This is a genomic window from Mycobacterium sp. SMC-11 (assembly GCF_046250095.1).
GTDB classification, from domain to species: domain Bacteria; phylum Actinomycetota; class Actinomycetes; order Mycobacteriales; family Mycobacteriaceae; genus Mycobacterium; species Mycobacterium heraklionense_A.
In genome coordinates this window covers 169,554-630,926 of the sequence record NZ_CP176430.1, presented here as the reverse complement: position 1 = coordinate 630,926, position 461,373 = coordinate 169,554, and the positions used below count along the sequence as shown (strand labels likewise).

Genomic DNA, 461,373 nt, shown 5'->3' with positions numbered 1-461,373 from the left:
GCCGACGCCCGGCGGGGTGGGGGCCGTGGAGGCCGCCCTGATCGGTGGGCTGGCCGCGTTCGGTGTGCCCGCCGCGCTGGCGGTCCCGTCGGTGCTGCTCTACCGGGTGCTGACCTGCTGGCTGCCGGTGTTCATCGGCTGGCCGGTGATGCGATGGCTGACCGAAAACGAAATGATCTGAGCGGCAACACTATCCCGCCCCCGCCGCCGCGTACACCCGGCTCACCTCCGGTTCGGGGTATCCCGCGTCGGCGACCGCGGCCCGCACCGCGTCGCCCACCTTCAATGTGAGCTGGGCTGGCACCAGCGCGATCACACAGCCACCGAACCCGCCGCCGGTCATCCGGGCGCCGAGCGCGCCGGCGGCCACCGCACTGTCGGCGATCAGGTCGATGTGCTCGGTGGTGATCGCGAAGTCGTCGCGCATCGAGGCGTGCGACGCGGTGAACAACGCACCGGCCGCGGCGAAGTCCAACTCGTTGCACGCGGCAACGAAATCGAGCACTCGTTCGTTCTCGGTCAGTACGTGCCGAGCTCGCCGGGCATCCATCGGGTCGGCGAGCACCTCCAGCGCCTCCACGCCGCGGTGCTGGATCTCGCGCAGCGATACGACCCCCAACGCGGCGGCGGCTCGCTCGCACGATGCCCTCCGGGCGGCGTATTCCCCGTCGACGTGGCCGTGCCGCTGACCGGAGTCGAGCAGCAGCAGAGTCACCCCGGAAGCGTCCGGGTCGAACGGCACCGGGTGCACGGCGATGTCGCGGAAATCGATCAGCAGCGCGCTGGACACCTCCCCGAAGAGCGACGACAGCTGATCCAGCAAACCCGTTGGCGCGCCGACATAGTCGTTCTCGGCGCGCTGGCCGATCCGGGCCTGCTCGATCCGATCGATGTTCAGGCCAGCGGCCGAGGCCAAGGCGCCGAGCACCGCGCATTCCAGCGCCGCCGAGGACGACAGGCCCGAGCCGATCGGTACGTCGCTTCGGATATCCATGGTGCCGCCGGGGACCGCAAACCCGCTGTCGCGCAGCGCCCAGATCACCCCGGCGGCATACGCGCCCCAGCCGGTGGTCTGCCCGGGTGTGGTGTTGAGCGGAATGCTGACCGGTGCGTCGGCGCGGTCGCTGAGCACGGTGAGTGTGTCGGTCTCGGCCGGGGTAAAGGTGACACTGGTGCGTTGCGGCAACGCGATGGGCAGCGCGAAACCGCCGTTGTAGTCGGTGTGTTCGCCGATCAGGTTGACCCGGCCCGGCGCGGAGTAGGTGATCACAGCTCACGCAGCCTAGCCGCCACGGACTCCGGGGTGACGTCGGCGATGAACGCATCCATCGCCGACTCCGAGGCCGCCAGAAACTTCAGCTTGTTCGCGCTGCGCCTGATCGACATCAACTCCACGTGAAAGTAGCCGTCGGCCTGCGCGCCGTCGCTGCGGTACTGGTGCAGTGCGGCCATATAGGGCAGCGGGGCGTCGTAGATACGGTCGAAGCGACCCAACAGGTTTCGGTAGAGGCTCGCGAAGTCGTCGAGTTCGTCCTCAGACAGGTCGGTCAGGTTGTGCACCCGCCGGTTCGGATACAGATGCACCTCGACCGGCCAGCGCGCGGCGAACGGCACGAACGCGGTGAAGTGGTCGGTCTGCGCCACGATCCGAGTGCCCTCGGCACGCTCGGCCGCCAGCAGATCGGCGAACAGATTCCCGCCGTGCGTAACTCGATGCGCGCGCGCTTGATCCAGCATCGCGGCGGTGCGCGGGGTCAGGTAGGGGTAGCCGTAGATCTGGCCGTGCGGGTGAGCCAGCGTCACCCCGATCTCCTCGCCGCGGTTTTCGAAGCAGAACACCTGCTCGACGCCCGGGCGGCCCAGCAGGTCGGCGGTGCGATGCCGCCATGCCTGCACCACCAGCCGGGCGTGTGCCGCCGGCAGGTCGGCGAACGAACCGGTGTGATCGGCGGAGAAGCAGATCACCTCGCAACGACCGTTGCCCGGTGCGGAGATGAACGATCTCAGCGCGGTTTCTCCCGCTGAGCGGTCATAATCGCGCCGAAATCCCGCCAGACTGGGGAACCGATTCTCGAAGACCACGACGTCGTAGTCGGCCGCCGGCACCTCGCTGGTCTCACCGCTCGGTCCCGGGCACAGCGGGCAGGCCTCGGCGGGGGGCTTATAGGTGCGGTCCTGGCGCTGCGCGGCGATGATCACCCACTGACCGGTGGTGCGGTCGAAGCGCAACTGCGACGGCTCGGGGTCACGAGGCGACAGCGGCCGCAGGTCTGCCACCGGCGCCGGGGCACGGCCGGGCAGCGCGAAGAACAGGAGGTCGCGGCCGTCGGCGAGCGTCCAGCGAATCGGGGCGCTCACGCGACCAGCCGCGGATGCAGCCGCTGAGGGGCGATCTCGACGCCGGCCGCCAGGTCGTCGGCCAACTGCGCGGCGAAACCCAGCAAGCCGGCGAGATCGATCCCGAACGGGGCCGGAGGCTGCACCGTCGCCAGATGTTCGGCGCCGCGGCGCAACAGACTGACCGCTCCGGCGACGTTGCCCCGCTGAACGTGGGTGACGCCGACGGCCAGTTGCGCCAGGCCCTGCCACAGTTCACGCTCGGCGGCGGGCCGATGCTTCCAGGCGGCTTCCAATACCTCGTGGGCGTTGAACGCCAGCCCGTCATCCAGCAACAGCTGCGCGTAGGCGAGCATCTGGGCCGGCGGCAGATCGAGGTCGTCGGGCACACCTTCGACCCCGCCCTGGCTGCCGCGGGGCAGCGGGCGGCCCAGCCGATCACGCGGGCGGGCGTTGCGGGGGCGGCCCGAATCGTCGCGGTCGCGGGTTGTCACCTGTCCATCATGGCAAGCCGGTCAGGCGGGCTTGGCAGCAATCACCTCGATAGCGGCCATGTTGTTGCGGTGGCGACGGAATGTCGCGCGCATGTTGAGCACCCGGGCGCGCGCGTCCGAATCGCGCAGCACGTTGAACATAAAGCGCAGCGCCCCGACCAGACCCTCGTCGGCGATCAGCCGGTGCGGCTCCAGCAGCGCCATCGGTGCGTAGGAGATCTTCTCCACGGTGAAGCCGGCCTCGGTGAGCAGTTCGGTCCACTCCGCGGCGGTCAGCGGGCGGGCATTGACCTTGATGGAGCGGGCCAGCGCGGTGCGGACCTCGTCCTTGACGGCCTCGGGCACGTCGATGGGCTGCAGGACCATCTCGTGGATGGCGTAGCGGCCGCCGGGGCGCAGCACTCGGTAGGCCTCCCCCATGATCTCGGCCTTGTGCGCGTTGGTCTGCATGGTCAGCATCGCTTCGCCGATGACGACGTCGGCGCTGTCGGCGTCCAGGCCCGTCTGCGACGCCTCGCCGGTGACCACTCGGCCCCGTTCGCCGACCACCGAGCGGACCACGCCGGCGGCGTTCTCGTCGGCCTCGACGCCGGTGTAGGTGCCGGGGCTGTTCTGCAGGATGTCCTTCGCGGTGCGCCCCATGCCGGGTGCGAGTTCCACGACGTCGGCGCCGGCCAGCTGCGCATCGGCCAGCATCCGGTGGGTCAGTTCCAGCCCGCCGGGTCGCAGCACGCGTTTGCCGAGACGGGCGAACAGCCAGTGTCCGGGCAGATCAGCGGTTTTGCGGTCGGGCATCGGCAGGCTCATGCAACGAAGGTTAGCCTTACCAGCCTTGGCCCGCTAGAGGACTTTAGACCCCTATATCTCCTTTAAATAGCCGGATGGCCGGTCGTTTCAGACCACCTGGCGGCCGGCCAGGAAGGTGGCACGCACCTCTAGATCGGCGATCGCTTCCGGGGCGACGGTGCGGGGGTCGGCCGACAACACCACCAGGTCGGCATACTTGCCCACCTCAAGGGAGCCGGTCACGTCGTCGGCGAACAGTTGCCAGGCCGCATCGAGGGTTTGCGCCCGGATCGCCTGCTCGACGGTGAGCCGCTCTTCGGGCGCCAGGACCCGACCACTGGGGGCAACCCGGGTGGCGGCGACGCTGATGTTGCGCAACGGCTCTTCGGGGGTGACCGGCGCGTCGTTATGCAGTGAGATGCGCATGCCCGTCGCGACGGCGGACGCCGCCGGCATCCACCGCGCGCCGTGTTCCTCCCCGAACAGCCCGTCGACAAGAACATCACCCCAGTAGTGCAGGTGGTCGACGAACAGGCTGCAGGTCACGCCCAGCGCGGCGGCACGGCGCAACTGCTCGGGGCGGATGGCGCCGCCGTGTTCGAGGCGCAACCGGTGATCGGGGCGCGGGTGCCGCGCCAGCACGTCTTCATAGACGTCGAGGATGGTGTCGACCCCGTTGTCGCCGTGCACATGGCAGGCCATCTGCCAGCCGTGCGGGAAGTACGCCTCGACGATGCGGGTCAGCTGCTCGCCGGTGTAGTTGGCGTGCCCGCACGATCCGGGCTCGACGCCGATAGTGCGGGTGGCGTCGGTGTCCAGGTACGGGAACGACAGGTCGATGTTGCCGATCCACGGCGAGCCGTCCACCCAGATCTTGATGCCGATCTGGCGCGCCATGTCGTCGCCGTCCCCCGGCGACGCATCGGTGTGCAGGGCCTCGTTGGAGATCTCGTAAGTGCGCAGTCGCACGGTCAGCTCATTGCGCAGATGATCAACAAGCGGCCGAAACTGCGGCGAGAAGGCCATCTCCGAAATTGTCGTCAGCCCCGCCCGGTTGAGCCGCGCGCATTCGGCGCGCAGCATCGCGGGATAGTCGCCGAGCATCATCGCCTCGCCCATCAGCGGCATGAGCGCGGCGGTCTCCTCGGCGGTGCCGTCCAGTTCGCCGGCGGCGTCGCGGCCGTATTTCGCACCGATCGGGTCGGGGGTGTCACGGCTCAAGCCGGCCTGTCGGGCGGCCGCATTGTTGAAGTAGGCCTTGTGCCCGGAGTTGTGCACGATCACCAGGGGGTGCTCCGGGGCGAGGGCATCCAGCCAAGCCAGCGTGGGTTCGGGAAGTCCGGGCTGCAGCAGCGCGTCCCAGCCGATCGCGTAGGCCCCGTCGGCGCCGCGGGCGGCGACCTCCTTGCGGATCAGTTCCACCACGGCGTCAGCGTCGGTCAGGGTGACCGGCCGGATATCGACCATCCGACCGGACAGCACGACGGACTCCATCAGCGGATGCCCGTGCGCCTCGACGAAGCCGGGCAATACGCAGCCGTCGCCGATGTCCAGCACCCGGGTGTCGGGACCGATGAGGCCGTCCATGTCCTTGCGGTCACCGACCGCGACGATCCGCCCATCGGTGACGGCCAATGCCTCGGCGGTCGGTTGCGCGTCATTGACCGTGAGCACCGTGCCGATGACAACGAGATCCGCTACGGGCATTCCGGGCTCCTTCTCGGCAGGCATCGCCGGAGTGTAAGCCGGTGAAGGCACCTTGGCCGGAGAGCCGCTCCGCAACCCGGCGGAATAGCCCGGGGGCGACCGCTGTTCGAGCCGATATGCCCAAACCCTTTACCGAGACCGAGCGTCAGCAGTTTCTCGCCGACAAGCACGTGGCCGTGTTATCCGTGGCCGCCACCGACGGCCGCCCGCCGGCCAGCGTCCCGATCTGGTACGACTACACCCCCGGCGGCGACATCCTGGTCAATACCGGAGCCGGCCGGCGGAAGGCCAAGCTCATCGAGCAGGCCGGTGCGGTGACGCTGGTGGTGCAGCGCGAAGAACTGCCCTACCAATACGTGATCGTCGAAGGCACCGTGGTCAATGCAGTCACGCCGGCCCCGCTGCCGCAGCGCGAGGCCATCGCGGTCCGCTACCTGGGCCAAGAAGGAGGCCGCGCATTCGCCGCCAACATGGATGGCGCATCCAGCGTGCTGTTCACCATCCGGCCCGACCGCTGGCTGACCGCCGATTTCTCCGGCGACCTGTAGCGCTTGGCATTTGGCGCCTGATACCGAAGGCTCGTTGTGATGCTGCCTGTGCTGGACCTGTCTGACGCCGCTACCGACACAGCGGCGTTTCGCCTGGCCTTGCGGGAGGCCACCCACAGCTTCGGCTTCTTCTACCTCACCGGCCACGGCATATCCGACGAGCAGATCACCGAGATCCTCACGCTGGCCCGGCAGTTCTTCGAGCTGCCCGAGGCGGAGAAGAACCAGATCAGCCAGTTGAAAAGCCCGCATTTCCGGGGCTATTCACGTCTGGGCGGCGAGCTGACGAACGGGCGCGTGGACTGGCGAGAGCAGATCGACATCGGTCCTGAGCGTCCCGTAGTACCCGAAGCGGAGGGCTACTGGCATCTGCAGGGCCCGAACCTGTGGCCCGCGCGACCCGCATCCTTTCGCTCGGCGTTCGAAGCGTGGGACCGGTCGCTGTCTGCGGTGGGCCTGCAACTGCTCCGGCACTGGGCGGCGTCGTTGGGCGCCGCCGAAGACCTGTTCGACGACGCATTCGCCGCATCGCCGGCGACGCTGATCAAGGTCGTTCGCTACCCGGCAAGCCCGCAGGCCGGCCAAGGGGTCGGCGCCCACAAGGATTCGGGCGTGTTGACGCTGCTGCTCGTCGAGCCGGATTCCGAAGGGCTTCAAGTGGAAAGCTCACCCGGTGAATGGGTCGACGTTCCGCCCATGGCCGGTACGTTCATCGTCAATATCGGTGAACTGCTCGAAGTCGCGACCGACGGCTACCTGCGGGCCACGCGTCACCGAGTGCGCTCGCCTGGGCCCGGCACCGACCGGATCTCTGTTCCGTATTTCCTCAACCCGGCACTGGATGCCACCGTCCCGCGGATCACCCTGCCCGCTGAGCTGGCCGTCCTGGCCCGCGGCGTGGAGACCGACCCGAACAACCCCATCTTCGACACCTACGGCGAGAACGCATGGAAGTCCCGCACCCGCGCCCACCCCGACGTCGCCGAACTGCACCACGGGATCAGGCCCGCCAGTTCTCGGTGAAAACAATCAGGCCCCCTCGAAAGGGGGCCTGATCAGGTGTGGCAGGTACAGGATTCGAACCTGTGTAGGCTTCCGCCGACGGATTTACAGTCCGCTCCCATTGGCCGCTCGGGCAACCTGCCGTAGTGCGCCTAGCAGACTACAACGAGGATGTACCTCAGACACAAACGGCCAGCACAACTCAAGGAGAGGACAGGTCTCGTGGCGGACTCATCGTTCGACATCGTCAGCAAGGTCGACCGGCAGGAGGTCGACAACGCCTTGAACCAGGCCGCCAAGGAGCTGGCCACCCGGTTCGACTTCCGCGGCACCGACACCACCATCGCCTGGAAGGGCGAGGAAAGCATCGAACTGGTCAGCTCCACCGAGGAGCGGGTCAAGGCTGCCGTCGACGTGTTCAAGGAGAAGCTGATCCGCCGCGACATCTCCATGAAGGCGTTCGACGCCGGGGACCCGCAGCCGTCGGGCAAGACCTACAAGGTCAGCGGCAGCCTCAAGCAGGGCATCGACGCCGAGCACGCCAAGAAGATCAACAAGCTGATCCGCGACGAGGGCCCCAAGGGCGTCAAGTCCCAGGTCCAGGGCGACGAGATCCGGGTGTCGTCGAAGAAGCGCGACGACCTGCAGGCCGTGATCTCACTGCTCAAGGGCGCCGACCTGGACGTGGCCTTGCAGTTCGTGAACTACCGGTAACCGGTACCGCTGGTCCGGCCGCCGCTGCGTGCTTAGGCTGGGGCTCGTGACTACCGAAGAGGTCGTGGACGTCGTCATCATCGGAGCCGGCATCTCCGGTATCGGCGCGGCGTACCGCATCGCCGAGCGCAACCCCGGCACCCGCTACGTCATCTTGGAACGGCGTGAGCGCATCGGCGGGACCTGGGACCTGTTTCGCTATCCCGGGGTGCGCTCGGACAGCAGCATCTTCACGCTGTGCCTGCCGTATGAACCGTGGACCCGCCGCGAACGGGTCGCCAACGGCGACGAGATCCGCGACTACCTGACCGACACCGCGCGCAAGCACGGCATCGACGACCACATCCGGTTCAACCACCACGTCACCGCGGCCGACTGGGATTCGGCGACCGACACCTGGACGGTGACGGCGGACGAGAACGGGACGCAGCGGACCTACCGCGGCCGGTTCGTGTTCTTCGGCTCCGGCTACTACAACTACGACGAGGGATACACCCCCGACTTCCCGGGATCGGAGACGTTCGCGGGGACGCTGGTGCACCCCCAGCACTGGCCCGAGGAGTTGGACTACACCGGCAAGAAGGTGGTGGTGATCGGCAGCGGCGCCACCGCGATGTCACTTGTCCCGGCGTTGGCGCAGCGCTCCGGCCACGTGACCCTGCTGCAGCGCACGCCCACCTATCTGGTCTCGGCGAGCATGTACAGCCGCTTCGTTGACGTGGTCGCAAAGCTGTTGCCCCGCAAACTGGGTCACCCGATCATCCGGTTTGTGATGGCCCTGTTCGAGGGCTACGTCTGGTTCCTGGCACGCAAGACTCCCCCGTTGTTGAAGTGGATCCTGCGTCGCACGGCCGTGCAGAATCTGCCGCCGGGCTATCCCGTGGACACTCACTTCAAGCCGCCGTATCAACCGTGGGACCAGCGCCTGTGTCTGATTCCCGACGCCGATCTGTACGCCGAGATCAGCGCCGGGCGGGTCGAGATGGTCACCGACCGGATCGACCACTTCGACGCCACCGGGATCGCCTTGCAGTCCGGGTCGCATCTGGATGCCGACATCATCGTCACCGCCACCGGCCTGCAGTTGCAGGCACTTGGCGGAGTGCGGATCAGCTTGGACGGCACCGAGATCAAGTCCACCGACCGATTCGTCTACAAGGCGCACATGCTCGAAGACGTGCCGAATCTGTTCTGGTGCGTCGGCTACACCAACGCCTCCTGGACGTTGCGTGCCGATATCACCGCCCGGGCGACCGCCAAACTGCTGGCGTACATGGCTTCTCGCGGCTACACCCACGCCTACCCGCACCTCGGCGACGAGCCGATGGCCGAGAAGTCGGCGTGGGACATCCAGGCCGGCTATGTGCTGCGCGCGCCGCATGCGCTCCCGCGGTCGGGCACCAAGCGGCCGTGGAATGTGCGGCAGAACTACTTCGCCGACGCCCTGGACTTCCGGTTCGACCAGATCACCGAATCAATGGTGTTCGGGCGGGCCGGGGAGGCGATCCCGCTGGCCGGATAGCACCGAGTTCACCAACTGGCGGTGCAGCGGCGGCGACGGCAATACGCTGTCGCTCATGCCTGCTGCTACTCGTACACCCAATGTTGTCGTGCTCGGAGGCGGATCGTTCGGTACCACGGTGGCGTCCATCTGCTCGCGCCGTGCACCGACGCTGCAGTGGGTGCGATCGGAGGCGACCGCCGCCGACATCAACGACAACCACCGCAACAGCCGTTACCTGGGCAACGATGTCGAACTGTCCAGCACGCTGCGCGCCACCACCGATTTCGCCGAGGCCGCGCACTGCGCTGACGTCGTCGTGATGGCGGTACCGTCGCACGGCTTCCGCGGAGTGCTCGAGGAGTTGGCCACCGAGCTGCGCCCCTGGGTGCCGGTGGTATCGCTGGTCAAGGGTCTTGAGCAGGGCACCAACATGCGGATGTCGCAGATCGTCGACGAGGTGTTGCCCGGGCATCCGGCCGGCATCCTGGCCGGCCCGAACATCGCCCGCGAGGTCGCCGAGGGGTATGCCGCGGCGGCGGTGCTGGCCATGCCCGACCCGGGCCTGGCCTGCGAGCTGGCGTCGCTGTTCCGCACCAAGCGATTCCGGGTCTACACCACCGACGACGTGGTCGGGGTCGAGATGGCCGGCGCGCTGAAGAACGTCTACGCGATCGCGGTCGGCATGGGCTATTCACTGGGAATCGGGGAGAACACCCGGGCGCTGGTGATGTCGCGCTCGGTGCGCGAGATGGCGAAACTCGGCGAGGCGATGGGTGGAGCCCGCGACACTTTCGCGGGCCTGGCCGGGATGGGCGACCTGATCGTCACCTGCACCAGCCAGCGCAGCCGCAACCGTTATGTCGGCGAGCAGCTGGGTTCCGGCAAGCCGATCGACGAGATCATCGCGTCGATGAATCAGGTGGCCGAGGGGGTGCGGGCGGCCAGCGTGATCATGAAGTTCGCCGCACAGTATGGGCTGAGCATGCCGATCGCACGCGAGGTCGACGGGGTGATCAACCACGGTTCGACGGTGGAGCAGGCCTACCGTGGGCTGATGGCCGAGGCGCCCGGACATGAGGTGACCGGCCCTGGCTTCTAACTGTACGGTTCCTGTGGATTCGCTCCCAATGTGTAACTTATGTTTACTTCCTGGACATGTCGCATTCCGTATTTGGCAATAAGGCATGAATAACTTCTCTGCATCTCAGCAATATCTTATGAGGGCAGGGGAACTACCGGATGCTGACCGCGCAAGCCAACGTCAAATCACGAATCAAGTCACGAACAGCCTGGTCCCGCTCGGTTCTGCGGTATGACCTGCCTGCCTCCCTGGTGGTGTTTCTGGTCGCTCTGCCACTGTCACTGGGTATCGCCGTGGCTTCGGGCGCACCGGTGCTCGCCGGTCTGATCGCCGCGATCGTCGGCGGAATCGTCGTCGGCGCCCTGGGCGGCTCACCGCTGCAGGTCAGCGGGCCGGCGGCCGGGCTGACAGTCATCGTCGCGGATCTGGTGGGGCGCTTCGGCTGGAAGGTGACGTGCGCTATCACCGTCGGCGCCGGGGTGCTGCAGGTCCTCCTGGGGCTGAGCCGGGTGGCGCGGGCCGCCCTGGCGATCTCGCCGGTCGTGGTGCACGCGATGCTGGCCGGAATCGGCATCACGATCACCCTGCAGCAGCTGCTCGTCCTCCTCGGCGGCCGGTCGGCGAGTTCGGCCTGGGAAAACCTCGCCAAGCTGCCGGAAGGGCTGATCGAGTCGCATGGGGCCGAGCCGATCCTGGGCATCCTGGTGATCATCATCATGCTCGCCTGGCGATCGGTGACGGGTCCGCTGGGCCGGATTCCCGGACCGCTGGTCGCGATTGCCGGAGCAACGGTGCTGTCCTTGGTCTTCTCGCTCGAGGTGCGTCGCATCACCCTGGACGGATCACTGCTGGATGCCGTGCAACTGCCCGCGCTGCCGGACGGCAAATGGGCTGCCGCCTTGGTCGGGGTGGTCACCGTGGCGTTGATCGCCAGCGTGGAAAGCCTGCTCTCGGCGGTGTCGGTGGACCGGATGCACACCGGGCGGCGTACCGATTTCAACCGTGAACTGATCGGGCAGGGCACCGCAAACGTCGCCTCGGGCATGCTGGGCGGGCTGCCGATCACCGGGGTGATCGTCCGCAGCGCCACCAACGTCAACGCCGGCGCGAAGTCGCGGGCGTCGGCTTTCCTGCACGGCGTGTGGATTCTGCTGTTCGCCTTGCCGTTCGCTGGCTTGGTGCAGCAGATTCCGACTGCGGCGCTGGCGGGCCTGCTGATCACCGTCGGGGTCCAACTGATCAAGATGATTCACATCGAGACGGCCTGGCGCAGCGGCGATCTCATCGTCTACGTGGTGACGGTGGCCGGCGTGGTATTTCTCAATCTGCTACACGGGGTGCTCATCGGGTTGGCGTTGGCGATGGCCTTGACCGGGTGGCGGGTGATCCGGGTGAAGGTCACCGCAGTGGGCAGCGGCGACGACTGGATGGTCACCGTGTCGGGCACGTGCACCTTCCTGGCGCTTCCCCGGCTGACCAACGTGCTGGCACAGATTCCCGCCGGCGCGCACGTCACGCTCGCCATCAAGACCACCTACATCGATCACGCCGCCGAGCAGGCCATTGAAGATTGGCTGCGGCAGCACTGCATTACCGGCGGTACGGTGCTGGTTCCCAGTGAATCCGACTCCACGGCGGACGCAGCCAACCCGTGCGCCTCGTGCGCACCATCGAGGCGGGGGTGAGATGAGTTCGATTCAGGAAGGGCAATTCCAGACAGCGGCCGATGTTCGCGCGACCCCCAAGCGCGGGTGCGAAAGCGGCAAGTGGGGCACCGGGGTGTGGGGGCCAGCAGGCGGACCGCGTTAGCCGCGGGCCATGTCCTCCAGGCGCCGAATCCGGTCGGCCATCGGAGGGTGGGTGGCGAAGAGCTGACCGACCTTCTCCCCCGCGCGGAACGGGTTGGCGATCATCAGGTGTGACTGGCTGGCCAGTTCCGGCTCGGGCGGCAGCGGGGCGGCCTGGACACCGTCGGAGATCTTGCGCAGCGCGGACGCCAGCGCCAGCGGGTCACCCGAGAGCACGGCACCGGATTCGTCGGCCTGGTACTCGCGCGACCGCGACACAGCCATCCGCACCACCGAGGCCGCCAGCGGACCCACCAAGGCGACCAGCAGCATCGCCAGCGGATTGCCGTCGCGGCGGTTGCCCATGAACATCGCCATGTTGGCCAAACCGGTGATCACCGAGGCCAGCGCGCCGGCCACACACGAGATCAGGATGTCGCGGTTGTACACGTGCGACAGCTCATGACCGAGCACCGCGCGCAGCTCACGCTCGTTGAGCAGCCGCAGGATTCCGCTGGTGCAGCACACCGCGGCGTGGCGCGGGTTGCGGCCGGTGGCGAAGGCGTTAGGCGCGTTGGTGTCGCTGACGTACAGCCGGGGCATCGGCTGGTGGGCGGTGGTGGCCAGCTCCCGGACAATCCGGTAGATCTCCGGCGCCTGCACCTCGGTCACCGGCTGGGCCCGCATGGCCCGCAGCGCCAGCTTGTCGCTGTTGAAATAGGTGTAGGCGTTCATTCCCACGGCGAACAGCACCGCCACCCACATCATCTGCGGACCGAACGCCCGGCCCACCAAGACGATCAACGCCGACATCACGAACAGCAGAAAGAACGTCTTCGCCGTGTTGTGGTGCGGGTGCCAGGTCATCGACTTCCTCCTTGGAGAACGACCATCGTGCTCATTAAACGCCGCCGAGGGCGCACGAGTTCCGCAATCGTGGTCAGCCGTGCCGGTTGACGGTGTAGTCGACCAGGCTGGCCAACGCCGCCCGCCCAACGCAGTCGGGCAGCTCAGCGAGCTCCGCGCGGGCCTGCGCGGCATAGTCGGCGACCGTCTGCTTGGCCTTGACCATGCCGGCCGACGCCCGCAACAACCCCAGCGCCTCTTCGACCGCCTCGTCCTCGGTGACCGGGCCGGCCAGCAGCACACGCAGCCGCTCGGCGTCGGCACCGGTGTCCTGCAGCGCGTAGAGCACCGGCAGGGTGTGCACGCCCTCGCGCAGATCGGTGCCGGGCAGCTTACCGGACTCATCGGGATCAGAATCGATGTCGATGATGTCGTCGGAGATCTGGAAGGCGGTGCCCACGATCCCACCCAGGCGGGCCAGTCGCTCGACCTGGCCGTCGTCGGCCCCGGAGAACGTCGCACCGAAGCGGCCCGACGCAGAGATCAGACAGGCCGTCTTCTCGTAGACGACCTTGAGGTAGTGCTCTATCGAATCCACACCTTCGGCCGCCCCGCGGGTCTCGCGCATCTGTCCGGTCACCAGCTGAGCGAACGTCTCGGCGATGATCCGCACCGCATCCGGACCCAGCCGCGACACCAGCCGTGATGCGGTGGCGAACAGATAGTCACCGGCCAGGATCGCGATGTTGTTGCCCCATCGAGCATTGGCGCTGGGCGCCCCGCGGCGGATCTGCGCCTCATCCATCACGTCGTCGTGGTACAGCGTGGCCAGGTGCACCAGCTCGATCACCGCGCCGGCCACCGTCACCTGCCAGGCGTCCGGCTCGGGCCCCAGCTGCGCCGACAGCACGGTGAACAGCGGACGGAACCGCTTTCCGCCGGCGTCGAACAAGTGCGTCACGGCCTCGGTCATCAGGCCGTCGCCACCGCGCAACTCGGTGTCCATCAGCTCCTCGATGCGGGCAACCCCATCGCGGACCCGGTCCGCGAAACCCGGGTCCCCCAAGCCGCTGAAATCCAACCCCGCCACCACGTTCGCCGGTGTCCTCACGGCTCCAACATACTGGTCACTGTGAGTTCGCAGGCTGATGTGGTGGTGGTCGGTGCGGGACCGGCGGGGTCGGCGGCAGCCGCCTGGGCGGCGCGAGCGGGCCGCGACGTGCTGGTGGTCGATTCGGCGGCCTTCCCTCGGGACAAGCCGTGCGGTGACGGACTGACCCCGCGAGCGGTCGAACAGCTGGAGTTACTGGGGCTCGGTGAGTGGCTGGACAGCCATATCCGGCACCGGGGTCTGCGGATGTCCGGCTTCGGCGGTGAGATCGAAGTGGACTGGCCCGGCCCCTCGTTCCCGTCGACCGGCAGCGCGGCGCCGCGTACCGAACTCGACGAACGCATCCGCAAGGTCGCCGAGGAGTCGGGTGCCCGAATGTTGTTGGGCGTCAAGGCCATCGGCGCGCACCACGACGCGGCCGGACGAGTGCGGTCGGTGGCGTTGGCCGACGGCACGGAGGTCGCCTGTACGGCGCTGATCGTTGCCGACGGGGCGCGCTCCACGCTGGGCCGCGTGCTGGGCCGCCAGTGGCATCAGGAGACGGTGTACGGGGTGGCCGCCCGCGGTTACCTGGCCTCGCCGCGCAGCGACGAACCATGGCTGACATCGCATCTGGAGCTGCGATCCCCCGAGGGCGAAGTGTTGCCGGGCTACGGCTGGATCTTCCCGCTGGGGAACGGCGAGGTGAACATCGGCGTCGGCGCGCTGGCCACCGTCAAACGGCCCGCCGATGTGGCGCTGCGGCCGTTGATGTCCTACTACGCCGACCTGCGCCGCGAGGAGTGGGGATTCGAGGGCCCGGTGCGTGCGCCGGCCAGCGCGCTGCTGCCGATGGGCGGCGCGGTCTCGGGTGTCGCCGGGCCTAACTGGATGCTGATCGGCGACGCCGCCGCCTGCGTCAACCCACTCAACGGCGAGGGCATCGACTACGGCCTGGAGACCGGGCGGCTGGCCGTCGAGCTACTGGAGAATGCGGGCAGCGCCGACCTCACCCAGGCGTGGCCGGAGTTGCTGACGACCCACTACGCGCGCGGGTTCTCGGTGGCACGACGACTGGCGCTGCTGCTGACGTTCCCCCGGTTCCTGCCGGCCACAGGCCCGCTGGCGATGCGCTCGACGATGCTGATGCGGGTGGCGGTGCGGGTGATGGCCAACCTGGTCACCGACGACGACGCGGATCTGGTGGCGCGGGCCTGGCGCGGCGGGGGACGGCTGTCCCGGTTGATCGACCGCCGCCGCCCGTTCTCCTAGCGCATTTTCTCCCTGCGAGCAGACGCGTAGGCCCCTGAATCAGCGGGTTCTAGGGGGCCTACGCGTCTTCTCGCCGAATATCAGGACCATTGACATATATCAGGGGCGTTGATATACCGGAGTAATGAGCGATTCATTGGATCTCCAGTTCGACGCCGCCTACCGTGGCGAATCCGAGCAAATGGGCTTGGGCGCCAAACCACCGTGGAGCATCGGGGAACCCCAACCCGAGCTGGCCACACTGATCGAGCAGGGCAAATTCCACGGCGATGTCCTTGACGTCGGCTGCGGCGAGGCCGCCATCTCGCTGTATCTGGCCGAACACGGGCACACCACCGTGGGCCTCGACAGTTCACCTACCGCCATCGACCTGGCCCGACGCGAGGCGGCCAAGCGCGGCTTGACCAACGCCTCCTTCGAGGTCGCCGACATCAGCGACTTCTCCGGCTATGACGGTCGCTTCGGCACCATCGTCGACAGCACGCTGTTCCACTCGATCCCGGTGGCAGCGCGCGAGGGCTACCAGCGCTCCATCGTGCGCGCCGCCGCGCCTGGGGCGTCGTACTTCGTGCTGGTCTTCGACAAGGCCGCCATCCCCGAAGGCCCGCCGTTCGCGGTGACCGCCGACGAACTGCGTGAGGTGGTGTCGAAGTACTGGGTGGTCGACGAGATCAAACCGGCCCGGCTGCATGCGGTCTTCCCCGACGAGTTCCCCGGATTCGGCGGCGTCCCACTGCGCGACGAGCGAGGCGGGCGCAAGTCGGCCGCGGGCTGGTTGCTCTCGGCGCACCTGGGCTGACGGGGGGCGCCGCCATGAGTGACCCGAAGCCGCCGCGCTGGCTCAAACCGGTCAACAAGGTGATGATCGGCCTGCAGAAGCTGGGCATCCCGACGGGGCCGCCAATGGTGTTGACGGTGCCGGGCCGCAAGTCTGGCCAGCCGCGCAGCACCCCGATGACGCCGTTCACCGTCGACGGGCAGCTCTACACGGTGGCGGGGTTCCCCAAGGCCGATTGGGCACTCAACGCCCGGGCGGCGGGGGCGGGCCTGCTGCGCCACGGTCGCCGAGAACGGCCGGTGCGCATCGTCGAGCTGTCGGCGGAGGCGGCGCGCCCGGTGTTGCGGGCGTTCCCAGTGCAGGTCCCCGTCGGCGCCCGCTTCCTCAAGCAGGCCGGCCTGGTGGACAAGGGCACCCCCGACGAGGTCGAGGCACTCGCGGGCCGGATCGCGGTGTTCCGGTTCGACCCGGCGACTTAACCCGCGAACAGACGCGAAGGCCCCCAAACCAGGCGCTTTTTGGGGGCTTTCACGTCTGCTCGGCGAAATTAACCGGACTTGATCGCCGAGTGCAGCGCGACGATGCCCCCGGTGAGGTTGTGCCAGCTCACGTCCGTCCAGCCCGACGCGCCGATCTGCTGGGCCAGCGCGGCCTGATCCGGCCAGGCGCGGATCGATTCGGCAAGGTAGACGTAGGCCTCCGGGTTCGATGACACCGCGCGTGCCACCGCCGGCAGCGCCCGCATCAGGTACTCCTTGTACGCCGTGGCGAACACCGGCACGGTCGGGGTGGAGAACTCGCACACCACTAGCCGGCCTCCGGGCCGAGTCACCCGGGCCATCTCCCGCAGGCCCGCCGTGTGGTCGACGACGTTGCGCAACCCGAAGCTGATCGTCACGGCGTCGAACACCTCGTCGCCGAAGGGCAGCTTGGTGGCATCCCCGGCGACCTTGGGCACGGGCCGGCCGGCACCGGCGGCGAGCATCCCCACCGAGAAGTCCGCGGCCACACACCAGGCACCCGAACGGGCCAACTCCACCGTCGACACCGCGGTGCCGGCGGCCAGGTCGAGCACCTTCTCCCCCGGCTGCAACTCGAGCGCTTTCCGGGTGGCCTTACGCCAGGAGCGGTCGCGTCCCAGCGACAACACCGTGTTGGTCAGGTCGTAGCGGCGGGCGACGCCGTCGAACATCGACGCCACGGCGTGCGGGTCTTTGTCCAGGTTGGCGCGGCTCACCCGGTCGACGGTACCCGCCTCCGATAGGGTTGCTGGAATGCGGTCTTGGCTGGGCACATTGGCAGCACTGGTGGTATTCGGCGGCGCGTTAGCGGGGCCGGCTTTCGGCGAACCCAGCGTGCCGGGCGCCGCGCTAAGCCCCGACCACTTCGGCGTGCTGGTCGGTACCACCTCGGCCCCGGTGCAGCTGGAGATCTTCTGCGATCCGCAGTGCTCCGAGTGCGCCAAGTTCGAAGCAGCCTCCAGTGACGCCCTGAGCCGGCACCTGACCGCCGGCGACGTCGCGGTGACCTACCGGTGGATGACGTTTCTGGATGCCCGGCGCAAAAACGACACCTCTGCGCGCGTCAGCAACGCGTTGATGGCAGCGGCCGATCCGGCTACCTCGGCCGGTGCCTACCAAGCGTTCGTGACCGACCTGTACCGCCACGGCGGCACACCCACCGTGGAGGACATCGCGACCACCGCGCGCGAAAGCGGCCTGCCCGACCACGTGGTGGATCGGATCGCCGCCGGGCAGCAGGTCGTGGACGCCACGTCGATGAACGCGTTCAATCGCGTACAGCTGCTGTCGGCGAACCCGGAGAGCCCCGGCACCCCGACGGTCTACGACCTGACGACCAAGACCGTGGTGGACACCGACGACGCCGGCTGGCTCGACCGGCTGGTGAATGAGCGCTAGCCGGTCAGCGCTGCCCACCGCTGTTTATTCGCAGGCGATTCCGTCACCATCGCGGTCCAGCGCCCTGCGGTAGCCGGGCTCGCCCTCGCGAATCGGCGCCGCACCGGCCTTACGGGCCTCAGTGCAGTTCTTGTAGTACGGCTCTGCAGCGGCGACGGGAGTGGTTGCGATACCCACCCCGAACGCGAAAATGCCTGCAAGCACCACAGCGCGACGGATCATTAAACGTCTCCTCACCGTTGAGGGCCATCGTGTGGCAGTAAACGAACAACGCGAAATCCGCAGCAGCCTAACAAGCACTTTGGCGATCGTCAGCAAAAATCGGCGTTCGCGTGAATTTGAGGACTTTTGGCCCAACCCCGCGTTACGACTGAGTTCTGGCCCACCGTCGTTCGACGACATTGCATCCCGCCAACGCCGCGATCCCGATCAGCCAGGCGATCACCGCCACGGATCCGGCCGGGATGACCGCCAGTACCGCGGTACGGTGCTGGACCCGCACCAGATCCGGATCGGACTTGTCATATTCGACGTAAATCCGCATCCCCGTTGCCAATTCGGAGGGATACAGGACACCGAGCTCGGGGCGGTAAGTGATCCGCTCCGGCGTGACGAACTCGATGGTGGAGCGCCGAAAGCCCGCGTTGAGCACCTCGGCCTCGGCCACGCCCATGTCGCGCTCGATGGTGATGTCGTTGCGCCACGCCCCCGCCACCAACAACACCGACTGCAATGTCACCAGCGACACCAGGATCACCACTGCGGTGCGCGCCCACCGCAGTAGGCGTGCGGGCCAGGTGTTGCGGGGCAGTGCGCCGTTGCCGCGAACCAAGGTGCGCAGCAACGGCTTCAACGTTCGATAGGCCCTATTGGACCGGTAATCGGGCAGTCTCACAACGCGGCCTTGATCGCGGCGTGCAGTGTCCGCAGGGATGAGCGGTCGGCCTTGACCTCGAGCACCCGCACGCCGCCGGCGGGCTCGGCGAGCGCGGAGGCCAGGTCGTCGGCCTCAACCTGCTGGAATTCGACGTGATAGGCATGGCACAACGCCGCGATGTCGACGTCATGGGGCGTGCCGAAGATTCGCGACGAGACATCGGCGAACCGTGGATCTCCTTGCTCCAGCAGCTCGAAGATGCCGCCGCCGTTGTCATTGGAGACCACGATCGTCAGCTCCTGGGGCCTCGGTTCGGTAGGCCCGATCAGCAGTCCGGAGCTGTCGTGGACGAACGTCAGATCCCCGATCAGCGCAATGGTGCGGGCGTCGGGGTTCTGCTGCTCGTGAGCCAGGGCCGCACCGATCGCGGTGGACACCGTGCCGTCGATGCCGGCAACCCCGCGGTTGGATCGCACGGTGACGCCGCGGGCGCTCGTGGCATTGCCCAGCCCGACCAGGGCGGCGTCGCGTACCGGGTTCGAAGCGCCCAGCACCAACTGATCCCCGGGGCGCAGTGCGTCGGCCACGGCGGCGGCCACGTGCAGACCGGTGGTGAGCGGATGCGCCGCCAACTGTGCGCGCACCGCGACATTGGCCTGGGTGTTCAGCTCCGCGCAGCGGCGCAACCAAGCCGGATCCGGTTCCCCGGAAGTGACGGCCCGGGTGCCGGTGGCCTGCGAGTTACCCGACACGTCCGGCCAACGAGGCCCGGTGGTCAGCGCGTACACCGGCACGCTCGGGTCGGCCAGCAGCGTCGACACCGGACGATGCAGGGTGGGCCGGCCGGCCATGATCACCTGGTGCGGGCGCAGCAGCGGCAGCGCTAGCGGGTGCAACGGATTCTCCGGTATCGGGGCCGTCGGCTCGGCGACGGTGGGCAATGCCGCCAGGTTCGGGTGCGGCCCCGCGCCGTGCCCGGCGATCACCACGGTGTCCGGAGACAGGTCGATGTCCAGCGGCTGGTCGAAGCTGACCGGCGGCGTCAGAGTCCAGGGACGCCCGTGTGGCCGGCCCGGCGGCAGCGATCCCGTGTCATCAGGATCGGGCACCAGCGGCTCACGCAACGGGATGTCGAACTGCACGGGGCCAGCGTTCGCGGTCCGAGATCCGGTGGCAGCGACCAACACTCGGCACACGGCCGAACGCCAGGTGGCGTTGAGGGCATCCATCCGCTCAGGGGCGTCCTCGGCCAGCCCCAGGCTGATTGCGGCGCGCACCTGGGTGCCGAAGTAGCCGAGCTGCTCCATAGTCTGGTTGGCGCCGGTACCCAACAGCTCGTAGGGACGGTTGGCGCTCAGCACGATCAGCGGCACCCGCGCGTAGTTGGCTTCGACCACCGCCGGCCCCAGATTGGCCACCGCGGTGCCCGAGGTCATCGCCACACACACCGGGGCACCGGCGCTCACCGCCAGCCCGATCGCCAGGTACCCGGCGGTGCGTTCGTCGATGCGCACATGCAAACGCAGTCGGCCGGCCCGGTCGGCGTCGTGCAGCGCGAAGGCCAGCGGCGCATTGCGTGATCCCGGGCACAGCACCACGTCGCAGACACCGCCGCGAATCAGCTCGTCGACGACGATGCGGGCCTGTGCCGTCGAGGGGTTGGTCATTGGTACCAGGTTAGTCGTGCGCCGCAGGCATCGGCGCCCACCGGAAGGGCTTGCCGTCGACCTCGGCGAGGAACTCCAGGGCTGCCTTGTTGACCTGGTCGGGCTTCTCGATGAAACCGAGGTGCCCGGCGTCCGGGATTTCCAGGTAGCGCGCGCCCGGGATCGCGTCGGCGACCTCGCGGCTCAGGTGCGCCGGGGTCACGACGTCGTCGCCGAAACCGATCACCAGCACCGGCTGGGTGATGTTGGCGTAAGCGGGCAGCCGGTTGGTCAACGGCGCCACGTCGAGCTGACAACGCAGCCCCGGGGTGTTTTTGACCGGCCACATGGTGAACATCGCGATCCAGTCCTTGATCGCGGCGTCATCGCTGAGCGTCTTGGGTGAAAAGCTCTCCAGCAGACGCACTTTGGCCTCATACTCGGCGGGAAGCTCGACACGGGCCTCGGCGAGCTTCGCCTCGGCCTGATAAAAGAACTCCCGGGCGCGATCGTGGCGACCACGGGTGGCCATCAGGACAGCGGATTTCACCAAGTCGGGCCGGGCCAGCATCAATTCCTGGGCGATGAACGAGCCCATCGAGACCGCAACGATGCGGACTGGGCCGATGTTGAGCGATTCGATCAGCTGGGCGGTATCGGCCACCATGGTTTCGGTGGTGAACCCCGAGGCGTTCTCGGTAGCACCGATGCCGCGGTTGTCGAAGGTGATCGGGCGGTATCTGGCGAGCTGGAATTCGCGCACCTGATGCAGGTGCCAGCCGCGACCGGCGCCGCCACGCCCGGCGATGAACAGAACCGGCTCCCCATCCTGATTACGGTCGTCGTAGGCGAGGTTGGTCACCAGAGTGAAGGTACGCGACCCGTCGACGCTTTATGGTGTCAGGATCGCAACTGCGCAGCTGGGGGACGGTGATGCGAATACGGAGCCTGGGGCTGGCATGCGTGCTGGTGCTGGCAGCCGCCGTCATGGCCGACTGCGCACGGGTGACCGGCGGCGTGGCGGTGCCAGCCGACCAGGACGGACCACGCCCCGTGACAGCTGCGATGCTGCCGGAACTGTTACTGAAGGCGACCACGGTCAGCGACATCATGGGCGCACGCGGTATGCGCATCAAAGACTCCCGGACGCGGATGTTCGATTCCGGCCGCCAGTTTCCCGACCACGGCTGCCTGGCGGCGTGGATGCCGGTCGAGAAGTCGGTGTATACCGATGCGGACTGGACCGCGACCCTCACCCAAACCCTCAGCGAGAGTGCACAAGACCACTTCGTGATTCAAGCCGCGACGGTGTTCGCCACCCGCGATGCGGCACGCAGTTTCTTCGATGCGACCGCCCGCGGTTGGAACTCCTGCGGCGAGCGGACATTCGCGACCGCCAAGGACGGCTACCCGGACACGTCTTGGACGTTCGACACGGTCGCCGATGTCGACTCAACGGTGTGGATGACCCAGCACCAGGACGACAGCGCGGGCTGGTCGTGTCAACGGGCCCTGCGGGTGACCAACAACGTTGCGATCGACGTGCTGGCGTGCAAGCTCTACGTCAGCGACGAAGCCGTCACGATCGCCAACGGGATCGACGCGCGACTGCCCAGCGTGTGAGCCTCTGGCCGCAAGCCCGTGCCGTGCACCGCGCCGAGCGTGCGGTTTAGTAGGCGTTTCCGCGGTTCTGCCTACCAAAACGCACACTCGACGAACGATTCAGCGGTCACCCAGCAGCGGGTGGCAGGCGCGGACCCGGTCGATCCACCACTGGCGTCGCTGCGGCGAAGCGGCCAGGGCATGTAGGCGAGCGGGGTCCGGAGCTACGGGCTGTACCGACAGGTAGCCGTCCTGTTGTGCCGGTGTCTCGGCGATGTCGTCGACGAACAGCGACCCGGTGCCCAGCCCGCAGGCGTGCCGCAGTTCCGGCAGCGCGGCCGCTGCCCGCAGGCCGGTTGCGATGCCGACCGCCGAGTCGATCGCGCTGGAGACCACCACCGGGATGCCGATCTGCTCAGCGATCTTCAACAGCGCTGAAATGCCGCCCAATGGTGCGACTTTCAGCACCGCGATATCGGCGGCCCCAGCCTTCAAAACAGCCAGGGGATCGGAGGCTTTGCGGATGCTCTCGTCGGCGGCCACCGGCGTATCGATGCGACGACGCAGCTCCGCGAGTTCGGCCACGGTGGCGCAGGGTTGTTCGAGATACTCCAATGCGCCCAATACCTTTGCCGCCTCAACCGCCTGATCGAGCGTCCAGCCGCCGTTGGCATCGACGCGCACGATGGGGATGAGCGCGCGGACGGCTTCGACGCGGGCGACGTCGTCGGCCAGGGTTTGGCCCGGTTCGGCGACTTTGACCTTGGCAGTGCGGGCGCCAGGGAACCGGGCCAGCACCTCGGGAACTCGTTCGGCGTCGACGGCGGGCACGGTCGCGTTGATCGGAATGCGGTCGCGGAGGGGTTGCGGCAGTTGGCAATAGGCGCTCTCGAGTGCGGCAGCCAGCCAGTGCGCCGCCTCGGGCGGTTCGTATTCCGCGAAGGCGCCGAACTCTCCCCAGCCTTCCGGGCCGTCGATCAGGGCCACTTCGCGCACCGTGATGCCGCGGAACTTGACGCGCATCGGCAGCGCCACCACGTGTAGGCGGTCAAGGATGTCGTCTAGAGGCGGCGGCATCGGTCTATGGTGCCGGTCGGGTGGTGAGGTGCGCTACTAGCCGTCGTTAGTTCGCAGTCCGACTGGGATGGAACGGACTCCGAGCTCCTCGGACAGCCGATCGATCTCGACCTGAAGTTCACGGAGTTGCCGTCGAATGAAGGGACCACTTCATCAACTCTGCACGATACCCGTGCGCGCCGAATCCAAGTCCTCTGCTATGCGCCGAGTAAGCCATTCGAGGCGTTTCGACGTCGTGTCGCAGGCTGCACGCTCCTCGCGAAGCTTCCGCACAAGCACCTCTAGCGGCAGATCAGCTGTGTCTGCGAAATCGCTGAGGTGGCGCCACTTTTTCGATCGACCGTAGGCGCCAAGCTCATTCGGTGCGCCCAAGGGAGCGATCATCGCATTGATTTCCCCCTCGCGTGAATAGTGGTAAACCTGAATCTTGCAGTCAGGACCGCGGTAATAAGCAACCGAGCTCGTCAGCCCCCCCTCGTCAACGACCTCATCAACCTCTTCGACCGCGAATCCCAGTCCCGAGAGGAAAGGATCCACAATTCTCCGGACTTCTTCTATGAATTCGTTTACCAACATCAACCCTTCACCCATGCGTTGCCAACTCGCTGATAGCCGTACTCTGGCGCGTTCACTACCAGGAACTCAATCTCTCTCGCGGAGAACGAGTCTGGAAACTTCAGAAGAACGGACTCAAGTGACGGGCATTCGTCACTCAGGACGTATTCAATGCGGGACACGCCGCTTTCCATTTGGGTAAGCAGGAACTGTTCGTTTACTTGCCACGCAAGGTTGTCCGCTTGGGACGTGCCGAGCCCACTGGTGAGCGCGTCCCATGTCGAACTCCCGGTGTCGAAGTAGATCCCACCGTTGGCCCTAGCCTCGCCGATGTAGCCGCCCTCCTGACCGTCGAATCTACCCAGGACTACCCGGTCCGGATTGGGGCCGACGTAGTGGGTCGACATGCCAGCGACTTCCTGACTGAGACCTGCCGTCGGCCCTCCGTGCAGACTTGCATGATTGAGGTCCATCGCCGAACCTTCCGCCCAGGGATGGTAGGCGGCCGAGGTATCGAGACCGATCTCCGCGTACGACGAAATGGCTGGCCCGGTGTCGAGTACGCCAGGGCCGATGTCGCCGAGCCCTGCCCGGACCAAGGCACCCTCCCCAGCGAACGGAAGGGTGACCGCGGCGGAACCGGCGTCGAAGGTCTTCTCGCCGAGGTAGTAAGCGAGGCTGGGCGCCTCGAGCGCCTCCTTGATTTCTGCCACACCGACACCGACGGGGTTGATCATGGCACTACCCACGCCCTTGGCCATTCCGCCCCAAGATTCCAGAACACCCGGGGCGCCCGGCCCACCCTGACCCAGCAGGTTCTTGACGGCTTGTTCGGTGGCTCTCCAACGGTCACCGAGTCCGTCGCCGTAGCCGGGTGCCGCGGCCCGCTGCGTTTCCGGGGGGATATAGCGCGGCAGTGGCTGTTGGGCGGCGACCACGGCCGCGTTGATCCGCGCCTCGATCTGATCCGGCGGAACCCCGTCATTCGTCAGCACCTGCCGGGCCAGGACTTTGAAGGACTCCACGTCCGTGGGATTCGACGGCACTGGAGGGACCGAGCCACCGCCCTGCCGCGTCTGATTCAGCAGCCACGACAGACTTCCGGCCGCCGCATCACCGGATGCGCGAACCTCCCTTCTCGGCATCGGCGGGCCGAATATCGCGCGACCGTCCGCGTTGACCTTGGTGTCGCCGACCACTGCCCGGATGGCGGTGGCCAGATCCTGATCGGTCCTGCTGGCGTCGGCCATCAGCTTGGTCAGCCGACGTTGCAGGGCGTCGAAGACGCTACGCTTCTTGTCGGTGACCTGCTCGCTTAACCGTCCATCCGAACTGATGGACCAGTTGTTGCTCGCCGCAGTTGATTTGATGGATGACCATTCCGCCTTGCACGCCGAGACCTCAGCCCGTGCGGCATGGAAAGCGCTGGCGATCGCGGTTGCCTCTGTCTGATGCTCGGTGATGTCAGCGCGGTGTTTGCCCAACTCTCGGCGGAAGGCGTCGCCGCCGTGGCCCTCCCAGTCCTTGAGCCCCTTGCCGGCATCGCCCAACGCCCCGCCGAAGTCGGCCTTACGCGCGGAGCGTTCCGTGGCGATCTCGAATGCCGTGTCCAGGGTTTCGAGATTCCACTTCTCGATGCCGTCGGTGGTGATCGTCATGCGCTACGAAGCGCCGGTTCCTTTGGGAACGAGCACGGTGAACATCCTGGCGTGCTCCTGCTCCATCGCCGTATAGCGACGACCGCCCTCACGCATTACTTCGGAGAACGCGCTCACCCGCCCGTGCAACCCCGCGTCGGCCGCCTCCCAGTGCGCAGCCAACTCAGCCAGAGCCTCCGCCGAGCTTCCGGCCCATGCCGTGGCACATTCCCCCAGGTAACCGGCGTGCCGGGCCGAGAATGTGTTTGCCACATCGGTCGCGTCGGCCACTCGCGAGGCGTGGGTATCCAGCAGCGCTGGTTGCACTGAGATCATGGCGGGATCAATCGGCACCGAAGCCATGCTCACACCTCCCGTTGGAGCCCCGAGCAAAAGCTAGCAAGTTAACCGCAATTACCGCCAGTCACCTGCACTGCCGCGTTCTCACCACCCAGCTTGAACACCCGCTCGGCGTTTCCGCCCAGATAATCCACCCGGGCCTGATCATCGAGGCCGAGCTCATCCAAGCCGTCCAAAGCATGGGCGTGCATGATCATCGGATAGTTGGTGCCGAACAACACCTTTCGCTGACCGGTGCGGGTGCGCATGAACCGGATCAACTCATCCGGGAGCCGTTTGGTGGTGTAGGCGGAGGTGTCGATGTAGACGTTCTCGTGCTTGCGGGCGACCGCCACCATCTCCTCGGTCCACGGATAGCCGACGTGTCCGCACACGATCACCAGCTCCGGAAAGTCCAGTGCCACTTGGTCGATGTAGGGAATCGGGCGACCGGTTTCCGACGGTCGCAGGGGGCCGGTATGCCCAACCTGGGTGCAGAACGGCACGCCGAGTTCTACGCATTCAACGAACAGTGGGTAGTAGCGCCGATCGGTGGGAGGCGCATTCCACAACCAGGGCACCACGCGCAGTCCGACGAATCCGTCGTCGCGGACCCGGCAGCGCAGTTCGCGGACGGCCTCCATCGGACGGTCCAGGTCGACGGCGGCCAGTCCCGCGAACCGATTCGGGTGCGCTCGAACCCATTCGGCGACTTCCTCATTGGAGACCAGGTCCATGCCGTTGGGACCGCGCCAGGCACTGAGCAGCCCGAAATCCACGCCCGCGGCGTCCATCGCCGACACGGTGGCCGCGATGGGGATCTCCTCGTCGGGCATCGCGCCGCCGGTCCAGCGTCGCAGAGACGCCAGCATGTCGTGGTCGAGGAACCGCCGGGTCGGGTGCTGCATCCACACGTCGATAGTCATCGTCCCCACCGTAGACAGCTCGGGCTTATGCGGCGGTCCCAGCTTCGCCTCTCCTTCGTCGAGCCTCGCTGAACCACCGGGTCAGCCGGTGGCGGCCACTCCGGCAACGAGCAGATCCAGCAGGCGCCCGGTCTGCTCGGGTGAGCCGCTGGTCAAGAAGATGCCGATCAGGCTCGACACGACGTCGTCGGCTCGCACGTCAGCGCGCAGACTGCCGTCCTGCGCGCCGGCCCGCAGCAGCAGATCGACCGCGCCGACGATGCGCTCGCGTGTCTCATTGGGCTCCATCGCGCCGGACTCGACGATGGCGCGCAACGACTCGGCCATCCCCCGCTTGGCCGCCACGAAGCCGGCGTAGCGATCCATCCAGCGGCGCAGCGCCACCTTCGGCGGGTGGCCGGTGACCAGCTGTTCGGCGACGGCCGCGACGTCCCCCAGTTCAGCGCGGTAGACGGCCTCGACCAGTGCCTCGCGATTGGGAAAGTGCCGGTAGAGCGTGCCGATACCGACACCGGCGTCGCGGGCGATCGATTCCAGCGGAACCGGGCTCCCGTCGGAGCCGCCGAACGCGGCGGCGGCGGCCGCCAGCAGCCGCTCTCGGTTGCGGCGGGCGTCGGATCTCCCAGCCAAAGCGGAGGAACCTCCGTTTCTGTTACGCTGCCTAAGCGGAGGGACCTCCGCATCTCTACGAGTGTCTCATTAGGAGCACCATGACAGACCAACTCCAGCCCGGCGGCCTCGGCCGAATCGGCACTCCGGCCGTGGCCCGCGTGGGCTACGGCGCCATGCAGCTCGACGAGAACATCTCCACCGAAGACGCCCTCGCGGTCCTGCGCCGTGCGGTCGAGTTGGGCGTCAACCACATCGACACCGCGTCCTTCTATGCCGGCGGCGAGGTAAACCACCGCATTCGTAAAGCACTGGCGCCCTACCGCGACGAGCTGGTCATCGTCAGCAAGGTCGGTGCCGCCTACACCGGCGTCGGCCCGGTGCCGCTGACCGCCGCCCAGAAGCCCGCCGAACTGCGCGCAGCGGTCGAGAGCGACCTTCGCCAACTGGGTCTGGACACCGTGCCGGTGGTCAATCTGCGGCGCTACGACCTCGGCCCCGCCCCGGCGCCCGAGGGCGATCAGAACGTCGACCTCGACGACCAGCTGGCCGAGATGATCGCGTTGCGCGACGAGGGCAAGATCGCGGCCATCGGTATCAGCAGCGTGGGACTGGAGGTGCTGCAGCGGGCCCTGCCGGCCGGGATCGTCTGCGTGCAGAACGCCTACAGCCTGCTCGACCGCACCCAGGAAGACGCGCTCGACTTCTGCGCCGACGAAGGCATTGCCTGGGTCCCGTACTTCCCGCTCGGCTCGGCGTTCCCCGCCTTCCCCAAGGTCACCGACCACGCCGTCGTCCGCGAGATCGCCGACGAAACCGGTGCCACCCCGGCCCAGATCGGGCTGGCCTGGCTCTTGACCACCTCGGACAACACGCTGCTGATTCCCGGCACCGGATCGATCGCGCACCTGGAAGAGAACATGAAGGTGGCCGACATCGTGCTCAGTGACGACGCCATCGCCCGACTGGACGCGATCACCGCTCCCGGGCAGGGGCCGGACTACGCCGCGAGCCTGCGTGAAGCGTTCCGGCAAGCTCCGGCAACCTGACGCCGCCGCCCCGGTACGGTCGCAGGCGTGAGCAGCAACCCTTTTGACGAGAGCATCTGGCGCACGGTCGACGGCTTCGCCGACCTGACCGACATCACCTATCACCGCCACGTCACCGACGCAACGGTCCGGGTGGCGTTCAACCGCCCCGAGGTGCGCAACGCATTTCGGCCGCACACCGTCGACGAGCTGTACCAGGCGCTGGACCACGCCCGGATGTCCCCCGACGTCGGCGTGGTGCTGCTGACCGGTAACGGGCCGGCCCCCAAGGATGGCGGCTGGGCGTTCTGCTCCGGCGGGGATCAGCGCATCCGCGGGCGCAGCGGCTACCAATACGCCGCTGGAGAAACAGCGGAGACCGTCGACCCAGCCCGCGCCGGCCGGCTGCACATCCTGGAGGTGCAGCGGCTGATCCGGTTCATGCCTAAGCCGGTGATCTGCCTGGTCAACGGCTGGGCGGCCGGCGGCGGGCACAGCCTGCACGTAGTGTGCGACCTGACCCTGGCCAGCCGCGAACACGCCAGGTTCAAGCAGACCGACGCCGACGTGGGCAGCTTCGACGGCGGCTACGGATCGGCGTACTTGGCGCGGCAGGTGGGCCAGAAGTTCGCCCGGGAGATCTTCTTCCTGGGCCGCACCTACACCGCCGAGCAGATGCATCAGATGGGCGCGGTCAACGAGGTCGTCGACCACGCCGAGCTGGAAGCCACCGGTGTGCAGTGGGCCAAGGAGATCAACGGCAAATCGCCTCAGGCCCAACGCATGTTGAAGTTCGCCTTCAACCTGCTCGACGACGGGCTAGTGGGCCAGCAGCTGTTCGCCGGCGAAGCCACCCGACTGGCCTACATGACCGACGAGGCCGTTGAGGGCCGGGATTCCTTCCTAGAGAAGCGCGATCCGGACTGGAGCAGGTTCCCCCGCTACTTCTGAGCCCGCAAATACCCCGCATAGACTGGCTAACCATGAGCCGAAGCCCGCTGCGCCGCCTGACCGACCAGATCACGCTCGCCACCATGCGTCCCCCGGTCGCCGCGCAGCTGATGCACCGGCCCGGCACCAAACCCGTCGACCTCGCCGGCAAGCGGGTGCTGGTGACCGGGGCGTCCTCGGGCATCGGGGAAGCCGGCGCCGAACAGTTCGGGGCAGCGGGCGCCACCGTGATCGCGGTGGCCCGCCGCCAGGAAAACCTCGACGCACTGGTTCAGCGGATCACCGCCGCGGGCGGCACCGCCCACGCCATCGCGTGCGACCTGTCGGACCTGGCAGCGATCGACGCCCTGGTCAAGGACGTCGACGAGCGGTTCGGCGGGGTGGACATCCTGGTCAACAACGCCGGACGCTCCATCCGCCGTCCGCTGGCCGAATCCCTGGACCGCTGGCACGACGTCGAGCGGACCATGCAGCTGAACTACTACTCGCCGCTGCGGCTGATCCGCGGGTTCGCCCCGGCGATGCGCGAGCGCGGCGACGGCCACATCATCAACGTCGCCACCTGGGGCGTGTTCACCGACTCCTCCCCGCTGTTCGGCGTCTACAACGGCTCCAAGTCCGCACTAAGCGCAGTCAGCCGGGTCATCGACAGCGAGTGGGCCCGCTACGGCGTGCAGTCCACCACGCTGTACTACCCGCTGGTGAAGACCCCGATGATCGCACCCACTGCGGCGTTCCAGGGCAAGCCCGGGCTCACCGCACAGGAGGCCGGCGCGTGGATGATCGACGCGGCCAGATACCGCCCGGTCCGCATCGCGCCGCGGCTGGCGCTGGCGTTCCGCGCATTGGACAACCTCAACGCCGGTTGGGCCACCGCCATCGTCAAGCGGAACCGGATCGAGCCAGTCGAGGACTGATGGAGATCCTCGCCAGCCGGGTGTTGCTCCGGCCCACCGACTATCAACGCTCGCTGCGGTTCTATCGCGACAAGCTCGGGCTGGCGATCGCCCGCGACTACGGCGCGGGGATGGTCTTCTACGCCGGGCAGTCGCTGATCGAACTCGCCGGGCACGGCAACCCCGAACACCTGGCCGCGAACTTCCCGGGGGCGCTGTGGCTGCAGGTCCGTGACGTCGCCGCCACCCAGGCCGAACTGCAGAGCCGCGGGGTCCCCATCACCCGGGAGGCGCTCCGCGAACCGTGGGGGTTGCGTGAGATGCACGTCACCGATCCCGACGGCCTGACCTTGATCTTCGTGGAGGTTCCCGAGGACCATCCGCTGCGCCGCGATACCCGCCAGGATCGGCCCGGGAAGCCCTGAGGTTAACGACGGGGAAACAGTTCGAAACGTCTCGACATACACCGGCGTTTCGCGAGGGTGATCGTTAGACAACGGCCCCATCGAGGCCTCAGAATCAGTGCCGTGATGCTCTCGTGAGCCTTGATCTGTTCCTCTTAATCATCGTGGTGATCACGGCTTTGGCCTTCGACTTCACCAACGGATTCCACGACACCGGCAACGCGATGGCGACCTCGATCGCGAGCGGTGCGCTCAAGCCCAAGGCAGCGGTCACCATGTCGGCCTGCCTGAACCTGATCGGCGCCTTCCTGTCGACCGCGGTCGCCGCAACCATCGCCAAGGGACTGGTCGACGCCCACCTGGTGACCCTCGAGATCGTCTTCGCCGGCCTGGTCGGCGGCATCGTGTGGAACCTGCTCACCTGGCTGCTCGGTATACCGTCGAGCTCCTCGCACGCCCTGATCGGCGGCATCGTGGGAGCGATGATCGCCGCAGTCGGCGGACACGGGGTGATCTGGCACGGCGTGGTCTCCAAGGTTCTGGTCCCGGCCGTGGTTGCCACCGTGATCGCCACGGTGATCGCCTCCGTCGGCACCTGGCTGGTCTACCGCATCACCCGCGGCGTCGACGAGAAGAAGTCCGAGAGGGTGTTCCGACACGGTCAGATCGGCTCGGCCGCGCTGGTGTCACTGGCGCACGGCACCAACGACGCGCAGAAGACCATGGGCGTGATCTTCCTCGCGCTGATGTCCTACGGCGCGGTGAGCACCTCGGCCACGCTGCCGCCGCTGTGGGTGATCGTGAGCTGCGCGCTGGCCATGTCGGCGGGCACCTACACCGGCGGCTGGCGGATCATCCGCACCCTGGGCAAGGGCCTCGTCGAGATCAAGCCGCCGCAGGGCATGGCCGCCGAGTCGGCCGCTGCCTCGGTCATCCTGCTCTCCAGCCACTTCGGTTACTCGCTGTCGACCACGCAGGTCGCCACCGGATCGGTGCTGGGCAGCGGCGTCGGCAAGCCGGGCGCACAGGTGCGCTGGAGTGTTGCCGGACGGATGGTGGCTGCCTGGCTGGTGACGCTGCCGATGGCCGGCGGCGTCGGTTCGGGCGCATACGGCCTGGTGCACGGCATCGGCGGCTACCCCGGCATCACCATCGGTGTGGTGCTGCTGATCACCGCGGTCCTGGCGATCTGGCTGCGGTCGCGCCGAGCGCGCATCGACCACAACAACGTCAACGCCGAATGGGACGGCACGCTCACCGGCGGTCTCGACGCCCCCGGCGTGCAGCCCGAAGAAGCGGGCCGCGAGGTCGAGAACGCCCTCAGGTCGGCATTCGAGGCCGGCCCTGCGGGAGCCAAGCTGACTGTCGTCCCCACCGACGACCCCAACTCACGTGAGGTCATCCGGTCATGACTCAGTGGTTCAACCTCGCAGCCACCCTGAAAATCCTGGTATTCGGACTGCTGGTCGGCGGGCTGTTGCCGGCGCTGTTCGCAGTGGGTGTGCGGGTCAACGTGGCAGGTAACAGTGTTCCCGCAGTCGCCGGCACCGATGGCGGGCGCCGGCCGCTGTTGCTCGCTGCCAGCTGGGCGATCTTCCTGGTAGTGCTGGCCGTGGCGGTCGTCGGTGTGCTCTTCATCGCCCGCGACTTCCTGGGGCACCACCTGGGCTGGTACCTGCTCGGGGCCAAGCCCGCCTAACCCGGTTCGACAAGGTCGCCGTGCGGCTGCAAAAATCCGCACGGTGACCTTGGAGCTGTTCCTGTTGATCACGGTCGTGATCACCGCCCTGGCTTTCGACTTCACCAACGGCTTCCATGACACCGGCAACGCTGTCGCCACCGGAATCGCCAGCGGTGCGCTCAAGCCGAAGACCGCGGTAACGCTCTGCGCCACCCTCAACCTTGTCGGGGCGTTCATGTCGACCCAAGTGGCGGCCACGGTGGCCAAGGATCTGGTGGTCACCAACCTGGTGACGCTGGAAGTCATGTTCGCCGGGTTGGTCGGCGGCATCGTCTGGAACCTGGCGACCTGGTTGTTCGGCATCCCGTCGAGCTCCTCACACGCCCTGATCGGCGGGGTGGTCGGGGCCATGCTGGCCGCGGCCGGCACGGCCGGGGTGCGCTGGCCCGGGGTGGTCTCGAAGGTGCTGGTGCCGACGGTGATCGCCGTGCTGGCCGCGACCCTGGTCGCGACCGTCGGAACCTGGCTGGTCTACCGCCTGACGCGGGGAGTCGCCCATGGGCGCACCCTGCGAGACTTCCGGCGGGGCCAGGTTTTCTCCGCCGCCCTGATGTCCCTGGCGCACGGCACCAACGATGCGCAGAAGACCATGGGCGTGATCTTCCTCGCACTGATCTCCTACGGCGCGGCCTACAAGACCGACGTCACGCCGCCGCTGTGGGTGATCGTTTCGTGTGCGGTGGCGATGGCCGCCGGCACCTATTTCGGTGGATGGCGAGTCATCCGCACCCTGGGCAAGGGGCTCGTCGAGATCGAATCACCCCAAGGCATGGCCGCCGAATCATCCTCGGCGGCCATCATTTTGCTGTCCAGTCACTTCGGCTACTCACTGTCGACCACCCAGGTGGTGACGGGATCGGTGTTGGGTTCGGGCCTGGGGAAGCCCGGTGCCAATGTGCGCTGGGGTGTTGCCCGCCGGATGGCGACCGCCTGGGTGATCACCCTGCCGCTGGCCGGGGCCATCGGTGCGGGCACCTACCAACTGATCCACCGGATCGGCGGCTACCCCGGCACCATCACCGGACTGGCGTTGCTGGTGGGTGTCTCCGCGCTCATCTGGCTGCAGTCCCGCAAGGTCCCGGTCGACCACACCAATGTCACCGCCGATTGGGGTGCACATATGACCGATGGCCTCGAAGTGATTGCACCGCAACCGACTCCCCGTATTCCGTCTCGCGAGATCGGCACGGAGGGGGGCGGTGCGTGAACACCGTGAGTACCTGGTTCGACTACGTGGCCACCGCCAAGATCCTGATCTTCGGCCTGCTGGTGGGCACCGCGCTGCCGGCCTTGTTCGCCATCGGGGTGCGCTTGGGTGCCGCAGCCGATGGTCCGACTGAGCACCGCCGGGAATTGACCCTGCTGCGGTGGATGATCTTCGCGCTGTTGCTCACCGTCGTGCTGGCCGGCGTGCTGTTCATCGCCCGCGACTTCATCGAGCACCGTATCGGCTGGCAGTGGGATGACTGGGGCCATTGGGACGAGGTGTTTGGCCTTGAATAGACGTAATATTGCAGCTGACATGTTCCTTCCGGTGTCGGCGCGGGGAAGTTGACGCAGTATGAACAAATTTCTCACCTCGATCGTCGCCTGGCTGCGCGCCGGGTATCCCGATGGTGTGCCACAGAACGACTACGTTCCGCTGCTGGCGCTGCTGTCGCGACGCCTGACCAACGATGAGGTCAAAGACGTCGCCCGTGAATTGATCGGCCGCGGCGAGTTCGACCGCATCGACATCGGGGTCCTGATCGCCCGCTTGACCAACGAACTGCCCGCTCCGGAGGACGTCGAACGGGTGCGAGAGCGGTTGGCGGCAAAGGGTTGGTTGCTAGACGACGCCCCCACCAACGGAGGAAACCCATAGCAGGCCTGCGTGCGCTGGCCATCCCACCCGGCGATGCCCTCTCCACGCTCCTGCCCGCCTTGCAGGGCGTTCTGGACGGCCACGACGCCGCGTTCACGCCAGTAGGCCCCGACGCCGACCCGTCTGCCCTGACCGCGCTGCGGGTGGGCGATCCCATCGGCGATGACATCGCGCTGGTGGTGGCGACGTCGGGAACCACTGGAGCGCCCAAAGGCGCTCTGCTGACCGGGACGTCACTCGTGGCCAGCGCCACGGCCACCCATGACCGGCTGGGCGGGCCGGGCCGTTGGCTGCTGGCGCTGCCCCCGCACCATATTGCTGGAATCCAGGTCCTGGTGCGCAGCCTGGTGTCTGGCACCGCGCCCGTGCAGCTCGATGTTGCAACGGGTTTCGATGTCACACGGTTGCCCGCGGCGGCGGCGGCACTCGGTTCCGGCCGGCGCTACACCTCGCTGGTCGCCACCCAATTGGCCAAGGCGCTGACCGTTCCCGAGGCCGCTGCTGCACTGGCCGAGTTGGACGCGGTGTTGTTGGGCGGAGGTCCGGCGCCGCAACCGATCCTGGATGCGGCAGGCGCCGCCGGAGTGCGGGTGGTGCGCACCTACGGCATGAGCGAGACTGCCGGCGGTTGTGTCTATGACGGGGAGCCGTTGCCGGACGTCCGGCTACGCATCGGGGACGACGGGCGGATCGCGATCGGCGGCCCGACCCTGGCGCAGGGTTATCGCAATCCCGTCGAGCCGGACCCATTCGCCGAGCCAGGCTGGTTTGTGACCAACGACTTTGGCGCCCTTGATCCTTCGGGACGCCTGACGGTGCTGGGTCGCGCCGACGACGCGATCAGCACCGGCGGATTGACGGTTCTTCCCGGTCCGGTGGAGGCGGTGTTGTCGACGCATCCCGCCGTGGCGGAGTGCGCGGTGTTCGGGATCGACGACGAGCGGCTGGGGCAACGTGTCGTCGCCGCGGTCGTCGTCGCCGGTGCGACGCCACCGACGCTGGAGTCGTTACGCGCGCACGTCGCGGAGTCTCTGGACAGCACGGCGGCGCCACGCGAGCTTCACGTCGTAACTGAACTCCCCCGCCGCGGAATCGGCAAGCTAGACCGAAAAGCATTGGTACAACAATTCTCCGCCGAGGGTATTGCGCAAAATTAGACCATTGGTCTAATTTATAGACCGGTGGTCTAATAGCTTCGCCGCTGCTGGCGAAAGGGGACGCAACCATGCACACACCCACCACGTCCGTCGAGCGCACACGGTCCTTTGCGCGTGTCCTGGGACCGTTCATCGCCGTGGTTCCAGCCATCATCGCGGTGCGGGCCGGCAGCATCGGCAACCAGCTGTCGAGTTTCTCGAGCGACCCGATGTGGCCGTGGACGCTGGGCGCACTGCTGTTCGGCGGTGGGCTATTCATCATTGCGTTTCACCAATATTGGCGCGGCGTGGCCGCGGTGATCATTTCGCTATTCGGCTGGTTCCTGTTGCTGCGGGGATTCGTCTTGCTCGCTGCCCCGCAGTTGATCGCCAAGGGAGCCGAAGCCGCCACCGACACGTCAAACGGGGCCATCGGTGCGGTGCGGGCCGGATTCGGGCTGCTTGCCCTGTGCGGCGTCTACCTGACCTACGTCGGATGGCTCAAGAAGTCCGACTGATTCAATACCGTCATGCGCCGTGCCGTGAAACCCCGGGAGATCCGACGGGCCGAGCTGCTCGACCAGGCGCTGGCGCTCTTTCTGGTACGTGGCTACGACAATGTCAGCCTCAACGAGCTGCTCACAGCGACCGGTATTCCGAAAGGTGCTTTCTACCACTATTTTCCATCCAAGGATGCGTTGGTCGTCGCGTTGGCCGAGCGCAGCGCCGACGCAGCGTTGGAGGCGCTGCGCCCGGTCTTCGATCAGCCGGGGACGGGCGCGCTGGAGCGCCTCAATGGCGGGCTGGCGGCAAGCTACGACGTCAAGATGGCGACGGGGGCTCCCGAGCAGATCGCGGCGATGACGGCGCTCTTCGCGCCGCACAATCGGGGGCTGTTCGCCAAGATCGCGGAGACCTGGGAGGACCTGTTCCGCCCGGTGCTGACCCAGCTCATCAGCGAAGGGGTCGACGAGGGCGTGTTTGACACCTTCGATCCCGAGGGAGTCGGCGACATGATCCAGGGTTTTGCGGCCAGCTTGCGCAGAAACCTGATGCAGGTAGTCGATGCGCCGGACGCGAAGGCACGTCGTCGGGCCATCGACGACTGCGCGAAACGGGTCAAACTGCACGGCATCGCTACGGACCGAATCCTCGGATTGCCTGACGGGTCAACGGTTGTGCTCGATCGCAAGCAGATAGCGGCAATGGTTGCGCGTATCAGGCCGTGATCGATGCGGGAACCGCGACTCAGTCGCCTCCACCGCCGGAGCCACCACCCGATCCACCCCCGGAGCCGCCACCGGACCCACCGGACCCGCCACCCGATCCACCACCGGACCCACCGCCCGAACCGCCACCGGACCCTCCGCCCGACCCGCCGCTTGAGCCTCCGCTCGACCCACCGCCGGAACTGCCCCCGGAGTCACCGCTCGAACCCGAGGAGCTGGACCCGCCGCCGGAACTGCCGGCAGAACCGCCGGAGCTGCCACCGGAACCGGCGGAAGCACCTCCAGAGCCGCTGCTCCCGGAGCCTCCGGAATCACTGCCAGATCCGCCCGAACTACCGCTGCTCGACCCCGAACCGCCTGAGCCGACACCGCCAGATCCACCGGCGTCGCTGCCGGATCCACCTGAACTGGGCCCGCCCGAGTCACTGCCCGCTCCAGTGCCGCCCGAACCGCTCTCGTCGGATCCTCCCGAGGTGCCGCCGGACCCGCCGGAATGACCGCCCGAGCCGCTATCGCCCGAACCACTACCGGATCCGCCCGGATTACTGCCGGAGCCACCAGTACTTCCGTCGCCCGCGCCGGTGCCGCCCGAATGCCCACTACCGGAGTCGCTGCCGCCGGAATGGCCACCGGTGGAACCGTTATCGCCGGAACCCACACCGCCCGAACCCGTGTCACCGGAACCATTGCCGCCTGTGCCACCCGTATCAGTGCCGCCGGTGCCCGTGCCACCCGAACCGGCATCGCCGCCGGAATGACTGCCGCCGCCGTGATCACGACCCGATCCGCCACCGCCGCTACCACTGCCACCCGACCCGGGAAGCCAACCGCCGCCACCACCAACAGGTCCGGTGATGATCGGGATCGGAATCGGGAACGGAATCACCGCTGGCGGTGCGGGCGCGGGCGCCGCCGGAGGCGCCGGAAGAACCGGTGCCGGGGCAACGATGGCCGGGGCCGGATTCGCCGGGGCTACAACAGGATTAGGGGCGGGAGCCTGCACAGCGGGCAGCCGCACCGGCTTCGGAGCGGGCAGCACCGGCATGAAGTTGCCGGGCACCGGCTGGGCCTGCGGCGGCTGCGCCACCACCGGTGGCTGCGACGGCGTGGACGCGGCCGTCGGGCGAATGCCGATCGTCACGGCGACGGCCAACGCCGCGCACCCGGCCACCAGAATCCCACCGACCGAACTGCCTACCAGCAGTGCCCGTCCCACCGGCGGCGGTGGCGCAGGCTGCTCGCCGGCTTCAGCGCCGTCTCCCCCGTATTCGGAGCCGTAGTCGTCGTAGCCCTCGTAGCTTTCATAGTCGCCCTCGGCGTCGGCGTACTCCACCGGCAGCAGTTCGGAGTCATCGTCAGTCATCGAGTACGCGAGCTGCTGTTCCTGTAGTTCTGGCTGCTCGCCCTCAACCGCCGGGGCCAGCACCGTGGACGTTCCGTCCGGGACGCCGGCGTCCGCTAGCGCGGGCGCGGCCATCGTCGCGTCGCCGGCCGGGGTAGGCAGCCACGTCGTCTCGCCGTCCTCGCCCGAGGCGTTGCGCGCCAACGCCACTGCCGAACGCGCCTGGGGCTGCTCGGAAACGTTCTCGACTCCCGCATCCTCGAGGGCGCGGCGAACCTCCGCCAGCAAATCCGAGTCCGACCAGCACAGGCGGGTAGCGGCCAGCCGGTGGCCCTCGTCGGCCAACATGCGGTGGGTTCCGGTCACCGTCTCGATCAGGGTTTCGACCGGATTGCGCGTCAGATCGAGCATGGATTCGTCGAGCACGGCATCGCCGTAGGCGTCCGATTCGACGAGCGCCAAGCGGGCGAGCGCGCCGGTAACCGACACTCCGAGCGCGACATCCATTGCGCGTCTCCTTCCGCGGCCACTCCTTGGACACTCTAGCCGCGCGGATCGATCATCGAGCGGACCGATCTGCGCAGTTCAATGGCGTATGCCTCTCCCGCGGTTAGGGTGAGCAGGTGATCGCCGAGTCGACCAGGAGCTGGAATATCGGCCGCGATGCGACCGCTGCGGCACTGCTGCTCGCGGCGCCAGCGTTGCCGTGGAGCCTGTACTTCGGTGTCGGCATTCCGACTGGCAAGCCCGGACTGTTCGTCGCCCTGGCTGTGGCCACCGTGCTCGCGCTCACCGCGATCGCCGCGACCTACGTCGGGCCCTGGGGGCTCTTGCGCGTGCCCAACAAGCCCGCCGTCGCGGGACGGCTGCGGCTGTTGCTCTGCGCTCCGTATCTGGTATTGCTGCTCGGTGTAGTGGCCGCCGACGTGGTGCAGACCGTCCGCTACGGCGGCAGCCCCCGGCCCCCGGGCGGCGTCGGGCCGGGCGCGTTGGCCGGCGCCGCAGGGGCGTTGCTCGCTGCCCAGCCGGTGCTCGCCGGGCCGGTGCGCCTGTGGCGGCGCGCGGTCCGGACGCTCGGCTACGCAGCGATCGTCGGTGCCACGTTGAGTGTGCTGTTCAACTTGTATTGGCGGGTGCGCTACGCGCTACCGGACGCCGATTCCACGACCGGCTTCGGTCGCCAGCAAGTCGCGATCATTGCGACCGCGCTGATGTACGGCGCGGTGGCGTGGGCCACGGTAGTTGTCGCCTCGAGGTGGGTTCTGCAGCGCGACAAAGCGTCCCAGCTCGCTGTTGTCCTGCTCGGCGGGACCGCTCTAGTCGCCGGGATCCTGGTGTGGGTGCTGCCGGTGGGCCGCGACATCGACGGCTTTCACGGGATCGCGCAGAACACCTCCACGGCCGGGGTCGGCTTCGAGGGCTATCTGGTGTGGGTGGCCGCCGCGGCACTATTGGCGGTGGCGGCAGCGCGCGACGCTTCGGCGACGACGTGGCTGGGTGCCATCCGGAACACGTTGTTGCTGATCGCGATCTGGAGCCTGGGGTCGGCACTGATGCGCGTGGTCGATCTCAGCGTCGCGGTCGGCCTGGACCTGCCGTATTCGCCGTACGACAGCGCGGCGATGGCCTCCTTCGATGTGGTGGCCGCGGTCATCGCGATCTGGCTGCGGCTCAATCTGGGCAATCACTCCGTGCCTGCGGCGGCCGTCTGGTCGGTGAGCGCCGTCCTGTTCGGTTTCACGATCGCCCGCGTCGTGGTGGGTGTCGGTCTGGCTCCGCGGCTCGCGGAGGCCCAGCGAGCCAGTGCATGGGCGAACCCGGTGTACGGCAACGGACTCGCGCAGCAGATCACCAGCACGTTCGACGTGCTGCTGTGTGGCCTTGCACTGTGCGGCCTGGTGGTGGCAATCGTCGTCGGACGCTTGACGGTGCCCACCGACGACCGCCCCAAGCCCGGCGAGCCCGGCACACCCCGCATCTTCCGGTCCGCGGACTCACCCGCCGTCGCCGCCGCGGGCGGACCGAAGATCTATCGGGGAAGCGACGATTCGGCCGGAAACGGCGAAGTCGTTCAGGGCAGCTCGAACGGCAACTGAGCCCCTCCCTGCGGCACACCCAAATACGGCTGCGCCAAGGCGTTTATCGGGAGCCGACGACGGGTAGCCGAAACTGCGTTTCAGCTCTTGAGCCCGGGTCGGGTGAACGATACGAATGAGGGTCACGATGTACATCACTGCATTGGCCGCAACGACGGCTCGGCGCATCACCCGATACCTGGCTACAGCGATGGTGCTGGGCGCCGCACTGCTGTCCCCCGGCGTCCCGTCCGCTTCAGCGCAGCCCTGTCCCGACGTGGAGGTGGTGTTCGCGCGCGGCACCGGCGAGCCACCCGGCGTCGGCGGCATCGGTCAATCCTTTGTCGATGCGCTGCACGCCAAGGTGGGTGAGCGCTCCTTCGAGGTGTATCCGGTCAACTACGCCGCCAGCAACGATTTCGGCGGTGGGGTCGACTTCGCCCGCACCGTCGTCGATGGTATCCGCGACGCCGGCACCCACATCGAGAACACCGCGGCGAACTGCCCCAACACCCGAATCGTGCTGGGCGGCTTCTCGCAAGGTGCGGCGCTGGCCGGCTACACCACCTCGGCGGAGATCCCCAAGGAAGTCCCCGCCGACTACCTCGCCTACATCCCCAAGCCGATGCCGTCGTCGGTGGCCGACCACGTTGCCGCAGTCGTCTTGTTCGGCACTCCCTCCGCGGAGTTCCTTTCACCCAACGGTGCGCCGCCGGTGCGGATCGGTCCGCGGTATGCGTCCAAGACCTTGGAACTGTGCGCCGACGGCGACACCATCTGCAACGGCGCCCCGGCCGGCGGACCGCCCTTTGCGCACGCGTCGTACGGCGTCAACGGCATGACCGAGCAGGGCGCCGAGTACGCGGCCGCCCGCCTTTGAGCGCGCTACGTCGATTCAGGGCAGCTCGAACGGCAACTGAATGCCCTCGTGCGGCAAGCAGTGCGTGCAGGTCCGCTCTTCGTCGATCCGCTCGATGGCGTCGTGCACCAGCTTCTTGAACGGTTCGATGTTCTTCTGGAACTCCGCGAACACATCGACGGCCTTCACCCCACTGCCGACATCGACACCTGCATCCAAGTCGGTGACCAGAGCTACTGCGGCATAACACATTTCCAGTTCACGAGCCAGCACCGCTTCGGGATATCCGGTCATGTTGATCAGGCGGAATCCCGCCGCGGCGAACCATTGGCTTTCGGCGCGGGTGGAGAACCGCGGGCCCTGGATCACCACCATGGTTCCGCCGTCGACCACGTCGGGCAGGGCGGTCACCACGTTGCGCAGCGTCGAGCAGTACGGGTCGGCGAACTCGACGTGCACGCCGCCGTCATCGAAGTAGGTGTCGGCGCGGCCCCGGGTGCGGTCGACCAGCTGATCGGGCACCACCACCGAGCCGGGGGGCAGTTCCGGGGTCAGGCTGCCGACTGCGCAGGGCGCGAGGATCCGTCGCACCCCCAGCGCCCGCAACGCCCACATGTTGGCCCGATAAGGCACCGTGTGGGCCGAATACTCGTGGGCGGCCCCGTGCCGCGGCAGAAATGCCACTTCGTGGCCGCCGACGGAACCGACCGTGATCTCTGCACTGGGCGTCCCGTAGGGAGTGTCGCAACTGACGCGGCGTGCATCGTCACCGAAGAACGAGTAGAAACCGCTACCGCCGATCACGCCCAACATATCGCGCCGCTTCCTCCTCATCGCTTCGCTCTGCATCGTCAGCGCCGAGCAACTTCTGCTCCTCCCGCATGCAAGGATCGTGCGGTGGCCAGCTTCGCACAGTGGATAGAGGGGGCTCGTCCCCGCACCCTGCCCAACGCGATCGCTCCGGTGATCGCCGGAACCGGCGCGGCAGCATGGCTGGGCGCCGAGGTGTGGTGGAAGGCGCTACTGGCGCTGACCGTCGCGGTGGCGCTGATCATCGGGGTGAATTACGCCAACGACTACTCCGACGGCATCCGCGGCACCGACGACGACCGGACCGGCCCGGTGCGCCTGGTGGGTGCCCGCCTGGCAAGCCCGCGCGCGGTGCTCACGGCGGCGATCGCCGCGCTGTCGGTCGGAGCGCTGGCCGGTTTGGCTCTGGCCCTGGTCAGCGCGCCGTGGCTGCTGGTGGTGGGGGCGGCCTGCATCGCCGGCGCCTGGTTGTACACCGGCGGGTCGAGGCCGTACGGCTACGCCGGCTTCGGTGAGATCGCGGTGTTCGTATTCTTCGGGCTGGTCGCGGTGCTGGGCACCCAGTACACCCAGGCCCTGCGAGTGGACTGGGTCGGCGGCGCGCTGGCGGTAGGGGTCGGCGCCCTGTCGTCGGCGGTGCTGGTGGCCAACAATCTGCGCGATATCGCGACCGACAAACCGGCCGGCAAGATCACCCTGGCGGTACGTCTCGGCGACGCCCGCACCCGGGTACTGTTTCAGCTGCTGGTGGGGCTGGCCGGGGTACTGACCCTGGCCCTGATGCGGGCCACCCCGTGGTGCGCGGTCGGGTTTATCGCCACGCCGCTGGCGCTGCGGGCCGCGGCCCCGGTGCGCTCCGGGCTCGGTGGCGCCGCACTGATTCCGGTACTGCGCGACACCGGGTTGACCATGCTGGTGTGGGCGATCGCCGAGGCCTTGGCGTTGACGCTTGGCCCGTAGGTCGATAGTCGCTAGGCCGCCCGTTCCAGCAGCGTGCTGACCGCTGCTGTCAGCGTTGCCGGATCGGCAGACTCGGTAACTATGTCCATCACGACCGGATCGGCATCACGCAAGATGCCCAACATGATGTGCTCGCAGCAGATGTCTTTGCCCTTGCGTGCCACCGCTTCTCGCAAAGCGAGCTTCAGCGTCGTCTTGGCGGCCCGGGTGAAGGGCAGATGTCCTCGACGACGGCTACCGCGGCCGGTCCTCTGTACCGCACGGTCGAAAGCCTCTGCACCGAAGTTGTCCGCCACGACATCACGCACGGCACGCAGGTCGATCCCAAGGAGCCGCAGCACGTCCGCATCAGCGTCGAACGACGCGCTGGTTTCCCGCCCTTCTGCCAGTCGTGTCCGCACCCCATCGATGGTCAGCCCGTAGTTCCCCAGCGTCGCCGACAGATCGCCCTCGGCGGTCCGGAGCACTCCGAGAAGTAAGTGCTGTGGCCCGATACCGCCGGCGTCCAAGTCCCGCGCATCCCGCTGAGCTTGTATGACCGCGGCCCGGGCATCGCGGTTGAACCGTTCAAAGACCATGGCTCATCTCCTCCGGTTGTACTTCTGATGCACGGCCTGGCGGCTCACCCCGAGCGCCTCGGCGATTGCCTGCCAACTCCAGCCCTGCTCGCGAGCATTGGCGACGTGGATGGCCTCCAACCGCTCCTGCAACCGCTGCAAAGCACGCACGCCACGCAGGCCGACGGCCGGGTCCGCACTGGTCGCCGCGTCCGCAGCGGAAACCAGGGAGGCGTCCGGCAGTTCATTCATGACGTCAAGGTAACTTGACACATCGCGCCTGTCAACAAACGTTGACAAGGCCGAGGCCTTGGCGTTGACGCTGAAGGGGTCAACGACGGGCGGTTACTCCCCGCGCAGCCGGGCCTGCAGTTTCTCGCGTTCCTGGCGGCGGCGTTCGCCCGCCACGGTCAAGCTCTCAGTCGCGCGTTTGCGCAGCGGCGTGAAGAGCCACATGCCCAACGGCAGCGCGACGATCAGCGCCAGCATCGCCGCGATGATCGGCGGAAAATCGCTGAGCCCGAGCAGCCGGCCCACTCCGTAGATCACCCCCGTCAGCACAACCACCAGCGCCAGCCGCGCCGCCGTATACACCGCCACATCGACTACCGCACGGCCCAACGGGGCCCGACCTGTCGCCACGGTCATCAAGCCTACTGGCGGGCCGGACCGGCGCGAACGACGCTAACGGTATATTCGGCGCCAGGAGGTGTCGCGAGTGCTCTACCTGCTCCTCGTCCTGACTCTGGGAACGCTGCTGTACCTCAGCCTGCGCGCCATTCGTGCCCGGCCGAAGACCCGTGTGATCGGACCGGACGACGACCCGGAGTTCCTGTGGCGGATCAGCCACGGCGACAACCAGCCCTAGGGCTGCCACCTCCGAATCAGGCCCCGATTTAGACGAAGTGCTGGTTGAATCGGTCGTCGCCGGGGAACGCCTCGGCAACCACCGCAGCCAGCTCGACGAGCGCCTCGCGGGTCTCGCGCTTCAGCCGCATCAAGTCGATCTCCGCGCCTTCTTCCAGGTGCGGGTCGAACGGCACCAACCGCACGGCGCGGCAGCGCCGGGAGAAGTGGTCGACCACCTTCTGCATGTCGACCTTGCCCGAGCGTGGCCGCACCGCATTGATCACCGCGATCGAGTTGCGCACCAGGTCCTCGTGACCGTGCGCGTCGAGCCAGTCCAGTGTCGCCGAAGCACTGCGGGCGCCATCGACCGAACCGGAACTGACCACGATCATGGTGTCGGCCTTGGCGAGCACCGCTGACATGGCGGAGTGCATCAGACCGGTGCCGCAGTCGGTGAGTACGAGGCTGTAGAACCGCTCCAGGACCTGCAGCGTGCTGGCGTAGTCCTCGGCGCTGAACGCCTCCGAGACCGCCGGGTCGCTGTCGGAGGCCAGCACCTCCAGGCGGCTGGGACCCTGGTTGGTGTAGCTGCGGACATCGCTGTAGCGCTGGATGCCGTCAGCGTCGCGCAGCAGATGCCGCACCGTCGCCGAGGTCTCCATCGGCACCTTCTGGTTCAGCGTGCCGCGGTCGGGGTTGGCGTCCACGGCCACCACCCGGTCACCGCGGATGGAGGCGAAGGTGGCCCCCAGGGTCGCGGTGATGGTGGTCTTGCCGACCCCGCCCTTCAGCGACAGCACCGCGATCCGGTGGCAGCCCTGCAGTGGCCGGTTCACCTGGACCACCAAGTCGTTGAAGCGGATGGTGCGCGGGCTCTCGCCGACGTTGATCAGCTGGCCGGACAGCACGTAGAGCAGGCGACGCCAACCCGAGGTTGGCGGCGGCTTGACCTGTCGCAACAGCGACGTGGTGGACAGATCCGAGAACGGGGCGATGGGCTCGGAGGCGCGATACGGCGCCTGACTGGAACCAGCGCCGGCGCTGCCGCCGAAATACACCGGAGCGGGGTTATCCATCGGCTGCGGAACCCAGGTGGTCGATGCGCCCGCGTTCCAGGACTGCTGCCCAGACGGGGCTTCCGCAGCCGCCGGCGGCCACGGGTCGACCGGTTCGGAGAACCGGCGCTCGGTGCGGAAACCGCCGAAGGAGCGGGTCTCCTCGCCTTCGGGCCGCTGGTTGAACGTCCCGGTGGCCCCGGACTCCGCAGCGTCCGCTGGGCCCTCAGCCGCCTCGCTGACGTGCTGCAGCGGCCGGAACTGGGTGGTCGGATGATCCGTCACGTCATGGCTCGCAGTGACATCACCGGGTGCATGGTCGGACACTTGTATCTCCCCTGTCACACTGGTTAGGACGTCAATGGACGTCGGTAACCGCAGGGTAGCGCAGCTGTCATAAAGGAATCTGTCAGCTGGATTAGCCGACTCCGGCATACGAGTGCAGGCCGACGGTCACCAGGTTGACGAAAAACAGGTTGAAGATCATCGCCGCGAACCCCACGACGTTGATCCACGCCGCCTTGTAATCGCGCCACCCGGCCGTCGACCTGGCGTGGAGATAGGCGGCGTAGACGACCCAGGCGATGAACGACACCGTCTCCTTGGGATCCCAGCCCCAGTAGCGGCCCCAGGCTCCCTCGGCCCAGATCGCGCCGAAAATCACACCGAAGCCGAACACCGGGAAAGCGAAGATCGTGGTCCGGTAGGCGATGCGGTCCAGGGTTTGCGCATCGGGCAGCCGGCGCACCAGGCGCGCCAGGGCCCCCGGGGCGTCGGGGTCACTCAGGCGCGACGAGCGGATGAGAAACAGGATGCTGGCCACCCCGGCCACCAAGAAGACCCCGGAGCCGATGCTGACTACCGACACGTGGATCGGCAGCCAGTAGGATTGCAGCGCGGGCATGACCGGCGCGGCGGTGGCGTAGAGCCAGCGCCCCGAAACCGTCAGCAGGATCAGCACCGGCAGCAGCACGAACACCCACAGGCTGCGGTGTTGTGGCCGGCGCAGCGCAACAGCGGAAGCCACCAGCCCGGAGAAGCAGGTCAGGTTGATGAACTCGTACATGTTGCCCCACGGCGGGCGCAGCGTGGCAGCGCCGCGGAACACGATGCAGGCCAGCAGGAGAGCGATCCCCAAATAGACCAGGGCCAGGCCGGCGCGGCCCACCCGCTCACCCAGGGGCCGTCGCTGCGCGGGCACCACCACCCCCGGCGTGGAGCTGTCGGAGCCCACACCGCCGGCGGAAACCAGCTCGCTCTCGGCGGGCGTACGGGCGCGGCTGGAGGCCAGTTCGACGGCCAACAACAGCAGCGCGATGACCAGCACGATCATCGCTGAGGTGAACGCCCAGTCGGAGTAGCGCGCCAGCCCGATGTCGATATGACTCGTATTCACCTACGTCTCCTTGCCGAAGAGCTTCGTGCTCAATCGCTCGAACTCGTCACCCCAGCCGGAGTTGTCGGTGCGAGCCAGCCCGCCCAGCTCGACGTTCACCGTACCGGCCTGCCCATTGGGCTCCGTTGGCGTGATCCGGATCCAGATCCGGCGGCGGCGCACCACCAACGACACCACCAGCCCCGCCATCATCGTCATCGCGAACACCAGCACCCAGAGCTCGGCCGGATCGTGTGACACCTGGATGTTGACGAACGGCACCGCACCGTCGAAGCGCACCTTCGTGCCGTCATCGAGGCGGAGCTGTTCGCCGGCCTTCAGGTTGGACCGGGCCACCTTGGTCAGCCGCCCCTGGTCGATCAACCGGGAATCCAGCGTGAACAGGCTCTGCGGCCGGCCGGTGTCGAGCCCGGTGTCGCCGCGGTAGACGTCGATCGCCACCGCGGGATCGTTCATCGCGGGGAACGCCGACGACAGCAGCCGGTTGTCGAGCTGTTCGGTCGGAGCGAACAGGCCCTGGATGCCGATCTGGTGCTTGCGGCGCTCGCTGGCGTCGGGGTACACCCCGGCCGGGGGGTCGATGCGGATCGCGCCCGAGGACAACAGGGTCAGCGGGTTGTCCGGGCGGAACTGCACCGTCTGGGTGCGGGTCTGGCCGTCCGGGAAGGTCACGGTGAAGGTGGGCGCGTAGCCGTGCCCCTGCAGGTATGCCCGCACGCCGCCGACCCGCAGCGGATGGTTGACCTCCAGCAGGTAGGGCCGCCACTGGTCGGTGCGCAGGTCCTCGCCGGCCTGGTAGTCGATATGCGCGGTGAAGGCGGTCGCCAGACCGGTGACCAGGTAGTCGGCGGTGAAGTCGTTGACCCGCACGCACAGCGGGTGCAGCTTGGTCCCGTCGACGGTGGCGCCGGCCCGGAAGGAGTCGAACGCGGCCGGCGACGCCGAGCAGAAGCCGGGCCCGCCGTCGGCGATGACCATCACGTTGCCCTCGTAGCCGAACATGCGGCCGAGGGCGACGGCGGCCAGCAGCCCCAGCAGCGCGAAATGGAAAATCAGATTGCCGAATTCGCGCAGATAGCCCTTCTCCGCGGAGATCTCAATGCCACCGGCTGCGCCTTCCGGTGGCGACCCGCTGCGCCCGGCTTCGCCGCGCTCGCGATCGCCACGGCCTTCCGGTGGCGACCCGCTGCGCCCGGCTTCGCCGCGCTCGCGATCGCCACGGCTGTCCGAGGAGCGGGTGATCCGACGCCAGCCGCGCAACTCTGCGGCCATCTGGGCGCCGAGCTCGTCGGCGTCACCGACTAGCTGCGTCGTGGCGTGCTTGGGCAGCCGAGACAGGTTGCGTGGTGCGGCCACCGGGGTGGCACGCAGGTTCCGCAGATGTTCGAAGGTCCGCGGGGTCAAGCATCCGATCAGCGACACACACAGCAGCACATAGATGGCGGTGAACCAGAAGCTGGAGAAGACGTCGAAAGCCTCCAGTCGATTCAGCCAGGGCCCCAGTGTCGGGTGCAGCGCCAGGTACTCGTCGACCTTGGCGGCGTTGAGACTGCGCTGCGGCAGCAGTGCTCCGGGGATGGCGGCCAGCGCGAGCAGCACCAGCAGCACCAGCGCGGTGCCCATCGAGGTCAGCGCCCGCCAGGTGTTGCGGGCCTTGCCGGCGAGCAGACGCAAAGTTCCCCCAAAGCGCGCCTTTTGGGGCCGTTTTGGGTTTGTCGGCGGTGCAGAGGTAGTGGTCATCAGATCGGCAGCCTGACATCAGAGACCAAGCCGTCACGAACCGCGGCCACGAAGTGGTCCCACACACCGGTGACCAGGGCGAGCCCGACCGCGATCAGCAATACCCCGCCCAGGACCTGAATCGCCCGGGTGTGCCGACGCAGCCAACCCAGCCCGGCCACCGCGCTGGCCGATCCGAACGCCAGCGCCACGAACGGAATGCCCAAGCCCAGGCAGTAGGCGATCACCAGCACCACGCCGCGGGCCACCCCGGCGCCGTCGGTGGTCGAGGCGACCGCGATCACCCCGGTCAGGGTCGGCCCCAGGCAGGGTGTCCAGCCAAGTGCGAACACCGCGCCCAGCAGCGGTGCCCCGAACACGGTGGACAACTGTTGCGGGGTGAAACGCAGCTGGCGCTGCAATGCGGGAACGAACCCGATGAACACCAAGCCCATCAGAATCGTCACCGCGCCGCCGACCCGTTGCAGCAGCACCTGGTTCGTGATCAACGTGGTGGTCATGCCCAGCACGGCCACCGAGCCCAGCAGGAACACCGCGGTGAACCCGGCAACGAACAGCGCTGCCGACCCGGCGACGCGCCACCTCGCGCCGGGCGGGGGCTCGAGTGCACCGGCCCGTGGAGTCTCATCGACACCCACCACGGCCGCCAGGTAGGACAGGTAGCCCGGCACCAACGGCACCACGCACGGCGAGGCGAACGACACCAGCCCGGCCAAGGCCGACACGGCGACGGCCAACAGCAACGGGCCGGTGGTGGCGGTGGCGGTGAAGCCGCTCACGGTGCCGCCTCGGTGCTTTCGGCGGCCAGCCGCTGCACGACGGGCTGCAGGTCTTCGGCCAGCACCTCCCGCAGGAACACCGCCGCGACCCGGTGCTGCCGGTCGAGCACCATGGTCGCCGGGATCACCGACGAGGGATAGCGACCACCGAACGCAATCATGGTGCGCATCGCCGGGTCGTAGATCGAGGGATAGGTGATGCGGCGGTCGGAGATAAAGTCGCGGGAGGCCTGCGGCTCGGGGTCGCGGACGTCGATGCCCAGGAACGCCACACCCTGGGCGCGGGTGTCGTCGTAAACCTTTTGCAGTTGGCTGATTTCGGTACGGCAGGGTCCGCACCACTGCCCCCACACGTTGACGACGACGACCTTGCCAACGAAGTCGTCGACGCCGATGGTGCGCGACGGGTCCATCAGGTCGGGTCCGGAGATCGGGCCGGGCCGGCCGCGGTCCTCCGGCGGGTCGTAGAAGATGTCGGTCTTGCCGCCGGGCGAGACGAACTCGAAGGTGCCGCCGTGGGTGACGGCGTCGTCGCCGACCGAGCAGCCCGAGATCAGCGCGGCCAGCACTGCCCCGACGATCAGCCCTGCCCGCATCGTCAGCCGCCGGCCGGAACCTGGTAATCGACGTCGACGAGACGATCACCGTCGTAGATCAGCGTGGTCACCGAACCCACGCCGCATTCGCGCCGGCGCGGGTCGTGCCAGAGCCGGTTGCCGGTGAGATGCTGGCGCGCGGTCCAGACCGGCAGCTGGTGGCTGACGCACACCACCTCGTGCCCAGCGGCGCGAGCGCGGGCCTTGCTTACCGCGGTGGCCATCCGGGCCGCGATCTGGTCGTAGGGCTCGCCCCACGACGGAGTGAACGGGTTACGCAGGTGCCACCAGAACCGTGGGTTGCGCCAGGCGCCGTCGCCGGGTGAAACCCGCTTGCCCTCAAAGAAGTTGGCCGACTCGATCAGGTCCTCGTCGGTGTCGATGGCCAGGTCGTGTCGGGCGGCGATCGGGGCGGCGGTCTCCTGGGCGCGCTGCAGCGGCGAGGCGATCACCGCGACGATGTCGCGGTCGGCCAGCAGGTCGGCGGCGGCGACGGCCTGGGCGCGGCCGGTGTCCGAGAGCCGGAAACCGGGCAGCCGGCCGTAGAGAATGCCGTCGGGGTTGTGGACCTCGCCGTGGCGGATCAGGTGGACGCGGGTCTTTTCTGCCATCAGGGTTTCGGCTCTCCGGTGGTGGCGGCGGCATGGGCCGCGGCAGGTAGCGCCGCGGCGATCTTGTCGAAGGCCTCGTCGGTCAGGGCCGCCGAGACGAACCAGGCTTCGAAGGCACTGCAGGGCAGGTAGACGCCGGCTTCCAGCAGGGCATGGAAGAACGCCGGGAAGCGCCAGGTCTGGCTCGCGCGGGCGGCGGCGAAGTCGGTGACGGGCTGCTCGGCGAAGAACACGCTGAACATGTTTCCGGCTCGCGGAATCTGGTGCGGCACACCGGCCTTGGTCAGCGCTTCGGCCAACATCGCGGTCAGCCGGTCGGCATTCTTGTCCAGTGCGGCGTAGACGTCGTCGTCGGCGGCGCGCAGCGTGGCCAGGCCGGCGGCGGTGGCCACGGGGTTCCCCGACAGCGTGCCAGCTTGGTAGACCGGCCCCAGCGGCGCCAGTCGGTCCATCACCTCGGCCCGGCCGCCGAACGCCGCGGCCGGCAGACCACCGCTGATCACCTTGCCGAAGGTGAACAGGTCGGCGGAGATGGGATCGATACCACCTTCTCCACACCAACCGCTTCGGCTCACCCGGAAGCCGGTCATCACCTCGTCGATGATCAGCAGTGCCCCGTACTCGGCGGTGATGGTCCTCAGTTCGGCGTTGAAGCCGGGCGCCGGCGGCACCACGCCCATGTTTCCGGGGCTGGCCTCGGTGATGACGGCGGCGATCTCGTTGCCGAATTCGGCGAAGGCCTTACGGACGGCGTCGATGTCGTTGTAGGGCAGCACGACCGTGTCGGCGGCGGTGGCGCCGGTGACCCCCGGAGAGGACGGCAGCGCCAGGGTGGCCACCCCGGAGCCGGCGTCGGCGAGCAGGGCGTCGACGTGGCCGTGGTAGCAGCCGGAGAACTTGACGACCTTGGCCCGGCCGGTGAAGCCGCGGGCCAGCCGCAGCGCGCTCATGGTGGCTTCGGTGCCGGAGTTGACCAGCCGGACCTTGGCCACCGCGGGCACCCGGGCGATGATCTCGGTCACCAGATCGGTCTCGCTGCGGGTCGGCGCCCCGAAGGACAGGCCAGTCCCGACGGCATCGCGGACCGCTTCGACCACCGCGGGGTGGGCGTGGCCCAGGATCATCGGCCCCCAGGAGCACACCAGGTCCACATAGCGGTGCCCGTCGGCGTCGGTCAGCCAGCAGCCTTGCGCCTCGGCGATGAAGCGGGGCGTACCCCCCACCGCCGCGAAAGCCCGGACCGGTGAGTTGACGCCGCCGGGGATCACCGCGCAGGCCTCGGAGAACAACCGCTCCGATACCGCCGTGGTCCGATCCGCATTACCCACGACGACCAGTGTCCCAGCTCGCGCGGCTCCGGCGACTACAGGGTGTAGTTGTTGGGGGTTGAGGTGACCCAGGTCTCGGAGTTGGATGGCAGTCATGCAACTACCGCAGCGGCTGGCCCGGTTCAACCGGCATGTGACCAACCCGATCCAGCGAATGTGGGCAGGCTGGGCACCGACGTTCGGAATCCTCGAGCACGTCGGGCGGCGCTCCGGCAAGCCGTACCGGACTCCGCTGACCGTGTTCAGTACCGACACCGGGGTGGCCATTCTTCTCACCTACGGCCCGGATCGAGATTGGTTGAAGAACATCACCGCCGCCGGCGGTGGCACCATGCGCCGGCACGGCAAGACCATCGGTGTCACCGAACCACGAGTGGTCAGCAAGGCAGAGGCGGCCGAGCACGTGAGTCCGCGTACCCGCAGGATCTTCGCTCGGCTGCCGTTCGAGCAGGCGGTACTGCTCACCAGGCAGGGCTGACCGGTGCAGTTCTCCGAGCGACGCGCCCGGTTCAACCGGGTCGTGACGAACCCGCTGTTCCGCCCGATTTCCGGCTGGGTGCCGATGTGGTCGATCGTCGAGCACACCGGCCGGCGCTCCGGCGCGGCCTACCGCACCCCGGTCTCGATGTTCCACACCGCCGACGGCGTCGCGGTGCTGCTCCCGTATGGAACCGGCCGCGACTGGGTGAAGAACCTGCAGGCCGCCGACGGCGGCCGGGTCAAGGTCGGCGGGAAGACGTTCGCTGTCACGAACCCACAGGTGGTGGCGACCGAGGAGGCGGTGGGTCTGCTGAAGGCGCCGTGGCGCCAGCTGCTCGGACGCGCCGGGGTGCCGCACACCTTGTTGCTGACCCGCGCTTGAGGCCGGTGTCGGGCTTCGACGTTCCGGAGCTCCCGGAAGCCCCGCTCGCCTGGCTGCTGGCACCGGTGACGGTGCAGACCTTCCTTGACGAGCTGTGGGGCGCCGCCCCGCACCACATCGCCCGGGGCCGCACCGACTACTTCGAGCGCCTGCTGGCCGGCCCGTTGGCGCTCGATCAGCTGCTGGCGGCATTGGCCACCGAGCCGTCGGCGGTGCGCCTGGTGCGCGGCGCCGATCACCTCGAACCCGAGCAGTACACGCTGCCCGACGGCACTCTGGATGTGGCGCGGGTGCGCGCCGCAGCCGACGGCGGCTACACGATCATCTGCAACAACATCGAGAAGTACCTGCGCACCATGTCGACGCTGACCCACGGGGTGGAGGTCGAGCTGAATTTTCCGACCCACGTCAACGCCTACCTCACCCCGCCGGCCGCCACCGGCTTTCTGCCGCACTACGACCACCACGACGTGCTGGTGCTGCAGATCCAGGGCAGCAAGACCTGGTATTTCTACGGCGACGATCCGGTGCCACCCCACCGGATGCAACAGATGTACGAGGTCGACCCGGCCGGTCTTCCCGACCCGACGAGCCTGCGCCTGGAAGCTGGGGACACCCTTTATCTGCCGCGAGGCCGAGTGCATTCCGCCGAGACGGGAGGCGAACCGTCGGTGCACCTGACCGTCGGCATCCACGTCCCGACGGTGCTCACGCTGCTGACCCACGCCCTGCACCTGTTGAGTCTGCGCGACGACGTCGTGCACACCCGGTTGCCCGCGAAGCACCTGGACGACCCGCAGGTACGGGCAAGCCTGAGCACACTGATCCATGCCGGGCTGTCCGCGGTCGAGTCCCCCGACTCCCTCGCGGAAGGTCTTGGCGCCATGCAGGATTTCTTGGTGCGGCGTGCCCGCTGTCCGGTCGTCGGACAAGTCGCCGACACCGTCGCGCTCGACGCCGAGACCTGGGTGCGCAAGCAGCAACCGCTGTATTCGCGGGTGACCACGACGGCCGACGGTGTCGGCCTGCAGTTCGCCCAGCTGATTGTCACCGCCCGCCCGGACCACGAGGCCGCGATGCGATTCGTGTCCGAACGCACCGAGCCGTTCCGGGTCGGCGAACTGCCCGGACTGTCCGTGGCGCAACAGATTGAGCTGGTCCGCAGTCTGATCATGAGCGGCTTTCTGGTGCGTCCGCCCGCCCGATAAACCCGCCGAGGTACATGACATTCCATAAATACGGAGGAATCTGCGACGGATTCCCGCATTCCGAGGAAACTTCCAGGGAATGGCCATGATTTGAGGTTTAGGCTTTCGTTACTTCACCGCGCGAAAGGCGGCAATGACGGAGCCGATCTGGATGGCGTCACCACCGGAGGTGTACTCAGCCTTGCTCAGTAGCGGTCCGGGCGCGGGCCCATTGCTGGCGGCTGCCGCGATGTGGGATGCGTTGAGCACGGAATACACCGAAGTGGCACAGGAACTTTCCACCATGCTTTCGGCGGTGCAGGCGGGATCGTGGCAGGGCCCGAGCGCGGAATCCTATGTGGCGGCGAATGTTCCGTATCTGTCCTGGCTGGCGAAGGCCGGCGCCGACAGCATGACGCTGGCGACTCAGCATCAGACCGCGGCCACCGCCTATACCTCGGCGTTGGCGGCCATGCCGACCCTGGGCGAGCTGGCTGCCAACCACACCCTGCACGCCGTGCTGGTAGCGACGAACTTCTTTGGGATCAACGCGATTCCGATCGCTCTGAATGAGGCCGACTACACCCGGATGTGGGTCCAGGCGGCCACCACGATGTCCACGTATCAGGAGGTGGCCGGCGCCGCGGTGGCGTCGTCGCCGGCGGCCTCGACCGCGCCAACGGTGCTCAATCCCAACCCCCCGACGCATCGCGACCACCAGCACCGGACCGGCCAGGCACCCACCCAGGACTTCGGCAATATCTACCAGGAGAGCTGGTGGACCACTCGCATCGCCGAGATCAACGAGGCCATCCAGGCCGATCTGGCCAGCAACAATCCACTCACCAGCCTGATCAGCGATCCGGTGTTGATGACGATCGCGCCGCACTACGCGGGTGAGATCGTGCTGGGGATGGCACCGGCTGTCACGGCGCTGACCGAGACCATGCTCGGTTTGGTCGCGCCCGTGTCGCCGCTGGCCGGGTTGGTCGGTGTCGCCGGGTTGGCCGGCTTGGCTGGCGGCTCCGCTCCCGCCGCGCCGGCGCTGCCCGCCCTGAACCCACCACAGCCCGTGCCGGCTGCCGCCGCGGCAGCACCAGCACTGTCGGCGCCGCCGGCTGCCGCGCCTGCGGCTCCCCCGGCCATGGCTCCGCCGACGCTGGCCCCGGCCGCTGGTGGAGCCCCTGCTCTGCCGCCGCCGTTCACCGGATCTGAGGCGGCGTTCGTCCCCTACCTGGTGGGTGCCGGCCCGGCCAGCGGGGCGCGGATGAAAGCGCGCGCGAGCACGCCGGTGCAGGGTCGGCGCCGCGACGCGACGGAGGTGGCGGCGGCCAGCGCCGCTCCTGCGGCTCAGGTACGCCGCCGCCGGCAGCGCAGGGCACTGACCGACCCCGGCAACCGCTATGAATACCTTGCCTCGGCGGACGGCCTGGGCGCGGAACTCGGCGCGGGCCAGGTGGGGTTCTCGGGCACCGTGCGCCATGAGACCGACTCTGCGGTCACCGGTTTGACCACCGTGACCGCGAGCGCCGCGGGCCCCACCATGCCGATGCTGCCGCAGACCTGGGAGGCTCCCGCAGAACGGGATCAGCTCGACTGACCGGCTCTGGTCACCCACTTCGGCTGCCGGGTGCCCCGGCCTGCCCGGCGCCGCCATCGGGGTCACCTGCGCCGCCGCTACCGGCCTTACCGCCCGCCCCCGGCGTGGGAGCCTGACCGCCCGTGCCGCCATTGCCGCCGTCGCCGCCGCGACCGACCGACCCACCGGGGCCGGCCGCGCCCCCGGCGCCTCCGGTGCCCCCGTCCCCACCGGCCGCGGCGGCGTTGCCGTCTCCGGCAGTGCCCCCGTTTCCGCCCGTCCCGCCGGCTCCGCCATCGGGGTGAGCAGCCGTTCCGGCACCACCGGCCCCACCGGTGCCGCCCTTGCCGCCTCCGCCGGCTTCGCCTCCGTTGGGATGGCCGCGCATGCCGTCACCGCCATTGCCGCCGTCACCGCCGTTGCCTGCGCGGGCCGTGGCCGATCCGGCAGCTCCGCCGTTGCCGCCCGCGCCGCCGGCACGAGCGTGGCTCGGGTTGCCGCCGTAGCCGCCGGAGCCGCTGTCTCCGCCGCGGCCGCCGTTGCCGCCGTTGCCGTCGGCCGATCCGGCCAGGCCGTCTCCGCCGTTGCCGCCGGGAGCGCTGAAGCCGCCGGGTCCCGCGTTGCCCATGAACACTAGGTTGCCGGCGTTTCCGGAGGCGCCGCCGTCGCCACCGTTACCGCCGCTCGGGTGCTCAGCGGTGCCGGCGCCGCCGTTACCGCCGTAGCCTCCGGAACCACCGGGGCCACCGAAGCCGGCCACCGCATTGCCGCCATCACCCGCGGCGCCGCCATTGCCGCCATCACCGCCGTCGTTGCCCCAGCCGCCGTCACCGCCGTCACCACCGCGGCCGCCCGCGCCGAACAGCGAGATGGCGTCGCCGCCGAGCCCGCCGTCGCCACCGTTGCCGGCGGTGCCCGAGACACTGTCGAGCCCGTCTCCGCCCCAGCCGCCGTCACCGCCGTTGCCCATCAGCCAGCCGCCGATACCACCGACCCCGCCGTCGGCGCTGGCCCCACCGTCGCCGCCCCAGCCACCGTTGCCGATCATCTTCGCGTCGCCGCCGTCCCCGCCGCTGACACCGAGTTCGGCGTCTTCGGAGGCGCCCGGGTTGTAGCCGCTGCCACCGTCGCCGAACAGCCAGCCGCCGTCGCCACCGTCCGGGTGATCGACCGTGCCATTGACACCGTTGCAGATCAGGCCGCACGCGCCGTCAAAAGCGAAGAGCGGGTTGATGATCGGGTCCAACAGCACACCTGGGCCCTGGATCCACATCTCGCCGAGATCGTGAACGGTCGCGTAGAGCTGGTTCTGGAACAGCCCGGCGAAGACGACCTCGACCACCGATGCCCAGGTGTAGATGTCGTCGCCCACCACCTGCGAAAGATCCAGCGCGTCGGCGGCATCGGCCGGGTCGGGCAGCGCGGAGGCCCCCAGACTCGCGGCGTCGAAGAGCTGGTCGAACCCGAACAGGTCGTCGAAATCGGCGGATGCCGGTGCCGCAGGCGCCAACCCCAGCGCCAGGCAGGCCCCCACCAGGGTGTGACGGTTCCTGCTCAGACGCCCCTGACTGCCCCGATCGATCATTTCCCGCCCCTTCGCCTGCCCTGAGCAACTACTGAGTGGCCGGAGCTTAGCCACCGAGACTTGGAGCCACAAGGGCGGCATTTGAGCGGAAAAATCACCGCTAATGCGGAAATGGCTTAACGGCCTAACAGGCGCATCTTCTGTTCGTTGTACTCGTCGTTGGTGATCAACCCACGGTCACGTAACTCGGCGAATTCGCGGATCTCCGCGGCGATGCCCATCATTGACGGGCCGGGGGCGCCCTCGGTATCACCGGCCTGCGAATCAGCCGTCGCGTCACCCGCCGCGCGCTGCGGCATCTGCACTTTCGCAGACGATGCCGCATCGGCGCCGCCGCGGCCGCGACTGACCGAGCCCGCCAGGGCACTGCCGCCCATGCCCGCCAGCGCCATCTGGCTGAACGCGGTGCCGGCAGCGCCCAGCGACGCCGGCGGCGCGCCGCCGAAGCCCGGTCCGGCCAGCGGCTTGGAGTAGGACAGGCTGCGAATCTCCGGGGCATTGGCCGCCCAGTTGATCGGCACCGACAGGTTTCCGGCGGTGATTGCCTCGCCCATCGCCGCCGACATCGACGCCGCCCCGGGCACCATCGGCCGCGACGGAGTCAACGGGGAGAACAGGTCGATGTTGCGCAGGATCTCGTACTCCACCATCTGGAGCTGATCCTGCTCGGCCAAGATCTCCCGGGTGCTGGCGTCCGCCGCCGTCCAGGCGCCGGCCGATATCCCGATGCCCACGGCCGAGGCGGCCAGCGAAGTCGCCGCGATCAGGTTCAGCCCGAGCAGGTCGGGTATCGCCGGGGTCTCCTGGGCCACCCCCACCGCGGCCGCCGCGCCCGCCTGCAGCAAGGTGCTCTGCGGCGCCCCGAAGATCCCCGAGGCCAGCTGGCTGAGCAGGGACCGGACGTCGGACGACGACGAGGTGGCCTCGGCGGACCCGACCGAGGCGGCCTGACTGGCCGGTCCGGCGGGATTGCTGGTCTGCGGTGGCTTCTGGAACTGCGTGAGCCCGGTGGCGGCCGCCGACCCCGCGGCGTAGGCGTACATGGCGGCCGCGTCCTGGGCCCACATCTCGCCGTATTCGGCCTCGTTGGCCGCGATCGCCGCGGTGTTGGTGCCCAACACATTGGTGGCGATCAGCAGCAGCAGGCGAGCTCGGTTGGCCGCCACCACCGAGGGCGGCACCGTCGCGCTGTGCGCCGCCTCGTAGGCGGCCGCCGCCGCGTTGGCCTGGGCGGTCGTGTGGTCGACCTGGGTTGCGGTGGCGGTCATCCAGGCCACATACAGCGCGGCGGCCCGAGTCAGTGCCTGGGAGGCCGGCCCCAGCCAGGCCTGGGCTGTCAGCTCGGCGATCACCGATTCGTACGACGCGACCGCTGAGTGCAATTCGGCGGAGAGTCCGCCCCAGGCGGCGGCGGCGGCTCGCATCGGCGCGGAGCCCGGCCCGGTGTAGATCCGCAACGAGTTGATCTCCGGTGGCAGGGCAGCGTAATTCATCACCGACCCCCTCCCTGGGGCGCCCGGGCGCACGAAAGCGGCGTGTGTGTGTATTTGTAGCCCAAAAGCTAGCGGTTGACAGGGCATTCCGGATTTGCGGAGGCCCTTCCGGCCTCACGCCGCGATGGCGATCACAGCCGCACGCTGCGATAACATGCGCGCGTGCGGATGTTAATCACCGCGTTTCGCGATCTGCAGTGGCGACTGCGCCGGTTCATCGTTGCCGCGGTGGGCACCGCGATGGTGTTCGCCCTGACCCTGGTGCTGGCTGGGCTGACCCACGGATTCCGCGTGGAGGCGGAGCACGTCGTCGATTCACTGAACATCGACGGCTACCTGATCCAGACCGCGGCGGTAGGGCCGTTCATGGGTTCGTCGCGCTTCCCGCAGGCCGAAGCCGGCGATGTCGCCCGAATTTCCGGCGTGGACGCCGCACTGCCGGTGGTCTACGGCAACACCATCCTGCAGGACGGTAAGGCGCCGCTGAACGTGAATATCTACGGTGTGCCCAAGGCCGCGATGCCGCCCCTCACCGAGGGGCGAGCTCCGACCGAACCCAACGAGATCGCGATGTCGACCACGCTCAAGCGCGCTGTCGGGGATGAGATCGAACTGGGCGCGGACAAGCTGCGAATCGTCGGTCTGGTGGAGAAGTCGACCACGCTGGCCGGCCAACCCAATGGCTTCCTGACCGTGGCGGGTGCTCAACGTCTGATGTATTCGGGTCAGCCGGTGGTCTCCGCGATCGGCGTGCGGGGCGCGCCCGCGCACGTGCCGAAGGGCTACCGGGTGGTGGACCGGACCGCCGCCGTCGACGACATGGTTCGCCCGCTGGCAGGTGCCCAGATGGCCCTGTCGTACATGTCGGTGTTGCTGTGGGGGGTTGCGGCGCTGATCGTGGGCTCCCTGATTTACCTGTCGGCGCTGGAACGTACCCGCGACTTCGCGGTGTTCAAGGCACTCGGGGTCACCACCTGGATGGTGCTGGCCGGACTGGCCCTGCAGGCGGTAGTCGTCGCGGTGGCCGCGGCGGTGCTCGGCGGCATCTTGGCGGTGTCGATCGGGCCGCTGTTTCCGATGCTGGTGGCGGTAACCGGGTCGTCGTTCGCGCTGCTGGTCCTGACCGCGGTGGGGATCGGCCTGTTGGCCAGCCTGGCGGGTCTACGCCACGCGGTCGCGGTGGATCCGGTGCTGGCGTTCGGAGGGCCGTAACTCATGGGAGACCTGCGGATCCGTGATCTGGTCATCGAATACGCCACCGGCGGCGGAGAACCGATCCGTCCCATCCACGGCCTGAGCCTGGACGTCCCGGCCGGCTCGCTGGTGGTGGTGCTCGGTCCCAGCGGCTGCGGCAAGACCACGCTGCTGTCATGCCTGGGCGGGATCTTGAGCCCGACCAGCGGTCAGATCCTGTTCGGCGCCACCGATGTGACCACGCTAGGCCGGCGCGACATCACCTCCTACCGGCGGCGCACGGTCGGCATCGTCTTCCAGGCGTTCAACCTGGTACCGAGCCTGACCGCGTTGGAGAACGTGATGGTCCCGATGTGGGCGGCCGGATGGACTCAATGGTCCGCCCAAGAACGCGCCCGGGATCTGCTGACCCGAGTCGGATTGGCCGATCGGACTGCCCACCATCCCGGGCAGCTCAGTGGTGGCCAGCAGCAGCGCGTGGCGGTGGCACGCGCCCTGGCCCTGGATCCGCCGCTGATCCTGGCCGACGAACCCACCGCGCAACTGGACTACGTCCGTGCCGGCGAAGTCGTGCAATTGCTGCGGGTGCTGGCGGCCGGCGATCGCGTTGTGGTGGTCGCGACGCACGACACCCGGATCGTCCCGCTGGCCGACATCGTCATTCAGCTGTCGCCGACCGCCGTACCGACCCGCCCGCAGCAGGCGCCGGTCCTGCTGGGGCCGGGTTCGGTACTGCTGGAGCAGGGCACGGTCGAGGACCTGATCTACGTCGTCACCGAAGGCGAGGTGGAGATCGCCCCCGACTCGGCGGGCACCGGCGACGGGCTGCTCAAGATCGGCAAACCGGACCAGTACGCCGGCCAGCTCGGCCCCATGGTGCGGATCCCCCGCTCGGCGACGGTCCGTGCGCCACGGGAGGCCACCGTCGTGAGTTACACCGTGGACGCGTTTCGCCAGCAGTTCGGCCGCCCGCCGGTCCCCGATGTTCCTAACGAACCGGCATCAACCTGATCAATACCGCGGCGTGCCGGGGCAAACCGGGCATGCGCCACGCGATGATGCTGTACATGGCAGATTTGACCCGCCGGGCTGCTTTGCGCCTCGGGGTCGGTGCCGCGGGGGCTGTAGGCCTGTTCGGCGTGGGTGCGGGGCGGCACCCGGCCGAGTCGCGGGCGACCGGCACTACCTACCCGACCCGCGAATCCGGCTCGTTCGTGTCCGCGGCCCGCGGCGGGGTGGAGACCAACTGGATCATTGCCCGCCCGCCGGGACAGACCGCTCCGCTGCGGCCGGTGATCGCCCTGCACTGCAAGGATGGCGACGCGGCCTGGGTGATGGATCTGGGCGTGGAAGAAGAGCTGGCGAAGCTGACCGCGGCCGGCCGGCCACCGTTCGCGGTGGTGGCCGTCGACGGCGGCAACACCTACTGGCGCCGGCACAGCTCCGGTGAGGACGCCGGCGCGATGGTGCTCAACGAGCTGATCCCGATGCTGCCCGAGAAGGGCATCGACATCACCCGAGTCGGGTTCATGGGCTGGTCGATGGGTGGCTACGGCGCGCTACAGCTGGGCACCCGCCTGGGTCCGTCGCGCACCGCCGGAATCTGTGCCATCAGCCCGGCGATCTACATGACCTACTTCGGCGCGCCCGCCGGCGCATTCGACAGCGTCGACGACTGGCGGACGAACTCGGTGTTCAATCTGGTGCCGCGGCTGGCCCCGTTCCCGCTGCGCGTCGACTGCGGGACCGCGGACAGCTTCGCGTACGCGACCAAGAGCTTCATCGGCCAGCTGAATCCGCCGCCGGCGGGCGGGTTCTCCCCCGGCGGACACGACGTGACCTATTGGCGGGAGCAGCTTCCGGCCGAGTTGGCCTGGCTGGATTCCTGATCTCCCCGCATAGCCCCGGCGCTCCCTCGCCGAGTGTGCGTTTTTGGGCGCGCTCACGCGCGCAAACCGACTAAAACGCACACTCGTCGGCAGGCCTACGGCACTTAGGCCTGATTCATCGGGTTCATCGGGCTGGCCGGGTTCGCAGGATTCATCGGGTTCATCGGACTTTCCGGGTTCGCCGGGTTCATCGGATTGGCCGGGTTGTCCGGGTTCGCCGGGTTCAGCGGGCTGTTTATGTTCGCCGGATTGGTCAGGCTGTCGGGGCCGTAGGGACCGGCGTTACACACCGCATTCGCGTTGGCGATGCAGTCGCTCGGGCTGAACGGGTCGGGATTGGCCGGATCGGCACCGGCCGGCCCGGATACCGCCAGAGCAAACGCCGCCAGGCCGGCGCACACCGCCCCTGCCTTCGCGATCACACCGTGTGAAACGTTGCGTGCATACATAGAGCAAACCCCCTGTTCGACGACTTTTCGGACCTTACCGCCCGAACCGTCGAAGCCGCAGGCTATTGGTCACCACCAGAACCGACGAAGCCGCCATTGCCGCGCCCGCGATCATCGGGTTGAGCAGCCCGGCCGCCGCCAGCGGGATCGCCGCGATGTTGTAGCCGAACGCCCAGACCAGGTTCTGCCGGATGATCCGCAGTGTGCGTGCGGACAGCCGCAGCGCTGTCGGAACCGTGCCGAGGTCACCGCGCACCAGCGTCACGTCACCGGCCTCGATGGCGGCGTCGGTGCCGGTTCCCATCGCCATCCCGATATCGGCGGTGGCCAGCGCCACCGAGTCGTTGACACCGTCGCCGACCATGGCCACCCGCCGGCCCTGCGCCTGCAGCCGTTTGACCGCCTCGGCCTTGTCCGCGGGCAAGACATTGGCGATGACGTTGGCCGGATCGATTCCGACGTCGCCGGCCACCAGGCGCGCCACCGCCGCACCGTCACCGGTGAGCAGCATCGGAGTGATGCCCATGGCCCGAAGCTCCGCCACCGCGGCAGCGCTGGTGGGCCGCACGGTGTCGGTCAGGGTGATCGTCCCGCGCGCCTGACCGTCCCAGGAGACCTCGACGGCGGTCCCGGTTTCGTGCGCGGCGGCCGATCGGGTGACCTCCACCCGTACGCCGTCGACCACACCGATCACGCCGTGACCCGGCTGGCTGGCGAAGTCGGTCACCTGGCCGATCTCAAGGCCGCCTGCCTTGGCTCCGGCGACGATGGCCGCGGCGATCGGGTGCTCGGACCCCGACTCGACGGCGGCGGCTCGGGCCAGCACGGTGTCGGGGTCCTCGCCGCGAGCGACCGCGAGACCACCGACAGCCATGACGCCGGTGGTGACCGTGCCGGTCTTGTCCAGCACGACGGTGTCGATGTCCTTGACGGCCTCCAACACCTGGGGGTTCTTGATCAGAATGCCGAGCTGCGCGCCGCGGCCGGTGCCCACCAGGATGGCGGTCGGGGTGGCCAGCCCAAGCGCGCACGGGCAGGCGATGATCAGCACCGCGACGGCCGCGGTGAACGCCGACGCGACAGATGCACCGGTCAGCAGCCAGGCAGCCAAGGTGAGCGCGGCGATCCCCAGCACGGCGGGCACGAATACCGCCGAGACCCGATCGGCGAGCCGCTGGACTGACGCCTTGCCGGCCTGGGCATCGGAGACCATCGTGGCCATCCGGGCCAGCTGCGTATCGGCACCGACCTTGGTGGCTCGGACCAGCACCAGCCCGGTGGTGTTGAGTGAGCCGCCCAACACCTCGGCGCCGACTCCCACCTCGACGGGCAGCGATTCACCGGTCATCGCCGAGGTGTCCAGCGCAGTGGCGCCGTCGATGACCACACCGTCGGCGGCGACCCGCTCCCCCGGCCGGACCACGATGACGTCGCCCACCCGCAGTTCCGCGATCGGCACCCGGACCTCGGTCAGCACACCGTCCTCGCGCCGCATGACCGCGGCGTCCTTGGCCCCGAGTTCCAGCAGTTCCCGCAGCGCTGCGCCCGCCGACCGTTTGGCGTGCGATTCCGCGTAGCGGCCGGCCAACAGGAAGACCGTGACAACCGCCGCCACCTCGAAATACAGATGTCCCGCCCCGGTGAAGACCGCAACCGCCGACCACAGATAGGCCGCAACAGTGCCCAGCGAAACCAGGGTGTCCATCGTGGCGGCGCGATGGACGGCAGTACGCAGCGCGGCGAGGTGGAACGGGTAACCGCCCCACGCCACGATCGGGGTGGTGAGTGCGAACACCACCCACTGCCAGCCGCTGAACTGCCAGGGCATCACCATCGACAGCGCCACCACCGGCAGGGCCAGCAATGCCGAGACGACCAGCCGGGAACGTAGTTGGGTCGCCGGGAAATCGGCATGTTCGTCCGAGTGATCGTGGGCCGCGCCGACCACCGCGGCCTGATACCCGGTGGACTCCACCGCGCGCACCAGATCCGCTGCCGAGACGTTCGGATCGTGTTCGACGCGGGCCCGTTCGACCGCGAAGTTCACTGTGGCATGCACCCCGTCGAGAGCGTTCAGGCCGCGCTCCACCCGCGCCGCGCACGACGCACAGGTCATTCCCCGCAACTGAAGGTCTGTGGTGATCACGCCGTCGACTATACCCCCGTGGGGTATATGGGCTCCGCTGCGCGGCGGGCTCGGCGCAGCCGGGCGACGCCGACCACTGCCAGCACCCCGGCGGCCGTCGCCAACACCCACGCCAGCAGCAGCATGCGTGGGTGGTAGGTCACCGAGGTGGTCGCCGGTTCGCCATCGATGACCGGCGCGACCAGCACCAGATAGCGCACCTGCAGCCAGCTCATCGCGCAGCCCACCGCCGCGACGGCGGCCAAGGCCAGCTCGACCACGGCCCGCAGAATCGGAGCTGTCGCCCTCACCAGGACGATCCGTCCTCGACATCGGTTTCGGCAGGCCCACCGGGCGGGACCGTCTCTGGAATCAGTTCACTGAGCACGGCGCGAAACCTGCGATGATCACGCGCCCAGGCCTGCACCGTGCGCCGCCCGGTCAGCCTCAATCCGATGCCCACCCGGCGTCGGGGCACCCCGCTCAGCTCGCCCAGCGCGCGGGATTCCTGCCACTTCTTCGGTTCCTGCTTGCCCCAGCCGGTGGGCCGCTCGGCCTCGGGGTAGATCGCCAGGATGTCGGCCACCCGAATGGTCTCGGTGCCCTGCCGCAACGTGTCTGCCGTCAGCTCGACGGAGGTGTGAATACGCGCCGCCTTCACCTGGATGGCGAGCATCGTCGAGACCAACACCAACAACACAGTGGGAACCAGGGGCTGAAAGCCGTAGCCGCCGGAATTCTGAATCAGCACCAGCAGTCCCGCGGAGATCGGCCCGAACAGCACCCAATACCAGCTGGCACCGCGCTCGAAGAACAGCGGTGCGGCTTGCGGCTGGGGCTCAGACATGTCGGGTCAGCCTAACGCGGCCCGGAAGCTCCCAGCACCTGGCCGCAACCTCCGGCCGGTTTTGGCGATTCTTAAGTTACGCGCCAGTAGGCAGAGTTAGATTTCCGCCTACATACATGTTTTACACAGGTTTGCCGCGAACTTGGAGATGAGGACCAGGATGATGCGTCACCGCAGCCCCGCCGCAAATCGCCTCCTGAGCAGCCGCGTCAACGGTGTTGCCGCGACCGCCGCGGCAGTCCTGACCTTCGGGCTGGCGCCACTGGCCACCGCGCCCGCGGCGCAAGCCGACTTCGATGACGCGATCGACGCAGCCCTCGCCCCCTTCCTGGACGCCAGCACTAACTCCCTCGACTGGGACGCCGTACTCTCCCCTTCCGCTTGGGACACCTTCCTGGCCCCGGCCCACTGGGACGCCGTGCTGAGCGAACTAAGCGGCTCGGCCCTGGCCGGCCCCGCGGCCGTCGACCCGGCCACCTGGATCGGGCAGTACTTCTACACCCCGATCCACACCGGCATCGAGGACTGGATCAACAGCGACCTGGGCCGACAACTCAACAACCTCATCAACCAACCCTTCCTCGCCCTCACCGGGCGTGCCCTAATCGGCGACGGCGTCGACGGCACCGCCGAACACCACGACGGCACCGCCGGCGGCTGGCTGTTCGGCGACGGCGGAAACGGCTGGAACAGCAACGAATCCGGCGGCGCGGGCGGCGCCGGAGGCAACGCCGGCATGTTCGGCAACGGCGGCCAGGGCGGCGATGGTGGCGCCGGTGGCCTGGGCGGTCACGGCGGCACCGGCGGCAACGGCGGCTGGCTGCTGGGCTACGGCGGCAACGGCGGCAACGCCGGTGACGGCACATACACCGGCCCCCGAGACCTGCCCGCTCTGGGCGGTGCCGGCGGCAACGCCGGCATGCTCGGCGTCCACGGCACCGTCGGCCACTACGGCACCCTGGACGGCGCCCCGGCCGTGACCAACAGCGGACTGTCGACCACGGGCACCTGGATCACCGACAGTGCCGGGCGCGTCGTCATCCTGCACGGGACCAACCAGGTCAACAAGGGCGAACCATTCTACCCGTCCGCGCAGGGGTTCGATGAGGACGACGCCGCGTTCCTTGCCGCCAGCGGTGTCAACGTCGTGCGGGTAGGCGTCATCTGGGAAGCGGTAGAGCCGCAACCCGGCGTCATCGACTACGACTACCTGGCGTCGATCAACCAGACCGTCCAGATGCTGGCCAACCGCGGCATCTACAGCCTGATCGACATGCACCAGGATCTCTACAGCGCCTCGATCGGCGCCGATGGTGCGCCGGAGTGGGCGGTGCAGACCGGCGGGCTGCCCAACCCCGACTGGGGATTCCCGTTCAGTTACCTCGGCCCAGCGCAGAACCACGCGTGGGATGCGTTCTGGTCCAACGCCAAAGCACCCGACGGCATGGGGCTACAGGACCATTACGCGCTGATGTGGCAACACGTCGCCAACTTCTTCAAGGGCGACTCGTACGTACTCGGCTACGACATCATGAACGAGCCGTGGCCCGGCTCCTCGTGGCTGTCGACGATCTTCGGCAGCACGCAGTTCGAGGCTCAGTCGTTGACCGCCTTCTACGACCAGGTGGGATCGGCCATCCGATCGGTCGACCCGCACACGACGTTGTACATCGAGCCGAGCACGCTGGTCGGCAACCTGCCGATCCCCACCCACCTGGGCTCGATCGACGACGACAACACCGTGTTCTCGTTCCACGACTACTGCACGTCCACCGCGCTGTTCGGCGACACGATCTTCGGCTGCGGACTGTGGGAAGACATCGTCATGGGGAACGCCGCGTCGTACGCGCAGGCAAACGATATGCCCGCGGTGATCACCGAGTTCGGCAACACCAGGTACGTGCCCAGCCTCACCACCACATTCGATGAGGCCAACCGTCAGGGATTCGGCTGGATGTTCTGGAACTACGGACTCGCGCTGAACCAAAACCTGCACGATCCATTGACCGGCGATCAGGCCGACAATCCTGTCGTGGTCGCCCTGTCTCAGCCCTACCCGCAGGCGACCGCCGGAACCCCGGAGTCCTGGTCCTTTGCGGACGGCACCTTGAACTTCAGCTACTCCACCGATATGGCCGACGGCTCAGGCCAGTTCGGCGCCGGCGCGCAGACCCAGATTTCGGTGCCGAGCATCGTCTACCCCGACGGCTACCAGGTCACCGTCACCGGTGGGCACGTCGTCTCGGCCCCGGACGCCCCGATCCTCGTCATCGCCGCCGATGGCAGTTCGACCACCGTCCACGTCGTCGTGACTCGCGCAGGCTAGGAGGAACACGTCACCATGAATGCCCGTCAGAACCATCGCGCTGTCGGACTCGCTACTGCCACAGGCGCGTTTGTGGCGTTCGGGTTGGCGCCACTTGCCGCCCCGGCGGCCCAGGCGGACTTCGATGACGTGATCGACGCCGCCTTCGCGCCCTTTCTGGACGTCAGCACCAACACTCTCGACTGGGATGCGGTGCTCTCGCCGTCGGCCTGGGACACCTTCCTGGCCCCCACCCATTGGGACACCGTCCTTGCCGAACTGTCCGGCACCGCCCTGGCCGGCCCCGCCGTCGCCGACCCCAACACCCTGCTGCTGCAGTACTTCTACACCCCAATCCACAACGGCATCGAAGACTGGATCAACAGCGACCTCGGCCAACAACTCAACAACCTCATCAACCAACCCTTCCTCGCCCTCACCGGCCGCGCCCTGATCGGCGACGGCGTCGACGGCACCGCCGAACACCACGACGGCACCGCCGGCGGCTGGCTGTTCGGCGACGGCGGAAACGGCTGGAACAGCAACGAATCCGGCGGCGCGGGCGGCGCCGGAGGCAACGCCGGCATGTTCGGCAACGGCGGCCAGGGCGGCGATGGTGGCGCCGGTGGCCTGGGCGGTCACGGCGGCACCGGCGGCAACGGCGGCTGGCTGATGGGCAACGGCGGCACCGGTGGCGACGCTGGTGACGGCACCTACACCGGTCCCGGCGACCTCCCCGCCCTCGGCGGCGCCGGCGGCAACGCCAGCATGCTGCTGGGCACCCACGGCGACCACGGCCATTACGGCACCCTTGATGGCGCCCCGGCCGCCGTCGCCGGGATCACCACCGCCGGCACGTGGATCACCGACGCCGATGGTCGGGTCCTCGTGCTGCACGGTTTCAACGAGGTCTACAAGATCCCGCCGTACGAGCCGTCCGCCGGCGGGTTCAGCGACGATGACGCGGCGTTCCTGGCCACCAATGGCTTCAACTCGGTACGGCTGGGGGTCATCTGGGCGGGAGTGGAACCGCAGCCAGGTGTTATCGACTACAACTACCTGGCCTCGATCAACCAGACCGTGCAGACCCTGGCCAACCACGGCATCGTCAGCATCATCGACTTCCACCAGGACGACTTCAGCCCCGTCTTCGGCGGCGAAGGCGCACCGGAGTGGGCCACCCAAACCGGCGGGCTGCCCAACCCCGACATCGGATTCGGACTCAACTACGCACTCAATCCCGCACAGAATCACGCCTGGGACATGTTCTGGTCCAACGCCAAAGGACCCGACGGCGTGGGACTGTTGAACCACTACGCGCGGATGACCCAAGCCGTCGCGGACTACTTCAAAGACGATCCCAACATCGCCGGCTACGAGATCATCAACGAGCCCTGGGCCGGTTCCACTTGGCTGTCAACGATATTCGGCAATTCTTTCTATGAAGCTCAGCAGCTGACCCCGTTCTACAACCAGGTGAGCGCGGCGATCCGGTCGGTCGACCCGACCACGCCGTTGATCTACGAGCCGAACACCCTGTTCAACGAGGCAGTACCGACTCAGCTTGGTCCGGTGGACGACCCGCACGGCGTCTTCGCATTCCACGACTACTGCATGTTGACCAGCATCAGTGCGGCCCTCTCACCGCTGTGCCCGGGATACATCGAGCTACTGGCCGAGAACGGCGAGGCATACACGACCACCTACGGCGTGCCGGGACTCATCTCGGAGTTCGGATCCGGGAACGGCGCCGCGGAAGCGATCATGGTGATGAACGCCGCCGACCAGCGCATGTGGGGCTGGTCGCAGTGGGCCTATAACGGGGTGCCGGCCATCACCGGCACCGCCCCCGGAAATGCGCTGGTCTTCGACCCAAGCAAGCCGCCCGTCGGCGACAATGTCGATTGGTCCAGGTTGGAAGCCACGTCAGCGCCATACGCGCAGGCCGTTGCCGGCACCCCGACCTCATGGTCGTTCGACTCCGGCACCTTCGCGCTCAGCTACTCCACCGAAATAGCCGGCGGCACAGGCCATTTCGCCGCCGGATCGCAGACCGAGATCTCGGTCCCGCCGATCCAGTACCCGGACGGCTACCAAGTCTCCGTCACCGGCGGGCATGTGGTTTCGGCCCCTGGCGCACCGGTGCTGATCATCGCCTCGGACAGCGGCGCCACCACCGTCACCGTCACCGTGACCGGCGCTGCGGGCAGCCCACCCGCGTAGCTTGCCCCCCCGAAACAAGCCGCCCGAGCTATGCTGAGCCCCATCGAGATCAACACCCGCAAGTTGGGCTACTTCGTGGCCGTGGCCGAAGAGCTGCACTTCAGCAAGGCCGCGGAGCGCGTCCACCTTGCCCAGCAGGCCCTCAGCCGGCAAATCAAGGAGCTCGAGAGCCTGGTCGGCGCCAAGTTGCTCGAGCGCACCACCCGCAAGGTGACGTTGACACCCGCAGGCGAAGCCTTTCTCGAGGGAGCGCGCACGGCGCTCGCTGTTCTGGATGAGGCTGCATCCGCAGCCCGACGGGCCGCACGCGGGCTGGCCGGCACTCTGCGGCTGGGCTACGTCCCCGGCGCTGCCCTCGAACTGACACCGTTGATCCTGACCGAGTTCGCGGAACGCCACCCTGCCGTAGTCGTTGAGATGCAAGAGTTTCCGGTCCATGACTCATCGGCGGGCCTGGCATCAGGCGCCACTGACGTTGCGTTCGTGCGGCTACCGAAGGGCCTTCCCAACATCGAGACGGAGGTTTTGTTCGTCGATCCGGTCGTGGCGATGGTGTCGAGTTCGCACCATCTGGCCGGACGCGGTTCGGTGTCCGCGCGGGACCTCGTCGATGACCCGATCACCAACGGGGACACCGTGGACGAGGCCTACCGTGCATTCTGGTGTTTGGAGGCGGCACGCGACGAGTCAACCAAGGCCCGCCTCGTTGCCATCAACTCGATCACTGAGGAAGCCCAACTGGTCGCGACTGGAGCGGCCATTGCGGTCACCAGCGCGGTGGTCATGAACTTCATGCCGCTCCCGGGCGTGCAATTCCTGGGGATCAACGACTGGCCCGGCTCGGCGGTCGCCCTGGGCTGGCACCGCGATGAACGCTCACCCCTGGTCGCCCAGTTTGTCGAGGTCGCGCTCGCCGTGCGGGACCGCGAGGCCGAGCTCGTCCACACCATGGAGAGCAGGCCGACAACCAGCTGAATTCAGCACGCCGACGTTGTCAATCCGGCGGCCGTTTGGTGTTTCAGTTCGCGGCTGACGATTGCCAGGATTGACGCAGGGAGTTATTAGAATTCCTGCTCAGGGTCATGACTACCTGAGAAAATCCGTCGCCAGGGGTTGAGGTTATGACTCGTCAGCGTTCCGTCACGCGTACCCACCGGCTGGGCAAGAACCCGGCACGACGCCGCCTAGTCGGTTTCGGTGTCAGTGCCGGGGCGTTCGTGGCGTTCGGGTTGGCGCCGCTTGCGGCCCCGGTGGCCGGGGCCGACTTCGATGACGCGATCGACGCAGCCTTCGCGCCCTTCCTGGACACCACCACCACCAACGCCCTCGACTGGGACGCGGTGCTCTCACCGTCGGCTTGGGACACCTTTCTGGCCCCCGCACATTGGGACGGTGTGCTGGCCGAACTGGGTGCCCTTGCGGTGCCCGGAGCGGCCAGCTTCGATCAGGCGGACCTGGCTGACTGGGTGCAGCAGTACCTCTACGCCCCGATCCACGCCGGGATGCAGGCCTGGATCACCAGCGACTTGGGCAAGTCGGTCAACGACGTGATCAACACGGTGTTCGGCTCGCTGGTGATCGGCAACGGTGTCGACGGAACGGCAGCGATCCCCAACGGCACCGCGGGTGGATGGCTGTTCGGTGACGGCGGCGCCGGCTGGGACAGCACCGAAGCCGGCGTTGCCGGCGGTGATGGCGGCGCGGCCGGGCTCTTCGGCACCGGAGGGGCCGGCGGTGACGGCGGCACGGGCGCCATCGGTGGCCACGGCGGTGACGGCGGATGGTTGATCGGCATCGGCGGTGACGGTGGCGACGGCGGCAGCAGCGACAGTGGTGTCGGTGGCTACGGCGGTGACGGCGGTAGCGCAACTGGACTGTTCGGGATAGGCGGCAACGGCGGCGATGCCGGCGACGGCGTCTACACCGGTGGCCGAGAACTGCCCGCCCTCGGCGGAGCCGGCGGCAACGGCAGCTCGCTACTGGGCAACCACGGTGTTCACGGGCAATTCGGCTCCCTGGAGGGCCTGCCACCCGGCGGCGTCGCTGACCTTGGCACCACCGGCGCTTGGATCACCGACAACGACGGACGGGTGGTCGTCCTGCACGGATTCGGCGAGGTGAACAAGCGGGCGCCGTTCTATCCCGCCGCTGAGAACGAGGGATTCAGCGATGCCGACGCGGCGCTGCTGGCCGCCAACGGCTTCAACGTGGTGCGGGTGGGCATCCTCTGGGAAGGCGTGGAACCCCGGCCCGGCGTCATCGACTACGACTACCTCGCCGCCATCAACCAGACCGTTCAGACGTTGTCCAACCACGGCATCTACACCGTGCTCGACATGCACCAGGATCTGTACGCGGCCGGACTCGGCGGCCCCCTGGGCTACGGCGACGGTGCCCCGGACTGGGCGGTGCAGACCGGTGGGATGCCCGATCCCGATACCGGCTGGCCGTGGACTTATGCGCTCAACCCGGCGGAGAACCACGTCTGGGATGCCTTCTGGCGGAACTCCGACGCGCCCGACGGCGTCGGTCTGCAGAACCACTACGCGCAGATGTGGCAAGCCGTTGCGCATTACTTCAAGGACGACCCGCACGTTGTCGGCTATGAGCTGATGAATGAACCGTGGGCGGGTTCGACGTGGCTGTCGACCATCTTCGGCAACTCGTTCTTCGAAGGCCAGCAACTCACCTCGTTCTACGATCAGGTGGCTTCGGCGATCCGGTCCGTCGACTCGACCACCACGCTGTACGTCGAACCGAGCACGCTGTCCGGCAACTTGCCGATCCCGACGTACCTGGGCGAAGTGGACGATCCGAACGTCGTCTACGCGTTCCACGACTACTGCACCATGACGGCGCTGTTCGGCACCGACTTCGGCTGCTCGCTGTGGGAGACGATCGTGCACGGCTACGCCGACGCCTACGCATCGAAATACGATGTGCCGGTTGCGATCACCGAGTTCGGCGCGTCCACCAACACCGGTTCGATCACCGACACCATGACCGAGGCCAACCGCTATGGCTACAGCTGGATGTTCTGGGACTACACCCTGATTCGCTACCACGACCTGCACACCCCGATAACCGACGACACCGTCGACTATGCGACCTTGACCACGCTGGCCCAGCCCTACCCGCTGGCGGTGGCCGGCACCCCGGACTCCTGGTCGTTCTCGGACGGCACCTTCCACTTCAGCTACTCGACCGAGATGACTGATGGCTCAGGACACTTCGCCGCCGGCACCCACACCGAGATCTCGGTACCCGCACTGCAATACCCCGATGGCTACCAGGTCAGCGTCACTGGAGGACACGTCGTCTCCGCGCCGGGCGCCCCTGTCCTGGTGATCGCCTCCGACAGCGGAGCAAGCACCGTCACCGTCACCGTCACCCCCGCGATCTAGGAGATGCGTCTCACCATGACAGACCGCATGAGCGGCCGAACCATCGGATTTGCCACTGCCACAGGCGCATTCCTGACCTTCGGACTGGCGCCACTGGCCGTCGCGCCCGCGGCCCAGGCCGACTTCGACGACGCGATCGAAGCAGCCATCGCACCCTTCGTGGACACCACCACCAACGATCTCGACTGGGACGCGGTGTTCTCCCCCACCGCCTGGGACACCTTCTTCGCCCCCGCGCACTGGAACACCATCTTTGGCGAACTCAGCATCCCGGGTGCCGCTGCCGGACCGGCGGCCTACGACCCGGCCGACCTGACCGCATGGATCCAGCAATACATCTACACCCCGATCCACACCGGCATCGAAGCCTGGATCCACAGCGACCTCGGCCAACAGGTCAATAACTTCATCAACGAGCCGTTCCTCGCACTGACCGGGCGCGGCCTGATCGGTGACGGCGTCGACGGAGATCCGTTGCACGTCAATGGCACCGACGGCGGCTGGTTGTTCGGCGACGGCGGCGTCGGCTGGGACAGCACCGTGGACCACACGCCCGGCGGCAACGGCGGACACGGCGGACTCTTCGGCATCGGCGGTGCCGGCGGCGACGGTGGCGCCGGCGCCTCAGGTGGTGCCGGCGGTGCCGGCGGCGTGATCATGGGCATCGGTGGCGTCGGCGGCGACGGCGGTGACGGCGACCTCGGTTTCAATGGCGGTGCCGGCGGGGCCGGCGGCGCAGGCGGCGACGCGACGGGCTGGCTCTTCGGCCTCGGCGGCAACGGCGGCCATGGCGGCGACGGCGCTGCCGGCGGGTCCGGCGTCGCGGGTGGTCACGGGGGTGACGGCGGTAGTGCTGTCGGGCTGTTCAGCAGCGGCGGCCACGGTGGTGATGCCGGCGACGGCGTCTACAGCGGCCCACGCGATCTACCCGCCCTCGGCGGAGCGGGCGGAGGCGGAGGCCTACTCGGCGCCCACGGCGACCATGGCCACTTCGGCACACTCGACGGCGCCCCGGCCGGCGGCCTCTCCGACATCACCACTGCCGGCAGCTGGCTGGTCGACAACGACGGGCGAGTCGTCATCTTGCACGGATTCGGCGAGGTAGTGAAAGACCCGCCGTTCTACCCCGCCGCCGAGGGATTCGGCGACGCCGACGCCGCGCTGTTGGCCGCCAACGGATTCAACGTGGTGCGGCTCGGCATCCTCTGGGCCGGGGTCGAGCCCGAACCCGGCGTCTACGACTACGAGTATCTGGACCTGATCAACCAGACCGCACAGACGCTGTCCAACCACGGCATCCGCGTTGTCCTGGACATGCACCAGGACAACTACGGCACCACCTTCTGGGGCGATGGCGCGCCGGCGTGGGCGGCGCAGACCGGCGATCTGCCCAACCCCCACACCCCATTCCCATTCCGCTACGTCATGAGTCCCGCGGAGAACTACGCCTGGGACGCGTTCTGGGCCAACGCCGACGGGCCAGACGGCGTCGGACTGCAGAACCACTACGCGCTGATGTGGCAAGTCGTTGCGAACTACTTCAAAGACGACCCCAACGTGATCGGCTACGAGCTGATGAACGAGCCGTGGCCGGGCTCGACATGGCTGTCGACCATCTTCGGCGGCTCGTTCTTCGAAGGCCAGCAGCTGACCCCGTTCTACAACCAGTTGGCCGCAGCAGTCCGCTCGGTCGATCCGGCCACACCGCTGTACATCGAACCCAGCGTCCTGTCGGGCAACCTGCCCATCCCGACCTACCTGGGCGAGGTGGACGATCCGCGCGTCGTGTTCGCATTCCACGACTACTGCACCACAACGGCTTTCATGGACAGCAACTTCGGCTGCTCACTGTGGGAGACGATTGTGCACGGCAACGCCGACGACTACGCATCAAGATACGACCTACCGGTGGCGATCACCGAGTACGGCGGAACCACCCACGCCGGCTCGATCGCCGACACCCTCAACGCGGCCAATAGCTACGGCTACAACTGGATGTTCTGGGACTACACCATGCTCCGGTACTGGGACCTGAACCAGCCGATGACCGAAGACAACATCAACATGGACCTACTGACGCAGCTGTCCGAGCCGTACCCGCTTGCGGTGGCCGGCACCCCGAACTCCTGGTCGTTCGAGGACGGCACCTTCGAATTCAGCTACTCCACCGAGATGGCCGGCGGTACAGGCCAGTTCGCGGCCGGAACCCAGACCGAGATCTCGGTGCCGAACATCGTCTATCCGGACGGCTATCAGGTCAGTGTCATCGGCGGGCACGTGGTCTCGGCGCCCGGTGCACCGGTGCTGATCATCGCCTCGGACAGCGGCGCCACCAGTGTCACCGTCACCGTGACGGCTGCGGGCGGCAGCGGATAACCGGCTATCGGACGAAGTAGGCGTGCGCCTCGGATCGGTGCAGCAGAACGGTGCCCGCGGCGATCAGCACCGATCCGACAATGCCGGTGACCGCCACCACAATCGCCACCGCGGGCCTCGCATCGGCGTGCCACAGCGCACTGACCGCATTGACCACCGCGGCGATCCCGCCGCCGGTCAACACGGTGCGCGCCCAGCGATACCCGGAGCGCATCAGCAGCAGAAAGGTCGCCACCACCACGACCACCACGATCGCCGTCAGCGCGACGATCGGGTAGGTGACCGCCGACGCGGGGACCTCCGGGGCGGTCAGCAGGTTCACCACGTATCCGCACGTCATCAACGGCAGGGCGGCCAGCCACAGCCAGAACCCGGTGTCGACGTCCGCGGGACGGTCAGGCGCAGCCGCGGCCGGGGGCCGCGGCCCCTCGGGTGAAGCCGTCACGCCAGCCAACCGGCCGCTTCGGCCGCCCAGTAACTCAGCACAATGTCGGCGCCGGCCCGCCGGATCCCGATCAGGGACTCCAGCGCCGCGGACCGTCCGTCGATCCAACCGTTGGCAGCGGCCGCCGCGATCATCGCGTACTCGCCCGAGACCTGGTAGGCGGCAACCGGAACCGAGGACACCGCGGCGGTCGCCGCGATCACGTCCAGGTAGCCCATGGCGGGTTTGACCATGACGATGTCGGCGCCCTCAGCGAGATCGAGGGTGACCTCACGCAGCGCCTCACGGGCGTTGCCGGGTTCCTGCTGATAGGTGCGACGGTCCCCGGCCAGCGTCGAGGCAACCGCGTCACGGAAGGGGCCGTAGAACGCCGATGCGAACTTCGCCGCATAGGCCAGGATCACCACGTCGCTGTGCCCGGCGGCATCCAGCCCGTCGCGGATCGCGGCCACCTGGCCGTCCATCATTCCGCTCGGACTCACCACATGGGCTCCCGCATCCGCTTGGGCAACAGCCAGTTCCACGTAGCACTTCAGGGTGGCGTCGTTGTCGACCCGACCTCGCTCGTCAAGCACCCCGCAGTGGCCGTGATCGGTGAACTCGTCCAGGCAGGTGTCGGCCATCAGCACCGTGGCATCACCGAGATCGGCAGCGAGATCGCGCAGCGCGGTGTTGAGCACGCCGTCGGGAGCCGCGCCGGCCGATCCTGTGCTGTCTTTGTCCGCCACTGTCGGAACCCCGAACAACATCAGCCCGCCCACTCCGGCCGCCACCGCCTCGGCGGCCGCGGCGCGCAGCGAATCACGGGTGTGCTGATACACCCCGGGCATGGAAGGGATCTGCCTCGCCTCGTCGATCCCGTCGGCGACGAACATCGGCAACACCAGATGCCTTGGCTCCAGCGATGTTTGAGCTACCAACCGGCGCATCGCCGGAGTGGAACGCAGCCGGCGCGGACGCTCTCTCATGCGTTGACTCTGCGGTGAGGGCGGACGTTACTCGCACTTTTCCGCCGTGGACGCAGAGTCAACGCGAGAGAAGTCACCGTTAGCGCCTGCGGCTCTTCTTACGCGGCGGCGGCAACGCACCCTCTGCCCGCAGCCGCGCAGCGTGCTCGGCCAGGGCGTCGACCAGCGGACCCACTGCCGCGGTCTCCGGCTGCACGTCCACCCGCAGCCCGAATTCGGCTGCCGTCTCGGCGGTCTTGGGGCCGATGCAGGCCACCAGGGTCCGGGCGTGCGGCTTGCCGGCGATGCCGACGAGGTTGCGCACCGTCGAGCTCGAGGTGAAGCACACCGCGTCGAACCCACCGGTCTTGATCATCTCGCGGATGGTCGCCGGTGGCGGAGCGGCCCGCACGGTGCGGTAGGCGGTGACGTCCTCGATCTCCCAGCCCCGCTCGCGCAGCCCTTCGGCCAGCGTCTCGGTGGCGATGTCCGCACGCGGCAACAGTACTCGGTTCACCGGGTCGAAAACATCGTCGTAGGGCGGGAATTCGTCCAGCAGGCCCAGCGAGGACTGCTCACCCGACGGCACCAGCTCGGGGCTGATCCCGAACGCCCGAACACGCTCTGCGGTGGCCTCGCCGACGCAGGCGATCTTCACTCCGGAGAACGCACGTGCGTCCAGACCGAACTCGGCGAACTTCTCCCAGACGGCGCGCACCGCGTTGGTCGAGGTGAACACCACCCACTGGTAACGGCCGTCCACCAAACCCTTGACGGCCCTTTCCATCTGGGCCGGGCTACGCGGCGGCTCGACGGCGATGGTCGGAACCTCGATCGGTGAGGCGCCGTGCCCGATCAGCCGGTCGCTCATCTCCCCGGCCTGGTCCTTGGTGCGCGGCACCAGAACCGTCCAGCCGTACAGTGCGCGGCTCTCCCACCAGTTCAGCTTGGCTCGGTTGCTCACGGTCTTGCCGATGGTCACCACCAGCGGCCCGGCCGAAGTCTCCTGGCCGTTGGGCAGGATGACCGGGTCGATGCTCGCCAGCGCCGACGCCTCCGTCAGGCCGCCGAGACTGGACTCGATCGAACGCTGCGCGCAGGTGGTCCCCGAGGTGGTGACCACGCACGGCGTGCCGTCCGACAGGCCGTACTCGATCAGGGTGCGGGCCGCCTCCGGCAGGTGAGAGGTGGTGGCCTGCAAGATCAGCGGCCCCGGAGCGGCAGCCAGCGCACCCCAATCCACGTTCGGGTCGCGGACGTCGGCCACGGTGTGCGACGAGCCGAGCGGCAGACCTGCGTAGGTGGGCACCGCACTGGTGGCGGGCAGGCCCGGCACGATCTCGAAAGCAATGTTGGTGCGGGCCACCGCGTTTACCTCGGTGATGACCGCGTCGATCGACAGCGGGTCACCGGCGACCAGCCGCACCACGTCGGTACCCGAGCGCGCCTCGGTGGCCAGGATCTTGGCCACCTCGGCCGGCTCGCCCAGCGCCGGACGGATGTCGGGGCCGCCCGGAACGATCGCAGCAGCCTCGTCGGCAGCGTCATCGTCGGCGTCGGCGGCGTTGTCGGCCGCGTCGTCACTGGCCTTGTCCGCCTTGGGGGCCGGCGGCATCGGACCGGCGATCGGAGGCAGGTCCGTGCCGATCAGCGCCAGCACCGCCTCGGGCACATCCGGGTCGATAAACACCAGCGCGGCATTCGTCAGCGCCGTCCGTGCCCGGGTCGTCAGCAGACCCGGGTCGCCGGGACCCGAGCCGACGAAAACGATGCGGCCCGGCTTGGGCTTCTGCCCGCGCACGCTCACCTGGCGAGACATTCCGTACTCCCCGTCACTTCTCACTCACTTCCGACGCACGTCTTCACCGTGCGTCCGCCATCAGCTCGCGCGCACCCAACTCGAACAGTTCCGCCGCGACCGACACGCCCAGTTCCCGGGCTCGGTCCGGACTGCCGATGCCGGACGCGCGGATCACGTCGGATCCGTCCAGCGCCGCCACGCAAGCGCGCAGCGACAGCTCCTCGAAGACCCGGCCGTCCTCATCGATGGACTCGACCACTTCGGCGATCGCGCCCACCGGTGCGGAACAACCCGCCTCCAGTTCGGCGAGCAGGGTCCGCTCGGCAGTAACCGCCAGGCGGGTGTCGGTGTCGTCCAACTCCGCCAGCAGCTCCGCCAGTGCCGTATCACCGGCGCGGCACTCGACCGCCAGTGCCCCTTGGGCCGGAGCCGGCAACATCTGTACCGGTTCCAACGTCTCGGTGACCGCGTCGAGGCGTCCCAGCCGGGCCAGACCCGCCCGGGCTACCACGATGGCGTCGAGTTCGCCGCTGCTTACCCTGTTCAACCTGCTATCTAGGTTGCCTCGTAGGGGGCGAATTTCCAAACCGAGACCCAGTGCTCTAAGCTGTGCCGCCCTTCGCGGCGACGATGTGCCCACCACGGCACCCGCCGGCAACTCCCCCAGCACCAATCCGTCACGCGCCACCAGCGCGTCCCGAGCGTCCTCCCGAGGCGGATTTGCGGCGAGCCGGAACCGGGAGTCGGCAGCGGTCGGCAGGTCCTTGTGCGAGTGCACGGCAGCATCGACACGGCCGTCCAGAATGGCCTCCCGCAGCGCAGCGGTGAACACCCCCACGCCGATGTCGGCGATAGGACCGGACGTGACATCCCCGGCGGTGCTGATCACGACCAGTTCAGCGGGGTGCCCAGCAGCCACCAAAGCATCGCGAATGGTCCCGGCCTGGGTGGTGGCCAACAAGCTACCCCGGGTACCGATGCGGATTACTTCACCCAAAACGTCTACCCGGCCGACCCGGTTTCGGCGCTGACATCAAGTCCTCCCGGCACTACTGGCAGTTCACCGGCGGTCGCGACGGCGTCCACGGCGGTCGGATCGAGCTCGAACAGCTCGCGTAACGCCTCGGCGTAGCTGTCGCCGCCGGGCGAGCTGGCCAGCTGTTTGACCCGCACCGTGGGGGCGTGCAGCAGCTTGTCGACGACGCGACGCACGGTACGCGCCACCTCCTCGCGCTGGGCGGCCTCCAGGTCCGGCAGCCGGTGATCCAGCCGCAGCAATTCGGCGGTGACCACGTCGGCGGCACGCTGGCGCAGCGCGGTCACGGTCGGGGTGACCTCGGCCATCCGCTGGCCGGCCAGATAGGTGGCGACCTCGCGGGCCACGATGTTGCGCGCGGCCTCGGTGTCGGCGGTGGCGACCTGCGCCGAGGGCTCGCGCTGGATCCGTTCCATATCGATGACCCGCACTCCGGGCAAGCCGGCGACCGCAGCGTCGACGTCGCGTGGCATGCCCAGGTCGCAGATCACCAGCGGTTGGGTCGCCTCGTCGCGGGTGCCCCCGGCCAGCGCGTGGTGCACGTCGGCCAGTGAGACGACGGGGCTGACCGCTCCGGTGGACGACACCACGATGTCGGCGCTGGTCAGGCTGGCAGCCATCCGGTCCAGGGCGACCGCGTCGGCCGTGACACCGCTCTCGCGGATCTTGCGGGCCAACCGTTGAGCGCGCGGCAGCGAACGGTTGACGACGTGGATGTGTTGGACACCGGCGCGCACCAGATGTGCCGCGGACAGCGCGCCCATCGACCCGGCACCGATCACCACTGCGGTCCGTCCCTGCAGCGCGTCGTCACCCCACTGCTTGGCCGCGATACCCAGGGCGACCGAGACCACCGACGCACCGGCGGCGTCGATTCCGGTCTCGGAGTGCACCCGCTTGCCCACCGACAGCGCGCGTTGCGCCAGTTCGTGCAGCACCCGGCCGACACTGCTGTTGGCCTCGGCGGAGGCGTAGGAGCGCCGTACCTGGCCCAGGACCTGCTGTTCGCCCACGACCGCGGAGTCCAGGCCGCTGGCCACCGAGAACAGGTGCTCGACGGCGGCCTCGCTGTAGCGGACGTAGGCGTACTTGGTCAGGTCGGCCATCGACATGCCGGAGTGTTCGGAGAGCACCTGTCCGATCGCCGACAATCCGGCGTGGAAGGCGTCGACGACGGCGTAGATCTCGACCCGGTTGCAGGTCGACAGGATCATCGCCTCGGTGACGAGCGGCGATTGCAGCACCTGCTCGACGATCTTGATCTGATCGGATTCAGCGGTGCTGAGTTGCTCGAGTACGGAGACGGGGGCGCTGCGGTGCGAGACCCCGAAGAGCAGGACGCTCACGGCAATATCACCTGGTCCGCTCCTTGCTGTCACCCGTGAAGAAACTTCTCTCCACGGTAGAGGCTAAAGCGCTGGCCTACCAAATTCGGCGGTTCAGCGAGGCTCGACGAAGGAGAGGCGAAGCTGGAACCGCCGTATGAGCGAGCGGTTCAGCGAGGCTCGACGAAGGAGAGGCGAAGCTGGAACCGCCGTATGAGCGAGCGGTTCAGCGAGGCTCGACGGAGGAGAGGCGAAGCTGGAACCGCCTCATGAACCCGCCAAATCTGCACGTAGGCGGGCCTCGTCGACCTCCCAGTAACTGTGCTCTCGTCCGTCGAGCAGCACCACCGGCAACCGGTCGCCGAATTCGGCTCGCGGGCCCGTGTCCCCGGCCGCCGCGGCGGCGTCGACGTCGACTGTCTGCAGGTCGAACGCGAGTTCGGCCGCCAGCTGGAGCAGCTGGTCGTGCACCTGCACGCAGACCGGGCAGCCCTCGCGGGTGAGCAGCTGTACCTGGTGGCGGGTCATGGCTCCAGTGTTGCAGGGCTGTCACCGGCCCGCCCAGGCCACCGGGTCCATGCGGCGGTTCCAGCTTCGCCTCTCCTCCGTCGAGCCTCGCTGAACCACCGGGCCCATGCGGCGGTTCCAGCTTCGCCTCTCCTCCGTCGAGCCTCGCTGAACCACCGGGCCCATGCGGCGGTTCCAGCTTCGCCTCTCCTCCGTCGAGCCTCGCTGAACCACCGGGTTCTCTGGATTGTCGCGACGACCCCAGCTGCATTGAATTACGGTGTGACCGGCCACAAGCCGCATCTCCCCTAACCCCGGCGGACAGAGCAAGCCATGAACCCCAGCGCGGTGTCGATCACCAATCTGCTGTATCGCTATGCGGAGTTGATGGACTCCGGTGACCTCGACGGCGCTGCGGCACTGTTCGCCCACGCCCGGATCAAGGCCGACCCCGAAGGCACGGTCATCCTCGACAGCGCCGGCATCCTGCAACTGTGGCGCGGGCTGGTCACTCTTCACGCCGACGGCACGCCACGCACCAAGCACGTGATCACCAACCCGATCCTCGATATCGACGAGGTCGCCGGGACCGCATCCTGCCGGTCCTATTACACGGTGCTGCAGCAGACTGAGGCGGTAGCACTGCAGGTGATCGCCGCCGGGCGCTATCACGACACGTTCGAGCGGGTCGATGACGTCTGGCGGTTCAGTTTCCGCGACTACTCGATGTTCGACCTCAAAGGTGATCTACGCGATCACCTGGGGGTCATCGGCCCTGCAGCCGGATAGGGTTGATGACGGCCGGAGCACCGGCCCTGAGCCCAGACGCGGAAGGAGTCGGGTGATGGCATCACCGGGCCCGGCCGACGGGGTATCCGCGGCCGAAGTGGCATCGCTGACCGACGCCAACGCAGAGCGGGCGCTCGCCGATGTGGCCGAGGCCGAGACGCCCGCACCGGTCGACCTGACCGCCGCCGCGTTCTTCGACGTCGACAACACCCTGGTCCAGGGCTCCTCGATGGTGCACTTCGGCCGTGGGCTGGCCGCCCGCAACTACTTCACCTACCGCGATGTCATCGGGTTCGTCTACGCGCAAGCCAAGTTTCAGCTCACCGGCAAGGAGAACAGCGACGACGTCGCGGCCGGTCGGCGCAAAGCGCTGGCGTTCATCGAAGGCCGACCGGTGTCCGAGCTGGTCGATCTGGGCGAGGAGATCTACGACGAGATCATCGCCGACAAGATCTGGCCCGGCACCCGCGAGTTGGCCCAGATGCACCTCGACGCCGGGCAGCAGGTGTGGCTGGTCACCGCGACCCCCTACGAGCTGGCCGAAACCATCGCCCGCCGGCTCGGATTGACCGGCGCGCTGGGCACCGTCGCGGAGTCGGTCGACGGGGTGTTCACCGGCCGGCTGGTCGGCGAGATTCTGCACGGGCCCGGTAAAGCCCACGCGGTGCGGTCCCTGGCGATCCGGGAGGGGCTGAACCTGCGCCGTTGCACCGCCTACTCCGACAGCTTCAACGACGTGCCGATGCTGTCGCTGGTCGGCACGGCGGTGGCGATCAACCCCGACGCCGCGTTGCGGGAGACGGCACGCAAGCGGGGATGGGAGATCCGCGACTTCCGTACCGCGCGGCGGGCGGCGCGGATCGGCGTGCCGTCGGCGCTGGCGCTGGGGGCTGTCGGAGGGGCCCTGGCTGCGGCCGTGGCGCACCGGAACGAGCGCGCCTGACCTGCTCGCTGATAGGCTTCCGCCGCCGAGCACCACGGCGAGCGGAGGGGTAAACCGGCATGTCAGTACACACCGAATCGCAGGGAGTCATCGGAACGCACTACCGGTTCCCGGACTATTTCGAGGTCGGCCGGGAGAAGATTCGCGAGTTCGCCCGCTCCGTCAAAGATGACCACCCAGCCCATTTCGACGAGGCCGCTGCCACCGAAGCCGGGCATCCGGGGCTGGTGGCTTCGCTGACGTTCCTGGCGGTTGCCGGGCGTCAGGTGCAGCTGGAGATCTTCGAGAAATTCGACATTCCGATCAACATCGCCCGGGTGTTGCACCGCGACCAGAAGTTCACCTTCCACCGGCCGATCGTGGCCGGTGACAAGTTGTTCTTCGATACCTACCTGGACTCGGTGATCGAGTCGCACGGCACGGTGGTCAGTGAGGTCCGCAGCGAGGTCACCGATGAGAACGGCGAGCCGGTGGTGACCAGCGTGGTCACCATGCTCGGCGAGTCGGTCAACCAGGACGCCGACACCGAGGCCGCGACGATCGCCGCCCTCGAGGCGATGCGCGATCGGGCACTGGGCAAAAAGTAGGCGTCCAAGCACGTTGAGATTGCGTCCAGGGTCGTGGACGCGGCGACATGCACAGCCCTGACGGCAATCTCAAGGAGCGGCCGCGCCTATCGGTGCTGGTGAGGTGCAGAGTCGCGGTGCTCAGCCGAAGAACATGTTGCGGCGACCGGCGAGCAGCCGGTACAGCGTCTGCTGAATGGTCTCGCGCACCTGGTCGGTCAGCTCGAAGGTGACCATCGGGTCGTCGGCGGCACCCGCCTCGTAGTCGGTGGTCTCAATCGGTTCACCAAAGGCGATGTGCCACTTCGACGGCATCGGCACCAGCCCGGCCGGACCAGCCAGCGGAAACAGCGGCGTGATCGGGAAATAGGGCACGCCCAGCAATCGGGCCAACAGCTTGACGTCGGCGATCATCGGGTAGATCTCCTCGGAGCCGACGATCGAGCACGGCACGATCGGCGCCTGGGTGCGCAGGGCCGCCGAGACGAAGCCGCCGCGACCGAACCGCTGCAGCTTGTAGCGGTCCTTGAACCGCTTGCCCAGGCCCTTGTAGCCCTCCGGGAAGACGGCGGTCAGCTCGCCGGCCTCCAGCAACCGGTTGGCATCGGAGGTGCACGCCATGGTGTGGCCCGCCTTACGGGCGGTCGGGCCGATCACCGGCAGGTCGAATACCAGGTCGGCGGCGAGCATCCGCAGGTTCCGCTGCGCGGGGTGATGGTCACGCACCGCCACCGAGAGCATCAGCGCGTCCATCGGTAACACTCCGGCGTGGTTGGCCACCACCAGCGCCGGCCCATCGATCGGAAGGTTCTCGATGCCGCTGACCTCGACGCGGAACCAGTCGTTGAAGAACACCCGCAGCAACGGCAGCACCACGGCTTCGTTGAAGTGCGGGTCGAAACCGAATTCGTCGACCTGGTAATCCCCGGTGATCCGCTCTCGCAGGAACGCGGCGACCGCGCTCACCCGGCGGGCGAATTCACTCGGGGTGGGCGCGGCGGCACCGGTGGTCCCCGCGGTGCCGCGACGCTCGCCGAGTTCACGGACGACCGCGGCGACCTGATTGGCCGAAGCCTGTTCAGCGGGACCCGCCAGCGCCGACGGATGCCTGCGCAGTGAACTCGAATGCTTGTGCAGCGGAATGACTTTCGCCTTCGAATCATCAGCCATAGCGCTAACCTCCCCGCACCCTGGTGAAGCTGATATCCCCCATGCGCTGCGCTGCGCTCACTGTTCGCCGCTCCACCGAACGGACCCACTTGGGATCGACGATCGGGTTCAGCCCCCGACCCCGCACGTAGTCATCAAAAGCCTCGGCGGTGGTCCATTTGGCGCTGTACCCGAGTTCGGTTCGCATTCTAGTCGTGTCCATCACCCGGCCAAAGCTCAAATAATCCAGCTGCTCCCGGTTGATCTCGGTGTAGTTGTTCGCCCGGCGCAGCGAATCCATGACCCACAGCCCGACACCCGGCAGTGGCATTGGAACGCGCCCTGACCTGCGGATCGCCTGCGACATCATGATGATCCCGTCGGCGCCGACGTTGAACGTGCCGGCCTTGCCGGCCATGGTGGCCCGTTCCAGGGCGCCCAGCGCGTCCTGCTCGTGCAGCAGCTGCAGGCGTGCGTCTCGGCCCAGCACCATCGGGACCAGGGGGCCGGCGAGGTAGCGCGACAGGGCGGTGTCCATGGCCGGACCGATCATGTTGGCCATCCGCAGGATGGTGACCGCGATGTCGGGCCGACGCCGACCCAGCCCCCGGGCATAGCCCTCGATGTCGATGCTGTCGCGGGGGAACCCCTGCGTCGGAGGACGGCGACTGGTGCTGTCCTCGGAGAACAACACCGGGTCGCGCGAGCACGACCCGTAGACCTCCGAGGTCGACTTGAGCACCACGCGCCGCACCGAAGGCGCCTTCTGACAGGCGGCGAACAGCTGCATCGCGCCCATCACGTTGAACTCTTTGAGCGCCGCCCCACCACCGGACCTCGGCACGTACGACGCCGCCGCTGCGTGCACGACGGTGTCGACCTCGCTGTTTCGAATCACCTTGGCGATAAAGGGGTTACGGATGTCGGCACGGACGAACTCGGCGCGCCCCATCCGGCGCAGCATGTCCTTGCTCGGCATGACCGCATCCACAGCGATCACCCGATTGATCAACGGGTTCTGCGTGAGCCTTGCGGTGAGGAATCCACCCAGGAACCGGCACGCACCGGTGACCAACACAACCTTGGGGTAATGCCGGGCGTCACTTCGCGTGCCGTCGCTCGGGGGTCCGGCCTCGTCCACCCCGTCAGCCTAACGGCCACGCCGGAAAAGCAATACCGACGAGCGGCCCGTTGTCGAGCGTGCAGCCAACGTCACACCCGGTGCGCGAGCGCGAAGCTAACTTCACGCTCGGCACGGCTCGGGGGGCCTGGACAGACCCGGGCGGAGTTACTTACCGAGTTTTCTGCGCTGCACGCGGGTACGGCGAAGCAGCTTGCGGTGCTTCTTCTTCGACATGCGCTTGCGCCGCTTCTTGATGACTGAACCCATGAACTCCGCTATCTGCTTCTGCCCGCGCCGCCGAATGGGCGCTGCTGAACTTGATCGACCCGGTTACTTTACCCGTAGGCAGGCACGGACCGGAAAACCGCACCTGGCCCCGACCACAAGGCCACCAAGACAGCCGACCCCGGGCGTCGCCGTGCGGCGACGCCCGGGGGGCGCTTACCGGTCGACCGGCTCTTTAGCCCGCGTCGAAGAAGGAGGTCTCCAGTAGGTCGTGCACCGCCTTGGCGTGCACCCGGAAGGACCGTCCCACCCGTACCGCGGGCAGCTCGCCGTTGTGCACCAGGCGGTACACCGTCATCTTGCTGACCCGCATCAACGCAGCCACCTCGGCCACGGTGAGAAATTGTGTCGTGTCACGCGCCGAAGGCCCGTTCGCAGACGTCATCGTTACCCATTTCAATCAGGCACGTGCAGTCTCAGCGGCTTCCCCTCCGCTGCGCCCACACGCACAGACATAGAGGAGAATAGCGGGACGGATGGGGTTCCTGCGACTAGTGAGAGCCAATATGTGAAAAATAAGTGAATTACTCTGATGTAATTCTTAGCTGCTCAGAGCGTGTTTTTGCGGCCTGCACCGCCCGATCGATCGAGGTCCGCAGGCCACCGGCCTCCAATTCACGCAGTGCGGCCGCAGTGGTCCCTCCCGGCGAAGTCACCATCGCTCTCAGGTGGGTCGGGGCGGTGTCGATACCCGCATTCGACGCCCCCTCGCTCTCACCGCGCTCCTCCAGCAGCATCTGCGCCGAACCGGCCATCGTCTGCACCGCCAAGTCGGTGGCCGCCTGCCGACTCAATCCGGCCGCCACCCCGGCATCCACCAGCGCCTCGACCACCAAGAAGAAGTAGGCCGGCCCGGAGCCCGATACCGCGGTGACGGCGTCCATTTGCTCCTCCGGAACGATCGCCACCGTCCCGACGCACTCGAACAGCGCAGCGACCTCGCTGACCTGCTCACTACTAGCGAACCGGCCCTTTGCCAGCGCGCTGGCGCCGGCGCCGACCTTGACCGGGGTGTTGGGCATCACGCGCACCACCGCAGCTCCGGCCGGGAGCTTGGACTCCACGTACCCGGTGGTGAGTCCGGCGACGATCGTGACCAGCACCTGCTCGGCGTTGTCCCCGGAGGCGGCCGTGACGCTCTTGGCGAACTCCTCGACCACGGCGTCCACATCCTGTGGCTTCACCGCGACGATCACGACGGAGGCGTTCTCGATCGCGTCGGCGACCGTGGTCACCAGGACCGAGTACTTCTCGGACAGCTGCCGGGCCCGCTCGCCGTACCGCTCGGCGACCACCAGGTCCTTGACCGGGCGGCCCGCAGCCAGCAGCCCCGCCAGCAACGCTTCGCCCATATTGCCGCCACCGATGATCGCGATTCTGGTCATGGCGACAGCATTTCAGACCCGGCCTGCCAGCGCGCTGAAGCCCAGTCCGCAGGCGGGTCGCCCCGCTACCGCGCAGGCACCATCGCCAACTGGCGGGTCTGCACCACGATGCGGCCCTCGCAGTCGACCACGGTGTGGTCCTCGTCGAACCAGTCCTGGCCGATCTGCACGCAGCTGCAGATCACGCGCAGCCAGCCGTCGGCCGGGATGGCCCGCAGGTAGGCGGTGAGCTGCACGGTGGGCGCCCAGCCGTTGCGGTTGACCGCGAATGTCACCGGAGCCGACACATCGCCGCACAGCAGCGCGAAGAGCACGTCGGGCGCGGCATCCTTGGGTCGCACCCACATCTCGATCACCGGCGGGCCGCCGTCCGAGCGGGGGCCGAGCGTGGTCAGCGCCGGCCGGATATCGCAGCCGTGCGCCAGGTGCACGATGTGTTCCATCGGGTGGCCCGGACCGATCGGCTCCAGGCCCGGCGGAGGCTCCGGCGTCATCAGCGGCACCACCGGGTTGAACGACAGCAGTGGCGGCGCCTGGTGCTCCGGCTCACTGAGCGTGATGGCGGCACGCACCGCGGTGCGCTCGCCCTGGTTGAGTTCGACGTCGACGAGGCTGACCCGGCGGCCACGCTTGCGGATCGTGGTCACCAGCTGCATCGGGCCGGGATCGGGTGCCCACAGATAGCTGGCCGACACCGCGACCGGTTGCAGTCCGCCACCGTGGGCAGTGCGGGCGGCGTTGGCGCACAACGCCAGCATCGCCCCACCGTGCACCTTCGGGCCGATGGTCCAGTGCTCGTTGAGCTCACCGGTAAACGACGCGACGTCGTCACTGTCGTCCTGGCCGTCGATGCGCACCAGGGTCATGGCATCGGTGAACAGCGTGGAAGAGGTCACGCGTGGGCTCCTTGTATCTCAGCGATCAGGCGATCAGCGCAGCAGATGCGTCCGGGCGAACTGCAGCGATTCGGTCAGCAGCGCCTCGCGCTCGTGCGGCGAACGCGCCTGCGAGGTGGTCACTTCCAGCACCACGTGACCGGTGAAGTCACTGGCGGCCAGCAGCTGACACACCTCGGCAGTCGGCTGGTCACCGCGGCCGGGCACCAGATGCTCATCGGCCGGCAGGCCGGTGCCGTCGCACAGGTGCAGGTGTGTCAGCCCCGAGCCCATCCGGCGCGCCATCTCCAACCCGTCGGCGCCAGCGGTCGCGGTGTGCGACAGGTCCAAGGTGTAGTGCGCATGGTTGCCGTCGAGTGGATCGTGGGACGGCGCAAACGCCGAAATCCCCGCTCCCGGACCGCCTCCGCGGCGACGCATTCGTTCGCGGGACTGATCGGCCCCGAAGAACCGGTCGGCGCGGAACGGGAACATGTTCTCCACCGCCACCGCCACATCACTGGTGGCCTCCAATTCGGCGACTTGATCGCTGAAGCCCTCGGCGTAGCGTCGCTGCCAGCGAAACGGCGGATGCACCACCACGGTCTGGGCCTCGAGCTGCTCCGCGGCCCGGACGCTGCGCTCCAGCTTGGAGATCGGGTTGGAACCCCACACCCGTTGTGAGATCAACAGACACGGTGCGTGCACCGACAGCACCGGCACCCGGTACTTGTGCGACAACCGCCGGACGGCGCCGATGTCCTGGCTGACCGACTCCCCCCACACCATCAGTTCGATGCCGTCGTAGCCGAGCCGGGCCGCATACTCGAAGGCAGCCTCGGCCCGTAGCGGGTAGACCGAAGCGGTCGACAATCCGACCTTGATGGCAGGGCGCACGAAGTAATAGTGAACGGCTAATTAGCGTGCAACGCCAGCGGCCCCAACGTAACCAGCAAACCGACCGCGACCGCGATCAACGTACTGACGATGTCGACGGTCTTGCGGACTGCCTGCACCGCGGCCACCAGACCGAGCGTGACCAGGACCGTGAGCACCAAGGCCACGATGCTGTTCCACCGCCACAGTTGGTCGAAAACGATGAACAGGCCGCCGCCGAACGCCACCGCCAGGATCGACTGCAGCACCACCAGCAAGCCGCCCACCACACCCGGACGGCCGACGTACTCGTCGGCCGGCTCGGCCTCAGCGGCCGCCTCGGCGCTGTCGGCGCCGTCAGCCTCGGCGTCCCCGTCGGCGTCGGCAACCAGGGCGGAGCCGCCCGCTCGTCCGGTCGAGCGTCCCTTGGTCAGGAACGACCGTACGAATGCGGAGTCCCCGGTCGGTAATTCGGCATCGCGAACGTCGCCCTCCATGACGTCGACAGCGATATCGGTATAGGTATCAACCGGATCGGGCCGCATCCGTTCGGCACCCGAGCCGGTCGGCCGGGTTTCGTCCGGCTGGCCGTTCTCTGCCGCGGGCGGTGGGTCGGTTCGACGCATCGGTCGGGGGTAGGCACTTTGCTCAGGTCCGCTGCCACGTGGCACCTGTGGCGAGGACTTGGGCCAGCGCGGCTCGGCTGCCGGCCGCTTGGCGGGTTCCACCCGCTGCACGGGACGCGGCCCGGTCGCCGGTCGGTCCTCCTCGACGAAGCCGGGTGCCGGACCGACGGGCAGAGCGCCACTCGGCTCACCGTCGGTACTTGCCGACGGCGGAGGCGCGGCCTCAACCTCGGGCGGAGCCTCGTCGCGGATGATCGGGATCTCGCCCGTCAGTTCGGCGACCGTCACGGCGTCGGCATTGCCGCGCCGGCGCCGGCGTCGCCCGGTGACCGGCGGGGCACCGATATTGCCGTTCTTGGCGAGCAGTTCGGCAACCGAGATGGGTCGCGTCTCGACGTCGCGGGGGTCAGGCTTGGGTCCACTCATCGGTGCCCTCCCTTTGACCGCGCCGCGGCCATATCCGCCGCCGGGGATCCGAACAGGGTGACACCGTCGGCTTCACTGTCGAGTCTGCGCAGGATCAAGCCCTCCCGCAGCGCCCACGGGCAAATCTCCACCGTTTCGATCGACAGCGCTCGCATGCTCGCTTCCGCCACCAGAGCACCCGCCACGATCTGTGGCGCTCGCTCGGCGCTCACCCCTTCCAATTCGGCCCGATCAGCCGTGGTCATCCTAGAGATGAATGATATGAGCTGCCTAAGGCCAGTGGCGGTCAATGTGCGCCGGACGCGCGGGCCGGCGGCCGACGGCGCCGCCCCGGTGAGCCGCGCCAGCGAACGAAACGTCTTGGAGCTCGCGACCGCCAGATCGGGCGGCCCGGCCTCCAACACGGCCGCTGCGGCACCTGCCAACTCGGTGTCCAACCAGTCCCGCAGCATGGCCACCCGACGCCGGCCGGGCGGGTCTTCGGTCAGCCACTCCCGGGTGAGCCGCCCGGCACCCAACGGCAGGGACAGCGCCACGTCCGGCTCCTCGTCGACACCGCTGGACATCTCCAGCGAGCCACCACCGATGTCGAGGTTGTTGATCCGCCCGGCACTCCAGCCGAACCAGCGCCGCACCGCCAGAAACGTCAGCCGGGATTCGTCCTCGCCGGCGAGCACCTGCAACTCGACACCGGCCTCCGACCGCACCCGCGCCAACACTTCCTCGGAGTTGGACGCGTCGCGCACCGCCGAGGTGGCGAACGCCACTAACTCGGCACAACCCGAACTCGCTGCGATCGTGGCGAATTCGCTCACCGTCGACACCAGTTTGTCGGCTCCGCGCCGAGTGATCTTGCCGGAACTGTCGGTCGCCTCGGCCAGGCGCAACGTGGCCTTGGTCGAGCTCATCGGGGTCGGGTGACCACCACGGTGGGCATCCACCACCAACAGGTGGACGGTGTTGCTGCCGACGTCGAGCACCCCTAATCGCACGCACCCAACTTAGTGGGGCGAGGCCCGGACATGGTGAGGCAACGTGAATTTCTGGTCTAGCGTGGAGTTTCGTGACCCCCGCGCAGCACCGCTCCCATCCCGGTGAAGTCGATCTGGACTTCCCCCGCGAATGGGTGGAGTTCTACGACCCCGACAACCCCGAACACCTGATCGCCGCCGACCTCACCTGGCTGCTGTCCCGCTGGACCTGTGTTTTCGGCACCCCCGCCTGCAAGGGCATCGTGGCCGGCCGCCCCGACGACGGGTGCTGTTCACACGGTGCGTTCCTCTGTGACGACGACGACCGAGCCAACCTCGATGACGCGGTCGCCCAACTCACCGAGGACGACTGGCAGCTGCGCGACAAAGGTCTGGGCCGCAAGGGTTACCTGGAATACGACGAGAACGACGGTGAGCAACAACTGCGTACCCGCACCGTCAAGGGCGCCTGTATCTTCCTGAACCGGCCGGGATTCGCCGGCGGTGCGGGCTGCGCACTGCACATCAAGGCCGTCCGGCTCGGTGTGGAACCCCTGACGATGAAGCCCGAGGTGTGCTGGCAGCTGCCGATCCGGCGCAGCCAGGATTGGGTCACCCGCCCCGACGACACCGAAATCCTCAAGACCACGATCACCGAATTCGATCGGCGCGGCTGGGGCCCGGGTGGTGAGGACCTGAACTGGTACTGCACCGGCGACCCGGCGGCACACGTCGGCGCCCGGCAGGTCTGGCAGAGCCTGGCGCCCGAGCTGACCGAGTTGCTCGGGGCCAAGGCGTATGCCGAGTTGGCGGCGATCTGCGAGCGACGTAACGAACTCGGCCTGGTGGCTGTTCACCCCGCCACCCGGGCGGCTCGGCGCACCTGACCGGAGCAACGTGCACTTGGGTGGCCGCAAATTCATGACTCGGATCGCCGCAGGTCAGCTGGCGCTTTTTCGCCGGCACGAGGTTGCCGGGCGCGCGAGCTGACGGCGGGATCAGCCAGGTAGCGCGACGGCCGCCGGTGGTCGGGGTCACGACCGAACGATTTTCGGCAGGCGACCCACGCCGGTATGATCGGCCCATAGCGCCGCGTAGCGCACCAACTTCGCGGAGTGCGTACTGAATTGAGAAACGCGCCCAACGCGGGCATGATCGGTATTTTACGACGCCCGCCGGAGATTCATGATCAGGACCGAGATGCATACCGTGGATATGGAGCTCAACCGGAACGGGCACACGCCGCCGGTCGTTCTTAGGCCTCCCGTGGTCCTTGAAGCGCGCAAACTCAACAAACAGTTCGGTGAGGGCGATACCGCCACGCCGATTTTGCGCAACATCGATATCCAGATAACTCGCGGCGAATTCGTCGCCATGGTCGGCCCGTCGGGTTCGGGCAAGTCCACCCTGCTGAGCATCCTCGGCCTGTTGGACATGCCTACCAGTGGCGACGTCCTCATCAACGGCCAGAGCGTCTCGCAGCTCTCCCGCAAGCAGCTGGCCACCGTGCGATGTCAGACACTCGGCTACGTCTTCCAAGCCTTCAACCTTCTGGCGGGCCTTTCAGTAGTCGAGAATGTGATGCTCCCGGGCCTGCTGGCAGGCAAATCCGGCCGCGCCCAGCACGCGCATGCGATGAGCCTGCTCGACCAGGTCGGCCTGGCCGCCAAGTCCAAGCGCGTCCCGTCGGAATTGTCCGGCGGCGAACAACAGCGCGTGGCCGTCGCCCGGGCGCTTTTCATGAAACCCGACGTGATTCTCGCCGACGAACCGACCGGCAATCTCGACACCGTAAATGGCCAACGGGTTATTGACGCGTTGTATAACTTGAATGCGGCCGGCCAGACAATTGTTTTGGTGACCCACGACCGGAAAATAGCTGACGACGCTCCTCGTCTGATTTCATTGCTCGACGGTGAAGTTGAGACCGACAGCGGAATGGCTCACGCGGCAAACAATGTGACATGGCTCGCGGAACATTAGCCGCGACATTCGGCCTGCTGCGGATAATCAACTTCCGCGCCGTCCGTAAACACGCATTCCGGGCCGCACTGGCGGCATTCTCACTCGGCGGCGGTGTGGCAGTCGTCGTGGCCGTCATGATCGAGGTCACCAGCGTCTCCAAGGCCGTCGAAGACGTCGGCTACCAGATCGCCGGGCCCGCCCCGCTGCGCGTCGTGGGGGCGGCCACCCGCGGCGGCATCAGTCCCGCCGTCGTCGAAGACTCCCGGGCCGTGCCCGGGGTGGCGGCCGTGGTGCCGGTCATCCGGGGTGTGACCATGATCCGCAACGACGGCAAAGAGAGTTTCGGGCTGGGCCTGGGCGTGGACTGCTCCGCTCAGTGGATCGTCGACCCGAAGGTCTGCCAGACCGGGCAGGCCGAACCCCCGCCGGCGATCTCGAAGACCCTGGGCGACTCCCTGGACGCCTCGGCGACCCTGGTCACCGATGTCGGGCAGCTGTCGGTGGAGAAGTTCCAGCGGGTGGCCGACCTCGACGACGTCAACAACGGCCTGGTGGCGGTGCTGCCGCTGAGCATGGCCAAGGTGCAGTTCGCCCGCGGCGACCGGGTGGACATGCTGTACGTGACCCTGGACTCCGGCGCCAACGCCGATGAGGTCCAGCAGCGGCTGAAGACCACGCTCGGGCCCACGTACAGCGTGCAGCCCCGCAGCGAGCCGGCGAAGGGCTACAACGTCAACGACGTGCTGCTGCCCCTGCTGGGGATCTTCGCGCTGATCTCGATCGGCGTCGGGGTCATCCTGATCACCCAGATCACCCGGCTCTCGGTGGAAGAGCGCCGACGCGAGATCGCGATCGCGTCGGCATTGGGGGCCTCGCCGGCGTCGATCATGACCGGATTCCTCAGCGAGGCTGCACTGTTGGGTGCGGTGGGCTCGGCGATGGGCGTGCTGACCGGCATCGTGATCTCCGAACCGATCGTGGCCAGCGCCAGCGAGCTGACCGAGCGCTTCGTCGGCGTCACCGTCCCGGTGATCCTCAAGCCGGCGATCCTGGTGGTCGGCGTCCTGGCCGGCATCCTGCTGGCGGTGGGCGCCGCGATCGGCCCCGCCCTGTCGGCGTCCAACACTCCCATCGCGGCCGAGCTGTCGGGGCGCGCAGCGCAGGAACAGACCACGCAGCGCAAGATCTGGTTCAAGGCGCTGCTGCTGCTCGCGATCGGGCTGTCCGGCGTCATCGCGGCTCGACTGGCCACCCTGTCCGGGGCTCTGGTCGCCTGGCAGGCCATGATCGCCGATGCCGGCGCGGTCGTCGCCCTCGTCGGTCTCCTACTGGCCACGGCGTACTTGAGCGCGCAGGCGATCACCAGCCTGCGCCCGCGGCCGGACAAGGCGAACGGGGCCACGCTGACCATCGCGCTCAACGCGCTGCGCTCGGACCGGTCACGCACCGCGGCCATCTCCGGAGCTATCGCGGTGCCCGTCGTGGTCGCGATCCTGCTGTCCGGATTCCTGGTGGCGATCCACATCGGCGCCACCAAGGTCGCCGAATCGCAGGCGGACGGCCGCATTGCCATCACCACGACACAGTTCGCCGACTACGGACCCATTGACGCCCGATTCGCTCCGCAGACGGTCAACAAACTGAACTCCGTGGCCGGGGTGGAAAAGACCGAGCGGATGGCTGAAATCGAGATCAGTCTCAAAGACGGATCGTTGGCGCATATTCAGGCGCAGGATCGGCCGACATTTCCGTTCGGATTACTCGCGGGGCAATCCCCGGAGGCAAGCCAGAAAGCCAATCAGGTCGTCATCGGCAGCGTCCTGGCGCGCGAGAAGAATCTCCACATCGGTGACACTCTTGTATTTGGAAGTGGACTCGACGCGCAAGCCATGAGCATCGGCACCATTGTGGCCACGCCCGAATACGGCGGACGCCGGATATACATGCCCTACGCGGTCGCCGAGCAAATCTACGGTCCTCAGCCCGCCGGCCTGATCTTCGCCACCCCCGAGTCCGGGTTCAGCGCCGATCAGGTCATCGAAAACATCAAGGCCGCGCAGTTCGACCAGCCGCTCACCGCGGTGGACACCGACGGCTACGCAGCCGACATCGCAGCCTCCATCGGCCGCTACCTCACGCCGCTGAACACCCTGAAGTACGGGCTGCTCGCGATCGCCTTCATCTCGGTGCTGTCGACGCTGTTGCTGGTCGGAATCCGCCGCAGACGCGAGGTGGCGCTGATCCAGGCGCTGGGTGCCACCCGGCTGCGCGTGTTCAGCATTACCACCATTGAGGCCGTCGTCGCCGGCGCCGCCGGCGGACTGTTCGGCGCGGTGCTCGCCATCGCGATCTCCGAGGCGGTGCGGCGGGCAGCCGTCGTCAACGTCGGGCTGGTCACGCCGCTGGTGTTCCCCTGGACCGACGCGGTGGTCTACGCCGTGCTGGCCACCGTCGCCGCGGTTTTCGCGGCCATCATCCCCGCCTGGAAGAGCACTCGGTCCACTCCGGCGACTGAACTCCGCGACGAGTGAGCTCGCCGCGCTGACCCGTTAAGGATGCGATGACAGCCACCACCCCCACCGTCCCAGGCTTCACCGGCGACGCCGTCTACCCGGGTGATGCTCGCTACGACGAGGTGCGCCAAGTCTTCAACGGTCTGATCGACAAGCGCCCGCGCGTAGTACTGCAGTGCCGCTCGCAGGACGACATCGTCGCCGCTGTGCGCTATGCCGTGGAATCGGGTGCCCAGATCGCGGTGCGCAGCGGCGGTCACAGCGTCGCCGGCCACTCGGCCACCGACGGCGGCATCGTCATCGACCTGACGCAGATGCGCGGAGTGCGGGTCGACGCCCAAGCCCGGATCGCCTACGTCGACGCCGGCGCCACCTGGGGTGACGTGGACCCGGTCACCAGCAAGCACGGCCTGGCCTGCCCCGGCGGGGTGGTCTCGACCACCGGCGTCGGCGGATTCTCGCTCGGCGGCGGCATCGGGTGGCTCTCCCGCGCCCACGGCATGACCTGCGACAACCTGATCGGCGCAACACTGGTGACCGCATCCGGCGAGGTATTGACGGTCAGCGAGACCGAGAACGCCGACGTGCTGTGGGGCCTGCGCGGCGGCGGCGGCAACTTCGGTGTGGTAGCCCAGTTCGTGCTGCGCCTGCACCCGATCGGCGGCGTGGTGGCCGGTGTGCAGTCCTACCCCGATGCCGATGCCGAGGCGGCCCTGCGGCACTTCCGTGCCCAGATGGACAACGCACCCGACCACCTGGCGTCCATCCTGGATTTCTCCTCCGACTTCACCACGGGCCAGTCGCTGGTCAACGTGCTGGCCTGTTCCACGCGCACCGATGCGATCGGCAGCGACGACGTAAGCGCCCTGCTCAACGTTCGCGGCGTGGCGGCCAAGCCGGTGGTGGCCGTGCAGCACAAGCTGGACTACTCGACCTGGCAGCAGGCCCTGGACTACACGGCGCCCTACGGCTGGCTGAACTACTGGAAATCGCTGTTCGTCACCGAGCTCACCGACGAGGCGATCCGGCGCATCGCCCTGCTGGGGCGGTCGCGCCCCTCGGCGCAGACCCGGCTGCACCTGATCCGGCTCGGCGGGTACGCCAGCCGGGTTCCGGAGGAGTCGACGGCCATCGTCGCCCGCGAACACCCGTACATCATTCATCTGATGGCGACGTGGACCGACGCGGGCGAAAGCGCACGCTGCACGGCGTGGGCCCGGCAGGCCTTCGAGATACTGCGGCCACTGGGCCCGGACAGCGCCTACCTGAACTTCGTCGGCGACGAAGGGCAAGACCGCATCCGAGCGACATTCGGTGACGCCGGATACCAACGTCTCGCCGAACTCAAGGCACGCCTGGACCCGGCCAACCGATTCACCTTGAACCACAACATCGAGCCTGCGGCGGGGAACTGACCACTCGGTAGTTCTCAGTGTGTCGCCAACGCGGACACACGTTTACGCCAGCGCACGGTAGGTATCGTTGTCCGCGGGGGAAAGGACGCAATGATGTCTGCCGCGCACGATGATGACTTGGCCTTCGCCGGCGTCGCGCGCTTGGCGCAGTTGGTGCGCGCGCGTGAGGTGTCGCCGCGCGAGCTGGTGACCCTGTACCTGGATCGAATCGCCCGGCTTGACCCGGTTTTGAACGTCTTTCGCACCGTGATGGGTGATCAGGCGATGGCCGAAGCGGCGCACGTCGAGCAGCGACTGGCGGCCGGCGAGGCACTGCCGTTGGCGGGTGTGCCGATCGCGGTAAAGGACGACACCGACGTGGCGGGTGTTTCCTCGATGTGTGGCACCGGAATTGACGTCGGCCCGGCGAGCGCCGACAGCGCAGCCGTGCGACGGCTCCGAGCTGCCGGCGCGGTGATCATCGGCAAGACTCACCTCTCGGAATTCGGCGCCTACCCGGTGAGCGAATCGGCGACCTGGGGAGTGACCCGTAACCCGTGGGATCTCTACCGGACCCCGGGCGGCTCCAGCGGCGGCTCGGCGGCAGCAGTCGCCTCCGGCATGGTGCCCGGTGCTACCGGCAGCGACAGCGGCGGCTCGGTCCGCATTCCGGCCGCCTGCTGCGGGCTGGTAGGCCTGAAGGGCCAGCGCGGCCGGATCAGTACCAAAGAGTCACCGGAGCGGGCGTATCGGTTCCACGGGCTCAACCACATTGGGCCGTTGGCCCGCAGCGTGATGGATGCGGCGCTGCTGCACGACGCGATGACCGGTCCCGAACCCGACGACGAGATTCCCTCGCCGCCGACGGCGCCACCACTGATGGAGGCACTACTGGCGCATCCGCGACGGCTGCGGATCGCGATGTCCTTCAAGCCCGTTGTGCCGGTGCCCGTCAGCGACGAGGTGCGCCGCCCCGTGCTGGAAACCGCAGAACTGTTGCGTTCGATGGGCCACGAGGTCATCGAGCGTGACCCGGTCTATCCGGTCATGGGGATCGCGGCAGTGCTCGCACTGTTCATGAACGGGTTCGCTCACGAGATCGAGCGGCTCCCGAAAACCGAACTGCTGGAACGGCGTATGCAGGCCGAGGCTCGCACCAGCAAACTGGTCCCGGATTGGCTGGCTCGCCGGGCCGTCGCCGCGGAGCCGCGAATCACCGCCCGCTCGCAGCGCAGGATCGCCGATTTCGACATCTTGATGACTCCGGTGCTGGCGATCCCGCCGGTGCGGGTGGGCTATTTCGAGGGCCTCGGGCCGACCCGGGCGATGCTTCGGATGCTCAAGTTCATCCCGTTCACCTTCCCCCAGTGCTACAGCGGTCAGCCGGCCATCTCCGTCCCGACCGGGATCGCCGCCGACGGCCTACCCGAGGCGGTGCACCTGGTGGCCCGGGCCAACGACGAGGCCACCCTGGTCTCATTGGCAGCGCAGATCGAGTCGGTGCAGCCCTGGACGCAGCGGCGTCCGCCGACCGAAGCACTGATCTCGCAGGTCGGCTAGGCCGCCCCGAACCCAGCAAAACGTTGCGGGAACAGGAGTTTCGAGTCAAAGACCACGAAACTCCCGTTGCCGCTAACGGATCCTCCTGGCAACGTTAGGCGTCGCTCAGCCGTCGAGTCCCGGTGTTCCCTGCGAACCGTCCTTGCCGCCGGGGCCACCCTTACCGCCGGGTGCGCCGGTCGCGCCACCGGTACCGCCGGCACCGCCGGTGCCATCACCGACGCGCCCCTTGTAGCCACCGACGCCGCCATCTCCGCCCCGCCCGTCGCCGTTCGGTCCGACGATGCCGCCGTCGCCGCCCGCACCGCCGCTTCCGGGGGCGTAGACCCCGCCTGTGCCCGCGGCGCCGTCACCTCCGTTGCCGCCGTCACCGCCGTCGCCTTGCTCGGAGCCCGCGTGACCCTGCCCACCGACACCGCCACTACCGCCGTACTCAGCGCCGCCCTTGCCGCCATTGCCGCCCGCGCCACCGTCGTTACCGCTGGAGCCGATGCCTCCTACGCCGCCAGCACCGCCGGGGCCGGCACTGCCGTTGCCGCCATTGCCCGCGCCGCCGCCACCACCGTAGAGACCGTCGCCACCGTCGCCGCCGGAACCGCCCTTGCCGCCGAAGACACCCGGCCCGCCCAGACCACCTGTACCGCCGTGGCCACCGGTGCCGTTGACCGCGTCGCCGCCGGTTCCTCCGGTTCCTCCGGTGCCTCCGGCGCCCTTGTAGCCCGTGCCGCCATCGCTACCGTTCCCGCCGTCACCGCCGTACAAACCGGCGTTGCCGGCGTCACCGCCCCGGCCGCCGTTGCCGCCGGCATACCCATCGGCACGCCCGCCGGCTCCGTAGCCACCGTCGCCGCCGTCGCCGCCGTTTCCTCCCGGGCGCGCAGCCACGCCGTCGTTGCCGCTGGCCGCCCGCGTGCCGTCACTGTTGTCGCCGCCGGCTCCGCCCTTCCCAGCGGTGCCGTTGTCGCCGCCGTTGCCGCCGGCACCGCCGTTGCCGCCGGCCCGTTCACCCATTTCAGTGGGCCCTCCGGCGGTACCCCAGGCACCGTTGCCACCGTTGCCTCCGTCGCCGGCCCGGCCTGCCGTACCCCCGGCGCCACCGGCGCCGCCGGTACCGTTGCCGCCGCTCCAGAAGTTCTGCGCCGTACCTGCCGCACCACCTTGACCACCTGAGCCACCGCTGCCGCCGGATCCGCCATCTCCCCCGGCGACACCATTACCGTCGCCGCCCTCGGCAAAGGTGCCGTCCGCACCGTTGGCGCCAGCGCCACCGGACCCGCCGCGGCCACCGACGCCGCCGGCACCGCCGCTACCGCCGTTGCCGATCAAGAACGCACCGCGGCCGCCACTGCCACCGTTGCCACCGCTGGCACCGGCCGCACCCGATTCACCGTTGCCCGTTCCGTTGCCCTCGAACGTGCCATCCGAGCCCCACGTTCCCGCGCCGCCATTGCCGCCCACACCGCCGGCACCGCCGTTACCCGTGTGAATACCCGCGCTGCCGCCGCTGCCGCCGTTACCACCGACGGTGGCCTGTTGGTCAGGCGAAGCATCCAGGCCCTGGCCGCCATTGCCGCCGTTGCCGCCGTTGCCGATGCCGAACCAGGTCCGCCCATCACCGCCGTTGCCACCGTTGCCCGCAGCGACCACATTGCCCAACGTGTCGATCCGTGCGGCCGCACCGGCACCGCCAGCTCCGCCGTGGCCCATCAGCAGACCGCCCACACCACCGTCACCACCGTCGCCGGTCACGACCAGGCCGTCGATCGTCGCGGTGGCGCCCGCGCCGCCATCGCCGCCATCACCGAAGATCCCGGCCGCTCCACCGTCGGAACCGTCAATGCCGTTGCCGCCGTTACCAAACAGCCAGCCACCGTCCTGCGCCCCGACCAGCTGACCGCTGTCGGTATCGATGTAGGCGTCGGCACCATTGCACGCGATGCCACACGAGTCACCAAAGGCGAACAGGCCGTTCAACGGCTCCAGCCACCAAGCGTTGGCCGAGTTGTCAATGATCGCCTGAACCGGGTCATAGATGGCGCTGTACAGCTGCTCATCAAAGGCCGTCCAGGCCGACCTCAACCAATTTCCCGCGGACTCAGCGCTGCCCGCCGCCAGCATCTCGGCCATGCCATCGGCTTCCGGGCCGAAAAGCAATCCCTCGTCGCCGGCATCCGCACCGAACCAAGACAGCGGATCCCACAGATCGAAGTCCGCCTGCGCAGGAGCCGCCACCACCGGCGTCATCCCAAACGCGAGAAACGCCCCCACCGACGTCGCGGCACCCAACACCCGACGACCACGACCAGGACGCACTCCCCCGTTGCGGCTACGCTCCGACACTCCGGCTCCTCTAGCTGAGATATGGCGCACTGGAAACCAGGTGCGACCTGAATCAACCCTTAGATTTTCAGCAAAGCGGACGTTAGCACCGTTTTTGGGAGTCGATATCGGCAATCGGCGACTTCCCGCCAATATTTCTTTCGAAGCCGGATCATCAACCGCGCCACGTGAATTGGGGCACGCAAGTGAACGTCAGTTCAGCAAACGCGGGCGCTTCAGCGGCCAGCCGGCCATTTCCGAGTTTCAGGCGCGTCGCTCACCCATTGGCGCCGTTGGTTCCGTGGGAGCCGTCGGCGCCACCGGGACCGCCGTTGCCGCCGCGCGTGCCATCGCTGCCGCCGGCGCCGCCGGTGCCGCCGATACCGTAGCCGTCCGGCCCCTGGTAGCCACCGGTACCACCGTCACCGCCCCGGCCGTCACCGTTCGGTCCGACGGTGCCACCGTCACCGCCGATACCACCAATTCCCGGTACACCGGGCTTCTCGTCCCCACCTGCGGCGCCATCACCGCCGTTACCGCCCGCGCCGCCGACGCCGTTTGCCGAACCGGCATGGCCGCTGCCCCCCATGCCGCCGGGAGCGCCATTGTTCGCGCCACCGTCACCACCGTTGCCGCCCGCGCCGCCGTGGTTACCGCTGGAGCCGTTGCCTCCCGAACCTCCGGCCCCTCCGCTTGCACCAGCACCATTGCCGCCGTTACCGCGGCCACCTCCGCCTCCGTACAAACCGTTGCCGCCGTTGCCACCATTGCCACCGGCGCCGCCCTTGACATCCCAGGCCGAGGGCCCGCCACCGCCGGCGGAACCGCCGTCGCCTCCGGTCCCGTTCACGGCGTTGCCGCCGTCGCCACCATTGCCACCGACTCCGCCGACGCCATCCTCTGCGTAATAGCCGGCGCCCCCACCGCCCCCGTAGCCGCCGTCACCTCCATACAATCCGGCATTCCCGGCGTCGCCGCCCCGGCCGCCGTTACCACCGGCATACCCGTCGGTCTCCCCGGCCGCTCCAATGCCGCCGTTGCCGCCACGACCGCCGTTTCCGGCCGGTCCTGCATCCGCACCGGCGGCCCCGCTGGCCGCTGTCGTGCCATCGCCATTGCTGCCACCGGAACCGCCGGCACCCGCAGTCCCGTTCTCGCCCCCGTTGCCGCCACGGCCGCCGTCGCCGCCGGCAGTGTCCCCGATGACGCTGGCGTTTTCACTACCGTTGGCGCCGTTGCCACCCCGGCCACCGTCGCCGGCCTCGCCCGCGGATCCACCATCGCCGCCGACTCCGCCGACTCCGCTGACGCCGCTCCAGGAATGCTGTGCCACACCGGCCGCACCGCCCCGGCCGCCAGCACCGCCATTACCGCCGGAACCGCCGTTACCGCCGGCACCACCGTTGCCGTTGCTGTCATCGGCAAAAGTGCCTGCCGCGCCCCTGGCACCGTCGCCGCCGGACCCACCGTTGCCGCCGAGGCCACCGGCTCCGCCGCTGCCGCCGTTGCCGATCAGGAATGCTCCACGGCCACCGCTACCGCCGTTACCGCCTTCGGCACCGGCGGATCCATTTTCACCGGAGCCCTCGGATCCGGTCAGGCCAGCGCCACCGTTACCTGCTATCCCGCCGTTGCCGCCATTGCCGGTGTGAACGCCGGCATTGCCGCCGTTGCCGCCGTTACCGCCGATGGTGGCCTGGTAGTCGGAGGAGGCGTCGAGTCCCTGACCACCGGCACCACCGTTGCCGCCATTACCGATACCGAACCAGGTCCGACCGTCGCCGCCATTGCCGCCGTTGCCCGCGGCGACCACATTGCCCTGCGTGTCGATTCGTGCGGCGGCACCGGCACCGCCAGCGCCGCCGTGCCCCATCAGCAGGCCACCCACGCCACCGTCGCCACCGTCGCCGGTCACGACCAGGCCGTCGATGGTCGCCGTGGCACCCGCGCCGCCGGCCCCGCCATCGCCGAAGATCCCGGCAGCGCCACCGTCGGAGCCGTCGATACCGTCACCGCCGTTGCCGAACAGCCAGCCGCCGTCCAGCGCCTCGATCAGCTGGCCGGTGTCGGAGTCGATGTAGGCGTCGGCACCATTGCAGACGATGCCGCACGAAGCGGCGGTGGCGAACAGGCTGTTCAACGGGTCCAGCCACCAGGCGCTGGCCGGGTTGTCGATGATCGCCTGGACCGGGTCGTAGATGGCGCTGTAGAGCTGCTCATCGAACGCCGTCCAGGCGGCAGTTAACCAGTTTCCCGCCTCAGCGCTGCCGGAAGCCAACACGTCGGACACGACATCGGCTTCCTGGCCGAGCGGCAGTCCCGCATCGCCGGTGTCCGCACTGAACCAGGACAGCGGGTCCCACAGGTCGAAGTCCGCCTGCGCAGGAGCCACCACCAGTGGCGTCATTCCGAAGGCGAGAAACGCCCCCACCGATGTCGCGGCACCAAGCGCCCGACGACTACGACCCGAACGCACTGCCCCGTTGCGGTGACGCTCCGACACACGGCCTCCTTCGTCCACGGCCCGCAGGAGACACGCCGCGCGGCAACCCCTTTTGCTGAGCTAGACCTTAAATTTTGGCAAACCCGACCTTAGCATCGGGGCCGGGGGGTTGGTTCGGATTTGCGTCACTAATTGACGCCGTGGCCTATTTTGAGCCGCCGACCTGGTCGGCTAGTCCAGGTAGCCGTTGTCGCGGTACCAGTCGTGGGCAGCCCGCAGCGCCGTCGCGAAGGGCGTGAACGGTACACCAAGTTCCTGCCGGGACTTGCTGGCATCGGCGAAGATCTCGGCCGTCGACAGCCGCATCTGACGGGCATCGATCGGCAGCCGCGGACCCACCACGGCTCGGGCAACGCTGACTCCAGCCGCGGCCACCGGGATAAACCAGCGCGGCAACATCACCGACGGCCCACGACGCCCGAAAAGTTCGCAGGCGCCGGTGAATGCCGCACGAAACGACAGGTTCTCACCACCGAGGATGTAGCGCTCCCCGATCCGGCCGCGTTCGGCGGCGGCGATGTGTCCCGCCACCACGTCGTCGACCGAGACGAAGTTGGTTCCACCGGGAGCGGCGAACCACAGCCGGCCCTGCTTGGCCTCGACAAGCATCGCGCTGGCGATGCGGTTGACGTCGCGAGGGCCGATGACCACCGACGGATTGACGATCACGACAGGCAGACCGGCCGCGGCGGCCTTCTGCAGCTCAGCCTCCGCCAGATGCTTGCTGTGCCCGTACGGGAACTGCCGCGGGCGGATGTTGAACTTATCAGTCTCGACCAGCTCATGCCCCCGGACCGGGACGCCCAGTGCGGCAAGCGAACTGGTGTAGACGAAACGCTTGACTCCGGCGCGCGCGGCGGCGGTCGCCATATCGCGGGTGCCGTCGACGTTGGTGCGGTAGAGCCGGGTCTGCGTCCGGTAGCGCCAGTAGTCCGAGATCGCCGCGGTGTGAAACACCCAGTCACAGTCGGCCATTGCCTCGGTGAGTGCGTCGACGCCGTCGTTGACGTCGCCGATCCGGGTCTCGCAGTCCAAACCCTCCAGAGCGGCCATCGGCGAGGTCGAACGGCGCAACACCCGCACCTGGATTCCTCGCTCGAGCAGCGCGGCAACCAGGTTCGAGCCGACGAATCCGGTTCCCCCGGTGACGAATGCGCGCATGCCGATCAGAACCGGTAGGTCGTGCAACCGACCTCGACGCCCGAGCCGACCGCCATGATCAGCGCGACGTCACCGGGCTTCACCAGGCCGCGCCGGCGGGCGTCGGCGATCTGGTAGGGCAGCGTCGAGGTGAACGGGTCGCTGGCCTGGCCCTGCGCCTCGAGGTCAACGAACCGCGAGCGGTCCACGCCGATGTGCGCGGCCAGCTCATCGAGCGCAGCGCCGGGCAGGTACGGCGGGAACACGACCGCGATGTCCTCGGGCGCCAACCCCTCCAGCGTCAGCAGCTCCTTGACCGACGACGGCAAACAGCTCACATAAATCGCGGCCAGGTTCGGATCGCGGTCGATCCGCAGCCACATCCGACCGTCACGCTCCTGGGTGTAGGTGGCCAGCGCGCCCCGATACTCCGGATGGTGGCCGAAGACGAACCGGCCGAAGCCTTCTGGCCCGGAACTCGGGCTCAGCATGATTGCCGACCCGGTCTCGGAGATGCCGTTGCGCGGGTAGCCGCTCTCCGAAGTGTTGTTCTCCACTTCGGAGGCCAGCACCATGGCATGCCCGGTCCGTCCGGCCCCGATCATGCCGGCCGCGACATGGCAGCCGTTGAGGAAACCGACCGCCCCGTTGAGGACGTCGAACGCGAAGGTCTTGGGGGCGTCCGCGGACTCCGGCTCGGCGTTGATCCCGACCTCACCGGCGACCAGGGTGGCCACCGCCGGCTCGGACAGGAAGTCGTCGCGGTATATGCCGGCGTGAATCACCAGCCCGACGTCGGTGCGCTCGACACCGCTGTCGGCCAGGCAGGCGGTGGCGGCGTCGACGGCGAACTGGATCGAACTGGGCTCGGCCTGTCCATCGGGGGCGAACCCGATCCCGTCGATGCGCACCCGCGGTGTCGCCGGCAGCTCCCGGCGCCCGCCGGACCGGCTGCCGCGGCCGGCCTGGCCGTTGCCCGCCCGGCGCATCCGGTCGGGCAGGTCGTCGAACGTGTAGAGACCAGTTCCGATGGTCTGCCCCGAGCCGGTTATGGACAGCACGACGTTGTCGCCGGAATTGATCCGGCCCGCGTTGATGTAGTCATACAGCGCGACGAAATGCGTTGTGGTAGCCGTGTTCCCGCGCTCGGCGAGGTTGCAGATGGTGTTGGCCCGGCTTGCGGCACCGGCACCGAACACCCGGTTGATGGTCAAGATGGCGTCGTTGATCGACGCCTCGGAGGTCTGGTGCATCAGCAGCTGATCGGCCGTCTCGGGCCGCCAGCCGTGTCGCTGCATGACGGCCGCCACATAGGGAACCGAGTGCTTCACCGCGATCGCGGTCTGGGTGACCGAGTCGGTGACCATGATCGCGCCGCCGTGCGGACCGTCGGTGGCCTTGGCGATGCACAGCTTGGCGAACTCACTGAAGGTGGCCAGGTCCAGGTCGTGGAAACCGACCCGGTCGTTGGGCCCGAGTTCGAGCACTGCCGCCGCGCCGGCGTCGCCGACGGTCAGGCAGGCCAGCCGCGGGTCCATCGCACTTTCGATCTCCTGCTGGGCGGTTTCGGTGATGTGGCTGATGTATTCGCCACTGACCACCAGTGCGTTGCGCACCAGTCCGGTCTTCAGGAAGTCCTGGGCCACACTGACGCCGGTGAACATGCCCGCGCAGGCGTTGTTGATGTCGAAGCAGACGGCGCCCGTCAGCCCCAGCTGGTCACGGAACTGCGAGGCGGTGCTCGGTTCGAAGGTGAACATGTGCTCCGGGCCGTCGCAGCGCGAGATGTTGCAGGCGATGACCAGGTCGATCTCTTCGGGGGCGTAGCTCGACCGCGACAAACAGTCGGCAATCGCCTTGCGACCCAAGTCGATCGAGAACTCGTCTTGGCCGGCCATCCGTCGGTTCTTGATACCGGTGAGTCGCTCCAGCGGGATCTTCACCTCGTTGACGCAGTCGGCCAGCACCTGCTCGGTGGAGACCGCCCGCGGCGGCAGGTACACGCCGAGGCTCTCGATCACGATGTTGCGCGCCGGACCGTTCTGCACGGGTTTGATTACCGGTGCCGGTGCGGGTTTGGGCGTGGCAGCCGGCTGGGGCGCGGCCGCCACGGGTTCGGGCTGCGCCGCGGGCGGCTCGGTCTTGGCGGCCCCGCCGATCGGGCCGAACTCGGCGGCCAGTTCGGCGATGGTGCCGTAGACGAACAACGACTCCGGCCGCAGTTCCAGGCCGAGCTCCCCCACTCGCACTGCAACTTCCAACGCTTGAGTGGAGGCGCCACCGAGGGCGAAAAAGTCGTCGGTGACGCCGACCCGGTCCACATCGAGGACCTCGCGCCAGATCTCGGCGAGCGCCTGTTCGGTCTCGTCGCGGGGCGCAACGAATTCCACCGGTGCGGCGTCCAGGTCCTTGTCGAGGGCGAGCAGCGCCCGGCGATCCACCTTGCCGCTGGCCGACAACGGCAGCAGATCGCTTGCGCGGAACACCGCGGGAATCATCGCCGCCGGAACCAGGTCCAGCAGGAAGCGACGCAGCTCGGCGGTGCCGGGAGCCGCCGCGACCGGCACGATATGTGCGATCAGCTGGGTGTTGCCGGAGGCGTCTTTGCGTGCCACCACCGCGCTCTCGGCGATACCGGGATGCTGGGCCAGCGCGGCCTCCACCTCACCGAGCTCGATCCGGAAGCCGTTGATCTTCACCTGGTCGTCGCGGCGGCCCAGGTACTCGATGTTGCCGTCGGGGCGGTAGCGGGCCAGGTCGCCGGTGCGATACAGCAACGCACCCGGAACGGAACTGAACGGGTCGTCGAGGAACGCCGCCGCGGTGGCCTCGGGCCGGTTCAGGTAGCCGCGGCCCACGCCCACGCCGCCGATGTGCAGTTCGCCGGGCACTCCGACCGGAACCGGGTTGCCCGCCGCGTCCAGCAAGTGGATCGCGATGTTGGCGATCGGCCGGCCGATCGGGATGACTGGATCGGTTTCCCCACGCACACAATGGAAATGGGTGACGTCGATGGCGGCTTCGGTCGGGCCGTAGAGGTTGTACAGCTCGGCAGGCAGCGCGGCGAAGAAGCTGTCGCGCAGGTCTGCGGTGAGCGCTTCGCCGCTACAGAACACCTTGCGCAGGCCGGTACAGGCGGCCGCCTGGGGCTCCGCGAGAAAGCGGCGCAGCATCGACGGAACGAAATGCATTGTGGTGATGCGCTGTTCGACGATGGTATGCGCCAGGTACGCGGCGTCTTTGTGACCCTCGGGTTTGGCGATCACCACCCGGGCGCCGACCGTCAACGGCCAGAAGATCTCCCAGATGAACGGGTCGAAGTTGATCGGGGTCTTGTGCAGCACCCGGTCTTCGGCGGTCAGCTGGTAGGCGTCCTGCATCCACAGCAGCCGGTTGCGAATACCGGCGTGACTGTTCAGCGCGCCCTTCGGAGTTCCAGTGGAACCCGAGGTGTACATCAGGTAGGCCAGGTCTGCCCCGGAAGACGGAGTGCCCGCCTCGGGCGCCGTGGCTTCCTCGGCGGGAGCCGTGGACGGCTGGTCCAGGCACAGCCGGGCTCCGGTGAAACCCGTTGGCACGTGCGGTAAATGTTCACGGTGCGTGACACAGACCGGTGCCTCGGGGATGTCGGCGAGCATCGCCTCCATCCGGCCGGTGGGCTGCGCGGGGTCCAGCGGCAAAAAGACGCCGCCGGCCTTGAGCACGCCGAGCAGCGCGATCACCAGGTCCTCGGAGCGCTCGAGCAGCACCGGAACCACGGCGGGTTCCGGGCCGGCGCCAACACCGAACTGGCGCAACCGGTGTGCCAGGCCGTTGGCCCGCCGGTCCAGTTCGCCGTAGCTGATGTCGCGGCCGTCGTAGCTGACCGCGACGGCGTCCGGTGTGCGCGCGGCGCTGGCGGCGACCATCTCGTGCAATGTCCCAGGGGCCGCCGAAGAAACCGCGTAGTCGACCGCGGTGTCGTTCCAGGCCGCCAGCGCGGCGCGCTCGGCGTCGGTGAGCAGTGTCAGCTGCGAGACCGGGGCTTGCGCCGCCCCGGGCTGGGCCAACCCGGTCAGCAGCAACGTGAAGTGCTGCGCGAGAGCCTCGATGGTCGCGGCGTCGAACAGGTCGGTGTTGTATTGCAGCGCAAGCTGAAGTTCGCCGTCCTGCTCGCCGACCTGCATGGTGATGTCGAACGGTGAGCCGCCCTGGCCGATGTAGAGGGTCTCCAGGTGCAGGACGCTGGGGTCACCGGAGCCGGCACCGTCTTCGAACAGCCGGACCTGCTGCCAGGCAAACGACACCTGGAACAACGGGGTGCGCCCGGCGTCGCGCACCGGCCGTAGCCGCTCGACGAGCAGCGGCAGCGGGTACTCCTGGTGGCCGATCGCGCCCAGCACGGTGTCTTTGACCTGACCCAGCAACGCAACAAAGCTCGGGTCGCCACTCACGTCGACGCGCAGCGGCAGCGGGTTGGTGACATAGCCGACCATGCCCATCAGCCCGGCCCGGTCGCGGCAGGCGAACGGCGAACCGATGACCAGGTCGTCCTGCCCGCTGTAGCGGTGCAAAAGCACCGCATAGGCCGCCAGCAGGGTCATGTAGGGCGTCGCTCCGACGGTCCGCGCCACCTGCTTGATCCCGGCGGTGACCTGGGCGTCGACGCTGAACCGGTGCAGCGCACCGTCATAGGTCTGGATCGCGGGCCGCGGCCGATCGGTGGGCAGCGCCAGGGTCGGCAGTTCGCCCCTCAACGTCTCGTGCCAGTAGCCCCAAAGCCGCTCGCCCTCGGGCCCGGCCAGCATCCGGGACTGCTGCGCGGCGTAGTCGACGTAGCGGTCCGCGGTCACTTCTGGCGTGTTGGCGCCGTGCTCATGCGGCGGTTCCAGCTTCGCCTCTCCTTCGTCGAGCCTCGCTGAACCGCCGTGCTCATGCGGCGGTTCCAGCTTCGCCTCTCCTTCGTCGAGCCTCGCTGAACCGCCGTGTTCGGCGGCGTAGAGCGCACGCAGCTCGTCGAGGATGATGTCGATGGACCAGAAGTCGACGGCGATGTGGTGCACGGTCAGCAGCAGCACGTGGTCGTCCGGGCGCGCCAGCAGAGTCAGCCGCAGCACCGGGCCGGTGCGCAGGTCGAAGGGCCGGTCGATCTCGGCCTGCACCCATTGGTCGAGTTCAGACTCATCCGCACCGATGCTGTGCGTGGCGATCCGCAGCGGCCAATGCGCGTGCACCAGGGCGACCGGCTGGCCGTCCCGTTCGGTGTAGGTGGTCCGCAGCATTGGGTGCCGGTCCACCAACGCCTGCGCGGCCCGCTCCAGGGCCGGCACATTCAGGCTGCCGTCGATGCGTCCGGCGTAGGCGACGGTGTAAGCCGCGCTGTCGGGCGCGAGCCGGTGCATGAACCACATCGAGCGCTGCCCATAGGACAGCTCGTGCTCGGATGCCGCGTCCTGCGCCTTGGCCCTGAGCAACTGGGCAAGCAGCTCGCGCTTTTTCTCCGGCGACAGGCTGGAGAGGTCGGTGGGCACGTCCGGACGATCCGTCACGCGCTGCCCCCATCTTCGGCCATCATTTTCGCCAGCAATGCATCCACCGCTTCGTCGGAGAGTTCGGTGACCTGCGCCAGCAGCTCTAACTCCTGCGCGGGGGCCGCGGCGTCCGGGGCGACATCGGGTGCTGCGGATCCTTGGTCAGCCACGGACTGGTCGAGTCCGGAGGCCAACTGCTCACCGAGCCAGCTGGACAGACTCACCACGCTCGGCCCGTCCAACAGCCGGGCAACGGGGACCACGATACCGAGCTCCCGCTCGACCTGGATGCGAAGTTCCAGGGTGATCAGCGAATCCACCCCGAGGCTGTTCAGCGGTGCGTTGACGTCCAGGCTGGCCGGGGCCAGGCCCAGCTTGCCCGCGACCAAGTCACGCAGGTAGGTCTCCAGCAGCCGCTGACGCTCCTGCGCGTCGGCGGCCTGCACCGCCTCGAACAGGCCCCCAGACAGGCCACTGCCGGACACGCCGACACCCTGCTCGACATCCGCCGTGACCTGCAGGTCGCGCAGCAGCGGTGACTGTGCGCTCGGGCGCCACCGCGACCAGTCGATGTCGAGCACCATCGCTTCGGTCGCGCCATCGGCCAGCAGCGCCGCCAGCGCCGCGAAGTAGCTCTCCGCCGACAGCCCTTCCACGCCGTAGTGCGAGAAATGCCGGTGCAGCTCCGAGTTGGTGAACATGCCCAACCCGGCCCACGGGCCGAAGTTGACGCTCAACGCCGGCCGGCCCGTCGCCTGGCGATGCCAGGCCAGCGCGTCCAGGAAGGCGTTCGCGGCCCCGTAGTTGGCCGCACCGGGCGAACCCAGCACCGAGGCCGCCGAGGAGAACATCACGAAGAAGTCCAGCTCCGCATCGGCGGTCAGGGTGTGCAGGTTCCAGGCACCCTGAACCTTGGGCGCCATCACCGAACGCAGCTTCGCCGCGTCCAGGCGCGCCAGAATCGCGTCGTCGACCGTGCCGGCTGCGTGCACGACACCGCGCAGCGGCGGCATCGATGCACCGATGACGGCAAGTGCCGCGGCAACGTCGGCGGACTTGGTGACATCGCCTTGGGCGATAGTCACCTCCGCGCCGGCGGCACGCAGGCCCTCCAACGTCGCCTGTGCCGCCGCCGAGGGCGCGCTGCGGCCCATCAGGACCAGGTGGCGAGCACCTTGCTCGACGAGCCAGCCGGCCACCTTGCCGCCGACCGCACCGAGCCCGCCGGTGACCAGGTAGGTGGCTTGGTCGTGGATAGCACTGGCACGCTGCTCGCCCGCCGGCTCCGACGGCGCCGTGTAGGGCTCCAGCCGCGCGACGTAACGGCGCTGACCGCGCAGGGCCACGTCCGTCTCGGCATTGGCCGACCAAATCTCGCTGAACAAGCCGCGCAGCTCTTCGGGGCCACCGTCAGCGGACAGGTCGACGCCGGTGGCGTGCAGCTCGGGGTACTCGTGGTCGATGGAACGGCTCAGCCCCCAGACCGGAGCCTGTGCGACCGACAGCGGGCAGGACTCAGATTCTTCCCACCCGGCCGACTGCGCCCCGCGCGTCACCAGCCACAGCCGCGGCGACTCCGGCCAACCGGCCAGCGTCAGCGCCTGGATCAGGTGAACCACGCTCAGCGATCCGACATCGGTGGCAGTCGCCAGCGACTCTTCTGTCGTATCAGCCGGCGCTGCGGCCAGCAGGTTCCACAGGTGCACCACGCCCCGGCAGTGCGGCCGGTCGCCGCCGAACGCGGCGCGCAGCAGCTCGGCGAAGTGCTCGGGCCGGGCCGGATCGACCCGGTAACTGTCAGCGCTGATCCGCTCGATCTCGGGGAGACCGACGACCGGTTCCACGAGCACACAGGACTGCGACTGCGCCTCGAGATGGTCGCGCAGGGTGTCGGCGACCGGACCGTCGGACAGGATCAGCCAGCTGCCGGGCTCGACGGGCCGCCCCTCACCGTCAACGGGCAGAGACGCCGGCTGCCAACGCATCCGGTAGCTACGGTCCCGCGGATCCGCCGGAGCGGTGATGACGGTCGGCGCATGCGACTGGTCGGCGGAAAGAGTGCCAGTGGCCAGCAGCGACCAGTCCGCCCCGGCGCTGCCAAAGCAGTCGAACGCGTCCCCGGTCAGGGCGAACTGCACGGTGCGTGCTTGGTCTAGACCGTCACGCAGGGTCAACTCGGAAACCGAGCGGGTGCCGGGACCGAATGCGACCTCAGCCGCGGCCACTGCCAACTCGCCCAGCTGCTCGGCCGACAGCGCGGTGACGGCCGTGATGTCAATTTCGGCCAGCACCGTTCCGGGCTGTGCGGCCGACCGAATCGGTCCGCGCCAGCCGCCGCCGTTGCCACCGGCGCCGCCTCGCCGCGGCGCCGCGATGGAGCCGGCGTTGAGCCAGGAGTGCACCCGCTGCCAGGGATAGGTCGGAGCCGGAACGCAGCGGCTGCCTTGCGGGTAGATCCGCTCCCAGGCCACCCGGTGCCCCAGGGTGTACAGAGTGCCCAGCGAGCCGAGCATGGTGGAGCGGCCGTCATCGTCGCGGCGCATCGAGGGCAATAAGGTGCAGATGCGCCTCATATCTTCAACGTCTTCGCGGGCCGCCGTCAACAGAATGGGGTGCGGGCTGAGTTCGACGAACGTGTCGTGCCCGGTCTCGAGCAGCCGCCGCAGCGCCGGCGAGAACCGCACCGGCGAGCACAGGTTCGCCACCCAGTAGTCGGCGTCCAGCAGCCTTTCGCCCACCAGTTCGCCGGTGACCGTCGAGTACATCGGCACGGTCGGCACGGTCGGCTTCAGCTTCACCAGGCTGCCGCGCAGGCCGGCGCCGAGGGCCTCCATCTGCGGGCTGTGCGAGGCGACATCGACGTCGATCCAGCGGCAGAACCGATCCCGCTGCTGCAGTTTCGCCATCAGCTGTTCGAGCACCTTGCGCTCACCGGCGAGCACCGTCGATCGGTGGCTGTTGCTCGCGGCGACGGCCACCTCGCGCTCGTGGCCGGCGATGAGGTCCTGCGCTTCGGCCATGGTGGTCTCGGTGACCATCATCGCCCCGCGGCCACGAACGCCGCGCAGCATCCGGGCACGGGCGCAGATCACCCGTGCGGCGTCATCGAGGCTCAGCGCGCCCGCGACATGGGCGGCCGCGGCCTCGCCGAGGCTGTGCCCGACCACGGCGGCGGGCTCGACGCCCCAAGACCGCCACAGCGCCGCCAGGGCCACCTGAATCGCGAAGATCGTCGGCTGCAGGATGCCGATGTCTTTGAGCTTGGAACGTTCCTCGGGACCGTCCTGGGCGGCCAGCTCCTTGAGGATCGAGTGACCCAGATGCGGGAACAGCGCGTTGTCGCAGGCGGCCAGGGCGTCGGCGAACACCGGCTCGTCGGCCTGCAGTTGTCGCGCCATGCCGTGCCACTGCGAGCCCTGGCCGGAGAACACGAACGTCACACCCGGGCCGGGTCGGCTCGGGGCGCAGTGGCCCACCGACAATCCGGGCCGCGATTCGCCCAGCCGGTATGCCGACAGCGACTCGAACATCGCCGCCGGGGAGTCACCGACCACCGAGAGCCGGTAGTCGTGGTGGCCGCGGCGAGCGCCAGCGGTGTAGCAGAGGTCGGTCAGCGCGGCGCCGCCCATGAGTCCACCCGAGAAGAGCGCCATCTCGTACTCGCCGACCAACGCCGTCAGCGCCTCCGGCGATCGCGCGGACAGCGCCAGCAGCTCGGCGCGCGGCGGCGCGGTGTCGTCGTGGTAGCTGCTGCGGGCCTGCGGAGCCTCGGTGAGCACAACGTGGGCGTTGGTGCCACCGAACCCGAACGAGCTGACCCCGGCGATCGCCCGGCTGCCCGACGGCCACGGGGTCAGCTTCTCGACCACCTCCAGCGGCAGACGGTCGAAACCGATGTGTGGGTTGGGCTCGCTGTAGTTCAGGCTGGCCGGAATCTCCCGGTGCTGCAACGACAACGCCACCTTGATCAGGCCGGCGATACCGGCGGCCGCCTCCAGGTGGCCGATGTTGGTCTTGACCGAGCCGACCAGGCAACGACTGCCCTCCGGCCGGCCTTCGGCCAGCGCGGTGCCCAACGCGTTGGCCTCGATGGCGTCGCCGATCGAGGTGCCGGTGCCGTGCGCCTCGACGTACTGGACCGCGCCGGCCGGCAGGCCCGCCCGGCGGAACGCCTCGGCGACCACGCTCTCCTGCGCCCGCCCGCTGGGGGCGATCAGGCCGTTGGTCCGGCCGTCGGAGTTGGTGGCACTGCCGCGGATCACCGCGTACACCGGGTCGTTGTCCTCCAGCGCCTTGCTGAGCGGCTTGAGCACGACCACCCCGGCGCCCTCGCCGCGGACGTAGCCGTCGGCGTCGGCGTCGAACGTCTTGCAGCGGCCGTCGGGAGCCATCACCCGGGCCTTGCTGAAGTTGATCGCCAGCGCCGGCGACAGGATCACGTTCACCCCGGCGGCCAGCGCCATGGAGCACTCGCCGTCGCGCAGACTGCGGCACGCCAGGTCGACGGCCACCAGCGAGGACGAACACGCGGTGTCGATCGACATGCTCGGCCCGTGGAAGTCGAACGTGTAGGACAGCCGGTTGGCGGCGATGCTCAGCGCGTTGCCGGTGCCGGTGTAGGCGTCGACGAGCTGCGGTTGGCCCAGCCGCAGGAAGCCGTAGTCGTTGGTCGAGATCCCGACGAACACGCCGGTGCGACTGCCGGCCAGCTCATCCGGTACCTGACCGGCGTCTTCCAGGGCCTCCCACGCCACCTCGAGCAGCAGCCGCTGCTGCGGGTCCATCTGCGCCGACTCGCGCGGCGAGATCCCGAAGAATTGAAAATCGAACTGGTCGACCTGGCCCAGGAACCCGCCCCGCCGCGTCACCGCGGTCCCGGGAACCGAGGGGTCGGGGTTGTAGAAGGCGTCGACGTCCCACCGGTCGGCCGGCACGTCGCTGGTGGCGTCCGCCCCGCCCGACAGCAGCCGCCAGAACCCCTCCGGGCCGTCCGCACCCGGGAAACGGCAGCCGATACCGACGATCGCAATCGGCTCGTCGGCGGCGGGCCGCTCGGCGCGCTCGGTGGTGGCGGCAGCACCCGGAGCCACCGGAGTTTTCGCGGCCACCCGGGCCAGGTGCGCGGACAGGATGTCGATCGAGGGGTATTCGTAGGCGATGGTGGGGGCCAACTCGCAGCCCAGCCACTGCTCGAGGGCGCTGGAGAGCCGCACCGCATGGATGGAGTCCAGGCCGTAGAACGCGAACGGCTTGGCCGGGTCGATCTCGGCGATCGGCAGCTCGAGATCTTGGGCCAACCGCTCGATAAGCCAGGCACTGATCTCGGCGGCGCTGTGGGCGCCCGATTCGGTCGGCGCCGCCGCCGCGGCCGGCTCGGCCGGAGCCTGCGGCTGCGGCACTGCGGCGGTCTCGGGGGTGTTCACCGGCCACTGCGCCACCACCGGCAGCGTGCCGTCGAGATACTGCTGCTTGCACGCGCTGCGCTGGATCTTTCCGCTGGAGGTGGTGGGCAGCTGCAACGGCTGGACCAGCACCACGGCGTGCGTGCGGACCGAGTGGTTGGCGGTGACCGCGGTGCGGATGACCTGCATGGCCTCGTCGGTCTGCTCCGCGTTCAGGCGGCTGGGGTCCACCTCTTGGACCACGACCAGTTGCTCGGCCGCGCCCGGTTCCGGGGCGATCGAGAACACCGCACCACGGCCGCGCAGCAGCGCCGGATTGGTGTTCTGAACGGTCAGCTCGATGTCGTTCGGGTAGTGGTTGGTGCCGCGGATGATGATCAGATCCTTGCGGCGGCCGGTGACGAACAATTCCCCGGAATGCAGGAAGCCCAGGTCGCCGGTGCGCAGGAACGGGCCCTCACCGGTGTCGGCCAGCGTTGCGGAGAACGTCTCCGCCGACAGTTCCGGCGCTCCCCAGTAACCGTGCGCCACGCTGCCGCCGGCGACCCAGATCTCGCCGACCTGGTCTCCGGCGCACTGCAGACGGGTCTCGGGGTCGACGATGATCACGCGCTGGCCGCCGCGCGGCTTGCCGCAGCCGACCATGGTCGCCACGTTGGGGTCGTCGGCGGCGACGTCGATCACCCGGTTGTCGCCCAGTGCGACCCGATCGATGTGCTGCACCATCGGCACCGGCAGGTCCGACCCACCGGACACCAGCAGCGTGCCCTCGGCCAGCCCGTACACGGGGTAGAACGACTCGGCCCGGAATCCGGACGGTCCGAACAGTTCGGCGAACCCGTCCAGGGTGGCGGTGCGCACCGGTTCGGCACCGCACAGCGCCACCGTCCAGTTGGACAGGTCCAGCGCGGCGCGTTCCTGCGGGGTGCTCAGCTCGACGCACAGGTCGAAGGCGAAGTTCGGTGCTGCGGTGATCATCGCGCGGTGCCGCGAGATCGCCTCCAGCCACCGCATCGGCCGTTTGATGAAGGCCGTCGGCGGCATCAGGATCGAATGGCCCGCGACGTAGATCGTCTCGAGCAGGCCGCCGATCAGACCCATGTCGTGGTAGGGCGGCAGCCAGAACACGCCGGTCACGTGCGGCATGTCGGGGTTGGCGTCCCAGGCCTCGGCGATGGTCAGTAGGTTGTGCACCAGGTTGCCGTGGGTCAGCACGACGCCCTTGGGCGCGCTGGTCGACCCCGAGGTGTACTGCAGCATCGCGATGCTGTCGCCATCGATCTGCGGCGCCACCCAGGACGCCTCGTTGCCCGTGGTGTCGCTGTCGGTGATCGTCCAGCGCAGTGCCTGCCCGCCGGGCAGGCCGTCGATCGCAGGCTTGATCTTGGGTTCGATCTCACTGGTGGTGAGGGCGTAGCCGGGCTGGACGTCGGCGATGATCGACTCGACGCGCGGCAGCAAGTGCTCGCGCATGGGCGGATGCACAGGGATCGCGATGGCTCCGGCGTACAGACAGCCGAAGAAGCTGGCCAGGAAGTCCAGTCCCGGGGGACACAACACCAGCACGCGTTCGCCGACGGCGCCCTGACTCTGCAGGTCAGCGGCGATCTGGCGGGCACGCCGGTCCAGCTCCCGGTAGGTCACCTGGCTGGTCTCGTTCTCGTCGCCGTCCCGCGAGAAGGTGAACGCCAGGTTTTCGCCGTACTTCGCCGCGCGCTGCGTCAGCAGATCAACCAACGTGCGCAGGGTGTGCACTGTGCCGTCCGGCCCGCTCATCGATCGCGTCTCCCGTGTAACTGACGAAGAAGGGTTCTGGATGGGGCCCAAGGATTCCGTAGGCAACCTTGATTAAGGCTACCTTAAGAAGTCGGACGTCCAGTCCGTGATTTTCGGCGACGAAGACCCCGCCGAGCAAGTTAGGAGACCCCATCAAGGGGCTACCGGGGAGCGCCGGCGGGTTAGCCCTCCAGCTTGTACCCGAGTCCGCGCACGGTAACCAGGTGCACTGGATTGGCAGGGTCGGCCTCGATCTTGGACCGAAGTCGTTTGACGTGGACATCCAATGTTTTGGTGTCGCCGACGTAATCCGCACCCCAGACCCGGTCGATCAACTGGCCGCGGGTCAGCACGCGGCCGGTGTTGCGCATCAGGTACTCGAGCAGGTCGAACTCCTTGAGCGGCAAGGTAATCTGCTCGCCGTTCACCATGACCACGTGCCGTTCGACGTCCATGCGCACCGGGCCGGACTCCAGCACACCCTCGCCGACGCCGCCCTCGTCGTCACCGCCACGGCGCAACACCGCCCGAATCCGGGCAATCAGCTCGCGGGCCGAATACGGCTTGGTCACGTAATCGTCGGCGCCCAACTCCAGGCCGACGACCTTGTCGATCTCGCTGTCGCGGGCAGTGACCATAATCACCGGCACACTGGAACGCGCCCGCAATTGTTTGCAGACGTCGGTGCCCGACATCCCCGGGAGCATCAGATCCAGCAGCACGATGTCGGCGCCGGCCCGGTCGAACTCGGCCAGGGCGGCGGTGCCATCGCCGACCACGGTGGCCTCGAAACCCTCTTTACGCAGCAGAAATGCCAACGGGTCGGCCAGCGATTCCTCGTCCTCAACGATCAAGACGTGTGTCATCGATGCTGCCCTTCCCCGTAGTTACCCTCTGCGTGATCAACAGCGGGTGCCATCACTGCTCCTCCTTCTCTGGGTTCAGACTGCCCTGGTAAGCGGGAATCGCCAAGGTAAATGTCGAACCGGTGCCCGGCTGGCTCCACAACGTGATGGTGCCGTTGTGGTTGGCCGCCACGTGTTTGACGATCGCCAACCCCAGCCCCGTACCCCCGGTAGCCCGCGAGCGGGCCTTGTCGCTGCGGAAGAACCGTTCGAATACGCGCTGCTGGTCCTTGGGCGCAATACCGATGCCACGGTCGGTCACGGCGATCTCGATGAAACCCTCCCGGCGACGCCGGCTGATCGATACCGGCGAACCGTGCGGCGAGTAGGCGATCGCATTGGACACCAGGTTGGCCAGCGCGGTGACCAGCAGTGGCTCATCGCCGAGCACGCACAACCCGCTCGGGGCATCGGTGGTGATCGTGATCTCGGCGTTGTCGGCGGCCACCTTGTGCCGGGAGATCGCTTCGTTGACCACCGCGTCGACGTCGACGACGCCGAGGTCCGGCAGCGGGTCGGCGCCCTGCAGGCGGGACAGCTCGATCAACTCACCGATCATGCTGGCGAGCCGGTTGGCCTCCACCAGCACGCGCTCGGCAAACGGCCGCACCGCCTCGGGGTCGTCGGCCGACGCCAGCAGCGCCTCGGCGAGCAGCCCCATGGCCCCCACCGGGGTTTTCAGCTCATGGCTGACGTTGGCCACGAAGTCGCGCCGGCTGGCCTCCATACGGGCCTGCTCGGACTGGTCGTCGACGATCACCACGGCGAACCGGCGATCCTCTTCCGACAGCAGCCGGGCATAGCCGCGCACGGCGGACAGATCCGACCGGGTGGCCCCCGGAGCCCGCTTGGCCACCGTCAGATCGAAGACGACTTCGTCGTCGCCGGCCAGCGCGCGTTGCGCGGCCGCCCAGGCCTCGTCGTCGAGCAACCGGCCGTGCACCAGTCCCAGCTCAGTGGCGCGCTCGTTGAGGTAGACGACGTCACGGTGGGAGTCGACGACCGCGATCCCCAGCGAGGCGTGCGACACGATCTGCTGCAGCATCTCCGCGACGGTGATCCCGGATCGCTCGGTCGCCGCCTTGCGGCGTCGCTCGGCCAGCCGCGGCGACAGCCACACGCCGGCCGCCAAGCCTGCCGCCAGCGCAGGAATCGCCGACGCTGCAGCAAGCGTCAGCGCCGAGGTCGCAGCCACGGCAAAATCGTACGCAGTCCGGCACCGTGAGCTGACCAGCGTTCGTCCGTGACGTGCGCCGAATGTGAATTCAACGCGAAGATTTCACCCGGGCTCCACCCGGCATTCACACTGGGCGGGCCAAAACCGCTACTTGGCGCCCTGGCTCGCGACCGCTGCGGCCCCGGCAGCCGCAGCCGCGGGGTCCAGGTAGACACCACCGGCAACCTTCGGGCGCAGGTCGGCATCCAGGTCGTACCGCAACGGGATGCCGGTCGGGATGTTCAGCCCGACGACTTCCTCATCGGACATGCCGTCGAGGTATTTCACCAGCGCCCGCAGCGAGTTGCCGTGCGCCGCGATCAGCACCGTCTTGCCGCACCGCAGGTCCGGGATGACGACGTCGGTGAAGTACGGCAGGAAACGCGCCACCACGTCGGCCAGGCACTCGGTCAGCGGGCCGCCGCCGATGTCGGCGTAACGGGGGTCGGTGTCCTGGCTGTAGCGGCTGCCGGCTTCGATCGGCGGCGGCGGGGTGTCGTAGCTGCGCCGCCACGTCATGAACTGGTCGTCGCCGTAGCGCGCCTTGGTGGCGGCCTTGTCCAGGCCCTGCAGCGCACCGTAGTGGCGCTCGTTGAGCCGCCAGGTGCGGTGCACGGGGATCCAGTGCCGGTCGGCGGCGTCCAGCGCCAGGTTCGCGGTGGTGATCGCCCGGCGCAGCAGCGAGGTGTAGAGCACGTCCGGCAGCAGATTGTGCTCGACCAGCAGCTCACCGGCACGGACCGCCTCGGCGCGGCCCTTGTCGGTCAGGTTGACGTCCATCCAGCCGGTGAACTGGTTGCTGGCGTTCCATTCGCTTTCGCCGTGGCGCAGGAGCACCAGGGTGGCAGTGTCAGACATGGGCGTCAGTGTCTCACGGGCGCCGATTGGGGTTACCGTCGAAGGAAGGTCCGTCAACCGGGATCGGGGGTGTGGTGTGCACGTGTCCCGCCTGCGGCCGCTCCCCCGCCTCCTCACCGCCGCGCTGCTGACGGTTTCGGCCGTACCGATGACCGTGGCGTCGCCGGCCGCGCACGCCACGCCGTGCGCCGACGTCGAAGTGGTCTTCGCCCGTGGCAGCGAGGAGCCGCCCGGTGTCGGCAAGGTCGGGCAGGCATTCGTCGACGCCCTGCGCTCCAAGCTCACCGACCGGTCGATGGTGGTGTATCCGGTCAACTACGCCGCCGCCAGCGGTTTTTCCAGCGGTCTCGATTTCGACCGAAGCGTGATCGCCGGGATCCGCGACGAGGTCAGCCACATCGAGTGGACAGCGCTGGACTGCCCGGATACCCAGATCGTCCTGGGCGGCTACTCCCAGGGCGCGGCCGTCACCGGTTACGCGACCGCGCAGTCGGTGCCGACCGGGTTACCGGACGAGCTGGTGCCGGATCTGCCGCGGCCGATGCCCGACGTGGTGGCCGACCACGTCGCGGCGGTGATCCTGTTCGGGAAGCCCTCGGCGACGTTCATCCGGCGCTACGACGCGCCGCCGGTCCGGGTCGGCCCGCTGTATGCGGCCAAGACCCGCGAGTACTGCGCTCACAATGACGCCGTCTGCGACGGCACTGACGGCATCCCGTTCGGGCATCTGGATTACCCGACGAACAGCATGCCCGCCGACGCCGCGGCGGTCGCCGCCCGCCGCATCGAAGCCAACGCGAATCGCGACGTCACCCTGCACTGACCGGTGGCCCTCAATCCGCGTCGTCGCCGTCCTTGTCGATTAAATGCTCGAACGCCCGCAGGTTCTTCAGCGACTGCCCGGTGGACACCCGCCAGTCCCATTCCTTCTGGATCGAGGTGGCAAATCCCAACTCCAGCAACGTATTAAAGTCGAAGTCGACCGCTTCGAGCACCTGTCCGAGCACCCGGTCGATCTCCTCGGCGGTCACCGAAGTCAGCGCCATCCGGCCGACCAGGTAGATGTCGCCGACGTTGTCCAGCGTGTAGGCCACCCCGTAAAGCCGGCGGTTGCGCTTGAGCAGATACCGGTAAACCCCGGCGTGGTTCTCGTCGGGCTTGCGGCAGACGAACGCCTCGACGCGCACCGAGTGCTCCCCGACGCTGAGGATGGTGTTGGTCTTGAGCTTGCGCTCGCCGGGCAGTTCCACCACCAGCCCCGGCAGCCCGCCGTGTGAGCCCGGCGTCGGCGAGTAGGTCAGCTCGGCGGATTGCAGCGTGCGCTCGATGAGCTCTTGGACGTCGCCCCGGTTCACGCCCACGCCTGCCTCCCGTGCGCGTCGAGTGTGCGGTTTACTCGGCAATACACCGGTGCAGACCTCGTAAACCGCACACTCGGCGCCGATAGAACGCGCGGTGTTGCCATGCGGCTCACGCGCGTGCCCCGCGCCGCGTCGGCCAGCGGCGTGGCCGGCGCGCCGATCCGAGCACCCGCATCCGGCCGGCCCGGGCCGTGGCGAAGTCTTCGATCGCGTGGGTGTAGCTGGCCAATTGGGCGTCCACGGTGCGCTCCCAGGAGAACTGCGTCGCATGGTTGACGGCGGCCCGGCGCATCGCCCATCCGCGAGGCCCCGAACCCAACCGCAGCAGCTCGTCGAGAGCCGTTGCCCACGCCTCGATCCCGTGCCCGTCGACCAGTCGCCCGGTGACCCCGTCGCGCACCGCCACCGGCAACCCGCCGACGGCCGCGGCAACCACCGGCGTCCCGCAGGCCTGCGCCTCCAGCGCCACCAGACCGAACGATTCGGAGTAGCTCGGCACGGCCACCAGATCGGCGGCTTGGAACAGCGTCGCCAGATCCGCACGAGACTGCGGCGGCAGGAATGTCACCCGGTCACTGATACCCAGTTCGGCCGCCAGCCGAACCAGACCGCCCGGTTCCGCCAACCCGCTGCTGCCCGACGGTCCGCCGGCCACCACGACGCGTACCCCGGGCAGTTTCGCGGCCGCGCGCAGCAGGATGTCGGGCGCCTTGAGCGGCTGGATGCGGCCGACGAAAGCCACGATCGGTTCGCCTGCCGACAACCCCAACGCCTGCCGGGCCGCCACCTTGTCGCCGGGCACAAACACCTCTAGGTCGACGCCCGGATGCGCCACGTCGATGCGGCGCGGGTCCGCCTCGTGCAGGGCGATGAGTTGCTGTGCTTCGTCGTCGGTGTTGACGATCAACCGGTCCGCGGCATCAACCACCTGCTGCTCGCCGACCGTGCGCAGCGGCGGTTCCGGGGCGTCCCCGGCGGCCAGCGCGGCGTTCTTCACCCCGGCCAGGGTGTGCGCGGTGTGCACCAGCGGCACCGCCCACCGATCCGCGGCCAGCCAGCCGACCTGGCCCGACAGCCAGTAGTGCGAATGCACGACGTCGTAGTAGCCGGGCTCGTGGGCGGCCTCGGCGCGCAGCACCCCGGCGGCGAACGCGCACAGCTGGGTGGGCAGGTCGTTCTTGTCCAGGCCTTCGAACGGTCCGGCCACCACGTTGCGCACCAGCACGCCGGGCGCGACGTGTTGCACCGGCGGGTCGACCGACGACGTGGCGCGGGTGAACACTTCCACCGCCACTCCGCGGCGCGCCAGATGCAGCGCGCTCTGCAGGACGTAGACGTTCATTCCGCCGGCATCGCCGGTGCCGGGCTGGGCCAGCGGCGAGGTGTGTACCGACAACAGCGCTACCCGGTGCACATCGGCTCTGCTGCCTCCGACCCCGCCGACGCCATAGCCCACCCCGCCATCTTGACAGGTGTGGTCAGGCGGACACTTCCGGGACCACGCGGGCCACCGGCCCGCGGGAACGCCGCATCGCCCCGACCGGGTCGGCGTAGAGCCCGCCCAGTGCCACGGTGCCGGCACCGGCCTCTTGGACCCGGTTGCCGAACGCGGTGACGCGGATGCTGCGCGGCGACAGCACCGAGCGCTGTGTGAAGGCCCGCTCCACCTCGGCCATCCCCTCGGGGTATTCGGTGAAACCCTGGCCGCCGACCACCAGGTCATCGGGGTTGAGTACGTCACGCAACAGCGCGACCGCTTCGCCCAGTGCGCGGGCCCGCTCGGTCAGCAGTGCCGCCGCTCGCTCATCACCGCCACGCGCCTCGCGCACCAGGGTGGTCACCGCCGCCGACACGGCGCCCTTGCCCTCCGGCAGCAGCCGCAGCCGACGAGCCGCGGCCAGCACCGCCTCGTCGCTGACGGTGGACTCGAGATGTCCGGAGCCCCCGAGCAGTTCGGAGTACACCGGCAGACCGGCGATGGTGCCGGGACCACTGGCCGGGCTGTGCACCCGGCCGCCGATCACCAGGGCGTAGCCGACCGTTTCGCGGGCGTAGACGTAGAGGCTGGTGGTGCTGTTCGCCGTCGGCCGCCGCACTCCGAACAGCAGTTCCGCCCCGGCCATCGCGTCCACGTGCGAGGCCACCGATACGGGCAGGCCCAGCTCCTCGGCCAGCACGGGTCCGACCGGCGCCGCCGTCCAGCCCAGCCGCGGGTGGTCCACGTGGCCGGTCGCCCCGTCCACCGCGCCACCGGTCGCCACGCCGACCCACAGCGGCCGACGCTTTTGCCAGCGGGTCAAGTACCGGCTGGCGCTGGCCGCCAGCGATGCCAGCGCCGGCGTCGCGCCGTTGTTCGGCGTCGGGGTCTCGACGACGTCGAGCGTGCGGCCGAGCAGATCGGTGGCCACGATGCTGGTGGTCTTGGCCCCGATGTGCAGGCCCAGCGTGAGGAACGGTTCGTGGTTGACCACCACCGGCCGACGCGGCCGCCCGATCGCCCCGGACGTGGCCAAGTCGGCGCGCTCCAGTAGCAGGCCGGCTTCCAGCAGCGCACTGACCTGCCGGTTGACCGTTGCCACGCTGAGCGAGGTGGCGCCGGCGATGGCCTCACGGGCGACCGGACCGTGCTGGCGAACCGCGGCGAAGACCTCGGCGCCGGCGCTGTCGGCGAGCTGCAGGGCTGGGGCTACCACGCGCGGGTGGGAGCGGAGGCGACCGTTGCGGTGGCTGGCCAGGTGAGCGGTGAGAGAGGTAGTGCGCACGAGATGTCCTTGTCTGGAGAAAAATCCGAATGAGGGCCGTTTACGCCTACGACCCGGCGGATTCTCCTAAGGAGCGCTACTCGCAGCAGGTCAGGCGCAGCAACACGCGCGACAACACGCGCCGTGGGCGACCAGACAGACCGCTGTCAGAAAGCGGGCACTGCGAGACATAGCTGAGAATCTATCACGATCACTAAGGTTGACGCGATGACGACATCTGCGCGCGATCAGCGCATTGCCGTGGTCACCGGCGCCAGCTCAGGCATCGGCGAGGCGACCGCGAGAACCCTTGCCGGACAAGGCTTTCACGTCATCGTGGCGGCCCGTCGCGCCGATCGGATCGCCACGCTGGCCGACGAGATCGGCGGTACCGCCGTAGTGACCGACGTCACTGACCCAGCCGCCGTCACCGCACTGGCCCAGGCCTGCGACCAAGTCGGCGATTCGGTAAACGTGCTGGTCAACAACGCCGGGGGCGCCAAAGGTCTGGCGTCGGTGGAACAGGCCGACCTCGAGCACTGGCGCTGGATGTGGGAGACCAACGTGCTGGGCACCCTGCAGGTGACGCGCGCGCTGTTGCCCAAGCTCGTCGCGTCCGGGGACGGCCTGGTGGTCACGGTGACTTCGATCGCGGCGTTTGAGATCTATGACGGCGGCGCCGGCTACACCTCGGCCAAGCACGCCCAAGGCGCACTGCACCGCACGCTGCGCGGCGAATTGCTGGGAAAGCCGGTGCGGCTCACCGAAATCGCTCCCGGCATGGTGGACACCGAGTTCTCGCTGGTGCGCTTCGACGGCGACCGCGACCGCGCTGACGCCGTCTACTCCGGCCTGACTCCGCTGACGGCGGCCGACATCGCCGAGGTGATCGGGTTCGTGGCGTCGCGGCCGCCGCACGTCGATCTCGACCAGATCGTCATCCGCCCACGCGACCAGGCATCGGCGACCCGGGCTAACCGCCGGGACTGATGCGGCGGCCCAGCTTCGCCTCTCCTTCGTCGAGCCTCGCTAACCGCCGGGCCGACTAGGGCTCGTCGTAGTCGTGGGGGTGCCCGACAGCGTCGGCGCATCGGTCGGGGTGGCCGGCGCGACGCTGGGCAGTGAGGTCCGGGTCGGTTCGGAACTCGACAAAGCCGACATCGAGACCCAGGTGTCCCAGTCGACGGCCCAGTCCCAGATATCGCCGTCGGCGTAGGACAGCTCGATCGAGCTGCCGGTCACCTCGACCGGGTCGCCGTAGATCGCGCTATGGAAATACTGCTCGGCGTCGTCTGTCGATAAGTTGATGCAGCCGTTGGTGACGTTGGTGTTGCCCTGCGCGCCCGCACTGGCCGGGTTGGCGTGGATGAACTCCCCGTTGTTGGAGATGCGGACCGCCCAGCGCTCATGGATGTTGCTGTAGCCGGCGGCCGGGTTGGACATGTAGAAGTCCGCGTACTTCTCGCTGACCACGTGGATGCCGTTGCGGGTGACGTTGCGCGGCTTGTCGGCTTCGCCGTAGCTGCAGGGGAAGTCCATGATCACGCCCTCGTCGCGGACCACCTGAATGCGGTGCGACGAGACTTCGGCGCGCACCACCTGGCGTCGGCCGATCGCGAAGTCCAAGGACATGTCCTGGGCCCCGTAGGCGCCGTCGCCGAACGCCAGTCCGTAGAGCTTGGCGTTGACGCTGACCTTGGTTCCGGCCGGGAAGTAGTCCCGGCTGCGCCAGTGCACCCGGGCCCCCTGCACCTCGTCGGGCAACCAAGCCCAGCTGCCTTCCACCGGTGGCTCGGTGACGACGGTCAGGGCCCGCTCGACGGCCGCCTTGTCGGCGATCGGCCCGTCGAACTGCAGGATCACCGGCGCGGCGACCCCCACCGTCTGCCCATCGGCCAGCTGAAAGCCGCCGTCGATGACGACGGTGGGTGCGACCGTGGTGATGCTGCCGCTGACCGGCACCGCGTTGCCGTCGTGGCCCACCACCGACCCGCTCCAGGTGTAGACGGAGTCATAGCCCAACGGTTCGGTGACGGTGTAGCGCGTGCGTTCCCGGTTGAAGGTTCCGCTGAGCACCTTTCCGGCCGGGCTGGTCAGCGCCACCCGCTGAAACCAGCCGTCGCGGACCGTGACGCCGACCGCGGCGGTGGGCAGCACGTCGGTCACCGCTCCGCTTTTCAGGGCTGGCTCGAACGTCAGGGCGGGCGCTGACGGTGGTGCATTCTCGGCGCTCTTTCCGGGCCGACCGAAACATCCCGCCAGCGTGGTGGGTGCCACCACCCCGGCAGCCAGCGCCGCCAGCGCACGTCGCCGGTTCAGGGTCACGGCATTCCAAGATACCGGCCCAGGCGCCTGACCACCTGCGACGGAAATTACACCCGGTTTACAGCGCGCACCCGACCAGCACCGGCTCGGGGTGCAAGGTGATACCGAACGCGTCCTGCACCCCGGCGCGCACGATACGGGCCAGGGCCACGATGTCGGCGGAGGTGGCCCCGCCTCGGTTGGTCAACGCCAACGCATGTTTGGTGGACAGCCGCGCCGGCGCCTCCGGCCCGGGATAGCCCTTGCCGAAGCCGGACCGCTCCACCAACCAGCCAGCCGCCAGTTTCACCCCACCGGGAGCGTCCCAGTGCGGCACCGAGCCGCTTTCCCGATCAGCCAGACTCCGATAGGTCCCTTGCGGCACAACCGGATTGGTAAAGAATGAGCCGACACTCCAGGTGTCGTGATCGTCGGCGTTGAGGACCATGCCCTTGGCCGCCCGCAGCGCTAGCACCGCGGCGCGGACCGCTGCCGGGTCGCGGTACTCGCCCTCGGCGGCCTGCAACGCAGCGGTCAGCTCGCCGTAACGCAGTGGCGCGCTGCGCCCGGATGGATCCAGTTCGAATTCCACCTCCAGCACCACCACCGCATCGGAGTACTTGAGCACACTGGTGCGGTAGCCGAGCTCCAGCTCGGCCGCCGGTGTCCAACGCACCTCGCCGCTGCGCCGATCCAGCAGCAGAACCCGGGTCAGGCGGTCGGCGACCTCGACACCGTAGGCCCCGACGTTCTGTACCGGGGTGGCGCCGGCCGAACCGGGAATGCCCGACAAGCACTCCAATCCGCCCAGGTTCGCAGCGACCGCCCGGGCGACGACGTCGTCCCAGACCGCGCCGGCTTCGGCGCGCAGTAGATTGCCGTCGATGGTGATGTCGTCGTTGGCCAGCACGACGGCGGTCAGGTCCTCCAGGTCGTCGGCGATCAGCACGTTGGAGCCCCCGGCGAGCAGCAGCGGACGGTCGCCGGCCGCATCGAGTTCGCCCAGCGTTGCCACGATCTGCTCGGTATCGGCGCACGTGATCACCCGTCGGGCGACCGGTCCCACCCGCAGGGTGGTCAAGGGCGCCAGCGGCACCGCCTCAGCGACACGCGCGCCCGCGAACTCGGAACCCGCCACGGCCGGTAACGGTAGCGTGACCAGCTATGCCGCGTACATTCACGCTCTCCGAGCACTACTCGGCAACCGTCGAGCAGGTGTATGCCGTCTTCGCCGACGAGCACTACTGGCGCGCCCGGCTGGCCGACTCCGGAGCCGACGTCGTCGCGTTGGACTCGATGACCGTCGGCCCCGATGGCGGCGTCGACGTCGCCACCACGCAGGGCATTCACCGGGAGAAGTTGCCCGCGCTGGCAGCGCAGTTTCATCCGGGCAATCTGGACGTGGCACGGCACGAGACGTGGCATCCGGTGCGCGACGGGCGGGCCCGCGCCCGGGTGACCGGCAAGGTCGTCGGCGCACCGGCCAAGTTGTCCGGCGATGCGATCCTGGCGCCGGCGGCCGGCGGCTGTGAGCTGCGGCTGACCGCGACCGTGCAGGTCGACATCCCGCTGGTGGGCGGCAAGATCGAGAGCTTCATCGGCGGGCAGTTGGCCGAGCTGATGACCACCGAGCAGCGGTTCACCTCGACGTGGCTGCGGCAGGGCGGCGCAACACCGACGGCATAGGCTGGGCCCATGCGGATTGCGTGTGCGCAGATACTCAGCGGCGCCGACCCGGCCGCGAATCTGCAACTGGTGACCGACTACACCCAACGGGCCGCCGACCAGGGGGCATCGCTGGTGGTGTTCCCGGAAGCGACGATGTGCCGGTTCGGGGTGCCACTGGGCCCGGTTGCCGAGCCGCTCGACGGGCCGTGGGCCACGCAGGTTCGCGAAGTCGCCGCGCGGGCTCAGATCACCGTTGTAGCCGGGATGTTCACCCCGGCCGATGATGGCCGCGTCACCAACACGTTGTTGGCGGTCGGCCCCGGAACCGACACGCACTATCACAAGGTTCACCTCTACGACGCCTTTGGTTTCACCGAATCACGCACGGTGGCACCGGGATTCGAGCCGGTGGTGATCGATATCAACGGCGTCGGTGTCGGGTTGTCGACCTGTTACGACGTCCGGTTCCCGGCGCTGTACACCGAACTAGCCGACCGCGGCGCACAGCTGATCGCGGTCTGCGCCTCGTGGGGCGCCGGCCCCGGGAAGCTGTCGCAGTGGGAGCTGTTGGCCCGGGCCCGGGCGCTGGATTCGACCAGCTACGTCGTGGCGGTAGGGCAGGCCGACCCAGGCGTTCCGGAGGATTCCTCGGGCGCGCCGACCGGGGTGGGCCACAGCATGATCGCCTCGCCGTGGGGTGAGGTGATCGCCGCGGCCGGCGCATCGCCGCAGCTCCTGGTCTGCGACATCGACCTCGACGCGGTCTCGGCCGCCCGCCGGACGCTGGCTGTGTTGAGCAATCGTGCGACCTTCCTTCAGGTCGGTAAGGCAGAATCGCGCGGGTGAGCAATCCGCCCGGACCTCCCCACGGCGAGTCACCCTGGGCTCGCCCCGCCGACCAACCCGAAACGCAAGACGGCGCCGCGCCGTCTCGTCCACCGGAGCCGTCCGCGTCGCCCACCCAGCAGATGCCGGCTGGCGGTCGTGAAGAGTCCACCACCCGAATCCCCGCGGCGCCCGCACAGCCCGCCGTGCCGCCGCAGGCCCCGCCTCCCTCGCAGGCCGCCGTGCCGCCGCCGACGAACCCGGTGCCGCAACCGCCACAGGCGCCCGCGCCCGCCGGCGAGGCGCCCACCACCGTGATCGAAGCCCCGGCGGCCCCGTCACGGTCGGCTTCGGTGCTGCGTGACCCGCTGGCCCTGGTGCTGATCCTGGTCACGGTGATCGCGCTGGCGCTGGCCGGGGTGATCGGCGCCGAACTGATCGCCCGCCGTATCGGTGACAGCAAGGTGGCCAAGGCAACCGAGTGCGTGGTGAACGACAAAGCCAGCGCCTCGTTCGGGGTGACACCGCCGTTTCTGTGGCAGCACATCACCGGCAACTACACCAACATCTCCATCCATACTGCGGGCAACCAGGTCAAAGACGCCAAGCAGATGACCGCCGACCTGAGCATCTCCGATGTCGATCTGCACGGCACCGGCGACTCGCGGGGCACCATCGGTTCCCTGCAGGCGACGCTGACCTGGCCGTCGGCTGGGATCAAAGAGACCGTGCAGAACATGGTGCCGATCCTGGGCAACCTGGTCTCCGACCTCAAGACCAATGCACAAGACGGCACCGTCGAGCTGCGCGGTGCGTTCGGTCTGGCCACCGTCGTGGTCAAGCCCGAAGTCGTCAACGGCGGCCTGTCCCTGCAGGTGCAGAAGCTGACCGGCCTGGGCGCCCTGACCCTGCCGCGAGAGTCGCTGCAGCCCGAGTTGGACCGGTTCGCCTCGGAGCTGACCAAGCGTTATCCGCTCGGTCTGCGCGCCGACAGCATCGAGGTCACCGAGACCGGTGTGGTGGCGCGGTTCTCCACCCGTAACGCCTCCATCCCGCGGACGGATGACCCCTGCTTCGCTCATCTGTAACCTTGCACAATGAGCGCACCCGGACCCACACATCGGTTTTCCGGCCTGCCGGCGATCATGCTGGCCTTGACCGCGGTGCTCGCAATAGCACTGGTCGGGATGCTCGGCGGTGAGCTTTACGCCCGCCACCGGGCGAACAGCCTGGTCGCCGAAGCCGTCCAATGCGAGGCGCAGGACAGCGCCACCGTGTCCTTCGGGACCACGCCCCCGGTGCTGGCGCAGTACTTCAACGGCGAGTACTCCCACATCTCGGTCAAGACCGCGGGCAACCAGATCCGGCAGGCCAAGGGCATGCAGCTCGATCTGGACATCCGCAATGTGCGGCTGAACAAGGGCGCTTCGGACTCCAAGGGCACCATCGGGTCCTTGGATGGAACCATCACCTGGCCCGCGGACGGCATCAAGCAGTCCATTCAGGAAGTGGTCCCGGTGATCGGCAGCATCGTCACCGGAAAGGTCACCACCGACCCGGGCGCCGGCACCGTGGAGCTCAAGGGCCTGCTCAACAAGGCCGTCGTCAAGCCGCAGATCGTGAACAACGGGCTGCAGCTGCAGGTGGTCGACCTCGAGGCGCTGGGCCACGATCTGGACACCGACACCGTGCAGCGTAACCTCGATGACCTGACCGGGAAGGTGACAGGAGACCTTCCGCTGGGAATCCACATCGACAGCTCGCAAGTCACCGATTCTGGTGTGGTGGTCAAGTTTTCGACGCGCGACGCCACCATCCCGTCTTCGTCGTCTTCGTCGAACGGGTGCTTCGACTCGCTGTAGGCGTCAGCTTCGGGCGAGCCGGAAATATCCGTAGAGCTGGGCGTCCGGGTCCGGACCGCGGTTGAACCCCGCGACCAGGATCAGGTCGTTGTTGAACCAACGCCGAAGCCCGCCGCCGTGTCCGTACACGCTGTATTCGATGGCGAAGTCGCTCGAGAAACCGTCCGCCGTCAGCCCATAGCCGGACGGGGCGAGGCACGGCCCGATGAAGTGCCGCAATGCATCCCAGACCAGCGGTGCCCCGGAAGCGAGAAACCGTTCGTCAGCGACGCGGTAGCCGGGCTGTATGCCGTCGGCGAACTCCCGCAACCGCTTCTCGGCACCGGCGTAATCGGGCACCGACGTGACGGGGATGTCGGTGCTCTGGGCGTAGGCCCGAATGTCCCCCAGCGCGGGCGGCGCAGCGCTTCGGTACTGCCAGAAGCCGTATCCGGCAAGGACTATGACGACTCCCACGAGAACCGCTGCGCTTATCACCATCGCCCTGTTTGCCTTCATCCGAGTGAACCGATGTTGACGCACGACATCGGGTGCGTGCCGAGCGGGCCGGGCAGCCCGGACCCGATAAGGTCGCCGAGCCGAACGGTGACCAACGCCTCGGGGGTGTCGATCGGCGTGCCGGCATTGGTTTCCCACGGATTCCGCAGGGTCACCACGGCATCGCTGCCGGTGCCGCTGATGCCTTCGACCACATACACATGGCTTTGCGTCAACGGTGTTCCCTGCGGTGTCGTCGAGATCGTCACCGGCTGATGATCGGCCAGGGCGCCGGAAATCGCTTGGTCGATATGCTGATTGGTGAACCAGACGCTCTCCGGGTTGATCACGGTGCCGCGGTTGCCGGACAGCGCCTCCATCGCGTCCTTGGCGTAGCCGCCCTGCCCGATCCCCACGTCATTGCCGAGGGCATCGGCGAGATCCCGTCCCGGATATTTGAGTTTCGCGTATGCCGACTCCAACACCGCCGGCCACAGCGCCGCATCCGGCCGGCCGTTGTCGAGCCAACTTGCACCGTTGTGTCTGATGTCGGTGTCGATGTCGGCCTGCGTGACATCGATGTGCTTCCACTCATGGCCGTCCCAGAGGGTGACACCGAAAGTCCCAGTCTGGTCGTCGAATCGAATGCGGTCTTTGATCCATTGCGGGTTGGCGTTGGCGATGGCACCCATGGTGGCAACCAGATAGCAGTCCCCGACACTGTCCTGTTTCACGTCCGCGGCGGTTGGGTCATGGGGGTAGAGACCTTTATCGGTCCACCGGCGTTCGTCGCCGAGGGTGTCGATCGGAGGAGCCAACGGCACACCGTCGCCCGTCGGATACCGCAGCGCCCGCAGCAGCCCCGTTCTGCTCGTGCTGTCGGCGGAGACCTCGTCTACCACCAGGTGGATCTCTCTGGCCTTGGTGGCGAGGAATGCCTGGAACTGCCGAGCGCCCGCCGGGGTGTCGGGGCCCCGTACGCCGTGGCGGGCAACGACGTCGCTGATCTCGACCTCAATGGCATCCAGGCGCCGACGCCCCCACACCGCCTTTCGGCACGCCCCACGCAGCGCCTCGCCGAAAACGCGATCCACCTCGACAGCCGTCGCCAGGCGTTGCACCAAATCCTGCTCGCGCGCACGCGCGGCATCGGCGAATGCACCACGTACATCGGGCATAGCCGCAAAGGCTATCGGCGGTCTGCAGACTTGGGTAGTCACCCAGCCGGGCTACACCAGTCCGTCGAGCACCGCCCGTGTGCCGGATAGCCCCAGTCGAGTCGCCCCGGCCGCGATCATGGCCAACGCATCGTCGGCACTGCGGATACCGCCGCTGGCCTTGACCCCTAACCGGCCATCGACGGTGTCGGCCATCAGTGCCACCGCGTGCACGCTCGCCCCACCGGACGGATGAAATCCGGTGGAGGTCTTCACGAAATCCGCGCCGGCGTCTTCGGCGACCCGGCAGGCGGCGACCAGAGCGGCGTCGCCCGCGAACTCCAGCAGAGTGGCGGACTCGACGATCACCTTGAGCACCGCCTGGGGCACCGCGGCGCGCACGGCGGCGATGTCGGCGCTCACCGCGGCAAAATCACCTGCCACTGCCGCGCCGACGTCGATAACCATGTCGATCTCGGCCGCCCCATCGGCTGCGGCCAGTGCGGCCTCCTGGGCTTTGACCGCCGACCGATGCTTGCCGGACGGGAACCCTGCGACCGCGGCGATTGGGACGCCGGAGGGGTTGGCCCCAGCCGCAACGGCCACCATCGACGGCGATACGCACACCGCGGCCACACCGAGTTCGGCGGCTTCGGCGACGACGGCAACCACCTGCTCGGCGGTGGCTTCGGGTTTGAGCAGGGTGTGGTCGACCAGTTTGGCCACCTGGTCGCGGCCCCATCGGGTGGTGGGCATCAGAAGGCCTCCTCGGCGGCACCAGGATTGCATCCGGATTCGAGCATGGTCACGCCGTCGACGACGGGGCGCCACGGCTCAAGGTTCCAGCTGGTCTTGCCGGGTCGGGCGAACTCGGCGTAGCTCCAGTGGCAGAGGAATTGGTCGCGCATGCCGGGAGTATCGGCGTCGGGGGCGCTGGCGAGCACCTCCCGCCAAGCCTGTTCGCCCGCACCGTCGGCGTCGAGCCGCAGGGCCGCCGCCCGGGCAGCGGGGGTCGGGTACACCCGCAGACTCGACCGGCCGTCGTAGCTGACCCACTCGGTGTGGTCGACGTAGCCGAACAACCCGGTGTCGGCGGTGGCCGGCGCCGCACCCAACACCGCGGCCGTGGCACCGGAGGCCGCAAGGACGAACGCACGCAGCATGGGGCTAGTGGGACTTGCCTTGGACCTCAAGGAGTCGGGGCCGCACGTCCACCAGGTAGACCCCGGCCGCGCAGGCCGCGATCGCCATCCCCATCACCTGCAACACCAAAGCCAGCAGCCCGCACACCCCGAGGATCACCAGCCAGACCGGCTTGGTGAGCTTGTCGGCGGCGGTGTAGGCGTCGGCTCGCTGCATCGCGGCGTGGACGAAGGCGTACACCGACGTCGCGAAGACGGCGATCTGCAAAACGCCAAGGACGGTACCCACCAGGTTCGCAGCGATCACGCTGCAAGCCTAGGCGGGCACCGTCCCGGGCGTCGAACTGCGACTACTTCTGGGTGACCTTCTTGGCCGGAGCCTTCTTGGCGGCCGGGGCCTTCTTCGCCGGAGCCTTCTTGGCAGCCGGGGCGGCCTTCTTGGCGGCCGGAGCCTTCTTGGCGGGAGCCGGCGCGGGCTCGTCCTTCTTCGGCAGCTCGATGCCGACCAGCTTGGCGGCGCGCTCGCCGACCTCACGAGTCTGCGACGCGACGTTGCCCAGCACCTCCTGGGTCAGCTCGACGGCCTGGTCGACGTAGCCCTCCACCTGCGCCGAGGCGTCGTCCAGACCAGACTGGTTGCGCAGCCGCACCAGGGCGGCCTCACCGCGCGCCACCAGGTCGTTGTACCGGTCGCTGGCAGCCTCCACGTAGCCCTCGGCAGCCTTGCGCAGCTCCTCGGCGGTGAAGCGCTCCCGCAGCTCAGCGAGCTGCTCGGGCAGTTCCTCCTGCAGCTTGGTCAGGCGAGCGCGGCTCTCCTCAACGCGGGTGCTGGCGTCCTCGCGGGCTTCGCCGGCGCGATCGCGCAGGTTGGCGACGAGGTCGTTCACGGTGGCCAACGCCAGGTCGGCGGCGCCGAGCGCGGCGAGCAGCGGGGCCTTCAGTTCATCGATGGTCGGGTTCTCGGCCATGTCGGGTTCCTTTCGGGTTGAAATCGTGTGTAGGTAATTCGGTCAGGAGAACGACAGAGGATCAGTCAGGTGGCGTCTCCTCACCGTCGGCTTCGTTCTGCTGGACGAAGGAGGTGTAGATGTCGAGCAGAACCTGCTTCTGCCGTTCCGTGATCGCCGCGTCGGCAATGACGGCGTCACGGACCTCGCTCTTCTCGCTCGGCTCCAAAATTCCCGCCCGGACATAGAGCACCTCGGCGGAAACCCTGAGGGCCTTGGCGATCTGGTTGAGGACGTCAGCGGAAGGCTTACGCAGTCCACGCTCAATCTGGCTCAGATACGGGTTGCTGACGCCGGCCTTGTCGGCCAGCTGACGCATGGACACCTGCGCGGCTTCGCGCTGGGACCGGATGAAGCTTCCGATATCCGCCGCTGCCGTGGAGACCACCGCGGCGAGCTTGTCATCCTGCGACACCGGTGACCCCTTTCGTGGACTGGCAATTGCTGACACGTGCCACGATACGGCTCAGTGCTAACTTTTGCAAGCACTTGCTAGCGCAGGTCAGAACATAAGTTGAGCTATGGCGTAGATCGCCAGGCCGGCCAGCGAGCCGACCACCGTGCCGTTGATCCGGATGAACTGCAAATCACGCCCGACGTGCAGTTCGATGCGCCGACTCGCCTCGGCGGCATCCCAGCGCTCGATGGTCTCGGTGATGATCGCGGTGATCTCCACCCCGTAGTGGCCCACCAGATGTTGGGCGGCCCGCACGATCCAGTTGTCGACCTTGTCACGCAGTTCTGCCTTGTCCCGCAACGATTCTCCAACCTGGACCACGGTCGCGGCCACCCGCGTGCGCAGCGCGCTGGATGGGTCGTCGACCCCCTCGAGCACCAGTCGCTTGAGCGTCCGCCAGGCCGTCGCCGCGGCGTTGGCGACTTCCTCGCGGGCCATCAGCTGCTCTTTGACCGCGTCGGCCTTCGCGATGGTCGCCTGGTCGTGCTGCAGATCGTCGGCGAATTCGAACAGGAATCGGGTCGCGCTGCGCCGCAGTTCGTGATCGGGATTACGGCGCACCTTGTCGGTGAAATCCATCAGTTCACGGTGGATGCGGTCGCCCACCAGGTGGTCGACGAATCGCGGCGACCAGGTCGGCGAGTCACGCTCCACTACTCGCTGGATGACTTCGCCGGCATTGAGCGACCACTGGAAGGCCCGGTCGGCCAGCAGCTGGATCAGCGCCTCCTGCCGGTTCTCCGCCAGCAGCGAACCCAGCACCCGGCCGACCGGCGGACCCCAGTGCGGCTCGGCGATGCGTTGCACGATCATCCGGTCGATCACGTCCTGGACGTCGTCGTCGCGCAGCATCTCGATCAGGACCCGCAGCACGGTCGCGGTCTCGGCGGCCACCCGTTCGGCGTGCGTCGGCTCCGACAGCCATTTACCCACCCGTCCGGCGATCTGCGCGTCGCGCAGCTTGGTCTCGATCACCGGAGGCGACAGGAAGTTCTCCCGCACGAAGGTGCCCAGCCCCTCCCCGAGCTGATCCTTCTTGCGCTTGATGATCGCGGTATGCGGGATGGGAATGCCCAGCGGGTGCTTGAACAGTGCGGTGACCGCGAACCAGTCCGCCAGCGCACCGACCATGCCGGCCTCGGCCGCAGCGCCGACGTAGCCCACCCAGACCGGAGCGGTGCCGTCAGCCTGCGCCCATCGGCACAACAGGAAGACCACCGTCGCGCCAAGCAGGAAACTCAGCGCCACCACTTTCATCCGGCGCAGATCGCGCAATCGAACCGCGTCCGCGTCCGGATCGGCGCCCGCGAACGACTCCGCCAACGACTGCACGGTTTGCGCGGCACCCGGCCAACTCGACGGGTTCTCTGGATGCACCACTACACCATCATCCACTGTCGAGACCGCCGGTAACTGTTACCAGCTCACAAAGTTTGCTGTACGGGCCCGTATTATCTATAGCGTCTAGCGAATGGGAATCGGCAATGGTGGCAAATCAGCTCCGTACCGGTGCCGCCAAGACCGACGGTCGTAAGCGGCGTTGGCACCAGCACAAGGTCGAGCGCCGGAACGACCTGATCGACGGCACGATTGAGGCGATCCGGCGCCGCGGCCAGTACGTGAGCATGGATGAGATCGCCGCAGAGATCGGCGTGTCCAAGACGGTCTTGTACCGGTATTTCGTTGACAAGAACGACCTCACCACCGCGGTGATGATGCGCTTCACGCAGACCACGCTGATCCCGAACATGACCAAGGCACTCTCGTCGAATCTGGACGGCTTCGACCTGACCCGCGAGATCATCCGGGTGTATGTCGACACCGTCGCCTCCGAGCCCGAGCCGTACCGGTTTGTGATGGCCAACAGCTCCGCGGCCAAGAGCAAGGTGATCGCCGACTCCGAACGGATCATTGCCCGGATGCTCGCAGTGATGCTGCGGATCCGGATGAACCAGGCCAGGATGGACACCAGCGGTGTCGAGCCGTGGTCCTACATGATCGTCGGCGCTGTGCAGCTGGCCACCCACTCCTGGCTGCTAGGCCCGCGGATGACCGCTGACGAGTTGATCGATTACCTGACCATGTTCGCTTGGAGCGCGTTGTACGGCATCGTCGAGGTGGGCGGGTCACGGGAGAAGTTCAATGCCGACCCGCACCCGTCGCCCGTGCTGCCGTGGCGCCGGGCGACTTGACCCGCACCGCGTCGCCGTTCGACTCACCCGTGGAGGGCAAACCGTGCTGGTTCGCGTTCGGCGTGAGCCCCACGCACTAGCGGATCAGTAGGTGTAGAAGCCCCGACCGGACTTCTTGCCCAACTGGCCGGCCTCGACCATGCGCAGCAGCAGCGGCGGCGCGGCGTAGAGCGGCTCCTTGAACTCTTCGTACATCTTGTCCGCGATCAGCTTCAGCGTGTCCAGGCCCACCAGGTCGGACAGCCGCAGCGGGCCCATCGGGTGCGACAGGCCGGCGACGATCGCCTTGTCGATGTCCTCGACGGTGGCGAATCCGGACTCGAGCATGCGAACCGCCGACAGCAGGTAGGGCACCAGCAGGGCGTTCACCACGAAGCCGGAACGGTCCGAGCAGCGCACTACCTGCTTGCCCAGCACCGCGCTGGCGAACTGCTCGGTGCGGTCGGCGGCGGCGGGGTCGGTGACCAGCGTGCTGACCAGCTCGACCAGCGGCAGCACCGGGACCGGGTTGAAGAAGTGCAGGCCCAACACCCGCTGCGGGTTCTGCGTGGCAGCGGCGATCTTCATGATCGGGATGGACGAGGTGTTCGACGCGAGCACGGCGTCCGGGTCGGTGATCACCCGGTCCAGCTCGGCGAAGATCTTCGACTTGACCGTGTCGTCTTCGATGACGGCCTCGATGACCAGCTGGCGGTCCGCCAGCTCGCCGAGGTCGGTGGTGAAGGACAGGTTGCCGACGGCGTCGTCGCGCTCGCGCTCGGTGATCTTGCCGGCGCTCACGCCGCGCTCGAGCGACTTGACGATCCGGTTACGGCCCGCCGTGACCAGTGCGTCGGTGGTCTCGAAGATCTTCACCTCGACGCCGGCACGCGCCGACACCTCGGCGATTCCGGCGCCCATCTGCCCGGCTCCGATAACACCTACTCGTTGGATCGACACGGTCTCCCTTTCAGTCAACGCCCAGCAACAGGCCCCGCCCAGGCTGGCTGGGCGGGGCCTGCGCTGTCAACTCCCCCGCGGTGCAATCCGACTTCCACCCCGGGAAATCTCTTCCTTGCGCGAGCGTGCGTGTCTGTACGTCGACACTCCGTGTCGGGGCGTCCAACTACGCACGCTCGCGGCAAGTCAGTGGCCTAGTGGCTCACGCCTTCGGTTCCACCTCGCCTCGTGGCTGGCGCCACTCGGCTCAGTGGAACTGGCCCTCTTCGGTCGAGCCGGCCAGCGCCGTGGTCGATGAGGTCGGGTCGACGGTGGTGGCGATCCGGTCGAAGTAGCCGGCACCGACCTCGCGCTGGTGCTTGGTGGCGGTGTAGCCCCGCTCCTCGGCGGCGAACTCACGCTCCTGCAGCTCGACGTAGGCGCTCATCTGCTTGCGGGCGTAGCCGTGGGCCAGGTCGAACATCGAGTAGTTCAGGGCGTGGAAGCCGGCCAGCGTGATGAACTGGAACTTGAAGCCCATGGCGCCCAGCTCGTTCTGGAACTTCGCGATGGTCGCGTCGTCCAGGTGCTGCTTCCAGTTGAACGACGGCGAGCAGTTGTAGGCCAGCATCTGGTCCGGGAACTCAGCCTTGACGCCCTCGGCGAACTTCTTGGCCAGCTCCAGGTCCGGGGTACCGGTCTCCATCCAGATCAGGTCGGCGTAGGGCGCGTAGGCCTTGGCCCGCGCGATGCACGGCTCCAGACCGTTCTTGGTGTAGTAGAAGCCCTCCGCGGTCCGCTCACCGGTGATGAACGGCCGGTCGCGCTCGTCGACATCGGAGGTGATCAGGGTGGCGGCCTCGGCGTCGGTCCGGGCGATCACCACGGTCGGCACGTCGGCGACGTCAGCGGCCAGACGCGCCGAGGTCAGGGTGCGGATGTGCTGCTGGGTGGGGATCAGCACCTTGCCACCCAGGTGGCCACACTTCTTCTCCGAGGCCAGCTGGTCCTCCCAGTGCGAACCCGCGACACCGGCGGCGATCATCGCCTTCTGCAGCTCGTAGACGTTGAGCGCGCCACCGAAGCCGGCCTCGCCGTCGGCCACGATCGGGGCCAGCCAGTTGTCCACCGAGGTGTCGCCCTCGACCTTGGCGATCTCGTCGGCGCGCAGCAGCGCGTTGTTGATCCGGCGCACCACCTGCGGCACCGAGTTGGCCGGGTAGAGGCTCTGGTCGGGGTAGGTGTGGCCGGACAGGTTGGCGTCACCGGCGACCTGCCACCCGGACAGGTAGATGGCCTTCAGGCCGGCCCGAACCTGCTGGACGGCCATGTTGCCGGTCAGCGCGCCCAGGGCGTTGATGTAGTCCAGGTCGTGCAGCTGCTCCCACAGCACCTCGGCGCCGCGGCGGGCCAGGGTGTGCTCCTCGACGACGTGGCCCTGGAGCGCGACGACATCCTCGGCGGAGTAGGTGCGGGTGACACCCTTCCAACGCGGGTTGTGGTCCCAGTCGTGCTGGATCTGCTCGGGGCTCTTCGGCGTGCCAACGGTCGACATAGGATGCGCTCCTTTGCGTTCTCGATCGGCCGGGGTCGCCGGACCCGAGAATTGCTTCCCGGCTTTGCTAACACCCCGATCGATTCACTGGTGTGTTAATGCGACCTTGACACAGGACATCTCCCCAGGTCCAGCCGTTTCCGTTGCCAACTTCAGCCATGCATCGCGAACAATTTGCAAAGTTTGCGAAGAACCGTAGGGAAACCCCGTCGCGAAATCGACCCAAAAGCTACCGGCCGGTAACATATCCACACTGGTCAGCGCAGGTTTTAGCAGTACGCCCGTACTGACTAGAACGTGTTACAGCGGGAAGATTGCGGCGAGGGCTTTGACCTCTTCGCCCACCAGGTATGTGAGCGTTCTAACAGTGCGATCGACCAGTGCAGGCCCGAACTGATCGGTCGATCCAGCCGGGTGGACGTGGGAGACGATCTCTAGTTTGTCGCCCAGTGCGACCGCAGCGTCGTGTTCCAGCGTGACCCGCAGCGGCGCGTCGAGCAGCTCCGGGTAACCCGACAGGTAGTCCTCGACCACGCTCCAGTACACCGAGTTGTTCATGTGGTCGAACAGATCGATGTCGGTGAACCGGATCGGGTATTCGTGGATCTCGTCCGCATCCTCACGACCACCGGCCTTCAGATAAGCCTTCCAGCGCAGCCGATCAACGGTGGTGGTGCGCTTGAGCCCGGCCAGGAAGTCCTCGGACATCCGCGCCGGCCCCTGCGTCTCGCGGTTGATGTTGATCCAGAACGCTTCGGATTCGACCAGCCCGCCCTTGCGGCCATCGATGCGAACCCGCATCTCACACCAGCGGTTGGAGGTGCCCGAACACCAACGCCGCATCCGCAGCATGTCCTGGAATTCGATCGGACGGATCAGGTCCATCATGGTGCGCCGGACGATCCACAGCGGGTGGGTCTCCTGATAGCCGCCCTCGCGCAACTGGTCCTGGCCGATGTCCTGGATGTGGCGAGCGGCCGCATCCATCCGCAGGCGGCCCAGGCGGTCGATATCGGCGACCCGCAGCGGCCACTGCCGGTCGAACACGTCGGGATGTGGGTCCGGCACCGGCATCAAGACCTTGGCCAGGCCGACCGGCTCCTGCATCTGCTGCATCGCTGCTCCCGTGGTCTTTCCCTGAGCGGATCATGCCATGCCAACAATGCGAATGCCGCCTTCGCAGCAGGTAGGCTCGATGAGGTGGCCAAGACGTATGTCGGCGCCCGGGTGCGCCAGCTACGTAGCGAACGCGGGTTCAGCCAGGCTGCGTTGGCCCAGATGCTCGAGATCTCACCGAGCTACCTCAACCAGATCGAGCATGACGTTCGTCCGCTGACCGTCGCGGTTCTGCTGCGAATCGCCGAGGTCTTCGGTGTGGACGCCAGCTTCTTCGCCTCCCAGGACGACACCCGGCTGGTCGCCGAGCTGCGCGAGGTCGCCATGGACCGCGACCTCGACATCGACGTGGACCTGGCCGAGGTCGCCGAAATGGTCAGCGCCCACCCGAAATTGGCCCACGCGATGGTCAACCTGCACCGCCGCTACCGCATCACCACGGCCCAACTCGCCGCGGCCACCGAGGAGCGCTTCTCCGACGGCAGCGGCACCGGCGCGATCACCATGCCCCACGAAGAGGTCCGGGACTACTTCTATCAACGCCAGAACTACCTGCACGAACTCGACACCGCCGCAGAAGATCTGGCCACCCGAATGCGCAGGCACCAGGGCGAATTGGCCGTCGAGCTGGCCAATCGGCTCACCGAGGTGCACGGGGTGCACATCAACCGGCGCATTGACCTAGGCGAAACGGTGCTACACCGCTACGACGCGGAAACCCGCACGCTGGACATCTCCAACCACCTGTCCTGGGGGCAGCGTGTGTTCAAGATGGCCGCCGAACTGGCCTACTTGGAGTTCGACGATCAGATCTCGGCCATGGTGGAAGAGGGAAAGTTCACCTCGAAGGATTCCCGCACGCTGGCCCGGCTCGGGCTGGCCAACTACTTCGCGGCGGCGATCGTGTTGCCCTACGGTCAGTTCCACGACAGCGCCGAGACGTTCCGCTATGACATCGAACGGCTGTCGGCGTTCTACCGAGTCAGCTACGAGACCATCGCTCACCGGCTGTCCACCCTTCAGCGGCCCTCGATGCGGGGCGTGCCGTTCTCCTTCGTCCGGGTCGATCGGGCCGGCAACATGTCGAAACGACAGTCAGCCACCGGCTTTCATTTCTCCTCCAGCGGCGGTACCTGTCCGCTGTGGAACGTCTACGAGTCGTTCGGCAACCCGGGAAAGATCCTGGTGCAGATCGCCGAGATGCCCGACGGCCGCAAGTACATGTGGGTGGCGCGCACCGTCGAACGCCGCGCCTCCCGCTGGGGCCAGCCGGACAAGACCTTCGCGATCGGGCTCGGTTGCGAACTGCGCCACGCCCACCGGCTGGTCTACTCCGAAGGCCTGGATCTGGCGTCCGGCCACGACGTCCCGGCCACCCCGATCGGGGTGGGCTGCCGAGTCTGCGACCACGACAACTGCCCGCAGCGAGCCTTCCCCGCGTTGGGCCGTGACCTGGATCTCAACGAACATCGCAGCACCGTCTCGCCGTATCTGGTAAAGCAACAGCGGTGACTGTTCGTATCCCCGATTCTCCCGGCCTGCGCGACCTCGGCGTCACGAACTGGCTGGTCTGCAAAGTCGTCGCCCTGCGCCAGCACGTGCCCCGGGCGCACCTGTTCACCACCCTCGGCCAGCACCGGCGGCTGATGTGGTCCTGGCTGCCGTTCGGTGGGGTGCTCATGCGCGGCGGCAAGCTCTCCAACCGCGACACCGAGTTGGTAATCCTGCGGGTGGGGCACCTGCGCGACAGCCAGTACGAACTGCAACACCATCGCCGGATGGCCCGGGCGGTCGGTATCGACGACGCCACCCAGACACTGATCTTCGAAGGCCCCGACGCCGACGGGCTCACCGACCGGCAGCGGGTCTTGCTGACCGGCGTCGACGAACTGGTTCAGACCCGCACGCTCTCGGATGCCACCTGGGCGCAGCTGGCCGAACATCTAGATCGTCCCCGGCTGATCGAATTCGTCATGTTGACCAGCCAATACGACGCACTGGCCGCCACCTTGAGCGCACTACGGGTGCCGCTGGACTTCGATGAGTAGTCCTGCGTGACAGCGACCGTGAGCCACGACCTGGCCGTCGCCGGGGGCGGGGTGCTGCTGATCGCAGCGGTCCTGATCGTGGTCGGGCGCGCACTGGCACGACGGGGGGCCAGCCCGTTGGTCACCCGCAAGATCCCACACGCGCTGTGCGGGTTGTTCGCCGCCCTGGCGGCCTTCCAGTTATCGCACGGCGTGGTGGTGGCCGGCGTGCTGGCGGCGGCGACGGTGGCCTTGACGGTCATCGTGGAGCGCGGACTGATCCCGGTGCCCGGTGTCTTCGACGGCACCCGGTCGCGCGACTACGGACTGGTGGGCTTCGCCGCCGGGGCGTTGATCGCGGTACTAGCGTTCTGGCCGGATCGGGTTGCCATCGCAGCCGGCGTGGTGGTGCTGGGGCTGGCCGACGCCGGTGCGGCGCTGATCGGGGACCGCTACGGCAGGCACCGGGTCGAAGCCGGTGGCGGGGTGCGCTCACTGGAGGGCTCGGTGGCCTTCGTGGCCATCGCGTTCGCCGTCTCGTGGGTGTTCTGCCGGGTCGGTCTTGAACTGAATACGTTTATGGCGGTGTCGGTTTCGCTGTTCGTCGCGATGACCACCGCCGCTGTGGAACTTCTGGTGCTGCCCGCGGCGGACAACCTGCTGATCACGCCGTGGGTGGCGCTGCTGCTGCACGTGGCGCGGGAGCTGTCGACCGACGACGCGCTGCGGTGGCTGGCCGCGGTGGTATTCGGCTGCGCCATCGTGCCGTTCATGCTGCGGATGCGCTGGCTGGATCTACCTGGGGCACTCAGTGGCGGCCTGATCGCGGGAGTGGCCGTCGGCCTCGGCGGGTGGGCGTGGATCATCCCTGCCGCGTTGTTCTTCTCGCTGACCAGCCTGCTCACCGCGTATCGCCGCCCGGTCCGGACCGGGGGCATGCGCACCATGAGCCAGGTCGCGGTGAATGCCGGCCTGCCGGTGCTGGTTCCGGTGATCGGCTATGCGTTCACCGGAAGCCCGCTGTGGTACGCCGTGTCGATCGGCGGGATCGCGGCCGGCATCGCCGATTCCTGGGCCTCGGAGATCGGCCGGTTCTCCTCCCGTGAGCCGCTGTCGCTGCGTACCTGGGCCCGGGTGCCCAAGGGCACTTCGGGAGCGATATCCCCGCTGGGTTCGGGCGCGACGGTGCTGGGGGCGCTGGCCGTCGGCGCGTTCGGCGCCCTGTTCGGCGGGCTCGCCATGGTGCCGGTGGGTCTGGCGGCCGGCGTCGTCGGCTCCCTGGTCGACACCCTGATCGGCGCCACCGTGCAGGCCCGCTTCGTCTGCGCGACGTGCGGCGCCACGGTGGAAGACGACCTGCACTGCGGCGCGCCGACGCAGCCTTCCACCGGCTGGCGGTGGATGGGCAACGACGCGGTCAACGCCTGTGCGAATGTGGCCGGAATGGTCACCGGGCTGGTTGTGTTCGCGCTGATGCAATAGCCGCGGAACCCTAGACCGTCACCGTCAGCGGACAGAATCGAGAGGGTTCATGGAGAAGAAGACTCACCTGCAGTCCGTCGTCCCGATCTTGTTCGTTCGAGACGTCACAAACAGTGCCGAGTACTTTCAGGCCAAGCTCGGCTTTGAGATCGACTTCCTCCATGGATCACCACCCTTCTACGGAGCGGTGTCGCGCGACGATGTCTGCCTGCATCTTCGCTTCGTCGCTCAGCCAAACTTCGCCCAGCTGGCCGCTTCTGAAACTTCTTTGATTCTGGCCACGATCGAAGTGCCAGACGTGCAGTCGCTGTCTGAGGAATTCACCGGACGCGGTGCGACTATCACCCAGGACCCGACTCAAAAACCCTGGGGCGGCACAGACTTTCATGTCTGCGACCCCGACGGCAACGTCGTGTCCTTCGTCAGCTACGGGTAACGCCCCTGGCCAACCAGCCCCGGGCCCGCCGTGCCGCCGTCAGAAGTTGATCATGTGGCCGGTCAGGCCGTGGAAGCATTCCTGCAGCGCCTCGGACATGGTCGGGTGGGTGTGCACATTTCGGGCCAGCTCGCCCGCCGTCAGATCCCACTTCTGCGCCAGGGTCAGCTCCGGCAGCAACTCCGACACATCGTGGCCCACCAGGTGCCCGCCGATCAGCTCGCCGTAGCGGGCGTCGGCGATCAACTTCACGAACCCGCTCGGGTCGCCGACGCCGTGCGCCTTGCCGTTGGCGGTGAACGGGAACTTCACCACCTTGACGTCGTAGCCCTCGGCCTTGGCCTGCTCCTCGGTGAGCCCGAAGCTGGCCACCTGCGGCTGGCAGAAGGTGGCCCGCGGCATCATCCGGTAGTCACCCAGCGACATGGTTTCGGCGCCGCCGATGGTCTCGGCGGCCACCACGCCCTGCGCCTCGGCGACGTGCGCCAACTGCAGCAGTCCGGTGACGTCGCCGATGGCATAGATGTGCGGCACCGAGGTCTGCAGGTACTCGCCGACACCGATGGCGCGGCGCTCGGTCAGCGCGACACCCGCCGCCTCCAGCCCATAGCCGTCGACGTTGGGGGCAAATCCGATGGCCTGCAACACCTTGTCGGCTTGCAGCGTTTCGGTCTGACCGTCCTTGCTGACCACCACCGACACCGTGGATCCGTCATCGGTGATGGACTCGACCTTGGTTCCGGTGCGGATCTTGACGCCCAGCTTCTTGAACTGCTTCTCGATCTCCTTGGACACATCGGCGTCCTCGTTGGGCAGCGCGCGCGGCAGGAATTCCACCACGGTGACGTCCACGCCGTAGTTGGCCAGCACGTAGGAGAACTCCATGCCGATCGCCCCGGCGCCGGCGATGATGATCGAGCTGGGCAGCTCCCGGCTCAGGATCAGTTGCTCGTAGGTGACCACGTTGTCCGACAGCGAGGTACCGGGCACCAGGCGGGTGCTCGACCCGGTGGCAATGATCGCGTTGGCGAACGTAACCGTCTCGGTACCACCGTCATTGAGCGCCACCGACAGCGTGTTCGGATCGGTGAACGTGCCGTAGCCGTGGATCTCGGTGATCTTGTTCTTCTTCATCAGGAAGTGCACGCCGGCCACCCGGCCCTCCGCGACCTTGCGGCTGCGGTCGAACGCGGCACCGTAGTCGAAGGTGGCGGTGCCGCTGATCCCGAACGTGGCGGCCTCCCGCGAGAAGATATGCGCCAGCTCGGCATTGCGCAGCAGCGCCTTCGAGGGAATGCAGCCGACGTTGAGGCAGACCCCGCCCCAGTACTTCGGCTCGATGATGGCGGTGTTCAAGCCCAGCTGGGCGGCGCGAATGGCCGCTACATATCCGCCGGGACCAGCTCCGAGAACGACGACGTCAAAGTGGGTCACGTGCCCCACCCTAACGGGCCAGCGTCGCGGTGGCTCAGTACGGGATGATTCCGGCGACGCAGCGACTCACATGCTGGCAGTAGTAATGCCCGTAGAGCGGCGCCGCGGCGACCGCGGCGGCGAACACCGCCGACATCAACGCGATTGCCACCGCAGACACCAGCGGTTTCTCCCCCACCATCGCCACAATCAGCCCGGCGACCACACACACCACGGCAAAGATCAGCGTCACGAAGACGGCCGGCGTCTTGTCGGCCAGGCCGTACCACCAGGAGAACAGTCCCAGGCCGATCCCGGCAGCCGGAATCCACACCGCTAACAGCATCAGGGCCAGCTGCCACCACTTCAGAAATTGGTATTGGCCGGTGAGGACCACCGGTTTGGGTGGTTTTGCCGGCGGCAGCGCGGATGCCGGCGCGGGGCTGTCCGGGTCGGGCCACGGAATCGGCTCGTCACCGGCGTTGGGTTCGTCCAGCGTCTCGGCCGGCCCGGGCAGCGGGACCGGGTGCGGCCCGGTGTCGAAGATCGGCGCCATATGCGGCTCGGTCATGGGCAGCGAACCGGTGTCGGTGGTCTCAGGCACCCGACACCGCCTGAATCGCGGCCAGTGCGCCGAACCACCCGACCGCCATCGCGAGCAGAAACGCACCCAGGGCGGTTACCCACCGGCGCGAGGAGACGAACACCAGCACCAGGCCCGCGATGCTGGGCGCGCCGAGCACCAGCGTGATCGCGACGTCCGGGCGCAGCGGAGCGGTGATGACCAGGCTCAAGCCGATCCCAGCCAAGACGCCGACCGCTACCCCGACCAGCATGGCGCTGCTCAACAACCAGGGGCGTGGCAGCGGAATCACACCACCAGATTTTACGGCGATCGCGCCGGTCAGCGCGGTAACGACCCGGTGATCACCGGGATTGTTTCCAACAGCGTGTTCTCGTCGTCGGTGAAGGCCCGGCTGCGCGTCAGGAACCGGATGCCCTCGGGTGCCTCCAGGCTGAACCCGGCCCCGCGGCCCGGGACGGCGTCGATGATCAGCTGGGTGTGCTTCCAGGCAGCGAACTGTGGACCGGAGATCCAGACCGGCACTTCGATGCCGACTCCCCCGTTTTCCAGGTCCAGGACGCCCAGCAGCACGTCGTGGTCACCGATGATGAAGTCACCGTCGGGGTAGCACATCGGTGCCGACCCGTCGCAGCAGCCGCCGGACTGGTGGAACATCACCGGACCGTGGCGCGCCACCAGCCGCGCCACCAGTTCGGCGGCCGCGTCGGTGATCAGCACCCGGTCCGGTGCGCCCATCAGGCCGGTGCCTCCATCAGTACGGGCCCATCAAAAAAGCCCCTGCGCCGACTGGGAGTAGGACACCAGCAGGTTCTTGGTCTGCTGGTAGTGGTCGAGGACCATCTTGTGGTTCTCCCGGCCGATGCCGGACTGCTTGTAGCCGCCGAACGCCGCGTGCGCGGGATAGGCGTGGTAGCAGTTGACCCACACCCGCCCGGCCTGGATGTCGCGGCCGGCCCGGTAGGCGGTGTTGCCGTCGCGGCTCCACACCCCGGCGGCCAGCCCGTAGATGGTGTCGTTGGCGATGGCGATGGCGTCGTCGTAGTCGGTGAACGACGTCACCGACACCACCGGGCCGAAAATCTCCTCTTGGAAGACGCGCATCTTGTTGTGGCCGGCGAAGATCGTCGGCTGCACGTAGTAGCCGCCGGACAGCTCACCGCCCAGCTCGGCGCGTTCGCCGCCGGTGACGGTGGTGGCGCCCTCCTCCTTGCCGATCGCGATGTAGGACAGGATCTTCTCCAGCTGGTCATTGGAGGCCTGCGCCCCGATCATCGTGGTGATGTCGAGCGGGTCGCCCTGGCGGATCGCCTTGGTGCGGATCGCGGCCAGCTCCAGGAACTCGTCGTAGATAGGCGCCTGGACCAGCGACCGCGACGGGCAGGTGCACACCTCGCCCTGGTTGAGGGCGAAGCCCGCGAATCCCTCCAAAGCCTTGTCCTGGAAGTCGTCGTTGGCCGCCAGTACGTCGGAGAAGAAGATGTTGGGACTCTTGCCGCCCAGCTCCAGGGTGACCGGGATGATGTTCTGGCTGGCGTACTGCATGATCAGCCGGCCGGTGGTGGTCTCGCCGGTGAAGCCGATCTTGGCGATCCGGTTGCTGGTCGCCAGCGGCTTGCCCGCCTCGACACCGAATCCGTTGACCACGTTGACGACTCCCGCCGGCAGCAGGTCGCCGATCAGGCTCATCAGGAACAGGATCGAGGCGGGGGTCTGCTCGGCAGGCTTGAGCACCACCGCGTTGCCGGCAGCCAGGGCCGGCGCCAGCTTCCAAGCGGCCATCAACAGCGGGAAGTTCCACGGGATGATCTGTCCGACGACGCCCAGCGGCTCGTGGAAGTGGTAAGCGACGGTGTCGTTGTCGAGTTGGCTCAGCGCACCCTCCTGGGTGCGGATCGCCGCGGCGAAGTAGCGGAAGTGATCCGCGGCCAGCGGGATGTCGGCGGTCAGCGTCTCGCGGACCGGCTTGCCGTTGTCCCACACCTCGGCGACCGCCAGCTGCTCGCGGTGTTGGTCGATCCGGTCGGCGATCTTGGTGAGGACATCCGCCCGCTGCGCCGGGGACGCCTTGCCCCACGCCGGGGCGGCGGCGTGCGCGGCGTCGAGCGCCAGGTCGATGTCGGCCGCCGTGGAGCGGGGGATCTCGCAGAACGGCTGACCGGTGACCGGTGTGGTGTTCTCGAAGTACTCACCGCCGACCGGTGCCACCCACTGCCCCCCGATGAAGTTCCCGTAGCGGGACTCGTAGCTCATCAGCGCGCCTGCGCAACCCGGACGTGCGAAAACGGTCATCGATGCTGCTCCTTAGCCGTGGGTGTTACTCACCTCACACTACCGTCGTGGTCACAATGACTTCCATGCCTGCGCATCCTGCCCGCGACTTTGACGACCCGTACCTGTGGCTGGAGGACGTTACCGGCGAGCAGGCACTGGACTGGGTGCGCGCCCACAACGATCCGACCGTCGATGAGTTCGCCGGCGACGACTTCGAAGCGATGCGCGCCACCGCGCGCGAGGTTCTCGACACCGACGCCCGTATCCCCTACGTGCGACGTCGTGGCGAATACCTCTACAACTTCTGGCGTGATGCCACCAACCCGCGCGGCTTGTGGCGACGCACCACCTTGGACAGCTACCGCACCGACAACCCGGAATGGGACGTGGTCATCGATCTCGATGAGCTGGCCCGCACCGACGACGAGAACTGGGTCTGGGGCGGCGCCAATGTGATCGAACCCCACCACACCCGGGCCCTGATATCGCTGTCCCGCGGCGGATCCGACGCCGTGGTGGTGCGTGAATTCGACATGGCTACACGGGAATTCGTCGGACCCGACGGCCACGGCTTCGAGCTGCCCGAGGCCAAGACCCGGATCGGCTGGGAGGATGACGACACCGTCTTGGTGGGCACCGATTTCGGCGCCGACTCGCTGACCGAGTCCGGATACCCCCGGATGGTGAAGCGATGGCGCCGCGGCCAGGATCTGGCGCAGGCGGAGACGGTGTTCACCGGGTCGGCCACCGATGTGGTGGTCGCCGCAGGCCGCGATCGCACCCCGGGATTCGAACGAACCATGGTGTCGCGGGCGATCGACTTCTTCAACGACGAAGTCTACGAACTGCGCGAGGGCGAGCTGATCCGCATCGACGCGCCTACCGACGCCTCGGTGTCGGTACACCGGCAGTGGCTCCTGATCGATCTGCGCACCGACTGGGTCACCGGCACCGCGACATATCGGGCCGGCTCGCTGTTGGCCGCGGACTACGACGAATTCCTTGCCGGCACAGCGCAGTGCAGCGTCATCTTCGAACCGGACGCCCACACCGCACTGCACCACTACGCGTGGACCCGCGATCGACTGATCCTGGTCACCCTGCACGACGTGGCCAGCCGGGTGGAGGTGGTCAGGCCCGGCGATTGGCAGCGGCAACCCATCGCTGAGGTACCTGCCAACACCAACACCGTGATCGCGGCCGCCGACGACACCGGCGACGAGATCTTCTTGGACTCAAGCGGATTCGATCGCCCGTCGCGACTTTTGCACGGCCCCGTGGACGGGACACTGACCGAGATCAAGTCCGCTCCGGCGTTTTTTGATGCCGACGGACTCGACGTCAACCAGTACTTCGCCACCTCCAAAGACGGCACCGCGATCCCGTACTTCGTGGTGCGCCCGGCAAACGCCACCGGCGCCACACTGCTGGGCGGCTACGGCGGATTCGAGGTGGCGCGCACACCGGGTTATGACGGCGTGCTGGGCCGGCTGTGGCTGGAGCGGGGCGGAACCTACGTGCTGGCCAACATCCGGGGCGGCGGCGAGTACGGGCCGGGCTGGCACACCCAGGCGATGCGCGCCGGACGGCACCTGGTGGCCGAGGATTTCGCTGCGGTGGCAACCGATCTGGTAGACCGCGGCATCACCCGTGTCGAGCAGCTCGGCGCGGTGGGCGGTTCCAATGGCGGGCTGCTGATGGGCATCATGCTCACCGCCTACCCACACCTGTTCGGCGCACTGGTGTGCCAGGTGCCCCTGCTGGACATGCGCCGCTACCATCTGCTGCTCGCCGGGGCGTCCTGGGTGGCCGAGTACGGCGACCCGGACGACCCCGACGAATGGGACTTCATCAGTAAGTACTCGCCGTACCAGAACATTTCAGCCGATGCCGACTACCCGCCGGTGCTGATCACCACCTCCACCCGAGACGACCGGGTGCATCCGGGGCATGCCCGCAAGATGACAGCGGCACTGCAGGACGCCGGGCATCGGGTCTGGTACTACGAGAACATCGAGGGCGGGCACGGCGGCGCGGCCGACAACGCGCAGGCGGCGTTCAAGTCAGCGCTGAGCTTTTCGTTCCTGTGGCGGATGCTGGGCAAGCAAGGCTGACAACGCCGTTCACCCGGCAGCAGACTTAAAAGTCAGGACTTGCGCAGGCCACCGACCAGCGCGATTCCCACCCCGACCAGTACCAACACCGCACCGGTCGCCAGGGTCAGATTGAGCCACAGGTGCAGGCTGCCCTCGGCCACATCGGCCAGGGCATCGGCGATCCGGCGAATGTCGCCGGTCGCCTGGCGGAGCACTTGGTCAAGGAGGCGCCGCACCACTTCAACTCCCGACCAGCCGACCGCGCCCACCAGCAGCGCCGAAACGCCCAGGCTCGCCAAGGCCCTGCCGCGGTGCCGTGCCGAGATCAGCGTCAGGATCGCGCACAGTCCGGCCATTGCGCCCAGGACGACGGTGAGCAACGGCCCCCACACCGCGAGTCGGTGCAACCCACCGGGACGCATCACCTCGGTGGACGTCGAGGTCAGTGGCACCGTCAACGAGGCCGGCAACGTAATGGGGTAGTCGGACAACAGCGATGCAAACGCGTCGTCGCGCAGCATCGGTATCACGTCGATCTCCCAGGGACCGGGATCGCCGACGTTGAGCAGCCACGCGTGCCCGTCCCGGTTGACCCGGACGAACTGCGCCGGAAACGACGGCCCGGCGGTGTATTGGCGGGCCGCCTGCCGTACCTCCGACGGGTCGATGTTAAAGCCGCTCCCCCGAATCAGCTGCACCGTCTGAGCGCTGAGTTCAGCCGCCACCGCGTCTTGTAGGGCCGGTTGAGCCGCGGCACGGGCCGCCAACCGCGCGTACCCGTCGGCATCGATGAGGTTGTACTGCGCCCACGCCGTCGGCAGCGCCACCGCAAGGGTTGCGGTGGCGAGCAGCCAGAACAGCGTCGCGGTGAAGACGCGCACTATTTCGCGGTGCGGCGCGGCCGCGCCAGCGCCAGCTTGGTGAGCATCCGGTTGGTTCGGGCCAGCGTCTTCAGCGAGTTGTGGTAGAAGTTCCCGCCCGCGCCGACGTTGGTGCGCGGCACGACAACGGTCTCCTGCCGACAGAACTTGCGGATGCCGTCCGCACCGCCGAAGCGTGCTCCGATGCCCGAGGTCTTCCAGCCACCCATCGGCGCCGTGGTGCACATCAGGTTGGAGATCACGTCGTTGACGTTCACCGCTCCGCAATCCAGCTGCAGGGCAATGTCTTTGGCCCGCGCAACGTCACGAGAGAACACCGATGCGCTCAACCCATAGGCGCTGTCGTTGGCCAGTCGGATCGCCTCGTCGACGCTGGCGACCTTCATGATCGGCAGGGTCGGGCCGAAGGTCTCCTCGGTCATGCAGGCCATCGAGTGGTCGACGTCGACCAGCACGGTGGGCGGGTAGAAGCTGCCCGGACCGCCTGCTCGTTCCCCGCCGGTCAGTGCGCGCGCCCCGGCGGCCACCGCCTCCTTGACGTGCCGCTCGGTGATGGCGAGTTGCTGGTCGCTGATCAACGCCCCGAAGTGCTTGCCCTCGCCGGTGCCCATCTGCAGCGCCTCGACATCGCGGACGACCGCGGCGACGAACTCGTCGTAGACAGGCTCCAGCACGTACACCCGCTCGACCGATACGCAGGTCTGCCCGGCGTTGAACATCGCGCCCCACACCGCGGCGTGCGCGGCCAGGTCGATGTCGGCGTCCTCGCACACGATCATCGGGTCTTTGCCACCGAGTTCGAGGCTGACCGGCACCAGCCGGCTGGCGGCCCGCTCGGCGACCTTGCGCCCGGTGGCGGTGGAGCCGGTGAACTGCACGTAGTCGGAGTTGTCGATCACCGCTTCGGCCACTTCGCGCGCACCCTGCACCACCGCGAAGACGTCCGGGGCGCCGGAGGCCAGCCAGCCCTGGCGCAGCACTTCGGCGGTGAGCGGGGTCTGCTCGGACGGCTTGAGCAGCACCGCGCAGCCGGCCGCCAAAGCGCCGATAGCGTCCATCAGCGCGTTGGCCACCGGGTAGTTCCACGGCGCGATCACGCCGACCACCGGCCGGGGCCGGTAATGGATGGCGATCTTCTTGATGCTCATCACCGGCAGCGGCGCCGGCCGGGTCTCCGGGGCCACCGCCTTCTCCATCACCTTGATCACGTACGACAGGATCATGATCAGCAGCGGCACCTCTTGCGCGGCGTCGGTGCTGGACTTGCCGGTCTCGGCGATCAGCAGCTTCTCGATCTCGTCGCGGTTGTCGCCGAGCCACAAGGCGAAACGGGCCAGGGCCTTGGCCCGGCCCTTGGCGCCGCGGTGCTCCCACTCCCGCTGCGCGGCGCGCAGCCCGGCCGCGATCTTTTCGACGTCAGTAGGGTCGGTCCACTGGACCTCGCCGGCAGTCTCCCCGGTGGCGGGGCTGAACACGGTTCCGGTGCCGGTGAAGGCGGCAACTGAGTTGGTGGCGGTCATGGCGCCATGCTAGTCCGAGCTGTGACCCGGATCGCACCGGGCCTCGACACGTGTCAAGTCTGGGGAGAGCCCTAGCTTTTTAAGCCCCGCAGGTATGCGGCCTGCCCCAGATGCTGGGCGCAGTCATCGATGATGCTGACCAGCCGGACCCCCGCCGTCACCGGCGGATCCCAATGGGTGTCGACAATCCGAGCCAGCTCGTCGGCGGTGACGCCGTCGAGGTAGCCCAGGGTCAGCTGATGCACGTCGCGGTAGTAGCCGGCCAGCAGGTCTGCCGGGGCGCGAACCTTGGCGACATCGTCGGGGCTATGCCCATAGCCGCTGTCATCGCGCGGCAGGTCCAGGCCGAACCGGTCCACCCAGCCGTCCCGGGTCCACACCTGCTCGACGCCGGCTACCTGGGCAATCTGAATGTCCTGCACGCGCGCGCTGTGCCAGAGCAGCCAGGCGATGCTGTTGGCCTGCGCCGTCGGCCGATAGTCGGCCACCTCATCAGTGAGCCCGTCGGTCAGTTCGTCGGCGTGCTCGATCAACCGGGTGAATGCGTCGCGGAGCAGCACCTGCAGAGCGGCGTTTGGGTCGTTCTCCGTCATACCGCCCGACGCTACGCCTGGTGGCAGACCGCCTCGACGTTGTTGCCGTCCGGATCGCGGACAAAGGCGCCGAAATAGCCGGGGTGGTACTCGGGCCACAGCCGCGGGGCGTGCAGCGACTCGGCACCCAGTTGCAGGGCGGTGTCGTAGAACGCCTGCACCTGCTCGGGGTCAGCGGCGCTGAATGCGACGTGGACCTCGCGGTTGGGGCCGGAGGCATCGCCCGCGTTGGCGTCGGCGATCCAGAAGTCGGGGGCGCAGTCGCCACTGCCGTAGCCGATGGCCACGCCGACATCCATCTTCCGGCTGTAGCCGAGGACGCCGAGCACCGCGTCGTAAAACTCCTGCGATTTGGCGTAGTCCGTGCAGTTGATGCCCAAGTGGTCGATCACGGAATACATCCTGGCATGAGATACCGCCGGGTCGTAGATTAACGAGATGAGCCCCGACGTCGTGGTCCGCAACGGCACGATTGTCGACGGACTGGGCGGGCAGCCCTACGTCGGCGACGTTGCGATCCGCGACGGCCTCATCACCGAGATCGGCGAGATATCCGACGATTCCCGCCACGTCATCGACGCCACCGGCCTGCTGGTCACACCGGGATTCGTCGACCTGCACACGCACTACGACGGACAGTCCATCTGGTCGGATCGGCTCAATCCCTCCTCGGCGCATGGCGTGACGACGGCCCTGATGGGCAATTGCGGAGTGGGTTTCGCGCCGTGCCGGATCGGCGACCACGACGTGCTGGTGGATCTGATGGCCGGCGTCGAAGACATTCCCGGCGTGGTGATGACCGACGGGTTGCCGTGGACCTGGGAGACCTTTCCGCAGTTCATGGACGCCGTCGCCAAGCGTCCGCGCGATATCGATGTCGCAGCGTTCCTGCCGCATTCACCGCTGCGTGTTTACGTGATGGGCCAGCGCGGTGTGGACCGCGAACCGGCTACCCCGGCAGATCTGGCACAGATGCGCCGGCTGGCCCAAGAGGCCGCCGAGGCTGGCGCACTGGGGTTCTCGTCGTCACGGTTGATGACCCACCGCACCAAGACCGGCACCCAGATTCCCAGCTATGACGCCTCCTATGCCGAGATCCTCGCGATCAGCCGCGGCCTGGCCGACGGCGGGGGCGGGCTGATCCAGTTCGTCCCGGATCTGCCCGAAGGCACCTACCAGCCTGTCCTGCAACAGGTTTTCGACGCGGCTACCGAAGCAGGACTGCCCGTCACGTTCAGCTTGCTGATCGGCAACGCCGGCGCACGGCTCTGGCGTGACGCGATGACCATGGTGGAGAAGGCCAACGGATCCGGAGCCGCGATCACCGCACAGATCTTTCCCCGCCCGATCGGCCTGATGATCGGACTGGACCTGAGCATCCACCCGTTCGTGCTTTACCCGAGCTACCAGAAGATCGCTTGCCTGCCGCTGGCGGAACGGGTCGCCGAGATGCGTAAACCGGAGGTGCGGCAACAGATTCTGTCCGACGGTCCGACGATCGTCCCGACCAACCCGCTCGCCTACTTGGCCCAGTCCTGGGAGTGGACTTTCCCGCTCGGAGACGACCCCGATTACGAACCGGATCGAGCGAAAAGCATTGCGGCACGGGCCAGGGAACGCGGCGTCCCCCCGGTCGAGGAAGTATACGATCGGCTGCTCGACGACGGCGGGCACGCGATCCTGCTCGATGCACTGGCCAATTTCGAGAACAATTCCCTGGACACCGTCGGTGCTCTGATGCAGCGCGACGACGTCGTGCTGGGCTTGGGAGACGGCGGCGCGCACTATGGGATGATCTGCGACTCCAGCTTTCCCACCTATGTGCTGACCCATTGGGCCCGCGACCGCGCATCCGGACGACTCAGCATCGAGGCGGCGATCCGCGAACTGACGTCCACACCGGCCCGGATCGCCGGACTCGACGACCGGGGTCGCATCGCGGTGGGCTACAAGGCCGATCTCAACGTCATCGACCACCAGAACCTGCGGCTGCACAAGCCGGTGGTCACCTATGACCTGCCGGCCGGTGGACGCCGGTTGGATCAGACCGCCGACGGTTATGTCGCGACGATCGTCTCCGGCGAGATCATCGCCGAGAACGGCAAGCCGACCGCGGCCCGGCCCGGCAAGCTGGTGCGCGGCCGCCAACCCGCGCCGGCCTGACGGCCCGCGAGGTTCACCGGCGTACCGTCTGAAGTTGTGACTGAGCCCGCAGAGCCCAAATACACCCACGGCCACCACGAATCGGTATTGCGCGCCCACCGCACCCGCACGGCGGAGAACTCCGCGCCCTATCTGCTGGGCTCGCTGGCGCCGGGCTTGCAGCTACTCGATGTCGGCTGCGGACCCGGAACCATCACGGCGGATCTGGCCGCCCTCGTGGCGCCGGGGCGGGTGACCGCCATCGAGCCGGTGCCCGAGGCACTGGATCTGGCGCGCGCCTTCGCAGCCGAGCGAGGGCAGCACAACATCGACTTCGTGGTTGCCGATGTGCACGCTTTGCAGTTCCCCGACAACAGTTTTGACGTGGTACATGCTCATCAGGTGTTGCAGCACGTTGCCGACCCGGTGACCGCGCTGACCGAGATGCGCCGGGTGTGCAAGCCAGGTGGGTTGGTGGCCGTGCGCGACAGCGACTATGCGGCGTTCACCTGGTATCCGGCGTCGGCGGAGCTGGACGACTGGCTGCGGCTCTACCGCGACGCCGCGCGAGCCAACGGCGGCGAGCCTGACGCGGGCCGGCACCTACTGGCCTGGGCACATGCGGCCGGGTTCACCGACATCACCCCGACGACGAGCGCGACCTGTTACGGCACACCTGCCGACCGGGAGCACTGGGGCGGCATGTGGGCCGACCGGATCCTGCAATCGGCCATCGCCGAGCAACTGCTCGACAGCGGTGCTGCCGATCAGGCTAAGCTGCAGGCGATTTCGCAGGCCTGGCGAGACTGGGCTGCCCACCCCGACGGCTGGCTGGCGCTGTTGCACAGCCAGCTCCTGTGCCGGGTATGACTCCTTAGATCAGCCGGTTCGGAGGGGTGGAACGCGCGACCAGTTCGGCGTCGCTGGTCACCGCGTCGCCCAGCACCTGATCGATGCGCGCCAACAGTTCCTCGGGGATCCGCACACCGGCGGCCTTGACGTTCTCGGTCACCTGTTCCGGGCGCGACGCCCCGACCAGGGCGGCGGCGACGTTGTCGTTCTGCAGCACCCAGGCGATCGCCAACTGCGCCGTGGTCAGGTCCAGCTCCGCGGCGATCGGCGCCAGCTGCTGGACCCGGGTCAACACATCGTCGGTCATGAACCGTTTGATGAAGTTCGCGCCGCCCTTCTCGTCGGTGGCCCGCGACCCGGCCGGCGGCGGCTGGCCCGGCAGGTATTTGCCGGACAACACGCCCTGGGCCATCGGCGACCAGACGATCTGGCTCAGGCCGAGTTCGGCGCAGGTCGGGACCACCTCGGGTTCGATGATCCGCCACAGCATGGAGTACTGCGGTTGGCTGGAGATCAGCGATATGCCGATCTGGCGGGCCATTCCGTGGGCTTGGCGGATCTGGTCGGCGGTCCACTCGCTGACACCGATGTAGAGCGCCTTGCCCGCCCGGACGATGTCGGCGAAGGCCTGCATGGTCTCCTCCAGCGGGGTGAAGGAGTCATAGCGGTGCGCTTGGTACAGGTCGACGTAGTCGGTCCCCAGCCGGCGCAGCGAACCGTCGATGGCCTCCATCATGTGCTTGCGGGACAAGCCGGTGTCGTTGCGGCCCAACGGCGCCGGCCCGACCGGCCAGTACACCTTGGTGAAGATCTCCAGCGATTCGCGCCGGCGTCCCTTCAGCGCTGCGCCCAGCACCTCCTCGGCGCGCCCGTTCGCGTAGACGTCGGCGGTGTCGAAGGTGGTGATTCCGGCATCGAGCGCGGCGTGCACGCACGCGGTGGCGACGTCGTTCTCGACCTGTGAACCATGGGTGAGCCAGTTGCCGTAGGTGATTTCCGAAATCTGCAGGCCCGAGTTGCCCAGGTAGCGAAAGTCCATGAAGCCATCATGGCTCACGACACTGGGACGTGTCTCCTGTCGGATCACTATCCTGGACACCATGGCCCGCTCCGTCGACCTCGCGCGCCTGGCCGAGCTGCTGCGCGGTTATCGGTTCGCATTCTTGGTAACCGTCGGCGACGACTACCGGGTCCGCACCACCGCGATCACCCCGAGCTTCGACGGCACCCGGCTGAACATCGGGCCGGTGGGGTCGCACGGCCGGGCGAACCTGTCGAGCCGGACCGCCGTCAGCCTGGTCTGGCCCGCCCGCGACGTCGGCGAATACTCGTTGCTCGTCGACGGCCAAGCCGAGCTTCCCGAGGATCCGGCCGGCCCGGTGCTGGTGACCCCGACCAAGGCGCTGCTGCACCGGCCGGTGTTCGAACCCGGCACCCAGCGGGCGGTCGGCACCGCCCATGACTGCGTGCAGCTCAAGGCAGATTGACAGCCAGCGGGTTTAGTGTCGAATTCATGAGTTCTACCGTGGATTTCGATCGACTTACCGAGAAGCTGGCGGGCCGCGACTACGCCTACCTGATCACCGTCGACGGTGAGAATCGTCCGCATCCGGTGCCGGTGATGCCGGTGCTGCGTGGCGACACCGTGCACATCGGAGCGCTGGGTGGTCGGCGCAGCCGGGCGAATCTGGCGCGTACCGCGGAGGTGACGGTGATGTGGCCGCCCCCGGTTCCGGGCGGCTACACCGTGATCGTCGACGGCACGGCGCAGGTGTCCGATGCGGGTGAGCTGGCCGCTGTGACGATCTCCCCCACCCGTGCTGTGTTGATCCGGGTCGCCACGCCCGAATCACCGGGCGAGACACCCTGTTACAGCGATTGCGTCGACCTCAAGGTCAGTCCGCAGGGAGCCTGAGCGGTCGCCCGGCCACCATCAGCACGACCTCCTCGGAGACGCCGGCGATCCGCGCGTTGAGCACTCCCAGCAGGTCGCGGAACAGCCGTCCCGACGCGGTGGCCGGGACTACCCCGCTGCCCACCTCGTTGCTGACCGCCACCACCGGAGCCGGGCAGGCCTGCCAGGCCGACACCAGCTCGTCAATATCGGCCGAGACGGCGTCCAATCCGTCGCCGCCGTCCCATACCTGGTGCAGATCCATCCGCGCGGTGAGCCAGGTGCCGAGGCAGTCCAGCAGCAGGGCGTGGGGGGCTGACCGCAGTTCCTCGGCGACATCGGTGGTCTCGATGGTGCGCCAGGAGTCGGGCCGCCGCGCCCGGTGCAGCCGCACCCGTTCGGCCCATTCCGGATCGCCTTCGCGCACTCCGCCGGTGGCCAGATAGGTCACCGCCGGCTCTCCGGCCAGCAGCGCCTCGGCGTGTGCGGACTTACCCGAGCGCGCGCCGCCGAGCACCAGGGTGCGGGTGGCACCACCGTCTGCTGCACCCACTCGCACCACCTCACCGTCACGCCCCGGTCGGGCGCCTGAATCTGACAGTACGGCAGTCAATTCCGGCTCGGAAGGATTGTGGTGGCTCAGGTGTACCGCGATGACGTCGGTGGTGTCGGTGACGGCGCCACAGTCACGCAGGCGCGCCACTGTTGCCGCAAACGCCGGCAGGTCATGGTGTTCGGTGCCGTGCTCGGTGTAGGTCCCGAACGTCTCCTCCAGAAACAGCGCGTCGTAGCCGGCCCCGGCCACCGCGGCGTGTGTCTCCTCGGACAGCGGCCCGGTATCGGTGGCCCACAAGATCCGGCCGCCAACCGATGCCAGGTCGTAAAGCACTGCGTCACCGCCTATGTCGGCGCCGTGGGCGGCGGCCAACACCCGCACGTCGTAGTCACCGAGCCGAATCCGGTCACCGGCCCGCACGGTCACGAATCGGACCGGATCGTCGGGTCCAACCCAGTGCCGGCACTGGTCGATAGCGCTGGGCGGCCCGACCACATCCAGGTTCTCGCTAGCCCCGGCCCACATCCGCATGAGCAGCGCCATCGGCCCGACATGGTCCCAGTGGCCGTGGGTGAAAAGGATGTGGCGAACGTTCGCCAGCGGTCGCCGCAAGCGCATCGCGGCGCGCGGTGCCTCCGGGCCGCAGTCCAGCAGCAGCACATCGTCGACCAGCGCGGCGGTCTGGCCGCGAACCTGCGTCGCCGAGGAGGTGCAGGACGCGCAGCGGCAGAACGGATTCGGCCAGCCGTCGGCGCTGCCGGTGCCCAGCAGCAGGATCTCCATGCACCCATCCTCGCGCACGGCCGGCACAGGTACGAAAAAGCCCGGCCCCCACCGCGGGGAGCCGGGCTCTTTCGTGCAACCAGACTTAGAAGTCCATGCCGCCCATGCCACCGGTCGGGTCGCCCGCGGGTGCGGCCGCCTTCTCCGGCTTGTCGGCGACAACGGCCTCGGTGGTCAGGAACAGTGCCGCGATGGACGCCGCGTTCTGCAGCGCCGAGCGGGTCACCTTCACCGGGTCGGCAACGCCGGCCTTGAGCAGGTCCTCGTACTCGCCAGAGGCGGCGTTGAGGCCGGTGCCCGAGGCGGAGTTGGTGACCTTCTCGGCGACAACGCCGGGCTCCAGGCCCGCGTTGAAGGCGATCTGCTTCAGCGGAGCCGACAGCGCGACACGCACGATGTTGGCACCGGTCGCCTCGTCACCCTCGAGCTTGAGCTCGTCGAGCGACGGAGCGGCCTGCAACAGGGCCACGCCACCACCGGCGACGATGCCCTCCTCGACGGCGGCCTTGGCGTTGCGCACGGCGTCCTCGATGCGGTGCTTGCGCTCCTTGAGCTCCACCTCGGTGGCAGCCCCGGCCTTGATCACCGCAACGCCGCCGGCCAGCTTGGCCAGGCGCTCCTGCAGCTTCTCGCGGTCGTAGTCGGAGTCGCTGTTCTCGATCTCGGCGCGGATCTGGGCCACCCGACCGGCGATGGCGTCGGAGTCACCCGAGCCCTCGACGATGGTGGTCTCATCCTTGGTGATGACGACCTTGCGGGCGGTGCCCAGCAGGGCGACGTCGGCGCTCTCCAGCGACAGGCCGACCTCTTCGCTGATGACCTGGCCACCGGTGAGGATCGCCATGTCCTGCAGCATCGCCTTGCGACGGTCACCGAAGCCCGGGGCCTTGACGGCAACGGACTTGAAGGTGCCGCGGATCTTGTTCACGACCAGGGTCGACAGGGCCTCGCCCTCGACGTCCTCGGCGATGATCAGCAACGGCTTGCCGGACTGGATGACCTTCTCCAGCAAGGGCAGCAGGTCCTTGACGGTCGAGATCTTGGAGCTGACCAGCAGGATGTAGGGGTCCTCCAGGACGGCTTCCTGACGCTCGGCGTCGGTGACGAAGTAGCCCGAGATGTAGCCCTTGTCGAAGCGCATGCCCTCGGTGAGCTCCAGCTGCAGCCCGAAGGTGTTCGACTCCTCGACGGTGATGACACCTTCGTTGCCGACCTTGTCCATGGCCTCGGCGATCAAGTCACCGATGGTCTGGTCGCCCGCGGAGATACCGGCGGTAGCCGCGATCTGCTCCTTGGTCTCGACCTCCTTGGCCGTTGCGAGGAGACCTTCCGTGATCTTCTCGACGGCCTTCTCGATGCCGCGCTTCAGACCCAGCGGGTTGGCGCCGGCGGCCACGTTGCGCAGGCCTTCCTTGACCAGGGCCTGGGCCAGCACGGTGGCGGTGGTGGTGCCGTCACCCGCGACGTCGTCAGTCTTCTTGGCGACCTCTTTGACCAGCTCGGCGCCGATCTTCTCGTACGGGTCCTCCAGCTCGATCTCCTTGGCGATGGACACACCATCGTTGGTGATCGTGGGGGCGCCCCACTTCTTCTCCAGGACGACGTTGCGGCCCTTGGGGCCCAGCGTCACCTTGACCGCGTCGGCGAGGGCGTTCAGGCCCCGCTCGAGGCCACGACGGGCCTCTTCGTCATACGCAATTTGCTTAGCCATTGCGAAGTGATTCCTCCGGTTAGGGGGTGCACGTCTTGTCGGCCGGGTGCAGTGCCCGCGACGGACGGCTGTGGGTGTGCTCCGCAGGTGCGGCCCTGTGCCTCACCGTCCCGACCTAGCACTCGCTGGTCGCGAGTGCCAACGTCATTTTTAGCACTCGCCTATGGAGAGTGCAAGGTCAAGAGGTCCGGTCATTGGGGAGCTGACCGGGGCTCACGTCACGTCGAGCAGCTGCTCGTAGAAGCCGCCGAACCCGCGGGCCCGGTTCACCAGGTGCACCTCCAGGATCCAGTGACAGACCCGGCCGGTGGGGTCGGTTCGGCGCATCGGCTCATCGGACCCGGGCGCGACGTAGAACCGGGCGTCGTCACCGGAGATCTTCTTGTGCGGAAACTCCCCGAGCAGGTGCCCGGCGATGGGAGCGCCGAACTCGAAGCCCGCGTCCTGGGCCAGGCCGACGACGTGGTCGAACAGCTGCGCGCCGGTGATCTCGGCGTGTGCCTCGAAGAAGGCGCGACCCGCGCTCCACACCCCAGGTAGCGCGTCGCGCAGCGCCAGCTTGTCCGGGTCTTCGCCGAGCACGAAGGTGCGGCCGAAATCGGCCTCCCACTCCTCGAAGATCGGCCCCAGATCGAGGTAGGCGATGTCGTCGTCGGCCATGACTCGGTCGGGCGGATCGGCGTGGAACGGCAGCAGGCTGTTCTCCCCTGCCCTCACCACCCGCCGATGCCAGTGCCTCGTCACCCCGAACATGTCGGCGGCCAGATCCCGGATCTCATCGGAGAGCTGCCGCTCGCCGACCCCGGGCCGGACCATGCCGCGGCGTTCGATCTCATCGAACAGTGCGACGGCCTTGGCCTGCGCGTCGCGAAGCCGCTCGACACGGACGGATTCCGGCTCGCGCGGGGTGGACACGCCAGCGATCCTATCGGCTTGCCCTAGACTGCATCTCGATCAGATAGGAGACCGGGTGCGGGCTGAAGCAGCGCCCAGCACCCGGGCTTTGCGGGGCTGGCAACGCCGGGCTCTGGTGCGCTATCTAACCGCCAAGCCGCGAGATTTCCTGATGGTGGCCACCCCCGGCGCCGGTAAGACGACGTTCGCGCTGCGCATCGTGGCCGAACTGCTCGCCGACCGCACCGTCGAGCGCATCACCATCGTGGTGCCCACCGAACACCTCAAGGTGCAGTGGGCCTCGGCCGCCGCCTCCCACGGCATCGCGCTAGATCCCCGGTTTTCCAACTCCGACTCGCAGACCAGCTCGGAGTACCACGGCGTCGTCGTCACCTACGCGCAGGTCGCCAGCCACCCCAGCCGGCACCGGGTGCGTACCGAGGCCGCGAAAACCCTGGTGATCTTCGACGAGATCCACCACGGCGGCGACGCCAAGAGCTGGGGCGACGGCATCCGCGAGGCATTCGACGACGCCACCCGCCGGCTGGCGCTGACCGGAACCCCGTTCCGCAGCGACGACAGCCCCATCCCCTTCGTCAACTACGAACCCGACGGCGCCGGCCACCTGCGCTCGGTGGCCGACGACAGCTACGGCTACACCGACGCGCTGGCCGACGGCGTGGTGCGCCCGGTGGTGTTCATGGCCTACTCGGGCGAGGCTCGCTGGCGCGACAGCGCCGGGGAGGAGCACGCGGCCCGACTCGGCGAGCCTTTGACCGCCGAGCACACCACCCGGGCATGGCGCACCGCGCTGGACCCGGCCGGGGAATGGATGCCGGCGGTGATCACCGCCGCGGACACTCGGCTGCGCCAGCTGCGCGAGGGCGGCATGGCCGATGCCGGCGGCATGATCATCGCCACCGACCAGAAGGCGGCGCGCGCCTACGCGGTGCTGCTCAAACGGCAGACCGGCGAGGAACCCACCGTGGTGCTCTCCGACGATCCCAGCGCGTCGGACAAGATCGCCCAGTTCTCCGCGGCAACCAGCAAGTGGCTGGTGGCGGTGCGGATGGTGTCCGAGGGTGTTGACGTCCCGCGGCTGGCGGTCGGGGTCTACGCCACCAGTGCCTCTACCCCGTTGTTCTTCGCGCAGGCGATCGGCCGGTTCGTGCGGTCCCGGCGCCCCGGCGAGACCGCCAGCATCTTCTTGCCGTCGGTGCCGTCGCTGCTGGGTCTGGCCAGCGAACTGGAGCAGCAGCGCAACCACGTGTTGGGCAAGCCGCACCGGGAATCCGAACGCGACGAGTTCGCCGAGGCCGAGCGCCGGCGCGACGAGCCCTCCGAGATGGAGAACAAGTTCGAGTCGCTGGGGGCCGACGCCGAGCTGGACCAGGTGATCTTCGACGGCGCCTCGTTCGGCACCGCAACCCCGGCCGGCAGCGAGGAGGAGGCCGACTACCTCGGCATCCCCGGGCTGCTCGACGCCGACCAGATGCGGGATTTGTTGCGGCGCAGGCAGGAAGAACAGCTGGACCGGCGGTCCAAGGCGGTCAACGACGGTGGGATTCCAGTGCCGGTGACCACCCACGGGCAGCTGCGCGAACTGCGTCATGAACTCAACGCGCTGGTGTCGGCGGCCCACCATCGCCTCGGCAAGCCACATGGCTGGATTCACAACGAGCTGCGCCGGCGTTGCGGCGGCCCCCCGGTGGCGGCCGCGACCTCGGATCAGCTGCGGGCGCGGATCGTCGCCATTCGGCAGCTCAATCGCGAGTCGTAGCCCGTCTGGCTCCGCCCCCGTCCCGCCGAGTGTGCGGTTTGGTTGCCGATTCGCTGATATTGCCGAGCAAACCGCACAGTCGACGAAAGCGTGCGGCCGAGGTTCAGCCCTGTCGAGTCCAGGCGCTGCCCGCCACCCAGGGCGATGCCTGCGCGGCCACCGACCACGCCCACTCGGCCGGCACGTCGATCACCCGGTACGCCTTGACGCCCGCGGCGGTGCCCGCGATCAGGGTGGCCACCCCGGCGCGACGCTGAAACCAGCTCTGGCGCACGGTCCAGCCGACGATGCCCGCGGTTTCAATGCAGTAGCGGCGCTGCTCCCAACTGCCGGTGCGGGCCGTCAGCCAGTGCGCGTCGACGCGATGCCCCAGGGCGCGCGCCCGGTCGACCGCCAGCAGCGCCGCGCCCAGGGTCACCGCCGCGCAGGCCGGCCAGCACCACTGCGGTAGTTCAACGAACGCCGTCGCGATCGCCAGCCCGGCCCCGGCGGCCACCGGCAGCAGCAGCGCCCGAGTCCAGCGTCGGCGGGTCGCCGCCGGACCGTGCTTGCGCAGCGGGCCGGTGACGACCACAGGGTCGGCTACCAACCCGGTCAAGACTCCCTCGGCGGTGGCCCGCGGGCAGGGCGGCAGCAGGATCGACGACTCGCCTTCCCCGTTGACCCCGGTCATCGCCGCGTCCAGCCGCGCGCCGCCGAACAACCGCACCAGCAGCGGCCGACGCAGCGTTCCGCCGCGCAACCGGCGCATGTCGTAGTTATGTTCGCGCACCCGCAGCAGGCCGTAGCTCAATGCCAGGACGTCACCGCCCGCCCCAGAGCTGCGGGACAACACCAGGTTTCCGTAAGTCACCAGCGAGCGCAGCACCGCCAACAGCATGGAGACCACCACCAGCAGGGCAGCGATCAGCGTCAGGCTCTGCTGGACACCGAACTGCTCCGTGGCCTCGAGCCAGGATCGGCTCACCGGCGAATCCTCCAGCGCCGCCCACACTCCGCTCTGATACAGCGCACCAACCGCGGCCCCGACCATCACCAGCCCGGACAGGCTCAGCGGGCTGTAGCGCAACCACGACGGCCGCCACCGCGCCAGCACCGTCGCTGGGGCGGGCGCCGATCCGGTGGCAGCAGCTGCGGTTTGTCCGGTGTGGGACAGCAACGTCGCGCGCAGTCGAGGGACCTCGCTGCTCTCGACCGCGTTGAGCTCGAAGGCGCTATCCGCGGCGGCATGCTGACCCGTGCTGACTCGCAACACCGTCAGTCCCAGCATCCGATGTAACAGCCGGGCGTCGGTCTCCACCGAGCGAATCCGGTTGCGGGGCACCGAGAGCACCTTGCGGCGCAGCAGCCCCGAGCGCAGCTCGACCCGGCCGGTCTCGGGGTCGGGCTCGATGCGGTAGGTGGTGGTGAACCAGCGCGTCACACCCACCACCGCAATCACCGACACCACCGCCAGCACCCAGGGCCGGTTATCGGTCGCCGAACCGAACACCACCACCGCGATCAGCAGCGGCAGTTCGCGCAGCACTTCGTGCAACGGATGCACCAGCAGCATCCGGGGGCTGAGCCGATGCCAGCCAGGCTCCGCGGTACTCACGTGGCGTCCTCGGCACCGAGCGCCGCGATGTCGGTCAGTTGGGCCACGATGCGGTCGGCGACGGCGGCATCCAGCGCCACGATGTGCACCGCGCCCGCCGACGAGGCGGTGGTGACCCGCACATTGGCCAGCCCCAGCAGACGGTCCACCGGGCCCCGGTAGGTGTCGACGGTCTGTACCCGCGAGATCGGCGCGATCCGGCGCTCCTGCACCAACCACCCGGTGCGGGTGTAGACCGCCTGGTTACTGACGTCCCACCGGTGTACCCGGTAGCGCCACAGCGGCGCGATCACCGCCGACACCAGCAGCCCCACTGCGGTGACCGCGAGAGCAGCGCCGTGCAGCCAGGCCAGCCGCTCGTCGGCTATCGCCCAACCCACCTGCAACAGCGCCAGAAACAACCAGGGCACGGCACCGACCAGCGCCCAGACCAACGGCGCTCGGGAGCTGGGCGGATTGGTGGGATCGACCAGGCTGATCGCCGGGGACCCGTCTGCGTGCTGCGCCATGTAGGAGAGGATGTCAGGACCCAAGCCCCGCCGCACCGTCGACCGCACGACCGGCGAAAAACCATCCGGCGCACGATGCGTCACGTGAGTATCGTTTGTCACATGAGTAGCCGGGATAAGTGGGCTGCGGAAGACGTGCCGGATCAAACCGGCCGCGTCGCGGTAATCACCGGCTCCAACACCGGAATCGGCTATCACACCGCGGAGATACTCGCCGGGCACGGCGCGTTGGTGGTGCTGGCGGTGCGCGACCTTGAGAAGGGTGACGCCGCGGCGAAACGGATCCACACCGCCAACCCGCAGGCACGCGTCGAGGTACAGGAACTCGATCTCAGCTCGCTCGCGTCGGTCCGCGAAGCCACCGAGGCCATCAGCACCGCCCATCCCCGCATCGATCTGCTGATCAACAACGCCGGCGTCATGTACACCCCTAAACAGCGCACCGACGACGGCTTCGAGCTGCAGTTCGGTGTCAACCACCTGGGGCACTTCGCGCTGACCGGCCTGCTGCTGCCGCGGATGATGCGGGTGAAGGGGTCCCGCGTGGTGACCGTCAGCAGCATGGCGCACCGGATCATGGCCGCGATCCACTTCGACGACCTGCAGTGGGAGCACGGCTACAACCGGATCTCCGCCTATGGGCAGTCCAAGCTGGCCAACTTGATGTTCACCTACGAACTGCAGCGCCGACTGGCCGCCAAACGCCGCCCAACCATCGCCGTCGCCGCGCACCCCGGCACCGCCAACACCGAACTGAACCGGCACCTGCCGCCCCTACTGCGTCCCGCCGACCGCTTGCTGATGCCCCTGGTCGTGCAGAGCGCAGCGATGGGCGCGTTGCCCACGCTGCGTGCCGCCACCGACCCATTGGTGACCGGTGGGCAGTACTACGGTCCGAGCGGCATCGGTGAACAGCGCGGATATCCCAAGCTGGTGGACGCCAGCAAGCAGGCGCACGAAGTCGAATTGCAGCAGCGGTTGTGGGCGGTCTCGCAGGAGCTGACAGGAATCACCTTCCCGGTCTGAGTCAGACTGTCGGGATGCGATCCGTCGAAGAGCACCAACGGGCCGTCACCGACCTGATCCAGGCCCGACCACCGGTCACGGTCGCACTGGCCGATGCCGAGGGACTGGTGCTGGCCGCGGACGTGATCGCACCGATCTCGCTGCCGGTCTTCGACAACTCCGGGATGGACGGCTATGCCGTGCTCGCCGACGACATCGCCAACGCGACACCCGAATCGCCAGTGAGTTTGCCTGTCACCGAAGACATTCCAGCCGGACGGACCGATATTCCCACGCTGACACCGGGCACCGCTCACCGCATCATGACCGGGGCACCGATCCCGTACGGAGCCGACGGGGTGATTCCCGTCGAGGCCACCGACGGCGGCGTCGACGTGGTCCAGATCAACGCCGCCACCGCCAAGGGCCGCCACATCCGACGGGCCGGTGGCGATGTCGCCGAGGGCGCCACCGTGCTCTGGGCGGGGCAACCCGTCAGTGCGCCGGCGGCAGGCCTGGCCTCGGCGCTGGGTCTGGCCGAGCTGACGGTGCGGCCCCGGCAACGCGTGCTGGTGATCTCCACCGGTTCCGAACTGATCAAACCCGGCACTCCGCTGGCACCCGGCCAGATCTATGAGTCCAACGGGGTGATGCTGTCGGCCGCGGTACGTGACGCCGGTGCAGAGGTGGTGGCCGCCGTGACGGTCGCCGACGACACTGCCGCGTTCACCGACGTCCTCGACCGCTACGGCGTACGGGACGGGGCGGTGGATCTGGTGATCACCAGCGGCGGAGTCAGCGCGGGCGCCTACGAGGTGGTCAAGGACGTCTTCGGCCGCGACGGCGACCAGGGCGTGCACTTCGTCAAGGTGGCGATGCAGCCTGGGATGCCGCAGGGCATCGGCCGCGTCGGCTCGCCTGGGTCCGGAGCGGCCATCATCACGCTGCCGGGCAACCCGGTCAGCGCCCAGGTGTCCTTCGAGGTCTTCGTCCGGCCCGCGCTGCGCCGCGCCATGGGTCTGGCCAAGCCGGATCGCCCGCGCCGCACCGCGGTACTGAGCGAGAAACTGGTCTCACCGGCCGGCAAGCGGCAGTTCCGGCGCGGGCTGCTCGACTACGAAACCGGGACGGTCACCAACTATGGGCCGCCGGCTTCGCACCATCTGCGCTACCTGGCTTCGGCCAACTGCCTCCTGGACATCGCCGACGAGGTGACCGAGCTGCCGGTGGGCACCGAGGTGGAAGTCTGGGACCTCACCGGCTGAACCGCCCAGCTTCTAAGATGGCCCAATGGCCAGACGCCCCCGCGCAGCAGATGATCCCGGCGGTCTTCGGCACCTGATCGAGCTGGTGCGCTCGACGGTGCCGCCGATGCACAGCGCCGGGCTGCCGTTCGTCGGCAGTGCGCTGGGCGTGGCGCTGCTGGGCCGCAAGCAGCCTTGGCTGCGCGGCGCCGGGTTGCTGGCTGCGGGCGCCTGCGCCGGGTTCTTCCGGCATCCACACCGGGTGCCACCGACCCGTCCCGGTGTGGTGGTGGCCCCCGCCGATGGCGTGGTCTGCCTGGTCGACTCGGCACCGCCACCACCGGAGCTGGATCTCCCCGATACGCCGTTGCCGCGGGTGAGCATCTTCATGTCGGTGTTCGACGCGCACGTGCAGCGGGCTCCGGTCGCCGGTGAGGTGATCGAGGTGCTGCACCGGGCCGGCCGGTTCGGCTCCGCCGACCGCGCCGAAGCCGCCGAAGACAACGAGCGCAACAGTGTGCGGATCCGCACCGCCGACGGCGCCGAGGTGATCGCCGTGCAGGTCGCCGGGCTGGTGGCGCGGCGGATCCTCTGCGAAACCCGCCCCGGTGACCATCTGGCGATCGGCGATACCTACGGCTTGATCCGCTTCGGTTCACGCCTCGACGTGTACCTGCCGGTCGGGACGCAGCCGCTGGTCGGCGTCGGCCAGCGCATGGTCGCCGGCGAGACCGTCCTGGCCGACCTGTCATGACCACTCCTGCCCAGCAGGCCCGCAGCCGGGGCCCGGTGGGCCTGCACATTCTGCCCAGTTCCATGACGGTGCTGGCGATCTGCGCCGGACTGACCTCGATCAAGTACGCGCTGGATGGGCAGCCGCACCTCGCGATGGCCCTGATCGCCGCCGCCGCCATCCTCGACGGCCTGGACGGCCGGGTGGCACGCATCCTGGACGCGGAGTCGCGGATGGGCGCCGAGATCGATTCGCTGGCCGACGCCGTCGACTTCGGGGTGGCTCCCGCGGTGGTGATCTATGTGACGCTGCTGTCGACACAGCCGGCGGGCTGGATCGTGGTGCTGCTGTATGCGGTGTGCGTGGTGCTGCGGCTGGCCCGGTTCAACACCCTGCTCGACGACGCCACCCTGCCGGCCTACACCCGGGAGTTCTTCGTCGGCATGCCCGCCCCGGCCGGTGCCATCACACTGATGGGCCTGTTGGCCGCCAAGCTGGAGTTCGGCGACGGATGGTGGACGTCGCAGTGGTTCACCTGTATCTGGGTGGTGGGCACGTCGATGCTGTTGGTCAGCCGAATCCCGATGCGCAAGATGCACGCCGTCTCGGTACCGCCGCACCTGGCCGCCGTGCTGCTGGCGGTGCTGGCACTGGTGGCCGCGGCGGCGTTCCTGTTCCCCTACGTGCTGGTGCTGGTGCTGATCGGGGCCTACCTGTGCACCATTCCGTTCTCGGTCCGCAGCCAGCGCTGGGTTGCCGCACACCCGGAGGCGTGGGAAGACGCCCCCAAGGAGCGCCGGGCCGCGCGGCGGGCGATCCGCCGGGCGCAGCCGAACCGCCGTCCCGGCGTGCGGCGCGGCATCCGACGTCCCAGTGGGCAGTCGATGGCCCGGCTGCGGCTGCGCAAACCAGGTCGCTGAGCTACCGCGGGCAGTAGTCTCGGGTCGCCGTCTCCAGCGCCCGCCGGTAGAACTCGTCGAGCTGGCGTGTAACGCTGACGGTTCGGGTTGCCTCGCCGAGTTCCCCGGCGCAATCCGGTGAGTGCAGCAGCTCCCAGCGCTGGCCGATCTGGGCCAGCATGACCTCGTTGAAGCCGTCGATGCGCGCCCGCGAGACCGCCAGTTCGGGCGCGGTGGATGGGGCGGCCGCCGGGTCCAGCTTCCACTGGGCGAACCGGTAGTGCTCAGCGGCCTCGGTCGCGGCGATCTGGTCGGCGAAGATCCGCCGCACGTAGTCGGGGTCGAGGTTTTTCCCAGCGGCCTCGGTCGCCAGCTTCGCCAACTGCTGCCCGACTCGAGCCGGGTCCTCGATGGCGCCGCCGGTCTGCCATTTGATCGCCGCCACGTCGTCGGCAACCTGCAGCCGCTGGGCGGCGGCGTCCACCAGGTCGGACAACGGGGATACACCGTCGGCCCCGGCCGGGGCCGGGACACTCAGGGTGACCGCACAGATCGCCGAAATCAGCACGCCGGACCGCATGGCTCTATTCAAGCGTTCGCAGACGATCCTCCTGTTACCGGGGAGGCCGCCCGGTGCTATGCCGATAATGTCCGGGTGGGTTCCACGCAAGAGCGCGAAGAAGACCGCCGGGTCGACACCTCCCGGCACCTGACGCTGATCGCCCGACTCAACACCTCCGCCGTCGACGCCCGCCGTGGCGTGGTACGACTGCACCCCGAAGCCGTTGCCGCCCTGGGCATCCGGGAGTGGGATGCGGTCTCGCTGACCGGTTCGCGCACGACGTCGGCGGTAGCGGGGCTGACGAGTCCGGGCGCCCCGGCCGGTGTGGCGCTGCTCGACGACGTGACACTGTCCAACGCCGGCCTGCGCGACGGCACGCAGGTCGTCGTGGCCGCGGTGACCGTCTACGGCGCCCGCTCGGTGACGCTGAGCGGGTCAGCGCTGGCCTCCCAGACGTTGTCGCCCACCACATTGCGCCAGGCGTTGCTGGGCAAGGTGATGACCGTCGGCGATGCGGTCTCCCTGCTGCCCCGCGACCTCGGGCCCGGCACGTCCACCTCGGCGGCCACCGCCGCATTGGCATCGGCCGTCGGCATCAGCTGGACCTCGGAATTGTTGACGGTCACCGGTGTGGATCCGGCCGGGCCGGTCAGTGTGCAGCCCAACTCGCTGGTCACCTTTGGTAGCGCCCCCACCGCACCGGTGACGACCGTCGCCAAGCCGCCCGTCCCGGCCCGCATCGCCATCGACGAACTCAAGGGCTGCGAAGCGCAGGCCGCCAAGCTCGCCGAATGGCTCAAGCTCGCGCTCGATGAACCGCAGCTGTTGAAAACCCTGCGTGCGGGGACGAATCTCGGCGTGCTGGTATCGGGGCCGGCCGGGGTGGGTAAGACGACCCTGGTCCGGGCGGTGTGTGAGGGGCGCCGGCTCATCGAGCTGGACGGTCCCGAAATCGGGGCGCTGGCCGCCGATGAGCGGCTGGCCGCGGTGCGGTCGGCGGCGACGCAGGTGTGCGACGGCGGCGGGGTGCTGCTGATCGCCGATGTCGACACGCTGCTGCCCGAACCGTCGGAACCGGTGGCGACGCTGATCCTCGCCGAATTGCGCAATGTGGTGGCCACCGAAGGGGTGGCGTTCATCGCGACGTCGGCACTTCCGGACCATGTCGATCCTCGACTGCGGGCGCCCGAATTGTGCGATCGCGAGATCCGGCTGAGTCTGCCTGACGGCGCGACCCGGGCAGCGCTGTTGGCAACCCTACTCATCTCGGTTCCCACCACGGAGCTGACCTTGGGTGAGATCGCAGAACGCACACCGGGTTTCGTGGCCGCAGACCTCGCCGCACTGGTTCGCGAGGCGGCACTGCGGGCGGCGTCGCGGGCCAGCGACAACGATGAGGACCCGAAGCTCACCCAGCAGGACCTGGTCGGAGCGCTCAGCGTGATCCGGCCGCTGTCGCGCTCGGCGGCCGCAGAGGTGTCCGTCGGATCAGTCACCCTCGACGACGTCGGCGACATGGTCGCCACCAAGCAGGCACTGACCGAAGCGGTGCTGTGGCCGCTGCAGCACCCGGACACGTTCACCCGCCTAGGCGTCGACCCTCCGCACGGCGTGCTGCTCTACGGCCCGCCCGGCTGCGGCAAGACCTTCGTGGTGCGCGCCCTAGCGGGGTCCGGTCGCGTCAGTGTGCATTCCGTCAAAGGCGCGGAGCTGATGGATAAATGGGTGGGCAGCAGTGAACGAGCGGTGCGGGATCTGTTCCAGCGCGCCCGCGATTCAGCGCCATCGCTGGTGTTCCTCGACGAGATCGATGCCCTGGCACCGCGGCGTGGGCAAAGCTTCGATTCCGGGGTCACCGACCGGGTGGTGGCCGCGCTGCTCACCGAGCTTGACGGCGTCAACCCGCTGCGCGACGTGGTGGTGGTCGGTGCCACCAACCGGCCCGAGCTGATCGACCCGGCGCTGACCCGTCCGGGCCGGCTGGAGAAGCTGGTATTCGTCGAACCGCCGGATGCCGATGCCCGCCGCCAGATCCTGCGGGTGTCCGGCAAATCCGTTCCGCTGCATGACGACGTCGACCTCGACGTGCTGGCCGCGGATCTGGAGGGTTACAGCGCCGCGGACTGTGTGGCACTGCTGCGCGAAGCTGCCCTGACTGCGATGCGGCGCAGTATCGACGCCGCCGACGTCACCGTGGCCGACATCGCCACGGCACGCGAAAACATCCGCCCCTCACTGGATCCCGCACAGGTCGACGCACTGCGCTCGTTCGCAGACAACCGCTGAGCTCGGAATGCCGGAGGTCAGGAGACTTCGACGAGCGCGGCAAGCCGGGACAATGAGGCCGCGAGCTTGCCCGCGGTGGTGGCCCGGGCGCGAGCGAGACGATTCGGGTCGGACAGCTCCGACCAATCGTAGGTGTGGGTTACTCGAGTGCGCGCCGGCCCGAGCGGCTCGAGCTCCCACCGCCACAGGTGCCCCGGCGGGTCACACCCGGGGGCCGCTGGGCGCCAGGCGATACGGCGTCCCTCCTCGAACTCCACTACATGGTTCTCCCGGACCGTTCCCATGGTCAGCGTCATGGTGAAGACATCCCCGACGGCATGAACCCGTTGGCCGGGTGCGGCTTCGGCCAGATTCGCGTTGCCGTCCCAGCGCGGCTGCCGGGCCGGGTCGGCGATGAAGTCGAAGATCAGCTTCGCCGGCGCCGCGATCACCCTGCTGGCGCTGACGACCTTCGCCGGCAGTGACGACCCGACCCGATGCAAGGTGCCTTCGGGGTCGATATAGGCGAATTCCCTGAGCTGGTAGTCGGTGTCGACCGGTTCGACGAAGCGCCCCGGCACGCCCGACGCCGACCATTGCGCGTAGAGGGCGTCGGCGTCGTCGACATAGAAGTACACACTGGCGGCGGTGCGCAGCGGATCGTGCTCGGCCCACTCGGAAAGGTGCAACGAAACCGGTCCGCGATCGGCGAATCCGTATCGGGCCGGGCCGCCGTAGTGGTTGACGGTGAAGCCGAGCCGACGGTAGCGGTCCAGTGCAGCGTCGAGGTCTCGCACGGGAATGATCGGTGCGACCGAGGTGAACTCGATGTCGGCCATAGCGTCAGCGTACGTCGAGGCGCCACCAGCTAGCGGCCGCTCTGTTGCTCGTATCCGCTGGTGAGCCAGTACAGCGCTCGATCCAGGCTGGGCAGCATATCGGTGATGGCGATCTCGCCGGCGGCGAACCGCGCGGACAACCCGTACACCAGGTTGGAGATGATGACGTCCAGGTCGGCGATGAAGGCTTCGTCGACGTCGGACATGGCCGCCCGCATTGCGGGCCCCACCACGTCCAGGCCGCGGCGAACCAAGGCGTCACCGCCGGGGGCCGACCGTGCCCGAACGTAGGCCGTCAGCATCGCCGGATGCCGCTCCCAGGGCTCGAAGATGGTGCGGTACAAGCTCATCAGCGCCGCATAGATGGATTCGCCTGGCTCGCGTGCATGCGGCGCGATACCCGAGTAGCGGTTCTGCTGCATCCAGCTGTCCAGCGCCGCCAAGATCAGTTCGTCGCGGGTTGCATAACGCTTGTAGATGGTCGCCAGTGACATCCGGGCGCGGCGGGCCACCTCACGCAGCTGGACCGCTTCATAGCCCTCGGTCTCCAGGATCTCGACCACGATGGCCAAGATCCGGTCTTCCGCACTGTCCACTAAAAACTCCTTGCCGCCGTTGAGTAACCAGGTTACCGTAGCCCGCATGGGTTCACTGAATGGGCAGGTTGCGTTCATCACCGGCGTTGCGCGTGGGCAGGGCCGCAGCCATGCGGTGCAGCTCGCCGCCGAGGGCGCCGACATCATCGGGGTCGATATCTGTGCCGATATCTCTTCCACCGGCTATCCGATGGGCTCGGCCGAAGAGCTCGACGAGACCGTGGCCTTGGTGGAAGCCCAGGGCGGCAAGATGCTCGCCTCGATTGCCGACGTCCGCGACTTTCCGGCCCTGAAGGCAGCACTGGATGCCGGCGTGGAGCACTTCGGCCGCCTCGACATCGTCTGCGTCAACGCGGGTATCGCGACGATGGCGTTTCGCGAGCTGACCGACGACGAAGATCTGCAGTTGTGGACCGAGGTGCTCGACGTCAATCTCGTCGGCGCGTTCCACACCGCGAAGGCCGCGATTGGGCACCTGATCGCCGGCAATCGGGGCGGCTCGATCGTGTTCACCAGCTCGACTGCCGGGCTGATCGGATTCGGCGGCATGCAAGGCGGCGGCCTTGGCTACGCCGCCTCCAAGCACGGCATCGTGGGCCTGATGCGCACGCTAGCCAATGCTCTGGCCCCGCACAGTATTCGGGTCAACAGCGTGCACCCGACCGGAGTGAACACCATGATGGCGGTCAACCCGGCGATGACCGAGTTCCTCGAGAACTATCCCGGCGGCGGGCCACACCTGCAGAATCCACTGCCGGTGCAGTTGCTCGAGCCCGAGGACATCAGCGCCGCCATCGCCTACCTGGTGTCCGACGCCGGCAAGTACGTCACCGGGGTGACGCTGCCCGTCGACGCAGGGTTCTGCAACAAGCTATGAGCGGGCGGGTCATCGGCAAGAAGGTGTTGGTCACCGGAGCGGCACGGGGAATGGGGCGCAGTCACGCGGTGCGGCTGGCCGAGGAGGGCGCCGACCTGATCCTGGTCGACGTCTGCGCATCTCTGCCCGAGGTCGACTATCCGCTGGCCACGATCGACGATCTCGACGAGACCGCTGATTTGGTGCGACAGCTTGGCCGCCGCGCCGTCACCCGCGTGGTGGACGTGCGTGACGCCGCGGCCCTGGCCGCCGCAGTAGACGAGGGTGTCGCCCAGTTGGGCGGCCTGGACGCCTCGATCGCCAATGCCGGCGTGATCACCGCGGGGACCTGGGACACCACCACCTCGGCGCAGTGGCGCACCGTGGTCGATGTGAACCTGATCGGCACGTGGAATACCTGTGCGGCGGCGCTGCCGCATCTGGTTTCCCACGGCGGCAGCCTGGTCAACATCAGCTCGGTGGCCGGGCTGAAGGGCAGCCCGTTGCACACGCCCTATACCGCCTCCAAGCACGGTGTCGTCGGCATGAGTCGGGCGCTGGCCAATGAGCTTGCCGCGGTAAATGTTCGGGTCAACACCGTGCATCCCACCGGGGTGGAGACCGGGATGCGCCCGGACGGGCTGCACGGGCTGCTGGCCGAAACCCGCCCCGATCTGGCCCCGATCTTCAGCAACGCCTTGCCGATCGTGATGACCGAGGCGCGCGATGTCAGCAACGCGGTGCTGTTCTTGGTCTCCGACGAGTCCCGGCACGTGACCGGGCTGGAATTCAAAGTCGATGCCGGCGTCACCCTGCGGTGAGGCGGGGCGCGGTGCCCACGCCTTCGCCGAGCTGCTGAAGCTGCCGGTGCCCGCCGACACCACGACCGCCGCGGCAACCCTGCTGGATTTCGTGTTCGCGCAGGTCTGGCAACGGCCAGGATTGGGTCGCCGGGATCGGTGGTTCGTCGCGCTGCCATGCGTCGCCGCCGCCGACACCGAGCAGCCGTTGCGTGACCACATCTACGCCGCCCTGATCAACGGCGACGTGACGATCGAGGAGATGCGAGAGACCGTCCTGCATTTCGCCGTGTATTCGGGCTGGCCCAAGGCATCACTGTTCAACATGATCGTCGACGAGCAGTGGGCCCGCATCCATGGCGACCGAGGCGAGCCGGTTCCGCCTGCGGCTCCGCTGCTGCCGCTGACCACGCCGAATGACCCCGAGGCGCGACTACAGACCGGCGAGCAGGCCTTCCGCGACGTCAACTGCCTGCCCTTCGCCCCGGTACGAGACGACCCGTATTCGGGTGCGGGCATTCTGAATTTCGTGTTCGGTGAGATGTGGCTGCGGCCTGGGCTGGGCCGCAAACAGCGGCGCCTGGTGACCGTGGCGTGTGTGGCGTTTCAGGACGCGCCGTACCCGATCCTCAGCCACGTCTATGCCGCACTGAAGAGCAGGGACATCTCGTTCGACGAGATGGACGAGGTTGCACTGCATTTCGGCGCCTATTACGGCTGGGCGAAAGCATCGCGGCTGATGCAGGTGATCGAGGAGCAGAAGCAGCGCGTTACGCAGGAGTGGGCCGCAGAGGGCTAGCCCACCGGGTCGAATTCGATGTGCAGCTCTGTGAGCCCGCGCAGCAGGAAGGTGGGCTCGTAGGAGTAGCGTCGCTGTCCGGCGGGCCCGTGATGGGCCTCGCTGATCCTGAGGTCACGCATCCGGTCCAGCATCCGGTGAATCGTGATGCGACCCTCGACCCGGGCCAGCGGAGCGCCGGCGCAGGTGTGGATGCCACGACCGAAGGCGATGTGCTCACGCACGTTCTTGCGGTCCAGACGGAACTCGTCGGGGTTGGCGAACTTGCGCGGATCCCGGTTCGCCGCACCCAGACACAGCATCAGTACGGTGCCGGCTTTGATCGGCACCCCGCCCAGCGTGGTGGTCTTACGGGCGAGCCGAAAGTCAATCTTGGTGGGACTCTGGATGCGCAGCGCCTCCTCAATGAAGGCCGGGATCAGTGCGGGGTTGTCGCGCAGCGTCTGCTGGAACTCTGGTTGATCACCCAGGGTTTGCACCGCCGCCCCCAGCAGCTTGGTGACGGTCTCCTGACCGGCACCGAACAGGAAGGTGGCCGGGCGAACCACCTCCAGCAGTTCCGGCGTGGAACCGTCGGGGTAGGTCGCGGCGGCCAGGGTACTGAGAACGTCGCCACGAGGCTCCCGCCTCCGCTCGGTGAGGTAGCCGCTGAACTTTTCATCGAGGTATTGCAGGGGATTGAGCCCCACTGGTGTGCCGTCGAGGGAGCCGACGTGTTGCCCCTCCTGATGCCCAGCACCCAGCGCGCTGCGGAACTCGGCGCGATCCTCCTCAGGAACCCCGAGCAGATCGGTGATGGCCAGGGTTGCATAGGGTTTGGCGTAGTCGAACAGGAACTCGCAGCGGCCCGTCCCGATGAATTCGTCGAGCTGCGTATCGGTCAGCTTCCAGATGAACTCCTCGTTCTCCTTCAGCCGCTTAGGGGTCAGCAGCCCGCTCAGCAGCGAGCGGGCCCGGGTGTGCGCCGGCGGATCCATCACCACGACGTGCTCGAAGATCGGAAATTCGTGCCGGTGCGCCTCGATCTGTTCGGTGATGTCGTCGCCCTCGGGCTCGAACGGCAGTGGGGGAAACGGCCCGCCGATGGCATTCACCGCAGAGAATGAGTCATGGTCTTTGAAGGCGGCGAGCACCTCGTCGTAGCCGGTGACGGCAACGACGCCGTGATGCGGCTCGGCGAACACCGGCCCGCACCCACGCAGGTATTCGTAGTAATCGTAGGGATCTTGGGTGACGGCTTGGTCGGAGAAGTAGTCCACCGCCGCGAGATCCACCATCACCCGATACGCCCTTCGCTCGCCCCGCGACCTCGTCGCGCTGATCGATCGATCAAATTGCTAGAATGGGTCATGCCTACCACGCGCGGCGCCGGACGGTCAAGCAATTGCAACCCCGGGCCGGCCTGAATGGCGGCTCCGCGCAAAGCCAAATCAACCGACAACGCCACCCGACGCCGCCTGATCGAGGCGACGGCACGATTGATGCGCGACGAAGGCTATGCCGCCGCGACCTCGCGGCGGGTCGCCGCTGAGGCCGGCGTGCGCCAAGCCCTGGTCTACTACTACTTCCCCACCATGGATGACCTGTTCGTCGAGGTGCTGCGGGCCGGCGCCGACGTCGCGCTGGACCGGATGCGCGCCGCCCTGACCGACGACGATCCGCTGCGCACACTATGGACGATCAATAGCGATACCCGCATGACCAGCCTAAATACCGAGTTCATGGCACTGGCCAATCATCGCAAGGCCATTCGGACCGAACTCAAGGCCTATGCCGAGCGAGTGCGCGATATCGAGACCGCAGCCGTCACGGTGGCGCTGCGCGCCAACGGCGTCGACCTGGAGGAATACCCCCCGATCGCGATCTCGATCCTGATCGCCCAAACCGCGCGCAACCTGTGCAACGAGAGCGCCGTCGGCGTCACTCAAGGGCACGATGAACTGCGCGCACTGATCGATCGGCAACTGGGCCGGCTGGCACCGCCGCCCGCCGCCTCCTAACCCGCGCCGCCGCGACGACTGTTGACAACCCCACCTGATTGGTGTCACCGTTGCCACCGTTGCTGATCGATCGACCAATTATTCGGAGGTGCGGATATGAGCGGAAGAGTCGAAGGCAAAGTCGCCTTCATCACCGGTGCGGCACGCGGCCAGGGCCGCAGTCACGCCGAACGGCTTGCGCAAGAGGGCGCCGACATCATCGCCGTCGACATCTGCGGGCCGATCAGTGCCGACAGTCCCATCGCTCCGTCGACACCCGACGATCTGGCCCAAACCGTGGACCTCGTCAAGGGATTGGGCCGGCGCATCGTCAGCGCCGAAGTCGACGTACGTGACTTCGACGCGCTGGCGGCCGCGGTGAACAGCGGCGTCGAACAGTTAGGCCGGCTGGACATCATCGTCGCCAACGCCGGGATCGGAAACGGCGGCGCTACCCTGGACAAGACGTCTGAAGCCGACTGGACCGACATGATCGACGTCAACCTCTCGGGCGTGTGGAAGACGGTGAAAGCCGCGGTACCACACCTACTTTCGGCTGGGCAGGGCGGCTCGATCATCCTGACCAGCTCGGTAGGCGGCCTCAAGGCCTACCCGCACACCGGCCACTACATCGCGGCCAAGCATGGCGTCGTCGGCCTGATGCGCAGCTTCGCCGTCGAGCTCGGGCAACATTCCATCCGGGTCAACTCGGTGCACCCCACCAACGTGAACACGCCGATGTTCATGAACGAGGGGACGATGAAACTGTTCCGACCGGACCTCGAGAACCCCGGCCCCGACGACCTCAAGGCGGTCGCGCAGTTCATGCACACGCTGCCGATCGGCTGGGTCGAGCCGGTGGACATCAGCAACGCCGTGTTGTTCCTGGCCTCAGACGAATCCCGTTACATCACTGGGCTTCCGGTCACCGTCGATGCCGGCAGCATGCTGAAATGATGCATTGACTCTGCGTCCAGGGCGGTAGCTACTCGCACTTTGCCGCCCTGGACACAGAGTCAACGAGGGATGTCGAATTCGACTCGCGCCGAAACGGTCTCGATCGCCTCGTGCAACGCCGCCAAGCGGTCGGACAGCGACGGCGCTGCCAGCACCGCGTAGCGGTCGGCCTCCCCCATCGGGACCCGGCAGGCCAGCGAGTACAGCCGCTGCACCGGATCCAGCGAGCGCAGCCGCCGGCCACCCAGCAGGCTGTTGCGCCCCGGCATCACCCACCGTCGCTGGGCTTGGGCCATTCGCTTGTGCAGCGCGACAATGCGGTCTTCGAGTGCACTGAACTGCTTGTCACTCACCGGTTCTGACGGCTCGTCGGGCCACACCTCGGTGATCGCCCGCGGGTAGGGATCGTCGGCGAGCCATTCACGCACCCGGATCCGCTCCCCGGTCAGACAACGCAACGCGTACCGGCCTGCCCCGAGTTCGGTGCACTGGGTGATGCTGGCCATCGCGCCGACATCGTTGCGCTGCTCACCACCGCCCACCTCCCGGCCACGCGCGATCAACACCACCCCGAAACGCGGGTCGCCGCTGCGCATCAGATCGCCGACCAACACCGTGTAGCGCAACTCGAAGATCCGCAGCGACAGTTCCTCGCCGGGCAGCAACACCCACTCCAGCGGGAACATCGGCAGTTCCATCACGAGATATCGAGCTCGCCCACCAGTGCATCGACCACGGCACGCAGATCGCCGTCGTGTTCCTCGGCGACCCGGCGCTGGCGCTGATACGACGCGCCCGTGCGATAGATGTCGGCGACAGCGGCCAACTCGTCGGCGCAGTGCAGTCGCGCGGCGACCGGTTCCAGCCGGTTGAGCAGCTCATCGAGGTCCTCGGTGACCAGCCGCTCGTTGCTGTCGGCATCGAGGATGATCTCGGCGTCCAACCCGTAGCGGGCCGCGCGCCACTTGTTCTCCTGCACATGCCAGGGCGGCATGGTGGGCAGGGATTCGTCGGCTTCCAGCCGTCGGTCCAGATCGACGATCAGGCAGTGCGTCAGCGCCACCAGGGCGCCCAGCTCGCGCAGGTTGGACACCCCGTCACAGACCCGCACTTCGATGGTGCCCAGATGTGGTGATGGCCGGATGTCCCAACGAATCTCGTTGGTGTGATCGATGATCCCGGTCTTCTTCTGGTCGTAGACGAAACCCTCGAACTCTTCCCAAGTCTGGAATTGGAAGGGCAGCCCCGCGGTGGGCAACTGCTGAAACATCATCGCGCGGTTGCTGGCGTAACCCGTGTCGTGGCCGTCCCACCACGGCGACGACGCCGACAACGCCAGCAGGTGCGGATAGTGCTGCAGCAGCGACGAGATGATCGGCATCACCTTGTAGGACGAGGAGACACCGACGTGGACGTGCACTCCCCAGATCAACATCTGCCGTCCCCACCACTGGGTGCGTTTGATCAGCTCGGCGTAGCGCGGCGCGTCGGTCAGCTTCTGCGCCGACCACCGCGCGAACGGGTGGGTACCCGCGCCGAACAGCTCCATGCCCCGGGCATGCACGATCGGCCGGGTCGTGGTCAGCGTCTGACGCAGATCCTCGATGGCCTCGCCGGTGTTGTCGCAGATACCCGTGACAAGCTCGACGGTGTTGCGCAGCAATTCCTTGTGCACACGCGGGTTCTCGCCAAGCTCGGACAAGACCGCGCTGGCTTCGTTGCTCAGATCACGCGTCTGGGCATCGACAAGAGCCAGCTCCCATTCCACGCCGATGGTGGGGCGGGCGCTGCGAGCGAACTCGATTCGGGCTTCCGACCTCGATGAAGCCCAGTTCGGCGGACTATCCTGCGCCGATGACACCACACGCAATCCGCTTTCCGGCATCTCCGGTGGTCAGCGTGGTCTGGTCCGGGCCGGGCGTGCCGTTGACCTGGGTGTAGCGGTCCGCCGGAATGTTGGCGAAGTTGTCGTCGTCGGCGTGGACGATGATCGAGGTCCCGTCGCCGGCCAGCAGTTCAGCTTTGGTGAACGAGTCGGTGGTGGTGACCAACAGCCCAGTGCCGTCGGAGCGCACCTGCAGCGACGTCAGGTCGCCACTCTGCGGGTGCTCGTTGTGGCCGGGCGCCTGGAAGTGTCCACCGGCCGACAGGAAGGCGCCGGGCGCGCCGCCGGTGGGGGCCACCGACTCTGCTTCGCACTTACCGACGGCGTGGATGTGCAGGCCGTGGAAACCGGGCGACAGCACCCCGCTACTGGTGGTCCGCACGGTCACGGTGGCGAACTCCTTGCCGCCGGACTTGCTGAACTCGAACGTCGCGGTGGCGACCTGGCCGCCGTCGGGGGTCGTCAGGTGCGCGACGAGATTGTCCGAGCCGCCCGAGCCACCCGATTCGGACTCGGTGGCCGACGGCGCCGCCGACCCGGTCCAAATGGCCGGCGTGGTACCGGGCGCGTCGGAAGGCAGCTGGTTGGGACTGCACGCCGCCAGCAGCATGGCCGGGGTGGCGAAGAAGACGGCGGTGAGAGCTCTGCGGTGACCTGTGACCATGCGAGGAGCTTAACCCGCGACCACCACGATGACGCCCGGTGGTTGCTCGGCCACGTCGGGGATGCGCGGCTCGACGGCGGCTCCCAGCACCTGGGCCACCGAATGAGCCGCGTCCTGCTCGCCCTCGGCGTCGCTGAAGTAAACGGTGGTCTGGGTGACCTCGGGCAGCTCGAGGTTCCCGATCTCGGTCACGTTCCAGCCGGCTTCGCGCAGCCGGTCAGCGGTGTGCCCGGCCAGCCCCGCCTGTTCAGAGATGTTGAAGACCCGCACGTCGGACTTGTGGGCCGGGCGTTCGGGTTTGGCCGGCGCCGAGGTCGTGGTGACGGGCTTGGCGGTCGTCGAGTGGTCGGCGTCGTCGTCGGTGCTCGACGATCCGAGGGCTTGAAACCCGACCAGCAGGAAGACGGTGCCCAAGAACAGCAGCACCATCACCATCGCCCGCAGCGGGAGTCGAGAGGAGTCAGGAACGTGGTCGTTCATTGCGCCCACTGTATCGAGGAGCGCGCCATGACCTAAAAACGCCCGGCAATCAAGGTGTCAGGCAATCAGGTGATGTCGAAACCGAGCCGGCGCGCGGCACGCGCCTTCTGGCGACTGGACCGCAGCCTGCGCAGCCGCTTGACCAGCATCGGGTCGGCCGCCAGGGCCTCTGGCCGGTCGACGAGCGCGTTGAGGACCTGGTAGTACCGGGTCGCAGACAGCGCGAAGCGTTCCTTGATGGCCTCTTCCTTGGCGCCGGCGTATTTCCACCAGTCGCGTTCGAAGGACAGGATGTCGTGTTCGCGACGGCTCAGACCGTCTGCGGGTTCCGAATCGTCCCCTGAGCGATTCGCCTGCGCCATGGCGCCGTCCATATCGATTCCTGGACCCTTCCGGAAAGTTCTCTCGCTGCAAACGTTCGGTTGTTTTCGGCGGAGTGTTCTGAGCGAATATTGAATCACGGCAGGCTGTGTTGAACCGGGAGCCCGCCCCGCGCGTCGCCGTGGCCGCTGCACTTGACGCCCACCGGCCATCAACCCGGCGGTTCCAGCTTCGCCTCTCCTCCGTCGAGCCTCGCTAAACCGCCCACCTAAGATTTGCGGTCATGGCCGTCCTACCCATCCGCATTGTGGGCGATCCCGTCCTGCACACTCCGACCAGCCCGGTGCCCGTCGCCGCTGACGGCTCGTTGCCGGCTGACCTCGGTGAGCTGATCACCTCGATGTACGAGACCATGGACGCCGCTAACGGCGTCGGCTTGGCCGCCAATCAGATTGGCGTGGGGCTGCGGGTCTTCGTCTACGACTGCGCCGACGACCGCCGCTCCACCACGCGGCGCCGTGGTGTGGTGGTCAACCCGGTCCTGGAGACCTCCGAACGTCCCGAGACCATGCCCGACCCCGACGAGGACGACGAGGGCTGCCTGTCGGTGCCCGGCGAATCGTTTCCGACCGGTCGGGCGCAGTGGGCGCGGGTCACCGGGTTGGATGCCGACGGCAACCCGGTCACGTTGGAGGGCACCGGGCTGTTCGCCCGGATGCTGCAGCACGAGACCGGCCACCTCGATGGGCTGCTCTACCTGGACATGTTGGTGGGCCGGAACGCCCGCGCCGCGAAACGGACGGTGAAGGCCAACGGCTGGGGTGTGCCCGACCTGTCCTGGATGCCGGGTGACGTGCCCGATCCGTTCGGTCACTGACGAACCGTTATGTCCCCACCACCCGAACTCCCTGAGATCGGCGTCCGGGTGAGTCTGCGCTACCTGCGCGCCCCGGGTTCCGAGCCGCCGATGGGCGATGTGATCGGGCATCTGGTGCAAGCCGGACCGCTGGTGCGGGTCCGCTCGGCCGACGGGGTGGTGCACGAGTGCCGGCACGCCGACGTGCTGTACGTGCGCCGGCTGACCGACCGGCCGGTGAAGAACTCGGCGATCCGTTCCGTCGAGCATGCCGCCGCGCTGGCCTGGCCGGGCAGTGCGTATCAGTGGCTGGACGGCTGGTTGCTCCGGGCGGGCCCTGGCGCCGACCTCGCGGCCAATTCGGCTGTGCCCCTCGACATGTTTGCCCACGCGAACGCCATCCCGGCGATCATCGACTGGTACGCGCAGCGGGGTCTGCCACCGACGCTGGCGGTCCCCGAGCGACTCCTGCGGCTGCCGGAGGACGTCCCGACGCGATACGAGACCCGCACCCTGGTGTGCGACCTGGGCGCTGCCGGCACGTCCGCTGGTGACGTGGTGATGGCCGCCGAGCCCGACACCGACTGGCTGGCGGTGTTCGGTCACGACGTGCCGGTAGAGGTGTTGACCGCGGTGGTCGACGGCGAGGTGATCTTCGCCTCGATTCCCGGGGTGGCGGTCGGGCGTGGCGCGGTCACCGAGGGCCCGGACGGGACCCGCTGGCTGGGGCTGACGGCGGTTCGGGTGGCCGCCGACCGAGGTCGGCAGGGCTACGGGCGGGCGATCGGCGCCGCATTGCAGGCCTGGGGGGCCGAGCGCGGTGCCACCCGCGGTTACGCGCAGGTGCCGACCACTGCCGGGGCATTCGAGTTCTTCGAAGCGATCGGATTCACAGGCCAGCACCGCAGCCGCTATATCGATGCCCGGCTGCTGGCCAGCGGGTCGGCGCCATCGAACGAGCTTTAGGGTGGCTGCGTGACTGCTCTGCGACTGGCCACCTGGAACGTCAACTCCATCCGCTCTCGGGTGGACCGGGTGACCGACTGGCTGGCGCGCGCCGAAGTCGACGTGCTGGCCATGCAGGAGACCAAGTGCACCGACGCCCAGTTTCCGGCGCTGCCGTTTCACGAATTGGGCTACGAGGTCGCCCATGTCGGGCTGAACCAGTGGAACGGCGTGGCGATCGCCTCGCGGGTCGGCCTGGACGACATCGAGGTCGGGTTTCCCGGCCAGCCGGCGTGGGCCAAGGCCGACGCCGATCCCGCCGTGGAGGCGCGCGCGCTGGGCGCTACCTGCGGCGGGGTGCGGATCTGGAGCCTGTATGTGCCCAATGGTCGCGCCCTGAACGACCCGCACTACACCTACAAGCTGGATTGGCTTGCGGCGCTGCGCGATACCGCCGAAGGGTGGTTGCGTGACGATCCGTCGGCGCCGATCGCGCTGGTGGGCGACTGGAACATCGCTCCCCAGGACGACGACGTGTGGAGCATGGAGTTCTTCGAGGGCGCGACGCACGTCTCGCAACCGGAGCGCTTGGCCTTCCAGGCGATGGCCGACGCGCAGTTCCTCGACGTGGTGCGGCCCTTTACACCCGGCCCCGGCGTCTACACCTACTGGGACTACACCCAGCTGCGGTTCCCGAAGAAGCAGGGCATGCGCATCGACTTCATCCTGGGCTCTCCCGCGCTGGCGACTCGCGTCGCGCACGCCGAGATCGTCCGCGAGGAACGCAAGGGCAAGTCACCGAGTGACCACGCGCCGGTGCTGGTCGAGATCCGCCGGGACTGATTCACCCGCAGTTCTATGAATTCGGTGTGGATTTCGGACCGATCTCGAAATCACGCATAAGATAGGCGGATTATCCAATTTGCTCATTTGAAGGGCAGGGAATTCCCATGAACGCCGTCGCAGGGACGGTAAGAAAGGTGGCCGGAGCGGCGAACCGCGCGGTCACCATGACAACTGAGGCAGCCGGAGCGATCGGCGGGGCCGCAGTCAACGGGGTAATCGGCGGCGTCAAAGGGGCGGCCGGCGGCGTGCAGCGTGGGCTGCGCACCGGCAGCCACTCGACTCCCGCGGCCGCGCTGACCCTGGGTGCCCTCGGCGTGACCGGACTGGTCGAGTGGCCCGTGCTGGTCGCGGTGGGCGGCACCGCACTGGTGCTCAAGCAACTGACCAGCCGGTCCGATGACAGCAAGGCGCCGGCCAAGGCCCCCGCTGCGTCGGTGCGGCCGCTCAAGGCGGCGCCGCCGGCGAAGGCGACCAAGCCGGTGAAGTCGGCGAGCTCGTCGACGTCGTCGCGTCGCAGCGCGCAGCCGAAGAAGACGGCGGCACGCCAGTCACGCAGCGGCGCCAGCAGCACCCGCACCCGTACCCGCCACTAGTCGGGTACCGAGTGAATTTAGACTCTCCGCTGCGTGCCGTCCGCCGCTCATGGCCGCTGCGCGCAGCGAATTTCGGTGTCCAACTGACCTCAGCGCTGATCGATGCCTCAGTCCAGACCGCTGCCGGGGTAGCCGGCGCGGTTCTGCCGAACGGCGACGGGGGCCCGGTGCTGTCCCGCCGCTGCTTCCGCGGTGAGGGACGGGCCTGGGTCGAGATCCGTGGCCTCGACGGCCCCGCGGCTGACGAGCTGGCGACCGCCGTCCTAGACGCTGCCCGCGCACTGCCCGGGGTGATCTCGGTCCGCCTGAACCACCCACTGTCGCGCCTGGTGGTCGGGCTCGACTCAGCCGCCGCCGACGTCGTCTCTGTCCGCGACCTGTGCCAGGTGGTGGCCGACATCGAAAGCCAGTACCGCACGGATCGGATTCGGGCGGAATCCCACGGTCATGCCCCCGTGAGCCTGCCCGGCGATGGGATGACAGAGACGCTGCGCGCCTTGACTGTCGGGGCCAACATCGTCGGCTTGGGCGCGGCGACGGTGGGCCGATTGCTGCGCCTGCCGGGCCTGCCGCTCGGCCTGGAAGCCGGCGTCGTCGTCATCGACTACCAGCCTCGAGTGCGCCGACTGCTGGAGGACCGCATCGGCAAGCAGGCAACCGATGCGCTGCTGGCACTGGCCAGCGCCGGCGTGCACACCCTCAACACCGCGCCGACCACGCTGGCGGTGGACTTGTCGGTGGAGGCGATGCGCGCCGGGGAAGAACGCGCCGAGGCACGGGCCTGGCGCCGTCACGAGCCGGAGCTCGCCCAGCACGCCGATCATCCGCCGGTGACCGTTCCGGAGCGGCCGGCGCCACGACCGCCGGGTCCGGTGGAGCGCCACCTGACCCGCAGCGCCTGGGCGCAAGTCGTCGGCGCCGGGGTGATCGGCGCCGCGACCCGGAATCCGGATCTGGCCGGCACGGCCGCCGCGGTGACCGCACCGAAGGCCACCCGCACCGCCCGCGAATCGTTCGCCGCCACCCTGGGCCGCGGTCTGGCCGATCAGCACGGCACGGTGGTGCTGCGGCCGGGCAGCCTGCGTGAGCTCGACCGCGTCGACACCGTGATCATCGATCCGCGCGTGCTGTGCGGTGAGGCGTTGCGCGTGATGCAGGTGCGCGGCGCCGACGACGACGAACTGCGCGCCGTGTGGGCGCAGGCCCAGGCTCGACTGGCCGACGCCGACCTCACACCGGGATGGCACCGCATCGGGCCGCGCTCCGGTGTGCAGGCGTCGTTCCAGCCCGCGCTCCTACCGCTGGCCGCCGCGGTGGTGACCGAGGCGCGCCGCGCCGACGTCGAGGTGGTCTCGGTGGAGGCCGATGCACTCGGAGAGCTGCGGCCGGTCTTCGACGAGATCCGGCCCCTGGACGGTGTCCCGGTAGACCAGGCGCTCGCCGCCGCGGTCACCGCCTATCAGGCCGAAGGCCATGACGTCGCGGTGCTGTCCGCGGTTGCCGTCGACGCGCTGGCCGCGGCCGACGTCGCGCTGGGCATGCTGGGACAGGGCGTCCCGCCCTGGTGCGCCGATGTCTTGCTGACCGACCTGGCTGCCGCGTGGCGGGTGCTGCATGCCTTGCCGGCCGCCCGCTCCGCCAGCCACCGTGGCGTCGAGATCGCTACCGGCGCTACCGCGTTGGGCTCACTGCTGATGCTGCCCGGGGTCCGTGGCAGCGGGCCGGGCCCCGTGACCACGGGCGCGGCGGCCGGCGCACTGTCGGGGTACTGGCTGGCGCGCCGTGCCGTGGATGCCGCGGTACCTCGACCGGCCGCGGTGCACGAGTGGCACGCGATGTCGGTCGACCAGGTGCGGGCGGTGTTGCCGCCGCCGGAGTCCGAAGAGCCGACCACGACCCACCATGCGCCGGCCGCGGCGGCTGCGCTGGCGGCGGTGGATCTGGCCCGCCGCGGGGCGCAGGCAACCGCGCCGCCGCGCTTACTGCGGCAATTCGCCCAGGCCGTGCGCAGTGAGCTTTCCGACCCGATCACGCCGGTGCTGGCACTGGGGGCCGCGGCCAGCGCGGTCCTGGGTTCACCCGTCGACGCGATCCTGGTCGGTTCGGTGCTGGGCGGCAACGCGATGCTGGCCGCCGCACAGCGACTCATCGCCGAGCGCCGGCTCAGCGTGCTGCTGAACGAACAGATTCCGCCGGCACGCAAGGTCCTGCCCGACGGCAGTCACTGCGAAATCCCGGCCGAGGAGCTGCTTCCCGGCGATGTGATCGAGGTGCATGCCCATGAGGTGGTGCCCGCCGACGGGCGGCTGATCGAAGCGATCGATCTGGAGGTCGACGAGTCGTCGTTGACCGGTGAGTCGCTGACGGTGGTCAAGCAGGTTGAGGCCACCCCGGGCGCCGATCTGGCCGACCGCGAATGCATGGTCTACGCCGGGACCACCGTGGTGACCGGGACCGCGGTGGCGCTGGTGACCGCCACCGGCGGCGACACCCACGGGCGCCGGGCGGCCGAACTGGTGGCCGGCGACCAGTCCGCGATCGGGTTGCAGCATCAGCTGAGCCTGCTCACCAGTAAGGCCTGGCGGATCAGCCTGGCCGGTGGTGCACTGGTGACCGGCCTGGGCATGGCCCGCCGGACCGGGTTGCGTCAGGCGGTGGCCAGCGGGATCGCGGTCAGCGTCGCGGCCATCCCCGAGGGGCTTCCTTTGGTGGCCACCCTGTCCCAGCAGTCTTCGGCCCGGCGGTTGACCAAGGCCGGGGTGCTGGTGCGGGTGCCACGTTCAGTGGAGGCCCTCGGCCGCGTCGACGTGGTCTGCTTCGACAAGACCGGCACCCTGAGCAAGAACCGGCTTCGGGTGTCGCAAGTGCACCCGGCAGCCGGTTTTACCGACCACGACGTGCTGCGCTTCGCCGCAAGCGCGGCGCCGGTGTCCAACGGCACCCGCCAGGTGCACGCCACCGACACCGCCATCGTGGAGGGCGCTGACGCGGCCGGCGCGTCGGCGCCGGCCGGGCTTGCCGCGCACCTGCCGTTCCGCTCCGGGCGCCCGTTCTCGGCGTCGATACGGGGAACCGAACTGACCCTCAAGGGCGCCCCGGAGATGGTGCTGGCGTGCACCGGGGCCGGCCCAGCCGTCAGGCAGTCGGTGGCCGCCTTGGCCGGCGACGGCCTGCGAGTGATCGCGGTGGCCCGCCGGGAGCTGACTTCCGCGCAACTCACCGCGCTGGGCGAGGACCCCGAACCCGAGGAGATCGCCGAGTTCTGCCGCGAGGGACTGACATTCGTCGGTCTGCTCGGGTTGTCCGACACCCCGCGCGACGAGGCGGCCGAGCTGCTCGCCGATCTCAAGCGTCGCCAGATCCCGGTGCGGCTCATCACCGGCGACCACCCGTTGACCGCCACCGCAATCGCCCGGGAGCTGGGCCTGGAGGTCGACAGCGACCAGGTGATCAGTGGTGCGCAGTGGGATGCGTTGTCCCGCAAGGGCCAAGAACAAGCGGTAGCCGATCGGGTGGTGTTCGCCCGGATGTCTCCGGAGAACAAGGTGCAGATCGTCCAGACCCTGGAGCGCACCGGCAAGGTGTCGGCGATGGTCGGCGACGGCGCCAACGACGCCGCGGCGATCCGGGCCGCCACGGTCGGGATCGCGGTGGTGGCGCACGGCAGCGAATCGGCCAGCACCGCTGCCGACGTGGTGCTGCTCGACGAGCGGGTCGACACCCTTCTCGATGCGCTGGACGAAGGCCGCGAGCTGTGGCAGCGGGTGCAGGCCGCGGTGGCGGTGCTGCTGGGCGGCAACGCCGGCGAGGTGGCATTCGCGATCATCGGGAGCGCGCTGACGGGGCGCTCGCCGCTGAACGCGCGCCAGCTGCTGCTGGTCAACATGCTGACCGACGCGCTGCCGGCCACCGCGCTGGCGGTCAGTTCGCTCAACGAGCAGGCCGCCGCCGGTGGGCACGGTCCCGACGAGCGCGCGCTGTGGCGCACGGTGGCCGTGCGCGGCGTGACGACGGCGTCGGCCGCGGTGGGGGCCTGGGGGCTGGCTTCGGTCACCGGGCGCCAGCAGCGGGCCTCGACAGTGGCGTTGGTGTCGCTGGTCGCTACTCAGCTGGGGCAGACGCTGCTGGATTCGCGCGATCCGCTGGTGGTGGCGACCGCTGTCGGCTCGCTGGGCGTGATGGGGACGTTGATCACCATCCCCGGTATCAGCCAGCTGCTGGGCTGCACGCCGATCGGGCCGCTGGGCTGGGCCCAGGCCCTGGGTACGGCGACGGTGGCCACCGTCGGCGCAGCCGTGGTGCCGCGACTGTTGTCGGGGTCGCAGGACGACACGGCCAAGCCGAAGGAGTTCATCGTTCCCGGGCCGCGCCAACCGGGCCGCCCACAGGCATCATCCAACGGTCACCCGGCGCCGCGGTTGCGCCTTGTGCACAATGGGGACACTGACTCTCGCCGCGGAACGGTCGCGGCTCGATCATCCGGCGACCCGTCGCCACCAGGAGGCTCATGATGGCGGACAAGCCGCGGCGCAGCGCATCTCAGCGAGAGGCAGTTGCCCACATTCGCGAGGCAGAGGGATTCGCCGTTGAATTGCCGCTGTTCGGCAAGGTGACGGTGCCGCGGCCTGAGCAATTGGCCTATTACGGCGGGTTGGCGCTGCTGGCGGCTTTCGAGATCATCGACTGGCCGGTGGCCGTGGCGGTGGCTGCCGGCCACATTCTGGCCAGCAACCACCGCAGCGAGGTTCTCGAACAGCTCGGCGAGGCTCTAGAAGACGTCTAGACGCCGCCTGCCTCAGTCGCTGACGGTCAGCACTCCGACGCGCCACAGGAGTGCGTACATCTGGTGCAGCGGACCACTGAGCAACCGGCTGGTCATGTCGACCAGCGGGTCCGAGGTAGGTGCGGCAGGACGGCGGTCCAGCTTCTTCGGCGCGCTGATGGTACGCGGGGCCGGAGCCGTGATGTCGGTGTAGGCGATTGCAACCATGATGGCCTCCTAGTCGCGTAACGGTGCTACGCGCTCAGCTGGAGGCCGGAGTCGTGGCTCAGCTGGAGGCGGTATGCGACCGTTCGGATGGGGACGGAACAGATGTCGAATATCGGCTTGAATATCGGGATGGACTATCACCGGAACTCATTCGTCCCTCACCTCCTCTCGGTCGCGGGCGCGCAGAGGCGCGCCGGTTTCACCGCATGCTTAGGAGGGCAGCTCCGACGACTGTCGGGAGACCGCACCCCTCTCGTCAGAGCTTTGGCACTGCACGGCGTGTCCCTATTCAGGAAGCCACTTGGGCTCAACCCTTAAGCCGGGAGGAGCTGTCCTGACCCGGGGCGTCTTTCGACGTTCGGGGTCAGTGGCCTATGTCCGTGCAGACGCCTCACCTAACGAGGTGCTTGCAGGCTCCATAGTGCCTCACCGATGGGGTGCGGTCAACTCGACCCCATTCAGGTGTGTCGAGGGTCTCTGACGTGCAGCAATGCCACCAAACCCCCCGCGCACGAGTTGTCACACCCGTCACTTTGGTATCAGATCGAGACCGCGACGGCCCGGTTCTGCAACCGACGCGCAGAACCGGGCCGTTGGGCTTCACGGAGTTTCGAGTCAGCCGGCCAGCGACGCGAACAACGGTCCCGTCAACTGCAGTCCAGTGCTGGCACCGGCGGTGACAAAGAAGCCGAACAACGCCAGGGCGCCGCCGGCCAGCGACACGTCCTTGTTGAAGTGGATCTGCTCGCCGGCCTTGGCCTCCGGGTCCCGCTCGTTCCAGAACGGATGCATGAGGAACGCGGTGGGCAACAGGAAGACCGCCAACATCAGTGCGCCGAGATCCGCCCAAGCGCCCACGATCACCAAGGCCGCGCCGGTAAGCATCCAGGCGCCCGAGCCCAGCACCGCCAGCTTGCCCGGCTTGATGCCCTTGCTCTCGGTAAACGCCGCCATCGCGGCGGTCTGGGTGAAGTGCCCCAGCGCTCCGCCGACGAACACGGCACCGAACAGGATTCGGCCGATCAGTATCACGATGTCCATGACGGACCCCTCTCCCAAGTTTTGTAGTTGCGTAGTCAACTACATCAGAGCCTAGGGGCGCTCTCGTTGCATTGTCAACTAAATCTGTTTGGCGGCGCCTCATCGCAGGGACGTAGCCGATCCAGCGATAGGGATTCCGGCCAGGATTCCCGCGGCATCCAGGCAATGGCGACCACATCCGGTGGTTGTCGTCGAAACTAGTTGCGCGGACCCTGCGGCGCGGCGGTTGGCGGGTGTCAGTCCCTCAGCTTCAGCGGCTCGACGGCGTAGCGTCCCGGCGTCCGCCAGGACGCGAGCGCCCCGAGCAGCATCATGACCGCCGCAGCGGTAAAGACCACCGCGAGACCGGTATGGAACGGCCCGGAGATGAGCTGCGGGAAGAAGCTGTGTCCGGTCAGCGCCTCGGCGTCAACACCGGGCGCGGCCAACGCACCCGACGGCGCCAGCAGCTCGGCAATCGGGTTGTAGCCCAGGAACGCCGCGAACAGGCTGCCCACCGGTGGGGTGTTGGCCACCTGGTCGGCGACACCGGCAGAGACGCCCTGCTGCTGCAATCCGGCGCCCAGGGCCGCCGGCAAGGTGTTGGCCAGCCCGATCACCATCAGCGAGAAGAAGATTCCGATCGACAGTGACGTGCCCGCATTGAAGAACGTGGCCCGCACGCCCGACGCCGCACCACGCTGGTCGGCCGGGACACTGGACATGACCACGGCACTGTTGGGCGCGGCGAAGATCCCGCCGCCCAGGCCGTTGAGGAAGACCAGGGCCGCGAACACCCGGTAGTCGAAGTTCACCGGAAGCAGCACCAGCCCCACGAACGTCGCCGCCATCAGCACCATGCCGCCGACCGTGAACGGACGGGCGCCGCGGCGGTCCGACAACGAACCGGCCACCGGACCGGCCAACAGGAACCCGGCCGTCATGGGCAGCAGATAGATACCCGCCCACAACGGCGTCGATTCGTAGCTGTAGCCATGCAGCGGCAGCCAGATGCCCTGCAGCCAGATGATCAGCATGAACTGCATGCCGCCGCGCCCGATCGCCGACAGCAGGCCCGCCGCGTTGGCCATTCCGAACGCCGGAATCGTGAAGAGCCGCACGTCCAGCAGTGGCGCGGCAACCCGTAGCTCGATGAAACAGAACAGCACCAACAGCGCCACGCCGAGCCCCAGCGCACCCAGCACGGCCGGGCTGGCCCAGCTGGTCGGCGAAGATCCGTGCGGCTGAATGCTGTAAGTGATGGCGGTCAGCACCACGGTCAGGCCCAGACCAAGCGTCGCGGTGCCCGCCCAGTCCAGCTTCGCCTGAGCCCGTTCACCGAGTTCGTGCAGCGAGCGCACCGACCAAATGGTGCCCAGCACTCCGATCGGCACCCCGACCCAGAACACCGCCCGCCAGTCCCATTCGGACAGCACGCCGCCGATCAGCAGGCCAACAAAGGACCCGGCGACGGCGGCCACCTGGTTGACGCCCAGCGCCATGCCGCGCTGATTGGCCGGGAACGCGTCGGTGAGGATCGCTGACGACGACGCCATCAGCATCGCCCCGCCGACGCCCTGCACCACCCGCCACGCGATCAGCCACTGGGCACCGCGGCCCATGTCGAACGGATCGATCGACAGCGCGATCGCCGCCGCGGTGAACACCACAAAGCCCAGGTTGTAGATGCGCACCCTGCCGAACATGTCGCCAAGCCGGCCGAAGAACACCACCAGCACGGCCGACACCAGCAGATAGCCCATCAACATCCACAGCAGGTAGCTGACGTTCGCGGGCTCCAACGGGTTGAGGCCGATACCCCGGAAGATCGCCGGCATCGAGATCAGCACGATCGAGCCGTTGATGGTCGCCAGCAGGACACCCAGCGTGGTGTTGGACAGCGCGACCCACTTGTAGCGGGGGTGGTCGCGGTCGTAGCGCAGCCGGCGGCGAGCGGTGGCAAATCCCTTCGAGGCGCCCGGGTCCTGGACGTCGGTGTTCACCTGCTCTATCTGCGCCGTCATGACTCTCCCAGCTAACTCTGTCCCGAGCGCATATGTTAGCTAAGCAAATGATCAGTTGCCTAATCCTTTTCCGGCCCCCGCAGCGCCTTACGCCGGCTGCTGCGCTGCGATAGCGTGGCAGTGCACGAATCGCCAGTACAGAAATCGCAAGAACCGCGGGAGCGCAGCCTGTGCGCTGAGAGGACGGCCGGGGCCGTCGACCGTACGAACCTGACCGGGTCATGCCGGCAAGGGAGAGGAAGAACTATGACTGACGTTGCAGTGGAGCCGCAGGTCACCACCGGGCCCATCCCCTACAGCGAGAAGGCCTACCGCGAGATCGAAGCTCCCGGCGGCGTCACGATGAAGGTGCCGTTCCGGCGCATCAACCTGACCACCGGTGAGCACTTCGACGTCTACGACACCTCCGGTCCCTACACCGACGCCAATGCCGAGATCGACTTGCACCGCGGCCTGCCGCCGCGGCCGGGGGTGGTGACCGATCGCGGCACCCAACTGCAGCGCGCCCAGGCCGGTGAGATCACCGCCGAGATGGCGTTCATCGCCGCCCGCGAAGGCGTTTCCGCGGAGCTGGTCCGCGACGAGGTCGCCCGCGGGCGGGCGGTGATCCCGGCCAACCACAACCACCCCGAGCTCGAGCCGATGATCATCGGCAAGGCGTTCAAGGTGAAGATCAACGCCAACATCGGCAACTCCGCGGTGACCAGTTCGATCGCCGAAGAGGTGGACAAGCTGGTGTGGGCGACCCGCTGGGGCGCCGACAACGTCATGGACCTGTCTACCGGCAAGGACATTCACGAGACGCGGGAGTGGATTCTGCGCAACTCGCCGGTGCCGATCGGGACCGTCCCGATCTACCAGGCGCTGGAGAAGGTCAACGGCGACCCGACCAAACTGACCTGGGAGCTGTACCGCGACACCGTGATCGAGCAGTGCGAGCAGGGCGTGGATTACATGACCGTGCACGCCGGGGTGCTGTTGCGGTATGTGCCGTTGACCGCCAAGCGAGTCACCGGCATCGTGTCGCGCGGTGGTTCGATCATGGCGGCTTGGTGTCTGTCACGGCATCAGGAGTCGTTCCTGTACACCAATTTTGAAGAACTGGCCGACATTCTGGCCAGCTACGACGTCACGTTCTCCCTCGGCGACGGGCTGCGGCCCGGTTCGATTGCGGACGCCAACGACGAAGCCCAGTTCGCCGAGCTGCGCACCCTGGGCGAGCTGACCAAGATCGCCAAATCTCGTGGTGCGCAGGTGATGATCGAGGGCCCGGGCCACGTCCCGATGCACAAGATCGTCGAGAACGTGCGGCTGGAAGAGGAATGGTGCGACGAGGCGCCGTTCTACACGCTGGGACCGCTGGCCACCGACATCGCGCCGGCCTACGACCACATCACTTCGGCGATCGGTGCGGCGATCATCGCCCAGGCCGGCACCGCGATGCTGTGCTACGTGACCCCCAAGGAGCACCTGGGGCTGCCCGACCGCAAGGACGTCAAGGACGGGGTGATCGCCTACAAGATCGCCGCACACGCCGCCGACCTGGCCAAGGGGCACCCCGGCGCCCAGGATCGCGACAACGCACTGTCCAAGGCACGCTTCGAGTTCCGCTGGTATGACCAGTTCGCGCTGTCGCTAGACCCGGACACCGCACGCGAATACCACGACGAGACGCTGCCCGCCGAGCCGGCGAAGTCCGCGCACTTCTGCTCGATGTGCGGCCCGAAGTTCTGCTCGATGCGGATCAGCCACGACGTGCGCGACTACGCCAACGAGCACGGCCTGCAGACCCAGGACGACATCGACGCCGCCATCCAGAAGGGTATGGACGAGAAGTCAGCCGAGTTCGCCGACCACGGCAACCGGGTGTACCTGCCCATCACGTCCTAGTGGTGATCGCAAGCGCGGCGGAGCCGGGCGAAGCGGGTCGCCACTCATCCAGCACCGTGGGTTTCCTGCCACTGGCCCCGCCGGGGGCGACGCCGCTGCGGGTACTGACCGTTGCAGGGTCAGACTCCGGCGGCGGCGCGGGCATTCAGGCCGACATGCGCACGTGCGCGCTGCTCGGCGTGCACGCCTGCGTCGCGGTTACCGCTGTGACGGTGCAGAACACCGTGGGAGTCAAGAGCTTTCATGAGGTTCCCGCCGACACTGTCGCCGCCCAGATCACGGCGGTGGTGCCCGACATCGGGATCCAGGCCGCCAAGACCGGGATGCTGGCGTCGGCGCAGATCATCACCGCGGTGGCCGCGACATGGCGTGAACTCGGCCTGACGATCCCTTTGGTGGTCGATCCGGTGTCGGCCTCCATGCACGGCGACGCACTGCTGGCGTCATCGGCGCTGGACGCGCTGCGCGACAGTCTTTTTCCGCTCGCAACCCTGGTAACCCCGAACCTGCACGAAGTACGGCTGCTAGTCGGTATCGATGTGGTCGACGCCGAGTCCCAGCGTGCGGCCGCACGCGCGCTGCATGCGTTGGGTCCACAGTGGGCACTGGTCAAGGGCGGGCATCTGCCGTCGGCGGAGCACAGCCCGGACCTGCTCTACGACGGCAAGGATTTTCTGGAGTTCCCCGGGCCACGGGTGGCCACCGGCGACGACCACGGCGCCGGAGACACGCTCGCGGCGGCCTCGGCGGCCGCACTGGCCCACGGGTTGTCCGTTCCGGACGCGGTGGCGTTCGCCAAGCGCTGGGTGACCGAGTGCCTGCGTGCCGCCTACCCACTGGGCCACGGCCACGGCCCCGTCTCGCCATTGTTCCGGTTGAGACCCGGCGCCTCGTGAGCCTGGAGGAGATAGCCGGTTTGGCCGGGCTAGCCCACCGCCCGGACCGCATCCCCGCCGGCGTGGTGTTGCTGACTCACGGGGCCGGCGGAGATCGCGATTCACCGATGCTGCAACGGCTTTGCGACGAATGGTCGCGTCGCGGATTCCTGGCGATCCGCTACAACCTGCCGTTCCGGCGGCGCCGCCCCAAGGGGCCACCGTCGGGGTCGGGCACCGGCGACCGGGAGGGCATCACCGAGGCGATCGAGTATGCCCGCGACCTGGCCGAAGGTCCGCTGATCGTCGGCGGGCACTCCTACGGCGGCCGGCAGACCTCGATGGTGGTGGCGGCCGGCGACGCTGCGGTCGACCTGCTGACCCTGTTTTCCTATCCGCTGCACCCGCCGGGGAAACCCGAGCGCACCCGCACCGAGCACCTGCCCCAGATCGGCGTGCCGACGGTGTTCACGCACGGCAGCTCGGACAGCTTCGGCACGGGCGCCGAGATTCGCGCTGCCGCCGGGCTGATTCCCGCGCCGCATGAGGTCGTCGAGATCACCGGCGCCCGTCACGATCTGGCGTCTAAGACGTTGGATGTGCCGGTATTGGCCGTCGACGCGGCGCTGCGACTGCTGGGCTGAACCCGCGAACCCCTGCCACCGGCACGACAACGCTCGAGTGGCCTGAAGAGTGGGCCTCCGAAATCGAACGTCGCGAAAGTCTCTCAGATTCCTTATAAGTTACTTTCCAGTATGTTAATTTCGCCTCTGCGGTTCAAAATATGTATTTAAGTTTCCGGAACGACAGAAGGAAGGGTTCAGCATGCGACGTCACGTGGCATGGGCGGCAGGTTCCGCCGGCTGTGGGTTGCTGACCACGGTATTTCTTTCGACAGCCGTTGCTTTCGCCGATAGCGGAACCGGTAGCACAATCACCGATAACGCCTTCAGCATCGGCGGCTTCACCTTCGATCCCGGCGCCGACGGATACACGACGATCGGCCCACTGTCTCAGCTTTCGCCGCTGTTGGGTATCGGTGGCGCCTCGATCAGCAAGGCTCTGACCTCAGCCGGGCTGGCCCGGCAGGAGTTCGACGTATACGGCAAGGACGGCAGCGCACTCGGCACCGTCAACACCAACGTCAACGTCCAGAACCTGTTGGGCATCGAAGCCGTGCAGCTGCGGGTCATCGCCGCCGACGGCGGCGCTGGCGCTGCGGGCCTGCCGCCGGTCGGGAGCGTCTACAGTGTCACCGACCTCGGTGGCGGTTTCCAGAACATCTACATTGCCACCCCGGGCGCCGACGGCGGCGAGGCCACCGTCACCGACGTGCTGGTGACACCGCTGGGCAACATGAACCTGGACTGGCTCTTCGCCGGTTATGACGCCACCCACGGGCTTAACCCCGGTGACGCCTTGGCCGGGCTGGGCGCCGGCACCGGCGAGTTCAGCGAGAATGCCTTCACCATCGACGGAGTGACGTTCGACCCCGGCGCGGCTGGGTTCGCCGACGCCAATGAGCTCTTTGGGATCGCACCGTTGATGAACCTCGGCGGCGGCATGGCCTCGTTCGGCACGATCCAGCTCCCGCTGTACACACAGAACTTCGACGTGTACGACGGCACCGACCTGGCCGGGACGGTGAAGACCAACGTCAACACCCTCAATCTGCTGGGCATCGAAGCCACCCAGTTCACCGTCGCCAGCAGCAAACTGGCCGATGGTGCCGACGCCGCTGACCTTCCGGTCAAGGGCGCCGTCTATTCCGTCGTCAATCTCGGTGGTGGCATCCAGAACATCTACACCGCGGTGCCCGGCGCCGACGGCGGCAAAGCCACGATCACCGACACCTTGGTGACGCCGTGGGGCAATATCGACCTGAGTTCGATGTTCGCGGGCTTCGACGCCAGCAAGCCCCTGGACCCGGGTGCGGCGCTGACAGGCCTCGACGGCGGTGCCGGGAATCTCGGCGAAAACGCCTTCACCATCGGCAATCTCACCTTCACGCCCGGCGACGACGGCTTCACCGCCATCAACCCGATGTTCACGGTTGCGCCGCTACTGTCGATCGGCGGCGGTGTGCTCTCCGGCGTGCCGCTGGCGCCCCAGGACCTCGAGGTGTACGGCGCCGACGGGAACCTGCTCGGATCGGTCGACACCGCGGTGAACGTCTCGAACCTGTTGGGCATGATCGAGACCACCCAATTCACCATCACCGGCGGCGAGTTCGAAGACGGCGTGACCGCCGGCCTGCCCGCAGACGGCACCGTCTACTCGGTGACCGACCTGTTCGGCTGGACGAACGTCTACCAGGCCATCCCCGGGGCCGACGGAGCTGCCGCGACCATCTCCGACATCCTGGTGACGCCGTTCGGCAACCTGGACCTGAGCTGGATGTTCGGCAACTTCGACGCCACGGCGGTGTTCAATCCGGGCGACATCCTGGCCGGTCTCGACCTCGGCGCGCTCTAGGCCGTCGGCAACATAAATCCCCGCCTGGCAACCACGGTCAGGTGGGGATTTGTGTTGCGGCTCAGGGCAGGACGACGACGCTGGCCGCGTAGCTCAGTCCGGACCCGTAACCCAGCAGCAGGGCCAGCTGACCGGACTTGGCGATGCCGGCCGACATCAGCTGCTCCATCGCCAGCGGGATGGACGCCGCGGAGGTGTTGCCGCTGTTCTCGATGTCATTGGCGATGACGACGTCGGAGCGCAGCTCAAGACTCTTGGCGATCAGCGCGTTGATCCGGCTGTTGGCCTGGTGCGGAATGAACACATCGATGTCGTGGGCGTCCAACCCGGCTGCGGCGATGGCACGTTTCCCGACGTCGCTCATTGCGTATGCTGCCCAACGGAATACCGTGCTGCCGTCCATGCGCAGGAAGGGACGCTGGCCGTCCGGCTGTTCGGTGTAACTGATCCAGTCGATGTCTTGGCGGATCGCGTCACAGTTCGAACCGTCACTGCCCCAGACCGTCGAGCCGATGCCATGCACCGGGGCCTCGCCGACGACAACCGCGCCGGCCCCATCGCCGAAGATGAAACAGTTCGAGCGGTCCTGCATGTCGATCGTCGGGGAGAGCACTTCAGATCCGATGACCAACGCGGTGTTGATGGTCCGGCCGCGAAGCAGATCGGCGGCTACCCCCAGCGCGTAGCCGAACCCCGCGCATCCGGTGGCCACGTCGAAGGCAGGCACGCCCTGCGCGCCGAGGGCGACCGCGACGGCGGGCGCACACGACGGGGTTTGGCGGAAGTTAGTGCTGGTCGCGACGATCACCGCATCCACCGCAGCGCCGTCGAGCCCGGCCTGGGACAGCGCGTTGCGGCCGGCCTCGATGGCCAAGCCCGCCACGGTGTCGGTCTCCCCGGCAAACCGGCGTGTCTTGATTCCGGTGCGGGATTGGATCCATTCGTCGGAGGAGTCGATGTGCAGGCAGATCTCGTCATTGGTAACCACCCGCGACGGGCGAGACGCGCCGACGCCGAGCAGACCGATCGGTCGGGTTGTCGCAGGATGGCGAATCTCGCTCAAGAAAACGTCTCTCGGTGGTAGGCCAACAGCTAACTAAAGCGTCTAACCATAACGTTCCTTGTGCGCCGGGGGCCGCCCCGCACGGCCGAGCCCTCAGCGGTCGTAGTCGTCGTCATCGGTGGGCACACCCCGGTGCTGCTCGACCACATCGGCGATGTTGGCATGGTCGTCGGCGGAGATCTCGGGGCCCGGCGTCTCGTCGTCGACCTCCAGCGCCGGGGCCGCCTGGCCCGCCAGGTCTGCGTCGCTGGCTTCAGTATCGCGGCTGGTCATGGCTGCCCTCCCGAAATCTCCGAACAGAGTGCAAGCCCCATTGTCTCCCATCCGCAGTGGGCCCGGGAGCTTCGCTGGTTACCGGTGAGTCAGGTACCTTAATTTTCATGAGTATGGAGCAGTTTGACGTCGTCATCGTGGGTGCGGGCTTCGGTGGCATGGGCGCAGCCATCGAGCTGAAGAAGCTCGGCTACGACGACATCGTGCTGCTCGACCGTGAAGCGGATCTAGGCGGAACGTGGCATGTCAATCACTATCCCGGCCTGGCAGTCGACATCCCGTCGACTACCTACGCGTACTGGTTCGAGCCGAATCCGTACTGGTCGCGGATGTTCGCACGCGGCGAGGAGATCAAGCGCTACGCCGAGCACGTCGCCGACAAGTACGACGTGCGCCGCCACATGCGGTTCAACACCACGGTCGCCGGTGCCCAGTGGGATGAGGACGCCGAGCGCTGGCTGGTGGCCCTGGGCGACGGGACGACGCTGAGCGCCCGATTCCTGATCACCGCCACCGGGTTCCTGTCCCAGCCGCGCAACCCGGACATCGCCGGGATCGACAGCTTCGCCGGCAAGGTGGTGCACACCGCCGCGTGGGATCACGACTACGACTTCACCGGCCGTCGGGTCGGGCAGATCGGCACCGGCGCAACCGCGGTGCAGCTGATTCCGGAGCTGGCCAAGACCGTCGCCGACCTGACCGTGTTTCAGCGCACCGCGATCTGGGTGGCGCCCAAGATCGACTTCCGGATCCCGGCGTGGCTGCAGAAGCTGTTCGCCCGGGTTCCGTTCACCCAGCGGGTGATGCGCTTCATCAGCGACTACCTGCTGGAATTCATGACGGTGACCGCGGTGTTGAACTACCCCGCATTCCGCCGGCTGTCGATTGCCGGAATGGACGCGTGCAAGATGCACCGGTTCGCCCAGATCCGCGATAAGGAACTGCGGGCCAAGCTGACCCCGACCTACGACATCGGCTGCAAGCGGCCCAGCTGGTCCAACGACTACTACCGCAGCTTCACCAAGCCGCATGTGCACCTGGAGACCACCGGCATCGAACGGATCGAGCCGGACGGCATCGTCACCGTCGATGGCCGCAAGACTGTGATCGACACCCTGGTGCTGGCCACCGGCTATGACCTGTGGGAGGCAAACTTCCCGGCGATCGAGATCGTCGGGCGGGACGGACGCAACCTGGGTAAGTGGTGGCGGGAGACCCGGTTCCAGGCTTACCAGGGCCTGTCGATGCCGCACTTCCCGAACTTCCTGAGCCTGGCCAGCCCGTACGCGTTCTCCGGCCTGTCGTTCTTCAACACCATGGAATACCAGATGCGGCACATGGGCCGGCTGTTCGGCGAGATGCGGCGGCGCAACGCGACGACGTTCGAGGTCACCGAGGCCGCCAACACCCGGTTCCTGGACGCCATGACCAAAAGGCTGGACCACACGGTGTTCTACGCCGGGGACTGCACGACGTCGCGGTCCTACTACTACAACCCCAGCGGCGAAGCGACCCTGCTGCGGCCCACCACGGTGCGCAATGCGGTGCGCGACGGCTCGCATTTCCCGCTGGAGGACTACGAAATCGCCTGATTTATCAGGCGGTTCAGCGAGGCTCGACGCAGGAGAGGCGAAGCTGGGACCGCCTCACAAGCCAGGCGGTTCAGCGAGGCTCGACGCAGGAGAGGCGAAGCTGGGACCGCCTCACAAGCCAGGCGATTTCGTAGTCTCCTCAGTTGTCCTTGACCCCGGCGAACACAATGGACTCCATCAGGCGACGCAAGCAGGCCTGCGCATAACCGGGTCCCCCGGCCAGAAAGCCAGCACCCGGTATCTCGCCGCCTCGGGCAACCCGCCCCAAGTCGTCCACGAGTGCCGCCAAGGCGTGCACCAAGAACTTGGCGTGCATCGCGTCCAGGTCCGGCCTGATCGCCATCAGCGGTCGGGCCCAGGTTTCGATGAACGCGCGCTCGGAATCACGCAGCAGTTCGCGTTCCGCCGGCGCCAAGTTCACCCGCTCGGTGTCATAGACCGATGCCAACTCGGGATTGGCGAACACCGTAGCCACATACGCCTCGATCAACCGGCGCAGTGCCTCGTCCGGCTCGGCGAAGACACCGGCGATAGCCGCCATCTCCCCGGCTATCCGGTCCACAGCGCGCTGCAACCCCGTCGTCAAGATGTCGCTCTTGCTCGAGAAGTAGCGGTACACGCCGGACGCCGGCACACCCACGGCGTCGGCGATCTCGGTGACGCCGGTCTCGGCATATCCTTGCTTGCCGAACAGCAGGACCGCCGAGTTCAACAGCGCCTCATAGGGTCCGGCGTCCGGCGTGAAGATACGCCACACCGAGGGCCTATTGACGCCGATGTCGTCGGTTCCGGGTAGCTGCGCGGTGACCACCGATCGTGACGCGTCGATGAGCAACGGCTTGATCTCGTCGTCCGGGAGCTGCAGCCGGTGTCCGATGATGCTGCCGGCAACACTGACCAGCGCTACCGTCAGCGTCCACTGCTCCAAGGAGTTCAATTCGGGACGCATGACACTGATCGGCCGTTTCAGGCGCGCACCGACGGTGTGCATCTGCGCCATGAGCTTGGCCTGGTCTTCCGACTGCAGGTAGCGAGCCTGCCACCGGAACAGCCCACTGGCCTCGCGGTTGAGGATCGACGACGTGATGAGCCCGTCGACGACCTGGTCCAACACCGCCGGCGCGTTGCTGTGTACCTCAGCATCGGACAACTCATCGACAAAAGCAGTCGAGTCGACCAGCTGCTGGCCGAGCGAGCCGACGACAACCGAGAACATCTCGTACTTGCTGGGATAGTGCCGGTACAGCGCCGGCGCGGAAATCCCGACCTTGGAAGCGATCGCCTCCATGCTGGTCGCGTGGTAGCCCTGGGCACTGAAGGTTTCCGCGGCAGCACGCGTGATCTGCGCCTTGCGGTCCTTGGGGCGCCGCTTTATGCGGGCACCGTTGCGTCCGACAGGGTCGTTCGTGGCACCAAGCGAGGTCACCACCCCCGATCAACTCAGGCCAGCTCTGTCACGTGCACAGCATTACTAACACAGCTGGGTAAACGGGCTACAGCGGATTCAATATAGAGCCCGCCCGTACTTGTACGGATGCCCGCCCAATGCGGGACTACGGCCCCAGCGGAGCCCGGTGACGCTTATCGCGCGCCGGGACTCCATTGGGACCGCCGATGGACTGCGCATAGTTTGCCACTGCGAACGCCACCGCGGCACCGGTTAGCGCCAATGCGTGCTGATTGATCTGTGCGACCGTGTCACCGGGGCCGTGGTAGTTCGGGTCGAACGCCGCTCCAGGCTTTCCACCCCACAGTCGGGCCTGAGCAGTGGTCTTGAGTTGGGAAGCACCGGTGGTGATGCCCCCGATAGGCACCCCGGCCACCACGAACGGGCTGTAGTCGGTGTCGCTGCTGAGCGGCATATCGGCGGGTCGCACGCCCACCAGGTTGAGGTAGCCGGCCAGGGTGCGCTCGATACCGCCCGATCCCACCGGCACGTCCGCGGGGGTGATGTCACGGCTCGGCAGCGCGGACTGGTCTCCGTCATAGGTGAAGAAACCCGGATTCGGAGAGGCGAGCATGTCGAAGTTCAGGTACAGGGCGATGTCGTTGAGCTGGTCGCGGTCGAGTCCGAAGACGTAGTCGCTGGAACCACCGAGCTGTTGTTCCTCGGCACCCCAGAAAGCGAACCGGACCGCGTTGGCCACCGCCGGCTCCGGACCGAGCTGCAGCGCGGTCTCCAACACCGCGGCCACCCCCGAGCCGTTGTCGTTGATACCGGGGCTGCCGGGCGCACTGTCGAGGTGTGCGCCAACCATCACGACCTCATGCGGCGAACCGGTTTTCGTCTGCGCCAAGATATTCCGCGAGGTGACCTTCGCGGTGTGGCCGTCCAGGACCAGCCGCACCGTCCCGGTCGTGCGCCGCAACGCGTTGTCGCCGTCGCGTCCGGCCACCGCGACCGGCATGGTGAGTTGGTCGTAGTACTCCGGAGGGAACAACCCGGCGGGCGCTCCGTTGCGGCTCGGCAGGCTCACCACGACCAGCGCGGCGGCGCCACGCTCGGCGGCCACGTTCTGTTTCACCACCACCGAGCAGCCGGCGTCGCTGACCACGGCGATCCCCCCACGGGGCACCTTCGGCGGGTAGTCGGCCGCTGCGCAGCCCGACGACCGCGTCGGACGGACCACCGGACCGCTGACCCCGCCGGTCGGTGTGCGCACCAGCAGCGAGGCCTGATCGACCGGGTAGCCAACCCCGGCCACGGTCAGCGTGGGCTTGCCGGCCGAGACGGTGTCCAACCTGATCAGCTCGGGTGTCTCCACCTCGAAACCCTTGTCGCGCAGGGCGTTGGCCACATAGTCGGCACTGGCGTCAAACCCCGGCGTGCCGTCGGCCCGATTCCGTTGGTGAGTGTCGGCAATCTCCTGCAGTCGCTGCAGATGCGTAAGCATCCCCGCGACGGTGACCTGGGTCGCCAGCCGATTCGACAGCGGCGGCTGCACGGGCTCCGGCGAGCAGCCCGCCAGTACGCCGACAGCGGCCAGCAGGGCTCCCGCCGGACGGATCATGGCTGGGTCAGGATGTGGCGGGTGCGGTCGTCGCGCACCGGGACCCCGTTGCGGCCACTGAGATCCTGGGCATACAGCCCGACGGAATAGGGCACTCCTCCGCCGTTGATTGCCAGTTCGTCTCGGTCGATGTTCTCGATGGTGTCGCCCTTTTGGTGATAGTTCGGGTCGAACGGCTCGTCGGCGGCGCCACCCCACAGCTTGGCCTCCTCGGGCGACTTCTTCACCTCCGCACCGGAGAACAACCCGCCGGACGGGATACCGGCCTGGGTGAACCCGTCGTAGTCGGAGCGGCCGTCGAACGAAGTGTCGCGCGGCTCCTTGCCGGCCGACTTGAGGTAGCCGACCATGGTCCGCTCGATGCCGGCCGAACCTTCCGGCACCACCGGCTGGCCGCGCTTGTCCGCCGGCAACGACTGGTCGCCGTCGTAGGTGAAATAGCCGGGATTCGGCGAACCCAGCATGTCGAAGTTCAGGTACAGCGCGATGTTCTTGAGCTGCTCCTCATCGAGCGACTCGACGTACTTCCGTGAGCCGATCAGCCCGAGCTCCTCGGCGCCCCAGAAACCGAACCGCACCGAGTTACGCACCTGGGGCGAATCTCCCAACTGCAAAGCGGTTTCCAGCACCGCGGCAACACCGGAGCCGTTGTCGTTGATACCCGGGCCTTCCGGAACGCTGTCCAGGTGGGCTCCGAGCATGACCACGTTCTCGGTCGATCCGCTCTTGGTCTGCGCGATCACATTGCGTGACGGGATGTTGTCGGTGTGCGCGTCGAGCTTGACCGTCATCGCCCCGTGTCCGTCGCGCAGCATCGCGCCGTCTGCCTTGGTCACGCTCACGACCGGAACCTTGACCTCGGTCTGCTCGCCGAGGGTGCCGCCCATCTTCGGTTCGTCGACGCTGTCGGCCACCACCATTGCCACCGCGCCCAGTTCGACGGCGACGGCCATCTTCTCCTTGAACGGGCAGGTGCCGCGGTCGACCAGTACGACGGCGTCTTTGACCGTGAGCCCGTCGTAGTCCTCGGCGCTGCAGCCGGGGCTGTCGTCGGCCGGCGCCGCGACCAGCGGGCCGGTGACGCCCTCGGGTGGGGTGCCGAGGCTGTACATCAGCGCGCGAGCTTCGACCGTCTTGTCGCCGAGATGCACCGAGCCCGGCTCGGATTTGAACACCCGCGCGGTGAACTCCGGGGTCTGGACGTCGAAGCCGTGGTCCCGCAGGGTGCTGGCCACGTACTCGACGCTGGCGTCGTAGCCCGGGGTGCCGATGGCACGAGTGCCGTTGTTGGCGTCGGCGATGTCCTGCAGCTTCTGCAGGTGGGCCATCATGGCGTCGACGGTGACCTTGTCGCGCAGGCTGCTGGCGAATTCAGCGGCCGCGGCGGGATCTGCTCCCTGCTCGGTGTTTTCCGGGGTGCGGCTGCAGCCGGCGCTGAACAGCGCACCGACCAGCACGGCGCCGAGGGCAGGGATCAACTTCGACTTGTAGTCCACCGACCCCACGTTAGTGGGTAGGCAACCGATGCGAAGTCAGGCCCGGCCGCCCCACTGCACGGCGACCAACTCGGCGACCGCGGCCATACCGGCGGCGTTGGGGTGAAAGGGCCATGGCCGCCACGGCAGCGGCAGGCCCGCTCCCACCGTCCAGGGCTGCGGCGACCAGGGATGGTGCTCCCGGCTGGCATCGCCGGCGCGGACGAGCTCACAGCCGGTGGCGGCGGCCGCCGCGGCGGTGTGGCGCTCCAACCCGTCGGCGACGTGACGGGCCAGGGTCACGACGTCCCGCGGTAACCGCCCGGCCCGGACCCCGGCCGGAGGTAGCAGGGTCAGATAGTCGACGAAAAACACCCGGGCCTGCGGTGCGCGGTCCCGCACCGCGGCGCCGACGGCCCGTAGCGCAGCTTCGACCTCGCCCAGTGCCTGCTCGCGCTGCCGAGGGTCCAGCAGTGCGGCGACGGCTGGCAGCCGCTGCAAGACACCCGGCAGCGTCGCGGCCATCAACAGCGGCACGTAGCCGACGTCGTTGCCGCCGATGGTGATGGTCACCAGGGATTCGGAACCGTCGAGGGCATCGATCTGCGGTAGCGCACCGTGTTGGCGTTCGCTCAGCAGGTGGGCGGTCGTAGCGCCGGAGAACGTGACGTCAACCAGATCGAGGTTCAGCGCATGGGCGACCAGGTGCGGGTAGTTGCGCGCCGAGCGCCCCGACGCCCGCGGAGCGCCTGCGACACGGGGCCGGATTCCGGGGCCGGCCGCCATCGAACTCCCCAGGGCGACATAGCGGTTCACGCCCGGCGACCTATCACAGGGCGGGGCTCGACGCCTGCGCCCAGAACCGCTTCGGGATTCGCCCGGCACGGCGCGCCAGATATCCAGCGGTGACCGCGGCCGCCATGGCCGCGGCCATCGCCGGCGGGTCGGCGGCCCGGGTCACCGCGGTGGCCAGCAGCACCGCATCGCAGCCCAGTTCCATTGCGAGCGCGGCATCGCTGGCGGTACCGATGCCGGCGTCGAGCACCACCGGCACCCCGGCGGCGGCGACGATCATCTCGATGCTGTGCGGGTTGGCGATGCCCAGTCCGGTGCCGATCGGCGAGCCCAGCGGCATCACGGCGGCGCATCCGGCGTCCTCGAGCCGGCGGGCCAGCACCGGGTCGTCGTTGGTGTAGGGCAGCACCACAAACCCGTCGTCGACCAATTGTTCGGCGGCCCGCACCAATTCAATGCCGTCGGGCAGCAGGGTGCGCTCGTCGCCGATCACTTCCAGCTTGACCCATTCGGTACCGAGTGCCTCACGCGCCAGCTGGGCGGTCAGCACCGCTTCGGCGGCACTGCGGCAGCCGGCGGTGTTGGGCAGCGGGGTGATGCCGAGCCGGCTCAGCAGATCCAGCATGCCGGTTCCGCCTTCGGCGTCGACGCGGCGCATCGCGACCGTGGTCAGCTCGGTGCCGGAAGCCACCAACGCCTCTTCCAGCGACGTCAGGCTTTGCGCCCCACCGGTTCCCATGATGAGCCGGGAGCTGAACTCCCGCCCGGCGATGGTCAGCTTCGCGTCGTCAACCACCTTGCACCGCCGTCACCACATCGAGACAGGCACCGTCGGACAACGCGGTGGCCCACCGCGATTTCGGCAGCACCGCCTGGTCCACCGCCACCGCGATACCGCGGTCGGGATAGCCCATCGAAGCGAGCAGCGTCGCGACCGTAGTCGCCTCAGCCACTTCGACCTGCTTCTGGTTGACATTGATGATCATTGCTGCACTCCAACCGGAAGTAGTTCGGACACAACATGTTCGGCGGTCCACGGCGCCAGCAGGAACCCATTGCGGCCATGCCCGGCAGCGACATAGGTCCGGTCGTCGAGACGATGCACCAGCGGCATGTTGTCCGGCGTCATCGGCCGCAGGCCCGCGGCGCATTCGGCCAGCTCGTACTCCCCCAGCGCCGGAACCAGCGCGCAGGCGTCGTCAAGCAGGTCACGCACCCCGGAGACCGCCGGCGCGGTGTCCCGGCCGTGCTCGTACTGGGTCGCCCCCACCACCACACCGTCGGGACGCGGCACCAGGTAGACCGCGCGACCGTGCACCCGGGCCCGGATCACCCGCCGCGGAGGCGGCAGGCAGCCTTTGCGCCAGCGCAGCCGCAACACCTCCCCCTTGACCGGCCGGATCGGCAAGCCGGGCCACAGCGCCGGGGCGTCGATGCCGTTGGCGATCACCACGGCATCGTCGGTAGCCACCTCGGCGAGATCCCCCACCGGCGGGGCCCAACTGACGCCGAGTTCCTCGCAAGCGTCAACCAGGGCGGTGACCACCGCGCGGTTGTCCACCGCCAATTCGGTAGGGGCCCGGAAGCCGTGCCGGATGTTGCCGGCCAGCAGGGGTTCGATGTCCCGGGCGGCGGACTCCCAGATCACCGGGTGGCCCTGCGCGGACAGCCAGTCGGCGACGGTGCGCAGGTCTGCGACGTCGGCGCGGTCGGCGGCCACCACCAGCGATTCGCGGGCCGTGACTACCTGAACCGGCAGCCCGTCGAGGAAGTCGTGCCACAACTCAAGGGAACGCAATCCCAGCCGCAGTTGCCGGTCTTCGCCCGGCCATCCCTCACTGTGCGGGGCCAGCATGCCACCGGCCACCCAGGAGGCGCCGGGTTGATACGGCGGTCCCAGCTTCGCCTCTCCTGCGTCGAGCCTCGCTGAACCGCCGGGTTGATACGGCGGTCCCAGCTTCGCCTCTCCTGCGTCGAGCCTGGCCGAACCGCCGGGTTGATACGGCGGTCCCAGCTTCGCCTCTCCTGCGTCGAGCCTGGCCGAACCGCCGGGTTCGCCGGTGCAGTGCACCCGCACCGTCCAGCCGGCCCGGGCGGCCTGCCGGGCCACCGACAGCCCGATGACGCCGCCGCCGATCACGGCCAGCGAACCGAGCGAGGGTCCGGGCATGTGCTGCTCCCTTCCACCTGCTCGCGTGTCAACACACCAAGCTAGCCGCTAGCGTCTCGGTGTGCACAAACGCTCCGACCGTCTCGCCCGACTCGCCGATGCCCGGCTCTACCTGTGCACCGATGCCCGCCGGGAACGCGGCGACCTGGCCGAGTTCGCCGACGCCGCGCTGGCCGGTGGCGTCGACATCATCCAACTGCGCGACAAGGGTTCTGCGGGCGAACAGCGGTTCGGTCCGCTGGAGGCCCGCGGCGAACTGGCGGCGTTGGAGATCCTGGCCGACGCCGCGCGACGGCACGGGGCACTGCTGGCGGTCAACGACCGCGCCGACATCGCCCGCGCCGCCGGCGCCGACGTGCTGCACCTGGGCCAAGACGACCTGCCGCTGCCGGCGGCGCGCGACGTCATCGGACCCGAGGTACTGATCGGCCGGTCGACCCATGACCGCGATCAGGTCAGCGCGGCCCTGGCCGAGCCGGTCGACTACTTCTGCACCGGGCCGTGCTGGCCCACCCCGACCAAGCCGGGCCGGACTGCGCCGGGGCTGGAACTGGTGCGATTCGCCGCCGACACGGGCCAGGCCAAGCCGTGGTTCGCCATTGGCGGCATCGATATCGAGCGGTTGCCGCAGGTGCTGCAGGCCGGCGCCAGCCGGGTGGTGGTGGTGCGCGCGATCACCGCTGCCGAGGATCCGCGGGCCGCGGCGGCGGCGCTGCGGGCCGGGTTAGGCGCCACCGGACCGGTGTAGCCGTCGAGTGTGCGTTTTGGTTGGCAAAACCGCGATTTCGGCGACCAAACCGCACACTCGACGGTTTGAGGACGCGTCAATAGCCGCGGAGCAACTCCCAGCTGGCGGCGAAACCCGGGTGCAGCGGCAGCTCGGCGACGTCGTGTTCGTCGACCCACCGCAATTCGGTGCTCTCCCCGTTGGGCACCACCGGCAGCAACTCCTCGGCGTCGGCGACCACGGTGGTGTAGGTCCAGCTGGTGCCGCTGGCCGACGCGGTCACCACGGCCGCGCGCACAACGATCCGATCGGCGGGCAGACCGGCTTCCTCCTGCGCCTCGCGGATCGCGGCCTCTTCAGCGGTCTCGTGGCTGTCGCGGGCACCACCGGGCAGCGCCCAAGTACCGCCCTGATGACTCCACCAGGCGCGATGTTGCAGCAGCACGGTGCGGGCGCCATCGGGGCGAGGAGCCCGCAGTAGCAGCCCAGCTGCACCGTGCCGGCCCCAGAAGCGGACGCCGGTATCGGAAAACGCCCACCCATCGCCGTCACCACGCACGCTTGGAAGCGTATCGGGACGGGCAAGGTCTCGGTTCTGGCGAGATCACGCGACGTTTTCGACAACAACCGGCGCGAGAGGCCACGCAGACGCCGCCCTCGCTCTTAGAATCCCTTTATTATCGTTGGTGCCGCGATCAGCCGCAGGGATGGAGCCTGAACAGACGTGACCGTTGAGTTGGCGCACCCGTCAACCGAGCCGGCGGGGTTACGGTCGCCGACCGAACCGGCCAGACCCCGCTGGTGGTTCTTCACCACCACCCCCGGCCGCATTCTGGCCATCGGACTCATCCTCGCCGCCCTCGGCGGCATCAGCGCCTTCGCCACCGCCACCACGATCAACAACCGGCAGAACACCCTGACCACGGTGCTCGACCACACCGAGCCGCTGGCCTATGCCGCCGGGCAGCTCTACACCACACTGTCGGTCGCCGACGCCGCAGCAGCCACCGCCTTCATCGCCCAGGGCGAACCGCGGGCGGTGCGGGAACGCTACGAACAGGCCATCACCGCCGCCGCTGTGGCGGTGACCAGGGCTTCCGGCGGTCTGGACGACGAGCCGCTGCTGCAACTGCTGGGACGAATCAATGCGCAGCTGGCCGTCTACACCGGGCTGATCGAGACGGCCCGGACCAATAACCGCTCCGGCGATCCGGTCGGCTCGTCATACCTGTCGGAAGCCTCCGAGCTGATGCAGCACACCATCCTTCCCGACGCCCAGCGCCTCTACCAGGCCACTTCGGCGACCGTGGACGTGCAGACCACGGCGTCGACGAGGGTGCCGGCCCCGGTGATCCTGGTGGTGGCGGCCACTGTGCTGTTCGGCGCGTTTGCACATCGCTGGTTGGCCCGCCACACCCGGCGCCGGATCAACCCCGGGTTGGTCGCCGGTGGCCTCGCGATTCTGCTGATGATCATCTGGGTCGGAACGGTGCTGGTGATCTCCACCGCGGGCAGCCGCACCGCCAAGGACACCGGCGCCGAGTCACTCAAGGAGATCACCAACCTGGCGATCACCGCGCAGCAGGCCCGTGCCGACGAGACCCTGTCGCTGATCCGGCGCGGCGACGAGGAGACCCGTAAGCAGACCTTCTACCAGCGCATCGACACCATGCAGGAGCAGCTGCAGGAGTATCTGGAGCGCGGCGACGCGGTGGACAAGGCCGACCTGGCCAACGCCGGGCAGCTGCTGGCCCGGTGGCGGCAGGCCAATGACCGGATGAACGCCTACATCAGCGTCGGCAACTACCGGGCCGCCACCCAGGTCGCGCTGGGCGGCAGCGGCGACGACTCGACGCCGGCGTTTGACCAGCTCGACGCTGCCCTGGACAAGGCGCTGCAGCACAGTCGCAATCAGCTGCGCGGTGATGTCCTCAACGCCCGCCGGGTACTGTCGGTGGCCCCGGTTGGGGGCGCGGTACTCAGCATGGGTGCCGCGATCGCGGTCGCGCTCGGGTTGTGGCCTCGACTGAACGAGTACAGATGATGATCCACCGACGGCCCCGGTTGCTGCTGTGCGCATTGAGCACCGCATTAGTGCTGTCCGGCCTGACCGGCTGCGGGCGAACCGAATTCGTGACCGCCACAGCGATGCCGACACTGCCACCGCCCACCCCGGCCGGTATGGAGGAGTTGGCGCCGGAGGCACCGCGACCGCCCGAACCGCGCACCAAGGACTGCGACGCCACCGCCAGCCTGCGCCCTTTCCATAACAAGGCCGAGGCTGATGCGGCGGTAGCCAAGATCCGCCATCGGGGCCGGCTGATCGTCGGACTGGACATCGGCAGCAACCTGTTCAGCTTCCGTGACCCGATCACCGGTGAGATCACCGGCTTCGACGTCGACATCGCCGGCGAGGTGGCCCGCGACATCTTCGGCACCCCCTCGCAGGTCGAGTATCGAATCCTGGCGTCGGCCGAACGGATCGCGGCCCTGCAGAAGTCCGAAGTCGATATCGTGGTCAAGACCATGAGCATCACCTGCGGCCGACGTGAGCTGGTGAACTTTTCGACGGTGTACCTGGTGGCCAATCAGCGGCTGCTGGTCCCGCGCGACTCCGCGATCCGCCAGGCCGCGGACCTCTCGGGCAAGCGGGTCTGTGTAGCGCAGGGCACCACCTCGCTGCGGCGGATCCGCAACATCACCCCGGCCCCGATCATCGTTTCGGTGGTGAACTGGGCCGACTGCCTGGTGGCGCTGCAACAGCGCCAGGTCGACGCCGTCAGCACCGACGACTCGATCTTGGCCGGCCTGATGGCGCAGGACCCGTATCTGCACATCGTCGGACCGAGCATGGACGAAGAGCCCTACGGGATCGGGATCAACCTGAACAACACCGGGCTGGTGCGTTTCGTCAACGGAACGCTGGAGCGCATCCGCCGCGACGGCACGTGGAACACCTTGTACCGCAAGTGGTTGACGGTCCTGGGGCCGGCGCCGGTGCCACCGACACCGAGGTATTCGGACTGATGGCGCGCCACGACGATGCGGAGCGCAGCGACGCTGAGGAGCGGCGCAATAAGCAGGGCCACGACGATGCGGAGCGCAGCGACGCTGAGGAGCGGCGCAATAAGCAGGGCCACGACGATGCGGAGCGCAGCGACGCTGAGGAGCGGCGCAACAAGCGGGACCACGACGATGCGGAGCGCAGCGACGCTGACCAGCCCGCCACCGAGCTGGACGACGACGGTCCGGTCACCCAGCGGGCGGACGTGCTGGCCGAATCGTCGTCGGTACGCCGGCCGATGTCGACCCAAGCGATCTTCCGCCCCCGCGAAGGCCCGAACTCCCCGGGCACGGTCGAATCCCACGACACGACGGCGGTGCGCCCCGTCGCTCCGCGGCGGCGGTTGGGCGGTGGCCTGGTCGAGATCCCCCGGGTTCCCCCGATCGACCCCCTCGCTGCGCTCATGGACAATCCTGAGGTCGCCGAGTCCAAGCGCTTCTGCTGGAACTGCGGTCGGCCGGTAGGCCGATCCACCGGCGACGCGAAGGGTGCCTCCGAAGGCTGGTGTCCGCACTGCGGAAGTCCGTATTCCTTTCTGCCGCAGCTGAAACCCGGTGATATGGTGGCCGGCCAGTACGAGATCAAGGGCTGCGTAGCCCACGGCGGTCTGGGCTGGGTGTACCTGGCGGTCGACCACAACGTCAACGAGCGTCCGGTGGTGCTCAAGGGCCTGGTGCATTCCGGTGACGCCGAGGCGCAGGCCATTGCCATGGCCGAGCGGCAGTTCCTCGCCGAGGTGACCCACCCGTCGATCGTCAAGATCTTCAACTTCGTCCAGCATCCGGACTCCCACGGCGACCCGGTCGGCTACATCGTGATGGAGTACGTCGGCGGGCAATCGCTCAAACAGCGCCGCGGCACCCGGCTGCCAGTGGCCCAGGCCATCGCCTACATGCTGGAAATCCTTCCCGCCCTGGGCTATCTGCATTCATTGGGCCTGGTCTACAACGACCTCAAGCCGGAGAACATCGTGCTCACCGAGGAGCAGCTGAAGCTGATCGACCTCGGGGCGGTAGCACGCATCAACTCGTTCGGATACCTCTACGGCACGCCGGGATTTCAAGCGCCCGATATCGTTCGCACCGGCCCGACCGTGGCCACCGACATCTACACCGTGGGCCGGACCCTGGCCGCGCTGACGCTGAAGCTGCGCACCCGTGACGGCCGCTACGTCGATGGACTGCCCGACGACGACCCGGTGCTGAAGAAGTACGACTCCTACCGCCGGCTGCTGCGCCGGGCCATCGACCCCGACCCGCGCCGGCGGTTCATCTCGGCCGAGGAGATGTCCGCGCAGCTGATGGGCGTGCTGCGCGAAGTGGTCGCCCGCGACACCGGGACACCGCGACCCGGCCTGTCGACGGTGTTCACCCGTTCGCGGTCCACCTTCGGCGAGCACCTGCTGGTCGCGCACACCGACGTCTACCTGGACGGGCATGTGCACTCCCAGAACCTGACGGCACGCGAGATCGTGACCGCCTTGCAGGTGCCGCTGATCGACCCGAGTGATGTTGCCGCCCCGCTGTTGTCGTCGATGGAGCTCAGCGAACCGGTGCAAACCCTGGATTCGCTGCGCGCCGTGCGAAACAGCTCGCTGGAGTCCGATGGCATCGACTTGTCGGAGTCCATCGGACTGCCGCTGATGGAGGTGCGGGCACTGCTCGACCTCGGCAACATCACCAAGGCCACCAGCAAGCTCGACGAGTTGGCCGAGCAGGTGGGTTGGCGATGGCGGCTGGTCTGGTTCCGCGGAGTGGCCGAGCTGCTCACCGGCGACTACGAGGCGGCCCGCAAGGATTTCACCGAGGTGCTCGACATGTTCCCCGGCGAGCTGGCCCCGAAGATGGCCCTGGCCGCCACCGCCGAGCTGGCCGGTACCGACGACGAGCGCGGCTTCTACGAGTCGGTGTGGCACACCGACGACAGCGTGATCTCGGCCGCCTTCGGCCTGGCTCGCGCCCTCTCCGTGGAAGGCGACCGGACCGCGGCGGTTCGCACCCTCGACGAAGTTCCTGCCACCTCAAGGCATTTCACCACCGCGCGGTTGACCAGTGCGGTGACACTGCTGTCGGGACGTTCGTCCAGCGAGATCACCGAAGCCCAGATCCGTGATGCCGCTCGACGGGTGGAGGCGCTGCCGGACACCGAACCGCGAGTGTTGCAGATCCGGGCGCTGGTGCTGGGCGCGGCGATGGACTGGCTGACCGAGCACGAGGCCAGCACGAACCACATCCTGGGCTTCCCGTTCACCGAGCACGGGCTGCGCCTCGGTGTGGAGATGGCGCTGCGGGCCCTGGCCCGGCTGGCGCCCACTCAGGAGCATCGCTACCGGCTGGTCGACACGGCCAACGCGGTGCGGCCGATGAGTACGTTCTAGATTCGGTGACCGTGACCAGCCGGCTTCGGGCAACTTCGGCGGTATCGGTAGCGCTTGCGGTCGCCCTCACACCGGCCGTGGCTCCGCCGGCGACCGCGACACCGAGCGACCAGACCAACGGGATCACCTTGTCGCAGACCGCGGTCGACGGACGCGACTACTTTCTCCGCGAGATCACCATCGAACCCGGCGGCAGCACCGGCTGGCATTGGCATGACGGCACCGTGTTCGGCGTCGTGCGACAGGGCACCTTGACGCACAATCGCGCCGACTGCAGCCTCGACGGTGTCTACGGACCCGGCGATCCGATGACCGAACCCGGCGGCCCCGAGCACGCGCACATCGGCCGCAATCTGGGATCGACCCCGGTGGTGCTGCAGGCCGTGTACCTGCTGCCGGTCGGCGCACCGCTCTTCGAGGATGCGCCCGACCCCGGTTGCGGTTACGCCTGACCGGCCCCTGAGGCGGCTCAGCCCAGCCGACGCAGCCGCGGCTCCAGGTCGGTCTGGAACAGCTCCAGGAAGCGGCGCTGGTCGTGGCCGGGTGCGTGGAACACCAGGTGGTTCAGGCCCCATCCCACGTACTCGCCGACCTTCTCCACGGCCTCGTCCGGGTCCGAGGCGACGATCCAGCGCTTGGCGATCTGGTCGATCGGCAGCGCGTCGGCCGCCTTCTCCATCTCGATCGGGTCATCGATGGAGTGCTTCTGCTCGGCAGTCAATGACAACGGCGCCCAGAATCGGGTGTTGTTCAGCGCCAGGTCGGGATCCGGGTCATAGGAGATCTTGATCTCGATCATCTTGTCGATCGCGGCGGCGTCTCGCTCGGCGGCGGCCGCACCTTCCAACACCGCCGGCATCAGCTTCTCGGTGTAGAGCTCCTCGCCCTTGCCGGAGGTGCAGATGAAGCCGTCACCGACGCGCCCGGCGTACTTCGCCACCGCCGGCCCGCCGGCCGCGATGTAGACCGGCACACCCGACTCCGGCACGTCGTAGATCGAGGCGCCCTTGAGCTTGTAGTAGTCGCCGTCAAAGTCCACTCGGTCACCGCGCCACAGCTCACGCATCAGCCGCACCGACTCACGCAGCCGCCCGAACCGCTCCTTGAACTCGGGCCACTCGCCGGTGAAACCGGTGGCGATCTCGTTCAAAGCCTCGCCGGTGCCCACACCCAGGAAGATCCGCTGCGGATACAGGCAGCTCATCGTCGCGAAGGCCTGCGCGATGACGGCGGGGTTGTACCGGAACGTCGGAGTCAGCACGGAGGTCCCCAGCTGGATTTTGCTCGTCCGCTCGCCCACCGCGGTCATCCAGGCCAGCGAGAACGGGGCGTGCCCACCTTCATGCCGCCAGGGCTGGAAGTGGTCGCTGACGGTGGCACTGTCCATGCCATGCGCTTCGGCGGCGACGCCGAGCTCCACCAGTTCCCGCGGTCCGAACTGCTCTGCCGATGCCTTGTACCCGAGTTTTAGTTCCGCCATTCCACCTTTTCTACTCTCCCGCCGCCTTTCTAAACTCACGGGCATGGGTGAGAAGCTCGTGGAGCTCGTTCCGGTGACCGAGCGGGTGTACTTGGCCCGCGGCGAAGCCGTCAACTGGCTGCTGGTCACCGATAACAGCGGAGTCATGCTGATCGATGCCGGCTACCCCGGCGATCGCACCGACGTGTTGGCGTCGCTGGGCGCCCTGGGCTATCGCCCGGCCGATGTGCGAGCGGTGTTGCTCACCCATGCCCACGTCGACCATTTCGGGGCGGCGATCTGGCTGGCCAAGGCGCACGGCACCCCGGTGTACTGCCACGCCGACGAAGTCGGCCACGCCAAACGCGAGTATCTGGAGCAGGTTTCGCCGCTGGCGTTGGCTCCGCGGCTGTGGCGGCCGAGCTGGGCGCTGTGGAGCGCGCACGTGGTGCGCAGCGGCGGCCTGAACCGGGAGGGCATCCCGTCGGCGCAAGCGCTGACCGGCGAGATCGCCGCGGGGCTGCCCGGGCAACCGGTCGCCATCCCCACCCCCGGCCACACCCGCGGGCACTGCTCATATCTGGTCGATGGCGTGTTGGCCAGTGGGGACGCGTTGATCACCGGTCATCCGGTGTTGTCGCACACCGGGCCGCAGCTATTGCCTGAGCTCTTCAGCTACAGCCAGCAAGACTGCCTCCGCAGCCTGAGCGCACTGGCGCTGCTGGAGACCGAGGTCTTGGCGCCCGGTCACGGCGATGTCTGGCATGGGCCGATCAAAGAGGCCGCTGAGGCCGCAATCGACCGGGCGAGCAAACATTAAGGTCACGATCGGATAAGCGCTGATCCCGCAGTTTAAGAGCGGGCCTTACCGAAACGCTCCGCACTGGTGGAGCATTTGCCGCTAGAAGGTGCGGCAGGTGCGGAAACGATGGCCGCGAGCGTCAATGGCTGTGCTCCAGGACACACGGCGTGCACTCGCACCGCGCGTACCTTGGGCTCCGGACGGGAATTGCATTCACCACCCCGGAAGGAAACTCCATGTCGAAAGCCCACGGCTTCACCATGATTCGCCGATTCGGCCTCGGCGCCGGACTGCTGGGCGCCACCACCGCCGCTCTAGTCGTCGCCCCGTCGGCGTCGGCGGCACCGGACTGCAGTCCGGCTGGCGTGTCCAACACCGTGAACTCGGTGACGGGTTCGGCGCAGCAGTACTTGGCCGCGCACCCCGGCGCCAACGCCGTGGTGAATCAGGCCATCGGTGCACCACGACCGCAAGCCGCCGCCGACGTGCGCAGCTACTTCACTGCTCATCCCCAGGAGTACTACGAGCTGCGCGGAATTCTGGCACCCATCGGGGAGACGCAACGGCAATGCCAAACCACGGGCCTTCCGCCCGAGTTGGCTTCTGCCTACGCCGAATTCATGGCCGGATAGCGTCGGGCGGTCAGCGCCGGGTGGCCGCAACGTAGCGGATAGCCGCCGGAGCGCCATCGAGCTCACGGTCGGACAACCGGGGCAGCCGAGCCGCCGCGAACAGGTCAGCGATACCGGATTGAGTGGTGGCCCAGCCACTTTCGGTGAGATGGCGCACGACGTCGGTGTGCTCCCCGGAATAGAACGGTCCGGGACCGGTGAGGCTCAGGCCACGCCGGCGCCACCGCTCGACGAGTGATTCGTGATGTACGGCCTGCGGCCGGCTCGGCGGCACCGCGTGATCGGCGGCGAGCCGGCTGCCCGGCGCGCTGAGCCCGGTGACACCGTCGAGCAGGCGGTTCTGGGCGTCCGAGGGGACGTACCAGACCAGCAGCCCCTCGATAACCCACACGGTGGGGGCGGCGGCGTCAAAACCCACCCGGCGCAAGGCAGCCGGCCAGTCGCCGCGTAGGTCGACACCGACCGCACGTCGATTGACGCTCGGCATAGCGTCCCAGGCCCGCATGGTGCTGGTCTTGAAGTCCATGACGTGCGGATGGTCGACCTCGTAGACGATGGTCTCCGGCGGCCACCACAGTCGGTAGGCGCGGGTGTCCAGCCCCGAGCCAAGGATCACCGCCTGGCGGATGCCCGCGCGGGCGGCATCGGTGAAGAACGCGTCGAAGAACAGGGTCCGTGCCGCGGAGAACTCCGCGAACCGGGGAAATCCCCCGTCTTTGCCGAGCCGGCTGATGTCGAGGTCTCCATCGGCCACCCGAATGCAGAACTCCAGGCCCACCTTGTGCACCAAGGGCGCCGCGAACGGGTCGTTGATCAGCTCGCGCGACACCGCCGCGGCCCGTGCGGCCGCCAACACAGTGGCCATGACGCCGGCGCCGCTGGCCAAGCTCCCGGCGTCGTCCTGCTCGTTCGGCGCCGTACTCACGGGTCCCCACCGCGGCGGCACGACGTCAGTGTGCCCTTCTGCCGGCGGGTGCGCCGTGCACCACCGCCCGGACCTCGTCGTCGATCCCGCTGGCCGCGGCGAAGAGCATCTCGTCGCCGGCCTGCAGCGCCTCGGTCGCCCGGGGCAGGATCACCCGGTCACCGCGCTGAACCGCGACCAGCGCGGCGCCCTCGGGCAGCACGATGTCACAGACCTGCCTACCGATCAGCGGGTTGTCGTCGGGCAGGGTGAGTTTCGTCAGGCTGGCCTGACCGCGCCGCAAGCCCATCAACGGGACCAGGTGGCCGACATCGATGGCGCCCTCCACCGCGGCGACCATCGCCCGCGGGGTGGACACCGCCACGTCGATGCCCCACTCTTCGGTGAACAGCGGCTCGTTGCGAGCGTTGTTGACCCGGGCCACCACCCGGGCCACCCCGAACTCGGCCTTGGCCAACAACGCGGTGGCCAGGTTGGCCTTGTCATCACCGGTGGCAGCGATCACCACGTCACAGATCTCGATGCCGCATTCCTGCAGCGCGCTCAGCTCACAGGCGTCGGCGAGCAGCCACTCGGCTTCCGGGACGGTGTGGGGCTGATAGTGCGCCGGATTGCGCTCAATCAGCAGCACCCGGTGGCCGTCGCCGATCAGTTCTCGTGCGACGGATCGCCCCACCGCGCCGGCGCCGGCGATCCCGATGCGCATGATGGCTCCCCTCGTCCCTGCCGCTCCGGGCGTAACACGGTCGTGACAGCGCTACTGATTTACTGACAGATAACACGAACCCGCCGACTTTGAGCGAATCATATGGGCGGGTCCGACCGCCACCAACAGCCCGAACGGGGATCAGATGAGCCTGGAACAGCTCTACCTGGCTCTGTTGATCGGGGGCTTGGTTCTGCTGGCCAGCATCATCGCCACCCGCGCGGCGGATCGAGTCGGGCTGCCCAGCCTGTTGCTGTTCCTGTTGGTCGGGGTGGTGATCGGCAATGACGGGCTGGGTCTGGACTTCTCCGATGTGCAACTGGCCAGTGACTTGGGCACCACCGCGCTGGCGGTGATCCTGGTGGAAGGTGGTTTGACCACCCGTTTCGCCAACATCCGCCGATTGCTGGCGCCAGCGGCCGTGTTGGCCACCGTCGGTGTCGTGGTCAGCATGGCGGTGATCGCGGTGGCCGCGCATCTGCTGCTGGGCATCAGTTGGCAACTGGCGTTCCTGCTGGGGGCGATCGTCTCGCCCACCGACGCCGCTGCGGTGTTCTCCATATTGCGGGTGCTACCGCTGCCGCGGCGCGTGGCCGGCCTGTTGGAGGCGGAGTCCGGTTTCAACGACGCGCCAGCGGCGATCGTTGTCCTGATGCTGAGCACGACGCCGCTGGTGATCGACCCGGTCCACGCCATCGGCGGGGTGTTCTATGAGTTGATAGCGGGCTCGGCGATCGGCCTGGTCGTCGGGCTGTTCGGTGCGATGATGCTGCGCCGCGCCGCCTTGCCGGCATCCGGGCTGTATCCCCTGGCGACGTTCGGGCTGGCGATGGTGGCTTTCGCGGCGGCGTCGTCGTTGCACTCCAGCGGGTTTATCGCCGCCTACCTGTCGGGTGTGGTGCTGGCCAACTCCGGCCTGCCGCATCGCGCGGCCATCCGCTCGTTCGCCGAGGGGCTGGGTTGGCTGGCGCAGATCGGGCTGTTCGTGTTGCTGGGCTTGTTGGTGAGCCCGAGCCAGTTGTCCGGCGAACTGATCCCGGCGCTGATCATCGGGGCGGTACTGCTGCTGTTGAGCCGGCCGTTGTCGGTGGTGGCGTCGCTGATCTGGTTCAAAGTGCCCTGGCGTGAACAGATCTTCCTGTCCTGGGCGGGGCTGCGTGGCGCGGTTCCGATCGTGCTCGCGACCTTCCCGATCGTCGAGGGCGTCCCCGACAGCTACCGGCTGCTCAACATCGTGTTCATCCTGGTGGTGGTCTACACGGTGGTGCAGGGCCCCAGCCTGGGGCTGTTCGCGCACTGGCTGCGGCTGATCCCCCGCGACACCACCCGCGAGATCCAGGTCGAGGCGGCACCGCTGGACGTCTTGGAGGCCGAGTTGCTGACGATGACCGTGCAGCCGGGATCGAAGCTGCACAACGTCTCGGTGCTCGAGTTGCGACTGCCCGACCCGAGTGTGATCACGTTGATCATCCGCAAGGGCGACACCTTCGTGCCCCAGCCCGACACCCGGATCACCGTCGGCGACGAGCTGCTGATCGTCACCACCAGCAAGACCCGCCTGTCGGCCGAACGTCGACTGCGGGCGGTCAGCCGGCGCGGCAAGCTGGCCCACTGGTTCGACGAGTACGGCGACAAGGAGTAAGCGCCCCACGTTCACTCTGCGTCCAGGGCGCAAAAGTGCGAGTAACCAACGCCCTCAGCGCAGAGTCAACGGGAAAAGGCGATCAGCGGGATCGCTGTCTCGGCCGGGGTGAGCCCGCCGTGGAAGCCGACCAGTTGCGCCGTCTGCGGCGGTTCGTGTTCGGTCGCCAGGACCGCGGTGTCGCCGGTACATGTCACGACAATGTCGCCGATGCGTGCCAGATGCCCGTCCCGCACGGGTCCGAATACTCCAGCGGCAACGGCTTGTTCGCGGGTTTGCACCAGGGCTCGCCCGGCCAGGAGTTCCGTCCAGGTCGCCAGCACGTCGGCTGTGGCGCCGGGCTCGGTATGCAGGTAGCGCACCCGCGGCTCGCCGGCGACCACTCGGATTCCGGCGCGCAACGCCGGGTCGGCGTCGAGGTCGATGCGAGCCTCCTCGGGCACGTTGAGCCCGCCGTGGTCCGCGGTGACCAGCAGCGCCGTGTCTGCTGGCAGTTCCTCGAGGAGATGCCGCAGCAGCGCATCGACTTTGGCGGCGGCGGCGTGCCAGTGCTCCGAGCCGATTCCCGACACGTGCGCGGCGTGGTCGAGTGCTGCGGTGTAGCCGTAGACCAGGCCCGGGGATGCCAGCTCCGCGACCACCCGTTGGGCGTAGCGCTCCCCCTTGGCTACCGGGCAAAACTCCGCGCCTCGGTAGGCGGACTCGGTCAGCCCACTGCCGACGAACATCTGGGGCAGCACGGCGCGGGCAGCCACGCCGGCGTCGCGCAGCCGCTCGAACCAGGTGGGCACCGGCTGCCATACCGCCGGCGGCGGCTCGTCACCCCAGAAGATGTGCGTGAGCACCTGATCGGTTCCGGGAACGTTGACGGTGAAACCCAGCACGCCATGCTCGCCCGGCGGCACGCCGGTGCCCAGCGAGACCAAGCTAGTGGGCGTGGTGGAGGGGAACGTACAAGACAGTTCGGTCAGTTGACCGGTGGTGCCGGCCAGCACCGAGGCCAGCAGGGGTGCGTCCTGCGTCAGTTGCGGCAACAGGTGATAGCCCAGCCCGTCGACGAGCACCACCGCCACCCGCTGCACGTCACCGACGCGCTCGCGCAGACCGAGCGGGTCGATCGCGCCCCCAACTCCCAGCAGCGCGGCGGCGGACGGCAGGATGTCGCAGATCGAACCGGGCACCGGTTCAGCCTGCCATCGATCGGCGCCGCGGCGCAGCCCAGGCGCTAGCCGACGCCGTCGCCCTCGGCTTTCGGCAGATCCGCCCCGGGCTTGGCGGCGCTGGTGTTCGACTTGGTCTTGGTGTTATTGGCGCCCGGGGCACCCGAGCCGTTACCGCCACCGCCCGAACCGCCGCCGCCGTTGCCGCCACCGGGCATGCTGAACTTCGGGAAGTTGGTGGGATTGTTGGAGTTTTCGGAGTTTCCGGCTTGATGCTCGCCGTTTCCGGGAGTCGAGTTGGTGTCGCCGGGTGCGCCCGAGTTGGTGTCGGGCGGAGTGCCCGAAGTGGCCTCGGCAGGCGTGCCCACGGTGGCCGGCTCTGGACTGAGTTGCCCTGGCTCGCCGTGCAACAGCTGATCGAGCTGTGCCAGCGGATCCTGCAGAACACCGGAGGCATCCAGATCCAGTGAGCCCGCGGGAAGGTCGGCAATATCGACTGGGTCGGGGCCCGCGCTCGCCGCGCCGATCACCGTGTCGAGTAAGTCGTCGAGGTCGGCGTGCGCCACCGGTGCAACCAGGAGGCAGAATCCGGCTGACACGATCGTGGCCGTCACACGGGCGGCCGCCCGCTGCACTCGGCCTAAAGCGCCACCTCGGGGACCGCTCATCCGCCCTGACCTTCCTCACTGAACCTCGCCCCGGCGATGCTCCGCTCGGGCGAAGACGAACGTAGCCGTTTCTCGCTCAATTAAGCGACCCCAAAGCCCTGTGAATAACAATGTTCAAAGACCGTTCACTTTCCGTCACCGCTCTAGTCACCAGCTTCGGGAAACACAGCATTTCCCCAGGTCGAGGCCGCAATTGAGATCGGCGTCACAATGGCTCGGATCGAACGCACGGCGAATAATTCAACTTTCCACATAAAAGCGCCCGCGACTCCTATCTTTTATTGAAGTGCGGTCGCCTGCGGGATAAAAAAATCACTGCGATCGATAAATCACGGCAACGCCACTCAGGGCGGCCCTGTTGCGAACCACCCCTGCGTCGACGGCCAGCGGGTTAGCGTTCGTGAGGTGGACACACCCCCCATCGATCTCGGCTCCTGGATCTCCCGGCGGGCCGCAGCAACGCCGAACCTTCCCGCCATCACCTACGGCGAAATCACTTGGACCTACCGGGATTTCGCGAATCGGATCGACAGGCTGGCAGCCGAACTGGCCGCCGGAGGTATGCAGCGCGGGGATCGGGTCGGCTACGCAGGCCTAAACCACCCGGACTTTCTGGTCACCCTGTTCGCCGCCGCACGCATCGGCGCCTCGTTCGTGCCGCTGAACTGGCGACTGACCGCCGACGAGCTCGGCTACATCCTCGGCAATGCGCAGGTGCACACCCTGATCACCGACGCCGAGCGCGCCGCGGTGATCGATCCGGTACGCGCGCAGGCCGGGCTGCGCCGGGTGATCGCGCTGGCTCCGGTCCCGGGCTGGGAGGTACTCGACGAGCTGCTGGCCGGGCGGGCACCACTGACCGACCTGGTGTTCGCCGAGCCCGATGACATCGCCGTGATCATGTACACCTCCGGAACCACCGGGCACCCCAAGGGGGCCATGCTCACTCACGCAAACCTGTTCTGGAACAACATCAACGCCCTATTGACATTCGACACCAGCCAGAACGACGTGTCGCTGGTCTGTGCACCGCTGTTTCACATCGGAGGGCTCAACGTCACCACGCTGCTGACCCTGCAGAAGGGCGGCCGGATCGTGCTGATGCCCGCCTTCGATCCAGCCGAAGCCCTGCGACTTCTGGCCGAAGAGCGGATCACCACCATGTTCGGGGTGCCGGCGATGTTCTTGTTCATGAGCCAGCGACCGGAGTTCGCCGACACCGACCTGTCCAGCGTGCGCAGCTTCGTCTGCGGTGGCGCACCGGTGCCCGAGCCCCTGATTCACCGCTACGCCGAGCGCGGCATCCCGTTCGCGCAGGGGTACGGGCTCACCGAGACCGCCCCGCTGGCCTTGGTGCTGCGCACCGACGAGGTGGGCGTGAAGATCGGCGCCGCGGGCAACCAGGTACTGCCACTGTCGGAGGTGCGGCTTGTCGATCTCGAGAACCAGCCGGTACCTGCCGGCACGCGCGGGGAGATCTGCGTGCGAGGACCGCAGGTGATGGCCGGCTACTGGCGCAACCCCGAGGCCACCGCGGCGGTGATCGATGGCGAGGGGTGGTTTCACACCGGCGATATCGGCCAAGCCGACGACGAGGGCTACGTGTGGGTGCTCGACCGGGTGAAGGACATGGTGATCTCCGGCGGCGAGAATGTCTATCCGGCCGAGGTCGAAGACGTGCTCTACGGACACCCGGCCGTCGCAGAAGTGGCGGTGCTGGGCACCCCGCACGAGAAGTGGGGCGAGGCGGTGACGGCCGTGGTGGTACTGCGGCCCGGCGCAACGTTAGAGCTCGATGAGCTGCGCGAGCACGCCAGGGACAAGCTTGCGGCGTTCAAGCTGCCGATCCGGCTGGAGTTCGTCGACGCCCTGCCGCGAACGCAGTCCGGAAAAGTGGTGAAGTACCAGCTCCGCGACGTGCTGTCGGACCGACCAGACCGACAGTGACCTCACAGGCCCTGGGCAGACGGTGCGCAGTGAACCCACAGTGGACTGCAGCCTTTGTTAAGTTACGGTAAATTTCGGATCGCAGACCCCTAAATCTGGTGCGGCGTTATGGCCGCGACCGCTGCACCGAGAGGTACCTGAATGTCGCGCCAGCGCAAATCCGTTGCATCCCAACGCCGTCACCGCACCCTGGCAGCGGGTGCCGTACTGGCATTGGGGCTGAGCCCGCTGGGTTTCGCGCCGGCCGCCAGTGCCGATCTGGAAGACCTATTCGACCCGAGCTTCTGGTTGGACTCGACCAGCTGGTTCGAGCCGGGCGACGTCGGCAGCGCGGTTTTCGACCCCGCTGCCCTGGGCCTCGGGGATCTGTCGACCTGGTTCGACGGTGTGGGAGCGGCCGACTTCAGCTTCTCGGCGTTCAGCTTCGATGACTTCGCGCAGAGCATCTACCTGGATCTGCACGCCGGCATGCAGGACTGGATGTCCAGCTCATTCGGGCAGCAGTTCGGCGACCTGATCAATCCGCTGTTCGCCTCCGACTCCGTGTGCGGGCTGATCTGCAACGGCCTGGCCGGCACCGAGGACGACCCGACCGGCGGCGGAGGTGGCTGGCTGTTCGGTGACGGCGGCGCGGGCTATGACTCCGATGTCGCGGGCGTGGCCGGCGGAAACGGCGGCGCGGCCGGGTGGTTCGGCAATGGTGGTGCCGGCGGAATCGGCGGTGCCGGAGCCGACGGTGGTGACGGCGGCACCAGCGGAACGCTGATCGGCATCGGCGGCGCGGGCGGCGAGGGTGGCGCGGGCCTGTTCGGCGGTAACGGTGGCGACGGCGGCGATGGCGGCGGCGCGGCCGGAAAGTGGTTCTCGTTCGGCGGCGTCGGCGGAAACGGTGGGGCCGGCGGCAATGGCACCGACGTAGGTGGCGCAGGCGGCATCGGGGGTAACGGGGGCACCGCTTTCACCAACTTCGGCGGTATCGGCGGCGCGGGCGGTCGCGGCGGCAACGGTGGTGCGGTCGACGCCGACGAGGGCATCGCTGGGGCCGGTGGCAACGGTGGCAACGGCGGCGGCGCCGGCATCCTGTTTGGCGGCCAAGGCGGCGCCGGCGGCAACGGCGGCCAGGGCGGCGCCGCGACCGGTGCCGAAAGCTCCGCCGGCGCCGGGGGCAACGGCGGAACGGGCGGACTCGGCGGGATGATGTTCGGCGGTACCGGCGGTCGGGCTGGCGACGGTGGTATCGGCGGCGCTGCAAGCGGCGACAACAGCACCGCAGGCGCAGGCGGCGCGGGAGGTTTCGGCGGACTTGGCGGCCTGATGTTCGGCGGGCAGGGCGGCACCGGAGGTACTGGCGGCGTCGGCGGCGCCGTCACCGGCATCAACAGCTTCGCCGGCGCGGGCGGCACCGGCGGGAACGGCGGACTGGGCAGCATGGTCAGCGGCGGGAGAGCCGGGGCCGGCGGTGACGGTGGAACGGGTGGTGCCAGCAGCGGAGCCGGCGGCGTCGCCGGTGCCGGCGGCGACGGCGGTGGTGCGGGCTCATTGATCAGCGTCTTCAGTTCACCCAATCCGTTTGGTGTGGCCTTGAGCCAGGACATCCTCGACAAGCTCGCCGGGCTTTCCGGCAATCCAGGGCTCCCGTTCACCTCAATCACCGGCATTCTCGGTGGTGCGGGCAACGACGGCGGCGCCGGTGGGGCCGGGGGCATCTCCAGCGGTGCTGACAGCCACGCCGGCGACGGCGGCCACGGTGGCGACGGCACCGGCGGCAGCATGCTTGGCGGCGCGGACGGGCGACCCGGCGGTGGCGGAGCCGGCGGAAACGGTGGCGAAGCCAGCGGTTTGGGTTCGGTCGCCGGCAACGGCGGAACGGGTGGCGACGGCGCCACGGCCGGCCCCTTCGCTGGCAGTGGCGGCAACGGCGGCCAAGGCGGTAACGGCGGCAACGGCAGCAATGGCGCATCCGCCGGGTACGGCGGCAGTGGCGGCAACGGAGGAACTGGTTCCCTGCTTGGCGGCGGCGGCGGCACTGGCGGTGCCGGCGGCGCCGGGGGCACCAGCGGCGGCGGTGTCGCCGGCCAGGGCGGTGCCGGTGGGACCGGCGCCATCGGCCTCGGCGGCCTTTTCGGCGCTATTGGAACCATCGCCAATGGCGGCGTCCGGCCAGAAGTCGGTTCAGGCGGGGGCGGCGGTGGCGGCGGTGGCGGCGCTGGAGACGCCGGCACCGGCGGCAACGGTGGTGCCGGCGGCACGGGTGCCGCGTCCGCCGGCGGCCAGGGCGGTACCGGTGGCGCCGGAGTCGATGGCGGGACCGGAGGCACGGGCGGTGCCGGCGCTAAGGGCGGCTCGCTGCCTTCCCTGACCGGTGGCCTCGCCGGCGGTGCCGGCGGCAACGGCGGTGCCGGCATCGGTGCGGGCAGCACCGGCGGCAACGGCGGCACCGGCGGCACCAGCACCACGGTGCAGGGCGGTAACGGCGGTAACGGCGGCACCGGGCTGGACGGCGGCACCGGCGGCAACGGCGGTACCGGCGGCAACGCCGGCACCAGCGGCGCCAACCATGTCACCCCAGGCGACGACTCGACCGATTCCACCACGCAGCCCGGAGGTACCGGTGGCGCCGGCGGAAACGGCGGCACCGGCGGCACCGGCACCGCGGCTGCCAACGGCGGCGACGGCGGTGCCGGCGGCAACGGCGGTAAGGGCGGAGACGCCACCGAGACTGGTCCCGGCGGTGCCGGTGGCGCGGGCGGCACCGGTGGCACCGGTGGCCAGATCGGCCCGAACGGCGACGGTAGCGGCGGCGTCGGAGGCAACGGAGCCAACGGCGGTGCGGACGGCGAGGCTGGTCAGGCCGGCGGGACCGGCAGCAACGGCGGCGCCGACGGAACCCCGGGCGCGCCCGGGACGCCCAGCGCGAGTCCCGACAGCGCAAGCTGACCTGATCCAAGCCACCCGCCGGGTGGCAGGATGAACGAATGGCAACCGGTAGCACCGCGCCCTTCGACCCGATCGATCCGCTGAGCCTGGACAGCTTGCTCTCCGACGACGAGATCGCGCTGCGCGACACCGTCGCCAAGTTCTGCGCCGAACATGTCATGCCGCACATCGCCGAGTGGTTCGAGATCGGCGACCTACCGGCCCGTGAACTGGCCCGGGAATTCGGCAAACTCGGACTACTGGGCATGCACCTGGACGGCTACGGCTGCGGCGGGGCGTCGGCGGTGCACTACGGATTGGCCTGCGTGGAGTTGGAGGCCGCCGACTCCGGCCTGCGCTCTCTGGTGTCGGTGCAGGGCTCGCTGGCGATGTATTCGATCTACAACAACGGTTCCGAAGAGCAGAAGCAGCAGTGGCTGCCGGGTATGGCCGCCGGTGAGCTGATCGGCTGCTTCGGGCTGACCGAGCCCGACGTCGGCTCCGATCCGGCCGCCATGACCACCCGGGCCAAGCGTGACGGATCCGACTGGATTCTCAATGGCCGCAAGATGTGGATCACCAACGGCTCCATCGCCGACGTCGCGGTGGTGTGGGCGGCCACCGACGACGGCGTCCGCGGTTTCATCGTGCCCACCAACACCCCCGGGTTCAACGCCAACACCATCCACCACAAGCTGTCGCTGCGCGCCTCGATCACCAGTGAACTGGTGCTCGACGACGTGCGTCTGCCCGCCGAGGCCATGCTGCCCAAAGCCCGCGGCGTCAAGGGCGCATTGGCCAGTCTGTCCGAAGCGCGTTACGGAATCATTTGGGGCGCAATGGGTGCGGCCCGCTCGGCCTGGCAGGCGGCCCGCGACTACGCCACCCAGCGCACTCAGTTCGGCAAGCCGATCGCCGGTTTCCAGCTCACCCAGGCCAAGCTCGTCGACATGGCCCTGGAACTGCACAAGGGACAGTTGCTGTCCCTGCACCTGGGCCGGCTCAAAGACAGCGCCGGGCTGCGCCCCGAGCAGGTCAGCTTCGGCAAGCTCAACAACACCCGCACCGCGTTGGAGATCTGCCGTACCGCCCGAACCATTTTGGGCGGCAACGGGATATCGCTGGAATACCCGGTGATTCGGCACATGGTCAACTTGGAGTCGGTGTTGACCTACGAGGGCACCCCCGAAATGCACCAACTGGTGCTTGGTCAGGCGTTCACCGGCCTCGGCGCCTTCCGCTGAGACGCGCGAGCTGCGGGCGGCCCGTCGGAGCCCCGATTCGCGGACCTAAGACCCTCGGCGTTCAACGACCAGCCAGGACCGAGGCCCGACGACGACTCGATAATTCTCACATGGCAGTGTTGTGAAAATGACGAGTCACGAGGTTCTTGGACAACAGGCGGCGGCCTTCCTTGCGCTGCACCAACCGGGCAATCCGGTGATCCTGCCAACCGTGTGGGACGTGTGGTCGGCAAAGCTGGCCGTCGGCGCCGGATTCGCCGCGCTGACCATCGGCAGCAAGCCGGTCGCCGAATCGCTGGGCAAGACCGACGGCGAGGGTATGTCGTTCGCCGAGGTCCTGGACCGCGCACGCCAGATCACCGCCGCCGTGGACGTGCCGGTGTCGCTCGACATCGAGTCCGGGTACGCCGAGTCGCCCGCCCGGCTGGTCGACGGCCTGCTGGATGCCGGTGTGGTCGGGTGCAACATCGAGGACTCGGTGCACAGCGAAGACAAGCGGCTGCGGTCGTCGCCCGAGCATGCCGAGTACGTGGCCGCGCTGCGGGCAGCCGCCGACGCCGCAGGCCCACACCTGGTGATCAACGCCCGCACCGATCTGTTCCTGCGCAAAGACGGTGACGACGCCGACCGCGTCGATCGGGCGATTGCGCGGCTGACCGAATGCGCGCACGCGGGAGCCGACGTGCTCTACCCGGTCGGTTTCCATGACGCAGAGACCCTGCGCATCCTGGCCGAAGCCTTGCCGAAGCCGGTCAACGCGCTCGCCGCACCCGATACCGCCGATCCCGCCTCGTTCGGCCCGCTCGGTATCGCGCGGATCAGCTTCGGACCGCTGTTGCAGGCCACCCTGGGCAAGCACGCCGGGGAGGTCCTGGCCCGCTGGGCCTGAGCCCAGCCTTCCCGTACCGTCGACACCGAATTTGACACCTGTTAAGTTCGTCGTCGTGGACAACATTCGCGGTAAGACCATTGCCATCACCGGCGCCGCCCGTGGTATCGGGCTGGCCACCGCCACCGCCCTGCTGGCGCGTGGCGCTCGGGTCGTCATCGGCGACCGTGACGTCGCGGTTCTCGACAAGGCGGTAAAGCAGCTCAGCTCGGGCGGTCAGGTCAGCGGCCACCCGCTGGATGTCACCGACCGCGAATCGTTCTCGACCTTCCTCGACAAGGCCCGTGCCGACGGCGACGGCCACATCGACGTGCTGATCAACAATGCCGGCGTCATGCCGGTCGGGCCGTTCCTCGACCAGTCACCCGAATCCATCCGCTCGGCGACCGAGGTCAACTTCTACGGCGTGCTCAACGGCTGCCAGCTGGTGCTCCCGGAGATGATCAAGCGCCGTAGCGGCCACATCATCAACATCGCCTCGCTGGCCGGCGTCGTGGCCGTACCCGGTCAAGTGCTCTACGCCGGAACCAAATTCGCCGTCGTCGGCCTAACCACCGCGATGTCCGATGAGTTCGCACCGCAGGGCGTCAAGGTCTCTGCCGTGCTACCCACCTTCACCAACACCGAATTGATCTCGGGCACAACGCCGTCGGCAGCCCAGAAGCCGGTCGAACCCGAAGACATCGCCGCCGGGGTGGTCAAGGTGCTCGACAAGCCCAAGACACTGGTCTCGGTGCCCAGCTTTGGGCGTCGCGTCTCGATCCTGGCGAGCCTGCTGCCCGACCGGGGCCGTCGCTGGCTGAACAAGAAGACCCACAACGACACGGTGTTCTTGCAGTTCGACACCGCGGCCCGCAAGGCGTACGAGGACCGCGCGCAGCACGCCACCGGCGTCGTCGAAGGCGACTGAGCACCCGGGATCACTCCCCAGAGTGATCCCGGGCGTCTGCCTATCCCAGCGCCTGGTCCAGGTCGGCGATCAGGTCGTCGGTGCCTTCCAGCCCGACGGAGATCCGCACCACCCCGTCGCCGAGTCCGATCGCGGCACGCCCGTCGGGCCCCATCGCCCGGTGGGTGGTGGTGGCCGGATGGGTGATCAACGACTTCGCATCCCCGAGGTTGTTGGATATGTCGATCAGTTTCAGTTTGTCCAGCAGCTCGAATGCCCGCTGCTTGGCGCCACTTTGGGGCCCGTCAAGTTCGAAGGTGATGACAGTGCCGCCGCCGGACATCTGTTTGCGCGCCAAATCGTATTGCGGGTGCGACGCCAAGAAGGGGTAGCGAACCCAACTCACCGCCGGATGCTGCTGAAGGAACTCCGCTATCCGCAGCGCCGCGGAATTTGCATAGTCAACCCGAATCGCCAGCGTTTCAAGGCCTTTCAACAAGATCCACGCGTTGAAGGCGCTCAGCGCGGGTCCAGTGTGCCGCATCAGGGTTTGCACCGGGCCGTCGATGTAGTCCTGGTCGCCCAGGATCGCCCCGCCCAGGACTCGTCCTTGCCCGTCGAGGTGCTTGGTGCCGGAGTACACCACCACATCCACCCCGAGCGGTAGCCCCTTTTGCAGCAGCGGGGTGGCGAACACGTTGTCCAGCACCACTTTCGCGCCGGCGTCGTGCGCCAGCTCGGTGACCGCGGCGATGTCCACCAGCGACTGCATCGGGTTGGACGGTGTCTCGAAGAACACCGCCTGGGTGGGTACCGAGAGTGCCTGCTCCCACTGCGCCAGGTCCTCGCCGTCGACGAACACGGTTTCCACGCCCCAGCGGGGCAGGATCTCGTTGCAGATCACGAAGCAGGATCCGAACAGACTGCGCGCGGCCACCAGGCGATCGCCGGCCTTCAACAGCGCGCCGAGTGCCACGAACACCGCCGCCATGCCGCTGGCCGTGGCGAACGCCGCCGGTGCCCCTTCGATCAGGCGCAGTCGTTCCTCGAACATCGACACCGTCGGGTTGCCGTAGCGCGAGTAGACGAACCGGTCGACCTCGCCGGTAAACGCCTGCTCCGCGGCGGCCGCCGAGTCGTAGACGTATCCGGAGGTCAGGAACAGCCCCTCGGCGGTCTCCTCGAACTGGGTGCGCAGCAGTCCGCCGCGCACCCCGATGGTGGCCGCGCTGACACCGTCCGGCAGCGGTTTCGGGATGCGGACCGACGGTTCAGTGAGGCTCGACGAAGGAGAGCCGACGCTGGGACCGGCACATCTACCCGAGCGGGTCGGTTGCGAGTCGCTCATGACTGCGTCCAGGGCAGGCCGACGGCCCGCCAGCCCGTGCCACCCCGGTGGGCGTGCTCGTCGAGGTGGCCCTCGAAGCCGTCCAGCACGTTGTAGGACGGGGTCAGGCCCAGCGCGGTACCGGCTTCGGCGGCCCCGATGGAGCGGTTGCCGGAGCGGCACAGGAAGATCACCGGCCCGCCGGCGACGCGCGCGGCCAGTTCACGGGAGAAGTCGCGGTTGGGAGTTCCGTCGGAGTGAACCCACTCGATGCAGACCAGTTCGCGGCCCAGCCCGGAGACGTCGGGCAGTCCGACGAAGCGCCATTCGGCGTCGGTGCGCACGTCGATGAGCGTCGCCGCCGAGTCATCGCGCAGTATCGCCCAGGCCTGCTCAGGTGTGATATCTCCTGCGTAGCTCACCTGCGGAAGTCTTGCACCTGAACCCGGTTCACGCCACGGCGGGTCACGGCCAGAGCTTGCCCAGAACGGTCGCCACCTGCGCCGCACGGTCGCGGGCGACCGCGACGTCTGGCCCGGTGGCCAGCGCCAAGCCCAGCCGCCGACGCGGGTGCCCCTCGTGGTGGGAGAACACCACCACATCACTTTCAGTCACGCTGAGTGCATCGGCGACCACCGCCACGCTGTCCGGTGTGGTCTCGACGGCGGTGCCGACGGGACGGCGCGAGTAGATCAGCCGGGCCGCCCCGGGCGAGACCATGATGGTGTCGGTCGCCAGCCCGAGGATCCCGCGCGCCTGCAGCTCGAACCCCGAGAGCCGCTGGGTGCGCAACGTCAGCAGGTTGGCGTCGTACGGACGCACATTGACCCCGGCGAAATACACCTCATCGCCGTATACCAGCAGCTCCACCCCGAACAGCCCGCGTCCTCCGAGTGCGCGGGCGACCCGTGCGGCGATCGACTTGGCCGCATCCAGCGCGACCGCACTCATCGGGTGCGGTTGCCAGAACTCCACTGTCAGTTGGCCGTTCGGCTCCTCGACGCTGCGGTGACCGATGGGTGCGCAGAAGTCCAATGCCGGCCCGTTCGGGCCGTCACCGTGGACGGCCAGCAGGGTGACCTCGCTGTCGAACTCGACCACGGTCTCGGCCAGCACCCGCGGCGGCGTCTCCGACGCGCTGGCCGCTACCGCGCGCTGCCAGGCGGGCTCGATGTCGCTGTCGCGGACCATCACCGAACGGCCCTCGCCGAGCGAGCCGCTCACCGGTTTGACCGACATCGGGTAACCGGCCCGCTGCGCCACCTCGCGCAGTTCCTCGACCGAGCCGGCGAACCAGAACGGTGCGGTGGGCAGCCCCAGCTCCTCGGAGGCCAGCCGCCGCATGCCCTCGGGGTCTGCGGCCAACCGGGCCCCGCGGATGCCGGGCACCAATTGGGTGAAGCCGGTGTCGGCGGCGGCGGTCAGTGCGTCGGTTGCCACCACCTCGGAGGCAACCACCACGAATTTCGGCTGCAACCACCGGATGGCCGCCGCCAATTCGTCCTGGTCGCCGAGATCGACCACCACCGAGCGGTCAACGATGCCGTGCAACGCGGCGTCGGCGTAGCGATCGACAGCGATCACCTCGGCGCCCAGGCGCTGCAGCGCCGTCACCAGCTCGCGGCTGAGATCACCGGAACCGAGCAAGGCGACCCGGGTACGGCTGGGACCGTCGACGGGCAACCGCTCGGTCGCCAACTCACCCGCCTCGCCGTTCACCGCCCCACCCTCCCCGTGCCACGGCAATGTTGCATGCTGCTCCAGGATAGGGGGAAAGCGGATGGAGGTGCAGCGACGATGAACGCCGCACTGTTGGGGCCCCTGGTGGCCGCGGTGCTGGTCGCGGCCATCGCGCGGCATCGCAGACTGTCCGCGCCCCTGGTGTTGGTGATTACCGGCCTGCTGGTCGGACTGATCCCGGCGGTACCGGAGATCGTCCTGCGGCCCGAACTGGTGCTGTTCGTGATCCTGCCGCCACTGCTGTGGTCGGCCGGTTTGGAAAGCTCCGTGATCAGCATGCGCCGCAACCGGCGCCCCATCATCCTGCTGGCCGTCGGACTGCCGCTGGCCACCACCGTCGCCGTCGGCGTGGTCGCCTACTACACCGTGCCGGAACTGACCCTGGCCGCGGCGCTGACTCTGGGCGCGATCGTGGCGCCGCCGGACGCGGTGTCGGCGACTGCCGTCGGTCGCCGCGTCGGGTTGCCGCGGCCGATCATGACGCTGCTGGGCGGCGAGAGCCTGCTCAACGACGCGACCGCGCTGACCGTCTACAAGGTGTCGCTGGCCGCGGCGATCGGCGTGGCCACCGGCTGGGGCACGGGCCTGCTGACCTTCGCGCTGGCCGCCGTCGGCGGCGTGGCGGTCGGGGTGGCGTTCGGCGCCGTCATTGTGTTCATCCGGGCTCGGCTGACCGATCCGGTAGTGGAAAGCGCGGTCGGGCTGCTGGCCCCGTTCGTGATCTATCTGGCGGCCGAGGAGATCCACGGTTCCGGGGTGCTCGCGGTGGTGGTCGCCGCGCTGATCCTGGGGCAGCGCTTCACCCGCGCCCACTACGCCACCCGGCTGCAGGATCAGGCCGTCTGGCGCGCCGTGCAGCTGGTGCTCGAGTCACTGGCGTTTCTGCTGATCGGGCTGCAGCTACCCGCCGTAGTGCAGAACCTGCATGGCGTGCGTTTCTCCACGCTGATCGTGGCGTCGCTGGCGGTGTTCGGGACGCTGCTGGCGGTGCGAGCGGTGTGGGTGGTGACCTTCGCCTACGCACCCCGAATCCTGTCGGAGAAGGTCCGGCAACGAGAAGCCGCGCCGACCCCGGGTCAAGTGTTCGTGCTGGCCTGGGCCGGCATGCGGGGTGTGGTGTCGCTCGCGGCCGCCTTCGGTGTGCCGTTGACGACGCTGTCCGGGGACCCGTTCCCGGGGCGTCCGCAACTGGTGTTCTTGACCTTCGTGGTGGTAGTCGGCACCCTGCTGCTGCACGGGCTCACGCTGCCCTGGGTGATCCGCCGGCTGGGCGTGCCCACCAACCAGGACCACGCCGACGCGATTGCCGCGGCCGCCGCGCAGGACAAGGCCGCCCTGGCCGCTGCCCAGCGCCTCGACGAAGTGCTCGCCTCGACGGAGCCGTCACCGGCCAGCGAGCGCGCCGCCGACGCTTTGCGCGGCCTGAACACCCGGCGGCGCAACGCGGCCCGGGAACGGCTGCGGCGCTTCGACCCCGCCCACGACGACAGCGACGAGACCGCCGCCGCGGCGTTTCGCCGGCTTCGGCTGGAGATGCTGGCGGCCGAACGGGTGGCACTGATCAAGGAACGCGACATTGGCCGCATCGACGACCAGGTGCTGCGCAATGTGCTGCACCGGCTGGATCTGGAAGAGGCGACGCTGAATCTCGACTGACCCGCGGGCCCCTCGCCGAGTGGGAATTCCACGACGCCTCAGCGGCGTGTCGCGTCGTGAGATTCCCACTCGCGGTGGGCGCTATCCCGCGGCTAGGGTCGGATCCATGAGTGTCCTGACATCGCCGAAGACCTACACGGGGCTGGCGGCCTTCCAAGTCGCCGACGCGGTGGCCTGCGCCATTCCGGTGCCCTACATCGCCACGGCGCTTGACCAGCTGGGCTGCTCACCCGAGGTCCGCAAGGTCCTGCCGATCGTCAAAGCCGCTTCGGCGGTCGGCCTGCTGTCGGTGCACCGGTTTCCGGGATTGGCACGGCTGACCACGGCGGCGTTGACGTTGTACTTCGTCCTGGCGGTCGGCGCGCACATCCGGGTGCGCGACGCCGTCGTCAACACCGTGCCGGCCGCAACATTGCTGACCCTGTTCGCGGCGATGACCATCAAGGGCCCAAGCTCCGGCTAGGGCTGCCCCGGCAGCAGCCGCACCATCAACCCCTGCGCCTCGGCCAGCACGGTGCCGTCGGTGTCGGTGAGTTCGGCGCCGATGAACGCCTTACGCCCCTCGGCCCGCTCGATCCGGGCATGCACCAGCAGCGGGGTGTCGATCGGAGTGACCTTGCGGTAGTCGACGTGCAGGAACGCCGTGCGGCTGATCGGGCGATTGGCGGCGTGCACCACCATCCCGAACATCCAGTCGAACAGCAGCGGCAGTACGCCGCCGTGCACCGCGGAGTTGCCGCCCACATGGAATCGGCTGAACGACCCCGTCATCGAGACGCCGTCGGGCTCGAACCGGCTGATCCGCCACGGCGGTAGCAGCAGGCTGCCCATGCCCGGCATCGACGGCGCCCGCCCGGCCGGGGCGACAGCCTGCGACGCCGGGAACTTCTCCAGCAACCCCACCAACGCTTCGACGCGATCGGCGGCGTCGTCCCAGGTGGCGTCGTCGGGGTCGGTCGACACCGCCAGGTCCTGCAGCCGCCGCATGGTGGTGACGAACCGCTCGAAGCCCGGGCTCGGGTCGACGACCGCGTAGTCCGGGAAGCCACCGTGGCTGGCGTAGTCGGGGTCGACTGCGGTGTCGTCAGCGCCCTGCGCGGACTGCTCCTCGCTCACGCGCCGCCCCTCACCACATCGCGTCGCACGATGGTCTGCTCCCGCCCGGGACCGACCCCGATGCACGAGACCTGCGCGCCGGCGATCTCCTCGAGCCGCGACACGTAGTCGCGCGCGTTGGCCGGCAGCTCCTCGAAGGCGCGGGCACCGGAGATGTCCTCCCACCAGCCCGGCAGTTCCTCGTAGACCGGCTCGGCACGAGCGAACTCTTCCTGGGTCATCGGCAGCTCGTCGGTGCGTTTGCCGTCGACGGTGTAGCCGACGCAGACCGGCACGGTCTCCAGGCTGGAGAGCACGTCGAGCTTGGTCAGGAAGTAGTCGGTGATGCCGTTGACCCGGGTGGCGTAGCGCGCGATCACCGCGTCGAACCAGCCGCAGCGCCGCTGGCGCCCGGTGGTCACCCCGACCTCACCGCCGGTCTTGGAGAGGTATTCGCCGTAGGCGTCGAACAGCTCGGTGGGGAACGGTCCCGAACCGACCCGGGTGGTGTAGGCCTTGAGGATGCCCAGCACCGTGGTGATGCGGGTCGGACCGACACCGGAGCCCACCGCGGCGCCGCCCGCCGTGGGGTTGCTCGACGTCACGTAGGGGTAGGTGCCGTGGTCGACGTCGAGCAGGGTGCCCTGCGAGCCTTCCAGCAGCACGTTCTCACCGCGGTCCAGCGCGGCACCCAGCAGCAGACTGGTGTCGGCGATGCGGTGCTTGAAGCCCTCGGCCTGCTCCAGCAGATCTTCGAGAACCTGCTGGGGCTCCAGTGCCTTGCGGTTATAGATCTTGACCAGCACCTGGTTCTTGAAGTCCAGGGCGGCCTCGATCTTCTGGGCCAGCGTTTCGTGGTCGAGCACGTCGGCGACCCGGATCCCGATCCGGGCGATCTTGTCCTGGTAGCAGGGCCCGATGCCGCGGCCGGTGGTGCCGATCTTCTTGCTGCCCATGTAGCGCTCGGTCACCTTGTCGATGGCCACGTGATAGGGCATCAGCAGGTGCGCATCGGCGGAGATCAGCAGCCGCGAGGTGTCCACGTCGCGGCGTTCTAGGCCGGCCAGCTCCTCGAGCAACACCCCCGGATCGACCACCACACCGTTGCCGATGACGTTGGTGACGTGCGGCGACAGGACCCCGGACGGGATCAGGTGCAGTGCGAAGTTCTCCCCGGTGGGTAGGACGACCGTGTGGCCGGCGTTGTTGCCACCCTGGTAGCGCACCACCCACTGCACTCGTTCACCGAGTAGGTCGGTCGCTTTACCTTTGCCCTCGTCGCCCCACTGGGCGCCGATGACGACGATTGCCGGCATGGAATTCTCGCTAACTGTCTTGGCTTACTGTGGTCCAGCCGGTGACTGAGCCTATCTGAAGAGATTCACAAGGAGCGTGTTGAACGCCACTAACGGCACGGAGAGCCTGAAGATGCCTCCCGAAACTGTCGTCCTGCTGTTTGCCGGACGGCCGCTGCCGCGCCCCTTGCACGGGCTGCCAACGGTGCAGGTCGGCGCCGATACGAGCACCGATGACTTGAACGCTTTGGACGCCGCGATCGCCCGCTACCGCCGCTTGGTGGTCGTCGGCGCCGACGCGGACCTGGCGCGAATACTGACCCGGCTGCTCCGCACCGATCGCCTCGATGTCGAGGTCGGGTACGTGCCGCGACGGCGCACACCGGCCACCGCGGCCTACCGGCTGCCGTCCGGGTGGCGGGCCGCGCGGCGGTCCCGGCGGGGCGCCGCTCGGCCGGTGCCGCTGGTCCGCGACGATGCCGGCACTGCCCTGGTGGGTGTCGGCCGGTGGCTGCCGGTGGACGGCGCCGCGGTGCTGCACGGTGAGGGGATCGTCGACGACGCCGCCCTCTTCGACGGGGATGTGGCCGAGGTGTTGATCGAGCCGATGGGCACCGCACCGGGCGTGCGTGCCGGTGTCCCGGTCCGGCGCGGCCGGGTACGACGCTGGGTGACGGGCCGCGCGGCCCAGTTGGGCACCACCGGCGCGCTGGTGGTGCGCGACGGCATCTACAGCAGCCGAACGGTCAAGCGGTCCACCTTTTATCGGCACGTCGAGGACTGGTGGCTGGTCGGATAGCTTCTACTGCGTGAACGTGCATCCGCTGCGCGGGCAGGCGGTACGGCCCAGCCCGGTCTTCCTGGCACTGCTGGCCGTGACGGCCCTCGGCGGTGCACTGGCGTGGCAGGCCGGTGAAGAGATCCGGCCGCTGGCCTACGCCGGGGTGTTCGTGTTCGTCATCGCCGGCTGGCTGGTCTCGCTGTGTCTGCACGAGTTCGGTCACGCCTACACCGCGTGGCGGTTCGGTGATCACGGCGCCCAGATGCGCGGTTATCTGACCCTCAACCCGCTGCGCTACACCCATCCGGGGCTGTCCCTGGTGCTGCCGATGCTGTTCATCGTCCTGGGCGGCATCGGGCTGCCGGGCGGGGCGGTCTATGTGCAGACGTCGTTCATGACGCCGCGGCGCCGCACCCTGGTCAGCCTGGCGGGCCCGGCCGCCAACCTGGTGCTGGCCGTGCTGCTGCTGGGCGCCACCCGCGCCCTCTACGACCCCGCCCACCCGGTGTTCTGGTCCGGGGTGGCGTTTCTGGGCTTCCTGGAGTTGACCGCAGTGGTGCTGAACCTGCTTCCGGTGCCGGGCCTGGACGGCTATGGCGCGCTGGAGCCCCACCTGAGTCCGGCCACCCAACGCGCCGTGGCGCCGTTCCGGCAGTGGGGCCTGCTGGTGCTGCTGATGTTGCTGCTGGCGTCGCCGATGCTGAACCAGAAGTTCTTCGGAATGGTGTTGTGGTTCTTCGACCTGTTCGATGTGCCGCGCCTGCTGGTGTCGTGGGGTTTGAGCCTGACGCAGTTCTGGAACTCCTGGTTCTGAGTTCCTCGTCGCCGAGCGTGAACCCGACTTCGCGCCCGACAGCGGACCGGTCCGCCTATATTCACCTCCCATGGGCGCCGGTCACGATCACCGTCATACCGACTCCCGACTGTCTCGAATGGTCGTCGGCGCCGCCATCCTGAGCGCGTTCTTCGTCATCGAACTGACCACGGCGATCACCATCAACTCGATGGCGCTGCTGGCCGACGCAGGCCATCTGCTGACCGACCTGGCCGCCTTGTTCATGGGGGTGGCGGCGGTGATGTTGGCCCGGCGCGGCAGCACGTCACCGTCGCGCACCTACGGCTGGCACCGCGCCGAGGTGTTCACCGCGGTCGCCAATGCGGTGCTGCTGATCGGGGTGGCGACGTTCATCCTCACCGAGGCGGTCCGCCGCATCGGCACCGCGCCGGACGTGCCCGGGGTGCCGATGATCGTGGTCGCCCTGGCCGGACTGACCGTCAACATCGGCGTCGCCCTCCTGCTGCGATCGCACTCGACCGAGAGTCTCGCGGTGCGCGGTGCCTACATGGAGGTGGTCGCCGACACCGTCGGCAGCGTGGGCGTGCTGATCGCCGGCGTGGTCACCATCACCACCGGATGGCCCTACGCCGACGTGGTGGTCGCGGTCTTCGTCGCGCTGTGGGTGCTTCCGCGGGCGTTCGCGCTGGCCGGCGCGGCCCTGCGGATCCTGTCGGAGGCATCTCCCAGCCACATCGACGTCGCCGAGCTGCGCGCGGCGCTCGCGGCCGTCGACGGCGTCACCGACGTGCACGACCTGCACGTCTGGACGTTGGTTCCGGGCCAGGACATGGCCACCGCCCACCTGGGCACCAGCGCCGACGCCGGCCGCGTATTGGCCGACGCTCGGGCCGTGCTGGCCGCTCGCGGGCTGACCCACGCCACCGTGCAGGTGGAACCTGCCGGACAGGGTGGTCGTTGCCCACTCGGATGCTGATGCCCTAGGGCGCGCCGTGGGTCAGCTCAGCCCCAGCGCAGCGCGGGCACCGGAGTCGCAGTCGTCGAGCAGAGCCAGGCAGCGCGCCTGCTCGTCGGTCTCCCCGATGCTGGTGGCGGCACGCGCCAGCGCGGCCACACACCGCAGGAAGCCACGGTTGGGCTCATGCGCGTACGGCACCGGGCCGTAGCCCTTCCACCCGTTGCGGCGCAGCTGGTCCAGGCCCCGGTGGTAACCGGTGCGCGCGTAGGCGTATGCGGTGACCGCCTTGTCCTCGACCAAGGCCGCTTCGGCCAGCACCGCCCACGCCACCGAGGCCGCCGGATGCGCGGCCGCGACAATCTCGGGGTCCTGGTTGGCCCGCAGGGCGGCCTCGGCGGCGGGGTCGCCGGGCAACAAGGTCGGATCGGGCCTGAGGAGATCACCGGTGTGAGTCACATCGTCCATTCTGCCGTGCCGTCCGTGGCCAGCCACTCCGACAATCCGCAGCCTCGCTCAGTAAACTAGCGCCAGCCGATCCGAATCAGCCGGCGCGGACATTGGAGGATCAGCCACACATGCCGAACCCACCGGAACCGGACAACACCGAGCCGACCGACGACGGAGCCAACACTCCCAGCGAGCAGCCCGACGGCGACGATCAGGTCACCCAAATCCAGCCTGTCGCATCGGCGGACGACGAGACCGCGACGGCCGTCCTGGCGGAGACACCGGCCGAAGCCGACGCCGTCACCGAGGTGATCACCACCGAGGCCGCCCCCAAGGAACCCGGACCCGACGGATCCCCGGAACGCCGCTTCACCGCACCCGGATTCGACGCCGGGCACACCGAGGTCATCCCATCGGTGGGCGATGCGGACACCGAACTGATCGCTCAGCAGAGCGATGAGACGGGAAAGGCGATACCGCAACAGATCCCGGCTCGAGTCGGCGGCAAGCTGCCGTCCACCGTGTCCCGCAGCTGGGGCTGGGTGATGGCGGTGATCCTGATCATCCTGGCGCTCGCGGCCATCGCGGTGCTGGGCACGCTGTGGCTGACCCGCGACACTCGGCAGGCCGCCTCGCAGGAAGAGCATGTGCGGGCCACCATCCAAAACTTCGACATCGCCATGCAGAACGGTGATCTGGCGGCACTGCGCAGCCTCACTTGCGGCGACATTCGCGACCGCTACGTCAACTACGACCAGAAGGCCTGGGACGACACCTACCAGCGCATTGCGGCGGCCAAGCAGTACCCGGTTGTCGCCAGCATTGACGAGGTGGTGGTCAACGAGGGGCAGGCCGAAGCCAACGTCACCGCGTTCATGGCCTACGAGCCGCGGGTTCGCTCAACCCGCAGCTTCGACCTGCAGTTCCGCGACGACCAGTGGAAGATCTGCCAGTCGCACGGCAGCTAGCGATCCTCGACGAAGGAGAGGCGAAGCTGGGCTGCCGAATCAGGCACGGCAGCCAACCGCGCTTCGTTGACTCTGCGCCTACGGCGAGGGTTACTCGAACTTCCCCGCCGTGGACGCAGAGTCAACGACTCAGGCCAGGCTCTTGCCGGCGCTGTGCAGGTCGTTGCAGGCCTCGATGACCCGCTCGGTCATGGCGGCCTCGGCCTTCTTGAGGTAGCTGCGCGGGTCGTAGACCTTCTTGTTGCCCACCTCGCCGTCGACCTTGAGCACGCCGTCGTAGTTGGTGAACATGTGCGCGGCGATCGGGCGGGTGAACGCGTACTGGGTGTCGGTGTCGACGTTCATCTTCACCACTCCGTAGCGCAGCGCCTCCTCGATCTCGGACTTCAGCGAGCCCGAGCCGCCGTGGAAGACGAAGTCGAACGGCTTGGAGCCGTCAGCCAGGCCCAGCTTGGCCGACGCCACCTTCTGGCCCTCGGCCAGGATGTCCGGGCGCAGCTTGACGTTGCCCGGCTTGTAGACGCCGTGCACGTTGCCGAAGGTGGCGGCCAGCAGGTACTGGCCCTTCTCGCCGGCGCCCAGGGCGGCGACGGTCTTCTCGAAGTCTTCGGGCGAGGTGTAGAGCTTCTCGTTGATCTCGGCTTCCACACCGTCCTCTTCACCGCCGACCACGCCGATCTCGACCTCGAGGATGATCTTGGCGGCCACGGCCTGGGCCAGCAACTCCTGGGCGATCTCCAGGTTCTCGTCGATCGGCACCGCCGAGCCGTCCCACATGTGCGACTGGAACAGCGGGTTCTCGCCGGCCTTGACCCGCTCCGCCGAGATCGCCAGCAGCGGCCGCACGAACCCGTCCAGCTTGTCCTTCGGGCAGTGGTCGGTGTGCAGGGCCACGTTGATCGGGTACTTGGCGGCGATCACGTGGGTGAACTCGGCCAGCGCCACCGCGCCGGTCACCATGTCCTTGACGCCCAGTCCGGAGCCGAATTCGGCGCCGCCGGTGGAAAACTGGATGATGCCGTCACTGCCCGCGTCCGCGAAACCCTTGATCGCCGCGTTGATGGTCTCCGACGACGTGCAGTTGATCGCGGGGAACGCGTACGCGTTCTCCTTGGCGCGGCCCAGCATCTCGGCATAGATCTCGGGGGTGGCGATGGGCATGGGAAATCTCTCCTCTGAGCTGACCGAAACTGCCCTCGAGTATCGCAGGGGCGGTTTCACCGGTGGCCCCCGGTATGTTGGTGCGTCATGAGCACCACCGCGGTCGCGATGCCGGGCCTGCTGGACCCGATGTACTGGCTCGGTGCCGGGGGCATCTTCCACGGCGCCGTACTGCCGGCCATCCTGGTGGTGGTCTTCATCGAGACCGGACTGCTGTTCCCCCTGCTGCCCGGTGAATCACTGCTGTTCACCGGCGGTCTGCTGGCCGCCAAGGGGCTGGCTCCCGACATCTGGATATTGGCGCCCGCGGTCGCTGTCGTGGCGGTGCTGGGCGATCAGTGCGGCTACTTCATCGGCCGACGGATCGGGCCGGCACTGTTCAAGAAGGAAGATTCCCGCTTCTTCAAGAAGCACTACGTCACCGAGTCGCACGCGTTCTTCGAGAAGTACGGGCCGTGGGCGATCATCCTGGCCCGCTTCGCGCCGTTCGTCCGGACGTTCGTGCCGGTGGTGGCGGGGGTGTCCTACATGCGCTACCCGGTGTACCTGGCGTTCGACATCGTCGGCGGCATCCTGTGGGGTGCCGGGGTGACGACGCTGGGTTACTTCCTGGGCAACGTGCCGTTCGTCCACGAGAACCTGGAAAAGATCATCCTGGTGATCCTGTTCGTGTCGATGATCCCGGCGTTCATCGCCACGGCGAAGGCTTACCGCAGCCGCCGCGGCGGCGCAGCACCCGCCAACGCCACCGCTGACGCTGCGCTCACGGCGCAGAATCCCGAGTAGACCGGCGCCCTCAGCGCAGGGTCACCGGGCCGGCACCGCGGCCGCGACACAGTGCGCGGCCTCCATCAGCATCCAGCCACCCAACTGCACCGACAGGTCCCGTTCGGGGATCTCGGACTCACGCACCGCACCGGCGATGGAAGTGGCCACCGCGCCGTCGGCTCGGGGCACCTCGGCGGCCTGGTCCCAGAACGCCCCGAACAACGGCAGCCCGTCGACCGTTTGCCGGTAATCCCAAGCGGATTTCGCCGACGACAGCACCAGCTTGCCGGCGGTGTCGCGTGCCTCGGCGTCGGCATCAGACTCCCCCGGCAACGCGGTGGCGACCAGCGCCAGGTAGCGGGCGGTGATTCCGGCGAACAGCCCGCCGTCGCCGCCGCCGGCGCCCTTGATGACCCCGCCCGGGGCCATCCGCTTGCTCACCGCGGCCACCAGTCGGTGCACCCGAGCGGCGTGACGGGGTTCCCCGGTGCGCGCCGCCAACTCGGTCTCCAGCCCAAGCACCACGCCCTGGCAGTAGGTGTACTCGGCGCGCACCAGCGAGCCCCCCCTGATGCCGTCGAACACCAGGTCGGTGTCCGGGTCGATCAGGGTGGCGTCGATCCAGTCGCCCATTTGCTGGGCACGCTGAAGCCACCCGGGTTCACGGGCCAGAAAGATGCCGGCCGGACCGTTGGCGGGGGCATTAAAAAAGGGCAGAAGGTCCTCTTCGTCCTTGCGCCAGGGAATGCCGCCGCCGGCCTCCGGCATCCACGAGTCGGTCAGCTGCCGGGTCAGGGTGCCCAGCGCGCGGTGCCGGTCGAGGCCGGTGACCAGGCAGGCCCGCTGAATCGCCAATGCCAGCCATGCCATGTCGTCGTAGTAGGCGTTGGTCCAGCGGCCCACGTTGCGCAGCCGGTGGGTGCGGATCTGTCGCTTGATTCCGGTCACCCGTTGGGGTTGCGGGTCGCGCAACTGGGCGTCGACCAGGCAGTCCAGCAGGTGCGCCTGCCACCAGTAGTGCCAGTGCGGGGCGCGCCGGATCGGTGGCCAGGCCACCACCCCCAGCTGGGTGCCCGGCAGGTGCCAGAGCGACTTGAGGTGTCTCGCTGTGACGGCAGCTTCGGCGCTCTCGGCCCGGTTTGCCCAGAGGAGATCCATAGCCGTTGATCCTGCCCTACCAGGCCTGGTCCAGGTGGCCATGACGGCTGATCCAGGCGTGCATCACGATCCCGGCAGCCACCCCGACGTTGATGCTGCGGGTCGAACCGAACTGGGCGATGGACACCGTCAGATCCGCGCCGGCACGGGCTTCGTCGCTGATGCCAAGGCCTTCACTGCCGAACACCAGCAGGCAGTCGACCGGCAACGCGGTCTGCTCCAGGCGCACCGCCCCGGCCACGTTGTCCACCGCGACGACCGTGAGCCCCTGCTGCGCGGCGAAATCCAGGAGTTCCGAGGCGGTTTCGTGATGCAGCAGTCGCTGGTAACGATCGGTGACCATGGCGCCGCGCCGATTCCATCGCCGCCGGCCGACAATGTGCACCGTGTGCACGGCGAACGCGTTGGCGGTGCGCACCACCGAGCCGATGTTGGCGTCGTGGCCGAAGTTCTCGATCGCGATGTGCAGCCGGTGCCGCCGCCGGTCGATGTCGGCGACGATCGCCTCGCGGGTCCAGTAGCGGTAGGCGTCGACGACGTTGCGACTGTCGCCCTCGCGCAGCAGCTCCGGGTCGTAGTGGGAGTCGCTGGGCAGTGGCCCCTGCCAGGGGCCGACACCGTTGGCCGGCGAGAACCACTCGGTGGGGCCCGGCGGTTCAGCGAGGCTCGACGAAGGAGAGGCGAAGCTGGGACCGCCGCATGAATCCGGCGGTTCAGCGAGGCTCGACGGAGGAGAGGGCAGGCTGGGACCGCCGCATGAATCGGGATGGTGCGACGAGTCGGTCACGACGTGGTCCACACGGCGGCGTGCGTGCCCACTACCGACACCGAGGGATACAGCAGCGCGGCGTTGATCTCCCCGTGCGTGCACAGTGAGGTCGGCACGTGCACCGAGTTGAGTGACGCCTCCGGCAGGATCAACACCGACGATCCGGCCGCGACGCAGTCCGCGCCCAACCCTGGTATCGGCGTCGACGGTCCGGCGATCAACATCAGCGGTCCGCCACGGTCTTTCGCGTCGTCGCGGTACTGCGTGGCGACCGCGTCGACCGACAGGTTGAGCACCATGTAGCCGGCGCCGGTGAACGCCTTCGGGTCGCCGAGGGCCGTCGGCGCCAGCGGCACGCCGTCGGCCCGATAGGCCGCCACGCCTTGGGTGGTGAGCTGCAGACCGGTGTCGCCCGGATTGACCGGCGCCAGCCCCACCGGGAACGCCGCGGCGTAGGCCACCGTGGTGTCTTTGATCCGGTCGGCAGGCGAGTAAACATACAGCCCGCGCAGCGCGCTGCGCTCCTTGAGCGGACCCAGGCAGACGGTCCCGTTCAACCGGTCGGACTCCTTGGCCGACAACGGCGTGGGCACCAATTCCCCCAGCATCTTGCAGCTGCCCAGTCCGGTGGTCTCGATCGGGTGCGCCGGGGTGCCGTACACGCCAAACCGCAGATCACCGGCGGCGGCGTGCGGAGCACCGGCGTCGGCGACCTGAGCCTTGACGTCGACCAGTGCGTAATCGACTTCCCACCGCAGGTTGGACAGGGTCATCTCCCAGCCCAAGATGGTGAGCGCCGAATCAATCGGGGCGCTCTGGGCACCGTAGGGTCCGGCCGCGCCGGAACCCGAGCAGGCCGCGGCGCAGGCGACGGCCAACGCTGATATCAGCGCGATCAGACTCCGCACAACCGTCCTCGGGAGTTCAGTCCAGGCCCAGCTCGGCCAGGCCGAGCACACTGCGATACGGCACGCCCTCGGCCTCGATGGCCTCGGCCGCGCCGGTGGCACGGTCGACTACGGTGACGACTCCGACCACCTTGCCGCCGGCCTCCCGCACGGCGCGCACCGCGGTCAGCGCCGACCCGCCGGTGGTGCTGGTGTCCTCCACCACCAGAACCGGTTGGTCGGCGACGTCGAATCCTTCAATAAGACGTTGCATGCCATGGGCTTTCACCGATTTGCGCACCACGAACGCGTCGATCGGGCGTCCCGGAGCGTGCATGACGGCGGTCGCCACCGGGTCTGCGCCCAGCGTCAGGCCGCCTACGGCCGCGTAGTCCCAGTCGTCGGTGAGTTGGCGGACCAGCCGCCCGATCAGCGCACCGGCGCGGTGGTGCAATGTGGAACGGCGAAGGTCGACGTAGTAGTCGGCTTCGGCCCCGGAAGACAGCGTCACGCGGCCGTGCACCACCGACAGCTCGCGCACCAGCGCGGCGAGCTCATCGCGTTCGTCGTTGTTAAGTGCGGCCACGGCCCCTCCCGAATGTGTTGGTCAGCGTGCGCGACAGCCCGCGCGGAATCAGTCGACTCACGGTGGTCAATGCCTTGTACTGCAGGCCCGGAACGCTGACCACCTCGCCGCGGGCGATGTCGGCCAGGCTGGCCGCGACCACGTCGTCGACCTCCATCCACATGAAGGACGGCAAGGTGGCCATATCGATTCCGGCGCGCTCGTGAAACTCGGTGTGGACGTATCCCGGGCAGACGACGTGGATGCCGACGCCGGTGCCGTGCAGGCCGCCGGCCAGTCCTTCGGTGAACGACACCACCCAGGCCTTGGACGCCGAGTAGGTCGAACCGCGTCCGGATAGCAGCCCGGCGACGCTGGCGATGTTGATCACGGTGCCGGCACCCGCCTCGACCATCGCGGGCAGCGCGGCGCGGGTCAGCTGCATCACCGCGGTGACGTTGACGTCCAGTTGCGACTGCAGCAGGGCGGGGTCGGCAGTCCAGAACTCCCCGGACGTGCCGAACCCGGCATTGTTGACCAACACCCGCACCCCGGCGCGCAGCCGCTCGGCGACTTTGGCGCGGCCGGCGGCGTCGGCCAGGTCGGCGGGCAGCACCTCGACGGCTCCGCCGTGGCTGCCCCGCAGTTCGATTGCCAGCGCCTCCAGGCGTTCGACGTCTCGGGAGACCAGGACCAGGTCATAGCCGTCGGCGGCGTAGCGGCGGGCATAGCCGGCACCCAACCCCGAGGTGGGCCCGGTGACCACGGCAACGGGGCGAGACATGCCCGTCAGCGTAACGAAGCCGCTGGTGCCAACCGTCGTCGGATGTCAGCGCTGATAGTGCGCGGTCTGCCGACCGTTGCGACCGCCGGGCGCGTGCAGCACGTCGGAGGAACTCTCCCGGCTGCTGCGGCGGCGCTGCTGCGGTTCGGCGGCCGCGGAGGCGTTGCCCGGCGCCGGCGCAGCTGCTCGCGTCGCCGACGGGAGCTGCTCGGCCTCGCTCTCGTCCGCGGCCTCAGCTGCGCCCGACGAACCCAGCGGACGGCTGGGTTGGCCGTTGCGGCGCCCCGTTGCGGCGGCCGCGGCTTCGGCGGGCTGGCGCCGGGGGCTCGGCGGCAGCACCCGGAGCAGGTCGTTGAATTGGCGAACGCTGCGCAGGCCCTCGTCCCACTGGGCGCGGGTGCTGGTGATGGGCATGCTCACCAGGGTCCAGTTCGCCTCGTTCCACATGATCTCGGCGCAGTCCGGGGCGGTGTGGGCGAACGTGACCATCCGCCGGTCGCAGGCCCGCCGCGCCGCATCCAGGTTGGTGGAGTACACCATCCGCGGGCCGATCGCACCGAGCAGCCAGATGTCGTTCTCCCGCGGCTCCTTGAGCCCCTTGAGCCGCACATCGACGACGACGTTGGTGCTGACTTTGCGGTGCAGGGCGATCACCGTCGCCACTTCGTCCAAGTCAAAGATGTAGACGGCCTCGCCGCGGATCTGGCCGAGTACGACGTTGCGCACCGGCGCCTCGCCGACCGTCGACATCACGCCGCGCTTCCAGCGGTGCAGGATCTCGGCGGATTCCGGCTCGAAGTCGAAGCCGTGCGAACGTGCCCAGGACTTACGGCGCCGGCTGCGACCGCGCCGCTGGTCGATGTCCACGTACAGCAATACCGCCGCGCCGACAAAGCAGAGCGCGGACAGCGTGAACCAGAGCGGGACCATTGCGCCTAGCGTATCTGTTCTCGGCCGTGATCGACGAATGTCCTCAGGTCACAACCCTGTATCACCGCGAAGCTAGGGCGTCACGACGTTGTTTGGAACGATGTGCATGGACCCGTCGCCGCTCGTCGAGACGTACACCTCGTTCTGCTGGAACAGCCAATTGCCGGTGTTCATCGAGGCGCCCGACACGATCGCCGGACGGTTGGAAGAGTCCGAGTTGACCGTGTAGTCGTACAGCAGCGTACCGCCCTTGGTGGGGTCGCCCGAGTACACGCTGACCTGCTGGCCGGCGGCCAGAACGTCCCCGGCGCTTCCGTTGGTCAGGCTTGCCGGGATCGTCCCGTTCACCCCACCGGAATCCATGATTGAACCGACCGGGCCGGCGGTCTTGCCGCCGTCGAACGACACGTACAGCGTCGAGTTCGGCGAGCCGTCGACCGTGACTCCGCCGGTCAGCGGATCGGCGCCGAATGTCAGGGCGCCGTCCTTCTGGTCGATCAGGACGCCGTCGCCGAGCGCACCGGGCAGCGCCGTGGTCGGGATGCTGTCGGGCGTCGGTCCGACTGCGTTCGCCCCGATGCCTAAGACACCGTCGGCGTTATCGCCGAGGTAAGAGCTGATGTTCCAGCCGGTGAACAGTGCCGAAAGGCTGACCGGGAAAGAGAACAACACGGCATCGACATCGGTCGTGCCGGTGGTGACCGTGGCGCCGGCGGCGTCGGTGAACGTGACCGTGGTGGGCAGTTCGGCGTAGACGTAGTCCACCGCATTGCCGAACTGACCGATGTTGATGCTGGTGGGCAGGCCGGTGATCCCGAACGGGTTGATGTCCCAGATCGGCATGACCAGACCCGCCGAGCCAGTGTCGACCAGCACCGACGACTCCGGGCCGCCACCCACCGAGACGTTCACCACCGGTTCGGTGCCGCTGTTGACCTGCAGCGGAATGGTGAAGCTGTCCGGGGTGGTGACGTCTGAGCCGGAAGCGGCGGCACTGCCGGCCACGCTCGCGTCGGCGGCCCCACCGAAGATCCACTGGTCGAGATCGTTGATCGGGGTGTTGACGAGATTCTGATACCAACCGTCGAACATGGTGTCCAGCGAGGCCAGAGCCAAGCCCGGGTCGGTGTCGGCAGCGACGCCGGGATCGAACGCGCTGAGGGCGTCGATGACGGGCTGGAACAGATCATCGATGTCGGCGTGGGCCGTCGGCGTGGGTGTGCCCAGCGCGACAAACGCCCCGACCGCCGCGGTCGCGCCGATCATGCGTCGACGAGCTGCCATCTGCGAAACCTCCCCGCATGAGGTCACGGACATCCGCTGAGCCGTAACCAACCGCGGTCAGCTAACCCACTCAGGGGCGCAGACCACCAGGGGATTTAGCCAAGAAAGCGCCAAAAATCGCTTTGGGCCGTCTAACGGGCGCTCTGGCTCCTTAGCTCATCAGGGTTCGATGGGGGTGCCACCGATGATGGTCCGCCCAATGCCGTCCGGGGTGTAGGAGATGTAGACCGGTTGCTGGCCGAAGAGCCAGTTGCCGGTGTTCATGTTGTTTCCGCCGACCACGATCGGGCTGCGAGTGGCGTCATCAGTTGGCGCCGGGAGCGTCGAGTCGACTTTGTACTCGTACAACAGCGTGCCGTCCTTGGTGTAGACGGAGATCTCCGTGCCGTTGGGCAACTTTCCGTCGATCGGAGTTACGCCCGCAGCGTTGAGCACCGAGGACGGCATGGTGCCGTACACACCGCCGGAGTCGATCACCGCCTTGACCGACGTGGGCGCCTCACCGTTGATGCTCACCTTCAGGTCACTGACATTGGTGAGGGTCCACGGTGCGCCCTGGATCACGGTTCCACCCTCCAACGGATTGTCCCCGAAGACCAACCTGCCGCCCGGCTGGTCGATCAGCACGCCGTTACCGAGATTGCCCGGCAGATCGGCGGTCGGAATGTGGTCGGGAGTAGGTCCGAGCGCGTTGGGTCCGATGCCCAAGATCCCGGTGGACGAGCCGGCCAGGTAGCTCTCAATGGACCACGCGCCCGTGAGGCTGAAGTCCGCCGGGAACGCGAACAGCACCGCATCCACCGTGGTGTCGGCGGTAAGGGTGTCGCCGTTCTCACCGGTGAAGGTGACCGTGGTGGGCAGCTCCAGATAGAAGTAGTTCAACGCACCGCCGAATTGGCCGATGTTGAAACCGGTGGGCAAGCCGGTGATGCCGAACGGGTTGATGTTCCAGATCGGGATGACCAGCCCGGCGGCGCCGGTGTCGACCAGCACCTCGGTCTGCGAGCCCCCGCCCACCGAGACGTTGATCACCGGTTGGGTGTTGAGATTGACCTCCAACGGGACGGTGAAGCTGTCGGGAAGGTTGTCACTGTCGGGGCCGTAGGCAACGGCACTGCCAGGAAGACCGTCGCCGAACAGCCACGGCGCGATGCTGTTGAGCGGGCTGTAAATGAGGTCCTGGTACCAGCCGTTGAACAGGGTGTCCAGCGAGGACAGCGCAGAACCCGGGTCGGTGTCTGCGGCGAGGCCCGGGTCGACCCAGCTGATCGCGTCGATGATGGGCTGGAACAGGTCGTCCCAGTCAGCCTGAGCGGCCGGGGCGGGTGCGCCCAGCGCCAGGACCGCTCCCACGGCACCGACGGCGCCCACCAGGCGATGGCGACGAGCTGACATAGCTACCCCTCCGGATGAATAACGGCGCAGGAATACACCGGAATTTCTCAGTAATGGTTAGGCTAACCGATCAGCTTCAACACCGCATCCGCAAAGGAGCGCCGGCCGACGACAAGGCCCCCGGAACTGCTTCCGAGGGGCCTTGCCGTGAGGGAAGTCTCAGCCCAGGACCAGCGACTCGCCGTCCGCGCTGATGTTGATCGGCACGATGTCACCGTCGTGCACCTCACCGGCCAGCAACATCTTGGCCAACTGGTCGCCGATGGCCTGTTGGATCAACCGGCGCAGTGGACGCGCCCCGTAGACCGGGTCGAATCCGCGGTGGGCCAACCACTTCTTGGCCTCCAGCGACACCTCGATGGTCAGCCGTCGCTGCGCCAGCCGCTTGGCCAACTGCTGCAGCTGGATGTCGACGATCTGCACCAGTTCCTCGGGGTTGAGGCCCTCGAAGATCAGCACATCGTCGAGCCGGTTGATGAACTCCGGCTTGAACGCCGCCCGCACCGCGGCCATCACCTGCTCCTCGGTCCCACCGGACCCCAGGTTGGAGGTCAGGATCAGGATCGTGTTGCGGAAGTCCACCGTGCGGCCCTGGCCGTCGGTGAGCCGGCCCTCGTCGAGGACCTGCAGCAGCACGTCGAACACGTCCGGGTGGGCCTTCTCCACCTCGTCGAACAGCACCACGGTGTAGGGCCGGCGGCGCACCGCCTCGGTCAGCTGACCGCCCTGGTCGTAGCCGACGTAGCCCGGAGGCGCACCGACGAGGCGAGCCACCGAGTGCTTCTCGCCGTACTCGCTCATGTCGATGCGGACCATGGCCCGTTCGTCGTCGAACAGGAAGTCGGCCAGCGCCTTGGCCAGCTCGGTCTTGCCCACGCCGGTGGGGCCCAGGAACAGGAACGAGCCGGTCGGCCGGTTGGGGTCGGCGACCCCGGCCCGGCTACGCCGCACCGCATCCGAGACGGCTTGCACGGGCTTGCGTTGCCCGACGACCCGCTTGCCCAGCTCCTCTTCCATGCGCAGCAGCTTGGCGGTCTCGCCTTCCAGCAGCCGGCCGGCCGGGATGCCGGTCCAGGCGCTCACCACATCGGCGATGTCGTCGGGTCCGACCTCTTCCTTGAGCATGACGTCTTCACGGGCCTGCGCGTTGGGCAGTGCCGCTTCGAGTTTCTTCTCCACCTCGGGAATGCGGCCGTAGCGCAGCTCGGCTGCCTTGGCCAGGTCGCCGTCACGTTCGGCCCGGTCGGACTCGCCGCGCAGCGCTTCCAGTTGCTCCTTGAGCTCACGGACGATGTCGATGGCACCCTTCTCGTTCTGCCACCGGGTCGTCAGCTGCGCCAGCTTCTCCTTGTAATCGGCGAGCTCGCTGCGCAGCTTCTCCAACCGGTCCTTGGACGCGTCGTCGGATTCCTTGCTCAGCGCCATCTCTTCGATTTCCAGCCGGCGAACGAGTCGCTCGACCTCGTCGATCTCCACGGGCCGCGAGTCGATCTCCATCCGCAGCCGCGACGCGGCCTCATCCACCAGGTCAATCGCCTTGTCCGGCAAGAACCTTGCGGTGATGTAGCGGTCGGAAAGAGTGGCGGCAGCCACGAGCGCGGAGTCGGTGATGCGCACACCGTGGTGCACCTCGTAGCGGTCCTTGAGTCCACGCAGGATGCCGATGGTGTCTTCGGCCGATGGTTCGCCGACGTAGACCTGCTGGAAACGACGCTCCAGGGCAGCATCCTTCTCGATGTACTTGCGGTACTCCTCCAGCGTGGTGGCGCCGACCAACCGCAGTTCACCGCGCGCCAGCATCGGCTTGATCATGTTGCCGGCGTCCATCGCGCCCTCACCGGTGGCACCGGCGCCCACGATGGTGTGCAGCTCGTCGATGAACGTGATGATCTGCCCGGCAGAGTCTTTGATCTCGTCCAGCACGGCCTTGAGGCGTTCCTCGAACTCGCCGCGGTACTTGGCGCCGGCCACCATCGAGCCCAGATCCAGGCTGACGACGGTCTTGTCGCGCAGGCTGTCGGGGACGTCGCCGGCGACAATGCGCTGGGCCAGGCCCTCGACGATCGCGGTCTTGCCGACGCCGGGCTCACCGATGAGCACCGGGTTGTTCTTGGTGCGCCGGCTCAAAACCTGTACCACTCGGCGGATCTCGGTGTCACGACCGATCACCGGGTCCAGCTTGCCCTCACGGGCTCGCGCGGTCAGATCGGTGGAGTACTTCTCCAACGCCTGGTAGCTGGCCTCCGGGTCGGGGCTGGTTACCCGAGCGCTGCCGCGCACCTTGACGAACGCCTCCCGCAACGCTTGCGGCGAAGCACCGTGGCCGGTCAGCAGCTTGGCGACATCGGAGTCGCCGGTCGCCAATCCCACCATCAGGTGCTCGGTCGAGACGTACTCGTCGTCGAGTTCGGTGGCCAGCTGCTGGGCCACGGTAATCGCGGCCAGGGAGTCGCGGGACAACTGCGGCTGCGCGTTGGAGCTGGTGACCTGCGGCGCAAGATCAATCAGACGCTGGGCTTCGTCGCGGACTGTCGCCGGGTTCACCCCGACCGCCTCCAGCAGCGGCGCAGCGATCCCGTCGTTCTGGGTAAGCAGGGCCTGCAGCAGATGGGCAGGCCGGATTTCAGGGTTGCCGGCGGCGGTGGCCGTCTGCAAAGCCGCGGTCAGAGCTGCCTGCGTCTTGGTGGTCGGGTTGAACGAGTCCACGACACCTCCATTCGGGGTCAGAGCGGGCCTACACGGGCCCGCCAAAAATGCTTGTCGTGTTGTCCAACGTCGTCAAGGTTGAGTCTGTTCCGCTCAAGTCTATTTTTCTTGCCGGGTAGCGGTCCGCTTCAGCCCAGGCGCAGCGTGCGGCGCGCGTTCTGCACCAATCGGGGCAGCCGGGAGGCGCCCATCAGGGCCCGGAACAGCCAACTGTCATCCGACGGCAGCACGCCGGCCGACTGGGTGGCATCGAGCAAGTCGAACAGCGTCTCGCCCTCATACATCAGTCCGTCGGCGTTGAAGTGGTACCGGTCGACCGCGGTGCACTGCACGAAGGTACCGACGCCGTGGATGGCCGGGGCCGACTCGTCGTAGGGGTAGAAGCGCAGCGTGCCGCTGAAGTGCCCGCTGCCGATGTAACGAACGATGACCCGGGTCTCGCCCTCCGGCGTGACGTCGATATAGACCTGCCCGGGCAGCGGGTCGTAGCGCCAGTCCGGGATGGCGTCGAGGAACGAGAAGTTGTAGCGCTCGAATTCTTCGAGCCCCACGATGATCCGGCCGAAGGTGGTGGGGTCCTTGTAGCGCAGGTCCGGGGTGTAGAGCTCGTGATTGAGCGACATGTCCCGCATCAGCCAACTCCACCAATACTTTTTGGCCCATTCGGCCGCGAAGGCTACGTCGATCCCGCGGTCGGCGTAGTGGGCGATCTTGCGGTCCAGGTCGACGAACCACTGCTGCGTCATGGCGTTGAGCTCAGACTCGGTGAGCACCTTCGCCCTCCCGCCCGCCAACCCGTCGCCTATCCCGCCCGCCCGGTTGCCGGGAAGATATTCCGGCAACGGCTGGCGCAGCCTCGGCTTGGCGATGGCCTCGCGAAATCGCGCTTCGTCGAACATATCCCAACCCTCCGGCCAACTGGAATCGCCTGATTCCTCTATGTAAGCAGTCACAGGAACGTATCCTCAAGCTTCCCCACGATTCGGAGGTGCACATGGGTGGCGGCCAACGGGCGCCGCGGGTGTGGCGCGGCCAGACCCACGATGTCCGGTCCCAGGCACGTCGGGCTCAGCTGATCGAGGCGGGGGTGGAGCTGCTGGGCACCGGGGGCACGGCCGGCGTCACTATGCGCGCGGCGTGCCGCGACGCCGGGCTCAGCCTTCGTTACTTCTATGAAAGCTTCAGCGACACAGACGAGCTGATCCTGGCCGTGTACGACCGGTGCAATGCCGAGCTGCTCGCCACCATGGCCGGCGTCGCAGGCAAAGCGGCGCCGATCAGCGTGGCACTCGACAGGGCGACAGCCTATTTCGAGGAAGATCCACGTCGGCTACGAATCCTGCTGCGGGAGCCGCAGTCCAGCAGCCTGTTGGCCGATCATCGCGCCGACATCCTGCCCGGACTGCTGGGTGCCCTGATCGGCCCATCCGGCATCGGCAATTCTTCTCCCGTCACCGCCGCACAAGCCATGAGTGCCAGCGCACTGTCCGGAGCGCTCACCACGCTGGTTCTCGATTGGGCCGATGGCCGTCTGCGCGTCAGCCGTGCCGAACTGGTGAAGTTCGCGGCCGACCTGGTGCGCGCCGAGCTGAGCCTGGCAAGCCCGTCACAGCGTTGACTTCTGGCATGAGCCGGCATCGCGCCGTGGACGTGTCCACAGGTACAACGCGATCCAGGCGCCGTAGCCCAGCGCCATCCCCGCATACATCACGGCGGGATCACCCTGCCCGTGCACGCTGAGGTAGAGCACCACACCGGCGATCAGCGCCGGCAGCACTGCCGCACGACGCCGCAGCGCGAACGCCACCGTGACGAGCACGATCGACACGATCAGCAGCACAGGACTGATCCGGTGTAGCACATCGAGCAGCGTGGCGAACCACCCGGAAGATCCGCCGGTGCCGTGTCCAGCGTGGCCCGCGCCGGCCGCGGCCGACGCCCCGACGCCAAGCGCCACCAGGATCGCCGGCAGGCAACAGGCCAGCGTGCAGGTCAGCGCCGCAACAACTCCCGCCGCCCCGAACCGGCGTCCGGTGGGCCTGCTCCAACGGGGCCGGTCGCGACATTCTGACGTGGGTGACATGTCCGCCCTTCGTAGGTATTTCTGCGAACCTATACCCCGTATAGGTATCTAGCAAGGACGGCGCTCTGCGCGGCCCGGTCCGTGCCATCCAGTCGGCTACGGTGCTGCTATGACGACCAGCCTGGCTTCGGTGTGGACGGCGTTGATCCCGCTCGCGCTGGTGGTGGCGCTCTCACCTATCACCGTCATCCCGGCCGTGCTGGTGCTGCACACCGCGCGCCCACGCGAGACCGGACTGGCCTTCCTCCTCGGTTGGCTGGTGGGCCTGGCGGCACTGACCGCCGCCTTCATCGCCGTATCCGGACTGCTGGGCGGCTTACACACGACGCCGCCGACCTGGGCATCGTGGTTGCGTATTGTCGTCGGTGCGGTGCTGATCGGGTTCGGCGTCTACCGGTGGGTGACCCGGCACGGGCACGGCGAGATGCCGCGCTGGATGCGCTCATTCACCTCGATGTCCCCGCTGCGCGCTGGCCTGACGGCCGCGGCGCTGGCCGTGATTCGACCGGAAGTGCTGTTCATGTGCGCAGCGGCCGGACTGGCCATCGGCAGCGCTGGCCTGGGTAGAGAGGACAGTTGGCCGGCGGCCATATTTTTCGTCCTCCTGGCCGCATCCTCGGTCCTGATCCCGATTCTGGGCTACCTGGCGGCCAGCGACCGCCTGGACCCGGCGCTGAACCGGCTCAAGAACTGGATGGAGCAGCAGCACGCCGCGCTGGTCGCAGTCATCCTGGTACTCATTGGTGCGATGGTGGTCTACAACGGGATTCACGCGCTATAGCCGGGGTCGCCGCCGGCCCGCATTAAGATCGCGGCCGTGGGATTGGACGATCGCGACGCGCTGCGCGTGCTGCACGACGCGTTTGCCGTGCCGTCCGACGGTTCCGGCGTAGTCGCCCAGTTCTTCACCCGATGGTTCGGCACCGACCCGTCGGTGCGTGACCTGTTCCCCGCCGACCTGACCACCCAACGGGCCGCTTTCGCGCATGCCATGAGCTGGGTGCTCGGCGAGTTCATCGACCAACGGGCGCAGGAACCCGTAGCGCTTCTAGCCCAACTGGGCCGTGACCACCGCAAGTACGGTGTGACGCAACGTCATTACAACGTCGTAGGCCAAGCGCTGCTGGCCACCCTGCGTGACGAGTTAGCCGACAGCTGGACCGCAGCCGTCGACGACGCGGCCCGCGAGGCGGTGAATCTGATCATCGGGGTGATGGGCGGCGCCGCCGATGCCGAAGAGGGCCCGGCATGGTGGGACGGCACCGTCGTCGAGCACCTGCGGGTCTCCCGCGACCTCGCCGTCGTCCGGATCCAGCTGGACCAACCGCTGCCTTATCACCCCGGCCAATACGTCAAAGTCGAGGTGCCGCAGTGCCCGCGGTCATGGCGCTACTTGAGCCCGAGCATGCCCGCCGACGAGACCGGTGCCATCGAATTTCACGTCCGGGCAGTCCCGGCCGGCCTGGTCAGCACCGCGATCGTCAACGAAACCCGGCCCGGTGACCGGTGGCGGCTGTCCAGTCCCCACGGCGGACTGCATGTCGATCGCGATGCCGGTGATGTGCTGATGGTGGCCGGCAGCACCGGCCTGGCCCCGCTGCGGGCGATCATCATGGACCTGACCCGCTGGGGCGTGAATCCGCGGGTGCACCTGTTCTTCGGTGGCCGCTATCCCTGCGAGCTCTACGACCTGCCCACGCTGTGGCAGATCGCCGCACACAACCCGTGGCTGTCGGTGACCCCGGTGTCGGACTACGCACGCGACCCGGAATGGGCCGCCGACTATCCCGACGTAACCCCACCACGCGGCTTGCATGTGCGGCAGACCGGACGGTTGGCGGAGGTGGTCACCGGCTACGGCAGCTGGGGTGACCGCCAGATCCTGGTCTGTGGCGGGCCGGAGATGACGCGAACTACCGTGGCGGCGCTTATCGCCAAAGGGGCTCCCCCACAACGCATTCAACACGACCCCTTGTCGGAGTGAGAAGTGACTGATCTCGAGCCCTGCGAGTTGATAGATCCGACATCGTCGCTGACGGCGACGTTTGTTCCTGGCGCGGGGATGATCGGGACGTCATTGTGCGACGACGGCGTGGAACTGCTCGGCCAGCGCCGGGGCGTGCCCGCCTACGTTGCCGAGCAGAAGACCATGGGCATTCCGCTGCTATATCCGTGGGCGAATCGCTTGAGCGGCAACGACTACCAGGTAGATACCACGAAGGTAACGCTTACTCCTGGGGTCGGCGGGGTGCACGCCGACGAATACGGCGCCCCCATCCACGGCACCCTGGCCGGGGATGCCGGTTGGCGGGTGAGCGCGCGATCGGCATCGGCGTTGACCGCGGAACTCGACTTCGGAGCCCGACCGGATCTGCTGGCGACGTTCCCGTTCCCGCACCTGCTGGAGCTGGCCATCACACTGGCGGACCGCACCTTGACGGTGCGCACCACGGTCACCGCCACCAGCGAGACAGCCGTGCCGCTGTGCTTCGGCTTTCACCCCTACCTTTGGCTTCCCGACACGCCCAGGGAGCAATGGCACATCGAGACCCCGACGATGCGGTCCCGGATCGTCGACGCACACAACATCCCCACCGGCGCGCTCGCGCCGCACCCGGCGTCGACAGAATTGTTGGGCGACACCGTGTTCGACCATGGTTTCGACGAGGTGGCACCCGGAGCGGTGTTCGCAGTCTCCGGCGGCGGTCGGCGCATCGAGGTGCAGTTCGACCAGGGCTATCCGGCGGCGCAGATCTATGCGCCGGCCACCGAAGACGTGGTCTGCTTCGAGCCCATGGCCGCACCCACCGACGCGCTGCGCCGCGGCGGCTACCCGGTGGCCCGGTTGGGACAGCCCGGCGTAGCCCAGTTCTCGATCAGAGTCAGCTAGATTCCGGCGAGCGGTCCCCCGCAAGCGGGAGGTGCCCCCAACGAAAGCCCCCATTTGGCGCCCAGACAGGGGGATTTCATGTCTGCTCGCGCCAGAAGGGACTACTAGCGGCGCGGTTGCCAGACCACCACGGCGGTGCTCTTGGGCACCACCGCGATCTCGCGACGCTGGTTGGCGCGCAACATCTCCAACTCCGCCGCCATCTCCTTGACCCGCGACTGCAGCGCCTCGACCTGGTTGGTCAAGTCGATGATCCGCTTGATGCCGGCGAGGTTGACGCCTTCGTCGTGCGAAAGCCGCTGGACCTCGCGCAGCATGTCGACGTCACGTTCGGAGTAGCGGCGTCCGCCGCCGGAGCTGCGCTGCGGACTCACCAAACCGATCCGGTCGTAGGTCCGCAGCGTCTGCGCATGCATCCCGGCCAGCTCGGCGGCCACCGAGATCAGGAAAGTGCGGGCATTGTCCGATTTGCTCATGAGCGATTACCCGCCCATCCGGCCCGCGGGTCGAACCCGCTGGCCTGCTCGGCTGCCGCATACGCTTCGAGCGCCTCTTGCGCCTGGCCCTCCAGATTCGGTGGGACCGCGACCTTGACGGTGACCAGCAGGTCGCCACTTCCGCCGGCGCGCTTGGGCACGCCGCGCCCGCGCACCCGCAGAATCCGGCCGTCGGCGGTTCCCTTCGGCACCCGCACACCGACCTTGCCGTCCAGTGTCGGGACCGAAAGCGTGGTGCCCAAGGCAAGCTCGGAGAAGCTCACCGGAATGGTGACCGTCAGGTCGTCGCCGTCGCGCCCGAAGACCTTGTCTGGGCGCACTCGCACCGTCACATACAGGTCACCCGAGGGCGCGCCGCGCAAACCGGCCTCGCCCTGGCCCGCCAGCCGAATCCGTTGACCGTCTTCGACACCGGGGGGAATCCGCACATTGATGGTGCGGGTTCGGGCTGCCCGCCCGGTTCCCTTGCACTCCGAACACGGGTGCTCGATGATCGACCCACTGCCACGGCAGTCGGTACACGGCTCCGAGAATCCGAAAGCTCCCTGGTTGCTGCTGATCACCCCGGATCCGTTGCAGGAGACGCAGACTCGCGGGCTGGTACCTGGCCGGGCACCGCTGCCATGACAGTTGGTGCACGGCGCGGCACTGGTCAGCCGCAACGGCATCTCGACGCCCTTGGTGGCTTCCAGGAAGCTCAGCTCGGAGTCGGTCTCGAGATCGTTGCCGCGCCGCGGCCGGCTGGGCCGTTGCTGCGCGCCACGCCCGAACAGGCCGCCGAAGAGATCACCGATGTTGGCCCCACCGGTCTGCCCGGCAGCGCCGAACAGGTCGTTGAGGTTGAATTCGTTGCCGTCGCCGCCGGTGGAGAACCGATCGAAGTTACCGCCGCCGAATCCACTGCCACCGTTGAAGCGCCGCCCGAACCCGCCACCGGCGAACAGCCGACGGGTCTCGTCGTACTCTTTGCGCTTGGCCTCATCGGACAGCACGCTGTAGGCCTCGGAGACCGCCTTGAAGCGGTCGGCGGCCGCCGGATTGTTGGGGTTGCGGTCCGGATGCAGTTCGGAGGCCAACTTGCGGTAGGCGCTCTTGATCTCTTTCTCGCTGGCGTCGGAGGAGACGCCCAACTCCTTATAGAAGTCCTTTTCGACCCATTCGCGCTGAGCCACGCCGCGTCACCTCCTTACCTGTCAATTCTCTTCAGCAGTGTCGCCGTCGACAACCGCTCCGTTGGCACCGGCGTCCGGGATGGTGTCGACCACACCGACCATCGCGTGCCGCAGGACCTGCTCGCCGAGCTTGTAGCCCTGCCGCAGGACGGTGCCGATCACCGAGTGCGTCCCGTCGCCCTCATGCTGGACCGCCTCGTGCAGCGACGGGTCGAACTCGTCGCCCTCGGCGCCGAACGATGTCAGGCCCATTCCGGTGAGCACGCTGGTCAGCTTGTCCGCCACTGCTTTCAGCGGACCCGCCTCCAAGTCACCGTGGCTGCGAGCGCGGTCCAGGTCGTCGAGGATCCCGAGCAATTCGGTCACCACTGCGGCCTTGGCCCGGTCCGCGACACCTTGCTGATCGCGCAGCGCCCGCTTGCGGTAGTTGGCGAAGTCCGCTTGCACCCGCTGCAGGTCGGCGGTCAGCTCGGCCACCTGGTCGGCCTCGGCGGCTTGAGCGTCGTTGGCGGCCGGCTCCTCCGGCGCCGGCCCACTAGGGGCCGGCCCGGAGGAACTCTCCCGCACTTCACCGGTTTCCGGGTCAATGCGCCGCTTGTCGGTGACGGTGATGGTTTCCGGAGACTGTTCGCGTGAGTTTTCTTCGCTCACTTGGTGTCTCCGTCGTCGACCACCTCTGCGTCCACGACGTCGTCGTCGCCACCGGACGGCCCGCCCGCGTCACTAGCGGCCTGCTCAGCCTGAGTGGCCTCGTAGATCGCCTGACCCAGCGCTTGCGACTCGACGCCGAGCTTCTCCATCGCGGTCTTGATGGCGCCGATGTCGGTGCCCTCCAACGCCTTCTTGGCATCGCCGATGGCTGCGTCGACCTTGCCCAGGGTGTCCTCGGGAACCTTGGAGCCACCTTCGGCCTCACGCTGCTCCTTGACGAACTTCTCCGTCTGGTAGACCAGCGACTCGGCCTGGTTGCGCACGTCGGCCTCTTCGCGACGCTTGCGGTCCTCCTCGGCGTGCGCCTCGGCGTCCTTGATCATCCGGTCGATCTCCTCCTGGGACAGGCCGGAGCCCTCCTGGATCTTGATCGTGTTCTCCTTGCCGGTGCCCTTGTCCTTGGCGGTGACGTGCACGATGCCGTTGGCGTCGATGTCGAAGGTGACCTCGATCTGCGGGACACCGCGCGGGGCCGGCGGGATGCCGGTGAGCTCGAACGAGCCGAGCAGCTTGTTATGCGAGGCGATCTCGCGCTCACCCTGGAAGACCTGGATCTGCACCGACGGCTGGTTGTCGTCGGCGGTGGTGAAGGTCTCGCTGCGCTTGGTCGGGATGGTGGTGTTGCGCTCGATCAGCTTGGTCATCACGCCGCCCTTGGTCTCGATACCAAGCGACAGCGGGGTGACATCAAGCAGCAGAACGTCTTTCACCTCGCCCTTGAGCACGCCGGCCTGCAGCGCGGCACCCACGGCGACAACTTCATCGGGGTTGACGCCCTTGTTGGGCTCCTGGCCACCGGTCAGTTCCTTGACCAGTTCGGTGACCGCGGGCATCCGGGTGGAACCACCGACGAGCACCACGTGGTCGATCTCCGACACCGAGATACCGGCGTCCTTGATCACCGACTGGAACGGCTTGCGGGTGCGGTCCAGCAGATCCTGGGTGATCTTCTGGAACTCCGAACGAGTCAGCTGCTCGTCGAGGAACAGCGGGTTCTTGTCGGCGTCGACGGTGATGTAGGGCAGGTTGATCGAGGTGCTCTGCGAGCTCGACAGCTCGATCTTGGCCTTCTCGGCCGCTTCACGCAGCCGCTGCATGGCCATCTTGTCCTTGGTCAGGTCGATGCCCGACGTGCCCTTGAACTTGTCGACCAGCCAGTCGACGACCCGGTCGTCCCAGTCGTCGCCACCGAGGTGGTTGTCACCGGAGGTGGCCCGCACCTCGACCACGCCCTCACCGATCTCCAGCAGGGAGACGTCGAAGGTGCCGCCGCCGAGGTCGAAGACCAGGATGGTCTGCTCTTTGTGACCCTTGTCCAGGCCGTAGGCCAGCGCGGCCGCGGTCGGCTCGTTGACGATGCGCAGCACGTTGAGGCCGGCGATCTGGCCGGCTTCCTTGGTGGCCTGACGCTGGGCGTCATTGAAGTAGGCGGGCACGGTGATTACCGCGTCGGTGATGTCCTCACCGAGGTAGGCCTCGGCGTCGCGCTTGAGCTTCATCAGCACGCGGGCGCTGATCTCCTGCGCGGTGTAGTCCTTGCCGTCGATCTCGACTTTCCAGTCGCTGCCGATGTGGCGCTTGACCGAGCGGATGGTGCGGTCGACGTTGGTGACCGCCTGGTTCTTGGCGGGCTGGCCGACCAGCACTTCGCCGTTGCGGGCGAACGCGACGACCGATGGGGTGGTGCGCGAACCCTCCGAGTTGGCTACGACGACGGGGTCGCCGCCCTCCAGCACTGCGACGCACGAGTTGGTGGTCCCGAGGTCGATTCCGACCGCACGAGCCATTGTGGTTCCTCCCTGGTAGACGATATCCCTAGTCTGAGCGGACTGCGCTCAAGGATGCTCCTTCGGCGGCTTGGCTGTCAACCCAGACTTGAGTGCTTGTGACTCAACTTGTCGAAGGGGTCAACGGGCCGGCTTCGCGGTTTGTTCCCGCGCCGGCATCCTGCGCCGGCCGGCGGCACCGCGGCGGTGCTCAGGTGGTGGCCGGGATGTGCCGGAAGCCATGCAGGGTGGCCAGCCCGCGAGGCGTCGGGGGTCCGTCGAGCTGCAGGTCGGGGAACCGTTCGAACAGCGCTTGCAGCGCGATGGTGGCTTCCATGCGGGCCAGGTTGGCGCCGAGGCAGGCGTGGATCCCGCTGCTGAAGGACAGATGTTCTTTGGCGTTGGCCCGGGTGACGTCGAATCGGCCGGGATCATCGAAGACGCCGGGGTCGCGGTTGGCGCCAGCCAGTAGAAGTGCCACCGTTTCGCCCGCGGCGACGTCGTATCCCGCAAGCTCGAGGTCGCAGAGGGCGTTACGCGACGTCATCTGCACGGGGCTGTCGAAGCGCAGGACTTCCTCGACGGCCCCCGGCCACAACTGGGGGTCCTCGCGTAGTTTCGCCAACTGTTCTCGGTGGCGCAGCAGCAGCACGATCGCGTTGCCGATCAGGTTGATGGTGGTCTCGAAGCCCGCGCCGGCGAGCAGCAGTGCCGTCACCCCCAGTTCGCGTCGGTCGAGGTCCCCGTCGCGGATGATCTGGCTGTAGATGTCGTCACCGGGGTTGGTGCGCAACCGTTCGATGTGGTCGCTGAACTCGTGATCGTTTTCCCGCAGGGACTGCATGGCACATCGAAAGGTGCTCCACGACACCCCGATATCGAGCAACGGTGCGCCACGGTCACCCCGGTCGAGCATCTGTGACCGCTGTTCCTCGGGGATTCCGAGAATCTCGGCGATGATCAACGCCGGTAATGGTCCCGCGAAGTCGGTGATCAGATCCGGGCGCGCTGCCGACTCCATACGATCCAGCAGCTCATGGGTGATCTCGACGATCCGGGTCCGCAACTTGTCGATCGCACGAGGCGTAAACGCGCGGACCACCGCGCGCCGGTAACGCGTGTGATCGGGCGGATCGACTACCAGCATCGAGGGCGGCTCAGCGGGATTCGGCAGCCCCGGGTCCGTTCGGGCGATCAACCAGCGAGTCGTTTTGGGCAGATTGATGTTGGCCGGATTACTCGCTCCGAACCTGTCGTCACGCAGGATTGTCCGGCACAGCTCATGGTCGGCCGTCACCGAGACGAACGGCGTGCGCGTCAATCGGCCACGCGCACGGATCTGTTCGGTCAGCGGTTCCGGGTCGCCGCCACGCACTGGGCCGATGAGCAAGCGTGCCATCGGGTCGCCGCGCCGCGCCTGCACTGCAAGAAAAGCGCGTGGAAATCCCTGCAGCAGTGCCCACCGAAGCCACAACCCTGGTCTCATCGCGACACTCCCGCCGCCGGCAGCACAAACGCCGACCCTGCGGCGATCGTTGCCAGGTGCCGCATCAGCAGTGTTTCTGGAATCAGACCGGTGGCGCGGCTGGCGGCGGCGCTGAGGAAGCCGGGCCGCGCGTTGACGACTTTCCCGAACCACGCCGACTCCCGGACCAACGGGGCTACCCGCGGCCGACGGAAGGCGACGAAGCGGGCGAAGGCGGTGGGCAGATCGGGTGCCTGGTCGACGAATTCAGCCAGGATGGCGGCGTCTTCCAGGCCCTGGCAGCCGCCCTGGCCCAGATGCGGACGCATGGGGTGGGCCGCGTCGCCGACCAGCACGATTGGGCCGCGCGCCCAGTGCCGGGCGGGCTCGCGGTCGTAGAGGTCGTCGCGCAACACGTCGGCGGGTGAGGTCGCGGCCAGCATGCTCGGGATGGGCTCGCACCAATGGGCGAACTTGGCCCGCAGGTAGGCCAGTTCCCCCTCGGGCGCTCGTTGTCCCTCGCGGACCCGCTCGGTGGCAAACCAGTAGGTCAGATCCGGTGCCATCGGCACGTGCCCGGTTTCGATTCCAGGCCCCATAGTCTCGCCCGCCAGGTCGGGATCCAGGGCGTAGGCAGCGATTCCACGCCAGGCGGTGTAGCCGACGTAGCGCCGGCGCAGCGGGCCGTTGAGGTGGCGAGCCAGCACCGAATGGATGCCGTCGGCGCCCACGACAGCATCGAATGTACTGACCGTGCCATCCGAAAGTTGTAGCGCTACACGGTCTCCCACCATCGTCACGTCCGTGGCGGCCAGCCCGTAGTGCAGGCTGCCCGACGCCAGCGCTTCGGCGAGGATGTCGCGAAGCACCGAGCGCTGCACCACCACCAGCGGTTCACCCAGGGCCCGGACCATCCGTTCGGCCGCGGGACGGCGCAGCCACGACCCGTCGTACCAGCGCGCCGCGCCCGCGGTAATCCGGCCGCCCGCCGCACGGACCTCTTCGCCCAGGCCGAGGCGATCCAGGGCGGCCAGGGCATTAGGCCAGATGCTGATGCCGGCGCCCGATGAGGTGTCGGCCCGTTGTTCGACAACGGTGACCTCGTGACCGCGACGCTGCAGCCCGATCGCGGTCGCCAGCCCGGCGATGCCCGCCCCCACCACGCCGATTCGCTTGCTCATCGGGCCGGACCGTCGGTGCCGTGGGCAGCCAGCCAGGCCGCCCGCCGTCTATTCGAGGCTCGAGACAGCCAGGCATCCTGGACCACTTCGGCCAGTTCGCTCTTGCTGATCGCGTGCAGGTCTGCCTCCCGAACCAGAACGGACAGATGACCGTTGAAATGATCGGTACTGAAGAACGGTGTTGTGGGGTCTTGGATGAGGGCCTGTTTGTCGGCGTCGGATTCGACCCAGATCACGATGACATCGGGGTAGGGCTCACCCGTAGCGGGGTCCTTGGCGTCGGGCCGCGGGGTACGGAAGAACACGAACGACTTGCCGCCTACCTGATAGATCGAATTGCCTTTCGGCCCTTCGATTCTGGTGGCATGGGGCATCGACGCGGCAATCTCGTGCACGTCTGCGACTCGCGCGGGTCGATCGGCCATAACCGCAACCGTAGTCACCCATCGAACAGCAGGCGCTCGATCCGCTCGACCGGGTCCATCGGATCGGCGTAGGGGCGTCGACGAACCGGCCTGCGCTAGGAGGCCGGGGTCCCGGGCGTGCCAGGGCTGCCGGGTGTGCCATCGGCGCCACCAGCGCTGCCGTTGCCACCCGGCCCCCCGACCTTGCCGATACCGCTGGCGGAGCCACCTGCACCGCCCGCGCCACCTGCACCGTTGCCGTTCGAACCCGACGTGCCGCCGGCGCCTCCCGTACCTCCGGTACCCCCAACACTGTTGGGCAGATCGCTGCCGCCCTTACCACTGTGGTCGACATCGCCGCCGGCACCGCCGGCACCTCCGACGCCACCGGCGTTACCGGCCGCACCGACACCGCCGCCACCGCCGCCGCCACCACCACCGCCGATTCCGCCGTATAAGCCGCCCTGCGTGTCGCGCACCCCGCCGGCGCCGCCGGCTCCACCGGTGCCGCCCGGAGCGGTGCCATCGCTGCCACCCTTGCCGCCGGCACCACCGTGCGCACCTGGGCCGTAGTGGGCGGCTCCCGTGCCGCCGTTGCCGCCGACATTGCCGGCGGCGCCGTTGGTGCCGTTACCGCCGTCGCCACCGTCGCCACCGTTGTGGCCGTCACCGGAATAGACCGCGCTGGGGCTGCCACCCCCACCCCCGTTTCCGCCGGCACCGGCGATTTGGCCGGCCCCGCTGGCGTCACCGCCGTTGCCACCCCGTCCGCCGTTGGGCAGCGCACCGTCGCCGTAGCCATAGCCGGCGGTACCGCCATCACCGCCGGCGCCGCCGTTGCCGATCACACCGGAGTCGCCGCCGTCACCGCCGTTACCGCCGTTCGGCGAGTAGGTGCCGTACGTGGTGGAGCCGTTGCCGCCGCGGCCGCCGGCACCGCCGTCCCCACCGGTGGTCGCGTCGGCGCCGTCTGCACCGGTGGCGGCATGGGTTTCGCCGGCACCGGCGCCGCCAGTGCCGCCAGCACCGGCGGTCCCGCGATCGCCGCCGTCACCACCGGCGCCCCCGTTGCCGCCTTGATCGGCTCCAACGGCATCGATCCCGTCGCCGCCGCGCCCGCCGTTGCCGCCGTTGCCGGCGTTGCCGGCCGCGCCACCTACGCCGCCGGCACCGCCCGCTCCGTGGGCCGCATTCCCGCCGGAACCACCGGCGCCGCCATTGCCGCCGGAACTGCCGTCACCGCCGCCGGTTCCGTTCGCGCCGCTGCCGCCTGCGCCGCCGGCGGCTCCGTTCGCCCCGTTGCCGCCGCCCCCACCGTTGCCGCCGGCCCCACCGTTGCCCGCAGTCGACCCGCCGTCACCACCGGCGCCGCCACGCCCGCCGGTGCCCGCGTCGACACCACTCTTGCCTCCGGCAGCTCCGCCGATGCCGTCTTTACCGTCACCGCCGTTGCCGCCGGCACCGCCATTGCCGTGGCTGCCGCCCGCGCCGCCGGCACCACCGTTGCCACCGGCCGCACCGGCCGCCGCGGCGGAATCTGTTGCCGCGTCATAGCCATCACCGCCACGACCGCCATTGCCGACACCGGTTACGGCTGTGCCAGCCGCACCGTCTTGGCCTGTTACCCCGGAACCGGCCACACCGCCGCTACCGGCCGCCCCGCCGACACCGCCGGCACCGACCGCACCGGCATCGCCGCCGCGACCACCGGCACCGCCATCGGGATGCGCCGCATCCCCATGACCGCCCGCACCACCATTGCCACCTACACCGGCATCACCACCGGCACCGCCAACGCCGCCGTCGCCATTGGCGCCCGCCGCACCGTTGGTAGCGCTGCCCCCGGCACCACCGCCGCCGCCAGCACCACCATTGCCGCCCGCGCCACCATTGCCGCCGGCATCACCGACACCGCCAGCGACACGGGCGGCCGCGCCCTCGGCGCCTGATCCGCCGTCGCCACCGACGCCCCCGGTTCCGCCGTTGCCACCGGTACCACCATTTCCGGCCAGCGAGCCGCCAGCACCCCCGGCACCACCGGTGCCGCCGCGCCCGCCGACTTCCCCCGCCCCAGCCGGCTTGGACAGATCACTGCCGTCCGCAGCGCTGCCGCGGACTCCGTCCGCCCCGCTACCGCCATCGCCGCCGGCACCGCCATTGCCGTGGCTGCCGCCCGCACCGCCGGCGCCACCATTGCCACCGGCCGCACCCGTACCGTCGACCAACTGGCCGGTGCCGGCACCACCGGCACCTCCCGCGCCGCCGGCACCTCCAGCCACGTTCGGCGTGGCACCCGTGGCCCCGGCCTGGACGGTGTTGGCCGAGAGCACGTCGAAGAACTTCTCGCCCCCGCCACCACCGTCGCCGGACGTGCCAAGTTCGCCGCCGACGCCACCGGCACCGCCGTTGCCACCACCGAGGTCACCGTCGCCACCGCGCCCACCGGCACCACCTTGACCCGCAACACCCGCCGCACCCCCGGCGCCACCACTGCCACCGGCGCCCAGGTGCCCACCGGTGCCACCAGCACCACCGGCGCCGGCAGCACCACCGTTGCCACCGTCGCCACCGGACATGCCGGCGGCACCGACACCATCGAGACTGTCCTGTCCGTCAGCGCCGTCGCCGCCCCGTCCGCCCGCGCCACCGGCACCGCCGACACCGCCGTTGCCACCGAGCCCGACGAGGATTCCGGCGCGCCCGCCGACGCCGCCGTTGCCGCCCACGCCACCTTGAGCCCCGGCGCCACTTGCCGACCCGGCCGCTCCGTCGGCGCCGGCTCCACCGGCGCCGCCTGTGCCACCGAATCCGAACAGGAATCCGGCCGCGCCACCGGCACCCCCGAGACCACCCACCAGCGCCACATCGGTCGAGTCGCCACCGCGACCACCGGCACCGCCATCACCGAACAGCCAGCCACCGCTGCCGCCCGCACCACCTGCAGCCCCGGCAGCACCATCGCCACCGACACCACCGTTGCCGAACATTCCGGCCGCACCGCCGACACCGCCGACCCCACCAGCGACCCCGGCCACCCCGGCCGCCCCGCTGCCGCCGTCGCCGAAGAGGAAGCCGCCGTCACCCAGGTTCCCGAACCACCCCGACCCGCCCAACAGCGAGGTGTTGGCCTGATCGAACCCGTCCAGCCCGTCACCGATCAGACCCCGACCGAACAAGGCCACAAAGGGCTGATTGAGCAGGTCCACCAGCTGCGCGTTCTGGCTGACGAAGTCATCGAACGCGGCGTGCAAAGCCAGATAGAAGTCGTCGTGGTAGCCGGCGGCTGCCGCCAGATCGAAGGCCTGCAACGACTCCAGCCAGTCGGCGGGCGCGCTCGCGGCGCCTCCGACGTCGGCACTCGTCAGGTCTTCGATCCACCCGAACAGGTCCGGGTCGGCCTGCGCAACCGGCCCCGTGGCCAGCGGCGCCACCCCGAACGCCAGAAACGCGGCCACGGCACTGCTAGCAGCCGCACCGCGACGCCCCCGCCCCGGCTTGACTGGACGTCCGGACCCGCTACCGACGCGACGCTGCACCGACGTACCTCCTGCTGTGGGGAGCAATGTTGATCTGACTCACATACCGACGAATGGATTAGATATCACACATGTGATCAACAGCTAACAAAAAGGATAAATACAGTCGCAATATTTGCAACGATGGTTGTTTTACGCGGAAATTAGACCTGCAGCGGCTACCATCGACTGCCTTGTCTCACAATGGTATAACGCCTCGGCGGTTGGCGGATCATCGCGGAAATAGGCCGCGCTACCCGGAATTAAACAGGGCGTATCGCTAATATTGACACCCAGGAAACAACAGCCGCGGGGGAAATATGCTGTGACAAACCTGAGCGTCGCGAACGTCAAAGCTGGCCTACGCGTGCCAGCCTCTGACACCATGGCACGAACCTCACGACGACAGGCACGGTAAATAGCGCGATGGCACACGCCCCCAATTCCCACCTTGCTCCCCCCGCTGCACTGACCCGTGAGAACGAGGGCTACCACAAGGACCTAGCCCCGCGGCAGCTGCAGATGATCGCCCTGGGCGGAGCCATCGGGACGGGACTGTTCCTTGGCGCCGGCGGCCGGCTCGCCTCGGCCGGGCCGGCCCTGTTCATCGTCTACGCGATCTGCGGCGCCTTTGCCTTCCTCATCCTGCGCGCGCTCGGCGAGCTGGTGCTGCACCGGCCGTCGCCGGGATCGTTCGTCTCGTACGCTCGCGAATTCTTCGGCGAGAAAACCGCCTACGTCGCGGGGTGGCTGTACTTCCTGAACTGGTCGATGACCGGCATCGTCGACACCACCGCGATCGCCAGCTACTTCCACTACTGGCACCTGTTCGAGGTGATCCCACAGTGGACGCTGGCCCTGATCGCCCTGTTGGCGGTGCTGTCGATGAACCTGATCTCGGTGAAGCTCTTCGGGGAGCTGGAGTTCTGGGCCGCGCTGATCAAGGTTCTCGCGCTGCTGACGTTCCTGGTGGTCGGCACCATCTTCCTGGGCGGCCGATACCGGGTCGACGGCCAGGAGACCGGCCTGCACCTTTTGACCGAGAACGGTGGACTCTTGCCGACCGGCCTGCTCCCGCTGGTGTTGGTGACCTCCGGAGTGGTGTTCTCCTATGCCGGAGTCGAACTGGTCGGCACCGCCGCCGGCGAAACCCCGAACCCCGAGAAGGTCATGCCGCGGGCGATCAACTCGGTGGTGGCCCGCATCGCGATCTTCTACGTGGGCTCGGTAGTGCTGCTGGCACTGCTGCTGCCCTACACCGCTTTCAAGGAGCACCAGAGCCCCTTCGTCACGTTCTTCTCCAAGGTCGGTTTCACCGGCGCAGGCAGTCTGATGAACCTGGTGGTGCTGACCGCCGCGTTCTCCAGCCTCAACGCCGGGCTCTACTCCACCGGCCGGATCCTGCGCTCGATGGCGGTCAACGGCAGCGGCCCGGCGTTCACCGCCAAGATCTCGAAGAACGGGGTGCCCTACGGCGGCATCCTGCTGACCAGCGGCGTCGGCCTGCTGGGCGTCCTTCTCAACGCGCTGCGACCAGGACAAGCCTTCGAGATCGTGCTCAACATCGCCGCGGTCGGAGTCATGGCGGCATGGGCGACCATCGTGGCCTGCCAACTGCGGTTGCTCCGGCTGGCCAATGCCGGGGTGCTGAAACGGCCGTCGTTCCGGATGCCGCTGGCGCCCTACAGCGGATATGTGACGTTGGCGTTCCTGGCCGGCGTGCTGGTCCTGATGCTGTTCGATCACCGCAGCGGCCCGTTCGTGTGGGGAGTGTTGCTCATCGGTACGCCGGCACTGATCATCGGCTGGTATCTGGTGCGCGGACGGGTGCAGGCCGCGGCCGCACTCGCCGAGACACCTCCCGGACAGATATCGGCTGTGGCCCTGCAGCCGGATCGCGACGAGTAGAAGGCCCGAAAACCTATGGCCCGCAACCGTTACGCAGCCAAGCCCCCGCTGTATGGAATGGTGCTGGTCTTCTGCGCCATCGCGCTCGTGACTGTCACCGCCTACCTGCACGCCGGCTGGTGGTCGCTGGTCGGTTATGCGCTCGCCGCGGTGACGGCGGTCGCCGGTACCGCGCTGGCCTTCCGTGACCTGTCCTGACCGCAGGCCCCTCCCGAGCGCCGGACGTCGCACCGGTAGTACCGCGCGTCACTACAGCCACTGAAGTCACTGCATGCGTACGCTGGGCCGCAACATATGTCAGCGGGGGAATCAGTGCGGGTGCCAGACCAGTCGAAGCGCAGGACGGCAGGACAGCTGACGCTGGCGGCCGGGCTGCTGCTGACAGGTTGCAGCACCACCGTCGACGGTCACCCGACCGCCGCACCCGGCGGAGGACCACCGGAGCCGTCCTTCCGGCCACCACGCACCAGTACCGCGCCGCCGAGTCCACCGAGTCCGACCAGCCCCACCAAGCCAGCCACACCCAACCGGCCTGCCGACGCCATCCCGCTGCCGCCCGACGACAACGGCTACGTCTTCATCGAAACGAAATCCGGCCGGACGCGCTGCCAGATCTCGTCACCACAGGTCGACTGTGAAGCGCAGTTCACCAACACGCCCCTCAAGGACGGACAGCACGCCAACGGCGTCAGTGTCAGCGCCGAGGGCACCGTGCAGTGGGTGTTGGGCAACCTGGGCGATATCCCGGTCGTCACCATCGACTACCTCACCTACCAGGCGCAAGGCTGGACGATCAACGCCGATATCAACGGCACACGGTTCACCAACGACCGTACCGGCCACGGCATGCTGGTCAGCGTCGACAACGTCGATACCTTCTGATTTTTCGCCCCAGTCGCCGGCCAGAACTTTCCGATACGATCGGTGAAATGGCGCGCTTCGGATCTTCGGACGGCTCCGGCAAACCCAGCGAGGACCAAACACGGTCCATGCCCTACGGTCAACGCGGCCCGCAGCCCCCCGGCCCCCCTCCGGCCCCGTTCGGGCCCTCCAACCCGGGGCGCAACCCCGGCTACCAACCCGGCAACGCCCCGACCCAATACGCCTCGTACAACGCTTTCGACGAGCCAACCGACCCGCAGGGCACCGATTTCGCTGCGTTGTCGGACACTCCGTGGTTTCGCCGCCGATCGGTGCTGATCGCGTGGTTCGGACTTATCGCGGTGATGCTCGCGCTGGTGGTCTGGGGAATCATCCAGCTCACCAGCCGCGGACCCGGCGGCGGCACCACCCCGGCAACCAGCTCGTCGAGCACCACCAGCACTACGAGCAGCACCACCAGCAGCACGACAAGCTCCTCGAGTGCGCCCAGCACCACCGCGCCGACGGCGGCCCCGCCCCGGCAGGCCCCGCCGCAGCAGCCGCCGGCACAGCAGGCACCGCCCGCGAGCGAGCCTCCCCACCGCCACCTACCCCATCTGCCGTCGGTGATCACCATCCCGCCGATTCCCAAGGTGCCCGAGCTGCCGACGGTCATCACACTGCCGCCAAGGCGGTAGATCACCGGCCCGGTACTCTCGCCGCATGCAATCACCGCGCAAGCCGGGTTGGCTCGGCATTGATGTGGTGGCCGTGTTGATCTTCTGCGCTCTCGGCCGACGCAGCCACGATGAGGGCATCACTCTCAGCGGATTGGCGATCACCGCCTGGCCGTTTCTGAGCGGGACGGTGCTGGGCTGGCTGTTGTCGCGCGGCTGGCGCAGGCCCACGGCGCTTTGGCCCACCGGAGTGGTTGTCTGGATCTCGACAGTGCTGGTCGGCATGCTCTTGCGCGAGGCGACGTCCGCCGGCGTGGCGACGAGCTTCATCCTGGTCGCTTCGACGGTCACCGCCGTGTTTCTGCTCGGCTGGCGAGCTGTCGTGGAGCTTGTCGCCGGCCGCCGTTTGGACAGCTGACGGGTTTCAGCCAGCGTCGTCGCGGGGTTTTGTCAGGCGCGGCACGTACCCTCGGCGCGTGTGAACCGCTCGCCGGACGACCCCAACAACGAGCCGACCCAAATGGCCGGCTACGACTACGGCGGCAACGGTAACTACGGCGAGCCGGCCTACTACAGCGAATACCGCGAGCCCACCGGCCGCCAGTCCGAGTGGACCGAACCGCCGCCGCCACCAACCCCCTGGTATCTGCGACCAGTCGCGTTGGTCGGCCTGGGAGTGCTGACCGCAATCCTGATCGCCCTGTTGGTGTGGGGCATGGTCCGGCTGGTGAACAAGGAACCGATCCCCACCGCCCCGGCAACCAGTTCGGTGACGTCCACCGCACCCGTCGAAGAGCCCCTCGCCCCGGCCCCGCGACAGGCCCCTTCCCACGCCGCCACCGACGAAAACCCGCCGCCGGCGACGGAATCCGAGCCGCCCCCTTCCACGACCGAGGCACCGAGCACCACCACGACCACCGCGCCGCCCACGACCACCACGGCGCCACCGACCACGACCGAGGCCCCCACGACGACTGCACCGAGCACCACGGCCGCCCCCGCCACGCCTACGCCGGGACGCCGGCCACCGGAGATCGTCATCCCGCTGCCCGGGCTCTGAGTTCGGCATTGCCTCACCGCGCGCGAAAGCCCGCTCGAACGGTCGCTCGCCGATACAGTTAGGCCAGCCTTTGTCGCGCTGAACCGCCTCGGAGTGGCACTATGAGCGAGCACCGAGTAGGGCTTGAACTGGTGCTGCGCAAGATTGGCGGTAAGTTACCCGTCAGTAACCATAGCTAAGTTACTGAACGGTAACTTGTGGATGGGAGAGGCTCTCCGTGACCGAAAATACCCAGATGCTGATCAGGCTGGTGGTCGGCCTGTCCATGACGGGGCTTGTTGGCCTGCTGGCCGCGCGCCGGGTGTTCTGGCTCTTCCGACTCGTCATGTCTGGCCAGAAGGTCGGCGCCGAGCGGACGAACGACATCAAGACCCGGATCGAGACCCAGATCCGCGAGGTCGCCGGCCAGGCCAAACTGCTGAAGTGGAACATCCCCGGGATCGCCCACTTCTTCACCATGTGGGCATTCTTCGTCCTGATCACGGTCTACATCGAGGCCTATGGCCAGATGTTCAACCCCCACTTCGCCATCCCGCTCGTCGGGCACTGGGACTTCCTGGGCTTCATGCAGGACTTCTTCATCACCGCGGTCACCTTGTCGATCTTCGTGTTCATGGTCATCCGGGTCCTGCGCAACCCGACCGAGCACGGCCGATCCTCCCGGTTCTACGGCTCGCACAACGGCGGCGCCTGGCTGATCCTCGTGATGATCCTCAACGTGGTCTGGACCTTCCTGCTGCTGCGCGGGGCCGCAGCCAACACCGGCACCCTGCCCTACGGCAAGGGCGCCTACCTGTCGCATCTGATGGGCAAGGTCATGGCGCCGCTGGGGCTCGCAGCCAACGAGAACATCGAGACCGCCGCGCTGCTGCTGCATGTTGCGGTGGCGCTGGGCTTCCTGCTGATCGTGCTGAACTCCAAGCACCTGCACATCTTCTTGGCCCCGATCAACGTCACCTTCAAGCGACTGCCCAACGCCTTGGGCCCGCTGCTGCCGATCGAGTACCAGGGCGAGCCGCTGGACTTCGACAACCCGCCGGAAGACGCGGTGTTCGGGCGCGGCAAGATCGACGACTTCAGCTGGAAGGGCATGCTCGACTTCGCCACCTGTACCGAGTGTGGCCGCTGCCAATCGCAGTGTCCCGCCTGGAACACCGGCAAGCCGCTGAGCCCCAAGTTGCTCATCATGGACCTGCGTGACCACTGGATGGCCAAGGCGCCCTACCTGCTCGGCGACAAGCCGATGCCGACCGGCGAGGTCGACCTGGCCGACGCCAAGCCGCTGCCCGGCCACCACGTGCCGGAGAAGGGCTTCGAGCGTATCGGCGGCTCCGGCCCGGAGCAGGCCGTCCGCCCGCTGGTGGGCACCGCCGAAGAAGGCGGCGTGATCGACCCCGACGTGCTGTGGTCGTGCACCAACTGCGGCGCCTGCGTCGAGCAGTGCCCGGTGGACATCGAGCACATCGACCACATCGTCGACATGCGCCGCTACCAGGTGCTGGTGGAGTCGGAGTTCCCCTCCGAGTTGGGTGTGCTGTTCAAGAACCTGGAGAACAAGGGCAACCCGTGGGGGCAGAACGCCAAGGAGCGCACCTCCTGGATCGACGAACTCAACTTCGACATCCCGGTCTACGGCCAGGACGTCGACAGCTTCGACGGGTTCGAGTACCTGTTCTGGGTGGGCTGCGCGGGCGCCTATGAGGACCGCGCCAAGAAGACCACCAAGGCGACCGCGGAGCTGCTGGCCGCCGCCGGCGTGAAATTCCTGGTGCTGGGCACCGGGGAGACCTGTACCGGTGACCCCGCCCGCCGTGCCGGCAACGAGTTCCTGTTCCAGCAGTTGGCCTCGCAGAACGTCGAGATGCTCAACGAGGTGTTCGACGGCCTCGACAAGCCGGACCGCAAGATCATCGCGAGCTGCCCGCACTGCTTCAACACGATCTCCCGCGAATACCCCCAGCTGGGCAGCGAATACACGGTGCTGCACCACACCCAGGTACTCAACCGGTTGGTGCGGGACAAGCGACTGATTCCGGTCGCTCCGGTGTCGCGGGAAGTCACCTACCACGACCCGTGCTTCCTGGGCCGCCACAACAAGGTCTACGAGCCGCCGCGTGAGCTGGTCGAGGCGTCGGGTGCCAACCTGGTCGAGATGCCGCGTAACCGCGACCGCTCGTTCTGCTGCGGCGCCGGTGGCGCTCGGATGTGGATGGAAGAGCACATCGGTAAGCGGGTGAACCACGACCGCGTCGACGAGGCGCTGGCCACCGGTGCCACCACCATCGCCACCGGCTGCCCGTTCTGCCGGGTGATGGTCAGCGACGGCATCGACGACCGCATCGAAGCCTCCGGGCGTTCCGATGTGGACGTGCGTGACATCGCCCAGCTGCTGCTGGAGTCCCTCGACATGGACGCGGTGACGTTGCCGGCCAAGGGCACTGCCGCCGAGGCCGCCGCTAAGGCCGGTCCGAAGAAGGTCGAGGAGAAGGCCCCGGCACCGGCTGCGGTGGCCACCGCGACGGCGGAGAAGCCGGCCGCCGAGGCCAAGGCCGCGGCCCCGGTGACGGGCCTGGGGATGGCCGGTGGCGCCAAGCGTCCGGGCGCCAAGAAGGCCGCTCCGGCCGCTGCCCCCGCCGCCGAGGCCAGCGCTGCAGCACCCGCGGCACCGGCAGCCCCGGTGAAGGGGCTGGGCATGGCCGGTGGCGCCAAGCGTCCGGGCGCCAAGAAGGCGGCCCCGGCCGCTGCCCCCGCCGCCGAGGCCGCCGCTGCAGCACCCGCGGCACCGGCTGAGCCGGCCGCACCCGCGGCGGCTCCGGCCGCCCCGGCTGCTCCGGTCAAGGGCCTGGGCATGGCAGCGGGCGCCCGCAAGCCGGGCGCTAAGAAGGCGGCTCCGGCCGCCGCGGAACCGGCGGCTGCGGCCGCTGAACCGGCATCGACCGCCGCCGAGCCCGCCTCGGCCGCCACCGAGCCCGCGGCAGCTCCCGAGGCCGCTCCGGCAGCGGAGGCGCCCAAGGAACAGCCGCCGGTCAAGGGGCTGGGCATCCAGCGCGGGGCGCGCCCGCCGGGCAAACGCTGAGATAACAGGTTGGGGCCGTATGGGTGCACATACGGCCCCAACTTGTTTCTCGAGCAAATTTTAATTGGACAGCTATGGGATTATTGCCAACGTGACCGCTCATTCGTTACCGCACCAGATGCCCTGGCCTGCCACCGGCAGCCAGCCACGGCAGCGTACGTTCGCGCAGTCGACCAAACTGCAGGATGTCCTCTACGAGATCCGCGGTCCGATCCACGCCCAGGCCGCCCGGATGGAGGCCGAAGGGCACCGCATCCTCAAGCTCAACATCGGCAACCCGGCACCGTTCGGGTTCGACGCGCCCGACGTGATCATGCGGGACATGATCCAGGCGCTGCCGTATGCGCAGGGCTACTCGGACTCCCAGGGCATCCTGCCGGCCCGGCGCGCGGTGGTCACCCGCTACGAGCTGGTTGAGGGATTCCCCCGCTTCGACGTCGACGATGTCTACCTCGGTAACGGCGTATCCGAGCTGATTTCGCTGGTGCTGCAGGCACTGTTGGACAACGGCGACCAGGTGCTGATCCCCGCCCCGGATTACCCGTTGTGGACGGCATCGACCTCGCTGGCCGGTGGCACACCGGTGCACTATCTGTGCGACGAGACCCAGGGTTGGCAGCCCGACATCGCCGACATGGAATCGAAGATCACCGAACGCACCAAGGCGTTGGTGGTGATCAACCCGAACAACCCGACCGGGGCGGTCTACAGCCGCGAGGTGCTCAGCCAGATCGCCGAGTTGGCCCGCAAGCACCAGCTGTTGCTGCTGGCCGACGAGATCTACGACAAGATCCTCTACGACGACGCCGAGCACACCAGCCTGGCCACCCTGGCGCCGGATCTGTTGTGTCTGACCTTCAATGGCCTGTCGAAGGCCTACCGGGTGGCCGGCTACCGCTCCGGCTGGCTGGCGATCACCGGCCCCAAGGAGCATGCGACCAGCTTCCTGGAGGGCATCAACCTGCTGGCCAACATGCGGTTGTGCCCGAATGTGCCGGCCCAGCATGCCATTCAGGTGGCGCTGGGCGGCCACCAGAGCATCGATGATCTGGTGCTGCCGGGTGGGCGGCTGCTCGAACAGCGGGATGTCGCCTGGAGCAAGCTCAACGAGATTCCCGGCGTCTCTTGCGTGAAGCCCCGCGGTGCGCTCTACGCGTTCCCGCGCCTGGACCCCGAGGTCTACCCGATCGACAACGACGAGCAGTTGGTGCTGGACCTGTTGTTGCAGGAGAAGATCCTGGTCACCCAGGGCACCGGCTTCAACTGGCCGGCACCGGATCACCTGCGTATCGTCACCCTGCCGTGGGCCCGCGACCTGTCCAGCGCGATCGAGCGTCTGGGCAACTTCCTGGTCAGTTACCGGCCGTAGTTCTTCGCGCACACGCCCCGACGGGAATCGCGTGCGAGGCGATGCCGATGCCCCACCCAAGGATCGGCCAGACGGGCCAGAAGTACCACGCGCCGGCGAACACCGCGGTCAGCAGCCAGATGCCGATCATCAACACCGACGCCGCCAGGTAAGCGCCCAGGTGAATGCGGAAGCCTCGTCGGGCGGCGGCACTGCGTTGCGCACGACGGCGCGGGTCTCGCCTGATGATCTGCGCGACAGGCAGATCGGCGAGGAGATCCCTGAGCGCTCCGGCGGTTTGCGCCTCAAAGGCCCGGGCCAGTCGTGTCTCGTATTCCTCCATCGACAGGTATCCCTGGGTGAACGCCTGACCGAGATGATCGGCGGTATCCCCCCGCTCCGCGTCACCGACTCGTACCGCAGAATCCGATGGCGTAACGAATCTCGTCGTCATGTCGGCCCCCTATTGACCGGTCGGCACCCAGTTGCCGTGGAATCCGGCGGGAACACGGTGCGGTAGGTGGATGCTCGCGACGTCCGCCAGCGTGGCCGCATCCAGGATCGCCAGTTCGGTGGTGTCGGTCGCGCTGTCATAGACGAAGCCCATCAGGACGCCGTCATCTTCGGCCGCGCCCGCTGTCTTCGGATGAAAGACGAACTCGCCTAACTGTTTTCCATCGCCGAATGACCGAGTCGCTGTCGACCCGCCGACCAGGTCATGCTTGAGCAGCGTCGCGTCGGGCACCACGCCGTTGCCGATACTGACCGCGTAGCCGAACCGGTGCCGCTTGCCGACCAGTCGTTCGTCAACGCGCGGGAACTCCTGACCACGGTCGTCCACCCGGGATTCGCGAACCTTGCCGTCAGCCAGATCGACGGTCCACCGCTCCAGCGTGGGCAGTCCCTCGGCGGGGCCACGCATCTCGGTGTCGAACATCTTCGGATGCCGGACCACGTCGAGTACGACGGTGCCACCATCGTCGTAGGCATTCATCGGATGGAACACGTAGCAGGGCTCCACCTCGAACCACCGAACATCCGCATTGCCCCCCTCACGCGGCATAACCCCCACCCGCGCTGGGTATTTCGGGTTCCACCGATATGGCATGGTGCGCACGCTGTTCTTGGGCATCGGCAACCGGGCCATGATCGGGTCCGGGATGCGCACCCGCCCGATCAGAGCCGACATGATCAGCCGCACCGGTAGCCGCAGACCCGGCGGTGCCGCGCCCTGGGCGACCTGGCGGGTGTCGAAGGTGACCGGCAGGTCATAGAAGACGACATGGTTCTCGGTCAGCGAGAAGTCATGCATCATAGGCGATCCGGTGACCTCGACATCCACGGTGCGCCGCGCCCGACCGTCGGTGCCGATCACCGAGTACTGGACGCTGTTTCCGCGGTTGAACGCGTACGAAACGGCGTGCAGCTCACCGGTATCGGGGTCGCGCTTGGGATGCGCGGTATAGCCGCCCGACAGGGTGCCGTCGAAGTCGCAGGTGCCGACGGTGTCCAGCTCGTCGGTCAGTTCGTAGCAGGAGATGCCACCCTCGATCAGCGCGAGGGTTCGCCCGGCGTGGCCGATCACGTTGGTGTTGGCGCCGATCCCGGAGGCCCCGCCGTGCCGGCCGGGGCGCGACGGTTCGCCCAGCGCGGCCGCGGTCTGCGGGCCCCGCACGTAGCGGTTGCGGTACCACTCGGCCTTGCCGTCGCGAAGGCGCACGCCGTGGACCATGCCGTCACCGATGAACCAGTGATAGAACGCCGGATCGATTTCGCCGACCGGGTTGGGTCCGTTACGCAGGTAGCGCCCGTCCAGGTAATCCGGGATGGTCCCGGTGACCGCCAGCTCGGTGAGGGTGTATTCCTGTGCGATCGGCGCGAATCCGCCCTGCAGGTAGGGATTAGTCATCGGACACCTCCGGTCCATAACGATGTTATGGACCATGTATAACACTGTTATGGCACTATGGCAAGGGTGGATTTGAGCCCGCGTGACCGTCTGATCGAGGCCGGTACTCGCCTGCTGGACAGTGCCGGACCCGAGTCATTGCAGGCCCGCAAGGTCGCCGCCGAGATCGGGGCCTCCACCATGGCCGTCTACACCCACTTCGGTGGGATGAACGGCCTGCTGGAGGCGATCGTCTCCGCCGCGTTCGAGCGTTTCGGCGCCGCCCTGGCATCCGCCCCCAAGACCGACGATCCGATGGCGGACTTCTTCGTGATGGGTCACGCCTATCGGCAGTTCGCGCTAGCCAGTCCGCAGCGTTATCGGCTGATGTTCGGGCTCGCCGCACCGCAGAAGTTTCACGCTCCCGAGATGCCGGTGGCGACGGCGACTTTCAACCAACTCGTCACCGCGGTTGAGCGGATCGTCTCCACCGGCCGGATCCGCGCGGACGATCCCGTCGAACTGGCCGGGCGAATCTGGAGCATGATCCACGGTGTGGTGCTGCTGGAACTTGTCGGCACGTTCGAGCCGGACGGCCGGGCGCTGACCCACATTCTCAGTCCGATGACCATCGACATGTTCGTCGGGATGGGCGACAGTCGGGACAGCGCCGAGTTGTCGCTGCGGCGGGCGGCCGACGCGATTCGTCAGTGAGCCGCCCACATCACCGACGATCCAACAACCCCATCAGGTAGTCGCCGTAGCCGGACTTGCACAGCGCCGCGGCGCGGTCGGCGAGTGCGGCGTCGTCGATGAAACCCATCCGCCAGGCCACCTCTTCGGGAACGCCGATCTTGAGGCCCTGGCGGCGTTCGACGGTGCGGACGTAATCGCCGGCGTCCAGCAGCGAGTCAAAAGTCCCGGTGTCCAGCCATGCGGTGCCCCGAGCCAGTGTCTCGACCGTGAGCCGGCCCTGATCGAGGTAGGTCTGGTTGATGTCGGTGATCTCGTACTCGCCGCGCGCGGAAGGCTTGAGGCCTTTGGCGATCTCAACGACGTCGTTGTCGTAGAAATACAGCCCCGGTATCGCATAGTGCGAGCTGGGTGCGCTCGGCTTCTCCACCACCGATACCGCAGACCCGTTCGTATCGAACTCGACCACACCGTAGGCCGAGGGGTCGGCCATCCAGTACGCGAAAATAACCCCACCGGAAAGGGATTGATGACGCCGCAGGCTGGTTCCCAAACCGGCGCCGTAGAAGATGTTGTCCCCCAACACCAGCGCGACGGAGTCGGTGCCGATGTGGTCGGCGCCGATCACGAAAGCGCGAGCCAAACCATCGGGCTGCTCTTGGATGGCGTAGCTGATGTCGACTCCGAATGCGCTGCCGTCGCCCAGCAGACGCTGGAAGGCAGGCGCGTCGTGACCGGTGGTGATCACCTGAATGTCCCGAATCCCCGCCAACATCAGCGTGCACAGGGGGTAGTAGACCAGCGGCTTGTCGTACACCGGCAGCAGCTGCTTGCTCACGCCCATGGTGATCGGATGCAGGCGGGTGCCGGAGCCACCGGCCAGGATGATCCCGCGCATGCCGCTTAGCCTAACGGCGATCGCAAGCGCGGCGGAGCCGGGCGCAGCGGGTCGCCGTCTTCAACACAGCGGGCTAGTCGACCTGATCGGCTTCGGAGAGGTCGGTGGCGGCCAGGGCGTGGCCCAGATCGTCGTGGCGGAACACCGCGGTGACGTGGTCGCGCACCACCCGGAAGGCGACCGCCTGGGCTGCACCCGCCCCCGCGGGGATCAGCTCGGCCACCACCACACCGTCGTGCACATACATCCGGCCGATTCCGGCGCTCACCTGTGCCGACGCGGCCCACTGGCGCAACGCCTGATGACCCTGCCCAGCTCCGCTTGCGTCGGCCACCTCGATGTCGTCGCTGGACAGCTTTTCCAGGGTGTCCAGATCACCGGCGGCCAGGGCGTCGTGCCAGGCGAGGACCGTTGCGATCTCCGATGTGCTCATGGTCGCCAAAACTACCGCTCGATCAGAAGGCGGTGTGGTCGACCCAGTTCTGCCACACCGTGGCGTCTCCGAAGATCGCGATGTCGGTATCGGCTACTGGTACCCGGCGCATCACCGCCAAAAACAAGTCGCGCGCCGGACCACGCAGGGCCACCGAGCCTTTGCCATGCTCGTGCGACCAACTCACCGTGTCGGTCCCGGTCGGCCTGCTGATGGTCCACTCCCCTGCCGACCCGAGGCCGTCATCGGTGGCGTGCAGGTGCACGCTGTGGCCGTCTGCCAGCGGCAGCGTTTGTCCGTTGCGCGCGATCAGTGCGGGAATCAGGTCCAGTAACTCGCCGATCCCGTCGGCGGCCAGCTCAGGTGACAGCGCGAAGTCAGCCCCGAGCGCCAGCGCGGCATCGGCACGGTGCACGGTCGCCTCGTGCAGCCGGCGGCGCACCCACCAGGAGGCCGGGCGGGGACCCAGGAACGTCCACGCCGGCGTGTCCGGCCCGCTGTGGGCGACCGCGTCCAACACCCGATGCGCGCCGTCGTGCAGCCAGTCGATCGCTGCGTCCGGGTCGGCGGGCGGCTTGCCGTCGACGACCTCGCGCGGGTCCAGGGGACCGTCCATACGATCGGCGATGATTTGTGCGGCCCAACGGTTTCCGCGCCCGAAGTGCCGGAACAGTTGGGTGAGGTTCCACTCCGGGCAGGTGGGGATCGCCAACTGCGGATCACCGGTGCGGATCAGCTCCCCGAACGCGCGCGTCTCATCGAGCAATGCTGCGGCGTAGTCCACGCCGTCAGGCTAGTGGATTCTGGGCGGGCTCAGAAGGGCCAGCCACCCTTGCCTCCACCACCGCCATGGCCGCCGCCACCGCCGAGACCCGGGAACCAGGAACCGCCGCCGTTGCCTTTACCGCCGCCACCGCCGCCGCCGAGGCCCGGGAACCACGGGTTTCCGCCGCCGCCATTGCTGCCGACACCGGGCAGCCAGGGTGAGGGGTTGCCGCCCTTCTTGCCGCCGCCATCGTTATCGGGGAGCCAAGACGGGTTTCCGCCTTTCTTCCCGCCGCCATCGTTGTCAGGCAGCCAAGACGGATTGCCGCCCTTCTTCCCGCCGCCATCGTTGTCGGGCAGCCAGGACGGATTGCCACCCTTGTTGCCGCCGCCGTTGTTGTTGCCCGGCAGCCAAGACGGATTGCCGCCGTTGTTGGACGGCGGCCGGAAGATCGGCGGTAGCTCGGGTTGCTGGATCGGAGGTGGCGCGGGAACCGGTGCAGCCGGAGCCGGTGCCTCGACCGGCGCGGGCACCTGGATGGGCACTGGAATCGGTATCGGCACCGGGGCCACCGGCGCGGGAGCCGGAGCCGCGGGTGCAGGAGCTGGAGCCGCCGGGGCGGGAGCCGGAGCCGCCGGCGCAGGAGCAGGCGCGGCCGGTGCCGGCCGCGCGACCGGGACCTCGGTGACGGGCGGGGCCGCCGGTGGCGGCGCTGGCGCAGGTGGAGGCGCCGCTTCGGGGACGGGCGCCGGGGCCGGCGCCTGCTGAGTGGGGACCACGATGTGCCCGGTGGGCGGCGGGCGATCTGCGGCGGTGGGCCGGATGCTTACCGCCAGCGCCACCACCAGGCTGGAGACCCCGACGACGAAGAACGCCGCCAGCCCGCTGCCGGCCAGCAGGAAGGGCCTACGGCGCCGCGCAGGCTCGCCGTCGTCGAATTGGTGCGCACCGGAACTCGGTGCGTAGCCGTTGTCGTCCTCGATGACGGTGCCGTCATAGCCGTCGGCGGCGACCAGGTTCAGGTAGCCGCTGTCGGTGGTGTCATCGGAAACCGCACTGTAGGCCAGCGCGTACTCGCCCATAGTGGCGTCATAGTCGGCTTGGTAAGCGTAGCCAAGCGCGACCAGATCCGGGTCGATCACGCCGGTGCCCGGGTCGCGGGCCCACGCCAGCGCCGACGTCGAGGAGTCGAACAGCGGCGCGTGGGCACTGGCCAGCGCCGCGCCCCGCGCCAGCGCGGTCTCGGGCTCCTCGGGCACGCTGACCGGGATGGCACTCGCCGCGTCCAGCTCGGGCTTGACCATGCCGACGTTGACTCCGGAACCGATCACGAACAAGCCGTCGGGTCGCGACGACAGCCGGCCGGCCTCGGCGGCCAGCCGGGTCAGCGCGCCCATCGCGGCGGCGTCATCGGAAGGCAGGGCCACCCGCTGCACCTCAGCGATCGAGCCATCCGACGAGTCGACGACGGCCAGGGTCGCCCCGTCCGGCTCGACGAACATCAGCGCGGTCCGCTCGTAGCCGACCGACCCGCCCACGGTCTGCGCCAGTGCGGCCGCAGCCAAGAACGCCGACACCAACATCACGTTCTCGACCCGGTGACCGGCCAGCGCGTCGCGCAGCTGGCCCGCTTGCAACTGGTTGGCGACGGTCACCCCGGTTGAGGCCAGCCGGTAGCCGCTCTCGCGGGCACTTTCCTGGGTGCCCAGGATGGCCGACACGACCTGGTCGGGGAACGCCATCGCGTCGGCGTCCACCTCGAATCCGTCTTCGTCGACGGTCACGCCACCGGCGCGCTCTCCTTCGACAAGCACCATGCGTACCGATGGCGGTGCCATCGAGACCCCCAGAACGATGTCCACCGCACCTCCTCCACTAGGGCCGGCGAATTATTAGCCCATCTTACGACTGTTGGATGCGCGTGCCCACTCAGAAATGAAGGCCGGGGATCTTGAACGGGAACCCGCCACCACCGCGGCCGTGACCGCCACCGTGACCGCCCCCGCGACCATGTCCGCCACCGGGACCCCAGTCGTCGTCTCCCCAGCCGCCGCGGGGCGGGCCGAACAGCGGCGGACCGCCGGGCAGGCCCGGAATGCCCAGGTTGGGCAGCGGGGGCGGCGGCAGCGCCGGTGGCGGGGGAGGCGGTGCCACCGGCAGGGGTGCCGGCGCCGGTGCCGGCGCCCGCGGGGCTGGTGCCTCCGGGGCCGGAGCCGGAGCCCGCGGCGCCGGCTCGCCGACCGGGGCGGGCGGCGCTGCCGGAGGCGCAGGGGCCGGGGTGACGACGGCCGCCGGCGGATGGCTGACGACGTTGGCCCGCACGTCGGGACGGTGCTGATTGGCCGCCCGCATTCCCACGGCCAACGCGACCGCCAAGCCCAGCACGCCGATCACGAATAGCGCCGCGACACCGCCGGTGACCAGGATCGGCTTGCGCTCCCGCGGCTGGATCCCGGTGCTGAAGTCCAGCATCCGGGAGTCGACGAGTTCGGGATCGTCGACGAGATCCGGCAGCGCGGCGCCCAGAACCACGCCGCTGTCCGGAAGCGCGCTGTAGGCCAGCGGCTCGTTGTCACTGGTGGCGTTGTAGTCCACCTCGTCGTAGTTGACGCCGTCGGGCGCGATGTAGGCGTAGCCGGCACTCGCCAAGGCCGGGTCCAGCTCACCGGTGCCCGGGTCCTGCGCCCAGGCCACTGCCCGGGTGGAGGACGAAAACAGCGGGGCATGCGCGCTGGCCAGGGCCGCGCCGCGGGCCAACGCCATGTCCGGCTCCTCCGGCACGCTGACCGGCAGCGGAGTGGCCTTGTCCAACTCCGGTTTGATCATCGCCACGTTGACGCCGGAGCCCACCACGAACAGGCCTTCGGGGTTCGACTCCAGCCGTTGCGCACCGGCCGCCAGTTCGGTGATCTCACCGACCGCGCTCTCGTCATCGTTCGACAGTGGCTGGCGGTGAATCTCGGCGATCGAGCCGTCGTCAGAGTTCACGACGGCCAACGTGGCGGCTTCGGGCTCGACGAACAGCAGAGCGGTCCGGGCGTACCGCGTCGCACTACCCACCGACTGCGCCAGCGCCGCTGCGGCCAGAAACGCCGACACCAGCATCACGTTCTCGACCTTGCGGCCGGCCAGCGCCTCGCGTAGCGCGTTCGCCTCGGCCGGGCTACTCCAGGTCACGCCGGTGGAGCTGAGCTCATAGCCGCCCTCGCGGGCTCCCTCACGGGTCCCCAGGATCGCCGACACCACCCGCTCTGGCGCGGTTTGGGCGCCGTCAACGACGTCAAAGTCGTCGTGTTCCACGGTGACCCCGTCGGCGTTCTCGCCTTCCACCAACACCATGCGGACCGTCGAGGGTGCCACCGACACCCCTAGAACGATCTCCACGAAACCTCCCCTATTACTGCTTATCGGCCAGGCATGTGGGCCGAACCCCCACCAGGGCTGGCCGATACCGGCTTCATCGCAGCCGCCGGGCGGCCGTCAGGTCCGAGGGCTAACCGGACTTGATGAAGTTCTGGTACGAGCGGGACGGCGTCGGCCCGCGCTGGCCCTGATATTTCGACCCTACGCGCGTACTGCCGTAAGGGTGCTCCGCCGGACTGGTCAATCGCAGCAGACACAGCTGACCGATCTTCATCCCCGGCCACAACGTGATCGGCAGATTCGCCACGTTGGACAGCTCCAACGTGATGTGCCCGGAGAAGCCGGGGTCGATGAAACCCGCGGTGGAATGGGTGAGCAGGCCCAGTCGACCCAGGCTCGACTTGCCCTCCAGTCGGCCGGCCAGGTCCTCCGGCAGGGTGCAGCACTCCAGCGTGGAGCCCAGCACGAACTCGCCGGGGTGCAGCACGAACGGCTCCCCGGGTTTGGGTTCGACCAGCGTGGTCAGCTCGTCTTGCTGTTTGGCCGGGTCGATGTGTGTGTAGCGGGTGTTGTTGAACACCCGGAACAGGCTGTCGAGGCGGACGTCCACGCTGGACGGCTGTACCAGCGCGTCGTCGAACGGGTCGATGCCCAGCCGGCCAGCAGCGATTTCGGCCCGCAGATCGCGATCGGAGAGCAGCACGGCACGAGCGTATCGCCCGGCCCGCCGCCGGGCCGGATGACCAAGCCCGTGGTGGCCGCCGAGTGTGCGGTTTGATTGGGTTTTCGGCCGTTCGGCCAACGATTCCGCACACTCGCGGAGCGGGGCGGGGCCCGGATGCTAGCCTGCTAGCGCACCAGTGCCGATGTAGTTCAATGGCAGAACATCAGCTTCCCAAGCTGAATACGCGGGTTCGATTCCCGTCATCGGCTCCACGTTTGACCAGTACCGAACCCGCTCACTTGAGCGGCGGCACGATGGGCACAAACGGCCGGTTGGCGTCGTGCCAGAAATGCTCCAGCGCGGTCACCGCGGTGTCGTGAGTGATCAACCAATGCCCGCCCTCGTTAACCAGGCCGATTGGCTCGGGCGCGCTTTCTTCGTGAAAGCCCCCCACCGAGGTGACAGTCGCTCCTGCGGAATTGTCCGGCGCGGGCTGAATGTCGGACACCACGAAGTGGTAGGGCAACAGTCCGGCCTCTTGGGTCTCGCGCAGTCGCTCGTCGATGGTCTGGGCTTCCTCGGGGGTGAAGCCGGGGGTGACGATGTTGGTCTTGTTCGCCGCGGGGGTGTTCGGGTCGGTCAGCTCGGCCATCGCGGCGAGCACCTCATCGGCGGTGGGTACGGGCTCGGCCGCAGCGGCCGTGGCGGGCGCAGCCACGCCCGTGAACGTAGTAGCCAGCAATACCGCTGTGACGGCGATTCTCATAGCGCGAACGCTAACGGCGTCATGTGTCAACGATGTTTTCCGTTTGCAACGGCAGATGAACGAACCCTGGCGAGACAAAGGCGCGGCCCCGCTCTACTAGCGCTCCGCCAGTCGGCCCTCGATTGCGCGTACCACGTCGACCTCCCGGTCTCGAACGGCGCAAGCCACCTCGACGAACCGCGCCACCAGCGGGCTGGGCTCATCGCGCAGCCAGGCGACCGCCACCACAGATCCCGGCCAGTCGTCGATCGGCAGGCAGCGCACTCCCGGCGCCGGCAGGTACTGCGTGACCGCCGCACTGGTAATTGCGACCGCCACCCCAGCCTGAACCAGCTGTGCCTCCTCGGTGACCGAGTTGATCGGGAACCGCCGGGCCGCGGTCGCATCTTCGCGCACGGCATCCAGACACCAGAAGGCACGGTGACTCTCATCGGTGGTGTCGGTGACCGTGATCGGTTCGTCGATGAGATCGAGCACCGATACCGAGGAGCAGGCGGCAAGTCGATGGTTGGCGGAGACCATCGCGACGACCGGGTCGACGAACAGTGATTCCGTCTCAATATCGGGGGTGCTCACCGGCAACCGCAGTAGCGCCACATCACTGACTCCCGACGCCAGCCCAGCCGACGGATCGCCGATCGGGAACTCACGCATGGTGACATCGACGCCGGGATAGCAACGACGGAACTCGTCGACGATCAGGCCGGTCAACTCCAGTGCGCCACCGGGGCCAAAACCCAGCCGCAGCGTCCCCGACAGTCCGCGGACCGCCCGTGCGATATCGGTGGTGGTGGCGTCCAGCGTCGCCAGCATCTCCCGCGCCCCGGCCAGGAAGATCTCGCCGGCCGGGGTGAGCGTCACCTTCCGGGTCGTGCGGTTCAGCAGTTTGGCACCGGCCGACGCCTCGATTTCCTTGATCTCGCGGCTAAGCGCCTGCTGGGTCATACACAGGCTGGTGGCGGCGCGGCTGAAATGCAGCTCCTCGGCAACCACAACGAAGTGGCGCAGCTTGCGGGTGTTGATGTCGATACCAGCGAATATAGACGCACATCTTGTTGCTTCGACTCAAATCTTGCATCACCCGGCGCCATTAACTAAACTAGTCGTACAGTTTAGTTAGGGAAGGGTGAGAGCATGAGCGTTTGGTTCATTACAGGAGCTTCCCGCGGGTTCGGCCTGCAGATCGCACGAGACCTGCTGGACCGCGGACACCAAGTGGTCGCGACCGCGCGCGACGCGGCAACGGTCACCGAAGCGCTCGGCGAGAACGCCAACGTGCTCGCCGTAGCCCTGGACGTCACCGACGAGACGCAAGCCCGTCAGGCCGCGCAGGCTGCCGTGGACCGCTTCGGTCGCATCGACGTGCTGATCAACAACGCCGGCCGCGGACTGTTGGGCGCGGTCGAAGAGGCCACCGACGCTGAGGTTCGCGCCGTCTACGAGACCAACGTGTTCGGCCTGTTGACCGTCACCCGCGCGGTCACACCGGTACTGCGGGCGCAGCGGTCGGGCACCATCGTCAACATTTCGTCGGTGGGTGGCTTCGTCAGCTCACCAGGATGGGGCGTCTACGCATCCACCAAGTTCGCCGTCGAAGCACTCTCCGAGGCGCTACATGCCGAGCTGCAGCCCCTGGGAATCCACGCCATGGTGGTCGAGCCCGGCTACTTCCGCACGGACTTCCTCGACTCGTCCAGCTTGCAGGTCCAACAGCACACCATTGACGACTACGCCGACGGTCCGGCCGGCAAGATGCGCATCACCGCGGGCGAGCGCAACCACGACCAGCCCGGCGACCCCGTCAAGGCGGCAGCAGCCATCATCGACGTGGTCGAATCCGAGCGGCCCCCGGTGCGTCTGCTGCTGGGCAACGACACCATCGCCGCGGTCGAGGGCAAGCTCGCCCACGTCCAAGCCGAATTGGCCCAGTGGCGCGACGTCTCGTCCTCAACCGACTTCGACGATGTCGCCTGAAAACGTCGGTGGGGCAGCCGAATACACCTTCGCCCGCCCCACCGGCGCTCGCAGCGATCGCATCCACCAGGCGATCCTGGATGCGACCGCACAGCTCCTCGACGAGGGCGGTTATGCCGTCACGACCGTCGACGCGATCGCGGCCCGGTCCGGGGCCAGCAAGGCCACCATCTACAAGCACTGGCCGTCGCGCACTGCGGTGGCCGCCGAGGCTTTCGGCGCGATGATGGCCCAGGATCTACCCTTGCCGGACACCGGAAGCGCCCTCGGCGATCTCACCGAACAGGTGGTGCGGGTTTCGGCGTTCTACGCCAGCGACCGCGGTGATGTGTTCGCGCAGTTGCTCGCCGCCTGCGTAGAGGATGCGGCGGGCGCGGCCTATTTCCGGGAGTACTTTCTCGACGGTCGCCGCGCCGCCATCACCGAACTGTGGCAACGGGGAGTCGCTCGCGGAGATGTCGATGCCGACATCGCTATCGACGACATCATCGATCTGCTGTTCGGACCGCTCATCTTTCGCCGCATGACCGGTCATTACCCACTCACCGAGGACCACGCGCGGCGGCTGGCTGAAGTCGCGCTGCGCAGCGCACTCGCGCCAAACGCCCCCCACGCCGGCTGATCCCGCCACAATCATCGGTATGGGTCTGTTTCCGAAGCCGCACGCCACCCTGACCGACGCCGAGGTCGCTGATGCACTGGGCCGCGCCGTCGCGGTGATCGATCCGCTGCTCGACCTGCTCGCCGAGGCTGATCCGATCGGGCTGCGGAAACGCTCTCACCGGCTGCTGCGGCCACCGCATGGCCTCACCCACCGCATCCGGCGGTTTCGACTGCGCCGGCGCCGTCACGAGGCCGGTCGCGGTCCCAGCGCCACCAGTCGCGCCTTGAACGCCGGGGCACAGCTCATCAACGCCGCGGATCTGCCCGGCACCGCGGCCTGGGAGCGGATGAGTCGCGAGCAACGCGTGCACTGGTGGGTGCACCGGGTCGGTGCGATCAACACTCTGGTGGTCGCCTCCCCCGGGGCGTTCGGGTTGCTGGCCAGGCTGGTCCCGGTGGGCGAGCTGGCGGGATTCGTCAATCACGCGATCGTGTTGTGCGCGCTGGCCCGCGAGTACGGCGTCACCGACCGGCGTGAGCAGGTGCGGTTGCTCGCCGAGGTGCTGTGCGGGCGGCATCTGCCCGAGACCGTCGAGGTACCAACGCAACCCGATCCGGCACCGCTTCCCGTTACACCGCCGCCGGGGTGGAAGCCGCTGGCGTCGATCACGTCGTCGACTCCGGTGGTGATCACCCGGACGGTCTGGCAATTGGCCGGCATCCTGCGGGCGACCTTCGACGAGGTGAGCAAGCGCCCGCACCCGAAGAAGCTCTATCAGCGCTTAGGCGCTTTGCCCGGCTTCGGTTTGATTGCGGGCTATTTCGGCGAGCGAGGTGCGCTGATCCGAGCAGCCGAACAAGGCGTTACTTGGCTCGAAGCCCGCGAACGTGGTGCCGATCCCGGCGGGACCGGAGAGGCAAGCCCGCTTTAGGAAACTCGGATCCAGTCGACGAGCATCTCTGCGGGATAACTGCCCGGTCGAGGATCGCCGCCGCCTGAACCGGCCACCGCTAGGTTCAGCACCGAAAATACCTGGTAGCCAGGATTATTGAATGGCCAGTCGGCGATCGAGTTCGCCGGAACGGTGAAGTAGGGCGCGGCACCTTCGACATAGTCGCGCCAGAATCGGATGCCGTCGGTGTCCCAGCGGCAGCGCCAGGTGTGCCAGGCGGAGTCCATCGAAATCTGTTGGGTCGCCCATTCGGCACCGTTCGCTCTCGTGTGGACGGTGGTCGCCGACGGCCAACTGCCGTTGCCGTACCACTCCAGCACGTCGATCTCGCCTTGATCTTCGTTGCCCATCCACCAGGCGGGCCAAGCCCCGGCGGTGAGGCAATTCAGCTTGATCCGGGCTTCCCAGGTGTGCCCGATACCGCCCATCCACTTGCTCTGGATTTTGCCGCTGTAGTAGGTATCGCCATCTTTGGCGGCGCGCAGCACAAGGTTCGACTTGCCGTCGACGAACACGTTCTTGCGATCGTCACGGTATTGGCCGACGTTCTCGGGACGCTCCCAAAACGTCGGGTCTTTCATCGATTCCCGGGCCTGCGCCACCGCCCACTTGGACGGATCCGGCGCGGAACCGGCCGGGCCATCGAACTCGTCGCTGAAGATGTAGGTCTGCGACGGGGCGGCGGGCAGTGGATCGGCGGGCCCGGGCCGTGCCCATGCCTCCGGCAGGCGCATCGCGGCGGCGAGCATGCCGATTCCCGTGGTCAACATCAGGTTGCGTCGATTTATCTCGGCCACCTTCGCATGAAACCACTACAGCGGCCTGGGCATCAATGGCACGCAATGGCGGAAGCCCCGCACGCCGGCAGGCGTGCGGGGCTTCCGTTGCGTGTTGTCGCGAACGACTAGCCGGCTGCCGGAGCAGCGCCGGCGCCGCCCTGGCCACCAGCACCCGGGTTGGTCCCATTGTTGTCGGCGCCTGCGGAGCCCGGTGCACCAGCGGTCTCGCCGGAGGCGCCACCGGCACCGCCGTGGCCACCGTCACCGGCGTTGAGCCCGCCGGAAGCGCTGCCGCCCGTACCACCGGTACCACCGTTGCCACCGGTAGCGGTGGCGCTGTCGCCGCCCGCGCCACCGACGCCACCCGTACCGGACGCCAGACCGTTCGAGCCGCGAGCTCCACCGGTGCCACCGGCACCGCCGTTGCCACCGTTGCCCGAAGTCGACTCGCCGCCGGCACCGCCGGTGCCACCGGTACCGGCAGTCGCACCGAACCCAGCAGTACCGCCGGCGCCACCGACGCCACCGTTGCCACCGTTGCCGATCGTGCCGGCGCTGCCACCGAGGATGCCCGCGGTTCCGGCCTTCGCACCGGCCGCACCGCCCTCGCCACCGACGCCGCCGTTACCACCGTTGTTGTTGAACGTGGTGTTGACGAGGGAGCCGTCGCCACCGGCGCCACCAGTGCCGCCGACACCACCGGCGCCGGAGTTGCCGCCGCTACCGATAAGCGAGCCACCGTTTCCACCGTTACCGCCGTTACCGCCGTTGCCACCCTTGGCACCGGTCTCTGCGGCCGTCGTGTTGGTTGCGTTGTCCCCCTTGGCTCCAGTGCTGCCGGCACCGCCGACGCCACCATCGCCACCGGCACCCAGCAGCGCCGCAGCGCCACCGTTGCCGCCGTTGCCACCGTTGGCGGCGCCGACGCCACCGTTGCCACCGTTGCCCAGCAACGAACCACCGGCGCCACCATCGCCACCGTTGTTGGTGCCGACGATCACGTTGCCCTCGGCGTCCTTGAAGGCGCCCAGCGCGCCAGCGCCGCCGTCGCCACCGTTGCCGATCAGGCCGGCGTCACCACCGGCGGAACCGGCGATGCCGTTGCCGCCGTCGCCGAACAGCAGACCACCGTTGGTGGCCGCGATCAGCACACCGTCGTCGTTGACAGACGCGTCAACGCCATCGCACACCAAGCCGCAGCTGTCACCGAACGCGAACAGCGTGTTGATGCCGGTCGCATCGAAGATCGGAATCAGCATGTCACCCATCGAGTGGATGCCGCTGTAGAGCGAGTCGTAGATGCCTTCCAGCCCAGTGCTGTCTGCGGCGCCGGGCAGGGCCAAGTCGAAGCTCGAGCCGTCAAAGCCCGCAGCGCCATCGGACGAGGCGTCCCAACCGAGCGCGCTCAGCACATCGCCGAAGTCGAAGTCGAAGTCCGCGTTGGCGGCCGGAGCTGCGGCGAGCGGGCTCAGGCCCAGGGCCAGGAATGCACCCACGGCGCCCCCAGCGCCCACCACGCGCCGACGCGCGCCACCGTTGTGACGTTGACTCATCAAAGAAATCCCCTCCTGTGGACTTGCCGTCAGGCAGTCGTGTCTCCCTCAGCATCGCCTTAGATGGCGAGCGAATGGGACGCTACCTCAGCGATACTCATTCCTGCCGGACCTTGCTCCAGCTTGACGGGTGTCGAGTTGTTCGCCAATGCCGCTGAGCTGCAACGGTTTCCACGCACACATCGGAGAATATGACGCAAATCACATACCGATTCACCGTGCCGCACACGGTTGCCGAAGCCCTACTGGCCAGTAGCCACGGCGGCGAACGTGATCGAGATCCTGTGAAAGACAGCCGGTTTCGTTAACGTTTCCGGCAGGGGGCGGAAACAAAAGAACCTGCGTCGCGATTAGTGCACGAACTCCCCGCCGGCCGAAGCCCGCGCGCAAGGCACGCGGGTAGACGCCTCTAGAACACTTGCGCCGACTCGATCAGGACGTCCGCCGGGCAGCTGCCCACCCGGGAAGCGGGCTGCTAGCCGGGACCGCCGATACCCAGGAGCTCGAGACAGCGACGTCTTAGAAGACCCGCACCCAGTCGATCAGCATGTCCGCCGGGTAGCTGCCCACCCGGGCGTCGCCGCCGCCGGATCCGCCGATGGCCAGGTTCAGGATCGGGAACACCGTGTAGCCGGGGTCGTTGAACGGCCACTCCCGGCCCGGCTCGTCGATGTTCTCGATGCCGACCGCGGGAACGGAGAAGTAGGGCTCCATGCCCTCGACGTAGTCCTGCCAGAAGTACATCCCGCTCTGGTTCCAGGTGACGCGCCAGTTGTGCCAGTTGCCGTCAACCGGGATCGCGAAGGTTTCGAAGGCGGTGCCGTACGGGTTGGCGTGCACGGTGGTGCCCGAGGGCCACTCGCCGTTGCCATACCACTCCATCAGGTCGATTTCACCCTCGCGGCCCGGGTCGTCGTTGGACAGCCACCATCCGGGCCAGCAGCCCGCGGTCTGGCAGTTCAGCTTGATACGGGCTTCCCAGGTGGTGCCGATGCCGCCGCGCCAGTTGCCGTGCACCAGGCCACCGAAGTAGGTGTTGCCTTCTTGGGTGCCCCGGATCACCAGGTTGGACTTGCCGTCGAGGAAGACGTTCTTGCGGCTGTCGCGGTACTGGTAGAAGTACTCGGGCCGGTCCCAGCCGACCGGGCGACGGATCGGGGTGCGGTGGTTCGAGATCGTCCACTTCGAAGCATCGGGGGCCGATCCGGCCGGGCCGTCGAACTCGTCATGCCAGATGAAGCCCCCGGGCTTGGCGGTGGCCGTCGGCGCAGCAGGCGCAGCGGGGTCGGCCGGGGCCGACGGCGGCTGCGCCGGGTCGCCCGGCGCTCCAGGGACCGCGGGAACGGCTCTGGCTTGGGGGGTGGGGGCTGCGGCGGCCAATGCGCCGGCACCCAGCATCATCATGACCTGGCGGCGGTTCATCTCGGGCACGGTGGCAATCTAACCCACACCGCAGCGGTGTCAAACAAGGCAAGCCCGCCCGCGTGGCCTATTTCACCCCTAGGTTGTCTCGCTGCCGTCGGCACTGTCGTCGAGCACGCCGACGGCGATCCCGTAGGGCAGGAACCGCACCCGGCGCTTCGGGTCGGGATTGCGCTGACTGGCCCGCAGCGCGTCGATCTCGGTGGCGTAGACCTGCTCGACCCGCGCCGCCCCGTCCTCGCCGACGGTATAGATAGCCCAGACTCCGTCACCGGTCTCGCCGGCGGTGGCGGGCTCAGCCCGCGCGGCCCGGGCCAGGTCAGCGAAGATCGCACCCCAGCCCGCCCGGTGGTCCCCGGCGGAGCCGAACGTGCCGGAGAACCGGTCGAATGCCGCACGTAGACCCTCGCCGGCCTCACGCATCATTCGGTCCAAATCCTCGGAATCGAATCCGAAGGCGCCACTGTCGCCCATTGCGAGCCCCTTTCACCCTGGTCGCCACACCCCAGTGTGCCTGCGCAGGGCGGATCCGGCCACGGTCTCGGGCGACGCCGGCCGGCGCGGCTAGTTCTGCGGAACCGTGATCGGGATCGGGATCGGCACCAACGGAATGTGCAGGTATTCGGTGGTCATCGGCACGGTGGTGGTCGGTGGCACCGTGGTGCTGGGCGGTTCGCTGGTCGTCGGCGGAACCGTCGTGGTCGGCGGCGTCGTGGTCGTCGTGGGTGGAGCCGTCGTGGTTGTCGTGGTGCTGGTCGGCGGCGTCGTGGTCGTCGTGGTGGGCGGCGCCGTCGTCGTAGTCGGCGGCGGCGCCGTGGTGGTCTGCGGCGGCGGCGTTGATGTCGTGGCCACCGGCGGCGGTGCGGGAGCGCTGGTCTGCGGCGGCGCGCTGGGAGTCGGGGCCGGCGGCACCACGGCGCTGGTTTCGGGAACGACCGGCGTCTCGTCGTCCTGGCCGCGGGTCAAGCTGTAGAGCGCCCCGGCAACCGCGATCAGCGCCACCACGATCCCCAGCCCGAGTGCCAGCCGCGGCAGCCGCGAAGGTGCCCGACGGCCTGGGATCGGCGCGGCAGGCACCGAAACCGTCGGACGGCGTCCGGTACTCAGATCCTGCTCGTAGTAGGGGTCCTCGGCAAAAGGAACGTAAGGCACCGGTTCGGCACCAGCACTGCCGTCCTCCTGCGACCAGGCGAACGCGTCCACGACGCCGGAACCCGCATCCGGGGGCACCGTCGGCGCCATCACGGTTGCTCCGATTGCCTCGGCTTCCTGGGTGGCATCGTCGGCCTGCGGGTCGTACATATGCTGCTTACCTTGCATCGACAACGGCGGTCGTGACCACGATAGGGGGACGGCGGGGCGTGCCACTACCGCCGAGACCATAGGGTTATACAACCGTTAGCGGCAAGGACTTTCGGGTGCGGAACACGAAATCTGCGCCGCTGCTGACCTTGGTCACCATCACCTCGGGCAGTTCTTTTGCCTCACTGTCGGTCTCGGTCAGCCGAGCCGTCCACTCGTTCTCAGACCCCTCGACCTCGACCCGCAGCAGCGGGTTCACCGCGGTCGCGATGGCTTGCAGCGGATTGACGTCCTGCGGCGAGCACAGCGCGATCCAGGCACCGTCGTCATGGGCGGGCGAGGGGTGCAGCGCGACGGTGTTCCCGCCGATGTCGGCGCGCACGTAGCCGATCGGATTGAGCAGCGGGTGCAGTTCAAAGGTGCGCAGCGCGCCGTCGATGTCTGCGGGAAGCTTCAGCGCGTTTTTGATGCGCTGGGCGCCCAGCCCGGCCAGGCCGGTGAGCTGGCGCCGGCCCACGGATGCGGCCAGCTCGTCGGAGTTTGCCCGGGCGCGCACCGCGAGCGCGAAGGACAGGTAGAGCAGGTGCATCTGCAAGCAGACCTCGTCGGCGATGCGGACCAGCGCCGAATGGGAGAAGGCGGTGAAGTCGACGTCGGTCAACAGCGGTCCGGAGTAGTCGGCCAAGCCTTCGTCTGCAGCATCGATGTCGTCGAGTTGCCAAGTGGCGGCTTTGCTTTCACTGACCTCCGCCAACGCGGGAATCGGTTGGGCCGGCGGATAGGACTCGTCGATGATGACGGTCCAGTGGCAGTGCGGTTGCCGGTCCGACGGCGTGCGGGGCGGCCGGTGCACGGGGCGGACCTGGGCGTGGACGTTGGTGGCCACCGCGGTGGCGTCGAAGGTCGGGTCCTCGATGGTGTGGCACATGCCGAAGACGTAGTCGTCGCCCATCGGCTCCACGTCGAGCAGCGCGCCGCAGCTGGCCAACTCGAACTCGCCGTTCCAGCGGTCATGGACGGTGAAGCGAAAGTCCATGAACTGCGGCGGGGAACCGATGTCGAACTGCAGGCCCTTGAAGATGGTGAACACGTCGTTGCCGGTGTAGCCCAACGCGCGCTGCATGCGCTGGGTGTAGATGGGGCTGGCGCCCGCCCACTCTTCGATGGCGATCTGCACCATTTCCTCGCGGCCGAACTCCGAGATGCACCAGGCCATTCCGGAACGGTCGATCATGTGCCCGATCAGCAGCAGTTCGGGCACGAGCACAGCCAACTCGTCACGGGACAGCGACGCATACCTGGATTCGGTCACGCGCTAAAAAATAGTTGGGTCTATGTTATAAAGTCAACAATGACTATTTCTGCTGGTCCCCCTCGGGCTTCAGGCCCCTCGGGGCCGACCCGGCGAACCAGCGCGCCCCGCAAACGCGGCGATGACACCCGTGCCCGGATCATCGACGAGACGGTGCGCTGCATTACCGAAGAGGGGTTCGGCGCGGCGACCGCCAAGCACGTCGCCGAGCGGGCCGGGGTGACCTGGGGGGTCATCCAGTACCACTTCGGGGACCGCAACGGCCTGTTGATGGCCGTGGTCGACGACGGGGTCGCCGAACTACTGACAAGCCTGTCTGCCGTCGAGGTCAGCGAGCTGGGGCTGCGGGAGCGCATCGAAGCCGTCGTCGACACCGCGTGGCGCTGCTATGCCAGCCCGACTTCGCTGGCCGCGTTCGAGATACTGCGGGCCACTCGCGGCAGCTTGGGCGAGCAGTCCCACGAGCACCTGATTCAGATGAACACCGCGATCAACAGGTTGGGCCGGCTGGTTTCCGACGACCCCGCGGATTCCGGTGTAGCCGAGGTGATCTGGGCAGCGCTGCGGGGAATTGTGTTGGCGCAGATGATTATGGGCGGCCCCGTCGACTGGCAGACCGAGCGGCGGGTGTTGCTCGACATGGTCACCCACTACCTGCAACGCGATCGCGGTTAGCCGATCAAGCGCTACCCGGTTCGCCAGTGCGTCGGCAGAGGCTGACCTTCACGCTGCCGGGTGTGATACGCCCACGACGATGCCAGCCATCCACTGCCATTGGTCAGCGTCGTGATCGGCTTGCCGTCCTGATCGTCGTTCTTGCCGTTGGTCTTCTGGTTGCGGCGACTGGTGTTGTCGGGCGTCGCGCCTTGGCCCGCCGTCGTTCCCATCATCGCCTCCTGGCACGCCATTCCCGGCGGTAGTCCGGCGGCAACCGGCATAGGGGTCTCGGCGGCGGCCAGCGTGACGGCGATGGGCTTCATCTGCGGGGCCGCGGTCGCCCAGCTCGGCGGCACCGACAGTCCACCGATCGGGATCGCCCTGCCCACGCCCGGACCCGTCACCGGGGTGGTGGATGCCGACAACACCCCGCGCGGCCCGATCCCCTCGAAGGTCAACGCACCCTCGGTCCCACCACGGACGTACACCAGCCGTCCCCAGCCGGCACCGTTACTCACCACGGTGTACAGGCTGGAGTCGAAACTGAGCCCGCTGGAAGCGATACTGCTGAACGGCGTCAGCTGGCCCAGTTCGGAGGTAAAGGTCTCCCACCAGGTCGGCGGGTCCGATGCGGCCGCCGGATTCGCCAACTGCTGCAGCGCCGTCTGGGCCAATGTCTGGCCGTTGCCGGCTGCCGCGTGCGATACCACCGCGGACTGGGCGCCGGGCCCGGCCGGGTTGGTGGTCTGCGGCGGCTGTTCGAGTTCCGGTAGTGCGCTTGCCGGCATCGCCGTCGCCGCGTAGCAGTACATCGCGACGGCGTCTTGGGCCCACATCTCGGCGTATGCCGCCTCGGTCGCGGCGATCGCCGGAGTGTTCTGGCCGAAGAAGTTGGTGGCCACCAGGGTGGCCAGCAGGGTCCGGTTGGCGGCTATCACCGTCGGCGGGACAGTGGCGGCGAAGGCGGCTTCGTAGGCGGAGGCAACCGCTTTGGCCTGGATCGCGGTCTGCTCGGCGTTGGCTGCGCCAGCCTGCAGCCACGCCACGTAGGGAGCCGCCGCTGCCGCCATCGCCACCGATGTGGGGCCGGACCACGCGTGCCCGATCAGAGTCGAGATCGCCTCGGAGTAGCCGATCGCGGCCGTCTCCAGTTCGGCGGCCACGGCATCCCAGGCGGCCGCCGCGGCGAGCATCGGTGCTGCCCCCGGGCCGGTGTACATCCGGCCGGAATTGACCTCCGGGGGGAGGAAAGCGAAGTCCATGTCGGTGGCGGATTAACCTGCGGCCGGCGGGCGGGGCACCACGGTGCGGCGATGAGCGGCCGCACGCGACGTCGCCGCTCCCAGACCGCGACCGGCCAGGGTGCCGAGCATAGTCTCACCGAACGCCCCGCCGGGCATTCCTCCGGCCAGGGCCGGCGCCGCCGGCACAGCGGAGGCCGGTAACGGCGCGGCCGCCGAGGTCAGCGTGACCGGCATGGCCCAGCCGTGGGGCACCGACAACGCCCCGATCTTGAGCGCAGTGCCGGCGCTCGCCGACGACCCCGCACTGCCCAGCCCGGCGCCCAACCCGGCACTGCCGAGCCCAGTTTTGCCCAGTCCCAGGCCGCCCAGCCCCAGACCGGCCGGCCCGATCTTGGGCGGGTGGAGGATTTCGTCGAGACCGCCGGGGTTTTCCGCCTGAAACGCCGCCAGGCCGATCCCGTTGTTGACGTTGCTGAGCATGTTCGCCGTACCCGACCAACCAGTCATCGTGGCGCTCAGCCCCTGGGTGGCCAACCCCGTGAACGGCGATATCTGGCCGATGATCGAGATCAATGAACTGAAAATATCGGTGGCCGCACCGTTGCCGGCCGCGGCGACTCCGGCCTGGGCGACCGCAGCGGACTGGGCGGACTGGCCAGCCGCATTGGTGGTCTGCGGCGGCTGGTTGAACGCGGCCAACGCCGACGCGGCCGCCGAAGAGCTGGCGTAGCGGTACATCACGGCCGCGTCCTGGGCCCACATCTCGGCGTATTGGAGCTCGGCTTCGGCGATCGCCGGGGAGTTCTGCCCGAAGAAGTTCGTGGCAACCAGTTGCTTGAGCAGAACGCGGTTGGCGGCGATCACCGGTGGGGGCACCACTGCCGCGACCGCCGTCGAGTAGGCCTCCGCCGCGGCGGTCGCCTGACGAGCCGTGGTTTCGGCCTGAGCGCCGGCGCCCCGCAGCCAGGTCACGTACGGGGCCGCGGAGGCTGCCATCGCCGTCGCTGCCGGGCCGGTCCAGGGGCCGGCAGCCAGGCCTGAGGTGACCGAGTCGTAGGACGCCGCGGCGGTGTTCAGCTCGGCGGCGAGGTTCTCCCACGCGGTGGCGGCGGAAAGCATGGAACCGGATCCGGGGCCGGCGTACATGCGTCCCGAATTGATCTCCGGGGGCAGCACCCCGTAGTCCAGGTACACGATGTCTCCTCGCTCATGGCGCTGGCACTAGGTACGCCAGCGGCCTGCAGCGGTTGCGAACGGCTATTCCGATCCTTACGAAACGGCATACAGGTGAACCGGAGGTTAAGGCAAAGTGGTCGGCAGGGTGGCGAGTAAATGAACTGTTAGGCGGCCGTCTACCGGTTCGACGCATCCGGCGCACACCGTACCGATGGTGTTCACCGATGGTTCATTTACTTGCCGCTAGCGGTTAATTCAGGTCAGTAATGCTGTTGACACTGTGATAAATCCACGTTGGGCTTTGGTCGCGATTGGTGCTACGGCGCTGGTCAACGCCGCGCCGGCATACGCCGACCCGGACCCCGACGCCATGTTCATCAGCGCGATCGAGCAGGCCGGGATCGAATACACCAATGCGGCTGACGCCGTCTCCGTCGGCCGTGAGGTCTGCGCCTACTTGGGCGCGGGGCATCGCTCAGATTCCGCGGCACGCGCCGTGCGGATCTCGAACCGCAGCATGTCGGTGAAGAACGCCGCCAGGTTCGTGACGTTCTCCCAAGCGGCGTTCTGCCCCGACTCGATCACCGATTGATGGAAGGAAGACGATGACGATTCGCCTACCCGGCACACTGGCAGTGAGTGCCTTCGCGGTGGCCGGTCTGCTGGGTCTGGCCGCACCGGCCGGTGCCGATACCGATGACAACGGCTTCCTCGGCGCCCTCGACAAGATGGGTATCTCCTACCCCGATGCCGCCGACGCGGTCGCCGGCGGGCATTCGGTGTGCGAATACCTTGCTGGGGGGCACTCGCCCAATCAGGCCGCCAAGGCCGTGAAGAACGCCAATCCCAGCCTGACCTTGACCAGGGCGTCGCAGTTCGTCAGCATCGCGCGAGCGTCGTACTGCGAAGAGGGCTGACGAACTACTTCGCGATCGCGATGACCGCGCCCGGGCGCAGCCACTGAATGATCTGCACCAGCTTGGCGTCGTCGATCGCGACGCAGCCCGCGGTCGGGCCGCCGTCGGTGGTGTGAAAGAAGAAGGCGGCGCCGTCCCCGGGGGTACGGGCGGTGTTGACCCCCATCACCACGGCGTGCTTGTACTGCGGGATTTCCAGGTTCTCGCTCTCACCGGTGTCGAATGCGCATTGCGCCTTCTTGCACACCTGCATGGTGTTGAACGTCGGGCTGTGGTCGTCGCCGTTCCACCAGTGGTCCGGCCCGACCTGTACATACTGCAGTCCGCCACCGGGGTTCGGCGCGGTGCCGAACGCATACGGCAGCGTGAAGACGCCCATCGGGGTGGCCGGATAGCCGCTCTTCGCCTTGGCTGCCATGCCGGCCGAGCCGACGTGGGTCGGAATCCCGGCGGCCACCGGTTGCCAACCCGTCGCGCTGCGCTGGTAGACGTCCATCTTCGCGTCCGAACCGCCTACCCCGACAACCGAAATCACCTGGTTGGCGTTGCCTACCGAACGGGCAAACCACGGAATGACGTCGGCTTGGGCTCCCGGGGCCGCGGACAGCGCCGCGGCAACCGTGCACAGGGCAGCGCTGAACAAGCTCACAAGTCGGCGCATTCACACATCATCTGTGCATGTCAGGGGCGGGTCAAACACCGCTCACGGCGTGCCGGGGTTCGGGTGGCCGCTTTCACGACGCCTCTTTCACGACGCCGCTTTCAAGGCGCCGCATTCAAGACGCGGTGTTCACGGCCCCTCTCGGCGCGGCAGCTCTTCGACCGGTGCCTCGGCCTTGAGCAGGCCGCGTGACGACAGGTAGTCACGGAAGTACTCGCGGTGTTCGGCACACGTCAGCCAGACCTTGCGACGTTCCGGTGTGTGCAGCTTCGGGTTGTTCCACAGCATGCCGTACACCGCATCAGCGCTGCAGCCCTTGCGGGAGCAGATGAGTGCATCGACGGGGTCGGCGTTACTGCTGGTCATCCTGGCCATCTTGGGGCGCGCCGGCGGACCCGGTCAACTCCGGTCGCCGCCACGGTTGCAGGACCAGAGCCCACGCCGTCAGGTAAGCCCAGCCCAGCGCCCAGCCGGCCAGTACGTCGGAGGGGTGGTGGACGTTGAGCGCTACTCGAGAGACCCCGACCGCAGCCACCACCAGCACGCCGACACTCACCGCCGCCAGCCTGGCGTTGCGCCGCAGCGCGGGCAGCGCCAGCAGCAACAGCGCGCCGACCCCGATCGTCACCCCCAGCGCGTGCCCGGACGGAAACGAGGTCGAGGTCGCCGAGACCAGGGCCGTCACCGGCCGCGGCCGCCCGACGGAGCCCTTGGCCACCACCGTCAGCAGCCCGGTCGCCTCCACCGAGACCAACAGGAACAGCGCGGCGCGCAGCCGATGCCGCAGCACCGCGACCAGAGCCACCACCATGCCGACCGCGCGGAACACCGCCGGCTCGAAGACCGTGGAGATGCCATCCCAGAACCGGACCCAGATCGGGTGTTTGACCGCGACGTCGTAGCTCGCGTCCAAGGCGGCGGTATCGACTTCGGCCAGCCAGGTCCAGCCCTGCCGATAGCCCACCAACATCAATACGTAGACCGCCACCGCGGCCGCCACCGAGATCAGCGCCGCCGCACGCGCGGCCGAAGGCGACACCACTTACTTACCGCCGCTGGAAGTTCCGCCACCCCGCAAATCCGGCCAGGGCGGGCGGCGCAGTACCGCCAGAGACGCGATGACGGCGGACAGCAACCCGGTGAGCACCCCGACCAGTGCGATCCGATTCGCGTCGACCGCGGCCACCCACTTGGCCTGCTGGCCGCGGATCACCATCACCCCGAGGGGTGTCGCGTTCACCTTCGAACCGTCCGGGCCCGACGCGGTCACCCGTGCGGCGGTGATGACCGTCGCCCCGTCCGCGGTCTGGTGGGGCTCACCGTAGACGAGGTCTGCGGCGGCGCCGGCGGTGAAGTGGTCGAGCAGTTGCGAACGTTTCATGACGAGCGTCCCTTCGTGTGGCTCCTACCATGATCCCGTGGCTGATCCATCGTTCACCGCGCAGGAGCGCCAAGCCGTGTACCGGGTGATCGCCGAGCGGCGCGACATGCGCCGATTCGTACCCGGCAGCACGGTCGACCCCGACGTCCTGACGCGGCTGTTGGCGGCGGCCCATGCCGCACCGAGTGTGGGCCTCATGCAGCCGTGGCGGTTCGTCCGAATCACCGACGACGTCCTTCGGCAGCGGATCCATGCCTTGGTCGACGAGGAGCGTCATCGCACCGCTGAGGCGCTGGGCCGTCGCGAGCAGGAGTTCCTGGCCTTGAAGGTGGAGGGCATCCGCGAGTGCGCCGAACTTTTGGTGGTGGCGTTGCGAGACGGCAGACAGGCACACATCTTCGGTCGCCGTACCTTGCCGCAGATGGATCTGGCGTCGGTGTCGTGCGCGATTCAGAACCTATGGCTGGCCGCCCGCGCCGAGGGGCTGGGCATGGGCTGGGTGTCGTTGTTCGAACCCGCTCCCCTGGCACAGTTGCTGGGAATGCCCTCGGATGCGGAGCCCGTGGCGATCCTGTGCCTGGGCCCCGTCCCGGAGTTCCCGGACCGGCCGGCGCTAGAGATCGACGAGTGGGCCTACCGCCAGCCCTTGGGGGAGTTTGTATCCGAAAACAGCTGGGAGACCCCATGACTCAGGACGATGAAGCCACCGCAGTCCGCGAGGTCTGGTCGGATCTGGGACTGCCGGGAATCATCGACGTCCATACCCATTTCATGCCCAAGTCGGTAATGGACAAGGTGTGGAAGTACTTCGATTCGGCCGGCCCGATGGTCGGCCGGCCGTGGCCCATCAACTACCGCATGGATGAGTCCAATCGGGTCGCTACGCTGCGCGCTTTCGGGGTACGCCGGTTCACTTCGCTGGTGTATCCGCACAAGCCGGATATGGCGGCGTGGCTCAACCAGTGGGCAGCCCAATTCGCCCGTGACACACCGGATTGTCTACCCACGGCGACGTTCTATCCGGAACCCGGCGCGGCGGACTACGTTAAAGCCGCCATCGATGGTGGAACTCGAATATTCAAGGCACACATCCAGGTCGGTGACTATGACCCGACCGATCCGCTGCTCGACGACGTCTGGGGCGTGATCGAGGACTGCGGTGTTCCGGTCGTCATCCACTGCGGCTCCGGCCCGCAGCCCGGCCGCTTCACCGGGCCTGCACCGGTTCGACAGCTGCTGCGCCGCCACCCGCGGTTGGCTTTGATCATCGCGCACATGGGCATGCCCGAGTACGACGAATTCCTCGACATCTGCCTGGAATCGCCAAGCGTGTACCTGGACACCACGATGGCTTTCACCGCGTTCGTCGACGAGCTGATGCCGTTTCCGACCGGTGAGGATCCGCGCTTACGCAGCGCGGGTGAACGGATTCTGTTTGGCAGCGACTTTCCGAACATCCCATACGGCTACCGTGAGGCGCTGGACGCGATCACCGCGCTTCCCGGCATCGACGACGCCTGGCTGCGTGGGGTTCTGCACGACAATGCCGCGCGGCTGTTCGCAGCCGAGTTACCATCCGGTTGACGTCGCACCGGGGTCCGCAGGGCCGGGGCGACCAACACCCGCGAAAGGCCGGCGACCGTGAGCACTGACGTCACCCCGCTCAATCCGCCCATCCCGATTCCCGATGTCCCCGGTGCCGATGCCGGCGAACACGGCCTGCCGCACCGCAGCGAGTTGTCGTTGCGGGAGAAGGCGATCGTGGACGCGTCGGCTTTCGCCGATATCGGCTTGCGCACCGCGGTCGCCTCCATGGTTGCCGCGGCCATGATCCCGTCGGTGCTCACCACCGCGTTGGGCCGCAAGCAGTCTCGGCAGGAGCGGGAACGACTGGCGTTCTACGCCGAACTGGCCTCCCACCACGACCCGCTCCGATCCTTTCCCGCACCTACGGAGCTGCCGAGGGTTTCGGTCCGGCGGGCAAATCCGATCGCGGAGCGGATCGCCCGCGGCACGGTCGAGAACGTCTCTTTCCGGAGCGGTTTCGAAGCGGTCAATCCGGCGATGCGCGACTCGTGGACTGCCCTGGGGAACAACAACACCGCACGGTTTCAGCATTGGCGTCACGACGACGGGCCGCGCCCGACGCTGTGCGTCATCCACGGCTTCATGGGGTCGCCCTACTTGTTCAACGGGCTCTTCTTCTCGCTGCCGTGGTTCTATCGAACCGGATACGACGTGGCCTTGTTCACGTTGCCTTTCCATGGGCGGCGGGCTGAGAAGTACTCGCCCTTTAGCGGATACGGCTACTTCTCGCACGGCATGTCGGGCTTCGCCGAGGCGATGGCCCAGGCGGTCCACGACTTCCGATCGATGATCGACTACCTGGAGTCCACCGGCGTCGACCGCTTCGCGTTGACCGGTCTGTCGCTGGGCGGTTACACCAGTGCCCTGTTGGCTGCCGTCGAACCCCGACTGCAGGCGGTGATCCCGAATGTTCCGGTGGTTTCCGTCGAATCGGAGATCCGCGACTGGTTTCCGGCCAATCTGATACTCCAGGGCGGGCAACGGCTAGGGCAGGTCGCCGGCGACGATTTCGTCGCAGCGACCGCCTACCACTCGCCGCTGAACTACCGCCCGCTGATGGCCAAGGAACGGCGACTGATCATCACCGGCCTAGGCGATCGGCTGGCACCGCCGGAGCAGTCCGAAATGCTCTGGCACCACTGGGATCAGTGCGCATTGCACTGGTTTCCGGGAAACCATGTGCTACACGTCAGCCAACCGACCTACCTACGCAGGATGACCGCGTTCCTGCGGCCCTACATGTTCTAGCCCGCTAGCCCTACCGCGGCGACCCGCTTCGCCCGGCTCCGCCGCGCTTGCGATCGCCGCTAGCGCGCGGCCGCCGCTACCGCCGTGACAGGCCACCGCAGGCCGGCGAGCTCGTCGCCAGAAACCGGGGTGTGCCCGTCCAAGCGGACGCCGGACAGCGGATGCAAGCCCAGCAACGCATTGCGGTGGTTGCCCTGCTGCGGCAGCAGCCCGCCCAGCGGGGCGCCACCGTCGGGCGCCGAGCCGGTACGCAGCGCACAGGCCGCGGCTACAGTCTGCTGGCCGTCCGCTTCGGCGACTTCCAACACCGTCCAGGTCTCGTTGGCGTTGACGGCCTGGATTCGGCTGATCGTGTCGGCCAGCGCCGCGTCGATTCCCACCTGGTAGGCCGCGACGTGGTCGCCTGTGCCGTCGACCACCGACCGCCATGCTTCCCGGGCACCCGCATCGATCAGCGACGGAATCTCGCCTTCGGCGACAATCGCGGTGTCCCAACCGATTTCACGGAGATGGTCGGCGAGGCGCCGCACGGCGATGTCAACGGTCCGCTGCAGCGGGATGGACGCCGAGCGGGCCTGCAACGCTGCCAGGTTCGGCGCGGCCGCGTACGTCACTCCGATCCAGGTGTCGATTGCTCCTGCACCTGCGCGGCTGGTGATGCGCACCGCGTCGGCCCGCAGGCCGTACCGGTTCAAGTAGCTCGCGATCAGCGACAGCGGTAGAGCGTTCCCGGCCGCCGAGGCCGTGATCCGCAACACCGCGGTCGCGCGCGCGCCGGCAGCGTCCCGGCGGTCGGTGTGCGCGCCACCGCGCGAACGCAGCATCGACAACCGGCGACGGGCGATCGTGGTGAAGTGCAGGCCACGCCACCAGCCGAGCAGCAGGACCGTCACGATGATGCCCACGGCGAGCGCCCAGCGCTGCGCGGTGGTCTCCCACGGGTTCGCCATCACCGCGGGCGTGGCGGCCAACAGCACCAAGGCGATCCGGGCCGGCCCGGGCCGGGGAATGGTGGTTCGGTGCGTGCTCACAGTTGGTTTTCCTTTCGTCGGCGAGCGGCCGCCGCGGCGCCAGTGGCGACGGCGACGACCAACCCGGCCAGCAGCGCGGTTCCGGCGAAGGCCACGATCCGCGGCGCCGGGTCGTCGGGTTGCGGCGCCGGGGGTGGAGAGATCTTCTTCGCGGGTGAGGCAGCCGGGTCCGCGGCCGGGGTCAGTTCCCAGGTCAGGGCGGCCACCGGGTCGATGGTTCCAGCACCCACCACATCCGATGGCGCGCGCGCGGAGTTGTGGGCGGTGGAGACGATCCGGTGCGCAGCCTGCATCGCGTTCAGATCGGGGTATCGACTGCGGACCAGAGCGGCCACACCGGCCACATAGCCGGCGGCGTAGCCGGTGCCACTGAGTGGCACCAGCCGACCTTGGTTGCCGGGCAACGCGTTGGCCAATCCGCCGTCTTCGCGGTTGCTCACCGAGACGATGTCCTCACCGGGGGCGGCCACGCCGACCCACGGTCCGGCCATGGTGAATCCGGACGGTCTGCCGCTCGACGACAGCGAGGCCACCGACAGCACGTAGGGGTGCCACCACGACGGCACCGACACCGACGTCACCCCGGCCCAGTTCCGCGGGTCCTGCGGGCGGCTCAGGTCGGTGAGCGGATTGGACTCGCACGCCTCCCCACCGCCGCCGACCGACCCGGTCTGGCCGGCGTCGCCGGCGGCCGCCACGATCAGCGCATCCTTTTCCACCGCCGCGTAGCGCAGCGCCGCACCCAACGCCGTCTGGTCGATGTTGCGGTCGGCGGGCAGGCAGGTGGTGGTGGAGATGGTGATGACCCGCGCACCGAGGTCGGCGGCGTGCACGATGGCCCGCGACAGCGCGGTGATGTCGGTGATCACGCGAGTCGCCCGGGGGTCGTCTCCGCCCAGCCGCGGCGAGATCGTCGCCGAGGCGGTCCGCAGTGACAGCAGCCGGGCGGCCGGAGCCACGCCGGTGAAGCCGTCATCGCCAGGCTGGCCGGCCACGATCCCGGCAACCAGCGTTCCGTGTCCATCGCAGTCGGTCAGCCCGTCGGTGGTCCCGATGTAGTCGCCGCCCGGTTCCACCGCCCCAAGGCGCGGGCCCGGCCGTACACCGGTGTCGATGACGGCCACCGTCTGGCCTTCGCCACGGGAGAACTGCCACGCGGTGGGCAGGTCGAGCATCCGCTGTCCAGCCGTCGCGGCGCTGAGGTTGCTGCCGGGCAGCAAACCCGAACTGGCGCAGTCGGCGCGCTGTTCCATCGCCGCGACGGGGCCGGGCGCTCCGCTGGGCGGCGGCACTGTCGGGTCCACCGTCGGCGGGGTGATCGCCAGGGCCGGCGCGCTGGTCAGCAAGGCTGCCAGCACGACGATCCCGGCCGCCCGGACCGCTGACCGACTCCGGCTGCGCTCCTCGGCAACGATCATCGAGACAGAACCCAGGCGAAGATGCCGACCAGGTAGGCCATGACCGGGATCAGGGTGGCGTCGACGCCGGAAGCCAGGAAGCCCACCAGGCGGCGCACCGGCAATGAGTAGCTGTCCGGCGAGGCCACGGACGGGCTCAACGAGACCACTGCCCACACCGCCACCAAGGCAGCCAGGACCAGCACCGCGCCGAAGGCGGCCGTGTAGCGGCCGGTGGCGGCGTAACCGACCAGCAGGGCAATCGCGGTCAGGTGCGGCTCGGCCAGCAGCCAGGCCTTGCACCATGCCGAGTCCCACACCCGGGCCCGCAGCACCGAAGCCACCGCGATGCCCGCGACCACGTACCAGGCCCAGCCCGAAAGCCCCTCGGGCGCAAAGGCGATGGCAACCGAACCGAGCACAGCGAGCAGCACCGAGCCGGCGATGAAGCCGGTCTGGTGGGCGTCAGTGACGCGGACCCGGCGAGGCAGGTCGGCAAGCACACTCTCCGGCAGCGCGGACGGCGTCGGGTCGCCCGGTGCCGGGATCACCGGCAACGGCAGCCGCGCCCACAATGCCGAAACCTGCGGCGCGGCAACGGTCAGCAGCAGGGACGCGGTGATCAGGCCAGAGCCCAGGGTGACGAACGGCAACTCCCAGAAGGTCTTGACGGCCGCCGCCGCAAGCACCCCGACACCCACGACCACCGCGGCGGTGAAGAACGCGATTCCGCGCTCGCCACGACCGCCCGGCGGCAAGATCAGGCAGATCAGCGACCACGCGCTAACCGCCGCGGCGCCCAGCACGATGTGCGCCGGACTAAACACCCCGGGCACCGCCAGGGTGCCCGCCGCGGCGAGCGGTACCAGTGCCGCGATCGACAGGGTCAGTGCGGCTTCGGCCGAACGCGTACGGCACAGCAGCGCGGCGAGCACCGTGAGCAGGGCGATGGCCCCGGCCGCGAACAGGCCGGCGGGCTCGCCGGTGACCGCGCGGTGCGCGGCCGCGAGTCCGGTGGAGGCGAAGATCAGAGCCGTCCCAGCGGCCAACGCCGCGCGTTGAATGTGCTTGGCGCCCCAGGGCTTACGCCGGGAAGCCGAGAAGATGACAGCGGCGTCGGCGATGTCCTCGACAATGCCGGGGGCAGCCGGGCCGACCGGCACCGGGCGCAGGGCCAGCAGGTCGCCGTCCACCACCCCGACGGTGTCCAGGCTGGCGTCCAGGCTGAACGGTGCGCCGCCGACCGGCGCCAGGCTCAGCCGCGTCGCACCGGCAGGCTCGGCCGAATCAGTGGAGTCACCGGCGTCCGGGGCGACCAGGCGTTGCACCGCCGGCAGGATTTCGCGCAGCGGCAGCTCCGCCGGCACGGCGATCTCGGTCAGCCGACTGTCGGCCAGGACCGCGATGCGGACAATCGGCATGACGGCGCTGGTCAGCACCGGGGCTTCGGTCATTGGTGTTCCCTATTCTTCTTCTCTGCGAGGACGTTCTCTTCGCTGCCTTTAGGACAGCTGGGTGGTGAAATCTCTGGATAGTCGCTGACCGGGGAACCACGTGCCCTCGGGCAGGGTGGCGGTCAGCTGTTCAATCGCGACAGCAGTCGCAAAGTCGGTTCCAGGGCGGAAGGTCGAGACCCACTCGCCGTCGAAGGCCTGCGACGGGGTGACCAGGATGCGGCCCGCATCGGCGTCGACCAGGCTCATACCGACTTCTGTGGTGGTATGTCGACCGTCTCGCGCGCATCCCGCGACGACCTCGACATAGTGACGTGATCCGGTGAACACCGATTCCACGATCGGCCGCGCCGAGGCGGGAATGCCCAGGTAGTCAAGCACTTCGGCGAGCGGAGCGCCGGCGCGCAGTCGCTCGTCAGCGCGGGCACCGACCCGGGCCGGCAGGGTGAACTCGTCGAACCTGGCCGGCGGGCGCTGCCGCAGACCTGCGCCGAGCACCGGGACCAGCAGGCGCGGGTCGTCGATGTCCATCACGGTGAACGTGACCAGTTGCGCATTGCGCAGTGCCACAACCGTCCGGGCGGGCTTGCCGGCGTTCTGGTCACGGCGCGCGACGATGCCGCGCAACATCTCGGGGGCCCCGCCGGCGGCCGAACCCACATAACGCAGGTCCAGCCACCGGTCCGGGAAGCACACCACCCGGATCCATTCGGCCACGGCCGGATTGACCGCGCCCTCCGGCGAGACAACTCCCATCCGGGTGAGCTCGTCGCGCTGACGCGCCATGAACGCGCCCCGCTCCCCGGCGTCCGTGTAGGGCATGGTGATCGCCAAAACCCACGGAAAAGACCCGGCACCAACGGTTTCCGCGATGTACCAGGCTTGCTCGACGGTCAGTTCGGCGGCGTTGGGCTCAGTACCCATCACTGCCTTCCCTCATCGAGCCGATCATTAGGGTCAGCCCCACTTGGCGGCTTCGGCGGTGTCCCGGGCGTTCATCATCAAGGTGTTGGTCTCATGCGTGGAAGCCATCGCACGATAAGCAAGCACCAACTCCTCCATCGCCTGATTCCACTGCGCCTGCCACGCCTGATACGTCATACCCGTATCGCCCTGCCACGCCGCCGACAACGCCGCCTGCTCACTGGCAATGTCAGCACCCACAGCCTGCAACGTCCCCGCATACCCATTCATCTCAGCCGCATGGGCCAACATCGCCGGGTAGTTGTACATAATCTGCGACATCAGTCTGCTCCTTTTCCCTGGCCCGCCAGCTAAACCCCGGTATAACCAGACGCCGCAGCCGCATCAGCGGCCACATACGTCGAACCGGCATCCGCCAGATTCACCTGCGCCATATCCAGCAACGCATTCACCCGCGCCGCCATCGCCACAAAACGCGCATGCGACCCCTGAAACGCCGCAGCCGCCTCACCCACATGAAACGCCTGCGCCGACATCGCCGCCTGCTCCGCCTGCGCCATCGTCGACCGCATCAACGCCGCCTTGGCACCAAACGCCGACTCCGACGCCACCAACTGCGGAATATGCGCATCCAACATACTCATCGCTGCACTCCTTTCCTGACTTCTACTTCGGTTCCGATTCCGACTCCCCAACGGAGTCGCCAAGATCTTTTTCGCCCCAGGTATCGGGCAACATCGGCATATTCGGGCCGCCGCCGAATCCGTCACCGGTCAAGGTGGTCAGCCCGGATGCCGCACTGCCGGCACGCTTTTCGACCGTCCCGGTGAATCCGAGCGGTCCGGAGCCGCTGTCCGAGCCAACCGTGGCCGACGGCGCCTGCCCTGCGGGATCGGCGGCGGGACCGGAATTCATGTCCATGAACTCGTCGGCGTGATCGTGCAAGACGGCCCTGCGGCGCCGGCGCGCCCGAGACCTTTCCTGCGCCGAGCTGCCCACCGCCGCCGCGGCGGCGGGCACCCGTGAGGACGGGGCCTGCGCCTTGTTGCGGTCGGTCAGGGTCGGGCCGAGTCCGGTGCCCGGGTCGGATCCTCCGACCAGGTAGCCGAAGCCCATCGCACCGGCCGCCGGTGCGGGAGGTGCCGCCGCCGAGGTGGGCGGCGCTGCCGGAACGCTCGCCGCACCGGATGCGGGCAACCCGGGACCAAAGCCTGCCACCGCGACGGTCGGCCGATCGGGCGACGAGACGACTCCCGGCGCCGGTTTGGCGACCTCGTCCATAGTCCAGTCGCCGCCCAGGAGGTCGGCCAGGTAGGCAAGCCCGACGCCGAGGACGATCGGCACCATGATCGTCGCGCCCAGCATCACTCCCCAGAAGGTGAAACCGAACGGGATGAAGAATGCCTCGTAAGCGATGAAGAACAGCAGCGGGAACCAGGTGACCAGGGCTCCGGGGGTACTCAGGATCTCCCGAATCACGCCGATCGGGTCGGCCAAGAGCTGACCGAGCTGGTCCAACAGCTTGGTGAAGAAATCCCCGATTCCCCCCGAGGAGGTGTCCGCGGCGGGCAAGGCCGAATCGGACTTGACCACCGGGGGCGCTTCCACCGCACGTGGCGCCGACGCCAGGGCCGCACCGGAGACCGCGTGATAGGTACTCATGGTGGTGGCCGCCTGGATCCACATCCGGACATAGTCGGCTTCATTGAGCGCGATCGGGATCGTATTGATCCCAAAGAAGTTGGTGCCGACCAGCACCCCGTGCATCATGTGATTGGTGGCCAATTCGGCCAGTGTCGGCATCGACGCGAGCGCGCTGGTGTACGCCGTGGCGGCCACCTCATGTTGCGCGGCTACCCCGGCGCTGTCCGCGCTGGCCTGGCCCAGCCACGCCAGATACGGCGCGTGCGCGGCCAGGTACTGCTCGGCGCTGGGTCCCTGCCATGCGCCGGTCTGCACTGCCCCGAGCAGCGCGGTGAGTTCGTCTGCGACCGAGGCGTACTCGACGCTCAGCGAATTCCACACCCCGGCAGCCGACAACAACGGACCCGGTCCGGGGCCGCTGCTCAGCAATGCTGAATGCACCTCCGGCGGGGAGGCGATCCAGACCGGGGCGGAAATCATCAGCCGCGCGTGCCCAAGAAGTATGTCGAGGCACCAGCGGCGTCACCGGCGGCGTAGTTGACACCGGACTCCCCTACACCGACACCGGCGCGGCCCAACTCGATGGCGCCCTGCGCTGCCACCGCGGCGTGCTCGCTGCCCTGGGCACTGAAACCGGCAGCGGTCTGCAGCGACACCGGATCCGCAGCGGGCGGAACCACCGCGGTGATCAGCGGGGCGGCGCTGGCCTGCGCGGCCGCCAGACGGGCGGTCAATGCCTCGACCGCTGCACTGGCGGCGGCGAGACCTTCCGGAACCACATTGAGCGTCATGACAATTTCCCCTTCCGTAATTCGATACGCGTCAGCGCGTCAGACTCTCGCTGAATTGTGGGTTGACGAGTTGTAGGTAGGTGGGTTCGTCGTTGTCGGCCAGCAGGATTGCGCGTCCTGCGGGTAGGCGTGCGAAGCGTTGGCCGCGGATTTTGCCGCTGTCGGCGGGGTTGCCCGAGAGCATCAGGGTGGTGGCTTGCAGGTCGTTGAGGCGGCGCAGGAGCGGGTTGGTCATCAACGCGTGTGCTGAACCGGTGGCCCGTGCGGTGACGATGACCCGCAATCCCAGATCGCCTGCTTGCGACAGCAACTCGATCAAGGTGGTCCACGGCCGCTGCCCGGCATACGGGCCGGTCAGGGCCGGGGTGTCCGGGATCGAGTCGACATCATCGATGATCAGGTAGTGGGTGTGACCGTCATAGCTCCACCCAGCTAGATCGGCTGCCGACAATCCGGCCGGGGGCCGGCGGGATCCGATCAACGCCGACAATCCGAGCATGGCCGGGATGACCCGATCCACATTCGCGGTGTACTCATTGTCCGGATACAACGGTTCATCGACAAGGTGCAGGCGCCGATCCAGCACGGTGAACGCCACCTGTTCGGCACTGGAGTGCTCGCGCACGGTGCGGATGATGTGCCGCAGCAAAGTGGTTTTACCGGACTTGGCGTCCCCGAGCACCAGCAGCAGCGGGTTGGTGGTGAAGTCCACCTGCACTGGTGCCAGGTCCTCTTCGCGGACCCCGATGACCACATGATCGACCGCCGGATAGCTGACCCCGACTTCTTCGGGAGCCAGGTTGGTCGGCAACAACCGCACCGGCGGCGCCGCCAGACCGGGGTGGCGGGCATTGATGGCCTCGATCTGGCCCAGATCGGGTTGGGCGATCAGGAAATGCTCGGCGGCCATCGTCAAACCGCGACCCGGTTGATTGGCCGGCACCGCTTCGGCCGGACGGGTGAGGGCTCCGGCGACCCGCACGTTGCTGTCGCGGGCATCATGGAGCTTGAGCTCGAGGCGCAGGCCGAGGCCATCGCGCATGGCCAATGGCACTTCCAGCCAACTCGGCGTGGTCACCACCACATGGATGCCGTAGGCCAGCCCGACGTTGACCAGTTCGGTGACCTTGGCCAACAACGGGTTGCGGGTGTTGAACGCATCAGTGTTGTCGCGGCTGAAGGCATACAGGTTGTCGATCACCAAAAAGACTTCGCCGTAGCCATCGTTAAGGGAGCCGATGCTGCCGTCCCGGAACGCTTCACGCTGCTGACGTGCCGCCAACAGTTGTTCGAGTTCCCCGAAGGTGCGCCGGATCCGCTCAGGCTCCAGCCCTGAGGCGACACTGCCGACATGGGCCAGGTCTTGCAGGGCCCGCAGTTGGCCGCCGCCGTAATCGAGGCAGTAGAAACTGACCTCCCGCGGCGAATGCAGACTCGCCGCCGAGACGATGAACGTCTGCAACGCGGTGGTCTTCCCGGACTTGGGGCCACCATGGATCAGCAGGTTCCCCGAGGCGGAGCGGGCATCGAAGACCAGCGGGTCCCGCCGCATCTCGAAGGGCTTGTCGATCTGTCCCAGCGGCCACCGCAACGCCCGCTCGGAGATCCCGGCATCGGCCAGGGTGGTCGCGAGCGGGATCGGCTCATCCAGGGGCGGCAACCACAAGGCGGGGGCGTGGGGCCCGTAGTGGGCCAGCTGGTCGCCGATCGTGGCGATCAGCTTGCGCGGCGGACCCAACACCTCCTCCTCGACCTCACCCACGATCGTGGTTTCCTGCCCGGCATCGACCACACCGGCGGTAAACAGTTTCGGCTCGGGCAGCGCATGCATCACCACGGCCCGTGATTGGCGGGGCGGGTCGTAAATCCCGTCGACATAGGTGGAGCGGAACTTGATCGGCGCCGCACCCGGGGCCGGCACCAAAAAGCCCTCACCTTTGTGCTCTTTGCCCGACTCGATGTGATAGGCGTCCTCGACCCCGATGATCTGACGCGACACACTCGGGCTCGCGACTTTCAACCCGATCCGGTACGAGGTGTTCTTGTCGATGTCCTTGATCTTGCCCACATCCAAGGTCTGCGAGGCGAACAGAATGTGGATGCGAAACGAGCGGCCCTTACGCGCCACGTAGTCGAACAATTCGGCGTACTCGGGGTGATCAGCCAGCATCAACGTGAACTCATCAGCGACGATGAACAACGTCGGGATCGGCGCCAAATCATGGCCGGCGGCGATCGCCGCCTCATACTCGGTCACCGAGTTAAAGGCACTGCCCTGAACACGGCGGCCCGCCTCCCGCAGCAGCAACTCCCGCCGCGCCACCTCACCACGCAACGTGTCGGCGAACCGATCGGCCAACGATTTCTTTTCGGCCATGTTCGAGATCACCGCAACGACCTGCGGGAAATGCCGGAAAATATCGGCGCCGGCCTCCCCCTTGAAGTCGGCGTAGATCACGATCAACCGATCCGCCGAATGCGTCGTCAACAACGACAACAGAATCGACATCAACGTCTGCGACTTACCCGAGCCGGTCATGCCGATCATCAACCCATGCGGCCCCATCCCGCCCTCGGCCTCATCCTTGAGGTCAAAGAACAGTGGCTCGCCGGTCGCGGTCACCCCAATCGGCACCCGCAACTCCTCCTCACGGCTGCGGGGCGCCCACAACGCCGGCACATCCAACCGCGACGCATCACTGATCCCCAACAACGTGGTGAACGTGGCCCCACGCGTGCCCGCCGAGCGCAACCCCGCATGGGTCGGGTTGGAATCCCACCGCGACAACCGCCGCGCCACATGCGCCGCCTCCGCCGCGCCGAGCTGGTCCGCGGCGTCGACGTAGCGTTGCCAGCCGCCGGACTGCCACCGATCAATCGCCGCCCCACCCGCGCTGATCCGCAGGATCGGGCGCTCCGGGTCGCAATACTGCTCCCGATTCGGGGCGACCGTCCCGCGAACAATCACCGTCACCCCCGCCCGCGCGGCGCCCAACGCTGAAGCGGCCACATCAAACTCGGGATCATCGATGATCACCAACACATGCCGACCCGACTCACCGGCATCACCGGTAAACGGCGGGCGGCCCGCCAGCACCGGGGCCAACAAGCCCACCAGTTCCTCACCACTGGCCGCCAAATAGCGGGCCGGACCCACCCCATCGACCTGGCCGGCGATATCGGTGTGCGGCAACCACTTCAACCACGACCACGCCGGCGTCTCCAGCTCCGGTGACGCCAACGCCACCCCCAACATCGTCGGGTCATGCCAGGTCACCGCTTGAGCGATCCACGCCCGCAGCGCCGCCCGCACCTCATCAGCAGCCGCCTCGCCCTCACCCAGGACCGTGATCCGCGACAGCTTCGTCACATCCACACCGACGGGCACATCACGCACCGTGCGCTGGGTATCGAGCAAGCTGCGCAACGCACTGTGCGACACCGGCTCCAAATCAATCTCATCAGCGGTATCAGCCACCCGCACCGCACTGGCCAACGCCACCGCATGCCGCCCAGTGCGCACCACCAAGAAATCCTCATCATGAGGATCGCGTTCCCACTGCCGACGCGAACCCGGCACCGCCACCAAATCCGCCGGATCGGGATGCGACCACTGCGCCGCCGCCCGCTGCTTAGCCGCCGAACCACGAATATTGTCCCGAACCACCGACAAATACCGCAGATAATCCGCCCGCTCGGCATCCACCTCAACGGTGCGGGCCTTCTTATCCCCACCCCGATAAATACCGGCCGCCGCCACCAACAACGCAAACGGGAAGAACAACATCACCGGAGACACCAACCGCATCCCCGTCGCGACCATGGCAATCACCATGCCCACAATCAACACCACAATCACCACCGGCAACGCCCGCTGCAAAAACGACGCCGGAACCAACCGCGGCAACTCCGGCGGCGGCTCAATCGTGATCGTGCCCCTATCCACAGGCGGCACCGGAAGCCGGCGACGCGCCTCAAAAATCAAACGACTCATCGCGACTCTCCAACACTAGAAACGCCACCCAACTCACCAGCAACACGACGACCCGGACGCGCATCCGGCGCCAACCCGTCATGCGCCAACAACGCATCACTACGCGACAACGCAGGCCCCACAGCAAACTGCGACAACACCGACCACGGAATCGGCACAGCCGGCTCACTCAAACCCAGTGCGGCGATGGTGTCTCCCTCGCCACCATTGGTGCCGGCCTCGGTGTTAATGCCATACCGCACACCGGTGTCGGAGATCCAAAACAGCGGGCCCGCACTCGCATTGGCCGCCGGATCACTGTTGACGCTCTGCGCGAAGTAGCCCGACCCCGGCGCCAGCGCGACGCGTGCGGCGGTACCGCCCACTCCCGCACCCACCAAATCCAAAGTCCGCACACCCTCACGCAACGGCAACGTCGAACCCGACAACAACGTCAACGAACTCGTACTGGCCCCCGCAGGCTTACTCCACTGCGCGCACGTCACCGGCGCCGACACCGCATCAACCACCTTGACCGGCTGCTCCGGAAAACGCGACACATCCAACTGCCGCGAAACCGGCAACCGCGCAACATCATCAGCACCCAACACCGGCGGCCGATCCAAACCCTGCGAATCCGTATTACGCAACACCGCCGCCAACACCCCAGAAATCGGCTGCAACCCGTCCTCCAGCACCGCGTAGTAGCGCAGGGTGCCTTGCGTGTTGCCGTCTAGGGAGTGTGCCGCCACAACCGCGCCCACCGGCGCAGCCACGCGCAGGTCGTATGCCGGCTTGCCACCGGCCCCGGGGATTACCGGCGCAACCAGCGCGGGTGCCTCTGGGATGGCGTTGAACAGTCCGGTGGCGATCGGGCGCGGGGTGGGCACCGCCGAACCCCGCTCGTTGAGGCCCAGGGCTCCGGTGATGGCGTGGTCGGCCAGGTCGATCCGGCTGCGCTTGCCGTCCCACAGCAACCACGCGCCGGCACCGTTGTCGGCCAGCACCGCCTGCTGCGCATCCAGCGCACTCGCACGGGATCCGCTGTAGGCCAATGGGCCGCCGATCACCGTGACCCCGGCGGTCGAGCCGGTCACCGCGTCGCACGCCGTCCAATCGGCGTCATGGGAGCTGCTCTGCACCATGCGTTCCGGGGCTCCCGGAATACCGATCAGGTTGCCTCGGGCGAACTTGTCCAGTGCAGTGCTTTTCACCACGGTCGGGTTGACCGGCCGGCCGGCAATCAGCCGCGCGGAAGTCAGGTTCAGCACCGGGTGCAACTGGTCCCCGACCCGCACATACAGCGCGGAGGTGGAGCGGTCCGCCAGCACCGGGTCGTTGTTGGCCGCACTGTTGGGCCAGATCAGGGTGAAGACGAAGCAGCCGCCCGCGACGGTGGCTAGCACCAGCAGACCCATCAGCACGGCCCGCGCCTGGGATCGCAACGGCTCCACGAGCATCCGGGTGTCATGCAGGGCCACGCCGGAGGCGATGCGCCGCATCACGAATCGCCAGCCGCTGACCTGATGCTTGGTGACAAAACCGCGCCGGTACTCGACCCGGTCGGGATTCTCGTTGACCGGGGTCCGTGAGGCGAACGAGCGCCGCTCGTCATCGGACCGGTCGGGCTGAGCCGCGCTCATGCCTTGGGCTCCAGGCCCAGGCCACGCAGCAACGGCGCCACCGAGTTACGAACATCTTCGGTCGTAATGGTCATGAGCTCCTCATCGGTGAACAGCCCGGTGCCGGACTGTTCGGAATGGTCAAGCCGGAATTCGCGCTCCTCCTCGGAGCGTTCGACGAGGTTTCGCACGAACCGGCCGTTGCCGGCGATGTCCAGGCTGCGCCGCGCGACGCCGTTGGCGTCGGGGTGCGACGCCTCGGCCAGCTGACCGAACAGCGACTGCATCTCCTCGAGTGCGGACTGTTCGAAACGGCTGTCGCGCTGCTCGGCCATCTTGTGCGCGATCTCGACCAGCTCCGGCGGCTGGTAGGACGGGAAGTCGATGCTGCGGGTGAAACGCGACCGCAGACCCTCGTTGGTGTCCAGGAACCGGTCCAGGTCAGCCCGGTAACCGGCGACGATCACCACCAGCCGGTCGCGGTCGTTCTCCATCCGCGCCAGCAGCGTGTCGATGGCCACCAAACCGAAGTCGTTCTTGGCACCGGTGGCCACCAGGGCGTAAGCCTCATCGAGGAACAGCACACCGTCGAGTGCGCTGTCGATGATGGCGTTGGTCTTGGCCTCGGTCTCACCGATGTGCTGACCGATCAGGTCGGCACGGTGCACCTCTTTGATGTTCTCTTTCTTCAGCAGGCCCAGGCCGCAGTAGATCTTGGCCACCACGCGGGCGATGGTGGTCTTACCGGTCCCGGGGGGACCGGCGAAGACCAGGTGGTGGGTGCGCTGGCCGACGGCCAGGCCGTGCTGCTTGCGCACCACTTCCATGGCCACCGAGCTCTTGAGTCGCTGCACCTGGTTTTTGACCTCGGACAGCCCGATGAACTCGCCGAGTTCACGCTCGGCTTCGGCCAGCAGTTCGGCCTTGCGCTCATGGGCTGACGGGTCGACGAAGTCCTCGGCGCTCGGCTCGGTGTTGGGGTCCCACGGGTCGGTCCGGGCCTCTATCCGGGCCGCGGTGGTCGTGACGATCCCGAAACTGTGGTCCAACAGCGCCTGCTGGACCTGCTCGTTCTCCGGGTTGGCGGCATAGAGGTCCTGCAGCACCTCGGCCGCGGATTCCTCATCGTCTTGGGCCCGCAGGATCAGTCCCTTGGCCAGGGCGCCGTCGGTGGCGGCAACCGCGATCGGCCCTTCCGGCTCCTCCAAGTACGACAGCGCCGGGGCGTACATACCCAGCCGCGCCAGGGCGATACCCAGGGCGATCTTGGCGGCGTGGGTGAACAGCTCGTCGCGATCAGGGTCGTTGACGATCGGAGTCAGCAGCTTGACCATGTCCGACCAGCGGCCGGCGTGGTGGTTCACCGCGATCGCCATCCAGCGAACGTCATTCCAATCGGGACGCCGCTGGGCGATCTCGGCGACCACCGCGTTCGCCTCGGCGCACCGGCCGGCCATCGCCAGTTGCGCGGCGTGAGCGAGGTGGAAGTCGTCGGCTTCGGTGGCGCGCAGTTTCAGGTACAGCCCGGTGTCGTAGTGGAACCCGAGAGCACCCTGCTGGAGGTCCAGGCGCCGCTGCAGGGCGCCGGCGCCCGCGGCAGTCTGCGAGATGGCGGCCAGCACCCGCGGCGACTGATCCCCGGCGGCAGCCAGGCCGATCCAGGCGTCGCACTGCTCGTGCGCGACCCGCGTCAGCGCCGCGAAGCCGGTACGCGCCGCCGTCAGGTCTGCCGGACGTTTGCGCTGGTAAACCTCGATACCGAGGGCGCGGCAGCAGGTGGCGAACCGGCTGAGGGTTTCTTCGTCAACGCGCGGTTGTGGGGCGAGCAGAGCCGCATCACCGTTGTTCATGCGTGGCTCGCCCCTTCACTGTTTTTGACTTCACCAACCCGGCTGAAGTTAGCATTGCATAAGCTAACTGTCGAGATCGATCGAGACGATCGGCAGGCGACTTCCATCACTCCCGCAGGCGGCTTTACAGCCCACAAACGGGGCGCTGGCGCGCCGACGTCGTTCCAACCCATCACCGACTCCTTATTGAAAATCATTTTCGATTGTCCCGCACGCTACCGCATACCGGGTTCGTCTTCCACAGCGGTTCTCGGCCGCGGCCACCGACCGCTCCTACCCCTTGACCGCCCACATCAGCGAGTTCCGCAGGATCATCTGACCGGCTTGGGTGTCCGGCTCCGGAACCGGCCGGCCCAACCGGCCCAGACAATCGGCCAGCGGCGTCACCTCCGCGGTCCAGCCGCGAGCACCGAACCACTGACCGGCGGGAGCATGCTGCTCGTTGTAGACCAGCCGATGGAAGTTGCGGGTGTCGTCGCCTGCCTCGACTTCGGCCGCAACCGCGGCTTCATACGCGTCCTGAGGCATGGGGGCGCCGTCCTCAACCGCGACGTGGCTGCCCGAAGCGGCAAGGCCGTCGATACCGGCGAACAGTTGCTCCTGAGCCACAGCAGGCAGGTAGATCAATAGGCCCTCGGCGATCCATGCCGAGGGCCTCGTCGGATCGAAGCCGGCGTCACACAGCGCCTGGGGCCAATCCTCACGTAGGTCGACGGCGACCTCACGCCGTTCGGCCGTGGGACGGATGCCGCGCTGCGACAGCACGTAGCTCTTGAAGCCGAGCACTTGCGGCTGGTCCAACTCGAAGATCGTCGTTGCGTCCGGCCAGGCCAATCGGAAGGCGCGGGAGTCCAGTCCGGCCGCCAGAATCACCACCTGGCGCACCCCTGCTTCGACGACACCACGGAAGTAGTCGTCGAAGTACCGGGTGCGCGCGCCCTGGAAATTGACGAAGTGCTGCCCGAATTCACTGGACAACAGCTCGTGGTCGGGCCGGTTGCCGTCCAGCACGGCCGCCCAGTCCCCGCCGGCAGCCCGGCAGAACAGCTCCGCATACGGGTCGACCGCCACTGGATCGGGTTTGGCGGCTTCCAGGGCCCGGGCGGTGGCCACGAACAAGGCCGTCGAACCGACGCTGGTGGTGATGTCCCAGCTGTCACCGTCACTACGCATTAGAGGCATTCCACGGACCCTACGCCGGGGTGAACGTGGCGGTCCGCCCGAAGAATGCTGCCGAAACCCGCCGGGACAGGCCAGAGCTTGCGCTCTGTCAGCCCCACTTGGCGGCTTCGGCGGTGTCCCGGGCGTTCATCATCAAGGTGTTGGTCTCATGCGTGGAAGCCATCGCACGATAAGCAAGCACCAACTCCTCCATCGCCTGATTCCACTGCGCCTGCCACGCCTGATACGTCATACCCGTATCGCCCTGCCACGCCGCCGACAACGCCGCCTGCTCACTGGCAATGTCAGCACCCACAGCCTGCAACGTCCCCGCATACCCATTCATCTCAGCCGCATGGGCCAACATCGCCGGGTAGTTGTACATAATCTGCGACATCAGTCTGCTCCTTTTCCCTGGCCCGCCAGCTAAACCCCGGTATAACCAGACGCCGCAGCCGCATCAGCGGCCACATACGTCGAACCGGCATCCGCCAGATTCACCTGCGCCATATCCAGCAACGCATTCACCCGCGCCGCCATCGCCACAAACCGCGCATGCGACCCCTGAAACGCCGCAGCCGCCTCACCCACATGAAACGCCTGCGCCGACATCGCCGCCTGCTCCGCCTGCGCCATCGTCGACCGCATCAACGCCGCCTTGGCACCAAACGCCGACTCCGACGCCACCAACTGCGGAATATGCGCATCCAACAAACTCATCCCCGGACTCCTCTCACCTATCGATTAGTCGCGACCCACGCCGCCCGGGTTCCATGGAGGCCACGACCGCCCGTTGCTCGCATCGCTGAGAGCGGCTACGGCACTCCCGGACCAGAACGGCGCGGAGTCAGTCCGTTCGATAACTGAGGATAAATGCTACGGTATCTACCCAGTTCTACGAACCGTTAATCGAATAGACATCCGCGAATGCGGATTAACTTTTATTCGGTTCGTGGGGGTCCGTCCTGCGGTTCCCAGGACGTGGGCAGCATCGGAAGAGTGGGGCCTCCGCCGTAGTCGTCTCCGGTCAGGTCCGCCAGTCCGGCGGCGTGCGCCAACCCCGTCTTGCCGAGCGTCCCGGTGAAACCCGCCGCGCTGGGGCGGGTCTGCTCGTCGTCCTCGAGGTATTCGTAGCGGTAGCCGGGGTCGATCAACCTGCCGCGCCGACGGGCGCCGTGGCGCGCCGGGGCGGTCACCGATTCACCCGCCGTCACGGCGGCGGCAACATCGGCGGCTGGCTGGGCCGATTTCACGCCGGCACGCCCCGTGGCGCCCTGCGACGAGGGAAGCCAGCCCACCAGGTAACTGTGGAAGGCGCCCTCGGTCCCGATCAATGGGGGCGCCGCCGGTGGTGGCGGTGCGGGACCGGCGGGCGCAGCGGATGCGGGCAACGTCGCCGCCGGGGCAGGAGGTGCCGCCACAGCCGGCACCGTCGCGGGGTTCGGCGCTGGCGCGGGCACCCCGGTCGGGATGACCGGTGCCAACGCGGCGGGAACCGGCGGTACCGGTTCCGGCACCGCCGGTGCAGGGATACCGGCGAGCCCTGCCAGGCCGGCCGGTGGCGCCACCGCAGCCAGGCTGCCGATCGCCAGGTTCAGCCCGACGCCCGCCAACAGCGGGGACAGTTGTAACAGGAATCGCAGGCTACGCAGCGTCCAGTTGACGGCGCGGTAGGTCTGCCAGGCGACGAAGTAGCTTGTCAGCTGCCACCACTGGGCGGGAGTCAGCACGCCCCGAAAGTTTTGTTGCAGCCAGGCCAGCGCCTTCTCGTTGCCGTTAATGAAATTGGACAGGTTCTGCAGGAATTCGGCAGGACTCCAGTTGGGCTGCCCTTGCCCGGGCACCTGCTGACCGTCGGAGCCGAACAGCATCTGCCAGATCTCGGCCGGTGTGGGCAGGTCGAAGGATCCGCCACCGCCTCCGCTGTTGCCGCCGTTGCCTCCCCCGCCACCACCGCCGCCCCCGGTGCCGTCTCCGGCCGCCGCGACTCCGGCTTGTGCGCTGCCGCTGGTGTGCCCCAAGTTTCGCGCGGTCTCGGTGGTCGCTTGGTAAGCGCTCATGACGGTGGCGGCCTGGGTCCACATCCGGGCGTAGTCGGCCTCGTTCACCGCGATCGGCACCGTGTTGATCCCGAAGAAATTGGTCGCCACCAGGACCGCGTGCGTGACGTGGTTGGCGGCCAGCTCGGCGAGGGTGGGCATGGCCGCCAAGGCGCTGCTGTACGCCGACGCGATCACCTGGTGCTGGGTGGCGGTGCGGGCGCTGAGCGTGCCGGCCAGTTGCAGCCAGGCCACATAGGGCAGGTGCGCTGCCGCGTACGCATCGGCGGTCGGACCGGCCCAGACCTGCTGCGAATCGCCGAGGGCGGCAGTGAGATCACTTGCGGCAGTGAGGTACTCATTGCTCAATGTCGCCCACGCCGTCGATGCGGCCAGCAGCGGCCCCGGCCCCGGCCCGGTGCTCAGCATTGCTGAATGCACCTCCGGCGGGGCCGCCATCCAGGGGGCGGGGGCCGCCATCACCGCACCGCTAGCGCCCAAACACCGACGCCGCCATGGTGTCTGCGACCCGGTAGTTGACCCCGGCTTGAGCGACCCCCACTCCGGCGCGGCCCAGCACCTCGGTACCGCACGCAGCAACGGCCTCGTGCTGAATGCCCTGCAAGCTGAGTTCCGCCGCGGCCTGCAGCGACACCGGATCGATCGCGGGCGGTACCACCGCGGTGATCAACGGAGCCGCGGTCGCGTGCGCTGCCGCCAGTGCAGCGGCGATTGCCTCGACCGCCGCACTTGTGGCGGCCAAGCCCTCGGGTACAACGTGCAGGACCATGGCGGAACCCCCTTCCGGCCGATACGTCGCTAACCATACCTGCGGATAATTCGGCTGATGCAGTCACGATATGCCTAGTAATGCACTCAATGCTCCCGTAGCTGCGGATACACCTCAGTGTTTCTTGACCACCGACCGTGGTGCGGTCCGCCAACGCCGATGGCCGTCGGCGTGGTGCACGGGCGGATCCAGGAGCAGCACCGCGCGCCCTTCCAGCAGAACGGGCCGGACCCAGTCACCCAACTCGATCAATTCACCGGGCGCGGGTCGATGGCCGCTGCCGTCACGGGCGTCGTCGATGGGCACGCTGGCCAGAAGTTCGTCGACGGTTGCCTGGTTGGGCAAGTTCCCGAGTCCGGGCAACGTGATGAACAGACCGTCGTTGCCGGACAGTTGCAGACCGACCGCCGCCAAAGCACCCAGAACCCCGTCGTGGGTGCCACCATGTCCGGACACGTGCACCCCGAGTTCGTCGCCGAGTCGGCGGGCCTGCGCTCGCTGCAGCACTTCTCGTTTGGCCCGCCGACCGAACTCCACCAGCGGGACGGTGTCGGTCAGATCCGCCGGAATCGCCACCGCCAGGCCGGGATCCGCGGCCGGCGGGCAGACCCGTTCCAGAAATCCGGCGACAAAGCCGATGATCTCGTCGCGCACTGCGTGTGGGTCGGAACCGGGGCTGCGCCAGGCCAGGCAGGCGCTGGAGTTGTGCGAGGTGTAGGGGACCCGGTCGTCGACGAGGAGTTGATGCCTGGTGGCGCCGGCCTCGCTACCCAGGCCGGCGGCGGCCAACTCCCGCAACAGCGCTCGGGCGCGCCGGCCGGTGCCGGGACTGAACTGGTCATCGGTGTCGTCGATGCCGATCAACAGATCGACCCCGGCAAAGACCGTCACGGATTGACGACCACGGTACTGACGTCGCGAACCCACCGATCGCGCTCAAGGTCGACGCCCGCCAGCTTGAGGGTGTCGCGTTTGGTGAAGCTCAACAGGACCTGACCGGTGAGCTCGGCGGCGGTCAGTGTCTGCGCCGGGCCGCGTCCTTCGAACCGAACGCTATCGACCGCCGTCGCCCCGGCAGCGTCCAGAACCGCGCGCACCGCAGGGCCTCGCTGCACCGGACTTCCGTGCGATTGCGGCGTGGCGATCTCGGTCTGCGGCAGGCTAGCCAGTCGGGCCAGGTCGAACTCGTCCAGCACGCGGCCGTCCTGCCGGACCACCAGGTGAAACCCGGTCGCCGCGCCTGGGCCGGTGTCGGCGCCGGTTTCGGTGTCGGAACTGCACCCTGTCACGCCGACGCCAACGACCAGCGCCGCCAGACCCAGTCCGAATCGGCACCCAACAGATGACCGCATGTGCATGACCGTAAGCATGCATCGATACGTATTCAAGCTGCGTTCGGCCGATCCGACCCTCAGATGAGGTTGTGCGCCCCGGCCGTCGGGCCTACCTTGAGGCGATGACCGTGATGCCGTGGACCACGCCGCGACCGTCCACCCTGGCACTGGCCCGCGACGTCGTGTTCCCGGCTGCCGCTGCTGTGGTGATCACCTTGACCTCGGACATGCGGATGCCGCTGGGATTGCCCGGGCATCGCGGCCTGGTGTGGCTGAGCCTGCTGGTGGCCGTGGCCCTCACCGCACGACGGTCGCAGACGGTGCTCGCGGTCGGTGCGGTGTCCACGGCAGCCGCCGTACTGCTGCAGTCCGGTCCCGGCCCCTGGACCGGGGTTCGCTATCTGGGCGCCGCCGCGTTTCTCTACCTGCTGACAAACCGCCCGGCCGCGCAAAGCCGCCGGTGGCTGGTCGCGCTGGCTGCGGCTCCGATACACCTTGTCGCGCTTGCTGTTCCGATTGCGACAGGGATCATGGGCGGCCACCATGCGGCGGTGGTGGTGGGCATCGGCGACAAGGCGCTGTTCCACCTCGGGTTCGGCCTGGTGGCCGGAATCCTCGGCTGGGCGATCGCCGCCGCGATCGACTGGGCTGTCCCGGAGACGTCGCGCTAGGAATTACAGCCCGTACCGCTGCCCGGCCCGCCCGGGCCGCCACCACCGGGGTTGGGGACGCATCCGCCACCGCCGCCGCTATGGCTGCCGGGCGTATTCCCGGTAGTGCCGGTTTCGCCGTTGCTCCCGCCGATGCTGCCGGCTCCGCCTTGGCCACCGACGCCGCCTTGGCCGCCAGGGCTGTCGGGACCTCTGATCCCGGCGTAGCCGCCGTTGCCACCGTCACCACCGTTGCCGCCGTTACCGGACATCAAGGCGGCACTGCCACCCGCGCCACCACGACCGCCATTGCCGCCCGCGGTATTGGTGCCCGAGGCACCGCCGCCGCCGCCCCCTCCGCCGGTTCCGCTGCCACTCACCGCGGCTCCGTTGCCGCCCGTGCCGCCGGCACCGCCATTACCACCGTTGCCGTAGCCCAGGGATGCACCGTTTCCGCCGGCGCCACCGTTACCGCCGCCGCTCCCGGCCCCAGCAGACACACCCTGGACGCCCAGCAGGCCGAGGCCGCCGTCGCCGCCATTTCCGCCGTTGCCGAACCAGGAGCCGGCGTTACCGCCCGCGCCGCCGTCACCGCCGGGGACCGCGACACCGGTGGAATCACCACCGGCGCCCCCATTGCCGCCGTTGCCGAACATGCTGCCGCCGTCGCCACCGGCACCACCCGCCGCGCCGGCCGCACCCGCACCGCCATCGCCGCCGTCACCGAATATCCCGGCCGAGCCGCCCGCCCAGCCGACGCCGCCGTTCACACCGACCTCACCCGCGGCCCCGGCCCCGCCGTTGCCGAATAGGAAACCTCCGTCGCCGAGGTCACCGAACATGCCCGTACTGCCCAGCAGTGAGGTGTTCGCGTCGGTGAAGTCGTCGAGGCCGTTGCCGATCAGGTCGCGGCCGAACAGATACACGAACGGCTGGTTGATCATTTCGGCGATCTGCATGCCGGAGGCGCTGGCGAGCCATTCCTGAAGCGAGTCGTTGATCGACTGCCAGAAGTCAAGCGGGCCCGCCTCGGCACTGCCCAGTCCCAGATCGCCGAAGTCCCCGAACGGGTCGGCAGCCGGCCCGCCGTCGACGACATCTGCTATCGGGTCGACGAACAGATCCCACAGGTCGGCGTGCGCGGGCGGCGCCAGGCTGATCGGCGCTAGTCCGGCAACCAGCAACGCACCGGCCGTCGCGCCGGCGCTGATCAGGCGTCTGTCGGTCCGGCAACTGCGGTCCTGACGGTGGCTGGTCATCGGGACTCCTCGCGTTTCCGACCAGGGCTTACTCAGTCCGCTCACACTAATCGCTTTATCGAAAAAGCGACACTAATGAGGCTCTAACGACCGCCGTTGCGGGATAAATGCCTGAAATATGGCATGACTGCGTGTTACGCCAGAATCGCTGGGTCAGTCGATGATGCGGTCGGCTCGGCTGTAGATGTTCATCGAGTCACCGCGAAGAAACGCGACCAAGGTCAGCCCGCATTCGCCGGCCAAGTCGACCGCCAACGACGACGGCGCCGAGACCGCGGCCAGTACGGGGACACCGGCCATCACCGCCTTCTGGGTCAGCTCGAACGACGCCCGCCCGCTGACCAGCAGCACAGTCCCCGTCAGCGGTATCCGGCGCCGCTCGAGCGCCCAGCCGATCACCTTGTCGACGGCGTTGTGCCGGCCGATGTCCTCGCGCACCACCAACATCGCGCCGCCGGCGGTGAAGTCGAACAGTGCCGCGGCATGCAAGCCGCCGGTGCTGGCGAAGACGTCCTGCGCGGCGCGCAACTGATCGGGCATCGCGGTCAGCGCCGCCGCGGAAACCTGTACCGGGTCATCGCCCGGGTGATACCGGCTGGCGAGGCGGACCGCATCCAGTGAGGCCTTGCCGCAGATACCGCAGGAGGAGCTGGCGTAGAAATTCCGGGAGATGTCCACCACCGGGGGCGGCACGTTCGGCGCCAGCGTCACATCGAGCACGTTGTAGGAGTTGGGTGCCTCCGAATCGTCGCCGCAGTAACGCGCGCTCACCACATCGTCACGCCCGCCGATGATCCCCTCGGAGAGCAGAAAGCCCTGCGCCAACTCGACATCCGAGCCCGGTGTGCGCATCGTGACGGTGAGCGGCGCGCCGCCCAGCCGGATCTCCAGCGGTTCCTCCACCGCCAGCGTCTCGGGCCGCTGCGTCACCTCCCCTGCGACAAGGCGGCTGACCCGCCGACGCTGCGTTATCCGACCCATCGCTCCATCATCGCCGGTCTGGTTCTCAGCCGTGCCAGGTTGCCGCCGAACAGCGCGTCGCGGAGCGCGAACGGGACTACGCTGCAAGGATGGTTCAGCGAAAATTCCTGGAGTGGCCGGTAATCCGGCAACTGCGCACCGGTGACGTGTTCGGCCGCGGGCCGGCGGTCACCTCCGAGCACACCCGCAACATCGCGCCGCGAACCGCCACCGCCGACCGAGTGGTGAGCAGCGTCTGCCCCTATTGCGCGGTCGGCTGCGGCCAGCGCGTCTACGTCAAAGACGAGAAGGTCGTGCAGATCGAGGGCGATCCCAATTCGCCGATCTCACGGGGGCGGCTGTGCCCGAAAGGGTCGGCGAGTGAACAGCTGGTCAACTCGCCCGGCCGGCAGATCACCGTGCTCTACCGGGCGCCCCGCGCCACGGGCTGGCAGCCGCTGGAGCTCGACACCGCGATCGACATGGTGGCCGAGAGGTTCATCGCCTCGCGGCGCAACGCATGGCAGGACCACGACGCCGATGGGCGGCCGTTGCGGCGCACCATGGGCATCGCCTCGCTGGGCGGCGCGACACTGGACAACGAAGAGAACTACATCATCAAGAAACTCTTCACCGCCGCGGGCGTGATACAGGTCGACAACCAAGCTCGTATTTGACACTCCGCCACGGTTCCCGGTCTGGGAGCCTCCTTCGGTCGCGGTGGAGCGACGCAAACCCTGCAAGACATGGCGAATGCCGACTGCATCGTCATCCAGGGTTCGAACATGGCCGAGTGCCACCCGGTGGGGTTCCAGTGGGTGGAGGAGGCCAAAGCCCGCGGCGCGGTGGTAATCCACGTCGACCCGCGGTTCACGCGCACGTCGGCGGTGTGCGACAAGCACATTCCGATCCGGGCCGGCTCCGACGTGGTGCTGTTGGGTGCGCTGATCAACCACGTGCTCACCCACGACCTGTGGTTCCGTGAGTACGTGCTCGCCTACACCAACGCCGCGACCCTGGTCAGCGAGGACTTCCGCGACACCGAGGACTTGGGCGGGCTGTTCTCCGGCTTCGATCCGCAGACCGGGCAGTACGACCCGTCGAGTTGGGCCTATCAAAGTCGAGGAGCCGGCGAGGAGGACATCGAATCACCCGGAGGCGGCCACGAGCACGGGGCCAGTGCGTCGGCGCGCTCGGTCGGTGAGACGTTCGGCAGCGGTGGCCCCGCCCTCGAACATGCCCGCGTGCAGCGCGACGAAACGCTGCAACACCCGCGTACGGTGTTCCAGATCCTCAAGCGGCACTACGCGCGCTACACACCGGAGATGGTTCGCGACGTCTGCGGTATCGACACCGCGATGTTCGACTATCTGGCGCGCGCAGTGACGGCCAACTCGGGGCGCGAACGCACCACGTGTTTCGCCTATGCGGTGGGCTGGACGCAGCACACCCTGGGCGCGCAGTACATCCGCACCGCGGCCATCCTGCAGCTGCTGCTGGGCAACGTGGGCCGGCCGGGCGGCGGGATCATGGCGCTGCGCGGGCACGCCAGCATTCAGGGCTCCACCGATATCCCCACGCTCTACGACATGCTGCCCGGCTATCTGCCGATGCCCAAGGCCGGGCGGGACGACACCCTGCGCCAGTACCTGGACCGTGTCGGGTCGAAGAGCCAGAAGGGGTTTTGGGCCAACGCCGACGCCTATCTGGTCAGCCTGCTCAAGGCGTGGTGGGGGGACGCCGCAAGCGCCGACAACGACTGGGCGTTTGACTACCTGCCCCGGCTGACCGGACCACACGGCACCTATCAGGCGGTGACCGGAATGCTGAATGACGAAGTGGAGGGCTACTTCCTGCTCGGCCAGAACCCGGCCGTCGGTTCGGCCAACGGCCGGCAACAACGATTGGGCATGTCGCACCTGAAGTGGCTGGTGGTGCGGGATCTGAACCTGATCGAGTCGGCCACCTGGTGGAAGGACGGCCCGGAGATCGCTTCCGGTGAGCTGTGCACCGAAGATAACGAGACCGAGGTGTTCTTCCTGCCGGCGGCCAGTCACGTGGAGAAGGCCGGGACGTTCACCCAGACCCAGCGTCTGCTGCAGTGGCGCCATCAAGCCGTCGCCCCGCCGGGGGACTGCATCAGTGAGCTGGAGTTCTTCATCAAGCTGGGCAACCGAATTCGCGCCCGCCTGGCCGGGTCCACCGATCCGCGGGACCGCCCGCTGTTGGATCTGGTCTGGGACTACCCGGTCGATGAGCACGATGACCCCGATCCGGAGTTCGTGCTGGCCGAGATCAACGGCCATCAGTTGGCCGGTCCCGATGCCGGCCGGTGCATCTCGGGTTTCACCGAGCTGCGCGCCGATGGGTCCACCGCCGGCGGCTGCTGGATCTACTCCGGGGTGTACGCCGGCGGCGTCAACCAGGCCGCCCGCCGGGTGCCTCGTGGCGGGCCGAGCCCCAGCCAGTCCGAATGGGGCTGGGCCTGGCCGGCGGATCGGCGAATCCTCTACAACCGCGCCTCGGCGGATCCGGACGGGGTGCCGTGGAGCGAACGCAAACGCTACGTCTGGTGGGACGAGCAACTGCGCCGATGGGTGGGCAACGACGTGCCCGACTTCGTGGTCGACCGTGCGCCGGGCGCCCGACCGGATCCGGCGTTGGGCGGTCCGGATGCGTTGGCCGGCGACGACCCGTTCGTCATGCAACCCGACGGCAAGGGTTGGTTGTTCGCACCCAAGGGCGTGGTGGACGGGCCGCTGCCCACCCACTACGAGCCCCAGGAGTCGCCGGTCGCCAACGCGGTCTATCGTCAGCAACGCAACCCCGCCCGAATCACGTTCCCCCGCAAAGACAACCTGTCGGCACCCAGTGCCGGTGAGCCGGGAGCGGATGTCTATCCCTACGTGTTCACCACCTACCGGCTCACCGAGCATCACACCGCCGGCGGCATGAGCCGCTGGCTGCCGTACCTGGCCGAGCTGCAGCCGGAGATGTTCTGCGAGGTCTCGCCCGCGCTGGCCGCCGAGCGGGGTCTGGAGAACTTCGGCTGGGCCACCATCATTTCGCCGCGGGCGGCGATCGAGGCCCGGGTGTTGGTGACCGACCGGATGACGCCACTGATCGTGGGTGGACACACGGTGCACCAGATCGGGCTGCCGTATCACTGGGGGGTCGGCGGCGACGCGGTGGTCAGCGGCGACGCCGCCAACGATCTGCTCGGGGTGACCCTGGACCCCAACGTGCAGATCCAGGAATCCAAAGCCGGCTCGTGCGATATCCGGCCGGGTCGACGGCCGCACGGCGAGGCGCTGCTGCGCCTGATATCTGAGTATCAAAGCCGTTCCGGCACAACACCGGAGACCGGCAATGCCGCTATCGATCCAGAAGGGCGGGACTGATGGGCCAACTGTCCGGACCGACCGACCCCGCCGCCGACGCCAAGTGGTCGCCGCAACACCCACGCAAAGGGTTCTTCACCGACACCTCAATCTGTATCGGCTGCAAGGCCTGCGAGGTGGCGTGCAAGGAGTGGAACCACAACCCGCAGGACGGCCCGCTGGAGTTGCTCGGGTCGTCCTACGACAACACCGGCGCGCTGGGCGCCAGCACCTGGCGGCATGTGGCGTTCATCGAGCAGAGCCGTGACCGCATCGAGGAAGCCCGCGAATCCGGCCGACGGTTGGTCAGCCTGGGTCTGCCGACGATGCCCGGTGAGACGGCGGAGGCCGCTCCGCCCGACACCGATCAGTTCCGCTGGCTGATGGCCTCGGACGTCTGCAAGCACTGCACGCACGCGGGGTGCCTGGACGTGTGCCCCACGGGCTCGCTGTTCCGCACCGAGTTCGGCACGGTGGTGGTGCAGGCCGACGTCTGTAACGGCTGCGGCAACTGTGTGCCGGCATGCCCGTTCGGAGTGATCGAGCGCCGCACCGACGGCACCGCCGCACCGAAGACCGGCCGCGGCCCAGAACCGGTGCCCAACACCGGGGTCGCCCAGAAGTGCACGCTCTGCTACGACCGGCTGGTCGACGGGCAGACGCCGGCGTGCGCGCAGACCTGCCCGACGGAGTCCATCCGGTTCGGCGATCACAACGACCTGGTGCAGCGGGCCCGGCAGCGGGTGGCCCAGTTACATGCTCAGGGCCGCACCGAGGCCCGGCTCTACGGCGCCAACGAGCATGACGGTGTCGGCGGCACCGGCTCGGTCTTCCTCTTGCTCGACGAGCCGGAGGTCTACGGGCTACCGCCCGACCCGCGGGTGGGCACCGCCGACCTGCCGACGATGTTCAAGCGCTCGGCACTGGCCGCGGCCGGCATGCTGGCCGCCGCGGCGGTCGCCTTCTTGGGGGGACGCTGATGAGCACGGTGTCCGAAGGCCCCCGCCGCGGCGGAGGCAGACGCCGACGCCGCGGCGGGGGCGACGGTGGCCGTGAGATGCCGATGGTCCCCGACGTGCAGTTCAGCTCCTACTACGGCCGTCCGGTGGTCAAACCCGCACCGTGGTCACACGAGATCGCCGCCTACCTGTTCCTGGGCGGACTGGCAGGCGGCTCCGGTCTGCTGGCCGCCGGCGCCCAGCTGACCGGCCGAAAAGTATTGCGGCGCAACTCCCGGCTGGCGGCACTGGTCGCGATCGTGTTGAGTGCGGCGGCCCTGATCAGCGACCTCGGCCGTCCGGAGCGCTTCGTCAACATGCTGCGCACCATCAAACTGACGTCGCCGATGAGCCTGGGTTCGTGGATCCTGTCGGGGTTCGGCGCCGGGGCGTCGGTGGCGGCGGCCGCCGAGGTGGATCGGTTGACCGGCCAGCGGTTACCACTGGGCCCGCTGCGCGGCGTGTTGCACGCGGCGGAGGGGCCGGCCGGATTGGAGGCTGCGGTATTCGCGGCGCCGCTGGCCGTCTACACCGCGGTATTGCTAGGCGATACCGCCACCCCGACCTGGCATGGCGCGCACCGCGATCTGCCATTCGTGTTCGTCAGCTCGGCAAGCCTGGCCTCGGGCGGCCTGGCCATGCTGACCACCCCGGTGCGCGAGGCCGGCCCGGCCCGGCGCTTGGCCGTGCTCGGGGTGCTCGGTGATGTCATCGCCACCCGGGCCATGGAACATCGGATGGACCCGATCGCCGCCGAGCCGCTGCATGAGGGCCGGGCCGGGGCAATGCTGCGATGGAGCGAACGGTTGGCAATAGCCGGAGGTGTCGGGACGGTCCTGGGCGGACGCCACCGCGGCGTGGCGGCGTTGTCGGGGCTGGCGCTGCTGGGCGCCTCGGCGCTCACTCGTTTCGGGGTGTTCGAAGCCGGCATGGCCTCGGCGAAGGACCCGCGTTACACCATCGAGCCGCAGAAGCGCCGGCTGGCGGCGCGGCAGGCGGCGGGGATCACCGGGGATTCGATCACCACAGTTGATTAACGCCTGCCGGGATGTCTCAGCCGAGCTGGTGTAGCTGAAATGGCCTGGAAGACAGGGCGCTTCCCGGGCACTCGCCATCGGAGCTGGTCGTGACCACACCGTTGAGAGACGTCGGGTCGATCGATACCCGGATGATCGCCGGCGCGTAGCTACCGTCCGCGCAGATCCCGCCATCCGGCTTGGTGACGCTGAACTGCCAGTGCCCGTCGACCAGGTTCATGGGACTGGTCCAGCCCTGGTTACTGGAGACGGTGCCGTTGCAGTCGGACTGGCTACAGCTGGTGGCGATGGTCCAGGCGAACTCCTGGTCGGCACCCTGGTATTCACCGTTGAGTAACGGCGGATCAGCGTAGGCCGGCCCGGCGGAGATAACTGCGGCCGCGCACACGGCCACCGCCCGGAACGAGTTGCGAACAGTGCGCTGAGAAAGGTTCATGGTGATCGAGGAACCTATCAGAGTTCCAGCTCACACGACGTCAATTCCGCTGCCCGCCACGGTATGTCCGATCACCGGGTGGCCGGGCAGCTCTCCGACGACCAGCAGGCCCCCGGAGGTCTGGGCGTCGGCCAGCAGCAGCAGGTCGTCCTCGGTGACCCCGGGGCCGGGGCGCAGGTGCGGACGCACCCAATCCAGGTTGCGGCGCGTGCCACCGGAGACGTAGCCATCGCGCAGCGCTTCGTGTGCGCCGGCGATCATCGGCACCGCAGATCGGTCGAGCACCGCGCCCACCCCCGACGCACGGCACATCTTGTACAGATGGCCGAGCAGCCCGAAACCGGTGACGTCGGTGGCCGCCCGCACCCCGAGCGACAGTGCGGCTTCGGCGGCGTCGCGGTTGAGTCCGACCATGGTCACGATCGCGTCGTCGAACACCTCGCCGGTGCGCTTGTGCCGGTTGTTGAGCAGCCCCACCCCCAAGGGCTTGGTCAAGGTCAGCGGTAGGCCAGGCTGCGCGGCGTCGTTGCGCAGCAACTTGTTCGGGTCGGCCACCCCGGTGACCGCCATGCCGTACTTGGGCTCGGGGTCGTCGATGGAATGGCCGCCGATCACCGGGCAGCCCGCCTGCTGCGCCACCGCCAGACCGCCGCGCAGCACCTCCGTCATCAACTCCAGGGGCAGCGTTTCCCGCGGCCACCCGACCAGATTGATCGCGACCACCGGGCGTCCGCCCATCGCATAGATGTCCGAGAGCGCATTGGCGGCAGCGATCCGGCCCCAGTCGTAGGCGTCGTCGACGACGGGGGTGAAGAAGTCCGCGGTGGACAGCACCGCGAGGTCGTCGCGCACCAGCACGGCCGCGGCGTCGTCGCCGTCGTCGAGACCGACCAGAACGTTCTCGCCGGACTGTCCGGTCAGGCCGCGCACCGCCTCCTCCAGCTCGCCGGGGGGAATCTTGCACGCGCAGCCGCCGCCGTGCGCGTAGCCGGTCAATCGCAGTTCGGTCATGCGTCAATGATCAGGTGGTCGCCGGCCGCGCGGGAGATGCAGATCAGCATGTCTCCGTCGGCACGTTCGGTATCGGTCAGGGTCTGATCTCGATGGTCGACCTTCCCGCCGAGCACCCGCACCCGGCAGGTGCCACAGAATCCCTGTTTGCACGAATAGGGGGTGGCGGGCTGGACCTGCAAGATCGCGGCCAACGCGGTCTGCTCGGCGCCGACGGCAACGGTGGTGTCGCTCTTGGCGAGGGTGACGGTGAACGGTTTGCCGTCGAGAACTGGTGGGGCAGAGAACCGTTCATAGTGCAGCTCGACATCGGTACGGCCGATCAGCCCCTGACGGAGCACCTCAAGCATGGCCGGCGGACCACACGCGTACAGCGCCGTCGGCACCGGCGCGTCGCCGATCAAGTCGGCGGCGGTCGGGAGCCCGTGCGCGTCGTCGGTGCGTACGGCCACCTTGTCGCCGAACTGTTGCACCTCATCGATGAACGGGATGGTGTCGGCCGAGCGGCCGGTGTAGATCATCGACCAGTCCAGACCCAGGCGCTCAGCGGCGCGCATCATCGGCAGGATCGGTGTGATCCCGATACCGCCGGCGACGAAGCGGAGACGCTGGGCCGGCGATCCAAAACCGGGAACGGCCATCGGCATGCCGTTGCGGGGCCCCTTGATCGTGACCGTGGCGCCGGGCTGCAACGTGTCGTGCACCTCGATCGACCCGCCGCCGCCGTCGGGGATACGGCGCACCGCGATGCGGTAGCTGTCGGAGTCGGCGGGATCTCCACACAGCGAGTACTCCCGCATCTTGCCCGAGGGCAGCAGCAGGTCCAGATGCGCACCGGGTGTCCAGCGGGTCAGCGGCTTGCCGTCGGTGGCCACCAGGGTCAGCGCGACCACGTCTTTGTCGTGCGCCACGATCTCACGCCGGGCCACCCGTAACTCGCGCGTGCGATCAGGCTCGGCCAGCTTCCAGCGCCGCATCAACACGCTGAACGCCGGGAACGCGATCTTGGCCAGCAGATTCGAGACCCGCAACAGGGGGTCGTGGCGCCACCGCCCGTACAGCTGCGGCGGAACGTCGGTCGGGATCTCGCCCAGCGGCCGAAATCGTGATCCCGCGTCGTGTCCCGACGTCGTCAACGCCGCGCCCTGCGTGCTGCCGGCGACGTCGCCATGTAGGCGACGGCCTGCGCGGTGGAGCCGATCGACGCCGGGTCGAACGACGGTTTGAAATAGACGACGGTGTATTTGAGCACCTGCCGCAGCTGGGGCAGGATGTTGCGCCGCGACCCGCGCAAGTACTGCCGCCACAACCAGAAATAGGAATGGCTGATGGTGTCATCGGAGCGGCACATGAAGCCGATCGCCCGGTGAATCATCAACACCAGGTAGGCCAGGCTGACCACCATCGCACGGCACCGGTTCAGGTAGCCGGGGTGAAAATAGTTCGCCACATCGTGTGCCACGCAGCGATGTTCGATCTCCTCGGCACCGTGCCAGCGGCAGATGTCGGCCATCGTCGGGTCCACGTCGTAGTCGTCCCACGCGCAGTTCAGCACGAAGTCGCCCAGGATCGCGGTGTAGTGCTCGATCGCGGCGATCAGCCACAGCCGCTGCACCATGTCGTTGTATCGGGTGCGGGCGAACCGCTGGCTGCGCGGCGCCAGCAGCTTGCGGAACAAGTACTCGAACTGCCGCAGGATGGGCCCGGTGTCGACGCCACGCGCTTCCAGGAACTCGGTCACCGCCTTGTCGTGGGACTCGGCGTGCATGGCCTCCTGGCCGATGAAGCCGCGCATGGCCCGCGCCAGATCTTCGTCTTTGACATACGGCAGCGCCTCGTTGAAAACCTCGCAGAACCACCGCTCGCCCTCGGGCAGGATCAGGTGCAGGATGCTCACCACATCGGAGGCCACCGGCTCGTCTTTGATCCAGTGCAGCGGGGTCTGTGACCAGTCGAACTCGACATTGCGGGCGTGGATCTCCACGCCGGCCGGCTCGTAGATGTGCCCGCCCACCGCAGGCTTTGTTTGGCTCGTCATGATCACGGCCTCCTTCGGGGTCATGCTACCCACGATTTCGGCGCGTTTTTCTCCGCTGAGCGGTCATTACCGCGCCGAAATCGCTGAAGGTTTAGGTTGATCAGCGGAGGCGTCTGAGTCCTGGTGGGTTCCCCGGTCTTCAAAACCGGTGAGGCCGAGTAGCTCGGCCTGGCGGGTTCGATTCCCGTCCGCCTCCGCCAGCTGCGTATCGCCAGGAGGAGCCGTGACCGACGCCGATCCGCGCCGTGCCATTCCGCGTACCGATGCGCTGTTGATGCTGCCTCCGGTTCGCGCGGCCCGTGCCCGGCTGGGCGAGCATGTGGTCCGCGGTTTGGTACGTGACGCCCAGGATCGAGCGCGACGCGGCGATCTGGCACCGGAACAAGTCGAAAGCGCTGTGCTAGAAAGCCTTTCCGGCCAGAGGGGGACGACGTTGCGGCCGGTCCTCAACGCCACCGGAGTGGTGGTGCACACCAACCTGGGCCGGGCGCCGCTGTCAGCCGCGGCGGTCGAGGCGCTGGTGGCGGCCAGCGGCTACGTCGACGTCGAGCTGGACCTGGCCACCGGCGCACGCTCCAAGCGGGGGGTCGCGGCCCGGGCCGCGCTGCTGGCCGTCTGCCCGGCCGCCGAGGACGCGCTGGTGGTCAACAACGGTGCCGCCGCCCTGGTGCTGGCCACCACAGCCCTGGCCGCCGGCCGAGAGGTGGTGGTCAGCCGGGGCGAGCTGATCGAGATCGGGGCCGGCTTCCGTCTCCCGGACCTGATCGCCTCCACCGGGGCGAGGCTGCGGGAGGTCGGCACCACCAACCGCACCCACCTGCGCGATTACGCCGAGGCCATCGGGCCCGCGACCGGCTGCATCCTCAAGGTGCATCCCAGCAATTTCGCCGTGCACGGGTTCACGGCATCGGTGGGGTTGGCGCAATTACGGCCACTGGCAACCGAACACGAGGTGGCCTTGGTAGCTGATCTGGGCAGCGGACTGCTGTCCCCCGATCCGCTGTTACCCGACGAACCGGATGCGGCGACCACGCTTGCCGACGGCGCCGATATCGTGACCGCCAGCGGCGACAAGCTGCTCGGCGGGCCGCAGGCCGGACTCGTGCTGGGCCGGACCGCGATCATCGCCCAGCTCGCTCGACACCCGTTGGCCCGCGCGGTTCGCGCCGACAAACTCACCCTGGCCGCCCTCGAAGCCACCGTGTCCGGTGCCGCCGCCCCGGTGACCCGAGCGCTACACGCCGACCCCGACCAGTTGCATGCGCGCGCCGACCGACTGGCAGCCGCGGTCGGCGCCACCGTCGTCGTCCACGACGGCCGCGTCGGCGGCGGCGGCGCTCCGGGAGTTCCGCTGCCGGGCTGGGCGGTCCGGCTGCCCGAAGCGGCGGCCGCCGCGCTGCGCACCGGCGATCCCGCGGTGCTGCCCCGAGTGCACGACGGCGCCTGCCTGATCGATCTGCGCTGCGTGCCGGAAACCGACGACGGACGGCTGCTGGCCGCGGTGCGGGCTGCACTCGACCGGATCGGGTGAGCGTGTTTGTCCATGTTTGTTATAGCCACCGCCGGCCACGTCGACCACGGCAAGTCCACCCTGGTGCGGGCGCTCACCGGGATGGAACCCGATCGTTGGGCCGAGGAGCGCCGACGCGGACTCACCATCGACCTGGGTTTCGCCTGGACCGCACTGCCATCGGGCCGGCGAGTGGCTTTCGTCGATGTCCCGGGTCACGAACGGTTTCTACCCAACACCTTGGCCGGCCTGGGACCGGCTTCGGTGGTGTGCTTCGTGGTCGCCGCCGACGAGGGCTGGCGCGCGCAGTCCAATGATCACCGCGACGCCATTGCGGCCCTAGGCATTACGCACGGACTGGTGGTGCTGACCCGCATCGACCGGGCCGGCGATCAACGTGTCGCCGAGGTGTCCGAACAGGTCCGCACCGAACTGGCCCAGACGGGTCTGGCTGACGCCCCACTCGTCGCCGTGTCCGCGCTGAACGGTACGGGCCTGGACGCACTGCGTGCTGCGCTCGACGACCTGCTGGCCGAGATCCCGGAGCCTTCGAGCACGGGGCGTGTTCGGTTGTGGGTGGACCGCTCGTTCACCATCACCGGGGCCGGGACGGTGGTCACCGGCACCCTGACCGCGGGCGCGTTGGCCACCGGCGATCACCTGCAGGTGCTGGATCGTGGGCATGCGCGTGCGGTGGTGATCCGCGGGCTGCAGAGTTGCGGCGAGACGCATTCGGCACTGCGCCCCATGGCGCGGGTGGCGGTCAATCTGCGCGGGGTGTCGTCTGGCGAGGTGCGCCGCGGGGACGCCCTGGTCAGCTCCGATGCGTGGCTGACCACCACCGTGGTCGACGTTCGACACCGCACCGGTTGCCCCCTGCCCGAGGCACCCGAGCGACTCGTGGTGCACCTGGGCACGGCCGCGGTGCCCGCCCGGCTGCGAGTCCTGGATGCACAGCATGCCCGAATCACTTTGGAAAGCCCGCTGCCGCTGATGTTTTCGGATCGTCTGGTACTGCGCGACCCGGGGGGCCGTCGAGTGCTGGGCGGGGTGGTGGTGCTCGACGCCGATCCGCCTGCCTTGCGGCGACGCGGTGACGCGGCCCGGCGAGCCGACGAGCTGGCCGGCACCGATCCGACCGACCAGGCCGGCCGGGTCCTGGCCGAGGTGGCCCGCCGCGGTGCGGTGGCGCCACGCCAACTGCAGTTGCTTGGGTACGAGCTCCCCCCGGTCCCGCCGGAGGTGACGGTGATCGGCGGCTGGTGGGTGCACGCCGCGGCACATGAGGCGTGGCGGGACCGGCTGCGGAGCGCCGCGGGTGAACTGCGGGAGCGCGATCCGCTGTCCGCCGGGCTGTCCCGGGGCGCGGCGGCCGATCTGCTCGCGCTACCCGATCTCGCACTGCTTGACGAACTGGTAAACGCCGCGGGGCTGGAACAACATGGCGGATTGATTCGGTTGCCGGACGGCCATGGTGATCTCGGCCCTGTCGAGGACGCGATCGCCGAGTTGGAGTCTCGGCTGGCGGCATCGCCGTTTCACGCCCCGGAAGCCGACGATCTGGCCGCGCTGCACCTGGGGATACGGGAGCTGGCGGCTGCCGAACGCGTCGGGCGGCTGTTACGCCTGGCCGAGAATCTGGTGCTGCTGCCGACTGCTCCGGCGTTAGCGATGCGTGAATTAGCAGCGCTGACACAGCCTTTCACCGCCACGCAAGCCAAGCAGGCGCTGAACACCACCCGACGGGTGGCGATCCCCTTGCTGGAATATCTCGATGCGCGCGGCTGGACCCGCCGGATCGATTCGGTCCACCGGGAAGTGGTGCGCTGATCGGCGACATACGGTTTGCTATCACCATGATCGGCACGTCGCGACTGCGAGCCACCCTATGGGCGATCCTGCAGACCGCGCTCGCCGCGGGCATGGCTTGGTACTTGGCCCGCGACGTGCTCGGCCATACCGCCCCGTTCTTCGCGCCGATCGCTGCCGCGGTGTGCATGTGGGCGACGAACGTGGTCCGCGCCCAGCTCGCAGCCGAGATGGTGGTCGGGGTGGGCCTGGGAATCGGAATAGGCAGCTTGGTAAACATGCTGCTGGGCACCGGACCGATCGCGATGACCGTGGTCGTCCTGGTCGCGCTGTCTGCCGCGTTGCTGATCGGGCGAGGTTTCCTGCAGCACCGTCCCATGTTCGTCAACCAGACGGTCATCTCGGCCATCCTGGTGTTGGCGCTGCCGCACAGCGGTATCGGAACGGAGAGGCTGTTCGACGCACTGGTCGGCGGCGGGATCGCGGCGATCTTCAGCATCGTGATCTTCCCCAGAAACCCGGTAGCTGTCCTGGCCGATGCCCGAATCGAAGTCTTGGCATCCGTGCACGACATCCTCACTCAGACGCATTGCCGCACCGGCGATTCCGACTGGATGCTGTCAGTCGCGGCTGCGCTGCACGACCGTCTGGCACGCCTGACCGAAGCGCGCGGTACCGCCGAACAGTTGGCGCGAGTATGCCCGCTTCGCTGGTCGCTGCGGACCGCGACCCGCACCGCCGACCAGCAGGCCGCGCAACTGTCCCTGCTGGCCACGTCCGTCGTGCAACTGGCACGCACCATCATCGGGACCGCCGAACCGCTCGACGCACCGGTCCAGCAAGCAGTCGGCGAGCTTGCCACGGCGGCCGCTGCCCTCACCCATGACGAGCCCGCTGCCGCGACGGCGCACACGACGGCGGCCCGCAGTCACCTGGTGGTCGCACGGTCCAGCAATGCGGCGTTGCTGGCCGCCGCCATCGACACCTGCATCGACGAACTCGACCGCGTGATCGGCCTCGCGCCGCAATGACGCAGTAGTTAGGTGCTGGCCGGAACCCGCCGGTCAGCTGCCGTCCTGGGCGTGACGTGCTCTTCGTCGCCGGTGAATTCCTTGGTCCAGCAGGCGAATTCCAGCGTGATGCCGTCGGGGTCCTGGAAGTAGAAGGAGCGGACATACACCCCCGGGTGCAACGTCGGGCTCGCCTGCCACTCGGACTCGTCGTGGTTGAGGACCGGGCCGACTCGCACGCCTTTTTCCTTCAGCCGCTGACGGTAGGCGTCGAACTTGTCCGCCGGCACATGGAAGGCCAGGTGGTTGAGCGTGCTGACGGCGCTGGTGATCTCGCCGATTCCGGGGATGGCCGCCGGCGAGGAGATACCGGGCACCCGATCCGGGGCATCGCGGAACCAGAAAAAGGCCACGCAGTCGCCGTTTCCGGCATCGAAGAAGAAGTGCTGACCGATGCCCGCGGGCAGATCCAGCGACTTGATCAGGGGCATGCCCAGGGTGTTGCTGTAGAAATCGACGGTGCGTTCCATGTCGGAGCACACCATCGCAACGTGGTTGATCCCGCTGATTTCAAATTCGGTGTTGACGCCGTGCGGCTTGATCATGGGCGGACACTCCTCTGGTCAAGATCTGAAACTGAATCTAACATCAGATTCAGGTTTGATCCAGCCCTACCAAGACAGGAAGTGCGTTCCGGTGTCGACCAGCCCCGAGCAGCCCGGCCACCGCGACCCGTTGCCCACCCACCGGGGTCGACGCACCCAAGCCGCGATCGATGCCGCGGCACGCGCGGTGATCGCCCGCAAGGGAGTGCTGGCGGCCACCATCGCCGACATCGCGGCCGAGGCAGGTCGATCGGCAGCATCGTTCTACAACTACTACGACTCCAAAGAGGCGATGGTCCGCGAATGGGCGCTGCGCTTCCGCGACGAGGCCGGCGAGCGCGCATCCAGCATGGTGCGGCACGGGCTGACCAACCGCGAACGGATCGAGCAGGCCACGGCCGCGCATTGGTACACCTACCGCAACCGGTTGGCCGAGATGGTCGGCGTCTCCCAGTTGGCGATGGTCAACGACGACTTCGCCCGGTATTGGGCGGAGATCTGCGCGGTTCCCGTCGGCCACATCACCGAAACGGTGAAGCGCGCCCAAGCCGAGGGGTATTGCACGAATGACGACCCGGCGCTGCTCGCGGTGGCGATCGTGTCGATGCTCAACCAGTTCTGTTATGTCCAGCTGGCCACGCCCCGCGACGACGACGGTCCCGACGACGCAGCGTGTATTCGCACGCTGGCCAACGTGTTCTATCGGGCTATCTACACCGAGGAGAATCCCTGAGCATGGCGTTGAGAGTCCTGGCGCACTTTATTCCTGGTCCTAAGGTCGAGGAATTCGTTGCACCCGAGTCTGATTGGCTGGACATCCGGTGGTGCGCCGCCGACGACGACGTCACGTTCCGCCGCGAACTGGCCGACGCTGAAGTGCTCTGGCACGTGCTGCGACCGCTCTCGGGCGACGACCTGCGCAGCGGGCCTCGGCTTCAACTGGTGCACAAGTTCGGCGTCGGCATCAACACCATTGACGTCGACGTCGCAACCCAGCGCGGCATCGCGGTGGCCAATATGCCCGGTGCCAATGCCGCGTCGGTCGCCGAGGGCGCCGTGCTGCTGATGCTCGCCGTGCTGCGCCGACTGCTGCCGCTGGATCGCGCCACCCGCGAGGTTCGTGGTTGGCCGACCGACCCCGATCTCGGCGAGCGCTGCCGCGACATCGGAGGCTGCACCGTCGGCTTGGTCGGCTTCGGCAGCATCGCCCAGCGAGTGGCCGGGATCGTGGCCGCCATGGGCGCGCAGGTGCTGCACACCAGCACCCGCGACGACGGCACACCCGACTGGCGGTCCCTGCCCGAACTGCTGGCCGCCTCGGACATCGTCTCGCTGCACGTTCCGCTAACCGACGCCACCGAATGCCTGATCGATCGGGCTGCCCTGGCGCGCATGAAACCCGATGCGGTGCTAATCAACACCGCGCGCGGACCGATCGTCGACGAAGCCGCGCTGGCCGACGCGCTACGCGGCGGGCGGCTGGCCGGGGCCGGGCTCGACGTGTTCGCCGTCGAGCCGGTGACCGCCGACAATCCACTGCTCGGGTTGGAGAACGTGGTGCTGACCCCGCATGTCAGTTGGTACACCGCCGACACCATGCGGCGTTACCTGACTGCCGCCGTCGACAACTGCCGCCGGCTGCGCGACGGGCAGCCGTTGACCCATGTCGTCAACCGACCGTAGTAAACCAACCGACTGGTTGTTAGATTCACTACACGTACACACCGAAAGGCGTCATCAATGCCGATAGCGATCACTTCTGAGCACCAGGACCTCGCCGATTCCGTGCGATCCTTCGTGGCCCGCGCCGTGCCATCCGAGATGCTGCACGCCGCGATGGACACCCCGATCCAGAACCCGCCGCCGTATTGGCGGGCGGCCGCCGAGCAAGGCTTGGCGGGTGTGCATCTGGCCGAGGATGCCGGCGGCCAGGGTTTCGGAATCCTGGAACTGGCGGTGGTGCTCGCCGAGTTCGGCTACGGGGCAGTGCCCGGACCGTTTGTGCCGTCGGCAATCGCCAGCGCCCTGATCGCCGCAAACAATCCGTCCGCCGCCGAGCTGAGCGGGCTGGCCAGCGGAGAGGTGATCGCCAGCTACACGATCAATCCGGGGCTGACCGGCACCGCCGCGGGGTCGGGCCTGGTGATCCGCGGTGAGGCCCGTGCCGTCGCAGCCGCTGCTGAAGCGTCGCTGCTGGTAGCCCCCGTGGCGGTCGACGGCGCCGAGGTGTGGGTGGTGCTGCGCGCCGACCAGCTCGAGATCGAGCCGGTGGCAAGCGTGGACCCGCTGCGCCCGATCGCCCATGTGCGTGCCGACGGCGTGGAGGTCGACAACGCTGCGGTGCTGGGTGACCTCCCGCCGGCGCGTGCACACGCGCTGATCTCGACGCTGCTGTCTGCGGAGGCGGTCGGGGTGGCACGCTGGGCCACCGACACCGCGGCGGATTACGCCAAGATCCGCGAGCAGTTCGGCCGGCCGATCGGCCAGTTCCAGGCCATCAAGCACAAGTGTGCGGAGATGATCGCCGACACCGAGCGGGCCACCGCCGCGGTGTGGGACGCCGCCCGCGCAATCGACGAGGCGAACGAAAATGGTTGGGAGGCTGCGGGTTCGACGGTCCAGTTCGCGACGGCCGTGGCGGCCACCCTGGCGCCCAGCGCCGCGCAGCACTGCACCCAGGACTGCATCCAGGTGCACGGCGGAATCGGCTTCACCTGGGAGCACGACGCGGGCGTGTACTACCGGCGGGCGCTGATTCTGGCGGCTTCCTTCGGCTCCCGTTCCGCCTACCCCCAACGGGTGGTCGACACCGCCACCGCCGGTGGGATGCGCAAGATCGACATCGACCTGGACCCAGACACCGAGAAGCTGCGCGCTGAGATCCGGGCCGAGGTCGCTGCCCTCAAGGCCATGGCGCACGACGAGCGCACGGTCGCGATCGCCGAGGGCGGCTGGGTGTTGCCCTACCTGCCGAAGCCGTGGGGTCGGGCCGCCGAGCCGATCGAACAGATCATCATCGAACAGGAATTCTCCACCGGTCGGGTGCGTCGCCAGGCGATGGGTATCGCCGCGTGGCTGATCCCGTCGATCGTGGCGTTCGGCACAGAAGAGCAGAAGCAACGTTTCCTGCCCGCCACGTTCCGGGGCGAAATGATCTGGTGCCAACTGTTTTCCGAGCCCGGCGCCGGTTCAGACCTGGCCAGCCTGACCACCAAGGCAACCAAGGTCGACGGCGGCTGGCGGATCAGCGGCCAGAAGATCTGGACGTCGGCCGCGCAGTTCTCCTCGTGGGGAGCCCTGCTGGCCAGGACCGACTCGAGCGCCCCGAAACATGACGGCATCACCTACTTCCTGCTGGACATGAAGGCCGAGGGCGTGACGGTCAGCCCGCTGCGTGAACTCACCGGCGGGGCGATGTTCAACACAGTGTTCATTGACGACGTGTTCATCCCGGACGAGTTGGTGCTCGGCGAGGTGAACCGCGGCTGGGAGGTCAGCCGTAACACGCTGACGGCTGAGCGGGTGTCCATCGGCGGTTCCGAGATGCCGTTCCTGGCAAGCCTCGACGGCTTCGTGGAGTTCATCCGGGATGGCCAGTTCGATGGCGGCGAACAGCGCCGGGCCGGCCAGTTGATCGCCGAAGGGCACGCCGCCAAGCTGCTCAACCTGCGCTCGACGCTGCTGACCCTGGCGGGCAAGGACCCGATGCCGGCAGCGGCGGTCTCCAAGCTGCTGTCGATGCGCACCGGGCAGGGCTACGCCGAGTTCGCGGTGGGCACGTTCGCCGGTGATGCCGCGATCGGCGACCGGGAGCAGCTGCCCGGCAAGTGGGCCGAGTACCTGTTGATGAGCCGCGCCACCACCATCTACGGCGGCACCTCGGAGGTCCAACTCAACATCATCGCCGAGCGTCTGCTGGGCCTCCCCCGCGATCCGTAGTTCCGCGAGAAGTCGTGAAAGCCCCCAAATCTACTGGAATTTGGGGGCTTTCGCGTCTGCTCGGCGCAAGGGGATTGCGCTGCTAGCATGGCGGCGAGATCACCAGGACCGACTGCCTCAGGACTGCTACGTGACCGCTGACGCTGCTGACGAAACCAAGATCCCCGAACACCAGTTCAATACCGCCGCACTTTTCGCACTGCCCGTCCGCCTGGTCATCGGCTGGACATACTTCTCTGCCTTCTGGAGACGAGTCGGCCTCGAAGACAAGTTGAATCCGGACGTCCCTGGCTATGTCGGCGAGAAGTTCAACCACTTTCTCCCGAATGCGCTTGGCATCGGCCCGATCATCGAACATCTCCTGACCCATCCCGGCCTGCTCGCCGTGGCCATGACGGTGTTCACCATCGTGGAAGGCATCGTCGGGATCTGCGTGATCATCGGCTTGTTCACCAGGATCATGAGCTTGGCCGTGCTGGGGTTGGCGTTCGGCATCCTGGTCAGCGCCGGCTGGCTGGGCACCACCTGCCTCGACGAGTGGCAGATCGGCATCCTGGGCGTGGCCAGCGGATTCATGCTGTTCTTGAGCGGCGGCGGACGCTATTCGGTGGATCGTGTCCTGTCCGCGAGGTATCCGCGGCTCGCACAGCGAACGTGGCTCAACTGGCTCACGTCCGGCGCGGTCACCGTCAAAACGCCAGCGGCGCTCGTCGGTTCGCTGGTCATTCTGGCGTTGGCATTGTTCACCAACCAACAGTTCCACGGCGGGGTGTACGGCCCGCTACACAATAAGTCGGTCGCGCCGAAAATCGAGGTCTCCGAAGCCCGGATCGCCGGCAACAGCCTGCAATTCCAGCTCTACCGAACCGAAGGCGCGGACGTCTACGGCTCATTCCTGATCGGCGTCAGCGTCGTCGACGACACCGCCGGCAATACCGTCGTGCAACTGGACGGTGCGCAGCTGAGCCGACTGCCCGAGGCGGCGATCGCCAACCGCTACGTGGCCAAGGTGAAACCCGGTGCGCACAGCCTGATCGTCCCGCTGGGCGCCAAAGCACAGCTGACCATCGACACCGGGCCGACACGGTGGGACGGCGCGCATTCCTACACGCTCGTCCTCACCGATATCAGCGGCGCCACCTGGAAGCGGAAGATCGAAACCGTCTCCTGAGCGAACGCGGAAGGCGCGCGCCCTACAGGTCGCGGAGTTCGCGCTTGAGGATCTTGCCGGTGGGATTACGCGGCAGCTCCTCGAGGAAGACCACCTCCCGGGGCACCTTGTAACGCGCCAGGTGCTCTTTGACGTAGACCTTGATCGTGTCCTCGTCGACGCTGGAGCCTTCCTTGCGCACCACGAAGGCCCGCAGCCGTGCGCCCCACTCCTTGTCCTCGACGCCCAAGGCGGTCGCCTCGATCACGTCGGGGTGTCCGCTGATCAAGTCCTCGACTTCGGCAGGGAAGACGTTCTCGCCGCCGGAGACGATCATCTCGTCGTCGCGGCCGCTGACGTAGAGCAGGCCGCGCTCGTCGAAGTAGCCGACGTCGCCCGAGGACAGCAGGCCGTCGATGATCTGCTTGCCGCCGCCACCGGTGTAGCCCTCGAACGGGAAGAAGTTGCCGACGAAGATCCGCCCGACCTGACCCCGCGGCAGTTCGTTGCCGTTGTCGTCGAGGATCTTGACCTTGACGCCCTTGACCACCGGCCCCACCGTCGCGGCGTTGTGCTGCAGGTCGGCGGGACCCGCGATGGTGGCAAACGCGACCTCGGTGGAGCCGTACATGTTGTAGATGACCGGCCCCAGGTCCTTCATGGCCCGCGTCGCCAACTCGGCACCGAGCTGCGACCCGGAGACGAACACGATCCGCAGGCTCGACAGGTCCGGCTTGGGACTGGTCTTCTCCAGCTGGTCGAGGATCCGGGACAACATGACCGGGACGACGACCATGCCGGTCACCTTGTGCTTTTCCAGGTCCTCCAGCACGGTGGCCGGCTTGAAGCGGCGCCGCAGCACCAGCGTCGAGCCGAAGAACATGGCCAGGGTGCCGTGCAGATAGCCCAGCGCGTGGAACATCGGCGACGGCAAGGACGTCACTTCACCGGCACGGAACGGAACGTGCGACAGGATGCCGCCGATCGGCGCGAGCGTGGGCGGTGTACTGCGGTTGGCGCCCTTGGGGGTACCGGTGGTGCCGGAGGTCAGGATGATGATCGAGGCGTGCTTGGTGATCTTGGGGGCGGGCGCCTTGCTGCTGCGCGCGATCAGCTGCGCCAGCGTCTCGTCGGTGCTTCCCGAAGGCTCCTCGGTATCCGGGTTGACGCCCAGGGCCCGCAACTTGCCCAGCGTCGGTTCGGCCTGCGCCACGGCGGCGGTGTATTCGTCGTCGTAGATGATCAGCTTGGCGCCTTCGCGTTCGGAGACGTCCTTGATCTGCGGGCCGGAGAATTCGCTGTTCAGCAGGATCAGCCGCGCGCCGACCCGGGCACAGCCGTAGTTGGCGATCAGGAACCAGCGATGGTTGCGTGCCAGGATCGCCACGCCGTCACCGCCACGCACGCCCATCGCGAGCAGGCCGTTGGCCACCGCGTTGACAGCGTCGTCCAACTCCTTGAACGTGATGCTGCCGTCGTCGTCGATCACGGCGACGCCGTTCGGGTTACGACGGGCGTTCAGCGCGGGAATCATCCCCAGCTCGCCCCAGCGCGCTCCGTCGGCGAGTGCACTGGCGATGACCCGTGGGGACTCCAGCTTCAACGCGCCGGACTGCAGGATCTTGCGCAGGTAATGCAACTCGGCGCCACCGCGTTCGAGATAGCGACCGAGCTTGTTCGCAGCCTGACTGGGCAGGTCAGTGAGCTTAGCCATGGGACAACCTTATGTGACGCAGATCGCCGTCGGGCGGCGGATGGCGGCCTCTCATTAACATGACCTCATGGCCGGCGGGATGTCGCTGGAGGTTGCGGGACACCGGGTGGTGGTCACCCACCCGGAAAAGTTGGTGTTTCCAGGTGGACGAGGTTCCACCCCGCGCACCAAGATCGAGCTGATCCGCTACTACCTGTCGGTGGCCGACGGTGCGCTGCGCGGGGTGGCCGGGCGGCCAATGATCCTCAAACGCTTCGTCGACGGCATCGACGCCGAGGCCATCTTCCAGAAGCGGGCACCGGCCAACCGGCCGGATTGGGTATCGGTCGCAGAGTTGCACTATGCATCGGGCCGGTCGGCGCAAGAGGTCGTCGTCGACGACGCGGCCGGGCTGGCCTGGGTGATCAACCTGGGTTGTGTGGATCTCAACCCGCACCCGGTGCTCGCCGGCGACCTCGATCATCCCGACGAGCTGCGGGTCGACCTCGATCCGATGCCGGGAGTCGGCTGGTCGGAGATCGTCGAGGTGACCCTGCTGGCTCGTGAGGTACTGGCCGACCACGGGCTGACGGCGTGGCCGAAGACGTCCGGCTCGCGAGGCATGCACATCTACGCACGGATCGCTCCACGCTGGGAGTTCTCGCAGGTGCGGCTTGCGGCACAGGCGGTGGCCCGCGAGATCGAGCGGCGCGCACCGCGGTTGGCCACCAGCCGGTGGTGGAAAGAGGAGCGGCACGGCGTCTTCGTGGACTTCAACCAGAACGCCAAGGACCGCACGGTCGCCTCGGCGTACTCGGTGCGGGCCACCGATGACGCCCGGGTGTCGACGCCGCTGCGTTGGGATGAGGTCGCCGAGGTCGACCCGGCGGCGTTCACGATGGACACGGTGCCGGATCGCTTCGCCCAGATCGGCGACCCGTGGGCAGGCATGGACGACGCCGTCGGCGGGCTGGAGTCACTGTTGGAACTGGCCGAAGCGCAGGGCCCGGCGGAGAAGGCGCCGCGCGGCGCACGCAAGAGCGTCGACGGCCGGCGGACGTCACCGCTGCCGTTGATCGAGATCGCCCGCACCAAGACGCGCGGCGAGGCGATGGCTGCCCTGGACGTCTGGCGGGAGCGGCATGCCGACGCGGCGAAACAGCTTGCCCCGGAGGATGTTCTGCTCGATGGCATGCGTGGTCCGAGTTCGATCTGGTACCGGGTCCGCATCAACCTGCAGCACGTCGAAGAGGCGCAGCGCCCACCCCAGGAGGAGTTGATCGCCGACTACAGCCCGTGGGGCCGCAAGGACGCGAAGGGCTGACCCGCGGTCAGGGCACGGTGATGCCGGCGGCCAGGTTCGCCGCGACTTCGGACTCCCAACAGCTGAACGCATGGGTGGTGTCAACTTCCACCTCGAACCGGTCGGTCATGTCGGGGGTGACGTCCGCGGCGTCGACGTAGAACTGCTCATACCACCGGCGCAGCTGGTACACCGGGCCGTCGTCTTCGGTGAGCAACGGGTTCTCGACGGGTGCCTTGTGCCGCCAGATCTCGACGTCCTCCAAGAATCCCGCACCGAACGAGCGGCTCATCGCCGCGGCGAGTTTGGCGGCCTTCTCCGCCGGCAGGTTCGGCATCTGTTGGACGGCGACGCCCCACTGCAGCATGAAGGAGTTCTGCGTGACGGGATAGTGGCAGTTGATCAGCGCGATCTCGGCGGTGAAGTCCGGCGCGAGGTCGTTGTGCAGCCAGTTGATCATGTAGGCCGGCCCGAAGTAGGTCGCCTCGGAACGCAGGTAGGTGCCCTCCCACAGCTTGTCGGCGCCCGGGGAGTCAGGCCGAACCTTGCTCTCCATGTACTGGCTAGCGCAGCTTCCCTCGATGACGTTCTTGAAGTAGGTCGGATACGAGTGGTGGATGTAGAAGAAGTGCGCCATGTCGACGATGTTGTCGATGATCTCTCGACAGTTGGCGCCTTCGATCAGGACCGAATCCCATTGCCACGGCGACCACTTGCCCGCGTCCATTCCTTCGATCTGAGGCGGCGTCAGTTCCGCCGGGGGCGTCGAGCCCTCCGGGTCGTGCCACATCAGTAGTTGGCCATTGACCTCGCAGGTGGGCCAGCGGCGGGTGCGCGCCGTCCGTGGCGGCCGCTTGGCGTAGGGCACGTCAACGCACCTGCCGGTCGCGCCCTGCCAGTGCCAGTCGTGGAACGGACAGGCCAGGGTGTCGCCCTTGATGGTGCCCCGGGACAGGTCAGCGCCCATGTGACGGCAGTAGGCATCGAGCACGTGCACGTCACCACTCGAGTCGGCGAACACCACCAGCCGAGTGCCAAACGCGTTGATGCCGTGCGGCTTACCGTCCCGGAAGGTCTCGGCCAGCCCCAGGCAATGCCAGCCGCGGGCATACCGATTCTTGGGGGTACCGTGGTCCAACTCGCGGATCGCGCATTCGCTCATCGCCTCTACCCTTCGCCTCGCAGGTAGCTTTGCCGACCGTAGGACGTGAATTCGGCGTCCAGTGCCCGCTTGTCGTCGTCGGTCATGCGGGTGTACTCGGGGGTACCCCGCCCGACCCAGCGGTATACCGGTTCGTCGGTGTGCCAGCGCTTCGCCTGCAGTTCGCGTTTGAGTACCTTGTTCGAACCGGTGACCGGCAGACCGGCCGAGATCCGCAGAAATCGCGGGAAGCCCTTGCGACCCAAGTCAGGCTGGGCGGCCAGATACCCGGCGAAGGCCGCCGCGTCGAAGCTGTCGGGGTGGGCAACCTCGATGGCGCCCATCACTTGGTCGCCGGAGCGAGGGTCGGGCACCGCGTAGACACCGGCACTGATGACCAGGGGATGCCGGCGCAGCACCTGTTCGATGGTCAGCGCGGAAGTGTTCTCGCCGTCGACCCGGATCCAGTCGCCGCGGCGGCCGGCGAAGTACAGGAAGCCGGCCTCGTCGCGATAGCCGAGATCGCCGGTCCAGTACCAGCCGTCGCGGATCTTTTCCGAATCCGCGGCGTCGTTCTTGTAATAGCCCTCGAAGTCGCGGGCTCCGGTCCTGTCGACGATCTCACCGACGGCGTCGTCGGCGTTGGACACCCGGCCGTGTTCGTCGAGGATCGCCGTGGCGCATTCGGCACGGGTCTGCGGGTCGACGATCGCGATGCCCGCGTGCGCCGGACGGCCTAGCGCGCCTGGCGGGGCCGCCGGGTCGGGTATGGCCGCGTTGCCGCCCTCGCTGGAGCCGTAGCCCTCATGCAGGACGGCACCGAACCGGCGGAGGAACTCCGCTTGATCCTGCGGCGAGGCCTCGGTTCCGAAACCGCGGACCAGTGCGTTATCGGCGTCGTCGGGCTGTTCGGCGGTGGCCAGCAGGTAGCCGAGCGCCTTGCCCACATAGGTGAAGTAGGTTGCGCCGAAGTAGCGCACGTCGGGCAGGAACTGCGATGCCGAGAACTTGGGTGTCAGACAGATAGTGGCTCCGTTGGCCAGCGCGGGTGCCCACAGCGCCATGATGGCGTTGCCGTGAAACAGCGGCATGCAGCAGTAGTCGACGTCGGTGCGCACATGCCCGAATTTGGTGGTGGCCATTTCGGCGATCCGGACCAGCCGGCCCTGGCTGCACTTGACCGCTTTGGAGGCACCGGTGGTGCCCGAGGTGAACAACAGCAGCAACAACGATTCCGGCCCCACGCCCGTGGCGGCGGCCGGCTCCACTCGGTGTTCCTCGACCAGTGCGGCGTAGCCGGGGGTGTCGACCACTAGGAAGCGCTCGGGGTCCAGCCCGTGGTCCAGGCCGCGCAGCCGGGCCATCCCGGCGGCGTCGGTGACGATCAGCTGGCAGTCCGCGTGGCGGATCTCTGCGGCCATCTCGGCATCGCCTCGGGTGGGGTTGATCCCGACGATGACCCCGCCACCCAGCGCGCCGGCGCCGAGCCAGAACACGAAATCTGGGACGTTGTCCAGCAGTACGCCGATGTGAAACGGCCCGTCCCGACGCAACGACGAGGCCAGCGCGGCGCGCGCAGCGGACTCGCGCACCACGTCGTCCCAGGTCCAATCCCGTTGCCGGGTGCGCAATCCCAGATGCCGGTCGCCGAGGCGGTCTAGCAGCATCCCCGCGATATCGGTACTCATTCAGGCAGGCGCGTGAACGAGATCGATGTACTGCTGCGGGAGGTCTTCACGAGCCACCGGGGTTACGCTGCGTACGCCGGCGAAGTAGGAGTCCTCACCGACGATCTTGCCGTCGGCGTCGAGCGGCCACAGCAGCACCTGCCGGTACACCACCAAATAGTCCGCGTCGGGATCCTCGACCTCCACTCCGAGAATGGCGGTGGCCAAGGCGCCCGGGTACAGCTGCTTCATGTCGCCCTCGGTCACCACACAGTCGTCGTCGACTACCAGTCGGTCGATGGCGAACTCCAGCACGTTGGTGCGGGTCGCCATGAAGTTCGTGTAGTAGGTGTGCACGCCCTCGGTGGTCTTGGGGCCGACATCCTGACCGCCCATCCAGAAGTGGTAGTCCGGCTCGGCGCTCAGCGTCCCCATCACCTGGTCGAGGTCGGGCGACGCCTCGCCCTTCATGTGCTCGATCACCACTTCCAGGGCGGCCCGGTGCCGCTCGTTGGTGGTTTCGGCCAACCGCTTCTCCAAGGGGGCCCAGGTCCGGCTGGGGTCGATGACGGCCACGATTCTCGCTCCTTCTTTCCGGTGGTGATCATCATCACTGCAACCGCCGACGCCGGTCATCCGCCATACGTCTGACGAATTATGGATTCTTCCCGACGCTTGTCGGTCCGGTGCCGGTGAGCTCGGCCGATGACAGTGCGATCCGGCGCACGAAGAGCACCAGGGTGGCGGTGAACCGATCGATCGGGTCGGCCAGATCCCAGCCCATCGCGGTCTCGACGTGGGCGATGCGCGCCGCCACCGTGCTGTGGTGCAGGTGCAGCTGGGTGGCGGTTCGGCGCAGCGAACCGAGCACGCAGAATGCCTCGGTGGTGTCGACGTCGTGCGCCCCGGCGGGTTTCGCCGCGATTGCGTTGATCCGCGCCACATCGTGGTGCCGCAGCACCTGCTCGCGCGGCAGGTCGGCCAGCAGTTCCAGGACACTCAGCCGTTCGTAGGCGACCGCTCGCCGTCCGTAGTGGGTGGACGACGCGAATCGCAGTCCCCGCTGCGCCTGCTGCCAGGAGGCGGCGGCCCCGAACACGGTGGCCTTGGCGCCGATCCCGACCCACGGCCCGCGCCCCACCTGCGCCGGCAACGGTGGGGGAAAGGCCGCGATGATCGCCGCATCGAGCCGGTCCGACAAGGTCCGGGCGTCTTCGGAGCTGTAACACAGCAGCGCCGTGTCGGCGCCGATCGTGACCGAGCGGACCGGTTGGTCGCCCAGTTCGCGCACGACGACGCGCAACGCCTCGGCAGGTGACCCCGCCGACACCGCCAGCACCCGGACCTCACGGGTCTCATCGAGACCCAACAGCCGGATCGCGCGGGCCCGCTCCGCGGGTAATTCGTTGTCGGACAACACCAGTTCCAACAGCGCGGGGTCACCCAGCTGGACGGTCGCACCGGCCCGCGATGCCGCCATTCGTAGCGCGTGGCGCACTCGGTCGATCAGTACCTCGTCGAGCGGAAGGACTGCGCGGCCGGCGCGCTCCAACCGGACCTCCGGCTCGGTTGCCGAGGTCCACCGCACATCCACGGGGCATTCGGCAATCGCTTCGGCGGACAAGATCACCGCCTCGGCATCGGCCGATGACTCCAGGAGCGCATCGAAGTGGGCGACCAGCTGCAAGACGGCGGCCGGGTCAGTGCCCAGCTCCGACAGCCGAATCGGGGTGACGCTCACCAGCGCAGGCTACCTGCATCGGCATGCCGGAGATCGGCTTACGACGAGGGCGCCGAGCCGATGAACGCGACTGCGGCGCGCACCGCCTGGGGGTTACGCATGATGCGGTAGTGGGCCAGGCGCCCAAGGCCGTTCGTCGCGGTCACGCTTGCCCCCGGCCACGCGGCTGCCAGGTCCTCGCTGGCGGCAAAGGGACTGTCTGGGTCGTCCGGATCGTGCACGATCAGCAGCGGAGGCGGATCTTCCAGGCGTGACGCCAAATGTGAGAGGTCTGCGTGCAGCAGCGGGAACCCCAGCCGGCGGTCAAGGCGGCGGTGCAACGCGTCGCGGATACGCGGCCCGAAACCGTGCCGCTGGGCGAACCAGTCCAGGTAGTGGGCGAAGCCGCCCATCGGCGCCAAGAAGACCAACCGCTCGGCAGGTGTCCCCCACGACATTGCCAGTGCGGTGGCCTTCGCCCCGAGCGAGTGCGCGATTATCGCCCGCGCGGGTCCGTGGGCGTCCACCATCGCCTGCACCGCTCGCCCGCATTCGGCAATCGTGGTGCGTCCCGGTGCCAGCTCGCCCGGGCCGGATTCATGGTGGCTCGGCAGATCAAAGGCGACGACACGATGCCCGGCCGCAACCAGGGGTTTGACGAAGACGCCCAGGTGCGCTCGACATCCGCCCCAGCCGTGCACGAGGTACACCGTCGGTCCCTCGCCCCATGATTCGCCCACGATGCGATGGCCTGACCAAGAGGCTTCCACGGCCTCGCCCACGCCCGTACCGGGTGGCATGCGCGTCGACTTCGCCTCCGGCGGCGTACACCACAACTCGATCGCCCAGCGCGCGCCCAGTCGTGGCGCCAACCACTCCAGAACACCAAAGGCCCTGCGGACCGAGCGTGAGACGTCGGGCTCCAGCCCGGACCCTTGCGTTGCGTGCACGGCATCGACATCGGTCACAAATGCAGGTCCTCTCGGGCACCAACGGCACTGCGCCTCGTTGGCCACCGATCACCTTAGAACCTGCCAGGGGTGGCGCCCTTCGGCTGACCGGCGCACCGAGCTAATTGATCGTGAAGCCGCCGTCGACCGCGATGGTCTGTCCCGTGACGTAGCCACCGGCATCCGAGGCGAGCCACAGCACCGAGGCTGCGAGATCCTCCGGGTCTCCCATTCGCCCCAGCACGATCCGGTGCGCGACGCTGTCCAGGTAGCCGGGGCGGTACTGATCGGTCATCTCCGAGGCGAAGAACCCGGGCGCGATCGCGTTGACCCGAATGCCTTTTCGGCTCCCCCACTGCTGAGCCAGGTCCCGCGTCAGACCGATCAGGCCGGCCTTGCTGGCCGCGTAGGCCGCCTGCGGCAGCCCGGCCGTGGTCAGGCCCAAGACGCTGGAGATGTTGACGATCGACGAACCCGGCTGCATCACCCGTCCGCAGGCCTGCGCCGCCCAGTAGGCCCCGTTGAGGTTGATGTCGATGACCTCCCGGAACTGCTCCGGAGTCTCCCGGGTGGCGGGGTGCGCCGTGCCGATGCCCGCGTTGTTGATCAGCACGTCGACCCGGCCGAACCGCTCCATCGCGGCCTCCACCATAGCGGTAGCCGCAGCCGGGTCGGCGACATCGGTCGCCACCGGAAGAGCTGCGCGTCCGGCAGCGGTGACGAGTTCGGCCGCCTCTGCGAGCTTCTCCACCCGCCGCGCTGCCAGCACGACGTCCGCGCCGGCCTCGGCGAAGGCCCGGGCGAAATACACGCCGAGGCCCGAGGACGCCCCGGTCACCACCGCGACCTTGCCGTCCATGCGGAACTTGTCCAGTACGCTCACCCGACTCACCTTTCTCGACATTCTCCGCTTATTTCAATGCATTTCGCGCCGCAGCGATGAATTCCGGCGCAGCCTGTGCCGCCTCACCGGCATTCTGCACGTCTTTCGCGCCATGCTGGGCTCGGTGGGTGATCCCTTCGGCGATCACCCCGATCTTGAAGTTCGCCAGCGCCAGGTAGAAGTTCCAGTCGCTCAGGTCCCGGCCGGACAGCCGCGCGTACTCCTCGGCGAGGGCGTCGGCCGAGGGCAGGCGTGCACTGGTCCACGCGGCGGGGTGGCCGAACACCAGGTCGAACGCCGGTGACCGGTAGACGCACATCAGGGCGATGTCGGTGAGCGGGTCGCCGAGGGTGGAAAGCTCCCAGTCCACCACCGCCCGGATGACGTCCGCCCGCTCCGGATCGCAGATGGTGTTGTCGATGCGGAAGTCGCCGTGCACCACCGAGGGTTGCGGTGTCTGCGGGATCGCGTCCGCCAGTGCTGCGGCCAGCTTCGTGACATCGTCGGACAGCGCGGCATCGTTGCCGGGCGTTTTGACCAGTTCCCACTGCCGAGCCCACAGACGCACCTGCCGCTCCAGGAAACCGTCTGGCCTGCCGAAGGTTTCGAGCCCGACGGCGCGGTAGTCGACCGCGTGCAGATCCACCAGAATCCGCACCAGCGCCGAGGCGTTGGCCGCCAGTTCGGCGTCGGACAGGGTGTCCAGATCGTCCTTGTGGCGGTAGACCCGACCGGTCACGAATTCCGTCACGGTCAACGGCGCACCGCACACGGTGCCGTCGGCGTCGAGAGCCACGGGCCGCGCGATCGGAACACCGGTGCCGTAAAGCTTGTCGGTGACGGCGAATTCCCGGCCCACATCGTGAGCAGACGGGGTCAGGCCGCCGAGCGGAGGCCGGCGCACGACCCAGGCCGACGATTCGTCGCTGACCTTGAAGGTGAGGTTGGACCGGCCACCGGCGATCAATTCGACGGTGAGTTCTCCTTGAACCGAAACGTCGTTGGCGACGAGGTATCGCCGCAGGGCAACCGGATCGAGGGCTTCGGCCGTCACTGCGCGGCGTCCTTGCGAGCGCGCCGGGCAGCCCCGACCCGCCGCTTGGCGATGGCCCAACGGTGCACCTCGGAGGGGCCGTCGTATACCCGGAACGGACGCACCTCGCGGGAAAGCCGCGCCGGGGGCAGGTCCTCGGTGACGCCGAGCGCACCGCACATCTGCACGCTGCGGTCGACGATCCGGAAGATCGCTTCGGCGGCGAAGGTCTTGGCGATCGAGGTCGCGTCGCCGGCGCTGGAGCCTTGATCGAGTTCCCAGCATGCGCGCACCAGCAGCGCTCGGGTGGCCGCGATGTCGATTTCGTTGTCGGCCACCATGTTCTGGATCATGCCGAGATCGCCGAGCGTCGAGCCGAAGGCCTGACGCTCGACAACATGCGACAGTGCGGTGTCGTGGCCGCGACGCGCGGCACCGAGCCATCGCATGACGTGTGTCATGCGCGCGGGCCCGAGACGCACCTGGGCGTATTCGAAGCCGCGGTCCACCTCGCCGAGCACCGCTTCCTCGGGAACCCGAACGTCGTCGAAGAACACCTCACAGTGGCCGCCCACCATGGATCGGTCCAGCGTCGGGATGTGTCGGCCGACGGTCAGCCCCGCAGTGTCGGCGGGGACCAGGAACATGGTGGCGCCGCCGCGCTGGCCGGGCTCCCCGGAGGTGCGGGCCATGACGATGAAGAATCCCGCGCCGTCAGCGCCGGTGATGTACCACTTGCGTCCGGTGATGTACCAGTCGCCCGAACGGCGTTGCGCCTTGGTCGTCAGCGCCGCGGGGTCCGAGCCCGCGCCAGGCCCCGGCTCGGTCATCGCGAACGCGGATCGCACGTCGCCAGCCGCCAGGGGCGCGAGGTAACGCGCCTTCTGTTCGGGGCTGGCCACCTCCGCCAGCAGGTGCACGTTGCCTTCATCGGGTGCGGCGATGTTCACCGCAGCCGGGCCGAACAGTGAATAGCCGGCGGCCTCGAAGACCGGCGCCCGGTCGGACATGTTCAAACCCAGCCCGCCGTATTCGACGGGAGCGTGCGGCGCAAACACCCCCGCATCGCGAGCAGCGGCTTGCAGTTCTTTCACCGCGGCGTCGCCGCCCGCGGCGGCGATGTCCCCGCCGAAGCGGTCCTCCACCGGCAGCACCACGTCCTCGATGAACGCTCGCGTCTTTTCGACGAGCGCCGACACTTCCGCCGAGTAGCTCAACTCGATCGCCATGACACCCCATCACCACTCTCGCAATGACCGACCGATCACTCGGCCCGAACACTACGGACTGTGACACAGGAGTCCATTTGCCGTCAAAATCGGCCATCGGTCGATGTCATTCCCTGCGGTATAGTTCAGAATTCCTGAACAAACCGGAGGTGGCCGTGGCGGGATCGCCGGAGTGCGGCACGGCGATCCGCGCCGCCCGACGGGCCAGAGGTCTGACCGTCCGCGACCTTGCGCAGTGCCTGCAGGTCAGCCCCGCCACAATCAGCGCCATCGAGAACGGCAAGACCGGGGTCTCGGTGTCACGCCTCCAGGCATGCGCCGGCGCGCTGGGCGTCACACCGGCCCAGATCCTGGCGGGCACCGTCTCCGCAGCGTCGGCCCGCCCCGCGCACCCACGCACCGATGTGGCCGGTTCCGTGCAGCGCGACTGGCGACGGTTTCCGCCGCTGGCCCTGGACAGTGTCTTGGCCGCTGCCATCGATGCGTTCGTCGACACCGGCTACCACGGCAGTTCCATGCGGGATGTCTCTGCGCGCGCGGGCATGAGCGTGCCCGGGATCTACCACCACTACCCCGACAAGCAAACCCTGCTGGTCGCGATACTCGACCTGACCATGAGCGAGCTGCACTGGCGAGTCACCGCGGCCCGCGCGGAGGCCACAACCGGCCTGCAGGAGGTGCGGCTGGTTGTTGAAGCCCTTGCCCTGTTCCACACGCACCGCCAGAAGCTGGCCTTCATCGGCGCCAGCGAGATGCGCAGCCTGACAGCGGCGAATCGGCAACGTATCGCCGACTCACGAAATCAACTGCAGCACACCCTCGACGCCGCCATCGACCGCGCCGCGCGCGAGTCGGACATCGACGTCGCTGATGTCCTCGACCGCCGCATCGCCGGACGCGCCATCACGACCATGTGCACGTCGCTGCCGCAATGGTTCAACGCCGACGGTCCTGCCACCCCCGAGGAGACCGCACGCACCTACGCCGACTTCGCGATCTCACTGCTCACCAAGCCGCGCAGTCCCGGACTGGCTTCCCCACCATCGGCAGCCGACGGCAGAATGTGACCCGTGGCGGGTACCTGGCAGTTCTGGATCGACCGGGGCGGCACGTTCACCGACATCGTGGCGCGCCATCCCGACGGGCGCCTACTCACCCACAAGCTCCTCTCGGAGAATCCCGAGCAGTACCGCGATGCGGCGGTGGCCGGAATCCGCGCCCTACTGCAGATCGAGGGCGGCGCACCGATTCCGGTCGGGCTGATCGAATCGGTGCGGATGGGCACGACGGTAGCCACCAACGCCCTGCTGGAGCGCGCCGGTGAGCGGACCCTGTTGGTCATCACGCGGGGTTTCGGCGACGCGCTGCGCATCGCCTATCAGAATCGGCCACACATCTTCGACCGGCAGATCGTGCTGCCCGAGCAACTCTACGAACGCACCGTCGAGATCGATGAACGCATGACCGCCGACGGGACCGTGCTACAGGCACCGGACCTGGAAGCCTTGGCCGCACAGCTACGGGCAGCCTATGCCGACGGTATCCGCGCATGCGCGGTGGTATGCCTGCACAGTTACCGAAATCCCGTGCATGAAAGGGTTATCGGTGAGCTGGCCCGCGAGATCGGCTTCACCCAGGTCTCGTTGTCGTGTGAGGTCAGTCCCCTGCCGAAACTGATCCCGCGTGGCGACACCGCGGTCGTCGACGCCTATCTGTCACCGGTACTGCGCCGCTATGTGGCCCAAGTGGCCGACCAGCTCACCGGCGTGCGGCTGATGTTCATGCAGTCCAATGGCGGGCTGGCGGCGGCAGATCATTTCCGGGGCAAGGACGCGATCCTGTCCGGTCCGGCCGGCGGAATCGTCGGCATGGTTCGGATGTCGGCGTTGGCCGGCTTCGACTCGGTGATCGGTTTCGACATGGGCGGAACCTCCACCGACGTCTCGCATTACACCGCCACCCACGGATACGAGCGGGTGTTCACCACCGAGGTCGCCGGGGTACGGCTGCGCGCACCGATGCTGCACATCCACACCGTCGCGGCCGGGGGCGGCTCGATCCTGCACTTCGACGGCAGCCGCTATCGGGTGGGCCCAGAGTCTGCCGGCGCCGACCCGGGACCGGCCTGCTACCGCCGCGGTGGACCGTTGACCGTTACCGACGCCAACGTCATGTTGGGGCGCATCCAACCAGCACATTTCCCCGCAGTGTTCGGACCGGCCGGCGACGAACCACTGGACGCAGCCACGGTCAGGCGCTCCTTCGCCGCTATGGCCGACGAAATCCGTTCCGCCACCGGCGATGACCGCAGCCCCGAGCAGGTCGCCGAAGGATTCCTGCGCATCGCCGTGGCCAACATGGCCAACGCGGTCAAGAAGATCTCGGTGGCCCGGGGACACGACATCACCCGCTACGCCTTGACCACCTTCGGTGGTGCCGGCGGACAGCACGCGTGCGCGGTCGCCGACGAGCTCGGCATCCGTACGGTGTTGGTGCCGCCGATGGCGGGCGTGCTCTCCGCGCTTGGAATCGGGTTGGCCGACACCACCGTGATCCGCGAGCGCGCCGTCGAGACCGAGCTGGACTCCACCACCCTCGCCGGATTGGACGAGGTCGCCGACGACCTGGAGCGCCAAGCTCGCGGCGAGCTCGCCGCCCAGCACATTTCGGCCGACCAAACCCACGCGATACGCCGAGTGCACCTGCGCTACCAGGGCACCGACACCTCGATCCCGGTCGAGCTCGGTGGCATCGCTGCGATGACGGCGGCATTCGAAGAGATCCACCGCAGCATGTACTCGTTCCTGATGGAGCGTGCGCTGATCGCCGAGGCGGTTTCGGTCGAGGCGACCGGGCTCACCGAGCAACCCGAGCTGTTCGTGCGAAGCGACGCCGACACATCCCGCCACCCCGTTGAAGGGGTGCGCCTGTACACCGGGGGCGCCTGGCATGACGCGCCGCTGCACCAGCGGGACGCAATCACCGACGTGGTGGTCGGGCCGGCCGTCATCGCCGAGGACAACGCCACCACCGTCGTCGACGACGGTTGGCAGGCCCAGCTCACCGCCGACGGTCAACTGGTGCTGCAACGGCTGACCACGACCGCGCCGGTTGCCGCCGGTACCGCGGCCGATCCGGTGTTGCTGGAGATCTTCAACAACCTCTTCATGGCCATCGCCGAGCAGATGGGAACCCGGCTGGAGGCGACGGCCCAGTCGGTGAATATCCGTGAGCGGCTGGACTTCTCCTGCGCATTGTTTGACGCCGACGGCAATCTGGTGGCCAATGCACCCCATATCCCGGTGCACCTGGGATCGATGGGCGCCACCGTCAAGGAGGTCATCGCCCGCCGGGCCGGCACGATGCGGCCCGGCCAGGTCTATGCGGTCAACGACCCGTATCACGGCGGCACGCACCTGCCCGACATCACCGTGGTCACTCCGGTGTACGCCGAATCCGCGGGCGAGGGCGATCCGGTGTTGTTCTTTGTGGCCTCGCGCGGTCACCACGCCGAGATCGGGGGCACCACACCCGGTTCCATGCCCGCGGACAGCCGGTCCGTGGTCGAGGAGGGCGTGCTCTTCGACAACTGGTTGCTGGTCGACAACGGCCACTTTCGCGAGACACCGACCCGCGACCTACTCACCGCGGCGACATACGCCTCGCGCAGTCCCGACACCAACCTCGCGGATCTGCGTGCGCAGGTCGCCGCCAACCAGAAGGGCATCGACGAGATCCGGTCGATGATCGCCCATTTCGGTCTGGATGTCGTGCAGGCCTATATGCGCCATGTCCAGGACAACGCCGAGGAGGCGGTGCGCCGGGTCATCGATTCCCTCGACGACGGCGAGTACCGCTATGAGATGGACTCCGGCGCGACGATCGCGGTGCGGGTTACCGTCGACCGCACGGCACGCGGTGCCACCATCGACTTCGCCGGGACATCGCCACAGTTGGCGACGAACTTCAACGCCCCGTCCTCGGTGGCCACCGCCGCGGTGCTCTATGTGTTCCGCACGCTGGTAGCCGACGACATCCCGATCAATGATGGCTGCCTGCGCCCGCTGAAGATCACGATCCCGGACGGCACCCTGCTGTCGCCGGCCTACCCGGCCGCGGTGGTCGCCGGCAACGTCGAGACCTCCCAGGCGATCACCGGTGCACTGCTGGCCGCACTGCGAGTGCAGGCCGAAGGCTCCGGGACGATGAACAATGTCACGTTCGGCAACTCCGGCCACCAGTACTACGAGACGCTCGGCTGTGGGTCGGGCGCAGGCGAAGGTTTCGACGGCGCGTCGGTGGTGCAGACCCACATGACCAACTCGCGGCTCACCGACCCCGAGGTACTGGAGATGCGTTTCCCGGTGTTGTTGCGCGAGTACACGATCCGGCACGGCAGCGGCGGGTCCGGACGCTGGCACGGCGGCGACGGCGGTGTGCGCAGGATCGAGTTCCGCGAGCCGATGACCGTCAGTGTGCTGACCGGACACCGGCGAGTTCCGCCCTACGGTATGGCCGGTGGCCACACCGGCGGCTTGGGACGTAACCGGGTGGAACGCGCGGACGGCTCGGTGACCGAGTTGGCCGGCTGCGATTCCACCGACCTCGGGCCCGGCGACGTGCTGGTGATCGAGACGCCCGGTGGCGGCGGGTATGGCGAGCCCGCCTGAGGGCGGGTTAATCTCACGCCATGCGAGACCAGTGGAGCCGGCGCGGTTTCTTCGGCCTCTGCGGGGCGGCCGGTGCCACCGCGCTGCTGGCGTCCTGCTCGTCGGAGGAGCACCCCCACGACGGCGCACCCGGGCCGGTCACCATCGCCCACATCTTCGGCGAGACCACTGTCCCGGAGCCACCCAGCCGGGTGGTGTGTGCCGGCTATACCGGTCAGGACGACCTGCTGGCACTCGGTGTCGTCCCGATCGCGGTGACGAACTGGTTCGGCGATCAGCCGTTCGCGGTGTGGCCCTGGGCGCAGCGACAGCTCGGGGATGCCAAACCGGTGGTGCTGGACCTGGACAACGGGATCGCGGTCGCACAGATCGCCGGCCTCAAGCCGGATCTGATCATCGCGACAAATGCCGGGGTGGATGCCGACACCTATCAGAAACTGTCGGCGATCGCGCCGACCGTGCCGCAGTCGGGGGGTGACGCCTTCTTCGAGCCCTGGAAGGTTCAGGCCGCCGCCATCGGCAAAGCGGTACATCGCGGTCAGCAGATGCAGTCGCTGATCGACGGGGTCGACAGCGCGTTCACCGACATCGCCGCCGCACGCCCCGGCTTCAAGGGCAAGAAGGTGCTGCTGCTGGCCGGCCGACTGGACCAGGGCAATGTCAGCGCCGCCACCGGCTGGCGAACCGCGTTTTTGACCCAGATGGGGTTGACCGTTGCCGAGGCGCCCACGGTGATCGAGCATGAGCGGATCGGATCCACGCTCGGCGGCGCGGATGTGCTGATCTGGACCACCGAGAGCGACGACGAGCGCACCGCGCTGCTGGCCGATCCGGACATCGCCGGGCTCGAATCACGCAGCATCTTCACCACCAAGGAACAGGCCGGCGCGATCGCCTTCGCCTCCCCGCTGAGCTACCCGCTGGTGGCCGGCCAGCTACCCGCGCTGATCGCCAAGATCACTGGTTAGGGCCAACTCTGCGCGTTCAGTAAGACCCCTCTGGCATACCCCGCAGAATTGTGTTCTACGTCACTATTTGGCGTCATTCGGGGCTACGGTCGTGGCATGAGCGTGGCATTGGATTTCCAGGATTTCACCAAGACCGACGTGGTCCTCGACTACGGCGACAGCGCCTTGCTGATGCAGTTCGACTCCACCACCGACGTGCTGGCATGGACCGCGGCGCTGCATTCCGCCGCACTGCCCGGCGTTGTCGACATCGTCCCGGCGTCCCACACGGTATTGGTGAAACTGGCCGCCCCCAGGTACCGGGCCGGTGTCCGGCGCCGCCTGACGACCCTGGCCGTCGACCCGGACGCAGTCCGTACGCGCGCCGGCGATGGGCCCGCAGACGTGGTGGTCGACGTCATCTACGACGGGCCAGACCTGACTGAGGTGGCCGAACACACCGGCTTGAGCGTCGCCCAGGTCATCAATGCCCACACCGCAACGCCCTGGTTGGTGGGGTTCGGCGGTTCCACTCCGGGCTTCGCCTACCTGCTCGGCGGCGACCCCCGGCTGCGGGTGCCCCGCCGCGCCGAGCTGCGTCCGGTTCCGGCCGGCTCGGTGGCGCTGGCCGGCCAGTTCAGCGGCATCTATCCGCGGCAGTGGCCGGGCGGTTGGCAGGTGATCGGCCATACCGACGCCCGATTGTGGGACCTGGACCGTCCCGACCCGGCGCTGTTGACTCCGGGCCTGTCGGTGCGATTCCGGGCTGCGTGACCGCCATGACAACCACCCTGGAAGTTCTGCACACCGGCCCGCTGGCCCTGATCGAAGATCTGGGCCGGGCGGGGATGGGTCACCTCGGAGTCAGTCCGTCCGGCGCCGCCGACCGCCGCTCACACAAGCTGGCCAACCGGCTGCTGGCCAATCCCGACGATCGAGCCACCATCGAGGTGGCCTTCGGCGGATTGTCCGTGCGAGTCCACGGCGGAGACGTCGACATCGCGGTCACCGGCGCCGACACCGACCCGAATGTCAACGGAGTCAGCTTCGGCACCAACAGCATTGCGCATGTCCGCGACGGCCAGGTGGTCTCCTTGGGCAGGCCGCGCTCCGGCCTGCGCAGCTATCTGGCCGTGCGGGGCGGCATCGATGTCACCCCGGTGCTGGGTTCCCGCAGTTACGACGTGATGGGCGAGATCGGCCCCGCCCCGCTGCGTGACGGCGACGTGCTGCAGATCGGCGAACGGACCGGCCACTTCCCCGAGATCGACCAGGCGCCGGTGGCAACCATCCCCGACGACGTGATCGAGTTGCGGGTGACACCCGGTCCACGCGACGACTGGTTCGTCGACCCCGACATCATGGTGCGCACCAATTGGCTGGTGAGTAACCACAGCGACCGCGTCGGCATGCGCCTGGTGGGAATGCCACTGGAATACCGTTGGCCGGAACGGCAATTGCCCGCCGAAGGAGCCGACCGGGGCGCAATCCAGATCCTGCCGAACGGCTTTCCGATAATCCTGGGTCCCGACCATCCGGTGACCGGCGCCTACCCGGTGGTCGGGGTGGTGGTCGACGAGGACATCGACACGTTGGCCCAGGTTCAGCCCGGGCAGACCGTACGAATGCACTGGTCTCGGCCCCGCCAGCACCCCGCGTCGCGCTCGGCCTGGTAGGCCCGTCGGGTGCCCGGCCAGGTTCATACCGCCCGCCTGATCCACACCAGCGATCTGGACGATGAGACCCGCCGCGGCGCCCATCGGCTGGTCACCGAAGCCTCCGGCGGCACACTTTCCGACGCCGATTGGCAGCACGCGCTCGGTGGCATGCACGCATTGATCTGGCACCACGGCGTCCTTATCGCCCACGGCTCGGTGATCCGGCGTCAACTGCTCTATCGCGGCAGATCTCTGCGGTGCGGCTATATAGAGGCCGTCACCGTCCAGGCCGATCACCGGGAGCGTGGCCTGGGCACCGCGGTACTCGAGGCATGCGAACAGGTGATCCGCGGCGCGTTCGAACTCGGGGCGCTCAGGTCGCCAAGTATCAGCCGCCGGCTCTACACCGCGCGGGGATGGTTGCTGTGGCGTGGACCCACGGCTGTCTTAGCGCCGACCGGTCCGGTGCGCACCCCCGAGGCGGACGGAACCGTGTTCGTCATGCCGGTGGGTACCGACCTAGACGTCACCGCCGAGCTGACATGCGACTGGCGAGACGGTCACGTCTGGTAACCACACGGTTAACGGACCGTGGACAGTCGGTGTATGCCCGGTAGCCGATCGGGACCTCAGTGAGGCGGCTCACAATCCCTGCAGTGTTCATAAGAATCAGCCGTGCGATTCAAGCGGCGCCAAGATTGATTGTTAACTTAATATTGCGTCACCCTCACAGGCCAACCGGCGCGGCGATGCCGCTATTGCGTCCGTTCGCCGCCGACTGGAAAGTATTCGGGGCTTTGACCTGGACATACCGGGTGCGCCGGCCGTGTCCGCCCCCCGAGTCCTACACGGAGACGGTTCGGGCGCAGGGCCGAATTTTGCGGCTCCCTGCCACTCTGCTGCCAATCGTCGCGGGGGCCTGACTTCGGGGCGACTCCCCACGAAAGTGGCCTTATGGTGTGACCGTCACGGCTTGCCCCGGCCCTGCACGGCCCCCCTCTCGAAAGACGCACCCTCATGCTGTACGAGTTCTGGCACAACTTCACCCACAACTTGTTCAAGCCACTGTTGCTTTTCTTCTACATGGGCTTCCTCATCCCCCTGCTGAAGATCAAGTTCGAGTTCCCCTACGTCCTGTATCAAGGCTTGACGTTGTATTTGCTGCTGGCCATCGGCTGGCACGGCGGTGAAGAGCTCGCGACCATCGACTCATCGAGCATCGGTGGCGTCCTCGGCTTCATCGTGCTGGGCTTCGCCACCAACTTGATCATCGGATTCGTCGCCTACTGGTTGCTGACCCGGATGACCAAGATGAGACGCGTCGACCGGGCCACCGTCGCCGGGTATTACGGATCGGACTCCGCCGGCACTTTCGCCACCTGCCTTGGCGTGCTCGCCACACTGGACATCGCGTTCGACGCCTACATGCCGGTGATGCTGGCCGTCATGGAGATTCCGGGCTGCATCGTGGCCCTGGCCCTGGTGTCACGGTTGCGGGCACGCGGGATGGACGCGAAGGGCAACATGCCCGACGAGCCCGGTTACAACAGGAAGGCCCGCCGGCAACTCGTCGCCGCCGCCCGGGTGAACGGAGCGCACGCCACGACGGGGCACGACCAGGGCATCCAAGACGAGATCGACCTCGCACTGGAAAGGCAGGAGCACGTCCAGTCGAGCGCTGCGACGTCGACTACCTCCTCGGCACCGCCCAGCGGAGCGCTGATGCGAGAGGTGCTGCTCAACCCGGGGCTCTACCTACTGTTCGGCGGGATCCTCATCGGCTTCGTCGGCCGCCTGCAGGGCGCCTCGGTCATCGAAGACGGTGACCACGTCTTCGTCACCGCATTCCAGGGAATGCTGTGCCTTTTCCTGCTCGAAATGGGGATGACAGCCTCCCGCAAGCTCAAGGACCTGCGGTCGGCAGGACGCGGCCTGATCGCCTTTGGGTTGTTGGCGCCCAACCTCTTTGCGATAGCCGGAATCTTCATCATCCACACCTACTCGCAAATCACCGGCACCCATTTCGAGCCCGGCAGCTACGTGCTCTTCGCCGTACTGTGCGGCGCCGCCTCCTACATCGCCGTGCCGGCGGTGCAGCGAATGGCGATTCCCGAGGCCAGTCCGACGGTTCCGCTGGCCGCATCTCTGGGCCTGACGTTCTCCTACAACGTGACCATTGGGATACCGCTGTATCTGCAGATCGCGAAGGCCGTCAACCTCTGGCTTCCAGTGAGCTGACAGAAGGTTCTAACCGAACGCAACGCTTCTCCACTCGGTCGATCAACCAGGCGAAATGCCCTGTGCGCGCGGCTAATACGTGATGTGGGCCACTCACAGTCGGTGAGCCCACCGCATTTTCAGGTTCTGCTCTGCCACTTGCCAGATCGGGTCGGTAGGTTCGCACACCGTCCATCGTGATGCGAGATTCTGCGCGCAGCGGTGGCCCAGAGCCCGAGGAGATCGCATGACGAACGGCCACATCACCAATTTCGATCCTGAGGACAGCGCAGCCTGGGAGGCCGGCAATGCCGCCATCGCACGCCGCAATCTGATCTGGTCCACCGCCAGTACGCATGTCGCATTCTCCATCTGGTCGCTGTGGTCGGTGGTGGTGCTGTTCATGCCCGAGCCGGTCTACGGCATCAAGGCCGGCGACAAGCTGCTGCTGGCCGCGGTCGCGACTCTGGTCGGCGGATGCGTCCGCGTGCCCTACGTTCGGGCGACCGCGAAATTCGGCGGCCGCGACTGGGCGGTGGCCTCCTCGCTGATCTTGCTGATCCCGACCGTCGGGACACTGCTGCTGCTCGTCAATCCCGGTCAACCACTGTGGATGTATCTGGTGTGCGCTGCGCTGACCGGCCTGGGCGGCGGCAACTACGCCGCCTCGCTGGCCAACGTCGACGCCTTCTACCCCCAGCGCCTCAAGGGCGTCGCCCTCGGACTGTGCGGCGGTATCGGCAATCTCGGGGTGGCAGCCATCCAGCTCGTCGGCCTCCTGGTTCTGGCCACGGTCGGCAACACCAAGCCCGAATTGGTTTGCTCGGTGTACCTAGTGCTGCTCGCCGTGGTGGGCACCTGCGCGGCGCTGTGGATGGACAACCTCGACCACGGCATGGAAGAGGTGGGCAGCATTCGGTCGATCCTGTCGGTCCCGGACAGCTGGATCATCTCGGCGCTGTACTGCGCAGCGTTCGGCTCGTTCATCGGCTTCGCATTCGCGTTCGCGCAAGTGCTGCACGTTACTTTCGAAAAGGCCGGCCACAGCCCCGCCGAGGCGGCGCTCTATGCCGCGCGAATCGCGTTCCTGGGCCCACTGTTGGGCGCCTTGGCACGGATCTACGGTGGCCGGGTGGCCGACCGCCGCGGCGGGGGCCGCGTCACCCTGGTGGTGTTCCTCGGCATGATCCTGGCGTCCGCCGTGCTGGTCGCGACCAGCACCATCGACGACCACACCACCCGCGCAACCACATCGACCATCGCGGTCTACATCGCCGCATTCATGGCGCTGTTCATCCTTGCCGGGATGGGCAACGGATCGGTGTTGAAGATGATCCCGTCGATCTTCGAGGCCCGCAGTCGCTCGCTCGACGCCGACGAGGCCGAGCGCCGGCATTGGGCGCGCTCGCATTCCGGCGCCTTGATCGGGTTCGCCACCGCGGTCGGCGCCCTCGGCGGCGTCGCCATCAACCTGATCCTGCGTCAGGCCTACGCCAGCTCCGGGTCAGAGACGCCCGCGTTCTGGGTATTTCTGGCGTCATACTGCGCCGTTGCGGGTTTGACCTGGGTGATGTATGTCCGCCGGCCGCGAGGCACCCGCGGTGCCCGGGTTCCGGTCGACACCCAGAAGGTCTCGGCGTGACCTGGAACACGGGGCCATATAGGGCAACGGTTCCGAAATCGCGCGGTAACACAGATGAAATCGACTGAGGCTAAATCTTATACATGAGTACCGCCGTCTACGCCGCCGGTCACCGTATCGAGATCGAGGAGAGCCGGGTCCTCGTGGATGGGATGGTCAAGCCGGTCTCTCCAGCCGGTCTGGCCGCCCTGCGTGTCCTGGCGCACCGTCCGGGCAACGTCGTCGCCCGGGACGCTCTGCTGCGTGCACTCCCGGGACGCGGCAACAGCACGCACGCCGTCGAGTCTGCCGTGCTTCGACTGCGAACAGCGCTGGGCGACAGCCAGATCGTCGCCACGGTGGTCAAGCGCGGGTACCGTCTCGCCGTCGACGGTGAGCAGGGCGCAGCATGATCCCCGTCCTGGTCGCGCACGGCACCCGTCAGCCCGACGGGGTCGTCATGATCGGCGAACTCGCCGAACGGGTCAGCACCCTGCTGGCACAACCGGTCAGAGTGGCGTTCGTCGACGTACTGGGACCCAGCCCGGCCGAGATCCTTGCCGCTGAAGCCGAAAACGGCTGCCCGGCCATCCTCGTCCCCGCCTTCCTCGCCCGCGGCTACCACGTCGGCGTCGATGTTCCCACGCAGGTTGCCACCAGCGGTCACCCCGACGTCACGATCACTCCGGCACTGGGGCCCGACGCTCGTGTCGCCGCGGTGGTCGCTGCTCGGCTGACCGAATCGGGCTGGCGCCCCGGCGACTCGGTGGTTCTCGCCGCGGCCGGCTCCTCAGACCCGGTCGCGCAGAACGACCTCAAGCACGCAGCGCAGATGGTGTCCGGCATGATCGGAACGCCCGTCACAGTGGCTTTCGCCGCAATCGGCGGGCCCAGCGTTCCCGAGGCTGTCGCCGACCTGCGCAGCCAAGGCGCTTCACGCGTCGTGATCGCGTCGTACTTGTTGGCCGACGGCCTTTTCCAGCGGCGCCTGCGCGATGCCGGAGCGGACATGGTGACCGAGCCACTGGGCACGCATCCCGGGATCGCGCGAGTCGTCGCCGACCGGTTCATCACCGCCCACACGCGGATTCCGGTGCGATAACGCTTTTTCGGCAACAATCCGCGTCCGTGCAAGCCCTCCGGCCGACGCGGGCATCGTGAATTCCTTTCTGTCCCCACCGTGTTGATCGGCGACCCGCGCTGCCTCCCAACCCTCCCCGACCCCGCTGCGCCTCACACCCGGCCTTCAGCGCCGTGAGGAGAAGTTCACGGCTGAGTCATCTCGTGCAGCATTGCGGTAACGAAAGATTTCTACCGTGACCACATGGCTCGCTCACACCTGATTACCCAGTGGGATCCCGAAGACACCGTGGCCTGGAAGGCCGGCAACGACAAGATTGCGCGGCGCAACCTGATCTGGTCGACAGTTGCTGAGCACGCCGGTTTTTCGATCTGGTCGATCTGGTCGGTCATGGTGTTGTTCATGCCCGAGTCGGTGTACGGCTTCAGCGCCGGCGACAAGTTCCTGCTGGCAGCCACCGCCACCCTTGCCGGCGGCCTGCTGCGCATACCGTACTCGCTGGCCACCGCGGCCTTCGGCGGGCGCAACTGGACGATCTTCTCCGCGCTGGTGCTGTTGATCCCGACCATCGGGATGATGGGCCTGCTGGCCAACCCGGGGCTGCCGCTCTGGCCTTACCTGCTCTGCGCGGCCCTGACCGGCCTGGGCGGGGGCAACTTTGCCGCCTCGATGACCAACGTGAATGCCTTCTACCCACATCGACTCAAGGGCTGGGCGCTGGCGGTCAATGCCGGAGGCGGCAACCTGGGCGTTCCGCTGGTCCAACTGGTCGGGTTGGCGGTGCTGGCCACCGTAGGTAACCGCCAGCCGTATTGGGTGTGCGCGATCTATCTGGTGGTCCTCGCGGTTGCCGCGATCGGCGCAGCGCTTTTCATGGACAATCTCGACGGCCAACGGGCAGACCTGACGGCCATGCGTGCGATCCTTCCCGAACTCGACACGTGGATCGTCGCACTGCTCTACATCGGCACGTTCGGTTCCTTCATCGGGTTCTCGTTCGCCTTCGGCCAGGTGCTGCAGATCAGCTTCGTGGGCGGCGGCCAGAGTCCCGCTCAGGCCTCGTTGCACGCTGCCCAAATAGCATTTCTGGGACCGCTTTTGGGGTCGATATCGCGGATCTTCGGCGGGCGCCTCGCCGATCGACTCGGCGGCAGCCGCGTCACGCTGGCTGCCTTCGGTGGCTTGTTCGCAGCCTCGGGATTGCTCGTCGCCGTGAGCTCCCTGGACAGCAGTCGCATCGGCCCCACGTCCGGCGCCGCCATGGTCGGCTACGTCATCGGCTTCGTGGCGCTGTTCATCGTGTCCGGAATCGGCAATGGCTCGGTGTACAAGATGATTCCATCGGTCTTCGAGGCGCGCAGTCACCGAATGGGTATGCACGAGGGCGATCGTCGGCACTGGGCGCGGGCCATGTCGGGGGCGCTGATCGGGTTTGCCGGCGCAATCGGCGCGTTGGGTGGCGTAGGAATCAATCTGGCCTTGCGCCAGTCGTATATCACCAGCGGCTCGGCTACCACGGCGTTCTGGATCTTCCTGGTGGGCTACGTCGGAGCTGCAGCGCTGACCTGGCTGAGGTACGTACGTCGGCCGTTCTTCGCCCCGCAATCCGCCCAGGCCGCGTTGGCGCCGGCGTAAGGTGTCCACTTCGCTGAGCGGTTATCGGGTCGCGGTGACGTCAGCGCGCCGCGCTGACGAGCTCTGCACCCTGCTGCGGCGCCACGGTGCCTCGGTCTGCGCAGCGCCGGCTATCACCATGATCGACTTGACCGACGACGTCGTCTTGCGCGGGCGTACCGAAGCATTGATCGAGACACCGCCCGATGTCCTGGTGGTGACGACCGCCATGGGCTTTCGCGGCTGGATCGCTGCGGCCGAAGGGTGGGGCATCGCCGACCGGCTGATCGCAGCCTTGACCACCGCCCGCATCGTGGCCCGGGGGCCGAAGGCAGTCGGCGCGTTGCGCACCGTGGGCCTGCCGGAGGAGTGGTCGCCCGAATCCGAGTCGTCAGAAGCGATGGTCGATTATCTGAGGTCCGATATTGCCGGTGCTCGCATGGCGGTACAGCTGCACGGCACCACCGGCGACTGGGATCCCGCTCCCGAGCTGCTCGACCAATTTCGCAGAGCGGGAGCCGAAGTGCTTTCCATCCCCGTCTACCGGTGGCGGCCGGCGCACCCAGGCGGGGAATTCGACCAGCTCACCTCGCAGATCGCCCAGCGCCAGTTCGACGCGGTCAGCTTCACCTCCGCTGCCGCGGTGATGGCGACACTCGCTCGTGCGGCCGACCTCGGTATCTCCGACGCGCTGCTTCTGGCTCTGCGGTCCGACGTACACGCGATGTGCGTCGGCCCCTTGACTGCCCGGCCCCTGACACTGCTGAACGTCCCGACTTCGTCGCCGCGGCGAATGCGCTTGGGGGCGTTAGCTCGTCACATCATCGACGAGCTGCCGCGGCTGCGCACCCACACCGTCCAGGCCGCCGGCCATCGCATCGAACTCCGTGGCAGTTGCGTGATAATCGACGGTGTCGCCAAGCCGATGTCGCCCTCAAGTATGGCCACCCTGCGGGCGCTGGCTCACCAGCCCGGGCGTGTCGTCTCGCGGCAGACCCTGCTCGAAGCGCTGCCCGGCAACGGCGCCAGCACCCACGCGGTAGAAACCGCGGTACTGAGGCTGCGAACCACCTTGGGCGACAAGAACATTGTCGCCACCGTTGTCAAGCGGGGGTACCGCCTGGCCGTGGACCAGGTAGATCAGGAAGCCGGCTAGGACCGACTAGGCAACGGCGCGTTCCGCGACAGCCTGTCCGACCTGCACATAGCCGTCCTCGGTGAGCCGAGTCGGGTACACCCGCACCGACACGCTCGGGTCATCCAGGCAGCTGCCGTCGTCGAAGGCGAACGCCTGCTTCTTCAGCGGGGAGATCACCGAAAGCCGGCCGCCGCGGTCGCCGACGATCCCGCGGGACATCACCGCTGCCCGGAAGAACGGGTCGATGTTGCACACCGCGCGCACCGAGCCGTCGTCAAGCCGGAACAGTGCCGCTTGCTCACCGTTGGGAAGCAACACCCCCACGCCGAGCCCGGGAATCAGACTGTCGTAGCGGCAGGCGGTGGTCCAAGTGTCGATGTTGCTGGTGCTCATGATTCCTCCTTAGATGAGCGCACGACCGGGACGGGTAACGGGATCTTGCGGCCGTCGCGCACGGTGAACGCGACGGTGGGGTCTTCGGCGTCGGGGGCGTTGACGAACGAGACGAACCGCGACAGCTTCTCCGGGTCGTCCAGGACGCCCTTCCACTCGTCGGTGTAGTTGTCGACGTGGCGGGCCATCTCCGCCTCGAATTCCTCTGCCAACCCGAGGGAGTCGTCGCAGACGACCTCGCGGACGTGGTCGAGTCCACCGTCCATCGCCTCGATCCACGGCGCAGTGCGCTGCAACCGATCGGCGGTGCGGATGTAGAACATCAGGAACCGGTCGATGTAGCGGAACACGGTCTCGGTATCGAGGTCACTGGCGAGCAGCTGGGCGTGCTTGGGCGACATACCGCCGTTGCCGCCGACGTAAAGATTCCAACCGATCTCGGTCGCGATCACACCGACGTCTTTGGCGCGCGCCTCGGCACATTCGCGCGCGCAGCCCGAGACGCCCATCTTGATCTTGTGCGGGGCGCGCAGGCCGCGGTAGCGCAGCTCCAAATCGATGGCCATCTTCACCGAGTCCTGCTGCCCGTAGCGGCACCAGTCGCTGCCCACACAGCTCTTGACGGTCCGCAACGACTTGCCATACGCCTGACCGGATTCCATGCCGGCGTCCACCAGCTTGCGCCAGATCGCGGGTAGCTGATCCACCCGTGCACCGAACATGTCGATGCGCTGCCCGCCGGTGATCTTGGTGTAAAGGCCGAATTCCTGGGCGATCTGGCCGATCAGGATCAGGTGCTCGGGCTTGATCTCGCCGCCGGGCACCCGCGGAACCACGGAGTAGCTGCCGTTGCGCTGAATGTTGGCCAGGAAGTGGTCATTGGTGTCCTGCAGGGCCGCCTGTTCGCCCTCAAGGATGTGGTCGGATCCAGTGGACGCCAAGATGGAGGCGACGGTGGGCTTGCAGATGTCACAGCCGTGGCCCGTGCCGAACCGCTCCAGCAGTTCGGAGAAGGTGCGAATCCCGGTGACCTGGACGATCTCGAACAGCTCCGCGCGCGACTGGACGAAGTGTTCGCACAGCGCCTTGGACTGCTCGACGCCCTCGGCGACCAGCAACTCCTTGAGCAGCGGAATGCAGGATCCACACGAGGTTCCCGCCTTGGTGCAGTCCTTCAGGCTCTGCACGTCGTGGCAGCCGCCGGCGATCGCGTCGCACAGCTGGTCTTTGCTGACGTTGTTGCAGGAGCAGATCTGCGCCGCCCCAGGCAACGCGCTGATTCCCAGTGCGCTCTTGTTGTCGCCGGAGCCGGCCGGAGCGATCAGGTCCAAGGGATCGCCAGGCAGCTCGGCGCCGACCATCGGACGCAGCACACCGTAGGAGGAGGCGTCGCCGACCAGGATCCCGCCGAGCAGGGTCTTGGCGTCGTCGGAGAGCACCAGCTTGGCGTAGGTCCGCTTCACCGGATCGTTGATGACGACCGACAGCGAGTTCTCGGTCGCCCCCATCGCGTCGCCGAAGCTGGCCACGTCGACACCGAGCAGCTTGAGCTTGGTGGACATGTCCGCCTCGCCGAATTCGGCCACACCCTCGAGCAGGCGGTCGGCGACCACCTCGGCGCTGGTATAGCCGGGCCCGACCAATCCGTAGCAGACACCCTCGATGGCGGCCACCTCGCCGATCGCGTACACGTCGGAATCACTGGTCCGACAGCATAAATCGGTCAACACACCGCCACGCTCGGCGATCGCCAGGCCGGCCTCACGAGCCAGTTCGTCGCGCGGGCGCACCCCCGCGGCGAAGATCACCAGTCCGGCCTCAATCGCGTTGCCGTCGGAGAGTTTTACCCGCAGGGTCGGTGAACCGTATTGGTGGGTCAGTTGCTCGATGGACTCGGTACCCACGCCGACGTGGACCGCGATGCCCAGGTCCGAGATCATCCGGCTCAGCAGGACACCGCCGGCGTCGTCGAGCTGTTGCGGCATCAGCCGCGGCGCCATCTCGACGATGTGCGGTTCGATCCCCGACGCGCGCAGCGCGTTGGCGGCCTCCAACCCCAGCAGCCCGCCGCCGATCACCACTCCCGCTCGGGTGTTACCGGCTTCGAGCATGCACTCGATGTCGGCCCGGATTCCGTCCAGATCATCCAGGGTCCGGTAGACGTGGCAGCCGGGCAGATCGTGGCCCGGCACCGGGGGGACGAACGCGCGCGAGCCGGTCGCCAGCACCAGGGTGTCGTAGCCGTAACGCTGTCCATCCACGGCGAGCACAGATTTGTCGGCCAGGTCGACCTTCTCGACCCGGGTGCTCAGCAGCAGCCGCACCTGCTCGTCGTCGGCGTAGTCGTTGCCCGGCAGCGCCAGCCGGGACCGGTCCCACCCGTCGGTGTAGGAGGTCAACCCGACGCGGTCGTAGGCGGGGTCGGACTCCTCGGCGAGCACTGTGACCCGCCAGTTTCCGCCGCCGGACCGGCTGCGCAGAGCCTCCACGAAGCGATGCCCCACCATGCCGTGTCCGACCACGACAAGGTCTTTCACGGCGCGGGGGGTCTCGATCGTGGTCATGAAAAAGAGGCTATGAAGCCGATATTGCCGGAATATCGCCATACGTTACAAGCGTGTGACGGTCTGCTCACGCGACTGTGAGACCCCTCACCACCGCCCCTTCTGAAGTGCTCGTTCACCCACGGCGAACACGGAACTTTAGCGCAGTCGACTCAAGTTCTACCGGGTGACGGACCGGCACCAGACCGGCACGCAGCAATCACCACAAGGAGACATCCATGAGCACCCTGACTCTGTGGCAGCGTCCATTCAAGGCCCATTCAAGCCACCCCTTCAGCCCCGCCTTCGACACCGACCGTTGGGTCCGCGACTTTTTCAGCCCGGCCACGGCCAGCGACTGGCGGGCGCCCGCCGCGACCGGATTCCGGCCGGCCGCTGAGATCACCAAGGACGGCGACGACGCGGTGGTGAAGCTCGAACTGCCGGGCATCGACGTCGACAAGGACGTGACGGTCGAACTCGACAGCGGTCACCTGGTGGTGCGCGGCGAACGCCGCGATGAGCACGCCGAGACCGACGCCGACACCAACCGGACACTGCGCGAGGTGCGCTACGGCGCGTTCCGCCGCTCGTTCGCGGTTCCGGCACACGTCACCGGCGAAGCCGTGACGGCGACGTATGACGCCGGCGTACTCACGGTCCGGGTAGCGGGCGTGTACGCGGGCACTCAGCCGCAGTCCATCGCCATCACCAAGTAAGCCGCCTAGACACCGTCCGACCCGAAAACCCCTGCACACGCCCGTGTGTGGGGGTTTTCGGCGTCCAACACGTCATGCGCACAACGTGATCTGTCTCACGTTCCGTTCCTCATGTGATTAGCATCGGGTGAACGTACTGTGATCCGTACCACCCGAGGAGGTCTGGTGTCGAGCACTACCGAACTCGCCGAACTGCACACCCTGATTGGTGACCTGCGGCGTTGCGTGCTGGGGCTGAAGACGCGCTTCGGCGACATCCCTGGAATGCGCCGCATCGAACTGGACGCCGAGCGCATCCTCACCGACGTTCAACTCCTCGAATCCGACGCCGGAGAAATGGACTTGGAGCGCTGGGCGGCCGAGCGGTCGCACGAGAAGATCACCATCCCTGACACCGAATACGACAGCGAATTCTGGCGCGACGTCGACGACGAAGGCGTCGGCGGCCAAGGCAGGTACTGACCCAACACCGGGTGCTGCTTGCGGCCAAGGGGCGCCCTCCGACGAACTGAGCCGAAGGGAACCCCACCAGAATGAGCGCACCCGCCGTGAACCGTCCCGGCGTCTTCTCGGCGACTCGCGCACGGATCGCGAATCGCACGCTGCGCACCGACCGCTGGTGGCTGTCGCCGCTACGGGTGAACCTCGGACTGGACGCGTTCATCATCTACGCGACCATCCGATCGTTCTGGGGCAGCGCCTACTGGGTTGACAAGTACCACTACCTGACGCCGTTCTACTCGCCGTGCATCAGCGCGTCATGCGTGCCCGGCTCAAGCCACCTGGGCGTCTGGTTACCGGAGTTCCCTCGGTGGATTCCCTTGGGGGCATTGGTATTGCCCTTCCTGCTGTGTTTCCGGCTCACCTGCTACTACTACCGGAAGGCCTACTACCGTGCCTTCTGGCAGTCGCCGACGGCCTGCGCGGTCCCTGAACCCCGCGCCCACTACACCGGCGAGACCCGCTTCCCGCTGATCCTGCAGAACAGCCACCGCTACTTCTTCTATGCCGCGTTCGCGCTCGCCGCGCTCAATACCTATGACGCGTTCGCCGCGCTGCACTCCGACGACGGGCCTGGCGGGTTCGGGTTGGGCGTGGGCAACCTCGTGCTGTTCGCGAACGTGGCGATGCTCTGGGCCTATACCGGCGGCTGCCACTCCTGCCGGCACGTCTTCGGCGGTCGCCTCAACCACTTCTCCAAACACCCGGTCCGCTACTGGTTCTGGACGAAGATCAGCTGGTTCAACGGCCGCCACCAGCAGTTCGCCTGGATCACCCTGGGCACGCTGGCGTTCACCGACCTCTACATCGCCCTGGTGTCCAGCGGCGTCATCACCGATTTCCGGTTCGTCGGCTAAGTGCCGCGATCACACGAAGGGTTAGCGAGAATTCATGGTTGAAGTGCAGCGGCACTCCTACGACGTGGTCGTGATCGGTGCCGGGGGCGCTGGCCTGCGCGCGGTGATCGAAGCCCGCGAGCAGGGCCTGAGCGTTGCGGTGGTGTGTAAGTCGCTGTTCGGCAAGGCGCACACCGTGATGGCCGAGGGGGGTTGTGCGGCGTCAATGGGCAACGTCAACTCCAAGGACAATTGGCAGGTGCACTTCCGCGACACCATGCGCGGCGGGAAGTTCCTCAACAACTGGCGGATGGCCGAGTTGCACGCCCGGGAAGCACCCGAACGGGTCTGGGAGCTGGAGACTTACGGTGCGCTGTTCGACCGCACCCCCGACGGAAGGATCAACCAGCGCAACTTCGGCGGTCACACCTATCCGCGGCTGGCCCACGTCGGTGACCGCACCGGCCTGGAGCTGATCCGCACCATGCAACAGAAGGTGGTCTCGCTGCAGCAGGACGACTATGCCGAGTTCGGTGACTACGAGGCCCGGATCAAGATCTTCCACGAGTGCACCATCACCGAACTGCTCAAAGACGAAGCGACCGGGGCTATTTCGGGCGCGTTCGGCTACTGGCGTGAAAGCGGCAACTTCGTGTTGTTCGAAGCGCCGGCCGTGGTGCTGGCCACCGGCGGCATCGGCAAGTCGTTCAAGGTGACGTCGAACTCCTGGGAGTACACCGGCGACGGCCACGCGCTGGCGCTGCGAGCCGGCGCGACGCTGATTAACATGGAGTTCGTCCAGTTCCACCCGACCGGGATGGTGTGGCCGCCCAGCGTGAAGGGGATCCTGGTCACCGAGGGCGTCCGCGGCGACGGCGGAGTGCTCAAGAACTCCGACGGAACCCGGTTCATGTTCGACTACATCCCGCCGGTGTTCAAGGGTCAGTACGCCGAGACCGAGCAAGAGGCCGATCAATGGCTCAAGGACAACGACTCGGCCCGCCGCACCCCGGATCTGCTGCCCCGTGACGAGGTGGCCCGCGCCATCAACTCCGAGGTCAAGGCCGGACGCGGGTCGCCGCACGGCGGGGTGTTCCTCGACATCGCCTCTCGGCTGACGCCCGAGGAGATCAAGCGCCGGCTGCCGTCGATGTACCACCAGTTCATGCAGCTCGCCGAGGTCGACATCACCAAGGACGCAATGGAAGTCGGCCCCACCTGCCACTACGTGATGGGTGGCATCGAAGTCGACCCGGACACCGGCGCGGCAGCGGTACCCGGGCTGTTCGCCGCTGGCGAATGCTCCGGCGGGATGCACGGTTCCAACCGACTGGGCGGCAACTCCTTGTCGGACCTGCTGGTGTTCGGTCGTCGCGCCGGTTTGGGCGCGGCGCAGTACGTGCAGGGGCTGAACGCTCGACCCGCGGTGACACCGGCAGCGCTGGAGGCCGCAGCCGAGCTGGCACTGGCGCCCTTTAACGGTCCGGCCGGCGGCCGCACACCGGAGAACCCCTACACCTTGCACTCCGAGCTGCAACAGTCGATGAACGACCTGGTCGGCATCATCCGCAATGCGGGCGAGCTGGAGCAGGCCCTGGTGCGCCTCGAGGAATTCAAGGCCCGGTTCGCGGCGGTCACCGTCGAGGGCGGCCGGCACTACAACCCGGGATGGCATCTGGCCGTCGACCTGCGCAACATGCTGCTGGTCAGCGAATGCGTGGCCAAAGCCGCGCTGCAGCGCACCGAGAGCCGAGGCGGGCACACCCGCGACGACCACCCGGGGATGGATGCCAATTGGCGCAAGACCCTGCTGGTCTGCCGAGTCGCGGATAGTAGCGCGGTTCCCGACATCACGATCACCCCGGAGCCTCAGACCGGGATGCGCGAGGACCTGCTGGAGCTGTTCGAGCTCTCCGAACTGGAGAAGTACTACACCGACCAAGAGCTGGCGCAACATCCGGGACGGAGAGCGTAATGACACACAACGCCCACCTGCGAGTCTGGCGTGGTGACGTTGACGGCGGTGGACTTGAAGACTTCGAGGTCGAGGTCAACGAGGGCGAGGTGGTGCTCGACGTCATCCATCGCCTGCAGGCCACCCAGACCCCGGATCTGGCGGTGCGCTGGAACTGCAAGGCCGGCAAGTGCGGATCGTGTTCGGCGGAGATCAACGGATTCCCGCGCCTGATGTGTATGACGCGGATGTCGATGTTCGACCCGGCCGAAACGATCACCGTGACCCCGGTGCGGACCTTCCCGGTGGTTCGCGACCTGGTCACCGATGTCTCGTTCAATTACGAGAAGGCCCGCGAGATGCCGGCTTTCAAGCCGCCGGCGGATCTCAAGCCCGGCGAGTATCGGATGCAGCAGGTCGATGTGGAGCGCTCCCAGGAGTTCCGCAAGTGCATCGAATGCTTCCTGTGCCAGAACGTCTGCCACGTCATTCGGGACCACGAGGAGAACAAGCCACGGTTCTCCGGGCCGCGGATGTTCATCCGGCTCGCGGAGTTGGACATGCACCCACTGGACGCCGCCGACCGGCGTGACTTCGCCCAGGACGACGCCGGTCTCGGACTGTGCAACATCACCAAGTGCTGCACCGAAGTCTGTCCGGAGCACATCACGATCACCGACAACGCCATCATCCCGATGAAAGAACGTGTGGTCGGGAACCGCTACGACCCGGTCGTCTGGCTCGGCCGAAAGATCTTCCGCCGCAAGGCCGACTGACGCTAGGTTCCCAAGAACGTCATCGGGTCGTGCAACACCCGGGTGCCGTCATGCAGGCTGTCCAGGGTCGCCATGTCGGCCTCGGACAACTCGAACTCGAACACGTCCAGGTTCGCCGCAACCCGCTCCGGATTCCCGGATCGTGAGATCACCGCGTTGCCACACTGCAGATTCCACCGGATCAAGATCTGCGCCGGTGTTCGCCCGTGGGCGCTCGCCAGTGCCGTCACCGCGGGGTCATCGAGCAGCCGTCCCACGCCCAGCGGGCTGTAGGACTGGGTGACGATGTCCCGGTTGGCATTGACGTCACGGAGTTCGGCCTGGTTGAGCCGGGGATGTAGTTCGATCTGGTTGATCGCCGGAGTCACACCGGTCTCGTCGATCACCTCGGTCAGGTGTTCCTCGGTGAAGTTGCATACCCCGACCGACTGCACCATGCCGGCGTCACGGGCCTCGATCATCGCTTGGAAACTCTCGACGTATTTGCCCAGTTGCGGCGCCGGCCAATGGATGAGGTACATGTCGATGTAGTCCAGCCCGAGCTGTTCCAGGCTGCGTTCGCAGGCCAGTTTGGCAGCCGAGTAGCCCTGATTTGAGGTGCCCAGCTTGGTGCTGACAAACAACTCCGAACGCGGCACACCCGAAGCCTCGATCGCCCGTCCCACCACCGCTTCGTTGCCGTAGGACGCGGCGGTGTCGATGAGCCGGCAACCGCTTTCCAGGGCTGCCAGCACCGATGCCTCAGTCTGCTCGTCGGACAGTTTGGCGACTCCCAGACCCAGCACGGGCATGGCCACCTCGTCATTGAGGGCCACCTGGGGAATCGACATGGAAGTAGCTGCGGCGGATTCCAACTCGAATGAAATCGTCATATCTTCGACCTACACGCTCCGTTACGTTGCCATCACTAGTTACGTGTCAATCAGCCGGGAAACCAGCTGCTAATAGCCAGATTTCATCCATCTGGCGATTGCCGCGCCGATCCGGCCGCGGAAGCTTCAGCGCTTCTGCACGTCCCGTTCTACCGACGCGGCTGAACGGTGGTCAACAGGTGATAGGCAATAAACCGGCCGCGAAGTGAACTCGCTCACAAGAATCCTCGCACGACCCGGCTACTGCGGAATAGCGGCCCAGCCACCTTCACGCTGCAGCATTGCGATCAAGGCATCGGCGACGCCGGGTGCTGCGGCGACGCACACCTCGCCGCCGTCGATCTCCGGGCCGGGCAGCACCACCCGCGCCCCGGCCTCGACCGCGATCAGCGCTCCGGCGGCGTAGTCCCACGGCTTGATCCCATGCTCGTAGTAGGCGTCCAGCCGCCCGGCAGCGACCATGCACAAATCCAGCGCGGCCGATCCGATCCGGCGGACATCGCGCACTTCCGGTAGCAGCCGGGCAAGCAACGCCGCCTGGGTGGCCCGGCGCCGGGGCGAATAGCCGAACCCGGTGCCCAGCAGCGCCAGCGACAGCTCACTGACATCGGTGCAGCGCAGACCGGCGGTTCCCTGCCGGTCGGTTACTCGGGCACCCAATCCGGCCCCGGCAGAATAGATTCGGTCACCGACGACGTCGGCGACCGCGCCGGCCACCGAGACCCCGCCGATCTGCGCTGCCACCGAAACCGCGTAGGCCGGGACGTCGTACATGAAGTTCACCGTGCCGTCGATCGGGTCGACTACCCAGGTGACGACACCCGGTTCAGCACCGGAGGCGTCGCCGGACCCTCCGCCTTCCTCGCCCAGCACCGCATCACCGGGCCGCAGCCGGCTCAGTCGACCTCGGATGAAGCTCTCGGTCTCGGTGTCGACCACGGTCACCGGATCGGTCGGACTGCTTTTCGTCTGGATCAGGCCGGAGGATGACTCGACCCCTTCGGCGCCGAACACCTCAGCGCGTCGACGCCGGACGAAGGCGGCGGCTTCGGCCACCAGTGTCTCGGCGATGGTCCTCAACTGCACGGGGTCGCTACGCACGGGCGCCATCTGCCCATAGCAACACATCGGCGGGGTCATCGCACCCCCGGCACGCTCGCAGCGGCTCGGGCCTTAGCCTCCGAGCCGGCGAAAACCGCTGCGGTGGAATACGATCGGTGCGACCTCCGGATCGACGGTCAATTCGCAGACCCGCAGCACCACGATGGTGTGGTCCCCGGCGGGCACCAGCTGTTCGATCGAGCTGCCCAGCCATACGCCGGTGCCCTTGATGAACACCGCGCCGTCGTTGGTCACGGTCTCTAGTCCGGCGAACCGATCACCGGTCTTAGCGGCCAGGGTGCGCGCCGCGACGTCGTGCGATTCGCCGAGCACACTGATGCCCAGCCGGGGCGAGTCCTTGAGCTTTGGCCATGTCGTCGAGGTGTTCTGCACACAGAAGGACACCAACGGCGGCTCCAGCGAGACCGGCACGAAGGTGCTGGCCGCCAGGCCGACCCGAACGCCATCGATCTCGGCCGCCACCGCCACCACTCCGGACGGGAAATGCCCGAAGGCCTCCCGCAACGACGACGGGGTCAACGGGGTCAAGTTGCTCGCGGAACTCATGTGGGGATTCACCGGGACTCATTCGCCTCGTCTGGTCTGGTCGCCCAGAACCCTACTCGCCGCCCCGCACCTCGGTAGATCGGCCACTAACGGCCCCAATGCGAGCCAGAGACCAACCGGTTGGTTACCCGCTTAAAGGACGTAGCTCACATCAGCTTGCACTATGGCTACTGGCGAGTATATTTCAGGTTACGTTACTGGTGGGTAACTTAAGCCTGAGTACCCAACCACAGGTGGCATTCCATGAGGAGGAAGTAGTGAGCCACTACAAGAGCAATGTCCGTGACCAGGTGTTCAACCTGTTCGAGGTGCTGGGCTTGGACCAGGTCTTCGGCGAAGGCGACTACGCCGACCTGGACGTCGACACCGCTCAAGAGATGCTCGGCGAGATGGTCCGCCTGGCCGAGGGCCCGATCGCGGAGTCCTTCGTCGACGGCGACCGCAACCCGCCGGTGTTCGACCCGGCCACCCACTCGGTGAAGCTGCCCGAGTCCTTCAAGAAGTCGGTGCGCGCCCACCTGGAAGGCGGCTGGGACCGGGTCGGGGTCATCGAGGAGCTCGGCGGCATTCCGATGCCCAAGGTCCTGATGTGGGCCCTGCAGGAGCACATCCTGGGTGCCAACCCGGCGGTGTGGATGTACGGCGGTGGCGCCGGCTTCGCCAACATCTTCTACAACATCGCCACCGACGAGCAGAAGAAGTGGGCCGTCCTCGCCGCCGAGCGTGGCTGGGGTTCGACCATGGTGCTGACCGAGCCGGACGCCGGCTCGGACGTGGGCGCCGGCCGCACCAAGGCCGTCCAGCAAGAGGACGGCTCCTGGCACATCGACGGCGTCAAGCGATTCATCACCTCGGCTGACTCCGACGACCTGTTCGAGAACATCTTCCACCTGGTGCTGGCCCGCCCGGAGGGCGCCAAGCCCGGCACCAAGGGTCTGTCGCTGTTCTTCGTGCCGAAGTTCCTGTTCGACTTCGAGACCGGTGAGCTCGGCGAGCGCAACGGCGCCTTCGTGACCAACGTCGAACACAAGATGGGCCTGAAGGTCTCGGCCACCTGTGAGCTGACCTTCGGTCAGCACGGCGTACCGGCCAAGGGCTGGCTCGTCGGCGAGGTGCACAACGGCATTGCGCAGATGTTCGACGTGATCGAGCAGGCCCGGATGATGGTCGGTACCAAGGCCATCGCGACGCTGTCCACCGGCTACCTCAACGCGCTCGAGTACGCCAAGGAGCGGGTGCAGGGCGCCGACCTCACCCAGATGACCGACAAGTCCGCACCGCGGGTGACCATCACCCACCACCCGGACGTCCGCCGGTCGCTGATGACCCAGAAGGCCTACGCCGAGGGTCTGCGCGCGCTGTACATGTTCACCGCCACCTTCCAGGACGAAGCCGTCGCCAAGGCGCTGCACGGCGTCGATGCCGACCTGGCGGTCAAGATCAACGACCTGATGCTGCCGATCGTCAAGGGTGTCGGCTCCGAGCAGGCCTACGCCAAGCTCACCGAGAGTCTGCAGACCCTGGGCGGCTCGGGCTTCCTGCAGGACTACCCGATCGAGCAGTACATCCGTGACGCCAAGATCGACTCGCTCTACGAGGGCACCACGGCAATTCAGGCGCAGGACTTCTTCTTCCGCAAGATCATCCGTGACAAGGGCGCCGCACTGGGCCACGTCGCGGGCGAGATCGAGACGTTCATCAAGAACGAGACCGGCAACGGACGGCTCAAGGCCGAGCGGGAACTGCTGGCCACCGCGCTGGCCGACGTGCAGGGCATGGCGGCGACGCTGACCGGCTACCTGATGGCCGCGCAGGAGGACATCTCCAGCATCTACAAGGTCGGCCTGGGTTCGGTGCGCTTCCTGATGAGCGTCGGCGACCTGATGATCGGTTGGCTGCTGACCCGCCAGGCCGCGGTGGCAGTGGCGAAGCTCGATGCAGGCGCCGAGGGCGCCGACCGCTCCTTCTACGAGGGCAAGATCGCGGTGGCGTCGTTCTTCACCAAGAACTTCCTGCCGTTGCTGACCAGCACTCGCTCGGTGATCGAGAACATCGACAACGACATCATGGAGCTCGACGAAGCGGCGTTCTAAACGCCAAGCACAGACCGCGCAGGCCCCCGGGGAGACCCCTTGGGGGCCTGCTGCATTTCCGGGGCTGGGCCCGGGCGACGCAGCTTGTCCTGATTTGTGGGATGTATGTCGTAGACGCCACCTGCGCGGGCGGATGACACTGATGGCATGACACGCACCGTCGTCATCCTCGGCTATCCCGGCATCCAGGCGCTGGATGTTTTCGGTCCCGCGGAGGTGTTCGCCACCGCGACGCTCGTCCTACTCGGTCAGGGCCGCAGCGAGGACGGCTACCAGGTCGCGGTGGCCAGCGTCGACGGCGCACCTCTCGCCACCAGCAGCGGCCTGGCTCTTGCACCGAGTCGCCTACCCGAACCGAACACGCCCCTCGACACCCTGGTGCTGCCCGGCGGCGTCGGCGTCGGGGCAGCGCAGGCCGACCCGGAAACCGTCGAATGGGTCCGGCGCGCCTCGGCCCAGGCCCGGCGTGTGGTCAGCGTGTGTACCGGCGCGTTTCTGGCCGCGCAGGCGGGACTGCTCGACGGGTGCCGGGCCACCACACATTGGGCCTTCGCCGACGCGCTGGCCCGCGAGTTCCCGGCGGTCATCGTCGACCCGGAGCCCATCTTCGTGCGCAGTTCGGCGACGGTGTGGACCGCGGCCGGGGTCACCGCCGGTATCGATCTGGCGTTGGCGTTGGTGGAAGAAGACTACGGAACCGAGGTGGCGCAGACCGCGGCCCGCTGGCTGGTGCTCTATCTGCGGCGGCCCGGCGGCCAGTCCCAGTTCGCCGTGCCCGCTTGGCTACCGCGTTCACGTCGCGCGCCGATCCGTGATGTCCAGGAGCTGATCGAGTCCGAACCCGGTGGCCCACACCGAATTACCGAGCTGGCCTCGCGGGCCTCGATGAGCCCCCGGCACTTCACCCGGGTCTTCACCGACGAGGTGGGCATGGCGCCGGGCGCGTACGTCGAGCGGGTGCGCACCGAAGCAGCGCGCCGACAACTCGAGGAGACCGACGACACCGTCGTCGCGATTGCCGGGCGCTGCGGATTCGGCACCGCGGAAACCCTGCGGCGCACCTTCATTCGCCGGCTCGGCATCTCGCCCGATCACTACCGCAAGACCTTCGCCTGAAAGGAAATACCCATGCAGATCGCAATTGTGCTCTACCCCGGATTCACCTCGCTGGACTTCATCGGCCCCTACGAGGTGTTGCGCTGGCTTCCGGATGCTCAGGTGCGCTTCGTGTGGCACGAGCCGGGGCCGATCACCGCAGACTCCGTGTACTGGTGGTCGGGGCAACCCATTCGTTCGACGAAACGCCGTCCCCTGACGTGATTCTGATCCCCGGTGGGATGACGACCATGGAGCATGCCCGTGACGAGACGCTGCTGGACTGGGTCCGTGCCGCCCACCGGACGGCGACGTGGACGGCATCGGTGTGCTCGGGTTCGGTCGTACTGGGCGCCGCCGGCCTGCTCACCGGCAAGCGCGCCACCTCGCACTGGATGGCGCTACCCGCGCTGAAGACGTTCGGCGCCACCGCGGTCGGCGACGAGCGCATCGTGCACGAGGGAGACATCGTCACCTGCGCGGGAGTGTCGGCCGGCATCGATCTCGGGCTGTGGCTGGCCGGCCAGATCGGCGGCGAGGGCCGCGCCAAGGCCATCCAGTTGTCGATGGAATACGACCCGCAGCCGCCGTACGACTCCGGGCACACCTCGAAGGCATCGGTGCAGACCAAGGCGGCGGCCACCGCCCTGATGGCCAGGGAACTCGCGAAGCCGGCCCAATTGAAGGCCAGCGCACTGCTGCTGTGGGATCAGGCGATCGGCGCGGTTCGCAACCGGCGGACCCAAACGGTCCGCCGCTGAATCCCCTCAGTTCAGCGGCGGACCGGGCAGGTTGCTTCGCGCTACCTCCGGGGGCGCGCGGCCACGCGAAGCGAACCGATGTCTCGATTACCCGGCAACGGCGCGCGTCAAACGTGAACGCTTAGCCCGCTGCGCTACCCCTCGAGGATGGCGGCCACGCCCTGGCCGCCGGCGGCGCAGATCGAGATCAGCGCGCGCACCGGCTTGTTCTTCGCGGCCCCCTTCTTGGCGGCCTTGGCTTCAGCGATCTGCTTGGCCGCCTGCGCCACGATCCGCCCACCGGTGGCTGCGAACGGGTGACCCGAAGCCAGCGATGAGCCGTTGACATTGAGCTTGGCCCGGTCGATGGCGCCCAGCGCCGAATCCAGACCCAGCCGGTCCTTGCAGTATTCCTCGGACTCCCACGCCGCCAGGTGGCACAACACCGTGGCGGCGAACGCCTCGTGGATCTCGTAGAAGTCGAAGTCCTGCAGGGTCAGGCCGTTGCGCGCCAGCAGCCGCGGCACCGCGTAGGTCGGGGCCATGAGCAGCCCGTCGGCGCCGTTGACGTAGTCCACCGCGGCCGTCTCGGCGTCGACGAAGTACGCCAGCGGAGTCAGCTTGTGCGCGGCCGCCCACTCCTCGCTGGCCAGCAGCGCCACCGACGCGCCGTCGGTGAGCGGGGTGGAGTTACCCGCGGTCATGGTGGCGTCACCGGCCTTGGCGCCGAACACCGGCTTGAGCGTGGCCAGCTTCTCCGGGCTGGACTGGGGCCGCAGGTTGTCGTCCCGGTAAAGCCCCTGGAACGGCGTCACAAGGTCGTCGAAGAAGCCGCGGTCATAGGCGGCGGCCATGTTGCGGTGACTGGCTGCGGCCAACTCGTCCTGGTCGACCCGCTTGATGCCCATCTGCTTGGTGGTGATGGCCTGATGCTCGCCCATGGAAAGGCCGGTCCGCGATTCTTTGTTGGCCGGGATCTCCACGCCCAGCGCGGCGGGCAGTTTGCCGGCCAGCTTGAGGCGCTGCAGGTTCGACTTCGAGCGTCGCAGCGCGAGCAGCGTGCGGCGCAGTTCGTTGCCGATCGCCAGGGGCGCGTCCGAGGTGGTGTCCACCCCGCCGGCGGCGGCCACCTCGTAGCGACCGGCGGCGATCCCGTCGGCGGCGCAGATCGCCGCCTGCAGCCCGGTGCCGCAGGCCTGCTGCAGGTCGAACGCCTGCGTGTAGGGCGATAGCGCCGAGCCCAGCACCGATTCGCGGATCAGGTTGAAGTCACGGCTGTGCTTGAGCACCGCCCCGCCGATCACCGCGTCCAGCTTCTCGCCGGCCAGGCTGAACCGATCGATGAGGCCGCCCAGCGCCGCGGTGAACATGTCCTGGTTGGACGCGTTCGCGTAGGCACCGTCGGAGCGTGCGAACGGAATGCGATTGCCCCCGAGGACGGCGACACGGCGTCGCGTGCCAGCGGTTGCCTCGGCAGGTTTAGCAGCAGATGCAGATGCCACGATCTCTCGTCTCTGGTGGTGGGCCCCCCGCATTGCCGGGGACCGTCGTGCTGATACTACCCAGTATTCTTACTCTGGAGTAAGTTCGTTGTCGACACCGCGGCCCGCACCAGGCACGTACCCACATGGAAGGCAGCACTATGGCTCCGAAGGCCCCCCGATTCTCCTCGGACCTGTTGTCCCAGATCCTGGGCTCCGCCCCCGGATCGTTCTTGGCCAAGCAGCTCGGCGTTCCGCAGGCCGAGACGCTGCGTCGGTACCGGGTCGGCGAGCCGGCGCTGGCCGGCCCGCTGCTGATCGGCGGGTCGGGCCGGGTGGTCGAGCCGCTGCGGGCCGCACTGGCCGACGACTACGAGCTGGTCGGCGACAACCTGGGCGGCCGGTGGGCCGACTCGTTCGGCGGACTGGTCTTCGACGCCACCGGCATCACCTCACCCGCCGGGTTGACCGCACTGCACGAGTTCTTCACCCCGCTGCTGCGCAACGTGGGCCGCTGCGGCCGGTTGGTCGTCGTCGGCACCACCCCCACGGCCACCGGCAGCGCCGACGAGCAGATCGCCCAGCGCGCCCTGGAGGGCTTCACCCGCTCTTTGGGCAAGGAACTGCAGCGCGGTGCCACCGTGCAGCTGGTGTACCTGTCGCCGGACGCCAAACCTGGGGCCACCGGCCTGGAGTCGACGCTCCGATTCATCCTCTCGGCCCGCTCGGCCTACGTCGACGGCCAGGTGTTCTACGTGGGCGCCGACGACGCGACCGCTCCCGCCGACTGGGATCGGCCGCTGGAGGGCAAGGTCGCGATCATCACCGGCGCGGCGCGCGGCATCGGCGCCACCATCGCCGAGGTCTTTGCCCGTGACGGCGCCAAGGTGGTGGCGATCGATGTGCCGGCCGCCGCCGAGGCGCTGGAGAAGACGGCCTCCCGAGTGGGCGGGACCGCGCTGGCACTGGACGTCACCGCCGACGACGCGGTGGACCAGATCGCCGCGCACCTCGCGGAGCACCATGGCGGCAAGGCCGACGTGCTGGTCAACAACGCCGGTATCACTCGCGACAAGTTGCTGGCCAACATGGATGATGCTCGATGGAACGCAGTTCTGGCTGTCAACCTGCTTGCCCCGCAGCGTCTTACCGAAGGGCTGGTCGAGGGCGGCAGCATCGGCGAAGGCGGCCGGGTGATCGGCCTGTCGTCGATGGCCGGGATCGCGGGTAACCGCGGCCAGACCAACTACGCGGCCACCAAGGCCGGCATGATCGGCCTGACCGAAGCGCTGGCTCCGACGCTGGCCAAGAAGGGCATCACGATCAATGCCGTCGCCCCGGGGTTCATCGAAACCGAGATGACGGCCGCGATCCCGCTGGCCACCCGCGAGGTCGGGCGTCGGCTCAACTCGCTGTTCCAGGGCGGTCAGCCCGTCGACGTCGCCGAGTTGATCGGCTACTTCGCCAGCCCGGCGTCGAATGCGGTCACCGGCAACACCATCCGGGTCTGCGGCCAAGCCATGCTGGGGGCGTGAGTCGCATGTCCCAACCCAGTGGCATGAGAAACATGGTGCGTGCGGTCGCCGGGGCGCTGCCCTTCATTTCGCGCACCCAAACCCTGCCGACCCGGACGCTGCGAGTCGACGAGCTGACCATCGACCCCGACCACGTCGCCGCCTACGCGGCCGTCACCGGGCTGCGCTTCGCAGATCAGGTCCCGCTGACCTACCCCTTCGCGCTGACGTTCCCGACCGTGATGGAGCTGGCGACCGGGTTTGACTTCCCGTTCGCCGCGATGGGTTCGGTGCATACCGAGAACCGGATCACCCGCCACCGCCCGATCGCGGTCACCGACACCGTCGGCGTGACGGTGCGGGCCGAGAACCTGCGGGAGCACCGCAAGGGCCTGCTGGTCGACATCGTCACCGACATCACGGTGGGCAACGACCCGGCCTGGCATCAGGTGACGACGTTCCTGCACCAGCAGCGCACCAGCCTGTCCGACGAGCCGAAGCCGCCGCCCGCCAAGCAGCCCAAGCTGGGCCCGCCCAGCGCGGTGCTGCGAGTGACCCCGGGCCAGATTCGGCGCTACGCGTCGGCCGGCGGCGATCACAACCCGATCCACACCAGCTCGATCGGCGCCAAGCTGTTCGGCTTCCCCACCGCGATCGCGCACGGGATGTTCTCGGCGGCAACGGTTCTGGCCAACATCGAAGGCACGCTTCCGGACGCGGTGGACTACGCCGTGCGGTTCGGCAAGCCGATGCTGCTGCCGGCAAGCCCCGGCCTCTACATCGACAAGGTCGACGGCGGCTGGGATCTGGCGCTGCGCAACGTCGCCAAGGGCTACCCCTACCTGACCGGGGCGGTGCGGGCGCTGTAGTCGGTGCCCCACGAGCACCTCGTAACACCCCCATCAAACTAGTTGACACCGCAACTAATAGCGCTATGCTTTGAGTTAGTTGCTGAGTCAACTAGTTGGGGTGGTTAGAAATGATGGACTTCGCGCTACTGCCGCCAGAGATCAATTCTGCGCGGATGTACACCGGGCCAGGAGCGGGGCCAATGCTGGCGGCTGCGGCCGCCTGGGACGGCCTTGCATCCCAGATGTCGGCCACCGCGACCTCCGGTGCCGCGGTAGTCGCGGCATTGGCCGCAGGCTGGAGCGGCCCGTCGTCGACGACGGCGATGGCGGCCGCCCAACGAACCCTCGCCTGGATTCACCTCAGCGCAGCCGAAGCCGAACAGACCGCCGCGCAACAGCGAGCCGCCGCAGCCGCGTACGAGACCGCGTTCGCCGCGACGGTGCCCCCGCCGGCGATCGCAACCAACCGCAGCCTGCAGGCCTCGCTAATTGCCACCAACTTTCTGGGCCAGAACACCGCTGCCATCGCGGCCCTGGAGGCGCAGTACCTGGAAATGTGGGCCCAGGATGCCGGCGCGATGCTCAGCTACGCCGCATCCGCGGCCAGCGCCTCCCAACTGGTGCCGTTCAGCGACCCGCCGCAGACCACCGCCGACCCCGCCTCTTCCCCGGCCGCCTCCGACCCGTCGCCGGGGCTCTCGATCCTGAGCGGCCTCACCGGGCCGTTCTCGCCGCTTTCGTTACTGAACCCCGCCCTCGGCGGCTACCTGTTCGGCACCGAGATGTACGGCCTGCCCTCCGTCTCGGCCAACGTCGCTGAGCTGACCCAGAAAGTCGCGGCCCTGCCGTCACCGGCCACCGGCTTGGAGTTGGTCCACGGCGCGGCCCGACCGCAGGTCCAGCCGGTGGCCGCGTCGACTGCGGCTTCCGTCGGCCGCGCCGGAACCGTTGGGAGGCTGAGCGTTCCGCCGAACTGGATCGCCACCGCCCCGGCAATGAGCCCCGCGACGGAAGTGGCGAAACCCGTGGCAGTCACGCCGATCGGCGACACGGCAACCGGTCGCGGAGTTCTGGCGGGCGAGCTGGCGCTGGCCGGGGCGTCGGGCGGCGCAGTGGCTGCCAATGGCGCCACCACCCGCGTCGTCGCATCCTCCGGCGGCACCCGGGCCAGGACGGCGGCCGGTCCCACGATCTTCGTCATCCACGCCGCCGAGTGGCCCGAAGCACGAGAAGCCTGAGGAGCGGACATGCCCTTCGTGATCACCCAACCCGACCTGCTCACAACGGCCGCCACCCAGTGGGCCGGCCTCGATACGGCGATGCGGGAGGAGAACTCGGTCGCTGCCGCCCCGACGCTGGGGGCACCTCCCCCGGCCGCCGATGAGGTCTCGGCGATGACCGCGTCCCGCTTCGCCGCCCACGCCCAGCAGTATCAGGCGATCAGCGCTCGCGCCGCCGCCCTGCAACAACTGTTCATCGATACGTTGCGAGGCAACGCCGACTCGTACGCCACGGCCGAGGCCGCCAACGCCGCCGCTGTCGACCCGTCCAGTCTCACGACGGTGGTGGGCGCCGCGCAGTCCATCGGTGGCTTCGTCACCGGGCCGGGGCAGGCCAGCGCCGTGGTCAGCGTCATCTCCGGCCTGTCGTCCCGCGCCCAGCATCTGGACGGAGTGTTGAAGGCGACCGACACTGCGGCAGTGTCGAATCCGGCCACCGAAATGGTCTCGGCGCAGACACCCGCTGCGGCCGGCTCCGGTCCGGTCGCCACCGACGCCGCCACGGCGGGCGCTCCCACGCGACTGGCCTCGGCCAGGCTGGCCGCGACGGGCTGGGCAACCGCCGCTGCGGGCGCCGGCCCCGCGCCAGCGATGGCGACCGACGGTGCAGCGACGTCGGTCGAGCCAGGCGCCGGTTCGCTGGTCGGACACGCCGCTGTGGGCGGCGTGGTCGGCGCCGCCGGGGCAAGCAGCGCCTTCGGCTCGGCGAATGTAGCGGTCACCACCGTCACCCCGGACCGCGAGGCGTCCGACCCGCTCCGGCAAGCATTGAAGTCGGTCTCCGAAAAGCCGGAATCCGTGCAGCACTGGCACACCGACAAGGCGCAGCTGGAAAGTCTGCTGGATCAGCTGTCAACCACACCGGGCGTCCACGCCGTGCATCTATCCGCCGGCGACGTCTGATGCGACGGTCAGCCCGGGGCAGACAGGCCGGCCGCCTTCAGCAGCGTCGCCTTGCTGACCTCCCAGCGGGCGCTGACGACCTCGATACCCCAGACCGGAATCGACATCACCAGCCCACGGACGACCACCATCACGGTGTCCATGTAGGCCCGCGCGGAAAACCCTGGGCTAGGCGCATGTAGCGCCTCGGCGGAGGCGACCGCCAGGCCGTAAATGTGTTGCTCCAGCGACTTCACCGTCTTGGCCAGTTGCGGGTCGGTCCAACACGCCACCCACAACTGGGCGACCGAAAGTGCTTGGGGTGTAGTGAATTCGCGCCAGATCAGGTCGAGATATCCGCCCAGGTCGAGCGTGGCGGTCGCGGCCGTCTCTTCGAAGTGGATGCGGGCCTGATTGGCCAGTTCGAAGGCGAGCTGAGCGACCGCGGCCGTCACCAGGTCATCGCGGGTCGGGAAGTGGTACATCACCGTGCTTTGCGACACCGTCGCGGCACCGGCGACGCGGCGCGTGGTCACCGCGACGACCCCCTCGGTCCGCAGCAGTTCGACCGCCGCGCTCACCAATGCTTGACGCGTGGCGGCGCGCTGCTCGGCCCGCGTGCCATTTTTCATTGGGATTCCCCTATTGCATTAACAGGTCCGCCACAGCTAATCTGACTGATCAGATGAACAGTCAACTGAGGCTCGGTCGTCATTTCCGCTGTTCAGGCCTGAAGACCTTGCCATGAGGCATTGTAAGGACACACCGATGACCTTCACGTTTCGTCTCGAGAACACCCGCCGGCCTCTGCAGGCGCTCGCCGTACCGCTGGCCATCGCCTCCGCCGTCACCCTGGGCATGTCCCCGGCTCTGCACCCGGTATCGACCACTGCGTGGAAAACCGTTGCGGCCCAGGTGAAACTGCTGGACACCGAGGCATGGATCATGGGTGGCAGCGGCCTGCCGATCCCGCCGCAGAGCTACATCGACGCGCTCTTTGACCGCTACATCGATCCCGCCACCCCGTTCTTCGACGGCCAGCCCCGCTACCCGGTGGATAAGACGAACCCCCTGTTCACACCGGAAGGTCTCTACCCCAACAGCGGCGTGAAAAGCCTGGAACTGGACCCGTCCATCGCCCAGGGTGTCACGATCCTGCACGACACGATCAACAAGCAGATCGCCGAGGGGAACAATCTCGTCGTACTGGGCTACTCCCAGAGCAGCACCATTTCGACCATCGTGATGCGCGACCTGTTGGCGCTGCCTCCCGACCAACAACCGACCGCCGACCAGCTGTCCTTCGTGCTGCTGGGCGCCCCCAACAATCCCAACGGCGGCCTGTTTGAGCGCTTCGATGTCTTGACCGATGGCAGCTACCCGACCATCCCGAGCCTGGGCATCACGTTCAACGGCGCCATCCCGGACGGCACCCCGTGGGACACCTCGGTCTACACGCTGGAATACGACGGCTACGCCGATTTCCCGAAGTACCCGATCAATTTCCTAGCCGACCTGAACGCTGTCCTGGGCATCATCTACGAGCACACCATCTATCCGAGCCTGACCGCCGAACAGCTGGCGACGGCCATCGAGTTGCCGATGAGCGAGGGTTACGACGGCAACACCCACTACTTCATGATTCCCAGCGAGATACTGCCGCTGTTGATGCCGCTGCGTTCGATCCCGGTCATCGGCGAGCCGCTCTACGACTTGCTGGAACCGAGCATGCGGATCCTGGTGAACCTCGGCTATGGCAGCATCACCGAGGGCTGGTCTTCGGGCCCGGCCAATGTGGCCGCGCCGTTCGAGTTGTTCCCGACAGACCTCAACTGGGGTGAGGTCCTGACCGCGCTGGGCAGCGGGGCGCAAGAGGGCTGGAACAACTTCGTCGACGATCTGTCGAACCTGTCCTTCCCCAGTGCAGCCGATTTCCTGGGTGCCTCGGCGGGCGATGTCACGTCGTTCGCGCTGCCCAGCCTCAGCGAACTCGCCAACGCGTTCAGCAGCATCGCTGCGTCGGCTTACGCGACGCTGCTGCCGACTGCCGACATCCTCAACGCCCTGTTCACCACCGCACCGGCGTATGCATTCGAGGTGTTCGCCCAGGAACTCGCCCAAGGCGACATCATCGACGCCATCGGCCTACCGATCGCCGGCGTCGTCGGATTGGGCACGCTGGCAGCAGGTTTCGAGTTCCTGGCACTCAACGGTGCGGTCCGCGAAATCACCGCGACCATCCAGGATCTCTTCACGGCCTGAGGCCGCCCCCGACTATCCGGCCGCGGCGGCGTCGGCGCCGTCGCGGCCGCCGGGGGCTTCTTTGAGGCCGCGCCAGAACAGGTCGATCATCAGCTCGCCGGCTTCGTCGACGCCGGTGTCGCCGGTGCTGACCCGGCTCGCGATCGCCTCACCGGCACCCACCAGCGCGACCGCCATCAGCTCGAAATCGACGCCCGGTTCGGGCTTACGCGTGCCGGCCCGCAACAGCCGGCCGACCAGCTCGATGATTCGCTCACGGCCCTCGCGCACGGTGTGGGCGAACGCCTGCGAACTGGTGGCCTGGGTGTACATCACGATCCACGACGCCCGATTGGCGTCGATGTAACGCAAGAAGGCACGAATCGTATTGCGCAGCATGTCTTTCGGGGGCTGCTGAAAGTCGATCTCGGTGCGGACCGATTCGACGAAGCGGCGCAGCTCGCGGTCCAGGCATGCCCCGAACAGTTCTTCTTTGGAGCCGTAGTACAGGTAGAGCATCGGCTTGGAGATCTGCGCGGCCGCGGCGATCGAATCCATCGAGGTCTCGTGGTAGCCGTTGACCGAGAACATCTGCACCGCGGCGTCGAGCATCTGCTGTTCGCGCACGGCCCGCGGTAACCGCTTGCTACCAGCTGCCATCGCCTCGAGGTCCTTCCGCGCTCCCCCTCGGCCCGATCTTACCGAAGAGTAACTTGTGTGCTGCTCGTCCCGCCGGAATCACCCGTGGCAGTGCGTACCGGGCTTCTTGACCGCGGCGACGCGCGCCAGCGACGCGTCGACGGCTTCCTGCTTCAGCTCGCCGGCCGACACGGCCTGCTCCAATCGGTCCAACACCGCGGGCACCTCGTCGGTGGTGACCCACAGCGCGATGTCGACACCGGCCTGCAAGCTGCGCAGCACCGCTTCGGCGACCCCGTAGTGCTCGGTGATCGCCGCCATCGACGACAGGTCGTCGCTGAACACCGGGCCGTCGAACGCCGGGCCGTGATAGTCGGTGCCGGTGCGCAGCAGCTTGACCGCCGCCGGGCTCAGGCTGGCTGGGTCCTCGGTCAGCCCGGGCACCTCCAGGTGGCCCATCATCACCGCCACCGGCGCCTCGGTGACCAGGGTGCGGTAGGGCACCAAGTCGTTGTCCTGCAACTGCCTCAGGGGCGGGGTGACCACCGCGCCGGCCGTGTGCGAGTCACCGGAACCGTGGCCGTGGCCGGGGAAGTGCTTGAGCACCGGCAGCAGCCCGGCGTCCCGCAGACCCTGCGCGTACGCGCCGGCGTACTCGGTGACCTTGGCCGGATCCGAACCGAACGAACGGTCACCGATCACGGTGTCTTCGTCGGTGTCGGCGTCCACCACGTCGACAACCGGTGCGAAGTCGACGGTGATGCCAAGGTCAGCCATCTTGCGGCCCCGCTCGGCGGCCAACTCACGCACCTGCGCGGCGCTGCTGGTCTGCGCCAGCTCCTTCGCCGACGGCGACTTCCCGATCAGCGACGACAACCGCGACACCCGGCCGCCCTCCTCGTCCACGCTGACCGCCAGCGGCAGCGGGCCGGTGGGAGCTTGGCTTTCCTTGATCTCCTTCAGCGAGCCATCGGTGAGCATGGACAGTTCGGTCCAGCTACCGATGAAGATGCCGCCGACGTGGTGATCGGTGACCACCGCGCGGGCATCGGCCGCGTCGCGGACCCCCACCATCACCAGCTGCGCCAGCTTGTCGCGCACCGACAGGGCCGACACCTGTGCACACACCGGATCCACCGGCGCGGAGGCCGTCGCGGTAGGCGACGCCGCGGCATCAGACGACGGTGCGGGCGTCTCATCACGGTGCGAGCACGACGTGACGAGGGCCGGCAGCACCGCGGCGGCCAGCAGCAGGCCGGGCAGTTGTCGAGTCAGCGATCCAGGCATCGCACCATGCTGTCACGGCCGGAACCGCCGGGCTCATGAAGGCCCACGTGCTACGTTGGCGGTCGGGGCCCAAGCGGGGGCTGATGTTGATGGCGCCCCTGATCTACGTCACGAGAGTGCAGAAGGAGCCTGACCATGCCTCGGTTCGTGGTGCCGGCCGCCATAAGCATCGTCGTGGGGGTGTTGCTGGGTGCGGCTGCCGTCTTCGGGGTCACACTGATGGTGCAACAAGACACCAAGCCGCAGATCGCCGGCGGCGACCCGCAGTCCTCGGTGCTGAACAGGGTGGAATACGGCAACCGCGGCTGACCTGCGGACGCCGGCAACGCCTGACCGTCCGTCGGCAAAGCCGCAGGCTGTAACACCGTTGTCCCGGCGCTGGTTGTGGCTGGTCGGCGCCGTCTCTCTGACTCTCAGCCTGCTGCAGGCGCCCGGACGGATCTCTCCGGACACCAAGCTCGATCTGACCATCGCTCCGCTGCGCTTCCTGGCTCGTGCCGCCAACCTGTGGAGCAGCGAACTGCCGTTCGGCCAGGTGCAGAACCAGGCGTACGGCTACCTGTTCCCCCACGGCACCTTCTTCCTGGCCGGAGATCTGCTGGGGCTGCCCGGCTGGATCGTTCAGCGGCTGTGGTGGGCGGTGCTGCTCACGGTGGGATTCTGGGGCCTCCTGCGGGTCGCCGAGACGTTGCGAATCGGGACCCCCACGGCACGGTTGATCGGCGCCTCCGCGTTCGCCCTGTCGCCACGAGTGCTCACCACTTTGGGTTCCATCTCTTCCGAGACGCTGCCGATGATGCTGGCCCCCTGGGTGTTGCTGCCGGTCATCCGTGCGTTGGGGGCGCCACGGGATCCGGGCCAGGACATCCCGGAGCGGCCCGCACGGGTGCTGGCCGGACAGGCCGGGGTGGCGGTTGCGTTGATGGGCGCCGTGAACGCGGTCGCGACGCTCGCGGGGTGCTTGCCGGCGATCATCTGGTGGCTGTGTCATCGCCCGAACCGGCGCTGGTGGCGGTTCACCGGCTGGTGGCTGCTGGCACTGGCGTTGGCGGTGACCTGGTGGGTGGTGGCCCTGCTGCTGCTAGGCAGCGTCAGCCCGCCGTTCCTGGACTTCATCGAATCGGCCGGCGTCACCACCCGGTGGACGTCGCTGACCGAGATGCTGCGCGGCACCCACAGCTGGACACCGTTCGTCGCGCCCAATGCCACGGCCGGGGCACCGCTGGTCACCCGCCCGGTGATGATCCTGGGTACCTGCCTGGTGGCGGCCGCGGGTCTGGCCGGACTGACCGGCATGCTGTCTCGGCGCTCGCCCGGCGCCGGACGGCTGGTCACCATGCTGCTGGTTGGGGTGACCCTGCTGGCCATCGGCTATGCCGGTGGGCTGGGCTCGCCGCTGGCCCACTCGGTGCAGGCCTTCCTGGACGGAGCCGGGGCGCCACTGCGCAACCTGCACAAACTCGAATCGGTGATCCGGATCCCGCTGGTCTTGGGGCTCACCCATCTGCTGGGCCGCATCCCGCTGCCGGGCAGCGCGCCGGCACTGGTGTGGCGACGCGCGTTCGTCCATCCCGAACACCACAAGTCGGCCGCGGTCGGCCTGGTGGTCCTGACGGCGCTGATGGTCTCGACGTCACTGGCCTGGACCGGCCGGCTCACCCCGCCCGGAACATTCAGCGCGCTGCCGCAGTATTGGCGCGACGCCGCGGCTTGGCTCGCCGAGCACAACAACGGCGGGCCCACCCCCGGCCGGGTGCTGGTGGCGCCGGGGGCGCCGTTTGCCACCCAGACCTGGGGCACCAGCCACGACGAACCGTTGCAGGTCCTCGACGCCGGCCCGTGGGGCGTGCGCGACTCGATCCCGCTGACCCCGCCGCAAACCATTCGGGCGCTCGACTCGGTACAGCGCCTGTTCGCCGCCGGCCGCCCGTCCGCAGGGCTCGCCGACACCCTGGCCCGACAAGGCATCTCCTACCTGGTGGTGCGCAACGACCTGGACCCCGATAACTCCCGCTCGGCCCGGCCACTGCTGGTGCACCGCGCGGTCGACGGCTCACCGGGATTGCAGCGGGTGGCCCAGTTCGGCGATCCCGTCGGGTCAGGCACCGTCCGGGGATTCGTCGCCGACAGCGGCCTGCGGCCGGCCTATCCGGCGATCGAGATCTACCGGGTCGGCGATCCCGCGGCCGATGCAAACCCGGGAGCGCCCTACCTGACCGACCTTGACGCGATGCCGCGGGTCGACGGGGGCCCGGAGGTGCTGCTGCGACTCGACGAACACCGCCGATTGCGTGGAGAGCCGGCGCTGGGCCCGGTGCTGATGACCGCCGACGCCCGGCGCGCGGAGTTGGGCACACCGGTGGTCACCGTCACCGACACCCCGCTGGCTCGTGAGACCGACTACGGCCGGGTCGATGACCATTCGTCGACGATCCGCGCAGCGGGCGACGCCCGGCACACCCACAGCCGGGTGCCGGACTATCCGACCCCGGGCGCCAGCACGGTGTTCGGCGGCTGGCTCGGCGGCCGGCTGACCGCGTCCAGCTCGTCGTCGGACGCCACCACCCTGCCTGACGTCGCACCGTCGACCTCGCCGGCAGCCGCCATCGACGGCGACTCGGGAACCGCCTGGGTGTCCAACGCCCTGCAGTCGGCGGTCGGCCAATGGCTGCAGGTGGATTTCGACCACCCGCTGACCAACGGCACCATCACCTTGACGCCCAGTGCGACGGCGGTCGGCGCGCAGGTGCGGCGGATACAGATCTCAACGGTCAACGGCACCACCACGTTGCGGTTCGACCGCGCCGGGGAGCCCCTGATCGCGGCGCTGCCGTACGGCGAAACCCCCTGGGTCCGGATCACCGCGTCGGGCACCGACGACGGTTCCCCCGGGGTGCAGTTCGGCATCACCGATTTGGCGATCACCCAGTACGACGCCTCGGGCTTCGCGCATCCGGTCGACCTGCGCCACACGGCGCTGGTTCCCGCGCCACCCGCGGGCGCTCACGTGACGCAGTGGGACTTGGGTGCGGGCTTGCCGGGCCGGACCGGCTGCGCGACAGCTGACGGCGCAGTGCGCTGCGCGGCGTCGATGATGCTGGAACCCGAGGAGCCCGCCAGCTTCAGCCGCACCCTGAATGTGCCGCGGCCTATGTCGGTGACCCCGACCGTGTGGGTGCGACCGCGTCAGGGTCCGAACCTGGTCGACCTGATCGCTGAGCCGGGCGCCTTGCGGGCCCGCGGTGACGCCGACGTGCTGGACGTGCAGGGGTCGGCGTATGCCGCGGCCGACGGTGACCCGGGCACGGCGTGGACGGCGTCGCAGCGAGTGGTCGCGCACCGATCCCCACCGACCCTGACCATCACGTTGCCGCGGCCGGTCAAGGTGACCGGCGTGCGTTTCACGCCCAGCCAATCCCCGCTGCCGGCGCATCCCACGCTGGTGGCCATCGACCTGGGCTCCGGTCCCCAGGTCCGGGAGCTGGGGGAATCCGACGATCAGCAGGTGCGCTTGCTGCCGCGGGTCACCGACACGGTCACGATCAGCCTGCTGGGGTGGGAGGACGTGATCGACCGCACCGCGATCGGCTTCGATCAGCTCAAGCCGCCGGGGCTGGCCGAGGTCAGTGTGCTCGGCGCCGACGGACGTCCCGTTGCCCCCGCCGATCACGCCCGCAACCGGTCACGTCCGGTCCACGTCGACTGCGACCATGGGCCGATCATCGCGATCGCCGGCCGGTTCGTGCACACCTCGATCACCACCACGGTCGGCGCGCTGCTCGACGACAAGCCGGTGGCGGCGCAGGCGTGCGATCTGCGTCCGATCGCGTTGCCGCCCGGCGCACAGGAATTGCTGATCAGCCCGGGACCGGCGTTCGTCGTCGACGGCGCGACGCTATCGGGGCCGTCCGCGGCCACGAGCACAGCCGCGGCCACACCGGCGGTGCTCGGCACGTGGAGCGCGGACGGGCGTGAGGTGACGGTGCCCCCCGCGGCAGCCGCTCGGGTGCTGGTCGTTCCGGAGAGCATCAACAGCGGGTGGGTGGCGCGCACGTCGGACGGCACGCGCTTGGCTCCGGTGGCTGTCAATGGATGGCAGCAGGGCTTCGTGCTGCCCGCGGGAACCGACGGCCCGATCACGCTGACGTTTGGGCCCAATCGGATGTACCGGCTCGGGATGGCCGGCGGACTGGCTCTGCTACCGCTGCTGGCGTTGCTGGCCTGGTGGCCAGTGCGGCGGGTCCGCGATCCCGGCCCGCCGGCAGCACCGTGGGGACCGAGCCGGCGCGTGGCGGCGACCGGTGCGCTGACAGTCGGCTTCTTGATCGCCGGGACCGCCGGGGCGGCGGTGTTCGGCGCCGCGATGGTGTTGCTGTTCGCATTGCAGCACCGGCCGCACGCATTCGATGTGGCCCGGCTCGGGTTGAGCGCCGGCGGCCTGATCACGGCGGGCGCGATACTGTGCCGGCATCCCTGGCGGTCGGTGGACGGCTATGCCGGCCATTCCGCGGGGGTGCAGCTGGCGGCCCTGGTCTCGGTAGCAGTCCTCGCCGCGACGGCGGTGGTCGCGCGCGGTGGTCGCAAGCTCGACGGAGTCGAGGGCAGCGGGGCACCGCAATAAGCACAGCCGACGGAGTCGGGCGAAGCGGGCCAGCGCCCATAGACGCGCTCCGTCACGACTGCCCCGTGCATACCGCCGGGGCGCCGCCACGGGGCCGGTGGGGCCCACGTGGCATCGGCGGCCGAAGCACGCAGCTACTGCGCGGCTTCGAGCTTCTCGATCTGCGTGTTGAACAGCTTCACCAAGTCCTCGGCGTGCGTAGCGTCATCGGATCCGTCGCTCTCCACACGCAACCCGATGTCGTTGCTGGTCGCCACGACGAGCACCCCGCGGTAATAGCCGGAGATGGTGGAGGCGGTGATCGAGATCGGCAACCGGATGGCGGCCTTGCTGGCGCTGGTGATCACGGTCGCGACCGCCCACGGCGGCACCCCGTCCGCATCCAGCGGGTTCATCTGGATGTCGGTGGTCACCGAGCGCCCACCCTGTTCGAAGGTCTGCTTGAACGTCTGGCACTTCTCCACGAACCGCTTGAGGTTCGGGCGGTCCGGCGTCAGGGCCAGTCGCACGCGCATGGTGTGCAGGCCGCCGGGCTGCAGCTTGGCCAGCGTCGCCGTCGCGGTCTGCGTGGCGGAGGAGGGACTGGAGTAGAAGTCGGCGCATTCGGGCGGGTCGACCGTCAGATTGGGCATGTCCGAGGGCGTGTCGCCGGCGCTGTTCACCCCACTGATCCACTTCCCGCCGGAGGGGTCCGGGAACGAGGACCGCTCCACCAACATCTCCGAAGTCAGATCCTTGATGTCGGGTTTGCGAGACGGCTTTTCCTCTGCCGTGAGTCGGCCACCCAGGCTCAGAACCAGCCCGGCGACCACCGCAACCACCACTGCAGCCGCGCCCAGCGACAGCCACAACACCTTGCGTGACCTGGGCTCAGGCGCCGGAACCGGCCACGGCGCACCATAGGCCGGATAGCCCCCGGGAGCCACGCCGACAGCGTCGTCCTCCACCCATAGCGCCCAGCCCGGGGGCGGCGGCGGCCACGTCGGATCCGGCGCCCAGTTGGCATCCGGCGCCCAGCCAGGTGGCGGGGGCGGCCAATTGGGCGGTGGGTTGAAACGCATCGGGCGACTCCCGTATCGATGTACTGACGCTGGCTCGTGGCGAGCCTACGCGGTTCGATGGTGGCAGGCTGGACATGCACTCTCACACCGCAGCGCTTTCGAAGGAGGCCCGCGTGCCCGCAACACCGATAGCCACGACCAACCCGGCCACCGGCGAAACGGTCAAGACGTTCACCGCCGCCAGCGACGCGGAAGTCGATGCCGCGATCACGCGCGCGGCGAATCGCTTCGTCGACTACCGCCGCACCGATTTCGCGCAGCGCGCCAGATGGATGCACGCGGCCGCTGATCTGCTGGAGGCTGAAGCCGACGAGGTCGCCGCGATGATGACCCTTGAAATGGGCAAGACCTTGACCTCGGCCAAGGCCGAAGCACTCAAGTGCGTCAAGGGCTTCCGCTACTACGCCGACCACAGTGCGGAGTTGCTGGCCGACGAGGTCGCCGACGCGTCGAAGGTCAATGCGTCCAAGGCGTTCGCCCGCTATCAGCCGCTGGGAGTGGTACTGGCGGTGATGCCGTGGAACTTCCCACTGTGGCAGGCGGTCCGCTTTGCCGCCCCAGCCCTGATGGCTGGCAACGTGGGCCTGCTCAAGCATGCCTCGAATGTGCCGCAGACCGCGCTGTACCTCGCCGACCTGCTAGGCCGCGCCGGTTTCCCCGACGGCTGTTTCCAGACTCTGCTGATCTCCTCGGGTGCCGTCGAGCGAGTGCTGCGCGACCCGCGGGTAGCGGCGGCCACCCTGACCGGCAGCGAACCCGCCGGGCGTTCCGTCGCCGCTATCGCCGGCGACGAGGTCAAACACACCGTGCTGGAACTGGGCGGCAGCGACCCGTTCATCGTCATGCCCTCGGCCGACCTGCCGGCCGCGGTACGTACCGCGGTGACCGCGCGGGTGCAGAACAATGGCCAATCATGCATCGCGGCAAAGCGATTCATCGTCCACACCGACATCTACGACGACTTCGTCACCCAGTTCGTCAGCCAGATGTCGGCGCTGCGGGTCGGCGACCCGACCGACCCGGACACCGATGTCGGACCGCTGGCCACCGAATCGGGCCGCGACGAGGTCGCGCAGCAGGTCGATGCCGCCGCCGCGGCCGGCGCCGTGATCCGTTGCGGTGGCAAGCGCCTGGACCGCCCGGGCTGGTTCTATCCGCCCACCGTGATCACCGACATCAGCCGTGACATGGCGATCTTCACCGAGGAAGTGTTCGGCCCGGTGGCATCGGTGTACCGCGCCGCCGACATCGACGAGGCCATCGAGATCGCCAACGCCAGCCCGTTCGGGCTGGGGTCCAATGCCTGGACCCGCGACGAGGCGGAGATCAGCCGGTTTGCCGACGAGATCGAGGCCGGTCAGGTCTTTATCAATGGCATGACGGTGTCCTACCCGGAGCTGCCGTTCGGCGGGATCAAGCGATCCGGATACGGCCGGGAACTCTCGGGTCACGGCATCCGGGAGTTCTGCAACCTCAAGACGGTGTGGGTGGCCTGACGCCGGGGATCACCCCGCCGCGATTTTGGCGGCGACACCCACCACCCGAGTGGCCAGGTGGTCGAGTGCGGCCAAAGTGGGGTCGTCCAGCTCGTTCTGGTTGTTCGGTCCGGTGATGTGCCCGACGCCGTAGGGGTTGCCGTCGGCGAACTTGATCGGGTCGGTGTAGCCCGGCGGGACCAGGATGCCGCCGAAATGCATCAGCGACACATAGAGGTTCAACAGCGTGGCCTCCTGCCCGCCGTGGGCGGTCTGACTCGAGGTGAAGCCGGCATAGACCTTGTCGGCAAGCGCACCCTTGGCCCACAGCCCGCCCAGCCCGTCCAAGAAGTTCCGGAATTGCGCTGAAGGGGAACCAAATCGAGTGGGCGACCCGAAGATAACGGCGTCCGCCCAGACGATGTCGTCACCGGTGGCCGCGGGTAGGTCCTTGGTTGCCTCGTAGTTGGCGCTCCATGCCGGGTTGTGGGCGAAGGTCTCCGGGTCGCGCGTCTCCTCGATGTGGCGCACGCGGACCTCGGCGCCCGCCGCCTCGCCCGCCTTGGCCACCCGTTCGGCCATCTTGGTGCCGTGACCGGTGGCCGAGTAGTAGATAACCGCCAACTTCGTCATTGCCATCTCTCCTTTTTCTATGCGCCTGCGAGCAAGCGTTGCATCTCATTGAGTTCTGCGCTGGCCGTATCGCTGCGGCGGGGTCCGTGCAGTTCCAGCAGCCCAGCGAAGTCCCTGGCTGCCTTGCCAATCCGCTCAGACAGTCCCGGCGCCCCGAAGTCGGAAGTCGCGGCGTACACCCCGGTGGGCGACACCAGCGCGTGCAGGTAGCTGAACATTGGCCGCATGGCGTGGTCGAGCACCAGCGAGTGGCGCTCGGTACCGCCGGTCGCCGCGATCAGCACCGGCGTGTCCTCCAGGGTCCGCTCGGGCAGCACGTCGAAGAACGACTTGAACAGCCCGCTGAATGTCGCGTTGAACGTCGGCGTCACCGCGATCACTCCGTCACTGCCCGCGATCGCGTCGAACACCGCCTCCAGCTCCGGTGCGGCGAAACCGGTCAACATCGCGTCGGTGATCGCCCGAGCCAGGTGACGCAGCTCGACGATCTCGATGTCGGCCTGCCCGAGCTCGGCGCGAACCGCCGCACCGAGCCGGTCGGCCAACAGCCGGGTGGACGACGGCTCGCGCAGTCCGCCGCTGATCACGATCAACTTCATGACGCCTCCTGAATCTGCGATCGCCGCGCAGCCTCGACCAAGGACTCGTGCGTCGGCGCGCCGGGAACATGCGCGGGACGTCCGATGGCGAACTCCTTGCGTAGCACCGGGATTACGTGCTCACCTAGCAGATCGAGCTGTTCGAGCACGGTCTTCAACGGCAGACCCGCGTGGTCGACCAGGAACAGTTGGCGTTGGTAGTCGCCGACGTAATCCCGGAAGCCCAGGGTCTTGTCGATCACCTGCTGCGGCGAGCCGACGGTCAGCGGGGTCTGCTCACTGAACTCCTCCAGGCTCGGGCCGTGCCCGTAGACGGGGGCGTTGTCGAAATACGGCCGGAACTCGTTGACCGCATCTTGACTGTTGGGCCGCAGGAACACCTGACCGCCCAAGCCCACGATCGCCTGGTCGGCACCACCGTGGCCGTAGTGCTCGAAGCGCTGCCGGTAGAGCTGCACCATCCGCTTGGTGTGCGACGCCGGCCAGAAGATGTGGTTGGCGAAGAAGCCGTCACCGAAGTGCGCGGCCAGCTCGGCGATTTCGGGAGTCCGAATAGACCCGTGCCAGACGAACGGGGGAACCCCGTCCAACGGACGCGGCGCCAGGGTGAAGCCGTGCAGCGGGGTGCGGTATTCACCGCTGAAGTCGACGACCTCCTCGCGCCACAGCCGGCGCAGCAATTGATAGTTCTCCACCGTCAGCGGCAGCGCGGACCGGATGTCCTTGCCGAACCAGGGGTATACCGGTCCGGTGTTGCCACGCCCCAGCATCAGGTCCACCCGGCCATCGGCGAGGTGCTGCAGCACGCTGTAGTCCTCGGCAATCTTGACGGGGTCGTTCGTGGTGATCAGGGTGGTGGCGGTGGTCAACTGAATGCGCTCGGTCTGCGCCGCGATGTAACCCAGCAGGGTGGTCGGCGACGACGGCACGAACGGCGGGTTGTGGTGCTCACCGGTGGCGAACACGTCCAGGCCGACCTCCTCGGCCTTCTTGGCGATCGCCACGGTCGCCCGGATCCGCTCGGCTTCGGTCGGCGCGCGACCGGTGGTCGGGTCGACGGTCACATCGCCGACGGTGAAAATGCCGAACTGCATACCGGTGCTCGTCACGGCAGGCCCTCCTTGTGCGTTGGTCTTACTGTAGCTGATAGTTGCTAACGCAACTAGTTATTGGTCCATTCCCACATCTTCTAGCCGCTTAGCACGCCCGATTACCTGGACAGTTGTGGTTTAGTCAACTATATTTAGACCTCATGGAGACACGGTGGCTCAATGAGGAGGAACAGCGGATGTGGCGGGGCTACCTCGACAGCACGCGCCTGCTGCTACGCAGCCTGGACCGGCAGTTGGTCAGCGACTCAGGCCTGAGCCTCTCCGACTTCGAGATCCTGGCGCTGCTGTCCGAGGCGCCCGACCGCCGGCTGCGGATGAATGAGTTGGCCGACATCACCGTGACGACCCGCAGCGGTGTCACCCGGGCGGTCAAGCGGCTGGCCGACGCCGGCTGGGTCCACCAGGTCAAATGCGAGGAAGACAAACGCGGACAGTACGCCGAGCTCACCGAGTCGGGCATGGACAAGTTGCGTGCGGCGGCGCCCGGTCACGTGCAAGCGGTGCGGGCCGGCCTATTCGACTCGCTCAGTCCGCGCGAGGTGGAACTGTTCACCCACTCCTACGCGCGAATCCGCGACAACCTGCTCGAGCACCACTAGGCATTCTCGGCGAAGGCAACCGACCGGCGCGCCGATCTCCATACGATCGAGCCATGTCGCAATGCCACACCGCGCGCGGGCCCATCGACACCGGTGACCTCGGCGTCACCCTGATGCACGAGCACGTGTTCATCATGACCACCGAGATCGCCCAGAACTATCCGGAAGCCTGGGGCGACGAGGACGCCCGAGTGGCCGACGCCATCACCCGACTGGACGCCTTGAAGGCCGCCGGCGTCGACACCATCGTCGACCTGACCGTGATCGGACTGGGTCGCTACATCCCGCGGATCGCCCGCGTGGCCGCCGGCACGGACCTGAACATCGTGGTGGCCACCGGCATCTACACCTACAACGACGTGCCGTTCTTCTACCACTATCGCGGGCCCGGGACAATGCTGGACGGCCCCGAAATCATGGCCGACATGTTTGTCCGCGACATCGAATCCGGCATCGCCGACACCGGGATCAAGGCGGGAATCCTCAAGTGCGCCACCGACGAACCGGGCGTGACTCCCGGCGTCGAGCGGGTGCTGCGCGCGGTAGCCAACGCTCACCGGCGCACCGGCGCGCCGATCTCCACGCACACCCACGCCGGCACCCGCCGCGGCCTGGAACAGCAGCGCATCTTCGAAGAGGAAGGCGTCGACCTGTCCCGGGTGGTAATCGGACACTCCGGCGACAGCACCGATCTGGGCTACCTAGAGGAACTGATCGCGGCGGGATCGTATCTGGGCATGGACCGCTTCGGGATCGACCTGATCCTGCCGTTCGAGGAGCGCGTGAACACGGTGGCGGCGATGTGCGAGCGCGGCCACGCCGACAAGATGGTGCTCTCCCACGACGCCAACTGCTATTTCGACGCGCTGCCCGGCGACCTGAGCTCACTGGCCGCACCGAACTGGCACTACCTGCACATCCACAATGACGTCATTCCGGCGCTACGGCAGCGCGGCGTCACCGAGGAGCAGCTGCACACCATGCTGGTCGACAACCCGCGCAAGATCTTCGAACACTCCGGCGGCTACTGAGCCCGCACCCCGGCTTTCATCGCGCCGGTGCAGCAGCACGGAGCGCCAACGACCGGACCAGCGCATGCAACCGCTCGTGAGTGGCGGCGTCGGGATCGCTGAGGCGCAGCTGCAGGAGCTCCCGGGCGACTGCGTGCAGCACGCGCGCGGTGTAGTCGGGGTCCGGCAAGTCCGGGTAGCTGCGCAGCAACTCACCCGCCAGATAGGCACGCACGATTTCTTGCGCCTGCGCGAGGCGTTCGTGCAGCTCCGGCGGCGCGCCCTGCGGGGGAAACAGGAACAGTCGCCATGTCGCGGGGTGGGCGTCGGCGGCCTTGACCACGCTGTCGAATCTACTGACCAGATCGCCCTCCCCACCCGGTTCCGCCGTTTCGGCGATCACCTCGGCGAACTGGGCGCCCGCGCGGGCGGCTTCGCGATCGATCAGCGCGACGAACAGGCCCGCGGGGTCACCGAACTGTTGATAGAGCAGCGACCGGTTGATCCCGGCCTCGCGGGCTATTCGGTTCGGCGTGGCGGCGTGAAATCCCTCCGCATCCACGATCGCGTGGGTGACGTCCAGGATCTGGCTACGCCGAGCCTCGGCTGTCATCCGCCGCCGCGACTGCGCCAAAGTCATAGTTGACAGCATAACTAACAGTCTGTTACTTGTGTAACTAACAATATGTTAGTTACTGGAGGCCGGATGCCCACGCACTATCCCGAGCTTGCGCGCCGCGTCCACAGTCAGCGCGAGCTTCAGCCGGACCTCTACGGCGCCATCGACTTCGATGCCCAGCCCTACCGCACCACCACCGACCCCGGCGACCTTTCGGCGCTGCCGGAGTGGGTCGCGGACCGCGCTCCCTACCTGGCCGACGAGCAAGCCGTCGAACTGATCTGCACGGCAACCCTGCTGGGCGACGTGGTGGCCGACCCCTATGCGGCGCTGATGTCGGAGTACAGCGTGGCCGCTTTGATCGACATGCTCCAGCTGGCCTGTCGCGAGGGCATCGACGCGGTGCCCGACGCGCCGCCGGAGCTGGTGGCGTTCATCGCCGACATGGAAGCCGCGCCTCCGTGGCTGGACATGGATCTGGTGCGCGAGGGTGCGCGGCACGCCCGCCTCCCGGCGGCATTGGTCGCGCCGTTCGTCACCCGTGGCGCCTTCATTGCGACTTTCGTCAACACCTACGCCGCATTGCCGATGGCACTGACCGGCGCGTTGTCCGGTCGCCGCGCCGCGCGCCGGGTCAACGAGACCACCAGTTTCTTCGCCGTCACCACGCTGCCCGGGGCCCTGGACCGCTACGGCCCGGGCTTTGAAGCCGCCGCCATGGTGCGGCTGATGCACTCGATGGTCCGCTACAACGCGCTCAAACGCTCGGAGAAGTGGGACGTCGACGTCTACGGGGTCCCCGTCCCCCAGGTCGACCAGATGCCGGCCGGAATGATCAATCTCTACCTGCTGGCCACGGCCGCCCAGCGGAAAGGGCGCACCGAGTTCAGCGCCAGCGAGCGTGCCGTCGTCGAATTCACCCGCTACCGAGCGTTTTTGCTCGGTCTGCCCGAGGAACTCCTGCCGACCACGCCCGCCGAGATCATCCACCTCATCCATACCCGCGGGGCGCTGCTGCGTGAGGACTTCGACGACGCCACCTGTGGCGAGATGGTGCGCTCGACCATGGCCGCCTATCTGCGGCCCGTTGACACCCGATGGGAACGCATCGCCGATGCCGTCGAAAAGAGCTACAGCAAGGCCGCTTTCACGAAGGCCTTCTGCAACGGTGACCGCGCCGCCGCCAAGGACAAGGGGGTGTCCATCGGCCTGGCCGACTACCTGCGGATCGGCTTGACGGCGCCGTTCATCATCGGGCGCCTGCTGGTGGTGCGGCGCGCCAGCCGAATCCCCGCACTACGCCAGCTCACGGACGACTACCTGGTGCGACTGGTCAAACGTCGGCTCAAGACCTATGGCAAACCCGAATTCACCAGCGATGCAAACGATTACACACCGGCCGGGCAGCTGGCGTAACGCGCTACCAGACCAGTCGGGCGAGGTAGGTCTGGGCGTATTTGCGGACGGCGGCGGAGTCGTTGATGTCGAGGACCCCTGCCCGGTTGGTGAGCAGCGAGGCGACCAGGCGCACCAGGATCTCGGCGGTGGTGAGGACCTCGTCGTCGGGCATGGTGACTCCACACAGGCGCAGCGTCGCGGCGACCAGATGGCTGGCACGCACCAGGGCCTTCTCACCGCTGGGGGTGTTGACTCCGATGAGCAGTTCCGGCTCGCTTTCGATGACCGCGGTAGCCAGCGGGCTCTCGGTGATGCGGCGCATGGCGAGGGTGAAGCATTCCACGATGGCGCCGCGGGCGTCCTGCGCACGGGCGGCGTTGCCGAGTTCGACGAACAGGGCTTGCGTGTCGGTCTCCACCAACTGTTCGAACAGTGCTTCTTTGGTGGGGAAGTGCCGGTACAGCGTGCGGCGGCTCACCCCAGCGCGCTGGGCGACCGCATCGATATTGGCCCGGCGAAAGGCATGCCGGGCGAACTCCACGCGAGCGGCCGCAAGGATGGCGCCCGCAGTACCGGTCATGGGATCGCCGACCTTGACTGACGCCGGACTTCCCATGTCGTTCATCCTGTCATGCTGCGCGGTGAGCTGGGCCGACGCGAGGTGGGCCGTCGGGTCTGTCGGCGGGTCTGCCCACCTGTTATCGTGACACAATTACATGATTTTGTGCCATCGTGCAGAAGTACTGTCGTTTACGGAGGTCTTGGATGCCCACGCACTACCCCGAGCTGTACCAGCGCGTCCGCCGGCAGGCCGAGCTGCTGCCGGACCTCTACGGCAACCTGGACTTCGATGTGCAGCCCTACCGCACGGCGGCCTCACCCGACGACGTCGCGTCACTGCCGGGCAACCCCGCCACCCGGGCCAAGTTGCTGGCCGATGACGCCGCCGTCGAGCTGATCACCACGGCCACCTGGCTGGGCGATGTGGTGTCGGACTCCTACGCCGCATTGATGGGCCAGTACAGCGTCAGCACCCTGATCGGCATGCTCAAGCAGGCCTGCCGCCACGGTGTCGACGCGGTGCCCGACGCGCCGCCGGAACTGGCCGCTTTCATCGCCGACATGGAGGCCACCCCGGACTGGCTGGATATGGACCTGGTTCACAAGGGCGCAGAGCACTCCCGGCTCCCGATGGCGCTGTTGGCACCGTTCGTCGTCCGCGGAGCGTTCATCGCGACCTTCCTCAACACCTATGCCGCGCTGCCGATGGCGCTGACCGGCGCACTGTCGGGCAAGCGTGCCGCCGGTCGGGTCAACGAGACCACCAGTTTCTTCGCCGTCACCACGCTGCCCGGCGCCCTGGACCGGCACGGCCCGGGGTTCGAGGCGGCGGCCATGGTGCGGCTGATGCACTCGATGGTCCGCTTCAACGCGCTCAAGCGATCCCCGAAGTGGGACATCGACGTCTACGGGCTACCGATTCCGCAGATCGACCAGATGCCGGCCGGGATGATCAACCTCTTCGTGCTGGCGATGGACGCCCGCCGCCAAGGACGCACCGAATTCACGCCGAGCGAGCGCGCCCAGGTCGAGTTCACCCGCTACCGCTGCGTACTCCTCGGCCTGCCCGAGGAGCTGCTGCCGACCACGCCCGCTGAGATCATTCGGGTGTTCAGCGCCCGTGCCGCGCTGCTGCGCGACGACTTCGACGACTCCACCTGCGGGGAGTTGGTCCGCTCGACCATGGCCGCCTACCTTCGGCAAGAGAACACCTTGAGCGAACGCATCGCCGATTCAGTCGAGAAGAGCTACAGCAAGGCCTTTTTCGTCAAAACGTTCTGCGGCGGCAAACGCGACGTGGCCAAGAAGATGAGCGTCACGCTCAGCGCGGGCGACTATGCGCGGATCGCCCTGACGGCGCCGTTCGTGACGGGCCGCCTGCTGGTGGTGCAACGCGCTGTACGCACCCCCGGCCTGCGCCGGCTGACCAACGCCTACATCCTCCGACTGCTCAAGCGACGGCTGGCCGCCTATGGCACGCCCGAATTCACCAGCGACTCCGCCGAGTACACCCCTTCAGGCAAGGCCGCCTGATCAGCATCGGAGCGCTCCGGCCGATGCCGGTTCTCCCAACCCCGTAGCTTCTCGCGGCACGGCTGCTCCACCAGGGCATAGCTCACCGCAGCGATGGCGACGGTGAACACCAGCGTCAGCGCCAACACCACCGCCATGTCCCCGGTGAACGCGAATCGGCCGATCACTGGGAACACCATGTCGAGGGCCGCCAGGTGCCAGATGAAGATCCCGTAGGACCAGCGCCCCAACGTCACCATCGGCGGACTGGCCAAGAACCGGTGCGGGGTGTCGGGCCGGTCCAGCACCAGCGGCGCCAACAGCGCCCACGCCAGTACCCCGCCCATCGCGGTGCGCACGATGAACTGACCGACGGTCGCCGAGGTCAACCCTTCCGGCCCGGCCAGCGGTGAGGCCGCAACTCCGAATGCCACCAGGGTCAGCAACGCCATCGGCAGCCGCCGGCGGGCCAGCCGGTGCACCCGCCCGACCGGGCTGTATGCCCACTCCGCCAGCAACATGCCCGCCCCGAACCAGCAGCCGTAGGCCGGCGCCCAGTTCAACGGATTCACCCCGTAGGGCGTGTGGATGGGCAGGAACCCCCACCCCAGGCTGAGCAGCGCCACTCCCGCAATCGCCGGTATTCGGGCGCGCACTGGCAACCACCGCGCCGCCAGTGCCAGCAACGGCAAGGCGATGTAGAAGCTGACCTCCACGGCCAGGCTCCACATCTGGGTCAGGCCCGGGGTTAGCGTCAGCGGCACGTAGATCTGCGTCATCGTGAGATTAGCCAGCCACACCACGAGGCTGGCGTCGCCGGCATCGGGCAGCAGCGCCAGGATCACCACCACCGACACCAGATAGGCCGGCATGATCCGTACCAGGCGTGACCGCAGGTAATGCCCGGTCGGCGGTGCCGGACGCAGTCCCCGCGCGGCCGCCGCATGGCCACGCCACAGCAAAAACCCGCTCAGCGCGAAGAACACCGCGACGGCCATGTCGAAACGACCCCACAGCCGGCCGCTGATCCCCGACGAGTGTCCCGTCTGGAACGCGACGTGCGTGATAACCACCCCAATAGCCGCGCAGGCACGCATACCCTCGACTGCAGGCAGGAAGCTGCGTACGCCACCCACCTGCTGACTCATCTGATTTGGGACCGAGGCATCGATGGACACACAGTAGCTGTTGCCGCCGCTGCTGTTAGGGTCAAACAAATTTGGGTACGGGGACAAAAGGAGGATGCGGCGACGTGAACCGAGCAATCATGATGCGTATCGCGGCATGCGCAGTCATGGGCCTCGGCGCCGCCCTGATGGTCGCGGCACTGCTGCTGTCCACCTACACCGCGGGCAGAATCGCCAAGATCCCGCTCGACATCGACATCATGCTGATCGGCAACGGCAGCGGCGCCGCGCTGGACCCGGAGTCCCTCGGCAGTGAACACGCCGTCGTCGATCAGGACGTGCCGCTGGTGTCCCAGCAACAGATCGGTGTCGAGTCGCCCGCGAACGCCGAGGTGGTGACCCTGCAGGTCGGCTCGTCGCTACGGCGCGCGGACCGGCAGAAGGACACCGGGCTGCTGTTGGCCATCGTCGACACCGTGACGCTGAACCGCACGACCGCCGAGGCGATTTCGGATGACACCCACCCGGGTGGCTCGGTGCAGCGGCCGCGCAACTTTGATGACGAGAGCCCGCCGACCAACATCGCCCTGCCGCACGAAGGACTGTCCTACCGGTTCCCGTTCGACACCAAGAAGCAGTCCTACCAATACTTCGATCCGATCGCGCAGAAGGCCTACGAGGCCAACTACGAAGGCGAAGACGATGTCAATGGGCTGACCACCTACCGGTTCGTCCAGAACGTGGGCTACGACGGCGACGGCACCCTGGCCGAGCCGGTGCGCTACCCGTCGCTGTACGGCCACGACGAAGACGGTGAGATCACCGCGCCCGCCCGGCTCTGGAACATCGAAGGCGCCGACCCCGACGAAGACGTCACGATGACGCGGTACTACGCCGCGCAGCGCACCATGTGGGTCGACCCCGTCTCGGGCACCATCGTCAAGTCGAAGTTGCACGCCAACCACTACTACGCCCGCGACGCCCTCAAGCCGGAGATCGCACTGGCCGACTACACCGTCACCAGCTCCGAGGACACCATCGAAGCGCAGGTCAACGCGGCCCGCAACGAACGCGACCGGGTGGCGCTGTGGTCCCGGGTCCTGCCGATCACCTTTACCGCGGCGGGGCTGATCTGCTTGATCGGCGGGGTCCTGGTCGGCTGGTTCAGCCTGCCGGCCGAGGCAGCCCTGGGCCGTGGCGACCGGCACGGCTCCGACGGCGGATTCTTCGGCGGTTTCGCGCCCAAGGCACCCACGGCCGACCGCCCGTCCGGGGCCGAGGCCGAGACCGAGAAGATCCCGGCGCAACGTCCGCAACTGGACCGCCCGGCGGCACCACCGGAGTCGAGCCCCCCGGACCGGGGCACCCCGGATCCGGCTCCCGACCAGCCGTAGTTCCGCGGTGGTGCGAGCCAGGCGCTGGGTCGCGCCGTGCTATGCACTCGGGCTGACACTGCTCATCCTGGCGCCATTGCTGCGCCCGGGTTATCTGCTGTTGCGAGACGCGGTTTCGACGCCGCGGTCATATCTGACCGGCGCGGCCCTCGGGCTGGGTGAGGCGGCCCCGCGAGCGGTGCCCCAAGACTTCGCGGTGGCGCTGGCGTCGCGGTTGATCGACGGCGGCACCGTGGTCAAGGCGCTGCTGTTCGTGGGCCTGTGGCTGGCTGGATGTGGTGCCGCACGGCTGGTGGCGATCGTGCTGCCCGAGGCCGGGCTGCCCGGTCAGCTGGTGGCGATCACGGTGGCGATCTGGAACCCGTATGTGGCCGAGCGGCTGCTGCAGGGCCATTGGAGCCTGCTGGTCGGGTACGGCTGCCTGCCGTGGGTGGCGGCGGCGATGCTGGGGTTGCGCGACGGCGCAACCGGGCCCATGCGGCGGTCCCGTCTTCACCTCACCTCCGCCGGCCCGGGGGCCGACTCCGACGAGCCTCGCCGAACTGCCGGGCCCATGCGGCTGTTCGGTCTGGTGTTCTTTCTGGCGCTGGCAGGCCTGACACCCACCGGGCTCCTGCTGGCGGCGGTGGTGGCGCTGGTGTGTGTCGCCGCACCCGGGTCCGGGCCGCCGCGCTGGTGGTGCGCGGTCAGCGCCGTGGCGATCGCGGCGACCGCCGCGCTGCCGTGGCTGATGGCGGTGGTGTTGAGCCCGGGGTCCGCACAGGGCGAGTCGGCCGGGGTGGCGGCTTTCGCGGCCCGCGCCGAGCCCGGCCTGGGCACCCTGGGCAGCCTCGCCGGCCTCGGCGGGATCTGGAACGCCGAGGCGGTGCCCGGTTCGCGGCGAACCGCGTTTGCGCTACTGGCGACGGCGGTGTTCATCGGGGTGCTGGCACTGGGATGGGCCTCGGTGCGCGACCTGCCCGCGGTGCGACCGCTGCTGATCCTGGCGGGCGCGACGGTGCTGACGTTCACCCTGCTGGCCACCGGGCCGGGGCTCGCGCTGCTGCGTTGGGCAACGGAGCTCGCCCCTGGGCTCGGGGTGCTGCGCGACGGGCAGAAGTGGGTGGCGCTGGCGGTGCCGGGCTACCTACTGGCCGGTGCCGGGGCGGTCGTGGGACTGCGGGACCGGCTGCCGCCGGCGCGGGCGGCGCTGGTGTGCTGCCTCGCGCTGATCGTCGTCCTGCCCGACTTGGCCGCCGGAGTGGCCGGGCGGGTCACGCCGGTGCACTACCCGCCCGGTTGGACGGCGGTGGCGGCCAAGATCAACGCCGATCCGCGCCCGGTCGCCGTGCTGCCGGCCGACACCATGCGCCACTTCCCCTGGGCGGGGCCGGCTCCGGTACTCGATCCGCTGCCCCGATGGGTGCGCGCCGAGGTGCTCACGACCGGCGACCTGACCGTCGGCGGACACACGGTGCCCGGGGAGGGTGGCCATGCCCGCGAGGTACAGCAGGCGCTGTTGTCCGGTGCCGAGCCGGCCACGCTGGGTGTCAAGGGGGTGGGCTGGGTGGTCACGGAATCCGACGTCGACGGCGAAATGGGCTCGGCGGCAAAAACTCTGACCCGCCTCCCCGTCGCCTATCGAGATGCTGACGTGACCGTCTACCGGGTCGGCGGGCGCGCCCCGAAGGCGTCGGCCGGACCGCGCCGGGCCGCGATGGCCGCCCACCTGGTGTGGCTGGCGATGCTGGTTGCGGGCGCGGGAGGTCTGGCAGCGCCGCTGATTCGACGGCGCTTGCCCGGTTAACGGCGAAGTTCACCGCGCAAGACGGTCACGGCGTGACCGGTCAGGATGACACGGTCGCCGTCACTGCGGACCCGCAATTGCCCGCCTCGCGCGGAGGCCTGTTCGGCCGAGAACTCTTCGACCCCGAGGCGCTTGCCCCACAGCGCGGCGAGAGTGCAGTGCGCAGAGCCGGTCACCGGGTCCTCGGACAGCCCGAAACGGGGCGCGAACACCCGACTCACGATGTCGGCGCCGGCGTCACCGGCCGCCGTGACCACGACAGCGCGAGCGTCGACTTTCGCCAGCGCCGCCGTGTCCGGTGCCAGCGCACGGACTTCGGCCGCCGATCCGGCTTCCGCGACCACGTCCATGCTTCCCCGCCACACCGAGCGGATGCTCACCCCGGGCAGGCCGGCCACCAGTTCGGCCGTCGGCGATTCGGCGCGCACCGGGTCCGCCGGAAATTCCATGCTGATCGCCCCATCAGAACCCGTCGTGCAGGACAGCAACCGCTCGCCCACGCAGAAGGACTGCTTCCCACCCAGGACATGGGCACTGGCCAGGGTTCCCGAGCCGCACAACGCCAATTCGGCCACCGGGCTGAACCACCGCAGTGCTCGCGGACCGGACTCGGCATTGGCCGGTCCGATGAAAGCTGTTGCCGGGCAGTTGAACTCGGCGGCCACCGCCTGCATCCACGCGGTGTCAGCGGGACCATCCAGCACCACGACACCGGTGGGGTTCCCGCGGAATCTGACGGTCGTGAACGTGTCGACTAGATATGCTGGGACGGACACCTAGGCGTCCAGAAAGCGCGCCCGCACGCCCGGCCCGGGGATGGGGCAGGTGTCGTGCCTGCCGCCCAACCGGTAACGGACGGCAGCGAAGCGGTCGTAGAGCCAGTCACGCAGTCCCGCCGGGATGATGCGGGCCGCGAGTAGCAGCCGGAAGGGGCCGCCGAGATAGCTCAGCACCCGCAGGGCCGCCGCCGATCGAACTTCGATGTGCTCATCGGGCCGGCCGGGGTTGTCGACGAAGACCATCGAGTCAATGTCGCGCAGCTCCGGATGACGCGCGATGATCGCGCGAGCGAAGTCACTTTCCAACGCCGCAAATCGCAGGGTGCCGCGCCGGTCGAACCGCAGGATGCTCTGCACCGATCGATTGCAGATTCCGCAGACACCGTCGTAGAGCAGCACAGGAGTCATGGCTTGGTCAGTCACCGGTACACCTCCACGTGTCTGCACACCTCTTAGGCCAGTATGAAGCAGTCCACTAACCGGTCGGAATCGACGCCGACTGAGGATTGCGAGGCGATAGGGTCTCGGCGTGGACTTCACCGCGACCGAGATTGCGGCCGCAGTTCAGAGCGGATCACTGACGGCCCGGGCCGCCACACAGCAAGCGCTGCACCGGATCGAGCAGACCCAGCCGGTCTTCAACGCGTGGCAGCTGATCCGCACCGACGCTGGGCTGGCCGAGGCGGACGCGATCGACGCCCGCGACGATCGCGGTTCGCTTCCGTTGGCGGGCGTTCCGATTGCCATCAAAGACAACATCGCCGTAGCCGGGGAACCGATGCGGGACGGCTCGCTGGCCACCAGCGCGGCACCTCGAACGACCGATCACGAGGTCGTTCGTCGCCTTCGCGCTGCCGGCGCGGTGATCGTCGGGCTGACGCGCGTTCCCGAGCTCTGCATCTGGGGGGCAACCGATTCGGCCTTCGGCGTCACCCGCAATCCCTGGAATCCGGAGCGGACGCCGGGAGGCTCGTCCGGGGGCTCCGCGGCTGCGGTCGCATCGGGAGCGGTACCCATCGCCCACGGGAACGACGGTATGGGCTCGATTCGGATCCCGGCTGCGTGCTGCGGATTGGTTGGCCTCAAGCCTGGCCACGGGGTGGTGCCGGTCGGCGAGGCGCATGCATCCTGGGGAGGGATGTCCGAGAACGGACCGCTTACGACCACCGTCGCAGATGCCGCGCTGATGTTCTCGGTCCTGGCCGACGATCCGGATGCCGCGGCACTGCTCGATCCGCCCACCTTGCGGATCGCGGTCTCGACTTCGGCTCCCAGCCTCGCTACGCCGGTAGCACGCGGTTGGGCTGAGGCGGTCTATCGGACTGCCGATCTTCTTCGCGGCGGCCACCTCATTCGGTCGGCGACCCCGCGTTACCCGGCCACGCTGATGAACACGACCGCACTGGCGTTGTGGACGGCGGGCGCTGCTGCCGATGCACACGCCTCGACGAACGCCTCCTTATTGGAGCGCCGCAATCGCATCCATGTGCGGATCGGAGACGCCGTCGTGAAGCGGGGTCGTGCGAACCCCCGGGGACGCGAAGTGTGGCGGCAGCGCGCGTTGGACTTCTTCGCCGACACCGACGTCCTGGTCACGCCGACGCTGGCTCAACCGCCGATCAGATCACGACGTTGGGCGCAGCGAGGCTGGCTCGCCTCGCTGGTCGCCAACGCTCGCTACGCCCCCTTCGCCGCACCGTGGAACATCATCGGTTGGCCCGCGATGAACGTGCCCGCCGGACTCGACCGCCAGGGCCTGCCCGTGGGCGTGCAGTTGGTCGGCAAACCCGGGTCGGAGCGGACCCTGCTCGGCCTCGCCGCTCAAATCGAGCAGCTCCGCCCCTGGCCGCGCACTGCTTAGCGAGCTATCGCCTCAGACCACGCCGCTGATGTAGCGACGTTGCCGGACGGCCGCCAGCACCGTATGCAAGCCTTCGGCGCTTTGCCTCCAGGAGAATTCGGCGCTGCGGTCCTGCGCCTTGGCGCCGAGCTGCTCGCGCAGCACCGCGTCCGCCAGCAGTCGCCGCAGTTGCTCGACCAGCTCGTCGCGGTCGTCGACCAACAACCCGGTGACCCCGTCGACGATCGAATCGGACAGCCCACCGGAGGACCGGTAGCCGACGGTGGGCACACCGTGCTGGCCCGCCTCGATGACGGCCAGGCCCCAGCCTTCCTTGCGGGACGGCAACACGTGCACCCAAGCCCGTTGCACCAGTTCGTGTTTGGCGACCTCATCGACGTGGCCGTGGAAGGTGACCGCGTCGGTGATCCCCAGCTCCGCGGCGTGCTCCACCAGCCGGTTGCGCCACCAGCCTCCGCCGATGACATCCAGGTGCAGGCCAGGTACCTCGGCACGCAACGCCGCAACCGCATCCAGCGCATCCTCGATCTGCTTATGCGGCACCAGGCGGGACAGCACCACCACCCGCGGCGTCGGCGAGCGAGGGTGCGTCAGCGTCGCCGGCGGCGCCTCGTCCAGGCCGTTGCGCACCACCGCGATGCGCTCGGGGCCCACTCCCAGCTCGATCAGGTCGCGCACCGAGGGCAGTGACACCGTCAGGTATTGATTGCGCCGGTTCAGCCAGGGCGACAGCCTCGACTCCACCATCCAGCCGATCCGGCTCAGCACCGGCCCGGCCACCGGCCACTGCTCGCGGTGGCAGTGGTGCACCAGCATCGCGACGCGCCGCCCGTAGATCAGCCGGGCCAGGAACGGCAGCCCGTTCTGGGTGTCGATCACCGCGTCGGGTCGCACCCCGCGCAGCGGTCCAAGGCCGATGCGCGCCGCCGCCATCACTCCCAGCGCCCAGAGATACACGGTGTAGGGCCCACCGCGGCGGCTGATGCGCACGCCGTCGACGACCTCGCTTTTGGGCGCGCCCGGGTAGCGGGCGGTGCGCAGCGTGACCGCCACGCCGGCGGCGGCCAACTCGGCGCCGATGCGCTGCAGGTAGGTCTCGCTGCCGCCCCCCTGCGGATGCCCGGTGTCACGCCAACACAGCAGCAGGACGGAGCGAACGGCAGGCACGCCGACCAGGGTAGTCGGCCGGCTCCCAGCCCCGCCGAGTGTAAAGCCAGCTGCACGTTCGGGCCCGGCGTGCGGTCACCTTCACCTTGGGCGGAGTTCTAGGCTGGCTCGGTGGCTGCCACCGACCTGTTCGCGCGACGCGCGACGCTGGCCCGTTCGGTGCGCCTGCTGTCCCAGTTCCGCTACGAGCAGAGCGCGCCGGCCCGGTTCTATGGTGCGCTGGCCGACGACACCGCCGCCATGGTCACTGAGCTGTGGCGGGGGGTGTGCGGCGACGATCCGGCCGGCAAGACCGTGCTCGACGTCGGTGGCGGTCCGGGCTATTTCGCCACCGCGTTCGCCGACGTCGGGCTGCGCTATGTGGGCGTGGAACCCGACCCGGCCGAGATGCATGCGGCCGGTCCCGCGGATGCCGGGCCCCTGATGGGCAGCTTCGTTCGGGCCTCGGGGATGGCGCTGCCGTTCGCCGACGCCAGCGTGGACGTCTGCCTGTCCTCCAACGTCGCCGAGCATGTGCCGCGGCCCTGGCAGCTCGGCAACGAGATGCTCCGGGTCACCCGGCCCGGCGGGCTGGCGGTGCTGTCCTACACGGTGTGGCTGGGTCCGTTCGGCGGCCACGAGATGGGCCTGACGCACTATCTGGGCGGGCAGCGAGCCGCCCGGCGCTACACCCGGCGACACGGCCACCCACCGAAGAACAACTACGGCTCGTCATTGTTCGCGGTGTCGGCCGCCGAGGGGCTGGACTGGGCCCGCCACACCGGGGCACTGGTCGCCGCATTCCCCCGTTATCACCCGCGATGGGCGTGGTCGATGACGAAAGTGCCGGGCCTTCGCGAGTTCGGTGTGAGCAATCTGGTGCTGGTGCTGCAACCGCAATAACGGATTGACTGCAACGTGTTCTAATCCGCCGGTCGGCTAGGTAGGGTGACGCCCATGACCGACTCCAGCATCACCGAATACGACACCCTCTTCATCGGCGGCAAGTGGACCGCTCCGTCCACCGATCGGGTGATCGAAGTTCACAGCCCGGCCACCGGCAAGTATGTCGGCAAGGTGCCGCTGGCAGCCAAGGGCGATGTGGACGCCGCGGTAGCCGCCGCCCGCACCGCGTTCGACTCCGGCCCCTGGCCGTCGACCCCGCCGGCCGAGCGGGCCGCGGTCATCGCCGCCGCGATCAAGCTGATGGAGGAGCGCAAGGACCAGTTCACCGCGCTGCTGGGCGCCGAGACCGGCCAGCCCCCGCTGAGCGTCGAGACGATGCACTGGATGAGCTCGCTGGGCTCCTTGAACTTCTTCGCCGGCCCCGCCGTCGACGAGGTCAGCTGGGAAGAGATCCGCACCGGCGCCTACGGCCAGACCATCGTGCGCCGCGAACCGATCGGCGTGGTCGGCGCGATCGTGGCGTGGAACGTGCCGCTGTTCCTGGCGGTCAACAAGCTGGGGCCGGCTCTGTTGGCCGGCTGCACGGTGGTGCTCAAGCCTGCCGCCGAGACGCCGTTCAGCGCGAACCTGCTGGCGCAGGCGTTCGCAGACGCGGGCCTGCCGGAAGGCGTGCTGTCGGTGGTGCCGGGCGGCGCCGAGACCGGTCAGGCGCTGACGTCCAACCCGGGCGTGGACATCTTCTCCTTCACCGGCAGCTCGGCCGTCGGCAAGGAGATCGGCAAGCGCGCCGCGGACCTGCTCAAGCCGTGCACGCTGGAGCTCGGCGGCAAGTCGGCGTCCATCGTGCTCGAGGACGTCGACCTGGCATCGGCGATCCCCATGCTGGTGTTCTCCGGGATCATGAACACCGGCCAGGCCTGTGTGGCCCAGACCCGCATCCTGGCGCCTCGCTCGCGCTACGAGGAAGTCGTGGAGGCCGTCAAGAACTTCGTCACCGCGCTGCCGGTCGGCCTGCCGGATGACCCGGGCGCCCAGATCGGTTCGCTGATCAGTGAGAAGCAGCGCGAGCGGGTCGAGGGTTACATCGCCAAGGGCATCGAGGAGGGTGCTCGGCTGGTGTGCGGCGGCGGCCGCCCGGAGGGACTGGACGGCGGCTTCTTCGTCGAGCCGACGGTGTTCGCCGACGTGGACAACTCCATGACCATCGCCCAGGAGGAGATCTTCGGGCCGGTGCTGTCGATCATCGCCTACGACACCGAGGACGACGCGATCGCGATCGCCAATGACTCGGTGTACGGGTTGGCCGGCAGCGTATGGACCTCCGATGTCCCGCGTGGGATCGAGATCGCGAGCAAGATCCGCACCGGGACTTACGGGATCAACTGGTACGCCTTCGACCCGTGCTGTCCGTTCGGCGGCTACAAGAACTCCGGCATCGGCCGGGAGAACGGCAAAGAGGGCGTGGAGCACTTCACCCAGCAGAAGAGCGTGCTGATGCCGATGGGCTACACCCTGGACGCCTGATCGGGTAGCGCCTCAGATCAGTTCACCTTGCCGTTGCCGCAACGGTAAGCCCCTATACTGCCGTCCGTGGGCGTGCTGGTGTGGTTTGCACCCTGGGCGGCGTATTGGGTGCTGGTGGGAAATACGCCGCCGGTGATCGCGGCGGCGGTGGCGCTGGCTGTCGCTTTCACCGTCGTGGTCAGCAGCCGCGACTCGTCGGGACGGTCCGTGAGCATCGGGGCCGTTGCGACGTTCGCGGCGCTGGCGGTGCTAACGCTGGCGTTCCCCGGGGCCCAACATTGGGTGCTGGCGTTGAGTTTCGCCGGGCTGCTCGCGACGCTGCTCGCCAGCGCGGCACTGGGCAGATCCGTGGTGGCAGCCGTGGTGAAGGCGGATCTGCCGGCGGCGGTGGCGCAATCCGAACTGTTCAGCCCCGTCGTGCAACGGGTGACGTGGATCTGGCTGGGTGCTTTGACGGCAACGTTCGTCTCGGCGGCAATCCCCGCGATCCTGCTGCCTGACGCCGGCACACCGCTGAGCTACCTGTGCTCCTGGGTGATTCCGTTCGGGGTCCTGGCCGCGGCGGTGATCGCTTCGCGCACCTTGTCGGACCGCATGACCGCCGGCTTCGGCGACGCGGTCCGCAAGACGAGCTTTGTCGCCTTCGTCGACCTGGAGATCGACCAGCTGTACTACCTGGCCACCGAACACGCCAACCGCGAAGTAGGCCCCGGCGAACAGGCCTACAACGTCACCGTCGGCACTAAGGGCACACCGCTGCTGGGCGACGACACCCGGGTGTCGTGGCCGTCGACCTACAAGGTTCGGCAGCGGCGCGTCAGCTGACGGGCCGCCCGTCGCGGTCGACGTGGGCCAGCGTCCGCCACGGCTTGGGGATGGCCCCCACTCGCAGGGCACCACCGTCGACCAACGCCCTCAGCACCGGCCGGACCGATTCGTGCAGCAGTTCACGACGCTGCGGCTGTCGGCGCACCGCCCGCCAGGTGCGCCATTTCGGCAGGCCCACACTGGCATAGACGCCGGGATGGACCAGCTCATGGAACAGTTCCCGCAGAATCAGCGGCGCCAGATAACGGACCGCAAAGCGGTCGCCCCAGGTGGTGTCGGCCCAGATTTCCGGGATACGCAGCCGCGCGAAGGACAGGTGCCGCGCTTCCTCTTGACGGTGATAGCGGTTGACGGCAGCCAGGAACGGGTCGGTGTCCGGATGCTCTGCGGCGCGCTTCTGCATCAGGTCCGGAATTTCTTCGCCGCCGAGCACCAACGTGGTGAACAACGCCGGCCGCCGGATGAGCGCGAAATCGGCGCGAAGCTCCAACCAGCGCCCCAACCTCCCGCGGGGGATAAAGGGGCTGCGGGCCTTCGGCTGCAACTGGTCGATCACCCGCAGAAACAGCCGCGAATGCCGGGTCTCCTCGCCGACCTCGTGCAGCGCATAAACCGTTCGGGAGTCGTTGAGTTCTGTGCGAACGGCCAGCTCCAGACAGAATCCCGCCATCAGCACCGATTCGAATCGGATGCCCATGTCCATGACCGCGGCGACCTCCTCGCGGGCCAGCCGGGTCTTTTGGTCGGGAGTCAACTGCAGGTCCATGCCGTAAACGGACAGCAATTCGTCGGGCAGCACCTGGCCGGGTCCGCACTGGCCCGGTATGTCGACATCGGGGTCGATGACGTGCCGCTGTGACGCGCGGCTGAGCCGGTCAATGCGTTCGTCCACGCTGCCGCGTGTGGTGGTCATCCCAGTCACCCCGTTTCAGATAATGACGTTATCTGAAACGCTAGCACGCGTCAGCCGCGGTCGCCAGGGACGCTGTCGCCGGCGCCGAGCAAGACCGTCAATCCGCGAGCGAACACGGTGGTGGCGTCGATATCGGGGTCCAGCAGGGCGTGCACGCTCAAGCCGTCACCCAAGCTCAGCAACGCCTCGGCAAGCATCTCCTCCCGCAGCGGCAAGGCGGCTCCCAAGCGGTCGGCCTGCCCTCGGAGCAGCTTCGCCACGCCGCGAGTGAAGCCGCGTTGTCGCTCGCGCAGCCGCGCGGCGAGTTCCGGCTTGCTCAACCCCGCGATGGCGAGTTCGACCTCAAGGACACGCCACCGGGGGTCGTTGCGAAACATGTCACCGAACCAGCCGCTGACCTTGTCCACCACCTCCGCGACGGACGCCGCGGCGCGCACTGCTGTGCCGAGCTGTTCGACGTCGCCGGCCACGTGCTGATCCAGCACACCCAGCAGGAGGTCATCCTTGCTGGCGAAATTGCTGTACAGCGCCCCGGTGGAGTAGCCGGCCCGGCGGGCGATCTCGGCGGCAGTGGCCCCGTGAAAGCCCTTCTCCAGGTATGCCTGTTCCCCGGCCAAGAGCAGTCGCGCCCGCGTCCGTTCCTGCTGTTGGACCCGGGTCGTCGGCTTGTCGCCTTGGCGACTCTCCGTGCCTGTGGAGGCGGCGTTGCGAACCATGGCAGCCAGTGCATCACACAGGTGTCATCGGTCTACCGAATCCCGCGGAACCGTCGCTCAATCGCGCGCTCACTGGACGATGGCGTAGCCAGGGTCGGGCAGCCGATACTTTCTGGTGTGGGTGTCCACCGCCTCGGGCGTAACGGGCCAGCGAGACGGGTTAGCGGGACCCGAGGAGGCGACCACGATGAGCCCGACGACCTTGATCACCGGCGCCGACGTGTGGGACGGGGTCTCGGACACGGCGAAACCGCGCCAGATAGTGGTGGCCGACGGGCGGATACAGCGGGTCGCTGAGGCGGTCGATCCCCCGGCGGATGCCCAGGTGGTGAATCTGACCGGGCACACCCTTACACCCGGATTCATCGACTGCCACACCCACGTCATGGTGATACCACCGGTCAGGCCGGCCCTGGCCGCCGACTCGAGCACCGCCAAGGCGTTGAAGGCACTGCCGGTGCTGCAGGCGTTGCTGCGCAACGGTTTCACCACGGTGCGCGACCTCGGGTGTGCGGACCTGGACTACCCGACAATCGACCTACGGGACGCGGTGGCTTCCGGCATCGTCGAGGGGCCGCGGCTGCTGGTGGCGCCGCACCTGATCTCTGCGCGCGGGGGTCACGGCGATTTCAGCGGCCTGATGGCCGGCGAGTATCAAGGCGCGTCACGGCCACTGGAACTCGCAGCAGCCGACGGCCGCGACGAGATCCGCACCAGGGTGCGCCAGGAGATTCGGGCCGGCGCCGACTGGATCAAGTTCGCGGCGACCGGCGGTTTTTCGTCTCCGTCGGATGACCCGGGTCACGCCACCTACAGCCAAGACGAGATGGATACGCTGGTCGCCACCGCCACCGATCTGGGTATCCCCGTCACCCCGCACAGCTACGGCGACGACGGCATCCGGCGGGCGGTGCGCGCCGGAGTGCGCAGCATCGAGCATGGGAACCTCGCCTCGGCAGCAGCCTTGCGCATGCTGGAGGACGCCGGAGTGTTTCTGGTGCCGACCCAGTACGCCATCCTGTTCGGCACCCGACTGGCCGGCGACGATCCGTTCTGGGCCATGGTCCCCGACTATGCCCGTCGCAAATTCGAAAAGTATCGCGGCGCACTACTGGACACCGCCGAACGGTTGGCGGCCAGCAACGTCCGGATCGCGTTCGGCACCGACGCGGGCATGTTCCCCCATGACGAGAACTGGCGCGAGTTTCCGATGATGGTCTCCACCGGCATCACCCCGCTGCGCGCGCTGCGGGCCGCCACCAGCGTGGCAGCCGAACTACTTCGACTCGACGACCTCGGCGTGGTCGCCGAAGGCAAGATTGCCGATCTGGTTGCCATGCCAGGTGACCCGTTCACCGACATCGAGGTGACCGGCCAAGTCGATTTCGTCATGAAAGGCGGCGTGGTCTATAAACATCCGACTCAAGCAGGTCTGGCATCGTGACCACACCGTGGTGGCTGCACTTCGGACACGGTGACAGTTCAGAGCAGGCGCTTTAGAACGCGTCCTCGGAGAGATCCATCAACGCGAGGTCCTCGCTCTCCACCATGCGACGATCCGCACCTAGCCGGGGTAACACATTGGCCGCGAAGAACTTTGCCGCCGCCACCTTGCCGCGGTAGAAGTGCTGATCGTCGCCGGAGGCCCCGTGATCCAGTGCAGTCAGCGCGATCTCGGCCTGACGCATCAGCAGCCAGCCGATCACCAGATCACCGACGGCCAGCAGGAATCGCACCGAGCCCAAGCCCACCCGATAGAGCTCCCGGGCCTCCTGCTGGGAGCCGAACATGTATCCGGTCATAGCCGCCACCATCGCCCGCACGTCATCGAGCGCGGCGGCCAGTAGCTTGCGTGATTCGGCCAGTTCCTTATGGCCGTCGGCGTCGTCGAGCAACGCGTCTATCTGGGCTACCAGATGCGTCAGCGCCACACCGCGGTCGCGGGCGATCTTGCGGAAGAAGAAGTCCTGCGCCTGAATTGCCGTGGTGCCCTCATATAGCGAGTCGATCTTGGCGTCACGGATGTACTGCTCGATCGGGTAGTCCTGCAGGAAACCCGAGCCGCCGAATGTCTGCAGTGAATCGGTCAGGTACTGGTAGGCCCGTTCCGAACCGACGCCCTTGACGATCGGCAGCAGCAGGTCGTTGACCCGTTCGGCCATCTCGGCGTCGGCGCCCGAGACCTGCATAGCGACTTGCGGGTTCTGGTGGGCCGCGGTGTAGAGGTACAGCGCCCGCATGCCCTCGGCATAGACCTTCTGCATCATCAGGGCGCGCCGCACATCCGGGTGATGGATGATCGACACCCGCGGCGCGGTCTTGTCGGTCATCTGAGTCAGGTCGGCTCCCTGAATACGGGTCTTGGCGTATTCCAGCGCATTGAGGTAGCCGGTGGACAGGGTGGCGATCGCCTTGGTTCCCACCATCATTCGCGCATACTCGATGACGCGGAACATTTGGGCGATGCCATTGCGGCTGTCACCGACCAGCCACCCTTTCGCCGGAATGCCGTGCTGGCCGAAGGTCAGTTCGCAGGTGGTCGAAACCTTCAGCCCCATCTTGTGTTCCAGACCGGTGACGAACACTCCGTTGCGCTCCCCTGGCTCGCCGGTCTCGGGGTCCGGCAGGAACTTGGGCACCAGAAAAAGGCTGAGCCCCTTGGTTCCCGGTCCGGCGCCCTCGGGACGGGCCAGGGTCATATGCATGATGTTCTCGAACAGGTCATCGGTGTCGCCGTTGGTGATGAATCGCTTGACGCCGTCGATGTGCCAAGTGCCGTCGGGTTGCTCGATGGCCTTGGTGCGGCCCGCCCCGACGTCAGAGCCGGCGTCGGGTTCGGTGAGCACCATAGTGGCGGCCCAGTTCCGCTCGATCGCCATGGAAGCCCAGTGCCGCTGCTGCTCGTTGCCCAACCCGTAGAGGATGTTGGCGAAGATCGGACCGGCCATGAAGATGAACACCGCGGGGTTGGCGCCCAGCGCCAGTTCGTTGATCGCCCAGGACACCATCGAGGGCGCCGGCACCCCACCGACCTCTTCACACAGGCCGATCCGGAACCACTCGCCCTCCTTCCAGGCCCGCAGCGATTCCTTGAAGGGTTCGGGCAGCGTCACACTGTGGGTGGCCGGGTCGAACACCGGCGGATGGCGGTCGCTGGCGGCAAAGGACTCGGCCACCGGCCCCTCGGCCAGCCGGGCGGCTTCGGCCAGCATCTGGCGCACGGTGTCGCCGTCGAGATCTCCGAACTCGCCGTCGGCCAGGCACTGCTCCAGCCCCAGCAGTTCGAACAGATTGAATTCCAGGTCGCGCACATTGCTCTTGAAGTGACCCATCATTCCAGCATGCACCTTGACGATGCGCTGGTCGCCGGAATCGCAACGTTTCAGCGCACCCTAAGGCACCACGTGCAATCCCCACTGGCGCAGGATCGGCTCCACCAAGACGAAGTCGGTGCTGGAGTCGTCGTCCACCGGTCCGCCCTGCAGAATCCCGACCGCGCTGACGCTGCCGTCCGGGTTGACCACGAAGCCGGGACTGCCGCTGTCACCGATGGTGCTGTACACGCCGGTTTCCACGAGGTTGCCGGCCACGGCGGTCACCGGACCGCAGGTCTCACCTGTCTGAGCACCGACCTTGCAGATCGTCATGCCGACGTGAATCTGATCCGCCGACAGCACACCGGCCACCGGATAACGGCCGGCGATTTTGGGGTTAGGTCGGCCGGCGCCGGGTTCGAGCCGGATGATCGCGGCGTCACGGTCCGCGCCGTTGTCCTCGCTGGCGGTGATTATGCCCAGCGGCGTCTCGAAGATGTCGGTCCACTGCGATCCGTCGTGCGAATCGCAGTGACCGCTGGTCAGCAGGTAATAGCCGCCGGCATCGTCCTGGGTGAGAAAGCCCGCCGTGCAGCTGCTGTTGTCGTCCAGCAACTCGATGCCCGGCATCGGCCCGGCCGATGCGATGCCGGCGTAGGCCAGTCCCGCGGCCGCCACGGCGCCCGCCAACGCGATCTTGACCATCAGGTGTCCAGCACCGAGGCCACTTTGGCTTCGACGTCGCCCAAACCGGACAGGTCGATGCCGTAGCGGTCGGTCAGGGCCGTGCATACCTGCGCGGCGTCGTCGAACCGAATCCGCTCGGTGCCGCCGCCGGCGTGGATGGCGAGGTTGCGGCCGCGCAGGTTCCAGCGGGCATCGTCGGTCACCAGCGCCGCACTGAGGCCGACGACGAAGTTCGACTCGGGGTAGGTGGAGACGTACCAACTGCCCACCTGCATGTCGATCAGCGGGCGGGGCTGCAGTCCCAGGATGTACAACGGCCGCCAGCGCTCGCCGATCAGCGTCTCCAGCACCAACTCGTCGGCGCCACTCCCGCGCCGACAGAGCCGGAACGGCTCATGCGACGTCTGCTGGACTTCGTCGGGGACCATCGGCAACGGTGCCGTGGGTGTCTGTCCGCCGAATCCGACGTCGACGAGATAGCGCTGGTCCGACCCCGGGATCGTCACCGCCAAGGCCTGGTGGGTCTGCGGATGCGGTGGCCCGTCCAGCCCCTCCGGGCTCATCCACACCACCCGCCCGGCCAGCCGCTCAGCCCCGAAGCCGAGCGCGCACAGCACGTCGCGCATCAGATTGTTGTGCTCGTAGCAGTAGCCGCCGCGGCGCCTCGCCACCAGCTTGGCGCTCAGTGCCGCCGAACTGAGGTCGATCACCGGCAGACCCATCAGCGGATCGAGATTCTCGAAGGGGATGCGGCGGATGTGCGCGGACACCAGGGCGGTGAGCGTCTCATGCGTCGGCTCGGTGCCACCGCGATAGCCGATGCGGTCGAAGTACGCCTGCAGGTCGATGCGGAGCTCCCCTCGAGCCACTCGGAACAGTTTGCTGATGGTATCCACCAGCGGGTCTGAGCCGGTAATATGGGCAAAACTAGAACACGTTTCAATTGAGGGGGCCGCGGTGGACACGCCGGACAACGACTGGTCGGACGACGTTCCCCGGCCCATCACGAAGTGGGACCCCGGTCTGACCGAACGGGTCATGAGCCTGTTGCGGCCGTTCATCAAGGGCTACCACCGGGCCGAGGTTCGGGGCTTTGAGTCGTTCCCCAACGGCGGCGCCCTGGTGGTCTCGAACCACTCCGGCGGGCTGTTCGCGATGGACGTCCCGGTATTCGCCACCGGCTTCTACGACACGTTCGGCTACGAGCGTCCGGTCTACACGCTGAGCCACGACCTGATCTTCACCGGCTTCACGGCTGACTTCTTCCGCAAGACCGGGTTCATCCCGGCCAACCATGCCAACGCCGACGAGGCGCTGCGCTCCGGCGGCGTGGTGGTGGTCTTCCCTGGCGGCGACTACGACGTCTACCGGCCGACGTTGGAAGAGAACAAGATCGACTTCGGCGGCCGCAAGGGCTACATCCGCGCCGCGATCAACGCCGGTGTCCCGATCGTGCCGACGGTCGGGATCGGTGGCCAGGAAAGCCAGTTCTACCTGTCCCGCGGCACCGGGCTGGCCAAGGCACTGCGCCTGGACAAGCTGATGCGGGTCAAGATTCTGCCGATCTCGTTCGGCTTCCCGTTCGGCCTGTCCGCGGTGTTGCCGGTCAACCTGCCGCTGCCCACCAAGATCGTCATGCAGGTGTGCGAGCCGATCGACATCGTCGCGGAGTTCGGCGAGGACCCCGACATCGACCTCGTCGACGCGCACGTGCGTGCCGTCATGCAAAAGGCGCTGGACAAGCTCGCCAGCGAACGCCGTCTGCCGATCCTGGGCTGAGCGGGATGGGCCTCTTCGACTCGCTCAACCGGGTCGGCTCGATGCTGGTGACCTTCAGCCGGGCCGGGCTGTTGGCGCCCATGCGCCCGGACAAATACCTCCGGATTGCCGCCGCGGCCGCCGCCGAGGGCGGCACCACCACTACCGGGATCGCTATGGCGGCCCAGCGATGTGGCGACCGCCCGGCGATCATCGACGAGCGCGGCACATGTACCTACGCCGAGCTCGACCGGCGGTGTAACGCGCTGGCCGCCGGCCTGCAACGGCTGCCCGGGCGGACGCCCCGGGCAATCGCTCTGATGTGCCGCAACCATCGCGGCTTCATCGAGGCGCTGGCGGCCGCCAACCGGATCGGCGCCGACGTGCTGCTGCTCAACACCAGCTTCGCCGGGCCGGCGTTGGCCGAAGTCGTCGCCCGTGAAGGTGTCGACCTGATCTTCTACGACGAAGAGTTCACCGCCGCAGTGGATCTGGCTGTGCCGGTCGACTCGGGGTGCACGCGGGTGGTCAGTTGGACCGACACTAAGGTCCCCGGCCTGACGGCAGACGAGTTGATCGACGCCAACGCCGGACGTCGACCAGCCAAGGCGTCGCGGAGCGGCAAGCTGGTCATGCTCACCTCCGGAACCACCGGCACCCCCAAGGGGGCACGGCGCTCCGGACGCGGCGGAGGCGGGATCGCCGACCTGCAAGCGATTTTCGACCGGATCCCCTGGCACACAGAGGAAACCGTGGTGATCGCCGCGCCCATGTTCCACGCCTGGGGATTCTCCCAGCTGGCGCTGGCACTCACCATGGCCTGCACGATCGCCACCCGACGGAAGTTCGACCCCGAAGCCACCCTGGAACTCATCGAGTCCAACCACGCGGCCGGACTGTGCGTCGTACCGGTGATGTTAGACCGGATCATGGCGCTGCCGGAAGATGTTCGAGCCCAATACCCTTGCAAATCACTACGATTCGCGACAGCCTCGGGATCACGAATGCATCCCGATGTGGTGACGGCGTTCATGGACACCTTCGGCGACGTGGTCTACAACAACTACAACGCGACCGAAGCCGGCATGATCGCGCTGGCGACACCGCAGGACCTGCGCTACTCGCCCGACACCGCCGGCCGCCCGGCACCGGGGAGCGAGATCCGGATCTTGGATGCGGATTTTGTCGAGGTTCCGGCCGGGGTCACCGGGCAGATCTTCGTCCGCAACTCCTCGCAGTTCGACGGCTACACCGGCGGCGACTCCAAGATGTTCCACGATAGTTTCATGGCGTCGGGCGACTTGGGCTACTTCGACGACACTGGAAGGCTTTTCGTGGTCGGCCGGGATGACGAGATGATCGTCTCCGGGGGCGAGAACGTCTATCCGATCGAGACGGAGAAGGCGCTGATCACCCATGGCGCCGTCGCTGAGGCCGCGGTGATCGGTGTCGACGACGCCGACTACGGACAGCGGCTGGTGGCCTTCGTGGTGTTGACGCCCGGGGCCTCGGCCTCGGCCGACGAACTGAAACAGCACGTCAGGGAGAACCTGGCCGGCTACAAGGTGCCGCGCGACATCACCATCATGGATGCGCTGCCGCGCAACAACACCGGCAAGGTACTGCGGCGAGAACTTCAGGCGCTGGCGGCGTCCGACTGAGGTCTAAGCGGGCGCCATCGCTGTCTCGACCGCCGTCAGCTGCTCGGAAAGTCCAGCAGCACGGCGGATTTCGATGAACTCGTTGACCAGAGCCTTGGTCACCTCATGCGGATCTTCAACGGTGACACCATCAGTCAGCACCGAGATGTTGAGCTGGTCCACGTAGCTCCACACCGTGATGTTCAGGCCACTGCCTGCAGTCAACGGCCCCACCGAGTAGATCTCGGTGACCAGCGCACCGCCGACCCTACCGCGCTCTCGCGGACCGGGAACATTGGAGATGTTGAGGTTGAGAACCTTGTTCTGGCCGTCCTTGCCCGACAACCACCGGAACAACGACTCCGCGGGCGCCGGCGGCAGGTACGCCGACCACCGGCTGACCAGCTCCGGCCCGACCAGGTGATGGGCTTCCTTGGCCAGATCAGCCGCCTCCCGGGCCTTTGCGATCCGATCCCGCACGTCGGCCACGTCGACCGGCAAGGCCACCAGCACTCCAGAGAACCGATTGCCGGAGATCCGGTCGGCAGAGAAGTCGAAGCTCATCGGCACCGACGCCAGTAGCGGGTGATCCGCCTTCCCGTCGTAGCGCAGCAGCAGCGTGCGCAACGCCCCTGCCGAGATGGCCAGCACCAGGTCGTTGATGGTGATCCCCAACTGCTTGCTGGTCGCCTTGATATCGGCCAGCGCCAGCGTTGCGGTGGCGAAGCGGCGTTCGGGCGTGAGCACGTGGTTGATGAAGCTCGGCGGCGGGGTGAACGGCCGGGTGAGGTCGGCAGAGAGTTTGCGGGTGCTGCGCCGGACCCGACCGATGCCGGCTGCGGTATAGCCGATGGTCGCCGGGATCTTGCCCATCTGCCGGAAATGATCGCGGAACGCCGAACGCACCAACTGCCCGCCGGTGGGGGCGGGATCGGTTTCGTAGGAGTCGCGCTCGTTCGGCCCACCGGCCACCAGATCCATGCCGCGGGCCATCAGGTTCGCCGACGCGATCCCGTCGGCCAGGGCATGGTGGATCTTGCCGACCACCGCGATCCGATTGTTTGCCAGGCCATCGATGAAGTACATCTCCCACAGCGGCCGGCTACGGTCCAGTGGCGTGCTGCCGATCTCGCCGATGGCCTCATCGAGTTCGCGGCGGCCGCCCGGAGCGGGCAGCGACCACGGCCTGATGTGATACGCCAGGTCGACTTCGCAGTTCTCCCGCCACATCGGGTGGTGGAACTTACCGGGAATGTCCACCAACTGGTACCGGAACGGATCCAACTTGTAGAGCCGACCGTGGATCACCCGCCGAAAGGCTTCGACGTCGAACCCGTGCCGATCGGCGTCCAGCTCGATCACCGCGATCTTGAGAGTGTGCATGTGCACGTTCGCCGTCTCGCTGTACAGCAGAACCGCATCCCACCCGGTGAGCCGCTTCACCCCACACCCCTCGCCATGCAGGGACCATACCGTGGCGGGCGGCTTCAGATGATCTGTTTGCTCCCGACCGTGGCGCGGTCACGGTGAATCTGGTTGAGAAACAAACCGATTGCCGTGCTTACCGCCCCGGTGCGGGCCCCGTCCGTCATGTCGAAACCGTGCCCGGCCCCGGGCAGCTCCAGGTACCCGACCTTGGAACGTGACACTGCCCGCAGGCGGTCGGCGAAGCTACGGGCTTGCTGGACTGGGATGACGGTGTCGGCGCTGCCGTGCACCACCAGGAACGGCGGCGCATCCGGATGCACCCGCGCGATCGGGGAGGCCTGCCGGTAAAGGTCGCGGTGGCGCCGCATCGACCGGCCGACCACCACTCGCTCCAAAAAGTCGACGAACGCCTCCCGTTCGGGGGTGGAGCGATCCTCCCAGTCGTAGCGGCCGTAGATACCCACCACGGCGTCCACCGAAGTGTCCCCGCCGGCCGGCAATTGGTCGGCGAACTCGGCGTCGCGGACCGCGCTGCCGGTCAGCCCCGCCAGGGCGGCCAGGTGCCCGCCGGCTGAGGCGCCCGCCACGGCAACGAAATTGCGGTCACCGCCGAACTTGTCGACGTTGGCGTGCGCCCAGGCGATCGCGGTCTTGACGTCGACGATGTGGCTCGGCCACCGGTTGTGCGGAGCGACCCGGTAGTCGATCGACAGGCACACCCAGCCCTGCTCGGCCAGGTGGGACAGCAGCGCATAGCCCTGGAGCATGCGGCTGCCGTGCACCCAGGCACCACCGGGGACGTAGATCAGCACCGGCGCGGGCCCGTCCGGCAGCTCGCGGGACCGCCACACATCGAGCACCTGCGTGGGGTCACTGCCGTACTGCACCCCGGAGCGATAGATGTTCCGACGGTGCTGCAACGCCTTCACCACCGGCGGCGCCTGCTCCGGCTCGGGCCAGTCGATGTCGAGGTCGGCGGTCGAGACCACCCCGCGCAGCGCGGCCTCGCTGACCACATGGGTCTGCTCGCGTTCCTGCTTGCGGGCGGCCGCGGCACCGGGCACCAGCCAGGACTTGGCGGCGCTGGAGAAGAACTCCGGCATATGGCGGGTGCCCCACACCCCCATAGCGGTCATCCCACCCAGGGGTTCCAGGTGCTTCCCGACCACCGGCAAGGACGCTGAGGCGACGCTGAGCGCCAGCAGATAGTCGCTCGGCCGAGCTCGCATCAGCCAACGCAGCCGGCCGGCCAGGTCGAGCCCGGTCTCCGGGGTCTGCGATCGTCCCGTCATTGGCGCAGGGTACCGCGTTTGGGTTCGGAGGCGGTCGCAATCGGGTGGGTTGACGACGCCGCCGATCCGGCGCCGGTAATACTGAGCCGATGGTAAGCAGCGGGTTCCATCCAGATCTGCGCAGAACTGCCCGGTTCCTTCCACGTGGCGGGATCGGGCGTCGAACGCTGCCGGTGCTGCAGGCACTCACCACGATGCAGGGTCGGCGCATCCCCGGCGACGTCGAGGTCTTGGGCCTGCCCTCGGGGGCAGGCGTCCGGATCTTTCGGCCGCCGAATCGCGCCGCCGATCCGGGACCGGCATTGCTGTGGATCCACGGTGGCGGCTACGTCATCGGCACGGCCGCGCAGGATGACCGCCTCTGCCGCAGGTTCAGCGCGGAATTGGGCGCCACGGTTGCGTCGGTGGACTACCGACTGGCGCCGCAGAACCCCTACCCCGCCGCCTTGGAGGACTGCTGGGCGGCGCTGACCCGGCTCGCCGAGCTGCCCGGGGTCGATCCGGCCCGGATCGCGATCGGCGGCGCCAGTGCCGGCGGCGGGCTGGCCGCCGCCCTGGCGCAGTTGGCCGCCGACCGCGGCGAGGTCTCCCCCGTGCTGCAGCTGCTGGTGTACCCGATGCTCGATGATCGCAGCGCGGCGCTGCCGGCCGATCGCGGCTACCGACTGTGGAATCCGCGGAGCAACCGGTTCGGCTGGACCGCGTATCTGGGCGACGCGGATCCGCAGGTGGCGGTACCGGCACGGCGTGCCGACCTGAGCGGGCTGGCACCGGCCTGGATCGGGGTGGGCACCTTGGATCTGTTTCACGACGAGGATCTGGCCTACGCGCAGCGACTGCGTCAAGCCGGTGTGCCCTGCAAGGTCGAGACCGTTCGCGGGGCATTCCACGGGTTCGACCTGTTGATGCCCAAAGTCGCTGTCTCGCGGGCGTTCTTCGCCTCCCAGTGCGAGAGCCTGCGCAGCGCCTTCGGCCGGACGGTGTGACGGTGGCCGGCTCAAGCCCCGAAGAACTGCGGGCCCTGCGCGGCGCGGTTGCGGAGTTGATGGCCAAACGCTCGCCCGACGACGATGTCTGGTCAGAGTTGGCGGCGATGGGCCTGCTCGGCCTGCTGGTGCCCGAGCAGTACGGCGGCGCCGGTGCCGGATTGGTCGAAGTAGGGGTAGTAGCCGAAGAGTTGGGTCGGGTCCTGTTCTCCGGCCCGTATCTGTCGACTGCGGTGCTGGCGGTCAATCTTCTTATGGCAGTGGATGACCCGTCGCAACACGAGGCAGTGTTGCCGGCGATCGCTGCCGGGCGCACCCGGGTCGCGGTTGCCTTCGCCGAGGGCGATTCGACCCGTCCACCCGCGACACCGGCCGCCACGGCCCGCGACGGACTGGTCTGCGGCGAGAAGCGGTTCGTGCTCGACGCGGACACCGCCGACCTGCTCTACGTTCTGGCGGACGCCGAGGACGGCCCCGGAATCTTCGCTGTCGATCCGGCCGGACCGGGCGTGACGGTGGAACCGCTGACCACCGTCGATCCCTCCCGACGGCTGAGTCTGGTCCGGTTGGCGGACGCTCCGGCGACGGCGGTCGGCTCGGCCGGAGCCGGTGTCACCACATTGACCGCCGCGCTGGACCGTTCCGCGGTGGCACTGCTCGGTGAGCAGGCCGGTGCCGCCCGGTTCGCCATGGAGATGGCCCGCGACTACGCCAAGACCCGCTTCCAGTTCGGCCGGGCTATCGGCAGTTTTCAGGCCGTCAAGCACATGTGTGCCGACATGTTGTTGGAGGCCGAGTCGGCGGTGACGGCCGCTCGCCATGTGGCTGCTACCGGCGCCGACGGTTCTGCCGACTGGATCGCAGATCTCGCACTGGCCCAGGCGTATTGCTCGGATGCCTTTGTCTTTGTGGGCGCCACCAACATTCAGGTGCACGGCGGAATCGGGTTCACCTGGGAGCATCCCGCTCACCGGTATCTGCGCCGGGCACGCAGCGACGCCTACCTGTTCGGCAGCCCATCCTGGCACCGAGAGCGCTACCTGCACGAGATCGGAGCGTGAGATGACGCTGCCCGACCGCAACGACGATGCACTTCGCGCGGAAGTCCGCCACTGGCTGGCCGCCAACTGGTCACCCGGTACCGACCGGGCCACCTTCGCCGCGGCGATTCTGGCCGCCGGCTGGACCGCTCCGAGCTGGGAGCCGGACTGCTACGGCCGCGGCCTGACTGACCGTCAATCGCGCTTGGTGGCAGCCGAATTCGCTGCCGTCGGCGCTCCAGGAACCGGCCACGACCGGGCCGACCTGTTCGCCTGCACAATCCACGACCGCGGCTCGCAAGAACAGAAGCACCGGCTGCTGCCGCCGGCGTTGCGCGGCGAGACCAAGTCGTGCCTGCTCTACAGCGAACCCGGAGCGGGATCGGATCTGGCCGGCCTGCGCACCCGCGCCGAGCGCGACGGTGACGACTGGATCGTCAACGGGCAGAAGGTCTGGACGTCGTTCGCGACCACCGCCGACTACGGCATGCTGGTGGCACGCACCAACCCGGATGTGCCCAAGCACAACGGGATCACCTTTTTCATGCTGCCGATGCGCCAGCCCGGTGTGGAGGTTCGGCCGATCCACCAGATCACCGGCGAATCAGAGTTCAATGAGGTGTTTCTGACCAACGCCCGCGTTCCCGATGCCAACCGGATCGGCGAACCGGGCGAAGGATGGTCGGTGCTGCAGGTCGCACTGGGCTACGAGCGCCGGCTGATGGGTGATGTGGCACGCACCGCACGCCGCAAGGAGAAGTCCAGTGGCCTAGTCGATTTGGCCCGCGACGCCGGGTGTCTTACCGACTCCCACATTCGCCAGGAGATCGCCCGCATACAGGCGCTGACCACGGTGAACCGCTGGAACAATCAACGGGCCAAGACCAGCACTGATCGCGCCGAGTCGGCCACCCTGCTGGCGCTGGGCAAGATCGCGATGTCGCGCATCCTGCACGAGACTGCCCGGGTCCAGACCGAGATCGTCGGCGTCGAGTCGATGCTCAGTGGTCCGGACAATCCGGTCGGCGACGCGGTGACCTTCCGGGCGCTCAACGCCTACTTCACCTCGATCGGCGGCGGCACGGACCAGATTCAGCGCAACATCATCGGCGAACGGGTGCTGGGACTGCCCAAGGAACCCGACCCCTACCGCGACGCCCCATTCCGCGACCTGCCGCACTGAGCATCGGCCCCCCCCCCCCCCCCCCGCCACGAGCGGGCGTAGATGTACGGCGCCCCGCGGCGTGTCGTGCGCAAACACGCACGCTCGCGGCAGGGACGCGCCCGGGGCGCTCAGAACTGCAAGGCGGTGAAACGCCAGTCCAGCACCTGGCGATCCGTTTCACCGGCGGCACCGGCGGCGTAGACCAGCGACCGCAACTCCAACACGTTGTCGCGGGCGGATTCGATGTGCAGTTCGCTGTAGAGGGTGTCGCCTTCGTGGACCGGCGCCGTGTGATCGCAGGACTGCCAGCCCAGCACCGTGACGAGGTTGGGCAGCAGCCGAGAGGCCTGGGCCAGCGCCAGGCCGATGGTGTGCCCGCCGTAGACCAGCCGCTGCCCGGCGACCCGCGAATCATGATGGGTGGCAGCGACGTTGAGGGTCAATCTAGCCAACTCGGGGGCCGAGGAGACGACGTCGCCGGTGCTGGTCAGGACCGTACCGGCCATCGCCGGGTCGAAGTGTGGACCCGGTACCCGCTGACGAAACTCCGCGGCGTCCCACCCTGCAGTCACGTCCGGCGGCACCGCGAGTCCGGCGCCGACGGCCGAGAGGTCATCGCTGTGGCCGGTATCAGAAGCATCAGGCGATAGCGGCAGCATCGCGCAGCGGTAGAAGTCGAGCACCAGCCGGCCCACCTGATCGATGGTGGTGATTCGCAGTGCCACCAAACCGGTGGGTTCACGCCCGGGCCTGGCTGAATTCTGTTTCAGTCCAACGACTTCCGTACGGGTAAAGATGGTATCGCCGATCACGGGATACCGAAAAAAGGCCAGGCCTCGGTAGAAGAGGTTGGCCTTGACGCGCCGGGTGACCAAGGTGGACTGACCGATCGCGACGTCGCAGACCAGCCCGGGATGGGCCAGCGGCGTCGTCGCCCCGGTCACCGCCCGGGACAGGTCGGCATCGAGCGGCAGCCGTAGCCGGTCTCCCAGAATGGCCTGATGCAGCGCGGCCGCACCGGCCGTCAGGGTCATCGCCGGAGCTGCGTCAAACACCTGACCGACCTGGAGCTCGTCGAAGTAGGGGCCGCTGGTCACAGGAAAATCCTGACATACGGTGAACCGATGAACCACGAAGAGTCGATCCTGGTCGAAACCGTGCGTCAGTTCATCGACCGGGAGGTCAAGCCGACGGTTCGCGACGTCGAGCACGCCAACACCTACCCGGAGGCGTGGATCGAACAGATGAAGCACCTCGGCATCTACGGCCTGGCCGTTCCCGAGCAGTACGGCGGGACCCCGGTGTCAATGCCGTGCTACGTACTAGTCACACAGGAACTGGCCCGCGGCTGGATGAGCCTGGCCGGGGCGATGGGCGGCCACACCGTGGTGGCCAAGTTGCTGACCCTGTTCGGTACCGACGAGCAGAAGCGGCGATACCTGCCGGCGATGGCCACGGGAGCGCTGCGCGCCACCATGGCGCTGACCGAGCCGGGCGGCGGCAGCGACCTGCAGAACATGACGACGTCCGCACTGCCGTCGGCCGATCCGGAGACGCTGGTGATCAACGGATCTAAGACTTGGATCTCCAACGCCCGCTACTCCGGGCTGATTGCGCTGCTGGCCAAAACCGATCCGAAGGCCACCCCGCGGCACAGCGGCATTTCGGTGCTGTTGGTGGAGAATCCCAGCTCCGGGCTGACGATCTCACGCGACCTGCCGAAGCTGGGCTACAAGGGCGTGGAGAGCTGCGAGCTGAGCTTCGACGACTGCCAGGTGCCGGCGGCTGCGGTACTTGGCGGCACGCCCGGCAACGGCTTCGCCCAGATGATGAAGGGACTGGAGACCGGTCGCATCCAGGTGGCGGCGCGGGCCCTGGGCGTGGCGGCCGCCGCGCTCGAAGATGCACTCGCCTACGCCCAACAACGGGAGAGTTTCGGCCAGCCGATCTGGAAGCACCAAAGCGTGGGCAATTATCTGGCCGACATGGCGACCAAGTTGACGGCCGCCCGCCAGCTGACCAGGTATGCCGCGGAACGCTACGACGGTGGGCAGCGCTGCGACATGGAGGCAGGCATGGCCAAGTTGTTCGCGTCGGAAGTTGCGATGGAGATCGCGCTGAACGCGGTACGCATCCATGGCGGCTATGGCTATTCCACCGAATACGACGTGGAACGCTATTTCCGGGACGCACCGCTGATGATCGTCGGCGAGGGCACCAACGAGATACAACGCAATGTGATTGCCGCACAACTGGTTGCCCGCGGCGGGATTTAGCCGCGGGCAACCAGCCCAAGCGCAACGAAAAACACCCCGCACGATTGTGCGGGGTGTTTTTCTTGGGCTGTCCTACTACGGGACGACGACGCCCGGGGTGCCGTCCTGGCCCGCGCCGCCCGCATCGGGACCGGTACCCGCGGCACCCCCGGTGCCTGCGGTACCGCCGGTGCTACCGGTCCCCGGGGTGTCGCCGGCGCCACCGTTGAGGCCATCGTCGCCCAGGTGCGGGGTGACGACATCGCCACCGTTGCCACCATTGCCGCCGGTACCACCCGTGTTGGCACCGGCACCGCCGGCGCCGCCATCGCCACCCGCTCCACCGTGGACGTTGTCGATCGGACCCGAGGACGAGTCACCGGAGGTGGTCTGCCAGTTCGGGTCGCCCCAACGAATGTTGCTGCCGTTGCCACCGTTACCGCCGACACCGCCATCGCCACCGATACCGCCCGTGCCATCGGTGTTCTCCAGGCCGGCGCCACCGGCGCCGCCGGTACCGCCGTTACCGCCGTGAGCACCGCCCGCATTCGGGTCGCTACCACCATTACCACCGGTGCCACCGTTACCGCCGGTGGCACCGGAGCCACCGGCACCACCCGCGCCACCGGCACCCGCAGAGCCCTGCGGCCCCAGGGTTCCGGCACCGCCCGGGCCCTCAACGGATGCGTGTCCGGTCACATCGGCGATGTCGCCACCGTTACCACCGTTACCGCCGCTACCACCGTCACCGATCAGGCCGTCATTGCCGTTGACCGCACCCTGACCGGCCGCGCCGCCGTTACCGCCGGCACCACCGGAGCCACCGTTGCCGGGGGCGTTGTAGAGGCCATGCACGGAGTCGGTCGCCCCGTGGATCGAGGCACTGCCGTGACCGCCGTCGCCGCCGTCAGAGCCGGCACCGCCGACACCGCCGTTTCCGCCATTGCCGGCCGTCCCGCCGCCATTACCGCCCGCGCCACCGTTTCCACCGGCAGCGCCGTTACCGCCACTGGTAGCGGAGATGTCGGGCGGGGTGCCGCCGTCGCGGTAGCCGTTGACGCCGTCACGACCGTCGGTCGCGGCCGAGGCGGCGCCACCGTTCCCGCCGTCGCCGCCGTCGCCGTCGACACCGGCCGCGCCCACGTTGGCTCCGGCACCACCGGCCGCACCGCCGGCCGCCGCGGCACCACCGTTACCGCCCGCGCCACCGTTGCCACCGGCCGCGCCGTTTGCGCCGACGCCGTTCACCGCCAGCCCGGCCGCACCGGTACCGCCGTCGCCGCCGAGGCCGCCGTTACCACCGACCCCGCCGTCACCGTTGGCACCGACCGTGCCGTTGGCAGAGCCACCGGTACCGGCAGCGCCACCGACACCGCCCTTGCCGCCGACGGCTCCGTTACCACCGTTGCCGCCGACGGCACCGTCGCCAGAACCGTTGTTGGCGAACGTGCCAGCGTCACCGGCCGCGCCGTTGCCGCCATTGCCGCCGGCGCCACCGACACCGCCGGCACCACCGTTGCCGCCGATGCCGACGTACGAGGAACCAGCGCCGCCGGCGCCACCGTTGCCGGCGTTGCCACCGGCCACACCGTCACCACCGTTGCCCCCCGAACCGCTGCCCGCGGAGCCGTTGGTACCGGTCCAACCGGCGCCGCCGGCCCCACCGTTGCCGCCGTTGCCCCACGCGCCCATACCGAAGAAGTCCTGGGCCTGACCAGACGAGCCACCGTTGCCGCCGTTACCCGCGTCCAACGTGGCGGTGCCGTTACCGCCGGCGCCACCGTCGCCGCCGTTGCCCCACATCTCGCCGCCGTGGCCCCCGTTGCCGCCGTCGGCGCCCAGGCCGCCGGCGCCGCCGTCACCGCCGTTGCCGATACCGCCGGCGTGCCCGCCGTTACCGCCGGCGATGCCCTCCAGGTTTGAGGCCCAGCCGTTGCCGCCGTCACCGAACCACAACCCACCGGCCTGCCCGTCCACACTGGTCTCGGTTCCGTCGGCGCCGTTGCAGATCATGCCGCAGAAGCCGTCGGTAAACGGCGCGAAGAGCTGGTTGATCACACCGTTGACGCTCGACCCGAAGTCGCTGGTGATCCAGTCCTGCATCATGGCGTGCAGCGGCAGGTAGAAGCTGTCCTGCCACATCTGGGCAAAGTCAGCGTCGAACAGGCCACCGTCGGCCGCGCCCGGTACGCCCCATGCGGAGCCGTCGAACAGGTCAAATCCCGAGGTGTTGCCGTCGCCGACGCCGAACATGTCCCAGAACGCGTCGAGGCCGAAGTCATCGGCCTGTGCCGCAGGGGCGGACGCCAGGGGCGCCATTCCGAACGCCAAGAATGCCCCGACCGAGGCCGCCGCCCCGATCGCACGGTCGCGCCGCCGCGTTGTGAATTGCGTGTTCTGCCTACCGCGTCGAATATGTGCCACCGTTGGCCCACCCCTTCTGAACTTGACTAAAACTTTGTTTGGGCTTAACAGAAACTGTGCCCGTCCCCCTACGGTGCTTGACAGTAGCGTTGGAGCTGACCGTTGTCCACTTGAACATACGGCTAATTGCTATAAAGTCATACTAATCGGCTGGTTTAGATCGCATTGAGAGACTTCAAGTCATTCGCTTAGCTACGGCCTGACCAGCCGCTAAAGGTCGACCCGGACGGTCACCTACCGCCCGCTTCGCACGACGCGCTCCCGGAAGGTTGCTCAGTAATGCCGCTTCACCGCAGTAAGGCCACGCAGGACCGCCACGCGCATCCCGCCGCACCGGGTCGCCGCGTGCGACGGAGCGTTCCCGCACTGACGGCACTGGCCGCGTTCGCCCTAGCGCCAGTCGGTGTAGCGCCGTGCACACACGCGGACGAGTTCGATTGGATCGCCGATCTGCTCAGTCCGCTTCTCGGGTTGGCGGACCAAGACACGGGCGCATCGGCCGCAGCCTGGCTAGATCCCACCGTCTGGAGCCTGGCGAGCCCAGATCCCAGCGGCGCCGACGTGCTGGCACTGGCCGCCGACGCGTCCGGTACGGCCGGTCTCTACGAGTGGCTGCACGAGACCATGCAGGACTGGCTCGACAGTCCGGCCGGCCAGTTGTTCGACAACCTGGTCAACCCGCTGTTCGCACCGCTGGCCGACGGCGGCTGCGGCGTGATCTGCAATGGTGCCGATGGGACCGCGGACCACCCAGACGGTGGTGCCGGCGGCCTGTGGTTCGGCGACGGGGGCAACGGTTGGTCGTCGAACCTCGAGGGTGTCGCTGCCGGTAACGGCGGCAGCGCCGGCCTGTTCGGCAACGGCGGTGATGGCGGCGCGGGCGGCCTGGGCGCCGACGGCGGTAGCGGCGGCAACGGCGGCGAGGTGTGGGGCAACGGCGGCGACGGCGGGCGCGGTGGCGACGGCGCCGAAGACGGCGGTTCGGCCGGCAACGGCGGTAACGGCGGCGACAGCAACTACCTGTACGGCAGCGGGGGCGCCGGCGGGGATGGCGGCAACGGCGGCGCCGCCGTGGGCGACGGTAGGACCGCCGGATCGGGGGGAAACGGCGGCCGGGGAGGCGACGGCGGCCAGTTGGCCGGCGGCGGAGGCGCGGGCGGCATCGGTGGCCACGGTGGGGCGGCGACCGGCAACAGCACAACCGGCGGGTCCGGGGGCAACGGTGGTGACGGCGGCCGAATCGGCGGCAGCGGCGACGTGGCCGGAGGCGGGCAGGGCGGTCACGGCGGCGACGGCGGCACGGCCACCGGGACCGGCAGCCGGGGCGGCCGCGGCGGTGACGGCGGGGCCGGCGGCGGCGCCACCCCGGTGATAGTCGGAACCAGCGGCAGCGACGGGGGCAACGGCGGTACGGCGGGCAACGGCGGCAACGCCATTGGCGCCGGCGGGACCGGTGGAACCGGCGGCCATGGCGGCGACGGCGGCCACGGGGTCGGCTTCGGCGGTGACGGCGGTAACGGCGGCGCAGGCGGCAATGGGGGCGACGGGTCTACTGCCGGCGCCGGCGGCCCTGGTGGCGCCGCCGGACCGGGCACGGTCCACGGGCAGGCCGGCAGTCAAGGCGCCCCCGGTCAGCCGGGTGTCGCGTCCTAACCGCGCCCCGGCCGGCCGGCATCACCCCGAATACTTGGTCACCAGTTCGTTCTTGTAGAGCTTGCCGGTGTCGGTGCGCGGCAACTGCTCCTCGAACGCAATCGATCGCGGACATTTGTAGTGCGCCAAGCGGTCCCGTACCCAATCGAGTAGTTCCGCAGCGAACGCGGGGGTGGCGTCGGCCGGGTCGACGGTCTGCACAGCCGCTTTCACGCTCTGGCCCATCTCGTCATCGGGAATCCCGAACACTGCGGCGTCCAACACCTTTGGGTGCGTGATCAACAGGTTCTCCGCTTCCTGCGGGTAGATGTTCACCCCGCCGGAGATGATCATGTGGTGGCGCCGATCGGTGAGGTATAGATAGCCCTCGTCGTCGAGGTAGCCGACGTCGCCGACGGTCGTCCAACCTTGCGCGTGGCGCGATTTCGCGGTCTTGTCCGGATCGTTGAGGTACTCGAAAGCGTTGCCGCCCTCGAAGTAGATCTCGCCGGCCTGCCCGGCCGGCAACTCATTGCCGTCCTCATCGAGAATGTGCACCGCACCGAACATCGCCTTGCCTACCGAGCCGGGATGCTTGAGCCATTCGTCGGCACTGATCAGTGTGGATCCGTGTGCCTCCGATGAGGCGTAGTACTCATCGACGATCGGGCCCCACCAGTCGATCATCTGCTGCTTGATCTCCACCGGGCACGGCGCGGCGGCGTGCATGACCCGCTTGAGGCTGGAGACGTCATAGGAATCCCGCACTTCCGCAGGTAGTTTCAGCATCCGGGTGAAGTGCGCGGGCACGAACTGCCCGTGGGTGACGTGATAGCGCTGGATAGCCTCGAGCGCGGACTCGGCGTCGAACTTCTCCATGACGACGGTGGTCAGCCCGGCCGCCTGCACCTGCATCGACCACACCGACGGCGCGGTGTGATACAGCGGGGCGGGGCTCAGATAGACCGAACCCGGGCCCATCCATACCGAGACCAGCATCGCCATCAGGCCCGGCACCTCGGCCGGGGGCAGGTGCGGCAGCGGACGTTTGATTCCTTTGGGCCGCCCGGTGGTGCCCGACGAGTACTGGAGCAGATCACCCTCGATCTCGTCGTCGATGGGTGTATCCGGTTGGTCGGCAACACATTCCGGGTAACGCTGCCAGCCGTCCAGGTCGGCGTCGGCGATCAGCAGCAGACCGGGCAGGCCGGCCGGCAATCCCCCGCCAGCGGGAGGTGCCCCCACCTCGGCGAGGTCGGCGCAGGTCTGGCGCAGCGCGGCCGAGCCGAGGATCGCCTTGGCGTTGCTGTTGTCGATGATGTAGGCGGCTTCGGCAGCGGTCAGGTGCGTGTTGATCGGCACGTAGTACAGGCCGCTGCGCCGTGCCGCCCACATGGCGGCATGGATGTGCTCGTTGTTCTCCATGATGATCGCGACGACGTCGCCCTCCACCAGGCCCGCGGCCCGGAAGAAGTGCGCCAACCGGTTCGCCCGGGCTTCCAGCTCACCGAAGGTGACGACGGTGCCCGAGGGGTGCAGGATGACGGCCGGGTTCTCGGCATCGAGGTGTTCGCGAATCTGCATGGGCCGACTGTACTGGGGCCAAACTTGACGGCTGTCAAGTGGGGGCGTCAGACGCGGAGAAAACAGAACCGCACTCAGGGAATCCCCTGAGTGCGGTTCTGACGAAGTACTCGAAACGGGCTACTAGCCCAGGCGCTGCTTGAGTGCCTCGAACTCGTCGCGCAGGCCGGTGGGCAGCTTGTCACCGATGAACTCGAACCACTCCTCGATCAGCGGCAGCTCCGCGCGCCACTCGTCGGCGTCAACGATCAGCGCCTGGTCCACGTCGGCGGCGGTCACGTCCAGCCCGTCCAGGTCCAGGTCGGCAGCGCTGGGCACGGTGCCGATCGGGGTCTCCTGGCCGCCGGCATTGCCCTCGACCCGCTCGACGATCCACTTCAGGACGCGGCTGTTCTCGCCGAAGCCCGGCCACAGGAAGCGGCCGTCGTCGCCACGACGGAACCAGTTGACGAAGAACACCTTCGGCAGCTTCGACTCGTCGGAGTGCTTACCGGTGTCGATCCAGTGCTGCATGTAGTCCCCGGCGTTGTAGCCGATGAACGGCAGCATCGCCATCGGGTCGCGGCGCACCTTGCCCACCGTGCCCTCGGCGGCGGCGGTCTGCTCGCTGCCCATGGTGGCGCCGATGAAGACGCCGTGCTGCCAGTCGCGGGCCTGGCTCACCAGCGGCACCGTGGTCTTGCGCCGGGCGCCGAACAGGATCGCCGAGATCGGCACGCCCTGCGGGTCGTCCCACTCCGGCGCCAGGATCGGGCACTGCGACATCGGGGTGCAGTACCGCGAGTTCGGGTGCGCGGCAGGGGTGTCCGACTCGGGCGTCCAGTCGTTGCCCTTCCAGTCGGTGAGGTGCGCCGGGGTCTCCCCGTCGATGCCCTCCCACCACACGTCGTTGTCGTCGGTGTGGCCGACGTTGGTGTAGACGGTGTTACCGCGCTCCAACGTGATCATCGCGTTCGGGTTGGAGCTGCGGCTGGTGCCCGGCGCCACGCCGAAGAAGCCCGCCTCCGGGTTCACCGCGTAGAGCCGGCCGTCCTTGCCGAACCGCATCCACGCGATGTCGTCACCGAGGGTCTCGGCCCGCCAGCCCGGGATGGTCGGCTGGATCATCGCCAGGTTGGTCTTGCCGCAGGCCGAGGGGAACGCCGCCGCGACGTAGTAAGCCTTGTTCTCCGGCGAGATCAGCTTGAGGATCAGCATGTGCTCGGCCAGCCAGCCCTCGTCGTGGGCCATCGCCGACGCGATCCGCAGCGCGTAGCACTTCTTGCCCAGCAGCGCGTTGCCGCCGTAACCGGAGCCGTAGCTCCAGATCTCACGGGTCTCCGGGAAGTGGGTGATGTACTTCTCGGAGTTGCACGGCCACGGCACGTCCTGCTCGCCGGCGGCCAGCGGGGCGCCGACCGAGTGCAGGCCCTTGACGTAGGCGCCGTCGGTGCCGATCTTCTCCAGCGCCGCGGTGCCCATCCGGGTCATCACCTTCATCGAGGCCACCACGTAAGGCGAGTCGGTGATCTCGACGCCCAACTTGGGGTCCTCGGCGCCCAGCGGGCCCATGCAGAACGGGATGACGTACATGGTGCGGCCGCGCATGCAACCGCGGTACAGCTCCGTCATGGTGGCCCGCATCTCGTCCGGGTCCATCCAGTTGTTGGTGGGGCCGGCACCTTCCTGGGTGCGGCTACAGATGAAGGTGCGCGACTCAACCCGCGCGACGTCGGCCGGGTCGGAGAGCGCCAGGTAGGAGTTGGGCTTCTTCTTGTCGTCGAGCTTGACCGCCGCGCCGGACTCCACCAGCAGGGCCATCAGCCGGTTCCACTCCTCCTCGGAACCGTCGGACCATTCCACCCGGTCGGGCTGGGTGAGCTCCGCGACCTCCCGCACCCAGGCCAACAACTCGCCATGCTTTGTCGGGGCGGTGTCCAGACCGGGAATGGTCGCTGAGGTCATTGAGCTCTCCTGTGTAACCTGTGTCACTCGGTGGCGTTGCCGCAGCTGCGCGCCGCTGTCACCTCTTATACCGTCATTAAATAAGAGATTACCGTCAATAGCTACACGGATCGAAACAATCGCAACTCGAGCTATCTGTCGCCCGGTATCACGGCGTCTACCGGGCCTGATTCACCCAGCTCAGCGCGCACATTGTCCAGCGCCCGCCGCAACCCCGGCAGCCTACGATCACGTACCGCGGCAGCGCGTGCCGTGGCGGCCGCATGCTCACGCAGTTCCCGGTCCAATGCGGCAACCCGGTCGGCGACGCGCGCGGCCTCGGTCTCGTTGTGTCCTGCGAGCTCGGCGGTGAGCACCGACTCGGCGGCCACCACCCGCAGGGCCACCAGCTCCTGGACCGAGGACCGCACTGCGCTGGTGGCCTGCCCCACCCACCGATCGAGCACCACCCGGTCGCGCAACAGCCCCCGAATCCTGACCACCCACACCGTGGCCACCACCCCGGCGATGGCGCATCCGGCCGCACCCACCGCGGCAAGTCCCGGCGCGAGGTGGGCGAAGACCCGGCTCAAGGTCAACGCCACGCCCAGCCCGAACCCGATCCCCAGCACCGCCATCAACTGAGTCTCCAATCGTCGGGACTCCAACGGCGGCTTGCCAGGATCAACCTGCGGCAGGGGCACCGCCGACCCGGCCGACGGTTCGTGGGCGGCCAGCCCCAGTTCCTGGGCGACGTCGGCCAAATGGTCGGTGACCCCCTGATCGACCTCCGCCACCACTTCAGCCAGCCGGTCGTGGACATAGGACTCGAATTCAGCCCACCGGCGCCGCGTCATGCCCGCCGCGTCTTCGCCCAACTCGCTGCGTACCGAGGCGCACCGCTTGCTGGCGAAGTAGGACAGTTGCACGCGGGCCTGGGCGATACGGCTGCGCAGCGCGATCACGCGCTCCGATTTCGACATACGCCGCTGCCGCACCACCTCGTCCCGCTGCTCCTGCAGTTGCGTCACTCGAGCGCGACGCCCCTCCGCGCGGGCGTCGCGGTCGATGCGATCGGCGTCGGTGCGCAACTGGAACTCCCAGGAGCGCAGCCGGTTACGCCGCGGGGCGTCGCCTTCCTCGAGCTGTCGGGTCAGTTCCGCGATCAGGTCGTCGATCCGCGGGTCGCCGCGTTCGGGTGCCGCTGCTGCCCCCACCCATGCCACGTCCCGATAGCGCGGCGCGTGGCCGGTAAGGGTTTCGCGGGCTACCGCCAGCATCTCGCGCCACTGCCGGTGGACGTCGACCTTGGAGACCACGCCGATCACCACATCGGTGTGTCCGGCCACGGCATCGAGCAGCGCACAGTCCGACTCCGTCAGTGCGGCGGCTGCCGACACCACGAACACCACCGCCAGCGGCACCTCCCCCGGTGCTAGTTCGGTGGCTTCCATCACCAGCCATTGCGGCATCCGGTCGGCCAGGGCTTGAGTCATTGCACTGACCCCCGCCAGCCAGGGGCCGGTCACCACCACCACGTCGCAGCGCCGCACCGCCGGCGGACGCACTTCGGGTGCGACCTCAGCGACGAGGGCGTCGACCCCGGTGGTGGGGTCCGGATCGGCTGAATCTGCACCCGGTGCGGTCATAGGCGGTCCCGCGTCGACGCCCAGACCCGCAGCGATCCCCTGGCCATGTCGACGGCACAGGACCGCTGGGCCGCGTTGACCGGCGCGCTGCGGTGCGCCTGCCAGCGGCGGGCCCGTGCCAGCACCGGTTCGTCCGGTACGTCGATCGCGGCCGCCGCCGCGGTCAGCCGGGCGGCGATCGTCGCGTCGCGGTTCAGAAACTCGTCGATGCGGCCGTCCCCGACTGCCATCGCCTCCAACCGAACCACCGCCTCCGACATCCTCCGGTGGTAGACGGCGGCGCCCATTATCTTCAGTCGGGCGACGACACGATCGACACCGCTGAGCCGGCGCATCCGGGCGCGGGCCTGTGCCACGGTGCCGCCACTCCCGGCCAGGTCAAGCAGTGCCGCGACCCCGGAGAGGTCGACGGTGGCGCACAGCCGTTCGCGGGTCTGGCGCGACACCGGGTGCGGATCGCTCACGAACTGTTCGGCGCAGCGCAACTCGGCGGGCCGCGTGGCCAGGCGGCCCAGTGCCTCCCACAGTTCCTCGTTCAGCCCACCACCGAGCGCGGCCAGCGCGAACAACGCCGACATCGGTTCGACCGGCCCTCGGGTCGCGCCCGCGACCTCGAAAACACCGTCGTGGCCGCGCAAGTCGGCCTTGTTCAGCACCACCAGCACCGGGCGCCGACGCGCGGCATGCAATGCGGCGGTGTCCTCGGGCTTGATCACCTCGGCGACGACATGAACGGCCAAGTCGGCGATTTCGGCCCCAGTGGACTGCTCGGCGACGCGCACCCCGGCGGCGGCCAGCGCCGCGGCAACGGTACGCCGGCCGACACCGCGACGGCCACGCACCGCGACCTGCAACGGCGCGGTGATGGCTGCGGCGATCATCGCCAGTCGCGGGTCGGAGTTCTGCGTGGCCAGCGCGGTCAGCTCGTCAGCGAAGAGCTGGTGCCCCTGTGTCACGGCCCTGCCTCCCTGCGCGCTCGGCCCCGGGGGCCCATGGTGTCAGCTGCTCCGCCGCGACGCGACTCACCCCGTGCCTATGCCGCCCAGGGGCCCACCGTAGGCAACTGTTGGGTATCAATGTGGACCGCGAAGTGGGTACAGAGGCGTCCATGGGCCACCATGGACTGCATGCATGCTCAGCGCGACGTCGAGTCAGCACCGGACGTCCCTGGCGTCGACACCCCCGCTCCACGCCGTTTCCGCAACTTCAGCGTCCGCTACCGGCACTCCGCACTGTCGGACGGTCAGCGCCAGACCTGGGAGCGACTCTGGCCCGACCTGGGCGCCGAGGCCCTCCCGCCGGACGGTCCCGACCGCCCCGAGCCCCTGGACCCGCAGCGCTGGTTCGGCCGCGACGCACCGCTGGTGCTCGAGATCGGCTGCGGAGCCGGTACCTCCACGGTGGCGATGGCACAGGCCGAACCGGACCTCGACGTCATCGCCGTCGAAATCTACGAGCGCGGGCTGGCGCAACTGTTGTGCGCGATCGATCGCGAACAGCTGAGCAATATCCGGTTGCTGCGCGGCGACGGCCTCGACGTGCTGGAGTACCTGATCGCCCCGTCATCGCTGATCGGAGTGCGCGTCTTCTTCCCCGACCCCTGGCCCAAGGCCCGGCACCACAAGCGGCGGCTGTTGCAGCCGGCCACCATGGCGCTGATCGCCGATCGGCTGCAACCGGGCGGGATCCTGCACGCGGCCACCGACCATGCCGACTACGCGGTGCAGATCGCCGAATCCGGCGACGGCGAACCGGGCCTGCGCCGGGTAGCCAACCCTTTCGGGGACGCCACCCTGCCGATCTCGGTCGCCCGCCCCACCACCAAGTACGAGGCGAAGGGCCGCACTGCGGGCAGCGTGATCAACGAGTTCGTCTGGGTGCGGGTCTGATGACCAGCCCCGACCTGAAAGTCGGAATGGACGCTGAGCCCACCGGGACCGACCCGACCGTCGAAGGACCACCGACGCAACGGGTGTTGCTGGTGTGGGACGCCCCGAATCTGGACATGGGTCTGGGCGCGATCCTGGGCCGTCGTCCGACCGGCGTGGAGCGGCCCCGTTTCGACGCACTGGGCCGCTGGCTGCTCAACCGCACTGCCGAGGTGGCCGCGTTGCACCCGCAGGTCAGGGTGGAGCCCGAAGCGACGGTGTTCACCAACATCGCCCCCGGCAGCGCCGACGTCGTCCGACCCTGGGTCGAGGCGTTGCGTAACGTGGGTTTTGCGGTCTTTGCCAAGCCGAAGATCGATGAGGACAGTGATGTCGATTCCGACATGCTCGAACACATCGCGCTGCGGAAAGAGCAGGGACTGGTGGCGGTGGCGGTCGCCTCCGCCGACGGTCAGGCATTCCGGGAACCGCTGGAAGAACTCTGCGGCCTCGGTATCGCCGCCTCGGTGCTCGGATTTCGCGAACATGCGAGCTGGGCGCTAGCCTCGGATACCTTGGAGTTCGTCGACCTGGAGGACATCCCTGGTGTGTTCCGGGAACGGCTGCCGCGGATCAGCCTTGATTCACTGCCAGAACAGGGGGCGTGGCTCCAGCCGTTCCGGCCGCTGAGTTCGCTGCTGACCTCGCGAGAGTGACAACTGGAGAGCCTGAATTCAGGGACGCGCGGGTCCGAAGATGTCTCCACAGACCTTAGTAAGGAGCGTATAGGTGTTCGCCTGGTGGGGTCGAACTGTATACCGCTACCGGTTCATCGTAATCGGCGTGATGGTGGCGCTCTGCCTGGGTGGCGGCGTGTATGGAATGAGCCTGGGCGATCATGTCACCCAGAGCGGGTTTTACGACGACGGCAGCCAGTCGGTGCAGGCGTCGATCGTCGGCGACGAGGTCTACGGCCGAGACCGCACCAGCCATGTGGTGGCGGTCTTCACCGCGCCCAAGGGCGAGACGGTCGACGACCCGGAATGGTTCGACGCGGTCAAGAACGGGCTGAACAAGGTCAAGAACGACCACCCCGATCAGATCATGAGCTGGGTCGGCTACTTCACGAATCCCGAAGCCCTGGCCAACATGGCGGACCCAAGCAAGAAGCATGCGTTCGCGTCGATCCAGCTCAAGGGCGACGACGACGACACCATCCTCAAGAATTACCAGGCTGTCGAGCCGGATCTGCAGAAGCTCGACGGCGGCAAGGCCGAACTCGGCGGCCTGCAACCGATCGCCAACGCCCTGACCGGAACTATCGCCAGCGACCAACAGCGTATGGAGGTGCTGGCGCTGCCGTTGGTGGCGGTGGTGCTGTTCTTCGTGTTCGGCGGGGTGATCGCCGCCAGCCTGCCAGTCATTGTCGGTGGATTGAGCATCGCCGGGGCGACGGGAATCCTGCAGCTCACCACCCATTTCGGGCCGGTGCACTTCTTCGCCCAACCGGTGGTCTCGCTGATCGGCCTGGGTATCGCGATCGACTACGGCCTGTTCGTGGTGAGCCGATTCCGAGAAGAGATCGCCGAGGGCTATGACACCGAGGCGGCGGTACGGCGCTCGGTGATGACGGCCGGGCGCACCGTGGTGTTCTCTGCGGTGCTGATCATCGTCTCGTGCGCCAGCCTGCTGGTCTTGCCGCAGGGCTTCGTGCACTCGCTGACCTACGCGTTCTTCGCCTCGGTGGGACTGGCCGCAATCTTGTCGATCACGCTGCTGCCCGCCATTCTGGGTGTGCTGGGCACCAATGTCGACGCACTCGGGGTCCGCACCCTGTACCGCATTCCGTTCCTGCGGGAATGGGACTTCTCCAACCGCATCATCGGCTGGTTCGCCGAGAAGACCCAGAAGACCAAGACCCGCGAAGAAGTCGAGGCCGGGTTCTGGGGCAAGCTGGTCAACTATGTGATGCAGCGCCCGCTGGCCTTCGCGATCCCGATCGTGGTCGCGATGATCCTGTTGATCATCCCGCTGGGCAAGCTGTCGTTCGGCGGGATGAGCGAGAAGTATCTGCCGCCCGACAACACCGCCCGAGTGGCCCAAGAGCACTTCGACGAGATCTTCCCCGGCTTCCGTACCGAGAAGCTGACCCTGGTGATCACGAGCGATACCGACAAACCGGTCACCGACCAGCAGGTTGCCGATATCCGCAACCGCGCGATGGCGATCAGCGGATTCGTCGTTCCCGATGATGATCCCGCCGAGATGTGGAAAGAGCGCCCCTACCTTCCCGGGGCCTCCAAGGCCACCTCCGTCCGGGTGATCGAGAACGGCCTGGTCAACCGCAACGACGCCGCGCAGAAGATCAAGGCCCTGCGCGCCCTGAGCACACCCAAGGGCCTGGACGTGCTGGTCGGCGGGACACCCGCGCTCGAGCAGGACAGTATCCACGCGATGGTCGACAAGGGACCGCTGATGTTGGCGCTCTTGCTGATCACCACCACGCTGCTGATGTTCTTGGCGTTCGGTTCCCTGGTGCTGCCGTTGAAGGCGGCGGTGATGAGCGCGTTGACCATCGGGTCGACGATGGGCATTTTGACCTGGATGTTCGTCGACGGGCACGGCGCCGGGCTGCTGAACTTCACCCCGACGCCACTGATGGTGGTGGTGATTGCGCTGGTCGTTGCGGTGGGCTGGGGTCTGGCCACCGACTACGAGGTGTTCCTGGTCTCCCGGATGGTGGAGGCACGAGAATCCGGGATGTCGACCACCGAGGCGATCCGGATCGGCACGGCTACCACCGGCCGGCTGATCACCGCGGCCGCATTGATCCTCGCGGTGGTTGCCGCGTCGTTCGTGTTCTCCGACCTGGTGATGATGAAGTACCTGGCGTTCGGCCTGATGGCGGCACTGTTGCTGGATGCCACCGTGATCCGGATGTTCCTGGTGCCGGCGGTGATGAAGCTGCTCGGCGACGACTGCTGGTGGGCGCCCCGCTGGATGAAGCGCCTGCAGAACCGGATCGGTCTGGGCGAAATCCGGCTGCCCGACGAGCGGCGCCGGGTGACCCGCCGACCTGCGACGGCAACCGTCGCGCCGGCCCCGGCCGGTGCGCCCGCCCCGCGGCCGACGCACGACCCCACTCATCCCGCCCCGGGCCGCGCTGCCCCGGCACGGCGTCCCGCAGAACAGCTTCCGACCCGGCCGGTGAGCGGCAATCCATCCAACGCCCGGACCAACCGGATCAACACCGGCCCGGCCGAGCCGCCTACCACCCGCTTCTCGGCAGCCGACCCGGCGACCGAGCGGGTGGCGTCCCCCGCCAAGGAATCCGCGGGACCGGGTGAGGAACGCGAAATCGAGTCGTGGCTGGGTGAACTGCGCGGCGGCCGTGACACGTCGCAGGCCCGACGCGGTACTGAGCCGGAGGCCTCCGACGAGCGAACCCGGTCGCTGCCCAAACCTACCGGCGGAGACAACACCGAGAACGCTCCCACGACGGCGATCCCGGCTCAGGGCTCCTCAACGGACCCCGAAAACCCGGCCACCGAGAAATTCACCGCGGTGGGCGATCAGCCCGGCGACGATGCGGCAGACAACCCGCAGAGCCCCCAGCGGCGCGGCGCCGCCGGCGGTCTCAGCGCTGCTGAACTGCTGCGTCGGGAGGGTCGGTACTGACGTCGCCGGCTTCTGGGCCGGGCGTATCGGCAGCCACGGCTGCCACGTCTTCTAAGGCATCCGCATCGGCTGGCGTGCCCGAATCCGAGGCTCCGACCAGAACCCGCACCGCCCGGTCGATGAAGGCGATTGTCGGGACGGCGAGCAGCGCACCGACGATGCCGGCCAGGATGCCGCCGGTGGAGATGCCCAACACCACCGCCAGCGGATGGATCGAGACGGCACGCCCCATGACCAGCGGCTGCAGTACATGGGCTTCTAGTTGGTTGACGGCGATGATCAGCCCCAGGGTGACCAGGGCGTAGATCCACCCCTTGGCGATCAGGGCGACCAGTACGGCCAGCAATCCGGTGAGCACCGCACCGACCAGCGGGATGAAGGCCCCCAGGAACACCAACGAGGCCAGCGGCAGCGCCAAAGGCACCGCCATGACGGCCAGGCCGATGCCGATACCGAGGGCGTCGACCAGCGCCACCAGGAACGTGGCCCGCACATAGCCGATCAGTGATTCGAATCCCGCGACGCCGGCTGCATGCACGGTGGCGCGCACCTGGCTCGGGAAGAACTTCACCGTGAACCGCCAGATGTCGCGACCGCCGTAGAGGAAGAAGATCAGCGTGAACAGCACCACGAAGGCGCCGGTGAAGATCTTGGTGATGGTCTCGGCCGTCGACAGCGCACCGCTGGTCAGTTTGGCCTGGTTGTTGCGCAGACCGTTGACCACGCTGTCGCCGGCGCTGTCGATCTGTTCACGGCTCAGATGTAGCGGACCTTCGACCAACCAGTGCTGGGTCGAATTGATCACCTGGGTGACCTGCTCTACCAGTTCGGGCACCCCGTCGATGAACTGGTCGACGACAAAGCTCAGCAACGCAGCAAGCACGGCCAGACCGCTCAGCAGCAGCAGGAACACCGCAAGTCCCCGGTGCACCCCGTGCCGGGACAGCCAGTCCACGCCAGGCAGCAGCAGCGCCGACATCATCATTGCGATGGCGACCGGGACGACGATCACTTCGAGGCGCCGCATGATCAGCAGCACCAGCAGTGCCGCGGCAAACAGCACCAGCAAGCGCCAGGCCCACGCGGCTGCCTTTCGCACCGTCGGATGTACGGATTCGTCTGCGCTGGCTGACATTCCGGTAGCGTAACGATGCCGCAGCGGGTGCACATCAGGTAGCCGAATATCGACGTA

At 68.0% G+C, this 461,373-nt stretch carries 417 protein-coding genes, 3 tRNA genes, 5 pseudogenes and 2 riboswitches (1 of these 427 cut by a window edge); of the genes and pseudogenes, 190 read left to right on the top strand and 235 right to left on the bottom strand.

Features of this window, described 5'->3' with window-relative positions; genetic code table 11:
• Positions 1-181: the 3' end of a lysylphosphatidylglycerol synthase transmembrane domain-containing protein gene (locus tag ACKY0X_RS02980; RefSeq protein ID WP_065041582.1), read on the top strand. Its footprint begins 2,186 nt before the window's first position; only the last 181 of its 2,367 coding nucleotides appear in the window; the start codon falls outside the window, past its left edge; its stop codon occupies positions 179-181.
• Positions 182-190: 9 nt separating this feature from the next.
• Here ACKY0X_RS02980 and ACKY0X_RS02975 read toward each other — a convergent pair whose 3' ends face one another.
• The 5 genes from ACKY0X_RS02975 to ACKY0X_RS02955 form a co-directional block, all read right to left on the bottom strand.
• Positions 191-1,270, bottom strand: a complete 1,080-nt coding sequence (locus ACKY0X_RS02975; RefSeq protein WP_409428246.1) for a galactokinase — start codon at positions 1,268-1,270, stop codon at positions 191-193.
• A complete protein-coding gene (gene galT, locus ACKY0X_RS02970; RefSeq protein ID WP_409428245.1) occupies positions 1,267-2,358 on the bottom strand; it encodes a galactose-1-phosphate uridylyltransferase in 1,092 nt (363 codons plus the stop codon). Before galT ends, ACKY0X_RS02975 begins: the two co-directional genes overlap by 4 nt.
• Positions 2,355-2,831 carry a DUF309 domain-containing protein gene (locus ACKY0X_RS02965; RefSeq protein WP_065041587.1) on the bottom strand — a complete coding sequence of 159 codons (477 nt, stop codon included), beginning with the start codon at positions 2,829-2,831 and terminating at the stop codon, positions 2,355-2,357. Before ACKY0X_RS02965 ends, galT begins: the two co-directional genes overlap by 4 nt.
• Before the next feature lie 21 nt (positions 2,832-2,852).
• The gene (locus ACKY0X_RS02960) at positions 2,853-3,638 is read right to left on the bottom strand and encodes a class I SAM-dependent methyltransferase (protein WP_409428244.1); all 786 of its coding nucleotides are present in this window, start codon (positions 3,636-3,638) and stop codon (positions 2,853-2,855) included.
• A gap of 87 nt (positions 3,639-3,725) precedes the next feature.
• On the bottom strand, positions 3,726-5,324 hold the full coding sequence (locus ACKY0X_RS02955; RefSeq protein WP_409429484.1) for an amidohydrolase: 1,599 nt from the start codon (positions 5,322-5,324) through the stop codon (positions 3,726-3,728).
• Between the two features lie 116 nt (positions 5,325-5,440).
• Between ACKY0X_RS02955 and ACKY0X_RS02950 the strand changes: the two genes are divergently transcribed.
• On the top strand, positions 5,441-5,872 hold the full coding sequence (locus ACKY0X_RS02950) for a pyridoxamine 5'-phosphate oxidase family protein (protein WP_409428243.1): 432 nt from the start codon (positions 5,441-5,443) through the stop codon (positions 5,870-5,872).
• Positions 5,873-5,911: 39 nt separating this feature from the next.
• Positions 5,912-6,895 (top strand): isopenicillin N synthase family dioxygenase, encoded by a 984-nt coding sequence (locus ACKY0X_RS02945; RefSeq protein ID WP_409428242.1) that lies wholly within the window; start codon positions 5,912-5,914, stop codon positions 6,893-6,895.
• Positions 6,896-6,934: 39 nt separating this feature from the next.
• On the opposite strand, the gene ACKY0X_RS02940 is transcribed toward ACKY0X_RS02945, so the two are convergent.
• A tRNA-Tyr gene (locus ACKY0X_RS02940) sits at positions 6,935-7,017 on the bottom strand.
• 79 nt (positions 7,018-7,096) lie between these two features.
• On the opposite strand from ACKY0X_RS02940, the gene ACKY0X_RS02935 reads away from it, so the two are divergent.
• From ACKY0X_RS02935 to ACKY0X_RS02920, 4 genes are all read left to right on the top strand, one after another.
• Positions 7,097-7,588 (top strand): YajQ family cyclic di-GMP-binding protein, encoded by a 492-nt coding sequence (locus tag ACKY0X_RS02935; protein ID WP_409428241.1) that lies wholly within the window; start codon positions 7,097-7,099, stop codon positions 7,586-7,588.
• 46 nt (positions 7,589-7,634) lie between these two features.
• Positions 7,635-9,110: a flavin-containing monooxygenase gene (locus ACKY0X_RS02930; protein ID WP_409428240.1), complete on the top strand. Its 1,476-nt coding sequence runs from the start codon at positions 7,635-7,637 to the stop codon at positions 9,108-9,110.
• Between the two features lie 55 nt (positions 9,111-9,165).
• On the top strand, positions 9,166-10,191 hold the full coding sequence (locus ACKY0X_RS02925) for an NAD(P)H-dependent glycerol-3-phosphate dehydrogenase (protein ID WP_409428239.1): 1,026 nt from the start codon (positions 9,166-9,168) through the stop codon (positions 10,189-10,191).
• Between the two features lie 140 nt (positions 10,192-10,331).
• Positions 10,332-11,858 (top strand): SulP family inorganic anion transporter, encoded by a 1,527-nt coding sequence (locus ACKY0X_RS02920; protein WP_409428238.1) that lies wholly within the window; start codon positions 10,332-10,334, stop codon positions 11,856-11,858.
• A 120-nt stretch (positions 11,859-11,978) separates the two neighbouring features.
• Here the strand turns inward: ACKY0X_RS02920 and htpX are convergent, their stop codons facing one another.
• Positions 11,979-12,827, bottom strand: a complete 849-nt coding sequence (gene htpX / locus ACKY0X_RS02915) for a zinc metalloprotease HtpX (RefSeq protein WP_308485554.1) — start codon at positions 12,825-12,827, stop codon at positions 11,979-11,981.
• 73 nt (positions 12,828-12,900) lie between these two features.
• On the bottom strand, positions 12,901-13,917 hold the full coding sequence (grcC1, locus tag ACKY0X_RS02910) for a nonaprenyl/(2E,6E)-farnesyl/geranylgeranyl diphosphat synthase (protein ID WP_409428237.1): 1,017 nt from the start codon (positions 13,915-13,917) through the stop codon (positions 12,901-12,903).
• A 21-nt stretch (positions 13,918-13,938) separates the two neighbouring features.
• On the opposite strand from grcC1, the gene menJ reads away from it, so the two are divergent.
• From menJ to ACKY0X_RS02895, 3 genes are all read left to right on the top strand, one after another.
• Positions 13,939-15,168 (top strand): menaquinone reductase, encoded by a 1,230-nt coding sequence (gene menJ, locus ACKY0X_RS02905; protein WP_409428236.1) that lies wholly within the window; start codon positions 13,939-13,941, stop codon positions 15,166-15,168.
• 124 nt (positions 15,169-15,292) lie between these two features.
• On the top strand, positions 15,293-15,967 hold the full coding sequence (locus tag ACKY0X_RS02900; protein WP_409428235.1) for a class I SAM-dependent methyltransferase: 675 nt from the start codon (positions 15,293-15,295) through the stop codon (positions 15,965-15,967).
• 14 nt (positions 15,968-15,981) lie between these two features.
• Positions 15,982-16,425 (top strand): nitroreductase family deazaflavin-dependent oxidoreductase, encoded by a 444-nt coding sequence (locus ACKY0X_RS02895; protein ID WP_065041597.1) that lies wholly within the window; start codon positions 15,982-15,984, stop codon positions 16,423-16,425.
• 68 nt (positions 16,426-16,493) lie between these two features.
• On the opposite strand, the gene ACKY0X_RS02890 is transcribed toward ACKY0X_RS02895, so the two are convergent.
• Positions 16,494-17,183: a demethylmenaquinone methyltransferase gene (locus tag ACKY0X_RS02890; protein ID WP_409428234.1), complete on the bottom strand. Its 690-nt coding sequence runs from the start codon at positions 17,181-17,183 to the stop codon at positions 16,494-16,496.
• A 37-nt stretch (positions 17,184-17,220) separates the two neighbouring features.
• Here ACKY0X_RS02890 and ACKY0X_RS02885 point away from each other — a divergent pair, with 37 nt between their 5' ends.
• Positions 17,221-17,865 (top strand): DsbA family protein, encoded by a 645-nt coding sequence (locus ACKY0X_RS02885; protein ID WP_409428233.1) that lies wholly within the window; start codon positions 17,221-17,223, stop codon positions 17,863-17,865.
• 24 nt (positions 17,866-17,889) lie between these two features.
• Here ACKY0X_RS02885 and ACKY0X_RS02880 read toward each other — a convergent pair whose 3' ends face one another.
• From ACKY0X_RS02880 to ACKY0X_RS02865, 4 genes are all read right to left on the bottom strand, one after another.
• The gene (locus tag ACKY0X_RS02880) at positions 17,890-18,087 is read right to left on the bottom strand and encodes an excalibur calcium-binding domain-containing protein (protein WP_046283245.1); all 198 of its coding nucleotides are present in this window, start codon (positions 18,085-18,087) and stop codon (positions 17,890-17,892) included.
• A gap of 142 nt (positions 18,088-18,229) precedes the next feature.
• Complete coding sequence (locus tag ACKY0X_RS02875) at positions 18,230-18,754, bottom strand: DUF3592 domain-containing protein (protein WP_409429483.1); 525 nt, start codon at positions 18,752-18,754, stop codon at positions 18,230-18,232.
• A gap of 2 nt (positions 18,755-18,756) precedes the next feature.
• On the bottom strand, positions 18,757-20,409 hold the full coding sequence (gene menD, locus ACKY0X_RS02870; protein WP_409428232.1) for a 2-succinyl-5-enolpyruvyl-6-hydroxy-3-cyclohexene-1-carboxylic-acid synthase: 1,653 nt from the start codon (positions 20,407-20,409) through the stop codon (positions 18,757-18,759).
• A gap of 10 nt (positions 20,410-20,419) precedes the next feature.
• Complete coding sequence (locus ACKY0X_RS02865; protein WP_409428231.1) at positions 20,420-21,250, bottom strand: alpha/beta fold hydrolase; 831 nt, start codon at positions 21,248-21,250, stop codon at positions 20,420-20,422.
• Positions 21,251-21,321: 71 nt separating this feature from the next.
• Between ACKY0X_RS02865 and ACKY0X_RS02860 the strand changes: the two genes are divergently transcribed.
• Positions 21,322-22,011: a sensor domain-containing protein gene (locus ACKY0X_RS02860; RefSeq protein WP_409428230.1), complete on the top strand. Its 690-nt coding sequence runs from the start codon at positions 21,322-21,324 to the stop codon at positions 22,009-22,011.
• Between the two features lie 99 nt (positions 22,012-22,110).
• Here ACKY0X_RS02860 and ACKY0X_RS02855 read toward each other — a convergent pair whose 3' ends face one another.
• From ACKY0X_RS02855 to ACKY0X_RS02830, 6 genes are all read right to left on the bottom strand, one after another.
• Positions 22,111-23,067: an o-succinylbenzoate synthase gene (locus tag ACKY0X_RS02855; RefSeq protein ID WP_409428229.1), complete on the bottom strand. Its 957-nt coding sequence runs from the start codon at positions 23,065-23,067 to the stop codon at positions 22,111-22,113.
• 153 nt (positions 23,068-23,220) lie between these two features.
• Positions 23,221-23,658 carry a hypothetical protein gene (locus tag ACKY0X_RS02850; protein ID WP_409428228.1) on the bottom strand — a complete coding sequence of 146 codons (438 nt, stop codon included), beginning with the start codon at positions 23,656-23,658 and terminating at the stop codon, positions 23,221-23,223.
• Positions 23,643-25,280 (bottom strand): hypothetical protein, encoded by a 1,638-nt coding sequence (locus tag ACKY0X_RS02845; protein WP_409428227.1) that lies wholly within the window; start codon positions 25,278-25,280, stop codon positions 23,643-23,645. Before ACKY0X_RS02845 ends, ACKY0X_RS02850 begins: the two co-directional genes overlap by 16 nt.
• A gap of 3 nt (positions 25,281-25,283) precedes the next feature.
• Complete coding sequence (locus ACKY0X_RS02840) at positions 25,284-25,622, bottom strand: WXG100 family type VII secretion target (RefSeq protein WP_409428226.1); 339 nt, start codon at positions 25,620-25,622, stop codon at positions 25,284-25,286.
• Positions 25,623-25,663: 41 nt separating this feature from the next.
• Positions 25,664-26,524 (bottom strand): amidohydrolase family protein, encoded by an 861-nt coding sequence (locus ACKY0X_RS02835; RefSeq protein WP_409428225.1) that lies wholly within the window; start codon positions 26,522-26,524, stop codon positions 25,664-25,666.
• An 81-nt stretch (positions 26,525-26,605) separates the two neighbouring features.
• Positions 26,606-27,154: a TetR/AcrR family transcriptional regulator gene (locus ACKY0X_RS02830; protein ID WP_046283239.1), complete on the bottom strand. Its 549-nt coding sequence runs from the start codon at positions 27,152-27,154 to the stop codon at positions 26,606-26,608.
• An 80-nt stretch (positions 27,155-27,234) separates the two neighbouring features.
• Between ACKY0X_RS02830 and ACKY0X_RS02825 the strand changes: the two genes are divergently transcribed.
• The 12 genes from ACKY0X_RS02825 (at position 27,235) to ACKY0X_RS02770 (ending at position 36,382) form a co-directional block, all read left to right on the top strand.
• A complete protein-coding gene (locus ACKY0X_RS02825; RefSeq protein WP_409428224.1) occupies positions 27,235-28,182 on the top strand; it encodes an aldo/keto reductase in 948 nt (315 codons plus the stop codon).
• A 27-nt stretch (positions 28,183-28,209) separates the two neighbouring features.
• Entirely contained in the window at positions 28,210-29,112 is a 903-nt protein-coding gene (locus ACKY0X_RS02820) for a 1,4-dihydroxy-2-naphthoyl-CoA synthase (RefSeq protein WP_065041607.1), read from the top strand.
• 32 nt (positions 29,113-29,144) lie between these two features.
• Positions 29,145-30,029 carry an SDR family oxidoreductase gene (locus tag ACKY0X_RS02815; RefSeq protein ID WP_409428223.1) on the top strand — a complete coding sequence of 295 codons (885 nt, stop codon included), beginning with the start codon at positions 29,145-29,147 and terminating at the stop codon, positions 30,027-30,029.
• Positions 30,029-30,433 carry a VOC family protein gene (locus tag ACKY0X_RS02810; RefSeq protein ID WP_409428222.1) on the top strand — a complete coding sequence of 135 codons (405 nt, stop codon included), beginning with the start codon at positions 30,029-30,031 and terminating at the stop codon, positions 30,431-30,433. Before ACKY0X_RS02815 ends, ACKY0X_RS02810 begins: the two co-directional genes overlap by 1 nt.
• Positions 30,434-30,546: 113 nt before the next feature.
• Positions 30,547-31,824 (top strand): inorganic phosphate transporter, encoded by a 1,278-nt coding sequence (locus ACKY0X_RS02805; protein ID WP_409428221.1) that lies wholly within the window; start codon positions 30,547-30,549, stop codon positions 31,822-31,824.
• The gene (locus tag ACKY0X_RS02800) at positions 31,821-32,111 is read left to right on the top strand and encodes a hypothetical protein (RefSeq protein WP_409428220.1); all 291 of its coding nucleotides are present in this window, start codon (positions 31,821-31,823) and stop codon (positions 32,109-32,111) included. The genes ACKY0X_RS02805 and ACKY0X_RS02800 overlap by 4 nt, the downstream gene beginning before the upstream one ends.
• A 43-nt stretch (positions 32,112-32,154) precedes the next feature.
• Positions 32,155-33,360 carry an inorganic phosphate transporter gene (locus ACKY0X_RS02795; RefSeq protein ID WP_409428219.1) on the top strand — a complete coding sequence of 402 codons (1,206 nt, stop codon included), beginning with the start codon at positions 32,155-32,157 and terminating at the stop codon, positions 33,358-33,360.
• Between the two features lie 5 nt (positions 33,361-33,365).
• A complete protein-coding gene (locus ACKY0X_RS02790) occupies positions 33,366-33,656 on the top strand; it encodes a hypothetical protein (protein ID WP_409429482.1) in 291 nt (96 codons plus the stop codon).
• 58 nt (positions 33,657-33,714) lie between these two features.
• On the top strand, positions 33,715-34,017 hold the full coding sequence (locus ACKY0X_RS02785; RefSeq protein ID WP_065041613.1) for a DUF3349 domain-containing protein: 303 nt from the start codon (positions 33,715-33,717) through the stop codon (positions 34,015-34,017).
• A gap of 50 nt (positions 34,018-34,067) precedes the next feature.
• Positions 34,068-35,174 (top strand): o-succinylbenzoate--CoA ligase, encoded by a 1,107-nt coding sequence (gene menE / locus ACKY0X_RS02780; RefSeq protein ID WP_409429481.1) that lies wholly within the window; start codon positions 34,068-34,070, stop codon positions 35,172-35,174.
• A gap of 68 nt (positions 35,175-35,242) precedes the next feature.
• The gene (locus ACKY0X_RS02775) at positions 35,243-35,671 is read left to right on the top strand and encodes a hypothetical protein (RefSeq protein ID WP_409428218.1); all 429 of its coding nucleotides are present in this window, start codon (positions 35,243-35,245) and stop codon (positions 35,669-35,671) included.
• A 12-nt stretch (positions 35,672-35,683) separates the two neighbouring features.
• Positions 35,684-36,382, top strand: a complete 699-nt coding sequence (locus ACKY0X_RS02770) for a TetR/AcrR family transcriptional regulator (RefSeq protein WP_409428217.1) — start codon at positions 35,684-35,686, stop codon at positions 36,380-36,382.
• A 19-nt stretch (positions 36,383-36,401) separates the two neighbouring features.
• On the opposite strand, the gene ACKY0X_RS02765 is transcribed toward ACKY0X_RS02770, so the two are convergent.
• Positions 36,402-38,231: a hypothetical protein gene (locus ACKY0X_RS02765; protein ID WP_409428216.1), complete on the bottom strand. Its 1,830-nt coding sequence runs from the start codon at positions 38,229-38,231 to the stop codon at positions 36,402-36,404.
• Positions 38,232-38,347: 116 nt separating this feature from the next.
• Here ACKY0X_RS02765 and ACKY0X_RS02760 point away from each other — a divergent pair, with 116 nt between their 5' ends.
• Complete coding sequence (locus ACKY0X_RS02760) at positions 38,348-39,820, top strand: hypothetical protein (protein WP_409428215.1); 1,473 nt, start codon at positions 38,348-38,350, stop codon at positions 39,818-39,820.
• A gap of 127 nt (positions 39,821-39,947) precedes the next feature.
• Positions 39,948-40,679: a cutinase family protein gene (locus ACKY0X_RS02755; protein ID WP_409428214.1), complete on the top strand. Its 732-nt coding sequence runs from the start codon at positions 39,948-39,950 to the stop codon at positions 40,677-40,679.
• Positions 40,680-40,694: 15 nt separating this feature from the next.
• Here ACKY0X_RS02755 and ACKY0X_RS02750 read toward each other — a convergent pair whose 3' ends face one another.
• Positions 40,695-41,471, bottom strand: a complete 777-nt coding sequence (locus ACKY0X_RS02750) for an S-methyl-5'-thioadenosine phosphorylase (RefSeq protein WP_409428213.1) — start codon at positions 41,469-41,471, stop codon at positions 40,695-40,697.
• Positions 41,472-41,555: 84 nt separating this feature from the next.
• Between ACKY0X_RS02750 and ACKY0X_RS02745 the strand changes: the two genes are divergently transcribed.
• Positions 41,556-42,428 (top strand): 1,4-dihydroxy-2-naphthoate polyprenyltransferase, encoded by an 873-nt coding sequence (locus ACKY0X_RS02745; protein ID WP_409428212.1) that lies wholly within the window; start codon positions 41,556-41,558, stop codon positions 42,426-42,428.
• Positions 42,429-42,439: 11 nt separating this feature from the next.
• Here the strand turns inward: ACKY0X_RS02745 and ACKY0X_RS02740 are convergent, their stop codons facing one another.
• The 3 genes from ACKY0X_RS02740 to ACKY0X_RS02730 form a co-directional block, all read right to left on the bottom strand.
• Positions 42,440-43,006: a Clp protease N-terminal domain-containing protein gene (locus tag ACKY0X_RS02740; protein ID WP_409428211.1), complete on the bottom strand. Its 567-nt coding sequence runs from the start codon at positions 43,004-43,006 to the stop codon at positions 42,440-42,442.
• Between the two features lie 3 nt (positions 43,007-43,009).
• Positions 43,010-43,237: a helix-turn-helix domain-containing protein gene (locus tag ACKY0X_RS02735; protein WP_065041621.1), complete on the bottom strand. Its 228-nt coding sequence runs from the start codon at positions 43,235-43,237 to the stop codon at positions 43,010-43,012.
• Positions 43,238-43,330: 93 nt separating this feature from the next.
• Complete coding sequence (locus ACKY0X_RS02730) at positions 43,331-43,633, bottom strand: DUF4229 domain-containing protein (protein WP_409428210.1); 303 nt, start codon at positions 43,631-43,633, stop codon at positions 43,331-43,333.
• Positions 43,634-43,703: 70 nt separating this feature from the next.
• On the opposite strand from ACKY0X_RS02730, the gene ACKY0X_RS02725 reads away from it, so the two are divergent.
• Complete coding sequence (locus ACKY0X_RS02725) at positions 43,704-43,853, top strand: hypothetical protein (RefSeq protein WP_105294679.1); 150 nt, start codon at positions 43,704-43,706, stop codon at positions 43,851-43,853.
• Positions 43,854-43,881: 28 nt separating this feature from the next.
• Here ACKY0X_RS02725 and ACKY0X_RS02720 read toward each other — a convergent pair whose 3' ends face one another.
• The 7 genes from ACKY0X_RS02720 to hemL all read right to left on the bottom strand — a co-directional run bounded on the left by ACKY0X_RS02720 (position 43,882) and on the right by hemL (position 51,339).
• Complete coding sequence (locus ACKY0X_RS02720; RefSeq protein ID WP_409428209.1) at positions 43,882-45,216, bottom strand: MinD/ParA family protein; 1,335 nt, start codon at positions 45,214-45,216, stop codon at positions 43,882-43,884.
• A gap of 91 nt (positions 45,217-45,307) precedes the next feature.
• Positions 45,308-46,285 carry a c-type cytochrome biogenesis protein CcsB gene (gene ccsB / locus ACKY0X_RS02715; RefSeq protein ID WP_409428208.1) on the bottom strand — a complete coding sequence of 326 codons (978 nt, stop codon included), beginning with the start codon at positions 46,283-46,285 and terminating at the stop codon, positions 45,308-45,310.
• Positions 46,286-47,908 carry a cytochrome c biogenesis protein ResB gene (locus ACKY0X_RS02710; protein ID WP_409429480.1) on the bottom strand — a complete coding sequence of 541 codons (1,623 nt, stop codon included), beginning with the start codon at positions 47,906-47,908 and terminating at the stop codon, positions 46,286-46,288.
• Between the two features lie 116 nt (positions 47,909-48,024).
• Positions 48,025-48,804, bottom strand: a complete 780-nt coding sequence (locus ACKY0X_RS02705) for a cytochrome c biogenesis CcdA family protein (protein WP_409428207.1) — start codon at positions 48,802-48,804, stop codon at positions 48,025-48,027.
• Positions 48,801-49,400 carry a TlpA disulfide reductase family protein gene (locus ACKY0X_RS02700; protein ID WP_409428206.1) on the bottom strand — a complete coding sequence of 200 codons (600 nt, stop codon included), beginning with the start codon at positions 49,398-49,400 and terminating at the stop codon, positions 48,801-48,803. Before ACKY0X_RS02700 ends, ACKY0X_RS02705 begins: the two co-directional genes overlap by 4 nt.
• Positions 49,401-49,402: 2 nt before the next feature.
• Positions 49,403-50,011, bottom strand: coding sequence for a histidine phosphatase family protein (locus ACKY0X_RS02695; protein WP_409428205.1), 609 nt, complete (start codon positions 50,009-50,011; stop codon positions 49,403-49,405).
• The gene (hemL, locus tag ACKY0X_RS02690) at positions 50,011-51,339 is read right to left on the bottom strand and encodes a glutamate-1-semialdehyde 2,1-aminomutase (protein WP_409428204.1); all 1,329 of its coding nucleotides are present in this window, start codon (positions 51,337-51,339) and stop codon (positions 50,011-50,013) included. The genes ACKY0X_RS02695 and hemL overlap by 1 nt, the downstream gene beginning before the upstream one ends.
• A gap of 94 nt (positions 51,340-51,433) precedes the next feature.
• On the opposite strand from hemL, the gene ACKY0X_RS02685 reads away from it, so the two are divergent.
• The 4 genes from ACKY0X_RS02685 to ACKY0X_RS02670 all read left to right on the top strand — a co-directional run bounded on the left by ACKY0X_RS02685 (position 51,434) and on the right by ACKY0X_RS02670 (position 54,988).
• Positions 51,434-51,817, top strand: coding sequence for a nitroreductase family deazaflavin-dependent oxidoreductase (locus tag ACKY0X_RS02685; RefSeq protein ID WP_409429479.1), 384 nt, complete (start codon positions 51,434-51,436; stop codon positions 51,815-51,817).
• A 3-nt stretch (positions 51,818-51,820) separates the two neighbouring features.
• Positions 51,821-52,201, top strand: coding sequence for a nitroreductase family deazaflavin-dependent oxidoreductase (locus ACKY0X_RS02680; RefSeq protein WP_409428203.1), 381 nt, complete (start codon positions 51,821-51,823; stop codon positions 52,199-52,201).
• 5 nt (positions 52,202-52,206) lie between these two features.
• On the top strand, positions 52,207-53,409 hold the full coding sequence (locus ACKY0X_RS02675; protein ID WP_409428202.1) for a JmjC domain-containing protein: 1,203 nt from the start codon (positions 52,207-52,209) through the stop codon (positions 53,407-53,409).
• 133 nt (positions 53,410-53,542) lie between these two features.
• Positions 53,543-54,988, top strand: coding sequence for a PPE domain-containing protein (locus tag ACKY0X_RS02670; RefSeq protein WP_409428201.1), 1,446 nt, complete (start codon positions 53,543-53,545; stop codon positions 54,986-54,988).
• A gap of 10 nt (positions 54,989-54,998) precedes the next feature.
• Here ACKY0X_RS02670 and ACKY0X_RS02665 read toward each other — a convergent pair whose 3' ends face one another.
• Complete coding sequence (locus ACKY0X_RS02665; protein ID WP_409428200.1) at positions 54,999-56,552, bottom strand: PGRS repeat-containing protein; 1,554 nt, start codon at positions 56,550-56,552, stop codon at positions 54,999-55,001.
• A 116-nt stretch (positions 56,553-56,668) separates the two neighbouring features.
• Entirely contained in the window at positions 56,669-58,045 is a 1,377-nt protein-coding gene (locus ACKY0X_RS02660) for a PPE family protein, SVP subgroup (RefSeq protein ID WP_409428199.1), read from the bottom strand.
• A gap of 168 nt (positions 58,046-58,213) precedes the next feature.
• On the opposite strand from ACKY0X_RS02660, the gene ACKY0X_RS02655 reads away from it, so the two are divergent.
• The 3 genes from ACKY0X_RS02655 to ACKY0X_RS02645 are packed head-to-tail and all read left to right on the top strand — an operon-like array spanning position 58,214 to position 61,128.
• Entirely contained in the window at positions 58,214-59,257 is a 1,044-nt protein-coding gene (locus tag ACKY0X_RS02655; protein WP_409429478.1) for an ABC transporter permease, read from the top strand.
• A gap of 3 nt (positions 59,258-59,260) precedes the next feature.
• Entirely contained in the window at positions 59,261-60,250 is a 990-nt protein-coding gene (locus ACKY0X_RS02650; protein ID WP_409428198.1) for an ATP-binding cassette domain-containing protein, read from the top strand.
• A gap of 44 nt (positions 60,251-60,294) precedes the next feature.
• Positions 60,295-61,128 (top strand): alpha/beta hydrolase, encoded by an 834-nt coding sequence (locus ACKY0X_RS02645; RefSeq protein ID WP_105294392.1) that lies wholly within the window; start codon positions 60,295-60,297, stop codon positions 61,126-61,128.
• 104 nt (positions 61,129-61,232) lie between these two features.
• Here ACKY0X_RS02645 and ACKY0X_RS02640 read toward each other — a convergent pair whose 3' ends face one another.
• The 4 genes from ACKY0X_RS02640 to ACKY0X_RS02625 form a co-directional block, all read right to left on the bottom strand.
• Positions 61,233-61,529, bottom strand: coding sequence for a hypothetical protein (locus ACKY0X_RS02640; protein WP_105294391.1), 297 nt, complete (start codon positions 61,527-61,529; stop codon positions 61,233-61,235).
• Between the two features lie 82 nt (positions 61,530-61,611).
• The gene (locus ACKY0X_RS02635; RefSeq protein ID WP_409429477.1) at positions 61,612-63,693 is read right to left on the bottom strand and encodes a heavy metal translocating P-type ATPase; all 2,082 of its coding nucleotides are present in this window, start codon (positions 63,691-63,693) and stop codon (positions 61,612-61,614) included.
• A gap of 38 nt (positions 63,694-63,731) precedes the next feature.
• Positions 63,732-63,938 carry a hypothetical protein gene (locus ACKY0X_RS02630; RefSeq protein WP_409429476.1) on the bottom strand — a complete coding sequence of 69 codons (207 nt, stop codon included), beginning with the start codon at positions 63,936-63,938 and terminating at the stop codon, positions 63,732-63,734.
• A gap of 71 nt (positions 63,939-64,009) precedes the next feature.
• The gene (locus tag ACKY0X_RS02625; protein ID WP_409428197.1) at positions 64,010-64,549 is read right to left on the bottom strand and encodes a hypothetical protein; all 540 of its coding nucleotides are present in this window, start codon (positions 64,547-64,549) and stop codon (positions 64,010-64,012) included.
• Positions 64,550-64,709: 160 nt separating this feature from the next.
• Here ACKY0X_RS02625 and ACKY0X_RS02620 point away from each other — a divergent pair, with 160 nt between their 5' ends.
• The 5 genes from ACKY0X_RS02620 (at position 64,710) to ACKY0X_RS02600 (ending at position 74,857) form a co-directional block, all read left to right on the top strand.
• Positions 64,710-66,875, top strand: a complete 2,166-nt coding sequence (locus ACKY0X_RS02620; RefSeq protein ID WP_409428196.1) for a cellulase family glycosylhydrolase — start codon at positions 64,710-64,712, stop codon at positions 66,873-66,875.
• 72 nt (positions 66,876-66,947) lie between these two features.
• Positions 66,948-69,077: a cellulase family glycosylhydrolase gene (locus ACKY0X_RS02615; protein WP_409428195.1), complete on the top strand. Its 2,130-nt coding sequence runs from the start codon at positions 66,948-66,950 to the stop codon at positions 69,075-69,077.
• A 30-nt stretch (positions 69,078-69,107) separates the two neighbouring features.
• The gene (locus tag ACKY0X_RS02610; RefSeq protein WP_409428194.1) at positions 69,108-70,052 is read left to right on the top strand and encodes a LysR family transcriptional regulator; all 945 of its coding nucleotides are present in this window, start codon (positions 69,108-69,110) and stop codon (positions 70,050-70,052) included.
• 146 nt (positions 70,053-70,198) lie between these two features.
• Positions 70,199-72,481 carry a cellulase family glycosylhydrolase gene (locus tag ACKY0X_RS02605; protein ID WP_409428193.1) on the top strand — a complete coding sequence of 761 codons (2,283 nt, stop codon included), beginning with the start codon at positions 70,199-70,201 and terminating at the stop codon, positions 72,479-72,481.
• A 27-nt stretch (positions 72,482-72,508) separates the two neighbouring features.
• Complete coding sequence (locus tag ACKY0X_RS02600; protein WP_409428192.1) at positions 72,509-74,857, top strand: cellulase family glycosylhydrolase; 2,349 nt, start codon at positions 72,509-72,511, stop codon at positions 74,855-74,857.
• 4 nt (positions 74,858-74,861) lie between these two features.
• Here ACKY0X_RS02600 and ACKY0X_RS02595 read toward each other — a convergent pair whose 3' ends face one another.
• From ACKY0X_RS02595 to ACKY0X_RS02570, 6 genes are all read right to left on the bottom strand, one after another.
• Positions 74,862-75,302 (bottom strand): hypothetical protein, encoded by a 441-nt coding sequence (locus tag ACKY0X_RS02595; RefSeq protein ID WP_409428191.1) that lies wholly within the window; start codon positions 75,300-75,302, stop codon positions 74,862-74,864.
• On the bottom strand, positions 75,299-76,270 hold the full coding sequence (hemB, locus tag ACKY0X_RS02590) for a porphobilinogen synthase (RefSeq protein ID WP_409428190.1): 972 nt from the start codon (positions 76,268-76,270) through the stop codon (positions 75,299-75,301). The genes ACKY0X_RS02595 and hemB overlap by 4 nt, the downstream gene beginning before the upstream one ends.
• 79 nt (positions 76,271-76,349) lie before the next feature.
• Complete coding sequence (locus ACKY0X_RS02585; protein ID WP_409428189.1) at positions 76,350-78,068, bottom strand: uroporphyrinogen-III synthase; 1,719 nt, start codon at positions 78,066-78,068, stop codon at positions 76,350-76,352.
• 43 nt (positions 78,069-78,111) lie between these two features.
• Positions 78,112-79,047 (bottom strand): hydroxymethylbilane synthase, encoded by a 936-nt coding sequence (gene hemC, locus ACKY0X_RS02580; RefSeq protein WP_409428188.1) that lies wholly within the window; start codon positions 79,045-79,047, stop codon positions 78,112-78,114.
• Between the two features lie 5 nt (positions 79,048-79,052).
• The gene (locus ACKY0X_RS02575) at positions 79,053-80,432 is read right to left on the bottom strand and encodes a glutamyl-tRNA reductase (RefSeq protein ID WP_409428187.1); all 1,380 of its coding nucleotides are present in this window, start codon (positions 80,430-80,432) and stop codon (positions 79,053-79,055) included.
• Positions 80,433-80,678: 246 nt separating this feature from the next.
• On the bottom strand, positions 80,679-80,939 hold the full coding sequence (locus tag ACKY0X_RS02570; RefSeq protein WP_409428186.1) for a glutaredoxin family protein: 261 nt from the start codon (positions 80,937-80,939) through the stop codon (positions 80,679-80,681).
• A 312-nt stretch (positions 80,940-81,251) separates the two neighbouring features.
• Between ACKY0X_RS02570 and ACKY0X_RS02565 the strand changes: the two genes are divergently transcribed.
• Genes ACKY0X_RS02565 through ACKY0X_RS02555 form a run of 3 tightly spaced genes read left to right on the top strand, consistent with a single transcriptional unit; the run spans position 81,252 to position 83,237 of the window.
• Positions 81,252-81,707 (top strand): nuclear transport factor 2 family protein, encoded by a 456-nt coding sequence (locus ACKY0X_RS02565; protein ID WP_065041445.1) that lies wholly within the window; start codon positions 81,252-81,254, stop codon positions 81,705-81,707.
• Between the two features lie 55 nt (positions 81,708-81,762).
• A complete protein-coding gene (locus tag ACKY0X_RS02560) occupies positions 81,763-82,650 on the top strand; it encodes an HAD family hydrolase (protein WP_409428185.1) in 888 nt (295 codons plus the stop codon).
• A 59-nt stretch (positions 82,651-82,709) separates the two neighbouring features.
• Positions 82,710-83,237: a MaoC family dehydratase N-terminal domain-containing protein gene (locus ACKY0X_RS02555; RefSeq protein WP_065041447.1), complete on the top strand. Its 528-nt coding sequence runs from the start codon at positions 82,710-82,712 to the stop codon at positions 83,235-83,237.
• 120 nt (positions 83,238-83,357) lie between these two features.
• On the opposite strand, the gene ACKY0X_RS02550 is transcribed toward ACKY0X_RS02555, so the two are convergent.
• The 9 genes from ACKY0X_RS02550 to ACKY0X_RS02510 form a co-directional block, all read right to left on the bottom strand.
• On the bottom strand, positions 83,358-84,386 hold the full coding sequence (locus tag ACKY0X_RS02550) for a lysophospholipid acyltransferase family protein (RefSeq protein ID WP_409428184.1): 1,029 nt from the start codon (positions 84,384-84,386) through the stop codon (positions 83,358-83,360).
• Between the two features lie 4 nt (positions 84,387-84,390).
• On the bottom strand, positions 84,391-85,506 hold the full coding sequence (locus ACKY0X_RS02545) for an SDR family oxidoreductase (RefSeq protein WP_065041449.1): 1,116 nt from the start codon (positions 85,504-85,506) through the stop codon (positions 84,391-84,393).
• Between the two features lie 147 nt (positions 85,507-85,653).
• A complete protein-coding gene (locus tag ACKY0X_RS02540) occupies positions 85,654-85,755 on the bottom strand; it encodes a 30S ribosomal protein bS22 (protein ID WP_003402602.1) in 102 nt (33 codons plus the stop codon).
• 193 nt (positions 85,756-85,948) lie between these two features.
• Positions 85,949-86,158, bottom strand: coding sequence for a helix-turn-helix domain-containing protein (locus tag ACKY0X_RS02535; RefSeq protein ID WP_024442553.1), 210 nt, complete (start codon positions 86,156-86,158; stop codon positions 85,949-85,951).
• 139 nt (positions 86,159-86,297) lie between these two features.
• Positions 86,298-87,158: a pyrroline-5-carboxylate reductase gene (gene proC, locus ACKY0X_RS02530; RefSeq protein WP_409428183.1), complete on the bottom strand. Its 861-nt coding sequence runs from the start codon at positions 87,156-87,158 to the stop codon at positions 86,298-86,300.
• Positions 87,159-87,223: 65 nt separating this feature from the next.
• The gene (locus tag ACKY0X_RS02525) at positions 87,224-88,054 is read right to left on the bottom strand and encodes a thioesterase family protein (protein WP_409428182.1); all 831 of its coding nucleotides are present in this window, start codon (positions 88,052-88,054) and stop codon (positions 87,224-87,226) included.
• Positions 88,055-88,087: 33 nt separating this feature from the next.
• Positions 88,088-88,930: a sugar phosphate isomerase/epimerase family protein gene (locus ACKY0X_RS02520; RefSeq protein WP_409428181.1), complete on the bottom strand. Its 843-nt coding sequence runs from the start codon at positions 88,928-88,930 to the stop codon at positions 88,088-88,090.
• Between the two features lie 17 nt (positions 88,931-88,947).
• Positions 88,948-89,961 carry a hypothetical protein gene (locus tag ACKY0X_RS02515; RefSeq protein ID WP_409428180.1) on the bottom strand — a complete coding sequence of 338 codons (1,014 nt, stop codon included), beginning with the start codon at positions 89,959-89,961 and terminating at the stop codon, positions 88,948-88,950.
• The gene (locus ACKY0X_RS02510) at positions 89,958-90,953 is read right to left on the bottom strand and encodes a hypothetical protein (RefSeq protein WP_409428179.1); all 996 of its coding nucleotides are present in this window, start codon (positions 90,951-90,953) and stop codon (positions 89,958-89,960) included. Before ACKY0X_RS02510 ends, ACKY0X_RS02515 begins: the two co-directional genes overlap by 4 nt.
• A 71-nt stretch (positions 90,954-91,024) precedes the next feature.
• On the opposite strand from ACKY0X_RS02510, the gene ACKY0X_RS02505 reads away from it, so the two are divergent.
• The 5 genes from ACKY0X_RS02505 to ACKY0X_RS02485 all read left to right on the top strand — a co-directional run bounded on the left by ACKY0X_RS02505 (position 91,025) and on the right by ACKY0X_RS02485 (position 98,364).
• Positions 91,025-91,819: a hypothetical protein gene (locus tag ACKY0X_RS02505; RefSeq protein WP_409428178.1), complete on the top strand. Its 795-nt coding sequence runs from the start codon at positions 91,025-91,027 to the stop codon at positions 91,817-91,819.
• Positions 91,820-92,117: 298 nt separating this feature from the next.
• Positions 92,118-92,915, top strand: coding sequence for an ABC transporter ATP-binding protein (locus tag ACKY0X_RS02500; protein ID WP_233428654.1), 798 nt, complete (start codon positions 92,118-92,120; stop codon positions 92,913-92,915).
• A complete protein-coding gene (locus ACKY0X_RS02495) occupies positions 92,897-95,428 on the top strand; it encodes an FtsX-like permease family protein (RefSeq protein ID WP_409428177.1) in 2,532 nt (843 codons plus the stop codon). The genes ACKY0X_RS02500 and ACKY0X_RS02495 overlap by 19 nt, the downstream gene beginning before the upstream one ends.
• A gap of 29 nt (positions 95,429-95,457) precedes the next feature.
• Positions 95,458-96,825 (top strand): FAD-binding oxidoreductase, encoded by a 1,368-nt coding sequence (locus tag ACKY0X_RS02490; protein ID WP_409428176.1) that lies wholly within the window; start codon positions 95,458-95,460, stop codon positions 96,823-96,825.
• A gap of 90 nt (positions 96,826-96,915) precedes the next feature.
• Positions 96,916-98,364, top strand: coding sequence for an amidase family protein (locus ACKY0X_RS02485; RefSeq protein ID WP_409428175.1), 1,449 nt, complete (start codon positions 96,916-96,918; stop codon positions 98,362-98,364).
• Positions 98,365-98,469: 105 nt separating this feature from the next.
• Here ACKY0X_RS02485 and ACKY0X_RS02480 read toward each other — a convergent pair whose 3' ends face one another.
• The 8 genes from ACKY0X_RS02480 to ACKY0X_RS02445 all read right to left on the bottom strand — a co-directional run bounded on the left by ACKY0X_RS02480 (position 98,470) and on the right by ACKY0X_RS02445 (position 119,993).
• Entirely contained in the window at positions 98,470-100,704 is a 2,235-nt protein-coding gene (locus tag ACKY0X_RS02480) for a hypothetical protein (protein WP_409428174.1), read from the bottom strand.
• Between the two features lie 256 nt (positions 100,705-100,960).
• Positions 100,961-103,186, bottom strand: a complete 2,226-nt coding sequence (locus tag ACKY0X_RS02475; protein WP_409428173.1) for a PE family protein — start codon at positions 103,184-103,186, stop codon at positions 100,961-100,963.
• A 171-nt stretch (positions 103,187-103,357) separates the two neighbouring features.
• Positions 103,358-104,347 (bottom strand): NAD-dependent epimerase/dehydratase family protein, encoded by a 990-nt coding sequence (locus tag ACKY0X_RS02470; protein ID WP_409428172.1) that lies wholly within the window; start codon positions 104,345-104,347, stop codon positions 103,358-103,360.
• A gap of 5 nt (positions 104,348-104,352) precedes the next feature.
• The gene (locus ACKY0X_RS02465; protein WP_409428171.1) at positions 104,353-109,854 is read right to left on the bottom strand and encodes an amino acid adenylation domain-containing protein; all 5,502 of its coding nucleotides are present in this window, start codon (positions 109,852-109,854) and stop codon (positions 104,353-104,355) included.
• On the bottom strand, positions 109,851-117,014 hold the full coding sequence (locus ACKY0X_RS02460) for an SDR family NAD(P)-dependent oxidoreductase (protein WP_409428170.1): 7,164 nt from the start codon (positions 117,012-117,014) through the stop codon (positions 109,851-109,853). Before ACKY0X_RS02460 ends, ACKY0X_RS02465 begins: the two co-directional genes overlap by 4 nt.
• Before the next feature lie 182 nt (positions 117,015-117,196).
• Positions 117,197-117,880, bottom strand: coding sequence for a two-component sensory transduction protein RegX (gene regX / locus ACKY0X_RS02455; RefSeq protein ID WP_024443448.1), 684 nt, complete (start codon positions 117,878-117,880; stop codon positions 117,197-117,199).
• A 52-nt stretch (positions 117,881-117,932) separates the two neighbouring features.
• Positions 117,933-119,114: a sensor histidine kinase gene (locus tag ACKY0X_RS02450; RefSeq protein WP_409428169.1), complete on the bottom strand. Its 1,182-nt coding sequence runs from the start codon at positions 119,112-119,114 to the stop codon at positions 117,933-117,935.
• 129 nt (positions 119,115-119,243) lie between these two features.
• Entirely contained in the window at positions 119,244-119,993 is a 750-nt protein-coding gene (locus tag ACKY0X_RS02445) for a phosphoglyceromutase (protein WP_046284885.1), read from the bottom strand.
• 82 nt (positions 119,994-120,075) lie between these two features.
• Here ACKY0X_RS02445 and ACKY0X_RS02440 point away from each other — a divergent pair, with 82 nt between their 5' ends.
• Positions 120,076-120,816, top strand: coding sequence for a cutinase family protein (locus ACKY0X_RS02440; protein ID WP_409428168.1), 741 nt, complete (start codon positions 120,076-120,078; stop codon positions 120,814-120,816).
• A 10-nt stretch (positions 120,817-120,826) separates the two neighbouring features.
• Here the strand turns inward: ACKY0X_RS02440 and ACKY0X_RS02435 are convergent, their stop codons facing one another.
• The 3 genes and pseudogenes from ACKY0X_RS02435 to ACKY0X_RS02425 form a co-directional block, all read right to left on the bottom strand.
• Positions 120,827-121,348, bottom strand: a complete 522-nt coding sequence (locus ACKY0X_RS02435) for a YbjN domain-containing protein (protein WP_409429475.1) — start codon at positions 121,346-121,348, stop codon at positions 120,827-120,829.
• A gap of 115 nt (positions 121,349-121,463) precedes the next feature.
• Positions 121,464-122,818: pseudogene (gene mshA, locus ACKY0X_RS02430) on the bottom strand (D-inositol-3-phosphate glycosyltransferase).
• 14 nt (positions 122,819-122,832) lie between these two features.
• Positions 122,833-124,116 (bottom strand): ROK family protein, encoded by a 1,284-nt coding sequence (locus ACKY0X_RS02425; RefSeq protein WP_409428167.1) that lies wholly within the window; start codon positions 124,114-124,116, stop codon positions 122,833-122,835.
• A gap of 207 nt (positions 124,117-124,323) precedes the next feature.
• Between ACKY0X_RS02425 and ACKY0X_RS02420 the strand changes: the two genes are divergently transcribed.
• The gene (locus tag ACKY0X_RS02420; RefSeq protein WP_409428166.1) at positions 124,324-125,085 is read left to right on the top strand and encodes an SDR family NAD(P)-dependent oxidoreductase; all 762 of its coding nucleotides are present in this window, start codon (positions 124,324-124,326) and stop codon (positions 125,083-125,085) included.
• A 39-nt stretch (positions 125,086-125,124) separates the two neighbouring features.
• On the opposite strand, the gene ACKY0X_RS02415 is transcribed toward ACKY0X_RS02420, so the two are convergent.
• The gene (locus ACKY0X_RS02415) at positions 125,125-126,468 is read right to left on the bottom strand and encodes an Ig-like domain-containing protein (RefSeq protein WP_409429474.1); all 1,344 of its coding nucleotides are present in this window, start codon (positions 126,466-126,468) and stop codon (positions 125,125-125,127) included.
• A 10-nt stretch (positions 126,469-126,478) separates the two neighbouring features.
• Positions 126,479-127,537, bottom strand: coding sequence for a UDP-N-acetylmuramate dehydrogenase (locus ACKY0X_RS02410; RefSeq protein WP_409428165.1), 1,059 nt, complete (start codon positions 127,535-127,537; stop codon positions 126,479-126,481).
• A gap of 26 nt (positions 127,538-127,563) precedes the next feature.
• On the opposite strand from ACKY0X_RS02410, the gene ACKY0X_RS02405 reads away from it, so the two are divergent.
• From ACKY0X_RS02405 to ACKY0X_RS02390, 4 genes are read left to right on the top strand one after another with little or no spacing between them, the layout of a single operon-like run.
• Entirely contained in the window at positions 127,564-128,085 is a 522-nt protein-coding gene (locus tag ACKY0X_RS02405; RefSeq protein ID WP_046283146.1) for a DUF2505 domain-containing protein, read from the top strand.
• A gap of 9 nt (positions 128,086-128,094) precedes the next feature.
• Positions 128,095-128,913 carry a carbon-nitrogen hydrolase family protein gene (locus ACKY0X_RS02400; RefSeq protein WP_409428164.1) on the top strand — a complete coding sequence of 273 codons (819 nt, stop codon included), beginning with the start codon at positions 128,095-128,097 and terminating at the stop codon, positions 128,911-128,913.
• Positions 128,910-129,980 (top strand): DUF2993 domain-containing protein, encoded by a 1,071-nt coding sequence (locus ACKY0X_RS02395; protein ID WP_409428163.1) that lies wholly within the window; start codon positions 128,910-128,912, stop codon positions 129,978-129,980. The genes ACKY0X_RS02400 and ACKY0X_RS02395 overlap by 4 nt, the downstream gene beginning before the upstream one ends.
• Before the next feature lie 9 nt (positions 129,981-129,989).
• The gene (locus tag ACKY0X_RS02390; RefSeq protein WP_409428162.1) at positions 129,990-130,754 is read left to right on the top strand and encodes a DUF2993 domain-containing protein; all 765 of its coding nucleotides are present in this window, start codon (positions 129,990-129,992) and stop codon (positions 130,752-130,754) included.
• Positions 130,755-130,757: 3 nt separating this feature from the next.
• Here ACKY0X_RS02390 and ACKY0X_RS02385 read toward each other — a convergent pair whose 3' ends face one another.
• From ACKY0X_RS02385 to ACKY0X_RS02350, 8 genes are all read right to left on the bottom strand, one after another.
• A complete protein-coding gene (locus ACKY0X_RS02385; RefSeq protein WP_409428161.1) occupies positions 130,758-131,234 on the bottom strand; it encodes a hypothetical protein in 477 nt (158 codons plus the stop codon).
• Between the two features lie 14 nt (positions 131,235-131,248).
• Positions 131,249-132,409, bottom strand: coding sequence for a DUF4226 domain-containing protein (locus ACKY0X_RS02380; protein ID WP_409428160.1), 1,161 nt, complete (start codon positions 132,407-132,409; stop codon positions 131,249-131,251).
• A 51-nt stretch (positions 132,410-132,460) separates the two neighbouring features.
• A complete protein-coding gene (gene deoC / locus ACKY0X_RS02375) occupies positions 132,461-133,144 on the bottom strand; it encodes a deoxyribose-phosphate aldolase (protein WP_409428159.1) in 684 nt (227 codons plus the stop codon).
• Positions 133,144-133,551 carry a DUF2599 domain-containing protein gene (locus tag ACKY0X_RS02370; protein ID WP_409428158.1) on the bottom strand — a complete coding sequence of 136 codons (408 nt, stop codon included), beginning with the start codon at positions 133,549-133,551 and terminating at the stop codon, positions 133,144-133,146. The genes deoC and ACKY0X_RS02370 overlap by 1 nt, the downstream gene beginning before the upstream one ends.
• Positions 133,552-133,555: 4 nt before the next feature.
• Positions 133,556-133,837, bottom strand: coding sequence for a DUF2516 family protein (locus ACKY0X_RS02365; protein WP_046283140.1), 282 nt, complete (start codon positions 133,835-133,837; stop codon positions 133,556-133,558).
• 43 nt (positions 133,838-133,880) lie between these two features.
• Positions 133,881-134,498 carry a hypothetical protein gene (locus ACKY0X_RS02360; RefSeq protein ID WP_046283139.1) on the bottom strand — a complete coding sequence of 206 codons (618 nt, stop codon included), beginning with the start codon at positions 134,496-134,498 and terminating at the stop codon, positions 133,881-133,883.
• Positions 134,499-134,559: 61 nt separating this feature from the next.
• A complete protein-coding gene (locus ACKY0X_RS02355; protein WP_046283138.1) occupies positions 134,560-134,952 on the bottom strand; it encodes a helix-turn-helix domain-containing protein in 393 nt (130 codons plus the stop codon).
• An 87-nt stretch (positions 134,953-135,039) separates the two neighbouring features.
• The gene (locus ACKY0X_RS02350; RefSeq protein ID WP_409428157.1) at positions 135,040-136,374 is read right to left on the bottom strand and encodes a DUF445 domain-containing protein; all 1,335 of its coding nucleotides are present in this window, start codon (positions 136,372-136,374) and stop codon (positions 135,040-135,042) included.
• A 104-nt stretch (positions 136,375-136,478) separates the two neighbouring features.
• Here ACKY0X_RS02350 and ACKY0X_RS02345 point away from each other — a divergent pair, with 104 nt between their 5' ends.
• Positions 136,479-137,186: a TetR/AcrR family transcriptional regulator gene (locus tag ACKY0X_RS02345; RefSeq protein ID WP_409428156.1), complete on the top strand. Its 708-nt coding sequence runs from the start codon at positions 136,479-136,481 to the stop codon at positions 137,184-137,186.
• A gap of 84 nt (positions 137,187-137,270) precedes the next feature.
• Here the strand turns inward: ACKY0X_RS02345 and ACKY0X_RS02340 are convergent, their stop codons facing one another.
• From ACKY0X_RS02340 to ACKY0X_RS02330, 3 genes are all read right to left on the bottom strand, one after another.
• On the bottom strand, positions 137,271-138,125 hold the full coding sequence (locus ACKY0X_RS02340) for a 3-hydroxybutyryl-CoA dehydrogenase (RefSeq protein WP_409428155.1): 855 nt from the start codon (positions 138,123-138,125) through the stop codon (positions 137,271-137,273).
• 247 nt (positions 138,126-138,372) lie between these two features.
• A complete protein-coding gene (gene aceA / locus ACKY0X_RS02335) occupies positions 138,373-139,659 on the bottom strand; it encodes an isocitrate lyase (protein ID WP_409428154.1) in 1,287 nt (428 codons plus the stop codon).
• A 300-nt stretch (positions 139,660-139,959) separates the two neighbouring features.
• Positions 139,960-140,766, bottom strand: a complete 807-nt coding sequence (locus tag ACKY0X_RS02330; RefSeq protein WP_409429473.1) for an acyl-ACP thioesterase domain-containing protein — start codon at positions 140,764-140,766, stop codon at positions 139,960-139,962.
• Positions 140,767-140,859: 93 nt separating this feature from the next.
• On the opposite strand from ACKY0X_RS02330, the gene ramB reads away from it, so the two are divergent.
• Genes ramB through ACKY0X_RS02310 form a run of 4 tightly spaced genes read left to right on the top strand, consistent with a single transcriptional unit; the run spans position 140,860 to position 144,720 of the window.
• Entirely contained in the window at positions 140,860-142,287 is a 1,428-nt protein-coding gene (gene ramB / locus ACKY0X_RS02325; RefSeq protein ID WP_046283132.1) for an acetate metabolism transcriptional regulator RamB, read from the top strand.
• Complete coding sequence (locus ACKY0X_RS02320; RefSeq protein ID WP_409428153.1) at positions 142,284-142,823, top strand: carboxymuconolactone decarboxylase family protein; 540 nt, start codon at positions 142,284-142,286, stop codon at positions 142,821-142,823. The genes ramB and ACKY0X_RS02320 overlap by 4 nt, the downstream gene beginning before the upstream one ends.
• A 6-nt stretch (positions 142,824-142,829) precedes the next feature.
• Complete coding sequence (locus ACKY0X_RS02315; protein ID WP_409428152.1) at positions 142,830-144,284, top strand: DUF92 domain-containing protein; 1,455 nt, start codon at positions 142,830-142,832, stop codon at positions 144,282-144,284.
• A gap of 49 nt (positions 144,285-144,333) precedes the next feature.
• Positions 144,334-144,720: a glyoxalase superfamily protein gene (locus tag ACKY0X_RS02310; RefSeq protein ID WP_409428151.1), complete on the top strand. Its 387-nt coding sequence runs from the start codon at positions 144,334-144,336 to the stop codon at positions 144,718-144,720.
• Positions 144,721-144,759: 39 nt separating this feature from the next.
• Here the strand turns inward: ACKY0X_RS02310 and lpdA are convergent, their stop codons facing one another.
• The 5 genes from lpdA to ACKY0X_RS02285 are packed head-to-tail and all read right to left on the bottom strand — an operon-like array spanning position 144,760 to position 149,008.
• Complete coding sequence (gene lpdA / locus ACKY0X_RS02305) at positions 144,760-146,154, bottom strand: dihydrolipoyl dehydrogenase (protein ID WP_409428150.1); 1,395 nt, start codon at positions 146,152-146,154, stop codon at positions 144,760-144,762.
• Between the two features lie 34 nt (positions 146,155-146,188).
• Positions 146,189-146,737 carry a hypothetical protein gene (locus ACKY0X_RS02300; RefSeq protein WP_082981093.1) on the bottom strand — a complete coding sequence of 183 codons (549 nt, stop codon included), beginning with the start codon at positions 146,735-146,737 and terminating at the stop codon, positions 146,189-146,191.
• Positions 146,730-147,008, bottom strand: coding sequence for a putative holin (locus ACKY0X_RS02295; protein WP_065041485.1), 279 nt, complete (start codon positions 147,006-147,008; stop codon positions 146,730-146,732). The genes ACKY0X_RS02300 and ACKY0X_RS02295 overlap by 8 nt, the downstream gene beginning before the upstream one ends.
• A 29-nt stretch (positions 147,009-147,037) precedes the next feature.
• Positions 147,038-147,454, bottom strand: a complete 417-nt coding sequence (locus ACKY0X_RS02290) for a DUF779 domain-containing protein (RefSeq protein ID WP_409428149.1) — start codon at positions 147,452-147,454, stop codon at positions 147,038-147,040.
• Between the two features lie 30 nt (positions 147,455-147,484).
• The gene (locus ACKY0X_RS02285; RefSeq protein ID WP_409428148.1) at positions 147,485-149,008 is read right to left on the bottom strand and encodes an aldehyde dehydrogenase family protein; all 1,524 of its coding nucleotides are present in this window, start codon (positions 149,006-149,008) and stop codon (positions 147,485-147,487) included.
• A gap of 65 nt (positions 149,009-149,073) precedes the next feature.
• On the opposite strand from ACKY0X_RS02285, the gene ACKY0X_RS02280 reads away from it, so the two are divergent.
• Positions 149,074-151,104 carry a prolyl oligopeptidase family serine peptidase gene (locus ACKY0X_RS02280; protein ID WP_409428147.1) on the top strand — a complete coding sequence of 677 codons (2,031 nt, stop codon included), beginning with the start codon at positions 149,074-149,076 and terminating at the stop codon, positions 151,102-151,104.
• Between the two features lie 32 nt (positions 151,105-151,136).
• Here the strand turns inward: ACKY0X_RS02280 and ACKY0X_RS02275 are convergent, their stop codons facing one another.
• The 4 genes from ACKY0X_RS02275 to ACKY0X_RS02260 form a co-directional block, all read right to left on the bottom strand.
• Positions 151,137-151,967, bottom strand: coding sequence for a hypothetical protein (locus ACKY0X_RS02275; RefSeq protein ID WP_409428146.1), 831 nt, complete (start codon positions 151,965-151,967; stop codon positions 151,137-151,139).
• Positions 151,967-153,487 (bottom strand): aldehyde dehydrogenase family protein, encoded by a 1,521-nt coding sequence (locus ACKY0X_RS02270; RefSeq protein WP_409428145.1) that lies wholly within the window; start codon positions 153,485-153,487, stop codon positions 151,967-151,969. The genes ACKY0X_RS02275 and ACKY0X_RS02270 overlap by 1 nt, the downstream gene beginning before the upstream one ends.
• A 71-nt stretch (positions 153,488-153,558) precedes the next feature.
• The gene (locus ACKY0X_RS02265; protein WP_409428144.1) at positions 153,559-154,080 is read right to left on the bottom strand and encodes a mycothiol transferase; all 522 of its coding nucleotides are present in this window, start codon (positions 154,078-154,080) and stop codon (positions 153,559-153,561) included.
• Positions 154,081-154,091: 11 nt separating this feature from the next.
• A complete protein-coding gene (locus tag ACKY0X_RS02260; protein WP_409428143.1) occupies positions 154,092-154,472 on the bottom strand; it encodes a VOC family protein in 381 nt (126 codons plus the stop codon).
• A gap of 46 nt (positions 154,473-154,518) precedes the next feature.
• Between ACKY0X_RS02260 and ACKY0X_RS02255 the strand changes: the two genes are divergently transcribed.
• Positions 154,519-156,243 (top strand): N-acyl-D-amino-acid deacylase family protein, encoded by a 1,725-nt coding sequence (locus ACKY0X_RS02255; protein ID WP_409428142.1) that lies wholly within the window; start codon positions 154,519-154,521, stop codon positions 156,241-156,243.
• A 36-nt stretch (positions 156,244-156,279) separates the two neighbouring features.
• A complete protein-coding gene (locus tag ACKY0X_RS02250; RefSeq protein WP_409428141.1) occupies positions 156,280-157,092 on the top strand; it encodes a class I SAM-dependent methyltransferase in 813 nt (270 codons plus the stop codon).
• 4 nt (positions 157,093-157,096) lie between these two features.
• Here the strand turns inward: ACKY0X_RS02250 and ACKY0X_RS02245 are convergent, their stop codons facing one another.
• Positions 157,097-158,113 (bottom strand): aldo/keto reductase family protein, encoded by a 1,017-nt coding sequence (locus ACKY0X_RS02245; protein WP_409428140.1) that lies wholly within the window; start codon positions 158,111-158,113, stop codon positions 157,097-157,099.
• A gap of 61 nt (positions 158,114-158,174) precedes the next feature.
• Here ACKY0X_RS02245 and ACKY0X_RS02240 point away from each other — a divergent pair, with 61 nt between their 5' ends.
• Positions 158,175-158,561: a hypothetical protein gene (locus ACKY0X_RS02240; protein ID WP_065041495.1), complete on the top strand. Its 387-nt coding sequence runs from the start codon at positions 158,175-158,177 to the stop codon at positions 158,559-158,561.
• Positions 158,562-158,587: 26 nt separating this feature from the next.
• Positions 158,588-158,989, top strand: a complete 402-nt coding sequence (locus ACKY0X_RS02235; protein WP_409428139.1) for a pyridoxamine 5'-phosphate oxidase family protein — start codon at positions 158,588-158,590, stop codon at positions 158,987-158,989.
• Here the strand turns inward: ACKY0X_RS02235 and ACKY0X_RS02230 are convergent.
• The 3 genes from ACKY0X_RS02230 to ACKY0X_RS02220 all read right to left on the bottom strand — a co-directional run bounded on the left by ACKY0X_RS02230 (position 158,970) and on the right by ACKY0X_RS02220 (position 162,933).
• The gene (locus tag ACKY0X_RS02230; RefSeq protein WP_409428138.1) at positions 158,970-160,307 is read right to left on the bottom strand and encodes a bifunctional adenosylcobinamide kinase/adenosylcobinamide-phosphate guanylyltransferase; all 1,338 of its coding nucleotides are present in this window, start codon (positions 160,305-160,307) and stop codon (positions 158,970-158,972) included. The two genes, ACKY0X_RS02235 and ACKY0X_RS02230, sit on opposite strands and share 20 nt — an antisense overlap.
• Before the next feature lie 85 nt (positions 160,308-160,392).
• A complete protein-coding gene (groL, locus tag ACKY0X_RS02225; protein ID WP_046283112.1) occupies positions 160,393-162,018 on the bottom strand; it encodes a chaperonin GroEL in 1,626 nt (541 codons plus the stop codon).
• 213 nt (positions 162,019-162,231) lie between these two features.
• A complete protein-coding gene (locus ACKY0X_RS02220; RefSeq protein WP_409428137.1) occupies positions 162,232-162,933 on the bottom strand; it encodes a M24 family metallopeptidase in 702 nt (233 codons plus the stop codon).
• Between the two features lie 55 nt (positions 162,934-162,988).
• Here ACKY0X_RS02220 and ACKY0X_RS02215 point away from each other — a divergent pair, with 55 nt between their 5' ends.
• Entirely contained in the window at positions 162,989-164,692 is a 1,704-nt protein-coding gene (locus ACKY0X_RS02215; RefSeq protein ID WP_409428136.1) for a DEAD/DEAH box helicase, read from the top strand.
• A gap of 103 nt (positions 164,693-164,795) precedes the next feature.
• Here the strand turns inward: ACKY0X_RS02215 and ACKY0X_RS02210 are convergent, their stop codons facing one another.
• Both ACKY0X_RS02210 and ACKY0X_RS02205 read right to left on the bottom strand, forming a co-directional pair.
• Positions 164,796-166,247 carry a PH domain-containing protein gene (locus ACKY0X_RS02210; RefSeq protein ID WP_409429472.1) on the bottom strand — a complete coding sequence of 484 codons (1,452 nt, stop codon included), beginning with the start codon at positions 166,245-166,247 and terminating at the stop codon, positions 164,796-164,798.
• A 38-nt stretch (positions 166,248-166,285) separates the two neighbouring features.
• Complete coding sequence (locus tag ACKY0X_RS02205) at positions 166,286-166,798, bottom strand: PH domain-containing protein (protein WP_409428135.1); 513 nt, start codon at positions 166,796-166,798, stop codon at positions 166,286-166,288.
• Between the two features lie 102 nt (positions 166,799-166,900).
• Between ACKY0X_RS02205 and ACKY0X_RS02200 the strand changes: the two genes are divergently transcribed.
• The 4 genes from ACKY0X_RS02200 to pssA are packed head-to-tail and all read left to right on the top strand — an operon-like array spanning position 166,901 to position 170,700.
• On the top strand, positions 166,901-167,824 hold the full coding sequence (locus ACKY0X_RS02200; RefSeq protein ID WP_409428134.1) for an SDR family NAD(P)-dependent oxidoreductase: 924 nt from the start codon (positions 166,901-166,903) through the stop codon (positions 167,822-167,824).
• 14 nt (positions 167,825-167,838) lie between these two features.
• Complete coding sequence (gene glp / locus ACKY0X_RS02195) at positions 167,839-169,068, top strand: gephyrin-like molybdotransferase Glp (protein WP_409428133.1); 1,230 nt, start codon at positions 167,839-167,841, stop codon at positions 169,066-169,068.
• A gap of 25 nt (positions 169,069-169,093) precedes the next feature.
• Positions 169,094-169,801, top strand: a complete 708-nt coding sequence (locus ACKY0X_RS02190) for a phosphatidylserine decarboxylase (protein ID WP_409428132.1) — start codon at positions 169,094-169,096, stop codon at positions 169,799-169,801.
• Entirely contained in the window at positions 169,798-170,700 is a 903-nt protein-coding gene (pssA, locus tag ACKY0X_RS02185) for a CDP-diacylglycerol--serine O-phosphatidyltransferase (RefSeq protein WP_046283103.1), read from the top strand. Before ACKY0X_RS02190 ends, pssA begins: the two co-directional genes overlap by 4 nt.
• A 1-nt stretch (position 170,701) precedes the next feature.
• Here the strand turns inward: pssA and ACKY0X_RS02180 are convergent, their stop codons facing one another.
• The gene (locus ACKY0X_RS02180) at positions 170,702-171,259 is read right to left on the bottom strand and encodes a chorismate mutase (RefSeq protein ID WP_409428131.1); all 558 of its coding nucleotides are present in this window, start codon (positions 171,257-171,259) and stop codon (positions 170,702-170,704) included.
• 75 nt (positions 171,260-171,334) lie between these two features.
• Between ACKY0X_RS02180 and ACKY0X_RS02175 the strand changes: the two genes are divergently transcribed.
• Complete coding sequence (locus ACKY0X_RS02175) at positions 171,335-173,527, top strand: AAA family ATPase (RefSeq protein WP_409428130.1); 2,193 nt, start codon at positions 171,335-171,337, stop codon at positions 173,525-173,527.
• A gap of 17 nt (positions 173,528-173,544) precedes the next feature.
• On the opposite strand, the gene ACKY0X_RS02170 is transcribed toward ACKY0X_RS02175, so the two are convergent.
• The 3 genes and pseudogenes from ACKY0X_RS02170 to ACKY0X_RS02160 all read right to left on the bottom strand — a co-directional run bounded on the left by ACKY0X_RS02170 (position 173,545) and on the right by ACKY0X_RS02160 (position 174,941).
• The gene (locus ACKY0X_RS02170) at positions 173,545-173,988 is read right to left on the bottom strand and encodes an SRPBCC family protein (protein WP_409429471.1); all 444 of its coding nucleotides are present in this window, start codon (positions 173,986-173,988) and stop codon (positions 173,545-173,547) included.
• A gap of 3 nt (positions 173,989-173,991) precedes the next feature.
• A pseudogene (locus ACKY0X_RS02165) lies at positions 173,992-174,336 on the bottom strand (bleomycin resistance protein); the annotation flags it as partial.
• Between the two features lie 38 nt (positions 174,337-174,374).
• Positions 174,375-174,941 (bottom strand): TetR family transcriptional regulator, encoded by a 567-nt coding sequence (locus tag ACKY0X_RS02160; RefSeq protein ID WP_409428129.1) that lies wholly within the window; start codon positions 174,939-174,941, stop codon positions 174,375-174,377.
• 46 nt (positions 174,942-174,987) lie between these two features.
• Between ACKY0X_RS02160 and ACKY0X_RS02155 the strand changes: the two genes are divergently transcribed.
• The 3 genes from ACKY0X_RS02155 to ACKY0X_RS02145 are packed head-to-tail and all read left to right on the top strand — an operon-like array spanning position 174,988 to position 177,396.
• Entirely contained in the window at positions 174,988-175,818 is an 831-nt protein-coding gene (locus ACKY0X_RS02155; RefSeq protein ID WP_409428128.1) for a mycofactocin-coupled SDR family oxidoreductase, read from the top strand.
• Positions 175,815-176,618, top strand: a complete 804-nt coding sequence (locus tag ACKY0X_RS02150; protein WP_409428127.1) for a mycofactocin-coupled SDR family oxidoreductase — start codon at positions 175,815-175,817, stop codon at positions 176,616-176,618. The genes ACKY0X_RS02155 and ACKY0X_RS02150 overlap by 4 nt, the downstream gene beginning before the upstream one ends.
• The gene (locus ACKY0X_RS02145; protein WP_409428126.1) at positions 176,596-177,396 is read left to right on the top strand and encodes a carboxymuconolactone decarboxylase family protein; all 801 of its coding nucleotides are present in this window, start codon (positions 176,596-176,598) and stop codon (positions 177,394-177,396) included. The genes ACKY0X_RS02150 and ACKY0X_RS02145 overlap by 23 nt, the downstream gene beginning before the upstream one ends.
• On the opposite strand, the gene ACKY0X_RS02140 is transcribed toward ACKY0X_RS02145, so the two are convergent.
• Positions 177,393-178,673 (bottom strand): cytochrome P450, encoded by a 1,281-nt coding sequence (locus ACKY0X_RS02140; protein WP_409429470.1) that lies wholly within the window; start codon positions 178,671-178,673, stop codon positions 177,393-177,395. The genes ACKY0X_RS02145 and ACKY0X_RS02140 overlap by 4 nt on opposite strands.
• 129 nt (positions 178,674-178,802) lie before the next feature.
• Between ACKY0X_RS02140 and ACKY0X_RS02135 the strand changes: the two genes are divergently transcribed.
• Positions 178,803-179,396, top strand: coding sequence for a TetR/AcrR family transcriptional regulator (locus ACKY0X_RS02135; RefSeq protein ID WP_409428125.1), 594 nt, complete (start codon positions 178,803-178,805; stop codon positions 179,394-179,396).
• A gap of 96 nt (positions 179,397-179,492) precedes the next feature.
• Positions 179,493-180,332, top strand: coding sequence for a mycofactocin-coupled SDR family oxidoreductase (locus tag ACKY0X_RS02130; RefSeq protein WP_409428124.1), 840 nt, complete (start codon positions 179,493-179,495; stop codon positions 180,330-180,332).
• A 59-nt stretch (positions 180,333-180,391) separates the two neighbouring features.
• On the opposite strand, the gene ACKY0X_RS02125 is transcribed toward ACKY0X_RS02130, so the two are convergent.
• The 5 genes from ACKY0X_RS02125 to ACKY0X_RS02105 all read right to left on the bottom strand — a co-directional run bounded on the left by ACKY0X_RS02125 (position 180,392) and on the right by ACKY0X_RS02105 (position 183,735).
• Positions 180,392-181,030, bottom strand: a complete 639-nt coding sequence (locus ACKY0X_RS02125; RefSeq protein WP_409428123.1) for an LON peptidase substrate-binding domain-containing protein — start codon at positions 181,028-181,030, stop codon at positions 180,392-180,394.
• Complete coding sequence (locus ACKY0X_RS02120) at positions 181,030-182,217, bottom strand: glutamate--cysteine ligase (RefSeq protein WP_409428122.1); 1,188 nt, start codon at positions 182,215-182,217, stop codon at positions 181,030-181,032. The genes ACKY0X_RS02125 and ACKY0X_RS02120 overlap by 1 nt, the downstream gene beginning before the upstream one ends.
• Entirely contained in the window at positions 182,174-182,881 is a 708-nt protein-coding gene (gene sodC / locus ACKY0X_RS02115; protein WP_409428121.1) for a superoxide dismutase[Cu-Zn], read from the bottom strand. Before sodC ends, ACKY0X_RS02120 begins: the two co-directional genes overlap by 44 nt.
• A gap of 9 nt (positions 182,882-182,890) precedes the next feature.
• On the bottom strand, positions 182,891-183,361 hold the full coding sequence (locus ACKY0X_RS02110; RefSeq protein WP_109413636.1) for a LytR C-terminal domain-containing protein: 471 nt from the start codon (positions 183,359-183,361) through the stop codon (positions 182,891-182,893).
• A gap of 65 nt (positions 183,362-183,426) precedes the next feature.
• Positions 183,427-183,735 (bottom strand): DUF3263 domain-containing protein, encoded by a 309-nt coding sequence (locus ACKY0X_RS02105; protein ID WP_065041516.1) that lies wholly within the window; start codon positions 183,733-183,735, stop codon positions 183,427-183,429.
• 230 nt (positions 183,736-183,965) lie between these two features.
• On the opposite strand from ACKY0X_RS02105, the gene ACKY0X_RS02100 reads away from it, so the two are divergent.
• From ACKY0X_RS02100 to ACKY0X_RS02075, 6 genes are all read left to right on the top strand, one after another.
• Complete coding sequence (locus ACKY0X_RS02100; RefSeq protein WP_046286988.1) at positions 183,966-184,559, top strand: peptide deformylase; 594 nt, start codon at positions 183,966-183,968, stop codon at positions 184,557-184,559.
• 9 nt (positions 184,560-184,568) lie between these two features.
• Positions 184,569-185,504 (top strand): N-acetyltransferase family protein, encoded by a 936-nt coding sequence (locus tag ACKY0X_RS02095; protein ID WP_409428120.1) that lies wholly within the window; start codon positions 184,569-184,571, stop codon positions 185,502-185,504.
• Positions 185,505-185,522: 18 nt separating this feature from the next.
• On the top strand, positions 185,523-186,326 hold the full coding sequence (locus ACKY0X_RS02090) for an exodeoxyribonuclease III (RefSeq protein WP_409429469.1): 804 nt from the start codon (positions 185,523-185,525) through the stop codon (positions 186,324-186,326).
• A 107-nt stretch (positions 186,327-186,433) separates the two neighbouring features.
• On the top strand, positions 186,434-186,922 hold the full coding sequence (locus tag ACKY0X_RS02085; RefSeq protein ID WP_065041519.1) for a hypothetical protein: 489 nt from the start codon (positions 186,434-186,436) through the stop codon (positions 186,920-186,922).
• Positions 186,923-186,933: 11 nt separating this feature from the next.
• On the top strand, positions 186,934-191,433 hold the full coding sequence (locus ACKY0X_RS02080) for an HAD-IC family P-type ATPase (protein WP_409428119.1): 4,500 nt from the start codon (positions 186,934-186,936) through the stop codon (positions 191,431-191,433).
• Entirely contained in the window at positions 191,430-191,705 is a 276-nt protein-coding gene (locus ACKY0X_RS02075) for a hypothetical protein (protein WP_024440124.1), read from the top strand. The genes ACKY0X_RS02080 and ACKY0X_RS02075 overlap by 4 nt, the downstream gene beginning before the upstream one ends.
• 12 nt (positions 191,706-191,717) lie before the next feature.
• On the opposite strand, the gene ACKY0X_RS02070 is transcribed toward ACKY0X_RS02075, so the two are convergent.
• The 3 genes from ACKY0X_RS02070 to ACKY0X_RS02060 form a co-directional block, all read right to left on the bottom strand.
• Positions 191,718-191,912, bottom strand: a complete 195-nt coding sequence (locus ACKY0X_RS02070) for an Rv1535 family protein (protein WP_409428118.1) — start codon at positions 191,910-191,912, stop codon at positions 191,718-191,720.
• A gap of 241 nt (positions 191,913-192,153) precedes the next feature.
• Positions 192,154-192,322: riboswitch (M-box (ykoK) riboswitch) on the bottom strand.
• A gap of 205 nt (positions 192,323-192,527) precedes the next feature.
• A complete protein-coding gene (locus tag ACKY0X_RS02065) occupies positions 192,528-192,953 on the bottom strand; it encodes a DoxX family protein (RefSeq protein ID WP_409428117.1) in 426 nt (141 codons plus the stop codon).
• A gap of 236 nt (positions 192,954-193,189) precedes the next feature.
• Entirely contained in the window at positions 193,190-194,956 is a 1,767-nt protein-coding gene (locus tag ACKY0X_RS02060; RefSeq protein ID WP_409428116.1) for an MFS transporter, read from the bottom strand.
• A 147-nt stretch (positions 194,957-195,103) separates the two neighbouring features.
• Positions 195,104-195,208, top strand: a riboswitch (TPP riboswitch).
• Between ACKY0X_RS02060 and thiC the strand changes: the two genes are divergently transcribed.
• From thiC to ACKY0X_RS02040, 4 genes are all read left to right on the top strand, one after another.
• On the top strand, positions 195,203-196,846 hold the full coding sequence (thiC, locus tag ACKY0X_RS02055; RefSeq protein ID WP_409428115.1) for a phosphomethylpyrimidine synthase ThiC: 1,644 nt from the start codon (positions 195,203-195,205) through the stop codon (positions 196,844-196,846). (Overlaps the previous riboswitch by 6 nt.)
• A gap of 56 nt (positions 196,847-196,902) precedes the next feature.
• Complete coding sequence (gene thiD / locus ACKY0X_RS02050; RefSeq protein ID WP_409429780.1) at positions 196,903-197,742, top strand: bifunctional hydroxymethylpyrimidine kinase/phosphomethylpyrimidine kinase; 840 nt, start codon at positions 196,903-196,905, stop codon at positions 197,740-197,742.
• Positions 197,739-198,365, top strand: coding sequence for an alpha/beta family hydrolase (locus ACKY0X_RS02045; RefSeq protein ID WP_409428114.1), 627 nt, complete (start codon positions 197,739-197,741; stop codon positions 198,363-198,365). The genes thiD and ACKY0X_RS02045 overlap by 4 nt, the downstream gene beginning before the upstream one ends.
• Before the next feature lie 181 nt (positions 198,366-198,546).
• Positions 198,547-200,196 carry a hypothetical protein gene (locus ACKY0X_RS02040; RefSeq protein WP_409428113.1) on the top strand — a complete coding sequence of 550 codons (1,650 nt, stop codon included), beginning with the start codon at positions 198,547-198,549 and terminating at the stop codon, positions 200,194-200,196.
• Between the two features lie 61 nt (positions 200,197-200,257).
• Here ACKY0X_RS02040 and ACKY0X_RS02035 read toward each other — a convergent pair whose 3' ends face one another.
• Both ACKY0X_RS02035 and ACKY0X_RS02030 read right to left on the bottom strand, forming a co-directional pair.
• On the bottom strand, positions 200,258-201,259 hold the full coding sequence (locus tag ACKY0X_RS02035) for a beta-ketoacyl-ACP synthase III (RefSeq protein WP_409428112.1): 1,002 nt from the start codon (positions 201,257-201,259) through the stop codon (positions 200,258-200,260).
• 93 nt (positions 201,260-201,352) lie between these two features.
• The gene (locus tag ACKY0X_RS02030; RefSeq protein WP_409428111.1) at positions 201,353-201,532 is read right to left on the bottom strand and encodes a hypothetical protein; all 180 of its coding nucleotides are present in this window, start codon (positions 201,530-201,532) and stop codon (positions 201,353-201,355) included.
• Positions 201,533-201,639: 107 nt separating this feature from the next.
• Here ACKY0X_RS02030 and ACKY0X_RS02025 point away from each other — a divergent pair, with 107 nt between their 5' ends.
• Entirely contained in the window at positions 201,640-203,124 is a 1,485-nt protein-coding gene (locus ACKY0X_RS02025; RefSeq protein ID WP_409428110.1) for a flavin-containing monooxygenase, read from the top strand.
• A 139-nt stretch (positions 203,125-203,263) separates the two neighbouring features.
• On the opposite strand, the gene ACKY0X_RS02020 is transcribed toward ACKY0X_RS02025, so the two are convergent.
• The 7 genes from ACKY0X_RS02020 to thiO form a co-directional block, all read right to left on the bottom strand.
• Positions 203,264-204,553, bottom strand: coding sequence for a TetR/AcrR family transcriptional regulator (locus ACKY0X_RS02020; protein WP_409428109.1), 1,290 nt, complete (start codon positions 204,551-204,553; stop codon positions 203,264-203,266).
• Between the two features lie 124 nt (positions 204,554-204,677).
• The gene (locus tag ACKY0X_RS02015; RefSeq protein ID WP_409428108.1) at positions 204,678-206,135 is read right to left on the bottom strand and encodes a M28 family peptidase; all 1,458 of its coding nucleotides are present in this window, start codon (positions 206,133-206,135) and stop codon (positions 204,678-204,680) included.
• Entirely contained in the window at positions 206,132-207,631 is a 1,500-nt protein-coding gene (locus tag ACKY0X_RS02010) for a M28 family metallopeptidase (protein WP_409428107.1), read from the bottom strand. The genes ACKY0X_RS02015 and ACKY0X_RS02010 overlap by 4 nt, the downstream gene beginning before the upstream one ends.
• 36 nt (positions 207,632-207,667) lie before the next feature.
• On the bottom strand, positions 207,668-208,426 hold the full coding sequence (locus ACKY0X_RS02005) for an SGNH/GDSL hydrolase family protein (protein WP_409428106.1): 759 nt from the start codon (positions 208,424-208,426) through the stop codon (positions 207,668-207,670).
• A gap of 13 nt (positions 208,427-208,439) precedes the next feature.
• A complete protein-coding gene (locus ACKY0X_RS02000) occupies positions 208,440-209,201 on the bottom strand; it encodes a thiazole synthase (protein ID WP_082108451.1) in 762 nt (253 codons plus the stop codon).
• Positions 209,194-209,391: a sulfur carrier protein ThiS gene (gene thiS, locus ACKY0X_RS01995; RefSeq protein WP_046286680.1), complete on the bottom strand. Its 198-nt coding sequence runs from the start codon at positions 209,389-209,391 to the stop codon at positions 209,194-209,196. Before thiS ends, ACKY0X_RS02000 begins: the two co-directional genes overlap by 8 nt.
• Positions 209,388-210,575 (bottom strand): glycine oxidase ThiO, encoded by a 1,188-nt coding sequence (gene thiO / locus ACKY0X_RS01990; protein ID WP_409428105.1) that lies wholly within the window; start codon positions 210,573-210,575, stop codon positions 209,388-209,390. Before thiO ends, thiS begins: the two co-directional genes overlap by 4 nt.
• 61 nt (positions 210,576-210,636) lie before the next feature.
• Here thiO and thiE point away from each other — a divergent pair, with 61 nt between their 5' ends.
• On the top strand, positions 210,637-211,323 hold the full coding sequence (gene thiE / locus ACKY0X_RS01985) for a thiamine phosphate synthase (RefSeq protein ID WP_409428104.1): 687 nt from the start codon (positions 210,637-210,639) through the stop codon (positions 211,321-211,323).
• Between the two features lie 76 nt (positions 211,324-211,399).
• Here thiE and ACKY0X_RS01980 read toward each other — a convergent pair whose 3' ends face one another.
• Positions 211,400-211,861, bottom strand: a complete 462-nt coding sequence (locus ACKY0X_RS01980; RefSeq protein ID WP_409428103.1) for an NUDIX hydrolase — start codon at positions 211,859-211,861, stop codon at positions 211,400-211,402.
• A 165-nt stretch (positions 211,862-212,026) separates the two neighbouring features.
• On the opposite strand from ACKY0X_RS01980, the gene glnX reads away from it, so the two are divergent.
• Genes glnX through ACKY0X_RS01960 form a run of 4 tightly spaced genes read left to right on the top strand, consistent with a single transcriptional unit; the run spans position 212,027 to position 217,195 of the window.
• Entirely contained in the window at positions 212,027-213,346 is a 1,320-nt protein-coding gene (gene glnX, locus ACKY0X_RS01975; protein WP_046285811.1) for a protein kinase G-activating protein GlnX, read from the top strand.
• Complete coding sequence (locus ACKY0X_RS01970) at positions 213,343-214,329, top strand: glutamate ABC transporter substrate-binding protein (protein WP_409428102.1); 987 nt, start codon at positions 213,343-213,345, stop codon at positions 214,327-214,329. Before glnX ends, ACKY0X_RS01970 begins: the two co-directional genes overlap by 4 nt.
• Positions 214,272-216,743 carry a tetratricopeptide repeat protein gene (locus tag ACKY0X_RS01965; RefSeq protein WP_409428101.1) on the top strand — a complete coding sequence of 824 codons (2,472 nt, stop codon included), beginning with the start codon at positions 214,272-214,274 and terminating at the stop codon, positions 216,741-216,743. The genes ACKY0X_RS01970 and ACKY0X_RS01965 overlap by 58 nt, the downstream gene beginning before the upstream one ends.
• Before the next feature lie 11 nt (positions 216,744-216,754).
• Positions 216,755-217,195 (top strand): cupin domain-containing protein, encoded by a 441-nt coding sequence (locus tag ACKY0X_RS01960; protein WP_409428100.1) that lies wholly within the window; start codon positions 216,755-216,757, stop codon positions 217,193-217,195.
• A 17-nt stretch (positions 217,196-217,212) separates the two neighbouring features.
• On the opposite strand, the gene fgd is transcribed toward ACKY0X_RS01960, so the two are convergent.
• Positions 217,213-218,223 (bottom strand): glucose-6-phosphate dehydrogenase (coenzyme-F420), encoded by a 1,011-nt coding sequence (gene fgd / locus ACKY0X_RS01955; RefSeq protein ID WP_409428099.1) that lies wholly within the window; start codon positions 218,221-218,223, stop codon positions 217,213-217,215.
• A 43-nt stretch (positions 218,224-218,266) separates the two neighbouring features.
• Between fgd and ACKY0X_RS01950 the strand changes: the two genes are divergently transcribed.
• Positions 218,267-219,022, top strand: a complete 756-nt coding sequence (locus ACKY0X_RS01950; RefSeq protein WP_409428098.1) for an MBL fold metallo-hydrolase — start codon at positions 218,267-218,269, stop codon at positions 219,020-219,022.
• 218 nt (positions 219,023-219,240) lie between these two features.
• Positions 219,241-219,636, top strand: a complete 396-nt coding sequence (locus ACKY0X_RS01945; protein ID WP_409428097.1) for a heme-binding protein — start codon at positions 219,241-219,243, stop codon at positions 219,634-219,636.
• 10 nt (positions 219,637-219,646) lie between these two features.
• Here ACKY0X_RS01945 and ACKY0X_RS01940 read toward each other — a convergent pair whose 3' ends face one another.
• Positions 219,647-220,561, bottom strand: a complete 915-nt coding sequence (locus tag ACKY0X_RS01940) for an SAM-dependent methyltransferase (RefSeq protein ID WP_409428096.1) — start codon at positions 220,559-220,561, stop codon at positions 219,647-219,649.
• A 25-nt stretch (positions 220,562-220,586) separates the two neighbouring features.
• Positions 220,587-221,267: a potassium channel family protein gene (locus ACKY0X_RS01935; protein ID WP_409428095.1), complete on the bottom strand. Its 681-nt coding sequence runs from the start codon at positions 221,265-221,267 to the stop codon at positions 220,587-220,589.
• Between the two features lie 145 nt (positions 221,268-221,412).
• Here ACKY0X_RS01935 and ACKY0X_RS01930 point away from each other — a divergent pair, with 145 nt between their 5' ends.
• Positions 221,413-222,909: a potassium/proton antiporter gene (locus ACKY0X_RS01930; RefSeq protein WP_409428094.1), complete on the top strand. Its 1,497-nt coding sequence runs from the start codon at positions 221,413-221,415 to the stop codon at positions 222,907-222,909.
• Between the two features lie 65 nt (positions 222,910-222,974).
• Here the strand turns inward: ACKY0X_RS01930 and ACKY0X_RS01925 are convergent, their stop codons facing one another.
• Both ACKY0X_RS01925 and ACKY0X_RS01920 read right to left on the bottom strand, forming a co-directional pair.
• Positions 222,975-224,090, bottom strand: coding sequence for an alkaline phosphatase family protein (locus ACKY0X_RS01925; RefSeq protein WP_409428093.1), 1,116 nt, complete (start codon positions 224,088-224,090; stop codon positions 222,975-222,977).
• 44 nt (positions 224,091-224,134) lie between these two features.
• Positions 224,135-224,737, bottom strand: a complete 603-nt coding sequence (locus tag ACKY0X_RS01920) for a hypothetical protein (protein ID WP_409428092.1) — start codon at positions 224,735-224,737, stop codon at positions 224,135-224,137.
• A 405-nt stretch (positions 224,738-225,142) separates the two neighbouring features.
• Here ACKY0X_RS01920 and ACKY0X_RS01915 point away from each other — a divergent pair, with 405 nt between their 5' ends.
• The 5 genes from ACKY0X_RS01915 to ACKY0X_RS01895 all read left to right on the top strand — a co-directional run bounded on the left by ACKY0X_RS01915 (position 225,143) and on the right by ACKY0X_RS01895 (position 232,643).
• On the top strand, positions 225,143-226,684 hold the full coding sequence (locus ACKY0X_RS01915) for an acyl-CoA synthetase (RefSeq protein WP_409428091.1): 1,542 nt from the start codon (positions 225,143-225,145) through the stop codon (positions 226,682-226,684).
• 141 nt (positions 226,685-226,825) lie between these two features.
• Positions 226,826-229,621 carry a PGRS repeat-containing protein gene (locus tag ACKY0X_RS01910; RefSeq protein ID WP_409428090.1) on the top strand — a complete coding sequence of 932 codons (2,796 nt, stop codon included), beginning with the start codon at positions 226,826-226,828 and terminating at the stop codon, positions 229,619-229,621.
• Between the two features lie 38 nt (positions 229,622-229,659).
• Positions 229,660-230,844, top strand: coding sequence for an acyl-CoA dehydrogenase family protein (locus ACKY0X_RS01905; RefSeq protein ID WP_409428089.1), 1,185 nt, complete (start codon positions 229,660-229,662; stop codon positions 230,842-230,844).
• A gap of 127 nt (positions 230,845-230,971) precedes the next feature.
• A complete protein-coding gene (locus ACKY0X_RS01900) occupies positions 230,972-231,733 on the top strand; it encodes an isocitrate lyase/phosphoenolpyruvate mutase family protein (RefSeq protein ID WP_409428088.1) in 762 nt (253 codons plus the stop codon).
• A 55-nt stretch (positions 231,734-231,788) separates the two neighbouring features.
• On the top strand, positions 231,789-232,643 hold the full coding sequence (locus ACKY0X_RS01895) for an SDR family oxidoreductase (RefSeq protein ID WP_065041968.1): 855 nt from the start codon (positions 231,789-231,791) through the stop codon (positions 232,641-232,643).
• A gap of 40 nt (positions 232,644-232,683) precedes the next feature.
• Here the strand turns inward: ACKY0X_RS01895 and ACKY0X_RS01890 are convergent, their stop codons facing one another.
• The 3 genes from ACKY0X_RS01890 to purT are packed head-to-tail and all read right to left on the bottom strand — an operon-like array spanning position 232,684 to position 235,668.
• Entirely contained in the window at positions 232,684-233,970 is a 1,287-nt protein-coding gene (locus ACKY0X_RS01890) for an O-succinylhomoserine sulfhydrylase (RefSeq protein ID WP_409428087.1), read from the bottom strand.
• On the bottom strand, positions 233,967-234,371 hold the full coding sequence (locus ACKY0X_RS01885) for a rhodanese-like domain-containing protein (RefSeq protein ID WP_409428086.1): 405 nt from the start codon (positions 234,369-234,371) through the stop codon (positions 233,967-233,969). The genes ACKY0X_RS01890 and ACKY0X_RS01885 overlap by 4 nt, the downstream gene beginning before the upstream one ends.
• Positions 234,372-234,414: 43 nt before the next feature.
• Positions 234,415-235,668, bottom strand: coding sequence for a formate-dependent phosphoribosylglycinamide formyltransferase (purT, locus tag ACKY0X_RS01880; RefSeq protein WP_409428085.1), 1,254 nt, complete (start codon positions 235,666-235,668; stop codon positions 234,415-234,417).
• A 78-nt stretch (positions 235,669-235,746) separates the two neighbouring features.
• Between purT and ACKY0X_RS01875 the strand changes: the two genes are divergently transcribed.
• Positions 235,747-237,345, top strand: a complete 1,599-nt coding sequence (locus tag ACKY0X_RS01875; protein ID WP_409428084.1) for a Na+/H+ antiporter — start codon at positions 235,747-235,749, stop codon at positions 237,343-237,345.
• Between the two features lie 106 nt (positions 237,346-237,451).
• On the top strand, positions 237,452-237,808 hold the full coding sequence (locus tag ACKY0X_RS01870; protein WP_065041972.1) for a DoxX family protein: 357 nt from the start codon (positions 237,452-237,454) through the stop codon (positions 237,806-237,808).
• On the opposite strand, the gene ACKY0X_RS01865 is transcribed toward ACKY0X_RS01870, so the two are convergent.
• Together ACKY0X_RS01865 and ACKY0X_RS01860 are read right to left on the bottom strand one after the other, a co-directional pair.
• On the bottom strand, positions 237,805-238,461 hold the full coding sequence (locus ACKY0X_RS01865) for a PaaI family thioesterase (RefSeq protein ID WP_409428083.1): 657 nt from the start codon (positions 238,459-238,461) through the stop codon (positions 237,805-237,807). The two genes, ACKY0X_RS01870 and ACKY0X_RS01865, sit on opposite strands and share 4 nt — an antisense overlap.
• A complete protein-coding gene (locus tag ACKY0X_RS01860; RefSeq protein ID WP_409428082.1) occupies positions 238,458-239,756 on the bottom strand; it encodes an adenylosuccinate synthase in 1,299 nt (432 codons plus the stop codon). Before ACKY0X_RS01860 ends, ACKY0X_RS01865 begins: the two co-directional genes overlap by 4 nt.
• 112 nt (positions 239,757-239,868) lie before the next feature.
• On the opposite strand from ACKY0X_RS01860, the gene ACKY0X_RS01855 reads away from it, so the two are divergent.
• The 3 genes from ACKY0X_RS01855 to ACKY0X_RS01845 all read left to right on the top strand — a co-directional run bounded on the left by ACKY0X_RS01855 (position 239,869) and on the right by ACKY0X_RS01845 (position 242,288).
• Positions 239,869-240,534, top strand: a complete 666-nt coding sequence (locus ACKY0X_RS01855; RefSeq protein ID WP_409428081.1) for a peptidase M50 — start codon at positions 239,869-239,871, stop codon at positions 240,532-240,534.
• 10 nt (positions 240,535-240,544) lie between these two features.
• Complete coding sequence (locus ACKY0X_RS01850) at positions 240,545-241,330, top strand: site-2 protease family protein (RefSeq protein ID WP_409428080.1); 786 nt, start codon at positions 240,545-240,547, stop codon at positions 241,328-241,330.
• A gap of 70 nt (positions 241,331-241,400) precedes the next feature.
• A complete protein-coding gene (locus ACKY0X_RS01845) occupies positions 241,401-242,288 on the top strand; it encodes a cation diffusion facilitator family transporter (RefSeq protein ID WP_064888428.1) in 888 nt (295 codons plus the stop codon).
• A gap of 21 nt (positions 242,289-242,309) precedes the next feature.
• Here ACKY0X_RS01845 and ACKY0X_RS01840 read toward each other — a convergent pair whose 3' ends face one another.
• The gene (locus ACKY0X_RS01840; RefSeq protein ID WP_409428079.1) at positions 242,310-242,726 is read right to left on the bottom strand and encodes a DUF3151 domain-containing protein; all 417 of its coding nucleotides are present in this window, start codon (positions 242,724-242,726) and stop codon (positions 242,310-242,312) included.
• Between the two features lie 119 nt (positions 242,727-242,845).
• Here ACKY0X_RS01840 and ACKY0X_RS01835 point away from each other — a divergent pair, with 119 nt between their 5' ends.
• Positions 242,846-243,685 (top strand): hypothetical protein, encoded by an 840-nt coding sequence (locus tag ACKY0X_RS01835; RefSeq protein ID WP_409428078.1) that lies wholly within the window; start codon positions 242,846-242,848, stop codon positions 243,683-243,685.
• A gap of 129 nt (positions 243,686-243,814) precedes the next feature.
• Here ACKY0X_RS01835 and fbaA read toward each other — a convergent pair whose 3' ends face one another.
• Complete coding sequence (gene fbaA, locus ACKY0X_RS01830) at positions 243,815-244,846, bottom strand: class II fructose-bisphosphate aldolase (protein WP_409428077.1); 1,032 nt, start codon at positions 244,844-244,846, stop codon at positions 243,815-243,817.
• A gap of 87 nt (positions 244,847-244,933) precedes the next feature.
• Here fbaA and ACKY0X_RS01825 point away from each other — a divergent pair, with 87 nt between their 5' ends.
• Positions 244,934-245,632 (top strand): DedA family protein, encoded by a 699-nt coding sequence (locus tag ACKY0X_RS01825; protein WP_409428076.1) that lies wholly within the window; start codon positions 244,934-244,936, stop codon positions 245,630-245,632.
• 21 nt (positions 245,633-245,653) lie between these two features.
• Here ACKY0X_RS01825 and ACKY0X_RS01820 read toward each other — a convergent pair whose 3' ends face one another.
• The 10 genes from ACKY0X_RS01820 to ACKY0X_RS01775 all read right to left on the bottom strand — a co-directional run bounded on the left by ACKY0X_RS01820 (position 245,654) and on the right by ACKY0X_RS01775 (position 256,991).
• Complete coding sequence (locus ACKY0X_RS01820; RefSeq protein WP_409428075.1) at positions 245,654-246,772, bottom strand: glycoside hydrolase family 76 protein; 1,119 nt, start codon at positions 246,770-246,772, stop codon at positions 245,654-245,656.
• Between the two features lie 16 nt (positions 246,773-246,788).
• A complete protein-coding gene (locus ACKY0X_RS01815; RefSeq protein ID WP_409428074.1) occupies positions 246,789-247,559 on the bottom strand; it encodes a TrmH family RNA methyltransferase in 771 nt (256 codons plus the stop codon).
• Entirely contained in the window at positions 247,556-248,449 is an 894-nt protein-coding gene (locus tag ACKY0X_RS01810; RefSeq protein WP_409428073.1) for a hypothetical protein, read from the bottom strand. Before ACKY0X_RS01810 ends, ACKY0X_RS01815 begins: the two co-directional genes overlap by 4 nt.
• A gap of 16 nt (positions 248,450-248,465) precedes the next feature.
• Entirely contained in the window at positions 248,466-249,014 is a 549-nt protein-coding gene (gene pyrE, locus ACKY0X_RS01805) for an orotate phosphoribosyltransferase (RefSeq protein ID WP_409428072.1), read from the bottom strand.
• Positions 249,001-249,777 (bottom strand): SDR family NAD(P)-dependent oxidoreductase, encoded by a 777-nt coding sequence (locus ACKY0X_RS01800; RefSeq protein ID WP_409428071.1) that lies wholly within the window; start codon positions 249,775-249,777, stop codon positions 249,001-249,003. Before ACKY0X_RS01800 ends, pyrE begins: the two co-directional genes overlap by 14 nt.
• A 45-nt stretch (positions 249,778-249,822) precedes the next feature.
• Entirely contained in the window at positions 249,823-250,707 is an 885-nt protein-coding gene (ttfA, locus tag ACKY0X_RS01795) for a trehalose monomycolate transport factor TtfA (RefSeq protein WP_409428070.1), read from the bottom strand.
• Positions 250,708-250,779: 72 nt separating this feature from the next.
• On the bottom strand, positions 250,780-251,991 hold the full coding sequence (locus tag ACKY0X_RS01790) for a PecA family PE domain-processing aspartic protease (protein WP_409428069.1): 1,212 nt from the start codon (positions 251,989-251,991) through the stop codon (positions 250,780-250,782).
• A gap of 159 nt (positions 251,992-252,150) precedes the next feature.
• Positions 252,151-253,386 (bottom strand): PecA family PE domain-processing aspartic protease, encoded by a 1,236-nt coding sequence (locus ACKY0X_RS01785; RefSeq protein WP_409428068.1) that lies wholly within the window; start codon positions 253,384-253,386, stop codon positions 252,151-252,153.
• Positions 253,387-253,545: 159 nt separating this feature from the next.
• Positions 253,546-256,092: an ATP-dependent chaperone ClpB gene (clpB, locus tag ACKY0X_RS01780; RefSeq protein ID WP_046284511.1), complete on the bottom strand. Its 2,547-nt coding sequence runs from the start codon at positions 256,090-256,092 to the stop codon at positions 253,546-253,548.
• Between the two features lie 128 nt (positions 256,093-256,220).
• Entirely contained in the window at positions 256,221-256,991 is a 771-nt protein-coding gene (locus ACKY0X_RS01775) for a nuclear transport factor 2 family protein (RefSeq protein WP_409428067.1), read from the bottom strand.
• Between the two features lie 95 nt (positions 256,992-257,086).
• Between ACKY0X_RS01775 and ACKY0X_RS01770 the strand changes: the two genes are divergently transcribed.
• The gene (locus ACKY0X_RS01770) at positions 257,087-257,710 is read left to right on the top strand and encodes a TetR/AcrR family transcriptional regulator (RefSeq protein WP_409428066.1); all 624 of its coding nucleotides are present in this window, start codon (positions 257,087-257,089) and stop codon (positions 257,708-257,710) included.
• Here the strand turns inward: ACKY0X_RS01770 and ACKY0X_RS01765 are convergent.
• Positions 257,699-258,175: a hypothetical protein gene (locus ACKY0X_RS01765; protein WP_409428065.1), complete on the bottom strand. Its 477-nt coding sequence runs from the start codon at positions 258,173-258,175 to the stop codon at positions 257,699-257,701. The two genes, ACKY0X_RS01770 and ACKY0X_RS01765, sit on opposite strands and share 12 nt — an antisense overlap.
• A 109-nt stretch (positions 258,176-258,284) precedes the next feature.
• Here ACKY0X_RS01765 and ACKY0X_RS01760 point away from each other — a divergent pair, with 109 nt between their 5' ends.
• From ACKY0X_RS01760 to ACKY0X_RS01750, 3 genes are read left to right on the top strand one after another with little or no spacing between them, the layout of a single operon-like run.
• Positions 258,285-258,956 (top strand): GAP family protein, encoded by a 672-nt coding sequence (locus tag ACKY0X_RS01760; protein ID WP_409428064.1) that lies wholly within the window; start codon positions 258,285-258,287, stop codon positions 258,954-258,956.
• Positions 258,957-258,992: 36 nt separating this feature from the next.
• The gene (locus ACKY0X_RS01755; protein ID WP_409428063.1) at positions 258,993-260,159 is read left to right on the top strand and encodes an FAD-binding oxidoreductase; all 1,167 of its coding nucleotides are present in this window, start codon (positions 258,993-258,995) and stop codon (positions 260,157-260,159) included.
• A 3-nt stretch (positions 260,160-260,162) separates the two neighbouring features.
• Entirely contained in the window at positions 260,163-261,065 is a 903-nt protein-coding gene (locus ACKY0X_RS01750; RefSeq protein ID WP_409428062.1) for an aldose 1-epimerase, read from the top strand.
• Between the two features lie 104 nt (positions 261,066-261,169).
• Here ACKY0X_RS01750 and ACKY0X_RS01745 read toward each other — a convergent pair whose 3' ends face one another.
• The 8 genes from ACKY0X_RS01745 to ACKY0X_RS01710 all read right to left on the bottom strand — a co-directional run bounded on the left by ACKY0X_RS01745 (position 261,170) and on the right by ACKY0X_RS01710 (position 271,248).
• Entirely contained in the window at positions 261,170-261,541 is a 372-nt protein-coding gene (locus ACKY0X_RS01745; protein WP_409428061.1) for a heat shock protein transcriptional repressor HspR, read from the bottom strand.
• Complete coding sequence (gene dnaJ / locus ACKY0X_RS01740) at positions 261,538-262,734, bottom strand: molecular chaperone DnaJ (protein ID WP_409428060.1); 1,197 nt, start codon at positions 262,732-262,734, stop codon at positions 261,538-261,540. The genes ACKY0X_RS01745 and dnaJ overlap by 4 nt, the downstream gene beginning before the upstream one ends.
• Positions 262,735-262,755: 21 nt before the next feature.
• Positions 262,756-263,385: a nucleotide exchange factor GrpE gene (grpE, locus tag ACKY0X_RS01735; protein WP_409428059.1), complete on the bottom strand. Its 630-nt coding sequence runs from the start codon at positions 263,383-263,385 to the stop codon at positions 262,756-262,758.
• Complete coding sequence (gene dnaK / locus ACKY0X_RS01730; RefSeq protein ID WP_065042167.1) at positions 263,382-265,232, bottom strand: molecular chaperone DnaK; 1,851 nt, start codon at positions 265,230-265,232, stop codon at positions 263,382-263,384. Before dnaK ends, grpE begins: the two co-directional genes overlap by 4 nt.
• A 190-nt stretch (positions 265,233-265,422) precedes the next feature.
• A complete protein-coding gene (locus tag ACKY0X_RS01725) occupies positions 265,423-266,697 on the bottom strand; it encodes a cytochrome P450 (RefSeq protein WP_409428058.1) in 1,275 nt (424 codons plus the stop codon).
• Positions 266,694-267,857, bottom strand: a complete 1,164-nt coding sequence (locus ACKY0X_RS01720; RefSeq protein ID WP_409428057.1) for an FAD-dependent oxidoreductase — start codon at positions 267,855-267,857, stop codon at positions 266,694-266,696. Before ACKY0X_RS01720 ends, ACKY0X_RS01725 begins: the two co-directional genes overlap by 4 nt.
• Positions 267,854-268,282 (bottom strand): MmcQ/YjbR family DNA-binding protein, encoded by a 429-nt coding sequence (locus tag ACKY0X_RS01715; protein ID WP_409428056.1) that lies wholly within the window; start codon positions 268,280-268,282, stop codon positions 267,854-267,856. The genes ACKY0X_RS01720 and ACKY0X_RS01715 overlap by 4 nt, the downstream gene beginning before the upstream one ends.
• A 95-nt stretch (positions 268,283-268,377) precedes the next feature.
• Positions 268,378-271,248 carry a hypothetical protein gene (locus ACKY0X_RS01710; protein WP_409429779.1) on the bottom strand — a complete coding sequence of 957 codons (2,871 nt, stop codon included), beginning with the start codon at positions 271,246-271,248 and terminating at the stop codon, positions 268,378-268,380.
• A 954-nt stretch (positions 271,249-272,202) separates the two neighbouring features.
• Here ACKY0X_RS01710 and ACKY0X_RS01705 point away from each other — a divergent pair.
• The 3 genes from ACKY0X_RS01705 to ACKY0X_RS01695 all read left to right on the top strand — a co-directional run bounded on the left by ACKY0X_RS01705 (position 272,203) and on the right by ACKY0X_RS01695 (position 274,566).
• On the top strand, positions 272,203-273,684 hold the full coding sequence (locus ACKY0X_RS01705) for an amino acid permease (protein ID WP_409428055.1): 1,482 nt from the start codon (positions 272,203-272,205) through the stop codon (positions 273,682-273,684).
• 15 nt (positions 273,685-273,699) lie between these two features.
• Entirely contained in the window at positions 273,700-273,882 is a 183-nt protein-coding gene (locus ACKY0X_RS01700; RefSeq protein ID WP_409428054.1) for a hypothetical protein, read from the top strand.
• Between the two features lie 114 nt (positions 273,883-273,996).
• Positions 273,997-274,566 carry a hypothetical protein gene (locus tag ACKY0X_RS01695; protein WP_409428053.1) on the top strand — a complete coding sequence of 190 codons (570 nt, stop codon included), beginning with the start codon at positions 273,997-273,999 and terminating at the stop codon, positions 274,564-274,566.
• 190 nt (positions 274,567-274,756) lie between these two features.
• Here ACKY0X_RS01695 and ACKY0X_RS01690 read toward each other — a convergent pair whose 3' ends face one another.
• On the bottom strand, positions 274,757-275,248 hold the full coding sequence (locus tag ACKY0X_RS01690) for a hypothetical protein (RefSeq protein WP_409428052.1): 492 nt from the start codon (positions 275,246-275,248) through the stop codon (positions 274,757-274,759).
• 20 nt (positions 275,249-275,268) lie between these two features.
• Here ACKY0X_RS01690 and ACKY0X_RS01685 point away from each other — a divergent pair, with 20 nt between their 5' ends.
• The 4 genes from ACKY0X_RS01685 (at position 275,269) to ACKY0X_RS01670 (ending at position 280,727) form a co-directional block, all read left to right on the top strand.
• Positions 275,269-275,640 (top strand): DUF3054 domain-containing protein, encoded by a 372-nt coding sequence (locus ACKY0X_RS01685; RefSeq protein WP_409428051.1) that lies wholly within the window; start codon positions 275,269-275,271, stop codon positions 275,638-275,640.
• 60 nt (positions 275,641-275,700) lie between these two features.
• Positions 275,701-276,282 (top strand): hypothetical protein, encoded by a 582-nt coding sequence (locus ACKY0X_RS01680; RefSeq protein WP_409428050.1) that lies wholly within the window; start codon positions 275,701-275,703, stop codon positions 276,280-276,282.
• 235 nt (positions 276,283-276,517) lie between these two features.
• Positions 276,518-279,358: a (Fe-S)-binding protein gene (locus tag ACKY0X_RS01675; protein WP_409429778.1), complete on the top strand. Its 2,841-nt coding sequence runs from the start codon at positions 276,518-276,520 to the stop codon at positions 279,356-279,358.
• Between the two features lie 118 nt (positions 279,359-279,476).
• On the top strand, positions 279,477-280,727 hold the full coding sequence (locus ACKY0X_RS01670; RefSeq protein ID WP_373693213.1) for a pyridoxal phosphate-dependent aminotransferase: 1,251 nt from the start codon (positions 279,477-279,479) through the stop codon (positions 280,725-280,727).
• Here the strand turns inward: ACKY0X_RS01670 and ACKY0X_RS01665 are convergent.
• On the bottom strand, positions 280,711-281,160 hold the full coding sequence (locus ACKY0X_RS01665) for a DUF1707 domain-containing protein (protein ID WP_409428049.1): 450 nt from the start codon (positions 281,158-281,160) through the stop codon (positions 280,711-280,713). The two genes, ACKY0X_RS01670 and ACKY0X_RS01665, sit on opposite strands and share 17 nt — an antisense overlap.
• 9 nt (positions 281,161-281,169) lie before the next feature.
• The gene (locus ACKY0X_RS01660; protein WP_409428048.1) at positions 281,170-282,615 is read right to left on the bottom strand and encodes a carotenoid oxygenase family protein; all 1,446 of its coding nucleotides are present in this window, start codon (positions 282,613-282,615) and stop codon (positions 281,170-281,172) included.
• Between the two features lie 66 nt (positions 282,616-282,681).
• On the opposite strand from ACKY0X_RS01660, the gene ACKY0X_RS01655 reads away from it, so the two are divergent.
• Complete coding sequence (locus ACKY0X_RS01655; protein ID WP_409428047.1) at positions 282,682-283,308, top strand: TetR/AcrR family transcriptional regulator; 627 nt, start codon at positions 282,682-282,684, stop codon at positions 283,306-283,308.
• Between the two features lie 10 nt (positions 283,309-283,318).
• On the opposite strand, the gene rfbA is transcribed toward ACKY0X_RS01655, so the two are convergent.
• The 6 genes from rfbA to dcd form a co-directional block, all read right to left on the bottom strand.
• Complete coding sequence (gene rfbA / locus ACKY0X_RS01650) at positions 283,319-284,185, bottom strand: glucose-1-phosphate thymidylyltransferase RfbA (RefSeq protein ID WP_409428046.1); 867 nt, start codon at positions 284,183-284,185, stop codon at positions 283,319-283,321.
• A gap of 73 nt (positions 284,186-284,258) precedes the next feature.
• The gene (locus ACKY0X_RS01645) at positions 284,259-284,618 is read right to left on the bottom strand and encodes a nuclear transport factor 2 family protein (RefSeq protein WP_409428045.1); all 360 of its coding nucleotides are present in this window, start codon (positions 284,616-284,618) and stop codon (positions 284,259-284,261) included.
• 22 nt (positions 284,619-284,640) lie between these two features.
• Positions 284,641-285,402 carry a maleylpyruvate isomerase family mycothiol-dependent enzyme gene (locus tag ACKY0X_RS01640; RefSeq protein WP_409428044.1) on the bottom strand — a complete coding sequence of 254 codons (762 nt, stop codon included), beginning with the start codon at positions 285,400-285,402 and terminating at the stop codon, positions 284,641-284,643.
• Between the two features lie 29 nt (positions 285,403-285,431).
• Positions 285,432-287,201: a hypothetical protein gene (locus ACKY0X_RS01635; protein WP_409429777.1), complete on the bottom strand. Its 1,770-nt coding sequence runs from the start codon at positions 287,199-287,201 to the stop codon at positions 285,432-285,434.
• 112 nt (positions 287,202-287,313) lie between these two features.
• Positions 287,314-288,768 carry a hypothetical protein gene (locus ACKY0X_RS01630; RefSeq protein WP_409428043.1) on the bottom strand — a complete coding sequence of 485 codons (1,455 nt, stop codon included), beginning with the start codon at positions 288,766-288,768 and terminating at the stop codon, positions 287,314-287,316.
• A gap of 109 nt (positions 288,769-288,877) precedes the next feature.
• Positions 288,878-289,450 (bottom strand): dCTP deaminase, encoded by a 573-nt coding sequence (gene dcd / locus ACKY0X_RS01625; RefSeq protein WP_046286451.1) that lies wholly within the window; start codon positions 289,448-289,450, stop codon positions 288,878-288,880.
• Positions 289,451-289,609: 159 nt separating this feature from the next.
• On the opposite strand from dcd, the gene ACKY0X_RS01620 reads away from it, so the two are divergent.
• Positions 289,610-289,683, top strand: a tRNA-Gly gene (locus ACKY0X_RS01620).
• A gap of 23 nt (positions 289,684-289,706) precedes the next feature.
• Here the strand turns inward: ACKY0X_RS01620 and ACKY0X_RS01615 are convergent.
• Both ACKY0X_RS01615 and ACKY0X_RS01610 read right to left on the bottom strand, forming a co-directional pair.
• Positions 289,707-290,129, bottom strand: a complete 423-nt coding sequence (locus tag ACKY0X_RS01615) for a hypothetical protein (protein ID WP_409428042.1) — start codon at positions 290,127-290,129, stop codon at positions 289,707-289,709.
• Between the two features lie 144 nt (positions 290,130-290,273).
• On the bottom strand, positions 290,274-291,185 hold the full coding sequence (locus ACKY0X_RS01610; protein WP_409429776.1) for a LysR family transcriptional regulator: 912 nt from the start codon (positions 291,183-291,185) through the stop codon (positions 290,274-290,276).
• Positions 291,186-291,311: 126 nt separating this feature from the next.
• On the opposite strand from ACKY0X_RS01610, the gene ACKY0X_RS01605 reads away from it, so the two are divergent.
• The 3 genes from ACKY0X_RS01605 to ACKY0X_RS01595 are packed head-to-tail and all read left to right on the top strand — an operon-like array spanning position 291,312 to position 293,686.
• Positions 291,312-292,151, top strand: coding sequence for an oxidoreductase (locus ACKY0X_RS01605; protein ID WP_409428041.1), 840 nt, complete (start codon positions 291,312-291,314; stop codon positions 292,149-292,151).
• Complete coding sequence (locus ACKY0X_RS01600) at positions 292,141-292,773, top strand: TetR/AcrR family transcriptional regulator (RefSeq protein ID WP_409428040.1); 633 nt, start codon at positions 292,141-292,143, stop codon at positions 292,771-292,773. Before ACKY0X_RS01605 ends, ACKY0X_RS01600 begins: the two co-directional genes overlap by 11 nt.
• Positions 292,774-292,792: 19 nt before the next feature.
• Positions 292,793-293,686: a hypothetical protein gene (locus ACKY0X_RS01595; RefSeq protein ID WP_409428039.1), complete on the top strand. Its 894-nt coding sequence runs from the start codon at positions 292,793-292,795 to the stop codon at positions 293,684-293,686.
• Here the strand turns inward: ACKY0X_RS01595 and ACKY0X_RS01590 are convergent.
• From ACKY0X_RS01590 to ACKY0X_RS01565, 6 genes are all read right to left on the bottom strand, one after another.
• A complete protein-coding gene (locus ACKY0X_RS01590) occupies positions 293,683-294,504 on the bottom strand; it encodes a family 16 glycosylhydrolase (RefSeq protein ID WP_409428038.1) in 822 nt (273 codons plus the stop codon). The two genes, ACKY0X_RS01595 and ACKY0X_RS01590, sit on opposite strands and share 4 nt — an antisense overlap.
• 107 nt (positions 294,505-294,611) lie before the next feature.
• Positions 294,612-296,039 carry a hypothetical protein gene (locus ACKY0X_RS01585; protein WP_409428037.1) on the bottom strand — a complete coding sequence of 476 codons (1,428 nt, stop codon included), beginning with the start codon at positions 296,037-296,039 and terminating at the stop codon, positions 294,612-294,614.
• Positions 296,040-296,558: 519 nt separating this feature from the next.
• Positions 296,559-297,461: a family 16 glycosylhydrolase gene (locus ACKY0X_RS01580; RefSeq protein ID WP_046286592.1), complete on the bottom strand. Its 903-nt coding sequence runs from the start codon at positions 297,459-297,461 to the stop codon at positions 296,559-296,561.
• 78 nt (positions 297,462-297,539) lie between these two features.
• A complete protein-coding gene (locus tag ACKY0X_RS01575; RefSeq protein WP_409428036.1) occupies positions 297,540-297,935 on the bottom strand; it encodes a hypothetical protein in 396 nt (131 codons plus the stop codon).
• Between the two features lie 90 nt (positions 297,936-298,025).
• Positions 298,026-298,763 (bottom strand): hypothetical protein, encoded by a 738-nt coding sequence (locus tag ACKY0X_RS01570; protein ID WP_409428035.1) that lies wholly within the window; start codon positions 298,761-298,763, stop codon positions 298,026-298,028.
• A gap of 85 nt (positions 298,764-298,848) precedes the next feature.
• Positions 298,849-300,075 (bottom strand): hypothetical protein, encoded by a 1,227-nt coding sequence (locus tag ACKY0X_RS01565; RefSeq protein WP_409428034.1) that lies wholly within the window; start codon positions 300,073-300,075, stop codon positions 298,849-298,851.
• 39 nt (positions 300,076-300,114) lie between these two features.
• Between ACKY0X_RS01565 and ACKY0X_RS01560 the strand changes: the two genes are divergently transcribed.
• Entirely contained in the window at positions 300,115-300,750 is a 636-nt protein-coding gene (locus ACKY0X_RS01560) for a TetR/AcrR family transcriptional regulator (protein ID WP_409428033.1), read from the top strand.
• An 11-nt stretch (positions 300,751-300,761) separates the two neighbouring features.
• Here the strand turns inward: ACKY0X_RS01560 and ACKY0X_RS01555 are convergent, their stop codons facing one another.
• Complete coding sequence (locus ACKY0X_RS01555) at positions 300,762-301,994, bottom strand: PPE family protein (RefSeq protein ID WP_409428032.1); 1,233 nt, start codon at positions 301,992-301,994, stop codon at positions 300,762-300,764.
• 12 nt (positions 301,995-302,006) lie between these two features.
• Positions 302,007-303,170, bottom strand: coding sequence for a PPE family protein (locus ACKY0X_RS01550; protein ID WP_409428031.1), 1,164 nt, complete (start codon positions 303,168-303,170; stop codon positions 302,007-302,009).
• A gap of 262 nt (positions 303,171-303,432) precedes the next feature.
• Here ACKY0X_RS01550 and ACKY0X_RS01545 point away from each other — a divergent pair, with 262 nt between their 5' ends.
• Positions 303,433-303,744, top strand: coding sequence for a DUF732 domain-containing protein (locus ACKY0X_RS01545; RefSeq protein WP_409428030.1), 312 nt, complete (start codon positions 303,433-303,435; stop codon positions 303,742-303,744).
• Positions 303,745-303,757: 13 nt separating this feature from the next.
• On the top strand, positions 303,758-304,069 hold the full coding sequence (locus tag ACKY0X_RS01540; protein ID WP_409428029.1) for a DUF732 domain-containing protein: 312 nt from the start codon (positions 303,758-303,760) through the stop codon (positions 304,067-304,069).
• 4 nt (positions 304,070-304,073) lie between these two features.
• Here ACKY0X_RS01540 and ACKY0X_RS01535 read toward each other — a convergent pair whose 3' ends face one another.
• The 4 genes from ACKY0X_RS01535 to ACKY0X_RS01520 all read right to left on the bottom strand — a co-directional run bounded on the left by ACKY0X_RS01535 (position 304,074) and on the right by ACKY0X_RS01520 (position 306,111).
• Positions 304,074-304,730, bottom strand: a complete 657-nt coding sequence (locus ACKY0X_RS01535; RefSeq protein ID WP_409428028.1) for a L,D-transpeptidase — start codon at positions 304,728-304,730, stop codon at positions 304,074-304,076.
• Between the two features lie 129 nt (positions 304,731-304,859).
• A complete protein-coding gene (locus ACKY0X_RS01530) occupies positions 304,860-305,096 on the bottom strand; it encodes a hypothetical protein (protein ID WP_409428027.1) in 237 nt (78 codons plus the stop codon).
• Entirely contained in the window at positions 305,083-305,769 is a 687-nt protein-coding gene (locus ACKY0X_RS01525; protein WP_409429775.1) for a phosphatase PAP2 family protein, read from the bottom strand. Before ACKY0X_RS01525 ends, ACKY0X_RS01530 begins: the two co-directional genes overlap by 14 nt.
• Before the next feature lie 3 nt (positions 305,770-305,772).
• A complete protein-coding gene (locus ACKY0X_RS01520) occupies positions 305,773-306,111 on the bottom strand; it encodes a hypothetical protein (protein ID WP_409428026.1) in 339 nt (112 codons plus the stop codon).
• 37 nt (positions 306,112-306,148) lie between these two features.
• On the opposite strand from ACKY0X_RS01520, the gene bluB reads away from it, so the two are divergent.
• Genes bluB through ACKY0X_RS01505 form a run of 3 tightly spaced genes read left to right on the top strand, consistent with a single transcriptional unit; the run spans position 306,149 to position 308,946 of the window.
• A complete protein-coding gene (gene bluB, locus ACKY0X_RS01515) occupies positions 306,149-306,799 on the top strand; it encodes a 5,6-dimethylbenzimidazole synthase (RefSeq protein ID WP_409428025.1) in 651 nt (216 codons plus the stop codon).
• Complete coding sequence (locus ACKY0X_RS01510) at positions 306,796-307,695, top strand: amidohydrolase family protein (protein WP_409428024.1); 900 nt, start codon at positions 306,796-306,798, stop codon at positions 307,693-307,695. The genes bluB and ACKY0X_RS01510 overlap by 4 nt, the downstream gene beginning before the upstream one ends.
• A gap of 57 nt (positions 307,696-307,752) precedes the next feature.
• Positions 307,753-308,946, top strand: coding sequence for an alpha/beta hydrolase family protein (locus tag ACKY0X_RS01505; protein ID WP_409428023.1), 1,194 nt, complete (start codon positions 307,753-307,755; stop codon positions 308,944-308,946).
• A gap of 59 nt (positions 308,947-309,005) precedes the next feature.
• On the opposite strand, the gene eccE is transcribed toward ACKY0X_RS01505, so the two are convergent.
• The 18 genes from eccE to ACKY0X_RS01415 form a co-directional block, all read right to left on the bottom strand.
• Positions 309,006-309,977 (bottom strand): type VII secretion protein EccE, encoded by a 972-nt coding sequence (gene eccE / locus ACKY0X_RS01500; RefSeq protein WP_409428022.1) that lies wholly within the window; start codon positions 309,975-309,977, stop codon positions 309,006-309,008.
• Entirely contained in the window at positions 309,974-311,395 is a 1,422-nt protein-coding gene (gene mycP, locus ACKY0X_RS01495) for a type VII secretion-associated serine protease mycosin (RefSeq protein ID WP_409428021.1), read from the bottom strand. The genes eccE and mycP overlap by 4 nt, the downstream gene beginning before the upstream one ends.
• Positions 311,392-312,828, bottom strand: coding sequence for a type VII secretion integral membrane protein EccD (gene eccD, locus ACKY0X_RS01490; RefSeq protein ID WP_409428020.1), 1,437 nt, complete (start codon positions 312,826-312,828; stop codon positions 311,392-311,394). Before eccD ends, mycP begins: the two co-directional genes overlap by 4 nt.
• 48 nt (positions 312,829-312,876) lie before the next feature.
• Positions 312,877-313,752 (bottom strand): ESX secretion-associated protein EspG, encoded by an 876-nt coding sequence (locus tag ACKY0X_RS01485; RefSeq protein ID WP_240175524.1) that lies wholly within the window; start codon positions 313,750-313,752, stop codon positions 312,877-312,879.
• A gap of 33 nt (positions 313,753-313,785) precedes the next feature.
• Positions 313,786-314,073, bottom strand: a complete 288-nt coding sequence (locus ACKY0X_RS01480; protein WP_046287208.1) for a WXG100 family type VII secretion target — start codon at positions 314,071-314,073, stop codon at positions 313,786-313,788.
• A gap of 29 nt (positions 314,074-314,102) precedes the next feature.
• Positions 314,103-314,396 (bottom strand): hypothetical protein, encoded by a 294-nt coding sequence (locus ACKY0X_RS01475; RefSeq protein WP_064890669.1) that lies wholly within the window; start codon positions 314,394-314,396, stop codon positions 314,103-314,105.
• Between the two features lie 22 nt (positions 314,397-314,418).
• Positions 314,419-315,873: a PPE family protein gene (locus ACKY0X_RS01470; protein ID WP_409429774.1), complete on the bottom strand. Its 1,455-nt coding sequence runs from the start codon at positions 315,871-315,873 to the stop codon at positions 314,419-314,421.
• Positions 315,874-315,875: 2 nt separating this feature from the next.
• On the bottom strand, positions 315,876-316,187 hold the full coding sequence (locus ACKY0X_RS01465; RefSeq protein ID WP_409428019.1) for a PE family protein: 312 nt from the start codon (positions 316,185-316,187) through the stop codon (positions 315,876-315,878).
• A gap of 31 nt (positions 316,188-316,218) precedes the next feature.
• On the bottom strand, positions 316,219-320,181 hold the full coding sequence (eccCa, locus tag ACKY0X_RS01460; protein WP_409428018.1) for a type VII secretion protein EccCa: 3,963 nt from the start codon (positions 320,179-320,181) through the stop codon (positions 316,219-316,221).
• Positions 320,178-321,803: a type VII secretion protein EccB gene (gene eccB / locus ACKY0X_RS01455; RefSeq protein WP_409428017.1), complete on the bottom strand. Its 1,626-nt coding sequence runs from the start codon at positions 321,801-321,803 to the stop codon at positions 320,178-320,180. The genes eccCa and eccB overlap by 4 nt, the downstream gene beginning before the upstream one ends.
• Positions 321,800-323,632, bottom strand: coding sequence for a type VII secretion AAA-ATPase EccA (gene eccA / locus ACKY0X_RS01450; RefSeq protein WP_409428016.1), 1,833 nt, complete (start codon positions 323,630-323,632; stop codon positions 321,800-321,802). Before eccA ends, eccB begins: the two co-directional genes overlap by 4 nt.
• Positions 323,633-323,905: 273 nt before the next feature.
• Positions 323,906-324,805: a class I SAM-dependent methyltransferase gene (locus ACKY0X_RS01445; RefSeq protein ID WP_409429773.1), complete on the bottom strand. Its 900-nt coding sequence runs from the start codon at positions 324,803-324,805 to the stop codon at positions 323,906-323,908.
• Between the two features lie 97 nt (positions 324,806-324,902).
• On the bottom strand, positions 324,903-325,190 hold the full coding sequence (locus tag ACKY0X_RS01440) for a WXG100 family type VII secretion target (protein WP_046287208.1): 288 nt from the start codon (positions 325,188-325,190) through the stop codon (positions 324,903-324,905).
• A gap of 29 nt (positions 325,191-325,219) precedes the next feature.
• Complete coding sequence (locus ACKY0X_RS01435; protein ID WP_067968459.1) at positions 325,220-325,513, bottom strand: type VII secretion protein EsxS; 294 nt, start codon at positions 325,511-325,513, stop codon at positions 325,220-325,222.
• 221 nt (positions 325,514-325,734) lie between these two features.
• A complete protein-coding gene (locus ACKY0X_RS01430; RefSeq protein ID WP_409428015.1) occupies positions 325,735-327,312 on the bottom strand; it encodes a PPE family protein in 1,578 nt (525 codons plus the stop codon).
• A 10-nt stretch (positions 327,313-327,322) separates the two neighbouring features.
• The gene (locus ACKY0X_RS01425; RefSeq protein WP_409428014.1) at positions 327,323-327,622 is read right to left on the bottom strand and encodes a PE family protein; all 300 of its coding nucleotides are present in this window, start codon (positions 327,620-327,622) and stop codon (positions 327,323-327,325) included.
• 114 nt (positions 327,623-327,736) lie between these two features.
• On the bottom strand, positions 327,737-328,513 hold the full coding sequence (locus ACKY0X_RS01420; RefSeq protein ID WP_409428013.1) for a hypothetical protein: 777 nt from the start codon (positions 328,511-328,513) through the stop codon (positions 327,737-327,739).
• Positions 328,510-328,974, bottom strand: coding sequence for a hypothetical protein (locus ACKY0X_RS01415; protein ID WP_409428012.1), 465 nt, complete (start codon positions 328,972-328,974; stop codon positions 328,510-328,512). The genes ACKY0X_RS01420 and ACKY0X_RS01415 overlap by 4 nt, the downstream gene beginning before the upstream one ends.
• Positions 328,975-329,078: 104 nt before the next feature.
• Here ACKY0X_RS01415 and ACKY0X_RS01410 point away from each other — a divergent pair, with 104 nt between their 5' ends.
• Complete coding sequence (locus tag ACKY0X_RS01410) at positions 329,079-329,627, top strand: hypothetical protein (protein ID WP_409428011.1); 549 nt, start codon at positions 329,079-329,081, stop codon at positions 329,625-329,627.
• Here ACKY0X_RS01410 and ACKY0X_RS01405 read toward each other — a convergent pair.
• Complete coding sequence (locus ACKY0X_RS01405; RefSeq protein WP_409428010.1) at positions 329,624-330,865, bottom strand: hypothetical protein; 1,242 nt, start codon at positions 330,863-330,865, stop codon at positions 329,624-329,626. The two genes, ACKY0X_RS01410 and ACKY0X_RS01405, sit on opposite strands and share 4 nt — an antisense overlap.
• Before the next feature lie 153 nt (positions 330,866-331,018).
• On the bottom strand, positions 331,019-331,846 hold the full coding sequence (gene fdhD, locus ACKY0X_RS01400) for a formate dehydrogenase accessory sulfurtransferase FdhD (RefSeq protein ID WP_409428009.1): 828 nt from the start codon (positions 331,844-331,846) through the stop codon (positions 331,019-331,021).
• A gap of 89 nt (positions 331,847-331,935) precedes the next feature.
• Between fdhD and fdh the strand changes: the two genes are divergently transcribed.
• From fdh to nrfD, 3 genes are read left to right on the top strand one after another with little or no spacing between them, the layout of a single operon-like run.
• The gene (gene fdh, locus ACKY0X_RS01395; RefSeq protein ID WP_409428008.1) at positions 331,936-335,226 is read left to right on the top strand and encodes a formate dehydrogenase; all 3,291 of its coding nucleotides are present in this window, start codon (positions 331,936-331,938) and stop codon (positions 335,224-335,226) included.
• Positions 335,226-336,185, top strand: a complete 960-nt coding sequence (locus ACKY0X_RS01390) for a 4Fe-4S dicluster domain-containing protein (RefSeq protein WP_409428007.1) — start codon at positions 335,226-335,228, stop codon at positions 336,183-336,185. The genes fdh and ACKY0X_RS01390 overlap by 1 nt, the downstream gene beginning before the upstream one ends.
• Positions 336,185-337,240: an NrfD/PsrC family molybdoenzyme membrane anchor subunit gene (gene nrfD, locus ACKY0X_RS01385; protein WP_409428006.1), complete on the top strand. Its 1,056-nt coding sequence runs from the start codon at positions 336,185-336,187 to the stop codon at positions 337,238-337,240. Before ACKY0X_RS01390 ends, nrfD begins: the two co-directional genes overlap by 1 nt.
• A 16-nt stretch (positions 337,241-337,256) precedes the next feature.
• Here the strand turns inward: nrfD and ACKY0X_RS01380 are convergent, their stop codons facing one another.
• From ACKY0X_RS01380 to ACKY0X_RS01365, 4 genes are read right to left on the bottom strand one after another with little or no spacing between them, the layout of a single operon-like run.
• Positions 337,257-337,676 (bottom strand): hypothetical protein, encoded by a 420-nt coding sequence (locus ACKY0X_RS01380; protein WP_409428005.1) that lies wholly within the window; start codon positions 337,674-337,676, stop codon positions 337,257-337,259.
• Positions 337,677-337,706: 30 nt separating this feature from the next.
• A complete protein-coding gene (gene selD, locus ACKY0X_RS01375) occupies positions 337,707-338,687 on the bottom strand; it encodes a selenide, water dikinase SelD (protein ID WP_409428004.1) in 981 nt (326 codons plus the stop codon).
• Entirely contained in the window at positions 338,684-339,823 is a 1,140-nt protein-coding gene (locus ACKY0X_RS01370; protein WP_409428003.1) for a PDR/VanB family oxidoreductase, read from the bottom strand. The genes selD and ACKY0X_RS01370 overlap by 4 nt, the downstream gene beginning before the upstream one ends.
• The gene (locus ACKY0X_RS01365) at positions 339,820-340,725 is read right to left on the bottom strand and encodes a metal-dependent hydrolase (protein ID WP_409428002.1); all 906 of its coding nucleotides are present in this window, start codon (positions 340,723-340,725) and stop codon (positions 339,820-339,822) included. Before ACKY0X_RS01365 ends, ACKY0X_RS01370 begins: the two co-directional genes overlap by 4 nt.
• A gap of 105 nt (positions 340,726-340,830) precedes the next feature.
• Here ACKY0X_RS01365 and ACKY0X_RS01360 point away from each other — a divergent pair.
• The 4 genes from ACKY0X_RS01360 to ACKY0X_RS01345 all read left to right on the top strand — a co-directional run bounded on the left by ACKY0X_RS01360 (position 340,831) and on the right by ACKY0X_RS01345 (position 345,075).
• Positions 340,831-340,925: transfer RNA gene (locus tag ACKY0X_RS01360), tRNA-Sec, on the top strand.
• A 23-nt stretch (positions 340,926-340,948) separates the two neighbouring features.
• Positions 340,949-342,256, top strand: a complete 1,308-nt coding sequence (selA, locus tag ACKY0X_RS01355; protein WP_409428001.1) for an L-seryl-tRNA(Sec) selenium transferase — start codon at positions 340,949-340,951, stop codon at positions 342,254-342,256.
• A 12-nt stretch (positions 342,257-342,268) separates the two neighbouring features.
• Complete coding sequence (selB, locus tag ACKY0X_RS01350; RefSeq protein WP_409428000.1) at positions 342,269-344,065, top strand: selenocysteine-specific translation elongation factor; 1,797 nt, start codon at positions 342,269-342,271, stop codon at positions 344,063-344,065.
• A 26-nt stretch (positions 344,066-344,091) separates the two neighbouring features.
• The gene (locus tag ACKY0X_RS01345) at positions 344,092-345,075 is read left to right on the top strand and encodes an FUSC family protein (RefSeq protein ID WP_409427999.1); all 984 of its coding nucleotides are present in this window, start codon (positions 344,092-344,094) and stop codon (positions 345,073-345,075) included.
• A gap of 8 nt (positions 345,076-345,083) precedes the next feature.
• Here ACKY0X_RS01345 and ACKY0X_RS01340 read toward each other — a convergent pair whose 3' ends face one another.
• Complete coding sequence (locus ACKY0X_RS01340; protein ID WP_409427998.1) at positions 345,084-345,659, bottom strand: VOC family protein; 576 nt, start codon at positions 345,657-345,659, stop codon at positions 345,084-345,086.
• A gap of 91 nt (positions 345,660-345,750) precedes the next feature.
• Here ACKY0X_RS01340 and ACKY0X_RS01335 point away from each other — a divergent pair, with 91 nt between their 5' ends.
• From ACKY0X_RS01335 to ACKY0X_RS01320, 4 genes are all read left to right on the top strand, one after another.
• A complete protein-coding gene (locus tag ACKY0X_RS01335; RefSeq protein WP_409427997.1) occupies positions 345,751-346,392 on the top strand; it encodes a TetR/AcrR family transcriptional regulator in 642 nt (213 codons plus the stop codon).
• A 2-nt stretch (positions 346,393-346,394) separates the two neighbouring features.
• Positions 346,395-347,342, top strand: coding sequence for a 2-hydroxyacid dehydrogenase (locus ACKY0X_RS01330; RefSeq protein ID WP_409427996.1), 948 nt, complete (start codon positions 346,395-346,397; stop codon positions 347,340-347,342).
• Positions 347,343-347,399: 57 nt separating this feature from the next.
• On the top strand, positions 347,400-349,598 hold the full coding sequence (locus tag ACKY0X_RS01325; RefSeq protein ID WP_409427995.1) for an acyl-CoA dehydrogenase: 2,199 nt from the start codon (positions 347,400-347,402) through the stop codon (positions 349,596-349,598).
• A gap of 130 nt (positions 349,599-349,728) precedes the next feature.
• On the top strand, positions 349,729-350,769 hold the full coding sequence (locus ACKY0X_RS01320; protein ID WP_409427994.1) for a TQO small subunit DoxD: 1,041 nt from the start codon (positions 349,729-349,731) through the stop codon (positions 350,767-350,769).
• Between the two features lie 22 nt (positions 350,770-350,791).
• On the opposite strand, the gene fadD2 is transcribed toward ACKY0X_RS01320, so the two are convergent.
• Complete coding sequence (gene fadD2 / locus ACKY0X_RS01315; protein WP_409427993.1) at positions 350,792-352,462, bottom strand: long-chain-fatty-acid--CoA ligase FadD2; 1,671 nt, start codon at positions 352,460-352,462, stop codon at positions 350,792-350,794.
• A 67-nt stretch (positions 352,463-352,529) separates the two neighbouring features.
• Between fadD2 and ACKY0X_RS01310 the strand changes: the two genes are divergently transcribed.
• Entirely contained in the window at positions 352,530-353,765 is a 1,236-nt protein-coding gene (locus ACKY0X_RS01310) for a DNA polymerase domain-containing protein (RefSeq protein WP_409427992.1), read from the top strand.
• A 7-nt stretch (positions 353,766-353,772) separates the two neighbouring features.
• Here ACKY0X_RS01310 and ACKY0X_RS01305 read toward each other — a convergent pair whose 3' ends face one another.
• The 8 genes from ACKY0X_RS01305 to ACKY0X_RS01270 form a co-directional block, all read right to left on the bottom strand.
• On the bottom strand, positions 353,773-354,906 hold the full coding sequence (locus tag ACKY0X_RS01305; protein ID WP_409427991.1) for a Rieske 2Fe-2S domain-containing protein: 1,134 nt from the start codon (positions 354,904-354,906) through the stop codon (positions 353,773-353,775).
• A 5-nt stretch (positions 354,907-354,911) separates the two neighbouring features.
• A complete protein-coding gene (locus tag ACKY0X_RS01300) occupies positions 354,912-356,573 on the bottom strand; it encodes an AMP-binding protein (RefSeq protein WP_409427990.1) in 1,662 nt (553 codons plus the stop codon).
• Positions 356,574-357,128 carry a hypothetical protein gene (locus tag ACKY0X_RS01295; protein WP_065041814.1) on the bottom strand — a complete coding sequence of 185 codons (555 nt, stop codon included), beginning with the start codon at positions 357,126-357,128 and terminating at the stop codon, positions 356,574-356,576.
• 79 nt (positions 357,129-357,207) lie between these two features.
• Positions 357,208-358,293 (bottom strand): PucR family transcriptional regulator, encoded by a 1,086-nt coding sequence (locus ACKY0X_RS01290; protein WP_409427989.1) that lies wholly within the window; start codon positions 358,291-358,293, stop codon positions 357,208-357,210.
• Positions 358,294-358,331: 38 nt separating this feature from the next.
• Complete coding sequence (locus ACKY0X_RS01285) at positions 358,332-359,240, bottom strand: alpha/beta fold hydrolase (RefSeq protein WP_409427988.1); 909 nt, start codon at positions 359,238-359,240, stop codon at positions 358,332-358,334.
• 103 nt (positions 359,241-359,343) lie between these two features.
• The gene (locus ACKY0X_RS01280) at positions 359,344-360,105 is read right to left on the bottom strand and encodes an SDR family NAD(P)-dependent oxidoreductase (RefSeq protein ID WP_409427987.1); all 762 of its coding nucleotides are present in this window, start codon (positions 360,103-360,105) and stop codon (positions 359,344-359,346) included.
• A gap of 28 nt (positions 360,106-360,133) precedes the next feature.
• Positions 360,134-361,159: a phosphotransferase family protein gene (locus ACKY0X_RS01275; protein WP_409427986.1), complete on the bottom strand. Its 1,026-nt coding sequence runs from the start codon at positions 361,157-361,159 to the stop codon at positions 360,134-360,136.
• Positions 361,156-362,367, bottom strand: a complete 1,212-nt coding sequence (locus tag ACKY0X_RS01270) for an acyl-CoA dehydrogenase family protein (RefSeq protein ID WP_409427985.1) — start codon at positions 362,365-362,367, stop codon at positions 361,156-361,158. Before ACKY0X_RS01270 ends, ACKY0X_RS01275 begins: the two co-directional genes overlap by 4 nt.
• Positions 362,368-362,522: 155 nt before the next feature.
• On the opposite strand from ACKY0X_RS01270, the gene ACKY0X_RS01265 reads away from it, so the two are divergent.
• The 12 genes and pseudogenes from ACKY0X_RS01265 to ACKY0X_RS01210 all read left to right on the top strand — a co-directional run bounded on the left by ACKY0X_RS01265 (position 362,523) and on the right by ACKY0X_RS01210 (position 377,331).
• The gene (locus ACKY0X_RS01265) at positions 362,523-363,434 is read left to right on the top strand and encodes a TetR family transcriptional regulator (protein ID WP_409427984.1); all 912 of its coding nucleotides are present in this window, start codon (positions 362,523-362,525) and stop codon (positions 363,432-363,434) included.
• A 3-nt stretch (positions 363,435-363,437) separates the two neighbouring features.
• Entirely contained in the window at positions 363,438-367,037 is a 3,600-nt protein-coding gene (locus ACKY0X_RS01260; RefSeq protein ID WP_409427983.1) for a hydantoinase B/oxoprolinase family protein, read from the top strand.
• Positions 367,038-367,057: 20 nt separating this feature from the next.
• Positions 367,058-368,005 carry an ABC transporter substrate-binding protein gene (locus ACKY0X_RS01255; RefSeq protein ID WP_409427982.1) on the top strand — a complete coding sequence of 316 codons (948 nt, stop codon included), beginning with the start codon at positions 367,058-367,060 and terminating at the stop codon, positions 368,003-368,005.
• A 96-nt stretch (positions 368,006-368,101) separates the two neighbouring features.
• Positions 368,102-368,758, top strand: coding sequence for a 5-oxoprolinase subunit B family protein (locus ACKY0X_RS01250; protein ID WP_409427981.1), 657 nt, complete (start codon positions 368,102-368,104; stop codon positions 368,756-368,758).
• 5 nt (positions 368,759-368,763) lie between these two features.
• A complete protein-coding gene (locus tag ACKY0X_RS01245; protein ID WP_409429772.1) occupies positions 368,764-369,660 on the top strand; it encodes a 5-oxoprolinase/urea amidolyase family protein in 897 nt (298 codons plus the stop codon).
• A 9-nt stretch (positions 369,661-369,669) separates the two neighbouring features.
• Positions 369,670-370,215 carry a GNAT family N-acetyltransferase gene (locus tag ACKY0X_RS01240; RefSeq protein ID WP_409427980.1) on the top strand — a complete coding sequence of 182 codons (546 nt, stop codon included), beginning with the start codon at positions 369,670-369,672 and terminating at the stop codon, positions 370,213-370,215.
• 444 nt (positions 370,216-370,659) lie between these two features.
• Positions 370,660-371,880, top strand: coding sequence for a sodium-dependent bicarbonate transport family permease (locus ACKY0X_RS01235; RefSeq protein WP_409427979.1), 1,221 nt, complete (start codon positions 370,660-370,662; stop codon positions 371,878-371,880).
• Between the two features lie 226 nt (positions 371,881-372,106).
• The gene (locus ACKY0X_RS01230) at positions 372,107-373,501 is read left to right on the top strand and encodes an MFS transporter (protein ID WP_409427978.1); all 1,395 of its coding nucleotides are present in this window, start codon (positions 372,107-372,109) and stop codon (positions 373,499-373,501) included.
• A gap of 101 nt (positions 373,502-373,602) precedes the next feature.
• Positions 373,603-373,893, top strand: a pseudogene (locus ACKY0X_RS01225) (winged helix-turn-helix domain-containing protein); the annotation flags it as partial.
• Positions 373,890-374,582, top strand: coding sequence for a sirohydrochlorin chelatase (locus tag ACKY0X_RS01220; protein WP_409427977.1), 693 nt, complete (start codon positions 373,890-373,892; stop codon positions 374,580-374,582). The pseudogene ACKY0X_RS01225 and the gene ACKY0X_RS01220, both read left to right, overlap by 4 nt.
• A 222-nt stretch (positions 374,583-374,804) precedes the next feature.
• On the top strand, positions 374,805-376,196 hold the full coding sequence (locus tag ACKY0X_RS01215) for a nitrate/nitrite transporter (RefSeq protein ID WP_409427976.1): 1,392 nt from the start codon (positions 374,805-374,807) through the stop codon (positions 376,194-376,196).
• 1 nt (position 376,197) lies between these two features.
• Positions 376,198-377,331 (top strand): uroporphyrinogen-III synthase, encoded by a 1,134-nt coding sequence (locus ACKY0X_RS01210; RefSeq protein ID WP_409427975.1) that lies wholly within the window; start codon positions 376,198-376,200, stop codon positions 377,329-377,331.
• A 6-nt stretch (positions 377,332-377,337) separates the two neighbouring features.
• On the opposite strand, the gene nirD is transcribed toward ACKY0X_RS01210, so the two are convergent.
• Entirely contained in the window at positions 377,338-377,706 is a 369-nt protein-coding gene (nirD, locus tag ACKY0X_RS01205; RefSeq protein ID WP_409427974.1) for a nitrite reductase small subunit NirD, read from the bottom strand.
• A complete protein-coding gene (gene nirB / locus ACKY0X_RS01200) occupies positions 377,703-380,270 on the bottom strand; it encodes a nitrite reductase large subunit NirB (RefSeq protein ID WP_409427973.1) in 2,568 nt (855 codons plus the stop codon). Before nirB ends, nirD begins: the two co-directional genes overlap by 4 nt.
• Before the next feature lie 218 nt (positions 380,271-380,488).
• Between nirB and ACKY0X_RS01195 the strand changes: the two genes are divergently transcribed.
• From ACKY0X_RS01195 to ACKY0X_RS01175, 5 genes are all read left to right on the top strand, one after another.
• Positions 380,489-380,968, top strand: a complete 480-nt coding sequence (locus ACKY0X_RS01195) for an Hsp20/alpha crystallin family protein (RefSeq protein ID WP_409427972.1) — start codon at positions 380,489-380,491, stop codon at positions 380,966-380,968.
• 165 nt (positions 380,969-381,133) lie between these two features.
• Positions 381,134-381,430, top strand: coding sequence for a hypothetical protein (locus tag ACKY0X_RS01190; protein WP_046286628.1), 297 nt, complete (start codon positions 381,134-381,136; stop codon positions 381,428-381,430).
• A gap of 71 nt (positions 381,431-381,501) precedes the next feature.
• Positions 381,502-382,326, top strand: coding sequence for a hypothetical protein (locus ACKY0X_RS01185; RefSeq protein WP_409427971.1), 825 nt, complete (start codon positions 381,502-381,504; stop codon positions 382,324-382,326).
• 34 nt (positions 382,327-382,360) lie between these two features.
• On the top strand, positions 382,361-384,280 hold the full coding sequence (locus ACKY0X_RS01180; RefSeq protein ID WP_409427970.1) for a fumarate reductase/succinate dehydrogenase flavoprotein subunit: 1,920 nt from the start codon (positions 382,361-382,363) through the stop codon (positions 384,278-384,280).
• Positions 384,280-385,035 (top strand): succinate dehydrogenase/fumarate reductase iron-sulfur subunit, encoded by a 756-nt coding sequence (locus ACKY0X_RS01175; RefSeq protein ID WP_046286623.1) that lies wholly within the window; start codon positions 384,280-384,282, stop codon positions 385,033-385,035. The genes ACKY0X_RS01180 and ACKY0X_RS01175 overlap by 1 nt, the downstream gene beginning before the upstream one ends.
• 2 nt (positions 385,036-385,037) lie before the next feature.
• Here ACKY0X_RS01175 and ACKY0X_RS01170 read toward each other — a convergent pair whose 3' ends face one another.
• The 3 genes from ACKY0X_RS01170 to ACKY0X_RS01160 form a co-directional block, all read right to left on the bottom strand.
• Positions 385,038-385,907 (bottom strand): aldo/keto reductase, encoded by an 870-nt coding sequence (locus ACKY0X_RS01170; protein ID WP_409427969.1) that lies wholly within the window; start codon positions 385,905-385,907, stop codon positions 385,038-385,040.
• Positions 385,908-386,147: 240 nt separating this feature from the next.
• Positions 386,148-387,017: an inositol monophosphatase family protein gene (locus ACKY0X_RS01165; protein WP_409427968.1), complete on the bottom strand. Its 870-nt coding sequence runs from the start codon at positions 387,015-387,017 to the stop codon at positions 386,148-386,150.
• A gap of 63 nt (positions 387,018-387,080) precedes the next feature.
• Positions 387,081-387,575, bottom strand: coding sequence for a flavin reductase family protein (locus ACKY0X_RS01160; protein WP_409427967.1), 495 nt, complete (start codon positions 387,573-387,575; stop codon positions 387,081-387,083).
• A gap of 257 nt (positions 387,576-387,832) precedes the next feature.
• Here ACKY0X_RS01160 and ACKY0X_RS01155 point away from each other — a divergent pair, with 257 nt between their 5' ends.
• From ACKY0X_RS01155 to ACKY0X_RS01145, 3 genes and pseudogenes are all read left to right on the top strand, one after another.
• Positions 387,833-389,668: an acyl-CoA dehydrogenase gene (locus tag ACKY0X_RS01155; protein ID WP_409427966.1), complete on the top strand. Its 1,836-nt coding sequence runs from the start codon at positions 387,833-387,835 to the stop codon at positions 389,666-389,668.
• 147 nt (positions 389,669-389,815) lie between these two features.
• On the top strand, positions 389,816-390,784 hold the full coding sequence (locus ACKY0X_RS01150) for a GlxA family transcriptional regulator (RefSeq protein WP_409427965.1): 969 nt from the start codon (positions 389,816-389,818) through the stop codon (positions 390,782-390,784).
• Between the two features lie 12 nt (positions 390,785-390,796).
• Positions 390,797-391,524: pseudogene (locus tag ACKY0X_RS01145) on the top strand (DJ-1/PfpI family protein).
• Positions 391,525-391,658: 134 nt separating this feature from the next.
• Here ACKY0X_RS01145 and ACKY0X_RS01140 read toward each other — a convergent pair.
• Positions 391,659-393,038, bottom strand: a complete 1,380-nt coding sequence (locus ACKY0X_RS01140) for an acetyl-CoA C-acetyltransferase (protein ID WP_409427964.1) — start codon at positions 393,036-393,038, stop codon at positions 391,659-391,661.
• A 107-nt stretch (positions 393,039-393,145) separates the two neighbouring features.
• On the opposite strand from ACKY0X_RS01140, the gene ACKY0X_RS01135 reads away from it, so the two are divergent.
• The 4 genes and pseudogenes from ACKY0X_RS01135 to ACKY0X_RS01120 form a co-directional block, all read left to right on the top strand.
• Positions 393,146-394,519 (top strand): 3-oxoacyl-ACP reductase, encoded by a 1,374-nt coding sequence (locus ACKY0X_RS01135; protein ID WP_409427963.1) that lies wholly within the window; start codon positions 393,146-393,148, stop codon positions 394,517-394,519.
• Positions 394,520-394,524: 5 nt separating this feature from the next.
• Complete coding sequence (locus ACKY0X_RS01130; protein ID WP_409429771.1) at positions 394,525-395,367, top strand: MaoC/PaaZ C-terminal domain-containing protein; 843 nt, start codon at positions 394,525-394,527, stop codon at positions 395,365-395,367.
• Between the two features lie 113 nt (positions 395,368-395,480).
• Complete coding sequence (locus tag ACKY0X_RS01125; RefSeq protein ID WP_409429770.1) at positions 395,481-396,587, top strand: PPE family protein; 1,107 nt, start codon at positions 395,481-395,483, stop codon at positions 396,585-396,587.
• A gap of 9 nt (positions 396,588-396,596) precedes the next feature.
• A pseudogene (locus ACKY0X_RS01120) lies at positions 396,597-396,887 on the top strand (PE family protein); the annotation flags it as partial.
• Between the two features lie 653 nt (positions 396,888-397,540).
• Here ACKY0X_RS01120 and ACKY0X_RS01115 read toward each other — a convergent pair.
• Entirely contained in the window at positions 397,541-398,143 is a 603-nt protein-coding gene (locus tag ACKY0X_RS01115; protein WP_409427962.1) for a TetR/AcrR family transcriptional regulator, read from the bottom strand.
• A 136-nt stretch (positions 398,144-398,279) separates the two neighbouring features.
• On the opposite strand from ACKY0X_RS01115, the gene ACKY0X_RS01110 reads away from it, so the two are divergent.
• On the top strand, positions 398,280-399,773 hold the full coding sequence (locus tag ACKY0X_RS01110; protein ID WP_409427961.1) for a PE-PPE domain-containing protein: 1,494 nt from the start codon (positions 398,280-398,282) through the stop codon (positions 399,771-399,773).
• 12 nt (positions 399,774-399,785) lie between these two features.
• Here ACKY0X_RS01110 and ACKY0X_RS01105 read toward each other — a convergent pair whose 3' ends face one another.
• Positions 399,786-400,412, bottom strand: a complete 627-nt coding sequence (locus ACKY0X_RS01105; RefSeq protein WP_047320473.1) for a TetR/AcrR family transcriptional regulator — start codon at positions 400,410-400,412, stop codon at positions 399,786-399,788.
• A 78-nt stretch (positions 400,413-400,490) separates the two neighbouring features.
• On the bottom strand, positions 400,491-401,678 hold the full coding sequence (locus tag ACKY0X_RS01100; protein WP_409427960.1) for a glycoside hydrolase family 3 N-terminal domain-containing protein: 1,188 nt from the start codon (positions 401,676-401,678) through the stop codon (positions 400,491-400,493).
• A 135-nt stretch (positions 401,679-401,813) separates the two neighbouring features.
• Between ACKY0X_RS01100 and ACKY0X_RS01095 the strand changes: the two genes are divergently transcribed.
• Positions 401,814-401,987 carry a DUF2613 domain-containing protein gene (locus ACKY0X_RS01095; protein WP_013827163.1) on the top strand — a complete coding sequence of 58 codons (174 nt, stop codon included), beginning with the start codon at positions 401,814-401,816 and terminating at the stop codon, positions 401,985-401,987.
• A gap of 58 nt (positions 401,988-402,045) precedes the next feature.
• Complete coding sequence (locus ACKY0X_RS01090) at positions 402,046-406,299, top strand: alpha-(1->3)-arabinofuranosyltransferase family protein (protein WP_409427959.1); 4,254 nt, start codon at positions 402,046-402,048, stop codon at positions 406,297-406,299.
• A gap of 134 nt (positions 406,300-406,433) precedes the next feature.
• Here the strand turns inward: ACKY0X_RS01090 and ACKY0X_RS01085 are convergent, their stop codons facing one another.
• The gene (locus ACKY0X_RS01085; protein WP_409427958.1) at positions 406,434-407,360 is read right to left on the bottom strand and encodes a hypothetical protein; all 927 of its coding nucleotides are present in this window, start codon (positions 407,358-407,360) and stop codon (positions 406,434-406,436) included.
• 113 nt (positions 407,361-407,473) lie between these two features.
• On the opposite strand from ACKY0X_RS01085, the gene ACKY0X_RS01080 reads away from it, so the two are divergent.
• Entirely contained in the window at positions 407,474-408,856 is a 1,383-nt protein-coding gene (locus ACKY0X_RS01080; RefSeq protein ID WP_409427957.1) for an NADP-dependent succinic semialdehyde dehydrogenase, read from the top strand.
• Positions 408,857-408,865: 9 nt separating this feature from the next.
• Here the strand turns inward: ACKY0X_RS01080 and wrbA are convergent, their stop codons facing one another.
• Genes wrbA through ACKY0X_RS01065 form a run of 3 tightly spaced genes read right to left on the bottom strand, consistent with a single transcriptional unit; the run spans position 408,866 to position 411,161 of the window.
• A complete protein-coding gene (wrbA, locus tag ACKY0X_RS01075) occupies positions 408,866-409,468 on the bottom strand; it encodes an NAD(P)H:quinone oxidoreductase (RefSeq protein ID WP_409427956.1) in 603 nt (200 codons plus the stop codon).
• Between the two features lie 17 nt (positions 409,469-409,485).
• A complete protein-coding gene (locus ACKY0X_RS01070) occupies positions 409,486-410,067 on the bottom strand; it encodes a CE1759 family FMN reductase (RefSeq protein ID WP_409427955.1) in 582 nt (193 codons plus the stop codon).
• The gene (locus tag ACKY0X_RS01065) at positions 410,064-411,161 is read right to left on the bottom strand and encodes an LLM class flavin-dependent oxidoreductase (protein ID WP_409429769.1); all 1,098 of its coding nucleotides are present in this window, start codon (positions 411,159-411,161) and stop codon (positions 410,064-410,066) included. The genes ACKY0X_RS01070 and ACKY0X_RS01065 overlap by 4 nt, the downstream gene beginning before the upstream one ends.
• Before the next feature lie 158 nt (positions 411,162-411,319).
• On the opposite strand from ACKY0X_RS01065, the gene ACKY0X_RS01060 reads away from it, so the two are divergent.
• Positions 411,320-411,778 carry a MarR family winged helix-turn-helix transcriptional regulator gene (locus ACKY0X_RS01060; RefSeq protein WP_065041790.1) on the top strand — a complete coding sequence of 153 codons (459 nt, stop codon included), beginning with the start codon at positions 411,320-411,322 and terminating at the stop codon, positions 411,776-411,778.
• 53 nt (positions 411,779-411,831) lie between these two features.
• On the top strand, positions 411,832-412,809 hold the full coding sequence (locus tag ACKY0X_RS01055) for a phosphotriesterase-related protein (protein WP_409427954.1): 978 nt from the start codon (positions 411,832-411,834) through the stop codon (positions 412,807-412,809).
• A 16-nt stretch (positions 412,810-412,825) separates the two neighbouring features.
• Here ACKY0X_RS01055 and ACKY0X_RS01050 read toward each other — a convergent pair whose 3' ends face one another.
• The gene (locus ACKY0X_RS01050; RefSeq protein WP_409429768.1) at positions 412,826-413,401 is read right to left on the bottom strand and encodes a TetR/AcrR family transcriptional regulator; all 576 of its coding nucleotides are present in this window, start codon (positions 413,399-413,401) and stop codon (positions 412,826-412,828) included.
• 93 nt (positions 413,402-413,494) lie between these two features.
• On the opposite strand from ACKY0X_RS01050, the gene ACKY0X_RS01045 reads away from it, so the two are divergent.
• Positions 413,495-414,823: an oxygenase MpaB family protein gene (locus tag ACKY0X_RS01045; RefSeq protein ID WP_409427953.1), complete on the top strand. Its 1,329-nt coding sequence runs from the start codon at positions 413,495-413,497 to the stop codon at positions 414,821-414,823.
• Between the two features lie 4 nt (positions 414,824-414,827).
• Here the strand turns inward: ACKY0X_RS01045 and ACKY0X_RS01040 are convergent, their stop codons facing one another.
• Positions 414,828-415,421, bottom strand: a complete 594-nt coding sequence (locus tag ACKY0X_RS01040; RefSeq protein WP_409429767.1) for a TetR/AcrR family transcriptional regulator — start codon at positions 415,419-415,421, stop codon at positions 414,828-414,830.
• Between the two features lie 149 nt (positions 415,422-415,570).
• Here ACKY0X_RS01040 and ACKY0X_RS01035 point away from each other — a divergent pair, with 149 nt between their 5' ends.
• Entirely contained in the window at positions 415,571-416,899 is a 1,329-nt protein-coding gene (locus tag ACKY0X_RS01035; protein ID WP_409427952.1) for an oxygenase MpaB family protein, read from the top strand.
• Here ACKY0X_RS01035 and ACKY0X_RS01030 read toward each other — a convergent pair.
• Entirely contained in the window at positions 416,836-418,026 is a 1,191-nt protein-coding gene (locus ACKY0X_RS01030) for an acyltransferase family protein (RefSeq protein WP_409427951.1), read from the bottom strand. The two genes, ACKY0X_RS01035 and ACKY0X_RS01030, sit on opposite strands and share 64 nt — an antisense overlap.
• Positions 418,027-418,130: 104 nt before the next feature.
• Between ACKY0X_RS01030 and ACKY0X_RS01025 the strand changes: the two genes are divergently transcribed.
• Together ACKY0X_RS01025 and ACKY0X_RS01020 are read left to right on the top strand one after the other, a co-directional pair.
• Entirely contained in the window at positions 418,131-419,399 is a 1,269-nt protein-coding gene (locus ACKY0X_RS01025) for a DUF3068 domain-containing protein (protein ID WP_409427950.1), read from the top strand.
• A 7-nt stretch (positions 419,400-419,406) separates the two neighbouring features.
• Positions 419,407-421,185: a hypothetical protein gene (locus tag ACKY0X_RS01020; RefSeq protein WP_409427949.1), complete on the top strand. Its 1,779-nt coding sequence runs from the start codon at positions 419,407-419,409 to the stop codon at positions 421,183-421,185.
• On the opposite strand, the gene ACKY0X_RS01015 is transcribed toward ACKY0X_RS01020, so the two are convergent.
• The gene (locus ACKY0X_RS01015) at positions 421,182-421,961 is read right to left on the bottom strand and encodes a PhzF family phenazine biosynthesis protein (protein WP_409427948.1); all 780 of its coding nucleotides are present in this window, start codon (positions 421,959-421,961) and stop codon (positions 421,182-421,184) included. The genes ACKY0X_RS01020 and ACKY0X_RS01015 overlap by 4 nt on opposite strands.
• On the bottom strand, positions 421,962-422,372 hold the full coding sequence (locus tag ACKY0X_RS01010; protein WP_409429766.1) for a thiol-disulfide oxidoreductase DCC family protein: 411 nt from the start codon (positions 422,370-422,372) through the stop codon (positions 421,962-421,964).
• A 121-nt stretch (positions 422,373-422,493) separates the two neighbouring features.
• Here ACKY0X_RS01010 and ACKY0X_RS01005 point away from each other — a divergent pair, with 121 nt between their 5' ends.
• On the top strand, positions 422,494-423,825 hold the full coding sequence (locus tag ACKY0X_RS01005) for an amidase (RefSeq protein ID WP_409427947.1): 1,332 nt from the start codon (positions 422,494-422,496) through the stop codon (positions 423,823-423,825).
• A gap of 12 nt (positions 423,826-423,837) precedes the next feature.
• On the opposite strand, the gene ACKY0X_RS01000 is transcribed toward ACKY0X_RS01005, so the two are convergent.
• Positions 423,838-424,992, bottom strand: coding sequence for a glycosyltransferase family 4 protein (locus ACKY0X_RS01000; RefSeq protein ID WP_409427946.1), 1,155 nt, complete (start codon positions 424,990-424,992; stop codon positions 423,838-423,840).
• Between the two features lie 111 nt (positions 424,993-425,103).
• Here ACKY0X_RS01000 and ACKY0X_RS00995 point away from each other — a divergent pair, with 111 nt between their 5' ends.
• The 3 genes from ACKY0X_RS00995 (at position 425,104) to ACKY0X_RS00985 (ending at position 428,226) form a co-directional block, all read left to right on the top strand.
• Complete coding sequence (locus ACKY0X_RS00995) at positions 425,104-425,874, top strand: class I SAM-dependent methyltransferase (protein WP_409427945.1); 771 nt, start codon at positions 425,104-425,106, stop codon at positions 425,872-425,874.
• A gap of 54 nt (positions 425,875-425,928) precedes the next feature.
• Positions 425,929-427,401 carry an aldehyde dehydrogenase gene (locus tag ACKY0X_RS00990; RefSeq protein ID WP_409427944.1) on the top strand — a complete coding sequence of 491 codons (1,473 nt, stop codon included), beginning with the start codon at positions 425,929-425,931 and terminating at the stop codon, positions 427,399-427,401.
• Positions 427,402-427,467: 66 nt separating this feature from the next.
• On the top strand, positions 427,468-428,226 hold the full coding sequence (locus ACKY0X_RS00985) for a hypothetical protein (RefSeq protein ID WP_409427943.1): 759 nt from the start codon (positions 427,468-427,470) through the stop codon (positions 428,224-428,226).
• On the opposite strand, the gene ACKY0X_RS00980 is transcribed toward ACKY0X_RS00985, so the two are convergent.
• Entirely contained in the window at positions 428,219-429,142 is a 924-nt protein-coding gene (locus ACKY0X_RS00980) for a diiron oxygenase (protein WP_409427942.1), read from the bottom strand. The genes ACKY0X_RS00985 and ACKY0X_RS00980 overlap by 8 nt on opposite strands.
• 50 nt (positions 429,143-429,192) lie before the next feature.
• Positions 429,193-429,858: a TetR/AcrR family transcriptional regulator gene (locus tag ACKY0X_RS00975; protein WP_409427941.1), complete on the bottom strand. Its 666-nt coding sequence runs from the start codon at positions 429,856-429,858 to the stop codon at positions 429,193-429,195.
• 187 nt (positions 429,859-430,045) lie between these two features.
• On the opposite strand from ACKY0X_RS00975, the gene ACKY0X_RS00970 reads away from it, so the two are divergent.
• Positions 430,046-431,302 carry an amidohydrolase family protein gene (locus tag ACKY0X_RS00970; protein WP_409427940.1) on the top strand — a complete coding sequence of 419 codons (1,257 nt, stop codon included), beginning with the start codon at positions 430,046-430,048 and terminating at the stop codon, positions 431,300-431,302.
• A gap of 52 nt (positions 431,303-431,354) precedes the next feature.
• On the opposite strand, the gene ACKY0X_RS00965 is transcribed toward ACKY0X_RS00970, so the two are convergent.
• From ACKY0X_RS00965 to ACKY0X_RS00955, 3 genes are read right to left on the bottom strand one after another with little or no spacing between them, the layout of a single operon-like run.
• Complete coding sequence (locus ACKY0X_RS00965) at positions 431,355-433,190, bottom strand: acyl-CoA dehydrogenase (RefSeq protein ID WP_409429765.1); 1,836 nt, start codon at positions 433,188-433,190, stop codon at positions 431,355-431,357.
• 60 nt (positions 433,191-433,250) lie between these two features.
• Positions 433,251-433,877, bottom strand: a complete 627-nt coding sequence (locus ACKY0X_RS00960; protein ID WP_409427939.1) for a S1 family peptidase — start codon at positions 433,875-433,877, stop codon at positions 433,251-433,253.
• Positions 433,877-434,728, bottom strand: a complete 852-nt coding sequence (locus ACKY0X_RS00955; protein ID WP_409427938.1) for an arylamine N-acetyltransferase family protein — start codon at positions 434,726-434,728, stop codon at positions 433,877-433,879. Before ACKY0X_RS00955 ends, ACKY0X_RS00960 begins: the two co-directional genes overlap by 1 nt.
• A gap of 169 nt (positions 434,729-434,897) precedes the next feature.
• On the opposite strand from ACKY0X_RS00955, the gene ACKY0X_RS00950 reads away from it, so the two are divergent.
• The gene (locus ACKY0X_RS00950; protein WP_409429764.1) at positions 434,898-435,638 is read left to right on the top strand and encodes a 1-acyl-sn-glycerol-3-phosphate acyltransferase; all 741 of its coding nucleotides are present in this window, start codon (positions 434,898-434,900) and stop codon (positions 435,636-435,638) included.
• Between the two features lie 5 nt (positions 435,639-435,643).
• Entirely contained in the window at positions 435,644-437,278 is a 1,635-nt protein-coding gene (fadD12, locus tag ACKY0X_RS00945; protein WP_409427937.1) for an acyl-CoA ligase FadD12, read from the top strand.
• Positions 437,279-437,281: 3 nt separating this feature from the next.
• Here fadD12 and ACKY0X_RS00940 read toward each other — a convergent pair whose 3' ends face one another.
• Positions 437,282-438,700 (bottom strand): WS/DGAT/MGAT family O-acyltransferase, encoded by a 1,419-nt coding sequence (locus ACKY0X_RS00940; RefSeq protein WP_409427936.1) that lies wholly within the window; start codon positions 438,698-438,700, stop codon positions 437,282-437,284.
• Between the two features lie 44 nt (positions 438,701-438,744).
• The gene (locus ACKY0X_RS00935) at positions 438,745-439,977 is read right to left on the bottom strand and encodes an alpha/beta hydrolase fold domain-containing protein (RefSeq protein ID WP_409427935.1); all 1,233 of its coding nucleotides are present in this window, start codon (positions 439,975-439,977) and stop codon (positions 438,745-438,747) included.
• Between the two features lie 89 nt (positions 439,978-440,066).
• Here ACKY0X_RS00935 and ACKY0X_RS00930 point away from each other — a divergent pair, with 89 nt between their 5' ends.
• From ACKY0X_RS00930 to ACKY0X_RS00920, 3 genes are read left to right on the top strand one after another with little or no spacing between them, the layout of a single operon-like run.
• A complete protein-coding gene (locus ACKY0X_RS00930; protein WP_409427934.1) occupies positions 440,067-440,963 on the top strand; it encodes an alpha/beta hydrolase in 897 nt (298 codons plus the stop codon).
• A gap of 2 nt (positions 440,964-440,965) precedes the next feature.
• A complete protein-coding gene (locus ACKY0X_RS00925; protein WP_409427933.1) occupies positions 440,966-442,024 on the top strand; it encodes an acyl-CoA dehydrogenase family protein in 1,059 nt (352 codons plus the stop codon).
• A 1-nt stretch (position 442,025) separates the two neighbouring features.
• Positions 442,026-443,186 (top strand): acyl-CoA dehydrogenase family protein, encoded by a 1,161-nt coding sequence (locus ACKY0X_RS00920; RefSeq protein ID WP_409427932.1) that lies wholly within the window; start codon positions 442,026-442,028, stop codon positions 443,184-443,186.
• A 110-nt stretch (positions 443,187-443,296) separates the two neighbouring features.
• Here the strand turns inward: ACKY0X_RS00920 and ACKY0X_RS00915 are convergent, their stop codons facing one another.
• On the bottom strand, positions 443,297-444,265 hold the full coding sequence (locus tag ACKY0X_RS00915) for a MaoC family dehydratase (RefSeq protein WP_409427931.1): 969 nt from the start codon (positions 444,263-444,265) through the stop codon (positions 443,297-443,299).
• 27 nt (positions 444,266-444,292) lie between these two features.
• Between ACKY0X_RS00915 and ACKY0X_RS00910 the strand changes: the two genes are divergently transcribed.
• Complete coding sequence (locus ACKY0X_RS00910) at positions 444,293-445,444, top strand: acyl-CoA dehydrogenase family protein (RefSeq protein WP_409427930.1); 1,152 nt, start codon at positions 444,293-444,295, stop codon at positions 445,442-445,444.
• A 75-nt stretch (positions 445,445-445,519) separates the two neighbouring features.
• Here ACKY0X_RS00910 and ACKY0X_RS00905 read toward each other — a convergent pair whose 3' ends face one another.
• Positions 445,520-447,742 carry a PGRS repeat-containing protein gene (locus ACKY0X_RS00905; protein WP_409427929.1) on the bottom strand — a complete coding sequence of 741 codons (2,223 nt, stop codon included), beginning with the start codon at positions 447,740-447,742 and terminating at the stop codon, positions 445,520-445,522.
• Between the two features lie 384 nt (positions 447,743-448,126).
• Here ACKY0X_RS00905 and ACKY0X_RS00900 point away from each other — a divergent pair, with 384 nt between their 5' ends.
• On the top strand, positions 448,127-449,500 hold the full coding sequence (locus ACKY0X_RS00900) for a PGRS repeat-containing protein (protein WP_409427928.1): 1,374 nt from the start codon (positions 448,127-448,129) through the stop codon (positions 449,498-449,500).
• 21 nt (positions 449,501-449,521) lie between these two features.
• On the opposite strand, the gene fadD4 is transcribed toward ACKY0X_RS00900, so the two are convergent.
• From fadD4 to ACKY0X_RS00880, 4 genes are all read right to left on the bottom strand, one after another.
• Positions 449,522-451,063, bottom strand: coding sequence for a fatty-acid--CoA ligase FadD4 (gene fadD4, locus ACKY0X_RS00895; protein WP_065042312.1), 1,542 nt, complete (start codon positions 451,061-451,063; stop codon positions 449,522-449,524).
• Positions 451,064-451,186: 123 nt separating this feature from the next.
• Positions 451,187-453,007: a phosphoenolpyruvate carboxykinase (GTP) gene (locus ACKY0X_RS00890; RefSeq protein WP_409427927.1), complete on the bottom strand. Its 1,821-nt coding sequence runs from the start codon at positions 453,005-453,007 to the stop codon at positions 451,187-451,189.
• A gap of 131 nt (positions 453,008-453,138) precedes the next feature.
• Positions 453,139-454,635: a hypothetical protein gene (locus ACKY0X_RS00885; protein WP_409427926.1), complete on the bottom strand. Its 1,497-nt coding sequence runs from the start codon at positions 454,633-454,635 to the stop codon at positions 453,139-453,141.
• Positions 454,632-455,591 carry a hypothetical protein gene (locus ACKY0X_RS00880; RefSeq protein ID WP_409427925.1) on the bottom strand — a complete coding sequence of 320 codons (960 nt, stop codon included), beginning with the start codon at positions 455,589-455,591 and terminating at the stop codon, positions 454,632-454,634. The genes ACKY0X_RS00885 and ACKY0X_RS00880 overlap by 4 nt, the downstream gene beginning before the upstream one ends.
• Positions 455,592-455,762: 171 nt before the next feature.
• Here ACKY0X_RS00880 and trmB point away from each other — a divergent pair, with 171 nt between their 5' ends.
• The 3 genes from trmB to ACKY0X_RS00865 all read left to right on the top strand — a co-directional run bounded on the left by trmB (position 455,763) and on the right by ACKY0X_RS00865 (position 460,181).
• Positions 455,763-456,524, top strand: a complete 762-nt coding sequence (gene trmB, locus ACKY0X_RS00875) for a tRNA (guanosine(46)-N7)-methyltransferase TrmB (protein WP_409427924.1) — start codon at positions 455,763-455,765, stop codon at positions 456,522-456,524.
• A gap of 26 nt (positions 456,525-456,550) precedes the next feature.
• A complete protein-coding gene (locus ACKY0X_RS00870; RefSeq protein ID WP_409429763.1) occupies positions 456,551-457,219 on the top strand; it encodes an NYN domain-containing protein in 669 nt (222 codons plus the stop codon).
• 73 nt (positions 457,220-457,292) lie between these two features.
• Positions 457,293-460,181, top strand: coding sequence for an MMPL family transporter (locus ACKY0X_RS00865; RefSeq protein WP_409427923.1), 2,889 nt, complete (start codon positions 457,293-457,295; stop codon positions 460,179-460,181).
• Here the strand turns inward: ACKY0X_RS00865 and ACKY0X_RS00860 are convergent.
• Positions 460,141-461,316 (bottom strand): AI-2E family transporter, encoded by a 1,176-nt coding sequence (locus tag ACKY0X_RS00860; RefSeq protein WP_409427922.1) that lies wholly within the window; start codon positions 461,314-461,316, stop codon positions 460,141-460,143. The two genes, ACKY0X_RS00865 and ACKY0X_RS00860, sit on opposite strands and share 41 nt — an antisense overlap.
• Positions 461,317-461,373: the final 57 nt, after the last annotated feature.

Excerpts from the sequence above, each read along its gene's own strand:
- ACKY0X_RS02960 (WP_409428244.1), bottom strand. The coding sequence starts at position 3,638 with ATGAGCCTGCCGATGCCCGACCGCAAAACCGCTGATCTGCCCGGACAC.
- ACKY0X_RS02955 (WP_409429484.1), bottom strand. The coding sequence starts at position 5,324 with ATGCCCGTAGCGGATCTCGTTGTCATCGGCACGGTGCTCACGGTCAAT.
- ACKY0X_RS02950 (WP_409428243.1), top strand. The coding sequence starts at position 5,441 with ATGCCCAAACCCTTTACCGAGACCGAGCGTCAGCAGTTTCTCGCCGAC.
- ACKY0X_RS02945 (WP_409428242.1), top strand. The coding sequence starts at position 5,912 with ATGCTGCCTGTGCTGGACCTGTCTGACGCCGCTACCGACACAGCGGCG.
- ACKY0X_RS02925 (WP_409428239.1), top strand. The coding sequence starts at position 9,166 with ATGCCTGCTGCTACTCGTACACCCAATGTTGTCGTGCTCGGAGGCGGA.
- ACKY0X_RS02920 (WP_409428238.1), top strand. The coding sequence starts at position 10,332 with ATGCTGACCGCGCAAGCCAACGTCAAATCACGAATCAAGTCACGAACA.
- htpX (WP_308485554.1), bottom strand. The coding sequence starts at position 12,827 with ATGACCTGGCACCCGCACCACAACACGGCGAAGACGTTCTTTCTGCTG.
- ACKY0X_RS02900 (WP_409428235.1), top strand. The coding sequence starts at position 15,293 with ATGAGCGATTCATTGGATCTCCAGTTCGACGCCGCCTACCGTGGCGAA.
- ACKY0X_RS02895 (WP_065041597.1), top strand. The coding sequence starts at position 15,982 with ATGAGTGACCCGAAGCCGCCGCGCTGGCTCAAACCGGTCAACAAGGTG.
- ACKY0X_RS02885 (WP_409428233.1), top strand. The coding sequence starts at position 17,221 with ATGCGGTCTTGGCTGGGCACATTGGCAGCACTGGTGGTATTCGGCGGC.
- ACKY0X_RS02880 (WP_046283245.1), bottom strand. The coding sequence starts at position 18,087 with ATGATCCGTCGCGCTGTGGTGCTTGCAGGCATTTTCGCGTTCGGGGTG.
- menD (WP_409428232.1), bottom strand. The coding sequence starts at position 20,409 with ATGACCAACCCCTCGACGGCACAGGCCCGCATCGTCGTCGACGAGCTG.
- ACKY0X_RS02860 (WP_409428230.1), top strand. The coding sequence starts at position 21,322 with ATGCGAATACGGAGCCTGGGGCTGGCATGCGTGCTGGTGCTGGCAGCC.
- ACKY0X_RS02855 (WP_409428229.1), bottom strand. The coding sequence starts at position 23,067 with ATGCCGCCGCCTCTAGACGACATCCTTGACCGCCTACACGTGGTGGCG.
- ACKY0X_RS02850 (WP_409428228.1), bottom strand. The coding sequence starts at position 23,658 with ATGGGTGAAGGGTTGATGTTGGTAAACGAATTCATAGAAGAAGTCCGG.
- ACKY0X_RS02845 (WP_409428227.1), bottom strand. The coding sequence starts at position 25,280 with ATGACGATCACCACCGACGGCATCGAGAAGTGGAATCTCGAAACCCTG.
- ACKY0X_RS02840 (WP_409428226.1), bottom strand. The coding sequence starts at position 25,622 with ATGGCTTCGGTGCCGATTGATCCCGCCATGATCTCAGTGCAACCAGCG.
- ACKY0X_RS02835 (WP_409428225.1), bottom strand. The coding sequence starts at position 26,524 with ATGACTATCGACGTGTGGATGCAGCACCCGACCCGGCGGTTCCTCGAC.
- ACKY0X_RS02825 (WP_409428224.1), top strand. The coding sequence starts at position 27,235 with ATGACAGACCAACTCCAGCCCGGCGGCCTCGGCCGAATCGGCACTCCG.
- ACKY0X_RS02815 (WP_409428223.1), top strand. The coding sequence starts at position 29,145 with ATGAGCCGAAGCCCGCTGCGCCGCCTGACCGACCAGATCACGCTCGCC.
- ACKY0X_RS02810 (WP_409428222.1), top strand. The coding sequence starts at position 30,029 with ATGGAGATCCTCGCCAGCCGGGTGTTGCTCCGGCCCACCGACTATCAA.
- ACKY0X_RS02800 (WP_409428220.1), top strand. The coding sequence starts at position 31,821 with ATGACTCAGTGGTTCAACCTCGCAGCCACCCTGAAAATCCTGGTATTC.
- ACKY0X_RS02785 (WP_065041613.1), top strand. The coding sequence starts at position 33,715 with ATGAACAAATTTCTCACCTCGATCGTCGCCTGGCTGCGCGCCGGGTAT.
- ACKY0X_RS02775 (WP_409428218.1), top strand. The coding sequence starts at position 35,243 with ATGCACACACCCACCACGTCCGTCGAGCGCACACGGTCCTTTGCGCGT.
- ACKY0X_RS02770 (WP_409428217.1), top strand. The coding sequence starts at position 35,684 with ATGCGCCGTGCCGTGAAACCCCGGGAGATCCGACGGGCCGAGCTGCTC.
- ACKY0X_RS02765 (WP_409428216.1), bottom strand. The coding sequence starts at position 38,231 with ATGGATGTCGCGCTCGGAGTGTCGGTTACCGGCGCGCTCGCCCGCTTG.
- ACKY0X_RS02755 (WP_409428214.1), top strand. The coding sequence starts at position 39,948 with ATGTACATCACTGCATTGGCCGCAACGACGGCTCGGCGCATCACCCGA.
- ACKY0X_RS02750 (WP_409428213.1), bottom strand. The coding sequence starts at position 41,471 with ATGTTGGGCGTGATCGGCGGTAGCGGTTTCTACTCGTTCTTCGGTGAC.
- ACKY0X_RS02740 (WP_409428211.1), bottom strand. The coding sequence starts at position 43,006 with ATGGTCTTTGAACGGTTCAACCGCGATGCCCGGGCCGCGGTCATACAA.
- ACKY0X_RS02735 (WP_065041621.1), bottom strand. The coding sequence starts at position 43,237 with ATGAATGAACTGCCGGACGCCTCCCTGGTTTCCGCTGCGGACGCGGCG.
- ACKY0X_RS02730 (WP_409428210.1), bottom strand. The coding sequence starts at position 43,633 with ATGACCGTGGCGACAGGTCGGGCCCCGTTGGGCCGTGCGGTAGTCGAT.
- ACKY0X_RS02710 (WP_409429480.1), bottom strand. The coding sequence starts at position 47,908 with ATGGGCACCGCGCTGGTGCTGCTGGTGCTGCTCGCGCTGGCCGCCATC.
- ACKY0X_RS02700 (WP_409428206.1), bottom strand. The coding sequence starts at position 49,400 with ATGCGGGCAGGGCTGATCGTCGGGGCAGTGCTGGCCGCGCTGATCTCG.
- ACKY0X_RS02695 (WP_409428205.1), bottom strand. The coding sequence starts at position 50,011 with ATGGCAGAAAAGACCCGCGTCCACCTGATCCGCCACGGCGAGGTCCAC.
- ACKY0X_RS02685 (WP_409429479.1), top strand. The coding sequence starts at position 51,434 with ATGCAACTACCGCAGCGGCTGGCCCGGTTCAACCGGCATGTGACCAAC.
- ACKY0X_RS02670 (WP_409428201.1), top strand. The coding sequence starts at position 53,543 with ATGACGGAGCCGATCTGGATGGCGTCACCACCGGAGGTGTACTCAGCC.
- ACKY0X_RS02665 (WP_409428200.1), bottom strand. The coding sequence starts at position 56,552 with ATGATCGATCGGGGCAGTCAGGGGCGTCTGAGCAGGAACCGTCACACC.
- ACKY0X_RS02660 (WP_409428199.1), bottom strand. The coding sequence starts at position 58,045 with ATGAATTACGCTGCCCTGCCACCGGAGATCAACTCGTTGCGGATCTAC.
- ACKY0X_RS02655 (WP_409429478.1), top strand. The coding sequence starts at position 58,214 with ATGTTAATCACCGCGTTTCGCGATCTGCAGTGGCGACTGCGCCGGTTC.
- ACKY0X_RS02650 (WP_409428198.1), top strand. The coding sequence starts at position 59,261 with ATGGGAGACCTGCGGATCCGTGATCTGGTCATCGAATACGCCACCGGC.
- ACKY0X_RS02645 (WP_105294392.1), top strand. The coding sequence starts at position 60,295 with ATGATGCTGTACATGGCAGATTTGACCCGCCGGGCTGCTTTGCGCCTC.
- ACKY0X_RS02635 (WP_409429477.1), bottom strand. The coding sequence starts at position 63,693 with ATGACCTGTGCGTCGTGCGCGGCGCGGGTGGAGCGCGGCCTGAACGCT.
- ACKY0X_RS02630 (WP_409429476.1), bottom strand. The coding sequence starts at position 63,938 with ATGAGCTGGCTGCAGGTGCGCTATCTGGTGCTGGTCGCGCCGGTCATC.
- ACKY0X_RS02625 (WP_409428197.1), bottom strand. The coding sequence starts at position 64,549 with ATGTCTGAGCCCCAGCCGCAAGCCGCACCGCTGTTCTTCGAGCGCGGT.
- ACKY0X_RS02620 (WP_409428196.1), top strand. The coding sequence starts at position 64,710 with ATGATGCGTCACCGCAGCCCCGCCGCAAATCGCCTCCTGAGCAGCCGC.
- ACKY0X_RS02610 (WP_409428194.1), top strand. The coding sequence starts at position 69,108 with ATGCTGAGCCCCATCGAGATCAACACCCGCAAGTTGGGCTACTTCGTG.
- ACKY0X_RS02605 (WP_409428193.1), top strand. The coding sequence starts at position 70,199 with ATGACTCGTCAGCGTTCCGTCACGCGTACCCACCGGCTGGGCAAGAAC.
- ACKY0X_RS02600 (WP_409428192.1), top strand. The coding sequence starts at position 72,509 with ATGAGCGGCCGAACCATCGGATTTGCCACTGCCACAGGCGCATTCCTG.
- hemB (WP_409428190.1), bottom strand. The coding sequence starts at position 76,270 with ATGAGAGAGCGTCCGCGCCGGCTGCGTTCCACTCCGGCGATGCGCCGG.
- ACKY0X_RS02585 (WP_409428189.1), bottom strand. The coding sequence starts at position 78,068 with ATGTCTCGCCAGGTGAGCGTGCGCGGGCAGAAGCCCAAGCCGGGCCGC.
- ACKY0X_RS02570 (WP_409428186.1), bottom strand. The coding sequence starts at position 80,939 with ATGACCCGCCACCAGGTACAGCTGCTCACCCGCGAGGGCTGCCCGGTC.
- ACKY0X_RS02565 (WP_065041445.1), top strand. The coding sequence starts at position 81,252 with ATGAACCCCAGCGCGGTGTCGATCACCAATCTGCTGTATCGCTATGCG.
- ACKY0X_RS02560 (WP_409428185.1), top strand. The coding sequence starts at position 81,763 with ATGGCATCACCGGGCCCGGCCGACGGGGTATCCGCGGCCGAAGTGGCA.
- ACKY0X_RS02555 (WP_065041447.1), top strand. The coding sequence starts at position 82,710 with ATGTCAGTACACACCGAATCGCAGGGAGTCATCGGAACGCACTACCGG.
- ACKY0X_RS02550 (WP_409428184.1), bottom strand. The coding sequence starts at position 84,386 with ATGGCTGATGATTCGAAGGCGAAAGTCATTCCGCTGCACAAGCATTCG.
- ACKY0X_RS02540 (WP_003402602.1), bottom strand. The coding sequence starts at position 85,755 with ATGGGTTCAGTCATCAAGAAGCGGCGCAAGCGCATGTCGAAGAAGAAG.
- ACKY0X_RS02535 (WP_024442553.1), bottom strand. The coding sequence starts at position 86,158 with ATGACGTCTGCGAACGGGCCTTCGGCGCGTGACACGACACAATTTCTC.
- proC (WP_409428183.1), bottom strand. The coding sequence starts at position 87,158 with ATGACCAGAATCGCGATCATCGGTGGCGGCAATATGGGCGAAGCGTTG.
- ACKY0X_RS02515 (WP_409428180.1), bottom strand. The coding sequence starts at position 89,961 with ATGAGTGGACCCAAGCCTGACCCCCGCGACGTCGAGACGCGACCCATC.
- ACKY0X_RS02500 (WP_233428654.1), top strand. The coding sequence starts at position 92,118 with ATGATCAGGACCGAGATGCATACCGTGGATATGGAGCTCAACCGGAAC.
- ACKY0X_RS02495 (WP_409428177.1), top strand. The coding sequence starts at position 92,897 with ATGGCTCGCGGAACATTAGCCGCGACATTCGGCCTGCTGCGGATAATC.
- ACKY0X_RS02490 (WP_409428176.1), top strand. The coding sequence starts at position 95,458 with ATGACAGCCACCACCCCCACCGTCCCAGGCTTCACCGGCGACGCCGTC.
- ACKY0X_RS02485 (WP_409428175.1), top strand. The coding sequence starts at position 96,916 with ATGATGTCTGCCGCGCACGATGATGACTTGGCCTTCGCCGGCGTCGCG.
- ACKY0X_RS02470 (WP_409428172.1), bottom strand. The coding sequence starts at position 104,347 with ATGCGCGCATTCGTCACCGGGGGAACCGGATTCGTCGGCTCGAACCTG.
- ACKY0X_RS02460 (WP_409428170.1), bottom strand. The coding sequence starts at position 117,014 with ATGAGCGGGCCGGACGGCACAGTGCACACCCTGCGCACGTTGGTTGAT.
- regX (WP_024443448.1), bottom strand. The coding sequence starts at position 117,880 with ATGACACACGTCTTGATCGTTGAGGACGAGGAATCGCTGGCCGACCCG.
- ACKY0X_RS02445 (WP_046284885.1), bottom strand. The coding sequence starts at position 119,993 with ATGTCTGACACTGCCACCCTGGTGCTCCTGCGCCACGGCGAAAGCGAA.
- ACKY0X_RS02420 (WP_409428166.1), top strand. The coding sequence starts at position 124,324 with ATGACGACATCTGCGCGCGATCAGCGCATTGCCGTGGTCACCGGCGCC.
- ACKY0X_RS02405 (WP_046283146.1), top strand. The coding sequence starts at position 127,564 with ATGCCGCGTACATTCACGCTCTCCGAGCACTACTCGGCAACCGTCGAG.
- ACKY0X_RS02400 (WP_409428164.1), top strand. The coding sequence starts at position 128,095 with ATGCGGATTGCGTGTGCGCAGATACTCAGCGGCGCCGACCCGGCCGCG.
- ACKY0X_RS02390 (WP_409428162.1), top strand. The coding sequence starts at position 129,990 with ATGAGCGCACCCGGACCCACACATCGGTTTTCCGGCCTGCCGGCGATC.
- ACKY0X_RS02385 (WP_409428161.1), bottom strand. The coding sequence starts at position 131,234 with ATGGTGATAAGCGCAGCGGTTCTCGTGGGAGTCGTCATAGTCCTTGCC.
- ACKY0X_RS02380 (WP_409428160.1), bottom strand. The coding sequence starts at position 132,409 with ATGCCCGATGTACGTGGTGCATTCGCCGATGCCGCGCGTGCGCGCGAG.
- deoC (WP_409428159.1), bottom strand. The coding sequence starts at position 133,144 with ATGCCCACCACCCGATGGGGCCGCGACCAGGTGGCCAAACTGGTCGAC.
- ACKY0X_RS02370 (WP_409428158.1), bottom strand. The coding sequence starts at position 133,551 with ATGCTGCGTGCGTTCGTCCTTGCGGCCTCCGGTGCCACGGCCGCGGTG.
- ACKY0X_RS02360 (WP_046283139.1), bottom strand. The coding sequence starts at position 134,498 with ATGGCCGAGAACCCGACCATCGATGAACTGAAGGCCCCGCTGCTCGCC.
- ACKY0X_RS02345 (WP_409428156.1), top strand. The coding sequence starts at position 136,479 with ATGGTGGCAAATCAGCTCCGTACCGGTGCCGCCAAGACCGACGGTCGT.
- aceA (WP_409428154.1), bottom strand. The coding sequence starts at position 139,659 with ATGTCGACCGTTGGCACGCCGAAGAGCCCCGAGCAGATCCAGCACGAC.
- ACKY0X_RS02330 (WP_409429473.1), bottom strand. The coding sequence starts at position 140,766 with ATGCAGGAGCCGGTCGGCCTGGCCAAGGTCTTGATGCCGGTGCCGGAC.
- ACKY0X_RS02310 (WP_409428151.1), top strand. The coding sequence starts at position 144,334 with ATGGAGAAGAAGACTCACCTGCAGTCCGTCGTCCCGATCTTGTTCGTT.
- ACKY0X_RS02290 (WP_409428149.1), bottom strand. The coding sequence starts at position 147,454 with ATGGGCGCACCGGACCGGGTGCTGATCACCGACGCGGCCGCCGAACTG.
- ACKY0X_RS02285 (WP_409428148.1), bottom strand. The coding sequence starts at position 149,008 with ATGACCGTTTTCGCACGTCCGGGTTGCGCAGGCGCGCTGATGAGCTAC.
- ACKY0X_RS02280 (WP_409428147.1), top strand. The coding sequence starts at position 149,074 with ATGCCTGCGCATCCTGCCCGCGACTTTGACGACCCGTACCTGTGGCTG.
- ACKY0X_RS02270 (WP_409428145.1), bottom strand. The coding sequence starts at position 153,487 with ATGACCGCCACCAACTCAGTTGCCGCCTTCACCGGCACCGGAACCGTG.
- ACKY0X_RS02265 (WP_409428144.1), bottom strand. The coding sequence starts at position 154,080 with ATGACGGAGAACGACCCAAACGCCGCTCTGCAGGTGCTGCTCCGCGAC.
- ACKY0X_RS02255 (WP_409428142.1), top strand. The coding sequence starts at position 154,519 with ATGAGCCCCGACGTCGTGGTCCGCAACGGCACGATTGTCGACGGACTG.
- ACKY0X_RS02245 (WP_409428140.1), bottom strand. The coding sequence starts at position 158,113 with ATGGACTTTCGCTACCTGGGCAACTCGGGCCTGCAGATTTCGGAAATC.
- ACKY0X_RS02240 (WP_065041495.1), top strand. The coding sequence starts at position 158,175 with ATGGCCCGCTCCGTCGACCTCGCGCGCCTGGCCGAGCTGCTGCGCGGT.
- ACKY0X_RS02235 (WP_409428139.1), top strand. The coding sequence starts at position 158,588 with ATGAGTTCTACCGTGGATTTCGATCGACTTACCGAGAAGCTGGCGGGC.
- ACKY0X_RS02230 (WP_409428138.1), bottom strand. The coding sequence starts at position 160,307 with ATGGAGATCCTGCTGCTGGGCACCGGCAGCGCCGACGGCTGGCCGAAT.
- groL (WP_046283112.1), bottom strand. The coding sequence starts at position 162,018 with ATGGCTAAGCAAATTGCGTATGACGAAGAGGCCCGTCGTGGCCTCGAG.
- ACKY0X_RS02210 (WP_409429472.1), bottom strand. The coding sequence starts at position 166,247 with ATGCTGCTGGTGCATCCGTTGCACGAAGTGCTGCGCGAACTGCCGCTG.
- ACKY0X_RS02205 (WP_409428135.1), bottom strand. The coding sequence starts at position 166,798 with ATGGCGCAGCACGCAGACGGGTCCCCGGCGATCAGCCTGGTCGATCCC.
- ACKY0X_RS02200 (WP_409428134.1), top strand. The coding sequence starts at position 166,901 with ATGAGTAGCCGGGATAAGTGGGCTGCGGAAGACGTGCCGGATCAAACC.
- glp (WP_409428133.1), top strand. The coding sequence starts at position 167,839 with ATGCGATCCGTCGAAGAGCACCAACGGGCCGTCACCGACCTGATCCAG.
- ACKY0X_RS02190 (WP_409428132.1), top strand. The coding sequence starts at position 169,094 with ATGGCCAGACGCCCCCGCGCAGCAGATGATCCCGGCGGTCTTCGGCAC.
- pssA (WP_046283103.1), top strand. The coding sequence starts at position 169,798 with ATGACCACTCCTGCCCAGCAGGCCCGCAGCCGGGGCCCGGTGGGCCTG.
- ACKY0X_RS02180 (WP_409428131.1), bottom strand. The coding sequence starts at position 171,259 with ATGCGGTCCGGCGTGCTGATTTCGGCGATCTGTGCGGTCACCCTGAGT.
- ACKY0X_RS02155 (WP_409428128.1), top strand. The coding sequence starts at position 174,988 with ATGGGTTCACTGAATGGGCAGGTTGCGTTCATCACCGGCGTTGCGCGT.
- ACKY0X_RS02150 (WP_409428127.1), top strand. The coding sequence starts at position 175,815 with ATGAGCGGGCGGGTCATCGGCAAGAAGGTGTTGGTCACCGGAGCGGCA.
- ACKY0X_RS02145 (WP_409428126.1), top strand. The coding sequence starts at position 176,596 with ATGCCGGCGTCACCCTGCGGTGAGGCGGGGCGCGGTGCCCACGCCTTC.
- ACKY0X_RS02140 (WP_409429470.1), bottom strand. The coding sequence starts at position 178,673 with ATGGTGGATCTCGCGGCGGTGGACTACTTCTCCGACCAAGCCGTCACC.
- ACKY0X_RS02135 (WP_409428125.1), top strand. The coding sequence starts at position 178,803 with ATGGCGGCTCCGCGCAAAGCCAAATCAACCGACAACGCCACCCGACGC.
- ACKY0X_RS02130 (WP_409428124.1), top strand. The coding sequence starts at position 179,493 with ATGAGCGGAAGAGTCGAAGGCAAAGTCGCCTTCATCACCGGTGCGGCA.
- ACKY0X_RS02125 (WP_409428123.1), bottom strand. The coding sequence starts at position 181,030 with ATGGAACTGCCGATGTTCCCGCTGGAGTGGGTGTTGCTGCCCGGCGAG.
- ACKY0X_RS02120 (WP_409428122.1), bottom strand. The coding sequence starts at position 182,217 with ATGCCGGAAAGCGGATTGCGTGTGGTGTCATCGGCGCAGGATAGTCCG.
- sodC (WP_409428121.1), bottom strand. The coding sequence starts at position 182,881 with ATGGTCACAGGTCACCGCAGAGCTCTCACCGCCGTCTTCTTCGCCACC.
- ACKY0X_RS02110 (WP_109413636.1), bottom strand. The coding sequence starts at position 183,361 with ATGAACGACCACGTTCCTGACTCCTCTCGACTCCCGCTGCGGGCGATG.
- ACKY0X_RS02105 (WP_065041516.1), bottom strand. The coding sequence starts at position 183,735 with ATGGACGGCGCCATGGCGCAGGCGAATCGCTCAGGGGACGATTCGGAA.
- ACKY0X_RS02100 (WP_046286988.1), top strand. The coding sequence starts at position 183,966 with ATGGCCGTCCTACCCATCCGCATTGTGGGCGATCCCGTCCTGCACACT.
- ACKY0X_RS02095 (WP_409428120.1), top strand. The coding sequence starts at position 184,569 with ATGTCCCCACCACCCGAACTCCCTGAGATCGGCGTCCGGGTGAGTCTG.
- ACKY0X_RS02085 (WP_065041519.1), top strand. The coding sequence starts at position 186,434 with ATGAACGCCGTCGCAGGGACGGTAAGAAAGGTGGCCGGAGCGGCGAAC.
- ACKY0X_RS02075 (WP_024440124.1), top strand. The coding sequence starts at position 191,430 with ATGATGGCGGACAAGCCGCGGCGCAGCGCATCTCAGCGAGAGGCAGTT.
- ACKY0X_RS02070 (WP_409428118.1), bottom strand. The coding sequence starts at position 191,912 with ATGGTTGCAATCGCCTACACCGACATCACGGCTCCGGCCCCGCGTACC.
- ACKY0X_RS02065 (WP_409428117.1), bottom strand. The coding sequence starts at position 192,953 with ATGGACATCGTGATACTGATCGGCCGAATCCTGTTCGGTGCCGTGTTC.
- ACKY0X_RS02060 (WP_409428116.1), bottom strand. The coding sequence starts at position 194,956 with ATGACGGCGCAGATAGAGCAGGTGAACACCGACGTCCAGGACCCGGGC.
- thiC (WP_409428115.1), top strand. The coding sequence starts at position 195,203 with ATGACTGACGTTGCAGTGGAGCCGCAGGTCACCACCGGGCCCATCCCC.
- ACKY0X_RS02040 (WP_409428113.1), top strand. The coding sequence starts at position 198,547 with ATGCGACGTCACGTGGCATGGGCGGCAGGTTCCGCCGGCTGTGGGTTG.
- ACKY0X_RS02030 (WP_409428111.1), bottom strand. The coding sequence starts at position 201,532 with ATGACCAGCCGCGATACTGAAGCCAGCGACGCAGACCTGGCGGGCCAG.
- ACKY0X_RS02025 (WP_409428110.1), top strand. The coding sequence starts at position 201,640 with ATGAGTATGGAGCAGTTTGACGTCGTCATCGTGGGTGCGGGCTTCGGT.
- ACKY0X_RS02015 (WP_409428108.1), bottom strand. The coding sequence starts at position 206,135 with ATGATCCGTCCGGCGGGAGCCCTGCTGGCCGCTGTCGGCGTACTGGCG.
- thiS (WP_046286680.1), bottom strand. The coding sequence starts at position 209,391 with ATGATCATCAATGTCAACCAGAAGCAGGTCGAAGTGGCTGAGGCGACT.
- thiO (WP_409428105.1), bottom strand. The coding sequence starts at position 210,575 with ATGCCCGGACCCTCGCTCGGTTCGCTGGCCGTGATCGGCGGCGGCGTC.
- ACKY0X_RS01970 (WP_409428102.1), top strand. The coding sequence starts at position 213,343 with ATGATGATCCACCGACGGCCCCGGTTGCTGCTGTGCGCATTGAGCACC.
- fgd (WP_409428099.1), bottom strand. The coding sequence starts at position 218,223 with ATGGCGGAACTAAAACTCGGGTACAAGGCATCGGCAGAGCAGTTCGGA.
- ACKY0X_RS01950 (WP_409428098.1), top strand. The coding sequence starts at position 218,267 with ATGGGTGAGAAGCTCGTGGAGCTCGTTCCGGTGACCGAGCGGGTGTAC.
- ACKY0X_RS01945 (WP_409428097.1), top strand. The coding sequence starts at position 219,241 with ATGTCGAAAGCCCACGGCTTCACCATGATTCGCCGATTCGGCCTCGGC.
- ACKY0X_RS01935 (WP_409428095.1), bottom strand. The coding sequence starts at position 221,267 with ATGCGCATCGGGATCGCCGGCGCCGGCGCGGTGGGGCGATCCGTCGCA.
- ACKY0X_RS01930 (WP_409428094.1), top strand. The coding sequence starts at position 221,413 with ATGAGCCTGGAACAGCTCTACCTGGCTCTGTTGATCGGGGGCTTGGTT.
- ACKY0X_RS01920 (WP_409428092.1), bottom strand. The coding sequence starts at position 224,737 with ATGAGCGGTCCCCGAGGTGGCGCTTTAGGCCGAGTGCAGCGGGCGGCC.
- ACKY0X_RS01910 (WP_409428090.1), top strand. The coding sequence starts at position 226,826 with ATGTCGCGCCAGCGCAAATCCGTTGCATCCCAACGCCGTCACCGCACC.
- ACKY0X_RS01905 (WP_409428089.1), top strand. The coding sequence starts at position 229,660 with ATGGCAACCGGTAGCACCGCGCCCTTCGACCCGATCGATCCGCTGAGC.
- ACKY0X_RS01900 (WP_409428088.1), top strand. The coding sequence starts at position 230,972 with ATGACGAGTCACGAGGTTCTTGGACAACAGGCGGCGGCCTTCCTTGCG.
- ACKY0X_RS01890 (WP_409428087.1), bottom strand. The coding sequence starts at position 233,970 with ATGAGCGACTCGCAACCGACCCGCTCGGGTAGATGTGCCGGTCCCAGC.
- ACKY0X_RS01875 (WP_409428084.1), top strand. The coding sequence starts at position 235,747 with ATGAACGCCGCACTGTTGGGGCCCCTGGTGGCCGCGGTGCTGGTCGCG.
- ACKY0X_RS01870 (WP_065041972.1), top strand. The coding sequence starts at position 237,452 with ATGAGTGTCCTGACATCGCCGAAGACCTACACGGGGCTGGCGGCCTTC.
- ACKY0X_RS01860 (WP_409428082.1), bottom strand. The coding sequence starts at position 239,756 with ATGCCGGCAATCGTCGTCATCGGCGCCCAGTGGGGCGACGAGGGCAAA.
- ACKY0X_RS01855 (WP_409428081.1), top strand. The coding sequence starts at position 239,869 with ATGCCTCCCGAAACTGTCGTCCTGCTGTTTGCCGGACGGCCGCTGCCG.
- ACKY0X_RS01845 (WP_064888428.1), top strand. The coding sequence starts at position 241,401 with ATGGGCGCCGGTCACGATCACCGTCATACCGACTCCCGACTGTCTCGA.
- ACKY0X_RS01835 (WP_409428078.1), top strand. The coding sequence starts at position 242,846 with ATGCCGAACCCACCGGAACCGGACAACACCGAGCCGACCGACGACGGA.
- fbaA (WP_409428077.1), bottom strand. The coding sequence starts at position 244,846 with ATGCCCATCGCCACCCCCGAGATCTATGCCGAGATGCTGGGCCGCGCC.
- ACKY0X_RS01825 (WP_409428076.1), top strand. The coding sequence starts at position 244,934 with ATGAGCACCACCGCGGTCGCGATGCCGGGCCTGCTGGACCCGATGTAC.
- ACKY0X_RS01820 (WP_409428075.1), bottom strand. The coding sequence starts at position 246,772 with ATGGATCTCCTCTGGGCAAACCGGGCCGAGAGCGCCGAAGCTGCCGTC.
- ACKY0X_RS01800 (WP_409428071.1), bottom strand. The coding sequence starts at position 249,777 with ATGTCTCGCCCCGTTGCCGTGGTCACCGGGCCCACCTCGGGGTTGGGT.
- ttfA (WP_409428070.1), bottom strand. The coding sequence starts at position 250,707 with ATGGTCCCGCTCTGGTTCACGCTGTCCGCGCTCTGCTTTGTCGGCGCG.
- ACKY0X_RS01790 (WP_409428069.1), bottom strand. The coding sequence starts at position 251,991 with ATGGCAGCTCGTCGACGCATGATCGGCGCGACCGCGGCGGTCGGGGCG.
- ACKY0X_RS01785 (WP_409428068.1), bottom strand. The coding sequence starts at position 253,386 with ATGTCAGCTCGTCGCCATCGCCTGGTGGGCGCCGTCGGTGCCGTGGGA.
- ACKY0X_RS01775 (WP_409428067.1), bottom strand. The coding sequence starts at position 256,991 with ATGTTCGACGAAGCGCGATTTCGCGAGGCCATCGCCAAGCCGAGGCTG.
- ACKY0X_RS01770 (WP_409428066.1), top strand. The coding sequence starts at position 257,087 with ATGGGTGGCGGCCAACGGGCGCCGCGGGTGTGGCGCGGCCAGACCCAC.
- ACKY0X_RS01765 (WP_409428065.1), bottom strand. The coding sequence starts at position 258,175 with ATGTCACCCACGTCAGAATGTCGCGACCGGCCCCGTTGGAGCAGGCCC.
- ACKY0X_RS01760 (WP_409428064.1), top strand. The coding sequence starts at position 258,285 with ATGACGACCAGCCTGGCTTCGGTGTGGACGGCGTTGATCCCGCTCGCG.
- ACKY0X_RS01745 (WP_409428061.1), bottom strand. The coding sequence starts at position 261,541 with ATGAGCAAATCGGACAATGCCCGCACTTTCCTGATCTCGGTGGCCGCC.
- dnaK (WP_065042167.1), bottom strand. The coding sequence starts at position 265,232 with ATGGCTCGTGCGGTCGGAATCGACCTCGGGACCACCAACTCGTGCGTC.
- ACKY0X_RS01725 (WP_409428058.1), bottom strand. The coding sequence starts at position 266,697 with ATGAGACCAGGGTTGTGGCTTCGGTGGGCACTGCTGCAGGGATTTCCA.
- ACKY0X_RS01720 (WP_409428057.1), bottom strand. The coding sequence starts at position 267,857 with ATGAGCAAGCGAATCGGCGTGGTGGGGGCGGGCATCGCCGGGCTGGCG.
- ACKY0X_RS01715 (WP_409428056.1), bottom strand. The coding sequence starts at position 268,282 with ATGGCCGATCGACCCGCGCGAGTCGCAGACGTGCACGAGATTGCCGCG.
- ACKY0X_RS01710 (WP_409429779.1), bottom strand. The coding sequence starts at position 271,248 with ATGTTCGGCAACGGTGGTGTCGGTGGCGATGGTGCTGCCGGGGCTGCA.
- ACKY0X_RS01705 (WP_409428055.1), top strand. The coding sequence starts at position 272,203 with ATGGCACACGCCCCCAATTCCCACCTTGCTCCCCCCGCTGCACTGACC.
- ACKY0X_RS01700 (WP_409428054.1), top strand. The coding sequence starts at position 273,700 with ATGGCCCGCAACCGTTACGCAGCCAAGCCCCCGCTGTATGGAATGGTG.
- ACKY0X_RS01685 (WP_409428051.1), top strand. The coding sequence starts at position 275,269 with ATGCAATCACCGCGCAAGCCGGGTTGGCTCGGCATTGATGTGGTGGCC.
- ACKY0X_RS01675 (WP_409429778.1), top strand. The coding sequence starts at position 276,518 with ATGCTGATCAGGCTGGTGGTCGGCCTGTCCATGACGGGGCTTGTTGGC.
- ACKY0X_RS01670 (WP_373693213.1), top strand. The coding sequence starts at position 279,477 with ATGCCCTGGCCTGCCACCGGCAGCCAGCCACGGCAGCGTACGTTCGCG.
- ACKY0X_RS01665 (WP_409428049.1), bottom strand. The coding sequence starts at position 281,160 with ATGACGACGAGATTCGTTACGCCATCGGATTCTGCGGTACGAGTCGGT.
- ACKY0X_RS01660 (WP_409428048.1), bottom strand. The coding sequence starts at position 282,615 with ATGACTAATCCCTACCTGCAGGGCGGATTCGCGCCGATCGCACAGGAA.
- rfbA (WP_409428046.1), bottom strand. The coding sequence starts at position 284,185 with ATGCGCGGGATCATCCTGGCCGGTGGCTCCGGCACCCGCCTGCATCCG.
- ACKY0X_RS01645 (WP_409428045.1), bottom strand. The coding sequence starts at position 284,618 with ATGAGCACATCGGAGATCGCAACGGTCCTCGCCTGGCACGACGCCCTG.
- ACKY0X_RS01635 (WP_409429777.1), bottom strand. The coding sequence starts at position 287,201 with ATGGTGCTTGTCGAAGGAGAGCGCGCCGGTGGCGTGACCGTCGACGAA.
- ACKY0X_RS01605 (WP_409428041.1), top strand. The coding sequence starts at position 291,312 with ATGAGCGTTTGGTTCATTACAGGAGCTTCCCGCGGGTTCGGCCTGCAG.
- ACKY0X_RS01600 (WP_409428040.1), top strand. The coding sequence starts at position 292,141 with ATGTCGCCTGAAAACGTCGGTGGGGCAGCCGAATACACCTTCGCCCGC.
- ACKY0X_RS01595 (WP_409428039.1), top strand. The coding sequence starts at position 292,793 with ATGGGTCTGTTTCCGAAGCCGCACGCCACCCTGACCGACGCCGAGGTC.
- ACKY0X_RS01585 (WP_409428037.1), bottom strand. The coding sequence starts at position 296,039 with ATGAGTCAACGTCACAACGGTGGCGCGCGTCGGCGCGTGGTGGGCGCT.
- ACKY0X_RS01580 (WP_046286592.1), bottom strand. The coding sequence starts at position 297,461 with ATGAACCGCCGCCAGGTCATGATGATGCTGGGTGCCGGCGCATTGGCC.
- ACKY0X_RS01575 (WP_409428036.1), bottom strand. The coding sequence starts at position 297,935 with ATGGGCGACAGTGGCGCCTTCGGATTCGATTCCGAGGATTTGGACCGA.
- ACKY0X_RS01570 (WP_409428035.1), bottom strand. The coding sequence starts at position 298,763 with ATGTACGACCCGCAGGCCGACGATGCCACCCAGGAAGCCGAGGCAATC.
- ACKY0X_RS01560 (WP_409428033.1), top strand. The coding sequence starts at position 300,115 with ATGACTATTTCTGCTGGTCCCCCTCGGGCTTCAGGCCCCTCGGGGCCG.
- ACKY0X_RS01555 (WP_409428032.1), bottom strand. The coding sequence starts at position 301,994 with ATGGACTTCGCTTTCCTCCCCCCGGAGGTCAATTCCGGCCGGATGTAC.
- ACKY0X_RS01540 (WP_409428029.1), top strand. The coding sequence starts at position 303,758 with ATGACGATTCGCCTACCCGGCACACTGGCAGTGAGTGCCTTCGCGGTG.
- ACKY0X_RS01535 (WP_409428028.1), bottom strand. The coding sequence starts at position 304,730 with ATGCGCCGACTTGTGAGCTTGTTCAGCGCTGCCCTGTGCACGGTTGCC.
- ACKY0X_RS01530 (WP_409428027.1), bottom strand. The coding sequence starts at position 305,096 with ATGACCAGCAGTAACGCCGACCCCGTCGATGCACTCATCTGCTCCCGC.
- ACKY0X_RS01520 (WP_409428026.1), bottom strand. The coding sequence starts at position 306,111 with ATGAAACGTTCGCAACTGCTCGACCACTTCACCGCCGGCGCCGCCGCA.
- ACKY0X_RS01510 (WP_409428024.1), top strand. The coding sequence starts at position 306,796 with ATGACTCAGGACGATGAAGCCACCGCAGTCCGCGAGGTCTGGTCGGAT.
- mycP (WP_409428021.1), bottom strand. The coding sequence starts at position 311,395 with ATGATCGTTGCCGAGGAGCGCAGCCGGAGTCGGTCAGCGGTCCGGGCG.
- eccD (WP_409428020.1), bottom strand. The coding sequence starts at position 312,828 with ATGACCGAAGCCCCGGTGCTGACCAGCGCCGTCATGCCGATTGTCCGC.
- ACKY0X_RS01485 (WP_240175524.1), bottom strand. The coding sequence starts at position 313,752 with ATGGGTACTGAGCCCAACGCCGCCGAACTGACCGTCGAGCAAGCCTGG.
- ACKY0X_RS01480 (WP_046287208.1), bottom strand. The coding sequence starts at position 314,073 with ATGTCGCAGATTATGTACAACTACCCGGCGATGTTGGCCCATGCGGCT.
- ACKY0X_RS01475 (WP_064890669.1), bottom strand. The coding sequence starts at position 314,396 with ATGAGTATGTTGGATGCGCATATTCCGCAGTTGGTGGCGTCGGAGTCG.
- ACKY0X_RS01465 (WP_409428019.1), bottom strand. The coding sequence starts at position 316,187 with ATGACGCTCAATGTGGTTCCGGAAGGTCTCGCCGCCGCCAGTGCAGCG.
- eccCa (WP_409428018.1), bottom strand. The coding sequence starts at position 320,181 with ATGAGTCGTTTGATTTTTGAGGCGCGTCGCCGGCTTCCGGTGCCGCCT.
- eccB (WP_409428017.1), bottom strand. The coding sequence starts at position 321,803 with ATGAGCGCGGCTCAGCCCGACCGGTCCGATGACGAGCGGCGCTCGTTC.
- eccA (WP_409428016.1), bottom strand. The coding sequence starts at position 323,632 with ATGAACAACGGTGATGCGGCTCTGCTCGCCCCACAACCGCGCGTTGAC.
- ACKY0X_RS01445 (WP_409429773.1), bottom strand. The coding sequence starts at position 324,805 with ATGCGTAGTGACGGTGACAGCTGGGACATCACCACCAGCGTCGGTTCG.
- ACKY0X_RS01440 (WP_046287208.1), bottom strand. The coding sequence starts at position 325,190 with ATGTCGCAGATTATGTACAACTACCCGGCGATGTTGGCCCATGCGGCT.
- ACKY0X_RS01435 (WP_067968459.1), bottom strand. The coding sequence starts at position 325,513 with ATGAGTTTGTTGGATGCGCATATTCCGCAGTTGGTGGCGTCGGAGTCG.
- ACKY0X_RS01430 (WP_409428015.1), bottom strand. The coding sequence starts at position 327,312 with ATGGCGGCCCCCGCCCCCTGGATGGCGGCCCCGCCGGAGGTGCATTCA.
- ACKY0X_RS01425 (WP_409428014.1), bottom strand. The coding sequence starts at position 327,622 with ATGGTCCTGCACGTTGTACCCGAGGGCTTGGCCGCCACAAGTGCGGCG.
- ACKY0X_RS01415 (WP_409428012.1), bottom strand. The coding sequence starts at position 328,974 with ATGCGGTCATCTGTTGGGTGCCGATTCGGACTGGGTCTGGCGGCGCTG.
- ACKY0X_RS01410 (WP_409428011.1), top strand. The coding sequence starts at position 329,079 with ATGACCGTGATGCCGTGGACCACGCCGCGACCGTCCACCCTGGCACTG.
- ACKY0X_RS01405 (WP_409428010.1), bottom strand. The coding sequence starts at position 330,865 with ATGACCAGCCACCGTCAGGACCGCAGTTGCCGGACCGACAGACGCCTG.
- fdhD (WP_409428009.1), bottom strand. The coding sequence starts at position 331,846 with ATGGGTCGGATAACGCAGCGTCGGCGGGTCAGCCGCCTTGTCGCAGGG.
- ACKY0X_RS01390 (WP_409428007.1), top strand. The coding sequence starts at position 335,226 with ATGGGCCAACTGTCCGGACCGACCGACCCCGCCGCCGACGCCAAGTGG.
- nrfD (WP_409428006.1), top strand. The coding sequence starts at position 336,185 with ATGAGCACGGTGTCCGAAGGCCCCCGCCGCGGCGGAGGCAGACGCCGA.
- ACKY0X_RS01380 (WP_409428005.1), bottom strand. The coding sequence starts at position 337,676 with ATGAACCTTTCTCAGCGCACTGTTCGCAACTCGTTCCGGGCGGTGGCC.
- selD (WP_409428004.1), bottom strand. The coding sequence starts at position 338,687 with ATGACCGAACTGCGATTGACCGGCTACGCGCACGGCGGCGGCTGCGCG.
- ACKY0X_RS01365 (WP_409428002.1), bottom strand. The coding sequence starts at position 340,725 with ATGACGAGCCAAACAAAGCCTGCGGTGGGCGGGCACATCTACGAGCCG.
- selB (WP_409428000.1), top strand. The coding sequence starts at position 342,269 with ATGTTTGTTATAGCCACCGCCGGCCACGTCGACCACGGCAAGTCCACC.
- ACKY0X_RS01345 (WP_409427999.1), top strand. The coding sequence starts at position 344,092 with ATGATCGGCACGTCGCGACTGCGAGCCACCCTATGGGCGATCCTGCAG.
- ACKY0X_RS01340 (WP_409427998.1), bottom strand. The coding sequence starts at position 345,659 with ATGATCAAGCCGCACGGCGTCAACACCGAATTTGAAATCAGCGGGATC.
- ACKY0X_RS01330 (WP_409427996.1), top strand. The coding sequence starts at position 346,395 with ATGGCGTTGAGAGTCCTGGCGCACTTTATTCCTGGTCCTAAGGTCGAG.
- ACKY0X_RS01325 (WP_409427995.1), top strand. The coding sequence starts at position 347,400 with ATGCCGATAGCGATCACTTCTGAGCACCAGGACCTCGCCGATTCCGTG.
- fadD2 (WP_409427993.1), bottom strand. The coding sequence starts at position 352,462 with ATGGCTAAGCTCACTGACCTGCCCAGTCAGGCTGCGAACAAGCTCGGT.
- ACKY0X_RS01310 (WP_409427992.1), top strand. The coding sequence starts at position 352,530 with ATGGCCGGCGGGATGTCGCTGGAGGTTGCGGGACACCGGGTGGTGGTC.
- ACKY0X_RS01305 (WP_409427991.1), bottom strand. The coding sequence starts at position 354,906 with ATGAGCGAATGCGCGATCCGCGAGTTGGACCACGGTACCCCCAAGAAT.
- ACKY0X_RS01300 (WP_409427990.1), bottom strand. The coding sequence starts at position 356,573 with ATGAGTACCGATATCGCGGGGATGCTGCTAGACCGCCTCGGCGACCGG.
- ACKY0X_RS01270 (WP_409427985.1), bottom strand. The coding sequence starts at position 362,367 with ATGGCGATCGAGTTGAGCTACTCGGCGGAAGTGTCGGCGCTCGTCGAA.
- ACKY0X_RS01255 (WP_409427982.1), top strand. The coding sequence starts at position 367,058 with ATGCGAGACCAGTGGAGCCGGCGCGGTTTCTTCGGCCTCTGCGGGGCG.
- ACKY0X_RS01250 (WP_409427981.1), top strand. The coding sequence starts at position 368,102 with ATGAGCGTGGCATTGGATTTCCAGGATTTCACCAAGACCGACGTGGTC.
- ACKY0X_RS01245 (WP_409429772.1), top strand. The coding sequence starts at position 368,764 with ATGACAACCACCCTGGAAGTTCTGCACACCGGCCCGCTGGCCCTGATC.
- ACKY0X_RS01235 (WP_409427979.1), top strand. The coding sequence starts at position 370,660 with ATGCTGTACGAGTTCTGGCACAACTTCACCCACAACTTGTTCAAGCCA.
- ACKY0X_RS01230 (WP_409427978.1), top strand. The coding sequence starts at position 372,107 with ATGACGAACGGCCACATCACCAATTTCGATCCTGAGGACAGCGCAGCC.
- ACKY0X_RS01220 (WP_409427977.1), top strand. The coding sequence starts at position 373,890 with ATGATCCCCGTCCTGGTCGCGCACGGCACCCGTCAGCCCGACGGGGTC.
- ACKY0X_RS01215 (WP_409427976.1), top strand. The coding sequence starts at position 374,805 with ATGGCTCGCTCACACCTGATTACCCAGTGGGATCCCGAAGACACCGTG.
- nirD (WP_409427974.1), bottom strand. The coding sequence starts at position 377,706 with ATGAGCACCAGCAACATCGACACTTGGACCACCGCCTGCCGCTACGAC.
- nirB (WP_409427973.1), bottom strand. The coding sequence starts at position 380,270 with ATGACCACGATCGAGACCCCCCGCGCCGTGAAAGACCTTGTCGTGGTC.
- ACKY0X_RS01195 (WP_409427972.1), top strand. The coding sequence starts at position 380,489 with ATGAGCACCCTGACTCTGTGGCAGCGTCCATTCAAGGCCCATTCAAGC.
- ACKY0X_RS01185 (WP_409427971.1), top strand. The coding sequence starts at position 381,502 with ATGAGCGCACCCGCCGTGAACCGTCCCGGCGTCTTCTCGGCGACTCGC.
- ACKY0X_RS01180 (WP_409427970.1), top strand. The coding sequence starts at position 382,361 with ATGGTTGAAGTGCAGCGGCACTCCTACGACGTGGTCGTGATCGGTGCC.
- ACKY0X_RS01175 (WP_046286623.1), top strand. The coding sequence starts at position 384,280 with ATGACACACAACGCCCACCTGCGAGTCTGGCGTGGTGACGTTGACGGC.
- ACKY0X_RS01170 (WP_409427969.1), bottom strand. The coding sequence starts at position 385,907 with ATGACGATTTCATTCGAGTTGGAATCCGCCGCAGCTACTTCCATGTCG.
- ACKY0X_RS01165 (WP_409427968.1), bottom strand. The coding sequence starts at position 387,017 with ATGGCGCCCGTGCGTAGCGACCCCGTGCAGTTGAGGACCATCGCCGAG.
- ACKY0X_RS01160 (WP_409427967.1), bottom strand. The coding sequence starts at position 387,575 with ATGAGTTCCGCGAGCAACTTGACCCCGTTGACCCCGTCGTCGTTGCGG.
- ACKY0X_RS01150 (WP_409427965.1), top strand. The coding sequence starts at position 389,816 with ATGACACGCACCGTCGTCATCCTCGGCTATCCCGGCATCCAGGCGCTG.
- ACKY0X_RS01140 (WP_409427964.1), bottom strand. The coding sequence starts at position 393,038 with ATGCGGGGGGCCCACCACCAGAGACGAGAGATCGTGGCATCTGCATCT.
- ACKY0X_RS01135 (WP_409427963.1), top strand. The coding sequence starts at position 393,146 with ATGGCTCCGAAGGCCCCCCGATTCTCCTCGGACCTGTTGTCCCAGATC.
- ACKY0X_RS01130 (WP_409429771.1), top strand. The coding sequence starts at position 394,525 with ATGTCCCAACCCAGTGGCATGAGAAACATGGTGCGTGCGGTCGCCGGG.
- ACKY0X_RS01125 (WP_409429770.1), top strand. The coding sequence starts at position 395,481 with ATGGACTTCGCGCTACTGCCGCCAGAGATCAATTCTGCGCGGATGTAC.
- ACKY0X_RS01115 (WP_409427962.1), bottom strand. The coding sequence starts at position 398,143 with ATGAAAAATGGCACGCGGGCCGAGCAGCGCGCCGCCACGCGTCAAGCA.
- ACKY0X_RS01110 (WP_409427961.1), top strand. The coding sequence starts at position 398,280 with ATGACCTTCACGTTTCGTCTCGAGAACACCCGCCGGCCTCTGCAGGCG.
- ACKY0X_RS01105 (WP_047320473.1), bottom strand. The coding sequence starts at position 400,412 with ATGGCAGCTGGTAGCAAGCGGTTACCGCGGGCCGTGCGCGAACAGCAG.
- ACKY0X_RS01100 (WP_409427960.1), bottom strand. The coding sequence starts at position 401,678 with ATGCCTGGATCGCTGACTCGACAACTGCCCGGCCTGCTGCTGGCCGCC.
- ACKY0X_RS01095 (WP_013827163.1), top strand. The coding sequence starts at position 401,814 with ATGCCTCGGTTCGTGGTGCCGGCCGCCATAAGCATCGTCGTGGGGGTG.
- ACKY0X_RS01085 (WP_409427958.1), bottom strand. The coding sequence starts at position 407,360 with ATGCGTTTCAACCCACCGCCCAATTGGCCGCCCCCGCCACCTGGCTGG.
- wrbA (WP_409427956.1), bottom strand. The coding sequence starts at position 409,468 with ATGACGAAGTTGGCGGTTATCTACTACTCGGCCACCGGTCACGGCACC.
- ACKY0X_RS01070 (WP_409427955.1), bottom strand. The coding sequence starts at position 410,067 with ATGAAGTTGATCGTGATCAGCGGCGGACTGCGCGAGCCGTCGTCCACC.
- ACKY0X_RS01065 (WP_409429769.1), bottom strand. The coding sequence starts at position 411,161 with ATGCAGTTCGGCATTTTCACCGTCGGCGATGTGACCGTCGACCCGACC.
- ACKY0X_RS01060 (WP_065041790.1), top strand. The coding sequence starts at position 411,320 with ATGGAGACACGGTGGCTCAATGAGGAGGAACAGCGGATGTGGCGGGGC.
- ACKY0X_RS01055 (WP_409427954.1), top strand. The coding sequence starts at position 411,832 with ATGTCGCAATGCCACACCGCGCGCGGGCCCATCGACACCGGTGACCTC.
- ACKY0X_RS01050 (WP_409429768.1), bottom strand. The coding sequence starts at position 413,401 with ATGACAGCCGAGGCTCGGCGTAGCCAGATCCTGGACGTCACCCACGCG.
- ACKY0X_RS01045 (WP_409427953.1), top strand. The coding sequence starts at position 413,495 with ATGCCCACGCACTATCCCGAGCTTGCGCGCCGCGTCCACAGTCAGCGC.
- ACKY0X_RS01040 (WP_409429767.1), bottom strand. The coding sequence starts at position 415,421 with ATGGGAAGTCCGGCGTCAGTCAAGGTCGGCGATCCCATGACCGGTACT.
- ACKY0X_RS01035 (WP_409427952.1), top strand. The coding sequence starts at position 415,571 with ATGCCCACGCACTACCCCGAGCTGTACCAGCGCGTCCGCCGGCAGGCC.
- ACKY0X_RS01030 (WP_409427951.1), bottom strand. The coding sequence starts at position 418,026 with ATGAGTCAGCAGGTGGGTGGCGTACGCAGCTTCCTGCCTGCAGTCGAG.
- ACKY0X_RS01010 (WP_409429766.1), bottom strand. The coding sequence starts at position 422,372 with ATGACTCCTGTGCTGCTCTACGACGGTGTCTGCGGAATCTGCAATCGA.
- ACKY0X_RS00990 (WP_409427944.1), top strand. The coding sequence starts at position 425,929 with ATGACCGACTCCAGCATCACCGAATACGACACCCTCTTCATCGGCGGC.
- ACKY0X_RS00980 (WP_409427942.1), bottom strand. The coding sequence starts at position 429,142 with ATGACCACCACACGCGGCAGCGTGGACGAACGCATTGACCGGCTCAGC.
- ACKY0X_RS00975 (WP_409427941.1), bottom strand. The coding sequence starts at position 429,858 with ATGGTTCGCAACGCCGCCTCCACAGGCACGGAGAGTCGCCAAGGCGAC.
- ACKY0X_RS00970 (WP_409427940.1), top strand. The coding sequence starts at position 430,046 with ATGAGCCCGACGACCTTGATCACCGGCGCCGACGTGTGGGACGGGGTC.
- ACKY0X_RS00965 (WP_409429765.1), bottom strand. The coding sequence starts at position 433,190 with ATGGGTCACTTCAAGAGCAATGTGCGCGACCTGGAATTCAATCTGTTC.
- ACKY0X_RS00960 (WP_409427939.1), bottom strand. The coding sequence starts at position 433,877 with ATGGTCAAGATCGCGTTGGCGGGCGCCGTGGCGGCCGCGGGACTGGCC.
- ACKY0X_RS00950 (WP_409429764.1), top strand. The coding sequence starts at position 434,898 with ATGAGCCTGTTGCGGCCGTTCATCAAGGGCTACCACCGGGCCGAGGTT.
- fadD12 (WP_409427937.1), top strand. The coding sequence starts at position 435,644 with ATGGGCCTCTTCGACTCGCTCAACCGGGTCGGCTCGATGCTGGTGACC.
- ACKY0X_RS00935 (WP_409427935.1), bottom strand. The coding sequence starts at position 439,977 with ATGACGGGACGATCGCAGACCCCGGAGACCGGGCTCGACCTGGCCGGC.
- ACKY0X_RS00930 (WP_409427934.1), top strand. The coding sequence starts at position 440,067 with ATGGTAAGCAGCGGGTTCCATCCAGATCTGCGCAGAACTGCCCGGTTC.
- ACKY0X_RS00920 (WP_409427932.1), top strand. The coding sequence starts at position 442,026 with ATGACGCTGCCCGACCGCAACGACGATGCACTTCGCGCGGAAGTCCGC.
- ACKY0X_RS00910 (WP_409427930.1), top strand. The coding sequence starts at position 444,293 with ATGAACCACGAAGAGTCGATCCTGGTCGAAACCGTGCGTCAGTTCATC.
- ACKY0X_RS00905 (WP_409427929.1), bottom strand. The coding sequence starts at position 447,742 with ATGGCGCCCCTGGCGTCCGCCCCTGCGGCACAGGCCGATGACTTCGGC.
- ACKY0X_RS00900 (WP_409427928.1), top strand. The coding sequence starts at position 448,127 with ATGCCGCTTCACCGCAGTAAGGCCACGCAGGACCGCCACGCGCATCCC.
- fadD4 (WP_065042312.1), bottom strand. The coding sequence starts at position 451,063 with ATGCAGATTCGCGAACACCTCGATGCCGAGAACCCGGCCGTCATCCTG.
- ACKY0X_RS00890 (WP_409427927.1), bottom strand. The coding sequence starts at position 453,007 with ATGACCTCAGCGACCATTCCCGGTCTGGACACCGCCCCGACAAAGCAT.
- ACKY0X_RS00885 (WP_409427926.1), bottom strand. The coding sequence starts at position 454,635 with ATGACCGCACCGGGTGCAGATTCAGCCGATCCGGACCCCACCACCGGG.
- trmB (WP_409427924.1), top strand. The coding sequence starts at position 455,763 with ATGCATGCTCAGCGCGACGTCGAGTCAGCACCGGACGTCCCTGGCGTC.
- ACKY0X_RS00870 (WP_409429763.1), top strand. The coding sequence starts at position 456,551 with ATGGACGCTGAGCCCACCGGGACCGACCCGACCGTCGAAGGACCACCG.
- ACKY0X_RS00860 (WP_409427922.1), bottom strand. The coding sequence starts at position 461,316 with ATGTCAGCCAGCGCAGACGAATCCGTACATCCGACGGTGCGAAAGGCA.